This is a genomic window from Comamonas sp. Y33R10-2, assembly GCF_019355935.1.
In the GTDB taxonomy this organism is placed as follows: Bacteria; Pseudomonadota; Gammaproteobacteria; order Burkholderiales; family Burkholderiaceae_C; genus Comamonas.
In genome coordinates this window covers 692,060-1,149,541 of record NZ_CP079925.1, presented here as the reverse complement: position 1 = coordinate 1,149,541, position 457,482 = coordinate 692,060, and the positions used below count along the sequence as shown (strand labels likewise).

Sequence of the window (457,482 nt, the reverse complement as noted above, 5' to 3'; positions counted from 1 at the left end):
GCCCAAACCACGCGCACGCCGGGCAATTGCAGCAGCGGATGAAATTCATCCAAGTTACTAATACGCGGGTAGGCAATGATGGCGATAGTGGTGTGAATGGCCTGCCCAGCTCCTTGGCTGGCGCGGTCATCAAACACGCCATCTTCTTCAGGCAAGCCGTGCGCAAACTGCATGGGGATGCAGGCTACGGTGGGCACGCCTGTTTTGTCTTGCAGCATCTGCGGCGCAGGCGCCAGCAGCGCTGCATCGCCCCTAAACTTATTGAGCACAAAGCCTTTGATCAGCTTTTGCTCATCTTGCGGCAGCAGCGCCCAAGTGCCATATAGGTGGGCAAAAGCGCCGCCGCGGTCAATGTCAGACACGAGCAAGCAATGTGCATTGCAGTGTTTGGCCACGCGCATGTTGACCACATCGCTGTTGTGAAGATTGATCTCGGCAGGCGAGCCTGCGCCTTCAATTACCACTACATCGTTTTCGGCGCGCAACTCATCAAGCGCCTGTGCAATCAGCGGCCACACTTTCAGGCTGCGGCCGCGCCAGGGCATAGCGCTTAACTCATCGCTCACCTGCCCGAACAGCACCACTTGACTGCGCGTATCGGCCTCAGGTTTAAGCAGCAGCGGATTCATGCGCACATCGGGCACAGCACCTGCGGCCAAGGCTTGCAAATACTGGGCTGTGCCAATCTCGCCCCAGTTGCCGTCAGGCGTAGCAACCACGCGGGCGTTGTTGCTCATGTTCTGCGCCTTGAATGGCGCCACCTTCAGGCCTTGGCTGCGGTAGTAGGCGCACAGCGCCGTGGCCACCCAGCTCTTGCCCGCGCCACTGCTGGTTCCCAGCACCATGATGCAACGTGCCGTCATATATTTAATATTCTGCGGGGATGGGCAACACCATGCGCTGCATGATGCGCGCCAGCGCCTCGCCCGGTTGGGTGCACATGCCCATGTGTGAAGGCGATGTCTGAATAATGCTGCTGCGCTTGGCCGTCAGCCAGTGGTAGCGCGAGCGCATGGGCAGTTGGGCAATCGGGCCGCCATCAGCTCTGCCTTCGCAAATTGCCACGATGGAGCCTAGGTGGCGATGCACGGTTTCCAAGTCCACATGAGGGTCCAGCGCCAGCAAACGCTTTTCATCCAGAACAATCGCAGCTTGCAAAAATCCAGTGAGCTGGCAAGACAAGATCACGCCCACGTTCACAAATTCTTCACGCTCCACACGCGGCACGATTCGTACCACAGCGTAGTCGTACACCTCATGCGCGTGCATCAATCACTCCTTGCAACCAGCGGCCACGCTCTGCAAGGCGGGCCACAAAATAATTCACGTAAGCTGCGCGGTGGGTCTGTACATTGTTCAAAACATCGCTGTCTTTATCCGCCGCCGCTTGCTTCAAAAAGCAGTCTGGCACCTCGGCCAAAATGCCTGTCAGCACTTCGGTGGTCAGCTTTGCAGCCATCTGCTCATCCACCGTGGCCAAGTCGCTGGCCAGCGGCAGCAACATATGCTCGCTGCTAGGCGCAAAAGGCTTGGCGGGGTCGGCTACTGTGCCGTTCCAGGCATGGTGAAACGTGAGACTCGCGCCATGGTCGATGAGCCAAGGCTGCTTTTTGCACATCAGCATATTGGTGTTTCGCGCCGTGCGGTCCACATTGCTGACCAGCGTGTCAAACCACACCAGACGCGAGGCAAAGTCGCTATCTACCGCATCCACCGCCGGATCAAAGTTGATGGCGCCGGGCAAATAGTCCAAGCCCACATTCAGGCCAGCGCTGGCGCGAATCAGGTCTTGAATTTCGGGGTCTGACTCGGTACGCGCCAAGTCGCCGTTCAGTTGAGCGAGCACAATTTCTGGCATGGGCAAACCCAGCACACGGGCGATGCCGCCAGAGATGATCTCGGCCATCAACGCACGCACGCCCTGCCCGGCGCCGCGGAACTTAAGCACATAAGTGCCCAAGTCATCGGCCTCGACAATTGCGGGCATGGAGCCACCTTCACGCAGTGGCGTGACATAACGCTCCACCAGCACAGAGCGCAGCTTGAGGGTTTCAGTGTCCATGCGAAATGGTAGCGCTTTCAGTATGTGTGATCAGCACTGCAAGGTCATTGAATGCTTTGAGGCGCGCTAAGAGCCGCTTTGAGCCAAGCCCGCTCTAACGCTGCCTGCGACACGGGTGGCAACACGCCCAGCCGGACATGACCGGGCAAGCCAAAACTGGCGCAGTCGCGCAGCTTTACGCCTTGGGCGCGCATGGCGGCCAGCGGCGCTGCAATCTCTTGCACCGGCAGCCGCGCCACAAAGTAGTTGGCCTGATGGCCGGCAAGCACCTGCCAGCCCAGCTTGGCGCACAGCGCCAGTTGCTGCGCCTTCCAGCGGCGCAGCGTCATGCGGCTTTGCACCAGCCACTGCTGCACCTCATCGCTCACCCAAGCTTGCAACATGGCAACGCCGTGCGAGCCAACGACCCACGATGGAGCCAAATCGCGCAAGGCTTGCAACTCAGCCGCAGCGGTGTCTAAAGGCGCAATCGCGTAAGCTGCGCGCACCCCTGTCATGCCCAGCGCTTTGTTGGGCGTCCAGAGCTGCCAAACAGCATCCAGTGGGCGCTGTGGCGCTTCACCTTCCAGCCACAAAGGGCGGTAAGCGCAGTCCAGCATGCGCCATTCTTTTTCCAAGGCGACTTGTTGCCACGTGGGCCAAATATCTTCAAGTTCACCCAGCGGACTTGAGGGCTCACAAGCCCAGCTCAAGGCCGGCAACGCACTCGCCTCAGCGCGGCTGCACAGCGCAAGCCGCCACACCCGTGCGGCCTGCAGATAATCGCCATAGTGGTGCTGCGGAAAAATAACGTTTTTAGCGCCGCTGCGCACCGCATGCAGGGTGATGCGGTGAATCAACTCGCTACTGCTGGCCCCCATAACGATGCGCTGCAGCGCCACCCCATGAAAAGCCGCCAATTGCAACTGCAGCTGCGTGTAATGTGGGTCGGGATACTGGGCCACATGGGCGGCCTGCAACGCTTTCACCGCCATAGGGCATGGGCCGCAAGCATTGCGATTGGTGGAAAAATCATGCGCAGGCACGCCCATCGCATCCGTGCCGCCATGCATGGCGGCCTCTTTCAAATCAAACATTCCCAGCCAACTTCCACATCCATAGCGCCATAAAAACCATAGCTACAAGTCCAATAAATACTTGGACTAAAAGCACTTTTGACGCTAATTTTACGGACTGCAGAAGATCCGTGGATTCAGCAGGTCTCCCCTGCGGGTTGAGTTCATACACACCGGGTTTAGACAGACGCACACCTAACGCCTGCGCCATGGCGCCCATGGGCCAGCCGCCGTTGGGCGATGGCGTCACGCCCGCATCGCGCCGCAAAGCCTGCCACGACACGCCACCGGCCACCAGCGCCAGCCACAGCGCGGTAATGCGCGCAGGAATCCAGTTCAGCACATCATCGGCCCGCGCCGCCCATTTACCGGCCCATTGCCAGTGGCGGCGCTTGTCCCCTTGCCCGCGCCAGCCGGGGTAGCCCCACATGGCGTCTGCCGTATTGGCCAGTCTATAGACCGCCGCACCGGGCAAACCTGCCACGGCAAACCAGAACAGTGGGGCAATGACGGAATCGCTCAAATTCTCGGCCAGCGTCTCGATCGCGCTTTCGCGCACGGTGGCGGCGTCTAGCTGCGTGGTGTCGCGGCTCACCAGCCAGCTTAGGCGCTCACGCCCGGCGGGCAGGGACTGCTGCAAGGCAGCTTCTACCGCCAGCACCTCGTCTTTAAGCATGCGCCAGGACATCAGCGGCTTGAGCAGCACGCCCATCACCAGTCCCCACACCCACCAAGGCGCAAAGCCGGTCATGAATTGGGCCAGCCAATACACACCAAAAATAAGAGCAGCCAGTGCACACCACACCAAGGCTGCAAGGCTGAAACGCCCATAATCGCGCTTTGATTCATGTCGCGGCGCAATAGCTTGGCCGGCCCATCCCAGCAACTTGCCCATCAGCACCACGGGGTGCATCCAGACCGGCGGCTCGCCCCAAAGCCTGTCCATCAGCAAAGCCACCAACACTGCCAACAAAGCGGCCTGCACATTGCCAGCCCAGTGCCATGCGGCCTGATCGCTGGAAGTGAAGGCTTGATACAACCACAGCACGGGGCTGAGGGGCAGGCCGATCAGCTCAGCCCAGGTAATTGCCGTCATGTGCCCGTTTTACCCTTGGCCGCTGCAGCCGCATTGGAAGCGTTACTGGGAACGGTGCGCGAGTCATCCCATACATCGTCCATCAGCATATCTTCCAGTGGCGCGCGGCAGGCCCATTTTTCTTGTTGCAGCATGGGCTCAGCGTAATACGCATTCACAGGGCCCAGGCACAGCACGCCCAGCGGATGGGCGCCATCAGGCATTTGCAGCAGCTTTGCCAGTTGCTGCGGATCAAAAATCGACACCCAGCCCATGCCCAGCCCTTCGGCACGCGCAGCCAGCCACAGGTTTTGAATCGCGCAGGCGCTGCTGGCAATGTCCATCTCGGGCAAGGTTCGGCGGCCAAAGATATGCGCCTCGCGCCCCGGTGGCATAGCAACGACCAGCACCTCGGCCGCATCCAGCACACCCTGTACCTTGAGCTTCATGAAATCTTCTTCACGCTCACCCATGGCATGGGCGGTGCGCACGCGCTCTTCTTCAACCAGTGCATGGATTTGCTTGCGCAGATTCAAACTCTTGACGCGAATAAAGCGCCAGGGCTGCATGAAGCCCACGCTGGGTGCGTGGTGCGCGGCGCGCAGCAAGCGCAGCAAAACGTCATCCGCCACCTGCCCACCCGCAAAGTGGCGCATGTCGCGGCGCTCATAAATGGCACGGTAGACAGCGGCACGCTCGGCCTCGGTAAAAGGCGTGGCAGGGATGGTGGGTAATGGGTGTGCTTCAGACATGGAGCAATTGTGTCCCTTTGGCACAGGCGCGGATACCTCGCGAACACCACATATAGGCCTGCGAGCCGCGAAAACCTGAAAAACTGGCGCCCCCAAACTCAGCAACGCCGAGCAAGAGCCGTCTCGCAGCGAAGGCGTTGTCTCCCTCCCGCATTGCAAAGCAAAGCGAGAGAGGGGGAGGCCGCGCAGCGGCTCAGGGGGAGCCTAGTCTTCTATCCCACGCTGAGCCGGAACGCCCGCTTGAAATGCGTGCTTAATCATCGTCATCTCGGTGACGGTGTCCGCCATGTCGATGATCTCCTGCGGGCAGCGGCGGCCGGTCAGGCAGACATGCACCTCCTTGGGGCGAGCCTTAAGCGTGTCCAGCACGTCTTGCAGCGGCAGCCAGCCGTAGATCAACGGATAGGTGATTTCATCAAGCACGACGAGAAACAACTCGCCCAACAAAATATCAGCCTTGGCTTTTTCCCAGCCATCGCGTGCCAGTTGGGCTGAGTGGTCGAGGTCCTTGCTCTTCCAGCTAAAACCGTCGCCCAGCCCTTCAATGGGCAGGCCCACTTGCTCGGCTAAGCGGTGCTCGCCAAAACGGGCCGTGGGCACTTTCATGAACTGATAGACCTTGACGGCCTTGCCCCGGCCCGTGGCGCGAAAGGCCAGACCGAAGGCCGCCGTGCTTTTGCCCTTGCCATTGCCGGTGTTGACGATGACGAGGCCGCGGCGCTCGCCCTCAGGTTTTTCATAGGGCTTCTCGGAAGGGGGAGTTTCAATATTCATAGCTACTCACGCTTATATATCAAGCGTTAAAGGGTAAAAAAGCTCTAATAATTTTCAGCGCAGGCGGGGCAAGGCCAGCCACAGGCCATCCAGCTCTCGCACCTGTATGCGGTGCTCAAACACAGCCTCCAGCGCGGCATGGCTGGCTGGGTCGCTGCATGCGCCCTGATGGGTGATGCGCCCAGCCTGCATGACAACGATTTCATCGGCCAGCAAGGCAAACGACAGCTCGTGCAGCACACTGACCACGGTCATGCCCTGCTGCACCAGGCTGCGTGCGGTCAGCATCCAGTCGGTCTGGTGCGGTGGGTCAAGATTGGCCAGCGGCTCATCCATCAACAAGGTCTGGGCCTGCACGGCTAGTGCGCGGGCCAGCAGCACGCGCTGGCGCTCGCCGCCAGAAAGCTCGCCAATGCTGCGCTGACGCCAATCCCACGCATGGGTGTGGCGCAGCGCCTGCTCAACGGCCTGCTGATCCGCGCTAGAGGCTGGGGCCAGCCAGCCTTGATGCGGCAAGCGGCCCAGCATGACCACGTCATACACGGCCATGTCGCCGGACACGGGCTGGTTTTGCCCCAGCCATGCCAGCTCCTTGGCGCGCTCGCGACCATTCCAGTCGGCTAGCTTGCGGCCTTGCAAAAGCACATCACCGCTTTGCTGCTGGTTGGCAGCTCTCATGCCCGCCATGGCACGCAGCAAGGTGGATTTGCCCGCGCCATTGGGGCCGACAATGGCCGTCCAGCGGCCTTTGGGAATTTGCAGACTGATCTGGCGCAGCACTTCGCGATCGCCCAACTGCACAGACAAAGCTTGCACCGTCAATGCGGTCGTAGCCAGTGCGTTGGTAGTCAGTGCGGTTTGATTGGTGTGATCGCTCATGCGCCCTCTCCTGCCGACAGCGTGCCGCGCCTGTGCATCAGCCACAGCAGGTAGCTGCCGCCCAGCACGGCGGTGAGCACGCCCACGGGCAACTCTTGCGGTGCAATCAACCAGCGCGCCAGCAAATCAGCGGCCAGCAACAGCACTGCGCCCATCAAGCTGCTGAGCACCAGCAGCCAGCGGTGCAGCGCCCGTACCATAGAGCGCACCAAGTGCGGAGCCGCCAAGCCCACAAAAGCAATCAAGCCCGTTTGCGCTACAGCCGTACCTGTGGCCAGCGCCAGCAGCACAATCAGCAGCAGACGCAGCGGGCCCAGCGGCAAGCCAAGGCTGTGGGCGGTTGATTCACCCAGCGCCAGCCCATCCAGCACGCGGCTCAAGCACCAAGACAGGGCCAGCGTAGGCAGCAGCACCCACAGCATCAGCGCGCAAGCATTCCAGCCCGCAAACGCCGTGCTGCCCAGCATGAAGGACTGCATGGCCTGCATGATGTCCGGGTTCATTAAGAGCACCAGCGATGCGGCGGCGCCCAGCACCACCCCCACCACCACGCCAGCCAGCAGCAGGCGCATGGTGTTTTGCACACCCTTGGCCAGCACCAGTGTCAGCACTACGGCAAATACGGCACCGGCAAAAGCCGCGCCCGTCACGCCCCAGCGAGCCAGTCCGGCCAGTGCAAAAGGCGACACGCCCAGCGCCGCCATGGCCAGCGCCACGCCCAGCGATGCACCCGATGCACTGCCCAGCAAATACGGGTCTGCCAGCGGGTTGCGAAACACGCCTTGCGCAATGGCGCCTGCCAGCCCCAACAGGCCACCGGCCAGCAAAGCGGCAGCCGTGCGCGGCAGGCGAATGTCCATCACGATTTGCCATGCCAAGGGGTCATGGCGGGCGTTCAGCACGCTCTCAAAACCCGTGCTGCCAATGCCTGCGCCCAGCAGCGCCAGCAGACTGCCAGCAAGCACCAGCCACGTCAAAAGCCAGGGCGCGGCCAACCCGGCCTGAGCGCAATGGTTAGGCTTGATCACACTCATTGGCTCTTGCCCTGCTTGACCGCCAGACGTTGCAGGCACTGGGCAATGATTTGCGCACCCTCAGCCATGCGCGGGCCGGGGCGCACCAGCACGTCGGATTGCTCCGGTGTAAAAGCACATATCGCGCCTTGCTTGACGGCACGCATCTGCGCCCAGCCCGGGTATTCGGGCATACCTGTGCTCCAGGAGCGCTTGCCCGCCATCAAGATGTCAGGGTCGAGCTTGACCACATATTCAGGGTTGATGCGCGGAAACGGCCCCAACTTGGCTTCAATCACATTGCGCAGGTGCAACTGCGTCAAAGTCTCGCCAATAAAAGAGTTTTCACCCGCAGCAAACGGGCCGCGACTGGCTTCAAAGTACACACGCTGGCCGCGTATTTTTTCGGGCACGCTGGCTGCGGCCTTGGCCATATCGGCTTCAATGCTTGCCCAGACACGGTCCGCACCTTGCGCGGATGGCAGATTCAGCAGCACACCCAGTTTTTGCAGCACCACGCGCGCTTCGTCATAGGTGCGCGGCTCAAGCGCTACGACTTTAAGACTCAGCGCCTCCATGCGCCCTAAGGAGCGCGAAGCCATGGAGGCCAGCACCAAGTCGGGCTTGAGCGCCACGATGCTCTCGATATTCGGATCCAGCCCGCCCCCCACCACAGTCAGGGTCTTGGTGTGCGCCGGCCAGTTGGAGTAACGATCCACCCCCACCAGTCGCTCACACGCGCCCAATGCGCACAGGCTTTCGGTTAGCGACGGCAGCAGACTAACAATGCGCTGCGGCGGTTTGGCCAGTTGCACCTTGCTGCCGCGCGCATCGGTGATCTGCACGGATTGAGCAACTACTGGCAGCGCAGCGGCCAGCAACCAACTTGCCAGCCCACAAGTAGCCAAGCGTTTGATCATTGACTTCATGCTTGCGGCCCCTTCAGCGCTAGGGGCAGTCCCGCGCACATCAGCGTGGCGCTTTCGCAATGCGCTGCGACTTGCTGGTTGAGCACGCCCAGCGCATCCACAAAGGCGCGCACCTCGCGGCCCATTGGAATCACACCCAGCCCAATCTCGTTGCCCACCAGAATAATGGGACCAGCCGCATCATCTATTGCTTTCAAAAACATAGCTAACTGTTTAGACCATTCATGGACTTGAGACTGATTTTCTTCATTTTTTTTAACATCAGCAGGCATTATCCAATTGGTCAGCCAAAGCGTCAGGCAGTCAATCACCAGCAAACGCTCGGGGCGGCTGTGGTTGTCTATCACCTGCGCTAAATCACGCGGCTCTTCAATGGTCTGCATGCCGGGCACGCGTTCAGCGCGGTCGCGCTGGTGGCGGGCAATGCGCTCGCTCATCTCGGCATCCCACGCTTGGCCAGTCGCCACCAGCACCGCCTGATGCGACGCGCCGCTTTGCAGCCACTGGCGCGCCAGCAGCTCCGCGCGGCGCGACTTGCCGCTTTTTTGACCGCCCACAATGAACTGGGTACGCGGCATGACGATGGAGGGAGTGTTTGCAACGTTCATGATGAAAACCAAAAAATCAGGCCTGAATTGTTGCGCCAAAAAGCCGGGCAATGGCGAAAGGATTGGAAGGAAACCAGGCATGAAAGTAGCTGGCCCGCACGCTGCCATGCTCATACAGTGCCTCGCCCCGGTCAGGCTGCACCGCCGCGCCCGGTCGGCTGCTGCGCGTGAGCACAGGCATGCTCGTTTCAAGCCTTGTGTAGTGAAAAGTGTGGCCGCGCAGCAAGCCAGTATCGAGCACCAGTTGCTGCATACCCAGCCCACCCAGCCGGTTTTGCATGATGACCTGCCCGGGCAGCAGTCCCCACATGGCTTGAATGCGGCCGTCCAGCCCCGTCACGCCGTCGCACAGCGCTAGCATGCCGCCGCACTCCGCCCAGACGGGTTTGCCTTGGGCCACATGCTCAGCCATAGCCGCGCGCAGTGCCTGATTGGCGTGCAGCGCCTGTGCATGCAACTCTGGGTAGCCACCCGGCAGCCACAGCGCATCGCAAGGCGGCAGAACATCACCCGCCAGCGGCGAGAAAAAGCACAATTCGGCCCCCATGGCACGCAGGCAGTCCAGATTGGCGGGGTAGATAAACGAGAAAGCTGCATCCCGTGCAATAGCGATACGGCGACCGGCCAGCCAAGACTGAAGCTTGGGTTGATCGATGGAAGAATTCGTTGAAGTGGCTGGCGGTGCAAAGTCCACGCACCAGTCTTGCCAGCTGGGCTCGTCCGCTTGGGCGCCATCTTCTGCACTCCACAAGCGCTGACCCAACGGTGTCTTCTCCAGTGCATCCGCAGCAGCATCGAGTCGCTGCATGGCATCGCTCAGTTCATGGGTCGCAATCAAGCCCAGATGCCGCTCGGGCAGCAGCGCAGCAGTTCTCGCCTTGGGTCCGTTGTCACCCAGTTGCACACCGGGCATGGCGCCCAGCCAAAGCGACTGCTCACGCAAGCCTTGCTTGAGCAAGTCGGCATGGTGGGCCGTGGCCACACGGTTGGCCAGCATGCCCGCCCAGCGCAAGCCGCTTTGGTAATGTTGCAAGCCATAGGCCAGCGCCCCAAACGTGCCCGCCATGGCTGATGCATCGACCACCGCCAGCACAGGCAGGCCCAGCAGTTGCGCCAGATCAGCCGCGCTAAGGTTGCCGTCAAACAGGCCCATCACGCCTTCGACCAAAATGATGTCGGCCTCCTGGGCCGCCTCATGCAGGCGCTGGCGTATATCGGCCTCGCCGCTCATCCACAAATCCACCGAATGCACGGGCGCACCACTGGCCAGCTCATGCCAGTACGGGTCCAGAAAATCTGGCCCGCACTTGAACACACGCACCTTGCGGCCCTGACGTGCGTGCAGCCGCGCAAGCGCCGCCGTCACAGTCGTCTTGCCCTGACCAGAAGCCGGAGCGCTGATCAGAATGGCGGGGCAGCGCGTGGTTTTTTCCGGCATTGCGATGGATGTCATGGCGGCCCCTTAGTTAGCTTCCCACTTCACGCCGATATAGCCGCTGCGGCCTTCGGTCGCGTAAGTGCGAGCCAGTTCATAGCGCTTGTCAGCCAGATTGTTGACGCGAGCCACCAGACTCCAGTCGCGGCTCAGCTGCTTTTGCGCGCTCAGGTTCCATAGCGTGTAGCCGCCCAGCACATTTTTGTTGGCTGCATCGTCAAAGCGTTTGCCTGCTGTCTGCATTTCAGCGCCCAGCTTCCAGCCGGCGACCTTGGTGTCGGCAGACAGGCTGGCATAGCGCTTGGAGCGGCGGCCCAGTTGCAAGTCCTTATCCGTATCACGCGGATTTTGGAAATCCACCGAGCCTTGCAGGTTCACCTCTCCCACTCGGGTGGTCGCAGCAAAGGTAATGCCTTCGTAACGTGCATTGGCCACGTTGGCATAGCACCCGCCATAGGCGCCGGTATTGCCAGGGCAGGCACCTGTCTTGCCCACATAGTTGATGAGGTTGGAAAGGTTGTTGCGATAAACCGTGGCCGAGAAGCTGTCGCTACCCTTGCCCCACTTCAGGCCCAGCTCCACATTGCGGCCTTTTTCAGGCACCAGTGATGCATCGCCATACTGGCTAAAGCGCTGGTACAGCGTGGGCGCACGGAAAGATGTGCCTGCCGATGCCGTAGCACGCCAATTGGGAATGAACTCGTAGCCATAGGCTGCGCTGCCTGTGGTGTGGCCACCAAATTCGCTATCGCGGTCATGGCGGGCATTGAGCTGCAACGTGTGCTTGCCCAAATTCAGGCCGTAACCCAGTGCCAATGCATTTTGTGAACGCTCGCGGCTGCCAATATCCAGACCGCTGTTGACCAGCTTGTCTTCACGGCGCTCCAGCGCAGCTGTCACAGTCTGTGCGCCCAGCTTCCATTCGTTTTGGAACAGATAGCTTTGCAGGCGCGTATCGGTTTCATAAACGCTGGGCTTGGTCTGATAAAAGTCACGCGACTGCGTGTACTGCAGGCGTGTGCTGTAAACATCACTCCATTTAGCCTGCCAGTTCAGCCCCACGGCGCTCATCTTGTAGATGCTGCGGTCATCGGCCTTGCTGGTGTCGTAGCCCGAATTCATATAGCTGGTCAGCGCCGTTGCTTCTACACGCTGATTGGCCGAAAGCTGATAGCCAATGCGGCCGTTAAAGGCGTTGCTGCGATAGCCATCTGCATCAGGATTGGCGCCTGCAGAAGTTTTCGAATTAAAGCCATTGCTGCTGGCATGCGAAACGCCGAGGCTGTAATCCCAGCCCGCTGCGCCGCCGCTGACACCTGCTTGTGCCTTCACCGTGCCGCGACTGCCCCAGCCCAGACCCACATAAGGCTTGGCCTTGCCTTCGCCCTTCTTGGTGAAAATCTGAACCACACCGCCAATTGCGTCAGAGCCATAGACGGCAGCAGCCGGGCCACGCAGCACTTCAATGCGGTCAATGGACTCAAGCGGAATGTCTTGCCACGAAGCACCGCCAGTGGATTGAGAGTCGAGGCGCACACCATCCAGATAAACAGCGGTAAAGCGCGTATCAGCTCCGCGCAGATAAACGCTGGTTGACGAACCAGCACCGCCATTGCGCACCATCTGAATGCCAGGCAAGCGAGAAAGCACATCAGCCACACCGGCTGCGCCAGCGGATTCAATGGTTTCGCGGTCCACGATAGACATATCGGCCACCAGGTCCGATAAAGGTTGCTCTATGCGGTTAGCCGTGACCACCGTCTCCTTCATGCTCACGGTATCAGCCAGCGCAACTTGCTGCGCCTGTGCAGCAGATGCCATGACCAGCAGCGATGCCAGCAAAGTGGGACGAAGAACAAACGTGGCGCGTACGCGCGATGACGCCTGTGCAGCGCACAGGGTCGAATATTGCGAACTCATGGAAAGCAGTCTAGAAAGACGCTCATGCCAGCCTACCCGCCGACAATGAGCAAACATGCCTGCACACAATGCAGGCACACCGTCGTTGGCCGGTATCCGGGCTAGGCGAATCTTCCTTTTGCCAGTCTTCCCAGCGCATAAGCGCCAGTGACTTTGATGGAAAAGGCGGAATGCATAAACATTCCATTCGCCGACCGTTGCGGGGGCAGCGCAGGCACGGTGCGCCAGTGTTTCTGGCCAGCACCTCCCTGCTTCCCGTTGAACTGAGGCCACAGAAAAGCAGCATCGAGCACCAACATTAACTATTGTAATGACCGCTGAACCACTTAAATCCTTCAGTGGAACGAGTTATGTGACGATTGTTTACGTTACAAACCTCGCTAAGGCAGACATAACCTCAGCTTCGCGCTACGATTTTGAGAGGGATTTTGAATGTTCCTGATTACAGCATTCAAGTTGCGTTTTGCCATTGCGCAAACTCATCAATTTGCTCGCACATTAATGCACATCTAAAGACTGCAAGACCTACAATGGCAGTGTCTATGACCACCCAGCCTTCTCTTGATCTCATTGCCGAGCGCGTAGAGCGTCTGCTGGTGCGCCACGAAGAATTGCAGCGCACCAACAATTTGCTCACCGATCAGGTCTTAGCTCTCACGCAAGAGCGCGATTTGCTGCGCCTGCGCCTGCAAGCCGCACGCGCACGCGTTGATGCTTTGATCGAGCGCCTGCCCGCCAACCAGGGAGAGTGACCTCTAGTCACCCCCATTACCAGACCCGCCCCTGACGCCCATGAAGCAGATCGATGTGCAAATCATGCAGCAAAGCTACTTGCTGACCTGTCCCGATGGCCAAGAAGAGCGAGTGCAAGAGGCGGCTCGTCGAGTTGATGACGCCATGACACGCATCCGCGACAGCGGCAAAGTTCGCTCCCGTGATCGCGTGGCGGTCTTGGCGGCGTTGAACATGGCTTTTGACGTACTCGACCGCGATGCCCAGCAGGCTCTCATGGCCAATGTGCATTCGGAGATGCAGTCCATGGACCAAGAGCAAGCCTCGGCTCCTGAAGTGAGCGAAGCTGCTCAGGCCGAGTTGCAGCGCCAGCAGATGCTTGCAGAGCAACTGCTACTCAGGCTCGATCAAGCGCTTGAAACTGACGAAAAACTACTCTGATCAGTTCAAGGTTTGCAAAGTCTGAAACAAAGCTGTCATGACATCTATATGGGAATCAATAGCCGTTAAAATAAGCCTGTCTGCAAATCTGCCGGTTTTTATATTTCCTTGAACCAATGCTCAACGAGCACGGGCTTGGTACATCACCTATTGAGCGTGATCGTCTCGCGTCAGATGAACCCAACGATAGGTTGCCCTTGCCCACCTGAACCCCCGGTTCAGGATGAGGAATCGGTGGCGTTTGCAGACACCTGATATTTCAGGCAGTTGTTGATCAAAACAGCTGCCAACCCCATAAGACAGGCCCGCTCCATGCGGGCCTTTTCTTTTCAGCTTTTCAATGGTTACCCAGCCAAGCCACGCTATTGAGAAAGAGTCGAACTAGCTCGGTCTGCCTGCGCACACCTGTTTTGGAAAAGATAGATCGTAAATGGGCACGCGCCGTGTTGGGCTTGATGCCAAGAGCTTCTGCAGCTTCTTCCAACGACATGCCATTGCTCAAATGCGTTGCAACAGCGGTTTCTGCGGGAGTTAAATGAAAGAGCTGTTGCGTCAACTTAACAGGCGGCTCAGCCTTGCCGGTTGTATCGCGCAAAAAGACAGCCACACTAGGGCGCTGCTTTCCTTCAGTCCATTCATCCGGTGAAATGCTTTGCACCACCACCCCCCAGTTCAGTTGTCCTGACTGGCGGGAGATGGACATACCTTCGGTCACGAAAACTCGCGACAACCTAGGGGAGAGCAAGGCATCCCTAATCAAACGCTGGAGTTTTCGATTGTCATTGGCATACACAGCTTCCAGCGTGCCATTACTCACTCTAATGCCGTCACCCACATTCAAAATAGATGTGGCAGCAGAATTAGATTCAATCATGCGCCCAGTTTGATCAAGGATGACGACTCCCATCATCAACTGCGCCGTGGCTCGCCCATAAAGCGAGATGACTTGACGGTCTCTATGCAAGTTCAGCTGCATATTCAGCACACGCTTGAGATGCGGTACCAGCAACCGCATCATGCTCAGCTCACGCGCCTCAAAAGCCCCATCCTTCTTTGATCGAGTAATGCGCAGACCATAGGCACAGCCATTACTCGTCTCCACATCCACAGCCAGAATGTGTTCAATATCAATGTCTTTACACCAGTCAGTGTAGTAACGGCAGGCCTTCCACTCAGATGCGGTCATCACATCCAGCAGGGTAAGAACTTTATCTTTAGGCGAACCCAGAAATGGGCTCCATTGCGCATACGGGTCGTGTGAAATCACATTGACACGCCCGCCTGCAGCAGAAATCACCCAACCTACATTGTCTCCATGAGGATCACGAACAATAAGCGAGGCGTAGTTGCCTACCGCACTTGAGCGCAACAGCTCAAGAAAAGCTTTCCAGCTTTCTGGCTCGGACGCAGCCTCGTACAGCGCGGCAATCAGATCGCTGATTAATTCAGTCTCAGTGGCAAAAGCTGCACTCCGTGAAGGAGGCGCAGTCACTTCAGAGCCTCTAGGCAGAGCAAATCCTGTACTTGCCCCTTGGCTAGAAGTAAGACAGTTGTAGAAATCGAATGTGACGTAATCGCTCTTGGGCATTTGATATCTCAATAAATTCGGCCCATCAAGCACCGCGCACTTGCTTAACTCTGTGAGCCATTTTCATTGATGCGTATTGACTCAACACCGTGCGCCAAGGAGTCTGCCCATGGATAGATAGGCATTTTGCTTACCCTATGCAAAGTAAGCATCGTCGAATCAGACGATAGATGAGCTATCAAAAATGCGAACTGATTTACCTACTGCAAGCCTGGTGTCTGCAGATAGCTCCCATCGTTATCCGGTAGGAAAGAAGCCCCGTTAGCACTTTCTTTAGCGAAACCTTGGCTCAGTCTCAACCTGAACTGCTCGGCAGGCACGGCCGGAGAGCACAAGTAACCCTGAAAGTAATCACCCTGCAACTGCGCAATTGCATCACACTGCGCTTGCGTTTCGACACCCTCAGCGACCAATTCAACACCCAGAGCACGACCCATGCTGATGATGGCTCCCACAATGGCCTTGTCTCCAGCATCGTGTGGGAGGCCACGCACAAAGCTCTGGTCAATCTTGATTTTGGAAATGGGCAGCTTCTTGAGATAGGCCAGACTTGAATATCCGGTGCCGAAGTCATCAATCACAAGACCTACGCCTAGCTGCGCAATCTGATGCACGCGCAATGCCATTTCATGCGCGTCTTGCAGCAAGATGGTCTCAGTCAACTCCATCTCCAACCACTGGGCGGGCAAGCCGCTACTTGCAAGTACGCTGATCAAGCGGTCTACAAAATCCGGTTGCCTGAACTCCAGCGCCGAAACATTCACAGAGACCTTCACAGGTGAGCCCATAGCCAGCCAATGCGCAGCCTCTTTCACGGATTGCTCCAGCACCCAAGCATCTAAAGCCACCACATAACCAGACTCTTCAGCCAGAGGAATAAAGACTGCTGGGGAAATCACTCCAAGCTCTGGATCTGTCCAGCGCAGCAGGGCCTCGGCAGCCACAATGCGACCAGAACTGATGTGCACCTGTGGCTGAAAGTGCACCGCCATGTGCCCTTTATCTAACGCTTGGCGCATGGCATGTTCGAGCTTCATGCGCGAGAGCAATCCAGCACTCATTTGCGGCTGATAAAAGCTGAAGTTACCGCGGCCACGCTCTTTGACGCGATACATCGCAATATCGGCCTGGCGAATCAGCTCATCCAGCGTCAATCCATCTGCAGGGAACTGGGCTGCACCAATGCTGCATTGGACTGTGAAGCCTAGGCCATCGAGCATGAAGGGCTGACGCATCTCTTCCAAAATGCGATCCGCGACCGCTGCAGCTCCATCACCCGTGCAGTCATGCAAATAAAGCACAAATTCATCACCACCTTGACGGCACAACATGTCCGTAGTGCGCAGCAAGCCAGAGAGCTTTTGGGCAACTTGTTTGAGCACACGATCTCCAAAATCATGTCCCAAAGAGTCGTTAATGATTTTGAAACGGTCTAAGTCCAGAAACAAAATACTGAAAGGCTGCTGAGTAAAGCGAGCAGCGGTGATGGCAGTCTGCACATGGCGATTTAAGCTCAGACGATTGGGCAGCCCCGTCAGCGCATCGTTATAAGCCAGCTGCTCGATCTGCTTTTGAGCGCTGTGCTGTATGGTCATGTCTCGCATAAAGCCAATGCTTTGCACCAAGCGGCCATAGCCATCGCGCAAAGCGACCCACGACAGCCAAACGGCACACCGCTGGCCGTCACCTTGCTCAAGCCACAGGTTGCCTTCCCAAAAGCTACCCACATCCCAGCGCGCGGATGCCAGCTCCAGCAAGTCAGCAACCGGGCCGGAATCGGACTCAAACAAGTTCCAAGCCGCAAGGCCTAGAACCGGTTTTCCTCGCAACAAGTCGCCCCCTGCCGGGTTAACTTGCACAATAACGCCGCGATCATCGGCAATAAAAATGCCATCCATGCTGGATTCAAACACTCGCGCGGCCAAGCGCAGCTCGGCGGCGGAGCGTGACTCCACCGTAATATCTCTGTACGAGCAAATACGCCCTATCGCCACGCCCCTGCTCAGCTGAGGGACAGATCGACGCTCAAGCACCCGTCCGCCGTAAAGCATCAGGACTTCAGAGGTTTCAGGTGCTGACAAGTCTGCTGCTTCTTGCAGCAAAGTGAACTGACTTTCACTGCTGTGCGTCTGCGCCCGCATATGCTCAAAAATGGCACGGTCATCTCTTTGCACCAACAGCGACTCAGGCAGTTGCCACAAATCAGCAAAGCGGCGGTTAAAGGCGCGAATGCCTCCGCGCAAGTCACACACCAGCATGCCATCGGCGGCAGACTCCAACGTGGCTCGCAACTCCGAGAGCAACATATCGAGCTTGCCTTCGTGCTGCAACTGCTCGCTTCGATCCACCATGGTGAGCATCAGCCAATCCGATGCCTGATCGACGTAACGCACCTCCATCTCAACTGCGATCAAGCTACCGTCAGCGCGAGATACTTCCGAGAGAAACTTCGCACCACCCGCCCAGTTAGACGAATCTTGCCAAAACGCTTTTTGAACGAGTGAGGTACACAACACCTCAACATGCTGACCCTTCGCCTGCTGCGGCGTATAGCCCGTAAGCAACACACTGGCCGCATTGGTATGCACTACCCTCAGTGTTGTGGCGTCAAGCAGCCAAACGGCTTCCTGCAGGCCATCGAGCAAGGCGGTCAGCAAAGGGGCAAAGTGCATACTCTGCAACGAAATCACGAAGTATCTTTCTCGGCAGTAATCACTGCAGAACTATCGAAAAAGTAGCACAAACGCCTTTGTGGCTGTAGAGCTTCCAAAGTTTTACGAGGTACTTGATTGCGCGTCAAGCCTCGGCGAATACCCAAACCTACAAGTTCAACCAAGTCTACCTGCTGCATTTTTTGCGAAGCAAGCGGTTCATACGTCAGCACCTGCGGCTTAAGCGACTGGCTAGTGTTCACTGAGACAACCACACCTATGCGCCCATCGCTAAGTTCCACCAATGAACCCGGAGGATACACGCCTAAAGTCTGAACAAAAGCTTTAAGCACAACGGGCGCATAACGCTGGCGGTATTGGCCATAAAGAGATGCCATGGCTTCATGTGGCGTCATTTCATTGCCAAGTTCAGGCAAATTGCACAAGCGCTCAAAATTATTGGTCAGCGCCAAAATTTGTCCTGCAATGTCCATATCTGCAGCAAGCAAGCCCAACGGAAATCCCGTGCCATCAGCCCACTCATGGTGCTGAGCAATCGCGGTAGTCACTGATGGCGCGTAACCCATGGTCATAGCCAAAGTCACCGATGCGCCCACATGCTCGGCATATGCCGTATCTCGTAAATGCCCAGCGGCAAGGCCTTGGTTAAGAGCGCAGGCAGCCGCAGAAATCTTCAGTGCAGGTTTGCCAATATCGTGCAGTAACGCTGCCGCCCCAAGGTCTTGCAATTCCTCACTGCGCAACCCCAGTGTTTTACCCAGCAGCAGGCTAAGCACGGCAACGTTGACGCCATGAATACCATAGGTTGCGCCACCCGCATCGGCCAGTAAATGCAGGCTGGCATCTCGCTCTTGCGCCAGTTTGACGACTTGTTGCGCAACCAGTTCGTCCGTAAGAGTTCTTGCCGCTTGCGGGCTCGCAATCAATTGCGCCTGCACATCATCGAATACAGAAACCGCGCCCAAGAATTGAGTCTGAACGGCCAAAACTCTGTCGCGCCAAAGTTCTGTTTTACTGCGTTGTGACTCAACAAGAATTGAGGGAGTTAAGCGATCGCTATCACCAGGCTCAGATACCAAGTCCTGCGTATCACTTCTTGTGAGATCAACTTGAACAGTCTTGAGCTTCAAAGCTGCAAAGGTCTTGAGCTGCTCTGCATTCGTAATTTTGAAACTATTAACGGGAAACGGATGGTGCAACCAGCCAGTCTCCAAATGAACATACATGCCAACGCGCAGTTGTCCTACATTAATATTAACAAAACGATTCACATCAAATGCTGAAAATAAGAGAGGACATTATTCCGCAGTTCTGCTGTCTCAGAAACATAACTAGGGTCTGTTGGGAGACAAATACCCACAGTCAAACCAGCACGATTGACTTATCGACACCAAAGACTGGGCCTGTAGACCAAATCCATCCATAGCGCCCATGCTGCAACGCCCATCAGCATCAAGCCCGCCATTCTGCATCCCCACTGCGCTCGCAATGCATTGACATGCGACTGCCCCAGACGCCACAGCCAAGGGCCCAGCAGCAGCCACACAGCGCCCCCCACGGCAAACGCTGCCATGGATAAAGCCCCTTGCCATGCGCCCCCACTTAAAGCGGCAACCAGTACTGCCGAATACAGCAAGCCGCAAGGCATTAAAGCCCAAGCAAAGCCTGCAGCCAAACTGCCGCCAGGCGCAGTCACCACAGGTTGGACCCGACTCCAAACAGAGCGCCCAGCACGCTCCAGCCACATGGGCTGGCGCGCCTGCACCAGCATGGCAAGGCCCCATGCCATCACGGCCACATGCATCAGCGCCCACAGCTGCTGCAGCGCTACGGCTTGATTCGTCAACCAAGCCAGACTTTCCATGGCGACAGCCGCCAGACTGCCCAGCAAGGCATAAGCGGCAATACGACCCAAATGAAATAAGCTGGTACGCAGCCATTGCCATTTTTGCAAGCTGTGCAACGCAATGACTTGTTCGGCATTGACTCCAGTGCTCACCCCAGCAGGTCTAGCGCGCGTGACCACGCTGCATGGTGCAGCGCACATCACAAGGCAATGGGGGCCACCTACAAGCCCCATGATCAAAGCAGTCCAAACCAGCGCAAACAACATGCGTCAGATGATGCGTGAAAACCGCGCGCGGGTACGGTCTGCCTGCAAATAGCGGTCAAACAACATGGCAACTCCGCGCACAAAAAACCAGCCCAGACCCGTGACCTTGAAGCCTTCATCAGACAACTCAATCAGGCCATTGGCCTGCATGTCCTTGAGCTCAGCCAACTCGCCTCCAAAATATTCACGGAAGCTAATCAGCCAAGCCTGCTCCATAGGCTCAAACAGAACTGCCCCCTGGCACATGATGGACATGATGACGGCGCGGCGCACCAGATCGTCTCGCGAAAGCGCCAGCCCACGCTGAACAGGCAATACACCGGCATCAATCGCGTCGTAATACTCTTCCAGTGTTTTTACGTTTTGACTGTAAGTCGCACCAACTTTGCCAATAGCCGACGCACCCAGTGCAATCAAATCGCAGTCTGGCTGGGTGCTGTAACCCTGAAAGTTGCGATGCAAACGCCCTTGGCGCTTAGCAATAGCCAGTGAATCAGTGGGCAGCGCAAAGTGATCCATGCCCACATACACATAGCCGCCGCTCATGAAGGCATCAATCGCACCCGAGAGCATGTTCAGCTTGTCCTGCCCCATAGGCAAATCGGCAGATTCAATGCGGCGTTGTGGCTTGAAACGCTCTGGCAGATGGGCATAGGCATACAGCGCAATGCGATCCGGCCTCAGCTCATTGACCTGAGCCAGCGTGCGCGCAAACGACTCTGGTGTCTGCTTAGGGAGACCATAGATCAGGTCCACATTGATGGACACAAAACCCAAGCGTCGTGCCTCAGCCACCAGCGCAAACACCTGCTCGGCTGGCTGCTCGCGGTGCACCGCTTTTTGCACCGCCGGATCAAAGTCCTGCACGCCAAAGCTCAGGCGGTTAAAGCCCATGTCCTTGAGCACTTTCAGGCGCTCATTGCTGACCGTGCGTGGATCGACCTCAATCGAATACTCGCCCGCTGCATCGAGCTTGAAATGCTCGCGCATTAGCGCCATCAATTGTTGCAACTCGGCATCGCTGAAGAAAGTGGGTGTACCGCCACCCAGATGCAACTGGCTGACCAGCTGACCCTTGCCGCAGTGCGCGGTGTGCATGGCTAACTCACGCGCCAGATAGTCCAAATATTCCGCCGCTTTTTCGTGGTGCTTGGTCACGATTTTGTTGCAGGCGCAGTAGTAGCAAAGGGACTCGCAAAATGGCACATGCACATAGACGGACAGTGGCAAAGCAAGCGCACCGGTGTGTGCTTTTCGCTGCTCCAATGCCAAAATGTAGTCTTCAGCTCCAAAAGCCTCAACAAAACGGTCGGCTGTTGGGAACGATGTGTAGCGCGGCCCAGGGATATCAAAGCGGTTCAGTAATTCGGGCGTTACAGCGGTCATAACTACTCGTCAGTGCGCGCACACACCTCACTAAAGACTGATAAAACAAGGCCATCAGAGCCCTTAAACATCAGCACCTTGAGGCAGGAGCGCATGGTTTTGAATGAATATGAACAATGTGCCCCAAGGCTTTCGCCCTGTCCTTGATGAAAATCAAGAGAAATCAAGGCAAGTGCTGCGACAATTTGATCTATCTCATCACCCAATACGAGGTCTATGAACGGCGCGATTTTCTCACCCGAGTTTGTCAGTGCCGTAGCTAAAGCCCATGAATCTTCAGACCATCAAAGCCTCCTGCTCCAACTGCAACCTCCGCGAACTGTGCATGCCCATGGGCTTGGACGACGAGCAACTGGAGCGCATTGATGAGATTGTGGCCACGCGTCGCAAGATCAAGCGCGGTGGACTGCTGTTTCGCAACGGCGAAGATTTCACCTCGCTGTACGCGATTCGCACCGGCTTCTTCAAGACCAGCGTTGCAACAGAAGATGGCCGCGACCAAGTCACTGGCTTTCAAATGGCGGGCGAAATTATTGGGCTTGATGGCATCGTCAACGACCACCACACTTGTGATGCGGTGGCGCTGGAAGACGCTGAAGTTTGCGTCATGCCTTTTGACAAGCTCGAGCAACTCTCCCGCGAAGTCACGGCCCTGCAAAACCATGTGCACAAAGTCATGAGCCGAGAAATCGTGCGCGAGCACGGTGTGATGCTCTTGCTGGGCAGCATGCGCGCTGAAGAGCGCCTCGCCGCATTCGTGCTGAACCTTGTGCAACGCCTGGCCGCCCGTGGTTTTTCCAAGTCAGAGCTGGTCCTGCGAATGACGCGCGAAGAAATTGGCAGCTACTTGGGACTCAAGCTCGAGACCGTGAGCCGCACCTTCTCCAAATTCGCCGAAGATGGCATTTTGGATGTCAAGCAGCGCCACGTTCGCATTCTGGATACCGAAGCGCTCAAGCGCATCGTCAACAGCCAGCAATGCCAGTGATTAAGAGCCGCTAAACCCACCCGAGTCTGCACTTTAGAGCGGCTACACCGTCAATATGAGCCGCCTTGGGTGGCGGCTCTCAAACCGGGCTGAGGCAACAGCCGCCAAGCTGTACCCGCCCCAATCAGTAGACGTCGCGGCGGTAGCGACCTTGGGCCAGCAACGCATCGACCTTGGCCTCGCCCAAAATGGCTTGCAGCGTCTGGTGTACCCCTTGACCCATGCCATTTAAGCTTCCGCAAACATAGATAGCCGCGCCCTGCTCCACCCAGCGCAGCAGCTCATTGGCATGGATATGCAGCAAGTCCTGTACATAGTGCGATTCTTTGCCGCTATCACTGTTGCGCGACCAAGCCTGATCCAGTCGCGCCAGATGACCGCCTTGCACCCATTGGGCCAGTTGCTCGGCACATATCGCGTCATGCAGAGGGCTGCGCTCGCCAAACATCAACCATTGGTCGCTGCGGCCCTGCTGCACGCGGGCTTTGATGTGGCTGAGCAAGCCTGCAAGGCCCGAACCATTGCCAATCAAAATCAGCGGCCGTTGTGCGTTATCACCCAGCCTAAAACCGCTGTGCGCGCGCACCGTTATCGCCTGCACATCGCCCAGCGCTATGCCGCGGCATAGCCAGTCAGAGGCCAAACCGGGCGAGCCATCGTCTCGCACGCTTTGGCGCACCAGCATCTGCAAGCTGCCGTCAGCCACGATAGAAGCGATGGAATAGTCCCGCGCACGTTCAGGATCGGCGGGCACGCACAGCGAGACCAGGTCGCCAGATTCCCAATGCGGCAACGCACCCGCCTGCGGCACCCAATCGAGCTGGTACAGCGCCCCGCCTTGACTACCGGGATTGAGCAAACGGCGCTGCGCCAGCACAAACGGCACGCTGGCTGGCGTTTGCAACCAGTCAGCGTCAGAGTCCTGCGCAGCGGATTCTCCCAACAATTGCTGGCGAAGCGCCCCGACGCGCGCTTGCCAAGCCTGCAGGCTCTGGGCATTCATGTTGTCTACGCAGATCAGCTCGCTGCTCGATCCACTGCTTGAATCGCCGTTTGCATCACTGCTTGAATCGCCGTTTGCATCACTGCTTGAATCGCTGTTTTCAGCGCTGGCCTTCAGCCACTCATGCACCTCAGTGCCAAAAGCGCAGAACTCTTGATATTCGCTGTCGCCCAGCGCCAGCACCACACTTTGGTGCCACTCCAGCTGAAGTTTTGAGGCCAGCAGACCTTGCACAAAGCCCAACGCGTGATCAGGCGCATCGCCCTCGCCCGTGGTGGATAACACCCACAGGCTTTGCATGTGCTGCTGCAAAAGGTCTTCAGTCAGCTTTTGCACGGGCAGCAGGCGCACCTGCAAACCGCCGCTGACCAGCATGTGGGCGGTGGCACGGGCCAGCGCTTCGGCTTGCCCGGTCTGGCTGGCATACGCCACCAACACGGCAGGTGCTTGCACATTACCTTGCGGCGCGCTGTTTTCTTCATCCTCTGCCTTGCGCTGTTTGCGCACTTTGGCGGCAATGCCCCAGCAAAGACCAGCATAAGCAGCTATTAAACCAATAGCACCAGAGATACGCTCTGGCGTCAAAATCCATTCCACAGTCATGCCCCAAATTGATTGATCCAGGCTGGCGTCTTCAGCACCGCTGTGCTTGCCCCAGTCTCATTGGCATGAGAGATCAGCACCGCCGCAATCGCATGCTGGCGCGCAAAGTCCATGCCTTCTTGCGGCCCCAGTACCGTGAGCACCGTCGCCAAGGCATCGGCATGCATGCACTCGGGATGAAACACGGTGACGCTGGCCAGATCATGCGTCACGGGCCAGCCCGTGCGCGGATCTAGCGTGTGCGAATAACGCCGCCCATCCACGCTGAACTGATGCCACAAATCCCCCGAGGTCGCAAAAGCGCCATCTTTGATGCTCACCACCAAAGGCTGAGCTGCATCTGTAGTGCCATTGCCCGCACCTAGTTGCACCTGCCATGCGCGCTCATCAGGGCGCTGACCCCAAGTACGCAGCTCGCCGCCAATTTCTAAGAGACCCGCAGCCCAGCCTGCGGCTTGCAGCTTTTGCACTGCCCAGTCCACGGCAAAGCCTTTGGCAATGCCGCAAAAGTCTAGTTCCAGCCCACCCGGCTGGCGCAACTGCTGGGTCTGCGCATTCCAATCCAAGTGCTGATAGCCGCTGGTTTGCAGCAGCCGCTCAATCACCTCAACGGCTGGCGTTTGCCCTTGATGAGGCTGCAGCGGATTTTGGCGCGGGCCAAACCCCCACAGCGACACCAGCGCGCCCATGCTCGGGTCCATAGCTGCGCCCGACAACTTAGCCCAGTGCAAAGCTGCATCTAAAACATGAGCAAACTCTCTAGGTGCTAAATGGACTTGACCGGGTTTTGACTGATTAAAGCGGCTAATGACCGAATCCGCCTCCCAGTTACTCATCTGGGCAATGACTTCATCAAACACCTGCTTCAGTAAGGCTTGCACCGGTTCCACCGGCAGGTAATCAGGATTGGCAAGCCGCAGCGACCAGTGCGAGCCCATCGTCTCACCCGCCAAGCGGTGAATACGCCCATCTTGCTGATGCTGCAAATTGGCTGACTGCCAGCGCTGCACAGCAAAGTTCACCGGCTGCGCTGAATGTACTGAGGGCGCTGAAGATTGCGCCGACGAAGACAGCTTCCAAAGACTGGCATCAAAGCGCACGCGCGGTGTGGAGGTCATGGCTCGTTAGGGGCAGAACAGATCAGGCGGAAACAACGACGCGCCCAAAGCGGGCGCGTGTTGCTTGCATCTCAGGCATCAAAGCTTAAAACAGCACTTAGAGCTGCTAACTTTAAGGCAGCACTTCCAGCGTGGCGATGTAGCTCAGGCGGCGCTCTGTCGCCTTGGCAACGCTGGTCTTGTTATCGGTGGCATCGGTATTGAGCCAGAACAGACCCGCGCGAGGGAACTTGACCTTGACTTGACCCTTGGCGTCAGTCTTGAGCTTCATAGCGTCCACGCTGTCACGGTAGCGAATGCCATCGGCCACCAGCTCCAGCTCCAGATCGGCAGCAGGCTTGCCGTCGATGTGGAACTCAAACGTGGCTTCTTCGCTGGCCACCAAGTCGTTGGGGTGGGTCACAGGCTTGAGCTCCAAGCCCTTGCCCGTCAGCGTAATGGCCGAAGGCTTGCCTAGCGACACAAAGGTCTCCATACGGCGCTGGTTCTCAGTCACGCGTACGTCCTTAGCGTCCGCAGGCATTTGCTTGACCACGTCATCCACCGAGCCGCGCAAGCGCTTGGTCTGGCCATTGGCGTCCTTGTAAGACCCCATAGCGCCGCCCATTTGCATGGCCACGCGGTAAGTGCCGGTCTTTTCGGGCTTGAAGTCGAACATGCTGCGCAGCTCGCCCTTGGCCACATTCTTCATCTCAACCGCCGCACCATCAGGAGCCGTGACCTTCACCGCATCAAGATTCAGCGGGCGGTGGTTAAAGAAGAACACATCGTTGGAAACTGCAGCGTCCACAGTCACCCAGTCCGACTTGGACAGCACGGTGCTGGAGGGCTTGAACCACAGGTCATGCGCCTGAGCGCCGAAAACGGTTAGCGCCAAAGCGGCAGCAGCGAGAGCACGTGTTTTGAACTTCATATCAGGTCCTTGAAAACAAAAAAGGATGACAAATCAGAAAAAGGGATAGCGCCGAAATCGGGCACCATCCAACTCAGAGACACTGAGCAAAAGCCGCCTTGCGGCGAGGCGTCGTCCCCTTGCGCAAAGCACAGGGGAAGGCGCAAAGCGCCTCAAGTGGTGAAAATCAAGCTCAAGGAGTGATGTTCAACTTAATAGCACCCAACTCAGTACTACCAGTCGCACTCAGGCTAGTGGCCTGCTTCATAGGCCATTCAAACGGGATAGACACCACCTCGCGGCCACCTACTTCACGGGCAGCTTCGACCATCAGCTTGTACTGACCGGGAGCCAGCTTGGGCAGCGGGTTCTTGCCTTCGGCAAAAGACAGGGCGTAAGTGCCGGCAGGCTTGGTGGGCTGGGTCACGCCATCCACCGGAAAGCTCAGCTCACGGCCAATGCGGCGCCACCATTGGCGCATGTCTTTGAGCCACTTGGTGCCTTCGCCATCTTTCATCTTGGCGTCGTACCAGACGGAAAGATTGGCTGCCACGCCGCCATCGGCCTTCTCCAGCCACACAGCCACATAAGGCTTGTGATATTCGGCTACTTGGAGCTGAGGCACGGTGACCGACACATTCAAGCCCCCTGCGATTGCGGGCAGACCGATCACGGCGCTCAACGCCACCGTGGTCTTGAAAATCCTCTTCGCCATTCTTTTTTCCTTCTCTAAATCCAGATCAATGTACCAAGAGCACCACCAGCAAAGCGGGCAAAACAAAACCCAAACCAACCATAGGCCATGTCATAGGCCGGCGCTGTGCGTGCATCTTCAAAATCAATAGGCCGGTGATACAAAACACCACGCAGCCCAGGGCAAATATGTCGATGAACAGGCTCCAAGCAGCGCCCGAATTGCGCCCTTTGTGTAAGTCGTTCAGATAAGAAATCCAGCCACGGTCTGTGGTTTCGTACTCCACAGCACCATCCTTTAAATCCACGCGCAGCCAAGCGTCGCCACCGGGGCGAGGCAGGGGGACATAAGCCTCGTCCTCGCTCCACTCCACCGCAAAGCCTTTGGCACTGACTTTAATTTGCTGCGCCAGCCAGCCATCGACATCGGCAGGCAAGGCCACTTCATTTTTAATAGCACTCTGCCCATTTAACTTCTGGGCTTGCTGCAGTTTTTCCAATAAATCGGCAGGCAGTCGCGCCTCACGCGTGAGCACCTTGGGATTCGATTCAATCTGGCCGGCATGGTTGAGAGTAAAGCCCGTCACAGCGAACAGCAGCATGCCGATCAAGCAGATCGCAGAGCTGATCCAGTGCCATTCGTGCAATTTTTTAAGCCAATACGCCCGCTGCGGAGCGTTGGAGGAAGCCGCTGTCATGGAAAAACTTTCAGGGAGTGCGAGCCGCCAAGCCGGGTCGAACCACAAACCAATAGGGCTGACCGGCGGCCAAGCGACCCAGCCGTACTTTCACAGCAAGTGTCGCATTCTAGTTGCCCAAAATTCTAAATGCATATCACTTTCATTTACTTTACTTTGCGTAAACAAAGCTAAGCCTTCGGCAGCAATGAAGACACTTCAAAACGTTGCGGCGTAAGCAAGTCGCTTCCGCCCTAAGGTAAACCCTAGATTTCACAAATAACGCGTTGCCCTGCGGCAACAGAGTCAACTATTTGTAGCGCGCAACTGAGAATCTAATCAAGAACCATTATCAACAAGATCTAGAATCCGCATGCTTTTTCATAAAACCATTGACTACTTCAAAAGCATGTTTAATAACTATCTGACTCCGACCGACTCCAATGGCTTGCGCTGCGAGCTCAAGCAAATCGTGATCGCCGCAGGCCTGTGCCTGATCGGCGCCAGCGCGATGGCTCAACAAGAAACGACGCTCTCCACCGTGAATGTGGAAGCGGCTGCTGAAAGCGGCTTCAAAGCTGAAACCAGTACACAAGGCAAGTTCACCGCACCTTTGCTGGACACGCCCAAGACCGTTCAAGTCATCAACGAAGAAATCATCAAGCAGACTGGCGCCACCAGCTTGCAAGAAGCACTAAAGTCCACCCCAGGCATTACTTTTGGTAACGGCGAAGGCGGCAATCCCACAGGCGACCAGCCTTTTATCCGAGGTATGGACGCTCAGTCCAGCACCTTCGTGGACGGCATGCGAGACATCGCCGCCGGCACTCGCGAAGTGTTTAACGTTGAGTCCATAGAGGTTATTAAGGGCGCTGACTCGGCCTATGCAGGTCGCGGCGGCGCAGGCGGCTCCATCAACCTGACCACCAAGAAGGCAAAGAACGAAAACTTCATCTCGGGCGACGTGGGTCTGGGCACCGACAACTATCTGCGTGGCACGCTGGACATCAACCGCAAGATCAACGAGACCACAGGTTTCCGTCTGAACGCCATGGGCCATAGTGCCGACATTCCCGGCCGCAACGGCCCTGACAACAAGCGCTGGGGTCTCGCACCTACCGTCACATTCGGTATGGGCACTGCAACCGAAGTGACTCTGGGTTGGCAGCACCTGCAGACGGACAACATGCCCGATGGTGGTGTTCCTTACCTGATCCCCAAAACCGGGGCTGCAGCACTGCCAGGTGGCTCAATCATTCGCCCGACGTATGGCAACAACCGCGACAATTGGTACGGTTTGACTGGACGTGACTACCAAAAAGAAAAAAGTGATTTGTTCACCGCATCGGTTGAACACAAATTCACTGACTCCAACAAAATTCGTAACAGCTTGCGTTACAGCAAGAGCGAGCAGGACTATGTCTGGACGCAACCCGATGACAGCAAGGGTAATGCCATCGGAGGCTTCGTGTATCGCCGTGGCAATGGCCGCCAAAGCGAAATTACAACGCTGCAAAACGTCACCGAATTGACCGGTAAGGCCCAGACAGGAAGCGTCGGCCATTCCTTCTCAGTTGGACTTGAATTGGCCAAGGAAAAATCTACCGTCAATTCGGCAAACTCTGGCATCTTGACTCCTAGCAACACATCCTGCAATGCGGCCAGTGCTCCATGGTGCGCCTCGCTGAACAATCCCAACAGTGGTGATGCTTGGACAACCCCCATTACTTGGAACCCAGACGCGACAAGAAACAAGGTAGACACTGTTTCCATCTATGGATTTGACACACTCAAATTCAACGACCAGTGGCTATTGAATGCGGGCATCCGCATGGATCACTACAAGGTCAATGCCGCAGGCCCCGCAAGCACCGGACGCACCCCATCGCCGGCTTACGACATTACCCGCAGCGACAACCTGTTCAACTATCAGTTGGGCTTGGTCTACAAGCCTGCAACCAATGGCAGCATCTACGTCAACGTAGGCACCGCTTCGCGCCCTGTCGGCTCCATGCTCAACAACGGTAACGACGAAGCAATGAACACAGTTGCTTTGGCTGACCTCGCTCCTGAAAAAACCCGCTCCACCGAATTAGGCACCAAATGGGACCTGATTGACAAACGCCTGGGACTGTCCGCTGCCATCTTCCGCAACGAAGTCACCAATGCACGCATTACCGACGGCACTGGCGCTACCGTCATGGCTGGCAATAAGACTGTGAATGGGTTAGAGCTGGGTTTCACCGGTCAAATCATGCCCGGCCTGAGCGTCTTTGGCGGCTATACCTACATGGATAGCGAGCAAAAGAACATGGGCCCGGGCAATGTCGCCAACGGCCTGCCCTTCCCCAATACACCCAAGCACAGTTTCAGCCTGTGGACCAGCTACAAGCCCATGGCTAAGCTGACATTGGGTCTTGGCATCTTTGCCCAAAGCAATGTGAACCAAGGCTACACCGCCTCTACTGCTCCAGCAGGCAGCGGCGTTGTGACACGCCAAGCCAATGGTTACACACGCTTTGACGCCATGATGGCCTACCAATTCAACAAGAACATGGCCTTTCAGCTGAACGTCTACAACCTGGGCGACAAGGTGTACTACAGCGGTGTGCGCTCGCCTCACTACGCCACCATGGCTGCTGGCCGCTCGGCAGTGGCTTCGGTCAAGTTCACGTACTAATTGAAACGTCGCCTGCGCTTGATTTAGCGCAGGTCTGCTTCAATGCATGACACGAAGCCTCGTTGGCCGTTGCAGCCAGCGGGGCTTTTTACATGCACACTTGGCACTTGAAGGCGCATTGCAGTCTTTGTAATGCCATTTCACACTGTTCAAAACAATAGCTTCTTGCGCCCTATCCATAAGCACTTCCATACCAAACTGACTTGAATAGCTTATGTATCAACCGGTAGCCGCTACGTTTTTTCCCAAGACTGACACCCCATAAAGTCTCACCATGCTGCTTCGCATCCCTGCTCTGCTGACCCCCGATGAAGTGCGTCACTGCCGCAAGGCGCTGGAGAGCGCCACTTGGCAAGATGGCCGAACCACGGCAGGCCATGTGGCCGCACAGGTCAAAAACAATTTGCAACTGCCGCTGGACAGCGCCACCGGTCAGCAAATTGGTGACCTAATTTTGGACAAGCTGGGCCGCAACCCCTTATTTATGTCTGCTGCATTGCCGCTCAAGGTGCTGCCCCCGCGCTTTAACCGCTATGAAGGCGGTGGCAAAGACGGCAATCACGGCTACGGCAACCATATCGACAACGCTTTTTTCACCATTCCGGGCACTGCCATCAAGGTGAGAACCGATGTCTCCACCACCGTCTTCTTCAGCGACCCTGAAGAATACGAGGGCGGCGAGCTGATGGTGCAAGACACTTACGGCGAGCAAAGCGTGAAGCTGGCTGCGGGCGATGCCATCGTCTACCCCGGCACTAGCTTGCACCGCGTCAACCCGGTGACCCGCGGCACGCGCTATGCCTCGTTTTTTTGGACGCACAGCTTGATCAAATCTGCCGAGCAGCGCCGCTTGCTGTTTGATCTGGACCAGTCGATTCAGCAACTCACGCAAGAGCAGCCCGAGCACGCGCGAGTCGCAGCCCTATCTGGCACGTACCACAACCTCCTTCGCATGTGGTCTGAAGCATGACTGTTGAACGCTTGAATGCCACAGGCCAGCCCGTCAAGCCTGCGCTGACGCAGATTCCACCCCATATCGGAAATTGGGCCGACTACGCTGCATTGGCACGAGAACATATGGAAGCCCATGCTTGGGCGCATTTGGAAAGCGGTGCCGATCAAGGGCTGACGCTGGCGCATAACCGCAAAGCTTTTGACCGCATTCGCCTACGCCCAGAGCCACTGGCCGATTTATCTCAAGCCCACACCCGGCAAAACCTGCTGGGCCAGACTTTGGATTGGCCGCTGCTGCTGGCCCCTGTGGCCTATCAAAAGCTGGCTCACCCCGAAGGCGAGCTTGACACCGTTTGCGCCGCCATGGCCATGCGTACCGGCATGGTGGTCAGCACGCTCTCCAGCTACACGCTGGAAGAAATTGCAAAGGCCGCACACAGGACGGCGCAAGAGCTGGGGCGCAGTGGCCCGCTGTGGTTTCAGCTGTACCAACAGGCGTCGCGCAAGCACACGCTTGAGTTAATTCGCCGCGCTGAAGCAGCAGGCTATCAGGCGCTGGTCTGGACGATTGATGCGCACATCAAGCGCTCCAGCTACCCACTGCCACCAGGCGTGGAAGCGGCCAATCTCCGCGGCATGCCCAAGCAGCGCCAGACCAGCGATTTGATGAGCGAGCACATTCTGTTTGGCACCGCGTTGGCCCAAAGCGCGCCCACTTGGGACGACTTGGTCTGGCTGCGAGAGCAAACCAAGTTGCCGCTGATCGTCAAAGGCGTGCTGTCTGCCAGCTCAGCCGCCAAAGCTGTGGAGTTGGGGGCTGATGCCATCGTCGTCTCTAACCACGGCGGTCGCGTCTTGGATGGGGCTGTGTCGCCGCTTGAGGTATTGCCCGCCATTCGCGCAGCCACGCCAGCTCATATTCCGCTGCTGATGGATAGCGGCGTGCGCTACGGCACCGATGTGATCAAGGCTTTGGCACTGGGCGCCAGCGCCGTAATGATAGGCCGCCCGCAAATGCATGCATTGGCCGTGGCTGGCATGCTGGGCGTGGCCCACATGCTGTATCTGCTACGCGCCGAGCTTGAGCTGGCAATGGCTCAAACTGGAATCCAAGCCATTGAAAATATTGATAAAAATCTCTTAACCACTTCTGATTTGTGATTAATTCGCTGGCATGCATTGCAAATGCGACGGATTCTCATTTATACTCAACCTATCACATCAATAGCCAGCAACAACTGCCTGTAGCCATGATCGTCTGTGTATGCCGCCGGGTTTCTGACCGAGAAATAGCACGCCACGCCCATGCGGGGATGAGCTTTGACGAAATCCAATTTGAACTGGGAGTCGCCACGCAATGTGGGCGCTGCGAAGGCTGCGCACGCGATGTGGTTGCCCAGTGCAGCGCGAGCCGCCCTATTGCGGCCATTCACAACGAAGCACATGCCTGTGCGCCGGTACAAACAGTTCAGCTTGCCACCAAAATTCTGGAGAGCAAAGCATGGCCCACCTCACTATCTTCTCAGCCCTTGTCGGCAGTCTGATTCTTGTGATGGCATGCTCATAGTGGATTTTTCGTGATTGATGGTGCTTAACCAGCGACCTCTGCGATTAATTTCTTTTGCCTTATAAACTCCCCCACTCGCAGTAACCAGCGCTTTTCTTTACTTGCTCCAGCATTCACTGGTGGCACTTTCCGCTCTTATGTCCCAGTCTGATCAATTTGCACCTGCCAGCGGCCTCAGCCGCAATATGGCAGTTGCTGGTGCGGTGGTGGTTGTGCACGCTGCTGCCCTGTGGGCCATGCAGCATGGCTTTGCCCAACAAAAACCAGCAGAGATAGTGATTCCCGCTAGCGTGATTGCAGAGTTTGTGGCGCCTCCTGCGCCAACGCCCGCACCGCCTTCCCCTCCGCCACCAGCAGCGCCCCCCAAGCCAGCACCGCAGCCTCAGCCGAAGGCTCAGCCCAAGACGGAGACAAAAAAAGCGCCGCCGCTGCCCAAGGCTATCAAAGACACAACGCCTGCACCTTCCGCCCCAAAGGGAGCATTGGAAGACAACGACAGCAAGGCTGACAATGCCCCACCGGCGCCTCCAGCGCCCCCTGCTCCACCAGCACCGCCCGCCCCACCTGCACCTCCCGCACCACCGGCCCCGGCTCAGGTGGAGCAGCCTTCAAGCAATGCGGCTTATCTGAACAACCCATCACCCGCCTATCCCTCGGTGAGCAAGCGTATGGGCGAGCAAGGCAAAGTGCTGCTGCGCGTTTATATCAACGCTCAGGGCCAGCCTGAGAAAATCGATGTCAAGCAGTCCAGCGGCTTTGAGCGCTTGGATGAAGCTGCAATCAACACTGTGCAACGCTGGAGATTTGTTCCCGGCAAGCGCAACGGTGTGCCCGAACCCATGTGGCACATTGTCCCCATCAATTTTGTTCTCAAATAATTCAGAAGTTCTCAGGAGTACCCATGGAATCCCAATTCGGCATTGCACACGTCTGGACACAGGGCGACTTCGTGACCAAGGCCGTGGCCATCATTTTGGTGGCCATGTCAGTGGCCTCTTGGCTGGTCATCATCATCAAGGCGCTGGACTTGATGAAGTTCAAAAAGTTCGCCAACCAATCGCAAGACTTTTGGCATAGTGCGGACATGGCCGCTGGCTTGCAAAAGCTGGGCGATGACAAGCAAAACCCATTTCGCTTCATGGTGCTCGAAGGCCGCGAAGCTTCTGCCCACCACCGCAAGACCAGCGCCCACCTCCATGACACCCTAGACATCAGCGACTGGGTGACCCGCTGCCTGCGCAATGGCATTAATGAGTTCACAGCTCGCCTGCAATCGGGCCTGGCCATTTTGGCGTCCGTCGGCTCTACGGCTCCGTTTATCGGCTTGTTCGGTACGGTCTGGGGCATTTACCACGCACTGGTCGCTATTGGCACCTCGGGCCAATCCTCGATCGACAAGGTGGCCGGCCCCATCGGCGAAGCGCTGATCATGACCGCCTTGGGTCTGGCCGTCGCCATTCCAGCCGTGCTGGGCTACAACGCACTGGTGCGCGGCAACAAGGGTATTTTGAACACGCTCAATAGCTTTGGCCACGACGTGCACGCCTACTTTGTGACCGGCGCCCGCGTTACCGTGGAAGGCCAAGCTTCTGGCAACGTACTGCCATTGAAGAAAGGCGCTTAAGCCATGTCATTCGGAACCATGGACGATGGGGACAGTGATGAGGTGATGAATGAGATCAATATGACGCCTTTGGTGGACGTCATGTTGGTACTGCTGATCATCTTCATCATCACCGTACCCGTGATGAACCACTCTGTGAATGTGGAGCTACCGCGCGCCACCAATCAGCCTGAAGAGACCAAGCCTGCCACTGTGCAGTTGGGTATCACCGCTGATGGCAAATACTCTTGGAATACGCAAGAAGTAAGCGACGAGCAGCTTGAAACCAACCTGCTGGCCGAGGCTGCTAAAGAGCCTCAGGCTGACCTGCATATTCGCGGCGATAAAGATGTGCGCTACGAACGCGTGGCTCAGGCCATGGCTGCCGCCCAGCGCGCTGGCGTCAAAAAGATTGGTTTTGTGACTGATCCCGCCAAATAATCAGCAGCCTAGCTCTGCAATCGACGGCCCTTAGCAAGGGCCGTTTTTTTATTGAAAATCAATATAAAAAGCCTACAGCCATTGATTTACATAGACCTTCTGCTATTAATTTAGATAATTTATCTCTCTCAATTCATGGCCACAACATGCTCGCTAAGTCCCCATTAGCCACCTAGGCCTTGCCGCGCTAGCTATTTTGCAAAATATTTACGAAATGAGAGTCGTTATCACTTGCAATTTAACTGAGAATCGTTATCATTAACTCAGTTTAGAAATTAAGGAGTTCCGGCATGTCTGCATCGCTTGTTGCGACCTCACAGCCCAGTCAACTTGGAGCCACACCGATGGTTGCTGCAAGCTCGGCAGCCATTGAAAACGTTCACATCGGCGTAGACAGTGCAATGCTGCTCAATGGACAAAAAGCCATCACCATTGTGCACAACGGTATGCCATACCGTCTGCAAGCGACCAAGCTGGGCAAACTTATTCTGACCAAATAGATTACTTCTAACCGTTTCATCGTGGGGCGACACCGAAAGTGTCGTATTCGCCAGCCACAGTTGCTGTAGAGCGCAAGCCCTCTCTTTCGCTCACACCTCAATAGCCACGCGCTTTTTACTCACAAGCATTCAAAACAAAACCCCTGCGCGCATCAAGCGGCAGGGGTTTTGTTTTTAGAACCGTTAGCACCAAACAGCTAACCAAAGGGTGTTGTGAGCGGCCCTTAATCTAGCCCAGTCGGGCAGAACCGCTCACACAAGGCTTGAATTACAGACCCAAAGCAGCAATACCTGCTTTGGCAACCTGTGCATCTTCACTGGCCTTCACGCCAGACACACCCACCGCACCCAAGATTTGGCCATCTTTAACGATAACTACGCCACCTTCGAGCAGACCATCCACAAAAGGCGCGCTCAAGAAAGCTGTGCGGCCATTGTTGATCATGTCCTCAAACGCCTTGGTGTCTTTGCGGCCAATAGCAGCAGAGCGTGCCTTAGCAGGGGCGATGTGCGCTGAGATCGCTGCAGCACCATCCATGCGTTGCAGCAGCAGCAAGTGACCGCCGTCATCCACGATGGAGATCGTCACAGGCCAGTTGTGCTTGAGCGCTTCGGCTTCAGCGGCTGCTGCAATGGCTTTCACGTCGGCCAGTTCGAGTTCATGCTTGGTCTTCATATAGGTGCAAAGCTCCGTTGTGATATCAATATAGAGAGGATATTCTGTACTTGGAAGGCCAAAGTAGATGCCATGCGCAAAACATTTCATCCTAAAACTGCCCCAGTGCATCCGGGTATTGCAAAAGCTTCTCAACACCCCCACCTAGAATGACAATGTTTTTACATAAATTTCCTGAAGGAGGAATGGCTACATGAACGAACAAGTCACCACACTGGGCACTGCGGGCTACGGTGTCTCGCAGCAAGAGCGCAACCGTGTCTTGCGCAACACATATTGGCTGCTGGCACTAAGCCTCTTACCTACCGTGCTGGGCGCTTGGCTGGGCGTGGCCACCGGCATCACCCGCTCGTTGACAGGCTTTACGGGCCTACTGGTGTTCATGGGCGGCGCCTTCGGCTTCATGTACGCCATTCAAAAGACCAAGCACACTGCAGCAGGCGTGCCTGTGCTGCTGGGCTTCACCTTCTTCATGGGCCTGATGCTCTCGCGCATGATCGGCATGATTTTGGGCTTCTCAAATGGTACACAACTGATCATGACGGCCTTTGCCGGCACGGCAGGTATCTTCTTCGTCATGGCCATGCTGGCCACGGTGATCAAGCGTGATCTGTCGGGAATGGGCAAGTTCCTGTTCGTCGGCGCTCTGGTGCTGATGGTGGGCGGCATCATCAACGTGTTTGTCGGCTCTAGCGCTGGCATGATGGCTTTGTCTATGCTGGCTATCGGCATCTTCTCTGCCTACATGTTGTATGACCTCAAGCAGATCATCGACGGCGGCGAAACCAACTACATCAGCGCTACCCTGTCGCTGTACTTGGACCTGTTCAACGTGTTCCAGAGCCTGCTGGCACTGCTGGGCATCATGGGCGGCGAACGCGACTAAGCGCCTTCAGGCGATTGCCTGAATGTCTAAAAAGGAGTGCCCTGTGCACTCCTTTTTGTTTGCGCCAACTTGAATGTTGAGAGATATTTCAAGCTCAGCCTCAATTTTTTCCAGCGCTTGCCGATACCCAGACAAGATGAAGCCAAACCACCTCTCCCGCGCGCTTGCCATTGCCCTGCTGCCCCTGGTGCTGGCAGGCTGCAAAATCGAAGACATTCCCGGCCTAGGCCCGGACCCACGCGCTGTGGCGAAAGATTCTGAGGCCAAGGCCATAGGCGGCGCCTGCCGCCACGCCATGCGTGGGTTGGAAGATTGCTACGTACTAAACCCCAAAGCATCCAAAGCGCTGGTGTTTTCAGGTTGGAAGGACATGGATGAATACATGCGCACCAACAAGATGGAGGGCGTTCCCTCCGTACTAGGCCAAAACGCGGCTGAAAAACGCAGCGCCCCAGAGCCTGAGAGTAGCTCCAGCCGCAATAACCGCAGTTAAGCCGTATCAGCAGAACTAAAAACCGTAGCCACAGTGCTGCGGTTTTTTATGGACGAGTCCTACCTTCTCTCATGCTGGGCATTATCTCTACCGCCTGGGGCCTTATGTGACGACGGCCGTGGGCTCGGCCCTGCCTACCTTTGCGGTGGCGGCGGCGGCAATGCGTCATTTGCAACACCGCGCGGTAGCCGCCTCATCGCACTACAAGCAATTACAAGCAATCACTATCAAAACAATAGCTTCAAGCCTAGATGATTTATGCACTTGAAGCTTGTTTTCATTAAAGTCAACGCGCACCCGCTGCCTGCAGAAGGTGTACGACTTCAGTCTGATTGCGCTGACGGGCGTGGGCCAGCGCCGTCACACCGTTCTTGTCGGGCAGGTTAAGGTCTGCTTTGGCCTCAATCAGTGCTCGGATGATGGCCTGATGCTCGGGCCCGACTTGGCTTAGCACCACAGCCTCCATCAGGCATGTCCAGCCCAAGCGATTGACATGGTTCACATCCACGCCTGCGGCAATCAGCACCTGCACTGTCTGCACATGGCCGCGCTCGCAAGCCGGTATCAGCGCTGTGCCTCCAAAGCGGTTGGTGATTTTGAGATTTGCCCCATGCGATAGCATCAAGCGCACCAACTCCGTGCGGCCCAGCGCGCCTGCCAGCAAAAAAGCGCTGTCATCGATCACGTTCTGAAAATTGGGATTCGCCCCATTCATCAGCAGCAATCGCGCTACCGGCACATGGTTGCCGCGCACAGCCAGCAGCAGCGGCGTGTCAGTAAGAAGCCACTCATGGGCATCTACCTCAGCGCCCTGTGCCAGCAATTGCTGCACTTTGTCAGCATCGCCCGTGCGAGCAGCGTCCAGCAGTTGTCCATTCAGCGACTTGGCATTGATGAGCAACACGTCCTCCTTACTCACTTTCGGCTGAGCCTGAGAAGGACTGCTGCAAGCACTCAGCAGGGCTGCAGCCGTCATGACAGCAGCGCACAGAGAGAAACGTTGAACCATCTGCATCGCACTCTCCCTTATGAGGACTAAGAGCTGCTAACACAACCCAGCAAACCGCAGGTTTGCGTTTGAGACGAGGGGCGAAGCCGCAGGCAGTACAAAAGGTACGACAAGGCGAAGCAACGACGTATCAAGGGTGGTGTTAGCGGCTCTAAATAATCAGCTGTTTGCACGGCGCATAGCCGTGGTTCAGCGGGCCCTGGCCATGGCCTGTATATACATCGGCTCCAGCTTCAATGGCGCCGAGGATATAGCTGCGCGCTTCGGTCACCGCTTGCTCCAGCGCCAGCCCTTGCGCCAAAAACGAAGCAATCGCCGAAGACAGCGTGCAGCCCGTGCCATGACCGTTGTGCGTGGCAATGCGCTCAGACTGCAAGCGCAAATAATCTCCAGCGCTTTGCCCTTGCTGACCCAGTACATCCATCACCACATTGCCGCTCAAATGCCCACCCTTGAGCAACACTGCCGGTGCGCCCATGGCGAGCAAATCTGCTACTGCGGCATCCAGTGCAGGAATGCCATCAATGCTGCGCCCCAGCAGCAGTGCAGCTTCATCTAAATTAGGCGTGATGACCGTGCACAGTGGAAACAGCTCTTTGACCAAGGCCTGCGCCGTCTCGGGAACAATCAAACGATCACCGCTGGTGGCGACCATCACCGGGTCCAACACCACGCTCTTGAGGTTATGACGACGAATCGCATCTGCCACAACGGTCACGACTTCAGGCGTGGCCAGCATGCCGATCTTGACAGCATCCACACCAATATCCTCCACCACGGCATCAATCTGGCCTCGCACGGTATCGAGTGGAATACCGTGAATGCCAGTCACGCCCAACGTGTTCTGCACGGTGATGGCGGTAATTGCGGTCATGCCATAGCAGCCAAGAGCCGCGAAGGTCTTAAGGTCAGCCTGAATACCCGCGCCGCCGCCACTGTCCGAGCCAGCGATGGAGAGCACGCGCGCATAGCGCTTAGGGGCAGCGCCGGAGTGGGGGGCGGTATGGATGGATGCAGTCACTGTCATAAGGGAAAATTATCCCCCATACGTATGGTCCATCATGGTCAATACGCTGTGTTTGCGGTTGTGCTGTAATCCCCGACGGACGAAACAGGGGTGTCCAGCAAGAAAAAGTGCTTGCGAGGACTGAGAAACACCCTGAGGGCCCTGCCCTCTGCACCCGATCCAGATCATGCTGGCGTGGGGAGTTTCACAAGCTGCAAGACATGCCGCGTTTTGTCCTGCATATGACCATGGGTCATATGCATGGCTGAAAAACGAATTGCATACGTCTTTGCTTTATGTCATTGCTACAAGCTTCTTCAAAGATCGCCATTTTGGGCGCCGGCCTCATGGGGCGCCTGCTGTCGCTGGCATTGGCCCAGCGCGGTCACTCCATCGATCTGTATGACGCCCATGGCCCGCAAGGCGATGGCGCTGCCGCACGCGTGGCCGCCGCCATGCTGGCGCCGCTGGCCGAGTCGGCCATTACCGAGCCCGGCGTGGTGCGCATGGGCCAGCACGCTTTAAAGCGTTGGCCAGAGCTGATTGGCCAGCTCAACCAGCATGTGTTTTTGCAACAAAACGGCACGCTGATTCTCTGGCACCGCCAAGATCAAGGCGACGCTGCCCGCTTTTTCGGCCTGCTGGAGAAAAACCGCCGCATCAACCCCAGCCTGCCGGCTATGGAAGAAAAGACGGGCGCTGCGCTGCAAGAATGCGAGCCCGCTCTGCAAGGCCGCTTCAATCAGGCCGTGTACCTTCCAGGTGAAGGCCAGTTGGACAACCGCCAGCTGCTGGCTGCGCTGGTAGAAAAGCTCACCGCACTGGGCGTCAACCAGCACTGGAACAGCCCGCGCGAGTTAAGTGACTTCCGCCCCAGCGAGACAGGTCAGCCCGATTTCGTCTTCGACTGCCGGGGCTTGGGCGCCCGCACGCAGTGGAAAGACCTGCGCGGAATTCGCGGCGAGGTGGTGCGCATTCATGCACCCGAAGTCACGCTGGCCCGACCCACTCGTTTGATTCATCCGCGCTATCCCATCTATATCGCCCCCAAGGAAGATCATCTGTTCGTTATTGGCGCAACCGAGATCGAGTCCGACGATATGTCGCCCGCCAGCGTGCGATCGACGCTGGAGTTGCTATCTGCCGCCTACACCGTGCACCCCGGCTTTGCCGAAGGCCGGATTGTGGAGATAGCTACCCAATGCCGCCCCACCCTGCCCGATAATCTGCCCGCCGTGCGCCTGATGGCCCCGCGCACCATGGAAGTCAACGGCCTGTACCGCCACGGCTTCATGATCTCGCCCGCCATGCTGGACGTGGTGCTTGAGCTGGTGGACCACAATGACTCCCCATTGGCGCGCCAATTTGATGTCGCCATTCACCGCGCCTGAACTTTGATTTCAAGCTTTAAGTTCACGCCAGCCTATTTTTTCGTTGTAAAGCCATGAAGATCACCCTCAACCAGCACGCCACCGACCTGCAAGCCAACGCCACCGTGGCCGATGCGCTGGCGCAAATGCAGGCCAAGCCGCCATTTGCCGTGGCGGTCAATACGATTTTTGTGCCAAAAACTCAATACGAAAGCTGTGTACTGAGTGACGGCGACAAGATGGAAGTTATTTCCCCCGTGACGGGTGGTTGAAACCAACAAAAACAAATCATGAACACCAAGACTACCGACGACGCACTGGTTCTGTACGGCCAGCGTTTTGAAAGCCGATTGCTGCTGGGCACCTCACGCTACCCATCGCCTGCCATTTTGGAAGCTGCTGTTGAGCGCTCCAAGCCCGCCATGGTCACAGCTTCTCTGCGCCGCCAAGGCAGCAATGCCGCAGAGACGGGCGCCAGCTTTTGGGAGTTGCTGCGCAAGCTCAACGTGCCCGTGCTGCCAAATACCGCAGGCTGCATGACGATTCAAGAAGCCGTGACTACGGCTCAGATGGCCCGTGAAGTGTTTGATACGCCTTGGATCAAGCTGGAGTTGATTGGCGACGACTACACGCTGCAGCCCGATACGCTGAATCTGGTCGAAGCCGCCTCCATCCTCATCAAGGATGGTTTTCAGGTGCTGCCTTACACCACCTACGACTTGGTGCTTTGCCAGAAGCTGGTGGACGTGGGCTGCCAAGCCGTTATGCCCTGGGCTGCGCCCATTGGCACGGGCCGTGGCCCTGTCAACCCCTACGCCATGCAGATGCTGCGCGAGCGCCTGAAGGTGCCGCTGATTGTGGATGCCGGTCTGGGCCGCCCATCGCACGCCTGCACAGTGATGGAATGGGGTTATGACGCGGTTCTGCTGAACACCGCCGTCGCGCTGTCGGAAGACCCCGTGGTCATGGCCGGCGCCTTCTCGGATGCCGTCAACGCCGGTCACGCCGCTTACCGCGCAGGTGCCATGGCCGAGCAGAAATCGGCCCAGCCCAGCACCCCTGTGCTCGGCACCCCTTTCTGGCATCAGGAATAAAGGCAGCCGTCATGGACTCCGCAGAAATTCAGGCACTGACACAAGCCATCATTCACCAGCATGGCGCAGCCTTTGGCGCCCAGTTGCACCACGATGCCAATTCGGTCGAGCTAACACCCCAGCCCTTACCGCCTGCGCTGCGTAACGAGCCTGCCTATCTGGCGGCGCTGCAAGCTTGCAGTGCGCTGGGCTTTATTGCCGTGGATGCGGAAACGCTGGCCCAAGCCTGGCAACGCCAGAGCGAGCGAACCAACCAGTTCGACGCTACGCACTGGCCTGATGAACCGCGTGACTTTGGCCTGAGCAGCGCTGCCCCCGCGCAGGCCTTTGCCCACTGCCCGCGCAATCTGGGCCTATATGGCGTGCTTCCCACGGCCGAATGGGTGGGACGCATGGCTCGCGCCGGTGTGCCCACCGTGCAACTGCGCTTCAAGTCCGATGACAAAGCCGCTGTGGCCCGCGAGATCAAGGCCGCTGTGCAAGCCGTCAAAGGCACGAATGCACATCTGTTCATCAATGACCATTGGCAAGCCGCGCTGGATGCGGGCGCCTACGGTATCCACGTCGGGCAAGAAGATCTGGATGTGATCGGCCGCCGCGATTTGGAGACGATTCGCACGTCTGGCACACGCTTTGGTGTCTCAACCCATGGTTACGCCGAAATGGTGCGCGCCCACGCCGTGCAGCCGAGCTATATCGCGCTGGGCGCGGTCTTTCCCACAACACTCAAGAAGATGGCGACTGCGCCCCAGGGCCTGTCGCGTCTGGCCGCTTATGTGCGTTTGATGAAGCAGTACCCGCTGGTGGCCATTGGCGGCATTTCTGAAGACATGTTTCCTGCCGTGCGCGCCACCGGTGTGGGCTCGATTGCTGTGGTGCGGGCTTTGGTCAACGCACCTGACCCAGAAGCCGCTGCCAAAAATTTGTTGGAGCGCATGCAGGCTGCGGCATAAAACAATCACTACAAAAACAATAGCTGCTTGTGCTTGATTGATAAAGACATGTAGCGCTTTTACTCAAAACTCTTCTGAATGCCCGCAAACCAGCGGGCATTTTTGTTTTTGGTCGCTCGATGGGTCAAAAAATCTCGCTGACAGCGGACGCACAAGTGACAACCCTGAGGCAAACACCCTCATCAGTCTTGGTCCCACACGCGACAATGAGGCGATTACCAGTCACGCATAAGACAGAACATGGACGAACCAATTCTTAGTATTGAAGAACGTGAGGCGATCAACTCTGGTCGCTGGTTTTCATCCCTTTCGCCCTCTTTGCGGCACGACATTCTTCGATGCGCTTACGTCAAACGATTCAAAGATGGTGCACTTATCTGCGCACGCGGCGAACCGGCCGAGGAATGGATTGCCTGCGCGCGCGGTGCCGTGCGCGTCAGCTCCACATCGATCACGGGCAAGCAAATCACGCTGACCTATGTGGAGCCGGGGATTTGGTTCGGCGATGTGGCCATTTTGGATGGAGACAAGCGCACGCACGATGCCTATGCCCATGGCGAAACCACGCTGATGTGCATCACCAAGTCGGACTTCAAGCGCATCCTGACCGAACACGTGGAATTCTCCGAAGCCATCTTGCGCTTGAACGCTCGCCGCGTGCGCCAGCTCTATGGTTTGGTGGAAGACCTCAACACCTTGCCGCTGCGTGCACGTTTAGCCAAGCAGCTGCTGCACCTCACACGCAGCTATGGCGTGATGAGCCTGTCAGACAGCAGCGAGATTCGCATTGGCCTGCATCTAGCGCAGGAAGAGCTGGCCCAATTGCTTGGCGCATCGCGCCAACGTGTGAATCAGGAACTCAAATCCATGGAGCGCGAGGAAGTCATCCGTATCGAGCCGGGCGGCCTCATTGTGCGCGACCGAGCGACGCTGCTGCGCATCGCCGATACAGAGCATTAGGACTCCCCTTGAGCCGCTTTGCTTGCGGCCATCAGAGCTGGCCTTGCTTCAGTCTGTCCAAGCCTTCAGCCCCCTCTCTCGCTTCGCGGGAGGGGGACGACATCTTCGCGGCAGGGCGGTCCTTGCTTGATGTCTCTGGCTTGGATCGCGCCAGTTTTCACAGTCCGCTTTCTTCTCGCTTCTTTGCCGCGTTCTGCGGCAACTCCCTTCCCTTTCACGCATTCGCTCGCTGCACCTCTTGTGCCGCGTGGCAGGCTGCGCCCTGGCCATCAAAAATCGAACAAAGGATTAAACCGGCATGAGCACTTTTGACCATTTCGTCGGCACCCGCGCGGTTTCCGATCAGCATGCTTTTGATACCGAGGTGATGACGGCTTGGCTGATTCAGCATGTGCAGGGCTTTGAGGGACCGCTGCAGGTGGAGATGTTCAAGGGCGGCCAGTCCAACCCCACGTACAAGCTGATCACGCCAGCCAAAAGCTATGTGATGCGCGCCAAGCCCGGCCCGGTCGCTAAGCTGCTTCCCTCTGCCCATGCCATTGAGCGAGAGTACCGCGTGATGAAAGGGCTGGCCGGCACCGATGTGCCAGTACCCCATATGTATGCGCTGTGCGAAGACGAATCCATCATCGGCCGCGCATTTTACGTCATGGAATTCATGGAAGGCCGCGTGCTCTGGGACCAGTCCCTTCCCGGCATGACGCCCACTCAGCGCGCCGAGATCTATGACGAGATGAACCGGGTGATTGCGGCCCTGCACAGCGTGAAGTTTGCCGATCAGGGTCTGACCGACTATGGCAAGAGTGGCAACTATTTTGAGCGCCAGATTGGCCGCTGGAGCAAGCAATACGTCGCCTCCGTCACCCAGCCCATCCCGGCCATGGACAAGCTGATGGAATGGCTGCCCGCCAATATGCCCGCCAGCGCCAGGGATGAGAGCCGCGTCTCCATCGTGCATGGAGACTACCGGCTGGACAACCTGATGTTCCACCCCACCGAGCCGCACGTGATCGCCGTACTGGACTGGGAGCTGTCCACACTGGGCCACCCGCTGGCCGACTTCAGCTACCACTGCATGAGCTGGCATATCCCGGCCGAGCTTGGCCGGGGCATTGCCGGTATTGATATTGAGGCGCTTGGCATTCCCGCCGAGGCCGACTACATCCGCCGTTACTGCGAGCGCACGGGCCTGCAAGACATCGCCACGCTGCACCGAGACTGGAACTTTTATCTGGCCTACAACATGTTCCGCATCGCGGCCATCTTGCAAGGCATTGCCAAGCGTGTGGAAGCCGGCACGGCCTCCAGCGCGCAAGCCAAGGCCTCTGGCGACACCGCCCGCCCCATGGCCGAGCTGGCTTGGTCCTTCGCCCAGCGCAGCTAAATCTTTTTCACGCCATTTCTTCGTTGAACAACAAGGAGCACTCATGGACTTCGACTACTCGCCCAAGACCAAGGACCTGCAGCAACGTTTGCTCAAGTTCATGGTCGAATACATTTATCCGGCAGAGAAAGACTATGCCGCCGAGTTGCTCGCCAACACCGCCGCAGGCAAGCGCTGGACGCCGCTCGAGACCATTGAAAAGCTCAAACCCAAAGCCCAGGCCGCAGGTCTATGGAACCTGTTTTTGCCTGTGGACAGCGCCGAAGCCTCGGGCTATCACGGCGCAGGCCTGACGAATCAGGAATACGCACCGCTGGCAGAAATCATGGGCGCTGTGCCCTGGGCCTCTGAGGTTTTCAACTGCTCGGCCCCCGACACCGGCAATATGGAGACCATTGCCCGCTACGGTAGCGACGAGCTCAAAGACCGCTGGCTCAAGCCCCTGCTGGAAGGCAAGATCCGCTCCGCCTTCGCCATGACCGAGCCTGAAGTCGCTTCGTCTGACGCCACCAATATCTGCACCCGCATCGAACGCCAGGGTGATGAGTACGTCATCAACGGCCACAAATGGTGGATCTCCGGCGCAGGCGACCCACGCTGCGCGGTCTACATCACCATGGGCAAGACCGACCCCGAAGCTGCCAAGCACTCGCAGCAGAGCATGATCATCATTCCAGCCGATGCCAAGGGCATCCGTATCGCTCGCCCGCTCAACGTGATGGGCTATGACGATGCGCCCCACGGGCACATGGAGATGTATTTTGAAAACGTGCGGGTGCCCATCGGCAATATCCTGCTGGGTGAAGGCCGTGGCTTCGAAATCGCTCAGGGTCGCCTTGGCCCCGGCCGTATTCACCACTGCATGCGCCTTATTGGTCTGGCCGAGCGTGCGCTAGAACTGATGTGCAAGCGCGCCAGCAGCCGCACGGCTTTTGGCAAGACCGTGGCCCAGCAAACCGTGACGCAAGAGCGCATTGCCGAGGCGCGCTGCAAGATCGACATGGCCCGGCTGCTGACGCTCAAGGCCGCATGGCTGATGGACGTGGCTGGTAACAAGGTCGCCCGTACCGAGATCGCCATGATCAAGGTCGTCGCCCCCAGCATGGCCTGCGAGGTTATTGACTGGGCCATGCAGGTGCATGGCGGCGGCGGCATGTGTGATGACTTCCCTTTGGCCTACGCCTATGCGGCTGCGCGCACACTGCGCTTTGCCGACGGCCCGGATGAAGTGCACCGCAACGCCATTGCCAAGTGGGAACTGGGTAAATACGGCAGCTACGGCAAGAACGCCGAAGTACCGGTGACGCGCGGCGGCTAAGTTTCAGCCAGCACTTTAAAGCGCCCCGCATGCCATTGGCTGCGGGGTTTTTCTTTGAGCAAAAACCACCCAGTCAGATCTACAACTTTAAAAAGTCTCCCATTCGTCATCACCTGCCGTCGTGCTGAGGGGTTTGGACTTGGCAACAGGCTTGCTGACGGACAAAACTGTCGGGCTGCCTGCCGCTTTGCCCGCAGGCTTGATGGCAGGCCGGGCCTGAACAGGAGCAGTCACTCGAGCGGGAGTCTGGCGAAAATGGCTAGCCGGTGCCAAAGCGGGAGCGGCCTGCATTGCAGCCTGAGCGTCAAGCTTAAAGAAGCTCACCGTCTCAGCCAGTGCAGCCGCCTGCACACGCAGCGCGTCGGTCGCTGCGGCTGCTTCTTCCACCAGCGCGGCATTCTGCTGAGTCATCTGATCCATCTGCATGACGGCTTGCGACACTTGCTCAATGCCCGAGGTTTGCTGATGGCTGGCCACCGAAATCTCGCCCATGATATCGGTGACGCGGCGCACGCTCATCACGATCTCATCCATGGTCTTGCCAGCTTCACCCACCTGGCTGCCGCCTTCTTGTACCTTGTTAACAGAGTCATCAATCAACTGCTTGATCTGCTTGGCTGCCTCAGCAGAGCGCTGGGCCAGAGTACGCACTTCAGAAGCTACCACGGCAAAGCCGCGTCCCTGATCACCTGCGCGGGCAGCCTCCACCGCTGCATTGAGCGCCAAAATATTGGTCTGAAAGGCGATGGAATCAATCACGCCAATGATGGCCACAATCTTGCGCGACGAATCATTGATGGCCGACATGGTCTGCACCACCTGCGCCACCGTAGCACCGCCGCGCACGGCAACCTGCGATGCAGCAGTGGCCAGCTGATTGGCCTGCTGGGCGTTGCCCGCATTTTGCTGCACGGTAGAAGTCAGCTCCTCCATGGAAGCCGCAGTCTGCTCCAGCGAGCTGGCCTGCTCCTCGGTACGCGAGGACAAATCTTGGTTACCGCTGGCAATCTGACTGCTGGCCGAGGCAATGGAGTCCGTACCCTGGCGCACCTGGCCCACAATGCGCTGCAAGCTGGTGTTCATGTCTTTGAGGGCCTGCAGCAGCTGGCCAATCTCATCACGGCTTTGCACCGTGATTTGGGCACTAAGATCGCCCCCCGCAACCGCTTGCGCCAGCTTGACAGCCGACTCCAGCGGCTTAGAGATGGAGCGCGCAATCGTCACGGCAAGCAGCAAGCCTAAGGCAATAGCGCCTAGCAACAATGCGATGACCCACAAGCGGGCGGTCTCATACAACTCATCACCGGCCTGATTGGCAGCTTCTGTCGCATTCACATTGATTTCAGCCAATTCATTGATTTGGCCATTCATTTTTTGAACAACAGCGAGCAAATCGACCCGCAAAATTTCACTTGCTTCATCACTACGCAGCTGACGTGAGTAATTAATGACCTGCGCAATCAGCTCAGCATAAGTTTGCGATTGCTTGACCACACTAGCCAGCAACTCACGTTCTTTCTCTGTTTTTGCGTATTTAGCAAACTCCTGCTGATTTTTCTGCAATTCATCCCAGACCTTTGGCATGGTTTTTTCATAAATCTCCATCTCTGCCGTCGTCTGAGCAATGACATGCTGCATGGCTTGTGCGCGGTAGCGCTGCAACAGGTAACGCATATCCTGCAATGCCTTAGCGCTGGGTAAGCGTTGACGAGCCAAATCAGTGGCGGTGCTGTTAACGCGCTCAATCTGAATCAGTCCATACAGACCTGAAACGGCACTTATCGCCAAAAGCAGCACAAAAGACAAAAGCAGCTTATGGGCCAGCTTGAGATTGCGAAAAAATGTCATGACAAAGGAATAAGTGGGCTAATAGCCGTGGAGAACTGCTGGGAGCAGAAGTGCAGAAGGCAGCAGAGCCTTTGAAAAAGACAGCTCAACTAGGTGGAGGCGAATTCCATCCAGAGAATGCTACTAAAGGTAACTCATTTACCCATAAAGATTTTCGCGTTCATTGACATATCTCTTATTCAAAATTTCGCGCTTTTCATACTGAAAAGCCCCTAGCCAAGGCCATTGCCTCCCCACAGCTCCACGGCATGAGAAAATCTGCAGTTATTTCTCAACAAGAACACTACGGAATCATCATGGAAGCAGAACGCGTCAACTCTATCGGCAACAACCTCGAAGATCTGGCCGCTCGTACGGCCGATCTCCGGAGGTATCTTTGACTACGATGCTAAATACGAACGCCTGCGCACAGTAAACGCCTCGCTGGAAGATCCTGCCGTCTGGAACGACCCCAAGAAGGCGCAAGAGCTGGGCAAGGAAAAGAAGTCGCTAGACAACGTCGTGTTGACGCTGGAAAAGCTGACGGGTGAGTTGACTGACAACGCTGAGCTGTTCGAGATGAGCAAGGAAGAAGGCGATGACGCCGGCCTTGAAACCATCGAAGCCGAAACCGCCAAGCTCAAGCCGCTGATCGAAGAACTCGAGTTCCGCCGTATGTTCGGTGGCGAGGCGGATCCGCTGAACTGCTTTATCGACATTCAAGCCGGTGCCGGCGGCACCGAAGCCTGTGACTGGGCCAGCATGCTGCTGCGCCAGTACCTGAAGTACGCAGAGCGCAAAGGCTTCAAGACTACCGTCGAAGAAGAAACCGCTGGCGACGTGGCCGGTATTAAAAGCGCAACCATCAAAGTTGAAGGCGAATACGCCTACGGCCTGCTGCGCACTGAAACTGGCGTGCACCGCTTGGTCCGCAAGAGCCCGTTTGACTCGTCCGGCGGCCGTCACACCAGCTTTTCTTCGCTGTTTGTCTACCCTGAGATTGATGACTCTATCGAGATCAACATCAATCCGTCTGATGTGCGCACCGACACCTACCGCGCCTCGGGCGCCGGTGGTCAGCACATTAACAAGACCGACTCTGCCGTGCGCCTGACACACATTCCCACCAATATCGTGGTGCAGTGTCAGGATGGCCGCTCGCAGCACAGCAACCGTGATGTGGCATGGCAACGCCTGCGCTCGCGTTTGTATGACTACGAGATGCGCAAGCGCCAAGAAGAGCAGCAAAAGCTCGAAGACACCAAGACCGATGTGGGCTGGGGTCATCAGATCCGCTCTTATGTGCTGGACAACAGCCGCATCAAGGACTTGCGCACCAACGTTGAAGTTTCGGCCACCCAGAAGGTGCTGGACGGCGATCTGGATGTGTTTATCGAAGCCTCGCTCAAGCAAGGCCTCTGATCCTCGAAAGGAATCGATATGCTGCAACTGCGTGACGGGCAAGCCCCTGCCACCACGATTTACCGCGCCGACTACGAAGCACCCGCTTGGTGGATTGACACGGTCGATCTGACTTTTGATCTGGATCCGGCCAAGACGCGCGTGCTCAGTAAGATGCGCGTGCGCCGCAACCCCGATGTGCCAGCTCAGGCTCTGCGCCTCGATGGTGACGAGCTCAATCTGGCCCGCGTCATGGTCAACGGCGGTGGAACCTCGTTCAAGATGGATGGCGATCAGCTGGTGCTGGAGAACCTGCCCGAAGGCAATGAGCCTGTGGAGCTGGAGATATTCACCACCTGCGCGCCCGCCAAAAACACCAAGCTCATGGGCTTGTATGTGAGCGAGGACACGTTCTTCACGCAGTGCGAAGCAGAGGGTTTTCGCCGTATCACCTATTTCCTGGACCGCCCTGATGTGATGGCCATGTACACGGTCACGCTGCGCGCCAGCAAGGCCCAGTACCCGGTGCTGCTGTCTAACGGCAATCTGGTGGAGTCCGGTGATCTGGAAGATGGCCGCCACTTTGCCAAGTGGGTCGATCCGCACAAAAAGCCTAGCTACCTGTTTGCACTGGTCGCGGGCAACCTCGTCGCCCGCGAGCAAAAGATCAAGAGCCGTGCCGGCAACGAGCACCTGCTGCAGGTCTTTGTGCGCCCCGGCGACTTGGAAAAGACCGAGCACGCCATGAACGCCCTCATGCACTCTGTGGCATGGGATGAAGCGCGCTTTGGCCTGAGCTTGGATCTAGACCGTTTCATGATCGTCGCCACCAGCGACTTCAACATGGGCGCTATGGAAAACAAGGGTCTGAACATCTTCAACACGAAGTACGTTCTGGCCAGCCAAGCCACGGCCACCGATACGGACTACGCCAATATCGAGTCCGTCGTTGGCCATGAATACTTCCACAACTGGACCGGTGACCGCGTCACCTGCCGCGACTGGTTCCAGCTTTCCCTGAAAGAGGGCCTCACGGTCTTTCGCGATCAGGAATTCAGCATGGACATGGCGGGCGCTGCATCGGCGCGCGCCGTCAAGCGCATTGACGATGTGCGCGTGCTGCGCACCGTGCAGTTCCCCGAAGATGCCGGCCCCATGGCTCACCCCGTGCGCCCGGACAGCTACATCGAGATCAACAACTTCTACACAGTCACGATCTACGAAAAGGGTGCCGAAGTTGTGCGCATGCAGCACAACCTAGTAGGCCGCGAAGGTTTTGCCAAAGGCATGAAGCTGTACTTTGAGCGCCACGATGGCCAAGCTGTGACCTGCGACGACTTCTCGCAAGCCATTGCAGACGCCAACCCCGAATCGGCATTGGCTCAAAACCTGCAGCAGTTCCGCCGCTGGTATAGCCAGGCCGGCACGCCCGTGCTCAAGGCCGTGGGCCAGTACGATGCCGCTGCTCAAACTTACACACTGACGCTGTCGCAAAGCTGCGCCGCTACTGCAGGTCAAAGCGAAAAGCTGCCTTTTGTCATTCCCGTGCAAATGGGACTGCTCACCGCAGCCGGTGCAGAGATTGCTCTGCAACTGCAAGGTGAAGAAAAAGCTCAAGGCACTAGCCGCACGCTGGTGCTGACCGAGGCCGAGCAAAGCTTTGTCTTCAGCAATGTGCCAGAAGCGCCCGTGCCATCGCTGCTGCGCAGCTTCAGCGCCCCCGTGGTGCTGGATTGCGAATTCAGCGATGCAGAGCTTCTAACCCTGCTTGCACACGACAGCGACCCATTTAACCAGTGGGAAGCGAGCCAGCGTCTGGGCATGCGCTACGCTCTTAAATCGATAGCTGCTACTGCAGATACATCAAGCACTAGCGGGCAATTTGGCATTGAAATTTTGCCTGCAGACTTTGTGCAAGCCCTGCGCCGCGTACTGCAAGACGACAAGCTGGACGCCGCGTTCAAGGACTTGGTGCTCACACTGCCATCTGAGAGCTACATCGCCGAGCAACTGGCCGAGGTCGATCCGCAGCGCGTACATGCCGTGCGTGAAGCCATGATCTTGCAACTGGCCACCACGCTGCAGCCCGAATGGGAAGCCGCTTGGGAAGCCAACCGCGACACCGGTGCCTACACGCCTGACCATGTCAGCGCAGGCCGCCGCGCTCTGGCCGGTCGTGCTCTGTCCATGCTGTGCCTGAATGCCGCCCAGACAGGCGACATCGTCTGGCCCGGCAAGGCCTACCAGCGCTGCAAAGATGCCGGCAATATGACCGACCGCATGGCCGCTTTGGCAGCCTTGGTCTACAGCGCCAGCCCCTTGGCTGAGCAAGCCCTGCAGCGCTTTCACACCCTGTTCAAAAACGATGCACTGGTGCTGGACAAGTGGTTCTCTTTGCAAGGCGCGGCCAGCGACCGCGGCGGCGATGTACTGCCCGCCGTTCAGGCGCTGATGAAGCACCCCGACTTCCAGATCAAGAACCCCAACCGCGCACGCAGCCTGATCTTCAGCTACTGCAACAACGCTGGCGCCTTCCACCGCGCCGACGCTGCCGGTTATGCCTTCTGGGCCGATCGCGTGATCGAGATTGACGCCATCAACCCCCAAGTGGCCGCTCGCCTCAGCCGCGTGATGGACCGCTGGAAAAAACTGGCACAACCCTATCGCGACGCAGCCCACGCTGCCATTGAACGCGTAGCCGCCAAAGCCGACCTGTCCAACGACGTGCGCGAGGTGATTACCCGCGCGCTGGCGGACTGAAATATCGATCATCAGCAGATGCATAACCACCCCAGCATTTGCTCGTATTTTTAGGAGTTGAACCATGAAAAAGAACATCAGCCTGACGCGCTATCTGGTCGAGCAGCAACGCATGGATGGCCTCATCCCCGGCCAACTGCGCCTGCTGCTAGAAGTCGTAGCCCGCGCCTGCAAGCGCATCAGCTTTGCCGTGAACAAGGGTGAGCTTGGTGACGTGATGGGCACCGCCGGCAGCGAAAACGTGCAAGGCGAAGTGCAAAAAAAGCTGGACATCATCGCCAACGAAACGTTGATCGAAGCCAACGAATGGGGCGGCCACTTGGCAGCCATGGCCTCGGAAGAAATGGAAGGCATCTACGTGGTGCCCAACCGTTACCCACAAGGCGAATACCTGCTGATGTTTGACCCACTGGACGGCTCGTCCAACATCGACATCAACATGTCGATTGGCACCATCTTCAGCGTGCTCAAAAAGCCCGAAGGTCACCCCGGCGTACACGAAAGCGACTTCTTCCAAGCAGGCACTCAGCAAGTTGCTGCCGGTTACTGCATCTATGGCCCCCAGACCACGTTGGTGCTGACTGTGGGTGACGGCGTTGCCATGTTCACTTTGGACCGCGAGCAAGGCTCTTTCTTGCTGATCGAAGAGAACGTCAAGATTCCTGAAGACACCAAGGAATTCGCCATCAACATGTCCAACATGCGCCACTGGGATGAGCCCGTGAAGCGCTATGTGGACGAAGTGCTAGCCGGCAAGGAAGGCCCTCGCGAGAAGGACTTCAACATGCGCTGGGTCGCGGCTATGGTCGCCGACGTGCACCGTATCCTGTGCCGCGGCGGCGTCTTCCTCTACCCCTGGGATAAGCGCGAGCCACAAAAGCCCGGCAAGCTGCGCCTGATGTATGAAGCCAATCCCATGAGCTGGTTGGTTGAACAAGCCGGCGGCATGGCCACCAACGGTCGTGAGCGCATTTTGGACATTCAACCCACCCAACTCCACGAACGCGTCAGCGTCGTGCTCGGCTCCAAGAACGAAGTGGAACGCGTGACGCGCTACCACTTGGAAGCGGATCAAAAAGCTGCGTAGTTTTAACGACGCCGGTGTCGCCAAGTCGCGAATTGCACCGGCATAGGTTGAGGCTAGTTTGTAAAAGTGCAGTCATTTATTTGCCTGCACTTTTTTTTATTGACGCACGGCCAATCCCCGCAAGACGCTTACCTGGGCTTTAGCTGCTGCCGATCTTGACAGTGGCCGCGTAAAAATGCCCCGAGTTCCGGAGGCTAAGCACTCCATCAAACAGGGCAAGATCACGAGCGAAATAGCTTATTTACGCAAGTGTGTAAGCCGTCTTCACCACGGTATAAAACTCCTTCGCATACTGCCCTTGTTCCCTAGGTCCATAGCTCGAGGCTTTGCGGCCACCAAAAGGCACGTGGTAGTCAACCCCTGCTGTTGCAACATTGACCATCACCATGCCTGCTTGGGAGTGGCGCTTGAAGTGGCTGGCGTATTTCAAGCTCGTCGTTGCAATGCCTGCGGACAGGCCAAACGGCGTATCGTTGGCCACATGCAGCGCCTCTTCATAGTCTTTGACACGAATGACGGTTGCCACGGGGCCAAAGATTTCTTCGCGATTGATACGCATCTGGTTGTGCGCCTCGGTAAACAGCGCAGGCGCCAAGTAATTACCGGGTGTGCTGCGCTCTAGCAAGGTGCCGCCCATGGCCAACGTGGCGCCCTCGTCCTTGCCAATCTGCACATAAGAGAGGTCTTGCGCCAGCTGCGAAGGGCTTGCAACAGGGCCGATATCCGTATCGTCAGCCAATGCATCGCCAACGCGCAACTGAGCCATACGCGCTTTCATGGCTGCGACGTAACGGTCATAAATACCTTCGGTCACGATGAAACGGCTGGTAGCTGTGCAGCGCTGGCCTGTGGAGAAGAATGCGCTGTTCACACTCAGCTCAACGGCTTGCTGCAGGTCTGCATCGTCCAGCACGATTTGAGGGTTCTTGCCCCCCATCTCCAGCTGCACTTTCTTAAGCTGCGCTGCGCTCTTTTGCGCAATCTGCATACCAGTACCGGTGGAACCAGTAAACGTCATCGCCGAGATATGGGGGTGATTGACCATGCACTCACCCACCACGCGACCAGAGCCCATGACCAAGTTAAAAACACCGGCCGGAATGGCGCTGCGCGAGATGATTTCTGCCAGCGCCCAAGCGCTGCCCGGCACCACATCTGCAGGCTTGAACACGACGCAATTGCCGTAAGCCAATGCCGGTGCAATCTTCCATGCAGGAATGGCGATGGGGAAGTTCCAAGGGGTGATGACCCCGACTACACCCACGGCTTCTCGCGAGATTTCCACCGATACGCCGGGGCGCACGGAGGGCAAAATATCGCCCGTCATACGAAGGCATTCACCCGCGAAGAACTGAAATATTTGCCCCGCACGAACCACCTCAGCAATGGCTTCTTTGCGGGTTTTACCCTCCTCGCGGGCCAGCAAGGTTCCCAATTCAAACTGACGTGCAATCAGCTCTGTGCCAATAAACGCTAATGCATCACTGCGCTGCTGAATGCCGCTGACCGACCAAGCGTCAAACGATTGATGTGCGGAAGCCACTGCGGTCTCCACCAAGGGAAGATCTGCCTGGGCGTAATAGCCCACGACATCATCGTGATTGCTGGGGTTGATGTTGGGCTGATAGCTGGCACCGCTGACCCATTGGCCTGCGATGAAGAGATCGTGTTTTTGGCTGCTCATATATACCCAATGCTTACAAATCTGGAGGTGACTTCCGCCTTGCATTGACGACAAGCACTACTTCTTCAATAGCGGCATGCCTTCTCAATACGAGGCTTCAAGGTCATATCGACACGCAATTGCTAGCGCCCGCCAAGCCTCAAAGCCTCGGATCAAAGCGCTGCTTGTGATACTGACCTAGTGCGGACCTGATATTTATCTGATGCTGATGCGCGACTGAATCAATAGCCGCTACGACTAACTACGGGGGCCGAGGTCTGCTTGAACCTTGAAGCCAGTCCTTGCGCGGCCATCGACAAAAGGCTGATGTCCACGCCCACAGCGGCAAAGCTCACACCGGCCTTGAGCCACTGATGGGCTTGAGCCTCATTCGTGGCCAAAATACCGGACGGCTTGCCTGCTGCAGCAATGCGCTGCACAGCTTTTTGAATCGCGGCAACCACTTCAGGGTGAGCCGGTTGTCCCAAGTACCCCATCGATGCAGACAAGTCTGCCGGGCCAATAAACACGCCATCAACGCCGGGCGTAGCCGCAATCGCATCGATATTGCCCAGCGCTTCTACCGTTTCAACCTGCACCAACAAGCAAACCTGCTCATTTGCCTCTTGCAGGTAATTAGAAAAACGGTTCCAGCGCGATGAGCGAGCCAAACCACAACCAATACCGCGGCTGCCCATCGGCGGGTAGCGCATGGCTTTGGCCATCGACTCGGCCTGCTCTGGGGTATCAATCATTGGCAGCAGCAAGGTCTGCACACCCAGCTCCAAGTATTGTTTGACCAGCACAGGGTCTGCCGTGGGCAGGCGCACAACCGGGTGAGGCGCAGTCACATTCGCAGGCAAAGTGCTGCTGGCACTGGCAATCGCTTGCAACTGCGCCAAAGTACCGCGCAAGTCGTTGGGGGCATGCTCGCCATCGATCAGCAGCCAATCAAAACCTGTACCGGCCACCATCTCGGCAACATAGGCATCGCCTGTTGCCAGCCACAGACCGATCTGAGAATCAGGCTGAAAGTCACGTTCAGAGACGCGTTGAGAGATAGCCTGTTTAAATGCGTTCACAGGCACGCCTGATGCAAGAGTCGACATAGCAATTAGCTTGTGTGCTTGAGCAAAAATGGCTCAGTGGCCTGATGGAATGCCTCTGGCTGCTCATACTGCGCCCAGTGGTCGCAGCCCTTGAGCTCAACCAGCTCTGCATTCGGTGCAGCCTCGGCAATGGCGTAAGCATTGCCCAAGAACATATTGGGTGCATCCACCGCAGCAATCACCTGAATCGGCAACTGCAAGGACTGCCACTGCTGCAGTGACAAGGCTTGCCCGCCCAAGCTAAAAGCCAGCAGGCGCGGCATCGCGTCTTTCATCGACGGCTGCTGATAGATCGCCAGACGTACCGCGACCAGTTCATCGGCCAGCGTTTCAGGGTTCAAAACCAGCCCCTTCATGGCGGCAGACACTGACTCCCAAGATGGAGCGCCGGCAGCTGCAGAGCGGCGCTTGCGCACGCCTTCGGCAAAACGGCGCTCTTCTTCCTCGTCCGTTACGATGCCTGCAGGTGCGACCATGACCAGACTTTGCACACGCTCAGGGTGAGCTTGCGCAACCGCTGCGCCAATCCACGAACCCAGCGAGACACCGACCATGGATGCACTCGCAATTCCCAAGGCATCCATAAACGCGACGATGTGCGCGGCATAGTCGGGAATTAAATAGTCATGTTCAGGCTTATCGGTATAGCCGCAGCCCAAAAGATCCAACCCAATGACTCGAAAATTCTGAGCATATTGGGCGTAGTTTTGGCAAAAATTCTCCAAACTCCCAGCCGTACCATGCAAAAGCAGCAAGGTTGGAGCACCTTTTGGGCCTGCGACCAAGTAGCGTGTCTTGACGCCATTGAGGTCTACCCACTGCAGTTGATGTGGCACCTGATTGAGGTTCATCCAGATTGATGGTGTTTGGCTCATACTTAACCCGCTATCCAACGAAAGTCCAACAAAAAACTCGCTCCTGCACTGTCCTTGGACATCTAAGGCTTCAGCGCAGCAAAGGCCTGTTAAATATTTTTAACAGGCCTTTTTCAATTCAAACTATTCCGGCTTAAAGCCTGTCTTGGCAATGATGGGCCGCCACATGGCAAGCTCAGAGCGCTGCAGCTGATCCGTCTCTTTGGAGTTACGGTACATGGGTGCCATCGTCATTTTGGTCTTGAGCGCGCTGATAAATTCAGGCTTTTTCAGAATTTTCTCAATCACTGCGGACATAAGCTGAACTTCATCAGCAGGTGTCTTCTTCGAAGTCCACATGCCCATCCAAGCATCACCGGCCACCGCATCAAAGCCTTGCTCTACAAAGGTGGGGACATCCGGTGCCAACGATGAGCGTTTTTGGCCAAACACTCCGATGATCTTCACCTTCGGATTGTCTTTATGGTGCAAAAAGTCGCTGGCAGCCATGCTGGCCGCAGGAATTTGCCCGCCCAGCAAATCAATATTCACCGCGCTATTGCCTTTGTAAGGAACCACTTCAAGGTTGATGCCAGCTGCCTCAGCCAAGCGCATACCCGCAAAATGGGTGTGACTGCCTGCCCCTGAAGTGCCAAAAATGCCTTTGCTTGGATTGGCTTTAACCCACTGCACATATTCTTTGGCGTTGGTAACGCCTGTGCTGCTGTTCACCACCATACCTAAGGGGTAAGTAGACAACGCCGCCACGGGAGTGAGGTCGTTGAGCATGTCATAACCCAGCGCCGCTTTTGAAAAGAGCAACTCTAAAAACACTAGTCCTGCATTGGGTGAAATGAGGAACGTATGGCTATTGGCTGCACTGGCTTTGACTGCCTGCGTTGCCATGCGGCCATGCGCACCCGGCCTATTTTCCACAATGACCGTTCTACCCAATTCGGTTTGAATGCTTTCCGCACACAAACGGGCAAACAGGTCAGTCACCCCTCCCGGCGCAAACCCCACCAGAAGTTTGATCGGAGAATTATCCTGAGCCTGCACACCCACGACAGCGGTCGCCAGCGATGCAGAAATACTAGTCTTCAAGAAATGACGGCGTTGCATGTTTGTCTCCTAAAGACTTGGCTTAGATTTTTTTATACCAAGTCTTATTTAGCTTACCCATTGAAAAACCTGAGCAAAATTACATTTGCTTTTGCATATTTTCAACCCATTGCTGACGCGGCATAAAGCTTGGATTATCGCGACACTCAGCCTCGACTTTCTCCAAAATCTCTGCCTCAGATAAAGTCAGATCCAATGGTTTACCGACAGGCTGGCTCACATACCATGGCGTATGGCAGTAAATCTCGCACTGATTACCCTCGGGGTCCTGCACATAAAGACTGAGTGCATTGCCATGGCTTTTAACCATATTAATGGGCACTTCCTCTTTCAGCGCTTTGGCATGAAAGCCTTTGAGAGTCGTGAGATCGGGCACCAAAAATGACAGCTGGTTGACGGTGGGTTTGCTGCCAGGCTCGCGCCCAACAACCAACACCACTTGATGGTGCTCTGTAGGGTCGGCACTTAAGAAAGCACCTTTGCCTACGCTACCTTGGCCACCATCGGTTTTCGTCATACCAAAAAAATCTTGGTAGAAGTTCGCCATTTTTTCCAGTTCAATCACGTAGATACCCACGTGTTTGAAGTGCGCTGTCAATTTCTGGGTCATACCTATTAGCCTCTTGCTTAGAAAGCGTGGCGCATGCCAACGCTCCACTGGTTTTGACGGGAGTTGCTGGAGTTCACCAATCCCATAGACGCAATACCGCCATTGCTCACCTTTTGATTGGTGTAGAAGGCGTACAGAGTGCTGCGCTTGCTCAGGTCATAAGTCGCGCCCAAGTTGAACTGCTTGACATCCTGATTACGCGCAGATTTGTCGTTTAGAACTTGATAGCCTGCCGACAGACGCCATGCATTCACAGGGAACACTGCGCGCACGGACATCACATCGCCATCCACATCTTTGGCATTTTTGGCATTGCGTTGCTGCGTATAAATCGCACCCAAGTTCACAAAGCCAAAGTCATAGCGGCCTGAGAAAGCAAGGACTTTGTCTTTTGCCTCAGCACCAGCGCAGCCACCGCCGCTCTTGCAGTCACGTGTGAGATAGGTCACGGCAGCAGTCAATGGACCATTGAGATAGCCCACGCCTGCCGACAAAGTACGGCCTGCTGAGCTATCGCCCGCAACTTCACCCAAGCCCATCATCGCTGTCGCCGTAAAACCGCTTAGGCTCGGGCTGGTGTATTTGATGGAGTTATCGGTACGGCTGCCGCCAATGGTGTTATCAAAACGACCGACCGATGAACCAGGAATCGCAATACCATCAACGGCGCCACCGACCAAACCAAAAGTAGGCGCGCCACTGGACAGCACCAGATAATCGTAAATAGGGGAATATTGGCGACCCAAAGTCACCGTGCCAAGCTGTGCAGACTTCAGACCCACCCATGCTTGACGATTGAAGAACACCGAGGACGATGTGGAGGTACCGGTATCCATTTCAATACCGCTCTCCAGTGTGAACACTGCACTCAGGCCACCACCGAGGTCTTCATTGCCGCGAAAACCAATGCGCGAGGACTGCAAACGGCCACTGGTCACAGCGTTCGAGCTGCTGCCGCCTTTGTTGCTGATGTGGGCAAAGCCCATGTCTGCCACACCGTACATTTGCACTGAGCTCGTTTGTGCGGATGCACCCACGCATGCCGCAGCAGCCATTACACCGACGATTGTTATATTCTTCATTTTTTGTCTCCTGCAATTATTATCTTAATGATTTCGTTATGAATAACGATGCTTTTTATTCAGGTGGTTATTTCTATTTTTTCAGTGAAAATTCACTGGAAACACAAACCATCCAGAATCTCCAATAAAAAAATGAGGGCGAGTTTATCCAATGCAAATAAATGCACTCATTTTTTAAAATTTATTTTTTATTTCAGCTGAAGAAACCCATAAACCTCATTATTAAATTCCTCAGGCTTTTCAATCGGCACCAAAAGACCACATTGAGAATGAATATGAACTCGAGAGTTTTTAATGCGGTTGAGCATAAAAATAGCGTTATCAAAATTCAAAGTGGGATTATCTCGCCCCCAGATAATCAAAGTTTGCGCTTCAATACGATGCAGCTCAGGCCACAGAACCTCTAAGGTTTCGCCGGGCTTACCGCCCTTACCTTCTGGTGCCTGATTCATGAATTCGGGGGCAATGCTGGCCTCATAGCGCTCGCGAACCATGTCGTCCGTAATGCAGCGCTTATCAAACACCAAGCGCTCCATGCTGGCTCGCATGCGCTCCATGCTGGGGCCTTCACCTTGGTAATAGCTGTGCGTGGCGGGTACCGCTTTTTGCTGGAATAAAGACAAGCCACCGGGGCAGTTGATCAGCACCAGCTTGTCCACCACACCCGGATACTCCAAGGCCATCTTGATCGCCACAGAGCCGCCCGTGGCCATGCCCAAAATATGGGCCTTCTCAACTCCCAATGCTTGCAGCATATCTTTGAAGCATTGCGCATATGCACCTGTGCGCGGGCCTTCAATGACGGGCTTGTCGGACTTGCCGTAACCGGGCAGGTCAACAATCAAGGTCCGAAAGTTTTGCGACAGCGCTTCTAAATTGCGTCCAAAGTTGCTCCATCCAAAAGCGCCCGGCGCTCCCCCGTGAATGCACAGCAAAACAGGACCTTCACCGGCTTCGTGATAGTGAATCTTGACAGGGCCTGCTTGTACAAAACGGCTGGTATTTTCAGGGGTGAGACGCATGGCAATCGAACTGAATAAAGATAGAAACAAAGGCAATGAGCAAAGGGGCTGAAGGGCCTATGAGTTAAGGCAGTTGACGCTGCGCATCAATGCGCGCCTGAATCTCGGCTTGCCACTCGCTGCGCATCTTGAAGCCCTTGCTGACTTTGGCCGATTGCTCGGTGCGTGCGCGGATGGTCTGCACATCTTCATTGACCAAATCCAGCGGCCACCAGATGGGCTGACTCACATACCAAGGCGTGGGTGTGTAGCACTCAATGCGATTACCTTCTGGGTCTTCCACATAGATGCTCCAAGTGTTGCCATGGTCTTTTTGCTGCAAGATCTTGACGCCTTCCTTGTGGAAGTCTTCAGCCAAGCCTTTGAGCGTTTCCAGATCTTCGTACACGAAAGAGATTTGGTTCATGCCGGGCCATTCGGGCTTGCGACCGTTGGCAATCGCCAGTTGATGGTGCTCTTCGGGGTCGGCAGTCATGAAAGCCACTTCGTGACCTGTGGAGCCAATACCGTGATCAGACACCACCAAGCCAAACCAGCGCGAGTAAAACTGAATCAGCGTAGACGGCTCAAAAGCAAAAATGCCAATGTGACGGAAGTGACCTTTGGGTAGCAATGCCATAAAAATCCTTGAAAACCGAAGCGAAGATCAGTTAGATAAAGCGAAAGGCTACGGAGCCCAAGGGGCCGTAGTCCACATGAAAGTTATCGCCCGCCACAGCGGACACAGGGCGCGTGAAGGAACCAGCCAAAACCACCTCGCCGGCTTGCAGCGATTCACCCCAAGGCGCCAACTTATTGGCCAACCACGCCACACCAGTTGCGGGATGGTTGAGCACAGCAGCGGCCACGCCCGACTCTTCGATCACGCCGTTTTTGTGCAGCAAAGCGCTCACCCAGCGCAGGTCCACCGCATCCGGGCGCACGGGGTTGCCGCCCAGCACGATGCCGGCGTTGGCCGCGTTGTCCGAAATAGTGTCAAACACACGGCGCGGCGCTTTGGTGACGCGATCGAACTGCTCAATGCGCGAGTCGATGATTTCGATAGCCGGCACCACGTAGTCGGTGGCTTTGAGCACATCAAAAATCGTCACGTTCGGGCCTTGCAGCGGCTTGGCCAAGATAAATGCCAGCTCTACCTCTACGCGGGGGGCAATAAAACGATTGACAGGAATATCGCCTTGCGCAAAAAACATGCTTTGCAGCAAGGTTCCGTAATCGGGCTCATCGATTTGGCTGCTGATTTGCATGGCGCGCGATGTCAGGCCAATCTTGTGCCCTCTGACCACGTCTCCTTGCGCAATTTTGTGAGCCACCCATGCACGAGAGATGGCGTAACCATCCTCGATCGTCATGTCTGGAAAGCGCTTGGAAAAGTGCTCACTTTGCACACGACTTTGTTCGCTGTCGTGCAGCTCGCGGGCCAGTTGCGCAATGGTTTGGGTATCCAACATAAATATCCTGTAGAGCTGTCGCTGCGTATCTCAATCGCGGTGGTTGTGGCGGTCGCGGTCTGCCCGGTCTTACTGGGGCGTGATGCCCAAACGGGAGGCCAGAGCCGTCCATTCGGTAATGCTTTGTTGAATTTGCTGGCGCAGCTCTTCACGTGTAGAGGGCTTTGCCTCGAAGTACAGGTTCTCCACACGTTTGACCGTCTCAGGCGAGCGCAGGATTTCGTTCACATCACGGTTGATCTTGTCCAGCACTTCCTTAGAGGTGCCTTTGGGGGCAAACAGACCCATCCAGTTGCTGCGCACATTGGGCAGACCCAGCTCGGTAAATGTGGGGGTGTCTGGGTAAACCTTGGAGCGGCCGTCACCCGTAATGGCCAAAGGCTTGAGGCGGCCTTCCTTGATGAAAGGCAGAGGCGGAAACTCAGACTGCAAAGACATCTGCACTTCTTCTGCCACCAAAGCATTCAGCAAAGGGGCCGAACCGCGGTACTGAATGTGCTCCATCTTGACTGCGTACTTGTCCTGCATCACACCAAAGCTCAGCAGCACATCACCTGGGCCGGTAGTGCCGTAGTTCAGCTTGCCGGGGTGAGCCTTTGCATAGCTCATGAGTTCTTGAAAAGTGTTCGCCTGTAGGTTTTTAGGCGCTGTCAGCAACAAACGGCCTTGTGCGACTTTGGAGATGGGCTCCAGCGCGTCAGGCACGCTCACACCAGGGTTGCGCACAAAAATAGGTTGTGCAGGCCATGCGGTGGTGTGCATCAACAGCGTCAAACCATTAGCAGCCGTCGTCGTCACGTAGCGAGTGCCAATCAGACCGCCAGCACCCGGACGGTTTTCCACAACCACGGGCTGCTTGATTTTGCGTCCAAGCTCGTCCGCCACGATACGTGCAATCGCATCCGTTCCAGAAGCTGCTGGATAAGGAACAACGATTTTGACGGGACCATTCGGATAGGTATTGGCATTGGCTGCAGCAGCGCTTGCCACAAGCAAGCAACCCAGTCCGATTTGGCGCAACATTTTTTTCATAGCGTGTCTCATCCTTATGTGTAGCAACAGGCGTTGATGACATCAGCAGCAATTCACTGCCCCAATCAACACCTCCAATTGGCACGTATCTTCTGAAAGATGCTCCATTATTTATCTGATTAAAAAATTAAAAAGACTGTGCAAAGAGTGCACAGATGCATCAGGGAAAACCCAAGCATGGTTATTTGCATGTCAAAACTATGATTTGGTTTTTAGAACAAACATTTTGGTATTTTTGATAAACCAACTTGTATTAAAACTACACTCTCTTTGCCCATGACTGCACAAGAACAAGCCATCGCGACAGCCCAAGAGCAAGCCCACGAGACAATGCAAGCGCCCACCCTCATCAGCAGTCCACGCAAAGGCCGCCATACATTCAGCGTGCAAGAGGCCTTGCTCAGTGACATTGACCGTGGGGTGCTGACACCGGGAATGGCACTGGAAGAGCGCTCACTGGCAGAAAAATTTGACGTCTCCCGCACCCCTGTGCGTGATGCGCTCAAGCAACTGGCCCAGATGGGTCTGGTCAAGCTCACCCCCCATGCGGGCGCACAAATTGCCCGCAAATCAATTGGTGAGTTGCGTGCTTTGTTGGAGTACGTGAGCGAGCTGGAGCCACTGTGCACCAAGCTGGCAGCCCGCCGTGTGGATGCCTTGCAAATTGCACGCATGGAGGCGGCCAACGCCTTGTGCGAGCGCTGGGCTGACTCGCCGGTGGAATACGGCAAGGCCAATGAGGCCTTTCATGACGTGATTTACGACGCCAGCCACAACCAGATTTTGGCCAACCAAATCAAGGCAGCCCGCCGCCAAGTCAAGATGTACCGCGTGGGCGGTTTGGCTTCTCCCGCGCACATACAGCGCTCGCTGGAAGACCATGCCGCCATTGTCAAAGCCATCTCCAGCGGCGATGAACGCCGCGCAATGGAGGCCATGCAAAAGCACCTGCCAGCGGGTAACTCTGGGTTTTCTGAGTTTTTGGCCAAAGTACCTATGCACTACTTTGACAACGAATCAAGCAACCCCTATGCGCTGATGCGTTTATAAAAATTCATAGCACTATGTCTAATTAAATTAATGGATTTAACGAGTGTTTATATATCAACCTATTAATTTAACTAGACATAACGCTACGTTTTTAGTAGCAAAATGAATAGTATTACGACACAACGTAGACATCATTTGGACCCGGTTTAAACAACCTCTAGGCAGACCCGAACACTGCTGTACCTAATCTACAAACCACTCACCCCACAGAGCATCCCTACACGCAGCGCCCCATCACCGCATTGATTACTCTCCACGATATCTTGAGCGCACGTGCTCACTTCTCCTCTTCGCTTTCTCGACACACAGGCCATGGCTACCACCCAACCCAAAGCAACTGCCGCATGCCCCGATCCGCAGTACAAAGAAGTGCGAGGCTTGGCGCGTGGACTCTCGCTGCTGCGCTCGCTCAATCAAATGCCGGGTGGCATGTGCTCGACCAGTGAGTTAGCCAGAGCCAGCGGTATTCACCGCACCACTACCAAACGGCTGCTAGAGACGCTGCGCCAAGAAGGCTATGTGGCCTTGGGTGAGCGTGATGGGCAGTACCGCCTCTCGCGCTTGGCCCGAGTGCTGGGCGATGGATACCAAGAGCGCGCATGGGTCAGCCAAGTGGCCATTCCCCAGCTTCAAGCGCAGGCCACTCAGCTGCTGTGGCCGTGCAACCTCGCCACCTTTGAAGCCGGCTGGATGGTGCTTTTAGCATCCACCCGCAAGCAAAGCCCCATGGCGCACAACCACGCCTTGCTGGGCGAGCGCTTGCCCGTACTAAAGACTGCGCTGGGCCGAGCCTATTTAGCCGCCTGCAGCGAGGAGCGTTTAGCCGCCGTGCTTACTGATCTGCGCTACCGCCAAAAAGAATGCGACGTCGACGAGTCCGATCTACAAACAGTGCTGGAAACCATCGCCGAAACGCGCACCCGAGGCTATGCAGTCAGTGCTGATGTGCAAAATGCCCGCTTTTCTAGCGTCGCCGTGCCTGTGCAGTGTGATGAGACCCTGCTGGGCTCGCTGAACTTGGTCTTCACCAAAAACACGATAGACAACGAAGCCATTACGCAGGCTTACCTGCCCAAGCTCATAGCCCTAGCGCGGGACATTGGCGAGACCAGTATTTCTTGGATTGACCGATGAGCCAAGCGCTACGTGTTTCAGAACGCATGCCTTCGCTGACGGCCGTGCGCTACTTTTCTGTGGCGGCTCGTCTGCTCAGTTTTACGGGCGCAGCGCAAGAGTTGCATGTCACGCAAGCGGCCGTTAGCCGCATGGTCCAAACGCTAGAGCAAGACCTAGGCGTCGCCTTGTTTGTGCGTAACGGCAAATTCATTCGCCTGACACCCGCTGGAAGCGCCTACTACCAAGAAGTCAGCGAGGCATTGGCCAAAATTCATCAAGCAAGCCAAACGGCGCGACGTGCAGTGCAAGAAGAAACTCTTTCACTCATCGTCAACACCGGCTTTGCCATTCGCTGGCTTGTTCCGCGTCTGCCGGATTTTCAACGCAGATACCCCCATATTCACGTAGATATCTTGGCCAGCGAAGCCGATGCGCTAGAGAGTCAACGCCCCGTGCATTTGAGCATTCGCTTAGGAAGTCAAAGCGCGGCGGGCCATAACGTAACGCGCTTGAATGTAGGGGATGCTTTTGGAGTCGTGTGCTCACCCGCACTTTTGAGCTATAAAAAAGTCACTCGTCCTGAGGACTTGATAGGCCAGCCTCTTTTGGCGCACACCAATCCATCACGTGATTTTTGGGCTGATTTTTTTGCCGAGTTTGGCTTGGGCTCGCCCGATATGGGACAAGCCCCGCGCTTTCACCAATTGCTGATGATTGCCGAGGCGGCCATCTCAGGCCTTGGGTTTGCGCTGGTGCCGCTGTTTTTGTTTCAAGAAGAACTCAAATCGGGTCGCTTGGTGCAGGTCTTTCCCCAAACCCACCGGCCGCGCCAAGGCTACTGTTTGGTGCAGACCAAAGAGTCGGAGAAAGATCACAAGGTCAGCTGCTTTCAGCAATGGCTGCTGAAAACGGCAGAGACCACTGCGCTGCCGCCGGCGCAAACATCGGCCATTCCCAGCGTTTAAGCAAGCGCACCTGTTTGCAAACTTGTTTAACTGATCTGCTTCGGGTCACCGATCAAAAAAACGCAGGATGGGCGACACCGCATGAGAGGCGCCCATCACCGATGGCCCCTCTCATCGCGCCTACCCTTTAAGCCGCTGGCTTGCCCATAAAGCACGGCACCAAAGATCGAACATCGCTGAGCGTCTCCAACTGATCGAGCAGCGCCAGCCCTTGCTGGGCTTGCTCGGCGCTCACCCGGCCAGAGAACGTCATGTTCCGATCGTACTTTTCGCGCACATGCGCGGGCGTGATCGGGTTATCGCCCCAGCCCAGCGGCGTGTCTCTGAAGGCAGAAAAACGCTCGCCATTGCGCAGGTGCACCGTCAGGCGGCCCGCATGGGGCTTGGCCATTTCATCAGACGGCACCAACTGCACCTTGGCCGACAGCTCAATCACATCCGCATCGCGAATAAAGCCTTCGGTGTAATGCTCAATGCGCACTTCGCGGCGCAGTAAAGCGTTGGCCACGCCATAGGGAATGCTGAACAACGAGCGCGGCTGCGCATCATCGATGGCCATGGTCTGGTTCAAAAAGTGCTTGATGCGGTTGGGCGGCACTTCCAGCGTGACTGAGGTGATATCGGCCACCTCGTAGGCTTGATTGCGGGCAATTTCCAGCGCGCTTTCGATGGGGTTGTGCACGCCATAGCAAGAGGGGTGAATTTTGTGCATGCCCTTGGCATAGAACACCTGACCCAAGTCGATCAATGCATTGTCTGGCTGCGGGTTGTGACAGTACAAATTGAAGTAGCCTTGCGGAGCATTGAGCGGATCTTTCACGCCCTTGAAGCCCTTCATGGCCAACTCAACGGCTAACACCGCGTTGTAGCCGGCCAAAGCGCCTGGCAATTTGAAGGTGTCAACGCCATCCCACAAAGACTGGAAAGAGCCCGCCATCATGTGCAACAAAATGCCATAAGCATTCACCAACTGCTCATGACTGGCACCCATTAAGCGCCCCACTGACGCAGCCGCCCCCATGGCATTGGCTGTGCCGCACACTTCAAAGCACTTATCGAAGTTGAACTGATCAGATACCGCAATTCGGGCACCGATGTCGCCGCCCAAAATCACCGCAGCAATAAGCTCTTTGCCGCTGCTACCCATAAATTCGGCGGTTGAAAAAGCCGTTGGGTCTGTGGTGCTGCAAACATGGCCCACCATTTTGTGAGCGTTGGCACCTTCAGGCTCTGGGCCTGCAACTTCAAAGTCAAAAGAGCGACCCATCAAGCAATTCATCATGACTGCATGCTGAAGCGGCACCTTATCGCCATGCGCCAAAATGCTGGCCTGCGTTGCCCCACCCCAAGTGCGGATCAAGTTCAGCATGGCGTCATTACCGCCTGCTTGCCAGCCGCCCACCGTGCAACTGAGCGTATCTATTAAACGCAGCTTCGCGGCATTCACAGTGGCTTCGTCGAAGGCTTCGAAAGGCGTATTGAGCGCGTGATCAACCAACTTATCAATGAGCATTTTTTGTCTCCTGTTATCTTTCAAAGCAAACAAGCTTGCCCCACTAAAACGGCGCAAGCTTGCAGGCTAATGAGGGGGGGCGCGATTAGCTAACCTGTAAAGAATCCATCACTTTTTTGGCGGTCTCAATTTCTTGGGCCGTCAAACCTTTGAGCTTTTGCGATGTGAAGTCCATCGCGCGTTGACGCAATGCTTGTACTTTGCTGCGGCCGCTATCAGTTAACGTGTACTCACCCGAAGTGGCTGAATGCGTGACATGACCATGGGCCAGCATCTCGTTCAAAGCTTCCTCTGTGGAGGTTTGCCCGAGATACGTGGCGCGCTCAAGCGCATCCAGCGTACAAACGCCATCGCCCAAAGCATTCAACATGCGGCTGGTTGCCAGCGTCATACCCAAAGCTTCGCGATGCTCTTCGAACTGACCCGAGAGCTTTTGCGCCGTAGATTTCAGCAGCGACAGCAATGGCATCTCAGATGAATCTTGTTTAGGCACAGGCGTTTGCTCTGCAACTGGTGTCAGCAGCGAAGGATGACTTTGCGCCACGGCATACTGCCCTTGCGTGAAAAGCAGAGGACGACCATCAAAGCGCGCAAAGCGCAGCACGCGGCCAATCAAAATATGGTGGTCTCCCCCATCGGCCACATGCTCCAGCGCGCATTCAAAATGCCCAATAGCAGGAGAAATCAAGGGGCAGCCATGTACACCGCTAGCCCAGCGCACTTGCTCAAACTTGTCTGCGCGTCCCGCACCAAAGATGCGAGAGACTTCAGTCTGGTCTTCTTCCAGAATGTTCACCGCATATTTTTGCGCACCCAAAAAGGCCGCCGCACTGCTGGACTCCTTGCGAATAGACCACAGCACCAGCGCAGGATCGAGTGAGACCGCAGCAAAAGAGTTGACGGCCATGCCAACCGGCTGACCTTCAAATTCTGTAGTAATAATCGCAATACCCGTGGCAAATTGCCCCAGGCAACGGCGAAAAGCGCGAGCATCGTCTTGAGGCTGACCCTCTTCCACGGGCTGCACAGCAGGGGCTGTGTTGAGTAAAGGTGCGGTGTTCATGGCGTGATCTGGATCGGCAACGCCCGGCCCATCAAGGCAGGCCGGCGTTCGTGTTCAAGGAAATTTTCAGCACCCACCCAGTGCAGCATTGGCTTTGAAAGAGCCAGCGCTGCCGAGGGGCTTGAAGTCAAAGAATGTGAAAGCTTTGAGTGCCTTGCCTGAAATTACTTGTAGTAGGCCAGCGTTCCCATATCGCTAAAGGGCGCAGGCTCCATGCCAAACATGGTCTTGATGTACAGGCTTGCCGCCATTTCTCGACCCGCCGAGCCGTGGTTGCGAGCCGCCATCAAATCACGATAAACCTGCTGCAAATCGTTGTTTTGTGCCGAGGCCGCCGCACCTGCAATAGGCCAGATTTCGTGAATCGAGTCAAAGCAAGTGGCATTGGCATCGGCCGACTCAAAGCGCACACGCATACGCTCCAGCGGTGTGCCTTCTTGCCCCTTGCAAGCCAGATCAAACAGAGCGCGCCAGTTGTTCAGGTGGCGGTTGCGCACGCCGTTGACCTTGGTCAGCGTGTCTGCCAGCTTCAGGTGCAAGAAAGGGTTGTTGGCAATCGGTGCGCCAGTGCCTTGACGTGTCAAACGCACCTTGGCTTGCTCCATAAAGTACTGCAGACCGTAGTTGGCCGTACCAATCACGGTATTGGTGGCGGTGGAGTTAAAGATGCCCATGAACGACAGCCAGTAGAGCGGACGGTTGTTAAGCAACCAGCCAGCGTTGTTGTCTTCATAGGTATCGCGCAAGTGGTGCACGCGGTATTCGGGCACAAACACATCACGCAGTGTGAGCGACTTGCTGCCTGTGCCCTTCAAACCTTCCACATTCCAGCTCTTGTGATCGACTTCTAAATCAGTCACAGGAACGACGAAGTTTTTGTCACCACCACCCAAAATCACCCACTGGGCATGGTCCACGCCGCTGGAGAATGTCCATGTGCCGTTGAGTTCGTAGCCGCCATCCACAGCACGCACCTTGCCAATAGGGGCGTAGGAGCTAGAGGCACGGGTGTCAGGGCTATCGCCCCAGAACTCTTCTTGCATGCGCTCGTTCATCAACGCAATTTCAAAAGAGTGGCAGTTCAGTTGTCCGGCAATCCAGGCTGCAGCGCTGTCGGCTTCCGCAATTTTCATCACGCCTTCAAAAAAGGAGGCCGGGTCCGCTTCCAAGCCGCCGTATTGCAAAGGTGTAAAGGTGCGAAACACACCGGCTTGAACCATCAGATCACCCGTGCGCTGGCTGACCTTGCCATCGCGCTCAGACTCATGGCTCAGCGACTTGATCTCTGGCGTAACCGCTTCAACTGCTTGGACAAATTCGCCGCCCACTTTGTAGGCGCGGGCACGGTAATCGCTCCAGTCCTGCGTGGCAGCCATGGCGCGCAGTTGTGCAGGGCTGCTGCATTGCTTGGATTCAATTTCGACGGTTACAGACATGGCTTCTTCCTTAGTAATGGGGTCTTAAGAAGAAATATAGAAGCGACAGCTACAAAGCTAAAACGACCTTTTCAGCTTTCATCATGACCTCAGGTCATGCAAGCACTCCCGCCGCGCCCTGCCGCGCTATGGCCGCCCCGCTAGTTGTACGAAGCCAGTGGCGTTGAGCTACTCTCGATTGCTCATCCAAGGCTGAATATCTTTGCCAATGCGCTGCGCCAAGCGCTTTAAGCGAGGGAAATAGCGTTTTTCAATCTCTTGCGCACTGACAGCTGCTTTGGGAAACACCAAATTAATCCCCCCAATCAACTGGCTGGCGCAGGTCACAGGAACGGCAATAGCCGCAAACGCGCCCTCTCTTTCCCAGTCACCGTCATTGATCGCATAACCTCGGTCACGGGTTTCAGCCATCAATTGCTCGACCGCACTGCTGTCGCGCGCCATGGTGCCAATTTCATCGCTGCGCTGCCCAAGCAAGGTGAGCAGTCCTTCGCGCTCTGCTGTAGAGCAGGCACTGAGATAAGCGCGGCCCATGGCGGTAAAAAACAGCGGCATTTTTTCGCCAATTTTTCCGCGGTGCTGGGACAAAAGGCTGAAGCGATGAGTGCTTTCACGCACTACCATAAAGCCGCCCTCTAGAGTTCCCAAATCACAAGGCCAAAGCAAGTCGGGCGTGGCTGTGCGCATCAGTGGCAATGCAATTTGCTCCACCCAATCGTCATCGACAAAGCCTTCACTCAGGCCGCGCACCGCAAAAGTCAAACAGTACTGGCCTTCTTTTTCGCCCTTTCGTACATAACCATCGGCTCGCAACGTCTCTAAAAGACGTTTCACCGTAGTTCTATGAATATTGCAACTTTGCGCCAGTGACGTGGTGGTTGCAATCCCTCCAGGTGCGCGATTGAGCGCCTGCAACAACGCAAGGCCACGCGAGAGGCTGCGCACATCTTTGTAGTCGTTGTTGATCGTTAGGGGATTGGAAGTTTGCATATTGAACAAGTGTTTGAGCACAAATTTGCGGTGCGCCTGTCACGCACCGCCAAGAGTTTCGGCACGGGCGTTCTCACCCGCAAATTGAAACTCAAGGGTATCCACCATGATTTATGTGCACCACGTGCACGTAGTTCTGAATTTTGACATCAGTGTTGACAATGCTCAACGCAGCGGGAATTACGCGCTGAAGCGACATGGGAGACACAGGAATGAATGCCAAAGATCAGCAAGCCATTGAAGTCAACGAATACGATGTTTTGATTGTTGGAGCGGGGCCAGTGGGACTGACCTTGGCCAACACTTTGGGCCTGGCAGGTGTCAGCGTGATGTTGATGGAAAAGCTCGAAAGCATCATCGATTACCCACGCGCCATCGGTATTGATGACGAATCCCTGCGCGCGCTGCAAGCTGCTGGCTTGGCCGAACAAGTTCAGGCCCACATCACACCTGATCACTGGATGCGTTTTTACACCGCAATAGGTCAGTGCTTTGCCTCTATCGAGCCGCGTACAGACGAGTTTGGCTGGTCACGTCGCAACGCATTTATTCAGCCTCAGGTAGATGCCATTCTCTACAAGGGTTTGGAGCGCTTCCCTCAGGTGCAAGTGCTGCTGGGTCATGAACTAGAGCACTTCACCCAAAACGACTCTGGCGTTACCGCCGAGATCAAAAGCACAGCAGGCCAACAGCGCACTGTGCGCGCTAAGTACATGCTCGCTTGTGATGGTGGCAACAGCCTGATCCGCCGCACGTTGAACATTGGTTTTGAAGGCCGCACCAAGCCCAACCAATGGATTGTGGTTGACGTTCGCAATGACCCACTGGGCACGCCGCACATCGGCATGCATTGCGACCCAGAGCGTCCTTACGTATCCGCCGCCCTGCCTCACGGCATTCGCCGCTTTGAATTCATGGTTATGCCCGGGGAGACAGAAGAAGAGTTGTCCAAACCAGAAAATCTGGCCCAGCTCATGCGCAAAGTGGTGGCTGATCCCGACAAGGTGGACTACATCCGCAAACGCGTCTACACCCACAACGCACGCTTGGCCAACCAGTTCCGCGTGAACCGTGTTTTGCTCGCCGGTGATGCGGCGCACATCATGCCCGTCTGGCAAGGTCAGGGCTACAACAGCGGCATGCGTGACGCCAGCAATCTGGCTTGGAAGCTGGCAATGGTCGTTAAAGGCCAAGCAGGCCCCTCCTTGCTCGACAGCTATGAGCAAGAGCGCCGCAGCCACGCACGCAGCATGATTCACTTATCCGAAGTAGCAGGCGACATCTTTGCCCCGGAAAGCCATACCGCCGCCAAAGTGCGCGACACCTTGATGCTGGCCATGAATGCCGTGCCACCCGTGAAGCAGTACTTCTCTGAAATGCGCTTCAAGCCCATGCCGCGCTATGAGCAAGGCGTGGTTCTGCATCAAACCGCCACGCAAAATCAAGGCTTTAAAACGCCGTTTGCCAGCTTGCTGGGCCGCTCCGGCGACACGCCACTGAGCCGTTTGCTGGGCCTGATGGCAGAGAAAAAAGAGTCTGTGTTTGGCCGCTTGGTGCATGGACTTGAGGCTCCTCAACCCAGCCCCATCGGTCGCATGTTTATTCAGCCCCGAGTCTCGACCCTTGAAGGCGAAACCGTGCGCCTAGATGACCTGATTGGCCTGCACTTTGCCATCATCGCTTGGGGCACTGACCCAAGCTACGGCATGAATGAAGCCAGCCTTGCCTTCTGGAAGAAGTTGGGCGCACGCTTTATCCGCGTCATGCCAGCCGTGCAGTTGCAGCATGCTTCCCCCACTCGCGAGGGTGTGTTGACTATCGGCGATGCACAAGGCCGCATCAAAGACTGGTTTAGCACGCAAGGCAAGTCCATCGTCTTCGTTCGCCCAGACCGTTTTGTCGCAGCTTTGGCATCACCGCAAGAAGTCTCTAGCGTCACGCAACAGCTGGCTGGCGTGCTGCACGCCCAGTTGCCATCCACACAAGAGGCATTTGCATGATGCAAGTCACGCTCCAAAATGCAAAGCGCGCATTTTTGGGCATGTCTCATTCGCCACTGTTGGGGCTCAACCCCATCAGTGCGCAAGATCAGACAGCCCTAGACGACGCCGTCGCACAAGCCAAAGCAGCCGTTCTCGCTTTCGATCCTGAGCTCATCATCTTGATTGGCCCGGATCACTACAACGGCTTTTTCAATGAACTCATGCCTACCTTCTGCATTGGTAGTGAGGCAACAGCCGTCGGTGACTATCTGTCTCCTGCTGGCCCGTTGAATGTGCCCAGTGATACCGCCATTGCTTTGGCGGAGCACTTAATGGACTCACACTTCGATATGGCAGTGTCTAGGCGCATGCTGGTCGATCATGGGTTCTCCCAAGCGCTTCAGGCCTTGTGGGGCGATGAGTTAAAAACCCCGCCAGTGGTGCCCATCTTTTTGAATGCGGTGGCTCAACCCTGCATCGCACGCATGGGGCGCTGTGTTGAACTGGGCCAAGCCATTGGCAAGTTCCTAGACACCCTGCCTCAGCGTACCTTGCTGATTGGCTCAGGCGGTTTGTCGCATGAGCCCCCTGTGCCTACGCTCGAGCACCCTGACGCCGCCGTGCGCGAGCGCATCACCATCAAGCAGACATCAACGTTGCTCGAGCGTGACGCCAAGACCGAGCGCGTCAAAGCAGCCGGTATGGCGCTGGCCAATGGTGAAGACTGGATGAAGCCGCTCAACCCCGAATGGGACCTGCAATGGATGGAAGGGATTGCCAGCGGTGAGCTTGCAAGCCTTTGCGCCATGAGCGAAGACTCTATTGCCAAGCAAGCCGGCAACTCCGCCCACGAATCCAAAACATGGCTGGTCGCACGCAGTGCCTTGCCGCTGAACACCGAGCTACCCTGCCCCGTACGCGCCTATCGCGCTATTCCTGCGCTGATCGCAGGTTACGGGCTGATGCTGATGCACACCCAGCAATAAACGAACGCGAGATCACCATGTCTGAATCCACTATCCAAATCGCCCAATGGGCTGAACGCCTTCGCCAAGCCGAGGCCAGCTCCACACCCATCGAGCCGCTGCGCGACGAGATCAGTGATAACGAAACCGCCTATGCGGTGCAGCTGGCCAATGTGCAGCATGCACAAGCGCAAGGGCGCCGCATTGTGGGCCGCAAGATTGGCTTGACATCTCTGGCTGTGCAAAAGCAGCTGGGTGTAGACCAACCTGACTTCGGTACTTTGTTTGCTGACATGGTCTATGGCGACGATGAAGTCATTCCTTTTTCGCGCACTTTGCAGCCCAAAGTAGAAGCCGAAGTCGCACTCGTGCTCGCGCGCGACCTGGACTTGAAGGACGCTACGCTGGTCGACATCATCAACGCCACGGACTATGTGCTGCCAGCGATTGAAATCGTGGGTAGCCGAATTGCCAACTGGAATATTCGCTTCATCGACACGGTGGCCGATAACGCCTCCAGCGGCTTGGTGGTTCTGGGCGCCGTGCCCACACGCCTGAATGCTCTGGATCTGAAGCTGTGCGAAATGAAGATGGATCGCAACGGTGAAGTGGCCTCTATCGGCTCTGGCGCCGCTTGTCTGGGCCACCCCATGAACGCCGCTGTCTGGCTGGCGCGCAAGCTGGCGCAACTGGGGCAACCTCTGCGTGCAGGCGATCTGGTTCTGACCGGCGCCCTCGGCCCCATGGTTGCTGTGCAAGTAGGTGACCGCTTTGAGGCACATATCAGCGGCGTAGGCTCAGTGCGCGCCCAGTTCGGACAAATCTAATCGGGCTCGCTGGCTGCTGCATTGCTTTTAAAACGCAGCCAGTCCCCATTGAAAAATTCTCTTTTCTACCCCTGCAAGCTACACAAAACCAACGGAGACAATCGCATGTGGAATCGACGTAACCTGCTGAGCCTGACGGCCCTCACCCTCGCTGCAACGGCAACGCCTATCTGGGCACAAGCCAGCGCCGCAACATTCCCCAACCGTTCGCTGACGATGGTGGTTCCCTTCCCCGCTGGCGGCATTACAGACGCTATCGCTCGCATTCTGGCCTTGAAGGTCAGCGAGCAGCTTGGCAAGCCCGTTGTAGTGGACAACAAACCTGGCGGCGGCGGCCAGATTGCCGCCGCTTTCGTGCGCCAGCAACCTGCTGACGGCCACACCATTTATGTGGCGGCCACCGAGATGTTCGCGATCAACCCCACGTTGTTCCGCAACTTCTCGTATGACCCCATCAAAGACTTCACCCCTATCACCTCGCTGATCTCATCTCCTTTGGTGCTGGTCGTGGCGGCTAACAGCCCCTTGAACAGCGTCAGCGACGTCATCAAACAAGCCAAGACCCAAAAAGGCGGCCTGAACTTTGCCTCACAAGGCATGGGCTCTATCGGCCATCTGCTGGGCGAAACCTTCCGCGGCAAGACGGGCGGCAGCTTCAGCCATGTGGCCTACAAAGGCTCTGCGCCTGCGCTGCAAGATGTGATGAGCGGCCAGGTGGACTTTATGTTCGACCCCGTCATCAGCACCGCCCCCTTAATTGCAGGCAAAAAACTCAAACCACTGGCCATTGCTGCGGACAAGCGTGCCGCACAACTGCCTGATGTCCCCACGCTCAATGAGCTGGGTATTCCCGGCGTCAATGCTGGCGTGTGGTTTGGTGCGGTCGCCAAAGCGGGCACGCCTGCAGCTGCCGTTAACCGCCTTAACGAAGCGCTGCTTGCCGCCATGAAAGATCCTGAAGTGCTCAAGCGCTTTGCTGATCAAGGTATGCAGCCCTTCCCCTCCACTCCTGCGCAGTTCGGCACTTTCATCCAGTCCGAAGTGACTCGCTGGGCACCGCTGATTAATGCCAGCGGCGCCTCTATTGACTGATTTTTCCCGGAAAGCAATTGCTATGACCCGCAAACTCAAGGCTGCCATCATCGGCAGCGGCAACATTGGCACAGATCTGATGATCAAGATTCTGCGCCACGGCCAGAACATCGAAATGGGTGCCATGGTTGGCATCGACCCCAATTCCGACGGTCTGGCCCGCGCCGCCCGCATGGGCGTTGCCATCACCCACGAAGGTGTGGAAGGCCTTACCCGCATGCCTGAGTTTGCGGACATCGATTTTGTCTTTGATGCCACCAGCGCAGGCGCTCATGTCAAAAACGATGCCTTCTTGCGCAGCCTCAAGCCCGGCATCCGCATGATCGATTTGACACCTGCGGCAATCGGCCCGTATTGCATTCCCGTGGTCAACGGCCAAGCGCATCTGGATGCGCTGAACGTGAACATGGTCACCTGCGGTGGTCAGGCCACTATTCCTATGGTCGCTGCCGTCTCGCGCGTGGCCAAGGTGCATTACGGCGAAATCGTGGCCTCGATTGCCAGCAAGAGCGCCGGCCCCGGCACCCGCGCCAATATTGATGAGTTCACCGAAACCACCTCCAAAGCCATTGAAGTGGTGGGCGGTGCGACCAAGGGCAAGGCCATCATCATCATGAATCCGGCCGAGCCACCGCTGATCATGCGCGACACGGTCTACACCTTGAGCGACTTTGCCGACCAAGATGCCATCGCTGAATCGGTAGAGCGCATGGCCGCCGATGTGCAGTCCTATGTGCCCGGCTACCGCTTGAAGCAAAAAGTGCAGTTCGACCGCATCGACACACCCATCCGCATCCCTGGCGTGGGCAATGCCCTGACGGGTCTGAAGACCTCGGTGTTCTTGGAAGTCGAGGGTGCAGCCCACTACCTGCCCGCTTACGCCGGCAATCTGGACATCATGACCAGCGCAGGTCTGCGCACCGCTGAACACATGGCCGCCCGCATGCTGGCTGCCAAACTGGCTACTGCTTAAGGAAAAGCGTCATGAACGTGAACAAAAAAATCTACATCTCCGACGTGACCCTGCGTGATGGCAGCCATGCCATTCGCCACCAGTACAGTGTTGAGCAAGTCAAGCAAATCGCCAAGGCCTTGGACGATGCCAAGGTGGACTCCATTGAAGTGGCCCACGGCGACGGCCTGCAAGGCTCCAGCTTTAACTACGGCTTTGGGGCCCACACTGATCTGGAATGGATTGAAGCCGTGGCCAGCGTCGTCAAGCACGCCAAGATCACCACCTTGCTGCTGCCCGGCATCGGTACCGTCCATGACCTGAAAGCCGCCTACGACGCCGGCGTGCGCGTAGTTCGCGTTGCGACCCACTGCACCGAAGCCGACGTTTCGCGTCAACACATCGAATACGCCCGTCACTTGGGTATGGAAGCCGTGGGCTTTTTGATGATGAGCCATATGCAGACCCCTCAAGGTTTGGCCCAGCAAGCGAAGCTGATGGAAAGCTACGGCGCCACCGTCTGCTACGTGGTGGATTCGGGCGGCGCTTTGGGCATGCAAGATGTGCGTGACCGTTTCCGCGCCTTCAAGGATGTGCTGAAGCCCGAAACCCAAACCGGCATGCATGCCCACCACAACCTGAGCTTGGGCGTGGCCAACTCCATCGTGGCCGTAGAAGAAGGCTGCGACCGCGTGGATGCCAGCTTGGCCGGCATGGGCGCAGGCGCTGGCAATGCGCCTCTGGAAGTCTTCATTGCCGCTGCCGAGCGCCTGGGCTGGAACCACGGCACCGATCTGTACAAGCTCATGGATGCCGCTGACGACATCGTGCGCCCCCTGCAAGACCGCCCCGTGCGCGTGGACCGCGAAACGCTGGCTCTGGGTTATGCCGGTGTGTACAGCTCCTTCCTGCGCCATGCGGAAGTGGCTGCTGCCAAATACAACCTGAAGGCCGTGGACATTCTGGTGGAGCTGGGCAAGCGCCGCATGGTGGGTGGCCAGGAAGACATGATTGTGGACGTGGCGCTTGATTTGCTGCGTCAGCGCGGCACGGCTGTTGCGGCTTAAAAATGGTGCGCATGGCATGGTCATCAAGCCATGCCATGCATATCCAATCGCCCTAAGGCACTTCTAACTTTGTGCAGCCTCTTTCACAAAACGCTGCCCTCTTAAGGAATTTCAGGCATGAGCACCCCCATCACCGAAGAATCCACCAGCCATTTCATCACCATCACAGAAGATGGTAAGCCCCTGAAGCTGCATTACAACGACGTCGGACAAGGCGAGCAAGTCGTGGTCATGCTGCACGGCTCCGGACCCGGTGCCAGCGGCTGGGCCAACTTCCACCGCAACATTGACCCGCTGGTGGCTGCAGGCTACCGCGTCATCTTGCTGGACTGCCCAGGCTGGAGCAAAAGCGACACCATCGTCAGCACCGGCTCACGCTCCGACCTGAATGCGCGCTGCCTCAAAGCCGTGCTCGATGGCCTGGGCATTGCCAAGGTGCACATCATCGGCAACTCCATGGGAGGTCACAGTGCCGTGGGCTTTACACTGGCCAACCCCGACATGGTGGGCAAGCTCATCTTGATGGGTGGCGGCACCGGCGGCCCCAGCAACTTTGTGCCCATGCCCACTGAAGGCATCAAGCTGATCGGCGCGATGTACCGCGATCCCACCGTAGAGAACATCAAACGCATGATGAGTGTGTTTGTGTACGACGCCAGCAGTCTGACCGAAGAGTTGTACCAGCAGCGTCTGAACAACATTCTGGCCCGTCGCGACCATCTGGAAAATTTCGTCAAAAGCGCGCAGATCAACCCCAAGCAGTTCAGTGACTACAGCTCGCGCCTATCCGAGATCAAGGCCAAGACCTTGGTCATCTGGGGCCGCGACGACCGCTTTGTCCCGCTGGACATTGGTCTGCGCTTGATCTGGGGTATTCCCAACGCTGAACTGCACGTCTTTAACCAATGCGGCCATTGGGCACAGTGGGAGCATGCGGACGTATTCAACACCATGGTTCGAGAATTTATCGCCCGCTAAATCAAAACTCAGCCCTTAAACCGAGGGCTGAAGTCACTCAAGGCGTTGTTGCATAAATCCATCCCAATAGGTAGCAATTCACAGCATCACAGAGTGAAAGTCCTGAAAAATTTCATCTATGTAATCCCATTGCCCGCAAACATGCATCTCCTAGGCCTACAGCGCTGACCGCTAAGCACTGCATAGTGAAGAGCACCACCAGCCAAGGAGTTTGCATGAACAAGTCAGCAGCCAAGAAAACCAGTGCTAAATCGTCAGCCACCGACCTACGTGGAAATGCTGGAGAACTTCAACAGCAAGCCGGGAGTAGCCATCCAGTTTTGACAACCCAACAGGGCATCCCGCTCTCCGATAACCAAAACTCGCTTAAAGCCTTTGATAGTGGCCCCAGCCTGCTGGAAGACTTCATCCTGCGCGAGAAGATCACCCACTTTGACCATGAGCGCATTCCTGAGCGCATCGTCCACGCCCGTGGCACTGGCGCCCACGGCTACTTTGAATTGAGCGACTCGCTGGCCAAATACACCACGGCCAAAGTGCTGACAGAAACCGGCAAGAAAGTGCCGATTTTTGTGCGATTCTCCACCGTGGCCGGCGGCGCAGGCTCCGTCGACACCCCACGCGATGTGCGCGGCTTTGCCATCAAGTTCTACACCGACGAAGGCAACTGGGATTTGGTAGGTAACAACGTGCCGGTGTTCTTCATCCAAGACGCGATGAAATTCCCCGACCTAGTTCACGCCGTGAAGATGGAACCCGACCGTGGCTTTCCCCAAGCCGCCAGCGCGCACGACACTTTCTGGGATTTCATTTCACTGATGCCCGAATCCATGCACATGGTCATGTGGATCATGAGCGACCGCACCATCCCTCGCAGCTTGCGCACTATCGAGGGCTTTGGCGTACACAGCTATCGATTGGTCAACGACAAGGGCGAGAGCACCTTCGTCAAATTCCACTGGCGGCCCGAACTGGGCATTCAGTCCACAGTATGGGACGAAGCCTTGGCGCTGCAGGCCGCAGACAACGACTACCACCGCCGCGATCTGTTTGAAGCGCTGGAGGCCGGCCAGACACCTGCCTGGGAGCTATCAGTACAGCTGTTTACCGAAGATCAAGCCGCTGCCCTGCCCTATGACCACTTAGACCCCACCAAGCTAATTCCCGAAGAAGTGATTCCTCTGCGCAAGATTGGCCGCTTTGTTCTGAACCGCTGGCCCGACAATTTTTTTGCCGAAACCGAGCAAGTGGCCTTCTGCCCGGCCAATGTGCCGCCCGGCATCGACTTCTCCAACGACCCTCTGCTACAAGGCCGCCTGTTTTCGTACCTGGACACTCAGCTTTCGCGTTTGGGCGGGCCTAACTTTGTGCAGATTCCTATCAACGCGCCCAAATGCCCGTTTTCGAACCATCAGCGCGACGGTCATATGCAAATGCAAGTGCCCAAGGGCCGCGTAAATTACGAGCCCTCCAGCCTGCAGCCTGACAGCCCACGTGCCTCGCAAGCTGAGGGTTTCAGCTCATTCGCTGAAGCTGCGGTGGGCAGCAAAGGCCGAGTGCGCCCGGAATCTTTTGCCGACCACTACAGCCAGGCACGAATGTTCTTCCGCAGCCAAAGCGCGCTTGAGCAATCCCATATAGCTAGTGCCTTGGTGTTTGAGCTGTCCAAGGTGCAAACTCCGCATGTGCGCAGCGCCGTGGTCAGCCACTTGCGTGTGATCGATGAGGAGCTGGGCCAACGCGTGGCAAAGGGCCTGGGCATGTCACCGGTGCCCGAGGCCAGTAATCCAACAGTACCCGTTCAAGACCTGCCTGTCAGCCCTGCCACCCGCATCATGGACCGCATGAAATCCACGCTGGAAGGCCGCTGTGTAGCCATTTTGGTGGACGAAGGCTCCAACGCTGATTCCGTTGCAGCGATGCGTAAGGCACTTGAAGCAGCCAAGGCCAGCGTCAAGCTGATTGCGCCGCGCCTGGATGGCATCACACTGAGCGATGGTACAAAAGCCCCCATTGACGGGCAACTGGCCGGATCTCCTTCCGCGCAGTTTGATGCAGTTGTTTCCATCATTCCATTGGAATCCGGAAAAAAACTGTCCCAGCAAGCTGCAGCCCAGAATTGGTTCCGCGATGCATTTGGTCACCTCAAAGCCATAGCCGCCTGCAAAGGCACGCACGCCATTCTGGAAGCCGCTGGCGTGAAGCCAGATGCAGGAGTGTTTGACCCAACGAACACCAAAGCATTTGTTAAAGCAGCGCAGTCACGATTCTGGGAGCGCGAACCAAAGCTGCGCGATCTGGCATAACTGCGAACCGTACGCCTTGGCGTGTCATGCATCGCAACTTCACGTCAAGCCGTTTAACTAATTTGAATCGAACAGCCTTTCCTAGAAAAGGCTGATTCGTTGCACACTCATTTCTGGAGCCCTTAATAGCGGCCAACTGATTAGCGATCATCATCTTCACAAGTCAGAGCATAGTGAGCAATACTGCTCTGAATGTGAGCTTTGCTAGTGGTTCTGTGCATTTGTACTGTGAGCTTGCAAGTTTCTTCACTCAGGTTCAACGCAGCTCTGTAATTGCTCGGTGTTCTTGGAAATATGTCGAAAACAAACCTGTTAATTGACTGCGCCTCCGGCGTTTCCAGACTCATAACTCCAACCGAAAGTCACCATCCGTTTTACGTGCAAATTGTAGTTTTAGCAGCATCGGCCGGAACAACGACTTTGCCTGACTAGGAATTACTGCTCCGCATTCCATACTGATCATGTTCGGGGTTTGCTTAGTCACACGCTTGGGCAATGTAACTGCGCCTCTTCGGCCGCAGTATCAGGCAAGGTTTATCGGAGGTGTACATGATTAGGCTCCAGTTAGAACTCACTTTGGATTACACAGTGCTGGATCAGAGTGCGGATTTTTTCTTTTACTTTCATGCTGCACACACTGCGCACCAGCAGGTTGTTGCCGAGCATCTAGAGATTAATCAACCTGATACCCAATGGCGTGTGGAGTCCAGTCCACAACGGGGTCAGCGTGGCCTGCGGCTACATGCTTCGCAGGGGCCACTGCATGTGTCATATACGGCGACTATAGAAATCCAACACCATATGGCCAATCCCGCGCTAGTTTCAGAAGTCTCGGTATTCGACCTGCCACTGGAGGTGCTGCACTACATGTACCCCAGCCGCTACTGTCAGTCTGACCGACTGGCCAATTTCGCCAATGCCATGTTCGGCCACTTACCTATGGGCTATATGCGTGCCCAAGCCATTTGTGATTGGGTACATCATCATGTGGAATTTCGTTCCAACAGCTCAATTGGAACCACGGCTGCCGTAGATACGTTGGTGGAACGCGTTGGCGTCTGCCGTGATTTTGCCCATTTAATGATTGCGCTATGCCGTGCAAGCAACCTACCCGCACGATTTGTGAGTGGAACAGACTACGGTGCAGATCCTGCCTTGGGGCCACCTGACTTCCATGCGTATGTGGAGGTTTATTTGAGCCACCGCTGGTACTTATTTGATCCGTCCGGAACCGCAACTCCTATGGGATTGATGCGCCTGGCTACCGGTCGTGATGCAGCAGATGTCGCTTTTGCAACGATCTTTGGTCGCGTCACTAGCGTACAGCCACACATACAAGTAACTGCCCATCAAGATGCGGCAAATAGCTGGGTATTACCGACCTACACGGCCATGGCCTTGTCGACCTCAACCACTGACTCTTGAAGCCTCCTCGACTCTTCGCGCCACTCAAAAGTAGAGAATCCACCCCACGGCGGTCTCTACATGAAGAAGTCCAGATTCAGTGAAGCGCAAATCGTAAGCACCCTCAAAGAGGTCGAGCTCGGCACCAAAGTCGGTGACACTTACCTCAAACACGGTATCCGCGATGCCACATACTACAGAAGTGGTCCCGGTCATTTGAACAACTCAACTCAGTTGCTAAGCGAGATCAGGGTAGTTATGCCGCCTGCATTTGTGCAAACGGCAAGGCTGCAAAGTACACCTCATCAGGGGTCGCTTGGTTGTGTGCCTGATGGGGTCGTTTTGAATTGTAGAACTGCAAGTATTGTGCAATTCCACAGCGTGCGGAACGCACGCTATCATAGGCATTGAGATAGATTTCTTCGTACTTGATGGAGCGCCACAGACGCCTCTACAAAGACGTTGTCACGCCAAGCGCACTTGCCATCCATCGAGATTCGAATGCCGTGGCGCTTGAGCTCTCCCGTGAAGGCGTCGCTCGTAAATTGACTGCCTTGATCGGTATTAAATATAGACGGCGTTCCCCATCGGGCGATGGCATCTTGCACCGCCTGCAGGCAAAACTCTACATCCAAGGTGTTAGATAGTCGCCATGCCAGCACCTTGCGGCTGTACCAATCGACCACGGCGAACAAGTACAACCAGCCTTTATGCATACGCACATAGGTGATGTCCATGGCCCAGACCTGATTGGCATGGGAGACAGGCTTATGGGGCAGCAAATATGGGTAGATCTTGTGCTGCTTGTGGCGTTCACTGGTGCGGGGCTTGAATGGACATGCGCTGCATCAAGGTTCGTAAATGCCTGCGCCCCACGCAATGCCCTTGGCGCTGCAGTAGTCCCTTGAGCATGCGTGAGCCTGCAAACGGATGCATCCAGATGCAGGGCATCCAGACTGTGCATGAGTTGCACCTGGCGAGAGCATGGCTGCTTGCGCAGGTAATAAACTGAGCCCCGGCTGATGCGCATCAGTTGCGCTGCCGGGTGAGCGACAAGCCGTGGCTGCGGTCCATCATCGCTTGACGCTGAGCAATCCCGCTTTGCTCAGCGCACCTTACAAAAAATCCTTCTCCAAGGTGAGCTGTCCGATCTTGGCGTGCAGTTCTCTGAGGTCAACTACGGGTGTTGTGGGTGCAGACGCTGCACCAAATACGTCGGCCGCCCGGTCCAGCAGCAACCGCTTCCAATCAGCGATCTGAGTGGTGTGCAACTCGTACTGCTGAGCCAATTTAGCAACGGTGCGCTCACCGCGCACCGCTTCTAGAGCTACTTTGGCCTTAAAGGCCAGGCTGTGCTTGCGTCTTGATTTGATGGTCATAGATCTCTCCAAATTCGGCCTGCTATCAGGCCATTTTTACGGAAAGATCTCGCTTAACTACTTGTTCAAAATACCGGAGCCACTTCTCCCCCTGAGTTACCCCCTTTTGAGGCAATTTCGCTACAATAGAAAAAGGACTCCTAACTTTACAGCTAGGAGTCCTTATCTAGATTGGTCGGAATGGCGGGATTCGAACTCGCGACCCCTTGCACCCCATGCAAGTGCGCTACCAGGCTGCGCTACATTCCGAAGACTTGAATTCTACACCGAAATATACATATCAAAGGGAAAGCAGCGCTCTTATCTGCAAAAGGTTTTCTTTCACCTCTTCAATACCCAACGGAGTTGGTGACTCACAAGACGGTAGCTCCAGCATTTCCGCCAACAAATGACTTTGGGCCAAGGCCTCCGCAGTGATGGCGTTGACAGGCTGGGCTAGCTCATGTGTACGTAAAGAGTCTGTTGTGACATCTCTGCCATGGCCCACCACCAAACCTCGCAAGCGATTGCGCGCACCGCTAATAGTGAAGCCTTGCTCATAAAGCAACTCACGGATGCGGCGCACCATTAGCACTTCATGGTGCTGGTAGTAGCGGCGATTACCGCGACGCTTCATGGGTTTGAGTTGTACAAACTCTTGCTCCCAATAGCGCAGCACATGGGGTTTCACGTCACACAGATCGGCTACTTCGCCAATGGTGAAATAGCGCTTAGCGGGAATCGCTGGCAAATAAGTAACCATGGCTGATTGCAAGCAGTCTGTGGAGGTTGGATACGAAAGGCTACAAATATAACGCGAAGAGCTGACAAGAGCTTGCACCATTCGCGGCACAAGACGTGTCAGCTCTTCAATTGTCTGATGCCTTGGTTTACAAGGCATCAGGTATCACGCCAATGGCTTAGCGCTTGGCGCTTTCACCCTGGATCAGCTCTTTAAGCTTGCTACTGGAGTGAAAAGTCACTACGCGGCGTGCCGCAATGGGGATCAGCTCACCGGTACGCGGATTACGACCGGGGCGTGGCGCTTTAGTGCGAATTTGGAAGTTGCCAAAGCCCGAGAGCTTGACGTCTTCGCCGTCCACCAGCTTTTGCGAAACCAGATCAAAAAACGCATCCACCATATCCTTGGCTTCACGCTTATTCAGTCCGATTTCATCAAACAACAGGTCGGCCAGTTGCGCCTTCGTCAGCGCGGGGCTGTCGATGCTTTCTACGGCTAGTTCCATGAGTCGATCTCCTTGGGACTTCAACATATCAACGCAGACGCGCAGCCACGCGCTCAACCAATGCAGCAATCGCAGCTTGCATTGCGCCATCAATTTCAGCATCGGTCAGTGAAGCAGTATCACTGCCCAGCGTCAGGCGCACGGCAAGGCTCTTCTCATCCTGAGCCAGTGCACCCGCCGAAGCTTCTTCACCCGCCTTGAGCTTCTTGGCTCGGAACACGTCAAACAAAACTGCTGAGCGCAAAATTCCACCCTCGTTTGCAAGTTTGACGCCCTGCTCCACGGCTTGCATTACCTGAGCATGGGTCACCGCTTCTTTAACGACCACAGCAATGTCGCGCTCCACCGCTTGATGCTTGGCGACAGGCTTGAACACTGGCACTTGGCGGGCCAAAACAGCATCCAACTCCAACTCAAACATCACAGGGGCTTGAGGCAGATCCCACTCTTGGCGCCACTTGGGGTGCAGCTCGCCGACAAAGCCAATCGCCTTGCCATTCACCAAAACGCGAGCGCAGCGGCCGGGGTGCATCGCTGGATGTTCTGCGGGTTCAAACACAGCCTGCAGCGGTGCCAGCAGTGCCTCCACATCGCCCTTGACGTCGTAGAAGTCAACCTTAGCTTCCGACTTACCCCATTGCTGCTGGTCAGCAGCGCCGTAAGCCAAACCAGAGACTCGCATGGGCTGGTAAAAGCCCTTCACGGTGGTGTCGGACTCTTCAACCGATGCATCCTTAAAGAACACACGACCGAGCTCAAACACGCGCACGCGGCTGGCCTTGCGGTCCACGTTGAACTTCAAAACTTGCAGCAAGGAACCCAGCAAAGACGAGCGCATAACGCTCAAATGACTAGCAATGGGATTGAGCAGCTTGATGGCATTGGTATTGCCTGCCAGCTCTTGCTCCCACTTTTCTTCCACAAAGCTGAAGTTGATGGTTTCCTGATAACCCAGACCCGCCAGCTCATGGCGCACGGTAAACGGGCTGCGCTGGTTTTCAGCGCGCAGCTTGGGGGAAATGGGAGCCAGTGGCTTGGTGGTCGGCAGGTTGTCGTAGCCGATCATGCGCACCACTTCTTCGATCAAATCTTCTTCCAGATTGATGTCAAAGCGGAAAGTGGGCGCCGTCACGCTGACCACGCCTTCTTGCGCCACAGTCGCAGGCAAGCCCAGACCGTTCAATGCATCCAGCACCTGCTGCTGAGTCACAGGCATGCCAATGACCTTAGCTGCACGGGCCACGCGCAGTTGTACAGGCTTTGGCTGGGGCATGTTGGGCTTTTGATCGTCCATGGCCGCGACTTGCGTGTCGGCAGTGCCGCAGATTTCCAGCACCAGCGCAGTGATCCGCTCAATGTGCTCAGTGGTGAACTCAGGGTCCACGCCGCGCTCGAAGCGGTGAGCCGCATCGGTCGAGAAATTGAAGTGGCGCGAACGACCAGCGACGGCCTTGGGGAACCAGAAAGCAGCTTCGATATAGATGTTTTGGGTGTCGTCAGACACAGCAGTCGCATCACCACCCATGATGCCGGCCAGCGATTCAACTTCCTTGTCGTCGGCAATCACGCCAACTTTGATGAAGTCATCAATTTTGATGATGTTGCCGTTGAGCAGCTTAAGGGTTTCGCCCTCTTTGCCCCAACGCACGGTCAAGCCGCCGCTGATCTTGTCCAGATCAAAAATGTGGCTGGGGCGACCCAGCTCGAACATCACATAGTTGGAAATATCCACCAGCGGGCTCACCGAGCGCTGACCGCAACGGGCCAGACGATCGACCATCCACTGGGGCGTCTTCACTTGCGTGTTGACGTTGCGCACAATGCGGCCCGAGAAGCGGCCGCAGAGGTCGGTCGCTTCGATCTTAACGGGCAGCTTGTCTTGCAAGGCCACAGCTGCGACCGGGAAAGACAGCGCCTTCAAAGGCGTACCAGTCAAAGCAGACAACTCGCGTGCCACGCCATACACCGACAGGCAGTGGGCCAAGTTAGGCGTGAGCTTGAGGGTAAAAAGCGTATCGTCCAGATTCAGATACTCACGCACGTTCTGACCCAGGGGCGCATCAGCGGGGAATTCCAACAGACCACCGGTATCGTCGGCAAGGCCCAACTCTTTGGCTGAGCACAGCATGCCAAAGCTTTGCACACCGCGCAGCTTCCCTACCTTGATCATGAAAGGCTTGCCGTCTTCACCGGGCGGCAGTGCCGCGCCCACAGTGGCGCAAGGAATGCGAATGCCCACGCGGGCATTTGGCGCGCCGCAGACGATGTTCAACAACTCAGGGCCGCCCACATCGACTTGGCAGATACGCAGGCGGTCAGCATCAGGGTGCTGCACTGCCTCCTTGATTTCACCCACAACGATGCCGGTGAAGGGAGGAGCCACGGGATCCAACTCTTCCACTTCCAGACCAGCCATGGTCAGGGTATCAGCCAGTTGCTGAGTGGTCAGGTTGGGGTTGCAGTATTCGCGCAACCAAGATTCAGGAAATTGCATAGTCAAACTCTTTGGCGTTCAAGCCGGTTGCACCTTGCAGGTCTGCAGCCGGCTGGGCATGCATACATTCAAAAGAGGAGCTGCTTGTCTTCGTCAGATAAGGGTTTCAGCATTAAAAGCATTTAAAACCTTTATGCATTCAAGAGGAGCAGCTCACTTTTTCCATTACTGGAATTGCGACAGAAAACGAATGTCGCCGTCGAAGAAAAGGCGCAAATCGTTCACGCCATAACGCAGCATGGTCAGGCGGTCGGGGCCCATGCCAAAGGCAAAGCCAATGTATTTTTCAGGATCCAGCCCCATATTGCGCACCACGTTGGGGTGCACTTGGCCGGAACCTGCCACTTCCAGCCACTTGCCGGCCAGTGGGCCGCTTTGGAACTGAATGTCGATTTCAGCCGAAGGTTCAGTGAACGGGAAGAAGCTGGGGCGGAAACGCAGCACCAGATCGTCCGACTCAAAAAAAGTCTTGCAGAAATCGGTGAAAACGACCTTCAAATCCTTGAAGCTCACGTTCTCGCCAATCCACAAGCCTTCGCACTGGTGGAACATGGGCGAATGGGTGGCATCCGAGTCCACACGGTAGGTGCGGCCGGGGGCAATGACGCGGATTTCGGGCATGGACTGACCGGCATCGAGCGCATTGCGGTATTTTTTGACGTGCTGCACAGCATGGCGCACCTGCATAGGGCTGGTGTGCGTGCGCAGCAAGTTAGGGGCGTGTGCCGTGCCGCCTTCCACATAGAAGGTATCGTGCATGGAACGCGCTGGATGGTCTTCGGGCGTGTTAAGTGCCGTGAAGTTAAACCAGTCGGATTCGATCTCTGGGCCTTGGGCCACATCAAAACCCATGGAGCCAAAAATGCCCTCAATGCGCTCTAGCGTGATGGACACAGGGTGCAGACCACCGGAGCCGCGGCGACGCCCGGGCAAGGTCACATCCAGCACTTCGGCCTTCAGGTGGGCTTGCAGCTCGGCATCAGCCAATGCCTGACGGCGGGCGGTCAGGGCCGCTTCAATTGCCTGCTTGGCTACATTGATAGCAGCACCGCGCGATTTTTTCTCTTCGACGGAAAGCTGCGCCATGCCCTTCATGAGCTCAGTCATCTTGCCCGACTTGCCCAAAAACTGTGCCTTGGCGTTTTCCAGATCTGCGGGGGTGTGGGCTTGCGCGAACAGTTGCTGCGCGCTTTCGACCAGAGAATCCAACTCGTTCATATCGACTCTTTATCGAATCTTAAAAATAAACAAGGGCTAGTGCCTTTTCAAGCCCTAGCCCTTGCTGTTTGTGCGCCAGCAGCTACTCAATTAAAAGCAACTGCTGATCGTGACCTTACGCAGCCAGCTTGGCCTTGACTTGGTCGACGATAGCTGCAAAAGCAGCCTTGTCGTGCACAGCGATATCGGACAGCATCTTGCGGTCGATTTCGATGGCGGCCTTCTTCAAACCGTTAGCGAATTGGCTGTATGTCAGACCCAGTTCACGTGCAGCAGCATTGATACGGGCGATCCACAGCTGGCGGAACACACGCTTCTTGTTGCGGCGGTCGCGGTAAGCGTACTGACCAGCCTTCATTACGGCTTGCTTGGCAACGCGATAGACGTTACCACGGCGGCCGCGGAAACCCTTAGCAAGGGCTAGAACTTTTTTGTGACGGGCACGGGCCGTTACACCACGTTTGACGCGAGGCATTAGTTTTCTCCTAGTTCGTCAGTGAATTACACGCCCATACCGGGCAACATCTTAGCGATAGAGCCCATATCGGACTCATGCACGCTAACAATGCCACGCAGGTGACGCTTGTTCTTTGTGGTCTTCTTGGTCAAGATGTGACGCTTGAAGGCTTGACCGCGCTTGACGGTACCACCGGGACGAACGCGAAAACGCTTCTTCGCGCTGCTCTTGGTCTTCATTTTGGGCATATAAATGCTCCTATTGAATTTGTGCTCGCAAGGCGGCGTACAAACCTGTACACACTTCGCTAGCCTCCGAGGCACTTGTTCATCAGCAAGATCGAAACCTCGCTGATGTTTTGCAGGCAAGCCTGCAAATTTTTCATCTGCCTTACAAAACAAAAGTGGGCCGAGCCCACTCTTGCTGAAAAGCAAAACGGCAATTATGCCTTATCTGCAGCCTCAGGTGCAGCAGCAGCATTATCGCCTGACACTTTTGCACTAGGCGCAGGCTTTTTGCTTACGCGAGCTGGGGCAATCATCATGACCATCTGACGACCTTCCAACTTAGGAAACTGTTCCATTTGAATGGAGTCAGCCAAGTCATCACGCAGACGATTAAGCAAATTCATACCGAGCTGCTGGTGCGTGATTTCACGACCGCGAAAACGCAGTGTGATCTTGCACTTGTCGCCATCTGCCAAGAAACGGCGGATATTGCGCAGCTTGATGTTGTAGTCGCCATCATCGGTACCAGGACGGAATTTCACTTCCTTGATTTCGATGACAGTCTGCTTAGCCTTCGCTTCAGCAGCCTTCTTCTGTTCCTGATATTTGAACTTACCGTAGTCCATCAAACGGCAAACTGGAGGGACCGCTGTAGCAGCGATTTCGACCAGATCAACGTCCAACTCACCGGCCATGCGCAACGCTTCTAACAGCGACACAATGCCCAAAGGCTCGTTTTCAGGACCAGACAGACGTACTTCAGACGCCATGATTTCTCGGTTTAGTCGATGCTTGCGCTCTTCACGGTGGCGGCGATCGCGAAATTCAGTAGCTATGGTTTTCACCTTGGATAGAAATGGCTACAACAGCGTAGCCGGCTAGCGTGCATTGCTCGCAGACCGACCCGCTACAAAAATTAATTTGCATCAGGCCTTGGCCGCGATGTCTTGGGCGAGCATTTCGATAAATGCATCAACCGACATCACACCGAGGTCTTTATTCCCCCGGGCGCGCACTGCAACCGCACCAGCTGCCTTCTCTTTGTCGCCTGCGACAAGGATGTAGGGCAGCTTTTGCATTGAATGCTCACGTATTTTATACGTAATCTTTTCATTGCGCAGATCAGTCACTACTCTAAGACTTTGATTCGGCAATGCTTTTTGCAGCTTTTGCGCCACTTCCTTGGCGTAATCGGCCTGAGCGTCCGTAATATTGAGCACGGAAACCTGCACGGGAGCCAGCCAAGCGGGCAGCGCGCCAGAGTGGTGCTCAATCAAAATACCAATAAAACGCTCGAGCGAACCCAAGATGGCACGGTGCAGCATGATGGGGCGATGACGGCCACCGTCTTCACCCACAAATTCCGCATCAAGGCGCTCAGGTAAGTTGGGATCCACCTGAATCGTGCCGCATTGCCACTCACGACCCAAAGCATCCTTCAAGGTGTATTCGATCTTAGGGCCGTAAAAAGCACCCTCGCCCGGCAGATATTCAAACTTGCAACCTGAAGCGCGCAGGCCTTCAGCCAAGGCGTGCTCGGCCTTATCCCAGTCTTCATCGCTACCAATGCGCTTTTCAGGGCGCGTCGATAAGCGGTACAAGATGCTGGTGAAGCCAAAGTCTGCATAAACCTTTTGCAGCAGCGCTGTGAAGGCAGTGACTTCAGCCTGAATCTGGTCTTCAGTACAGAAGATATGGCCGTCATCTTGTGTAAATGCACGCACACGCATGATGCCGTGCAGCGAACCTGTGGGCTCGTTGCGGTGGCAGTTACCAAACTCACCAAAGCGCAGTGGCAGGTCGCGGTAGCTCTTGATGCCTTGCTTGAAGATGATGATGTGACCGGGGCAATTCATCGGCTTGAGCGCGTACTCACGCTTTTCCGAGTCGGTCGTGAACATGTTTTCGCGGTACTTATCCCAGTGACCCGTCTTCTCCCACAGCGTCTTATCCAGAATCTGAGGAGCCTTCACTTCTTGGTAGCCGTTGTCTTGGTAGACCTTGCGCATGTACTGCTCGACCTGCTGCCAAACCGACCAGCCCTTGGGGTGCCAGAACACGGTACCGGGCGAGCATTCGTCGATGTGAAACAGGTCCAGCTCACGACCTAACTTACGGTGGTCGCGCTTTTCGGCTTCTTCCAAGCGGAACAGATAGTCCTTGAGTTCATCCTTGGTGGCCCAAGCTGTGCCGTAAATGCGCTGCAGCATTTCATTGCGGTGGTCCCCGCGCCAGTAAGCACCGGCTACCTTCATCAACTTGAAGTGCTTGAGTTTGCCGGTGCTGGGCACGTGGGGGCCGCGGCACAGGTCTTCGAAAGCGCCTTCGCTGTACAGGCTCACATCTTCATTGCTGGGGATGCTGGCAATGATCTCGGCCTTGTAGTTCTCACCCATGCTTTTGAAGTGCGCTACGGCTTCATCACGCGGCAGTACGCGGCGCACCACTTGCTCGTCCTTGTTCGCCAGCTCGGTCATCTTCTTTTCGATAGCGACCAGATCTTCAGGCGTGAACGGGCGCTTGTACGAGAAGTCGTAGTAGAAGCCGTTTTCAATCACTGGGCCAATGGTGACCTGGGCATCAGGAAACAAATCCTTGACCGCATAAGCCAACAAGTGAGCCGTGGAGTGACGAATCACATCCAAGCCATCAGCATCTTTAGCCGTGATGATGGACAGAGGCGAGTCGTTTTCAATAACAAAGCTGGTATCCACGACTTTGCCGTTGATCTTGCCAGCCAGTGCAGCCTTTGCCAGGCCCGCGCCAATCGAAGCGGCAACCTCGGCCACCGAAACTGGGCCGGGGTACTCGCGCTTGGAGCCGTCGGGGAGCGTGATGTTGATCATGAAATTCCTTGTCAAACCAAATTTTTGTGGGGGAAGGCCAGCGCCAAAGCTTTGGAGTTACCTGAAAGCAAAAAGCGCGGAACCAGTCCGCGCTTTGATGAAGGTGTCGAGAAATCTCCGGCAGGCGCGAACCGCCAGCTGCCATCAGCAGCTGAAATACATCTCCGATGTAGTTCGCGGTGTCATAACCGTTGATGCCTTTCTCGCCCTTGTGAATTGAAGTCGCAATATTTTAACCCGGCAATAAAAAATGCGTCCGGGACTTTCACCCCGAACGCATAACCCTTTTTAAATTTTCACAACCAGGGGCAGCATCACCGCCCAAAGCACATCAATGGAACTGCTCTTCTTCAGTGGAGCCGGTGAGAGCCTTCACGCTGGAGGATCCGCCCTGAATCACTGTAGTCACATCGTCAAAGTAACCTGCGCCCACCTCTTGCTGGTGCGACACAAAGGTGTAGCCCTTGTCACGTGCTGCGAATTCAGGCTCTTGCACCATGTTGACGTAGTGCTTCATGCCTTCGCCATTGGCGTATGCGTGGGCAAACTGGAAGCTGTTGTACCAGTTGATGTGAATACCAGCCAGCGTGATGAACTGGAACTTGTAGCCCAGTGCAGACAGGTCTTCCTGGAAAGAAGCTATCTGGCTGTCGTTGAGATTTTTCTTCCAGTTGAACGAGGGCGAGCAGTTGTAGCTCAGCAGCTTGCCGGGGCAAGCCGCATGCACGGCTTGGGCAAACTCGCGTGCAAAGCCAATATCTGGCACACCGGTTTCGCACCACACCAGATCAGCGTAAGGCGCATAGGCCACGCCACGGCTGATGGATTGCTCCAGACCATTTTTGACGCGGTAGAAGCCTTCTTGGGTGCGCTCGCCAGTCAGGAACGCTTGATCGTTCGCATCGTGGTTGCTGGTGATCAGGTTGGCGGCTTCCGCATCGGTTCGGGCCAAAATAATGGTGGGCACGCCCATCACGTCAGCAGCAAAGCGCGCAGAAATCAGCTTTTCGCAGGCTTCACGGGTAGGCACCAGCACCTTGCCGCCCATGTGGCCGCACTTCTTCACGGCAGCCAGCTGGTCTTCAAAGTGCACACCAGCAGCGCCAGCTTGGATCATGTTCTTCATCAACTCAAAGGCGTTCAGCACGCCGCCAAAGCCAGCTTCCGCATCGGCCACGATGGGCAGGAAGTAGTCGATAAATTCCTTATCGCCGGGATTGACGCCCTTACCCCACTGAATTTCATCAGCTCGCTTAAAGGTGTTGTTGATGCGGCGCACCATGGTGGGAACTGAATCGTAGGCATACAACGACTGGTCGGGGTACATGGTCTCGGAGGTGTTGCCGTCTGCAGCCACTTGCCAGCCTGACAGATACACCGCCTCAAGACCTGCTTTGGCTTGCTGCATGGCCTGACCAGCAGAGATCGCGCCAAAAGCATTCACATAACCTTTTTTAGATTCGCCATTGATCTTGTTCCAAAGCACCTCAGCACCGCGCTGGGCCAGTGTGTGTTCTGGCTGCAAGCTGCCGCGCAAGCGAACCACGTCGGCGGCGGAGTAACCACGCTTCACACCCTTCCAACGGGGATTTTGTGCCCAGTCTTTTTCAAGGGCGGCAATTTGCTGTTCACGACTCAGTTGCTGATTCAGAGATTGGGGCATGGTCAGATCACTCCTTAGCGGTTAGATGAAAGGGTTTGGTGCTTGTCCTTGGATTCAACTGTACGGCTTCAAAGTTTTCTCAACAACTCTTATGTCTTATAAAAGACTAGAAATTTAAAACAACAAAAACAACAGCTTATTTATAAATATCACAATACGAAATGTGATTTCTCATATTGAGAAAAATTGCGGCGCCGCAACATTACGAAATTTCATAATAAGAAATCTGACTCTTGCTTGGTGAAACCAACAAGGCGAGTTTCCTGAAAGACCCACGGCAATCAAACTTCTAGCGCCGCAACCGCTTTGCAACGCAGCAATCAGCGCTTGATGCCAAAAACGCCGAGCATTTGTTCTGTCTGCTTTCGCATCTGTTCTTGCATCTGCTCTTGCATTTGAGTGAGCACGGTCTGAGATTGCTCCACATAGTTCCCCATCATGGACTGTATGGCTGGCGGTTGCATGCTCATGAACTGCTTCCAAGCCTCAGGCGCTGACCCTGGAGACTGCCCGGGTAGTTTGTTTTGAAAGTCCGTAAACATCTGTACGTTCTTTTCAATGTAGGCCCCCATGAAGCCCTGCATGGCATGGCCATAAAACCGAATGATGTTGGCCAGCATCGTCTCGGAAAACATAGGCGCACCGCCCGCTTCTTCTTCAAGAATGATCTGCAGCAAGATAGAACGTGTCAGCTCCTCATTGGTCTTGGCATCCCGAATTACCACCTCTTCGTTACCCATCACCAGATGCTTGACCTCTGCGAGCGTGATGTAAGAAGAAGTTTTGGTGTCATACAAACGACGGTTTGGATACTTCTTGATGAGCCGCTGCTTTGCCGCCTGAGCTTCACCGTCTTTGTTTTCTTGCATCGCTGATCCTTTTTAATGGGGGATCGCCCCCGTTATCTATAAGTTATTGCAGTGCAACAGATTTTAGGTAAGGCACTACCCTTAACGGCAGCAGTAACCCTGACAGTTGGCGCAACAAAAAAGCACCCCTGTCACTCGCAGCACTGCATCTTTGCCATTTATTCACAAATGTCAGGCTTTGGTCTTGCAAAGAAACCCTTGCAGAAGGTTTAAAGTGACTTCGTTGTTTGACGAAAGGTTAACAAATGAGTTTCACAAAAACACGTCACGCTCTTTGCCTGAGCGCCTTGCTAGCAACTGCTGGCTTCATGAGTGGCGCACAGGCCCAGACCGAGGCTCCGGCTGCTGAGGCCGCAGCGCAGCAGCCCCCAGCTCCCAGCGTGGATGCACAAGCCGCCGATGCAGCCTTGCGCAAGCGTCTGCAGGCCGTAGTTGCTGCTATTGAGGGCAAGTCCAAGCTGACTGCCAGCAGCTTCAACGAAGAGTTTCTGAAGCAGTCGCCTATCGACAATGTGCAAAAAGCGCTGGAGTCGGTTCGCACCGGTGTCGGCAGCTGCCAAGCTGCAGGCCGTATGGAAAGCCCCAACCCTATCGCCACCAGCATCTTGCTGAACTGCACCAAGGGCTATGTGCCCATGGAGCTGGCTGTAGAGCCCAAAGCGCCCTACCGCATTTCAGGCATTTTGCTGCGTCCAGCCTTCTGGAAATAAGCACGAGCAGCTATCAAAAAAGGAGCCCTCGGCTCCTTTTTTGCATCTAAGAGTCAACCAATACAACCCCGCAAACAGAAGACTAGCATTTAGGGTTCGCCTTTAATGCAAGACGAAACAACAACGCTTCAAGGGTGGGGTTAGAAGCTCTAAAGGCTTAAATCACCACGGGCTCTGGCTCTAGGCGAATGCCAAAACGCTCATAAACACTGGTTTGAATCGCTCCGGCTAGAGTCATCACCTCGCCGCCGGTGACGCTGCCCTCGACACTATGGCGATCGCCTCGGTTCACCAGCACCAGCGCTTGCTTATCGTAGACGCCGGCCCGACCCATGGATTTACCCTTCCAGCCGCAGGCATCAATCAGCCAACCCGCTGCCAGTTTGATGGAGCCATCATCCATTGGGTAATGCACAATTTTTGGCTCGCGCGCGATGATGTCTGCACATTGCTCGGGCGTAACGGTGGGGTTCTTGAAAAAGCTGCCCGCGTTACCAATCACCTCAGGATCAGGTAATTTTGCGCTGCGAATCTCGCAAACCCATTCAAAAATTTGCTGGGCTGTAGGCTGCTCGACGCCTTTTTCAGCCTGCTTGCGCTGTAAATCCAAGTAACCCAAATCAGGCGCCCAGACTTTGGGCAATGCAAGCCGCACATGGGTAATCACCGCCCGCCCTTTAAGGCCTAGGCCACGCGGTACCGCTGCAGTGCCCATGAGCGGCCAATGTTTGGGTTGTGCGGGCTCATGCTTAAACACCGAATCGCGGTAAGCAAAAGCGCATTGGGCCGCATTCAGGCTGAATGACTCGCCAGTGACCAAATCCACTGCATCGAGCGATTCGAATCGGTCCTGCAACTCCATGCCGTAAGCACCAATGTTTTGCACCGGGGCAGCGCCCACGGTACCGGGAATCAAGGCCATATTCTCCAGCCCTGTGTAGCCCTGCGCTAGCGTCCAGGCCACCATATCGTGCCAGCGCTCGCCCGCACCGATTTCGACAACCCAGTGCTTTTCCGTCTCATGCAGCAGCCGCATGCCCATGATTTCCATCTTGAGCACGACAGGCGCAACATCACCCGTCAGTACCACGTTACTGCCACCACCAAGAACAAACACCGGCTGCCGACCCCAAAGAGGATCAGCTAAAAACTGGCGAATATCATCTTGACTACGAATACGTACCAAGGTTTCGGCACGCGCGGCAATGCCAAAGGTGTTGCAATGCTGCAGGGGAACATTTTTCTCGACTAACATCGATCCAATTGTCGCACTGCGCTTGCACTGCTGCTGAAAAGCAGCGCATCACAGCCGGCGCTTTGTGGCTGTTTACTGCTCTGATACTGATAGGAATACAACCATGCCTTCTTTTGATACTGTTTGCGAAGCCGACTTCGTTGAAGTAAAGAACGCTGTCGATAACGCGGCCAAGGAAATTGGCACTCGCTTTGACTTCAAGGGCACATCAGCTGCCGTTGAACTCAAGGACAAAGAAATCACCATGTTTGGTGATGCTGAGTTCCAACTCCAGCAAGTCGAAGACCTGCTGCGCAACAAGCTGACCAAGCGCAATGTGGATGTGCGCTTTTTGGACATCCAAAAGGCCCAAAAGATCGGCGGCGACAAGGTCAAGCAAGTCATCAAGGTGAAGAATGGCATTGAGTCCGAGCTGGCCAAGCAACTGCAAAAGCTGATGAAGGAAAGCAAGCTCAAAGTGCAAGCCGCCATTCAAGAAGAAAAGGTTCGCATTACCGGCGCCAAGCGCGACGACCTGCAAGAAGCTATGGCATTGATCCGCAAGGACTTGGCCGAGCACCCTCTGTCGTTCAACAACTTCCGCGACTGAGTATGAATCCCCCCCTGCGCAGTTGCGCTGCTTGCTCCTCTTTCTCTTTACGGGAGGAGGACGATACCTGCGCTGCGGGGCGGCGCTTGCTGGGCATCCCTCGCCTAGGTTGTGCCGGTTTCATGCTTGCGCTGGCTTTGGCAACAAATGCCGCATGGGGGCAGTCCGTCGCCCTAACGGGGGTGCTAGGCAGCAAAGCCCTGCTGGTGATCGATGGCAGCGCGCCCAAGGCCATTGGCGTGAATGAAAGCCACAAAGGCGTTCGTCTGCTGCAAATTAGCGGGGACTCCGCCACGGTGGACATTAGCGGCCAGCGCCAAAACCTGCGACTGGGCGATGCCCCTGTCAGCGTCGGCAGCCGGGGCGGTCGCGATGGTGGCTCACGCTCGACCAAGCTGGTGTTGATTGCCGATTCACGCGGTCATTTCATTGACAGAGGCACGATCAACGGCAAAACCATGCAGTACATGGTGGATACCGGGGCCAGCACGATTGCTATTGGCCGCACAGACGCTGAGCGGCTGGGGCTGCCTTACCTTAAAGGCACGCCCATACTGATGGGAACGGCCAACGGCACTGCACAAGGCTGGCGAATCAAACTCGATACCGTCAAAATTGGCGACATAGAGCTGCACGGCCTAGATGCTGTGGTCGCTTCGCAATCCATGCCTTATGTGCTGCTAGGCAACAATTTACTGGCCCAATTCCAGATGACCCGCAGGGGCAGCGAAATGGTGCTGGAAAAACACTAAGCCCGTTAATTGCCTATGCCAGCCCGCTACGACGAACACTACGAGGACTTGCTAGGCCTTTGGTCAGACCTAGAAGCGGCCCTCTCCGTTTTGCTGACAGACCCGCTGCACATTCCGGGTTTTTCTATCAAACTGCACCAGATAGATCTGTGGCTGCAAGATCTCATCACTCAAGACACCGACGCTGCGCTGTACCTCATGTTCCAGCGTGCAAGCTCCACCACTGTGGGCTACAGCGCGTCACATGCTGTTGTCTGCGCGGGCCTGTGCCATATTTTGGCCAAGGCGATCAAGCTCTCCCAGGCAGAACGCGACACATTGATTCCAGCAGCGCTGACCATGAACATCAGCATGACCGTGCTGCAAAACCAGTTGGCTGAGCAGCGTACGCCACTGAGCAGCCATCAAGTCGAAACCATCAAGCAGCATCCCGTTGAAAGCCGCCTGATACTTGAGCGCCTGATGGTGCAAGACACTCTGTGGCTGGAGACTGTGCAGCACCACCATAACGTGCTGCCACCTGCACCACTGGCACAGTTGCAGCCGTTGGCGCGCTTGGTGCGTATTTTGGGTACGGTCGATCGCTATGCTGCGCTGATCAGCCCGCGTAAAACTCGTAGCGGTCGCTCGGTGGCAGAGTCGCTGCAAATTCTCCAACAAGGCCAGGAACATGCCGATGAGATCAAACAAGCCCTTGTTGATGTCGTCGGCCTTTACCCGCCGGGCACCTACGTGCAATTGGATAACGGCGAAGTCGCCGTGGTTTTGCGTCATGGAAAAACCGCAAATGATCCCGAAATTGCCAGCGTGATTGACCGCGATGGCTCAAGCCTGTATCCGCCTATCTGGCACCTTGAAGGACGCAGACCCACGATTAAATCCGCGCTGGCGCGCTCATCTTTGTCGCTGGATCTAGATCTGCGCTCCATGACCCAGCTCGGCGGCCACAGCTACCGCGGTAATGCCGCGCTGAATCGCGTGGTCAAGCTGCCCGGAAGTCAAAGCCGATAGAGCCGCCAAAAATAAGGCGCTAGTGTCACACCGCTTGTGACCCCACCTGTTACCCCGCTTTCGCCGCCAGCAGACCAGCATGGTGGCCACGCGTAAACGCTTCCTCCAACACGGAGTAACCGGCCCAGTCCGAATGCGCAAAGCTTAGACGCGCCGTACTGGGCGTTGGCAAGCCTTGCACACGCTCTCCATTTAATAGCAGCTTGTCATTGATGACATTGGACTTGAGTGAAATTTCACTCAAAATTCGCTGATCACCGGGACGTGGAATCGCCATCGCGTGTCCATAGCGGGTGATCTCCATCCACGTTGCGCGCTGCAGCAAATCAGCGTGGGCCTCGCTCAGCGAATGCACAATCCGATCTCGCCAAAAGCCAAAGGACTGCTCCATCAATTGCTTGCGCCCATCTGGCCAGTCGCCCAGCGCTTGGTAGTAACTGAGCACCGTGGGCTGGCGGCTCACCCGGTCTAGCCGCTGATTGCCAGCATCCACATAGCCCAAGCCGCCTTGATTGCCGTCTTGGTAGAGCACATTGTCCCAAGCGGGCTCGGCACCGGGGTAGTCAGCCAGCGGGCTGTCGATATGAATATTGGCCACCAGCCAAGGCGCCCAGTTCAGCCGAGCCGCGACGGTACGCAAAAAATCAGGCGGATTGCGCAGCACCCGGGCCGCGATAAACGTGGGTAGCGCCACCACGCAATGCCCAGCTATCCAGCGCTCGTGCTGCTGGCGGCCATGGTGATAGGTGTCAATTTGCACACCGCTGGCATTTTCAATCACCGACAAGACACTGCAATCAGTCTCTTGCTGGGTGCTTTTCAGGCCGGCCACCAGTTGCTGCGACAGCCAGCCATTGCCCTGCGGCCAAGTCAGCACCTGCTCGCCCAACTCATCCGTCTCATGTTCAGCATTGAGTCGCGGAGCGTGAAAGCCGTGGCGGCTGGCGAAGTAATGAATGCCTGCCCAAGCCGAAACACGGCCCAAGCCCGCGCCAAAATCATCGCGGCAGCAATAGCTCAGGTACCAAAGCAGATGCGGGTCATCCAACCCCTGCTGCGCCAACCATTGATCAAAAAACTGTGCATCCAGCTTGGCATGGGCCGCAGGCAATTGCCCCTCACGCATCCAACCGCGAATCGATGGCATGGCAAAGGCAGCTTCGCCCATGACGCTGCTCACTCGCTTTTCAAAAAGCGCGTACTGCTCCAGCGTGCGCTGGCTGACGCCGTCCACGGGCAGTAAGCCCTCATGCCATTGGCCTTGCCAGTACAGGCGCTCCTGCGGGCTGTGGCATAGGTAACGCTCGTCATAACGCCAGCGGCCCGACACACGCTGGCGCACGCCTAGTTGCTCCAGCCAGTCCTGCACCTCATGGGCCTCATCACCGGGCACGGGCAAGTAGTGCGCGCCCAGTGGGCAGGCAAGCCCTTTTATCTGCCCGCCTTGGCTGTTGCCGCCCATGGCTTCTTGCGTATCCAGCAAGGCGGCGCCCTGCACGCCCGCTAACTCCAGCGCCCGCGCAGCCGCCAGCCCCGCCATGCCGCCGCCCGCAATTACCACCGGAGCGCGATGCACCACGGCAGGCGCAGGCAAATCCAGCCCCTGCGCCAAGCGCTGCCAAAAGGGGCGCAGACTGTGGCCGCGTTCAAGCGCTGTGCCGGTAAAGCCACCGGGCAAATCATCCAATGTGCGCGGCGCGGGCTTGCAGCCTGACAGGCTCAATGCCGCAGCACCTGCCCACAGCAAAGACTGGCGGCGATTGATGTCAAAGCCCGCCATCAATGCTCTACCTTGCCCCATTCGCGCTCATAGGTGTTGACGAGCACTTGATTGGACAGGCGATTCACCTCAGCCGGCACACGCGCCATATCGAGCGGAAAGTCAAACATCAAACGCAACGTGGGCATGGTCAAAAAACGCATTCCTTCTGGCAAAGCAGGCGGCTCGCGCCAAGGGCGATGACTGGCCAGCACAAAGCCCCATTCGCCAAAGCTGGGCACATGGGCGTGATAGGGCTTGGCCGTCAGACCTACGGACTCAATGGTTTGCACCACCGTCCAAAAGCTGTGACGTGCAATGAGCGGTGATGTGGTCTGCACCACCGCATACCCACTGGCAGCCAAGCGCTTATCCAGCAACGAATAAAAACTATTGGTAAACAGCTTGCCAATGGCGAAATTGGTGGGATCGGGGAAGTCCACCACGATCACATCAAAGCTGTCCTTGCTGTCTTGCAACCAGCGAAAGGCATCGGTGTTGACGATGCTCACACGCGGGTCGTTCAGCGCATTGCCGTTGAGCGCCGTCATCATGGCGTTGGTGCGAAACAAGTCGGTCATGGCCGGGTCAAGTTCCACCAAAGTCACCGCCTCTACGCTGGGGTACTTGAGTACCTCACGCACCGCCATACCGTCGCCGCCGCCCAGCACAGCTACTTTCTTAGGAGCGCCATGCGCCGCCATGGCGGGGTGCACCAGCGCCTCGTGATAGCGGTACTCGTCACTCTGCGCAAACTGCAAATTGCCATTCAGATACAGGCGCGCGCCTTGGCGGCCCTGCGTCACCACGATGCGCTGATAGGGCGAGCTGCTGCTCAGCACAATGCGGTCTTGATAGAAATGATCGTCCGCCAGCTTGGTCAACTGATCGGCACCGATAATGCCTCCGCCCAGCGCCAGCAACACCAAGGCACAAGCCCATACATGGGCGCGAAAATTGCGTAATTCGTGCTTAAAAAGTACCAGCGCCCACACGGCAATCGCCGCATTCATAAAGCCAAACAGCAGCCCGGTGCGCACCAGCCCCAGGTTGGGCACAAGCACAATGGGAAAGGCCAGCGACACGGCCAGCGCACCCAGATAGTCAAAGGTCAAAACCTTGGAAACCAGATCTTTCAACGACGCATTGCGCTTGAGGATTCGCATGACCAGCGGAATCTCCAAGCCCACCAGCGTGCCCACCACCATCACCATGCCGTAAAGCAAAAAGCGAAAAGCGCCCGGCGCATAGGCATTGGCCAAAAACAGCACGGCAGGCAGTGCGCCGCCTACCAGCGCCACCATTAGCTCCACCCGCAAAAAATGCGCCGGCAGCTGATCTTCAAAATAGCGCGACAACCACGAACCGATGCCCATGGCAAACAAGTAGGCACCAATGATGGTGGAGAACTGCAGCACCGAATCGCCCAACACATAGGACGCAAGGGCTCCCGCCGCCAACTCATAGAGCAGACCACAGGCTGCAATCACAAACACACTGGCCAGCAGCGCCACATCAATAGGCCGCGGTCCCAGCTCCTGCGCAGCGCCGCCCTGCTCTGCCTGTGTCGAAGTCATCAAACGAACTTTCTATTTAGATCAACCACCCCCAAAACAAGGGCGCACTCTCACGCCAGAGATGCCAAGGAAGCGCCGCCGCGCACCGAAGGTATCGTCCCCTTCCCGTAGCGCGCAGCGCGTAGAGAGAGGGGGGAAGCGGCAAAGCCGCTCAGGGGGTGTTCAATGGATAGCCGCAGCAACAATGATGCTGATCCCCAGACACATCGCAGCCACCACCATAGCCAGTGCCTTGTTGTGTTTTTCCACAATTTCGGCCCACATATCTACGGGCGTTATCTTGTCGATGATGATAAAACTCAGCCAAAACACCACCACGCCCACCACGGCGTAGAGGATGGAGCCGAAAAAGTTTTGAGCACTGAACCAGTCAAAATTCATGATGTTTCTCCTGAAATAAGGTGTAGAGGGTTGCAGCGCTTATTTATGGCTGCCGCCTGAGGTGTAACCACCGTAGGAGCCGCTGCTAGAGCGGCTGTAAGTGCAATTAGGGTCCGTACGCGGATCACAGTTATTGCTAGACATACAGGCGCGCAAAAACGGCAATATGAAGAGCAGCGCAAACAGCCAAAACAGGATCGTGCCCCAGCTAAATCCGCTGCCCGACAGCGGGCTGACCTGCGATCTATCCTTGAGCTTGTCCACACCAAACGCAAGCGCAATCGTTGCAGCTGATGCACTTTGGCCATGGCTCCACGTCGTTTCTTGATTCGCTGTTTCCAGCGCTAGGCTGGATTTTTTACCTGCGTTCACGTAGTCCACATTGCTGGACTTTGCACCCTTAAATACGGGCCAGTAAAACTCACCCTCGGCGTATTCGGTCTCTGACAGATAGGCGTAATCGCGCTGGTATTTGCGCTGCAAATAGGTTGCAGTCGCTCCGCCCTTGCTGAGCTTGGGCGCACCGTTGATGACGCGTGCCGTGCTCCAGCCGTCTTCTGAGTCCACGATGAAGGAGAAACCCGCCTTTTGGTTGTAGAGCAGATACTCATCCCAGATAAAGCTGTCGTCTTCATCCTCGCCCATGCCCCGGCCGCTGCGGCGTTGAAAGCCCACCACCTGCCATTTCAGGCCATCCAGCGCACCCTCGCGGCCCAGCGGAATTTGCGGGCGAATTTTCTTACGCTGCTCGGCAAAATTCAGCTCGCCGCCCATGCCCTGAGACATGTCGATCAGGCTGCCGCAACTCGGGCAGCTCATGGCCTTAGTGGTCTCAAAACGAACAGGCACTACAGCTGCGCACTTGGGGCAGTTGAAATGGCGGCCTTCTTCTTTTTTGTTGATGGTGCTGCGCAGCCCCTGCATTTGCAGACTGTCCAGCGCAACCGCAGCCCCTAGACTAAAAGCAGGAGCCTTGCCGCTGAAGTCGATAGAAAGAATTTGGTCTTTTTCGTTGCGCAGCTCGACCAGTTTGAAGCTTTTCCCCAGCTCAGGCAGCTGGGCTAGCTCGCCCTGTGCAGCCATCAACTGGGCATCTTGAATACTGGTGACGGTGAAGGATTCTTCCCCTACCCTCACTTCGCGGCCCATGCGCCACTCGCGAGCTTCGAAAGCCGTCACGCTCCAGCCCGGTGGCTGCCAGGGAACAGCAAAGACGAAGCTGCCGTTATCCTCACTGAGCCAAGCCAAGTCGCCATTACTGAGCGAGGCCACCCATTCTGACCAACTGCCCGCCCCACTCTTGTACTGAGCGCGACCCACCAAGGTAAACGGCTCAGGCTTGCCGCTGCGCTTGATCATGCCCGAGGCACCCACCTTAAGCGGGCTGTAATCCTCAAACACCTCAGCCATAGAGCCTATGCGCTTGAGCACTTCTCCATCACGCACCACCGTGCTGCGGCAGAACTCACAAATAGCAAAGCTCGCTTGGGCATTGCTGAAGTGGACCGGTGCGCCACAACCTGGACAGGGCGCGCTGTAGCCGCGCTGCGAGGAGCTGGATGCCATATGAAGGTGCTTTACTGGGTGCTATTGAAGCTTGATGCTATTGAATACTGAGCAGGTGGCGCCCGGCCTGTCTTGTTTTTTTGCTCAAACCCTTGAGTTTTCAGCGTTAGTCACTTAACGGCGCTTACCCTTGCCTGCCTTTTTACCAGCAGTTTCAGTCGATTGAACCTGTTTGGCGGCCTTGGCTTCTTCCGTCTTTTTCTTGCCTAGCTTGGACTCTTTACCAGCAATCAGGCGCTGAATGTTTTCGCTATGGCGCCAAAGCAGCAAAGCGGCCATCACCACGATGGCCGCGGTGATCGGTGTCTCCGCATCCCACATAAGGCCGCTGCACAGCACGTAATACACAGGTGCCAAAACTGAAGCCACCAATGCGGCCAAAGACGAGTAGCGAAACAGCGCCGCAACCAACACCCATGTCAGTGCAACGGCCAAACCCAGCCAGCCGCTAATACCCAGCAACACGCCCAGTGCAGTGGCCACGCCCTTGCCGCCCTTGAAACCAAAAAATACGGGGTAGAGATGACCCAAAAATGCAGCCAAACCGACCAGCGCCACAGAGCCATCACCCAGACCGAACTGCGGGCCAAATACCTTGACCAGCACCACAGGCACAAAGCCTTTGAGCGCATCCAGCACCAGCGTAGCAATGGCCGCAGCCTTGCTGCCAGAGCGCAGCACATTGGTAGCACCGGGGTTGCCGCTGCCATAGCTGCGCGGGTCATGCAAGCCCATGGCACGGCTAACAATGACGGCAAAAGAGAGAGAACCAATTAGATAAGCCGCAACTACGGCAATCACAGGATAGAGCGCGTTCAACGAAATTCCTTGGCCAGAAGCTGGCACTAAGAGCCGCCATCAATATGACGCGGCTCAGATTGTTGTTTGAGTTTTTACTTACTGGGCAAATTGACAACCCAGCCATCCCTCTATTCTGCCAGCGCGCAGTGCACTGGTTGGGCATTGAGCAACCGGGTACAAACCTCAGGCTCCAATTGCACCAAATAGCCGCGTCGCCCGCCATTGATGGCAATTCGGGGCAACTCCAAAATCGTGTCCTCGATATATACCGGCATATCGCGTTTGGTGCCAAAAGGCGATGTACCGCCCACCAAATAGCCGCTGTGACGATTGGCTACCTCTGGCTTGCAGGGTTCCACACTCTTGGCCCCAATCTGGCGGGCCAGATTTTTGGTGGACACCTTGCAGTCGCCGTGCATCAACACAATCATCGGCTTGGCATCTTGGTCTTGCATGACCAAAGTCTTCACCACCATGTGCTCCGTCAGTCCCAACTGCTTGGCTGACTCTTCGGTGCCGCCATGCTCTACATAGTCATAAGGGTGCTCGGTGAACTCCACCTTGTGAGCTTTAAGCATTTGTGTGGCGAGGGTTTCGCTCACATGGACGCTTTTGTCTTTTTTGGCCATGATTCAAATTTGATAGCTGCTAGCCCCTGTTCCATAACGTCAGACTAAAGTCCAAGTACAACACAAGGGTCTTCATTTTGATACGCACGCAGCCCATTGGCTGCGTGTCAGCATCAGTATCAGTGCACGGTTTATGTCAGTGGTTGCCAATCAAAACCGCTGCCGGCTTTGTGAATGTGGCCCAGCGACGGCAGTGGAAAGTGGTACCCCCCCACTAAACCACCTTCGTCCGCCAAACGTGACAGCAGCGTGTGGCGTGTGGCGCGGGCTTGCTCGGCGTTCATGTCGAACTGCACCTGCCAGTCCGGGTGCTTCACAAACAGCGCGGGGTAATGGGCGGTGTCGCCAATAAAGGTAAAGCGCTTTTGCTCTGACTGCACCGCAATGGCCGTGTGCCCCGGAGTGTGGCCAAACGCTGCAATCGTGCTGATGCCCGCAGCGATCTGGCGGCCGGGCACGAACTGTTTGATTTTGTCTTGGGGATAGTTGGCAAACACGCGGCGCACAGCTTGAAAGCCGCCGCGTGCGGCTTCGGGTGCCGCGTTCATGCGTGCGTCATCCATCCAGAACGTGAACTCTGGCTGCGCCACAAACACGTCTGCCCTGGGGTAAACCAAGCTGCCATCTTTGCGGCGCAAACCATTGATGTGGTCGCCATGCATGTGGGTCAGGATGACAGCGTCAATACTGGCCGGATCAATGCCCGCAGCGCGCATGTGGGTGTGCAGCAAACCGGTTTGAGGGCTTGCATTGTCGGCAAAGCCGGTATCAAGCAAATAGCGCTTGCCATCCAACTCGACCACAAAGCAGGTATAGGGCACATCAATATGGGTAGTGGGCAAGCCCGCCGCGGCCAGCGCGGCTTGAACCTCGGGCAAAGGTGCATTGCGTACAAAGCCTGCGTCAAGAGCTCGCTTGGTCACCCCATCGCTGACAGCCGTAATCCGTGCGTTGCCGAGCTTATGCTGAACGTAGCCCGCTGAGATGGTTTGCGCGACCGGCTTGAGTGATGTGGGGGTGGTGGTGCAAGCTGGCAAAAAGCCAGCCATAGCCAAACTACTGCTGCCCAGCAGCCAAGTGCGGCGATTGATTTGCATGACGTGATTCCCTTAAATAAAGTGGTTAAGCCGATCCTTCAAAAAGCGTATCGGAAGTTGCAGCGAAATGCAGCAGCAAAACTGCTTACCAAAACGGCATAAAGCAAGCGAAAACAGGCTCATGCCGCTTTTCTCTGGATGACACAAGCAGCGGCAAAAACCACTGACGGATTCAATACTGCAGCATCAAACCGCAGGGTCGCGCATCTCCCAGCGAATGGCGTCAATCTCAGCGAGCAGCTCAGGAGAAAGCACGGTGCCCCATGCATTCAGATCTTCATCGAGCTGGGCCACGCTTGTCACGCCGATGATGGTGCTAGTAACTTGCCACTTGGTGTAGCAAAACGCCAGCGCCAGCTGCACCGCCGTCATACCATGCTTGCGCGCCAGCGCGCTGTAGCGGCGGGCGGCGGCCAGTGCATCGGGCCGGCCCCAGCGCTGCTTTTGCACCGATTCGTATTTGCCAAGGCGTGAGTCCTTGGGCGCGCCCGCGTCTGTTGGAGCAAACTCGTCAAACTTGCCTGTCAGCAGACCGAAGGCCAGCGGTGAATAAGCCAGCAGCGACACATTCAGGCGGTGACAGGTTTCATCCAGCCCGTTTTCATAACTGCGATTGACCAAGCAATACGGGTTTTGCGTGGTTGCCACGCGTGGCAGTCCATGCTGATCGGCAAGGCGCACAAATTCGTGCACGCCAAACGGCGTCTCGTTAGACAAGCCAATATGGCGAATTTTGCCCTGCTTAACCAAGCCTGCTAGCGCATCCAGCTGCTCATGGATGGGCGTGGATGAACTTTCCTTCTTCGGGTCGTAATACATGCCGCCAAAAGCGGGCACATGACGCTCTGGCCAGTGAATTTGGTAAAGGTCAATCACCTCAGTTTGCAGGCGCTGCAAGCTGGCGTCGCAAGAGCGGGTAATGTCTGCTGCCGTCATGCCCGCACCTTCACGAATCCACGGCATGCCACGGGTCGGGCCCGCCACTTTAGTCGCCAGCGTGAGTTGGTCGCGCATTCCCGGGCGGGCCTTGAGCCAGTTGCCGATGATGGTCTCCGTCGCGCCAAACGTGGCCGCTCGCGCGGGCACGGCATACATCTCGGCCGTGTCAAAAAAGTCTACGCCGCGCTCCACAGCGCGATCCATGATGCGGTGCGCCTGCGCCTCATCGACTTGCTCGCCAAACGTCATCGTGCCCAGACAGATGGGGCTGACGCGCAAGTCACTCTGCCCCAGAGCGACGGGGTTCATGGAAAGGCGATGGTTTTGAGCTGCAGAAGTCATAAGCAGCAGTTTATGGCCTGAGCAGTGAAGACCATAAAAAGCGCCTTGTTTTTATGATGAACACTGTCCCATGCAAGACCGGCAACGCCACAACCGCAGCAATAATCAAAACAACGGAGACAGACAATGACAACTAACACACCATCCACTAAGTCAGCCCCTGAGCAAACAACTTACCAGCCCCGCCGCCAGTGGAAGTCACAGATGCTGCCGGTGCGCAATATGCACTACCACCTGCGCAGCTGGGAGCCAGAGCACATCAACACCGAACTGCCGGTGCTGGTTCTGGCCCATGGCTGGATGGATGTGGCCGCCTCTTACCAATTTGTGGTGGATGCGTTTAGCGACGCCTTTGTGCAAGGCCGCCGCATCGTGGCCCACGACTGGCGCGGCTTTGGCCTGAGCCGTTCGCCAGCGCCCTGCGACAGTTACTACTTCACCGACTATCTGGCCGATCTGGACATGCTGCTTGAGCAAATCTCGCCAGAGCGTCCGATCGATCTGGTCGGTCACAGCATGGGCGGCAATATCTCCTGCATGTATGCCGGTGCTAGAGCCGATCGCATTCACCGCTTTGTCAACTTAGAAGGCTTTGGCATGCCCGCAAGTGCCGCTAGCCAAGCGCCGGCACGCCTTGGCAAATGGATGGATGAGCTGCGCGAGCAACGCGCCGGCGGCATGGCACTGGCCCCTTATGACAGCGTGCAAGCCGTGGCCGCACGCCTGCAAAAAACCAACCGCCGCCTGCCACGCGACAAAGCGCTATGGTTGGCCCATCACTGGGCTGCGCCTGATGCACAAGGCCGCTGGCATATTCTGGGCGACGCAGCGCACAAACTCACCAACCCCTACATGTACCGGGTCGATGAGGCGCTGGCATGTCTGGCCACTATCACCGCTCCCACTTTGTCGGTGGAAGCTGCCGATGACAGTCTGGGCCAGTGGTACAAGGGCAGCTATTCGCTGGCCCAATATCACGAACGTCTGAAGCACATTGCGCAGTGCGAAATTGCTGTCGTTGAAGATGCAGGCCATATGCTGCACCATGATCAGCCAGAGGCTGTGGCTCGTCTGATTGAGGATTTTTTGCGCTAAACCACGCTATAAAAGCATGAGCAGCTAGTCCATTTCATTCATCACTTTCAAGCCATTATTAATCTGAAGTTAATGGATTACGAGGACTAGCAGCTCACTTCTTCATAGCGGCTTTGAGTCAATATTCTTCAGAGCTGCGGCGTTTTTTGCGGCTGTAACTCCAGCGCATGGCGCCAGCGCGCAGGCTGCATCTGTAGCTTGCGGTAGCGGCCATCCGCCCATTCACGGCTCATATCACCATAGCGGCCAGATAGCGCCATTCCGCTTTGCCCGGTTTGATAGATGAACTGCGAGGATTCCAAGTCGCCAAGGTCATAAATGGCACGTAGCGATGGCGCGTGACGGCTGACAAAGCGCCCACCCAGCAAAGCCTTGGCACTGGCGGCTTTCACATCCGCTGGCAAAGGGTTGGGGTTGTACTGACCGACATTGACCGTATAGCTATCGCCACCCGAGGGCACGCTGACATTGAAAATGCCCGCCAACGCAGCCACCGCTCCAAACGGTTTGTGCGCGCTCAACGCCGGATGGGCGTCGCCCCAGCGCCATTGCTTGATATCGCTGCCATAAGCGGCTTGCAGCTTGGCAAGCGTGCGGGTCAGCGCCTCGCCCGCTTGCTGCTCACAGCTCAGCGGTGCACACCACCATGCATCGTTGCGCGCCAAGATGCCTTCTAACCCGGCGCGAAAATCGCGCTTGCCGTACGTCATGGCAAAGCGCTGCTCGCCAATGCGGGCAATGACGATGCCACGCGTCAACTCATCGACCCACACAGAAAAAATCAAGGGCTCGGCACGCGCCTTGTCCATCTGCCCATCAAAGCTCGCCAGCAACTGCTGGGCGTCCGCGGCCAGGACGTGGTTTGACTGCGCCTTTCGCAGTGCGGGCAGCAAGGCTTGTGTGGCCAGTGACTGCACATCACTTTGCAACGCCGCCATGCTGGCCATATCGTGCTGGCTGCTAGCCGCCAGCACCTGCTCTATGCGCTGGTAGCGGTAAGGCAGGCTCCAGTCTTGGGTCAAAAAATGCGCATAACCCGGCTCAGTCACCCGCTGGTTGGCTGTGGCAACAAAGCCGCGCGCGCTGCCATCATTTTGTGGAGTCTGCGCGTAATTGAGCCAGCCCTGCCAGTCATAGCGCGCGTCCCAACCGGGTGCGGGCACCACACCGCGCAAATCATGCGCAGGGGACCGCACGGGCACTTTGCCAGCCGCTTTAAAGCCGATATGACCCTGCACATCAGCCGCCACAATGCTTTGCATGGGCGAGTGGTAGCCCGCAAAGGCCTCAAACAACTGCGCTACGGTCTGCGCACCATTGGCTTTTAGACCCGCCTCGACCGTGCGATTGTCAGTATCCAGCGCCGCCCACCGCAGGGCTAGCGCGTATTTATCGGTGTTGATCACTTTGCCGTATTGCTGCTGCGCATCGCTAACCACCGGGCCGTGGCGCGTGCTGCGCAGCATTACTTTGGCATCGCTTTGGCCTTTGACCTTGAAGACTTCCTCACGCACGCCAAATTTTTCCCAGCCCGTGGGCGTGCGGTACTGACTGGCATCAGCGGGGTTGATCTGCTCCAGATACAAATCCTGTACATCAGGGTTGGTGTTGGTAAAGCCCCAAGCCACTTGCGCTGTGCGCCCCAGCACGACAAAAGGCATACCGGGCAAGGTCGCACCCGTAACATCCAAGGCACTCAAGGGCGTGCCGTCAGCGGCCCTGCCACCCGGCGACTGAAGGCGGGCGAAGTACCAAATAGCCGGTGCGCTCAAGGCCAGATGCGGGTCATTGGCCAGCAGCGGTTTGCCGCTTTTTGTCTTGCTGCCCGCCACCACCCAGTTGTTGCTGCCCAGCCCATCATTGGTGCCCATGTCTCGCACCGTCTCAGCCGCCCATTGCTGCAAAGCGGATTGAATTTGCTGCGCAGGCGCTGACGTGGTGCCAGCTCCTGTCCCTGCGCCAGCATCGCGGTACACACCCAGCTGGCGATAGAGCTGGGCCATATCAACGCCTGTGACAGGCTGCTCACCCGGATAAGCAGGCATCAGCTGCCACAGCTGCTCGGTGCTTAAAACCTGCAGCAAGTTCAGTCGTGCAAATTCATTGCCCCAGTTACCGCCGAGGTCTAGCGCCATCATCAGCGCCCAACCCACAGTGTCTTCAGGCTCCCAGGGCGATGAGCCACCAGCAGCGCCCGGGCCTCCCGGTTTCGTGCCCAGCAGCAAAAACTCAGGCGCCGTAGCTTGGGACGGGTTGGCATAGAAGGCAGCAACACCTTGGCTATACACCTGCAAAGCCTCTTGCACCGATGGCGGCAGCGCCTGGTACTGGCGACGAGCGGCGCCATGAATATCCAAAGAGCGCATGAGCTTGTCCAGCTCCAGCGTGGCAGGACCCAAAATTTCAGACAAGCGCCCTTGCATCAGTCGGCGGTTAAATTCCAGCTGCCAGCCGCGATCTTGCGCGTGGACAAAACCCAGCGCACGCCACACATCTTGCGGCGATTGCGCGCTGATATGGGTGACATCTGCAGCATCGCGGCGCACCCAAACCTTGCTGGCCAGCCCCGCCACAGCCAGCTTGCCATCCATGCGGGGCAGCGCCTTCACGCCATAAACGGAAAGCACCGCACCCGCTAGCGATGTCAGTGTGATCAGCGCTGCACCTGTGTGCAGCACGCGCCGAGTCCATTGGGATGATGAAACTTTCCCTGCTGAAGTTGTGCCTGCAACTATGTCACCCATATCCACCTCGCCTTGCTTGATTGGTGCGCAACAACCACATGCCTGTGGCTCTAAAGCATGGGTGACAATACCTGTTTGGGCGCTGGCCCGCTGTTAGGAATTCAACGCATGTGGCCTTTTAGCCTGCTCAAAAAACTCAGCCAAGACCCTGCCGTCGGTCAAACTCGCGGTGACTATATGGGCTGCTATTTACTGGGTACCCAGACCACGGGCCGCGACGATAACGTCAGCTACATCTCGCTAGCCACCACCCGCGAGCAGCTAGAAATTGACGCCCGCCAATATCTGCAAGATTTTTTACAGCAGCACCCACAACTCAAAGACGCTGAACGTGCTGCCCTGCAAGACCTGCTAGATCACTGGCAAGAGCGCGCCGACGCGCATCTGAGCGCAGCCACCGGCAAGCCATTGGCGGTGCAAGGCGGCAGCGATTTATTTTTACGCACCGGCATGCGAGCGCGTAAAAAAGAAAAAGGCGTTTATCTGGAATAAACGCATGGCAATCCACCAAGGCCGCGAACACTTGCTGATTGCTGATTTCTGCTTACTGACAACTTACTACTGATTGAAGTGAAAGTTAAAGCCTGCATCCGTCAGCTCAACTGCTCCATCAGCTTGCGTTTGCAGCCAGCCCTTGCTTTGCGCCAGCGCCAGCCCCGCGCGTTGGTCGCCATCGCTGATGTCATGTCGCTGTAGATCCTCAGCCAGCGCCTTGGCGCTCATGCTCTGGCGTGCGCGCAAGCTTTGCTCCACGACCAAGATGTAGAGAATTTTGCGCGCTGCTGTCTCAATCGTTTGCTCTGCCATGCTCAAGACTCCTGTAATGGGGTTGCCGCCCAGTGGTTCAATGATGCGGCTGCTGATAACGCTCAACACACATCCTCAGCGTAACGGCACACGGTTCAAGGCTGTGTCATCCAAGCTGCCAATAACGACTGCAGGCAAGTCCACCCTTAGTCCCAATTGACGATGTTTGTGCCGGCTTGCCATCCCAACATGCATGACCCCAAAAGTAGCTCGACGAGAGCTGAGAACATCAAAAGGAGACACAGGATGGCAAAACGTTTAGAGGGCAAGATTGCACTCGTCACCGGCGCAGCCAGCGGCGTAGGGCTTGAAGTGGTAAAGCTGCTGCTCAATGAAGGCGCCAAAGTCGCTTTGAGCGACATCAATGAAGACGTAGGTCAAGAATTGGCAGCTGAGCTGGGCGAGCACGCCATGTTTGTTCGCCACGACGTGAGCAATGAGACGGATTGGAAGAGCGTCATGGCTGCCGTGCAGCAGCGCTTTGGCACGCTCAATGTGCTGGTCAATAACGCCGGCATTTTGCTTGCTGGCGATATGGAAACCGGGCGAGTCGAGGACTTTAGCCGCCTGCTCAAGATCAACACCGAATCCGTTTTTATCGGCTGCCAACAAGGAATTGCAGCGATGAAGGAGGCAGGCGGCTCCATCATCAATATGGCCTCCGTCTCGAGTTGGATGCCTGTTGAGCAATATGCGGGCTACAGCGCCAGCAAGGCCGCCGTGTCTGCTCTGACCCGCGCCGCAGCGCTGAACTGCCGCAAGCAAGGCTACGCCATTCGCGTGAACTCCATTCACCCCGATGGCGTCTACACCCCGATGATGCAAGCCTCTTTACCCAAGGGTGTGCCCAAAGAAATGGTTCTGCACGACGCCAAGCACAACCGCGGTGGCCGCGCCTATATGCCCGAGCGCATTGCCAAGCTGGTCTTGTTCTTGGCCAGCGATGAATCGAGTGTCATGAGCGGCAGCGAGCTGCATGCGGATAACTCGATCCTCGGCATGGGACTGTAATCTTGACGGCTCCGTGAAACGAGGTGGTGGCGAAGCTTGATCGCTGCATAGCCATGCAAATCGGCCCCAGCCTTAGAGCGGCTCTTAGTCCTTCTTGGCTGCACCACCTCTGGCCGCTGGCGCAATCCCCCGCGCCATGCGGGCGTTGTAGACGGTAAGGCGACTCAAACCCAGGTGCTGGGCGACCTTGGCGTCAGATGCCGTGCCCAGCAAGGCCACGGCTTCATCACCCCAGACAAAGGCGCCACCCGCGGCTTGGGTGGCAGAGGCCACGCCCAACTCGCTGCGCTTGGCAACCACGCTGGCCTTGCTAATGCCCAGCTGCTTTGCCACTTCTGCATCCGAGATGGTGCCCAGCAAAGCCTGCGCTTGGGGGCTCCACACAAAATGGCCAAAAGCTGCAATCCCCAAAGCATTGCGCTTGAGGTTCACGGTCTTGGCCGATGTGCCCCAGCGCTGCGCCAGCACCGCATCTTTTTCATGGCCGAGTTGGGCCAGCATTTCCTCAGACCATTGCAGCGCAGCTTTTCCCATTGCAGCTCATTTCTTGACAAAATTACATTAAAAACAGGCTCTATCCCTTATGAATGAAGGACTATCAGCTATCAATTAATGAGTATGACCCCAGTAGATCAAGGCATCACGGCCCTCTACGGACAATGACACTTGTGCGCCTACAGGCAGCAGCACCTTGGTCGGCACATGACCAAACGGCAGGCCTTGCAGCACCGGGCGCTTGACCTGCATACGCAGCCAGTCGATCACCGTTTGCAGCTTAAAGCCCTTGTCATGGGTAGTGAGTTTGAACTCCGTGAACTGGCCAAAGATGATGGCTTTTTGCTTTTGCAGCACGCCAGCGAGCAAAAGCTGCGTCAGCATGCGCTCGATCTTGTAAGGGTGCTCGCCCACATCTTCGATAAACAAAATGCCGCCGTCGATCTGCGGGAAGTAAGGCGTGCCCAGCAGGGACACCAGCACCGCCAGATTGCCACCCCACAGCGTGGCGCCGCCGGGCACATAAAAGTCTTTGAGCTGGGGCTTGCCGTTGGGCAGCTCGCCCACCTTGGGCATTTGCCAGCCTGCGCCCTCGCCTTGGCCTGAGAGCAAATCCTCAAAGCAGTCCAGCATGATGTCGTCCACGGGCTCGCCGGTTTTCTTGGCGTCCACACCAAAGTCGGCGTTCAGTGCAGGGCCAGCCCACGTGGTCGCACCGGTTTGAGCCAGCATGGCCAGCTGAAACGCGGTGAAATCGCTTAGGCCCACAAACTTCGTGCCCTTGGCAATCGCCTTGGCCACGGTTTTGTACTTGATACCCGGCAAGATGCGGGTGAGGCCATAGCCGCCGCGCGAGATCAGCGCCACATCGGCGCCGCTGGCGGCCGCGCGGTGAATGGCAGCTAGGCGCGTGGCGTCATCACCGGCAAAGCGCTGGCTGCTGGTGAGCGCATCCGCATCCACTTCCACCTGATGGCCCAAAGCCTCTAACTGCTTAATGCCGCGCTTGAAGGCGGCCTTGTCGCGCACCGCGCCCGAGGGCGAGTAGATATAGATGTGCTTAGCGCCATGGCTGTGGTCATGGCCGCAGCAGCTGCCGTCTGCGGTATGCACATGATCGTGATGCTGGTCGCTCTTGTGTTCGCTTTTGTGCTCGTGCTTGTGCTCTTGCTGCGCGTGGTGTTCATGGCCGCAATGCTCGTCGTGCACATGTTCTGCCGGAGCTGGTTGGCCCGCATGGTCGTGCGAGCACTGGTGAGCGTGATCATGGCTGCAAGCCGGGGATTTGCGCGAGGTTGCCAAAGCCTGTTCATGCAACCACTGGCTGCATGCTCCGTGAAAAGGTGGTGAATCCGCAGATTCAAGAATTCAGATCAAAGGCCCGCAGCATGAAGCTGCAGACTACGGCGCGAAGTATTCCACAGCCTTTGCAGCGCTGCCCTGCTTTGCCGCAGGAACCGCAGAGCCATGTTGGTTTTGCAAGCCCAGCTCTGGTATTTGAGCCAAAGAAGGAGCAGCGTTGATCCAAGCGGCCTGCCACTGTGCAAGCGAGACTAATTTTTGCGTCTCAGGCGGCTGCAGCCACAGCTTGCGCGCCTTGGCCCATTGCTGCAAAAGAGGCTCGGATACAGCGCTTAATTCAGACTGCACACGCGGCCAAGCCTTGAGCGCTGCGCGGTGACCACTTTGTGCAAAGGGAGCGTTCCATGCGCGGGCGACCCCGTCAGTCTCGGCGTTTTCATCGGCGCCCTCGGCCTTCGCTCTGTCCTCAATCTGCGCCATCGCCTTGGCCACGTCCCAAGAGGGTTTGCGCGCCGCTTGCTCCACCCATTGTTGGCTGCGCTCAGGCAGTTTGCCCAGCGGCCACACATCTTTGAGCCACGCGCCCAAAAAGCGCTCTGGCATGGCTTGCGCAACGGCCAAGCCCAGCCTGCCACCATCTCCATGGGCCAGTAACACTACTTGGTGCAAATCAAGAGTATGCACTAACTCAGCAATGATTTGCTGATGCCACTGCGCGCTGTGCAGGCTGTCTTTCTTGGGCTGATCGCTGCGGCCAAAACCCGGCAAATCAGGCACCACTATGCGATGGCCTGCAGCGAGCAACGCTGGCATCACATGCCTGAATTCATAACCCCAGCCGGGGCTTCCATGCAGGCACAGCCAAGTCAGCGGTGCGCTGGCTGTGCCTTCATCCACCACAGCCAAACGCAGGCCCTTGAGTGCTGGCAGATCACTGCGCCACTTCGGCTGCCACGGCCAATGCGGTAAATCATCAAAGACTTGCGCAGGGTTGCGCAGCGCCCAGTCTTTGAGTGGATGCGGCTCCAGCGCTTTTTTTTCTTTGCGCCGCTGCTGAAAAAATTCGGCCATCAAAGCAGCGCATTCATCGGCCAGCACGCCGCGCAGCACCTGCGTCTGATGATTGATTTCAGGATAGCCAAACACATTGAGCACCGAGCCTGCCGCGCCAGTCTTGGGTTCGGCCGCGCCGTAGACCACGGTATCGAGACGCGCATGCAGCATGGCGCCACTGCACATGGTGCAAGGCTCCAGCGTCACGTACAGGGTGCAGCCTTCGAGCCGGTAATTGCCCAGCGCCTGCGCGGCTTCGCGCAGCGCCAGCACTTCGGCGTGGGCTGTGGGGTCGTTGGCAGAGAGCGGGCTGTTTCGCCCCCGGCCTATGACCTGCGCGTTTTTGACGACCACAGCCCCCACCGGCACCTCGCCGCAGGCGGCGGCAACACGCGCTTGCTCCAGCGCCATACGCATGAAGTGCTGGTGTACGGAATCATCAAAATCCATAGCTATAGGTGCTTAATAACAAAGGACTAGAGGGCGATTTAACAAAAATTTAGCTGTTTGAGAGCCGCTTAAAAGCCGCTCTTGGCATTCAACGCCCTTGCACCACCAACTCTTTACGCTCACCCGAGGCATAACCATAGAGCGTGACGCGAGGGCTTTGCAGCTCACCTTGAGAATCAAAAGCTATCTTGCCTGTGACGCCTTCGTAATGCGTTTGACGCAGGCTTGGCAGATAGGCTTCGGGCTTGGCTGAATCTGCACTGATGATGGCCTGCGCCAGCACCATGGTGGCGTCATAGGCGTAGGGGCTGTAGACCTGATATTGACCGGGGAAGCGCTGGTCGTACTTTTGCTTCCAAGCAGCGCCGCCGGGCATGTTGGCAAGCGAGCTGCCACTCATCACACAAATCACGTTTTTCAGCGAAGGCGCTTTGTCAGCCATGGCGGGCAGGCGTTCTGAACATTGCGCATCACCGCCCAAGAATTTGACTTGGTTCATGGCCAACTGAGACATCTGGCGCAGCAAGGGACCAGCTTGTGCATCTAAGCCGCCAAAGAAAATCGCGTCTGGCTTGTGGGCCTTGATGGCGGTGAGGACGGAAGAAAACTGCGTCGCCTTGTCGCTGGTGTATTGCTTGTCCACGATTTGCACATCGCGCTCAGCCGCTGCCGCTTCAAACAGCTTGACGATGCCCTGCCCGTAGGTCGTGCGATCATCAATGATGGCCACGCGCTTGACGCCCTGATGCTTGACGGCATAGTCCAGCAGGGCTTCGACCATGGCAGTGTCATTGGCGATGACGCGGAAGGTGTCGTCATAGCCGGCATCGGCAATAGCGGCATGGGTCGCCGCTGGTGTGATGCTGGGGATGCCGCAGTCGTTGTAAATCTTGGCCGCTGGCAGCGTGGTGCCAGACTGGAGATGGCCAACAACCCCCGCCACTTTTTTGCTGCAAAAAATGCGTGCCAGTGCCACGGCCTGACCGGGGTCGCCGGCATCGTCGCCAGCTTCTAGCTTCCACTGCACCGCTCGGCCGCCCAATTGCAACTTGCGGGCATTGAGATCTTCAACGGCCATCCGCACGCCGTTTTCTTCATCTTTGCCCAAGGCCGCGATAGGCCCAGAAATGGGGCCACCATGGCCAATGCGCACAAGCACGGGCTTGCTCATGTCTGAAGCACCGGTCGCACTTACCGCGCCGGTTGATGCACCGGCTGCTGCCCCTGCCGTAGCTACTGCCCCCGCTGCATACGCCACATTCATCAACGGCAAGCCTGCGATAGCAAGCGCCAGAGTAGATGGGATATGGAGACAACGGCTCAGAGCCACGCGAGCAGTGATAGACATGCTTTTTCCTAGATGAAACGAGAGACCGGCACACCCACGCGTCTGCGGTGTTTGAGACTATGGTGCTTGATCAGGGGCAGGCCGGGGTGCGTTGAGTGCAGATTCCAGCTGCTGTCGATACTGCTGCTGGATCTGCTCACTTTGCCGACTTTGCTCTCGCACAGCCTTGGCCTCAGAGCCTTGATTGTGCCCTGCTGGCAACGATGGGCTCTGGCGAGCCAAGCTTTCCTGGCTACTTTGCCAGCTTTTTTTGACCAAAACGCCCACCACGGCCAGCGCCACAACAAGGCTAAGCACCCCAAAAACAGCTCTCATGATGGACTCCGATATTTGCAATGCGTGGATTTGAACACGCCTTCACGTCGGCCCCGCTCATGGGTCATGCCCCAGCGGCGCACTGAAATTGGGCAGTGCTGAGATAATCTTGCCCCTATGTCTCTCCTGCCCCACCAGCTCGAACTCCTGTCCCCGGCCCGCGATGCCGATATTGGCATTGAAGCCATCAACCACGGAGCGGACGCCGTCTATATCGGCGGCCCAGCCTTTGGTGCGCGCGCCACGGCGGGCAATGACATCCGCGATATGGAGCGGCTCATCAAGCACGCCCACCGCTTTAACAGCCGCATCTTCATCACGCTCAACACCATCTTGCGCGACGATGAGTTAGAAGGCGCGCGCCAGATGGCCTGGGATATGTACAACCTAGGCGCCGATGCACTGATTATTCAGGACATGGGCTTGCTCGAACTCGATCTGCCGCCCATCCAGCTGCACGCATCCACGCAAACTGACATCCGTACGCCCGAAAAAGCGCGCTTTCTGCAGGACGCGGGCTTGAGCCAAATCGTGCTGGCCCGTGAGCTGGATTTGAAGCAAATCAAGGCCATTCACAAGACCTTGTCGCCCAGCACCTCGATTGAATTTTTCATTCACGGCGCGCTGTGCGTGGCCTATTCGGGCCAGTGTTACATCACCCACGCCCATACAGGGCGCAGCGCCAACCGCGGCGACTGCAACCAGGCTTGCCGCCTGCCCTACGAAGTGATGGACGACAAGGGCCGCATCATTGCGCATGAAAAGCATGTGCTGTCGATGAAGGACAACAACCAGAGCGACAACCTGCGCGCACTGGTGGATGCTGGGGTACGCAGCTTCAAGATCGAGGGCCGCTACAAGGACATGGGTTATGTGAAGAACATTACCGCCCACTACCGCAAGCTGCTTGACGAAATCATTGAAGAGCGCGAATTTTCCGAGAAGCCGCTGGTGCGCTCATCTTCGGGATCGACCACGTTCAATTTCGAACCCGACCCCGACCAGAACTTCAACCGCGAGTTCACCGATTACTTCGTCAACGGCCGCAAAGACGATATTGGTGCCTTTGATACCCCCAAGACACCGGGCCGCGCCATTGGCTGGGTGACGCAAGTGGGCGATAACTGGTTAGAGATTGAAACCAGCGACAAGGCAGCCGAGTTGCACAACGGCGACGGCCTGTGCTACTACGACCTGAAAAAAGAACTGGTGGGCGTACACATCAACCGCGTTGAATGCATGCATGCCAAAAAAGGCATCTGGCGACTGTTCCCTCGCAGCGAAATGTCCGAGTTCAAGGACTTGCGCAAGGGCATGGAAATCAACCGCAACCGCGACATGGACTGGGTACGCTCGCTGGAGAAAAAGTCCAGCGAACGCCGCATTGGCCTGTGGGCGGAGTTCAAAGAAGCCAGCAACGGTTTCAGTCTCACGCTTACCGATGAAGACGGCTTCAGCGCCACTGCATCTATCGATCAAGAATACCAAGCCGCTACCGACGCCGCCAAAGCCGAAGCCACGCTGCGCGAGCAACTAGGCCGCTTTGGTGCCAGCATCTTCTCGGTCAACGATATTTCGCTGACCGTTTCGCAGCCTTGGTTTGTGCCTGCATCGGCTCTCAACCAGTTGCGCCGCGAAGCACTGGCCGCTCTCGAAGCCGCACGCGCCGCGGGCTTTACTCGCCTGCCACGCGCTTTGCCAGTGGAGCCGCCTGCGCCGTTTCCTGAAGACACGCTGAGCTATCTGGCCAACGTCTACAACCAAAAAGCGCATGACTTCTATGTCAAGCATGGCGTAAAGGTGATCGACGCGGCCTACGAGAGCAAGGAAGAAGAAGGCGAAGTTTCGCTGATGATCACCAAACACTGCGTTCGCTTCTCGATGAGCCTGTGCCCCAAGCAAGCCAAGGGTGTGATTGGTGTCAAGGGCACTATCAAGGCCGAGCCGCTGCAGTTGATCAACGGCAAAGAAAAGCTGACCCTGCGCTTTGACTGCAAGCCCTGCGAAATGCATGTGGTGGGCAAGATGAAGAAGTCGGTGATGAACCAGCATGCCAAGGAAATGGAAGAACACCCGATGCAGTTTTTCCGCACACGCCCCACGCCTCAAAAGCCTGCGTAAGCAAACTTCATCGGCGTCAAAAAAGCCCGCAACCGGCAACGGTTAGCGGGCTTTTTTATATGTCAAACCTATTAGAGAAAACCCTTGCTTCACCGCATTGGGATGAATCGTCTATTTTTTAAGCAATCCGTGGAAAGCACCAGCTGGCGTGGGTTTGCGCGTTTCAAAGTGGAGTTTTCCACAAAAGCGTCCACATGATGCGGGGATAAAATCTGCGTCCCCTACAAACACAGCTGTACACATTCACAGTTGCAAAAAACAGGCTTAACCCACAGTCCTGCCGCTGTGATTTTGCAACTTGCTGCAAGCCTCTTCGAGCAAGCGCGCCACCGCCGCAACCATGGTGCTGAAGTTAGCAAAGCCATGCAGCATGCCTTCAGCACGCATGGTTGCAACCGGCACACCCGCTTGCTGCAGGCGCTTGGCAAAAGCCTCACCCTCATCACACAAAATATCCAGCTCAGCCGTTACCAGCACGGTAGGCGGCAAGCCTGCGACATTGGGGTACTGCATGATGGATGCAAGTGGGTGCGCTGGCACGCCGGGGTGGTAGTGGCGCCACATGGCGGCCATGGCCTCACGCGTGAGAAAGGGCATCTGCCCATACAGCGCATGCGAAGGCGCATCCATGCGCGAATCGCAAACCGGGTAGAACAGCAGTTGCTGCGTAATGCCATTCGTGTCGCCTTCCCAGCCATCCTCCTTGGCGCGCAGACAGGTCGCTATCGCCAGATTGCCGCCTGCACTGTCACCCGCCACCATCAGTTGGCTGGCATCGCAGCTCAGCTCTGCGGCATGGTCTGCTACCCAGCGCGTAGCGGCATAGGCATCGTCTAGCGCCGCAGGGAACACATACTCGGGAGCCAGCCGGTAATCGACGGACACCACATTCATTCCAGTAATACGTGCAAGGTGGCGGCATAGGTTGTCATGCGTCTCCAGCGTGCCAATGCACCAGCCACCACCATGAAAATAAACCATGACGGGTGCTGACTGCGCGGTGCTGGGGCGGTACAGGCGCAGCTTCATAGTCTGACCATCGCCACCGGGAATTTTCAGCTCACGCACCTCATGCATGGGCAGGTTAGCTGGCGGAAACGCCATGTGATCCATGAGCTTGCGGATTTCAGGCACGGGCGTTTTCACAAAATCCATGGGCGGAGCATCTTTGAATTGTTCAAGCACGGCGGCCATTTCGGGGTGTATCTGCATCTTCAGTCCTTGTCATTACAGAGGTGTATGAAAAAACTCAGGCCACAGCCACTTCGGTCTGGTGGTGGGTGTAGTCCTGCCACACGGGCGCGAGCATTTCTTGCCTGAAACGCGACTGCGACCACGGCCAGGTATTGGGCACACCGTTCTTGTCCAGATACCAGCTAGAGCAGCCGGAGCCAAAGACCGAGCCCTTGGCCGCCTGCTGGCGATCTTGGTCATACTGAGCCAATGCCTCGGGCTTGGCAGACAGACCTGCAACGCCTGCCTGCTCACCGCGCTCTATCAGTTGGGTGATATAGCCCCACTGCATCTCGGAGGTGTCGATCAACGAGAAGTTGCCCACGGGCGATGTGGGCCCGTTCATGAAATAGAAGTTGGGAAAGTCCGGCACCGAAATCGACTTGTAGGCCGTGGGCACATCGCTCCATGCTTGCTCTAGTGTCTTGCTGTTCAGACCTGTCACATCCATGGGGCGCACATAGCGATCAGTCTTGAAGCCGGTGGCCAAGACAATGATGTCCACCTCATGCAGCACGCCATCGCTGGTGCGCACGCCGTTTTTCTCGATCTGGCTAATACCCTCGGTAATCAACTCAGAGCCGGGCTGCTGAATCGCTTTGTAATAGTCGGGCGAGTAAATCAGGCGCTTGCAACCCGCGCGGTAATTGGGCTGCAGTTTCTGGCGCAGAGCCGGGTTTTGAACCGAGTTATCGAGGTTGTCCTGGCAGAGTTTCTGAATTTCCTGAATCTGTTCAGAATTCGGGTCCAGCACACCCTCTGTAAAGCGCTCCACATTTGCCAGATACGTGGGCTCGCGCTGGAGATACAGCAGTAAATCACGGTTGCTGCGAAACTCAGCACGCTGCTCCTCGGTAAATGCCGGGTTTTCAACCGGGAAAATCCATTGCGCCGTGCGCTGAAAATGTCTCACCTTGGCACGTGATGCCAGTGCCGAGACGATTTGCACGCCGGTAGAGCCCGTACCAATGATGGCAATTTTTTTGCCCTCCAGCGGCACAGAATGATCCCAACGCGCACTGTGAATGGTGTCGCCTTCAAAGTCTTGCAAGCCTTTGATTTGCGGATAGTTGGGGTGATGCAGCACGCCCGTGGCAGCTACCACGACCCTGCCCTCATAGCGCTTGCCATGCTGGTCCTGCAGCACCCAGGCATCGCCCTTCCACTCGGATTTCTGAATCTCAGTATCAAATTGCGCAAACTCTGCAATGCCGTATTTTTCAAAGACCCCTTCAAAATACTGCTGAATCTCCGCACCCGGCGGCAGCACTCGCGTCCATTCCGCATTGGGCTCAAATGAATAGGTATAAGCGTGCGATGGAACATCGCAGGTCAAACCGGGATAAGTATTATCTCGCCAGGTACCGCCCAGTGTTTTTTCTTTTTCCAGAATAATAAATTTTTTACCGCTATTTTTCAGGTGAATGCCAGCCAGAATACCGGACATCCCGCAGCCAATGACAATTACATCGTATTTCATGAATCAAGCCTTAAATAGCAATAACTTTAGCTGCCGAAAATCCACCATCCACAGGCAAATTAACGCCAGTAATAAATGAAGCAAGATCAGACAGTAAAAATGCGACGGCATTGCCCACTTCTGCGGGCTGGCCTGCACGCTTGAGCAAATGCATTTCCTCAAAGGCCTTGCCCACAGGCAACTCGTCCAACATCGCCGTCATGGGGGTATGGATGTAACCGGGGCTGATGCTGTTGACCCGCACGCCATAGCTACCCAGATCCGAGGCCAGGCTGCGCACCATCTGAATAACAGCCCCCTTGGCAGTGCAATAGGCCAGATTGGTCGGGTTGCCCAACATGCCGTTGATGCTGGCGATGGCGACAATTGAGCCCTGCCCGCGCTGTTTCATGTGGCTTGCAACAGCTTTTGTGCTAAGCATGGTTCCCGTGAGATTGACCTGTAGTACCTGCTCCCACTCCTGCAAGGTCATGCTTTGCAGATCGCCCACTCGTGATATGCCTGCCGATGTCACCAAACCATCAATCCGGCCATAACGGGCAAGTACATCGCTCACCAGCTCATTCGTCATCGCCTCGCTGCAGACATCCAGCTTGCGAAACTCGCAGCCTTGTGGCAAATCTTGGGTCTGCTGCAGATCAGCACACACTACCTTAGCCCCACTGGCCGCCAATGCCTGCGCGCAGGCCAGACCAATACCAGATGCACCACCGGTGACCAGAAACACCTTGTCATTCAAGCCACTGATTAATGGATTCATTCTCAAACCTCAATATTTATTGATCACCGCAACCGTGCGGCGATTAATAAGATCATCTGTTTATTTAATTTTTAAATCACTGTGAATTTTCCTCTTTACAAAATCACAATGTGTTTACAGGACCTAGTAAAAACCATTAACTCAATCAGACACACTGTGGCCATGATTTTTATATGTCAAGCAGGGTTTATATTTAATGATTATTGAAATACTGCAAACACATGCAATCACTGTCAAGCGGGAATCTATGAAAGCCTTTAATAATCAATCACTGCTTTAATCAGCTCACATTATTCAAATGAGGAAATCATGAAAGTTGCAGTCATTACTGGCGCCGCCAGTGGCATTGGCGCCGGCCTTGCCAAGCAAGCCGTCGCACGTGGAATGAAGGCTGTATTGGCAGACCGCGATCAGGTCGGGCTGGAGAAGGTTGCACAAGCACTGGGGGAGAACGCTCTGGCCGTGGTCACCGATGTCACCACTCAAGCATCGCTGGATGCTCTGGCCGACAAGGCCTATGCGGCATTTGGTCAAGTCGATCTGCTGTTCAACAACGCTGGCGTGCTGAGCACCGGCAATTGCTGGGAGATCAGCGACGCCCAATGGCAGCAGGCCTGGCAGGTCAATGTCAACGGCATCGTCAACGGCCTGCGCGCCTTTGTGCCGCGTCTGCTCAAAGCCGACAGGCCTGCTCGCATCATCAACACGGCATCCGTCGGAGGCTTTTTGCCCAGCGCTTTCATGGCACCGTACTCCGCCACCAAATTTGCCGTCGTAGCACTGACGGAAGGCCTGGCTAGCGAACTGGCCGCCATCAACTCGAAAATCAAGGTCTCACTGCTGGCCCCCGGCCCGGTGAAGACTGCGATTTTTCGCGAAACACCTTCTGCCGCATCGTCAGGCTTTCACGGTTTGATGACAAATTTACTCAATGAAAATGGCCTGAGCGCTGATGAATTCGCCAGCCGCGTTTTTGCTTCTATCGACCGCGGTGAATACTGGATCGTGCCTCAGCCTGAAATGCTCGATCCTTTGCTACAGGCGCGCAACAAAGTTATTGAAACCCGCGCCGATCCTGTACAGACTTGGGGCGCAGAAACGACCGCCTGACAACTTAAAGGCGTTCGAAAGCTTTAACTAGCTTTGCCAGCCCACAGCTGCCGGGGGTAAGCCTGTCTGGTGTGTAATCCACCCCATGCCCAGACTCATTGCCCCTAGCAAGGACGAAAGCGCCCTGCTTCCGCCATTTTTAGAACTGCCTGAAAAGGCGATTTTCATCCCCCAAACTCCGGCTGAATTTGAAGCTGCGTTTCGCGCCATCCATGCTGAGCAGATTTTGGGATTTGATACGGAAAGCAAGCCCCTTTTCAACGTCGGCCAGCATGACAGCGGCCCCCACTTGGTGCAGCTCGCTACGGCACAGCAAGCATGGCTGCTGCAACTGCATCTGCCCATGGCGCTTGAGTTGTCACGCGAGGTTCTAGCCGCCGCACATATTTGCAAAGTCGGTTTTGGGCTGGACAATGACAAGCACTCGCTGCCGCGCAGGCTGGGCGCGCCGCTGGTGAATATTCAGGATTTGGATAGCCGCTTTAAGCAGCTGGGATACGGCCCATCTGTCGGTGTGCGTGCAGCGGCGGCGCTGGTGCTCAGGCAAAGCTTTCGCAAGTCCAAGCGCACAACAACGTCCAACTGGGCCGCCACAGACCTGACTGCAGCCCAGCGACGCTATGCAGCCAATGATGCCCATGCTCCGGCCGTAATTTATGCGCATCTGTCAGCTTGGGAAAGCACTATTGCGACTCAACCTAGACGCAAGACGCAGGGTGAACAAACGAGGACTTTGGGCCAAGATTTTTAGCCAAAAAGCTCTGTAGTCTAGCTATAGACTGCACTTTTAGCTCTCAAATCAATAGCATAAACTGCCTCATCAAAACCTTGATCTGCCGTCTTCAAAGTTTGTACGCAGTCTCTGCCAGAACGTTTCGCCTCATAAAGCAGATCATCCGCCTGACTGAGTGCCCCAGCTAGTTCTTCGACAGAGCCCATCGGGACAATACCAAAGCTGGCGGTCATACGAAGACGCTCTGGCAGATGGTCAAATTCTTGGGTTTTCATCTGCTCGCGCATACGGTCAACAATTGCGTGTGCCTCACTCATTTGCACACGGTTGAGCAGCAGCATGAATTCTTCGCCGCCGAAGCGAGCAATCAAGTCTTTTTCTCGCACCTGCTTTAACAACAATGGGCCGAGTTGCACCAGTACCTGATCGCCGGCTGCATGGCCCCAGTTGTCATTGATACGCTTGAAATGATCAATGTCTACAGCCACCAAAGCCCAGGGAGCTTGCCTGCGGTCTGCCAACAAGGGCTGAGCGGCCTCCATGAAGGCGCGCCGATTGAGCAAACGAGTCAGAGGGTCGCGGTTGCGCTCATCGCGCAAGTTGGTCACCATGTCCCTGACCGAACAGGCAATTAAGCCCACGGTGAACAGCATAGAAAACAGTAGCGCCGTTGCTTGCACCAAGGCCCAATAGCCTGAACGTGTCAGCTCATGCGCCTCATCCATAGGGACCCAATTCACAGCGAATGGCCTGAACAAGGCGTAAACAACGTTCACTACGTAAGTGCCGCGCACCAAATGCTCTACCCAATCCTGCGCAGGCTTGGCTTGTAAAAACGCAGGCAAAGCTAGCGCCTGCATTAATGCCATAGTGATGGCCAAACTCTGAATACGAATGCGTCGGTCGCTCTCAAACTGTGTGTAATAAAACACCACCGCCAAACCGACCAAGCCAATGACCAAGCCGCAGATGACACTAACGCCTCGCCCACGCAGTCGAAGTGACATACCCTGCGCCAGCAACCAAAAGCCCATTAAATACAAACAAGCGGTAGCCAGCGCAGACTGGGTGAGCTGAGAATTTGTCATCAAACTCTGTGCCGCCAGCGCCGTTGACAGAGCGATAAAGCCGCCGAAAAACCAAAGCAGAAATACCGCCTGCGGCTGACGGCGCTGCACATACCAGCAAGTCAGCAGAGCAAAGCCAAACAGTGACACGCAAGCAGGCGCTATCAAGGCAAAGTACATGACGGCTGGCGGGTTCAAGATATCTATTTCTCGTGTAAGAAATTGTGAGTTATTGTGTCAGCGATTCTGCACATAATAAATCGTGAAATATTTCAGTTTCAGACTTTATGCCTCGTATTTGCATAAGCACATAGCCATTCAGTCCTTCTTTTGAAGCTCAGACCTCTCCATAATTTATAAGACTTGGGCGTAGGCTCAAGGCTTCAAATAATTACATTCAAGGACACAAATGCGCATAGAGACACTCGCTGTACACGCTGGTTATTCCCCCGACCCCACGACCAAGGCTGTGGCCGTGCCGATTTACCAAACAGTGGCCTATGCGTTTGACAGCGCTCAACACGGCGCGGATTTATTTGATTTGAAGGTGCCGGGCAATATTTACACCCGCATCATGAACCCCACCACCGACGTGCTGGAAAAGCGCGTGGCGGCCCTGGAAGGTGGCATTGCAGGCCTCGCCGTGGCATCGGGCATGGCCGCCATCACCGCTGCCATCCAGACCTTGGCGGAAGCGGGCGACAACATCGTCAGCGCCAGCACGCTTTATGGCGGCACTTACAACCTGTTTGCCCACACCTTCCCGCAGCAAGGCATTGAAGTGCGCTTTGCCGATGCGCGCGACCCTGCCAGCTTCGGCAAGCTGATCGATGCCAAGACCAAGGCCGTTTTCATCGAATCCATTGGCAACCCGCTGGGCAATGTGACCGACATTCAAGCCCTCGCCGATGTGGCCCATGCCCACGGCGTGCCGCTGATTGTTGACAACACGGTGCCCTCACCCTATCTTCTGCGTCCCATTGAATTTGGCGCGGACATCGTGGTGCACTCTCTCACCAAATATCTGGGCGGCCATGGCACCAGCGTAGGCGGCGCGATTGTGGACAGCGGCAAATTCCCTTGGGCGGAGCACAAGGCCCGCTTCAAACGCCTCAACGAACCCGATGTGAGCTACCACGGCGTGGTCTATACCGAAGCATTAGGCCCAGCGGCCTTCATCGGCCGCGCCCGCGTGGTGCCGCTGCGCAATATGGGCGCAGCCATTTCGCCCCAAAATTCGTTCCAGATTCTGCAAGGCATTGAGACACTGGCCCTGCGCATGGACCGTATTTGCGAGAACACGCAAAAGATTGCCGAAACCCTGCAAAACCATTCCAAAGTGGAATGGGTGCGCTATGCCGGGCTTAAAGACCATCCCGACCACGCCATCGTGCAAAAGCAGTCGCAAGGCCGCGCCTCGGGCATTCTGTCCTTCAGTTTGAAGGGCGACGAAGGCCGCGCCGCTGGTGCGCGCTTTTTGGATGCGCTGCAGCTGTTCACCCGCTTGGTCAACATTGGCGACGCTAAGTCTCTGGCCACCCATCCAGCATCGACCACACACCGTCAACTCGACCCCGCCGAGCTGGCCAAGGCCGGCGTAACCGAAGGCATGGTGCGCCTGTCAGTCGGTATTGAACATATTGACGACCTGCTGGCTGACCTGAACCAGGCACTCGAACAGGTATAAGAACTTCTTGGCAGCCCCCGCATTACGGGCTGCGGAGAGTTCTCAGATGCCCAACAACCTCATCACCACAGGCCGCCTGCCAATAGCCGGCCTGATGTTTCTTTGCCTTTGGCTGAGCGCTTGCAGGCAAATTCCGACCCGGCCAGACAGCGCATCTGCATCCGAGGTTGAAACATCTGCCTTAAATCCTGCACCATCGCAAGCACCGACACCAACACCGGCACCGGTGCTTGAACTGAGCCAGTCGCCAGCAGCGGACGCAATGCACCCTCCTCCTGCTTACAGTTTTCCACCGAAGGCATCCTACCCACCCAAGCCCATCGACCGACCGCAAGGCTCCAGCTATGCCCGCTGGCTGCCTGCGCAGCAGCAGCCTGACTGGCTCAAGAAGTGCTTTGGCGTACATCAACTCGATGAGACGCCCCGGATTGAACGCACCCGCCTGCCAGACTACCCCCAGCAAACATCCGGCGAGATGCCTGAGGGCCGCGTGACTATCGTCATCAATGTCTCGGCGCAAGGCAAGGTCGATCAGTACTTGATATCGCCCGACTCCAACCCAACGCTGGCCAAAGCCGCGGTGGATGCCATTCGGCGCTGGAAGTTCTCCGTCAGCCACTACAAAGGCCAAGCTGTGCCAGTGTGCTTAGCGCAGCGTTTCAACTTCCGCACAGAATAAAAAAATCGGTATCCCGCAAGCGCTAGATACCGATCTAAATAAACACCCTAGACTTTGAAGTCAGCTAGCCTTACAACCAGCCGGCTTCAGTGCACCGCAGGCAAAGCGGTGCGTGCGACTCGTCTCCAGCAGAAGGTCTAGAGACAAGCAACTCTTTACAGCAGGCCTATCAGAAACGATAGCCCACGCCCACACCCACCAACCATGGGTCAACCTTGAACTTGGCACCTTCCAGACCAGCGCCTGTGACCTTGGTGCCCAGATAAACCTTCTTGATGTCGAAGTTCAGCGACCAATTTTTGTCCAACTTATAGTCAAAGCCGACCTGCAGCGCGCCGCCAAAGCTGTTCTTCTTCACGGTCACAGCGCCATCGGCAATATTTACGTTCGAGAAGCGTGTGTAATTCACACCGGCACCCACATAAGGCTTGAATGCGCCAAAGTTGGTGAAGTGATACTGCGCCAGCAAGGTGGGGGGCAGGTGCTTGAGCGAGCCAACATGGGTGCCGCCCAAACGCACGTCATGCTTTTGGGGGTAGCTCAGCACCAGCTCGGCAGCGATGTTGGGCGTAAAGAAGTACGACACATCCAGCTCAGGCATCCACTTGTTGTTGATGCTCACACCAGCAGCACCGGCAGCGCCGCCGTTGTCGCTATCAAGGTGCAAAGCACGCACGCGTACTTGCCACGGGCTTGTGCCATCAAAGGATTGAGCAAAAGCAGTGCCAGCAGTCAATGCGCTGGCAGCGGCGGCGATCGCGATCAGAGTCTTTTTCATGGGCTTTTCCTTGAGTAAATCACTGGAAGCAGTTTTTGCGTTCCTTGGTATTGATTGAAACAAAGCAGCCCACTTCCGGGTTTGTCCCAAGTCAACCGGCCCACCGACTCACCCAAAGAAAAAGCGGGCGTTGCCCAATGGCCACGCCCGCTTTGATTTCTGATTCAGCGCAAACCGTTGCTGCATCAGCGGTGCTAGCTATTAACTTTAATGTGCCACCTTTGCAGGGCGCAGCTTGCGCCACAGCTCTACGCACAGCACCACTGCGCCACCAATGATGGCGCCCACCACCACGTGCACCAACACGGGGCCCAGCATGGCCACAATGCCGCCCATGGGTGTCAGCACCTGCTGCACCCAGAGCTCAATCGGCTTGATGCCATGCACCAGCAAGCTACCGCCCACCATAAACATGGCGGCAGTGCCCACAATCGACAGCCCGCGCATCAGCCAAGGAGTGAAGGCAATCAAACCACGACCCACAGCTTTGGCAATGCTGCTGCTCTTGGCCATCAGCCAAGCGCCCACATCATCCATACGCACAATGCCAGCCACTAAGCCGTAAACGAAGATCGTGATAGCCAAAGCCACAGCAACCAGCACAGCGGCCTGCTCCCAAATAGGCTTGGTAGAGACCGTGCCCAGTGCAATAGCCAAGATTTCAGCGGACAAAATAAAGTCCGTGCGTATCGCGCCGCTGACCTTTTGCTTTTCGTACGCTACCGGGTCCATCTCTTGATCACGTGCAGAACGCACCGACGAGGGTGCGACGCCTTTTAGCGTTGCCTCATTGGCATCATGCACAGCCTCTTTTTCGTCATGTGCCTGCTTTTTGTGGAAAAGGTGCAAGATTTTTTCCACGCCTTCAAAGCACAGAAAAGCCCCACCCACCATGAGCAGCGGCGTAATCAGCCAAGGGGCAAATGCGCTGATCAGCAAGGCCGCTGGCACCAAGGCCGCCTTATTCCATAACGAGCCTTTGGCCACGGCCCAAACTACGGGCAACTCTCTATTGGCTTTAACGCCTGTCACCTGCTCAGCATTAAGCGCCAAATCGTCGCCCAGCACACCGGCGGTTTTCTGCATGGCCACCTTGGTCTGCATGGCCACGTCATCAAGCATCGCCGTGCTCTTACCTGCAGCGGTCTTGGTCATCAAGGCCACGTCATCGAGCATCGCTGCAATATCATCCAACAGCATTAATAGACCGGCACCTGCCATCACACACCCCTATTTGTTTAAATGGATGCCATCATGCCTTTAAAGTCCATCGCAACAGCGACAGGAAATAGCCAATCACAACGCCCCAAACGCATTTCCAACGACAATGGGCACTCTTATTGAACGGATACCCTGTGAACCAACCTATTGAACATGCCGAGCTGATCGCCAGCTACCGAAAAGTCGCCGCTGAAGCCGCCAAGAAGGCGGAGCTGATCAAGGCCTCTGCTGGCAAGGGCCCGCGCACCATCGCCACCGTCGTCGAGACAGCTAACAAAGCTGCCCGCCGCCGCGATGTGCTGGCAAGCAAGCTGGCCAAGGTCGGCGTGGTTCTGGCGGACTAAGAGTCGCTCCCCCCATAAAAACAGCCTGCAACTGCAGGCTGTTTTTTATTTGCTGGTCTTAAAGCCCTGCGTCGCCGCCCAGGCCGCCACATCATCGCGGCGAATAGCGGCTGCCATCAGTTGCGGGAAGGCATCCGGCGTGCAGGCAAACGATGGCACGCCCAAGGCAGCCAGTTTGGCCGCCAGATCAGCGTCATAAGACGGTGCGCCCTCATCGCTGAGCGCCAGCAGCGTGATGAACTGCACGCCTGATTCGACCAGTTCATTGGCGCGGCGCAGCAGGCCGGATTCGACGCCACCTTCGTACAGGTCAGAGATCAGTACCAAAATGGTGTTGCGCGGCTCGCTGATAAGGCCTTGGCAATAGCCGACCGCGCCATTGATGTCTGTGCCGCCGCCCAGTTGCACGCCGAACAGCACATCGACCGGGTCGTCGAGCTTATCGGTCAGATCGACCACTGCCGTATCAAACACCACCAATTTGGTCGCCACGGCTGGCAGGCTTGCCATCACTGCGCCAAAGATGCTGGAGTAGACGACAGAGCTGGCCATGGAGCCACTTTGGTCAATGCACAAAATCACTTCGCGCTGCGGGCGGCGCGCCTTGCGGCCATAGCCGATCAGCGTCTCGGGGACTATGGATTGGTACTCGGGCTGCCAGTGGCGCAGGTTGGCGCGAATGGTGCGGTTCCAGTCAATCTCGGCATGGCGAGGACGACTATTGCGCTGACTGCGGTCCAGCGCGCCACTCACAGCGCTGCGCATGGGCTCTTCCAGCTTTTTCATCAGCTCATCGACCACCTTGCGCACCACCAGTCTGGCCGTGGCCTTAGTGTTTTGCGGAATGACGGAACCCAGCGATATCAGGTCAGCCACCAGATGCACATCGGGCTGCACGTTCTCCAGCATCTCGGGCTGCAGCAGCAGCTCGCGCAGGTTCAGGCGCTCCATTGCATCGCGCTGCATGACCTGCACGACTTGGCTGGGAAAATACTTGCGGATATCGCCCAACCAGCGCGAGACGGACGGCGATGAATTGCTGCGCCCGCCCTTGCGGGACGAGAGCTTGCTGTCTTCCTCATACAGCGCAGCCAGCGTCTGGTCCATTTCCTGCAAGCGCCCCGACACGCCGCCGCAGCTGGCATCGGCCGGGCTGCCCAGCACCATGCGCCAGCGCTGCAGGCGCGTGGTGGGCTGAAGCTCTTCGGCGACCTCTTGAAGTGCCTCTGTATCTGTATTGGCGTCTGTTTTGGCTATCTGGTTCATCATCACACCTTGGCAGAAGACGCTTCAAAATGAGTAGCTGCTTGTGCTTTATCTATAAGCACTTGCGGCAGATTTAGGCCCAAAAGTGCATTCAACACGGGCAGCGCCAGCGCAGCGCGTTGCTCGTCCCAAGGGGCATCGCCTGCGTCGCTGGTGACGGGTGCCGCCGCAGCAGCGCCAGAGACAGGCACACGCTTGGCTTTCTCACCCAGACTTTGCCGCTCATGCTTGCTGAAGTTGGCAAAACTGCGGCGCACTAGCGGCAAAATCTGCGCAAACTGCACCTCGCCCAAACCGCTCAGCCACGCGTCAATCGCGCCCCAGATGGATTCATCGTGCAGCAGCACCAACGCCTGCTGGTTCAAAAATCCATCCAGCCACGCCGCTACATCCATGGGCGCTGCGCCCAGCGACAAGTTGCGGTTGAACTGCTGCACCACCTCGGCGCTTTGCAGCAAATGCTCATCGAGCAGCAATCGGCAAGCCATGCCGCGCAGCAAGGCCGCAGCCGCATCGCCCATGGCCATACTGCGCAAGGCTGCACGCCAAGCGTCAACCGTTTCTTGCGCTTCACCCTCCGTCGCCCGCAGACGCAAAGCATCGTGCGCAGCCAGTACCTTGGCCTTCATGGCGGCGGCGGCATCGTCATCCATGGCCATACAAGCCACGGGCAGGCCAATGGAGGCGCGCACGATGAGCGAATCAATCACCGTGGCCAGCAAAGCGGTATCCGTCTGGCGCACGCTGCCGTAGCGGTACACATTGGCCAGCGGCGGCAGCGCCTGCAGCAACTGCCCGACATCGCCCGTGGTGGCCGCTCGCTCGGCCAAGGTTTCGATCAGCGCTTGAACCAGCTGGGGCAAATTGGCCAGCAGTGCATCGTCAATGGCCTGCGCAATCTCAGGCAGTGCGGTATCGGGCTTGAGGCTGGCGCGCAGCTTGGAAGTTGCGGCCTGCGCCACGGTGGCGCCATGCACGCTGGCTTCAATGATGCGCACGGCCAGCTCAGGCTGCCACTGCAGTTGCCAGCTTTCGCGAAAGGTGCCGCGGTTGCGCTGTGCATCTTGCGCACGCGTGCCCCAGTCAATGCCCAGCAAACGCAGGCGGTGCAAAAAGTGGCTGCGCGCCAAATCGATGTCTTTGCGCAAATCCAGCGCCAGCAGCTTGGTAGCCGCTTCGGGCTTCATGCGCAGCGACTTTTGCTGCTGCTCCATATCGCGCTGCAGCGGCACTTGCGGCACATCGGCGGGCACGCTGCCCAGGACATGGCCCACGGTCAGCTCGTCCTCAATCAGCTGCAGCGGCGCGGTCTCGCCCATGCAGATGACGGTGACGATGGATTCGTTAATCTCTTGCAGCCCCGGGATGGGCTGGCCGCGCAGTGCCGCCAGACTTTCGGCCAGTCGAGTCGCCTCAATGATGTGGGCGCTGGAGCAGTCCAGATCCTTGCTGCGCAGCAAACGGGCCACGCGGGTCAGCCAGCCTGCGGTGCGCAGCACAGCGGGGCTTACTATATTTTTAGTAGCAGACAGCGGTTGACTATCCTGTATTAGCGCCATATTTTCTTGATAACAGCGCCACAGATGCTCGTACCAGCCCGGCGATGTGACACCCGCGCCATAGCCGCTGCTGCTGGCTAGATTGCGATAGGTCCAAGGTGCCCAAGTGGCTTGAACTTTGGCTTTGGGCAAGCCTTTGAGCAAGGCAGCATCTGCCTTGGCGGTGACGCTTTGCTGCAGCGCAGGCACATGCCAAGCACCGCAGACCACGGCAATGCGCTGAAAACCGGCCTTGGTCGCCTCGCGTATGCACTGGCGCATATGGGCTTCACGCAAAGCCTCGCGCTTCACATAGTCGGGGCCGCGCCAATGTTCACCGTCTTTAGCCAATTCGCCGCGCACAGCGGTCATGGCTTCGTTGATAGATTCAAACAGCGCTTCGCTGTCGCCGCGCTCTTCCACCAAGCGGTTCCACCAGCTTTCACCATCTTCGAAACCAGCAGCCTGCGCCAGCCAGTCCAGCGGGTCACGGTGGATTTCTGCGGGCAGTTCGACTGCGACCTCCTCTTCAGGCAATGCTGACTCAGTCGCTTCTTCAGTGTTGACGGTTTCAGGCGCTTCATCCTCAGCCTGCTTATCATCTTCATCGCTTTGCATGGCCTGCTTCAAGGCCTCGCGCCGTGCCAGATCAATGGCCATGGCATGGGTCTGCGGCAGGTCGATAAAGCGCGTAGTCACGCCCTTGCGGCTAGCCCATTGCAGCGCCTGCCACTCCGGCGAAAACTCGGCAAAAGGGTAAAACGCAGCATGACTCGGCGAGTCCTGCATATAGACCAGCATGGCCACCGGCGGGCGCAGATCAGCACTTTGCAGCATGGGCAAAAGTGACTCGCCTTCAGGCGGGCCTTCCACCAGCAGGCAGTCAGGCTGTAAAGCCTCAAGCGCCTGCAGCAAGCTGCGCGCACAGCCGGGGCCGTGGTGGCGTATGCCAAAGAAATTAACGGTATCAGCGGAAGTGGCCATGGGCTGGGTCAATCAGAAGGCTGGGGTGAACAACTGCGCTTGAAGCGGTTGGCACAGCCCAGCGAATCGAAGATTCGCGTTTGAGACGAGGCGCGTCACCGAAGACAGTAGCAGCGCTACGGCGAGGTGGTGCAACGACGTATCAAGGGCTGTGGCAGCCGCCCGCCAAGTTAAAGCTGCTCGCGGCAGGCTCGGTATAGATCCTTCCAGTCGGCACGTTCTTTAACCACAGTTTCCAAGTATTCCTTCCACACCACGGTGTCCTGCACCGGGTCTTTGATGATCGCCCCCAGCAGGCCGGACGCCACATCGCCCGCGCGCAGCACGCCGTCGCCAAAGTGGCCGGCCAGCGCCATGCCGCTGTTGATGACCGAAATGGCTTCGGCCGTAGACAGCGTAGAGCTAGGCGACTTTACGCGCACGGTCTTGCCGTCTTCGGTCTGACCGCTGCGCAGCTCGCGAAAGATCTGCACCACGCGGCGCACTTCTTGCAGCGCCGGTGGCTCGGCAGGCAACTGCAATGCACGGCTTTGCTCGGCCACGCGCTTGGTGACGATCTGAATTTCTTCCTCTTGCGATGCCGGCACGGGCAACACCACGGTGTTAAAACGCCGCTTCAATGCGCTTGAGAGTTCGTTCACGCCCTTGTCGCGATTGTTGGCGGTGGCGATGACTGAGAAGCCCTGCACCGCCTGAAACTCCATCGACAGCTCGGGCACAGGCAAGGTCTTTTCAGACAGCACGGTGATCAAGGTGTCCTGCACATCAGCGGGGATGCGGGTCAGCTCTTCGATGCGGGCGATCTTGCCCAGTTTCATGGCGTTGACCAGCGGGCTGGGGACCAGTGCTTTTTCAGACGGTCCGTGGGCCAGCAGCTGGGCGTAGTTCCAGCCGTAGCGCAGCTGCTCTTCGCTGGTACCTGCGGTGCCTTGAATGAGCATGGTTGAGTCCCCGCTGACGGCCGCCGCCAGATGCTCAGACACCCATGACTTGGCCGTGCCGGGCACGCCGTACAACAAAAGCGCACGATCAGTCGCCAAGGTGGAAACCGCGATCTCCATCAAGCGAGGGCTGCCAATGTATTTGGGGCTGACTTCAAAACCGTTGCTCAGCTTGCCGCCCATGAGGTACTGCAATACCGCCCAGGGCGAGAGCTTCCAGTTTTGCGGACGCGCGCGGTCGTCCACTTTTTGCAGGGCATCGAGTTCTTCGGCAAATTGCGCTTCGGCGTGCTGACGTAGTACTTGGCTCATGGTGTGCTTCCGGTTTGATTTCAGAAAATGGGGTCAGTTGCGCAGCTCGGCATGCAAAGCCATGCGCAGGTCAACAATTCGATTCAGTTGCGCCAGCACCTGCTCGTCATCCCAAGGGCGCAGGCGGGCGCGCTCCAGCTTGGCTTGCTGCTCGGGTGTGAGCGTATTGGCTGCGGCATCGCTGACCTCTGCTGCGGCCTCTTGCACCACCGCCTCGGTTTTGGAGACCAGCTTGCGCCATAGCTGAGTCAGCTTGGGCATCACAGCGGATTCAGCAGGCGCCGCAACTTCAGGCTCTGCGGCCACTTCTAGAATGCTCTCAGGGACCGCTACGGGCTTGCGCCACAACTGTACAAAGCGCGGCAGCACGGCAGCGTTCAGCCTGCGGGCGCAGACCAAAATTGCTTGATCGGCCTGCCAGCTATGCCAGCTGCCTGTGGTCTGTTTGCCGCCCAGTGCCTTGTTCAGTTCATCCATCAAGCGCTCAGACATGGGCAGTGAAAACTCGCCCACCTCCGGCATGCCGCCTTCAAGCGTGTTGATGCGCTCAATCAGCGTGCCCTTGGCCTGCTGCAACTGGCGCAGCCAATACGCCTCGCGCTGCTCGGGGCTGAGCTGCTCGAGCAAAGCGGGCAATAAAGATTCGGCCCGCGCATCGCGGTCCATGGTCTGCAGCAGATCAATCCAGCGCACATCAGGCTGATCGCGCAGCGCAGCCAGCCAGCCTTGGCGCAGGGCTGTCTTCCAGTCGCTGCGGCGGCTCCACTCCCAGAGCTGCTCGGGGGTCATGCTCAGGTGCTGCATCCAGAAGTCCAGCGGCGCTAGCTCCACCATTTGCTGCAGCCACCACGCTTTGACGCCCTTGATGTAAGAAGGAGGCTGCAGCGCAATGCCATCGCGCTCCCAGTCTTTGTGGCCTTCTTCGGGGGGCTCAATCTGCCATTCCCCTTTGCCTGCCTGGCTCACGCTATGAGTCAACATGGCTTGCAGCCAGCCAGTAATGCGCAGGCTGTGCGCGCTTTGCGGCAAGCGCGACAGCAGGCGAGCTGCGTTTTCACGCACTTCCTTGCTGCGGTCGGCCAGCAACTTTTCCAGCAGCGGCTCATCCTGAATGGAAAGGCCAATTTCCAGCGCCATCACCATGGGCGCACGCTCTTTGGCGCTGAGTTCTTTGAGGCTAGCTTCCAGACGGGAGCGGGCCTGCGCGGCATCGCCAGCGCGCTCACCGCGCAACAAGGCCACGCGCTGCTCAATGGAGCCTTCCAGCCAGATTTGATCGGCGTTGGCCGTCTCCTGCACTCCATTGGCATAGGCCCACTGCGGGTTGAGCGTTGCCAGCCAGCGGCCTCGCTCACCGAGCACGGGCGTCAGCCAAGTGCGCAGATCGGTGGACTGGCGGCCCGCATTCAAGGCCGGTACCAGCAGCGCATAAGGCAGGCGCACACCAGCCTCGTTCAGCGCATGGAACATGGGGGCCAGCAAATTTTGCGAGCCATGCTCCAGCGCTTCATTCATCAGGGTTTGCAACAACTCGCTTTGCGGTGCATTGCGCGACTCAGCGGCAGGCGAGGCAGGCAGCGCCAAAGGCTGACTTAAGCGAACCTGCGCGCCGGGCACCCAGCCCACACGCTCGAGCACGGCGGCCACGGCACTGGAGCGCAGCACTTGGGTAGCGGTCGAAGAAGCGGGCTGCAGGAAGGCACTTTGCAAAGCCTGCTCAGTCGCTGGCAGAGCTTCACCGCTACCCGCCGTCAAGACAGCCGGGACAGGCAGACGATCAGCGCCAACCAGACTGGACTGCAGCAAGGCGGCCCATAATTGGGTGCTGCTCATAAAACCTCTCCCAGGTTCTGCCACAGCTTGCGCAAGGCCTTTGATTCATCAGCCTGCCAAGCGCTGAGCAAGCGCCAGCGCCCCAGTTGCGGGCCCGGCTCCCACTCGCCAAACAGCGTGATGGGAGCTCCGCCAGTCAGCGCCAGTAACTGCCATGCCTGCTCATCCGCCACCAAAGCAGGCACAGGGGCGAATTGACTATTGCCCTGTGGCCAAGCCACCAGCCATTGTCCATCGGTAAACAGCAACTGGGCCTGTTCGCACCACAGGGGTTGCACAGCTTGCAAAGGATTGGCAGCAATGCGCTGGCTCAGCTGCTGCAAGGGCTGAGCCAAAACGGCTGGCGTCAACGGCGCAGCGTCCGCAGCTGGCAATGCCTGCGCACTGCTGATCACAATAGCCCGCAGCGGCGCATTGCCGGGGTAAAAGCTCAAAGTGCTTCGATAGGTAGAGCCCGGCACCAAAGCGGTTTCAAAACCACGGCCACCTTGCGAATAGTCCAGCACCAGCGCCATGCGCCCGGTCTGCAAACCTTGCAACCAGACGCGGCGCTCAATCAGGCGGCCTTCGCGCTCCAGCATGCGCAAGCCCACCACCAGCCAGTCATCGCTGATGCTTTCGCCCAGCGCCTGCACCTCGGCCTTGTCCATAGGCCAGCCCAATGCTGCCATGACATCGGCCTTCACGTCGGGGCTTAGCGAGTCGCGGCGCTCCACGGCATCGACCAGCAGTTGCCAATGACCCAGCTGCACCAGCAAGTCACGCGCCCAGTTGGGGTGGCTATCCACCAGTTCCCACGCCTCTTTGATGCGGGCGGCCATTCCGGTGACCTGCGCATCGACCATGCGCGCGGCCATGGTGTTCCAGTGCTGGCGGGCTTGCGCATCGCTTGCCTGATTGGCCAAACCGGTGCGCACCATGTCCTGCATCCACAGCGACAGCTCCTGCATACCGGCAGATACTTTGTCCCAACGCTTGTCATCGCGCTTGGCCTGCTGCTTGGCGATCACTTCAGGCTCTGGCGGTGGTGCAGCGGCAATGGCGGCAGCTTTAGCTTCTTTTTGCTCCGCTTTTTCTTGCCGCCCACCCAGCCAGGCATTGACCCACTCTGGTGATTCCCCACCTTCGGGCACCTGCCCTGCAGCGCGCAGCAGCATCAGCGCAAGGCCATGTTTGCAGGGAAATTTACGACTGGGACAGCTGCACTTGAAGGCAGGGCCGCTCAGGTCGACCTGCGTTTGGTAGGGCTTGCTGCCACTGCCTTGGCATTCGCCCCAGACTGCAACATCATTGCTGCCCACGGTCGGCCATTTGTTAATGGATTGCAGCCCTTTGGCAGCTTTGGACGAAGCGGCATCCGGCGACAAGGCCAGAACTTCTGCTTCCGTTGCTAATACACGCGACACCCAAGCCTCCCATTCGGAACTGTTGCTGCATTTATTTTGATAGCTGTAGGCGCTTATATATCGTGGACTTGAGGCAGGTTATCCTCAAAAACTCACGATGGAATGCTTCCAGCTCGCTTACAGCACCTCTTTGCCATGCGGCCATGAAAGTCTGTTTTGCGACATTCACCAGCCTATCATCAGGCTGCAGCGCAAAAACGAAAAATCAAAAATCCCGTACATGAAAAAAGCCAGCTGACTTGCGTCAACTGGCTTTTGCTGTTTACAAAGAGTTTTTAGCTCTCAGGTGTGCTGCAACATCAACCCAGCCACTTGCGGGCGTTGCGCCACACATTCATCCAAGGGCTGAATTCGGACTTATCGCCCGATGTCCAGCTCATCTGCACGTTGCGGAACACGCGCTCGGGGTGCGGCATCATGGCGGTGAAGCGGCCATCAGCCGTGGTCACAGCCGTCAAACCACCGGCCGAGCCGTTGGGGTTGAACGGGTACTGCTCAGTGGGCTGACCGTGGTTGTCCACATATCGCATGGATTTAAGCACCTGATCCGCGTTGCCACGGAACTTAAAGTTGGCAAAGCCCTCACCGTGCGCCACAGCAATCGGCAGGCGCGAACCGGCCATTCCTTGCAGGAACAGGCTGGGCGACTCCAGCACTTCCACCATGCTCAAACGGGCTTCAAAGCGGTTGCTCTGGTTTTGCGTGAAGCGTGGCCAGTCTTGTGCGCCGGGGATGATGTCAGCCAGCTCGGCAAACATCTGGCAGCCATTGCACACGCCCAAACCGAAGGTGTCTTGGCGACCAAAGAAGGCTTGGAACTGCTCAGACAGGCGGTCGTTAAACGTGATCGATCGTGCCCAGCCAATGCCAGCGCCCAAGGTGTCGCCGTAGCTAAAGCCGCCGCAGGCGACTACGCCGGCAAAGTCTTGAAGCTGTGCGCGGCCCGCTTGCAGATCGCTCATGTGCACGTCCACCGCGTCAAAGCCCGCCTCGGTAAAGGCGTAGGCCATTTCCACGTGCGAGTTCACGCCTTGCTCGCGCAGCACCGCCACGCGGGGCTTGGCAGCTACGTTGATGAAAGGCGCTGCCACGTTGACCTGAGGGTCGAACGTCAAATGCACATGCATGCCGGGGTCAGCAGGCACACCGACTGTGGCGTGTTCGCTATCCGCACAAGCGGGGTTGTCGCGCTGCTGGGTGATCTTCCAGCTCACGGCGTCCCACACTTGGTGCAGGTCGGAAAGCGTTGCGCCGAACACCTTGTTCGCGTCGCGCCACACTTGCAGCTCGCCCTTGCCTGCATCCACGGGGGACGACACGGGGCGGGTCTTGCCCACGATGGTGGAGCACTGAATCAGGCCATGCTCGCGCAGCACATCCATCACTTCGGTGCGGTCTGCTGTGCGAATTTGCAGCACAGCGCCCAACTCTTCGTTGAACAGTGCGCGAAGGGTTTGGTCTTCGCGGCGGCCTGAGACTTGCTTGCCCCAGTTCTTGCCTTCGCCGCTATCCATACGGCTGTCAGAGATGCCATCGCCTTCGGTGATCAGCATGTCCACATTCAGCGCCACGCCCACATGGCCGGCAAAAGCCATTTCTGCCACGGTAGCCAGCAGCCCGCCATCGCCCTTGTCGTGGTAGGCCAAGATCAGGCCCTTGGCGCGCAGTGCGTTCACCGCATCAACCATGGCAATCAGGTCTTTGGCGTCGTCCAGATCAGGCACTTCGTTGCCCGATTGGTTGAGCACCTGACCAATGATGGAGCCGCCCATGCGGTTTTTGCCACGACCGAGATCGATCAAGATCAGTGAGCTGTCTTCCACTTCAGCGTTCAGCTGGGGCGTCAGCGTGGTGCGCACATCATCAATCGAGGCAAAGCCGGTGATGATCAAGCTCACGGGCGATGTGACCTTCTTGGTCACGCCGTTGTCGCTCCACTGCGTGCGCATCGACAAGCTGTCTTTACCCACAGGAATCGAGATGTTCAGCGCGGGGCATAGCTCCATGCCCACGGCCTTCACCGTGGCGTACAGGTCAGCATCTTCACCGGCTTCGCCGCAAGCGGCCATCCAGTTGGCAGACATTTTCACCTTGCTCAGCTCAATCGGCGCAGCCAGCATATTGGTGATGGCTTCCGCCACCGCCATGCGGCCCGATGCGGGCGCGTTGATGGCGGCCAGCGGTGTGCGCTCGCCCATGGCCATGGCTTCGCCCTTGAAGCCCTTGTAATCAGCCAGCGTCACGGCCACGTCGGCCACAGGCACTTGCCACGGGCCAACCATCTGGTCACGGTGGGTCAAACCACCCACGGCGCGGTCGCCAATAGTGATCAAGAAGCGCTTGGAAGCCACGGTGGGGTGGGCCAGCACTTCGATGACGGCTTTTTCCAATGGCAAGCCGTTCAGATCCATCGCGGGCAGCTCGCGCACCACGGTGGTCACATCTTTGTGCACCTTGGGTGGCTTACCCAGCAGCACTTCCATGGGCATATCAACCGGGAATTTCTGGTCGCCCGATTCGACGGCCGTATCTTCCAGCACCAGGTGGCGCTCTTCGGTGGCCGTACCAATCACGGCAAACGGGCAGCGCTCGCGCTCACAGAATGCGGTGAATTGCGCCAGTGATTCGGGGGCAATGGCCATCACGTAACGCTCTTGCGATTCGTTGGACCAGATTTCCTTGGGGGCCAGGCCGGACTCTTCGAGTTTGACCGCGCGCAAATCAAAGCGTGCGCCGCGGCCTGCGTCGTTGGTCAGTTCAGGGAAGGCGTTGGAGATACCGCCCGCACCCACGTCGTGGATGGCCAAAATGGGGTTCTTGTCGCCCTGCTGCCAGCAGTGGTTGATAACCTCTTGCGCACGGCGCTCAATTTCGGGGTTGCCGCGCTGCACCGAGTCAAAGTCGAGTTCCGCCGCATTGGTGCCGCTGGCCATGGAGCTGGCTGCACCGCCGCCCATGCCAATGCGCATACCGGGGCCGCCCAGCTGAATCAGCAAGGTGCCAGCAGGGAACAGAATCTTCTTGGTTTGTTCGGAATCGATCACGCCCAGACCACCAGCGATCATGATGGGCTTGTGATAACCACGAGTGATGTCGCCGACTTGCTGCTCGTACTCGCGAAAGTAACCGGTCAGGCTGGGGCGTCCAAACTCGTTGTTGAACGCCGCGCCACCCAGCGGGCCTTCGATCATGATTTGCAGCGGGCTGGCAATGTGCTCAGGCTTGCCCACTTCGCTGCCCCACAGCTTGGAGACGGTAAAACCAGTCAGACCCGCCTTGGGCTTGGAGCCACGGCCGGTGGCGCCTTCGTCGCGAATTTCGCCGCCGTTGCCGGTCGATGCGCCGGGGAATGGGGAGATGGCCGTAGGGTGGTTGTGCGTTTCCACCTTCATCAACACATGGTTGATGGCGCTGTGCTTTTGATAGCTAGGAGCGCTTGATGTACCTAGGCCTCCATCGAATTTGGCGGTAAATCGCTCAACTTCATGGCCTTCCATGATGGAGGCATTGTCCGAGTACGCCACCACCGTGTGCTGGGGCGACAGGGCTTCGGTGTTGCGGATCATGCCGAACAGCGACTTGTCTTGCGCCACACCATCGATGGTGAAGTTGGCGTTGAAGATTTTGTGGCGGCAGTGCTCAGAGTTGGCCTGCGCAAACATCATCAACTCCACATCGGAGGGGTTGCGCTGCAAACCATTAAAGGCGTTGACCAGATACTCAATCTCATCTTCGGCCAAGGCCAAGCCCCATTGCTTGTTGGCTTTTTCCAGCGCTGCAGCACCGCCACCCAACACGTCCACAAACTCCATAGGCTGTGCGGCCAAGGTTGTGAACAGTTGCTCGGCTTGTGCACGGGTAGCGAAGACTGACTCGGTCATGCGGTCGAACAGCAGCGCAGCGATTTGCGCGGTTTGCTCTGCGCTCAAATCAGGCGTTCCGCCTAACAAGCCCGTCTTCAAGCTGACACGGTACTCCGTCAGGCGCTCCACACGGAACACATCCAAGCCGCAGTTGCGGGCAATGTCTGTGGCCTTTGAAGCCCAAGGCGAAATAGTGCCCAAACGGGGCGTGACGATGAAGGCAGAACCTTCACCCGCGCCCACGTAGGGATCGCCATACGTCAATAAGGCCGCCAGACGCTGAGATTGTTCAGCAGTCGGGGCGGCCTCAGTGGCGACTAAATGGATAAATCGGGCATCGATACCCGTGATCTTTGGATGGATGGCGACCAGATCGGTCAAGAGTTGCTGGGCGCGGAACGAGCTAAGAGCGTTTCCACCCTCAAACTGAGTCAAATGCAAGGTCACGAGGCGGCCTGTTTGTGTGAAGGCTGGTGAATGCGCCCCCGCTTTGACCGGTTAAAAGTCAAAGCCAAGGCACGGTATCGGTGAGCCTCACATTTTAGCCCGCCTCGGGCTTACCCCAAGTTCTCACGCCCCTTGCCCCTGCAGGTTCACCGCTGCAATGGGATAATTGAGCCATGAGCATCACACTGAAGACCCCCGAAGACATTGAGCGCATGCGCATTGCAGGTCGCTTTGCTTCGGATGTGCTGGACTACATCACCCCCCACATCAAGCCGGGCATCACCACCCAGCAAATCGATGACCTGTGCGCCAAACGAATGGCCGAGCAAGGCACCAAGACGGCCTGCCTGGGCTATCAGCCGCCGGGCATGACGCCCTACCCGGCCTATGTCTGCACCTCGGTCAACCATGTGGTTTGCCACGGCATTCCCAACGACAAGCCTTTGAAGAAGGGTGACATCGTCAATGTCGACGTGACCGTCATCACCGAAGACGGCTGGTTTGGCGACAACAGCCGCATGTTTTTGATTGGCGACGGCACGATTGCCGGCAAACGCTTGAGCAAGCTCACGTTTGAAGCCATGTGGAAGGGCATCGAGCAAGTCAAACCCGGCGCCACGCTGGGCGATGTGGGTCACGCCATTCAGACATACGCCGAAGGCAACAACCTGACCGTGGTGCGTGAGTACTGCGGCCACGGCATTGGTCAAATCTTCCATGACGAGCCACAAGTCATGCACTACGGCCGCCGCGGCGAAGGCGTGGTGCTGGAAGAAGGCATGGTCTTCACCATCGAGCCCATGCTGAACTTGGGCAAGCGCGACATCAAGTCCATGCCCGATGGCTGGACGGTGATCACCAAAGACCGCAGCCTGACTGCTCAATGGGAGCTGATGATCGCCGTGACCAAAACCGGCTATGACGTGCTGACCTGGTCGGACGGTTCGCCCACACCGCCCGACTTCATCAAAGCCATTCGCACCTGATCCTTTTCACAAGCCCCAACGCCATGCCGCATTCAGCCAGACTGAATGCGGCATATTTTTTGCTTGCAGTCCTTACACCGCAAGCGCTAGGCGCTCACCTTTTTGACAACACAGGGCTTAGAGCCAGACAAGTTGGGTTAAGGTGACATTCAAGCAATTGCTCTGTTAACACCTTACTTCTGCTGCGTATGACATCCATCGCCCCCTCTCAAGTCGTCGCAACTGCTGCACTCGATCAGCCTTCTTTACAAACCCTGCGTGACGAATTCCGCAGCGCTAAGGCCAAACAGATAGCGCTGCTCAAAAACGCTTCACTGGGTCGGCGCAGCGTGCGGGGTGTTTTGCACCATTTGAGTGAATTGGCTGATGCACTGCTGGACACTCTCTGGATACGTGCACAAATGCCTCCAACCGCCGCCCTGCTGGCCGTTGGTGGCTACGGGCGCGCACAGCTTTTCCCTTACTCAGACATTGATGTGCTGGTGCTGCTGCCCCAAGGTGAGGCGCAACCCACTGCAGAAACTGCAGCACACATCGAAAAATTCATCAGCAGCTGTTGGGATGCGGGGCTTGAAATTGGCTCCAGCGTGCGCAGCATTGCCGAGTGTCTGCAAGAAGCCGCACAAGACCTGACGGTGCAAACCGCCCTGCTGGAGTCGCGCCGCATTACCGGCAACCAGCCGCTAGTGGCCGACTTCGAAAGCCAGTTCTGCGCGCAAATTGACCCCAAGACTTTTGTCGCCGGCAAGCTGCTGGAGATGCGCCAGCGCCATGCCAAGTACGACTTCACCCCTTATTCGCTAGAACCTAACTGCAAAGAATCACCCGGCGGCCTGCGCGATTTGCACACCATGCTCTGGCTGGCCAAGGCGGCGGGCTTTGGCAATAGCTGGCATGAACTGGCCGAGCAAGGCCTAATTACGCCGTTTGAAGTGCAGCAGCTCGAATCCAACGAGGCGCTGCTCAGCCTCATTCGCGCCCGCCTGCACGCAGCCGCAGGCAGGCATGAAGACCGCTTGGTGTTTGACTTGCAAACCGCTGTGGCCGAGACCTTTGGCTACCAATCCACCACCCCCGAAGGCCGCAAACTCGCTATGCGGGCCGGCGAGACACTGATGCGCCACTACTACTGGGCCGCCAAAGCGGTGACCCAGCTTTGCCAAATCGTGCGCATGAGCATTGAGGAGCGGCTAAGCCCCAGCTCGCACGAACTCATCCATCTCAATGAACGTTTTTTCGAGAAGGCCGGCACCATTGAAGTGGCAAGCGACGACCTGTACAGACGCGACCCCCATGCGATTCTTGAGACCTTTCTCATGTATGAGCAGCACGAAGGGCTGACTGGCCTTTCCAGCCGTACGCTGCGTGCGCTGTACGCCAGCCGCGATGTGATGGACAGCGACTTTCGCCACGACCCGGTGAACCGCGCCACGTTCATGAAGATTTTGCAGCAGCCCCGCGGCATCACCCACGCCATGCGGCTGATGAACCAAACCTCGGTGCTGGGCCGCTACCTCTGGCCGTTTCGGCGCATCGTCGGCCAAATGCAGCATGACCTGTTTCACGTCTATACGGTAGATCAGCACACACTCATGGTGCTGCGCAATGTGCGGCGCTTTTTCATGGCTGAGCACGCACATGAATACCCGTTTTGCTCCCAACTCGCCGCAGGCTGGGACAAGCCTTGGATTTTGTACCTCGCCGCCCTCTTTCACGACATCGGCAAAGGCCGCGGCGGCGACCACTCCGTTATCGGCTCGGTAGAAATCAAACGCTTTTGCCGCGCCCACCAAATCGACAAGGCTGATGCCGAGTTGGCCGAGTTTTTGGTCAGCGAACACCTGACCATGAGCCAAGTCGCGCAAAAGCAAGACCTGTCAGACCCCGATGTGATTCGCGCGTTTGCACAGCGCATTGGCAACGAACGCAAGCTCACCGCCCTTTATCTGCTGACCGTGGCCGATATTCGCGGCACCAGCCCCAAGGTTTGGACTGCGTGGAAGGGCAAGCTGCTCGAAGACACTTACCGACTGACGCTGCGCGTTCTAGGCGGGCGCGCCCCAGATGCCGCCGCCCTAGTGGAAAACCGCAAGCGCGAAGCCTTAATCCAGCTCGCCCTCTCGGCCCAGCCTTTTGAGTCACACAAAAAGTTGTGGGATTCGCTGGATGTGAGCTACTTCATGCGCCATGAAGCCGCTGATATCGCTTGGCATACACGCCATCTTTCGCGCCATGTCGGCGCTGACAAGCCTGTGGTTCGCGCACGCCAGTCACTGGCGGGCGAAGGCTTGCAGGTGCTGGTTTATGCGCCCGATCAGCCCGATCTTTTTGCCCGTATCTGCGGCTACTTCGACCGGGCCAACTTTTCCATTCTCGACGCCCGGGTCCACACCGCCAACAACGGCTATGCGCTAGACACTTTTCAGGTGGTCGCCCCAGCCATGCAAGAGCAATACCGTGAGCTCATGCACATGGTGGAAAACGATCTTACGCATGACCTCGTGCAAAGCGGCCCCCTGCCCATGCCGTCACAAAAAAGACTGTCTCGCCGGGTTAAGAGCTTTCCGTTTGCACCGCGCGTTTTGCTTCGCCCCGATGACAAAGCCCAGCACTGGCTGCTCTCCATCTCCGCCTCAGACCGCGCAGGTCTGCTCTACACCATTGCCCGCATACTGGCCCAGCACCATATCAGCGTGCAACTGGCCAAGATCAGCACCTTGGGCGAGCGCGTGGAAGACACCTTTTTGATCGAAGGCCCAGAGCTACAAAGCAACAACAGCCAGTTGCGCATAGAAACTGAGCTACTGGCAGCCTTGGCTCAGACCTCCTGAAATAGCGACTTCAGTTTCGAGAAATTCTGCCGATAAGCATTCACCACTACTACGGAAAGCTTATGCAGCTCGCCTCTAATGAAGTCGCGGCCCCGCCGCCCAGCACTACCACCCGCAGTGGCCTGTTTCATATGCCGCTGTTTCGCCCCGGTACCGAGGTAACCCAAAATGGCCAACGCGAAATTGTCAGCCATGTCATTTTGCGCAGACGAGAGCTGATGGTTTACTTGCAAGGCCATGAAGACCCTGTCAAACCAGACCGTTTGCATTTGGCGCCCTCGCTGTTCACCACCGAGCGCAGCCCTCAGCCTCTGACCTGGTTTTTATAACCCATCAAGCATCAAAAAAAGCCGCTGTTGCTTATGGCATCAGCGGCTTTTGCTATGGATTTTGAATTTAGTTCAATGCGGCTTGCACATCGCCATGACCTGACCCAGCTGCACAGGTGCTGCAGGCTGCCACTGCGCATTGAACTGCAGGCTCGCACTTTGAGGGAACAGCATAACCACGGTAGAGCCCAGCTGAAAACGGCCCATTTCCGCACCCTTGGCCAGCTCAACCGCCTCAGCTCCTTCGTAGTTCCAAGTCTTGATGTGTCCGGGGCGCGGTGGATTGATCAGCCCATGCCAGACAGTGGCCATGCTGCCCACAATCGTCGCCCCCACCAGCACCATTACAAAAGGGCCGTGTGCCGTATCGAACACACAAACCACGCGCTCATTGCGCGCAAACAGACCAGGTACGCCACGCGCCGTCACCGGATTGACCGAAAACAAATCGCCCGGCACATAGATCATGCTGCGCAGCTTGCCCGCGCATGGCATATGAATGCGGTGATAGTCACGCGGACTCAGATAGATGGTGGCAAAGCTGCCGTCATCAAACTGCCGCGCCAACGCTGTATCGCCGCCTACCAGTGCTGTTGCACTGTATTGGTGACCTTTGGCCTGAAAAATTTGCTCGCCTTCAATGGGGCCAAACTGGCTGATAGCGCCATCTACTGGGCATACCCAATCGGCCTGCTGCAATGGACGAGCGCCATCTTTCAACGCTCGCGTAAAGAAGGCATTGAATGTTTTGTAAGCAGCAGGATCGGGGTTCGCGGCCTCGGCCATATTGACCTTGTAGCGCTGAATAAAGCGACGAATGACTGCCGTCGTCAAGCCCCCTGCTTCAGCCTGGGCCAATTTTCCCATCAGAACGGTTAACGCCTGCTTGGGCAAGAAATATTGAGAAAGTACGGCAAGTCGATCAGACACAATGGTTTTTTGCTATCAAAGTTATAGAGAAGTGAAGAGGATTCTAGCGAAGACCACGCTAGCTGCCATGATCTTGAAAAACACCAGTGCAAGCCAGCCCCCATTGCCTTAGCGAAACTGACCGTAGGCCTAGTGAAAGCACTATGAAAAAATTGCAAAAAACCCGTCTTATCGATGCGACGCAGACTCATTTTTGAGCGCATTTGTTAGGCCAAAACGCTAAAATTCTGATGATTAGATGAATGCATTTGTACTGCATTGCTAATGGGATACCAGCCTTTGTTTGCACTGCGCAGTGCTGCGCAGCACCCTTGCCAAATCAAAGGCCTGAGTCATACAACACTCAGGCTTTTTACGTGGCGATGACGAACAAACGCCGCAACTGACATTTTTTGAGATTAAACAAATGGCCAAGGAAGAACTGATTGAAATGCAAGGCTCTGTGACGGAAGTCCTGCCTGACTCACGTTTTCGCGTCACGCTAGAAAACGGTCACCAACTGATTGCCTACACGGGCGGCAAAATGCGCAAGCACCACATCCGCATTCTGGCGGGCGATAACGTGTCGCTGGAAATGTCGCCCTACGACCTTACCAAGGGTCGCATCACCTTCCGCCACTTAGCCGGCCGTGGCCCAGGCCCTGCAACGCCCCGCCGCCCTAAGTAATTGACCTCTTCACTAAAAAATGGCGCAGCTTCTAAAAACAAGTCATTTTTTGTGCATATAATAGCGGCTTCGGAGCGTAGCGCAGCCTGGTAGCGCATCTGCTTTGGGAGCAGAGGGTCGCGAGTTCGAATCCCGCCGCTCCGACCAAATGATTCAAGGACTTAGCCTTTAAAAGGGCTAAGTCCTTTTGTCTTTTCTGGCTAGAATTAAATAGCATCGGCAATGTTGATGCGCAGCCAAAGACAGTTATTGCTAACCACAGCGCCCGCGCCTGATGGGGACATTTGAAGCAACTAAAAACTGACTCAAGCCCAGAGGCATTGCTTTGCCCGCTCCCTTCAGCCTCGTCGCTCCGTATCTGAGTAGCGCTTTCACTTCGAGGCACTATCTGCTTTTTCTGCGCCTGAAAAAGAAAAAGCCCCTAGCGTTATGCTAAGGGCTTTTTTACTGGGGCGAACAATGGGGCTCGAACCCACGACAACCGGAATCACAATCCGGGGCTCTACCAACTGAGCTATGTCCGCCGTAACTTGCGCTTTAAATCTGAAGATTTAAAGCATTATTTGGGGTGGCTGATGGGGCTCGAACCCACGACAACAGGAATCACAATCCTGGACTCTACCAACTGAGCTACAGCCACCGTAGAAGCATCTATTGTAATGCAGAAATCAGGCCAAAATAAATTCAAACCTGATTTATCCACCCAGTTACGGGCGCGGCACTTTAATCTGAACCTTGAAGTCTTTCTTCAACTGTTCATAGTAGGCCATGACCTCAGCCATGGAAGCCCACTGCGTAAACTGCGACTTCTGCTGCTCGATCACTTGGGCATCTTGGGCGGGACGTTCAGCAACGCGATTGATCTTGATGACGGCATAGCCCGCATTACCCAAGTCAACGCCTTCCCATGCAGGTAAAGCATTAGTCGGGGCGCGCAGCGCTGCATCCAAAACTTCGCGAGGTAAATCCATCGCTTGATCGCGACCCACCTCAACTGGAGCAGCAAGCTTAGCCGTTTCAGGTTTTGCCTTCCACTCGCTCATTTTTTCCTTGGCGTCTTGCTTGGCCATCTCTGCGGACTGATGCGCCACATAAAGCTGCTTGAGCTTGTCACCGACTTCTTCCATCGACTGAGTGTGCGCAGGAGAGTAGCTCAACACGCGACCAGCAACCAGCGTATTTGGCGCCAATTCCACCGCATCAGTATTGCGCTTATTTTCCAGCGAGTCCGCAGAGAACAACGCCTCTAAGAAACGCTTGCTTGCCAATGGGCCTTGCGCACCCTGAACTGGCTCACGCGTCACATTCTCAGCCTTGTGAATAGTCAGCTTGAATTTCTCTGCCACAGGCTTGAGGCTTTCAGACTGCTCATAAACACCGTTGGTAAACGCTTCTGCCGCTTCAGCAAACTTGCGCTGTGCCTGTTGTTGCTTAAGGTCGGCCTCCAGCTTAGGGCGCATTTCTTCAAACGATGGCACTTTGGGTTGCTTCACAGCGGTCAGCTCGATGATGTGAAAGCCAAAATCAGACTCAATCACGTCACTGATATCGCCTTCTTTCATCTTGAAAACAGCTTCTTCAAAAGGCTTGACCATCGCATCGCGACCGAAGTAGCCCAGATCACCACCATTGGCCGCTGAGCCAGGGTCTTGTGAATTGGCTTTTGCAACCTGCGCAAAGCTCTTTGGGTCTTTACGCACTTGGGCCAGCAACTCTTCAGCCTTGGCTTTGGATTTGGCACGCTCTGCAGCGGGCATATCCTTGCTGGCATTAATCAGGATGTGACTCGCACGACGCTCTTCAGTTCCGGCCAAACGCGCTGCGTTTTCCTTGTAGTAGGTTCGCAGATCATCTTCGCTGAGCACAATGCTTTGCTGCACAGCAGCCAGATCCAGCTGAAGGTATTCAACAGTTGCAGCTTCCGCCTGCTTAAACTGAGCAGTGTGCGCTTCATAGAACGCTTTAAGCTCAGCCTCAGTAGGCTGGACTTTGGCCGCAAAAGCAGCCGCATCAAAGCGGGCCACCTGAATTTCGCGGCGCTGATACAGCGCATTCATTGCCTGCTGCAACTGCACACCTGTCGCAAAACTACTCGACGATGCAGTACCCAACACTTGAGCGAGAGCTAGCTCTCGGCGCAGGTTTGCCTCAAAGCCTTCCGGAGTCATCCCTTGCGACCCAACCAAAGCCTTGTAGGCCTCAGCATCGAGAGAGCCGTCAGGCTTTTGCAGAGTTGCAATAGCAGGAATTTCACGCAGCGTACGCACCAATTGCGCATCTGACGTCGTCAAATGCATCTTATTAGCAGCAGCCGCTAAAACGCGGTCTCGCACCAGCTTCTCCAGCGTGTTATAGCGTGCCTCTGGAGTGTCAAGTAGTTTGGCATCCATGGTCGGATTCTGCGCACGCAGACGATCACTTTCAGCCCGGTGAGCGTTGTCCCAGTCTTGTTGGCTAATCTCATGCCCATCCACGCGAGCCACAGTCTGACTGGATTCGGTGAAGTAGCTCTGATCGACCCCAACAAAAATGAAAGAGGGAATAATCAGCAAGAACAACAAGATCATGATGAACTTGGAATGCTTGCGGATGGATTCAAACATGGTCAATCTTTCTGCGGAGGCAAAAATAAAGGCGAACTTTCGTTCGCCTCATTAACAATGGTGAAAGCCGTGGGACCCGAATACGCCACTGACCGGGCCTCTACAGGGCAATGATGCACTACAGAACTGCCATCCAACCTCCACCAACAGGGTTAGGCTAATCACACCCATTCTACCTGCGCACTTTTCAATTGCTGCAGTTGCGCAAGCGCATCTTGCGCAAAATACACTCAGCCAGCGTTGAAAACGCACGAATCTAAAACTAAAACGCAAAAAAGGCCTAGATTTCTCTAAGCCTTTTTTGCGTTTTAGTGGTGGGTCCTGACGGTCTCGAACCGCCGACCTACTCCGTGTAAAGGAGCCGCTCTACCAACTGAGCTAAGGACCCACTGAAACTTTTTGTCAGTTCAGAGCATCTTTCAATGCTTTGCCCGGACGGAATTTTGGCACTTTGGCCGCTTTGATCTTGATCGACTCACCCGTACGTGGATTGCGACCTGTACGTGCTGCTCGTTTGCCAACTGCAAATGTTCCAAAACCAACAAGCGATACTGTACCACCTTTTTTCAGTGTTTTCTTCACTGCGTCGATCGTAGAGTCCAATGCACGCGCTGCGGCTGCCTTGGAAATATCGGCGTTGTTAGCGATGTGCTCAATTAGTTCGGTTTTATTCACAAGATGCCTCTCGAGAAATCAGTAAATGGAATGTTTCTATTAAAGCAAACTTTGCAAAAAAAGAAACCAGTCGCGACGAATCTAAATTTTAGTGCTTTATTTTTTGAGTATTTTAGCACTCATTTTTAGCTAAAGCTTTCAACTTTTCATCTCATTTCGCGCTGCGCATTCCAGCGACAGGTTCATATTCTATGCGGCTTTTGAGCCGTTTCAGGCAAGCAACGCAGTTTTTTAACAATGGAGCTGTGTCGGCTTCACCAATTGACAAAATTTCGTAAAAACGACAGCCCAAAATCTACGCACTAGACCGTAAAAAAAGCGCTTGAAAACAAGCGCTTTAATAACTTTTTAGAAAAACTCAGAGCCTTGCTCGGATTTCTGGAAGTGCTTTTTTCAGGTAATAGGCCATGGACCAAACCGTAAGCACAGCGGCAATCCAAATGAGCCAATGTCCCCATACGCCCGTATCCAACACACCAAAGGCTACGCCGTCGTAAAGCAGAAAAGGAATCGCAACCATCTGCGCCGTTGTCTTGAGCTTGCCTATCATGTGGACAGCGACGCTCTTGCTGGCACCCAATTGAGCCATCCATTCACGCAACGCAGAAATGGCAATTTCTCGGCCAATGATGATGAGCGCAACAAACACGTCAGCGCGCTGCAGATGAACCAGCACCAACAGTGCTGCACAGACCAAAAACTTATCCGCAACCGGATCAAGAAATGCGCCAAAAGCCGAAGTCTGATTGAGTTTGCGCGCTAGATAGCCATCAAACCAGTCGGTGGCAGCGAACACGACAAACATGATGGTCGCAATAAGATTGCGGGTGGATGCGTCTAGTGGCGCGTAAAACACCCCGACGATGAGCGGAATCGCCACTATCCGCGTGCAGGTCAGCAAGGTGGGGATGGTCAAGAACATAAGCGCATTGTGTCATGCACTGAGACACCTAGTTTCATATTCCTTGCCGCGCACGTCTATCACTTAGTGCAGCGCACGGTAAATCTCTTCGGCCAAGGTAGCGGATATACCTTCAACCGTCATGAGATCTTCTACGCTAGCATCGCCCACGCCACGCACACCGCCAAAGCGCTGCAATAAACGCGCACGCTTTTTTGGACCAACCCCCGGAATTTCTTCCAGGCTACTGGAGCCTGTGCGCACCTTGGCACGTGCAGCGCGCATGCCGGTGATCGCAAAACGGTGCGCCTCATCTCGTATTTGCGCCACCAGCATCAACGCTGCCGAATCGTGACCCAGATAGACCTTTTCACGCCCATCAGCAAACACCAACTCTTCCAAGCCGACCTTGCGGCCCTCGCCTTTTTCCACACCCACGATGCGCGATAGATCGAGACCCAGCTCAGTAAACACTTCGCGCGCCATGCTGACTTGGCCCTTGCCGCCATCCACCAGCACCAGATCAGGCAGATGTGGCTGCTTGCCCGTGAGTTCTGCCCCGCCCGCTTCACGCTGCGCATCAGCAACAGGCTTGTAGCGGCGCGTCAACACCTGGCGCATGGCGGCATAGTCATCGCCACCCGAAATGCCTTCAATGTTGAAGCGGCGGTAATCACTGCTTTGCATTTTGTGGTGATGGAACACTACGCAAGATGCCTTGGTACTCTCGCCACTGGTGTGCGAGATGTCAAAGCATTCAATCGTCAGCGCATCCAAATTCTCAACCGGCAGATCCAGGGCCTCGACCAGCGCCCTCGTGCGCGCTTGTTGCGAGCCTTCTTCGGCTAACAAGCGTGCCAGTTGGATATCCGCATTTTTTTGGGCCATCTCCAACCAAATGCGGCGCTGCTCACGCGGCTGCTGAACTACAAAGATGCGTACACCCGTCTGCTCGGTCAACAAAGCAATGAGCTTTTTTTCTACCGAATGGCTCACTACAAGGGTAGGCGGCACCGTGACTCCCACATAGTGCTGGGCGATAAAGGCTTCCAGCACCAGCTCTTCTATAGGGCGATCTTGCGCAGCGACATCGACTTCTTCCTCGCTGAAATAAACCGAAGCAGCATCGCCCAAGTTGGCGGGGAAATATGGCCTATCGCCCAGATGCCGCCCTCCACGGACCATAGCCAAATTAACGCAGGCACGACCGCCCTGCACCTTCACGACAAGTATGTCCACATCCTTATCGTCTGCCGTTTCAATCGACTGCTGGTGCAGCACACGGGACAAGGCCGTTATTTGATTGCGTACCTCGGCAGCCTGCTCAAACTCCAGCTGATCGGAGTGAGCCATCATGCGCGCTTCCAATTGCTCAAGCAGCTCGCTGGTTTCACCGCGAAGCATGGCCTCGGCGTTGCGCACATCCAGCGCATAGGCTTCAGGCGATATCAAATCCACGCAGGGGCCGCTGCAGCGCTTGATTTGATACAGCAGGCACGGCCGCGTGCGGTTGCCATAAACCGTGTCTTCACAGGTGCGCAGTCTGAACACCTTTTGCAGCAATTGAATTGTTTCTTTGACCGCCCAAGCACTTGGATAGGGGCCAAAGTATCGGTGCTTTTTATCGACAGCGCCGCGGTAATAAGCCATGCGCGGAAACTCTTGAAACCCGGGCTCACCGCTCTTGCCATCTCGGTGTGCCACGCCACTAAGTTTGAGATAGGGGTAGCTTTTATCATCCCTAAACAAGATGTTGTACTTGGGGTACAGCGTCTTGATCAGGTTGTTCTCCAGCAACAGTGCTTCTGCTTCTGAGCGCACCACCGTCGTCTCCATGCGTACGACCTTGCTGACCATGTGCCCTATGCGCGTTCCGCCATGATCTTTCTGAAAGTAGCTAGAGACTCGGCGCTTGAGGTTGATGGCTTTGCCCACATAGAGCAAAACGCCTGCAGCATCAAAATAGCGATAGACACCGGGAAGAGATGGCAGCGCGGCGACCTGGGCCAAAAGTTCAGGAGAGTGCGTGGAAGACATAGCCGATATTGTCTGCGCATGTCAGACCTCGCAACAGCAAGAGTCACCCAGCGAGTGATAATCACCGCCTCGTGAAGTGGCTGCGCGCCAGCCTACAACACCTCGCAGGACTCAACGACCAACACGGGCTCCTGCGCCAATCCAAGAGAACTCACAACCACTGAAGTCATGCTGGATTTTTTACCGCTACCAAAACATCAACCAAGCCCCCTACGCCTTGTACGCCCTGCACTAATTTGGGATATTTTCTGTCAGATCATTGATAACTTTGGCGATGTTGGCGTGTGCTGGCGCACCGCGGCAGAACTGGTGGCGCGCGGCCAGCAGGTAAGACTATGGATGGACGAGGCCAGCGCCTTGCAGTGGATGGCACCGCAACCCTGGCCACAAGCTTTAAGCGTGCACACATGGCCCGCACAAGCCACAGACATACCTGCATCTATTGGCGACGTGGTTGTTGAAGCCTTTGGCTGTGAGATTCCCGCGCCTTTCGTTTCAGCCATTGCACGCAAGGCAGAGCAAGGCCATCCGCCGGCATGGATCAACCTCGAATATCTGTCTGCTGAAGACTATGTAGAGCGCTGCCACCGCCTGCCATCGCGCATCATGTCCGGCCCGGCGGCGGGCCTGACCCGCTGGTTTTTTTACCCCGGTTTCACAAGTGCCACAGGCTCATTGGTGCGAGAGCAAAACTTAAGCCAACGCCAGAATCATTTTGCATGCGAACGCCAACAATGGCGGACTGCGCAAGGGGTCCAAGCGAACGAATTCGCTGTCTCGCTGTTTTGCTATGAGCCAATAGCCTTGCCGCAATTGCTTGAGCAACTACCCAGCCTCAACGCCAGACTACTGGTCACCCCTGGTCGGGCTACTGCAGCTATTCAGGCGCTGCCAGCTGCACAGCAATTGAACATTCAATATCTGCAGCCATGCCCACAGCCTCAGTTTGATGAAATGCTCTGGGCCGGCGATCTGAATCTGGTGCGCGGTGAGGACTCTCTGGTTCGCGCCATCTGGGCGGGTCAACCTTTTGCTTGGCATATCTACCCACAACACGACAATGCCCACCACGACAAGCTCAATGCCTTTTTGGACTGGCTGGGTGCGCCCACAAGCCTCAGGCGTTTTCATCACGCTTGGAACGGCATGACCGCACCGCAAACATTGCCTTTGCTGAACCCTGAAATATTGACAGAATGGGCCTTGTGCGTACGGGCTGCACGAGAAAAATTAGCGATTCAGGCCGACTTGATTGAGCAGCTTCAAGCTTTTGTTGCCGAAAAAAGCTAAAATCCACGTTTTGCTTCTCTGAGGGCAGAGCGTACCCGGCCCGCCGAGCGATCTTGCTTTTCAGGGTCGCGCCCCGCCGCGGTACATGCGGCAGGCCCCGCCGCCGCACTATTGATGCGTTGCTAATTCACTTCAGCAACCATTGCGAACAGCTTGCCTGCCGTGTAGAGCGGCTCCAACCTTTCAAACGCAAGCAAGCCATGAAAATCGCTCAAGAAATCCGCGCAGGCAATGTGATCATGTTCGGCAAAGACCCCATGATCGTTCTGAAGACCGAATACGCTCGTGGCGGCCGTGGCGCTGCTACCGTGCGCATGAAGCTCAAGAGCCTGATCGGCAACTTCGGCACTGAAAACGTGTTCAAGGCCGACGACAAGATCGACAACGTGATTCTGGACAAGAAGGAGTGCACTTACTCTTACTTCGCAGATCCAATGTACGTGTGGATGGACGAAGAGTTCAACCAGTACGAAGTCGAAGCCGAAAACATGGCTGACGCACTGAACTACCTGGAAGACGGCATGACTGCCGAAGTGGTGTTCTATGACGGCAAGGCAATTTCTTGCGAGCTGCCCACCACCATCGTGCGCGAAATCACTTGGACTGAGCCTGCTGTTAAGGGTGATACATCCGGCAAGGTGCTGAAGCCCGCAAAGATTGCGACTGGCTTTGAAATCGCCGTGCCTTTGTTCGTGGCTCAAGAAGACAAGATCGAAATCGACACCCGCGTTGGCGAATACCGCAAGCGCGTGTAATGCAGCCGCAACTCTTGCAGTTGCTTGACTCAACAAAAAAGGCTTCCTACACGGAAGCCTTTTTTATTAGTGCTGAAGTTATTCAGCACAATGAGCCCTCACAAAATACTGTAAGTCTATGCAAGACTGGCAGCATCACCACCCACTTCACCGGCAAATGACGCACTCCCTGCCCTGGCTGCAGCCTGAACAAGAATTTCCACCTATTGATCAAACTTGGGGAGAGCGGGACCCCATTCCCGGCCTGCTGGCTGCGGGTAGCACACTAGATGCCGCACATCTTCGCGCAGCCTATAGCCAAGGCATTTTTCCATGGTTCAGCGATGGGCAGCCAGTGCTCTGGTGGTCTCCCAATCCGCGCATGACTTTGCGCCCTGAAGAGTTCCGGCTCCGTCGCAGTTTGCGCAGGGCATTGCAAAAATTCCGCGATACCCCTGGCTGCGAAATTCGCATCGACAGCGCCTTCTCAACCGTGATGCAGCACTGCGCTCAAGCCCCGCGCGATGGGCAAAACGGCACCTGGATTGTTCAAAGCATCATCGATGCCTATACCGAACTTCACCACCAAGGCGCAGCACACAGCGTAGAGACTTGGGTTGATGGCAAATTGGTGGGCGGCCTGTACTGCGTGGCACTGGGCAAGGCAGTGTTTGGCGAATCTATGTTTGCACTGCAAACCGATGCCTCAAAAATTGCCCTGTCTGCGCTGGTTGCGCTGTGCCGTGCCCATCAGGTTCCTCAAATTGACTGCCAGCAAGCCACTGCGCACCTGTCATTTATGGGCGGACAAGAAATTCCGAGAGAGCAATTTATTCAAACCGTCAAAACACAAGCTCAGTTGCCCGATATGCATTGGCAATTTGCACCTCTATACTGGAGTAAATTGCTAAGCGCCCCTGAAATTTGACGCAACGCTTCTGTAGCACCGGCCTGATCATGACGCACCCGAACGACCTACCGCTACATGCCCTGCAGTTCTATGCCACGGCAGCCTACCCCTGCAGTTACCTGCCAGGGAGAATGGCACGCTCTCAGGTCGCAACGCCCAGCCATCAAATACAGAATGCAGTTTATTCAGAGTTGGTCACCATGGGGTTTCGCCGCAGCGGCATGTTCACGTACCGACCTTATTGCGACGGCTGTCAAGCCTGCATTCCGCTGCGCATCCTGAGCAGCGAATTTCATCCTAATCGCAGCCAGCGACGCTCGGCCAAGCAACACGGCCAACTGATTATCTCGATACAGCGACTGCATTACTCGGATGAGCACTACCAGCTGTACCTGCGCTACCAGCAACACCGCCACAGCGGCGGCGGCATGGACAACGATAGCGTGGACCAGTACACCCAGTTTTTGCTACAAAGCCGCGTCAATTCACGACTGGTGGAATTTAGAGAGCCAACGGAGACAGGCGAGCGCGGCACGCTCAAGATGGTCTCGATTTTGGATGTACTGGAAGACGGCCTATCTGCCGTCTACACCTTCTACGACCCAGAAGATCAAGCCAGCTACGGCACCTTCAATGTGCTTTGGCAAATCAAGCAGGCACAAGCTATGAACTTGCCTTACGTCTACCTCGGATACTGGATCTCGGACAGCCAAAAGATGCGCTACAAAGCCAGCTTTCTTCCGTATGAAGTCCGTGAAGCTGAACAATGGCAACGCGTTGATCGGTAAAGCGTTGTGCGCTCGCACATTGAATAGCTGCGCAGCCAAAAAGACGGGCAGATGACATGCCTGCGCGGCGCTTGCCCCGCTAGAATGCCCTGATCCCGCAAAGCACCTCCAACGAATGAAAAAAGACGACCTAGCAGTCTCCGCAAAGCCCAGCGTCCAGGTTCTGGAGCGCATGTTCACGTTGATCGACGTGCTGGCATCGCGTGAGGAAGCGGTTTCTTTGAAGGAGATCAGCGAACGCACGGGCCTGCATCCCTCCACAACGCACCGCATCCTCAACGACCTCGCCATCGGCCGCTTTGTGGATAGACCCGAGTCAGGCAGTTACCGCTTAGGCATGCGTTTTCTGGAGCTTGGCAACTTAGTTAAAGCTCGCCTGAATGTGCGCGAAGTCGCGCTGACGCCGATGCGCCAGCTCCACAAGCAAATTCAGCAGCCTATCAGCCTCTCCGTGCGCCAAGGTGATGAAATCGTTTACGTGGAACGTGCATACAGTGAGCGTTCCGGCATGCAGGTGGTGCGTGCGATTGGTGGCCATGCTCCGCTGCACCTAACCTCCAACGGCAAGCTATTTTTAGCGGCTGACGACTCCCAGCAAGTCCGCGCCTATGCCACCCGCACGGGACTTCCCGGCAAGACCCACTTCAGCCTGACCCAAATTGGTCAACTAGAGCATGAACTGGCCAAAGTTCGCCAATACGGCATTGCACGCGATAACGAAGAGTTAGAACTGGGAGTGCGCTGCATGGCCGCAGGCATTTACGATGACCAAGGCAAACTCATTGCAGGTCTATCCATCTCGGCGCCCGCAGACCGCCTTGATGAAAGCTGGGCCCCACGCCTTCAGGCCACAGTGCAAGAAATTTCCTTAGCCCTTGGCTGCGCCGTTGCACGTATCACAAACACACAGACAACTCCGCACTCGTACAGCCGCAGCCATCCAGAAGACTGACTCAATTCGCTATGAATTGCTGAGCATCAGGTGCAACAACTACAGCGGATAGAGCTTAATTTCACCGGATCAGGGCATAAAAAAACGCTACTTGAAGTAGCGTTTTTTTATGTGCCTCTTAGAGCCAATACCTAACCGAAAGATTAGCCACGAATACGCTGAGCTACAACGCTGCTTGCACTGGGCATGCCTTCAACCCAATGACGCACTCGCTCAGCATCAGCTAGGCGGCTAAACTTACCTGCAGAATCCAGGAACACCATGATCAGCTTGCGACCGGAAACTTGGGCCTGCATCACCAAGCAGCGACCAGCCTCGGAGATATAGCCCGTCTTTTGCAAACCAATATCCCAGTTGTCGCTTTTGACTAAACGGTTGGTATTGTTGAACTGCAAAGTGCGGCGTCCCACAGCCACTTCATAGCCATGAGATGTCGAGTATTCGCGCATCATTGGATCTTCGTGTGCAACAGCTACCAAACGAGCCAAGTCACGTGCGCTGGACTGATTGCTACTGGACAGGCCCGTAGGCTCTACATAACGCGTGTCTTTCATGCCCAGCTGCATGGCCTTCGCGTTCATTTGCTGCACAAACTGCCCCAGGCCACCCGGATAAGTGCGACCCAGTGCATGGGCAGCACGGTTTTCACTAGACATCAGCGCAAGATGCATCATCTCAGAGCGCGTCAAGGTCGTCCCCACCCGCAAACGCGAGCTACTGTGCTTTTCGGTATCCACATCATCTTGAGTGATGGTGATCATCTCATCCATAGGCAAACGAGCCTGCGAGACCAGCAAGCCCGTCATGATCTTAGTGAGTGAAGCAATGGGCAAAACCGCCTGATCGTTCTTGCTAAGCAACACTTCATGCGTATCTTGATCGATCACATAGGCCACGCTGCTTTGCAGATCCAGCGGATCCGTCACCGAGTGCAGACCTGCCATCTGCCCATAAGACCTGCGGGCAGGTTCCACAGATACCGCAACTGCAGCAGCAGCGACTGCCGCGCCGCCAGCCCCAGCCTTGGCTAAGCGCTTCCTGCCAGAAGTTCTGGACTTATCAGCCTTAGCCACCACTTCAGACTTGGCGCCTTTTTTGCTGACCGCCTTGGCTACTTTGGCACCCTTGGCTTTTTTAGGCTCCGCAGCCACGCGGGCTTTAGAAGAGGCAACTTTAGCAGCGGGCGCTTTAGCTCCTTTTTTAGAGGACGCAGCGGCAGTGGCAACGGGCTTTTTAACGTCTTTTTTAGTTGTCGCTTGTGCAACGGGCACAGCTAACGCACAGCTCAACAGAGCTAAAGACAACACCTGAGGTAGTTTTGCAAGGCGAAATGAACGCAGCATTGGCATGCGATACTCCAGACAACAAGGTGTAAGGACTTAATTCAATCAAAAAAGTTGTGCAGCGACAAGCACTTGCACAACTTACTCGATAATCTAAGTGAAATTATAAATCTAGCAATCAATCTTGTGCTGCTACAACTTGATGATTGCTATGTATTTAATTCAAACAACTCAGACAAGCCTTGGCAAAACAAACGTTGCTTCAAAATCTGGAGCGCTGAACCGTTCACGCTTTCAGCTGCTACTGACGACTGAGCAGCCTCGAAAGCAGGCTTATTCGCTGGTGCGAAATCAATATCGCTTTTGACCGATAAATTCATGCCCAGCAAAAAGCCGGTGCGTTTTTGGCGACACCGGCTTACAAGCTTTTAGGCAGTTGCCACTTCTTCAGCAGCCGACGGGACACGTTGTACGCCCGAAATAATGGCCCGAAGCGAGGCCGACACGATATTGGCATCTACGCCAACCCCGTAGCAAACTTGACCATCATCTACGCGCAGTTCAACGTAAGCAATGGCCTTGGCATTAGCGCCTTCACCAATCGCGTGTTCAGAGTAGTTCAACACGCGCACATTGCGGCCCACTGCAGCCGAAAGGGCTTGTACAAAGGCATCAATCGGGCCTGTTCCTTGGCTTTCCAAGACATGCTTTCTGCCAGCCACTTCAACCTCTGCAGTCATGCTGACCACGCCATCGGCTTCACTCAAACGGTACTGAGGAGCCTTCACCGTGTTGACGCCATATTCACGTTGGAACAGCTCCCACAGCGCTGCTGCAGACAATTCCTTACCGCTGATATCCATCTCGCGCTGCACCACTTGGCTAAATTCAATCTGCAAGCGACGGGGCAATTGCAAGCCGTATTCGCTTTCCAGCAAATAGGCAATGCCGCCCTTACCTGACTGGCTGTTCACGCGAATCACAGCCTCGTAACTACGGCCCAAATCTTTGGGGTCGATTGGCAGGTATGGCATATCCCAGATATCGCCTTCCTTGCGATCAGCAAATGCCTTTTTGATGGCATCTTGGTGTGAACCAGAGAAAGAGGTGTAAACCAGCTCCCCCACATAAGGGTGACGCGGATGCACCGGCAGCTGGTTGCAATGCTCAACCGTTGCACGGATATCGTCGATATTGGAAAAATCCAGACCGGGATTCACACCCTGGATATACATATTGAGGGCGACGTTGACCACATCCAAGTTACCGGTGCGCTCGCCATTGCCAAACAAACAGCCTTCCAAACGGTCCGCGCCTGCCATCAAAGACAATTCGGCAGCCGCCGTGCCTGTGCCGCGGTCATTGTGAGGGTGAACCGAGATCACCACGCTATCACGGCGTTTGATGTTGCGACCCGTCCACTCCACCATGTCGGCAAAGATATTGGGGGTGGAATGCTCAACGGTGGTGGGCAAATTGATGATGCACTTGTTCTCTGGCGTGGGCTGCCATACATCCGTCACTGCATCGATTACGCGCTTGGAGAACTCCAACTCAGTATCCGAATACATTTCGGGCGAGTACTGGAAGGTCCACTTCGTCGAAGGGTTCTCCGCAGCAATGTCCTTGAACATCTGAGCGTTGGTTACAGCCAACTCCACAATTTCGTCTTCGCTCATGTTCAGCACCACACGACGCATCACAGGCGCTGTTGCGTTGTAGAGGTGAACAATCGCACGAGGCGCACCTTGCAAAGACTCAAAAGTACGGCGAATCAGGTGCTCACGCGCCTGTGTCAAAACCTGCACCGTCACATCATCGGGGATACGATTTTCCTCGATCAGCTTGCGCATGAAGTCAAACTCGACTTGCGAGGCAGACGGGAAACCCACTTCAATTTCCTTGAAGCCAATCTTCACCAGTTGCTCAAACATCTGCACCTTGCGATCGATGTCCATGGGCTCGATCAAGGCCTGATTGCCATCACGCAAATCCACGCTGCACCAGACTGGGGGCTTGGTGATAACGACATTGGGCCATGTACGGTCCGTCAAGCGCACGGGAGCGAAGGCACGATATTTGGTAGAAGGGTTTTGCAACATGGTGAGTCTCTTTAGTCGAAATCAGAAAAATTTGAACCTAGCTTCAGCGGCGCCCAAAACAAAAACGGCCCGTCGCTTAAGCTACGGGCCGTGAAGTAGGGTTGTTTGTACGCGCGCGCTACTTCCTATGCCCGGTGGACATTAGTAGTAGAGCTAGCGACAGGTTTTGCATGCGAATGACTTTAACACATGAAAAGTTGAGAGCGCCAGCACTTTTTATGAGGCGAGATTAATCGTCGTGCAAGCCGCGCTCGTCAGGCTCGTCTTTAGAGGTGGAGACAATGCTCACATGCTCCCCCTTGGCGCGGCGCCAAACATAAATCACATAGCCAGAGATGGAGTAGCCCACAAACACCAAAAACAGCATGGTGGCTGGCTCAATACTCACGACAGCCATCAACAAAGCGACCACCACCAGCGAAACAAACGGCATGCTCTTAGCGCCGCCAATGTCCTTGAAGCTGTAATAAGGAATATTGGTGACCATCGTCAGGCCAGCAAACAGCGTGATGGCAAACATGATCCAAGCCAAGTCAGCGCGATCTGTGGGGTAGCCACCAAACCAGGACATCACATCACCAAAGATCGGAACATCGCGGTGCGACACCATCAAAGCGCTGGTCAGCCAGATAAAGCCTGCTACCAAGGCTGCAGCTGCTGGCGAAGGCATACCCTGAAAGTAACGCTTATCAACCACGGTCGTGTTGACGTTAAAACGTGCCAAACGCAGTGCGGCGCAGGCGCAGTACACAAAGGCCGCCAACCAACCCCAGCGGCCCAGTGGGCGCAGCGCCCATTCATAGGCGATCAGCGCGGGAGCAGCACCAAAAGAAACCATGTCGGAGAGCGAATCCATTTGCTCACCAAATGCGCTTTGGGTGTTCGTCATACGGGCCACACGACCGTCTAGGCTGTCGAGCACCATGGCGCAGAAAACACCCAAAGCGGCCAGTTCGAACTTATTGTTCATGGCCATCACGATGGAGTAGAACCCCCCAAACAGTGCCGCTAGCGTGAACAGATTGGGCAGCACATAAATGCCTTTGCGCATCTTGCGCTGAGTACCCGTTACTTCGGCAGATTCATTGCTGTTTTGCATTAAACAGACCTCCAGTGCTTGCATGTCATGCGCATGCAGCTATTAAAACCATAGTATTTCAAGCAAAGCCATCACAGCAACGCCCTACCCCCAGTGTACCCGCGGGCGCACGCAGTGCCAGCAATGAAAAAGGCCACCTAAGCGGTGGCCTCTTGCTGACTCAAAGTCACTCAGCTTTCGCCGAATGACTTGGCGTGCATTAGTTGCGGGTTTGATCAACCAGCTTGTTCTTGGAGATCCAAGGCATCATGGCGCGCAGTTGGCCGCCCACTTGCTCGATGGCGTGGTCAGCATTCTGGCGACGACGTGCAGTCATCGATGGGTAGTTCAGGCGACCTTCGCTGATGAACATCTTGGCGTATTCACCGCTTTGGATGCGCTTCAAGGCGTTGCGCATGGCTTCGCGCGACTTGTCGTTGATGACTTCGGTGCCAGTCACATACTCACCATACTCGGCGTTGTTCGAGATGGAGTAGTTCATGTTGGCGATACCGCCTTCATACATCAGGTCAACGATCAGCTTGAGCTCGTGCAGGCACTCGAAGTAAGCCATTTCAGGAGCGTAGCCAGCTTCGGTCAGGGTCTCGAAGCCCATCTTCACCAGCTCAACCGCACCGCCGCACAGAACGGCTTGCTCACCGAACAGATCGGTCTCGGTTTCTTCCTTGAAGTTGGTTTCGATGATGCCGCCCTTGCCGCCGCCATTGGCAGAAGCGTAAGACAGAGCGATATCACGGGCCTTACCGGAAACGTCTTGGTACACAGCGATCAGCGAAGGAACGCCGCCGCCCTTGAGGTACTCGGAGCGCACGGTGTGGCCGGGGCCCTTAGGAGCCACCATGATCACGTCCACGTCGGCGCGGGGCACGACTTGGTTGTAATGCACGTTGAAGCCGTGAGCAAAAGCCAGCACAGCGCCAGCCTTGATATTGGGGGCAACGTTGTTGTTGTAAACATCAGGGATGTTTTCGTCAGGCAACAGCATCATGACCACATCAGCGGCCTTCACTGCATCATTGACTTCCATCACGTTCAGGCCAGCCTTGCCAACCTTGTCCCAAGATGCGCCACCCTTGCGCAGACCGACCACGACCTTCACGCCGGATTCGTTCAGATTTTGTGCATGTGCGTGGCCTTGGCTGCCGTAACCAATGATGGCTACAGTCTTGCCCTTGATCAGGCTCAGGTCACAGTCTTTGTCGTAGAAAACTTTCATGTTGGCTCCAGGGTCTCTTATCTTGAGGGGTTTAAAAGGTTTGAAAGATTCGGAAAGGGTCAATTAGACACGCAGAATGCGCTCGCCACGGCCAATACCTGAGGCACCTGTGCGCACTGTCTCCAAAATGGCAGTGCGATCAATGGCTTGCAGGAAGGCGTCGTTCTTGGACTGGTCACCGGTCAGCTCAACGGTGTAGCTTTTTTCGGTCACATCGATGATGCGGCCGCGAAAGATATCGGCCATGCGCTTCATCTCTTCGCGCTCCTTGCCAACAGCTCGCACCTTGACCATCATCAGCTCGCGCTCGGTGTAAGAACCTTCTGTGAGGTCAACCACCTTGACCACTTCAATCAGGCGATTCAGATGCTTTGTGATTTGCTCAATCACATCATCCGAGCCGGTGGTCAAAATGGTCATGCGCGACAGCGACGGGTCTTCCGTCGGCGCCACCGTCAGGGATTCGATGTTGTAGCCACGGGCCGAAAACAGGCCCACAACGCGCGAAAGTGCTCCGGGCTCGTTTTCGAGCAGGACGGCAATAATGTGCTTCATATCCAGATTCCTCTTTTCGTCGCCCTCCCCTGACACCGGTAAGTGCCAGGCTCGGCGAGCAATAGATTCGTCAAAAAACGCTATTTAAAATATAGCTACCAGTCATTGATTTTTAATGGCTTGAGGTCGATTTCATTCAAAAATCGACTCAGACATCACAAATCGTCAGCGCCCAGCAGCATTTCCGTGATACCGCGACCGGCTTGCACCATGGGGAACACGTTCTCGGTAGGATCGGTACGGAAGTCAAGGAAAACAGTCTTGCTCTCTTCGCGCACGATGCGGCGGGCTTCGCGCAGCGCGCCTTCCACGTCTTCAGGCTTTTCCACCAGAATGCCGCGGTGGCCATAAGCCTCAGCCAGCTTCACGAAGTCAGGCAGAGAGTCCATGTAGCTGCTGGAGTAGCGGCCCGAGTACTCAATTTCTTGCCACTGCCGCACCATGCCCAGGAAGCGGTTGTTCAGCGCGCAGATCACCACAGGCGTGTTGTATTGCTTGCAGGTGGCCAGCTCTTGAATGTTCATCTGAATCGAGCCTTCGCCCGTGATGCAGAACACTTCAGCATCAGGCTTAGCCAGCTTGATACCCATGGCATAAGGCAGACCCACACCCATGGTGCCCAGACCGCCAGAGTTAATCCAGCGGCGCGGCTCGTCAAAACGGTAGTACTGCGCGGCCCACATCTGGTGCTGACCCACGTCAGATGTCACGTAAGCGTCGGCATCTTTCGTCATCTTCCACAGCGTATCCACCACGTACTGGGGCTTGATCACGTCGGTGTTCGACATGTCATAGGCCAAGCAATCGCGGCTGCGCCAGCCTTCAATGGTGCTCCACCACTGGCTCAGAGCACCTTCATCAGCACGCTGAGTGGATTCGCGCAGCATGGCGATCAGCTCAACCAGCACATCCTTGACATCACCCACAATAGGCACATCCACCTTCACGCGCTTGGAGATAGAGGATGGATCCACGTCGATGTGAATGATCTTGCGCTCTACCGACATAAAGTGCTTGGGGTTACCAATCACGCGGTCGTCAAAGCGAGCGCCCACGGCCAGCAGCACATCGCTGTTTTGCATGGCGTTATTGGCTTCAATCGTGCCGTGCATGCCCAGCATGCCGAGGAACTTCTTGTCGCTGGCAGGATAGGCTCCCAAGCCCATCAAAGTGCTGGTCACCGGGTAGCCCAGCATCTCCACCAAAGTGCGCAGCTCGTTGGTTGCATTGCCCAGCAACACACCGCCGCCTGTATAGATGTAGGGACGCTTGGCCGCCAGCAGCAATTGCAGTGCCTTGCGAATCTGGCCTGCATGACCCTTTTTGACAGGGTTATACGAGCGCATTTCCAGCTTTTCTGGATAGCCGGCGTACAGCGCCTTCTTAAAGGACACGTCTTTAGGAATATCCACCACCACAGGGCCTGGGCGGCCGGTGCGGGCAATGTGGAAAGCCTTCTTCATGGTCTCGGCCAGATCGCGTACGTCTTTCACCAAGAAGTTGTGTTTGACGATGGGACGCGTAATGCCCACGGTGTCGCACTCTTGGAAAGCATCGGTACCGATTTGATTGGTCGAAGTCTGGCCAGCAATCACGACCAAAGGGATGGAGTCTGTATAAGCCGTAGCAATACCAGTAACCGCATTGGTCAGGCCGGGGCCGGATGTCACCAGCGCCACGCCTACTTCACCGGTTGCACGGGCAAAGCCATCGGCCGCATGCACAGCCGCCTGCTCATGGCGCACCAGCACATGCTGAATCGTCTCTTGCTTGTACAGAGCGTCGTAAATGTAGAGAACTGCCCCGCCTGGGTAACCCCACAGGTGCTTGACACCTTCAGCCTGAAGAGACTTGATGAGGATTTCGGAGCCCATTAACTCTTGGGCGCCCTTGGAGGACGAAGCGGCTGCCGCGGAGGCCAGCTCAGCTTTGGAAATTTCCATGATTAACCTTTGTGAATTTCTCTAACGAAAAACCTTCGGTGCCCTTAGCCTGAAGCCCTTGTGGGGCCGGTTTAGGACTTAAGACCACAAGCCATGAGCGTTTGTGTATACGCCGAACCGTGATCCGTTTGCTTCTATAAGTTGAAAACATTATCGCACTGCAACAAGACCTTCAAATCCACTACACATAAAAACATCAGTGGATGCGATAATCGCCAACTTTCCCACGGGCACTCCCCCGATTTTTTCCAGGGCTACTCTCTCTTGGCTACAGAACAAGAACTGTCTGCATTCCTCAAAGGCGTAGAAAAGCGCGCATTCAAGCGCAGCTTTTTTCACGTCCGCGATGAAGATGCGGCCTTGGATATCGTGCAAGACAGCATGCTCAAACTGTCTCAGCACTATGGGGATAAGCCTATCAACGAGCTACCCATGCTGTTCCAGCGCATTCTCTCGAACAGCACGTTAGACTGGTTCAGACGCCAAAAAACCCAAAAAGCGCTGTTTACACACTTTAGTGATCTAGAGTCCTCAGACGATGAAGGCGGCTTTGACTGGCTAGAAACTTACGCCACCAATGCCGATGAAGCAGCGGCGCGCAATGTCGAAAATCTGACAGAACGAAAGCAAACGCTACAAAGCATAGAAAAAGAAATACAAGAGCTCCCAGCGCGTCAACGCGAAGCCTTCCTCATGCGTTATTGGGAGGAGATGGATGTTGCGGAGACCGCTGCAGCCATGGGCTGCTCCGAAGGCAGTGTGAAAACACATTGCTTTCGAGCCATCCAAACATTGAGCAAGGCACTCAAGGCCAAAGGAATCGAGTTATGAAATCCGTGCCCACACTCCAGCAAGAACAGGCCGCCGACCGTTTCGCACGCCACATCACAGCCCGCCTGAGCGAAGGCGAAGCTTGGCTGCCCTACGAAGTAACTGAGCGCCTGCGCGCCTCCCGCGAGCGCTCCGTCTCCGAGCGCCGCCGTGAAGCCTTTGCCCTGCATACTCAAACCAATACAGCGGTATCCGCTCAAGGCAATGCCGCAACCATGGGCAGCCCCAACGAGGGTACTGGCTGGTGGCGCGCGCTGATTTCGGCCATTCCTGTGTTTGCGCTGATTGCTGGCTTGGTAATTTACAACTCGGACAGCGAACAAAGTATGCTGACCGAAGTTACTGCGGTGGATACCGCCTTGCTGACTGACGACTTGCCTCCAGCGGCTTACTCAGACCCAGGCTTTATTCAGTACCTCAAGACCTCGGCCCCCACCTCGGAACATTAACAATCTCGCTTTTCCCGCTTTTCCTGCTTTACTAACTTGATGCCTACTGAAAAGCGCTCCATCCTGAGCTCCATCAACACCGCCGCCGTCATGGCGGCGCTGTTGTTGGTGGCTCTATCCTGGATAGGGTGGAACGTCGTGCAGCAAGTCAGACTCGCCCCCAGCTCGGTGCCTCCCTCAACCATGGCTGCATCTAAGACCATGCACGCCGACCCGTCCACGCGCCAAAAAGCAACGGCGCTCGCATCTGGCCCCCGCTGGGCTGAACTGAGCAGCCATCAGCGTCAAGTACTGTCGCCTTTGCAAGAGCGCTGGCCCATGATCAGTTCGGTACAAAAGCGCCGCTGGATCGCTCTGACTGATGGCTTCGATAAGCTCAGCGAACGCGAGCAAGAAAAGCTGCACGAGCGCATGGAGTCTTGGACGGACTTCAGTTCAGCCCAGCGCAATCAAGCCCGCCTGAACTTCGCAATCACCAATAAACTGGCCACAGACAAGCAAGCTCAATGGGAAGCCTATCAAGCCCTGAGCGATGAAGAAAAGCGCTTGCTCGCGTCCCGCGCCGCCCCCAAAGTGGTCACAGCTGCTCCCGCTATCACACCCCTAGGGGCCAAAAGGCTGACTCGCATTCCTGCCGCCACAGCAGCCCCTAATACAACGCCGAATCTGCCCAAGATTCCGCCCGCGACCATCCATCACCCACCTCCACCCGTGCCCTCTACACCGGCGATGGTGGAGACGCATCCGGTACGCACGCCTTCCATCATTGTGGAGACTGCGCCAGTAGATATTCCACGCGCCACGCCCATTACGCTGCCGCCATTAGATGCGCCAGCGCAAGAGTCGCACTGATCAACGCCTATCCCGCAATCCATGCTGCAATCGAAGTACAAGGCTCGCTAAAGCGACCTCTACAATGCCTCCATGCAGCAAGATATTTCGATTCGTGATGACAGAGCAGCACCTTCAGAAACTCCTAATTTCATAGCTCCAAGCCTACGCCGCAGAATGGCTTGCTGGCTTTATGAAGGCATGTTGTTGTTTGGCGTCGTGTTCCTTGCCGGCTACCTGTTCGGCACACTGTCCCAAACCCGCAATGCGCTTGATAACCGCCACTTTCTGCAAGCTTTCATGCTGGTAGTGCTGGGCATTTACTTTGTCTGGTTCTGGAGCAAGGGCAGCGGCCAAACGCTTGCCATGAAGACTTGGCATATCCGCGTGCTGGATGCCCAAGGTCACCCTTTAACCCAAACCCGCGCTTTGCTTCGCTATACCGTGAGTTGGATGTGGTGGCTGCCTCCTTTGGCAGTGCTCTACCCGTTTGATTTGCCTCCGCTAGAGGTGCTAGTGCTGATGGCGGGCTGGATTATGGTCTGGGCCCTACTCAGCCGCTTTCACCCCAAAAAACAGTTCTGGCATGACGCATGGGCCGGCACTCAACTGGTGCATCAAGCCCCCGCCCCTAAACGCATTCGCTGATAGCGCCCCATGAAGCCTTTAACACCCGACCCCGTCAACCCACAAAAAAGCCGCGCCGGCCTTTCTCGCGTGCTGCATGCTGGCGCCTATTCACTGGCCGGTCTCAAAGCCGGCTGGCACGAAAAAGCCTTTCAGCAAGAAGCCATCTGCGCTTTTGTCATGATTCCAGCGGCCTTCTGGCTAGGCACAAGCTGGGAGCAAGTGGCTCTGCTGGCGGGCACCATCACCCTGGTGCTGATCGTCGAGTTGCTCAACACCGGCATTGAAGCGGCCATTGACCGCATTGGCCCTGAGTGGCATGAGCTGTCGAAAAAAGCCAAAGACATGGGCAGCTCTGCTGTCTTATTGGCACTATGCCTTTGCGGCGCCGTCTGGGCTGCCGCTATTTATCACCGATTCATCGCATGACCAATCCTGCTTTTTCCCTCTGCGTGTACTGCGGCTCACGCCCCGGCACAAATCCTCAATTCACTGAAATCGCCAAGGCCGTTGGCCAATGGATTGGCTCACGCGGCGGCCAGTTGGTCTATGGCGGCGGGCGCAGCGGCCTGATGGGCATCGTGGCTGAAGCCACCCGGCAAGCAGGCGGGCGCGTGGTCGGCATCATCCCTCAAGCACTGGTCGATAAAGAGTTGGCCAACCACGGCTGTGATGAGCTGCATATCGTCAAGAACATGCACGAGCGCAAAGCCATGATGGCCGAGCGCAGCGATGCATTCGTCGCCCTGCCCGGCGGCATTGGCACTTTTGAAGAGCTGTTTGAGGTCTGGACTTGGCGCCAACTGGGCTACCACGACAAGCCCATCGGCATTCTTAACGTGGACGGCTACTACGACACCATGCTGCAGTTTCTGCAGTCCTGCGTCAAAAACGAGTTCATGGGCGAGTGGCAGATGGGCTTGATTGAAACAAGCTCGGACACCAACACTCTGCTGCAAAACATGGTTCAGAACGCGGGTGTGCAGATGGATACGCCAGCGCTACGCAGCGTCATCTAAAAACAAAAAGCCAGCTTTCAAGCTGGCTTTTTTCAATGCGGCAAAGCGATAAAGCAGCCTGCAGCGTTAAACAGCAGTGTCGTCCAGATCACCTGTACGAATGCGAACCACGCGCTCGACGGGGGAGATAAAGATCTTGCCGTCGCCAATCTTGCCAGTGCGCGCCACATTAACGATGGCATCTACGCAGCGGTCCACATCCACATCGCTTACCACTACTTCAATCTTCACCTTGGGCAAGAAGTCCACCACGTATTCCGCGCCGCGGTATAGCTCGGTGTGACCTTTTTGGCGGCCAAAACCTTTGACTTCCGTCACGGTCAAACCATTCACCCCACACTCGGCCAAGGCCTCGCGCACTTCCTCAAGTTTGAAAGGCTTGATGACGGCGGTAATCATTTTCATGGGGGGTCCTCAGTAGATTGAATTTTGCAACGCGCCAAAGACCTAGGCCTTAGGCGCGAAATTTATTGGTGATCGGATAACGCCAGTCTTTACCAAAACTGCGCACCGTTAAGCGTGGGCCCACGGGGGCTTGGCGACGCTTGTGCTCATTGATTTGTATCAGACGCGTGACACGTTCCACATCCGCTGCCGCAAAGCCCTTGGCCACGATGGAGCTTATGCTCTCATTATTTTCCATGTAGTGCGTGACGATGACATCCAGCACCTCATAGTCAGGCAGGCTGTCTTGATCTTTCTGATCCGCACGCAATTCGGCACTGGGTGGGCGCGTGATGATGCGATCAGGAATGGGGTCAAGCCCTGTGCCAAACGGATCATGCGCATTGCGCCAGCGCGCCAGTGCAAAAACTTCCGTCTTGAGCACATCTTTGATGACCGCAAAACCGCCGGCCATATCGCCATACAGCGTGCAGTAGCCCGTGGACATTTCGCTCTTGTTACCTGTAGTCAGCACCACGTGGCCAAACTTATTGCTCATGGCCATGAGCAGCGTGCCGCGAATGCGCGCTTGCAGGTTTTCTTCCGTCGTGTCTTCGGCGCGGCCCGCAAACGTAGTGGCCAGTGCAGCTTTGAAAGCCTCAAACTGCGGCGCAATATCAATTTCTTCGTGCTGCACACCTACGCGCTCGGACATTTCGCGGGCATCAAGCCAGCTGATATCGGCCGTGTAGGGCGAAGGCATCATCACCGTGCGCACTTTGTCTGCACCCAGCGCATCCACGGCAATGGACAACACCAGCGCCGAATCCATACCGCCCGACAGGCCGATGAGCGCACCCGGAAAACGGTTCTTGCCGACATAGTCACGCACGGCCAGCACCAAGGCCGACCACAGAGCGTGGTGATGGCTGAGCTGAGGCTTGATCTCACCCAACAGGCTGACGCGGCCATTGACGCAATGCGCGGCAACCGCAGCAAGGTCTTCCTCAAACGCAGCAGCGCGTGCTGCAATCTGACCATCAGAGCCCACCGCAAACGAGCCACCGTCAAAAACAATCTCATCTTGCCCACCCACCAAGTGGGAATAGATCACGGGCACTGCATTTTCAATAGCACGCAGTCCAATCACTTGCTCGCGCTCGGCCTGTTTTCCCCTATGAAAAGGCGATGCATTGATAACTGCCAGCAGTTGTGCTCCAGCCGCCACCGCAGCTTGGGCAGGGCCTGCGTGCCATGCATCCTCGCAAATCAGCAAGCCCACTTGAATGCCTTCAACCTCCACCACGCAAGGCACATTGCCCGCAGCAAAGTAGCGCTGCTCGTCAAACACGCCAAAGTTGGGCAGCAGTTGCTTGAAGTAGCGAGCGACTTGTTGGCCATCGCGCAGCACGCTGGCCGCGTTGTACAGCTGACCCCCGTCACGCTGCGGGTGGCCTATGACCAGCGCCAGCCCCGGCCATTGGGCGCTAGCTGCCTGCAACTCTTGCAAAGCAGCGTCGCAGGCATCTAAAAACGCAGGGCGCAGATACAGGTCTTCAGCCGCATAACCGCACAACGCCAGCTCTGGCGAGAGCAGCAGGCGAGCGCCATTGGCATAAGCTTGGGCAGCGGAGGCAATGATTTTCTGGACATTGCCAGAGAGATCGCCCACGACAAAATTGCGTTGGGCACAACAGATGGAAAGCGTCATGAAAAGCAAGCTAGGCGGTGAGGCGACCAGCCCCCGCGACAATCAGGGCATGGCCGAAAACACAATTATCACTCGCGTACTCACCAGCGTGCAGCAGCTAGATGCACAAAACTGGAATGCGCTGCTGGCCTCTCAATCGACGCCGACGCCCTTCATGCGCCACGAATACTTGGCCGCAATGGAGCAAAGCGGCAGCGCCACGCCTGAAACGGACTGGGTCAGCCGTGTCATCACCATCTGGCATCAAGGCGAATTACTGGCCGCCTGCCCCCTCTACATCAAGAACCACTCTTATGGCGAGTACGTTTTTGATTGGGCATGGGCCCGCGCCTATGAGCAGCATGGCCTGCCCTATTACCCCAAGGCCGTACTGGCCGTACCCTTCACCCCCGTTCCCGGCTCGCGCCTGCTGGCGCGCGCACAAGCGCTGCGCGTGGCGCTGGTCAAAGCCGTGCAAGAGTGGGCTGAGTCTGAGCAGCTGTCATCGCTGCATCTGCTGTTTGGTGATGCAGACGATTTAGCCGCCTGCGCTGAAGCAGGCTGGATGCAGCGCAGCACGGTGCAGTTTCATTGGACTAACCACGCCCCCACGCTCACCACTGCATGTAATTCGCTTATCCCCAAGGGACTCACATCTGACTTGGGGCAACCCGGTGACGAATCAACCCCCATCTCCTCCAACGAAGTAACTCTCTGGCGCGACTTCGAGCACTTTCTTGCTTCGCTCAATAACGATAAGCGTAAAAAAATCCGCCAAGAGCGCCGCAAGGTACGCGATGCAGGTCTGAGCTTCAGAGTCATGGAAGGCTGCGACATCAGCAGCGATGACTGGGCGTTCTTCTACCGCTGCTACGAACGCACCTACCTAGAGCACGGCAACGCGCCCTATCTGTCGCCCGCCTTTTTTGAAGCTATGGCCCGCACCATGCCAGAGTGCTGGGTGATGTTCATTGCCGAGCATGAGGGGCAAGCCATTGCAGCGAGCTTGATAGCAGTAAGTCCTAGAGAAACCACGAATTCAGCATCAAACTCTTTAGAAGCCAATACAGATCAAGGACATATAGCTATCAATAGCAGAGTAGCTTATGGCCGCTACTGGGGTGCACTCGCTCGCGTCGACAGCCTGCACTTTGAAGCCTGCTACTACCAGCCCATTGAATGGTGCATTGCCAACGGCATCACACGTTTTGAAGGGGGGCACAAGGCGAACACAAAATGGCCCGCGCCCTGCTGCCGGTGGAAACGCCTAGCGCGCACTGGGTTGCCCACCCCGGTTTTGCCGATGCCATTGCACGCTTTTTGCAGCGTGAAGGCGAAGGCATGGCCGATTATGTGCAAGACCTGAAGACGCACAGCCCTCTACGCAAAGCGTGATTTTTCACTGCACAGACAAAAAAAAGGCCGCATGTAATAAATACAGCGACCTTAAAGCTCAGACTTCCAGAGACATTCAGAAGGTTTCCCAGTCATCCTCGCTTTGCGATGACTTGCGCTGATTGCGATTATTCGCGGAGTCGGCCACCGCAGTACCCATTAAAGACTGAGGTGCTGTCTGCATAGCTGCAGGGCGCGCAGCAGCTACGCGGCGGGTTGTTTGTGCCAAGCGAGAAGGGGCAGAAGAAGCTGGCAAAGATGTGGGCGAAGACGTGGGTACAGAACGTGCGGCACTCCTAGAAGCTTGCTCATGCATGGCGCTAGCTGGCAACTGGAACACAGCCACAGCCTGCACCAAGTCTTGCGCCTGCTTGCGCAGCGAACCGGCAGCGGCCGCGCTTTCCTCGACCAGCGCCGCGTTTTGCTGCGTAGTCTGGTCCATCTGCGTGACCGCTTCGCCCACCTGGGCCACGCCCTGGCTTTGCTCTTGGCTAGCGGCGCTGATCTCGGCCATCAAGTCCGTCACGCGGCGAATGGCCGAAACAATGTCCGCCATCGTTGTGCCAGCCTTGTCTACCAGTTGGGTGCCTTGCTCCACACGCTGCACGCTGGTGGTAATCAGTCCCTTGATTTCCTTGGCAGCTTCGGCACTGCGCTGGGCCAGCGTGCGCACCTCACCCGCGACCACAGCAAAACCCCGACCTTGCTCACCGGCGCGGGCGGCTTCCACGGCTGCGTTCAGCGCCAAAATATTGGTCTGAAAGGCGATGGAGTCAATCACCGAGATGATGTCGGCAATCTGATGGCTGCTGTTGTTGATGCCCTTCATGGTCTCAACCACTTCAGCGACCACGGCACCACCTTGCGCCGCAACCTGCGAGGCATTCATCGCCATCTGATTGGCGGCGCGGGCGTTATCAGCGTTTTGGCGCACGGTAGAGCCAAGCTGCTCCATCGATGCTGCAGTTTCCTCCAGCGCACTGGCCTGCTCTTCGGTACGGCTAGACAAATCAGCGTTGCCCGATGCGATTTGCGAGCTGGCCGATGCCACGCCTTCAGCGTTCTGGCGTACGCTGCGCACGGTTTGCACCAGACTACCTTGCATACGCTCAAGCGCATTGAGCAACTGCCCTGTTTCATCTTGACGCTCTACATGAATGACGCCGCTCAAATCGCCATTGGCGACGCGGTCAGCAGCTTGCACAGCTTGCAGCAGTGGTGCGCGGATGGATCTGACGAGCAAGACGCCGGCAACAACCGCCACCAGCACCGCAATCACGGCCGCAATAATCAGCATGGTCACAGCCTGGCTATACACCTTGGCCGCATCGCTGGTTTCTTTCTTCGCTGCATCGCTGTTGTACTTGATCAGCTTTTTCAACGTTTCCGAAGATGCGTTGTAAATCGTCAGCGACTCTGCACCCAGCAGTTCCTTAGCTTTTTCTTTGTCACCGCTGCGAGAAACATCGAACAGCTTGGTGTGCAACGCCATATAACGCTCACGCTCGTTCAGAAACTGGGTATAGAGCTGGCGCTCCTGATCTGATCCAATCAGAGGCTCATAAATATTTTTCTCTTCATTGAGTCGATGCTGCAACTGATCGAACTGTTTTTCCACATCCGCGATATAGGCCGAGTCGGTGTTATTGACATGTCGCAACTCCAGCAAGCGTGCACGTACCAGATCGGTATTGAGGGTATTGATCACCTCCACGCTGGGCAACGCCTTGCCCGTGATGACTTCAGAGCTGTCTTGCATGGATCTGAACTGCATCAGTGCCATGATCACCATGGCGAGCAGCAGCACCACCAGAACCCCGAAAGTACCCAGAATGCGCGTGGAGATTTTGATGTTTTTCATATTTTGAACTGCCCTCTTTTCCGTTTGGATTTGTCGCAAACCATTGGGTTTTAGCGTTTACACATATAGAGAATCAGTTTCCCGCTCAAGCGCGCACCAAAAATTTTATGGAAACAAACTGACTTCCAAAATAATTCATAAACAGTGTAATTTGTTTTTAATTGTTTCAATTTCCAGATTCCTCATATATCGGTATTGGCTTACATACTGGTAAGAATATTCCTACATATTTTGAATAGATTACTCGTAATCACTCATAGTTAATCAGCCCAATTTTCATATTTATTAACATTTGATTTCTCAAAAAAGCATTCAAACCACCTCCCTTTTGACGCACATCAAGCCCAAAGCGAAGAAGTCATACAAAAAGCCCCGGCTGCTCACGCAAGGCCGGGGCTTTTGATCGAATCGCTACGTGCTTTAAGAGCGGCTAACACAACTCAGCAAATCGAAGATTTGCGATTGAGACGAGGCGCGAAGCCGCAGGCAGTACATGCGTACGGCAAGGCGAAGCAACGACATATCAAGGGTTGTGTTAGCGGCTCTAAGCCGCACGTAAGGCATTGCTCAACGCAGCAGCGTCACGCTCAGAATTGTTCCCAATCTTCATCATTGGTTAGCGCGGGCTTGGTTTTGGCCGATGCCACCATCTGAGCCGGTGCGCGTGGGGACGGCGCTGCACGGGGGACAGCACGCGGCTCATACGGCTGATGCAATTCATGCGACTCGTTTCGGCTGCTAATCCGCAAGCCTGCAGCTGAACGCACATCCGCACTAGCACCAGCACTAAGACCCGAGCGTGGCTTCAGCGCAGCGCCAGCAAAGCCTTGGGTCTGTTGGCCTAGCTCAAAGATCGCCACAGAATCCACCAGTGCTTTGGCTTGGCGCTGCAGCGAATCAGCTGCAGCAGCACTTTCTTCAACCAAGGCCGCATTTTGCTGCGTTGCCTGATCCATCTGCGTCACCGCCTCGCCGACCTGCGCAACGCCTTGACTTTGCTCGCGGCTGGCGGCGCTGATCTCGCCCATGATGTCGGTTACATGGCCAATCGCACTGACGATTTCTGCCATGGTGGCGCCGGCCTTATCCACCAGTTGTGAGCCCTGCTCGACCCTTTGCACACTCACGTTGATCAGTTGCTTGATCTCTTTGGCAGCATCGGCACTGCGCTGCGCCAAGGTGCGTACTTCACTGGCCACCACGGCAAAGCCACGGCCTTGCTCACCTGCGCGGGCAGCTTCAACGGCAGCATTGAGGGCCAGGATATTGGTCTGAAATGCGATGGAGTCAATCACGCCAATGATGTCGGCAATCTTGCGGCTGCTGTCGTTAATGCCCTTCATGGTGTCCACCACTTGGGCCACCACGGCACCACCACGGCCCGCGACATCGGATGCGCTCTTGGCCATCTGATTGGCCGCCTGTGCGTTGTCTGCATTCTGGCGCACGGTCGAGCCCAACTGCTCCATCGAGGCAGCGGTTTCTTCCAACGCACTAGCCTGATTTTCGGTTCGGGCCGACAAGTCCGCATTGCCTTGTGCAATTTCGTTGGATGCAAGAGCCACGCCGTGGGCATTACCTCGCACGCCCTGCACCACAGATGCCAGTTGGCTGCGCATTTCTTCCAGCGCATTGAGCAGCAAACCCATTTCATCGCGGCGTTCACTGCGCACAGCTCTATCCAGCTGACCGCCAGCAACAGCCTGCGCCAGCTCAACCGCCTTGGCTACCGGCTCAGTAATTGCGCGCGTCATGGCGACACCCACCACGGCCGCAATTAGCACCACCAGCGCCAGCGTGCCCATCAACCAATAGCGAGCGAGTTCATAGTTCGCTTTTTCAGCTCGCTGGGCCTGAGCAGCGCTTTCTAGTTGCAAGCTCATGAGCTTGCCCGTGCTCTCAGCCAACTGAACAAATGCTTGCTCAGACTGCCCCGCAAAGAACAAGCCCAGCTCATCGCCCATGGAGGCCTGGCTTTCTACCGTGCTGTAGTCACCCCCTTTGGCCTGAGTCAGCAGCTCTGCATGCAGCTTCAAAAACTGTGCCTTGTTGAGCTGATAGGCGCTAAAGGCTTGGCGCAGTGCATCGCTGCTGATCAAGCTATCAATGATTTTTTCTTGCTCGGCGATGGTCTTCAGGCGCTGCTCAATCTGTTGCTCATAGCCCTCCACCTCAAGCAAAGTCCTCGCAGTTGAGATACCTGCTTCATGGCGGCGCAAACGGTTGTATTCGGAGCGCATGGAAGCCGCGTTGTAGACGCTGGGCAAGGCCACTTCAGAGACTTCGCGCCCTGCTAAATGAATACTGGAAAGTTGCAGCCAAGCGACTGCTGCCAACAAGGCCGAGAAAAACACCAGGGTCACAAAGCTGATGCCCAGCTTGGTTCCAACGCGCCAATCAGAAATTTTCCAACTCATGCAATCCCCTCGCCCCTAGCGATCCAGCCAATAAAAAACGCACCCAGCGTTAGCCGCGGGGTGCGTTTCAAATTGTATCGATACAACAGTACCAAGCCTGTAGATCGTCACTATTAGAGAGCCTACATCGATTTCAATAAGCCCTCACTAGACCTACTAGGCCTTATTAAGCCTGATTAGCCCTTGTATGCGGCGATGCCGTCCACGATTTCCTTGTGCGCTTCGTCAACGCCCTTCCAACCCAGAACCTTGACCCACTTGCCCTTTTCCAGATCCTTGTAATGCTCAAAGAAATGCGAGATTTGTTGCAGCACCAGATCGTGGATGTCGCTCAGGTGGTTGATCTTGTCGTAGCTGGGCAGCAGCTTTTGTGTAGGCACAGCCAGCACCTTGCCGTCCACGCCGCCTTCGTCTTCCATGTGCAAGATACCGATGGCACGGCAAGGCACGACCACACCGGCTGGCAGGGGGAAGGGAGTCATCACCAGCACGTCCACGGGGTCACCGTCGCCTGCCAGAGTCTTGGGCACATAACCGTAGTTCACGGGGTAGTGCATGGCGGTGCCCATGAAACGATCCACGAACAGGCAGCCGGTTTCCTTATCCACTTCGTACTTCACGGGAGCGGAGTTGGCCGAGATTTCGATGATGACGTTGAAGACGTCAGGAGTCTTGGAGCCGGGGGTCACATTGTTCAGAGACATGATGATTGGAAGAAGTAATACAAAAAAGCCCCGACAGGACGGATAAAGCGTCAGCGCCTGCGGGCCACCCCGTAATTCTAGGCGCATGGCCTTGGCACTGGCATTACATGTTTGAAAGATGCGCGGGCTTACAACAAGGTTGCTAGAACACAATTCATCAAAAATTGAAGAGAAAGTGCCTCAAGTCCAATATTTGTATAGACAAGCAGCTATACAAATCATAGTCAAACGCCTCTTTAATCAGGCTGGCGCTGACTGCCGGCGGCGCACCGGGCCACTGCGAAGCTCCACAGCAGCCTGCACGGACTTGCGCAACCCCAAGGCAAAGCTCAGCTCAGCCACCACAAACAATGGGCCTATCGCCAAGCCCATCACATCATCTAAAAACGCGGGCTTGCGACCTTCGTAGTAATGGCCGATGAACTGAATCATCCAGCCCAGCGCAAACAAACCCAAGCCCCAAGCCAGCCACTGTGCAGTGGGTAGCGCCGCCATTGGCGTGGCCAGCGCCAACATGGCTGCGAGCAGCGCTGTCATGAACAAGCCATAGCGTATATCCAACACGCAGTAATACACCGCAGCCACGATGCCCATGAGCAAAGCCAGCGACAGCGGAACCCCAGCGAATGCCCCCCACCTCAGCCGAGCCAGCAGGGTGACCACGGCCTGCATGATCATCGGCACGCCGATGTAGTGGGTAACGATATTGCGCGGATCACGGTGGTAAGCCGCGTAGTTGGACAACTGATCGATTAGGGTTTTCATCGCTGCATCTCCTTGTCGCTTGTCCGAGCATGGTGGCGCAATATTCACCTTGCAGTCTGTCATACCAACGACACAAGACCTCATGCTATCAACCCAGCCTGCACTCGCCCCTGCTCCACCTGCCCGCAAACGCGGCTTTGAGCATGTCAGCCTTCATGACCTCTGGGCCATTGTTCAGGCGGGGCGCTGGTTTCACCACCTGCCGCAAGAGCTATCCAGCCACCTGCAGCACATCGCCCAGCCTCGCCTGCTTGCGCCTGGCGAGTGGCTGTTTCGCCGGGGTGATGCACCCTGTGGCCTGTATGCCGTGGCGCGCGGCTCTCTGAGCATCTCGGGCACAGCTGCGCTGCAAGAAAACACCCGCACGGCCTTGCTCACCCTCATAGAAGCACCCAGCTGGTTGGGTGAGATTGCCCTGTTTGATGGAGAGCCGCGCACCCACGATGCCTGTGCCAACACCGCCTGCGCTTTGCTGCAAATTCCCATAGCACCCTTGCGCGAATGGCTTAACGCTCATCCCCAGCACTGGCAGCCCATGGCTCTTTTGCTCACGCACAAGCTGCGTGCCAGCCTGATTGCGCTCGAAGAGCAAACCGTGCTGCCCGCCCCCCAGCGCGTCATGTGCAGACTGGTTCGTATGGCCATGGGCCACGAACAATGGGCCGAGCACACACGCACGCACCGCGAATTGGCCGTCTCCCAAGAGCAGCTGGCCCGCATGTTGGGGCTGTCACGCCAAACCACCAACCAAATCTTGCAAGAGTTGCAACAGGCCGGCTGGCTCCAGCTAAGGCGCGGCAAGCTGGAGATACTCGATCTCACCGCTCTGAAAGCCGCCTCTCTGAGCGGTGACATTCGCGCCAATTGCTGAAATGGTGCTGAAGTCCAGAATTTCTGGCCTAGGCTCTATTGAGACTTCGCGGCTGCGCACAAACCTCAACAAACTCTAGTCTTTTGCTGGATGCCGCAGGCTCGTTCATTCGCCTCGGCAAACTCAGCCCTGCCTTGCCGCTGGCTGTCCGTTTCTTACTGGACAAGCCTGCCGTCTCTTTGATAATGAAAGCAATGCTCCACGGCATGCACTCAAAAATCATTGCGGGCGATATATCCCCATCCGTTATCGCCTGCCATCACAACGGATTCTTCATGCCCTTGCCCTCCAGCGCCAAGCGCCAGCAACTCCCCATTCATATGCGCGACGTCAAATACCGGGGCTACACCCGAGATGACGGCATGTGGGATATAGAAGCGGAGTTGATCGACCAAAAAACATATGACATCAACCTGCACGGCAATCGAAAAATAACAGCAGGCAAGCCCATCCACCATATGTGGATTCGACTGACCATCGACGCCGCCATGGTCGTGCACGGCATAGAAGCTGCCATGGACGACCACCCGCTGGGCCACTGCCCTGAAGCAACAAAATCTATGCAAAAAATGGTGGGCTGCTGCATCGCCCGCGGCTGGAGGCGCGCAATTGCCGACAACTTGGGCGGCGTGGTGGGCTGCACCCACTTGCGCGAACTGCTGTTCAACATGGCCACACCTGCCTTTCACACTGTGCTCAACCAGTTCAACACCAACGACTCTGGCGAGCCACCGCGCCATCTGGGCCAGTGTCTGGGCTGGGACTTCAACGGCCCCGGCGTGGCCGAGTTCTACCCGGAGTTCAAAGGCTGGAAGCCGCTGTCTCAGCAGCCCAAACCAAGTGCCTAACAAGACTCAAGTGCAATCACTTAAAGCACTTACAGCTATCAAATTTAATAATTCATAGCTAAGCCCAAAGTGGCCCGAGAGAGGTCCGGAATTAGCGCTTACTGCACAATCGCACCATGGCAGAACGAGTGATTCCCTTGGTTGACGCGCGTGCGGCATCCCGCAGCGCCGTCGTCCCCAGCCTCTTGCAAGCCCCTACCGGGCTGCTGCAAGATCAATGGGGACGGCCTTTGCGCGACCTGCGCATCAGCGTTACCGACCGCTGTAACTTCCGCTGCAATTACTGCATGCCCAAGGAAGTTTTCGACAAAAACTACCCATACCTGCCCCATAGCTCACTTTTGAGCTTTGAGGAAATTACGCGTTTGGCACAGTTGTTTGTGCAGCATGGCGTGCGCAAGCTGCGCCTGACGGGTGGCGAGCCGCTGCTGCGCAAAAACATCGAAAGTCTGATTGCCCAACTGGCCCAGCTGCGCACACCCGATGGTCAGCCGCTTGATCTGACGCTGACCACCAACGCATCACTGCTGGCCCGCAAGGCTCAAGCTTTGAAAGATGCGGGCCTGAACCGTGTCACCGTCAGCTTGGATGGGCTGGACGACGCAGTCTTTCGCCGCATGAACGATGTGGATTTCCCCGTCGCGGATGTGCTGGACGGCATTGAGGCCGCACGCGCCGTCGGCCTGTCAGACATCAAGGTCAACATGGTCGTCAAACGCGGCACCAATGATGACCAGATCTTGCCCATGGCCCGCCACTTTCGCGGCACGGGCGTGACGCTGCGCTTTATCGAATACATGGATGTGGGCGCCACCAACGGCTGGCGCATGAACGAGGTGCTGCCATCGGCTGAGCTGATCGCCCAACTGCGCGCCGAGCTGCCGCTCATCGCGCTAGACCCCAACTCCCAAGGCGAAACCGCTGTGCGCTGGGGCTATGCCGATGCTTTTGGCCAGCACGACCCCGCGCTGGGCGAAGTGGGCGTCATCAGCAGCGTGACCCAAGCTTTTTGCGGCGACTGCAACCGCGCACGCCTGTCGACCGAGGGTCAGCTCTATCTATGCCTGTTCGCCAGCCAAGGCTGGGACTTACGTAGCCTGCTGCGCAGCGGTGCCAGCGATAGGGAGATTGCCGCGGCCATTGCCCCCATTTGGCAACAGCGCGATGACCGCTACTCGCAAATGCGCAGCGAAATGCCGCCGGATGCATCGCCCGCCCAAAGCGCCCGCCGCATTGAAATGAGCTACATCGGTGGCTAATCCCCTCATCACCGTTGACCAAATCACCGGCTGCTTGTTGGCAGGCGGGCGCGGTGCGCGCATGGGCGGGGTTGACAAAGGCTTGCAAAGCTTTCAAGGCCTGCCCTTGGCGCTGCATGCGCTGCAGCGCCTGGCCCCGCAAGTCGGTCCTTTGCTCATCAATGCCAATCGCAATACAGAAGCCTATGCCGCTTTAGGCAAGCCGCTGGGCGCCAAGGTCTGCGCCGACACGCTGCCTGACTACCCGGGCCCTCTCGCAGGCTTTATGGCGGCGCTTGCCCAGTGCCAAACGCCTTGGCTGCTGTGCGTGCCTTGCGACACACCGCTTTTCCCGCTGGATCTGGCTGCAAAAATGATAGCTGCGCATGAGCAATCATCGGGCACTGCAGACATCATCATCGCCCACGGCTGGGAGCATATGGATGGCGAAAGCACTCAACCCGGTAAGTTATCCGGCCAGTTGCCAGAGCTGCGTGCGCAGCCTGTGTTTTGTTTGATCAAGGCCAGCCTCAAGCACAGCCTTGAAGCCTTCATCACCAGCGGTGGCCGCAAAATTGATACATGGACAGGCCAGCACCGCTGCGCCAAAGCGGTGTTCGACCGCCCCGGTGATGAGCAAGCCTTTGCCAACGCCAACACGCTGGCCCAGCTGCATGCGCTGGAGCAAATCGCGGCAGTGCAGCAAGCCACGCCGCAAACAGTACTGCAAGCATTACCTCAAGCCCTGCAGCCCAACACAGCCAAGGCATAAACTACTGTGACAGCCCCAAGGCGATGCCTGCCTTGAGGTTTTTTCTTTTCTGCCGCTATGACTGCCACTTTTCAACCCGCCGCCGCCACCAACGCCCAGACGCTTACCACCACGCAGGTGCACCAGCAACTGGCTGCTTTGCTGCAACCGCTAGGCGCAGTCCCTGAAGTCGAGACACTGCCCCTGCCTGATGCTTTAGACCGTGTGCTGGCCACTGACGTGATTTGCCCCGTCAACGTGCCCCCTCACGACAACAGCGCCATGGATGGCTATGCTTTTGCGAGCAGCGAGTTAAATCTAGCCGCTGCCAGCCAGCAGCTGACTCTGCGTGTGATCGGCACAGCCTTGGCCGGCACGCCTTGGCAAGGCCCCATTCACGCCGGTGAATGCGTAAAAATCATGACTGGCGCTGTCATCCCTCGCGGGCTAGACACCGTCATTGCATACGAGCAAGTCACGGCAAGCGATGCAGGCATCGAGTTGGACACCAGCGCCATACGCGCCGGAGCCAACCGCCGCCTGTGCGGTGAAGACTTGAAGCAGGGCTCCGTCGCCCTAGCCACCGGCCAGCGTTTAAGCCCTGCTGCGCTGGGCCTGCTTGCCAGCTTAGGCCTGGGCCAAGTCAGCGTACGCAGGCGCCTGTGCGTGGCCTATTTTTCGACCGGCGATGAGCTGCTCAGCCCCGGCGATGCACCGCGCGAAGGCGCGATTTACGACAGCAATCGCTTTAGCCTGCAAGCGCTGCTGCGCCGCTTGGGTGCCAAAGTGCTCGATCTAGGCGCCATTCCTGATGAGCCCGCGGCCCTGCAAGAGCGCCTGACACAAGCCGCAGCACTGGCCGATGTGGTGCTCACCAGCGGCGGCATTAGCGCAGGCGAGGCCGACCACACCCGCGCCATACTGCAGCAAATGGGCAACGTGCAGTTTTGGCATGTAGCAATGCGCCCCGGCCGCCCGTTAGCTGTGGGCTTGCTCTCGTCCGCCAGCAGTAATTTATTAGCCAAATCAACCTCTAGTCAAGGCATTGATTGGACTGATAGCTCTCAAAACAAGAGCAAAACATCTTCAGCACAGCGCCCTAGCGTCTTGCTAGGCTTGCCCGGCAACCCGGTAGCTGCCATGGTCAGTTTTTTGATGTTTGTGCGCCCCGCACTGGCCATGCTGGCCGGCGAGCGCTCAGCGCCCGTGCCTCAACTACAAGCCATCAGCAGCGAGCGCATGCGCAAGCGCCCCGGGCGCACCGAATATCTGCGCGGCCACATTGAGCTCAATGCCCAAGGGCAGGCCACAGTACGCACCACAGGCCCTCAGGGCTCGGGCGTACTTAGCTCCATGGTGGCGGCCCACTGCATCATCGTTTTGGACGATGAACGTGGCGATGTGCTGCCCGGTGAAAGCGTCAACGTCCTGCTTTTGCAGGGCCTGATCTAAAGACAGACTTGCCGGACTTCATAAGATTTCGCCCAAGCCCAAGGCCAAGCCCATTAGAGAAAGAGACTCCATGCCATACCAAGCCACCCACTGGGCGACAGAACCCACAAGGCAGGCCATTGATGCACTCAAAGGCGTCAATTTGCTCGAATTCGGCACCCCTTGGTGCGGCCACTGCCAAGGCGCACAGCCGCCGCTGCAGTCTGCGCTAGCAGCTCACCCTGATCTTCCCCATATCAAGGTAGAAGACGGACCAGGCCGTCCACTTGGGCGCAGCTATCGCGTCAAGCTCTGGCCTACGCTGATCTTTTTGCGGGATGGCAAAGAAGTGGCACGGCTGGTGCGCCCTGAGTCTGAGCAGCAGATTTCGCAAGCTTTGAACTCCATCGCCCCCTGATGCGCTGAGGACTGTGACTCAACCCTCAGCCACAGTTTCTTATCGCCCGTTTTTCAGCGCCAGCTCCACGCCCTTGTTGGCCAGCATGTCGGCATGCTCATTACCGGGATCACCCGCATGGCCCTTTACCCAGCGCCAGTCAATGCGATGGCCGCTGCCTTGCACCAGCGCGTCGAGCTTCTTCCATAAATCAGAGTTCTTCACGGGCTCTTTGGATGCAGTCATCCAGCCCTTGGCCTTCCAGCCGTGAATCCACTCCGTGATGCCTTTGCGCACGTACTGACTATCAAGGTACAGCACCACATCGCAAGGGCGTTTCAGGGCCGCCAGGGACTCAATTACCGCCATCAACTCCATGCGGTTGTTGGTCGTGCCCAGCTCACCGCCAAATAATTCTTTTTTGACCGCGCCCGCTTGCAGCAATGCGCCCCAGCCGCCTGGCCCAGGGTTGCCTTTGCAAGCTCCGTCGGTATAGATCACAACTTGATTCAATTTTTTTCCTTGTTGCGCCAGACGCTGTCTGGCCGCTGCTTATTCGTCGCCGGTGCTTTCATGCCCACGGGTGCGCTGCGATTGCGCCAACTCGGGCTCATCATCCGGGTGCCCGGCACGCGTTTGACCGCGACAACGCAGTAAACACCGCCCAGCACGGGCCAGCAACGCCGGCCCACCGTTTCCATAAACTGCCAGCGGCCAAGCCACTGCGCACTTTGCGTGGCAGGACGATAACAGCCAAATTGCACAGCTTCGATCTCAAAGCTGAGCAATTGCAGCCAATCGCGCAAACGCCAGTAGCCCACGCCCAAACTTAAGTCGGGCAAATACCCCGCACTGCGCTCTACCCGGCGCTGCATCCCCAGCAAGCTCACGGGGTTCAAGCCACTGATGACCAAGCGCCCCTCGGGCACCAAAACCCGAGCGGCTTCACGCAAGACTGTATGCGGATCGTGCGATGCCTCTAGCGTATGCGGCATGAGCAGCAGATCGAGGCTGGCTTCAGAAAAAGGCAAAGCCTCCGCCGCTGTCATCAAAACAGGTTTTTGCGACAAAGTCGCCCCCCCATCCAGCCCGGCTTGCGCTAAAGTGCCTGCTTTTGAATGGAAATTCACATCTGGAACTGCGCCGGAGCCATCCAGCGCCAGCCAGCGGTGCGGCATGCGGTTATTGCGCAAGCCTTCAAGCTGCGGCAAGCCCAGCTGAAGCGCGTGATAGCCAAAAATATCCGCCACCGCTTCATCAAAGCGCTGCTGCTCCCATTCGAGGAGATAGTGCCCAAGGGCTGATTCTGTCCAGTGATGCATCTCTATAATTTTGCAGCTCATGAACCTATTGCCCATTTCTGCCTTTGCCGACAACTACATCTGGATGCTCCACGATGCAGAGCATGCCGTTGTCGTTGACCCAGGACAGGCAGAGCCCGTCCTGAACAAGCTGGCGCAGCTGGGCTTGAAGCTGCAAGGCATTCTAGTCACCCATCATCATGCTGACCATGTGGGCGGCTTGGATGCGTTGCGCTCAGCCACAGGCGCTCCCGTCTGGGGACCTGCCTACGAGAGCCTACCCGAGCCCGTGACCCGCGTTCAAGGTGGTGACCGCGTTGAGCTGCTGGGCGGCCCTTGGCAAGTGATCGATGTACCCGGCCACACCAGCGGCCATATCGCTTTTTTCAGTGACCAAGTGCAACTGGGTTCTCAAGCCGCTCAAGCACAACCCATCTTATTTTGCGGCGACACCCTGTTTTCAGGCGGCTGCGGGCGTTTGTTTGAAGGCACGCCTGCGCAAATGCAGGCATCGCTGGATGCGCTAGCCGCTTTGCCCGCCAGCACGCAGGTGTGCTGCGCCCATGAATACACACTCTCCAACTTGCGATTTGCGCAAGCTGTGGAACCAAACAACCCAGATTTGGCTCAGTATCTGGATCACTGCCAAAAGCTGCGTGCGCAAAACCTGCCCACACTGCCTTCGAGCTTACAGATCGAACTGGCCATCAACCCCTTCATGCGCAGCCGCGCTGCAGATGTCATTGCAGCCGCTATCGAGCATGACCCACAAACCAAGCCCGAGGAGCCCGCCAGCGTGCTGGCTACCTTGCGCCAATGGAAAAACGTTTTCTGATGAAACTGCTCTCCACCTTGCTGCTCACCAGCGCGCTGATTTTGACCGGCTGCGCCACCACCAGCAGCGTTGACCCCATGTATCCCGATGGCCCGCTCAAACCACTGAGTCAAGGCAAGGCTGGCAGCTCTGAAGTCACTGAGCTTGAAGCGACGGGCGATCTGTGGGTGCGCATCCGCAAGGGCTTTGCCATGCCCGATCTCGAGCAAGACTTGGTGCAAACCCAAGAGCAGTGGTACTCCAGCCGCCCTGACTACATTCAGCGCATGACGGAGCGATCCAGCAAATACCTCTTCCACGTTGTAGAAGAGCTGGAACGCCGCAACATGCCCACCGAGCTGGCTTTGCTGCCCTTTATCGAAAGCGCGTTCAACCCACAAGCGGTTTCCAGCGCCAAGGCTGCCGGCATGTGGCAGTTCATGCCTGCGACAGGCACGTATTTCGACCTCAAGCAAAACGCCTTTCGCGATGACCGCCGCGATGTGCTGGCATCCACCCGCGCTGCGCTGGACTATCTGCAAAAGCTGCACAACATGTTTGGCGACTGGCACCTTGCCTTGGCCGCCTACAACTGGGGTGAAGGCAGCGTGGGCCGCGCCATCAAGCGCAATGAAAAGCTAGGCCTGCCCACCGGCTACAAAGACTTGCAAATGCCCGCTGAGACACGCATGTACGTGCCTAAGCTGCAGGCAGTTGAAAACATTGTGGCCCACCCTGAGCGCTTCAACGCGGAGCTGCCCGTGATCGAGAACCACCCCTACTTTCAAGCGGTGAGCCTGCCCCACGACATTGACGTCGAACTCGCGGCCAAACTGGCCGATGTCAGCATCAAAGATTTCAAGGCACTTAACCCCAGCTTTCACAAGCCCGTGATTTTTGCCCGTGCCACGCCGCAAATTTTGCTGCCCTGGGACAACGCCAAGGTCTTTCGCCGCAACCTGCAGGCCTATAGTGAAGGCCAATTCGCCAGTTGGACGGTGTGGACAGTTCCCACCACCATCACAGTCTCCGAAGCGGCCCAGCGTGCAGGCTTGAATGAATCCGATCTGCGATCAATCAACAACATCCCGCCGCGCATGCTCATCAAGGCAGGCTCGGCGCTGATGATTCCGCGTGACGCCAATGTAAAGGGTGATGTACCCGGCCATGTGGCCGACAACGGCCAGATTTCTTTCGCCCCCGAGGTCGTGACTGTTCGCACCACCGTCAAGGCCCGCAAACGCGATACGCTGGTCAGCGTGGCCAGCCGCTATGGCGTCAGCGTCTCCAACTTGGCTGACTGGAACGATCTGAAGTCCACCGCATCGCTGCGCGCAGGCCAGTCACTCATCGCCTACCTGCCCAGCCGCGCTGCACGCAGCGCACGTGCTGAGGCCAGCGGCAGCCGTAGCAGCAAGGCTTCTGCCTCCGGCAAAAGCAGCAAGGCCAGTGGTACCTCATCTCGCGGTGGCAAGAACGACCCCAAGCCACGCGGCGGAACACCTGCCAAAAAGCGCAAGTAATTAAGAGCGATTAACTAAGAGCGGCTAGCACCACTCGTGATACGCCGTCGCTTAGCCTTCTCTCAAAAGCCAACCCAAAAAAAGCCCGCTGATCGCAAAACCAGCGGGCTTTTTTAAATCAATTAAGGATTAAATTGATAGCAACATATCATTGATGCATGAGGACTATATAGCTATTAAAACCATATTCAGCGCCTATCCACCAGCGCATGGGCAATCGTGCCCAAGTCGACATATTCCAGCTCGCTGCCAATGGGCACTCCACGCGCCAAGCGCGTCACCAAAATGCCGCGTGACTTCAGCGCTTCACTGATCGCATGGGCCGTAGCCTCGCCTTCGGCCGTGAAGCTAGTGGCCAAGATCACCTCTTGCACCGAGCCATCGCAGGCCCGCTGCAGCAGTTGCTTCATGCCAATTTCTTTGGGCCCCACGCCATCGAGCGGCGACAAACGCCCCATCAACACGTAGTAAAAGCCTTGGTAAGCGCCCGTGCGCTCCATGGCGGCCATGTCAGCAGGCGCCTCCACCACGCACAGCCGCGCGCTATCGCGGCCCGCGTCATTGCAGATACGGCAAATAGCGCCTTCGGTGAAGGTGTGGCAGCGCTCGCAGTGGTGTACCGAGTTCACCGCCGAGTCCAGCGCCCGCGCCAGTTGCAGCGCCCCTGCCTGATCACGCTGCAGCAAATGAAACGCCATGCGCTGAGCTGACTTGACGCCCACGCCCGGCAGCTTGCGCAGCGCTTCAATCAAGACATCCAGAGATTGCACATCAGACACAGGCTTGTCCTTTCACTCACCAGAAAAAAGGCGATCCGGAGATCGCCATTGTTTGCATCGACGCCCTAGAAACTGGCACAAACCATCTCAGGAGCAACGAGCAAGCGCCGCCGCGCAGCAATGCCGCCGTCCCCCTCAGGGGGAAGCGGCAAAGCCGCACAGGGGGCGTCAATCAGAAAGGGAATTTCATGCCGCCAGGCAGGCCAGGCATACCGGCGGTGATCTTGCCCATCTTCTCGCTAGAAGTTTCTTCAGCCTTGCGCACAGCAGCATTAAAAGCAGCGGCGACCAAGTCTTCGAGCATGTCCTTGTCTTCAGCCAGCAAGCTAGGGTCAATGGTGATGCGCTTGACGTCGTGCTTGCAGGTCATCACAACCTTGACCAGACCGGCACCAGATTCGCCTTCGACTTCGATGTTGCCCAGCTCGTCTTGAGCCTTCTTCATGTTGTCTTGCATGGACTGGGCTTGCTTCATCAAACCGGCGAGTTGTCCTTTATTGAACATGTGAATTCCTTCTTTTGTTGAAACGCCTTATTCAGGCTAAATGGATAGGGGCTTGATGCTGCCAGGCACGATTTTCGCGCCAAAGTCACGCCTCAAGGTTTGCACCAGTGCATTGCTTTTGACAATGTCTTCCGCAAGCAGTTGGTGAGTTTTCTTCTCAACGGCCAATCGACGTGCCGGAGTATCGGTCACCGGGCCCAGCTCAACTTGCAATTGTCGCGCATGACCAGCGGCCTCCAGCGCTGCACGCAGGCGATCACGCGAGCCTGTTTGATTCAATGAACTGGAATCAACTCGCAAATGCCACAAATCACCGTCACGGCTTATCAACTGTGACTGCAGCGCCAATTGCCGCGCCAGCGCCGCCACGGCTTCGGTCTGCAGCAATTGCTCCACCACGTTTTGCCACAAGTCGCCTTCAGCCGTGCGCTCAACGGGAGCCACGTCTTGGGCGGTGCTGACATAGCCGCCGGCAGACTCTTGCACCACAGGCTCTTCATGCACCATAGAAGGCAGTGAACTCATGGGCTGACCGACATCCACATCGGAATCATCGCTCCAGCGGCCATCATCGGCCCAGCCCTCCTCAGGCATCCCGGCCCAAGCGGCTTCACTGGGGTCCACGGCCTCTTGCACCTCTTCTTGAACTTCTTCCGGCTCGGCTTCTTTTACTTTTTCTCGAACTACCGAAGCAGGCACTTCATGTGCAATGGGCTGATCTTGCGCGTGCACCACAGCAGGAGAGTGCAATGGCTCAAGCGCTTGAATCGGCGCAGCCACAGCATTAGCTACCAATACTGTAGCTTCAGGTGCTTTATTGACTTGGACTTGAGCCTGTTTTGACTCTAAAAGCTCAGCAAGCTCTTTCGGTTCGGCTGCCGACTCTAGTATTGGCTCAACGACCTGCACAGCTATCGGCTCTACTGCCGGATGCGATACAGCAAGCGAAGCTTCTGGAGTGACCACTTGCACATCTGTAAGTGCTGATGAAGAAAGAGACTTTTCAATCAGTGCAGTAGCAGGCGCCGCAGCAACCGGGCGGCTAGCCCTCAGCGCTGGAGTTTTTTTTTCAGCCGCGCCGTTATCAGCTCCATCGGGCGAATGCGCGGGTTTGAACGCCAACAGTCGCAGCAGCGCCATGGTCAGCGCCGCATACTCGTCAGGAGCCAGACCCAGCTCCGCACGGCCATGCAGGCAAATGCTATAGAGCAATTGCGTCTCGTCACTTGGCATCAAGCTGGCCAGACGATCAATTTCAGCAGCCTCCGGGTCGCTGGCATCCAGCGGCATATCCGGCACGGCCTGCAACACAGCCATGCGCTGTAGCACGGCGCACATTTCTTCCAGCGTCGACGCAGCTGACAAGCCGTTAAATCGCAGTTGCTCGGCGGTCTCAACCACTGTGCGCCCATAGCCTTGGGCCAGCGCATCAATCAGGCGGAACACATGGCTGCGGTCCACGCTGCCCAGCATCTGGCGTACCGATGCCTCTTGCAGCTGGCCACTACCAAAAGCAATGGCCTGATCCGTCAAGCTCAGCGCATCACGCATAGAGCCACGCGCAGCACGCGAGAGCAGGCGCAAGGCCTGCGACTCAGCCGACACTGCCTCTTTGGCCAACACCTGCGTTAAGTGCTCCAGCACCGTCTCAGGCGCCATAGGACGCAGATTGAACTGCAAGCAACGCGAGAGCACCGTCATCGGCACTTTTTGCGGGTCAGTCGTGGCCAGCACAAACTTCAAATATTCAGGCGGCTCTTCCAGCGTCTTCAACATGGCGTTGAACGCTGTGTTGGTCAGCATGTGCACCTCATCGATCATGAAGACCTTAAAGCGCCCCTGAACTGGCTTGTAAACCGCTTGCTCCAACAGGCTCTGCACCTCGTCCACACCCCGATTGGATGCAGCATCTAGCTCGGTGTAGTCAGGAAAGCGGCCGCTATCAATTTCAGTGCAGGCAGCGCAAACTCCACAAGGAGTTGCTGTGATACCACCATTGCCATCTACACCTTGGCAGTTCAACGACTTGGCCAAAATGCGCGACACCGTCGTTTTGCCCACGCCACGCGTACCCGTGAACAGGTAAGCATGGTGCAGTCGTTGCTGGGTCAAGGCATTGGTCAAAGCCTGAACCACGTGCTCCTGCCCCACCATTTCGGAGAAGGTACGGGGCCGGTATTTACGAGCAAGCACTAAATAAGACATAGCCGCTGATTCTACGGGGCAAGGACATGCCAGCAAACCTGCTCATTGAATCTCATTTCGCACATCTCCGATACGTGTCACTTTTGCATCTATAATCAGCCGTGACGGGCCCCCTCGCATGGGGAAGCGGCCAACCGGGTCAGGTGGGGAACCAAGCAGCCCTAACTGTGAAACCAGTGCCGAGGTAAGGTTCGTCACCTTTCGATGGAAATCCTCTTTATATACAAGAGGCTGTCTTCCTAGAAAAGCTATCTTTGACTATGTGTGACGCAACGCTGTTACACATGAATGTTGAAAAATGATAGCAAACACCCCGAATATTTACCTAGAAAATTTCCGAGCGCCCTTTAATCAAGGTGTGCGCTGCTGCATTCCCCGTGCCCTACGGTAGTCAGAATCAGTTTTCAAAAAGCTGCGAGCACAGGGTAAACACCAGCCGCTTGACACTCCCACATCCGCCACGATGAACATTCCTTCACTTGCAAAAGGTATGTTTATGAATGGACAACCATCCAATCCCAACTGGCCCAGCAAGACTGGCGAACCATCAGGCGGTGGTCGAGGCAACAACCCGCCCGGAGGTGGCGGCAAGAAGTGAGGTCGCCTACCTATCAACCATGAAGCCCCTTGCAAGGGGCTTTGTTGTCTCTGCCACTCATCTTGTGCATTTGCACTAAGCGATGGTTTGTGCAAGCGCTCATCACTTCAACCGCTTGGAGCAAGCCACCTTGGGAACCCTCACCAAATCGTCTCAACTGCCAGATGTGTCATCCCCTGCTCCACAACTGCCGAACAAAGACGAATGATTCATGCCTAGTTGTTTCTACATCTTCGACAAAGAGACAGCTCGAAGGTTTATTGAATAAAAGCCAAATTCATGGGCAAAAAAAAGCCGGCACCTTTGGGATGCCGGCAAGAGAGGAGAGACACTGAACACACACAAAACACATTCAGATTCGCAGGCGCCTAATGACGCTCCTAAAAATCCCAAAAATCAACGCAGACGGAAGTTTCCATCCACAAACATAGATGAGCGGTGACCTGTTTCACATTGCTCATCGGCATAAGACCAGAACGCCTGAACTGTGCCCTTGTCAGAGTCGATGATTTGGCTGACAGTGAAGCCCGTTTTCTCAATCCAGTTGAGGAAGTGCAGGTGATCGCTGAGCTGCAAATAACTGACTTTTTCACAGCCTTCGGAGACATGGCCTTGCGAGTCCACCACACGCCAGCGCATTTGCCCATTGGGGGTGTAACGCACTTCGGCTTTGCTGTCCGGAAACTCAATGGATGCGTCGCGTCCCAAAAGAGTTCCGGCGTATTGCATCGAAAGCATGGACATGATGAGACTCCTTGAATAAATACGTTTTCAATCGAAACGACAAATCTTTTTGCGTAACGCTATGGTGAATCTGTGCCGTTTTTAAATTTGTGGGAAAGAAGCTAATGCCTTCGTCGGCGAAGATTTTTTAACAAATTGAGGATTTCGGTCTAGCCTGTGGCAGCAAAATCGCACGCAATTGCCCGCTAAGGAAATATGGAGAGTAATCACTCGCAACCCGTCAAATTCTGAGCGTGACGCGGACCCACTGGATGGCGCCGCCCGCATCAATATCAAAGCCAGCATTAAGCAGTCCTGAATTCATAGCTGCTCAGAATTAAATGACTGTGACTCGCGCTCGTTTGGGCGAAAAACCCGCCAAGATAAAGCTTCAAGGACTGCGGTAGAGTGCCGCTCGCCTGCCCCTCTCTGTGTTTATTCCTTACGCCTTTGCATGACTGAAATCACCCTGCCCGCCCATCCTCCGCTGCATATCCTCTGGCAGGACGAACACATGGTCGTTGTCTACAAACCCGCAGGCTGGCTGGTGCACCGCACTGGGCTGGATGCATATGAGACCCGGTTTGTAATGCAGACGCTGCGCGACCAGCTGGGGCGGCATGTTTGGCCGGTACATCGCTTAGACAAGGGCACTTGCGGCGTTTTGGTGATGGCCCTGCACAAAGAGGCAGCGCAGGCGCTGGCTGCCAGTTTTGCAGCCCATGAAACACGCAAAGAGTATCTGGCCGTGGTGCGCGGCTGGCTACCCGGAACGCTGCAGGTCGATCACGCACTCAAACCCGATGACGCCCCAGAAGATGCAGCCGTGCAAGAGGCTCACACCACGCTGCACTGCCTGTCTCAGCTTTCTTGGCCCGAGAGTTATGACGGCCGCCATTCAGAGACTCGCATTAGCCTAGTGCAAGCCCTGCCCACCACGGGTCGGCGCCATCAAATTCGCCGCCACCTCAAACATGTGGCCCACCCCATCATTGGTGATGCCACCCACGGCAAAGGCCCACTGAATCGCTGGTGGGCTGAGCGCCTAGGTCAGCAGCGGCTGTGGCTGCACGCCAAGGCGCTAGAGATTGCCCACCCCATGAGCGGTGAGCCGATGCGCTTTGAGGCTGACTGGTCTGCGCTAAGCCATGTGCAAGAAGCGCAGGACTGGCAAAAACTGCTGGCCTTACCGGGCTGGCAGGCCACTACAGAAATTCAATAAAAATAGCTGCTAGTCCTAATTAATAAAGGACTAGCAGCTATGATTTTTAAGTGTTAAACCGCAGACTTAGGCGTTGCGCGAATCCACTTTCCTTCTTCGTCAAACTGCAAGCTGGGTGCAGCGACAAACTCATATTGCGCTTCAGGGTCGGCCTTGAGTTCGCCCTGCAGCAACTCCACCAGTCGCTCATTGCCCATCTTCATGCCGCAGGCCTGTGCATGGCCACCGCCGCCAAAACTTTCCGCCAAGGGGATGCAGTTGAAGTCCGAGCGCGAGCGCAGGCCCACCTTGGTGCCCTTGTGATTGGCATGCCACATCAACGCAAAGCTGCCGCTTTGGCGTGCCAGCAGGTCACCGACTTGGCTGTGGAACATGCCGGGGCAGTTCACCATCAAGCCTTGCTTGCCGTTGAAGACCAGCACTTGCGCGCCGTCTGCAATGTCAGCGCAGAGCTTTTGGTATTTTTCATCCATCGCACCGCCACGGGCCATGTAAACGGCTTCTTGCTCAGGCGTGAAAGCGGCAATCTCGGCCCAGCGCTCAAAGCTGCGTACGGGCTCCATATCCAGTGCGGCAAGGAAAGGCGCGCTTTCGGCGAATTCCCACTTCCAGATGTCGCGGTCTTCGATGTAGCGAATCAGGCCGGGCACGGGCTTGTCAGACTGGAAGAACTCCCAGCCCAAGCGAGCGCCGGATTTGTTCATATCGAAGTGCACCACGCCGCAAAGGCATTGGTAGCCACTGAGCTTTTCAGCAGCGCTTTTGTGGTGATCGAGCACCACCAGCTTAGAGACGCGAGATTCGATCTCGGCCATCAGCACAGGCTCAAAAGCGAAGTCCAGCACGTACACCGCACGACCTGTCAGATCGCCCAAGTCATCGGCCGTCTGAATTTCGCCATGATCCAAACCGCGAAACTCGGCCTTGCCTTCATAAAACAACCACGCAGCCAGTGCCGCGCCAAAACCATCGGGGCAGCGGCGACCGTGATAGAGGATGAGAGGATTGGGATCGTTGCGATCAGGGCGCACCAGCAACTGCTGGAACAAAGAGGGTTTGGCGTTCAGTGCTGTCATATCTTCACATTTTCACCGTTTGCCGTGCATCGCGGCTGTGCGTGGGCATTGCAGCGGGCATGAAGTTGAGGCATTTTGTGGGCAATCAATAGATGCGCTGAACCATACCTGACGAGAAATACTTCACCCACACCTTGGTAAGTCACTGCTTGCTACCAGCCCCACGTAGCACAGCTATTACCCCCCGAGATTTCGGTATCTACCTAAGACCTTTGACTTGGCATGCGCCTATGATGGGGCCTTGCTAATGAAATGCTGCGGTCACCGGCAGGCCCGCCTTGCAGGTTTGCCAAGACAGCTACAGCGCTGGGTGCTCCGCGGCCCCTGTATGCGATCTACTCCCGATATCACACCCCACCTCGGCACCTTATTCAGCTTTCGTCGCGATCTGCACGCAAATCCTGAACTCAGGTACGAAGAGCACCGTACAGGCGATAAAGTCGCCGCGTATCTCACAGCCCTAGGCCTGACCGTGCACCGCGGCCTGGGCCAGACTGGCATCGTCGCCAGCATCTATGGCAAGGGCCGTAGCAAGGACAACCCCGGGCGCAGCATTGGCATCCGCGCTGATATGGATGCGCTGCCCGTCACGGAAATCAACACCTTTGACCACATCAGCCAAAACAAGGGCCGCATGCATGCCTGCGGTCATGACGGTCACACCACCATGCTGCTGGGCGCTGCCACCACACTGGCGCAGCAAACCGACTTTGACGGCACGGTACACCTGATCTTTCAGCCGGCAGAAGAAGGCGGCGCCGGCGCCAAGGCCATGATCGATGACGGCCTGTTTGACAAATTCCCCTGCGAAGCCGTATTTGCGCTGCACAACTGGCCATCAATGCCATCTGGCCAGATGGCGGTCCGCGTGGGGCCCATCATGGCTTCCACCTTGCGCTTTCAAATTAAAGTGCATGGCAAAGGCGGCCACGCAGCCATGCCCCACACCACGCTGGACCCGATTCCTGTGGCCTGCGCCATCGTCAGCCAGTTGCAGACGCTGGTCTCACGCAGCACAGACCCGCTGGACTCTGCTGTGTTGACCATTGGCAAGATCAGCAGCGGCACGGTGGAAAACATCATTCCCGATAACGCCGTCATCGCCGGCACTGTGCGCACCCTGAAAAAGGAAACGCGCGAGATGTTTGTCGAAGGCATCAAACGCATCAGCAGCCATGTCGCCGCCGCGCACCTGTGCCAAGCAGAATTTACGCTGCGCCCCGGCGCTTACCCCAATACCACCAACCACGCCCGCGAAGCCAAGTTCATGGCTCAGGTGATGCGTGAGGTGGTGGGTGACGAAAGCACTTTTGACGATGTGCTGCCCGCCATGACAGCCGAGGACTTCGGCTTCATGCTCGAGGCCGTGCCCGGCGCTTACGGCTGGATTGGCAACGGCCCCAGCGACGGCCAGCCCGGCGTGGGCTTGCACAATCCCGCCTACGACTTCAACGATGACAACATAGCCCGCGGCTCTAAGTTCTGGGATTTGCTGGCACGCCGCTACTTCGAGCAGCCTGCGGCTTAAAGCTAAAGCCCGGCGGAACTACTACGCTATTCATAGCAATTATTCCGCACTCAGCAATGAGTGCGGGCTTTTTTCATCTCTTTTCTGCGCTTTGTGCATCGTTTTATGCAGCGCTCTGACCAGCACTCCAGACATCGCTCTTCATATCGCTTAAATCAACGCCCAGCACATCGACCAGCCACTGCTGCTGGGGCAGCGGTTTGCCCAGCAGCATGCCCTGCAAAACAATGTCTGGATTCCACTGCACCAGTTGCAGCGCTTGCTCAGACAGCTCAACGCCTTCAGCCACCACGCGCAGGCGCAGCCTGCGCGCCATCAAAAGCATCGCCTCCACCAGTGCTGCATCTTTTTCTGAGCGATGGCTGCCGCTGACAAAGCTTTGATCAATCTTCAGCTCCTGAATCGGCAGGCGCTGCAAGCTATACATGCTGGAGTAGCCGGTGCCAAAGTCATCCAAAGAGGTCTCTATACCCATGCGGGTCAAGGCTTCAATGCGGATGCGCGCTTGGTCAATATCACGTACCACGGCGCCTTCTGTGATCTCCAGCGTTAGCTGGTGCGGGTTAGCACCGGTTTCCTGCAGCACCTGCTCTAGCGAGGTCATGAAGTTTTCATGTCCAAACTGAAATGCGCTGACATTGACCGACAGCCGCAGCCCGCGCGCCAACAGCGCGGGAGTTGCCAGCAGCAAGCAAGCTTGGCGCAGCACCCAGTCGCCCAGCAGCACGATCAGATCCGTCTCCTCTGCCACCGGAATAAACTCTGCCGGGCTCACTAGCCCCCACTTGGGGTGTTGCCAACGCACCAGCACTTCAGCGCCGACACAGTGACCACGCCCATCCGTCTGAGTTTGCAAATACATGCGCAGCTCACCCAGCGGAATGCCGTTGTGCAAGTCTTTGGCAATGCGCATGCGGCGGTCCACATCCTGCGCCATGCGGGGCTCAAAAAATACCAAACTCCCAGGGCCTTTTTGCTTAGCCTCGCGCAGCGCTACGCTGGCAAAACGCAGCGCATCGTTACCGTTACCGCCGCGGCGGGCAGACTCCAGCACCACCCCACCCATGCAGCAACTCACTAACTCGGTTTCTACCCAGCTGTTGAGACTGAAGGGGGTTTGCAAAGACTTTTTCAAAGTCTGCGCGTACTGCCTGAGCTGATCCGTCACGCCCTCGGCATGCCGATGCAAGCTAGCAAAAACAATAGCAAACTCTGCAGCTGCGATGCGGGCAATCCAAGCATCATCGGGCAAGACCTGAACCAGCCTCGCCCCCATTAGCGCAATCAGCTCATCACTGTGCTGACTGCCATGCACACCGTTGAAAGCCGAAAATCTATCCATGTCCAGCAGCAGCAAGCCATGGCAATCGTCCTGTTGGGTATGAATGAGTTCGCGCAAATACAAAGTCAGCGAGTGGCGGTTGGGCAGGCCCGTAAGCGGGTCTAAATACACCAGATCGTGAATACGGCGCTCCGCCAGAACGCGCTCAGACAAGTCACGCTTGAGTTCCACATAGTTCACCACCTCACCATTGGGTGTGCGAATTGGCGCGATCAGCAGCGATTCACGTAATGCCTCGCCATTGCTGGCACGATTCGTCATCTCGCCGCGCCACACCTCACCAGCAGCAAGCTGAGCCAGCGCACGCTGGCGGCTGCCAAAATCCATGCCATTGGTTGAGACTGACTCAGTTGGGTGCCCCAGCACCTGCTCACGTCTATAGCCGGTACGGGCCAAAAAGGCATCGTTGACATAGACCACCGTCAAAGTGGTGTCGGTAATAACAATGCTCTCGGGATTTTGCTCAACCGCGAAGTAGAACTTGCTCAGCTCATGCTGGCTGGCGTTGAGAGTGGCCAGCATCTGCTGCCCTTTTTGCACTCTGCGCCACAAAATCATACGTGCCTGCAAACTCATCGCCAATGCCAGCACCAGCATGCCCGGCACATGGATCAGGCCCATCAAGGCAGTCGTTCTTTGCAGGGCTGGCTGTTCGTAAATTACCGGCGGCACCCCCCAAAAAGCGCCCAACACCGCAATAGATGCTGCAAACATGAAAATCGAAGCAAGCAGGCCCTGCACCCAAACCGTGATCACCAGCCAAGCTGCAAAAGCAATCACTGCGGGGCTGTAAAAACCACCAGAGCGCCAAATCAGCAGCACGGCTAGCAGCCAATGACCCCAAACAAAGCAGCGCACCATCCAGTCCCACTGCCTTGCACGCGCCAAACCCATGCACACCAGTGACAGCAGCATCATGGACAAGGTAATGCCCACGCCCCAAGGGTCGAGCACATCACTGAGCACCCACACCAAAGTCATCAACGCCCCAAGGCCCAGCATCCATAGGCTGGCCAACCACACCATGCGGCGCATGGGTAGCCGGTATCTGGCCTCGACAAAAAGACGCTGCATGCCAACCTTCTCAATATTGAGTGCTAGAAGCTGTTTGCGATAGTTTCAATCATGCATGCATTGCAATAACTCAGTGCAAACCACTTAGGACTGCTGAGCCAAAACAGGGTTAGCCACCCAATCCTCCGCCAGCACTGGGCGCTTGAACCAATAGCCCTGACACAAAATACTGGGTTCAAGCGCTCGCAGCAAATCGGCCTGTTCCTGCTCTTGCACCCCTTCCGCCACCACACGCAGGCCTTTGGCTTTAGCAAGCATTAAGACAGACTCGACCAGCACCCGGCTATCTGCATTGATGCGCATATCGCGAATAAAAACCTGATCGAGTTTCAGCTCCTGAATCGGCAGACGCATCAAATAAGCCAGTGATGAGTAGCCCGTCCCGAAATCATCCAGCGCAAACTGCACCCCCAAAGCCTCCAAATTCACCATTTTCTGAATCGCATGCTCCACATCGCTGAGCAGCAAACTCTCGGTAACTTCAAGTATCAGCTTGCGTGGATCTATCCCTGTGCGCTGAACCACAGACTTCACCTTGTCCACAAAATCTGAATGTTGGAACTGCAAGGAGCTGACATTGACAGACAGCGAGTAACCCGCCGCTTGCACGCGTGGGTCGTTGAGCAATAAGCACACCTGCTGCAGCATCCAGTCGCCCAATGGAACAATCAGGCCGCAATCCTCTGCCACGGGAATAAATTCACCGGGCGAGATCATTCCCTTTTCAGGGTGCAGCCAGCGCACCAGGGCTTCGGCCCCCTGCACTCGCCCAAACATATCGACCTGTGGCTGCAAAAAGACCCGCAACTGCCCCTCTTGAATCGCGACAAACAGTTCTTTCTCAATCGTCATGCGCCGCAGCATGGTCTCATCGAGAACTTCGGAGTACGCATGTACTTGATCGCCGCCTTGATGACGCGCCTGGCTCATGGCCAAGCCTGCACGGCGCAGCACATGGTCTCCACTGTCCGTCTTTAGCCCTTCCTCCACAAAGGGGAACACGGTAAAGCCAACGCTGCAAGACAGCTGCACCGCTTCAGCGCCCTCAGGCAAGCCAGTGATTTGAATCATGCTCAGGCCGCGCTGCAGTTCTTGGGCAACCGTGTAGGCTTTAATACGCGCCTCGTGCCTTGATTTACCTACCTCTTTAATGACTACGGCAAACCGGCCATCACGAATACGGGCCATGCCTTCAGCCTCTGGCTGCAAGGCTTTGAGCCTCGCAACGAAAGCCTGCAGGAAAGCATCTGCCCAAAGCCTGTTGTGAGAGTTCTCAAAATTTTGAAAACGATCAATATCAATGATAAGCAAGCTGTGCCAGTCATGCCCACTGCGGTAAGGCTTGAGGTTTATCACCGAGCCATGCCCATCCAGATCTTCCCTCTGCAATTCAAGCATTTCCGTGAGCTTATTGAGCAAGCCCTTGCGATTGAGCAACTCAGTCAGGGTGTCGTAATGCTGCAAATGGCGAATACGGTTTTCAGCCTCGCGCTTTTCCGTAATGTCAAAGCGTGTTTCAAGCAAAAAAGCCAAGCGATTGTCTTTGCCAAGCACCGGCGCCACGCGCATTTGCTCAATCACGGGTTCTGCATTGCTGGTGACTCGGTACACCACATCTTCCCAAGTCTTGCCTGCCTTGAGCAGCGTCCACATCTGCGCGCGCTGTGCAGGGGTCATACCGTCGCCAATTACTCTGCTGCACTCGCTGGAATGTTCACCACCAATGCGCTGGCGATACTCTTGGTTGGAATAAACCTCGGAGCTTTTGGCCGCATCAATGATCAAAATACTCGACTTGCTTTGCTCAACAGCTTGAAAAAGCACATTCAGCTGCTTTTTGTGATGCTCCAACTCAAGCAAAGAGGCTCTCAACTCTTTAAGGTGGCGCCTATAGCCTTGCACCATCATCCAAGTGATGCCCAGCAAAAACAGCATCACATAGGCGATTGACAGCACGTTCTCCCACTGAGAATGCCCTGCATAAACCAGCCCTGCTCCCAGCAAGATCACGCCCAAAATGCTCAAGCTCGCCTCGGCCGTACCTAAAGTCCACGCGGCGAACACCACCAGCACCGTCAAAGTCAAAGCACTGATCGTCGGCTGAAACGCTGCATTCCAAGCCCAAAAAGCAGTCAGCGCCAGCGCCGCAATCACAATGCAACGCGCACCCCAGCGCCAATGGCCGCGCCAGGTCAGCAACAGACAAACTGCTGCGATGACCGTAGCCAGTGGCCCAGCCCAAAACCGCGCATTATCGATGCCCGCAAATATGGAGGCCAGCCAGCCCATTGAGCAATACCAAAGGCTGACCAGCACCGTGCCCAGGCGCGCATAGGCCCAAGACGGCAGTACGGCATTTTCTTTGGACTGCAAGAAGGTGAACATGGGACTGCTATGACTATTTACATGGCCATAGTTTCAAATAAAAGTCCCATTTCGCACCTAGGGAAAGGTTGTAGTGCCCTAAACATGTGGACGCATCCCAACGCGGCACTGAACTGCCCATAAGGAAAGTGTCAACACTGCTTATGACAAGCGTGCTTTGCGCCCTTTTCTGCGCGCCATCGTCGCGGCATCTTTTTTGGCTTGGCGTTCTGCATCTTTGACCAATCCCTCGGCCATCCAGACTTCAAACTCTTGGGGCGTTTCCAGCGTAATGCGGCCAATCGTTACGTCACGGAAGTCGGTCAACACCAACTCAGCCGCTTTTTGCAGGTTGACGCGCCCGCCGCTCATCACTGCGCCGCGCTTTTTGCCGATCAGCGCCAGCAGTTCATCGTCATGCAGCGCTGCAATTTCTTTGTCATCCAATCCCAGCTTATAGCGCTCGGCCAGCATGGCTGCGTAGTTCTTCTGGAGATACAGCAGCAGCTCCAGCACTACCAACTCTTCATCGAAGGCATTGCGGCCAACAGCGCCGCTGGCGGCCAGATTAAAGCCGCTTTTTTCTACGATGATGCGCGGCCACAGCATACCGGGCGTGTCCCACAGGTAAAAGTCATCGGCCAGCACAATGCGCTGCTCCAACTTGGTCACGCCGGCCTCGTTGCCAGTCTTGGCCTGCGTCTTGCCGCTCATGGAGTTGATCAGCGTGGACTTGCCGACATTGGGCACGCCGCAGATCAGCACGCGCATGGGCTTAGCCAGACCGCCGCGTGTGGGCGCCAGCAGCTTGCACTGCTCGATCAGGCGCTTGGTGGGAGCAAGTTCAGAGGCATCCAAGCCAATGGCACGCGTTTCGCTTTGGGCGTTGTACCAGTCGATCCAAGCCTTGGTCTGGGTAGCGTCAGCCATGTCTTGCTTGTTGAGAATCTTCAGGCGCGGCTTGTGACCTGTCATTTCTTGCAGCAAGGGGTTGGCACTGGAGCCCGGCAGGCGCGCATCCAGAACCTCGATGACCACATCAATATCTTTCACGCGCTCCGTGATGGCCTGACGCGTCAGATGCATGTGACCGGGGAACCATTGGATGGCCATAAGCGGAGATCTTTCTTTATGGTGGATGTAAGGCGCACAATGCAGCACGCTGCTGCTGCGGCAGCTCGCCTGATGTGCGCAAACACCTTTTTATGTTGGTGAATTCAGGCGCGCAAGGATAATCTCCCTCAGCTTTTCTGACCTACTCGCTCGTTTATGCCCCTGCCTTCTGCCCCCCAAAAGTCCAAAGCCCGCAATGAAGTTCTGATCAAGGGCCTGACGATTGCGCTCATAGGCATCATTATTTTGCTGGCTCCGATCTTCAAACCCGAGAGCGGCATCGCCCAGTTGTTTGCCCAGTCGCACATCGTAGGCTGGTTTGCGCTGGTGCTGGGTCTGGCCTTTATCGGCCAGCATCTGTGGGTGCGCTTCAAAAAGTGAGCACCGAGGCTTTGCTTCAACCTTTGAGCCAGGCCCGCAGCCAGATTTCGCTCTGGCAAGGCCGGGCGGCTCAGGCGGCAGTCACCCTGCGCAACCCGCCGCCAGAGCCCACAAGCTGCTGCGGGCGGGGCTGCAACGGCTGTGTGTGGGAAGGCTATTACGGCGCTTTAGGCTTCTGGCTGGAAGATGCGGCCGAGGCTTTGGCCTCAACCTCAGAAACTCGCGTTATTTAAGCCTTTTCGGGCTGTAGTCCACACAATCATTAGACTTTCCCATCATTTTTTATAGCACTCTGTGCGGCGCCTCGCTTAAAGCCTCGATGTCATGAAAAAGCGCCTGCGGTCCATAAACCGCAAGCGCTTATAGCTATCAAATTTAGCTAATCAATTCAAAGATTTACCGCAGACTAGCCGGATCCATATAACGCAACCGCCATTCTTCAAACGTCATGGTGTCTGCTGCCTCGATGGCTTTTTGCTTGGCCACAGACTCTTGGCTCATTTGCTCATAGCGCACCTGCTGCTCGGCCGTCCACGGCATGGCCAACAACGCATCGCGCGCCTTGGCGGACTGGGTGGTCATGAAGTCGATAAAACGGTTGTCGTAGCCTGCAGTCAGCTCTTGCAGCACATGGGCTGAAGGCGTAGTTTGCGCGTTTTGCACTCGGCCCAACGCTTGCTCTAGCGCCGCGCTGTAGTCGCCACTGTTATGGGCAGCATCCAGCGCCTGCGCATAAGGGCGGCATTGTTGCAGTACTTCTTGCGCCCAATCGATCAGCAGCACGGGCTGGCCGTTGCGCACCAGCTTCAGGCCCGGTTCGCGGCCTTGCTCTGCGGCCAAGTGCTGGTTGTGCTTGAGGTCATCAATTTCTTGCGGCGTATCGTCTGAGCTTGCTGTGTGCAGGCAATGCAGTAAAAAGACGTCAATCATGCGCATGGTGGCCGGGGCAATGCCCACGGTTTCATACGGGTCGATGTCCATCAGTCGCACTTCCACATATTCCACGCCGCGCTCACGCAGAGCATGCAGCGGGCGCTCGCCGCTCTTGACAGTGCGCTTGGGGCGGATGGTGCCGTAGAACTCGTTTTCAATCTGCAGCAGGCCAGTGCCCAGCTGGTTGTAGTCGCCACCGGGGTTCTTCACGCCCAGTTGCTCGTAAGCGGCATAGGGACGAGTCAGCGCTTCGTGCAGCGAATCGGCATAGCCATCGAGCCCGTTGTAGCTCACGCAGATGGTGGACTGGGCATCGCTTTGATAACCCAGTCGCCCCATGCGCAGCGATGTGGCGTAGGGCAAGTACAGCGCATCTTTGCCATCGCCCAGCGGCTGCAGGCGGTGCTCGCGCCCTTGCACAAAGCTGGGGCACAGCGCGGGGGATGCGCCATAAAGGTACAGCAGCACAAAGGCGTTGCGGCGGAAGTTGCGGATCAGCGCAAAGTACTCATCGCTGCTCACCCCGGGCAGCGACCAGTTGTAGTGAATGCCCGAGATGGTCTGCATGCGGCGGCCATAGCGGTGGCCCAAGCCCATGCGGTACACACTCTTGGAGCGGCCCGAATGCGAACTGCCGTAGCGCCCCAGCGGAATGGTTTCATCCGTGGGCAAGCGGCAAGGCATGCTGGAGTTCCACATCAGCTCGCCACTCTCGCTCAAATTGCGCAGCACAAACTGATGAACTTCGGTCAGCTCATTAAGACACTCGTCCACACCCAAACGCGCGCCGGTGATGAGTTCGAGCTGCGACTCGCTGTAATCCGTGGTGATGTTGGGGTGCGTTAATGCCGAGCCCAGCTCGCCCGGGTGCGGCGTCAGGGCCAGCGAACCCGTCGCCAATGCCCGCAATCCCTCTTTTTCGATACCGCGGCGAATGCCCAGCAGCCTCTGGGCTGAAGGCATGTTCACGATGGCCTGCGATGTCTTCATTCTTGTTTACCTTCTCGTTGAAGACGCTCAAAGCAAACTTAGTCTGCCCAATCGCGCCCAGTCGGCGAATGATAGAGAAACCCGACCAAACGCGATGGCAGCTGGCCGCTTAACCACGCTTTTCGGCCTGTTGAAACACGTTATACATGGGCACGAGCCAGAAAATTGTCAGCTTAACAAGCCAGCCAAAGAGAGCGCACGCTCACTACAAAACAGAAAAAGCCCTCACAAGAGGACTTTGCCCAGCTGTGCTAATCGTCAACCCAAGCACTATTTATGCAGCCAATGCACCACTAGAGATGCATTAGTTTGCTCAATGGCCGTGCGCCTTCATAGCCTTACCGACTTCAACTTGCCCCTGCACCGCACCGCTGCCGGGCACTTGCTGCCCCTCGCTGGCCGTCACCTCGGCCAGTCGCGCAGCCAGTTGCTCTGGCACCTGATCGCCTAGGCCTAAATAAACGCCTTCGGTCATGGTGATGTGCGCGGCTTCAAAGCCGCCAGCACCCGCGCAAAGAATGGTGCGCGTGGGCGCACTTTCGTGGGCTAGTACCAGCATGGCAGGCACCACAGCTTCGGGCTTGAGCGCTTCAAGTACTGGCTCGGGCATCAGCCCTGCTGTCATGCGCGTGGCCGCCGTCGGGGCCAAAGCGTTGACGTGAATATTGTTTTTGGCGCCTTCAATAGCCAGCGTCTGCATCAAGCCCACCTGCGCCAACTTGGCCGCGCCGTAGTTGGCTTGACCAAAATTGCCATAGAGGCCTGTGGACGATGTCGTCATCACGATGCGGCCATAGTTCTGCTCTTGCATATGCGGCCACACGGCCTTGCAGCAGTTGGCTGCGCCCATCAAGTGCACATCGACGACGAGGCGGAAGTCCGCCATATCCATCTTGGCAAAACTCTTGTCACGCAAAATGCCGGCGTTATTGACGAGGATGTCTACCCGGCCCCAGGCGTGCATCGTCTGCTCAACCATGGCCTGCACGGCCTCAAAGTCCGTCACCGAAGCGGCATTGGCTATCGCCTCGCCACCTGCGGCGCGAATTTCATCAACCACTTTTTGCGCAGCTGTCGCCGAGCTGCCCGAGCCATCTACCGCGCCGCCCAAGTCGTTCACCACCACCTTGGCCCCACGCTGGGCCAGCGCCAGCGCATGCAGACGCCCCAAACCACCACCCGCACCGGTCACGATCGCCACACGACCTTGAAAATCCATTGCCATGATGTCTTGCTCCTTGCTTCAACGGTTGTTTGCACCACCTCAATGTAAGCGGGCATGTTGCAGCGCAACGTAGCCTTTGTGACTATTGGCTGCAGAGTGCGGGAAAGCACGGGTAAGCGCAGATAAAAACGGATCAGTCTGGAGAAGCTATCTATTTCAGAGCACAACCTCCATCAATTGCATTGATTTGCAATACAAATCAGCTTGCATTCAATGAATTGACAGGACAAACCGCTTTCAAATGAATAGTGAAGTCTTATCCCCATTTTTACGCAACAAGCCTGTGGACAAGCCTGAATAGCTTTGGCAACGCTCACTCAAACCATTGATTTAGATCACCTTTCTCAAACCGCCTATTTTTTAATCAAAATTCTCCAGCAAAGCACCACTTATCCCGTCCTAGGCTGAACATCCTTGTGAACAACTGAGCCTCTTAACTGGATAAGTCAGATAAGTCATTGATTCCAAACAAATTGCAAACCACTGATTAAAAAACAGGCAACCCAAGCATGCCCACGGCCTTGGCAAAACGGCTACAAACACAGGTTTTGCATCGCTCGAATTCATCGCCTCATGTCCAACGACTCTGCTTTCGCCCCACCTTTTTTTATTGCTAAGTGCGAGCCCAGCGGCCAGCAGGTCGACGCATGGGCGGACCAGTCCTTGCTCGATTCATTAGAGAGCGGCGGCGTGGACTGGCCAAGTTCCTGCCGCAACGGCACTTGCCGCACCTGTCTGGGCCAAATGGTCTCAGGCAGCGTGCGCTATGACATTGAGTGGCCGGGACTGACTCCTGAAGAAAAGGCCGAGGGCTATGTGCTGCCCTGCTGCGCTTATCCTGAAAGTGACGTGGTGTTGATGGACGCTCCCTGAGCCGCTTTGCGACTTCCCCCGCTGGGGGATGGCAGCCTTGCCGCGAGGCGGCTCTCGCTTGCTGCCTCTACCTTGGGCCATTCCTATTTCAGAGCCTGCTTGCACTGCATCATGGTTTCAAGGGCAACTGCCGCGGCTCAAGGTCGCTGTGCAATAGAATAGGTGTTTTCAGCAAGGCCTTGCCCTGCAGAAAGCGGCTAACCGCTTCACACGTTCTTTGGAAGTCCTGCCATCGCGCCCTGCTATTTGATGCGGCGCTGGCAATGCCTCACTGGTGCGTGTCGTGCGCCAGCCCTGACTGCTTGCATCGCTTCAAGATCACGTCCAAGAAGGCAATTCCATGAACAGCTCACTCCAACCCGTGCCCATCTCGCCGATTGAAGAAATCGTGGCCGAAATGCGTGCCGGCCGTATGGTCGTTCTCGTTGACGAAGAAGATCGCGAAAACGAAGGTGATTTGGTTTTAGCATCCGACCATGTCACGCCCGAAGCCATTAACTTCATGGCCCGTTTTGGCCGTGGTCTGATCTGCCTGACGTTGACCCGTGAGCGCTGCGAGTTCTTGAAGCTGCCCCCCATGGCCGCCCGCAATGGCACGGTGTACAGCACTGCTTTCACCATTTCTATTGAAGCCGCTGTGGGCGTCACAACCGGGATCTCCGCAGCAGACCGCGCCCGCACCATTCAAGTCGCTGTAGACAAAAACACCCAGCCTGCCGACTTGGTGCAGCCCGGTCATGTGTTCCCGCTGCAAGCTGTGGATGGCGGCGTGCTGATGCGCGCTGGCCACACTGAAGCGGGTTGCGATTTGGCCGCTTTGGCAGGCTGCTCGCCTTCGTCGGTGATCTGCGAGATCATGAAGGATGACGGCACCATGGCCCGCCTGCCTGATCTGCAACTGTTCTGCGCCGAGCACGGCATCAAGATCGGCACCATTGCCGACCTGATCGAATACCGCAGCCGCAATGAATCGCTGCTGCAAAAAGTGGGCAACCGCCCCATGCAAACTGCTCACGGCGAGTTCACCGCCTATGCCTTCCGCGACGTACCGAGTGGCTCAGTGCACTTGGCACTGGTCAAGGGCGAATGGCAAGCCGGCAACACCATCCCCGTGCGTGTGCACGAGCCTCTTTCCGTGCTCGATGCACTGGAAGTGGGCCGCAACCAGCACTCATGGGGTCTGGATGAAAGCCTGAAATACATTGCTGGCAACGGCCAAGGCGTTGCCGTGCTGCTGAACTGCAGCGAATCTGGTGACGAACTGATGACGCAGTTTGAAGGCAAAGCACGATCTGCCCAAGCACCCGAGCGCGGCCGCATGGACCTGCGCACCTATGGCGTGGGCGCGCAAATTCTGCGCGAGCTGGGCGTGAGCAAGATGCAACTGATGGGCCAACCCCGCCGCATGCCCAGCATGGCTGGCTACGGCATGGAAATCACAGGCTACATCCCTAAAGAATCTAAAGAATAAGAGACGGAATAAAAAATGCAAAACGCAGAACAAGGCCAAGGCCTGAACATGAACGGCGCTGATCTGAAAATCGGCATCGTACAAGCGCGCTTTAACGAAGGCATTACCAACACCCTGTTTGCCTCCTGCCGCGATGAGCTGCTGGCATTGGGTGTGAAGACTGAGAATATCGACCATGTCACAGTCCCCGGCGCACTGGAAGTGCCCGTGGCCCTGCAGACACTGGCTGACCTCGATCAGTACGACGCCCTGGTGGCGTTGGGCTGCATCATCCGTGGGGAGACATACCACTTCGAGCTGGTAGCCAATGAATCGGGCGCTGGCGTCACACGCCTGTCCTTGGACTACCGCCTGCCGATCGCCAATGCGATCATCACCACTGAAAACATGGAGCAAGCCATTGCCCGCCAGGTGGACAAGGGTCGCGATGCCGCCCGTGTTGCCGTGGAAATGGCCAATCTGCTCAACTCTTACGACAATCATGAGTGAAGAACAATCTAACCCGTCGGCTTCCGACCGCCCTGCGCGCCAAAGCCGCTCAGGCCTGACCAGCACCGGTGCGCGCAAAGCCGGCTCCAAATCCAACCGCAGCCGCGCACGTGAATTCGCACTGCAAGGCCTGTACCAATACATTGTTGGCCGCAATGAAATCTCGCAGATCGACAGCTTCACGCGCGATCTGGCGGGCTTTCACAAGGCCGACGTGGTGCATTACGACGCCCTGCTGCGTGGCTGCGCCGAAAACGAAGCTGCTCTGGACGCATTGATTGCGCCCAAGCTGGATCGTGGTTTGGCCGAAATCTCACCCGTCGAGCATGCTTGCATGTGGATTGGCGCGTACGAGTTCCAAAACTGCCTCGACGTGCCATGGCGCGTTGTGCTCAACGAGTGCATCGAGCTGGCAAAGGAGTTTGGCGGCACCGATGGTCACAAGTATGTCAACGCAGTACTCAATGGGCTGGCACCAGAACTGCGCAGTGCTGAAGTCGCCCACGACCGCGCCAAGCAAGACAAAGCCCCAAGCTAAGTCCGCAGGCAACACCGGGCCCGGCGCAGCAAATGCACCGGGCCCTCGCCCTTTTGGCCAAGGCATACGCGAGGACTGCCCATGGAATCCCAACACCCCACATTACCGGCCCCCAACCCGGAGCTCACGCCCGAGCTTGCCCGGGATCTGGCACCCTGGCTGGCACTGAACGCCGGTACCTGCTGTGTGCTGGAAGTGGGGGGATTCAGACCCACGGGAGACCCTGCCGCATCGCATTTCGGCCTGTCCCCCTTAATGCAGGCGGATGAAGAATGGCCACTTGATGCGGCTGGCCAGCCCATGCAATTCATCGCCCAGTTCAACCTATTGCAAGCCCCTTGGCTGCCCGAGGCCCTCACGGGCCATGCCTTGCTGCAGTTTTTTGTGGGTGAAAAATTTATCGAGAGCAGTTGCGCCCCAGAGACCTGGGCCATCCAACTGCGCGCCAGCACTGCGGGCCTGACGCCCCACGAGCAACCACCGTTCCGCGACGATGCCTGGATTGGCAAAGGTTTCGAGGCCCGCTGGCTGCCACCTCAAAACGACCACCCTTGCTACGATGATTCCAGCATGCGCCTGCCAAAGGGCATGGAAAAATTTCCCAACGATGCCCATGGCCTGTGCTCGGGCCGCACCAAGCTACGTGGCTATGCCAAAAGCCTGCAGCATGAAATTGCTTTTCTGCGCCCCGTCAAAGATGACAACGGTGACTGGCTGCCCTCACCCGACGAGCCCTTCTATGTGATGCAAATCGACAGCGAAGGCAAAGCCGGTCTGAACTGGGTGGACGGTGGCATCGTCTACCTGGGCTGTCACCCCGGCACCGGCAAGTGGTCTGTCCACTGCCAGTTTTATTGAGAGTACATCGATTCATGTCCGTTATTGAGCTTTCCCGCCGCGCCCAACGCATCGAGCCTTTTTACGTCATGGAAATGGCCAAGCACGCGCAAGAGGTCGCGCGCCAGTCCAGCGCCAGCGGCTCACCCATGATCTATCTGAACATTGGCGAACCAGACTTCACCGCACCACCTCTGGTGCAGCAAGCCGCTGAACAAGCCATTCGCGACGGTCGCACCCAATACACACAAGCCCCCGGTCTGCCAGAGCTGCGCGAGCGCATCAGCGCTTGGTACGCCAGCCGCTTTGACATCAACGTGCCAGCGCGCCGCATCATCATCACCGCAGGTGCATCCGCCGCGCTGCAACTGGCCTGCCTTGCACTGATTGATGAGGGCGACGAGGTCCTGATGCCCGACCCCAGCTACCCCTGCAACCGCCACTTTGTCTCGGCGGCTGAAGGCAAGCCGGTGCTGATTCCAGCATCCGCAGAAGAGCGTTTTCAGCTCAGCGCTGCCAAAGTCGAGGCCGCCTGGGGTGAGCGCACACACGGCGTGATGCTCGCATCGCCCTCCAACCCCACGGGCACATCGATTGCGCCTGATGAACTGCGCCGCATTCACGAAGTGGTTCGCGCCAAGGGCGGCCTCACTATCGTCGATGAAATCTATCTGGGCCTGTCTTACGACGACGCTTACAGCAAGTCAGCGCTGGAGCTGGGCGATGACATCATCTCCATCAACAGCTTTAGCAAATACTTCAACATGACCGGCTGGCGTCTGGGCTGGATGGTGGTGCCCGAATCGCTGGTTGCCCCCATTGAGATGCTGGCCCAGCACCTATTCATCTGCGCCAGCACCATCTCGCAATATGCGGCGCTGGCCTGTTTTGAACCCGAAAGCATTGCCGAGTACGAACGCCGCCGCGCCGAGTTCAAAGCTCGCCGCGATTACTTTATTCCGGCACTGGAATCGATTGGTCTGCCCGTTCCCGTCAAACCCGATGGCGCGTTTTACGCCTGGGCCGACTGCCGTGCCGCCGCTGAAAAGCTGGGGGTAAAGGGCAGCTGGGATTTCGCCTACGCCGTGATGAATCAGGCCCATCTAGCCATCACCCCCGGCCGCGACTTTCGCCATGCCGAGACCGCGAGCTATGTGCGCTTTTCCACAGCTAACTCTATGGAGCAGCTGCAGGAGGCCATTGCGCGCCTGAAGAAGCTCTTAGGCTGAGACACCATGGCTTTTGAGTTCCCTATTCGGGTTTATTGGGAAGACACAGACGCAAGCGGCCGCGTTTTCCACGTCAACTATCTCAAGTTCTTCGAGCGTGCGCGCACCGAATGGCTGAGGTCACTGGGCATTGCCCAGCAAAATCTGCGGGAACAAACCGGCGGTATCTTTGTCGTAACCTCAGCGCAGCTTGAATACCTGCGCCAGTCACGGCTGGATGACCAACTGATTGTTACTGCAAAACTCCAAAGCGCAGGCCGCGCCTCGCTCACAATCGAGCAACAAGCTTTACGGATCAACCCTGAAGATCCAAGCCAAGAGCCTGAGCTAATTTGCACAGGCTTCATCCGCATTGGCTGGGTCAATGGCACGACCATGCGCCCCACAAGAATTCCAAACCATATCCTGGAGCAATTTTCATGAACTCCCAAGACATGTCCATCCTCAGCCTCATCATGCAGGCCAGCTGGGCGGTTCAACTGGTCATGCTGATTTTGGTGGTCGCATCCATCGCCAGCTGGGCCACCATCTTCAACAAAGCCAAAGCCTTAAAGCGTGTGCGCACGCTCAACGATAATTTTGAGCAAGATTTTTGGTCGGGCACCAGCCTGAACGACCTCTACGCCTCTGCTGCGCAAAACGCCAAGACTGGCGCCCCCATGGAGCGTATTTTTGCCAGCGGTATGCGTGAGTATCAAAAGCTGCGAGAGCGCCGCATGCATGATGTCGCCACGCTAATGGACGGCACACGTCGCGCCATGCGCGCCAGCTTCCAGCGCGAGCTAGATGAGTTGGAATCTGGCCTATCCTTTCTGGGCACCGTGGGCTCAGTCTCGCCTTATGTGGGTCTATTCGGCACCGTCTGGGGCGTGATGCACGCCTTCACCGGCTTTGCCAATATGGAGCAGGTCACACTGGCCACCGTCGCCCCCGGCATTGCCGAAGCGCTGGTTGCTACGGCTATGGGCCTGTTTGCCGCTATTCCAGCAGTCACAGCCTACAACCGCTACGCCCACAACGTAGACCGCATTGCAAGCCAAGAAGAGACCTTCATTGAAGAGTTCTCCAACATCTTGCAGCGCAACGTGGGGTCTAGTGCAAATGCCTCGGCCTCTGGCCACTAATGACTCAATGCAAGGAGTAACTCCATGGCAGGCATGAGTTCACGCGGCGCTCGTAACCGCCGCACGGTCAACGAAATCAATATGGTGCCCTTCATCGACGTGATGCTGGTGCTGCTCATCATCTTCATGGTGACAGCGCCTATGCTCACGCCGGGCTCCATCAACGTACCAAGCGCCGGCAAGTCTTCGCGCCCACCGACGAAGAACATTGCCTATGTGCTGCTTGAAAAAGATGGCAGCATGCAGTTCAAGAACGGCAGCAACACACAAACCGTCAAACTGAATGACCTCAAGGCCCTTGCTCAGTCTTGGCAAGAAGGCCAAAGCGAAGACAGCGCCATTCAAATCATCGCTGACAAGGGTCTGCCCTTTGATGACGTTATGAAGGCGCATTCCACCCTCTCCAAGGCCGGTGTCAAACGCATTGCCTTTGGCGTTGTCTCTTCTTCCAGCAATTGAACCTCGTCATAAAGCTCTGCCCTGCCGCGCTTGAATCCAAGCACCGCAGCCTGAGCCGACGCCCCATTCACCATGCCTAACCAGCAAGATCGCGATCAGTTTGCGCCACCCAGCCACCAAGGCCGGGTGCGCTCGTGGTCGCTTGCCCTGGCCGCGCACGGGCTGCTGATTGCCGCTCTGCTGTGGACAGTGCGTGCCCCCAAAGAAACCGAAGAAGCCATGGTTCAAGCCGAGGTCTGGAGCAGTGCAGCCCCAGCCTCCGCGGCGGCTGTAGTGATGCCCCCCCCTCCACCAGAGCCCACTCCCGAGCCTGTCTCAGAGCCGCCACCGCCCCCCCCTCCTGAGCCTGTGGTCATTCCCAGACCCGCTCCAGCACCCACTCCCAAAATCCAAGCCAATGACGACGATCATGAGGCTGAGATTGCGCTGGCCAAAAAGAAGAAGCAAGAGCAGCTGAAGAAGGAAAAAGCCGAGAAAGAAAAAGTAGAAAAAGCTGAAAAGGCACAGCAAGAAAAGCTCGATAAGCAAAAAGCGGACAAGGCGGAAAAAGCAGAAAAAGAACGCCAAGAAAAAATAGATCAGGCCAAAAAAGACAAGGCCGAAAAGCTCGCTAAGGACAAGGCAGAGAAGGAGAAAGCCGACAAGGCTGAAAAAGACAAAGCAGCCAAAGATAAGGCTACCAAGGAAAAATTAGAAAAGGCTGAAAAAGATAAAGCTGAAAAGAACAAGCTTGAGAAGGAAAAGGCCGCTAAAGAAGCCAAAGAAAAAGCAGCAAAGGACAAGGCTGCTAAAGAAGCCAAAGCAGGTGATGACCGCCGCAAGGCTGAACTGGCGCGCTTGCAAGGTTTGGCCGGAGGCTCCGGTAGTGCTGGCGGCAGCGGCGGTGGTGACCACAGCGGCACGGGCGGCAGTCGCACCGGCGGTGCGGGCAACAGCGCCAATGGCGGCCCTTCAGCAGGCTACGGCTCCAAAGTCGCAGCAAAGGTCAAGCCTAATATCGTCTATCCAGACTCCATCAGCGGCAACCCGCGCGCCGAAGTGCGTGTTCGCACAGCGCCAGATGGAACGATCACCAGCGCGACGATCTCCAAGTCCAGCGGCAACGCGGCCTGGGATGAAGCCGTGGTCCGCGCCCTGCACAAAACCGACAAGCTGCCGCGAGATATCGACGGCAAGGTTCCATCCGATCTGGTGATTGGCTTTAGACCGCAAGACTGATGCTCTTCATCAGGCGAGAAAATTGAACTGAACTCTAAAAATTGGAGTTCTTCTCTTTGTAAAAAACTCGGCAAGAAACCGGTCGATTCAATTTTTATCCGCCGGGCAGTTGAGGTTTTTATATTTTTTCGGCCACATCGCTGGGAATCTAAGCAGGAAAAGCGAGAAAAATCGGGGAACAATCCCCAGAAATTTGTACGTGACCCGGTTTGTTCCCCGATGTATTCCCCGGTGGTGCCTAGGCTGGAGCTATATCTCTTTAGTCTCCACCGGACACTAAGCCATTGATTTACCAAAAGAAAAAGGGATTCAATGAACTTCATTGAATCCCTTTGGATGGGTAGATGGTGGAGCTGGCGGGAATTGAACCCGCGTCCGCAAGCCTTCGCCGGACAGATCTACATGTTTAGTGCTCTGATTTAAATCTCGCCACCCAAGCCGCGCAGGCACACGCTACTTGGTTAGCCAGCTTCCTAAAATCTCGCCAAGTATCAAGAAGCCCGATACCCAGCCAGCTAATGAAAATTCCCTTACAGCCTGGAGATATTGCTACCCCCTTGCCCAGCCCACTAGCGTGCTGTTGTAAGGCTCACCGGATTAAGCGGCGAGTGCGAAACGTTCGTCGTTTGCAGTTAGTTTTTTGAATGGAGATTTACGAGCGTCACTCAAGCTCGACATGCACCGCACCGGTCCCGAACCCACGTCGAAACCAGGACAGCCCCTTAATCGCTATTCTAGCCCTATCCCAGCAACTTCAACAGCTCAAGTGGAGATTTGATGTGTGCATCTGCGCCCCAGTGCGCTGTATCGGTCTTTGCGCCTAGGTATCCGTAGCATGCAGCCACCGTTTTCATACCTGCTGCAGCGCCAGCCTGAATGTCGCGCTCGTCGTCACCCACATAAATGCAATGCTCGGGATGAATGTTCATGCGCCGAGCCGCCTCAAATAATGGCTCTGGATGCGGCTTGGCATGGGCTGTTGTATCTCCGCTCACCACTGCTGCAGCTTTGGAGAACAAAGGCATTTGCCGCGTCAAGGGATCAGTAAAACGCATGGACTTGTTGGTGACAATGCCCCACAAAAGCGGGCCCGCCTCCAAAGACTGTATTAATTCAGTCACACCATCAAAGGCGTAAGTCCGCTCAGTCATGCATTGCTCGTAATTGCGAAAAAATTCTTCTCGCATTTCAGCAAAGCCTTCTGATTCTGGCGTCATGCCAAAGGCAATACCCAGCATTCCGCGTGCGCCAGCACCGGCCATATGGCGGTAGGCGTCCAAAGACAATGATGGCATTCCACGATCGACGCGCATTTTGTCGGCCGCAGCACCCAAATCTGGCGCGCTATCTATCAATGTGCCATCTAAATCGAACAACACCGCTTTCACATGCGTCCACATTGTCATTACTCCTGCGGGCGGCGAGTCGCCAGCATGTAATTGACCGAAGTGTCATTGCTTAACCAATAGCGACCCGAGATGGGGTTGTGCTCCATCCCCTTGCTCCCCTGAAGATCCAGCCCCGCTTCTCGTACAAAGCGAGCCAGTTCACTGGGACGCAGTAGTTTTGCGTACTCATGCGTTCCCTTGGGAATCATTTTTAGCATGTACTCCGCAGCCACAATCGCCAGTGCAAAAGCCTTGGCATTGCGATTAATGGTGGAGAAAAACACCCAGCCGCCGGGCTTTACCAGCTGCGCGCAGGCACGAACGATGGATGCTGGGTCAGGCACATGCTCCAGCATTTCCATGCAGGTCACCACATCAAAACTAGCCGGCTGCTCTTGCGCAAGCTGCTCAACGCTGACTTCGTGGTACTGAATATTCGGTGTGGATGTCTCCAACGCATGCAACTGCGCCACTCGCAAGGCCTTGGTTGCCAGATCAATGCCCACAACGCTGGCACCTTTTCGCGCCATGGAGTCGGCAAGAATACCGCCGCCACAGCCCACATCCAGCACTCGCTGATTCGCCAAAGGCGCCTGGGCGTTAATCCAGTCGAGCCTCAGAGGGTTAATTTGATGCAGGGGCTTGAATTCACTCTCGGTATCCCACCAGCGATGGGCCAAGCTGGAGAACTTTTCAAGTTCTGCGGGATCGGCATTGATAGTGTTGCTCATGGTGCAATTGTCCGCGATTACAGCAATGGATCTGGCATAAAAAAAGCCCCGTTACCGGGGCTTTTTGGGTAGCAATCAAAGATTACTGAGCAGCTTTGGTGCCCACAACTTCGATTTCCACGCGACGGTTTTGAGCGCGACCAGCAGCAGTCTTGTTGTCTGCCACAGGTTGCTTTTCGCCCTTACCTTCGGTGTACACGCGGCTCTTTTCGATGCCCTTGGACACCAAGTAAGCCTTCACAGCTTCAGCGCGACGCACCGACAGCTTCTGGTTGTAAGCATCGGAGCCCACGGAGTCAGTGTGACCCACGGCGATGATAACTTCCAGGTTGACGCCCTTGATCTTACCGGTCAGGTCGTCCAGCTTGGTCTTACCAGCTGGCTTCAGAACCGACTTGTCGAAGTCGAAGAAAGCGTCAGCAGAGTAAGTAACCTTGGAAGCGATAGCAGCAGGAGCGGGAGCAACTGGAGCAACAGCAGCAGGAGCAGCAGGAGCAGCAACTTGAGCCTTCAGTGCGCCGTCGCAATCAACAGCAGCAGTAGCAGGTGTCCAGTTGGCATCGCGCCAGCACAATTCGTTTGTGCCGTTCTTCCACACCAGCTCGCTGGTGCCGTTTTGCCAGTTGTCGATAGTCTTGCCACCGTCAGCAGCCTTAACTTGTGCGCCAGCGGCCGTCACGAGGGCAGCGGAGGCAAACAGCATCGCCACTTTGTTCAGTTTCTTCATGGTTCTCCTCTTGGGGAAAAAGCCGCAGCAAGGCTGCGAATCTGTGGACGTCATCAGTGACCATCACCAAAAACGTTGAAACGATTGTGCCATACGTAACATGCAAGAGTGTTGTCAACTAAGCTACAACAAGTAGGAGAGCGGCGTAATTACTAAGTTATGTTGCTCTGCTGCCACACGCCATTAGACCTAAAATGCATGTTTTCCAGCCGTCAAAGTATCACTAGACATGACCCAGTTTGCTAAAGAAACTCTGCCCATCAGCCTTGAAGAGGAGATGCGACGCAGTTATCTCGATTACGCCATGAGCGTGATCGTTGGCCGGGCGCTTCCTGATGCGCGCGACGGCCTCAAGCCCGTGCACCGCCGCGTTTTGTACGCCATGCACGAACTCAACAACGACTGGAACCGTCCTTATAAAAAGTCAGCGCGTATCGTCGGCGACGTGATTGGTAAGTACCACCCTCACGGCGACAGCGCGGTCTACGACACCATCGTGCGTATGGCCCAAGACTTCTCTTTGCGCCACATGCTGGTGGATGGACAGGGTAACTTCGGCTCGGTGGACGGCGATAGCGCCGCTGCCATGCGATACACGGAAATCCGCCTGTCGAAAATCGCCCATGAAATGCTGGGTGACATCGACAAGGAAACCGTCGACTTTGGCCCCAACTACGACGGCTCTGAAAGCGAGCCTCTGGTGCTGCCAAGCCGCTTGCCCAATTTGCTGGTCAATGGTTCATCGGGCATTGCTGTGGGTATGGCGACAAATATTGCGCCGCATAACCTCAATGAGGTCGTGGACGCCTGCCTGCACCTGCTACAGAACCCTGAAGCCAGCATTGATGACCTGATGGAAATCGTGCCCGCGCCCGACTTCCCAACAGGCGGCATCATCTACGGCATCAACGGCGTCAAAGAAGGCTACCGCACAGGTCGTGGCCGTGTCGTGATGCGCGCCAAGGTGCACTTTGAAGACATCGACAAGGGTCAGCGCCAGTCCATCATCGTTGATGAGTTGCCCTATCAGGTCAACAAAAAGACACTTCAAGAGCGCATGGCCGAGTTGGTGCACGAGAAGAAAATTGAAGGCATCAGCCACATTCAAGACGAGTCGGACAAGTCCGGCATGCGCTTGGTGATTGAGTTAAAGCGTGGTGAAGTGCCTGAAGTTGTGCTCAACAACCTCTACAAACTCACTCAGCTGCAAGACACCTTCGGCATGAACATGGTGGCGCTGATCAACGGTCAGCCCAAGCTGTGCAACCTGAAGGACTTGATCGAAGTATTCCTGCAGCACCGCCGCGAAGTCGTGACACGCCGCACGGTGTTTGAGCTGCGCAAGGCCCGCGACCGCGGCCATGTGCTTGAAGGTCTGGCCGTTGCTTTGGCCAATATTGACGACTTCATCGCCATCATCCGCAACGCCCCCACGCCACCCGTGGCCAAGGCTGCGCTGATGGAAAAGTCGTGGGACAGCAAGCTGGTGCGCGAGATGCTCACCCGCACGCGCACCGATGGCGGCGTGATCAATGCCGACGACTACCGCCCCGAAGGTCTGGAAGTCGAATTCGGCATGCAAGGCAATGGCCTGTATCGCTTGTCTGAGACCCAAGCGCAAGAAATTTTGCAGATGCGTCTGCAGCGCTTGACTGGCCTTGAGCAAGACAAGATCGTGGTTGAGTACAAGGACATCATGTCGGTCATCGAAGACCTGCTGGATATCCTGGCCAAACCCGAGCGCGTCTCCACCATCATTGGTGAAGAGCTGACAACCGTTAAGGCTGAGTTCGGCCAGACCAAGAAGGGCGAGCGCCGCAGCACGGTCGAGTACAGCGCGCAAGACCTGTCTACCGAAGACCTGATTACGCCCACCGACATGGTGGTAACGCTCTCGCACACCGGCTACATCAAGAGCCAGCCACTCTCCGAATACCGCGCCCAAAAGCGCGGCGGACGCGGCAAGCTGGCTACGGCAACCAAGGAAGACGACTGGATCGACCAGCTCTTCATCGCCAACACGCATGACTATCTGCTGTGCTTCTCCAACCGCGGGCGCATGTACTGGCTCAAGGTCTGGGAAGTACCATCGGGCTCGCGCGGCTCACGCGGTCGCCCCATCGTCAACATGTTCCCGCTGCAAGACGGCGAGAAGATCAACGTGGTGTTGCCGCTGACCGGTGAGAACCGCACCTTCCCTGAAGATCATTACGTCTTCATGGCCACCAGCATGGGCACCGTCAAGAAGACGGCGCTGACCGAGTTCAGCAACCCGCGCAAGGCCGGCATTATTGCCGTGGGCTTGGATGAGGGCGATTTCCTGATTGGCGCAGCACTGACCGACGGCAAGCACGATGTGATGCTGTTTAGCGACGGCGGCAAGGCCGTGCGTTTTGATGAAAACGATGTGCGCCCCATGGGCCGCAATGCCCGCGGTGTGCGCGGCATGAACATTGATGAGACGCAAAACGTCATCGCCATGCTGGTAGCCGAAGCCGATGACGGCACAGGCAACGTGGCAGCAGGTTCGCAAAGCGTGTTGACAGCCACCGAAAACGGCTACGGCAAGCGCACTGCAATCAGCGAATACACGCGTCACGGCCGTGGCACCAAGGGCATGATTGCAATTCAGCAGTCCGAGCGCAACGGCAAGGTGGTTGCTGCCACCTTGGTCGCGCCTGAAGACGAAATCATGCTGATCACCGACACCGGCGTGCTGGTGCGTACCCGCGTTGCGGAGATCCGCGAACTGGGCCGCGCCACACAGGGTGTGACGCTGATCAACTTGGATGCCGGCGCCAAGCTCATCGGCCTGCAACGCATTGTGGAAAACGATGCCATTGTTGAAAGCGATGCCAGTGCTGAAAACGGTGCAAACGACGCTGACAACAGCGCCCAAGCAGCCCAAGCCAATCCATCGACAGATGGTGCAGCTGATGACTCTAACGAGTCCCGTGAATCTGGTGAGCCCGGCGACGCCGCTTAAATGGCTTGAGTCTTTTGAATGACTCAAAGCCCCTTAAGTCGTTGACCTAAAAGCCGCCACGCGCCTGCACTGCAGGCCGTGGCGCAATGTTTTTGATAGCTGAAAGCGCAAGCTAGATGAGCGCTTTCACATGTTTTAAGCGTAAATCTGATGAACCGCCCCTATAACTTCTCCGCAGGCCCCGCCGCTATCCCTGAAGAAGTGCTGCAAACCGCAGCCGCCGAAATGCTGGACTGGCACGGCTCTGGCATGGGCGTGATGGAAATGAGCCACCGCGGCAAAGAGTTCATCAGCATTTACGAAGCCGCAGAGGCCGATCTGCGCGAATTGCTGGCCGTGCCCGCCCATTTCAAAATCTTGTTCATGCAAGGCGGCGGCTTGGCTGAAAACGCCATCGTGCCCATGAACTTGTCGCGCGCTGGCGTGACCGATTTTGTGGTGACCGGCAGCTGGAGCCAAAAATCGGCCAAGGAAGCCGTCAAGTACGTCAGCGAAGCCAATGTCATCGCCACCGGCAAAGACAGCAACTACACCACCTTGCCCGCTGCCAGCAGCTGGAACCTGAGCCGCGGCGCAAGCTACGTACACATTTGCAGCAACGAGACGATTCACGGCGTTGAATTTCACGAGTTGCCCGACTTGAAAGCGCTGGGCTCAGACGCCCCGCTGGTCATCGACTTTTCCTCGCACGTTGCATCGCGCTCCATTGACTGGAGCCGTGTCGGCTTGGCCTTTGGCGGCGCGCAAAAGAACATTGGCCCGGCTGGCCTGACCATCGTCATCGTGCGCGAAGACTTGCTGGGCCACGCCCTGCCCATCTGCCCCAGCGCTTTTGATTACAAAACAGTGGCCGACAACGGCAGCATGTTCAACACCCCACCAACTTGGGGCATTTACATGGCGGGCCTGACTTTTAAATGGCTCAAAAACCAGACCGAAGCCGGCTTAAGCGGCGTTGCCGCCATCGAAGCGCGCAACATCGCCAAGGCCAAACTGTTCTACGACTTTGTGGACCAGTCCTCGTTTTACGTGAACAAGGTCGCTGAGAACTGCCGCTCGCGCATGAACATTCCGTTCTTTTTGAACGATGAATCGCGCAACGACGCCTTCTTGGCCGGAGCCAAAGCAGCTGGCTTGCTACAGCTCAAGGGCCACAAATCGGTGGGCGGCATGCGCGCCAGCGTTTACAACGCCATGCCTATTGAAGGCGTGCAGGCACTGGTCGCCTATATGCAGGACTTTGAGCAGCGTCAAGCCTAAAGCCGACAGCACGCAGAGACCGCAGGCATAGAACGTAGATCAATACAAAATGAGCTAGCAGTCCATACAAATAAAGGCTTTCAGAGCCATTTGATTCTGAAAGCCTTATAGGACGAGGACTAGCAGCTACAAAAATCAGAGGAACCCATGAGCCAAGAACCCCAAGCCAGCCCCGAGCTGCTGACGCTACGCAACCAGATCGACTCGCTGGACCGCCAGTTGCTGGACCTGGTCAATCAGCGCGCCCAAGTGGCCGAGCAAGTGGGTGATCTCAAAAAGCATGAAGGCACCTCTTTCTTCCGCCCTGACCGCGTGGCTCAGGTCATTGAGAAGATCAAGAACAACAACCCCGGCCCCCTGAAAAGCGCGCATGTAGCCGCCATTTGGCGCGAAATCATGTCGGCTTGTTTGGCACTGGAATCGCCTCAGCGCGTGGCCGTACTCGGCCCTGCTGGCACCTTCTGCGAAGAAGCGGCCATTCAGTACTTCGGCGGCGCTGCCGACTTGATGTACTGCAACACCTTTGAAGAAGTCTTTCACGCCACTGCCGCTGGCAGCGCCCAGTACGGCGTCATCGGCATGGAAAACTCCAACGAAGGCGTGGTGACGCGCTCGCTGGACATGTTCTTGCACACCCCCTGCCATGTGGTGGGCGAGGTCAGCATGCTAATTCGCCACAACCTGATGCGCACCAGCAATTCGCTGGATGGCATTGATGTCGTGGCCGCCCACCCGCAGGCTCTGGCCCAGTGCCAGGGCTGGCTGTCCAAGCACCTGCCCCATGCCGAGCGCCGCCCGGTGGAAAGCAATGCCGAAGGCGCCCGTCTGGCCGCCCTGAACCCCAATTGGGTAGGCATTGCCAGCGAGCGTGCTGCCCAGCAGTTTGGCCTGCATATCGTGAGCCACGCCATTCAAGACGATGCGTACAACCGCACGCGCTTTGCCGTCATTTGCCTGCCGCACACGCTGGCAACTGCTGCACCTAGCGGCGCTGACTGCACCAGTCTCATCGTCTCCGTGCCCAACACCGCAGGCGCTGTGCATGACCTACTAGTACCGCTCAAAAAGCACGGTGTATCCATGACCCGCTTTGAGTCGCGCCCCGCCCGCACAGGTCAGTGGGAGTATTACTTCTACATCGACGTAGAAGGCCACCCCGAACAAGCCCACGTGGCTGCCGCGCTGCAAGAGCTGCAATCGCTATGCGCCTTCTACAAAGTGCTGGGCACCTACCCAGTGAGCAAGTAATGACAGCGCAAGCAATGTCAGCACAGATGATGGCAACGCCAAAAATGCAGCCTTTTGAGCAACTGGGCTTGATTGGCTGCGGCCTCATGGGCGGCTCGTTTGCACTGGCGCTCAAAAAAGCGGGTCTGGTCAAGCGCGTGGTGGGTTACAGCAAATCGCCCTCCACCACCGAGCGAGCCCGCCAAATGGGCGTCATTGATGTGGAAGCGCCTTCGGCCCTGCTAGCCGCATCGGGCGCCGATCTGGTGCTGCTGGCCGTACCCGTGGCGGCGACAGAATCCACTCTCAAGTCCATCAAACATCTGGTCACCCCCAAGATGATGATCATGGATGTGGGCTCCACCAAAGTCGATGTGGTGCAAGCCGCACGCGCGGCGCTGCGCGATCAGGTCGGCAGCTTTGTGCCTGCCCACCCCATTACTGGCAAGGAAGTGGCCGGCGTGGAGCACGCAGACGTCAATCTCTACAAAAACGCGCAGGTCATTCTGACCCCCACAGAACGCACGCTCACCGCCCACCTCAACCGAGCCCAAGCGCTGTGGCAGGCCCTTGGCAGCCATGTACAAGCCATGTCGCCAGAGGCGCATGACAGCGCGCTGGCCACCGTCAGCCACCTGCCCCATTTGCTGGCGTTTGCCATGATGCAAAGCGTGATCAGCCAGCCCAAGGCCGACGAAGTTCTGTCCCTGGCCGGCCCCGGTTTTCGCGACTTCACCCGCATCGGCGCAGGGGACCCCAAGCTGTGGCGCGATGTACTGCTAGCCAATCGCGAGCAGGTGCTCAATCAATCACGCCAGTTCCGCCAAGCACTGGAGCAACTCGAAGGCTTGATGCAAGCTCAAGACGCACAAGGCCTGCAAGACCGCCTCACGCTGGCCAGCGCTGCCCGCGCCCACTGGAAGATGGGCACCAAGCGCGACCCAGCCCTCTGAAACCAGTGTGCTTAACCTCTAGTCCTTTATAAATAAGGACTAGCAGCTACAAATTTCAGAGCAAATTTACGACCTTGATGGATCGCCATGTTTAATACCGACTTTTTGGATATCCCCGCGCTGGACTCTGCCCACGGCACAGTCAGCCTGCCCGGCTCCAAAAGCATCTCCAACCGCGTGCTGCTGCTGGCCGCGCTGAGCCAAGGCACGACCACCATCCACGACCTGCTGGACTCTGACGACACGCAGGTCATGCTCGCCGCACTCAAGCAGCTGGGCTGCCGCATCACGCCAGACGCAGTTACTCCGGGCCAAGCGATTGAAGTGACCGGTATTGGCGGCCAATTGCCCGCAGGCACCGCGGCAACGCTGTTTCTGGGTAACGCTGGCACCGCCATGCGCCCGCTGACGGCAGCGCTGTCTGTGCTCGGCGGCCAATTCGAGATGACGGGCGTAGCGCGCATGTATGAGCGCCCGATTGGTGATTTAGTCGATGCACTGCGCCAACTGGGCTGCCAAATCGATTACTTGAAGGACGAGGGCTTTCCACCTCTCAAAATCGGCCAGCCCGACTTCAGCCAGCTAAGCCGCGAATCTATCAAGGTGCGCGGCGATGTCTCCAGCCAGTTTCTGACTTCGCTGCTCATGGCCCTGCCTCTGCTGGCCAAAGGCCGTGACATCACCATCGAAGTAGTGGGCGAGCTGATCTCCAAGCCCTACATCCACATCACGCTTGAGCTGCTGGCCCGCTTTGGTATTACGGTGAAAAACGACAACTGGCAGCGCTTTGTGATCCCCGCAGGCAGCAGCTACCAGTCGCCCGGCAACATTCATGTTGAAGCCGATGCTTCGTCTGCTAGCTATTTTATAGCACTTGGTGCAATTGCCACGGACACTGCAGAGCAGCAAAGCATCAAAATTCTGGGTGTTGGCAAAGATTCGATTCAGGGCGATATCCGCTTTATCGAAGCCGCCCAAGCCATGGGTGCACAGGTCGAAAGCGGCCCCAACTGGCTGCAGGTATCTCGCGGCAGCTGGCCTCTCAAGGCCATCGACCTGGACTGCAACCACATCCCCGACGCCGCCATGACGCTGGGCGTGATGGCTTTGTACGCCCACGGCACGACCACGCTGCGCAACATCGCCAGCTGGCGCGTGAAGGAAACCGACCGCATCGCCGCCATGGCCACTGAGCTGCGCAAGCTGGGCGCCACGGTTGAAGAAGGTGCGGACTACATCCGCATCACGCCTCCTACCGAGAAGTCCACGTGGAAAGCAGCCAGCATCCACACCTATGACGACCACCGCGTCGCCATGTGTTTTTCGCTGGCCGCCTTCAACCCCGCCAAGCTGCCGGTGCGCATTGAAGACCCCAAGTGCGTGGCCAAAACCTTCCCTGACTACTTTGAGGCACTGTTTAGCGTTTGCAAGACAGACGACGAGGCAGAGCATGAGCACGCGCTCGCACACGCGCAACACTACGAGCGTAGCCGCATTCCCGTGATCTGCATTGATGGCCCCACGGCCTCAGGCAAGGGCACGATTGCGGCCGAAGTCGCCAAAGCGCTGGGCTACGGCTTGCTGGACTCGGGCGCGCTCTACCGTATCACAGGCCTTGCCGCGTCGCGCGCAGGCCTTGCGCTTGACGACTCCAACGAAGAAACCATTGCCGAAATGGCCATGGAAATGCCCGTGCGCTTTGACGCGCAGCAACGCGTGTGGCTAGGCGATGAAGACATCAGTCTGGCCATTCGCAGCGAAGCAGCCGGCATGAATGCCTCGCGCGTCTCTGCCCTGCCTGCGGTGCGCAGTGCACTGGTCAACCTGCAACTGTCATTTCAGCAGCTCCCCGGCTTGGTTGCCGATGGCCGCGACATGGGTACGGTGATCTTTCCCCATGCGCCGCTGAAGGTCTATTTATGGGCTTCTGCCCAGTGCCGCGCAGAGCGGCGCCATAAACAATTGATTTCCAAAGGGATTTCAGCTAATATATCCACCCTTTTGGCAGACCTTGAAGCACGCGACGCGCGCGATATGAATCGCAGCACTGCGCCACTCAAGCCAGCCGAAGATTCTTTGCAGCTCGACAGCTCTGAGATGACCATTGATCAAGTGGTTGCCCAAGTGCTTTCGTGGTGGCAAGAACGTCAGCCGTTTGGCCGAGCTTGATTTATCAGACTCAGCCTCACAGCTAACAAGTTGCCCTTGGTGTCAGGCTCTGCAGATCGCAAAGTCAGCAGCAAGGTTGTTAACCTTTAACCCGTGGGCTTTAAAAACCCGCACCCCCGCATTCAGCCTTAAAAACGTTTGGCAATAGTGCTGACGGAAACCTGTTTGCGGTCAAGGAAATAAATGTCTGAATCTTTTGCCGCCCTTTTTGAAGAGTCGTTGACACGCACCGAAATGCGTCCCGGCGAAGTTATCACTGCTGAAGTTGTTCGCGTTGAGCACAACTTCGTGGTGGTGAATGCTGGCCTGAAGTCGGAAGCCTACGTGCCCCTCGACGAGTTCAAGAACGACCAGGGCGAAGTTGAAGTCCAAGTGGGTGACTTCGTTTCCGTGGCCATCGGCTCCATCGAAAACGGCTACGGCGACACCATCCTGTCCCGCGACACCGCTAAGCGTTTGGCTTCGTGGTTGTCCCTGGAAAAGGCGCTGGAGTCCGGCGAATTCGTGACCGGTACTACTTCCGGCAAGGTCAAGGGCGGCCTGACCGTTCTGGTCAACGGCATCCGCGCATTCCTGCCCGGTTCGCTGATCGACACACGTCCCATCAAGGACCTGACTCCTTACGAAAACAAGACCCTGGAATTCAAGGTCATCAAGCTGGATCGCAAGCGCAACAACGTGGTGCTGTCGCGCCGCGCTGTGGTGGAAGCTTCCATGGGCGAAGAACGCGCCAAGCTGATGGAAACCCTGAAGGAAGGCTCCATTGTTCAAGGCGTTGTGAAGAACATCACCGAATACGGTGCGTTCGTGGACCTGGGCGGTATCGACGGCCTGCTGCACATCACTGACATGGCATGGCGTCGCGTGCGTCACCCATCCGAAGTGGTGACAGCTGGTCAAGAAATCATGGCCAAGATCCTGAAGTTCGACACCGAAAAGAACCGCGTGTCTCTGGGTCTGAAGCAAATGGGTGATGATCCTTGGATGGGCGTTGCTCGCCGCTACCCATCGGCTACTCGCCTGTTCGGTAAGGTCACCAACATTGCTGACTACGGCGCATTCGTGGAACTGGAACCCGGCATTGAAGGCCTGGTGCACGTTTCCGAAATGGACTGGACCAACAAGAACATTGCTCCTACCAAGCTCGTGTCCCTGGGCGACGAAGTCGAAGTCATGGTTCTGGAAATCGACGAAGACAAGCGTCGCATCTCCCTGGGCATGAAGCAGTGCAAGGCTAACCCTTGGCAAGATTTCGCTCAGAACACCAAGCGCGGCGACCGCGTGAAGGGCCCTATCAAGTCCATCACCGACTTCGGCGTGTTCGTGGGTCTGGCTGCCGGTATCGACGGCCTGGTGCACCTGTCTGACCTGTCTTGGAACGAAACCGGCGAAGCCGCTGTTCGTAACTACAAGAAGGGCCAAGAAGTCGAAGCTATCGTGTTGGCTGTGGACGTTGAGCGCGAGCGCATCTCCCTGGGCATCAAGCAGCTGGACAGCGATCCCTTCACCACGTTCACAACCGTGAACGACAAGGGCCAGATCGTGACCGGTAAGGTCAAGACTGTGGACGCTAAGGGCGCTGAAATCGACCTGGGCGAAGAGATCATCGGCTACCTGCGTGCCTCCGAAATCTCGGTGGACCGCGTGGAAGATGCTCGCTCCGTGCTGAAGGAAGGCGACGAAGTGACTGCAGTAGTGGTGAACGTGGATCGCAAGAGCCGCAACATCCAACTGTCGATCAAGCAAAAGGATCACGCTGAACAGCAGACAGCTATGGCTTCTCTGTCGGTGCAGTCCTCCAAGGAAAACGCTGGTACCACCAGCCTGGGCGCTCTGCTGCGCGCCAAGCTGGACGCAGACAACAAGTAATCTTGTCTCAGCTGGTCGGTCAGCTCGCCTGATCGACCGCTAAGCGTCAAAGACAACGGGCGCCCTGTGCGCCCGTTGTTGTTTTCAACCTAGTTTCAGCAGTCCGATGACCCGATCCGATCTCGTAGAAGAACTTGCCGCCCAATTTGGCCAACTCAACCAACGTGATGCCGAGCAGGCCGTCAAAACCATTCTGGATGCCGTCAGTGATGCTTTAGTGCGCGGTCAGCGCATTGAAATTCGCGGTTTTGGCAGCTTTGCCATTAATCACCGCCAGCCCCGCATCGGCCGCAATCCGCGCTCCGGCGAATCCGTGCAAGTCCCCTCCAAGCGTGTTCCTCACTTCAAACCAGGTAAAGCCCTGCGCGAGGCCGTAGACAACTTGAAGACCGGCGACACAACAGCTGCACAACAGCCAACGGCGTAATTCTCGAGGCCCAAGGCCTAAGGTATCAGGCGTCTTTTACGCCTAACTCGCTTAACTCTTTACGCTAATGACCAGCCTACACACAGGCTGGCCTAAAATCTCCCCGTCACACAAGAGGCACAAGGGGAAGCATGAAATACCTGCTGTGGCTGCTCAAGGCAGCCATTTTTTTCACTCTGTTTGCGTTCGCACTGAACAACCAGCAAGACAGCACCGTGCATTTTTTCTTTGGCACGGCTTGGACTGCTCCGCTGGTACTGGTGGTGTTGACGGCGTTTACGCTGGGTTTGTTTGTGGGCGTGCTCGGCATGGTGCCGCGCTGGCTCAAGCACCGCGCGGCGGCCCGCGAAGCTCAGGCAACCCAACAGACCACCACCAGCGCGCCCCCAACACCTGCAGGCGCAGAGCAGAGCTCTTCTTCAACCCTTTCTCCAAGCGACGTTCATGGAATTTAATCTGACTTGGATTTTGCTGGGCCTGCCCGTAGCCTTTGTGCTGGGCTGGCTGGCTTCTCGCTGGGATTTGCGCCAAGTGCGTGCCGACAACCGTCAAGCGCCCAAGGCGTACTTCAAGGGCCTGAACTTTTTGCTCAATGAGCAGCAAGACAAAGCCATTGATGCCTTTATCGAAGCCGTGCAAAACGACCCCGACACCACCGAGCTGCACTTTGCACTGGGTAACCTGTTTCGCCGCCGCGGCGAGTACAACCGCGCTGTTCGGGTTCACGAGCACCTTTTAAGTCGCGCCGACCTCTCGCGCCCCGACCGCGAGCGTGCCCAGCATGCTCTGGCGCAAGACTTTCTCAAAGCCGGTTTGTTAGATCGCGCCGAAGAAGCTCTCAGCCGCCTAGAAGGCACGCAGTACGAAGGCGAAGCGCGCCTTTCCCTGCTGGCTATTTACGAACGCTCACGCGACTGGGCGCAGGCCGCTGCCATCGTGCGCAAGATGCAAGCCGCCGGCCAGGGCGACTTCAGCACACGGTTGGCCCACTATTTGTGCGAAGACGCGCAAGCGCAAGTCGCCAACGGGCAGCTCGACAAGGCATTTTCACAGCTGCAACAAGCACTTGAAACCGCACCACAAGCGCCTCGCCCACGGCTTGAGCTGGCCCAGCTGCAACACCGCCAAGGCCAGTCTGCACAAGCATTGATTAGTCTGCAGGCCATGGCGCAGAACAGCCCTGCTGCCCTGCCTTTGGCCGCCAGCTTGATAGTTGAGGTCGCCGAAGCCACGTCAGAGGTAGAGCAAGCACGCACCCTGCTGCTTAAGCACTATGAGCAAGCGCCATCGCTTGACTTGCTGCAAGCCTTGGTGGCTTTGGACAAAAAAAGCAGCCAGCCTGATGCACCCGGCCGCCTGCGCCTGGTCAAGCACTTGGAGCGTGAGTCTTCTTTGGTGGCTGCAGCGCAATGGCTTGAAAGTGAAGTACTGAGTGAAGAGCAATATCACGCCACGGTCCAAAAAGCCCTTAATCACGCAACCAAGCCTTTGACCCGCTACCGCTGTGCGGCCTGCGGCTTTGAGGCTCGCACCCATTTCTGGCACTGCCCCGGCTGCCAGAGCTGGGACAGCTACCCAGCTCGCCGCGTAGAAGAGCTCTAAAAAACGTCATAAAAAAATAGCGCCTTAGTTAATCCTAAGGCGCTATTTTTATGGGGCTGCAGGGCTAATGCTGCTGCCAATCATTAGGCATGTCCTCACGCCCAATCAGCCAAGGCAGCCTTGTTGATGCGCCAACCACGACGCCAACAGCCCAAAAAAGGGCTGAGACACCCACCACAGCGCCTAGCGAGCCAAACAAAATAGGCATCACAACGCTAGAGCCGTTAATCGCCATCATGCGCAGCCCTAAAGCCTCACCATGCCGGTGCGCAGGCGTGATCTGGTGAATCATGCTCATCACCATGGGCTGCACAGAGCCCAGCACCAAGCCAAGCACCACCGAGCATGCGCCCATACTCCATGCACCGGGCATGAAGGGGTAGAGGATAAACAGCGCACAAGCCGCCGCCATGGCGCTCAGAACCACCTGCCACTCCGCCAGATGGCGCGTGACGATGGGCACAAGCATGCGAATGACCGCAGCGGCGATGGCGAATGCACCCAAGATAGTGCCTATAACCGATGCAGGCAGACCGCGCTCGTGCCCCAAAATTGGCACCACAAAGGTATGCACATCCCAGCACGATGACAGCGCCCAGTTCAGCAGCAGCAAACGCCTAAATCCGCGGTTTTGCACCAAGTCCCACGCAGTCGCTTTTTTATCGGTGTGGGCCGCCTCTTTCGACGGTTGCTCTTGCACCGTACGCGCCCAAAGCCATGCCGCCAGTGGCATCAAGGCCAGCAGCAAAAAGGCTGCTCTAAAACCCGTCTCGCTTGCGGCTTCACCACCCGCATAGTCGATCAGCAAGCCCGCCGCAAACGGCCCCAGAAAATTAGAGAAGGCTGGGCCAATGGCCAACCAACTAAAGACTTTGCGCAACTCATCTGTGTTGTGCGCCATGCGGCCCACATGTCGCTGCAAAGCAATCAAGGCCGTGCCCGAAGCTCCACCCGTCAGCAGCGCGCTCAGGCACATCACTGGATAGGTGGGGAGCGCTGCGGCAAGCCCTGCCCCAAGGCTGGCCGCCACCACGCTAATGATGAGCGGACGCTTGAGCCCGTGGCGGTCTGCATAGCGGCCCGCCGGCAAAGACAAAAACACCTGCGTTAATGCAAACAGCGCCAGCAGCATACCCACTGCCGCCGCGCTATAGCCTTCTTTGAGCGCCAGCAGCGGCGTGGCCATACGCATGCCCGTCATACTTCCGTGAATGCACACTTGCGCCAAGATCAGGCGCAGCAAGGCTGCGTTCATTCGTCGTCCTCGTGACCGACCTGATCTTTGTTCGGCGCTGGATTGAGCAACTGCGGGGCGCCCTCTTGCAGGCCACCATTTTGCGTCTCACCATCTTCTTGCCCACTCACGTCCTGCCTACTCACTTCCAGCTCACTATCTGGCAGGGCCTGAACATCGCGCAGCTGCCGCTGAATGGCACGCGTGCGCACTCCTACTTGATCGAATTTGCGCGCTGCTGCATCAATGGATTTACGGGCTGCATCCACCACATCGCCAAATTTTCCAAACTCGGTCTTGACCTGAGCCAGCACCCCCCAAACTTCAGACGATCGCTTTTCAATCGCCAGCGTCTTAAAGCCCATCTGCAAACTGTTGAGCATGGCTGCCAAATTGGCTGGGCCGGTGACGACGATGCGGCTGTCGTTTTGCAATGCCTCGACCAAACCAGGGCGGCGCAGCACTTCGGCAAACAAGCCTTCAGTGGGCAGATACATCACGGCAAAGTCTGTGGTGAATGGCGGGGCGATGTACTTGCTGGCAATCTTTTTGGCCTCGGCACGAATCGAAGTCTCAAACGCATTACCAGCAGCAAGAATCGCCACACGGTCAGCGCCATCCTGCGCATCCTGCAGGCGCTGGTAATGCTCCACCGGGTATTTGGCATCCATAGGCAGCCACACCGGCTGCTCGTCATTGCGACCCGGCAGGCGAATCGCAAACTCCACCAGCTCATCGCTGCCCGGAACGGTCTTGACGTTCTTGGCGTATTGATCAGGCGTGAGCACGTTGTCGATGATGTTGCCCAGCTGCATCTCGCCCCAAGTGCCGCGTGACTTCACATTGGTCATCACACGTTTGAGGTCACCTACGCTGCCGGCCAGCGTCTGCATCTCGCCCAAGCCTTTGTGAACCTGCTCGAGCCGGTCGCTGACTTGCTTGAATGACTCGCCCAGTCGCTGCTCCAGCGTGGCGTGCAGCTTTTCATCCACCGTGCGGCGCATCTCTTCGAGCTTGGTGGCGTTATCGTGCTGGATAGTGGCAAGCCGCTCATTGAGCGTGCCGCGCAGCTGCTCTGCCGAGGTTTGCTGGCCCTGCGTCAAAGCGCCTAGCTGCTGGCTCACCGCGTCTTGCAGCACGGCAAATTGGTGGCGCAATTGCTCGCCATTGCTGCCCAGCTGATCTTTCAGCGCAGCGCCCATATTGGTGCTCATGTGGGTGAGTTGTTGCTGAATATCGCCCTTGAGAGAGTCCAGCGTGCCGCGCGTGGTTTCGGCCAGCGCTTCAAAGCGCTGCTGCACATGGGCTGTTTGCTCGGCGCTACTTTGCGCCAATGCCGTGCGAGCTTGCTGACTGTCGGCCGTCAGGCGCTGCACCAACTGGCTCACCTCTTGGCGAAAGGCGGCAAGCGCCGTCGCCTGCTCACGCCTTGCTGCCAGTGCATCTTGCTGAGTCTGGCCTAGCTGGGTCTGGACATGCTGGGTCACACGGTCTAGCGCGCCATCGCTTTTGGCCACTGTTAGTTGCGTGCTCTGGCTGCTGCGCTCTAGCTGCTGCAAGCGCACATCCAGCGCATGCAAGCCTTGCAGCAGCTGAGCCTGCAAGCGCATCGGCTCTGGCCCCAAGGCAAGCTCAGACAGCTGGCGCAAGCCTTGCAAACGCCACAGCAGTAGCAAAAGCAAAACCACAATCAACACGGCCACCGCCGCCAACCCAAGCCACCACATCATCACAGCTTTACCAAGCCTTTCTTACTCTTTATTTAATAGCTACCAGTCCTTATTAAATAAGGACTAGAGGCATTATTTACCTTGATTTTTACGCCTGATCAAACTGACAACACGGCTAGTGCAGACCGGCTCCACCCAACTGGTTGACAGGGCTCAATGCCCCTTTGCCCGCAAAAAATGAAACGAGGTTGTCAGCAGCCAAGCCGGCCATGGCCAAGCGCGTGCCCTTGGTGGCGCTGGCGATATGCGGAGTCAGCACCACGTTGGGCACGGTGAGCAAATCGGGGTGAACAGCGGGCTCGCCCTCAAACACATCCAGCCCCGCCGCTGCAATGCGCTTGTCACGCAGCGCCTGCGCCAAAGCCGCATCATCCACAATGCCGCCGCGCGCAATATTGATGAGGGTGGCAGTTGGCTTCATCTGCGCAATTTCAGCTGCGCCAATGGTGTGGTGGTTTTCAGGGGTGTAGGGCAACACCAGCATCAAATGGTCAGCGCGCTGCAGCAGCTCTGGCTTGCTCACATAAGCGGCTTTGCATTCGGCCTCCATCGCTGCATCAAGGCGGGAGCGGTTGTGGTAAATAACTTTCATACCAAAACCATAGGCTGCGCGGCGCGCAATGGCTTGACCGATACGGCCCATGCCCAGAATGCCCAGCGTGGTGCCATGCACCTCGGCGCCTGCAAACAAGTCATAGCGCCAGTCTTTCCACAAACCAGCACGCAGGTAATGCTCGCTCTCGGTAATGCGCCTAGCCGTCGCCATTAGCAACGCAAAGCCAAAGTCCGCCGTGGTTTCAGTCAGCACGTCGGGCGCATTCGTGCCCTGCACGCCAGCGGCCGTCATGGCGGGCACATCAAAGTTGTTATAGCCCACGGCCATATTGGCCACGATTTTGAGCTGTGGGCATGCCGCCAGCAACGCTGCATCAATGCGCTGCGAGCCTGTGGTCAGCATCCCATCCTTGCCTTGCAGCTGCTGCGCTAACTGGTCAGGCGACCAGACCACATCATCCTGATTGGCTTGCACCTCAAAGTGCTGCTTCAACAGCTCAACCACCTCGGGTGAAATGGCTCGGGCAATCAAGATACAGGGCTTGCTACTCATCGCGTTGTCTCCTTTAGATCTATTTCGGCGTGTATTTTGAGAAAAGCATCAGCTTAAACAAGCACGCCCCACCTCAGAGACACCGAGGAAGGGCTGCCCCGCAGCGATGGTCTCATCCCCCTCAGGGGGAAGCGGCAAAGCCGCTCAGAGGAAGCCAGTTACCTAAACCAGATCAAAGTCATCACCACCAGCAGCGGCACCAAGATGCCTACCGACCAGAGCATGTAGCCAAAGAAGCCCGGCATCTTTACACCGCGGTCTTCGGCAATCGCTTTGACCATGAGGTTGGGCGCGTTGCCGATGTAAGTATTGGCTCCCATAAACACCGCACCAGCCGAGATGGCCGCCAGAGTCAGCGCCATATCCGTCATCAAGTGCGCAGGGTCACCTCCTGCGGTGTTAAAAAACACCAAATAAGTCGGCGCGTTATCCAAAAACGATGACAGCAGGCCGGTAGCCCAAAAGTACATCGCGGGGTTGGGCGTTCCATCCCCATTGGTCACCGCACGCACCACCGCACCAAACGGACCATCTACACCGGCCTTGAGCATGGCGATGACGGGGATGATGGTCAGGAAAATACCGGCAAACAGCTTGGCCACTTCCTGCATAGGGCCCCAGCCAAAGTCATTGGCTTGATGCACACGAGCCGGCGTGAGTTTGAGGGACAGCAAAGCCACAACAATCAGCCCCACATCGCGCAGCAAACCGGGTAGACCCACATGGGTGCCCGCAATATCAAAGCCCACAGGGGTGCGCCACATGCCGCTGATTAACACCAGCACCACCACCACACCCAGCAGCGCAAAATTCACATTGCCTTCAAAGCCGATACGGCTTTGCGCACCGGTCACGTCTACGCTGGGGGTCGGGTCTGGCAAGTCAGCCTCGCCTTTTTCACCCATCAACTTGTGATCAATCACGTAGAAGATGGCCAGCAGCGCCAGCGTGAGGAACAGCATGGGCTGCCAAAGATGGCGCACCGTCCAAAAGAAATCGATGCCCTTCAAAAAACCCAGAAACAGCGGCGGATCGCCCAGCGGCGTGAGCGCGCCGCCGGCGTTGGAGACGATGAAGATAAAAAACACCACCACATGCGCTTGATGGCGGCGGTTGTCATTGGCCCGCAGCAAAGGGCGAATCAGCAGCATGGATGCGCCCGTAGTGCCCATAAAGCTGGCCAGCACCGCGCCCATTGCCAAAATGCCAGTGTTCAAGCCCGGCGATCCACGCAGGTTGCCGCGTACATAAATGCCGCCTGCCACGGTGTAGAGCGCCGTGAGCAAAATCACAAAGGGCAAATACTCGGCCAGCAAAGCGTGCACCAAGTTCACCCCAGCTGCACCCATGCCATAGACCAGCGCAAAAGGCAGCAAAAAAGCCAATGCCCAGCCTGCCGTGACTTTGCCAAAGTGCTGATGCCAGAAATGGGGCGCCATCAACGGCAAGAGCGCAATCGACAACAGCATGCCCACAAATGGAATGCCCCATGCCATAGACATGGCCGCGCCATCCACCTCTGCCGCCTGCGCTGCGCCTGCGGCCACAGTCAGCGACCCTGCCGTGGCGGCCTTCGCGGCATTTACCCAAAATGTGCGGTTCAAATATCTACCCTCCTTGAGCTGTCCTGCCATGAGCTACTCATGAGCGCTCATCATTTCTTAATAACTTCAAGCCTGCGGTATCGGCCGCGCCGCCTCAGGCGCTTCAATGCTGAATACTTGGCGCAGATACGCCAAATATTTCTCGTCATCACACATGCTTTTACCCGGCGTGTCCGAGAGTTTGGCCACAGGCTGACCATTGCAGCGCGTCATCTTGATCACGATCTGCAGCGGCACATGCTCGGGCGGGCTGCCCAGGTCATTGGTCAAATTAGTGCCAATACCAAAAGCCAGTTGGCAGCGACCATTGAAGCGCTTAAAAAGCTCAATGGTCTTGGGCACGGTCAGCCCATCGCTAAAGATCAGCACCTTACTCAGCGGATCAATCTTGTTGGCCTTGTAATGCGCAATCAAGCGCTCGCCCCAGTCAAACGGATCGCCGCTGTCATGGCGTGCGCCATCAAACAGCTTGCAAAAATACAAGTCGAAGTCGCGCAAAAAGGCCGACATGCCATAGACATCTGACAGCGCAATCCCTAGGTCGCCGCGATATTCGCGCGCCCAAGACTCAAAGCCAAAAATCTGGCTATCGCGCAAACGCGGGCCTAGCGACTGGCAGGCCTGTAAATATTCATGGGCCAGCGTACCCAGCGGAATCAAGCCCAGCTTCATGGCATACAGCACATTGCTGGTGCCGGCCAACTGCCCTTGCTCACTGCGCGAGCCAGCGCTGCGCGAGCCGGCATGCCCCAGTTTTGCGCACAGTACACGCAACACTTCTTCGTGCCAAGCTCTAGAGAAGCGGCGGCGCGTTCCGTAGTCCGCAATTTTCAGCGTCTCCAGCCCATCGCCTTGCATCAGCGCAATTTTTTCATCAAGGCGTTTGCGCCCCTCCAAAAAGTTGGGCACAGGCTGGGTGTTGCGGAAGTACACCTCGTTGACGATAGCCAACACCGGAATCTCAAAAAGAATGGTGTGCAGCCACGGACCTTTGATGCTGATATCAATCTCGCCACTGGGCAGCGCTGTGACGGTGATGTATTTGTCGTTGAGCTGAAACAGACTCAAAAAGTCCACAAAGTCACTTTTGATAAAGCGCAGCGAACTTAAATACGCCAGCTCCGAATCCTGAAAGCGCAGCTTGCACAGCGAGCGAATTTCTTCACGGATTTCATTGACGAAGGGCGCCAATTGCACGCCGGGGTTACGGCACTTAAAGCGGTATTCCACCTGTGAGCCCGGAAACTGATGCAGCACCACCTGCATCATCGTGAATTTGTACAGGTCGGTATCTAGCAAGCTGGTGATGATCATGGACGACGGTGGGCCTAACGGTCCGTTCAGTCATAGAACAAGGCTGGCCCCAAATACGTGCTGCGCCAGCCTCAACAAAGGTGTTCGAGTGTAGGCGATTCCACACTCTGCCCCCCGCTCAAACGCATAACCGCTCTGGCTTTACCGAAACTTAGTGTCGTCTTTGCCAAATTTAAGAAAAAACAGCTCTAGGTCGTTTGTATGAAAGGACTATTAGCTATCAATTTCTTCTACATGACCTAGCTCTTTACTTTGCAAAGGCTGTAATGAGGCGCGTAAAGCAGCAGGCAGCGGCACAGGTCGGCGCGTAACTCTGTCCACATACACATGCACAAAGTGACCGGCGGCTGCAGGTTGATCCTCGCCCTGCGCAAACAGTCCCACCTCGTAACGCACGCTGGAGCTTCCAATATGCGCCACGCGAATGCCTGCATCGACCTGCTGCGGAAAAGCTAGCGAGGCAAAGTAATTGCAGTGGGTCTCAACCACTAGCCCAATCGTTTGCCCCGCATGAATATCCAGCGCGCCCTGCTCTATCAAATAAGCATTCACCGCCGTATCAAACCAGCTGTAGTAGATGACGTTGTTGATATGCCCATAGACATCGTTGTCTGACCAGCGAGTGCTGATGGCTCGAAAAATGGGGTAGTAGTCACGCGCCTGTGGCAAGGAGCGCTCGGGTTTGGCGGCTGTTTGTGGTGCTGTCATTGAGCCATTGTGCAAATCTCATTCAAGCCCGCCAGCACTACGGTGACACTGCCTTGTTTTAAATAAATTGAACTCAAACAGTATCTTTTTAAGCCCCTATTAAGGGATTTGGTAAACCCCTTATGGATAGAACGTAAACCTATCAAAGATTTTTAAGTCATTTACCTGACACAAAAAAGATCAAACAAATCAAAGACTTACGAATAATAAAAAGTCTTATATTTATTTGCTGCAACGCAACAATTAATACTTGCACTGCACGGAATTCTCTTTCACAATACATCCATGCTGCACTGCAACATATAACTAGTTCACCACTAGCGATCATGTCAGAGCAGACGTTTACTCCGGTCCGATCCCTTTGTTCGTTTCGTAATTTTGGAGAATTACTATGTCCCTGACCCCTGACCAAATCCTGAGCACACAAAAAGCCCAGCTCGAAACCCTGTTCGGCCTGACGAGCAAAGCTTTCGAAGGCGTGGAAAAGCTGGTGGAACTGAATGTTACTGCTTCCCGTGCAGCTCTGAGCGAAGCCGCTCAGCACTCGCAAGCCATCCTGAACGTCAAAGATGCTCAGTCTTTGCTGACTCTGCAAACCAGCATTCTGCAGCCTCTGGCTGAAAAGACTGCTTCCTACAACCGCCACCTGTATGACATCGCCAGCAGCACTGCCAGCGAATTCAACAAGGCTCTGGAAGCCCAGTCCAACGAAGCCCGCAAGAGCTTCAACTCCCTGCTGGAAACCACGACTCAAAACGCCCCCGCAGGCTCCGAGTCTGCTGTGGCACTGGTCAAGAGCGCCGTCTCTGCTGCTAACAACGCTTTCGAGTCCGTACAAAAAGCTGTCAAGCAAGCTTCGGATATGGCTGAAGCCAACTTCACCGCTGCCTCCAAGACAGCCACTGAAGCCGTCAAGTCGACAGTCGCAGTCAAGCGCTAAAACATAGTTATTGGCATAGCTGGCAAAGATAGAGGGTTTACCCTATAATTGCCAGCATGTCAGATCAGCAAGCCTGATCCGCACAAGTTGTCTCCTTGGATCCTCCTGAAACCCCGGTTTCATGGATCCCTTCAAAGCCCAGTCTTTACCGATTGGGCTTTTTTTTATGCGCGCTTTCCGCAGTTCGAATTCTTCAAGCTCTTTTGCATAATTGACGTTAACGTATACGTAAACATCAAAGCAGTCACAAGGGGCAGTTCATGCAAATTCAGGATCGCGTATTTATCGTCACCGGCGGCGCATCCGGCTTGGGCGAAGGAACAGCGCGCATGCTGGCCACCAACGGCGGTAAAGTTGTCATTGCCGATATGAATACAGAGCGCGGCGAGAATGTGGCTCGTGAAATCGGCGGCGCTTATCTGCGCTGCGATGTCAGCAGCGAAGCGGATGGCCAAGCCGTCGTAGAAAAAGCCACCAGCCTTGGCAAATTGGCCGGCCTCATCAATTGCGCAGGCATTGCACCTGCTGAAAAAACGGTGGGTAAGAACGGGCCGCACAACCTTGCCAGCTACACCAAAACCATCATGGTCAACTTGGTTGGCAGCTTCAACATGATTCGTCTAGCCGCTGATGCTATGAGCCGAAATGAGCCCGAAGCCACTGGCGAGCGCGGCGTGCTCATTTCTACCGCCAGCGTTGCTGCTTACGACGGCCAGATTGGGCAAGCGGCCTATGCGGCATCCAAAGGTGGCGTGGTTGGCATGACTTTGCCCATTGCCCGCGACCTCGCACGCAGCGGTATTCGCAATATGACGATTGCCCCTGGCATCTTTGGCACACCCATGCTGTTCACCATGCCGCAAGAAGTACAAGACGCGTTAGCGGCCAGCGTGCCCTTCCCTAGCCGCTTGGGCAAACCAGAAGATTACGCCAAGCTAGTCAAGCACATTCTTGAAAACGACATGTTGAATGGCGAGGTCATTCGCTTGGATGGCGCTATTCGCCTTGCGCCCAAATAAATCCTGCACCTCATTTTTTCAGACATAAAAAAACCGCAATCAATTGCTTGATTGCGGTTTTTTAAAACTGGCGGAGTGGACGGGACTCGAACCCGCGACCCCCGGCGTGACAGGCCGGTATTCTAACCAACTGAACTACCACTCCTGGCAGGAAGCTTCGCTATTTATTCAATAGCTACCAGCGCTTCAAACTTGGCGACCCTACGGGGATTCGAACCCCGGTACCTACCGTGAAAGGGTAGTGTCCTAGGCCTCTAGACGATAAGGTCAATCCTAGAACGATCTGATTTCTCAATCAGCCGTCAATAACTTCTTGGTGGAGGTAAACGGGATCGAACCGATGACCTCTTGCATGCCATGCAAGCGCTCTCCCAGCTGAGCTATACCCCCTGAAACAGCGAAACAAAGCTTCTCTGCTGCAATGAAAAAATTGTAGCACAGGCTTTTCATCCATCTAGGGTAAACGCTCAAAAATTTATCGCAAGTATGAAAAAAGGGATGCCACTAGCATCCCTTTTCAAGTTGAGCGCTCAGGCCTTAGCTCACAGTACTGCCATCACGAATGCGATGCATCTCGCCAATGTCCACCGTCCAAACCAAACCATCACCAATCTGACCAGTACCGCAAGCCGTAACAATCGCTTCACGAACCGGCTCCACCATGGAGTCATCCACGATGACGCAGACCATGAGCTTGTCCGAAAAATCAGTCAACTCATCCTTGACTGTGCGCTTGTCCACTGCCGCCGGTGCCGTAAAGCCCTCAGCTTTGAAAATGGTCACACCAGGAAAGTTAGGAATAGCACGCAGCGCAGTGCGCAGACGCTCCAGTCGACTGGGCCGCACAATGGCCCGAATTTCCTTCATCGGCATAGCTTCACTCTCCTTTTAGTATTCACGCGTCAAAACTATCGCACTCCAACCCTGAAACGCCAAGCAAGAGCTGCCTCACGGCGATGGCGTCGCCCTCTCCCGCAAAGCGAGAGAGGGGAAAGGCGCAAAGCGCCTCAGGGGCATTTAAGCCTCTGTTGGTTTCTCATCAAACCAGCGGTACAGCGTAGGCAGCACCACCAGTGTCAACAAGGTGGAAGTAATCAAACCACCGATCACAACAATAGCCAACGGGCGCTGAACTTCTGAGCCTGGACCTGTCGCAAACAGGAATGGCACCAAGCCCAGCAAAGCCACAGTGGCAGTCATCATCACCGGGCGGAATCGCTGAATACAGCCTTCACGCACAGCCTTGGCCACTTCCAAGCCATCTTGACGCAGCTGACGAATACTGGAGACCAGCACCACGCCGTTGAGCACCGCAATACCCCACAGAGCAATAAAGCCCACGGAAGCCGGAACGCTCAAATATTCGCCCGTGATAAACAGCGCAATCAAGCCACCAATCGATGCAAATGGCAGAACCAAAATGATCAAGCTGGCAATCTTCAGAGAGTTAAACAGCAAGAACAGCAGGAAGAAGATAGCCACAATAGTCAGCGGCACGATCACCTGCAGCGTGCCCATGGCGCGCTCCATGTTTTCGAACTGACCGCCGAACTTGAAGTAGTAGCCATCAGGCAACTTCACTTCCTTGTCCAAGCGCTGCTCGACTTCGGCCACGAAGCCAGCCAAGTCACGCCCTTCAACGTTGGCACCAACCACCACGCGGCGCTTACCGCCTTCGCGGCTGATCTGCGCAGGGCCATCCACCAGCTCAATCTTGGCCAGACTGCTCAACGGCACTTGCGCGCCAGAAGATGTCGTCAGCAAAGTAGCGCCAATGGTTTGAGCCGAATTACGCTGAGACTGCGGGAAGCGAACCACCACAGAGTAACGGCGCTCACCCTCATACAACGTAGTCACGTCCTTGCCGCCAATGGCGGACTCCAGAACGCTCTGCACATCAGCCACATTGAGGCCGTGACGAGCAATCGCCTTGCGGTCGATGTCCACGGTCAAAGCCTGCTGGCCCGACAGTCGCTCAATACGAATGTCAGTGCTGCCAGAAACGCTTTTCAGAATACGCGCTACTTGCTCAGAGACGTCTTTGAGCTCACCCAACTCATCACCAAACACCTTGATGGCCAGCTGCGAGCGCACGCCTGTCACCATTTCATCCACGCGCTCAGAGATAGGCTGAGACAGCACAATCTGCACACCTGGAATCTTGGACAAACGCTGACGAATTTCCTCGTCAATCTCATCTTGAGTGCGGCCAGATTCCGGATCCAGAATCACGATAGGGTCGGACTCATTCGGGCCGGCAGGATCGGCAGGCGATTCGCCGCGGCCCAGCTTGGAGACCACAGACTTCACACCCTTGACCTGTGCCACTTCCTTCATGGCATCCATTTCCATACGGATGGATTCGTCCAAAGAAATGCTGGGCACGCGGTTAATCTGCGGCGTCAAAGCGCCTTCCTTCATGGTGGGCATGAAAGACTTGCCCAAGAAGGGGAACAGACCCAGCGAACCAAGGAGCAAGGCCACGGATACAGCCAAAGTCAAACGGCTGCGCACCGTCGCGCCATCCAGCAGACGCAGGTAGTGACGCTTGAGGAAACCAATCAACTTGGTGTCGTGGTCCGCACCGCCCTTAAGGAAGTACGAGCACAGCACGGGCGACAGGAACAGCGACACGGCCAGCGAGATTGCCAAAGCCATGGCAATCGTCAGCGCCAGAGGCGCAAACATCTTGCCTTCAATGCCCTGCAGCGTCATCAGCGGCAAGAACACCAAAATAATGATGGCGATACCGAAGATGGTAGGCGTTGCCACTTCCACAGTGGCAGACAGCACCGTACGAATACGCTCACCGCGTGAATCGCCTGCTTGGCCCAGTTTATGGAAAACGTTTTCCACCACCACCACGGTCGCATCTACCATCAAACCAATGGCAATCGCCAGCCCCCCCAGAGACATCAAGTTGGCCGAGATGCCGTAACGGTTCATCATGATGAAGGTCGTCAGCGGGGTGATGATCAGCGTCGCCACCACAATCAAACTGGAGCGCACATCGCCCAAGAAGATGAACAGCACCACAACCACCAGGAAAATGCCTTCAATCAGCACCTTGCCCACGGTCCACAGAGCCGAGTCCACCAGATCAGTACGGTCGTAGAAAGAGACGATTTGCAAACCGCCGGGCAGCATGCCCTTGCTGTTGATCTCGTCTACGCGCTCTTTCACGCGGGTCACGACTTCCTTGGCATTACCGCCGCGCATCATCAGCACAATGCCGGATACGCCTTCGGTGTAACCACCCTTAATGATGGCGCCCTGACGGACTTCAGCATCAATTTGTACCTTGGCCACATCACGCACATAGACCGGTACGCCGTCCTGCTCTTTGAGCACGATGTTGTCAATATCTTCCAGCGTACGAATCATGCCCACGCCGCGGATCAGATACTGCTCTGTTACCTGCGGCAAGATACCACCACTGGCATTGGCATTGTTATCAGCCACGGCCTGAACCACTTGACGCACGCTTAGGCCGTAGTGACGCAGACGCGCTGGATCAACCAGCACTTGGTACTGCTTGACGTAGCCCCCCTGCGAGTTGATTTCAGCCACACCGGGAACGGAACGCAGCAAAGGACGCGCAACCCAATCCTGAATAGTGCGTCGCTCAGTCAGCTCGGCCTGTGTCAGCGCACGTTCGCCATCATCAGGGTGATCAAGCGTGTACTGATAGACCTCACCCAGACCGGTGGACACAGGGCCCAGCACGGGCACGGTGCCGCCGGGCATGCGCGGAGTGACTTCAATCAGGCGTTCTGTGACCAACTGACGTGCAAAGTAGACGTCAGTTTCATCCGTAAACACCAGCGTAATGATGGACAAACCGCTCTTGTTGAGCGAGCGCATCTCGACCAAACCGGGCAAGCCGGTCATGGAAATTTCGAGAGGCACGGTAATAAAACGCTCAATTTCCTCGGGGGAGCGGCCAGGCGCTTCGGTGGCAACCTGCACTTGCACATTCGTCACATCGGGGAAAGCATCCACCGACAGATTCATAGCAGCACGCAGGCCAAATCCACAGACAACAAGCGCCAGCACAATCACCACCAGCCGCTGCGAAAGCGCGGCACGAATCATGGAGGCAATCATGGGTTTACTCCAGCTCAGCGCGCTTGCGCTCATTGTTCAGGTGGAAAGCGCCTTCAATAACGATCTCCGTGCCTTCATTGAGACCCTTGATGACAGGTCGCAGCCCGCCGCTGGCAGCACCCAACTCGACAGGGGTCAGGCGGTAATGGTTATCCGCCTTCTTCACATAAACGTGATCCTTGTCGTTTTCACGCACCACAGCCAAAACAGGAATGGCAAGCGTTTTTTCCATCGCTCCCTGAATCTTCATGCTGGCCAGCATTTGGGGCTTGAGCGCCAAATCCTTGTTATTCACCTGAGTGCGAATCGTCACCGTACGTGTCTCTGACGACACGGTATCACCCACATAGATGATCTTGCCGGAGATCGGCGCTTCTTCCACCGTCAGGCCCAGCGCAGGCACATCGATTTGCACGTTCTGGCCCGTCTTTACGCTGCGCGCGACTTGTTCAGGCAAAGCACCCACGACCCAAACATTGGACAGATCGGCCACCGTGAACAAAGGATCACCCGGCTGGGCAACCTGTCCTTGACTGACTTGACGCTCAATCACAATACCTGAGGTCGAGGCGGTAATCGCTGCATTAGAGGCCACGCTGCCTTGAGCGCGCAGGCGCGTCAGCGCATCAGCAGACAGACCCATTAACTTGAGCTGGTCGCCCGCTGCCCGTACTTCAGCACGGGCAATCTGCACCTCTGACTCGCGGCGTTGCAGCTCGGCAGAGCCAATCACATCCGCAGCAATCAGCTGACGCGCGCGCTCCACAGAGCGCTCGGCCAAAGTCGCTGTTGCGTTAGCACGCATATAAGCCAATTGGGCCGTGGTCAGCTCAGGGCTGGCCACACGCGCCAAGGGCTGTCCTTGCTTCACACGGTCACCCGTTTCAGCCAGGACATCAGTAACGCGGCCGGTAACGGCGGCGCCGATGCGAGTCACTTTGCGTTCATTAGCTTCAATACGGCCGGCAATTTCCAGCACGGATGCCACTTCAGCCTGTGCCACGGCAGCAGTCTTGAAATTGGGTGCCATCTGAGCTGTGATTTGGACTTCCATAGGGTCCAGCTCAACCTTAGCGGGCGTAGCAGCCGCAGTAGCTGCGGATTCATCTTTGCCACAGGCTGTCAATGTCAGCGTGGCCAGTCCAGCCAAAGCCAGCGCAAGAACCAGAGAGGCAGGACGATTTGTCCTAGATTGGTGATGTGAAGACATATAGCGAATTCAATAAATACGAAAACGGGGTCTTAGACTTGAAAAATCAAAGCGCGGAAAACTGGGCATAGCGACCAGCCAAAAAATCCAGTTCAATCCGGGCGGATTGCATTTGGTAACGAGCTTCCAGCAAGTCGGCACGCACTGTACGCAGCACACGCTGGGCATCAAGCACATCCAAAATGCCGCGCTCGCCATAGCGGTAAGCTGCTTCAGCCACACGCAGCGCCGATTCCGCTTGGCGCACTGAGCCTTCGCTCAGCGCCTTGGTGCGGACTTTGGCCATTTCCATGACCTTCTCAGCTTGTCGCATTTGCTGCTCAAGCTCAGCCTTGCGGCCCTCCATGCGCAAACGGGCACGCTCTGCTTCCGATGCAGCTTCATCAATCGGGCCACGGCGCTGATCGAACAAAGGAATCTGCACGCTCACACCCAAGGTGTTGTTGCGAATATCGGGCTCGCGCGTCTGCGCATAGCGCAGCTCAACGCCCGGCCAGCGGCTGGCTTTAGCGCCTTGCTTTTGTGCCTCGGCCTTTTCCATCTCAGACTGCAATTGCAGCAGCTCAGGATGCGCTTGCCAGTCGATATCGCTTAGCTGAGCCTTTGCCACAGGGTCTTCCAGCGACAAAGCCAAATCAAAGCGCTGAGGCAACTGGCCGGCTGCCATGCGGTTGAGCGTGAGCTGAGACTGCTCAGCCAGCAATTTGGCTGTTTGCTCTTGCTGGCGCGCGTTGATCAACTCAGCATCCGCCTTGATGATTTCGTAACGCGGCGCTTCACCGCTGGAGACGCGAACGCGTACACGCTCGTGAGCCTGCTCGAGCAGCTTGACAGCATCACTGGCAGCTTGCGCCTGCGCTTGACGCAACACGACTTCATAAGCCTTGAGCTTGACCTGAGCCACCAAGGCATTCCGAGATGCATTGATCTGATACACCGAAGCACGCTGACCCGCTTGCGCAGCTTCAATACGGGCGCTGCGAACTGAAGGCATTTCAATGGGTACAGAAACACCCATGGTTTGCACGTTACCGGGCGTAGCCGATGCCATGCGCGCCTTGTTGTCACCACGACTCCATTCCAGCTTGGGATTAGGCAAGGCACCAGCAGTAACCACTGCCGCCTGAGCCGTCACACCCGACTGCTGCACAGAGCGCAACTCTGGATTGTTATCCAGCACGGTTTGCACCAATTGTGTCAGTGACAGCTTGGGATAAGCCTGATCTGAAATGGTGCTGCTGACTTGTAGAGCGCTAGGGCTTGTACTTGTACTTGTGCTTGTGTTATTGCTAACGGTCTGCGCATGCACAGACAAGGCTGCAGCAAAACAAAGTCCGAACATTGCAGTGCGCTTAAGGCGCAATTGGGGCGCGACTTTGGCCGGTAAAGATGCCGGCACTATCGATCTATTGAACATAGAACACAGCTGCCTTCTTGAGGGCAGATAAAGTAAGAAAACGAATGAAGATCTGCTGCTTGCACACGCAAGCAGCGCATGCATCACCAGATGCTTTTTATGCAGGTAAGCAGCCTTTTGGACGCTGCTGAGACAGGCTTGAGCCTCGCAAAGCAGAAATAAAGGACTACAGATATCACTGGACGATAAAGCCCAGCACAAAGCCAAAACGCGCGATTGCGTTAAGCGTGCTGGAGCTTGCCTGCCAACGGCAGGCTCAAACTTGGCGGACGCAGCATGCGGTCAGGCCAAGGAGACGTCGGGCATGGCACCATCTCTTGCGGAGGTTCTCTGACAGCAGCAATGCCGACAGCGACCTCCTCAGGGGGGCCAAATAGTTCAGTACGCTCATCCTGTGCTGTATTGGGCTCAGCCAAGCGATGAGGTCGATGGATGGAGTACTCCAGCGCATCGTCTTCGACATCTTCTTCAAACTCTTGCAACACATCCGCGCCGTACTCATACTGCTCAATAACGAGCGCATAAGACGCAGTCACCACTCCTTGCGAGCCGGCAGCCCACATAACTGCCAGTTGCACCCCAAGAATGGAGGCAAACATTAGCAGCGACAGCAAGAAAGAAGACGCCGGGCGCATGGATTAGAAGAAGAGGCTCAGAAGTAGATGGAAATTGAACAGATCATCATCAGATGCGATTTCTAATGATGACTAGATTGTGTACTTAGGAGCTACAAAAGTTCCCGAAATGAAAAATTTTGTGAGCACTTGCAAGTGGGCAAACCATAGACTACCGCCATAGTACCTGCATGGCAAGGGTATTCCGCTAGAAAATCAGGAGCTAGCCGATTTAAATACGGCAAAACTAATAAAAAAGCCGCAACCAATTTCTTGATTGCGGCTTTTAAAATCTGGCGGAGTGGACGGGACTCGAACCCGCGACCCCCGGCGTGACAGGCCGGTATTCTAACCAACTGAACTACCACTCCTGGCAGGAAGCTTCGCTATTTATTCAATAGCTACCAGCGCTTCAAACTTGGCGACCCTACGGGGATTCGAACCCCGGTACCTACCGTGAAAGGGTAGTGTCCTAGGCCTCTAGACGATAAGGTCAATCCTAGAACGATCTGATTTTTCAATCAGCCGTCAATAACTTCTTGGTGGAGGAAAACGGGATCGAACCGATGACCTCTTGCATGCCATGCAAGCGCTCTCCCAGCTGAGCTATACCCCCAAAAACTGTGGCGGAGTGGACGGGACTCGAACCCGCGACCCCCGGCGTGACAGGCCGGTATTCTAACCAACTGAACTACCACTCCTGGCAGGAAGCTTCGCTATTTATTCAATAGCTACCAGCGCTTCAAACTTGGCGACCCTACGGGGATTCGAACCCCGGTACCTACCGTGAAAGGGTAGTGTCCTAGGCCTCTAGACGATAAGGTCAATCCTAGAACGATCTGATTTTTCAATCAGCCGTCAATAACTTCTTGGTGGAGGTAAACGGGATCGAACCGATGACCTCTTGCATGCCATGCAAGCGCTCTCCCAGCTGAGCTATACCCCCAAAAACTGTGGCGGAGTGGACGGGACTCGAACCCGCGACCCCCGGCGTGACAGGCCGGTATTCTAACCAACTGAACTACCACTCCTGGCAGGAAGCTTCGCTATTTATTCAATAGCTACCAGCGCTTCAAACTTGGCGACCCTACGGGGATTCGAACCCCGGTACCTACCGTGAAAGGGTAGTGTCCTAGGCCTCTAGACGATAAGGTCAATCCTTGGACAGCTTGCCGCTTGTGAATAAAAAAGCGCCTTTTACATTAAAGGCGCTTTTTTGACCAAGCGACTAGCTTAAAACTGGCGGAGTGGACGGGACTCGAACCCGCGACCCCCGGCGTGACAGGCCGGTATTCTAACCAACTGAACTACCACTCCTGGCAGGAAGCTTCGCTATTTATTCAATAGCTACCAGCGCTTCAAACTTGGCGACCCTACGGGGATTCGAACCCCGGTACCTACCGTGAAAGGGTAGTGTCCTAGGCCTCTAGACGATAAGGTCAATCCTAGAACGATCTGATTTTTCAATCAGCCGTCAATAACTTCTTGGTGGAGGTAAACGGGATCGAACCGATGACCTCTTGCATGCCATGCAAGCGCTCTCCCAGCTGAGCTATACCCCCAAAAATCCATCTCTACAACACCGCCGTTTAATCAGTTGCGTTGTATCGAGACTCGAATTATAGACAGGTTTTTAGCGATTTTTTAAACGTGCGATAACTTTTTCACGTCCGAGCAGTTCTAGCACTGCATCGACCGATGGTGTATGGGCTGTTCCCACAGTCAAAACACGCACAGGCATCGCCAAAACTGGCATCTTCACACCCTGTGCTTTGAGCAGTTCTTTGATAGAAGCAGCAATTGCTTCCTTGTTCCACTCCACGCTTTCGATCACAGCCGCAAACGCATCCAGCACAGGTGCCGCAGCCTCTGTCACATGTTTTGCATAGTCTTGCGCATTGCGCTCAACGCTATCTACATAGAAGACCTTGGCCCAGTTCGCCAAGTCCACCAGAGTTTCGCAGCGGTCTTTGAACAAGGCAGTAATGCGCACCAAGCGGTCATCAGCGTCAATCAGACTTTCAGCCACACCCGCCTTGATGACAAAGGGCTTAACCAGCTGAGCCAGCTCAGCGTCATCCATGGCCTTCAGATGCTGGGCATTGACCCAGCGCAGCTTGGCTTCATCAAACTGACCTGCGCTGCGACCCAAGTGGTCCAGGTTGAACCACTCCAGGAATTGCGCACGGCTGAAAATTTCATCATCGCCATGGCTCCAGCCCAGACGGGCCAGATAGTTCACCATCGCATCAGCCAGATAGCCTTCGTCGCGGTAAGCGGTCACGGCCTTGGCGCCGTTGCGCTTACTCATCTTCTCGCCCTGCTCGTTCAGCACGGTGGGCAGGTGGGCGAACACGGGCAGACTGACACCCAGCGCCTCGAAGATATGAATCTGACGCGGCGTGTTGTTGACATGGTCATCACCACGAATGACGTGGGTGATGTTCATGTCCATGTCATCCACGCAGACGCAGAAGTTGTATGTGGGCGTGCCATCAGGGCGGGCAATCACCAGATCGTCCAGCTCGGTATTCTGAAACTCGATACGCCCCTTGCACTTATCTTCCCAGGCCACCACGCCAGACAGAGGCGTCTTGAAACGCAGCACAGGCTTTACACCTTCAGGAATGGCGGGCAGCACCTTGCCTGGCTCTGGACGCCATGTACCGTCGTAGCGGGGCTTTTCTTTGGCAGCCATTTGCTTTTCGCGCAGGGCATCCAGCTCTTCCATGCTCATGTAGCAAGGATAGACATAGCCCTTTTCTTGCAGAGTAGCCAGCACCGCCTTGTAGCGATCAATGCGCTGCATTTGGTAGAACGGGCCTTCGTCATGATCCAATTTCAACCATTCCATGCCTTCGATGATTACGTCCACCGAAGCTTGGGTGGAGCGCTCCAGATCAGTGTCTTCAATGCGCAGCACAAAGTCGCCGCCATTGGCACGTGCAAAAGCCCAAGGGTACAGAGCCGAGCGGATGTTGCCCAAGTGAATAAAGCCGGTAGGCGATGGGGCAAAGCGAGTGCGAATTTTGTTAGTAGTCATGTCAAAAAATCCTTGTGCTTCATAACGCACGTATGGCCTGAACTGTAAACGCTTGAGGCCATTGACACCGAGCAAGAGCCGCCTTACGAGCAAGACCCGCAGCGGCTCAGGGGTGTTTTATTAAAGAGTGTCTAGCCCGCGAGAAAGATCAGCCTTCAAATCATCAAGGTGCTCCAAGCCCACGGAAATACGAACCAGGCCTTGACCCACGCCCGCCACTTGGCGCTGCGCTTCAGACAGGCGGCCGTGCGAGGTGCTGGCGGGATGAGTGATGGTGGTCTTCACATCACCCAAATTAGCAGTGATGGAGCACAGACGAGTGCTATCCACCACATGGAAGGCATTGGCGCGCAGTTGCTCAGCGCCCTCGCCAATCACATCAAAGGCGAACACCGCACCGCCCATGCCATTTTGCTGACGCATGGCCAACTCATGCTGAGGATGGCTCTTGAGCCCGGGGTAATACACGCGGGCCACCTTGGGATGGGTTTCCAGCCAGGTGGCAAACTCCAGCGCCGCAGCACTTTGCGCCTTCACGCGCAGAGCCAGTGTTTCCAAACCCTTCATCACCGTCCAAGCGTTGTAAGGGGCAATATTTAAGCCACCGCTGCGCAAGAAGGTGCCCATCACCTTATCCACCAAAGCGATAGTGCCGCAGACAGCGCCGGCCATGACACGGCCTTGGCCATCCAAGAACTTGGTGCCCGAGTGCACGACGATGTCTGCACCAAACTTCACGGGCTGCTGCAAGATGGGTGTGGCAAAGCTGTTGTCCACTGCCAGCAGCGCGCCATTGGCGTGCGCCACTTCAGCCAATGCAGCGATGTCGCACAGGTCAGTCAGCGGATTGGTCGGTGTCTCGGCAAACAGCATGCGCGTGTTGGGTTTGACGGCTGCCTTCCACGCCTCGATATCGGTTTGCGACACAAAAGTGGTTTCCACACCAAAGCGGGCCATTTCTGTACCCAGCAGCTTGATGGTGGAGCCAAACATGGACTGCGAGCAGATGACGTGATCGCCCGTCTTGAGTGCCGTCAAGGCCACCAGCAAGATGGCCGACATACCGGTAGAAGTGGCGACTGCGCACTCCGTACCTTCCATCGCAGCCAGACGCTTTTCAAAGCTGGTGACTGTGGGGTTGCTGGTGCGGCTATAGGTATAACCGGCCTCTTCCCCTGCAAAGCGGCGCGCTGCAGTGGCGGCATCGGGCTGCACAAAGCTGCTGGTCAGGTACAGCGCTTCGCAATGCTCGCCCCACTGGCTGCGCTCAACCGCTTCGCGCACGGCCAAAGTTTCGGGATGCAAACCTTCAGGTAATGTCTTTTCAGTCACGGTCGTCAAATCCAGAGGTTGGTTCTGCTCGAGCTTCATCACAGGATCAAGCTCATGTTCATCTCAAGCAGATCGACCAGCGGCACTTGCCCACTGGTCATCAATTCTTAAAACTTTGAGTCAAATACGACTCAAGTCCTTTACTTACCTAGACTTATTGCTCTCAATAAAAGAGCATCCTAAGCACATCGCAGCGTTATTCTCCTACTGAATGAAAAGGGTTGCCTAAGCAACCCTTTTCATTCAGAGATTCAGTGCGCAGCCTCTAAACAATTTCTTGCAGCACTTGCGCACTAGCTCGCTCAGTTGTCTTCAGCGTTGGGCAGGGCTAGGCGCGAAGTGTCTTCGCTTTCTTCTTCGCCGCCGCGATTGCGGCCTTCATTCAATGCCGTCACTTCGTCATTGGAGATATCACCGGTGACGTAGACACCGTCAAAGCAAGAAGCTTCAAAGCCTTTGACCTTGGGATTGATCTTGCCCACAGTCTGTTTCATAGCGTCCACGTCCTGATAAATCAGCGCGTCGCAGCCAATCACTTGGCGAATTTCTTCAACCGTGCGGCCATAGGCGACCAGCTCCGAACGGGTGGGCATATCGATGCCATACACATTGGGATGGCGCACAGGTGGCGCAGCCGATGCCAAATACACCTTGTTGGCACCCGCATCGCGGGCCATCTGCACGATTTCTTTGGACGTTGTGCCGCGCACAATGGAGTCATCCACCAGCAGCACGTTGCGGCCCTTGAACTCGCTGCCAATGGCATTTAGCTTCTGACGCACCGACTTCTTGCGCGCGCCTTGGCCCGGCATGATGAAGGTACGGCCCACGTAGCGGTTCTTCACAAAACCTTCGCGGTAGGGCTTGCCCAGCAGCTGCGCCAGTTGCATGGCGCTGGGGCGGCTCGACTCAGGGATAGGAATCACTGCATCGATTTCATTGGGCGGCACCATGGAGATCACGCGCTTGGCCAGAGTCTCACCCATGTTCAGGCGCGCTTGGTAAACCGAGATGCCGTCCATAGTGGAGTCTGGGCGGGCCAAGTACACGTACTCAAACACGCAGGGGTACAACTGGCTGTTTTCAGCGCATTGCTGGCTTTCAACACGGCCATCGTTGTGCACAAAAATCGCTTCACCGGGAGCGATGTCGCGCTCGAACACTTGCGAAGTGCCTTCCAGCGCCACAGATTCGCTTGCCAGCATGATGGAGTTATTCGCGCCGCGGCCCATGCACAAAGGGCGAATGCCAAAAGGATCGCGGAAAGCCAGCAGGCCGTAACCAGCGATCAAGGCAATCACTGCATACGAGCCTTTGATGCGTTTGTGTACAGCACGCACAGCAGCAAAAACTTCTTCACTTTGCAGCGGCGCGCCGGTAGATGCGCGACCCAGCTCATGCGCCAGCACGTTCAGCAAAACCTCGGAGTCGCTTTCGGTGTTGGTATGACGGTGATCGGTGTCAGCCAGTTCGGTGCGCAATTGCTTGGCATTGGTGAGATTGCCGTTGTGCACCATGACGACGCCGAAGGGCGCATTCACGTAGAAAGGCTGAGCCTCTTCCTCGCTAGCTGCATTACCCGCCGTGGGGTAGCGAACCTGACCCAGACCCACATTGCCCGGCAAAGCGCGCATATTGCGGGTGCGGAACACGTCCTTCACCATGCCCTTGGCCTTGTGCATAAAGAACTTGCGCTCTTTTTGAGTCACGATGCCAGCAGCATCTTGCCCGCGATGCTGCAGCAGCAGCAAGGCGTCATAAATCAGCTGATTCACGGGTGCGGCGCTCACCACACCAACGATTCCACACATAGTTGCGTTCCATCTGTTCGCGAAGATTGCTCTTCGCCACACTCGCCGGCTTTGCCACCCATTGGCTCGCCTGCGCTTTGAAATCCGGCATGGCGGATCGCGCCAACACCAAATCAACGTCCGCGCTCACTGCGTTTTACAGCAAACACGTTGGCCACTCTTCACTTACGTAAATTGTGGCAACAAACTCTTCTTCAAGATGCTGCTGCGGGCAGGTAATGCCCCCACTCAGGCGGCAAAGCCGGCAAGACCCAGCCCAGCGCCGCAGACAGCCAAGGCGCCGAAGTTGAATCCAGCCACCACTGCGCGTTTTGCAGCGGGGTGTACTGAATGACCAACGCCAGCACCAGTAGCAATAAGCCGCCGCGCAAAACCCCAAACAAGGCGCCCAGCGTGCGGTCTACAGGTCTTAGCCCTACTGCCTCGATCAATTGCTTGGATAACCAAGAGATCACGCCCCAGGCAAACATGGTGCCCACCAGCAGCAAGATAAAACCCGCCGCATAGCGCAGCTGCATATCCCAGCCATCGAGCGGCAACCAGACTGACGCCTCTTGCGCCCAAATGCGCGCCACCATAAAGGCGACCACCCAGCCGAGCAAAGACAAGACTTCATAGACCAGACCACGCCAGGCCCCCAGCAGCATAGAGCACAGCAATACGCCGATAAAAATCCAGTCCAGCGTAGCCATCACTCAAATTCGCCCAGCTCAAAACTCACATCAACCCTTGAATACAGAAGCCGGAAAACCCAAGCCCTTGGCTCTGGCAGCCGCCTTATCAGCCTCTTCACGACTCTTGAAAGGCCCCATACGCACACGTGTGCGCTTGCCCTCCTTGGTATCTACAGACTGCGTAAACGCACCGCTACCGAGCTTGCCCTTGATCTCATTGGCCTTGCTAGCTTCAGCAAAAGCACCGATCTGCACGATAAAGCGCTCATTGCTTGCAGCAGCGTCCTTGGGAGCAGCCGCAGGCATGGCGCGACCTTCGAGCAAAGCACGGGCACGGGCGGCCTCATCGACTCTGGCTGGCTCTGGCTTAGGCTTAGGCTCAGCCTTGACCTCTGGTTTCGGCTCGGGCTTTTTAACTTCAGCCTTGGGCTTTTCTGGCTTGGGCTCAGGCTTTACTTCTGGCTTAGCTTCTGGTTTAGGCTCAGGTTTGCGCTCAGGCTTTGGTTCTGGCTTGACCTGAGAAGCAACAACCGCAGCGCCACCCACAGCAGTCGCCGCAGCAACTACACCTGCAACCGGCGCAGATGCGGCGGGTACAGATGTGGCGATTGCTGGAGCTCTTGCTGGCGCCAAAACTTCTTCGCCATCATCCAAAGATGCATTGGTGGCAACGCGACCGGCAGAAGTATCTGAGACCACTTCAGGGACCGAGTTCGCCTGATCCGGAATTTCAATAGGAATATTGACCGGTATGGGCCTTGGCTGCGTATCAAACAACAGCGGAAAGCCCACCACACCCATCAGCACCAGCGCCGCAGCGCCAATCAGGCGGTGACGTGCGCGGCGACGCATGTCATCCACGCTTTCGCCTTGGGCCAGGCGGCTGGGGCGCTTGGCGCCAGCCACGGACTCGGCATCGCCACTTTTTCCAGGCCAACGAAAATTGAAAAGTGCCATGAGTTTGGACAGGTTGAGGTCATCCGCTAGATGCAGGCGCTAACAAGCACTAGCTAAGCGCTAACGAATGACCGCAGGCTCAATGAGCCAAGTGTTTGGCGTTCAGACGTGGCGTGCCGTTTTGCAGCACTCCACCAACGGTAAAGAACGATCCAAAGACGACGATTCTATCAGCGGCATCGCAAGCCTCTACCGCCGCATCCAGCGCCAGTTGCGGATTGGCAAAGGTTTGCATGCTCACATCTTTGCGAATGATGCCCTTAGCCTGCAATTGCATCAACTTGGCTTTGAGGCCTTCGGCAGTGTCAGCGCGCGGCGTGGGTAGATCCGTGAAGTACCAGCGGTCAATCAACGGGCCTACCTTGCTGAGCATGGGCTCCCAATCTTTATCTGCCATGGCACCAAACACGACATGCGTGGTCGGAAAGTAACCCATAGCATCCAAATTGGCCGTCAGCGCCGCCACAGAATGCGGGTTGTGGGCCACATCCAGCACCAAGGTTGGCTGACCGGGAATAATCTGAAAGCGCCCGGGCAGCTCCACCATAGACAGACCCGTGCGTACGGCTTGCGCCGTCACAGGCAGCTTGCTGCGAATAGCTTCATAAGCTGCCAGCGCGCCAGAAGCATTCATGAGCTGATTGGCTCCGCGCAAGGCCGGATAAGCCAAACCTGCATAGCGGCGAGCACGACCCGCCCAAGCCCATTGCTGCTTGTCGCCGTCGTAATTGAAGTCTTTGCCAAAGAGCCACAGCTCGGCACCAATCTCGGCCGCATGGTCAATCACGCTTTGCGGAGGCACGGGGTCGCTGACGATGACAGGGCGACCAGCGCGCATGATGCCGGCCTTCTCGCGGCCAATGCTTTCGCGGTCTGGGCCCAGAAGCTCCACATGATCGACGTCAATACTGGTGATGATGGCGCAATCGGCGTCAACAATGTTCGTCGCATCCAGACGGCCGCCCAGGCCCACTTCCAAAATCGCAATATCCAGCTTGGAATGGCTCATCATGCGCATGATGACCAGCGTGGTGAACTCAAAGTAAGTGAGCGCAACCTCAGCGCCATCCTTGACTCTGGCCTGCTCTACCGCCTCAAAGTGCGCCAGCAGCTCATCCGCTTTGACGATCTCACCGCCCACACGGCAGCGCTCTTCAAAATGCACCAGATGAGGCGAGGTGTAGACACCGGGGCGGTAGCCTGACTGCAAAGCGACAGCTTCGAGCATGGCGCAGGTAGAGCCCTTGCCATTGGTTCCAGCCACCGTAATGACGGGGCAATCAAATTTCAGGCCCATGCGCTGTGCGACTTCACGCACGCGATCCAGACCTAAGGCAATGTTCTGGGGATGCAGACGCTCGCAATAAGCAAGCCATGCATCCAAGGTGGGAAATGTGGTGTGCATACTGGTCGCTATTGTCACCCACAGCCAGAGGCCCTATGAGCTGCGGCACATGACAAATGCGTTACATCTGACGCTAACCGTTTCACCCAATCCGTTTTTTAGCCCATGAGCAAAATCACCACCGTTTACGGCATTCCCAACTGCGACACCGTCAAGAAGGCTCGGGTCTGGCTTACCGAGCAAGGCATTGTCTACCAGTTTCACGATTTTAAAAAGCAAGGCGTTCCTGCGCAGCGCCTGCCTGACTGGATGCAAGCCGTGGGCTGGGAAAAACTACTCAACCACCAAGGCACGACTTGGCGAAAGCTCGATGACGCCACCAAAGCCAGCGCAGTGGACGCCGCCAGCGCCGCAGCCGTGATGCAAGAGCACGCCAGCACCATCAAGCGCCCCGTGGTGGAATGGGCTGACGGAAGAATCACCATCGGCTTTAAAGCAGATGATTGGCAGGCATTCATCTCCAAGTAAGCAAACGCTCACACATCCACATAGCTTTACCTTGTTTTACGAAGCGGATTCATGAACTTAACGTCGATCCCCTAAACTTCTTGGTGATCTGGCGCGTTATAGCTTCAGAGACAGGAGAGATTTTGATGAAAACTCTGGCAGTTTTGACCTTTACAGCCGCGGCAGCGACCAGTTTCGCTGGCAGTGCCTTTGCGCAAGAGCAAGGCCGCGTGCTGTCCACCACCCCCATCACCCAGCAAGTGGCCGTGCCTCAGCAGGTATGCAGCGACCAGCAAGTGGCGGTCGCCCCACGTCCCAGTGGCGCGGGCGCTGTGGTCGGCGCCATTGCTGGCGGTCTGTTGGGCAATGCGATTGGTGGAGGCGGTGGCCGTGCAGCAGCCACAGGCGCGGGCCTGATTGGCGGCGCGATGCTGGGCAATCAAGTCGAAGCGACTGGCCCGGCCCAGTACCAAACCGTGCGCCAGTGCAGCACTCAAACCTTCTACCAAAACCGCACCATAGGTTTCAACGTCACCTATGAGTACAACGGCCGCAACTACACCACGCAGACCACCGACCTGCCCGGCAAGTGGATTGCGCTGAATGTGCAGCCTGCTGCCAACAGCACTAGTTACAACTCTGCTGCCTACAACAGCAACGGTTACAACAGCAACCAAGCCCCGATGCAAGGCGCTTATTCGACCAGCTACCCACAAGACAATCAGGGCAGCTACACAACGAGCTACCCCAACACTTACCAAACGGGCTATCAAAATAGTTACCAAAGCGGCTATTACGCTCCCCAGCCGGTAACGCCCACGTACTCTTCCAGCTCCAGCTATTCAGCAACTGACTTTGTCGGCCCACTGCTGCTCGGTGCAGTCATCGGTGCAGGCGCTTACTACGCCACAAGGCAAAGCCACTACTACCGTGGTTACGGCGGTTATGGCGGATACCGCCACGGTTATGGCGGACATGGCTGGCGCCGCTAAGTCTCTTAAGAGCGTTGAAAAATAAGTGAATGCTGATCAAGAGCCCCAATTCGGGGCTCTTGTTTTTTCTGCCTTTGCCAAGCATTCGCACACATACAAATCTCGTAGCCTAAAATCAGAGGTTTTGATCTTCGACCACTCTCAGCGTACTTCTGCCATGACCACCGAAACCATTGCCAACGTCAGCCTCACCACTCAAGCCAATGTTTACTTTGACGGCAAGTGCGTCAGCCACAGCTTCACACTGGCGGATGGCACCAAGAAGTCGGTCGGCGTGGTATTGCCCGCAACCCTGACTTTTGGCACCGCTGCTGCTGAAATCATGGAATGCGTGGGTGGCTCTTGCGAGTACAAGCTCGACGGCAGCGATGAGTGGAAGAAGTCTGCAGCTGGTGAAAGCTTTCATATCGCCGCGAACTCCAAGTTCGACATCCGCGTGACTGAGGCTTACCACTACATCTGCCATTACGCTTAATTAGAGTTTTAGCAGCAGTGTGCTGCCAGCCTCCAGAATTTCAAGCCTTTTTAGCCGCAAGTCCTTATACATATTGGACTTTCCGCTATCACTTTAAAGAGTAATCTCATGGAAACCATTCTGCAAAATGTTCCTGTCGGCCAAAAGGTCGGCATCGCCTTCTCCGGCGGTCTGGACACTTCCGCCGCTCTGCGCTGGATGAAGAACAAGGGCGCCCTGCCCTACGCTTACACCGCCAATCTGGGCCAGCCCGACGAAGCCGATTACGACGAAATTCCTCGCAAGGCGATGGAATACGGCGCTGAAAAGGCCCGCCTGATCGACTGCCGCCCTCAGCTGGCCAACGAAGGCATTGCCGCTATCCAGTCCGGCGCCTTCCACATCTCCACCGGCGGTATCACCTACTTCAACACCACCCCTCTGGGCCGCGCTGTTACCGGCACCATGCTGGTGGCCGCCATGAAGGAAGACGACGTCAACATCTGGGGCGACGGCTCGACCTTCAAGGGCAACGACATTGAGCGCTTTTACCGCTACGGTCTGTTGACTAATCCTGATCTGAAGATCTACAAGCCCTGGCTGGACAGCACCTTCATCGACGAGCTGGGTGGCCGCGCTGAAATGTCGGCGTTCATGACCCAAGAAGGTTTCGGCTACAAGATGTCGGCTGAAAAGGCCTACTCCACCGACTCCAACATGCTGGGCGCAACCCACGAAGCTAAGGATCTGGAGTTTTTGAACTCCGGCATCCGCATCGTGAACCCCATCATGGGCGTTGCCTTCTGGAAGCCTGAAGTCGAAGTCAAGGCTGAAGAAGTCTCCATCACGTTCGACGAAGGCCGCCCTGTGGCCATCAACGGCAAAGAGTACACCGACGCTGTCGAAGTGTTCCTCGAACTCAACCGCATCGGTGGCCGCCACGGTCTGGGCATGAGCGACCAGATCGAAAACCGCATCATTGAAGCCAAGAGCCGCGGCATCTACGAAGCTCCCGGCATGGCCCTGCTGCACATCGCTTACGAGCGTCTGGTGACTGGCATCCACAACGAAGACACCATTGAGCAGTACCGCATCAACGGCCTGCGTCTGGGCCGCCTGCTGTACCAAGGCCGCTGGTTTGACCCACAAGCCATCATGCTGCGCGAATCTTCGCAGCGCTGGGTGGCTCGCGCCGTGACCGGCACCGTGACGCTGGAACTGCGCCGCGGCAACGACTACTCCATCCTGAACACTGATTCGCCTAACCTGACTTACGCTCCCGAGCGTCTGTCCATGGAAAAGGTTGAGGACGCACCTTTCAGCCCTATCGACCGTATCGGTCAGCTGACCATGCGCAATCTGGACTTGATCGACACCCGCGCCAAGCTGGCTATCTACTCCAAGGCTGGCCTGCTGAGCGTGAGCAGCTCCAGCGCCCTGCCTCAGCTGGGTAACGACCAGAAGTAATTCAGGTCAGCACCCACAAAAAAGCCGCTGCAATGAATGCAGCGGCTTTTTTCATTCCACCTCAAGCTTTTTAGGCCTCTAGTCCTTATAGATCAAAGACCTGCAGCTATCAATATTGCATTAGATGCCATTAAAAACGCTTAGATGCGATTGATCTTGTGGACTTGCTGCTCCAGCTGGCCCACATAAGCTGCCGTGCTGTTGTCCGAATCCTGAGCGCGCTGCACCAAGTGCGCTTCCAGCACATCAAGGCGCGCCATCAGCGTTTCTCTGTCTTTGGCGTGCATGGCTTCCAAGACGCTGCGCAGTTCTGTAAAGCGAGATGCCTCGGCCTTGTCGGCCAGATCACGCTGACCTTGCATCTCTTTGTTATGGCGACGCGCCTCCATTAGCACTGAGCCTTGCATCCACAGCACATAAGCGATAAAGAACACGCTGAGCAAAATAGTCAGTGCCAGCATGAGCACGCCCAGCGGCGCATCAATATGCGTAATGCCCAGTGATACCGGCATGGGGGTGGAAAGCGCCGTCCAGTTAAATGCCGCCAACACGGCGATCAGAGCCACGATGATGCTGATGAAAATAGTGCGAAAGTTCATGTTGTGCTCCTTTACCTCTGAGATGTGCTGTTTTAACCCAAGAAACGCTGCCCAAAAGTCAGAGGAAGCCCAGAAATGACAAAGCCGCTGCGAACAGCGGCCTTGGAATTACAGAGCAGTTAGATTAATGGGTCTCTGACAACTGATCCAAGATAGCTGGATTCTCTAGCGTACTGGTGTCCTGCGTAATCGCCTCCCCCTTGGCCAGCGAGCGCAACAGGCGGCGCATGATCTTGCCGCTGCGGGTTTTGGGCAGGTTGTCGCCAAAGCGAATGTCCTTGGGCTTGGCGATGGGGCCAATCTCCTTGGCCACCCAATTGCGCAGCTCGGCTGCGATTTGCTTGGCCTCTTCGCCCGTAGGCTTGCCGCGTTTGAGCACGACAAAGGCGCAAATCGCTTCACCCGTCAAATCATCGGGGCGCCCCACCACAGCGGCTTCCGCGACCAAATCGGTCTTGGAGACCAATGCAGATTCAATCTCCATCGTGCCCATGCGGTGACCCGAGACGTTAAGCACATCATCAATGCGGCCAGTAATGCGGAAATAAGCACGATCTTCGCTGCGCACTGCGCCGTCGCCAGCAAGGTAGTAGCCTTTGAGCTCCTCTGGAAAGTAGCTCTTTTTGAAGCGCTCCGGGTCGCCCCAAATGGTGCGAATCATTGAAGGCCAAGGCTTTTTAACAACCAAAATACCGCCCACGCCGTTGGGCATGTCGTTGCCAGCCTCATCAACGATGGCCGCCGTAATGCCGGGCAGCGGCAATGTGCAAGAGCCGGGCACGAGCGGCGTAGCACCGGGCAGCGGAGTGATCATGTGGCCGCCATTTTCGGTCTGCCAGAAGGTGTCCACAATCGGGCATTTTTCATGACCAATATGCTTGTAGTACCACATCCAGGCTTCGGGGTTGATAGGCTCACCTACCGAGCCCAGCAAGCGCAGGCTGCTCAAATCCCAGTTCTTGGGGTGTACTTTTTCGTCTGACTCTGCCGCCTTGATGAGCGAGCGAATCGCCGTGGGCGCGGTGTAGAAAATCGAGCATTTGTGACGCTCAATCATCTGCCAAAAGCGCCCGGCATTGGGGAAGGTGGGCACCCCCTCAAATACGATTTGCGTGGCGCCTGCAGCCAGCGGGCCGTAGGCCACATAGCTGTGACCGGTGATCCAGCCAATGTCCGCCGTGCACCAAAACACATCGGTGTCTTTGTTATCAAAAGTCCACTCAAACGTCTGCTTGGCCCACAGCACATAGCCGCCGGTTGCGTGCTGCACGCCTTTGGGCTTGCCGGTAGAGCCGCTGGTGTAGAGGATGAACAGCGGATGTTCGGCATTGACGGCAACGGCCGGGCACTCAGTGGACTGGCCTGCCAAGGCTTGCGTGAACGTGATGTCGCGGCCTGCAACCATATTGCACGCCGTTGCTGTGCGCTCATATACGAACACGGTCTTGACCGCTTCACAGCCGCCCAGCGCCAGCGCGTCATCCACAATGGCTTTAAGCGGCAGCTCTTTGCCGCCGCGCATCTGATAGTTGGCGGTGATGATGGCCGTGGCGCCCACATCCACAATCCGCTCTTGCACCGCCTTGGCCGAGAAACCGCCAAAAACCACCGAGTGCGTAGCACCTAGGCGCGCACAGGCCTGCATGGCCACCACACCCTCAATGGTCATGGGCATGTAAAGCAAAACGCGGTCGCCCTTTTGCACGCCGCGCGCCTTGAGGGCATTGGCAAACTGGCTAACGCGGGCCAGCAGCTCTTTGTAGGTGACCTTGGTGACTTCGCCGCCATCGGCTTCAAAGATGATAGCGGTCTTGTTTTCCACGGGCGTGCCCATGTGCTTATCCAAGCAGTTGGCGCTGGCGTTGAGCTCACCATCGGCAAACCATTTGTAAAACGGTGGGTTGCTTTGATCGAGCACCTGCGTAAACGGCTTGGTCCACTGCACGTTCTCGCGGGCCAATCGCGCCCAGTAGCCTTCGTAATCACGCTCGGCCTCATCGCACAAGGCTTGGTACTGCGCCATGCCCGAGATGCGGGCCTTGGCCACAAAGTCCGCAGCAGGCGGAAACACCCGGTTTTCCACCAGTACAGATTCGATTGCTGATGTCGCTGTGCTCATCGTTTTGTCTCCTAATGCTCGCGGCAATGAAATTATTGTGTGGGTACTGTCAAGGCTTGGTCTTACACGCTACTGACTGAAATTCGCATCTCAACTTTCAGCGCCTAACAGCTCCTCAATCACTCCCATTTTTGCAGCAACAAGTCCTTATTCAGCGTTGATTTACTTGCAGTTTCATCCAAAGGACCTAGAACAAACCCTTAGAATCGCCCACTTGCTGCCAACAGGGTCAGGGCCAAAACAGCCTGATCTCATCGGTAGGCCAGTGCGAGGCGGCGTGCCCCTTCGCCCACCTCTTTGAACGGCTGCACAGGCCGGACTTTCACACCTTTAAGCACATCATGAGCCGCACCCCCAGCGACGAGACAGGCACAGCCGCCCCTCAAAAATCGCCTGCTAACTATCCAACCCCCGTCGCGCTGCGCCCTCTTCCCGCGCTGATTTTTGCCAGCCGCTGGCTGCAACTGCCTTTGTACCTGGGCCTGATCGGCGCTCAGGGCGTCTATGTCTGGCACTTTCTGCTGGAGCTATGGCACCTGATTGAAGCTGTCTTCGGCAGCCAAGTAGCCTTGCAAACGCTTGTCACCAGCATCGGCTACAAGAGCGACATCCAGATCACCCAGCTCAACGAGACCATCATCATGCTCGTGGTGCTGGCGCTGATTGACGTGGTAATGATCTCCAACTTGTTGATCATGGTCATCGTGGGTGGCTACGAGACTTTTGTGAGCCGCTTGGGGCTGGAGTCCCACCCTGACCAGCCAGAGTGGCTCAGCCATGTGAACGCTTCAGTTCTCAAGGTCAAGCTTGCGCTGTCCATCATTGGTATCAGCTCAATTCACCTGCTCAAAAGCTTTATCAACGCCGGCAGCTATGAAGTACAAGTCCTGATGTGGCAGACCATCATCCACGTCGTCTTCCTGTTCAGTGCGCTGGCAATTGCTTACACCGACAAGCTCACCAGCAGTTCACTCCACTAATCGGCGCAAGCGCCCAAAAAAGCCCCGCATGGTTCGCCATGACGGGGCTTTTTTACGTTCGCCATAACGTAAAAGTCTGCAAAAGCTGACAACTCACCAAATCAGCGCCTCAATACACCGCAAGCCTTTATCAATCAATCACTTGGCGCTCTACTTTTAGGGTATTGAAATGTTTCAAGCACTGGATTTCATGGCGATTGAGAACTCAAGGCTTACAGTTCGATTTGACGCATAAAAATCAATTCGTTATATTAAAAAGTCATTTACAACCTGCCGCGCAGGTCATCCGCCTTATTTCTCGAAATACGGCTGATTCACTTCCGGCGGATCGTTGTGTCAATTCAAGAGCGTCTGCCGCTCTTTGGCGCAGCCCCGTCAACCGGGCCGAAACACGGCCCTGATGCATGGGGGCTCTCCTTGGTCGTTGCACCAAGGTTGGCCTGACAAGAAGTCTTGCAAAGACGTGCCGTCGGCACCTCTCTTGCCAGCCTCTGACTTCTTCACACTGACAGCTCTTGCGCACCCTTTGCTGGTGCCATTCGGGCTGCAAAACGGCGCTTTTCAGCGCCACTGCGCTGCACAGCCAGTTCCATACGAGCCGGTATTGCAGCCACATCAGGGTTTTATTTTGGCTTGTGCGCCAGCGCCCACCGGTATTGCCGGTTATGGGCGCTGGACTGTGTTCCATCCATCAAAAGGAAAACGCCACAGTGGCCAAGCAAATCGCAATTGATCATGTCTTTAAGGTCTTCGGAGACGATCCGAAAACCGCGCTCAACCTCGTCAAATTGGGTCGAACCAAGCAAGAAATCCTGACCCAGACCGGGCAATCCATCGGCGTTTTCGATGCCCACTTCACCATTGAAGCTGGTGAAATTTTTGTCGTCATGGGTCTGTCTGGTTCAGGCAAATCGACTCTGGTGCGCATGCTCAACCGCTTGATCGAGCCTACCAGCGGCAGCATTTTGATCGACGGCCAGGACATCAACGCGCTGAACGACAAAGACTTGCGCGCTCTGCGCCGCAAAGACATCTCCATGGTGTTCCAGTCTTTTGCGCTGATGCCTCACCTGACGGTGCTGGACAACACGGCTTTTGGCCTGGATTTAGCCGGCGTGGACCGCGCCACGCGCCAGCAGCAAGCGCATGATGCGCTAGAGCAAGTAGGCCTTGGCGCTTGGGCTGGCAGCTACCCTGACGAGCTATCGGGCGGCATGCAGCAGCGAGTGGGGTTGGCCCGTGCGCTGGCGTCGGACCCATCAATCTTGCTGATGGATGAGGCTTTCTCGGCACTCGACCCCATCATCCGCACCGAAATGCAGTCCGAGCTGCTGCGCCTGCAAGAAATCAAGCGACGCACCATCGTCTTCATCTCCCACGATCTGGACGAAGCCATGCGCATTGGCGACCGCATTGCCATCATGAAAGACGGCATGGTGCAGCAAGTGGGCACGCCCGACGAAATTTTGCGCAAGCCTGCTAACGACTACGTGCGCACTTTTATTCAGGGTGTGGACACGGCTGCCGTGTTCAAGGCTTCTGACATTGCCCGCCAAGCACTGACCGTGATTTCAGAGCACAGCGACCGCGGCTGCCGCGCCACACTGCGCTTGCTGGAAGACTCTGACCGCGACCACGCCTATGTGCTCAGCGCCCGCAAGCTGTTTTTGGGCGTTGTCTCGTCGCAGTCGCTGCGCGACGCGCTGCAGGGGCACGAAGGCATGTTAGGCCTCAAGCACGCCTTTTTGCCCAACGTGCAGCCTATTGCCAGCAACCAGCCAGTGGCCGAGTTGTTCGGCGCCGTGGCTGCCCCACCCTACCCCCTTCCCGTGGTGGATGAGGACGGCAAGTATCTGGGCGTGATTAGCCGCACCACCATGCTCAAGTTCCTGGACCGCGCCACACCGCCTGTGCCGCCGCCGCAAAAAGAAATTCCGCCCGTCAAGCTGGACCCGAATTTCCAGCCCGCCCAGAGCATGACTGATCAACCAACACAAGCTGCCCAGAGCGCAGCGCAATAAGGAGGGAGCCGATTTGAACGACAACACAATCACTACCCAAAGTACAGACAACATCGCTGCTTTTGAAGACCCGTGGGCTGCTGCCTCAGAGACAGCCACAGCACCTGCAAGCACGCCCGAGCCCGTAAGCACGGCTGATGTAGATCCATGGGCTGCCTCTTATGCCGATGCAGATGCCGGCAGCAGCACAGCCGCTTGGGGTAGCAGTGAAGGCGGCGGCGACGCCACCAGCCAAGCCGGCAGCGCAGACTGGCTCAGCGCCGCATCACCTACCGATGCACCCGCGCATGACGGCGGTTTAGGCCAGCTATGGCAGCAAATTACTACGGAAGGCCTGCCTGTACAGGACTCCATCAACAATGGTCTTGCTTGGGTGGTGGAACACTTTCGCCCCTTCTTTCAGGCCATTCGCACCCCCATTGACGCAACGCTCAACGGCGTGACCGATGTGCTGCAAACCATTCCCATGCCTGTGCTCGTGCTACTGATTGCGCTGCTGGCATGGCAGTTTGCCGGGCGCAAGCTGGCCATTGGCTCGGCACTAGCCTTGCTAGGCGTGGCCGTGCTTGGCATCTGGTCTGAGGCCATGGTCACGCTGGCTTTGGTGCTCACTTCGCTGTTTTTCTGCATCGTCATCGGCCTGCCCACCGGTATTTTTCTGGCCAGCAGTGACCGCGCCCAGCGCTGGACACGCCCGCTGCTAGACGCCATGCAGACCACACCGGCCTTCGTGTATCTGGTGCCCGTCGTCATGCTGTTCGGCATTGGCAATGTTCCCGGCGTCATCGTGACCATTGTGTTTGCGCTGCCGCCGCTGATTCGCCTGACCAATCTGGGTATTCGCCAAGTGCGCCCTGACTTGATTGAAGCCAGCCGAGCCTATGGCGCATCACCAATGCAACTGCTGTGGAAGGTGCAACTGCCGCTGTCCATGCCCTCCATCATGGCCGGTATCAACCAAGCGCTAATGCTTTCGCTGTCTATGGTGGTGATCGCCTCCATGATCGCCGTGGGCGGTCTGGGCCAGATGGTTCTGCGCGGTATTGGTCGCCTAGATATGGGCTTGGCCACCGTGGGCGGCTTGGGCATTGTGCTGCTGGCCATCGTGCTGGACCGCCTCACCCAAGCCATGGGCGAACCCCAGCGCGGCAGCGCCCGCTGGTGGACGACAGGCCCTGCCGGTTTGCTTATGCGCCAGCTAAACAAGCCACAAGCGGTACCCGCGCCACAACCCCACACTGCGCCAGCCAAGCCCGCTGCGGTTTGACCCCAAAGAACACAGAAGAGGAAAAGGAACTATGAACAAGATTCAAAACGCCCCCAACATGCGCCAACACTTCAGCCGCTGGCTGTTTGCCAGCACAGCGGTGGCCGCCATGGCATTCGCTGGCAGCAATGCGTTTGCAGCAGACGAGCTGCCCGGCAAAGGTGTGAAAGTTCAGCCCCTCAAAAGCTCTGTTGCCGAAGAAACCTTCCAAACCCTTTTGGTGATGAAGGCGCTGCAAAAGCTAGGCTATGAGGTCCAACCCATGAAGGAGGTGGAATACCCCACAGCCCACATCGCGCTAGCCAATGGCGACGCGACCTTTATGGCCAACCACTGGAACCCGCTGCACGCTGACTATTACAAAAATGCGGGTGGCGACGCCAAGCTTTACCGCAAAGGTGTCTTCGCTGCCAATGCCGCTCAGGGCTACTTGATCGACAAAAAGACGGCTGAGGCTTATGGCATCACCAACTTAGGCCAGCTGCAAAAGCCCGAGATTGCAAAGCTGTTTGATGCCGACGGCGACGGCAAGGCCGATATGACCGGCTGCACTCCCGGCTGGGGGTGTGAGGCCATGATTGAGCACCACCTCACTGCCTACAAACTACGAGACAACATCACCCACAAGCAAGGCACCTACTCGGCCCTGATCGCGGACACCATCACGCGCTACAAGGCAGGCAAGCCCATTCTTTACTACACCTGGACGCCTTACTGGGTGAGCAATGTGCTCAAGCCCGGCAAAGATGTGGTGTGGCTACAAGTGCCCTTCTCTGCCCAGCCCGGCGAGCAGTCTGGTATCGACACCAAGCTGCCCAATGGCAAGAACTACGGCTTTATCGCCAACAACCAGCAAATCGTGGCCAACAAGGTTTGGGCAGAGCAGAACCCTGCGGCGGCCAAGCTGTTTGAAGTCATGAAGCTTTCAGTCGGCGACATCAACGCGCAGAACTTCATGATGAGCCAAGGCCAAGGCAAGGACTCAGACATTGAGCGACACACCAATGGCTGGATCAAGGCCCATCAAAAGATCTTTGACGGCTGGCTGGAGCAAGCACGCTCTGCGGCTCAAAAATAAGAGTGAAATCAGGCTGCAGTCCTTATAGTAAAAGGACTATTAGCTATCAAAAAAGAACCGACTTCAAACACCGGTTCTTTTTTTATCGATTTTTGTGATTACCAGCTTAACTTGCCGTTGCTGCAAGCCGCCTTGCTCGACAAGCTCACAAAGCGCTCAACACGCAGCGCCAGCATCTTGCCGCCTTGCTGGGCCAGCACTGGGTCGCTGACGGGGCGTTCCACCACACGGCCTTGCACCTCTGCGAGCATGAAGACCGATGGGTTGCTACGTGTATTCAAGTAAGCCTGCTCCAGCAACACACTATCGCTCTCGGGCAAAACATCAATAGTCTGGCCAGACTCGCACTCCTGAAAGCGCCCTTTGTCTGCTTGCAAGCTATACAGCCCCTGCCAGCGCCCACTTTCTTGACTGACTTTCAAGGCCGACGGCAAGGGCGCTGGCGCCTTGGTCTGGACTGCCGCTGCTGGCTGCTTCTTGCCGCTGATGCTGGACCAAGCCTTATCCCAGGTTTGATCCAAAGTCTGCGAGACCTTGCCCGTCATATTCGAGACAGTGGAGCAAGCCGTCAGACTTGTCACAACGATGGCACTGGCTGCCAAACGCCACAGCTTGCTGTGCATGGATACCTTTGAATTCTCAAAAGCAGGCACGTTAACAGACAGCGAATGCATTGAATCGATGACAGCAGCTGGTTGCAACAAAGTGTTGCATACATAATCGCCCATCTACAGCATCACTAGCGCCATGAGCACACCACACGCCACCATCATTCACGGCACTGAAGATGTGCTGATTGCCCTATGCAACTCCGTCTCTAGCGTGCTGCAAATCGCGACCCAATGTCCGATTCAGTATTCCGGCATGGTGCAGCGCATCACCAAGACCAGCCTCAAGCCTGACATTGGTTGCTTTGTCTTGATCGATGGCGGCTTTTCCGCGCTAGTCATCATCAACTTCTCGGCCGAGGCCGCCATGGAGTTGTACCGTAGCTACCTGCTCTCGATGGGCATGTCCGAAAGCGATCTGGCTAGCTCCTACACCTCAGACGAAGTCAGCAACGTCATGGGCGAGCTGATGAACCAAGTCGTGGGTGACTTCACCAGCAAGGTGCAGCGTGAGCTGCAAACGAATATCTCGCAAAGCCAGCCCAAGATGATTCGCCTCAACAAGCAAGTCAATCTCAGCGTGGACGCCAATCTAGACGCTCCAGAAGCCCGCCGCGTCACCTTCTACACCGGCAACAACAACATCTTTTATCTAGAGATGGCGGTGGACCACATGGAGTTCATCAAGATCAAGGACTTCGAGCCGCAAGAAAAGCCCGACCCCGATCAGTTGATGGAGCAAGCACATGCCGCCAAAGCGGATAAAGCCGCCCATGCCCCTGCACCAACGCCCAGCACAAATAGCGACACGGACGATCTGCTCAAGTCACTGGGTTTGTAATATTGGCAAGGCTGCAAAGGCATAGCATCAAGACTTCTAACCAAGGAGCTTTGATGCGTAAAACTTTCATGCCCTTGCTGCTGTGCTCGCTAACGCTGGCCTCGGAGTTGGCTCAGGCCCAACAAGCTCGCTGTGTCGATGCCAACGGCATGGGCTATGCCTGCAAGGGCCAAGAAGCCGTTAACCAAGGCCAAGCCATGTACTCTGGCCAGCCACAGCAGGGCAATCGGGTGCAATTCAATTTCAGCAGCGCCAACAAAAATGAAGGCCGGGACATGTTTGACCGCCCACCCTCCAGCGGCATCAGCCATGACTCCATGCAGCAGCGACTAGAGCAAATGGATGCCGCAGCGAACTCAGCGCGTGCTAGCAAGAACGCTCCACCCAAGCCATGAATCGGGCTCAGCCACCTTGGACGGGAAGTGGCGCAGACTGACGCTAAAACTGAAGCACAAGCTCAAACTCAAGCTTTAACGGACACTCAGGCATTGAGCGGTGCAGCAAACTTAGGCTTTGCCCTGCCTCTGCGCAACGCGACCTTCAATGATCTCTTCACAGACCGTGGAGGTTGAGCCCCCTCACTGCGTCGTCCACACTCCAAGCGGCGTAGCTGTCGGCACCAAGGCCGTCAATTTGCACGCGCTGCAGCAACTCACGCACAGAGTCTTTAACACGGGCCAAATGCAGCGATATGCCAGCTTGCGCCAGTTGCTGGGTTAACTCTGTCAGCGCCTCAATGCTGGTGCTATCCAGATCGGGGCTTTCTTCTAGGCTTAGCACCACCGCCCGCAACTTTGGACGTGTCAAAGCCCGCACCTGGATATCGCTCATCACCGTATCGGCATTACCAAAGAACAAGCCTTCTTCGGGGCGCACCACGAGCACTCCTTCAATGCTCTGCGCATCAGGGTGGCGGGCGCAATCCACAAAATCATGACCACCCGCCAGTCGCCCTAACTCACTGACATGTGCACCAGACATGCGCTTGAGCAGCATCAACACGCTGACGACCATGGCAAGCAGCAGGCCATCGAGCACGCCCAGCACCATGACAGCAACAAACGCCGTCAGCGTCACGGCACGGTCACGCTTCCATAAAAAATAAGGCTGTAGCGCCTTCCAACTGAGCGAATGCCCCACGGCATGAATGACGATGGCGGCCAGCATGGGCTCGGGAATACGCTCCATCCACGGCAATAGCTGCCACACCAACAAAGCGACCACCGCGCAGGCAATCAGCCCTGCAGCTTTGCTTTGCGCACCCGCCACTTCATTGGCTGAGCTGGCCGAAAAACCGGCTCCCACCGGCAAACCCTGAAACAGCGCTGACACCATATTGGAGCCACCCAGCGCTAGCAAATCTCGGTTGGAATTGACGGCATCACCATGGCGCAGCGCCAGCGAGCGTATGGAGCTGTATGACTCGGCATACAAAATCAAAGCCAGAGCCACCGCCAACTGCCCCACTCGCAGCCAATCAACCCACGCCAAGTCAGGCAAGGCCAGATGCGCAGCGCCCAATTGCAAACTACCCACGGGCGCTATGCCCCATGCTTTGTCAAAACCCAATGTGTCCAGCGCAATGCCAGCAGCGATCACCAGCAAAGCACCCGGCACGGCCTTCCAGCGCGCCAGCAGGCGCAAAGCCAGCAAGGCACCCAGCAGCATTGCCAAGCCGTAAAAGTTCCACTTCTCCAGCATGACCAGCAAATCCCAGCTGAAGTGCAAAAAGTCACTGTGGGCAGGCTTTACGCCCACGGCCAGCGGCAGTTGCTTGACAACAATGGTCAGTGCCAAGCCAATGGAAAAACCGCGCAATACCGGTTTAGCAATGAACTGCGAAACTGCTCCGAGCCGCAGCAAGCCCGCCAACACAAACATCACGCCCGCCATCAGCACCATGGCCACGCCCATCAGGCTGCGGTGGTCTGCGGACACATGCAGCACCGAGCTGGTAGCCGCCAGCAGCACCGCCGCCGACGATGATGTGGATGAAACAATGGCAAAGCGACTGCACCCCAGCAACCCATAAACCAGCAGACCTGCAAATAGCGCAATGACCCCGGCCTGCGGCGGCGCACCGGCGATGCCGGAGTAAGCAACTGCCTCAGGCAGCAACAGGCCCGCAATGGAAAAACCGGCAATCCAGTCCGCTCCCGCAGGCAAAGTGAAGCGTCGGCTCGTCATAAGGATTTATGGTGACTGCTGCTAACGCCTGACCAGCCGGGTAAGGACTGCGCTTTGGGATTGCGCGCCAAAGCGATAGCCTCGGTCACCACAGACTCGGGCAGGCCTTGCCCGCCACTGCTGCGCAAATCGGTTTTTTTGAACAGCGGACGAAAAAAGTCCGCCCACAGAAATTCTGTATATGGCGCGCTTTCTTTGGCATAGCCCCCAGCTTTGCGAACCTCGCCCGCTAAGCTGCGGTAGGGGTCGTCCTTGAGTTGTTCTAGCGCTTGTGGAATGTCCGAGTACTTGCGGCGACGGCCTTTTTCATCGTAGGGGTGCGCCCAGTGCTGAAACTCCATGAGCCGCCAGAACATATCTGGCTCCAACATGCTGAAGTCAGCCTGCTGCATGACCCAAACACTTTTCACCTTCTCTTGCACCAGCGCCAGCCCCAGGTGATGGTGATCGACGATAAAAAATAAACCTTTGGGGCCTTTAACAGCAGGAAACCAGTGATTCAAAAGCAGCTTGCTGCGCTCTTTGAGTTTGAGCTGCGCCCACTGCTGGCGCTTTAAAGCGACCTCCGCCACGCCAACCGTCATTTGCGTGGGGCGCAAATCCGAAACCTGAACCTGCTCTAAGTATTGCTGAGCGCGCATGAAGGCTCCTTAGGGGTCAATCAAAGCTGATAGATCATTGTGAGCACCTCTCCTATGAAAAGAAAAGAGCCCGGATGCCGGGCTCTTCATCAAGATGGTGTTGACCTACAAGTTGCCCACCATCTGCTCAGGCACCACCCACTGGTCAAACTGTTCGGCCGTGACATAGCCGCTGGTAACGGCCGCATCGCGCAAGCTGCTGCCTTCTTTGTGGGCCTTTTTGGCGATAAAGGCCGCCTTGTCGTAACCGATATGAGGATTGAGCGCTGTCACCAACATCAACGAATGACTAAGCAGCTCACTAATACGCGCACGGTTGGGCTCAATCCCAACGGCGCAGTGGTCGTTAAAACTCACCATGCCATCCGCCAACAGGCGCACGCTTTGCAAAAAATTATGCGCAATCAGAGGGCGGAACACATTCAACTCGAAGTTACCCGATGCACCCCCGAAGTTGATTGCCACATCATTGCCAAAGACCTGCGCGCACAGCATGGTGACGGCTTCTGACTGTGTGGGGTTGACCTTGCCGGGCATGATGGAAGAGCCCGGCTCATTCTCAGGAATGGAGATTTCACCCAGCCCGCTGCGGGGGCCAGAGGCCAGCCAGCGAACATCGTTGGCAATCTTCATCAAGCTAGCTGCTATTGTTTTAAGAGCGCCATGTGCATACACCAAAGCGTCACAGCTGGCTAAAGACTCAAACTTATTGGGCGATGTGACAAAAGGGTAGCCGGTTAAACGTGCCAGCTCCGCCGCCACACCTTGTGCGTAGCCCTTGGGCGCATTCAGCCCGGTGCCCACCGCCGTGCCGCCCAGTGCCAGTTCATACAAATGCGGCAACGCGGCGCGCACATGGGCTTCGCAATGGGCGAGCTGGGCCACCCAGCCAGATATTTCCTGCCCCAGCGTCAGCGGTGTGGCGTCCTGAAGATGGGTGCGACCAATTTTGACGATGTCGGCAAACGCCTCACTCTTGGCCTGCAGTGTCGTGCGCAGCTTTTGCATTGCAGGCAGCAACTTACCCTCGATCGCAACGACCGCAGCCACATGCATGGCTGTGGGGTACACGTCGTTGCTGGACTGGCTTTTATTCACATCGTCGTTGGGGTGTACCAGGCGCGCTTCTCCGCGCTCTGCGCCCATCAGTTCACTGGCTCGATTGGCCAGCACTTCATTCACATTCATATTGGTTTGCGTGCCCGAGCCGGTCTGCCACACCACCAACGGGAACTCTTGTGAGTGCTGGCCGCTCAACACTTCATCTGCCGCGGCATTGATGGCCTGTGACTTTGGCCCATCGAGCAAACCCAAAGCGTGATTGACGGTAGCGCTGGCTTTTTTGACCTGCGCCAGTGCTGCAATGATTTCACGCGGCTGGAGCTCACCGCTGATATCAAAGTTCTGCAGTGAGCGCTGGGTTTGCGCTCCCCAGAGCTTGTCAGCCGGCACATCAATCAAGCCAAAAGTATCTCTTTCTTGGCGATTCGCAGTCATGAAGTACTCCTTGCAATACAAATTAACCACTTCTTCCGAGGCAGTCTCGCATTCGACAGACACCTAACTCAACCCAAATCACCATACGGCCAGATCTTTAAAAGCCAGCCAAAACCTGCGCAAAAAAACAACTTCAATCGCTCTCAACAGCATTGCGCCTGCAAATATTGAAATACGTAGTTAAATTGAGTTGTAACTTGGAATAGAAACCAAGCAGTCTTGCTAAGTTAGTACAACCATGCTTTCTGACCTTTCTAATCCCATCGCAAATTCCTTCATGGCATCAAGCTATGGCTTGGTAACCGTCGGTTTTTCTATCGCCATGGCAGTGCTTGCGTCGTTTGTCACTTTGGGACTGGCGCGTCGAGTGCACTTGGCCTCAGGGGGTATCAGTCGTATCTGGTGGTTGATTGGCTCCATGGTAATGGGCACAGGTATTTGGGCCACCCACTTCATTGGAATGCAGGCCTTTGAGCTGCCCATTTTGCTGGGCTATCAGGGCGTGCTGACCCTAGCTTCATGGGCTTCAGCGGTTGCGGCCTCTGCCCTAGCTTTTAACGTAAGCACGAAGAAAAATTACCACTGGCAGCATTTTCTGATGGCTTCGCTCGCCATGGGCTTTGGCATTTGCGCCATGCATTACTTGGGCATGCTCGCCATCGACATGTCCATCCCCATCGTTTGGGACTGGGACTTAGTCGCCGTCTCCGCTGTGATTGCCGTGCTGGCATCTGCCACGGCTCTGAACCTGTTTCGCGTCATGTTTACGCTATCGGGCCGCAAACTTTTGCTGTTTCAATCGCTCGCGGCGCTTGTCATGGGTTTTGCCATCTGCGGCATGCACTACACCGGCATGTCTGCTGCCAGCTTTGCCAGCGGTGCTGCCTGCTTAAGCGCCGATGCACTAGGCGGGCCCGAGCTTACAACCATCATCGTCATCACCACAGCCATGCTGTTGATTGCAGCGCTCTTTAGCACCGTGCTCGATGCTCGCTTGCAAAGCACCGCCTTCAAACTCAACAAGTCATTAAAGGAAAGCAATAGCAAGCTGCAAATGGTGAACAACGAGCTGCGCCAGCGCGCCTTTGCGGACCCACTCACCAAACTACCCAATCGCCTGCTGTTTGAAGACCGCTTGATTCACGCCCTGCTGCGGCTAGAGCGAAGCAACCATCCCCGCGTCAAAGAGCGCCTGGGCATTTTGTTTGTCGATTTAGACGGTTTCAAACCCATCAATGACTCTTTCGGCCACGCCGCAGGCGATGAAATTTTGATTAGCGCCTCTCAGCGACTTCTGGCGCAAGCGCGTAGCAGCGACACTGTGGCCCGTATTGGTGGCGATGAATTTTTGCTGCTTCTAGAAGATACGCAAGACGCTGCAGCCTGTATGGCAGTTGCCAATCGCATCCTCAAAAGTCTGAGCCAGCCCTTTCACCTCGGAAGTAAAGAGCTGCAAATCACCTGCTCCATCGGTATCGTCGTCTTCCCCGACCATGGTGACCGCGACCACTTAATCGCCAATGCTGATGCGGCCATGTATGTCGCCAAGCGCAATGGTGGCAATGGTTTTGCCATGTTTGAGCCCCATATGGGCAGCGATGCCTCTGAGCAGCTTGAGCTGCAAAACGATTTGCGCCATGCCATTGAACGCAAGCAAATTTCTTTGCATTACCAGCCCAAGATTGATGGTGAACGCGGCAGCATTATTGGTGTCGAGGCCTTGCTGCGCTGGACTCACCCTGAGCGCGGCATGATTGCGCCCGACACCTTCATTCCGCTGGCCGAGCGCTTTGGCATCATCAACAGCCTAGGCAACTGGGTGATTGAAGAAGCCTGCCGCCAGTTGGCCGAGTGGCAAGCACTGGGGCTGCAAATGCGCATGGCCATCAACCTTTCCGTGCATCAACTGCGTGAAAGCGGGCTGGCCGAGCGCATTACCCAAGCCTTGCAACGCCACAATGTGCAGGCAAATCAGCTGCTGTGCGAGATTACCGAATCCGTGGCGATGGAAGACACGCAAGCCACCCAACGCACCTTTGAAGAGTTGCGCGAGATCGGTGTCTTCCTCTCGATTGACGACTTTGGCACCGGTTACTCCAGCCTCAACTATCTGCGCCAGCTGCCTGCCCAGCAACTCAAAATTGACCGCAGCTTCATCACCGACTTGGAAACCCGCGAAGACGCCCGCGCCGTGGTTCACGCTGTCGTACGCCTGGCCCATGCTCTAGGTGTGCGCGTTGTAGCCGAAGGCGTGGAAACTGCAGGCCAGCGCGACATTTTGCTCAATATGCGCTGCGATGAGCTTCAAGGCTACTTGTTCGCCAGACCCATGCCAGCCGACAAGCTGCTGGCTTGGGCCAAGGGCGACAAATCTGATGATCAGGCCGAATTTTCTAAGTCCATCCTTGGCAACTTGAACTAGGGCACGCGTTCTCACCACCTTCTCAGCGCCTGCCCCAAGTCCTATATAAGACTTGCGGGTTATGGGCTGCAAAACTTGTCGTCTGGCACCATAATCACAGGGTTTACCGTACGCACCCCACGCGTACAGAAGATTGCAAACCCGAGAAGCCCCCGATGACAACTTCCATCCGCCAGCAGGACCTGATCGACTCCGTCGCAGGTGCCCTGCAGTACATCAGCTACTACCACACGCCTGATTTCATCCAGCATCTGGCCCGCGCCTATGAGCGCGAGCAAAGCCCTGCGGCCAAGGATGCGATGGCGCAAATTCTCACCAACTCCAAGATGAGCGCCACCGGCCAGCGCCCCATCTGCCAGGACACCGGCATCGTCAACGTGTTCCTCAAAGTGGGCATGGATGTGAAGTGGGAAGGCTTCACCATGGGTCTGGAAGACGCCATCAACGAAGGCGTGCGCCGCGCCTACAACCACCCGGACAACACCCTGCGTGCCTCCGTCGTGGCGGACCCTCACTTCAAGCGCAAGAACACCAAGGACAACACGCCTGCCGTCATCAACGTGCAAATCGTCCCCGGTAACACCGTGGAAGTGACTGTGGCTGCCAAGGGCGGTGGCTCCGAGAACAAGTCCAAAATGATCATGATGAACCCCAGCGACGACCTCGTTGAATGGGTGCTCAAAACCATCCCCACCATGGGCGCAGGCTGGTGCCCCCCCGGCATGATCGGCATCGGCATTGGCGGCACGGCAGAAAAAGCCGTTTTGCTGGCCAAAGAAAGCCTGATGGAAGATCTGGACATGTACGAGCTGCAGCAAAAAGCGGCCAGCGGTGCCGAGCTGGACGACGTGGAAAAGCTGCGTCTGGAGCTGTTCGAGAAGATCAACGCTCTAGGCATTGGTGCCCAAGGTCTGGGCGGCCTCACAACCGTGCTGGACGTCAAGATCAACATGTACCCCACGCACGCCGCCTCCAAGCCCGTGGCCATGATCCCAAACTGCGCCGCCACTCGCCACGCCCACTTTGTGATGGATGGCTCTGGCCCCGTGTATCTGGACCCACCATCGCTGGACACCTGGCCCAAGATCGACTGGGCACCTGACTACAACAAGTCCAAGCGCGTCGACCTGAACACCCTGACCCGCGAAGAAGTTGCCAGCTGGAAGCCCGGCGACACCATCTTGCTCAACGGCAAGATGCTCACCGGCCGTGACGCTGCACACAAGCGCATCCACGACATGCTGGCCAAGGGCGAAAAGCTGCCCGTGGACTTCACCAACCGCGTCATCTACTACGTGGGCCCTGTGGACCCCGTGCGCGACGAAGTGGTTGGCCCTGCAGGCCCCACTACCGCCACCCGCATGGACAAATTCACCGAGATGATGCTGTCACAAACCGGTCTGATCTCCATGATCGGCAAGTCCGAGCGCGGCCCTGTCGCCATCGAAGCCATCAAAAAGCACAAGTCTGCTTACCTGATGGCCGTGGGCGGCGCCGCCTACCTCGTCTCCAAGGCCATCAAACACGCCAAGGTGGTGGGCTTTGAAGACCTGGGCATGGAAGCCATCTACGAATTCGACGTGGTAGACATGCCCGTGACAGTGGCCGTGGATGCCGGCGGCACCAGCGCCCACATCACCGGCCCAGCCGTGTGGAAAGAAAAGATCGCCACGGGCGAATTCAAAGGCATCACCGTCGCCGGCGCGTAAGCCTGTGACCTTAGCCTCTCGCCTTGAGGTAATGGCTCAATAGCTGCATCCTTTTTTGGCGAGAGCGCCCCATCAAAAAAACCGCCTTCGGGCGGTTTTTTTATGTCGACCCCATTGAAGATCGACGTATCAAGTTTTGCCTTGCACGCGCTTACTTGGCAGGAATCTCCAGCCACTCGCTATCTGATGCATCACTGCTGGGCAGCTGAATCCAGATCAGGCGCAAACGCTCTTGCACTTCAGCCGTAGCCCAGGCAGGGGGTGGGCGGCGATTAGGCGTAGCAGCGTGACCCGCCACATCAAACGCCAAATTCTGGCGTGCATTGGCTAGCGCAAAAGCCACCAGTTCCTTGCTGGCCTGCGCTGTAATCAGCTGATTCGTACTGTTGTAAGCCGCTGCGCGGCCGGTTTCCGCATCGAGCAGCAGGGTGTAAGGCAGTTGCGCTTTAGCGCTCTGTGAAAATTTATTCATGATGATCAATCGCGTTGTTCTTGCAGGGAGCGTCTGGTCAACAGTTGTGCATTGACGTTTGGCGCACGGATAGCGAGATTGTTGCCGCAACAGGTCTACCCGGGGCGAGCGAGGGTGATAAGCCTTGCAGATAGCTCGGAAGCTGGCTTCAGCTTGTAAAGGTACAGCAGTGCCGCCTTGGTCTGGTTTTGTGTGAATGCTGCCACTTGCCGCTCCACGGCCAAATGCGTCAAAAAAGCCTCCACCTCTGCCGCGCCCATGTCTTGCGGGTGGCGCTTGTAGTGAAAAAGAATAAGGCACTTGGCCCACTCGGCATAAGCTTCTTGCGTGCGAATGCTGTAGTGGCGCCCACGCAAATGCTCCCGCAGGCGGGAGAGCCGTTTTTTTGGGAGGGGCGATGGTGCGTTCATCCGCCAATTTTTAGACCGCTCTAAATTACGGGTGATGGAAGTTTCCCTATGAAATGCAATCGAGCCAATTGCCTTAGACAAACAGCATTGTTAAGATTACTTACATCTAATTTTAGTTAGGCCTCTACATAGAAAGTCACTGTGTATTTCGAGAGCACGGATTTTGAGCAGAACAGTTCGCTCCCCAAGGGTTGGGAGGAAAGCTCATTCAAGTACTGCAACTTCAGCAGACTCGACATTGAAGGTCGTGGCTTTGAAGGCGTTCTAGTCGGCTGTGTAATCGAAAGATGCGAATGGTACTGGAGCCTCTTCAACGTCGCGACCTTCGTAAATGTCGAGTTCAAGAACTGCGTTTTTCGAGGTGCCACCTTTTCCAGCTGCAGCTTCACTGAATGTCGCTTCATTGAGTGCAAGTTCATCAAAGACAATCTCGGTAGCGATTGCAGGTTCGATGAGAGCCGTTGGTATGCGTGCACGCAATCCGATTGCATTGGCCTTCCGAAGGAAGTGACTTACAAAGACTAGCAATGAACAGCAGCCTAACCAGTTGGTCAAGCCGACGCCCACAAGCTTCGCTTGTGAGTGCCCTCCGTGCTTCGCACTACGGCGCGGCTTACCGCGGGTGTTAGCCTACCTTTTATTCCCACTCATTTCAGCCCATGAATATTCAAGCGCCATTTACCCTCGCAAGCGTTTATCCGCTGGGTGTTTGGAGTTTGTTGGGGCTTCGCCTGCAGCCGGTTGTGATGACGTTTGGTAAGTTATTGGTCTTTTGGCCTCTAGCCCTTATTTCACCAGGGCAGGTAGCTCTTGTTTTCGTATTCCGTGGCCTTTGCGATCAGGGCTGTTTTCTTGCGTCGGGTCTAACCCGGCGCTCAAGCCGACCCGCACACTGCGGTCGGCTTAGCTTTTTCGTTAGTCCGCTTCACATTCCCGCTCTTTCAAGCCCATAAATATGCAGACCCCATTCACCTTCGCAAGCGTTCTTTCGCTGGGTGTTGGGCTTTGCGGCGGGCTTCACCTGCGGGTTGTGCGCGGGTTTTCAGTATGTTTGGCTGCAGGTCAGCGTGTTTCTTTGCCCAGTAGCTCTCATTTTCATAGTCCGTGGTCTTTGCGGCCAGGTCCATCCACTTGCGCGGGGACGAATCCGGCGCTCAAGCGGGCTGTCCTTATTCTTTAGAAATCACAGGAGACATCATGTCCATGCCAAATGGTTATGTTCGTTGTCATGGCTGCACTTTCGAGGGAATAAAACAGCATCGCCCCATTACGCTTGAATACAGGCTTCCTTCTGGAGAAACGGTAGAAGGTTTTAGGCGCTTCACTTGGTGCTCTACATGCAACAACATCACAGAGGCAGAGGAAGTCATTGAATCGGGTTCCATACAGGCAGAAATTAAGAAAATAGAGCAACGCAACCGCGGAATAGCTAAGCGCCTATTTGGATTTTCACGAGAAGATTTAGCCGAACTGAAATATCTCCAGGCTAAATTACGTTTAGCGCAAGCTCGCCACTCACCAGCACGTTGCTTAAGGTGCGGCGAGTTTGCAGTGACACCCCTGAAATTTGACTCGAATGGGACATCAAATATCACGCATTCGTGCGGTCGATCACTTTTTCTTGTTCCAGAGGAACCTGATGCACCGAGGTTTATGTTTCTGCCTGAAGTCATTCGACTCGATGCAGATGGACGAAGAATCTAACCCGACGCTCAAGTGGACTGGCCTTGGGGCAGCCGCTTACCTTGTTCGTTAAGCTCAAATGAAGTTTCCTGCGACCATGGCTCTGCTTTTGAGCGGCTGGGCGCTAATTGAACCAACCGCGCACAGCCAACTTTCCGTCAAGCCCGGCACCTCCGCAGCAGCTGTCTTCAACTGTGCTGAGGTGACGATCCGTTCACTTAAGCTGCAGCAAGGACACTGGAGCGACAACGTCACTACGCAAGACGTTCGTAGTGGCTTGTTTGAGACAGGTCGGTTTAGTGCAGTCAATGTCGTTGGAATTCGGACTCAGATCACGTACATGCCAAGTACAGGTATTGGGCGCATCAAAGTGAAAGCCAGTGGCCCATATTTCGTCGATCTTGGGGCCGGACAGGCGGCCGGGCAGCTTGCTAGAGGCATTGCGCAGTGCTTGTGAAGCCAGCTGTTTGGCTTTACGACAGACTTCGCCTGGTGGTTTTATGCAATTTTTAAGTGTTTTTGGCTTCTGATCGGCGTCTTTCATTGCCCAGTAGCTCTCATTTTCATAGTCCGTTGCCTCGGCAGTCACATCCATCCACTGTGAATCGACCAGCTTTTCCCAGATAGCGGCCAACCTCACAGAATTGCGTCTCTCAAACTCTATGGGAGACCAGCCATCCGCAGACGAATGTCTAAAGATGGGGTTGTTAAACATTTCGATGTAGCTGAAGTCATCGCTGTGCGCCTCTTGCCTAGTAGGATAGATTTTTCTGCGAATGCGTTCCAGTTTCAACAACTGGAAGAAGCTTTCCCCAACTGCGTTGTCGTGACAGTTTCCGCGTCTGCTCGTGCTGGGCTGCTGGTTATGACGGGCCAGGAACTGCTGCCATTCATGGCTTGTAAATTGGCAGCCTTGGTCGGAAAGTACGGTCACGGTATTACATGGCTTTCTGCGCCAGAGCGCCATATGCAATGCATCCAAGGGCAACTGCGTATCGATGCGGCTACCCGTTGCCCAACCCACCACTTGATGCGAGAACAAGTCAATCACTGTCGCTAGGTACAACCAACCCTCATGGGTTTGGATGTAGGTGATGTCGGTCACCCAGACTTTGTTGGGCGCATTCACGCGGAACTGCTGCGCTAGCAAGTTGGGAGCCACGACTGCTGGTGCACCTCCTCGCATACGAGGGCGTCGGCCATAGCCTCGCGCCTTTAGTCCCTCGCTGCGCAGCAGCTTGGCCACCCGGTGCCTGCTGCAGGTCTCGCCTAAACCACGCATGTCCAGCATCAACTTACGATAGCCATACACGCCATCGCTTTCTAGCCAAGCCTGATTCAGCAAACCTAACAGACGCTGTCATCGGCCGCACGTGGACTTTGCGGCTGAGCCCTCCACGAATAGTAACCACTGGGTGCAATTGCAGCATGCAGCACATGCGCACAACACTGTAAATCACCTGGTGCTTGGCAATGAAGGCGTACCTCAGTCGCACTGGCGAGCGAAGTACGCCGCCGCTTTTTTAGGATGTCACGCTCCTCAGTGACCCGCTTGAGCTCTGCTTTGATACGGCCTAACTCTTCGCTTTGACTGACTTGCTCCAGGCGCTGTGCGGCAGGGATTTGCTGGAGTCGAATCCACTTGTACAGGCTATGCGTGCTCACGCCTAAACGGCGTGAGACGTCGGCCCCGCTGTGGCCGTGTTCCAAGATTTGCTTGACCGCTTCAATCCTAAATCCTTCTAGGTAGCGTTGTGCGTTCATATGGACTTCAATTTGAACGGTAATAGAACGCTGTGAACTATCTACAAAAGTCTGGTCGATTCAGTTTGGGGCGATTCCTTGTGCATGCTCTGCTGGCAAGCAAAAGCAATACCAGATAGCGAGTCCCAAGGGCCTTAGGCTGTAACTTATTTCTTCAATATCTAAGCGAGACTCATTGGTAAATACCATCAAGCAATTTGATACATAGCAATTAAGATAAGTACAAGTTAATTAAGGCTTGGTCCTACATTAAATTGACCGCTTACCGCACACACAAGAGACTCGAGAAGAGAACGGCTGCAGCAAAGTTAGCTGCTTTCACTCTGTTGGCGTTATGTAGCTTTGCTAGCGCACAAACTCCGCAGCCGGCACCGCCTTTGCACGCTGCAACGCCCTTGCCCATTGCACCGCCAGCTACGCAAGCGCTGGCACCGGTAGGAGTTTTCGCGCAGATTGAAACCAAGCTAGGCCAAGAAGCATTGCGCTTGCTCTCACAAGGCTCGCCGCAGCAGCAGCAAAATGTGCTCGATCGTGTGCGATCTGCCCCTGAGCGATTTCAGCCCCCGGTGCTTTATGTGATGTCTCAGCTGCTGTTCAAGGCAGGGCAAAAGGATGAGGCGGCTTTCTGGTTTTACGCAGGCCAGTTGCGAGCACGTTTTGATGCCAATCGATGCGCTGACCCGACGGCCAGACCTGCGGTAGATGTCATGAATCAGAACTTTGGCGGCCCCATCAACCGCTATCTATTTCAAGACTTGGACAACGCACAAGCACTGATTGCCAAGGTGGTGGAGTGGGATCGAAGAACCCCTTACGCCTACGATCCACGCTGGATCAATCTGCATGGTGTGCAGGCTGTGCAAACAGCAAAAGACCCCCAGCTGGCCAAAACGCTCACCAAGGAGTCGTTAAGCCTGCCCCAGTCTGAATGGCCTGCATTAGCCGAGCAAACTCGAAGCAAGTTTTTGCAAGGTTTCATTGATGCGATTTCCCAATTAAAAGCAGTTTCCAAATAGTTTCTGGCTGTTATTGCTAAAGCATTTAACGCTATGATTTTTGAAATTCGCCCAAACTGGTGACAGCCCCTATTTAAGTGCGGCGTTTTTCTTCTACGATCAATTCCAGCCTTGCGCCTGCAAGGACTGAAAAATCAAGATCGGCAAGGAGTTCACGTGCGCAAGCCTTTTACTTGGTTGACAGTCACGGTCATGACTGCGCTGCTCACAGGCTGCTTGATACCCGAGCGTTTTACGGCCAAGGTGGACGTGCACCCGGATGCCAGCTTCAGCTATCTCTATAAAGGCACGGCTGTTGACGCCATGGGCATGATGAAGCTGAGAAAGCAAGGCTCGCTGAGTGACAAAGATCATCAAGGCATGACTGCTCAAGCGCAGAAGATGCAAGAGGATCCAGATGTCAAAAAAGTGGTGTACAACGGCAAAGCACGCTTTAGCTTAGAAATATCTGGCACGCGAGCCGCGGGCGAGTCTTTGCGCTTGTTAGACATGTTTAGCGTGCAAACCGATCAAGATGGCGTGATGACGATTGCCGCCAAGCCGCTCAAAGAAAAAGAAAAGAACGACTTGTCACAGTTGGGCATTAACCTCAATGGCAAGCTCACAGTTCATCTGCCCAGCAATGTCGAAGTTATTTCACAAAACGCCAACAGCGCCCCCATTCTCGGCATAGGCTCTTACAGCTGGAAAATTGGCGGCCTTGGTGTGCGCCCTGAGATCAAGCTGCGCTTTATGAGCAGCTCCAAGCCTTGATCACCTCAAACGAAAATCTCAGTTCAAGGCGCGGCATGATGGGCATACTTTGCCCACTTTCTCTGTCATGAACGCTACGCGCCCTCCATCCCAGCCCCTGCCTTTTTCTCAGGCCTGTGAGAACAATCAAGCCGCCATTTTTGCTATCCTAAAAACAGCGCTGCAAGCCAGCCGGCATGTGCTTGAGATTGGCTCTGGCACCGGCCAGCACAGCGTGTATTTTGCACCGCGCCTGCCTCAGTTAATCTGGCAGACCAGCGACTTGAGCGACAACCACCCCAGCATTGTGGCTTGGCATACCGCACACCCTGCACCCAATCTGCGTGCGCCGCTAGCCTTCGATCTCTCAAGCAGCCCATGGCCCGCTTCCGCAAATCAACCAGGGTTTGACGCGGTGTTTACCAGCAATATCTGCCACATCGTGGCTTGGCCGCTGGTGCAGCGCATGTTTGAGATGGTGGGCGCGCATTTGCCTGAAGGCGGCATTTTTGCGATTTACGGCCCATTCAACTACGGTGGGCGTTTTACCAGCGATAGCAATCGAGCTTTTGATGCTTGGCTGCGCCTGCGCGATGCTCAAAGCGGCCTGCGCGATTTTGAAAATGTGGTGGCTCTGGCCGCACAGCACGGCATGCAGCTGCAAATTGATGAGGCCATGCCGGCCAATAACCGCACGCTGGTGTTTCGTAAAACCCAGCAGCAGTAATCAATATTCAAACAGCCTCTCGTGCTTATCTGGTCTTAACTAAATGCTATGAATTCATGAGCGAAAAAAAAGCTGCCTTAAGCAGCTTTTTTTCATGGGTGTGGTGATTCACCAATCAATTCCAGCCAGTCTTATAGAACTGCTGAATCAGCGACCATGCCTCAGCTGGCTCGTCGGTATAGCGAAACAGGTTCAAGTCCTTGGCTGAAATCGTGCCCTCTTCAATCAGCGCATCAAAGTTCAGCACCTTCTTCCAGAACTCAGTGCCAAACAAAATCACGGGCACGGGCTTGCTCTTGTGGGTTTGCACCAGCGTTAGCACCTCGAATAGTTCATCCATGGTGCCAAAGCCGCCGGGGAAAGCCACCAAGGCTTTGGCGCGCATCATGAAATGCATTTTGCGCAGCGCAAAGTAGTGAAACTTAAAGCTCAGCTCCGGCGTGATGTAGGGGTTGCCATGCTGCTCATGCGGCAGGTAGATGTTGAGACCCACATTGGGCGCGCCTGCATCGTAGGCACCGCGGTTGGCCGCTTCCATGATGCCGGGGCCGCCGCCTGTGCAGATGTAAAAGCGCTCGCTGGGTTCTTGCTTCATGCCTTCGGTTGCTACGATACGAGCGAAGGAGCGTGCGGCTTCGTAACGCTGGGCATTACGCAGACCACGCTCTGCCAAGGCCATGCGCTGAGTATCACCACTGGCCTTGGCCTGCATCAGTTGCTGCTGCGCCTGATCCATGTCCATGAAACGGGCGCTGCCATAGACAACGATGGTGTGCTCAATACCGCGCTCGACCTGGGTCAGGTCGGGTTTGAGCATTTCCAGCTGCATACGGATGCCACGGGTTTCGCGGCGAAACATGAATTCCGGGTCAGCGAAGGCGAGGCGGTTGGAATGAGGCTCTAGCTCTTTGCCGTTGTGGACTTGGTTGTGCAGTTCAGCCCAGGCAGTAGCCAGATCGGTATCAGACAGCGGGGAAGATATTTGCATGAGCCCTCAGTTCTTAGATTGCTGAGCAGCACGGGCTACCTGAACCATCAATGATTTAGTAGCGCTGACCGCTCATCCATCAAAAATTTCAATATCAAACACACCTGCAGTGCATGTGATGCCTGCACTATACGCTCACAAAGCGATAGCTCACGCCGGTATTTAACCGCTGAATGTGAACCTTGTTTGCCTGCATAGTAGTGAGTGGCTCAGTCACTTAAAGCAGCAAACACTACCCAACACGTTTGAGACGAGGCGCAAAGCTGCAGACTGTACAAAAGGTAAGACAAGGCTTAGCAACGACGTATCAAAGCTGCTGTTAGCGGCTCTTAGCGGGCTATAAAAACATTCCAGCTCAGCATACCGACATAGGTCATGCACAGCGAGCCCACAAGGTGAATCGCCGCCCAGCCAAGAGCAGCGCCTAGGCGCTGCTGCTGCAGCAAATCAATCACTTCAGCGGAATAGCTTGAGAAGGTTGTGAGCGCACCAAGAAAGCCGGTGATGATGGCCAGCTTCCAGACAGGATCTAACTGGGGCATGGCCTGAAACAAGGCAATGCAAAGCCCGATCAAATAACCACCAATGAGGTTGGCGGCCAAAGTGCCCCACGGCAAGCCCGTGCCGGCACTCAGCCACAAGCCCAGCCACCAGCGTGAAAGTGCGCCTAGGCTGGCTCCGACGCAGATAGCAACAATATTGAGCATATGCCAATCTATCCTAGAATGGCTGCTTAGAGCGCGTTGACGATCTTTAAGGCGCTGCGTTGAGAGGAAGCTACGACAAACAAGCTTGTGTTAGCCGGGCTTGGCACTCAACCCTTGCTTGAATCAGCCTTGCCTTTGGCATCTTCTAGCTCGTCCTCTAACTCATCCTTGTCCAGCGGCTCATTGCGCACCAAGTTGCTGAGCGTAGGCGGCACATCTTCGCCCGAACGGCGCGAGCGAAACAACGCAGCGCGCATCAAGAAAATCGTCGTAATAGGCACGGTTACCGCGACAAAAATGGCGATCAGCACCGAGTGCATGACAAAGCCCTGACCGCTGACGGAAAAGTAAATCCAAGTCGCATGCATGATGAGCCAACAACCCATGGTGGCGATGATGGATGGGGCATGCACACGCTCAAAGTAGCTTTCCAGCCTGAGCAGTCCTAAAGAGCCCATGAGCGCAATCAACGAACCGCCAAAAACCAAGGCGGCCACCAAAATCTGAGCCCACAACGGCAAGTCCACGCCAATAACTTCGGTGCTCATTCAATCACCTCACCACGCAGCAAGAACTTGGCCATAGCAGTCGATCCCACGCAGCCAAACAAGGCAACCAACAAAGCCGCTTCGAAGTAGTTGGTGCTGTCATACAAAATACCCATGACCAGCATGACCAGCATGCCGTTGAGATACATGCAGTCCAGTGCCAGCACGCGGTCTTGCGCATGCGGGCCTTTGAGCAAGCGCAGCACCGAGCAGCCCATGGCCGCCAGCAGCATGAACAGCGAGGCAATCAGCACCCAATAAAACCAGGGGGTCATTCAAAAATCTCCATCAGCGGGCGCTCATAGCATTGCTTGATATGGTCAATCACTTGCTGCGCATCATCGACTTCCAGCGCGTGCAGCAGCAGCATGGAGCGATCACGCGAAATCTCGGCCCAAGCCGTGCCCGGGGTAATGCAGACAATCATGGCCAGCACGGCCAAGGCATTGGGGTCACGCAGCTCTAGCGGGATATGCACAAAACCTGCCGGGTGATGACGCAGACGCGGGAACAGCAAAAAACGCAGCACATTGAAGTTAGACACCGTGGTGTCATACACCACACGAAATGCCAGTTTAAGAATGGTTAGGGGGTGCCTCACCCGCACAGTCACTGGGCGCAAGCCGCCCAGTAGAACGGGGATTAGAAGGCCCAACACCAGACCCAAAAAAATCTGCCCGGCGCTGACCGAACGATTCAGCAATAGCCACAGCACCAGCAATGCAATAGACAGCAGCGGCGCAGGGAAGATGGATTTCATCAATTTCTTCATGGTCGCGCATCCACTTTCTGAGCTGAAACACTAAGAGGCTGGGCGTTATCCGAGCTATCAATCTCTTGGCCAATCCCGGGCACAGGCTCAGCCTGCATTTCATGCGCCGCAGCGCGTGCTGCGGCCTCAGGGCCCGCAGCTTCTAAAGCCTTTTTTTCTTTGGGTGCAGGCACGGGCTCCAAGCCCATCACGGTGCGCACATAGACATCCGGCGAATGCAAAGCATTGGCCGCACGCTCGGTGTAGCGCATCACATCATCGGCTTTGACAGACAAGGTCAGGCAGCACAGCAACAAGAAGGCAATGGGTAAGCCCTCAGCCACTTTGAGCGAAGGTGCGCTTGTCTCTGGGTTCGCCCAAAAGTGGCGAATACCTACTCGCGTCAGCGCCAGCAGCGCCATCAAGCCCGTGATGATGAGTAATGCCACCATGCACCAACCCAGCACTCCGGGGTTCATGCCTGCAGACATGCCAATGCCCAAGGGATTGAGCAAGCTAGTCAGCATTGCGAATTTGCCCAAAAAGCCCGCCAGCGGAGGTAAACCCGAGATGAGCAAAGTGCAGGCCATAAAGCTCACACCCAAGAAGGCAGCTGCTGCGGGAAAAGCCCGACCAATCAGTAGCTCTTCATCTTCATCGAGGTTAAAACCTTCTGTCGGGAGTAACTCAGCATTCAAAAAGGGAGCCTCGTTATCCTCATAAGGCTCGCCTTCTTCTTCGTCGCTACGCCAGCGATCGACCACATCAGCAATCAAGAACAGCGCAGCCACTGCCAAGGTGGAGCCCGGCAGGTAGTACAGCAGGCCTGCAGTGAGCAAATTCTGCCCAAAGCCGGTGGCAGCCAGCAAAGTGCCTGACGACAAAATGGCGGCAAAACCTGCCAGATGGGTCAGTCGCTGAGAGCCCAACATGCCGATCGCACCAAAAGCCATGGTCAGCATGCCGCCCACAACCAGCCAAGTGCCACCAAACAGAGCCGAAGCGCCAGCTTCTGAGCTGAAAAGCAAGGTCCAAAGGCGCAAGATGACATAAACGCCAACTTTGGTCATCAAGGCAAACAGCGCGCCGACAGGGGCGGTGGCGGCGCTGTAACCGGGTACCAGCCAAAAGTTCAGCGGCCACAGCGCAGCTTTAATTAAAAAGGCGGTTCCCAGCACACCCGCAGCCGCATGTAACAGGCCACGATCAGCGTCCTGTACCAACGGAATGGCGCGAGCCAAGTCCGCCATATTGAGAGTGCCCGTGATGCCGTAGAGCATGGACACACCAATCAGGAACAGCGAGGACGCCACCAAATTAATAGCAATATAGTGAAGTCCAGACTGGATACGAGTGCTACCAGAGCCATGCAGCAGCAAGCCATAAGAGGCGGCAAGCATGATCTCAAAAAACACGAATAGGTTGAACAAGTCAGCGGTGATGAATGCACCGCTCAGTCCCATGAGCTGCAATTGGAACAGCGGGTGAAAGTTCACCCCCGCCTTGTGCCAGCGCCCAGCAGAAAACACCAGCGATGACAGCGCCACGACATAGGTGACCAGCAGCATCAAAGCGGTGAGCCGATCCATGGCCAAGGCAATGCCAAAGGGTGCAGGCCAGTTACCGGGCATGTACACCGACATAGTGACGGCCGAGCCAGCTTGATTGGTCCACCCCAGCAGCATGACCACAATCACGAGGCTAATCGACGTCGAAACTAGGTTGATACCCAGCTTCATACGCTGACGCTCTTCACGCAAAAATAGCATCAGCGCTGCAGACAGCATGGGCAGCAAGATCGGCGCCAGCATCAAGTGCGGCATCAGGTACTCAGTCCAAGCCTTCATAGCATTTCCTGCTCGTTGCGCGAGTGCAAGCCATCCACATGGTCATTACCCGAAGATCCACGCGATGCGAGCAGCACCACCAAGAACAAGGCCGTCATCGCAAAACCGATAACGATGGCCGTCAGAACCAATGCCTGCGGCATGGGGTCGGCATAGTGAGACAAGTCGGTGGGCAGGCCGTTTTGCAGCACAGGCACCTTGTTGATTGCAAGACCTTGGCGGCCCATAGAAAAGATGAACAGATTGACGGCATACGACAGCAGCGCCAATCCCATGATGAACTGATAACTACGCGGGCGCAGCAGCAGCCAAACCCCAGAGCCGGTGAGCACACCGATGGCAATAGCCAGAACGATTTCCATTAGATACCTCCCCGTGCCAGCGCTTCGGCCGTCGCGGCCTGCACTGCAGCTTCTGCCTTCTTGGCTTCTTGTTCTTGCTCTTCCAGCAAACGTGCATGGAAGCGATGACCGCGTACTGATTGGTGGGCAATCGCAGTCAAGATCAGCATCGTGGCGCCGACAACCAGCACGAATACGCCAATATCAAAAAACGTGGCACTGGCGAAATGCACATGACCCAGCAGCGGCAAAGAAAAATCAAAACCATGGCTGGTCAGGAATGGATAGCCCACAAAGATAGAGCCCATACCGGTCGCCAACGCAAACAACAGGCCTGCAGCAATCCAGCGGCGCGGGTACAGCGGCAAGTGTGCCTCGACCCAATGTGTGCCAGAGATGATGTACTGCATCAGCAAAGCGACAGAGAACACCAGACCAGCCACAAAGCCGCCACCAGGTTGATTGTGGCCGCGCACAAAGATGTAAGCAGACACCAGCGCTGCAAACGGCAATAAAAGTCGCACCAGCACCGCAGGCACCATCAAATAACCAACAGCTGTATCGCTGGCGTTACGGGGGTTGAGCAAATCGGTCTGCAAATCACCTGGCACATAGCGCTGCTGCTCTGGAATGTCCATCGCTTCGCGCGCAGGGCGGAAACGGCGCAGCAAGGCATAGATGACGATCGCCACAATACCCAGCACCACAATCTCACCAAAGGTATCAAAGCCGCGGAAGTCCACCAGCGTCACGTTCACCACATTGGTGCCACCACCGCCGCCCAAAGCATTCTCCAGGAAGAAGGTGGAAGTGCTTTCGTGGAAAGGTCGGCTCATCATGGCAAAGGCCAACCAAGCCATACCACCACCGGCAATCAACGAAAGAGCGAGATCGCGCAGGCGACGCGCCTTGGCGCGTGCGTCCGCTTTATCCGCAAAACGCATGTTTTTGTCACGCTTGGGCAGCCAACGCAAACCCAGCAAAATCAGCACCGTCGTGACCACTTCAACCACTAACTGAGTCAAAGCCAAATCAGGGGCTGAGAACCACAGGAAGGTCAGCACGGTACACAAACCTGTACCACCCAACATGATCAAGGCCGTCATTCGGTGGTATTTGGCCTTCCATGCAGTCGCCAAGGCGCACAGGCAACCGATAGACCAGAGCAGCACAAAAGCCCAGGAAACCGGCAACATGTCGCGATTGCCCAGCTTCACACCCCAAATCCACAGCGGTAGTGCAGCAGCTACCAGCGCGATGCTGAACAGCCACAGCATTTGCCATTGCAGACGACGTGTGGACAGGTTGCGCCGCCCTGCCCGGCCCAACCAAGTAATGCGGGCCAGTAGATTTTCAAAAATAGCGCGGCCACTGACACGACCCAGCACCGGCGTAGTGTCGAAATGCCCGGCAGAGCGCTGCCAGCGCAGCATGGTGTAAAGCAAAATACCGCCCACCAGCGCCACCAAGCTCATGATCAGCGGCATATTCCAGCCATGCCAGATCGCCAAGCTGTACTCCGGCAAATCTCCGCCAACAACCGGCGCGGCCGCAGCAGCCAAGAAGCCGCCCACCGCCCAGGCGGGGAAGATGCCCACAATCAAACAAGCCAGTACCAGCAACTCAACAGGTACACGCATCCAGTGCGGAGGCTCGTGCGGCTCATGCGGTAAATCAGTGGCCTTGGGACCAAAGAAAACATCGACCGTAAAGCGCAGTGAATAAGCCACGCTGAACATGCCAGCAATGGTCGCAATCACCGGCAAAATGGTCTTAACCCAGGGCGCGGCATCCAAATAAACGGTCTCCGCAAAGAACATTTCTTTGGATATAAAGCCGTTAAGCAGCGGAACGCCCGCCATCGCTGCACTGGCCACGCAGGCCAAGGTAGCGGTAATTGGCATTAAAAACCGCAGGCCAGATAGGCGCCGGATATCTCTAGTCCCGCTTTCGTGATCCACAATGCCCGCAGCCATGAAGAGCGACGCTTTAAACGTAGCGTGATTCATGATGTGGAACACAGCAGCCACTGCAGCCAACTTGCTGTTCAAGCCCAACAGCAAGGTGATCAGGCCTAAGTGGGAAATCGTCGAATACGCGAGCAAGCCCTTGAGATCATGCTGAAACATGGCGCAATAGCCACCAATCAGCAGCGTTAGCGCGCCGGCCCCGCCCACCATCCAGAACCATGCCTCGGTATCTGCCAGCACCGGCCACATACGCGCCAGCAAGAACACCCCCGCTTTGACCATGGTCGCGGAGTGCAAATAAGCCGACACCGGTGTGGGTGCCGCCATGGCGTTCGGCAGCCAAAAGTGGAAAGGGAATTGAGCACTTTTAGTCAACGCACCCAGCAAAATCAACACTAATGCCACCAGATAAAGGTGGCTATCACGAATTTGCTGCCCTGCAGCCAACACGTTATCTAAGTCATAACTGCCCACGATATGACCGAGTACCAGCATGCCCAACAACATGGCCAATCCACCGGTGCCAGTCACGGTCAGGGCCATGCGGGCACCTCGGCGCGCATCTTTGCGGTGGTACCAGTAGCCAATCAGCAAGAACGAGAAGAGACTTGTTAGCTCCCAGAAGAACACCAATTGAATGATGTTGCCCGACAAAACCACACCTGCCATCGCCCCCATAAATGCCAGAAAAAACGAGAAAAAGCGGGGAACAGGGTCTGCCGGGGACATGTAGTAGCGCGCATAAAGCACTACCAACGCGCCAATACCGTAGACCAGCATGGCAAACATCCATGCAAACCCATCAATGCGAATGACAAGGTTCAAGCCAAGAGCTGGAAGCCAAGCAATTTCCTGCCTCAATACCGCTCCATCCGCCATTTCAGGAAAGAGCATCCCGACTTGAATGGCACAAAACAGCGCGATAACGCCGGCCAGCGTGGACTCCGTATTACGGGCATTCGCAGGCAACAAGGCAGCCAAAATACTGCCGGCAAAGGGTAAGAGGATGAGGTAAATCAGGGGCATGAGCGGATTATTCTAGTTGGTTTGATACTTTTAACCGCTACAAAAACCTGAGCATTTAACTGATTTTAGACGTCCAATTACATTCAATTGACGCATGAAACCTCATCAAAACAGCGGGTTGCGTGCAGATAAAGAAGCAATCACAACAGGGTTTACATCACTCCCTAGGTGCGACAAGACCGGTCTGAATGTATTTTCACCAATCTCAAGTCGCCTGCAATCCATGCATATACGCAGTTATCCAGCTAATGGTGATGTGACGCTGAGGAAAAATTTTCACAGAGCTGTCCATCAACTTGCTGCCTCGCACTACACGTCAGAGCATCTACACGCATGGGCACCAGACCAGCCAGCTTGAATGCTCAATCATTTTTTATACACTCTGGTTTTATTCTGGTGCGCCAGCAGCAGCCAGTCATACGCGGCATTGCTCTGGCCAATGCCCACATGCGTCAAAGCCTAAAGCCATCCTAAAAAATGAACTGGCTCTGGAAACCTAGAACACCCTCCCCACAGAAATGGATGATCTCCATTTTTCTGCTCTCGCTAATCGGTGCTCTAGCCCCCATCGTCTGGCGCAGCTTTGTGCCTGCAGCCCACTGGCAGCTGCTGTCTCTCTATGGCGCACTGCTACTGACCTCAGCTGGCGGGCTATGGCCGCAGCCTGTATCGACGCAAGCTCTGGCGCCCAGCAGGCCCGTGGACAGGCTACGGCCCTATCAAGCGCTCGCTGATGACCGCCCTGTGTATCTGTTTTTTTGTCTTTGTGCTCTGGCTGGATCTGGTCGCTACGCTGCCAATGGCCTACACCCGTGCGATGGGCGATGAGGTGATGTTTACTGGCACCGCTGAGAAAAAACGCGGATCCGGCCGACATGCCTGCCGCCAGCAACTCAAACTACCAGACATTCACTACATTTTGTTTGAGTTTTGCCTTAATGAAGACGCTTTTGACGAAACACCCGATGGCCCGCTGCCCGCACGCATCTTTGCGCGGAAAAGCTACTTTGGCTGCAGCATTCACACGATTGAGTTGGCCACTTCGCGTGTTCAATAAGCCCTGAAGAACCAAAGCATGCGATTACTTTTACTCCCTCTTCTACTCCTCTCCAGCCTGGGGCTATTGTGCAGCATGACACTGCACTTTGCTTCACTTACAGGGCATGTCGCCCAGCTGCAAAGTCTGCTGACGGAGGATATGCAGTTCCAAGTGATGACCAGTATCACCAATGGCATTTTTGTCGTATGGCTGCCTGCTGTGCTGATCTCACATCGCATCAACAAAGGCAATCGCCTGAAGTTTTCTTGGAAGCAAGTACTTGCAGGCTGCCCGCAATGGATGAGCTACGCCGCCTATGGCCTGTTTGCCTATGCATTCATCAACTTCTTTCTATCCATCTCCACACGCGAGATGGACAGCCAGCAAGGCCTTCGCACCTTCTCCGGCCACTGGATGATGTTCTACGGCATGGCCTTCTGCATCTTTTTTTCCAGCTGGAGACTTCCTTCGCTGCTACGCACCCGGCAATGCCTAGCCGGGCATGATATGGCCCAGGCTGACCAGTTCTGCTCACTTTGCGGCCTACCTGCTGCGCAAAGCGGGCAAGATGAGCCCTGATTCCTCACTTTGAGCCTCCTCGTATCGCTCAAAGCGGCGCATACTGACAACCGCTTCTGCATCCCCATTCGACCTGAACGCCAGCGCAATGCCCACACCTCAATCCCCGATCGGTATTTTTGATAGCGGTGTTGGCGGCCTCAGCGTGCTGCAGGCGCTACGCCATGAGCTGCCACACGAGCAGTTTGTGTACCTTGCAGACAGTGGCAACGCCCCCTACGGCGATGCGCGAGGCGATGCCTTTGTGCAAGAGCGCAGTCTGGCCATTGCGCACTATCTACTCAGGCAGCACAACATCAAAATTCTGGTGGTAGCGTGCAACACAGCTACAGCCGCAGCCGTGGAGTTGCTTCGCGCCCTGATGCCAGAGCTGCCAGTGATCGGGGTAGAGCCTGCGATCAAGCCAGCATCGTTTTCCAGTCAAACCCACCACGTGGGTGTGATGGCGACACGCGCCACCATCAATAGCCAGCGCGTAGCGCGACTGGTGGCCGACCACAGTGAGCGAGCCACTTTTCACTTACAAGCCTGTGACGGGCTGGCCAAAGCGATTGAACGCAGCACTGAGCAGCCTCTGCCAGAGCAAGCCGACACTACCGAAATAAGAGCACTCTGCGCAAGGTACACCGAGACTTTAGGCAGCTTTGGCCAAAAAACAGGGCAAATGGATACCTTGGTACTAGGTTGCACGCATTACATTTTTGCCAAAGACGATCTGCGAGCATTACTCGGGCCTGATATTCAATTGCTGGACACTGGCGCACCCGTCGCCCGTCAGACACGGCGCATGCTGGAGCAGCGCGCGCTACTCGCCCCGGATTCCTGCTCACAGCGGGTGCAGCTGCAAACTACTGGGACTTTGAGCGCACTTCAGGCTGCGGCTCAGCGTTGGCTGAATCTGCCTGCAAGCTGCTGCTCGGCGGTCAATGTGCCGTCGATTAATGCAGCAATGACAAATTGAAGTGGAAGATCAGTCCCAAAGCGGCTCACCACCGCCATCTAAATAGCTGAGGTAAAAGCGCACATCAAATTCGAGCTGATGGTACTCAGGCTCCATGTGCGCGCACAGCTGATAGAAAACTTTGTCGTGATCCATGATGCGGATATGCGCCAGCTCATGCACGCAGATCATGCGCAAAAATGCATCCGGAGACTGCTTGAACATGGCCGCAATATGAATCTCGTGCCGCGCATTGGTCTTGCTGCCATGCGCAATAGAACGCCGCGTGTGCAAGCCAAGCGCATTGCGCATCACATGAATCTTGCTGTCGTAAGCCACTTTGTGCAACTGGCCCGCATTGCGCAGATATTCAGCCTTAATGTCGTCAACATATGCATAAAGTGCTTTATCTGTACGCACCACATGGGGTTGCGGGTACTTTTTCAACAACCATTCACCTGCTTTACCTGCGACCAGCCATTCGCGCACTTTGCTTTGAAGTGATGGCGCGTAACCTGACAGATACGGCAAAGCCAACTGAGCCGGCGCATCCACAGCGCTGGAGCGCGCAGCCCTTTCTTTACGCAACTGCGGCGTGATGGCTCCTGAATATTTGGGCGTGAGAATGGGCTTCATGACAAAAGACAAACCCTCTGTGTCACGGCCAGATGACCGCAGAGCAGAGGGCTTTGCAATTTTAAAATCTGTAAATCAGTGCAGAAAATCAATGCAAATGACGTGGACGGCGATTACCACCACCATGGCCAGAGCCTGTCCCGCCAGAGCCACCACGTGGCGGCTTGCCCAACTCTAGTGAGCTGACCAGCGCTTCAAAGCGCTGCGCAAATAACTTATCAACCTCCTGCACCACGCCAGTCAACTCAGCTCCATCAAAGTGGCGCTCCATAAGGCCAATCACATCTTGCACAAGAAGGTCACGCTGCACCTGCATGATGGCTGCTGGATTGGGGCCCACAAAAAGCATCACAAAGTCGTCGCGGCTTTGTGCCTCTTCAGGGGCTTCTTCTTCATCGAATTCAGTGTCGTAGAAGGTCACTTCAATGGCTGCGCCCTGCTCTGCCAGCTCGTTCAGGCCCATGCACATATCGTCCAGCGCCTGACGGAAGTCTTCATCGCCCCGCACCGTCCAGCACATCTGCAGCAGATGCTCTTTTTTGTCGAGCTTAAGCCCGGGCTCTTCTTCATAAAGACTCCCCTCGGCTTCAGTCAACGAGCGCGCACCGGCATAGGCCCACAAAGGACGCAATGCGTCTTGCAACTGCTCGTACGTAACATCAGCACGGAGCAGAACCTGACCGTGGACATGAATTTCAAAAGCAGCGTTGTAACTAGGCATCTTTTTTCTCTTGGAGTGCAGGCCCTGTCAGCATGACAGAACTGAGAGTCATCGTGCACCGAAGTATGGGGTTTTCCAAGCTCCGAAAGCAATACTCGACATCACAGTGTCAGATCACATCGCAGGCCTTGAATTCTCCCACTTTCAATCAAGTGGCATGTCTAAGGCGGATCAATCCACCATTAAAAAAAGCTTGCTATATTTTAAATAGCAAGCTTTTCAATTTTGGTGCCTCGAGCCGGAATCGAACCGGCACGCTTTGTTAAAAGCGGCAGATTTTAAGTCTGCAGTGTCTACCAATTTCACCATCGAGGCCCACTTCACACTCAGCGCAAGCGCTGATGAGAAGTATTGCATCAGTCATAGGACTAAAGCAATAAAAAAGGGAAGCATTTGCTTCCCTTTTCAAAATTTGGAGCGGGAAAACGGGTTCGAACCGTCGACCTATACCTTGGCAAGGTATCGCTCTACCAACTGAGCTATTCCCGCATTTCTGAAAAGCTGTGCAGCTTACAGATCAGAGTTGAATTATAGCCACGCTTTTTTACCTTTTTTGGTAATTCGGGTTATTTTTTCAAAACACCTTTATCAAGCTGGCTGATGCAGTTGCTCAAGGCGAGCTTTAACGACTTGCTGAAGATCGCGTTTTTGCACCTTGTTGGAGGCATTTACAGGCAGGCTGTCGAATTGCAGCACAAAGCGCGGCACCTTGTAGTTCGCCATATTGGCACGGCACCAAGTAATCAGGGCATCCTTATCCAACGCCACGCCGTTTCGCGTCACCACACAGGCACAGCCAACTTCACCCATACGCTCATCAGCAACACCGATGACTGCCACTTGCGCCACCTCAGGCTGATTGGAGAGGATGCGCTCAATCTCAGCCGGGTAGCAGTTGAAACCGCCGACGATGAACATATCTTTGAGTCGATCAGTAATGCGCAGATAGCCACGTTCGTCGAGCACACCCACATCACCGGTATGCAGCCAGCCATCTGCATCAATCGTTTCTGCAGAGGCTTTTTCATCTTCAAAATAGCCTTGCATGATGTGATAGCCGCGCAGGAGCACCTCGCCGGCTTCACCCACACCTACCGTCTCTCCTTGCTCATTCACACAGCGCACTTCGGTGCCCGGCAAAGCTGTACCGCAGGTATTAGCCACAGTTTCCACATCGTCAGATGGGAGACATACAGTGGCGCAACCGCCGCACTCTGTTAGGCCATAAGCCGTGGTCACGTTCTTAATACCTAACTCATCACGCATACGCTTGATGAGAATTGGAGGAACAGTGGATGCACCGGTGACCGAGGACACTAGCGAGCTCAAGTCAAAGCTCTTGAGATCCGGGTGCGCCAGCATGGACAGAAACAGCGTGGGCGGCCCCGGCATAAAGCTGATGCGGTCACTTTCAATGCGGCGCAGGATGGCCTCGGCATCAAAAACCTGCTCTGGATAGATCGTCGAGCCTTGCAGCAAAGCCGCCACCCAACCAGCCTTGTAGCCAAAGGTGTGAAAGAAAGGGTTGACGATCAGATAGCGGCTGCCTTCCGCCAAACCCACCACATCAGACCAAGCCTTAAAGGCCAAAATCGTGGGGCGATGGGCGCACATCACGCCTTTAGGGCGACCCGTGGTGCCAGAAGTAAACATCAAGTCAGCTGTATCGTCTGGCTTGATCTGCGCCTCACGCTGCTGCTGAGCTTGGGCGCTTGTGCCTTCAGCCTTGGCCATGAACTGCGCCCAGCTCAGGTCTGCGCTTGGCATGACCTTGTCACCCAACACAACCACGCTCTCTAGCGTTGCGGGCCGCTGGCCATTGAGCAAATCAGGGTAGTAGTTATTGAGAAAATCACCCACGCTAATCAACACCTTGGTGCCGCTACGCTCCAAAATGTCAGCCGCTTCTGCGCCCTTCATACGAGTGTTGAGCGGCACCAGCACTCCGCCCGCGGCATGCACGCCGCAGGCCGCAATAATCCATTCGCTCGCGTTCGGCGCCCATAGCGCCACACGGTCGCCGGGCTGCACGCCCAGCGTCATCAAGGCGCGGGCCGCTTGGCGGCTCAGTTGCTGCAACTGCTCGTAGCTAATGGACTGGCCATTCTCAACAATCGCGGCGCGGCTGGCGAAGCGACTGACCACATCGGCCAACATGCCCGGCAGGGTCAAGCAAGCCTCTGGCAACGCGTTCTGGTTATTTGACATCAATTACTCCGGAAATTTAACGCGCAGCTTTTCGCTGGTCGGGAAGGACTGGCAGGCCAGCGTCCATTTTTTGGACAAGTCTTTGGCATCCAACACTTCGTTGTGGCGCAGATGCACACTGCCATCCTGCACTTGGCACATACAAGAAGCGCACATGCCTGCTTGGCAAGAAAAAGGTACGTTGATACCTGCGCGCAGACCAGCTTCCAAAATGGTTTCTGTGCCGCTGCAGGTGAATTCGTACTCCTCGCCATCCAAACGCAGTTGCACGACGGCCTCATCAACAGCTGCTTCAATAGGCGCAGCGGCTTCTTGCATCTGCTGCAAGGTTTCCTCGTCAGGTAGCGAGACAAAGCGCTCCACATGCACTTGACCGGCAGGCATACCGGCATCAATCATGGCGGCCTGCGCGGCATCCATGAAAGGGCCGGGGCCGCAGATAAAGGACTGACCGGCATTGGCCACCCAAGGTTTGGCCCAAGCAGCCAGTTGCTTTTGCGACGGTGCGCCCTGCACCGAGTCCAGCCAATGCACGATCTGCAAACGATCGGGGTACTCAGCAGCCAACTGCTGCAAGTCCTTCTTAAAGATCACCGAGCGTTCATCACGGTTAGCGTAGAACAGCACCACATTGCCCTGATGCTGCTTGAGCACCGTGCGCAAGATCGAAAACACTGGCGTGATGCCGCTGCCACCGGCCAACAACACAAAATTTTGCGCCAAGTTTTTGGGGGAAAACAGGCCTGAAGGCGGCATCAACTCAATCGAGTCACCCACGCGAATCTTGTCGCACACCCAGTTGGAGCCGCGCCCCTGATTCACTCGCTTGACGGTGACGCGCAGCGCATTGTCAAGCGCAGGCGCGCTGGACATTGAATAGCAGCGCGGCACATAACGACCATCAATAGGCAATCGCAATGTCAAAAACTGACCGGGGCGATAGCGAAACTGTTCAGCCAGCGTCTCTGGCACATCAAACACGATGGACTTGGTATCGTGCGTTTCATCAATCACCGCGCTTACGCGCAGCGGGTGATAACGCGATGTGGTTGTGGCTTCATTGCTCATTTTTAGTTATTCCTTACTCACTCACACTTTTTTTAGCAGCGATGCGCCTATGCATCTGCAGATCGCCATACCTTAGGGCTTAGCTCGCAACACTCTCCAGCCGCGCTGTTGGCTGCAACGGCTCAAGCTGCACTGACTGCTCGCCCTCCTTCGCCGCAGCCTTACCAGCCCTGCGGCCAGAGAACACGCAGTCCGCTAACGAGAGCCCGCTCACATAACGTGAAGAAGCCACACCTATGGCCGTGCGCCCAGCGGCATACAGACCCGAAATATCGCGGCCAGCTGCGTCGATCACCGCGCCGTTGTCTTCGTTGACTTGAAGGCCTCCCAGACTCAACACTGCCAGCGGGAACATCTTTTGACTGATGGAGATATCAATGGCGAACAGCGAGCCGCCCTTGAACTCATGGCGCATGTCCTTGGACTTACCCTGCGGGTCCTCAGCTTCGCCACGCGCTGCGGCATTGGAAGCGTCAAACTGGCGCTGCAAAACGGCCGCATCCATAACCAGCTTTTTGGCCAAATCGGCCACAGACTTACCTTTGACGGCGACCTTGTACATCAGCGCCAGCGCGGGCATGGACTGAAATGCCCACAGGCCACCAAACAGGCACTGCCACGCGGCCTGCCTGCGCAGCTTGCTATCAATAATGAGCCAGGCCTTGCCGCCCTGCTTTTCCATTAGCTCGTAGCCCAACTTGGCGCCATAGACCTGCTCGTTGCAAAAACGCTCGCCCTTGGTGTTGACCACCAGCCCCTTTGGCCAGACAGATGGAGGAGTGATGAAACGCCAGGCCGAAATATTGTGCAAATCCTTGCCAACACCGCCCACTGACTGGCCCAGACGCAGACCCGAGCCATCGCAGCCAGTAGCGCCTGTCAGCCAGCCGGGCTTGTATGCGGGAGCGTGCTCATCCATCAATGCAGAGTTGAAGATGTAGCCGCCGGTAGACAGCACCACCGCTTTGCGGGCGCGGATGAAACGTTTATCACCAAGCTCGCTCTCAATTTTCGCGGCTTCACGGCGGCCAGCTTGGGCGCGGGGTGCTTGATACAGGCGCCACTTGGCCACCAATTCATCGAGCTTTTTATGGCGCTCAGTGCGTGCATCACCTGCGGGCAACACGGTCACTTCCACACCCAGAATGCGGCCAGTGTCGTGCTCGCGCACCAGTCGCTGCACACGCGCCTGAGTCAGCGTACGGGCGCCATGCGCCAGCGTCGATTTTTGAAGCGCTGCAAAAAATGTAGCACCTGACTGCCCCTTAGCCACCACGCGGTGACCGCGCGGCGCAGGCTTCTTGGCCAGTGCAGGGTTGCCGTAAGCAGGCACCACTTCGTTGCCGGAGTAGTACAGATACTTGCCGTCTGCAGGGTACGAAGTTTTGTACGCTGGCATGGTTGCAGCAAAAGTCGCCCCCTGCTTTTCCAACCAATCCAGATTAGCCACGCTCTCACGGCTAAAGCGTGCCAGCGTTTCATCGCTGACCACGCCATTGACTTCATGTTTGAGGTAGGCCGTCATGGCCTCGGGCGAATCTTCAAAGCCCGCCTGCTTTTGGTATTGGGTGCCGCCACCGGCATAGACCACGCCGCCCGAGAGAACGCTGGCGCCGCCACCGCTGAAGCGATCGATCACCAGTACTTCAGCGCCTTGCTCGCGCGCTTCAATGGCGGCGCTGGCACCGGCTGCGCCCCAGCCAACAACCACCACGTCAGCAGTGTCAGACCACTGAATGTCGTCGGCAGAGCGAACTTCCAATGCAGCGCCCACAGGATTGATGGTGCTGATGTGTTTTTTAGCGTTTGACATACGTGCCCCCTGCCTAAACGGCTTTACCCAGCAGATGTGGGTTCTCTAATGGCAAAGGCTTGCCCACCATGTCCGCCACCGCGCGGAAGGCAAAGGTCATGGCTGGCCCAAGGGTAGAGCCCGCGCCCGGATAGGCAGGCCCCATGACAGAGGCAGAGTTATTGCCCACACAGTACAGACCCTCAATCACGTTACCCTCGGCACTCAGCACGCGGCCTTCACGGTCGGTCAACAGACCACCCTTGGTGCCGATCTCACCGGGCCACAGGCGCATGGCGTAAAACGGACCTTTTTCGATAGGACCCAGATTGGGGTTTTGCAAACGTGGGTCGCCGTAGTAGCGGTCAAAGACATTGCCGCCGCGGTCAAAGTCCAGATCCTTGCCGGTCTTGGCGTATTCGGTCATGCGGCGTGCGCTGTCCTTCAGGCCAGCAGCCTCCACGCCGATCTGGCCAGCCAGATCTTCCAGCGTCTCACCCTTCCAGTACACATTGTTCAGCCAGCTCTTGCGCACCTTGCTGTCAGGAATGGCGGACGCGGGCATCAGCGGCCCCATGGGGTTTTGAGCGCGAAAAGAGGCATCAAACACAATCCATGCAGGCACGCCGCCATTGCCCTTGGCATCTTCAGCCAGCATGGCCTGCTGAAATTCGGGGTAAGGGCCAGACTCATTCAAAAAGCGCTGCCCTTTGTTGTTGACCACCATGCAGCCGGGCAGCGAACGCTCTACAAAAATACCGCGGAAGGCCGCTTCTTTGGGCACATCCATCGTAGGCACGCCCCAGGACCAGTCCATCAGGTGCAACTGCGCACCCACAGCCTGACCTGCACGGTGGGCATCACCGGTATTGCCGCCTACGGGGGTGGCAGTCCACTCGGCCTTGGTGGGCTTGGTTAGATATTGGTCGCGCATTTCTTGGTTGCGCTCAAAACCACCAGCGGCCAGCAACACTGCGCGCTTGGCATTGACCTGGATGCGCTGACCATTTTTTTCAACGATGACGCCAGTCACACGACCCGATGCATCTTTCACCAACTCTTGCAGCGCAGACCTGCGCCACATCTCAACGCCTGCCTTATTGGCCGCAGCCAGCAGGCCGGCAACCAAAGCCTGACCACCAGCCATGCGGCGATCACGCTTGGTCTTGGTGCGCCAAGGGTAGTCCAAGAAATATTTGAGCATGATGCCCACGATGGTGAAGCGTGACTTCAACTCGCGCGACAACATGGAATGCGCTTCAAACGCATTGATGCTCATCTTGCCGAATAGCATATTGCCCGTGGCACCGGAGCGCATAGTCTCAAGCGCTGGCAAACCAAGTTTGGCAGCGTTGAAATCCATCGGGTCCATGGTGCGACCACCTGGCTTGGAGCCTTCGATATGAGGGTAATAGTCAGCGTACTTAGCCATGGCGCGGTAGGGAATACCGATCTGGCGCAGGTACTCGGCCATCTTGCTAGCCGTCTCTACGTAGGCCAGCACACGGTCATCGGTCGCCATACCGCGAACACAGCGCTTCATGTAGCTGAAAGCGGTTTCCAGGTCATCTTTGATGCCTGCATTTTTTTGGTCATAGTTGAGTGGAATCCAGATACCGCCACCTGACAAAGCAGAGGTTCCACCAAAGAATTCTGTTTTTTCGACAACCAGCGTCTTGAGCCCCTGCTCTTGCGCACGAATCGCACCCAACAACGCACCCGCACCTGAACCCACAACGATCAGGTCATATTCTTGTTCTGCCATACCTTGTCTCCGAAATTTTTGTTTTATGGATGGACTGTCGCAAAAGAACGCTTGCGGCAGTGGTCCCTATAGACGACTGCCGCAATGTCAGCTGATCAAGATCAGACGAAAGGTTCCTGATTAGGAATGCCCAAGACATGTGCCCCATAGGCGCGCACATAAGCGTCGGTATTGTTGGCAATGTGAGTGCGACCCTGATGAATATCGCGGAAGACGCGCTCAATCGGGTTGCTCTTGAAGGTGCCGCTGGCAGCGCAGGCGCGCATCAACTCATTGGCGTGAAAGCCAGTCAGCTTAGGCACATACGAAGCCTGAGCACGCTGCAGCAAACGCTCTTCCAGCGACAGTTGAATGCCGGTTTTTGCAGCATCCACAATGCGGGCGTAATTGCGGAACAGCACGACTTTGAGCTGATCCAGTGCAATCGTGGCTTCCGTCACCGCGGTCTGCGCGTTCACGTCTTCCGCCATCTTGTTGCCATGCTTTCCCACATGAGAGGTTGCACGCTCGGTGAACGAAGCGATAGCACCTTCCAGAGCACCCAGACAGGCCGTAGACACCGCGCGCTGGAAGACATGGGTAAATGGAATACGGAACAGCCAACCGGTGTTTTCCACACGACCGGGGCAACCTGCATCGCTGTGGTCATTGGTGTACTGAATGCGGTGAGCCGGCACAAAAGCGCCTTCCACCACGATGTCATGGCTGCCTGTGCCGCGCAGGCCCAGCACATCCCAGTTGTCTTCGATGCGGTAGTCAGACTTGGGCACCAAGAACGTCACATGCTCCAGACCGGGTGTGCCATCGCGCTTGGGCAGCAGACCACCCAGGAACAACCAGTCGCAGTGCTTGGAGCCGGTGGAGAAGCTCCAGCGGCCGCTGAACTTGAAGCCGCCCTCCACAGGCTCGGCCTTGCCAGTAGGCATGTAGGTCGAGGCAATGCGCACGCCCGAGTCTTTGCCCCAGACATCTTCTTGCGCCTGAGCCGGGAACAGTCCCAGCTGCCAAGGATGCACACCAACGACGCCGTAAATCCAGGCCGTGGACATACAGCCCTTGGCCAGCTCCATCTGCACGCTATAGAACACGCGCGGATCCATTTCATAGCCACCCCAACGCTTGGGTTGCAGCACACGGAACAGACCTGCCTCGGCCATCTCGGCAATGGTCTCATCAGGAATCTTGCCTTCGCGATCCGCTTGCTGACCACGCGCTGCCAGCTTAGGTGCCAGCGCCTTGGCACGCTCGATCACAGCCAGCGCATCGGGGGTGAGATAGTTGTCTGTCATTGTGTTCATTCAGGTCTCCAGTTGCCGCTCCACCGGACGGCTTATGGTGTGGTGGCAAGGCTTTTTCGCCTATGACAGGAATGCTCTCACCATGCAAATTCCCATTCATCGTCCGATCAGACTAACGAGCAAACGCACTCAAAACGACAGCACTCTGAGCTGACCTAACGCAGTAAAAAGCAAGAGCCTAGGACAAACACCGAGGCCTGCTTTCCCCTGCTAGTCCATGTGAAGGATTCAAAAAAAGCCCATAGCAAGCACTCTTGGAGCAAGGAGACATTCACCCTATGCAAAGTACTACAGCAACCTTCGACCCCAAAGACTTCCGCCGCGCCTTGGGCATGTTCGGCACAGGGGTCACCATCGTCACCACCCGTGCCGAAAATGGTGAGCCTGTAGGAATCACAGCCAACAGCTTCAACTCGGTTTCGCTGGAGCCGCCCATGGTTCTGTGGAGCCTGGCCAAGAACGCACGCAGCCTGCCAGTCTTCCAAGGCGCTCAAACTTGGAATGTGCACATCCTCTCTAACGAGCAGGAAGCCTTGTCCAACCGTTTTGCCCGCGCAGGCGAAGACAAGTTCTCGGGTCTGCCTCTGGACTCCGAAGAAGGCCAAGTGCCCTTACTGCAGGAATGCAGCGCGCGCTTTCAGTGCAAAACTGCGTTTCAGTACGACGGCGGTGACCACATCATTTTTGTGGGCGAAGTCACAGGCTACGACTCCAACCCACACCCGCCTTTGCTGTATGTGACCGGTGGCTACGCCCTGGCATCACGCATGGCCAATGCCGTGGCAAGTGAGCCGGCTGCCGACACCAATGCGGCGTATTCAGAAAACCTCATCGGATATCTGATGGGCCGTGCGCACTTCCAGTTTTTAAGCGGTATGCGCAAGCCCATGGCTGCTTACGGCATGACGGATGCTGATTTTTACGTGCTGTCCCTGCTCAGCATCCAGCAGCCTCAGTCGCCCGCCGAGATCGCCTCGCACATGACCTACACCGGCACAGATATCGGCGCTGTGGCACTGCAGTCACTCATTAGCAAAGGCTGGGTGGAAGAAAGCCGCGGCCGCGCTGAATCGCTGCAACTGACGGCGCAAGGCAACACCGCCATCTTGCATGTGCTGGCAGCCGCCAAGGCGGTAGAAACCGATTTGATCGATAGCTTGGGCGAGATGGAAGCAGCCACGCTGCGCAACCTGCTCAAAAAAGCCATCACCGCCACCGACCCCGGCCTGCCCAAGCTCTGGCAAGCCAAGGCCTGATCTCGCCCACCCTCCACACGAAGGCAGGAGACTGCCTTCGCCTACCCATTCCAACCATAAAGAACTGAGATGAGTACTTTTTCTATCCCAGAAGGCAAGTATGTGGACATCGGCGATGTAGCCGGCCACCCTCAGCGCGTTCACTACCACGAGCAGGGCAGCGGCGACCCGGTCATCTTCCTGCACGGCGCTGGCGGTGGTGCCAGCGGCTATAGCAACTTCAAGGGCAACTACCCAGAATTTGCGGCTGCAGGGTTTCGCTCCATCGTTCCTGACCTGCTGGGCTACGGCCTGTCTTCCAAGACCGAAGAGCCCAAGCAGTACGACATGGACTTCTTCATCGCGGGCGTCAAAGGGCTGGTCGACAAGCTCGGCCTGAAGAACATCACCCTACTGGGCAACTCGCTGGGCGGCGCAGTGGCACTGGGCTATGCACTCAAGTACCCCGAAGATGTCAAAAGCCTGATCTTGATGGCCCCCGGCGGCGTGGAAGAGTTCGAAACTTATATGGCCATGCCCGGCATTGCCAACATGTTCAACATCTACAAGTCAGGCAAGACCGGCCCCGAAGCCATGCGCGCAGTGATGAGCATGCAAGTGGTGGACCAGTCGCTGCTGACTGACGAAATCATCAACGAGCGCGCGCCAATCGCCCTCACACAGACCAACGCCTCGCGCTCACGTCTTTTCATCCCAAACATGACCGAGCAACTGCCGCAACTCCAATGTAGTGTGCTGGGCTTCTGGGGCATGCAAGACGCCTTCAACCCCGTGGGCGGCGCTGACAAGCTGGCCAAGGGCATCAAGAACTGCCGCATCGTGCTGGTCAATCAGTGCGGTCACTGGGTGCAGGTTGAGCATCGCAACATGTTCAACCGCACCTGCATCGACTTCATGAAAAACGGCTAAATCCAAAAGCAATAAACCATGAGCGACAAACTCTTCATTGAACAACAAGGCCAGCGCCTGTATGACGCGCTGCGCGCTGCCAAAACACTGGCACCGCTGACCGACAGCCACCCCGAGATGACGGTGGAAGACGCCTACCACATCTCGCTGCACATGCTGCGCCTGCGCGAAGCATCGGGCGAGCGTGTGATTGGCAAAAAGATCGGCGTCACATCTAAGCCCGTGCAAGACATGCTGGGCGTGTTCCAGCCTGACTTTGGCTTTCTGACTGACACCATGGAGTTTGAAGATGGCGCTGCCGTCTCGCTCAAAACTGCCGGCCTGATTCAGCCGCGCGCTGAAGGCGAAATTGCCTTCATGCTCAAAAAAGACCTGCAAGGCCCGGGCGTGACCAAGGCAGACGTGCTGGCAGCCACCGAATGGGTAGCACCGTGCTTTGAGATTGTTGATTCACGCATCAACGACTGGAAGATCAAGATTCAGGACACCGTGGCCGACAACGCCTCTTGCGGCGTCTTCGTTATTGGCAAGCAGCATACCGACCCGGCTTCGCTGGACTTGGCCGCTGCCGCCATGCAGATGACCAAAAACGGCCAACCTGCAGGCTCTGGCCTGGGTAGCGCCGTACAAGGCCACCCGGCTGAAGCGGTTGCTTGGCTGGCCAACACGCTTGGCGCTTTTGGCATTCCTTTCAAGGCCGGGGAAGTGATCCTCTCTGGCTCCCTCGCCCCCCTTGTGCCTGCCGCTGCCGGTGACCGTTTTGAAATGGTCATCGAAGGCATGGGCGCTTGTTCTATTCAATTCACTGAGTAAGACACCATGACGCAAAAGAAAATCAAGTGCGCACTGATCGGCCCCGGCAATATCGGCACCGACCTGCTCATGAAACTGCAGCGCTCCACTATTTTGGAGCCTGTGTGGATGGTCGGTATCGACCCTGAATCCGATGGTTTGAAGCGTGCCCGCGAAATGGGCATCAAGACCACCTCTGACGGCGTGGACGGCCTGCTGCCCTTCGTTAAAGAAGACGGCATCCAGATCGCTTTTGACGCCACCAGCGCCTATGTACACGCCGAAAACAGCCGCAAGCTCAACGAGCTGGGCGTGCTGATGATCGACCTGACACCTGCGGCCATTGGCCCGTACTGCGTGCCCAGCGTGAATCTGGCTGAAAAAGTGGCCGAAAAGGCCATGAACGTGAACATGGTCACCTGCGGCGGCCAAGCCACCATCCCCATGGTGGCAGCGGTCTCGCGCGTGCAAGCCGTGAGCTACGGCGAAATTGTGGCCACCGTCTCCAGCAAATCGGTTGGCCCCGGCACTCGCAAGAACATTGATGAGTTCACCCGCACCACGGCAGGTGCGGTCGAGAAAATTGGCGGCGCCCAAAAGGGCAAGGCCATCATCGTGATCAACCCCGCCGAGCCGCCACTGATCATGCGTGACACCATCCACTGCCTGACGGTGGATGCGCCCAAGAAGGAAGAGATCGAAGCGTCTGTACACGCCATGATCAAGGAAGTGCAAAAGTACGTGCCCGGCTACAAGCTGGTCAACGGCCCCGTGTTTGACGGCAACCGCGTCTCCATCTACATGGAAGTCGAAGGTCTGGGCGACTACCTGCCAAAGTACGCCGGCAATCTGGACATCATGACCGCCGCTGCTGCGCGCACGGCCGAGATGTTTGCCGAAGAAATCTTGGCTGGCCGCTTTGAGCCCGCTGAAGCCGCACTGGCCTAAACCGCAGGAGACACAGAACATGAGCCTCAAAGGTAAAAAAATCACCGTCCACGACATGACTTTGCGTGACGGCATGCACCCCAAGCGCCACCTCATCTCGCTCGAGCAAATGAAGGCTGTGGCCAAGGGCTTGGACGACGCAGGCGTGCCCCTGATCGAAGTCACCCACGGCGACGGTTTGGGCGGCAGCTCGGTCAACTACGGCTTTCCTGCTCACACAGACGAGCAATACCTGTCTGCCGTCATCCCGCTGATGAAGCAGGCCAAGGTCTCCGCTTTGCTGCTGCCCGGCATCGGCACGGTCGATCACCTGAAGATGGCGCACGAGCTGGGCGTATCCACCATCCGCGTAGCTACTCACTGCACTGAGGCCGATGTCTCTGAGCAGCACATCTCCTTCGCCCGCAAGCTGGGTATGGACACGGTGGGCTTTTTGATGATGGCTCACATGAACAGTGCTGAAGGCCTGGTCAAGCAAGCCAAGCTGATGGAAAGCTATGGCGCCAATTGCATCTACATCACCGACTCGGCCGGCTACATGCTACCCGACGACGTAAAAGAGCGCTTAGGCGCCGTGCGCCAAGCACTTAGCCCCGACACGGAGCTGGGCTTTCACGGCCACCACAACATGGCGATGGGCATTGCCAACTCGCTGGCCGCGATCGAAGTCGGTGCCAACCGCATTGATGCCGCAGCTGCGGGCTTGGGCGCTGGCGCGGGCAACACCCCCTTGGAAGTGCTGATCGCCGTGTGCGCACGCATGGGCATTGATACCGGTGTGGACGTGTTCAAGATTCAAGACGTGGCCGAAGACTTGGTCGTGCCCTTGATGGATTTCCCCATCCGCATTGACCGCGACGCGCTGACGCTGGGCTATGCCGGCGTATACGGCAGCTTCTTGCTGTTTGCCAAGCGCGCTGAAGCCAAGTACGGCATTCCTGCACGCGAACTGCTGCTGGAGCTGGGCCGCCGCGGCATGGTGGGCGGCCAAGAAGACATGATTGAAGACACCGCACTGACTTTGGTGCGCCAGCGTCAAAAGCAGGCAGTCGCCGCGTAATTTTTCATCTCTAATTTGCCTTTAGGTTCAGCGACTGCTTGGGGCGGTCGCTGAACCTTTTTTCATGGAGTCATGCAATCAGCAATGCAATCGACTCTGCGGCAAAAAAACAAAGCGCTCCTGCTAGCCTCCCGCAAAGAGAGGCCGGACAAGAGCGCTCAATCAAACTTAATTAGTGATTAGCGACTAGCAGCAAACACCGCGTTCCACGAAGTGTGCGTTTCACCCGCGTTGATGCCCTGCGGCAGTTGCACCATGGCCACCTGTTGCACAGAAGAGCCTGAATCCTCTTGCTGGCTCATAAACGGCAAGGACAGGCCCAGCACGCCAACCACCAACAGCATTGCACGCAAAGCGTTTTTCCAGCAAAAAAGAGTCTTCATCGTTGTCTCCTTTATCGGCTCACCGGCCAATTGGTAAGCCAGTATCTCCAGCCGGCAAACAACAAACATCGTCCAAGTTGATGACTAGGTATCTACCTAAGGAACAACCCCAAGCCAAGACTCTGAGTAATTCAAGTCGCATGGGATAACCCTTGCGCCCTCGATTCGGGGCAGCGGCGCTTAGTATGAAATTCATAGCTATAGATCTATACCAATAAAGGACTAGAGACCAATTTCTTTAATAAACATAACGTCCATCGAATGAGCGAGTCGAAGCAGCGCATCTAAGCCCGCGAGCACAAAAAAAGGGCTTTGCCAAAGCAAAGCCCAAACCTTGAAGAAACTGAAATGCCCAAGCCGCATTACTACTAGGGCGCGGTGATTACATGTACAAAATCACCAGGTCGTTGATGACCGCAGGGCGGTCTTGCCCCACCACATGGATGTTGATCTCCATGGTCATCTGCACACCACTCTTGACCTGCTCTACCGCCTTGATACGGCTGCGCGCACGGATTTTGCAACCCGATGGCACAGGCGATGGAAAGCGCAGGCGGTCAGAGCCGTAATTGACCATGTTGTTAAACCCTGTGACTTCAAAATCCAGCGGAATGCGCAACTGGCTGGTCAAAATCTGCACCAGCGCGCCATGGGCGATGGTGGTGCCAAACGGACTCTTTTCCTTGGCCTGCACCGGATCGGTGTGGATCCAGTAGTCATCGCCCGAGAGCTTGGCAAAGTCGTTGATAACGTCTTGCGTCACCGCAAACTCGTTAGACCAAGCCGTGTACTCTTCAGACACCAGCGACTTCATCGCGTCGATATCCTTGATGGAGATCTGGCGCTTGGGCGCTGCATCTTCCTGCACCTCGGCGGCAACTGCAGCGGGCGCCTCTTGCGCCTCGGCCTGCATGACCGATGGGAAGCTGCCTGCCTTGTCCGTAAAGCGCAGCAATGTGACTTCAACAGGGCGATCGTCAAACACCGGGCGCACTTCCATGCCAATCTTGAGCGCTTCAGGGTCTACACCCACCATGGTGGTGTTGATGCGCACGCCTTCTTTGAGCTCCACCACGGCCAGAGCCTGAGGCATCTCGTCCGTGAAATCGGGCATAGTGGGAATGCGCGCAATGGTGAAGCTGTAGAGCGTGCCTTCGCCCGAGACTACGCTCCACTTTAAGGAGCGCGAGCCGCAGGTAGGGCAATGGGTGCGCGGGAAAAACAGCGAGTGACCGCGGTCGCATTGCTGAATGCGCACTTCATGGGCCTTGAGGCCTTCCCAATACGGAGCTGAAATTTCCGTGGGGTGCGGCAGAGGTTTATTCCATGCCATGGTCTTATGCTCCCTTCAGGATCAAGGCGCCCTGCTCGCTCATCACGCCGCCGGTACCGGACACATAGGCCAAGTCGTTGCGACCCAGCTGTCTGTCGCCTGCACGGCCTTGAATTTGGTGCACCGCTTCAATCACCTGCGACATGCCACCCGCTGTGCCGGACTGGCCAAAGCTGAGCTGGCCACCGTGGGTGTTCATGGGGAAGTTGCCCTTGAAGGTGAAGTCGTTGTTGCGCAAGAAGTCCATGCCCTTGCCCTTTTCGCAAAAGCCCGCGTCTTCCAGCGACAGCATCACGGTGATGGTGTAGCAGTCATAGATCTGCGCCATGTGCATGTCGGAAGGTCGCATACCCGCCATCTCAAAGGCCTTGGCAGATGCCGGGCCGATGGGGGTTTGCAGCATGTCCTTCATGTACGTGGGCGATTTGCTGCTCACATGCTCGCCGCAGCCAACAATGCTCACGGGGCGATTCTTGGTTGTCTTAGCACGATCAGCGCGCGTGACGATCATGGCGCCGCCACCGGCTGCGGGCAGCACGATTTCCAGCACGCGCAGGGGCTCGGCCACCATGCGGGAGTTCAGTACGTCATCCACCGTGATGGGCTGGCCGTAGAACATGGCATTGGGGTTGTGGCAGGCGTTAAAGCGCTGATCCACGCAAATGCGCGCCAGCGCAGCCGGGTCATAGTCGTACATGGCTGCGTAGCGCTGCGCAATCATGGCGTAGCCCGTGTTTTGAGCCATATGACCGTAGGGCAAGTCCATCTCAGCTTCTGGTGCGCCATAGCGGGTGCTGTGGCCGCCAAAGCGGCTGGACTTCATGATTTCCTTGAAATGGTCGTCATGCTCTGAAAACGGCGTCATGCGCGCTGGCAGCACGCAGGCCACGGTGTTGCACAGGCCCATTTCGATGGCCGCCGCAGCGCGCCAGACCATGGCCACCGAGCTGGCACCGCCCAAGTCCACGACCTCAGCAAAGTTCAGCGGAATGCCCAGATATTCGCCCGCCATGGCCGGCACAAAGCTGCTGGCTTCATGAAAGTGTGCGCCGCTGGTGATCAGGCCATCCACTTCGGACAGCTCCATACCCGCGTCATCCAGAGCCTGCAGCGTCAAGTCGGCCACCTGCTCCAAATGGAACATGCGCGGCGCTGTTGCGTACTTCTGCGGCTTGTACTGTGCAACGCCTACTAGCGCCGCTTTTCCTTGCAAACCCATATGTCTCCCTTACCAAGAAAGTGTGCATTCATTGTGTAAATGAAGCGGGGCAAATCAATCGTCTGTAGAGACTAAAAAACCGAACCCGTACATACCCCTAATTCTCTGTCCAAACGTCCATTCGGACGATGTTGCAAAGCACTCAAATCAAGAACCTGCCTCCTATGTTCGGAATACATGCACGAGCGTGTATCGCATCTACAAGGAGACAACGTGAAAACAGCCGTCGGTATCGGTGCAGCAGCCTTGGTGGCATTTGCCTCAGCGCTCGCCTTTGCACCTCGCACCCCGCCCCCACTGACCCCGACCACCATCGGCATTGAGCGCAGCCACTTCAACACCATTACTCAGGCCGGCGGCAGATTGCTGGCTGCAGGCGCATTGGGTGAGATCCTTTTCTCTGACGACAAGGGTGCAAGCTGGACGCATGCCAAGCTGAGCCAAGACCGTCAGGCCTTGCTCGTCAGCATCGCTTTTGCACCAGATAAAAAGACGGGCTTTGCCGTAGGCCACGAAGGCTGGATGCTGCGCACCAAAGATGCAGGCAGCACTTGGGAGGAAGTCGCTTTCTCCAAAGAAAACGGCGAGCCGCTGATGTCGATTGCGCGCCTGCCTTCGGGTGACTGGGTAAGCGTCGGCGCCTTTGGCCGCGCCATCACGTCTAAAGACAACGGCCAGACTTGGGGCCCACTGACGCTGCCCGCTGAAGTTGAAGACAAGCACATGAACCGCATTGCCAGCTCTGAAGACGGCAAGAACTGGCTGATCGTTGGCGAGCGCGGTCTGGTTATCAAATCAACTGACTCTGGCCAGACGTGGCAAGTTGAGCCCGAGTTCTACAACGGCTCGTTCTACAACGCCATGTCCACCCGCGAAGGCGGCTGGCTGATCTACGGCATGCGTGGTAACGCTTTTGTGCAGGCGGCTGCTGGCGAGCAGTGGATCAAATCGACGATTCCGGCCCCCGTCTCTTTCTTCGGCCATGCCCAGGAAAAAGACGGAACCATTGTTCTCGTCGGCCAAGGCAGCATGCTGGGCCTGAGCAAAGACGGAGGCAAGAACTTCACGCTGCAGCGCGCCAAGGGCCGCGCCAACCTGACCGACATCACTTTGACCGGCCCAGACAGCGGCTGGATCTCCAGCGACGCGGGCCTGCAACCCTTTCCCCCACCTCAGGCCAAGGCCGCCGCACCGGCTGACCAAGGAGCGAAACAATGACTTTGAGTGAACCCACCAGCGGCTTGGACCGGATGATTGCAGCGACTGCGCGCTGGCTGATTTCATGGAGCAAATCCATCGTCGTGCTGACGCTGATTGCCACCGTGCTACTGGCCATTTCTGCCACGCGCACTCATCTGGACCCCGGCTTTAACAAGCTGATCCCCATGCGTCATGACTACATGACGGCTTTCCTCAAGCATGCCAGCACCTTCTCGGGCGCCAACCGCATTTTGGTGAGCGTGGAGTGGAAGGGCCAGCAAGGCGACATCTACAACAAAGAATTTCTGGATACGCTGCGCGGCGTAACGGACGAAGTGTTCTTCACCCCCGGTGTGAACCGCGGTCAGGTGTATTCGCTGTACACCCCGAACGTGAAGTACATCGAAATCACCGAAGTAGGCTACGTGGGCGAGGTGCTGATTCCATCGCGCTTTGAAGCCAACGAAGAGGGCCTGGCCAAGGTGCGCTCCAACGTGGCCAAGTCCGGCCAGATTGGCTCGCTGGTCAGCAACGATTTGAAGAGCGCCATGGTGCGCGCTGACTTGCTGGAAGTAGACCCAAAAACTGGCGAGAAGCTGGACTACCACGAAGTCGCACAGCGACTGGAAGAGATTCGCAGCAAGTTTGAAAGCAAGGACATCTCCATCCACATCATTGGTTTTTCCAAGGTGCTGGGTGATGTTATGGACGGCTTGAGCACGGTGATGACGTTCTTCGCCATCGCGTTCGTGATCACCACCATCATGCTGCGCATGTACACCAAGTCCACCAACCTCACTGTGGTGGGCCTGGCTGTGGCCTTGCTGCCGGTGATCTGGCTGCTGGGCATCTTGCCGCTGATTGGTTACGGCATCGACCCCATGTCGATTTTGGTGCCCTTCCTGATCTTCTCCATCGGCGTCTCGCACGCTGTGCAGATGACAGGCGCATGGAAGCATGATGTGCGCGCCGGCCTGAGCGCCAAGCTCGCCGCTGAGAACGCGATTCGCAAGCTCGCCATTCCCGGTGCACTGGCGCTGCTGACCAACGCCTTGGGCTTTATGGTCATCATGGTTATCGACATCCCCATCGTGCATGAGCTGGGCCTGACGGCCTGTATGGGCGTGTTGCTGATGATCATCACCAACAAGGTGTTTTTGCCTGCGGTGCTGGCCAATCTGCGCTTGGAAAAGAAGGCCATGCAAGCGCCCTCTTCGACATCCAACGGCCGCAACCCCATCTGGTGGAAGCTGTCTGCGCTGGCTGAATCGAAACCCGCTTTGGTGACACTGGCGGTATCCATGGTACTGCTGGCTGTGGGTACTTATGAGTCTCGCCATCTATTGACCGGAGACGTGGGTACGGGCGCTCCTGAGCTGCGTGCCGAGTCCCGCTACAACCTCGACAACGACAACATCATCAGTAACTACTCCATTGGTATGGATGTGCTGTCCGTCTTCGTGGAAACATCCGACCTCGAAGAAGGATGTCTGAACTGGCAGGTGATGAATGCCGTCGAGCGTTTTGACGCCCGCATGCGCCGTGTGGATGGCGTGCAATCGGTCTCCACCGTCTCCGGTCTGGCCAAAATTGCAGCATCCGGCAACAACGAAGGCAATCCCCGCTGGGCGGCTTTGCAACGCACTGAAGCATCGTTGCGCTCCGGCGCCAAGGCTCTGTCGCCTGACCTGGGTCTGAACACCGAAGGCTGCAAGGTCATCAACCTGCAAGTCTTCCTGAAGAACCACGAAGGCGCGACGCTGACCCATGTGGTCAACGAAGTGCGAGACTTCATCGCGGCCGACAAGACACCTAACGTCAAGTTCCTGCTGGCCGGCGGCAACGCTGGTGTGGCTGTAGCGACCAATGAAGCGGTTGAGCACGCTGAAGTGCAGATGCTGGGCTCCATCTTCGGCGCCATCACGCTGCTGTGCTGGCTGACTTTCCGCAGCTGGCGCGCCGTGCTGTGCATCGTCGTGCCTTTGGCCATCGTGTCCATTCTCTGCAACGCCTTGATGGCCATGCTGGGCATTGGCCTGAAGGTGCCTACGCTGCCCGTGGTGGCACTGGGTGTGGGCGTTGGCGTGGACTACGGCATCTACTTGTTCGAGAGCATGCAGCACGAGCTGCGCGAGCGCGACATCTCGCTGCGCGAGGCCTTCTATGAAGCCATGCGCCAACGCGGTAACGCCGCAATCTTCACGGCACTGACCATGTCAATTGGCGTGGGAACATGGGCCTTCTCGGCGCTGAAGTTCCAGGCTGACATGGGCATCTTGCTGGCCTTTATGTTCTTGGTGAACATGCTGGGCGCCATCTTCCTGCTGCCCGCCATGGCCGCTTGGCTCAATGTCGGCCCAGCTGAAGCCAAGGCCCGTGCCAAGCGCCTGCAAAAGCAGCAAGGCAGCAAGGCCGCCGCTGGTAGCAGCAGCGCAGGCACGAGCAGCACCGGTGGCATCAGCCATGCGGGTGGAGTGCTCAAGCCTGAGCCTCAGTCGTCCGTGAACGCCAAAGTGTGATGAACGCTGCAGCAAGCACCCTGGAGCAGGTTCTTCTCGAACATGCTCTGGCCCAGACCCTGACTCGCTATGCCACGGCATGCGACACACGCAACTGGGACTTGCTGCAGCAGGTTTTCACGCCTGACTGCACCACGATTTATGGCGGCAGCTACACCTGCGAAGGTGTGGCCAAGGTAAGCCGCATGATCAGCACGCACCTCGATGGCTGCGGCCCCACTCAGCACCTGCTGGGCAATCTGGAAGTCGATGCCAGCAAACCAGCCCGCCCGCGTAGCAAGATTCAAGTACGTGCAGTGCATCAAGGCCTGGGGGAGCGTGCTCATCTGCGCTACGACGCCATTGGCTTTTATGAAGACGAATGGCTGCAAATGCCTCAAGGCTGGCGCATTCAAAAGCGCAGCATGACGATGCTGCTGGAGATTGGCGATCGCTCAGTGCTGCAACCCGCAACAAAGCCCTGAAGATTCCCGTCAGTAGTCAGGCCGCATAGTTCGCTGTGCGGCTTTTTTCATGTCTGCCAATCCCAACCAAACTATCAAAAGCATAGCTTCTTGTGCTTATTGAGTTTGCACCTGAGGCCTATTTGGCATAAAAAAAGCCAGCTTAAAAGCTGGCCTTTTCAAAGCTTTTCAAAGTTCATAAAACGCTACATCTCAAACTTCGTCTTGAGAAACTGCAGCAGCTGCTTACCACCCAGACTGCGTGCTGACTCATCACGACCAGCGATATAGCCTACCTTGATGCAGTCGCCCAGCGCCTTGCCGCTTTGCACACGAATTTGATATCGCGTCTGGCGATCAGGCTTGGCACCGGCAGGAATCAGTTGCTGGCCGTTCAAGACCGGAAAGTCCTTGTCATTGAATTCAATCGTGCATCCCGCCAAATAGGGGCGATTCGTCATCTCACGCGGTTGATTACTTTCCCAATCATGACCCGCCTTGGCATAGACCACCGCACTCACATCAGAGCCGGCTTTACGCAAGATAGTTTCTTGCTGTGCGCATGCCACTAAGTCATTCGATGCGTCCTCACCCGCTCGAAAGCTCAGAAGTGGCGAACCCGTCGTTTTTTGCGACTGCAGCAGCGCGTAGCAAGGGCCGTAAAAGTCCACATGCATGGCAAAAGGTTGAATAAAAGGTGCCAGCTTGTCGCGAATGCGGGCATCCATGCTCATGCGCGCAGCAATCCCACCTTTAGAAAACCCCATCACCCCAATACGCCAGCCATCAATGGCCGGGTGCTTGTTCAAAGTTTTGAGCGCCGCATAAGCATCGGCCACGGCATCAAACTCTGAAGTTCCCATGATCTTGAGCGCATAAGGCATCTCTTCGCTGATGCCGCGCGGCTTGAAGTTATCCACCAGCAGTGCGGCAATGCCGTTGTCCGCCAGCATCTGAGCCGTTTCATTCTCGCGCCCAGGGATGGCGCCAGCGCTGCCGGGTAGCACCACCATGGCTGGCACCCGCCTTTTCTCACTGGCTCCCTTGGGCAAAAATAGCTTGCCCATGCCCATGGTCACCTCGGCCTTGGCGGGCTGATTGAGCAGCACATCCAAGTCATAGGGGCTGCTGGACTTGAAACGAATCTCACCCTGCGTCTCACCATGCAGCACTGTCGGCGGCATCATAGGAGCGATTCTTGGCAAGGGTGGCAAAGCATCGAACATGTTCTGAGCCGATGCCGTCGAGCTCAAAAAACTCAGAGCAATCGCCCAACAAGGAATGGCCATTTTTTCCATCATCACTTGCATCTCCTTACATCAACGGGCAAACACAAAAGCCCGGAGAGCCGGGCTTTTGTGAGGTTGAGTCGTCGCAGTACTTAGAACGAGTACTTGGCTGTGACTGACAACTGGTCACGGTCTGTCATGGGGTGATAGCGCAGGCCATCGACCGAAGGATTGCCCAGATAGTTGATGTAGGCGACGTTAATCGACAGATTGCTCTTGCGAACAAAGGTTGCACCAACGCTCACGCGACTGTCACCCTGACCACCACCAAAAGTGCCCACGGTCGAGCGACCGCTGATCTGGGTGTTGTAGCTAAAGGGCACGTTCAAATCCCAGCCTTCAAAAATACCGGGGTAGCCCAAGGTCAGCGTTGCGCCAGCCACCAAAGAGTTGCGCGTCTTGTTGGTCAGCGCATCAATGTTGCCTTGCTCAACGCTCATGACACGAGCGCCCGAGATTTCAGCGGCCAGACTCACGTCATGGGCGAAAGCGGTGCGGCCGATATTCAAGATACCACCCACGTTACCTTGAACGACTTTGGCGCGAACAACACCGGCGTTGTTCGACACAGGCGTGCCGTCGCGGTAGCTGACTTCACCAAAGGCAGAGAACTTGCCAAAGGTGGTGCTCACGGTGGACGCCAGCATCTTGATGTCATCAAAATACTTGATGCGGTAGCCATCAGCACCCATGATCACGCTTGGCGAGCGGTCGTTGTAATTCAGGAAATACAGACCCACTTCCGTCTCTTGCGTCACGCGATAGCGACCACCGATACCAAACTGACCGGAGTTGCTAGGACGAATATCACCCTTGTACGCATAGGCGGGAGGGCAATAGCCACCAGGCAGCGCTGCAGCGCAGCTTGTGCCTGGGCCCACTACGTTGGCGGTGCTGGTGTACATGCCCACTGCAGGCAACAAGGTCTCATGGAAACCAAACTGATAGTGCGCCAGCAGCGACAGGTTAGGGCTAACTTCCAGAGATGCGGAAATCTGGTCTTCAGGCAGCAAAATTTCCTTTATTTCTGCACCAGGAGAAGCCGCCTTAGCTGCATCGCTGGGGCCCTGGGCACCAGCAATGTTGGCGAAGTACATGGACTCGCCCCAGTTCACCACCTGCTTACCCAGACGCACGGTGGCGCGGGTCTCGCCCATGTTGAAGCTGGTGTAGGCATAGGTGTCCAGCAGGCGGGAATAACCGCCACCATAACGCTTGGCAGCCGAAGTGAACTCATTCACAGGACCAGGCGTGCTGATGGGACCCTTGTTGTCATTTCTGCCATGGTAGACATCGTCATAGAAAGTACTGGCATTCAGCACAAAACCACTGTCACCCTTGGACAAACGGCTTTCCCACACAGCGCCAAGTCGGTTCGCTGTCAACGCCCCCTTCTTGAAGTTGTTGTTACCGTCAGATGCAATCACCGGAGAAGGATTGCTCATACGAACACCCAGGCCATAGCTCATGTTCAGACGCCAGTCGAACTTGAGACCATCACCCAGATCAACCGTCTCCCCCGCGTGGACAGCACCCATACCCAGTGACAGCAGTGCTGCCAGGGCTACAGGGGTGAGTTTCTTCATGTTATTTTTCATAGTCAGTCGCTCGTTGATAAAACTTAGTTACCGGCGTTACGGGCAGCTTCAGGCGTGAACATGTTGGGTGTCAGGTCGCCCTTGTTCAAGATGGGGCCGATGGGGCGCTCTTGGAACAAGTTGTAGGCCATGTACGAGCCGGAGTTCATGTCGTGATAGAACGAAGTGCCAGCGTGCCAAGCGTTCAGGTCATACGAGTAGTACGTGTTGATGATGGCGTGCTGCCACAACTGACCACGGGCGTCGTACATATCGGAAGCAATGGCTTGGCCAGTGTCTTCGTCCACAAACAAAACGCGCTTGCCGTACAGGTGGCGATAGCCTTCTTTGAGCGTGCCTTCCACTGCCCAAACGCGGCGCAGTTCATAGCGCATAAAGTCAGGGTTGGCGTGATTGGGCTTGAGCAAATCGGCGTACTTCACTGTTGGCTGATGCAACTTCAAAGTGTTGGCAGGGATAAACATTTCCTGCTTGCCAATCAGTTTCCAGTCATAGCGCTCAGGAGCACCATTGAACAGTCGGTCGGAGTCGATCGTCATCTTGCCGCCGGTGCCAGCCATGGGCTGATCGAAACCGTACTCTGGCAGTTGACGCACGCGGCGTGTACCGGGGTCATAGTTCCATGCCAGACGCTTGTCCTTGAAGAAGTTGACGGGCTCAATCGAATTGGTCACGCCACCCTTTTCACGCTGTGGTGCCAAGGTCTTGTTCATGGTGTATGCCATGACACCTTCCACGGGCTTGCCACGGCCGACTGGCGCGCTGGTCATGTCCAAGTTGGTGTTTTCTGTGCGACCCCATGTGGCGGAGCCATCGGAGAGCACGTTGGCGCTGTCACGCAAAGTGCGCTCTGTGTAAGCACGGAAAGGCAGCAGATTGTTCCAGATGACTTCCAGGCCATTTTTAGGAATCGGGAAACCGATAGCACCCATGTAGCCGGTACGCGACAGACCGCCATTGGTGACTTCCGCTTCAACTGCGTTCTTTTTGGCAATGGCGCAGACGTCATCGGGGTAGCGGAAATCGCGGTGACCTGCATACACTGGGATGCGGTAGGTCTTGGAATACTTTTGCAGCATCGCCTTTTGGCCGGGGCTCAGCTTGTCTGCGTACTTGGCCATGTTCTCCGATGTGATGGAGAACAACGGTTTTTCATCTGCATAGATGTCCACGGGGTGCTTGCCACTGGATTGGACATGGGCAACACCGGTAGGAGCGCCAAGCCATTTGCCAGTGAATTCTGGAATAGTGCCGTCCTTGTTGCCGGCTTTGATCGCGCCAACACAAGTCAGCTCTTTGCCCAGTTGCTCTGCCTCGCTAGCCGGTACCTTCGCCCATACCGACGTTGCCACTAACAAGCCCACTGCCACTGCCAGTGGAGTCTTTGCAGTCACAAATTTCATCTCTGTCTCCTAGGTTCTAGAGTTTTTCTTGACGGGTGCTACAAACGACATACATGCCTCGCCGAGCCCCTGTGTTTTGCCGTTTGCAGGCAGTTGCATACTGCTTGAGCCAAGCCTTAAACCCATCGTCTGAGAAGACTACTGACAGACCCTAGAGGCCTAGTCCACATAGGCCATAAAAGTGAATTCCCCCAATGAAAAAGCCTGCTGACGCATGTCGCGGCAGCAGGCTTTTTGAAGACTCTGGGGAAAGTCCTAGGACAACCCAGAACAGTGCATTAACTCATCAGGTGAGCGCACTCTTTACGAATGTCTGCCTTGAGCATCTTTCCGGCAGGATTGCGTGGCAAAGGCTGCTTACGCACCATGATCTTCGTCGGCACTTTGTAGCTTGCCAGGCGCTGCGCCACAAAGTCACGCAAGGCCTCAGGCGTCACCAGACTCCAGGGTTTGCCCACCACCACGGCAACCACCTGCTCACCGGTCACCTCATGCGGCATGGAGAACACGGCGGCCTCTTCCAGTGCTTCGTGTTGCAGCAAACAGGACTCGACCTCAGCTGCCGCGATTTTTTCGCCACTGCGGTTGATCACATCCTTGATACGGTCAACGATGGTCAAAAATCCCGATTCATCCAGAACACCTATGTCCCCTGTATGGAACCAGCCGCCGCGCATGGCGTTTTCCGTAGCCTCGGCATCGCCGCAATAGCGCTCCATCAGGGTCACACCGCGCAGCCAGATTTCTCCTGCTGATCCGGCAGGCAAGGCCGTCCCATCCAGATCGGCAATGCGAACCTCAATGATGGGAGACAACACACCGGAGCTGCGAGGATGCGCCTCAAACATGCGCCCAGAGCTGCCTGCGCAGACCCCGTTGGACTCCGTCAAGCCAAAGCCGATGCCGGACATACGGCCGCTGAACTTGCCCAGCACCTCATCAATCAAGCGCGGATGCAGGCCTGCGCCGCCAAAGCCAACTCCAGAAAGGTTGCCCGAGTTCTCTGGCTGCTCAAAGCCCGGCAAGCTGATGAGCTGCTGCACCATGCTGGGTGCGCCATTGAACTGGGTGACTTTTTCCTTACGGATCAGATCGGCCGCATTTTCAGGCTCCCAGCGGTGAATAAAGATCAGGCGGCGACCATGACGCAAGCTGACCAGAAACTGCGCGTGCAGGCCGCTGACGTGGAACAGTGGAACCGCAGACAGCGTAGTGGGCTGCAACTGGCGCGCCATGATGGCTGCAATCGCATCGGGCGATGTCACTGCAGCCAATGCGCCAATGAAGTCAATATTGAACAAGCCTTGGCATACCGCGCGATGCGTTGACTCAACGCCCTTGGCACGGCTGGTTGCACCCGAGGTGAACAGGACCAGCGCTGGCACATCAGAGTCCAGCTGCGGCGGGGCAAAACCGTCGTGACCAGCCGCCGTCAGCTCAGCCCAGCTGGCATCGCCACCCTCGCCGTCGACCACCACCGTCGTGATTGGCTGACCGGCGATAGCGTCCTTGACGCGTGCATAGCGATCTGCATCGCAAAACAATATGACAGGCGTGGTGTCTTCAAGGTTCGCCATCAGCTCGCTGCTCAAACCAAAACTATTGAGCGGCACGGGCACTGCACCCAGCAAAGCCACAGCCGCAAACGCCACTGCCCATTCGGGGCGGTTACGCATGGCAATGGCCACGCGCTCACCGGCCTTCAGGCCATGGAGCTTTTGCAGGCGACTGGCCAGCGCATCAGCTGCGGCAAAGAAACGATCAAACGTCCAGCGGTCGTCGCCATACACCAGAAATTCAGCTGCACCGTGGGCGCGCCCGGCGTTGATGAACTGGGGCAGGTTCTGAAAAGCATTGCAATAGGCCGACACATTGCGGCCATCAGCCAGCGTGATTTGCTGGATTTCAAACGGCGCTCCGGGCGAGGTCAGCTGAGCGCGAACGCCCTTGATTTGCTCGCCAATAGTGGGCGCGGCACAGGTCTCTGTCGTCATCTCAAAATCCTTTCAGCTGAGCAAAGCGGGCTCGGTGAAAACCACCATCCCCCAGCAGCCGCTGCAACACACGTGCGCGTTTAAAGAACAGCCCAATATCGAGCTCATCGGTCACGCCAATACCTCCGTGCAGCTGAACGGCTTCATTGCAAAGCTTCTCGCACAAATCAGCGGCTTTGGCCTTGGCCAGACTGGCCAGCTCGGCCACATGGGTTTCTTTGCCAGAGTCAATGGCTTCATGGGCGGCCAGCACGCAGCTTTCCAGCAACTCCAGTTCCACATACAGGCGCGATGCGCGATGCTGAAGGGCCTGAAAAGAGCCAATCACCGTATCAAACTGCACACGCTCTTTGAGGTACGACACGGTGCGCTCAAAAACTTCGCGCATCAAGCCCAGTGCTTCAGAGGCCATGCAAGCACGCGCACGGTCAAGCACTTCATCCAGCGCTTTAGCGGCAGGCATGGCAACCAGGGCCATTTCGGCCGTCAGCTCTACTTGGTCAAACTGCACACGCGCCATATTGCGGCTATCAATCAAGGACTGACGATGAACCGTGACGCCAGGAGCATCCGCAGGCACCAACCACAGCCCCGGTGCGCCTTCACCAGATGCAGCCAGCACTGCAAAAGCCGTAGCACCCACACCGTCGATCACAAAATACTTCTCCCCGCTGAGGCTCCAGCCCGCGCTGGTTTGAGTCGCCACGGTATTGAGCTTGGCAGGCAGATGCTCGCCCGACTGCTCATCGGTCGCCAGCGCAATACGCGCTTCGCCAGCCGCCAGCAAAGGTAGCCATTGCGACTGCTGCGCGGCAGAGCCTGCGCGAATCAGAAGCTCCGGGGCGATGACTGCTTGAGTGAGCAAAGGCTGAGCCGACAAATTGCGCCCAATAGCCTCAAATACAGCGCCCATACCCAGATAGCCTGCGGCCAAACCATCGTGATTTTCAGGCAGCACGGCGACAGGCCAGCCCATCTCCACCATCTGCTGCCACAGTTGGGCGTCAAAGCCCTGCTCAACCTTCTCGTCACGCAGGCGGCGCTGCTGAGCCACGGGTCCTTCTTCGGCCAAAAAGGCAACAGCACTGTCCTTGAGCAATTCTTGCTCTTGCGACAAAAGCATGGTCATTTTCTTGTCTCCATTTTTTATTTCGTTATCCGTAATACCTACGCCAGACCACATTCGCGGCAGCCAGTAAGTGCCGCCCGGCAGCGATCTTGGCCCCCTCCTTGGAGGAAGGCGCCAAGCGCCCCAAGGGTTACGGCAACTCTAGGACTCGCTTAGCGATGATGTTCAGCTGCACTTCCGAGCTTCCGCCGGCAATCGTGTAACTCTTAGAGCGCAGCCAAGCACGGCAAACCTCCAGCTCATCAGCGCTAAAGTCGTCACCTTCCCAGCCCAAGCCACGCAGACCCATCGCTTGCTCAAGCAACTCGTACTTAGACACTTCTTGCTCGGTTTGCACCAGTTTCATAATGCTAGAAGGGCCAGAAACATCCTGTCGTGCCAGCGCTTTCTCCGTCACGCGGCGGTGTGTCAAGCCAAAAGCCTGTGAGTCCATCAGTACGCTGGCGAGCTTGTCACGCAGCACTGCATCGTTGACCTGACCCTGCTCATCCACGATGTAAGGCAGTGCAGACTTCACCGCATCGTGCGATGGAGCACCGCCTTCGGTGAACTTGGACATGGCGGCACGCTCGTGCTGGAGCAGCTTTTTGGCCAGCGCCCAGCCTTCGCCTTCCTTGCCAACCAACTGACGCACCGGCACGCGCACATCGTCAAAGAACACTTGGCAAAAGCTAGACTTTCCACTGATCAACTCAATGGGCTTGACCGTCACGCCGGGGCTCTTCATGTCGATGAGGATGAAGCTGATGCCTTCTTGCTTTTTCGCGCCGCTGTCGGTACGCACCAGCGCATACATCCAGTCGCCCTTGTCACCATCCGACGTCCAAATCTTGCCGCCGTTGACGATATAGGCTTCGCCCTGCTCATCCGTCACGCGCTTGGCTGATGTTTTGAGACTGGCCAAGTCGGAGCCCGCATTGGGCTCGGAAAAGCCCTGGCACCAGCGCTGCTTGCCGCGCATCATGGGCACCAAGTGCTCCAGCTTTTGCTCGTGCGTGCCCACTTCAACCAACACGGGGCCCAACATCCACACACCCAGGTTGTACTGAGGCTGGCGGCAGCCCAGACGCGCCATCTCAGTTTCCAGAATGCGCGCTTCTTTGGGGCTCAGGCCACCACCGCCATATTCTTTGGGCCATGAGGGTGCAAACCAGCCACGGTCGCGCATGCGCTCAAACCATAGTTTTTGGTCTTCGCTGATGAACTCCAGCTTGGAGCTACCCCACACCATTTCTTCCGAGACGATAGGACGACGCATGCTGGCCGGGCAGTTTTCTTGCAACCAAGCAGCGACTTCTTGTTTGAATGTTTCTAGTTCCGTCATGGCTTCTTTACCTTATGCCAACGAGAAGTACTCAATCTTGCCCGTGCCAGACTGACGTAAAAGCACGCCAGCATGTTTGAGCAGGTTTAAATGCGCTATGGTTTCCCCTAGTGCCATGAGCCGATCAATCGGTCCGCGCAATCGGGGAAACAGCACCACCATCAGTTCAGCCGCGCTGGCCTTGCCAACTTCGAGCAGGTGCTCTTTGATCAGATCGAATTGCTGCTCATGGTGCTCGCGCACCTGATCCAGCCGCTCGTGCAGACCATAAAACACACCCTGATGCGAAGGCAAAACCAGCGTATTGGCGGGCAACTCACGCAGGCGATGCAAAGAGTCCATCCAGTACTTCAGTGGATTGCCCTCGGGCTCGATCGGCGTGACCATCACGTTAGATGTGATACGCGGCAGGACCTGATCGCCGGCCAGCAAAATGCCTTCCGCCTCGTTGTACAGGCACGCATGCTCCGGAGAGTGTCCTTCTCCAAGCACTACACGCCACTTGCGCTCACCAATCTGTAGCACTTCACCGGGGCGAATGCGCTGGTAGCTGTGAGGATGCTTGGGCATAAAAGGATCTTTGCGCATGGCACTGACCATGACGCCCAGTTCCTCATCTGTCACACCCGCCTTGGCATAGAAGTCACAGTGCGATTGCGGCATCGGATCAGGAGGCGGGCCCATCAGCGAGCGCAGCATCATGAACTCGCCATAGGTCATCAGCAGCGGCACGTCAAAGCGCTCCTGCAACCAGTGTGCAGCGCCCGCATGGTCATAGTGGCAGTGGGTGCAAATCAAGCGCGTCAAAGGCTGACCCGCCAGCTTTTCCGTGAAAATCTGCTCCCACAGCTCGAAAGTCCGGGGAATGCCAAGACCGGTATCCACCACCGCCCACCCCTCACCATCACGCAGCAGATACACGTTGATATGGTCCAGCGTCATGGGCATGGGCATGCGCAACCACAGCAGGCCCGGCGCAATTTCCACATGACTGCCGTCAGCCTTGGGCGGCTCGAACGGGTAGTTCAGCACATCAGGCGGCTTGATGCGCTCACGCTCCTTGACTGGCTCCCTATGCACTCAGAGCCTCTTTGACGCTGGCGTCTGTCACTGGCACATAGGTCTGCAGCTTGTCGTTGCGTACAAACAGCGGGTCGCTGGTTTGCGTGCTGTCGTAGCCCTGCTTCTGCAAATCCACCTTACGCAGCTTGTAGTTGCCCGTCATGTCCGGCGCAGCCATCAGGCGCACAAACTGGGGCGCGGCGTAGCGAGGAAGACGCTTGAGAGCCAGACTCCAAAACTCCTTGGGGTCAAACGCCACACCTTCCTGCATCACCAGAGCAGCCATGCCAGCACGGCCACCGTGACCAGGTACTTGCACGCCATAGACCGTAATGGCATCCAGCCCCTTGAAATCGCCCAAGGCATCGCTCACTTCCATGGTCGACACGTTTTCACTCTTCCAGCGGAACGTATCGCCAATGCGGTCCACAAACCAGCAGTAACCATCTTCGTCGCAACGCAGTAAGTCACCCGACGACCACCAGGCATCACCCTCGGCAAACACATTGCGCAAAATCTTCTTTTCGGTGGCTTCAGCGCTGGTGTAACCCTCGAAGCGGCCAGCCATCACGCCGGGGTACTGAATCAGCATCCCCAACGCTTCACCGGGTTCGTTCACATCGGCCAGTTGCAAAAAGCCATTGGCATCACGAACATGCTCACCCGTCTCCTGGTCGTACTTGACCAGTCGCAGATTGGTCTTTTCCCAGAACGGAACGCGACCGCAAGAGCCAATGCGGTTATCCACGTTGATGGTGCTGGCGTTGGCCTCAGTGCTGCCCCAGCCTTCAAAGATCTGGAAATGGCTGCCGAAACGCTCGGACCATTGTTGCCAGATTTCCTGTGTCATGCCGGTGCCCGACATCTTGCACAGCGTGTGCTCTCTGTCATTGGCGGCAGGCGGCACGCTCAGCAAGAAGCGGCAGATTTCGCCCACATACTGGCAGAACGTGATGCCGTAGCGACGAACGTCACTCCAGAACTCGCTACGGCTGAATTTGCGGCGCACTACCACACTGGCACCGGCGCACAGCGCGGTACCCGTCGCAGACATGGAGGCTGCGGCATGGTACATGGGCAAGAAGCAATAGAAACGGTCGTTTTGCTGGATGTTCCACAGCACCTGCATGGACTCGCCAGACATCAGCCAGCGCGCGTGGCTCACCACGGCTGCCTTGGGCAGACCTGTGGTGCCCGACGTGAAGATGTACTGCGCGGTATCCCCGCCCACCACACCTGCGCGCCATTCAGCAGGGCCGTTAGCCGTATCCAGACCTTGTGACAGTTGTTCCAAGTCCGGGCCGAACTGCGCCAGCACCTTGGCATCCGCCGGACGGTCTGCATCAGGCCAGTGCAGATATTTCACGGCCGGCAAATCTTCTGTGGCCGCGTACAGAGCAGCGCACTCTTCCCCCACCACCACGAACTTGGTATTCGTCACACTCAGGCTGTGCACCAGTGGCTTGCCCTGAATGTAGGTGTTCATGAAGGCCGAGACAGCTCCCAGCTTGTTGACAGCCAGCCAGACGAAGAAGAAGGCCGCACGGTTTTCCAGCGACATGGCGACCACATCGCCCTTGCGCACACCTTGTGCCTCCAGCGCACGGGCTACCTGATTGGCACGGCTGTTGAGCTGTGCATAGGTGTAGCTTTCGTCGCCTTCCAGCAGAAAGGGGCGGTCAGCGAGTCGCTGTGCACATTCCTCAAAGCGATCTGCAATCGTATGGGGCATGTCTGCCACGTACTTCATGACAACAGCCGAGCGACCATCGAGTTTTTTTTGTGTTTCCTCACGCGAGATGAGCGCCCCCATCGGGGCCGCTATCTCACGTGTCATCGTTGCTGTGGTCATCCCTTGTCTCCTTGTTTCTTATCTTTGCCGGGATCGGCCAAACGTCATTGCATGCAGCTCATCAGCGCTGCGCTCTTGGCATGCCCAAGCCAAACTGCGCAATCAGCTCGCGCTGAATTTCATTGGTGCCACCGCCAAAGGTGTTCACCGTGGCAGCGCGCACTTCAAACTCCAGCTCGCCCATCAGGAAAGCCGCAGCCGAATCACCACGCACCAAAGAGCTGCTGCCCACGATGTCCATCAGACGGTGAAGCACCTCGATCACGCCTTCAGAGCCATAGACCTTGGTGGCCGAGGCCAAGCTGACATCCATAACTCCCGCTTCCAGACCCGCCGCAATGCGGAAGTTGGTCAGGCGCATGGCTTCAATGCGTGCATAGCACTCAGCCAAGCTGTGGCGCACCCAAGCTTGATCTACGGCGCGGCCGCCGTTTTCATCTTTAGCCTTGGCCCACTGCAAGACCTTGGTGAAGGGTGCAAACACCTTGTCAGACCAAGCACCCAAGCCCAGACGCTCATGGTTGAGCTGGGCCGTGATGAGGCGCCAGCCACCATTGAGCTGACCAATCAAGCGCGTTGCAGGTACTTCTACATTGTCGAAATACGTGGCAGCGGTGAAGCTGCCCACGGTTTCGATCAAGGTGTGTGAGAACCCCTTGGCCTTGGTGTCCAGCACCATGATGGAGATGCCCTTGTGGCGGGCCAGCTCCTGGCTGGTACGTGCAGCCAGCCACACGTAGTCAGCCGCTTCAATGCCCGAGGTCCAGAGCTTTTGGCCATTCACTACAAAGTGACCCGTTTGCAGTTCACCCTTGAGTTCTGCCTGCGTCTTGAGCACGGCCAGGTCTGAGCCTGCACCGGCTTCTGAATAGCCAATGGCGAAGATGATTTCGCCCGTGGCCATGCCGGGCAGAAACTCCTTCTTCTGCGCTTCGGTACCATGCTCCATGAGCGCGGGGCCCACGGTGCTGATAGTCACAAAAGGCAGAGGAGCACCTGCGATGTTGGCTTCTTCAAAGAAGATCAGCTGCTCAGTCGCCGACAGGCCCTGACCGCCATATTCCTTTGGCCAGCCAATGGCCAGCCAGCCGTCGCGCCCCATCTTGCGGATGGTGTCGCGAAACTCATCACCGCTCTCGGCACCGCGCATGCGGGCCTTGAGCTCTGGCGTCATCAGTGTTTGAAAGTAGTCACGGCACTTCAGGCGAAGTGCGTGCTGCTCAGGGGTCAAATCAATAAACATGGTTTGCCCTTCTCTATCAAGCTCGGTCGCCCAAAATCAAACCGCTGGTAGGCACGCCGGTGCCCGCTGTTACAACCACGTTGTGCACGCCGCCCACTTGGTTGGCCGCACTGCCGCGCACTTGGCGCACGCCTTCGGCAATGCCGTTCATACCGTGGATATAGGCCTCACCAAGCTGACCACCATGGGTGTTCACTGGCAGGCGGCCACCACGGGCATGCATACCGGCACGCACAAATTCCTTGGCTTCGCCGCGTTTGCAGAAACCAAACTCTTCGAGCTGGGTCATGACAAACGGTGTGAAGTGGTCATACAAAACTGCTGTCTGAATATCATCAGGCGTCAGGCCGCTTTGCTTCCACAACTGGTTAGCCACATGACCCATCTCAGGCAGGTCAGTGATGTCATTGCGATAAAAGGAAGTCATGGATTGCTGACCTTCGCTCATACCTTGGGCTGCGCCCTTGATATAGACGGGCTTGGCCTTCAAATCCTTGGCGCGGTCGCTGGAGGTGATGACCATGGCCACAGCACCGTCAGACTCCATGCAGCAGTCCAGCAGGTGCAGCGGATCAGCCACCCATTTGCTCTTTTGATGATCTTCCAGCGTGATGGGCTTGTTGTAGAAGAACGCTGCAGGATTGGTAGCAGCAAAGTCACGCACAGCAACCGCTACGCGGCCAAAGTCTTCGCTGGTCGCGCCGTAGGCGTGCATGTAGCGGCGGGCAAACATGCCCACCCAAGCGGCTGGCGTATGAAAGCCGTAAGGCATGTACCAGCCGTAGTTCACGCTATCAAAGAAAGGCTTGTCGCCAAAGTTGTAGTCGCCGGTGCCAAAGCGGTACCAGCTGCGCTCGTTCATGGCGCGGTACACCACCACGGTCTTGGCAACGCCAGTGGCCACGGCCATCGCAGCGTGCAGCACTGGGGCGCAAGCTGCGCCGCCGCCGTGAGGCACTTGCGAGAAGAAGTTCACATTGCGCGAACCCAGCAGACGGGCAATTTCGTACTCTGGCACTTTGTCCATGGTGTACGAGGAAAAACCGTCCACTTCCTTGGGGTCGATGCCAGCATCGGCCAGAGCAGCCAGTGTGGCTTCCATGGCCAGACGCAGCTCGGTACGGCCGGAGTTTTTGGAAAATTCAGTAGCGCCCAAACCAACAATGGCGGCGCGACCGGAAATATTCATATCGTTCACAGGAATGTCTCCGCTTCTTGTTTTAAGACAGTGCCACTTGCACAGTGCCGCTGACGTGAGAGCCCATGGAGTTGGCACCCTTCAACGTAATTTGCACGCTGCGAGTGGCCTCGTTCTTCTCGGTCACAGAGCCCGTGAATTTCATGGTGTCACCCGGATAGTTGGGCGCACCCAGACGAATCTTCAGATCCATCAGGCGAGCCTCAGGGCCGGCCCATCCTTCGACAAAGCTCTGCACCAGACCATTGGTGGTCAGGATGTTCATGAAGATGTGGGGCGAGCCCAGCGCACGTGCCGCATCACGGTCGTGGTGACCTGGGAAGTAGTCACGCGTAGCGATAGCACCACCGGCAATCAAAGGCACGGTGATAGGCACGCTAACGGCCTCTAGTTCATCACCGACATTGACCGATTCGAAGCGAATTGATTGATTGGACATGTTGTTGTCTCCTTAACGGTCTTCGGGCAGGTCGTACTTCCAGCCCAGGTTGTCGTTGTCAGCCAGCCATTGACCCAACGCTTCAAAGTGGAAGTCAGAGCCACCGAACTCTGCCGCCAATGCACGGCTCCAGAACATGTAGCGGTGAATGTGATAAGTCACATCGACGCCCATGCCGCCATGCAGGTGCTGCGCCACGCGGCCAACCTTCAGGCCTAGCTCGTTGGACTGAGCACGCACTGCGTGGGCTTGCGGAACGCAGGGCAATCCGGCATCCAGACGCCACACCAGTTGGCACAGCGCACTGCGCTGCGCTTGCATGAGGATGTAGCCATCCGCCATCTGGCCTTGCGCCAGCTGGAAGGTGCCGATAGGGCGATCGAACTGCTTGCGCTCGGTCACATACTCCACAGTGCGGCGAAGCTGCTCTTGCGTCACGCCTTGCTGCAAAGCAGCCATGCAGGCTATGGCTTGCTCGCTCACCCACTCCAGTGCGCGGCCACCCAGCACATCCATCACGGGGGTTTGCTTAAACGAAATATCTGCCACGCCGCAGTAGTCTTGACGCATGGCATCTGCACGCTGCACACCAGCTTCTTGCAGATTGACCAGCACCAGCTTCAGTGCGCCGCTTTCAGTGGCCGCAGCCACCAGCGCCACATTGGCCTGTGCGCCCAGCGCCACGGCGCTGAGCTTGCCCGTCAGCGCATTGCCTTGCAGCTTGAGGCTGGGGCCTCGACTGGCAACCACGCTTTGCAGCGACAGGGCGATCAACTCGCCTTGCATTGCCGACTGCAGCACCGCATCCGCGCCCTCACCAAACTGAGCTAGAGCCGATGCTGCAACCTGTTGCTGCCACAGTGGCACTTGCGCCAAAGAACGCCCTTGCTGCTCGAGCACGGCCAGCAGCTCGGTAGCACCCAAGCCTAGTCCGCCTGTGGCTTCGGGCACCAAAATGCTGTGCAAGCCAGCTGCCACGCATTGCTGCCACAGCTCCTGCATATAAGGCTGACCCGAGGCATCGTGCTCGCGCAGCTTGTCATCGGTGCAATAGTCCGCAAACAGGCTTTGCGCCATGTCTGCAAATGCACGCTGGTCTTCACTGAGTTGAAAGTCCATGACTTCTCCTCACTTAGGCCACGGGGCGGAACTGGGGCAAAGTCAGATCGCCATCAAAGGTGACGAATTCGACTTGCACCTTCTGACCAATCTTCACATCGCCGGGTTTGACGCCAATCAGCTGCGAGATGATGCGTACGCCCTCTTCCAGCTCGATCAAACCCACAGGGTTGGGGTATTCGAACGGCGGCACTTCGGGGTAATGCATGACCACAAAGGAGTAGACCTCTCCCTTGCCGCTGGCTTCAACGGTGTCCCACTCAAAAGACTGGCACTTAGGGCAAACGGGGCCCGGTGGGTGATGCAGATCACCGCAGTCCTTGCAACGCTGAATCAGCAGCTTGCCTTGCTTGACACCTTCCCAGAAGAAACGGTTGTCATCGCTCACACCCGGAGCTGGGCGCTTGATCTTGGGCACTGCCGACTCAGCTGCTGCAGCCGGTGCAGGTGTGTGTACATTGGCGGGGCTGAACTTGAAGACGCGGAACATGAGTTGACCGACCTTCTCGTCTGCGCCGTTCTTTGCGGCAATCGAGAAGTAATCCATGATCAGCGTCACAAAGTAACCAGTGCCCAGACCGGTCGTCTTTTGCTCGCTGATGCTGTCCAGGCGCGTGGTGTAGTACAGGTCTTCGCCTTCCACCACGTCACGATCGAACGTCAGCTCGGAGTTCACCGCCACCGTGGACGAGAAGCCATTGGCCTCAATCAGCTTCAGAACTTCATAAGGATTTTCGGTGGTGGAGCCTGGTGGGTAATTGTTCATCACCGGGCCTTCCATGCACCAAACTTGCAGCATGGCGGGAGGGGCGATGACCTTACCGTCTTTATTGGTCTTCACCGCGACACCCATCAACTCGCACCACTGGCGAATCATGGGGCTGTTGACCTTGTCCCAGGCGAGAACACCCCCGTACTGCTTACCCACAAATGCACGCGCTTCTGTCATCCAGTCTTGATCGGTCAAGATTGTCTCCTTTGAAATTTAGTGTTTTTGGGGTGCTACATCGGCGTTCGATGCACCCAGAAATGCCGGGCGCTCACCGCCGCCGTGCAGCAATAAGTTCGTGCCGCTCATGTAAGAGGCGCGCTTGGATGCCACGTACAAACAAGCGTTGGCAATGTCTTCAGGCTCTGCCAAGCGGCCTGCAGGAATAGTTTGTGCAACCGATGCAATACCGGCGTCATCACCAAAGTGCAAATGCGATTGCTCGGTGCGCACCAAGCCGGGGCTGACTGCAACCACACGCACCTTGGGAGCCCACTCCACGGCCAAAGAGCTCACTAAGCTCAACACCGCCGCCTTGGCCGCGCCATAAGCGGCCGTGCCGGGTGATGGGCGCAGCGCACTGATGGAGCCGATGCAGACAATCACGCCGCCGCTGTCCTGCTCTTGCATCACGGCATTGGCAGCCTGCGAGGCATGCAAAGTGGAAAATAGGTTCAGGCGCAGCACGCCTTCATGAAAACGGGGCGAGACCGTAGCGGCATCCACCGCTGGCGCGCCACCGGCGTTGTTAACGAGAACATCTAGGCGGCCATGGCGGGTTTTCACCTCGTCAATCAGGTCTTTAACGGCTTGAGCTTCACGCACATCGCAGGCGATGAAGTCAGCCGTGCGGCCAGCTGCCGCGGGCAAGTCCTCAGGCTGTTGACGGCCGCAGACCACGACCGTCGCTCCCGCGGCCAGAAATGCCTGCGCAATGCCTTTGCCAATGCCTTTGGTGCCACCAGTCACCAGAACCACTTGATTTTGAAAGTCGGTATTCGTATCCATGGCTGCCAATTTAGGTTTCAGCACCCGCCGCAGATACGTCCAAAAGGACGATGTAACCACCCAGCCATATAACGACCATCGCCCTAGTTCAAACCATTGGGATGCCTTATGTCTACGCTGCTGGATGCTATTGAAAACGAAGAGCCTGCAGAGAGCGAGCTACTGATCCAGCGAATAGACAGCGGGGTCGTCATCGTCAAACTCAACCGCCCACAGGCCACCAACGCCTTAAGCCTGTCGCTGCAAGCTGCGCTGTCGCAGACATTTCAGGCGCTGAGCCAAGACGAAAGCGTGCGCTGCATCGTGCTCACGGGCGGTGAAAAAGTCTTTGCCGCAGGCGGCGACATCAAGAGCATGGATGCCTGCGGCCCTATAGAAATCATGAAGCGCCACACCGAACGCGTGTGGGCGCCCATTGAAAACTGCCCCAAGCCCATCATTGCCGCCGTCTGCGGCTATGCCTTTGGCGGCGGGGCCGAGCTGGCCATGCATTGCGACATCATCATTGCCGGCCAAGGTGCCAGCTTTGCCCAGCCTGAGATCCGCATCGGCATCATGCCGGGCATAGGCGGCACCCAACGCTTAGTGCGCGCCGTGGGCAAATTTCAGGCCATGCGCATCTTGCTCACCGGCAAACCTGTGACCGCTGAAGAGGCTTACGCCATGGGTTTAGTCAGCCTAGTCTGTGCAGACGATCAGGTAATCCCTGAGTCATTAAAAATGGCGAAATTGATCGCCAACATGCCACCACTGGCCGTCGAGCAGATCAAAGAGGTGGTGATTGCCGGCATGGATGCCTCACTAGACACCGCCCTGATGCTCGAGCGCAAGGCCAACCAGATTCTGTTTGCCACGCAAGACCAAAAAGAAGGCATGAATGCGTTTATTGAAAAACGGCAGGCGGTTTTCAAAGGGGAGTGAGCATCACTCCTAAGGACTGCGCTGTAAGGTCTTAAAACACGATGGCGCAACTGCACAGCCATGTTCGCCTGCTATAGCAACTGTCCTTCAATCTCAACAGACCTTGCTACAAAGAACGAAGCAAAGCTGTGGCTGCGAAACACGGCTGATTTGCATATAACCAAATCGTCTGATAAACGGCTTGTTTTATAGCGACAATCTCATGAATCATGAGCATCAGCCACTACATCAAAGAAATCGGTCGCGGCACCAAGGGCGCGCGTTCTCTTACGCGAGCACAAGCATTTGATTTGATGGGGCAAGTGCTCGACGGTCAGGTCAGCGATCTGGAACTGGGCGGTTTTTGCATCGCCATGCGCTTCAAAGGCGAGAGCAGCGAAGAGCTTGCCGGCTTTTTGGACGCCACCCAGCAGCGCTTACCCGCATGGCCACAGGCCAAGCATGCGCAGCCCGTGGTCGTCATTCCCAGCTACAACGGCTCGCGCAAGCTGGCCAACCTCACGCCGCTGCTGGCAGGCTTGTTGACACAAAAAGGCCTGCCCGTACTTGTGCACGGCAGCAATACCGACGATAAACGCCTTGGCACGGACGAGGTTTGGCAACAACTGGGCTGGACCAGCATTGACCGCCCCACTGCACTTGAGGCCGGAGAAAAAGTCTGGATGCCAACCCGCCACCTGCTGGCACCGCTAGATCGTCTGCTGCAAATTCGCCGCCAGATGGGTCTGCGCAATCCGGCGCATACCATCGTCAAACTGCTGGACCCGATTCATGGCGCGACCAGTGGCAACTCAGGTTTGGTGCTGGCCAGTTACACCCACCCCGCCTATGCTCAGCCCATGGCTCAAACGCTGGCCCTGCGCGCCACCAGCGCCTTGCTGGTGCGCGGCACTGAGGGCGAAGCTGTGGCGGCACCACACCGCGAACCCGCCAGCATGGGCATCATTGCCGGCGAAGTTTGCTTTGAACGCTCTGCCATTCATAGCAGCCAACTCACATCCAGCAACGACCCCAGCCCGCCAGAGCAAGATTTAAACGCCCAGCAGACTGCGCAGTTGACTGAAGAAATTTTGCGTGGCCAGCGCCCTGTTCCCGCCCCCATTGCCCAGCAAGTCGAGCAGATTGTGGCTATGCACCAAGCGATGAAAACCCCTAATGGCGCCAACCACGCTGCCCTGCAAGCCTTTAACCGCACCCCCGACTGAGAGCACTGACATGTCCGCCCCCGCAATCCATCAACGCTCTCAAAGCAGCTGCACACTGGTTGGCGCAGGCCCCGGCGACCCAGAACTGCTGACCATCAAAGCAGCCAAAGCCATTGCCGCAGCCAGCGTGCTGTTTGTTGATGATTTGGTAAGCGACGCCATCATGAGCCACGCCAACCCAGCAGCGCGCGTGGTTTACGTGGGCAAGCGCGGTGGTTGCAAGAGCACGCCTCAGGCCTTTATTGAAAAACTCATGATTGCCGCTGTGCAAGAAGGCGAGCGCGTGGTTCGCCTCAAAGGTGGCGACCCCTTTATCTTTGGCCGAGGCGGCGAAGAGGTCGAGCATCTACGCGAGGCAGGTATTGCGGTAGAGGTCATCAACGGCATCACCTCCGGCCTTGCCGGGCTCAGCAGCTTGGGCGCACCACTGACCCACCGCGACCGCGCCCACGGCGTGCTCTTTATGACGGGCCACGCCAAACCCGGCGACAGCGGCCCCGACTGGCGCCAGATTGCCGCCATGGCCCATGCCGCCAAGCTCACGCTGGTCATTTATATGGGTGTCAGCAGCGTTGAGCGCATCAGCGAAGCTTTGCTAAGTGGCTTGCCCGGCAGCACCCCTGTAGCCGTAATTCAGCATGCCAGCTTGCCCCATCAGCGCCACGCGCTCACTTTTTTGAAAGACTTGCCGCAGTGCATCGCCAATGAAAAGCTGGGCAGCCCCAGCATCATCGTGGTGGGCGATGTGGTGCAAGGCATTGCCGCATGGCAGGCTGAGCAAGGGCAGCGACTGGTCGCCTGAGCAGGCACCCAGCAAAAAGGCCGCATCAAGCGGCCTTTTTCAATCGCGCATTTCGGTTCAGGAAATTTCAGTAGCGCCGGTTTCCACGCGAATCTGGGCAAAACGCTCGGCCATGTCTTTGCGCAGCTCCTTGCGGATGATGGCAGCCTGCCAACGGCGCTTTTCTTCATCACTCTCCAGCTGCAACTGAGGCACAGGCGCAGGCTTTTTGTCGTCATCGACAGCCACCATGGTGAAAAAGCAGCTGTTCACATGGCGCACCACCTTGTCGCGGATTTCTTCGGCAATCACCTTGATGCCGATTTCCATGGACGAGCGGCCTGTGTGATTGACGCTGGCAAGAAAGGTCACCAGCTCACCCACATGGATGGGCTGCAAAAACATGACCTGATCCACACTCAAAGTCACCGCATAACGACCGGCATAACGGCTAGCGCATGCATAAGCTACCTGATCGAGCAGCTTCAGAATGGCGCCGCCGTGCACATTGCCGGAAAAGTTGGCCATGTCAGGCGACATGAGCACAGTCATGCTGAGCTGGTGAGAAGGAGTATTCATGGGGCGCGATTTTAGAAGTGATCCCTGACCCATGCTTGCCGCCCCCGCATACCCCAACGCGGCAACAGGCTGCAGGGTATAAGTCTTGCTGACTTCAACCAACGCAAGCCCCGACTTTTGATGCAAATTCTATTCCCCAACCCTTTTGGCCGACCGCCAGCCCCTGAAAAAGACATTCATGCGCTGCAAGCACATATCGGCTTTTCGGATGCCTATGCCGATTTTCTGCGCACACAAAACGGCTTTTCCGTCATGGCCATGGAAGAAACTCCGGACGTTAGCCCCTACGTTCGCTGCGGCGATGTGCAAAACGACACACACGCCAATTTGCGCGTGCTCAACAGCTTTGCCGCACAAGACCCGTATTACGACCTCGAATCACTGCAAGCCGAGAGCCTGCTAGCCGATTGGTTTTTGGAAATTGGCAGCGACCCGGGCGGTAACCCCTTTGTAGAAGTACTGCACGGCCAGCACCAAGGCAAGATTGCCAGCCTTGACCACGACCTGTTTGCCGCAGCCCAAGATTTGCCAGAATTTCTGGCCGACATGGAGCTGACCCACATCGCCGCCTTGAGTCTGAGCGAGCAGGCCGACGCCCTGTGCGATGCATCGCTGGGGCTGGCTTGGTTTCATGCCAAGGACATGCGCAGCTTTGTCGCCCAGTGCATTCATTGCTCAGGCAGCGATGGCGATTTCTGGGGCTTTGTTGTGGACGAGCCGGGAATCTGAGCCATCTGGGACAATCTGCGGCTTTCCTTTTCGTGCTTCAGCGCCCTGCCCGCCGTGTCCACCACCTCACAGGTTTCCCCTCAGATTTTTGACGCCATCATCATTGGCGCCGGTGCCGCCGGCCTGTTTTGCGCCGCACGTGCGGGCCAGCAAGGGCTGAAAGTACTGCTCATCGACCATGCACCCAAGGTGGCTGAAAAAATCCGCATCTCAGGCGGTGGGCGCTGCAACTTCACCAACCGTGATTTGGATGTGCGCGCACCGCACAAGCACTTTGTGGGACAGAACCCGCAGTTTTGCCGCTCCGCCCTCTCGCGCTTCACACCGGCTGACTTCATCGCGCTGATGGACAAGCACGGCATTGCTCACCACGAAAAGCACAAAGGCCAGTTGTTTGCCGACCGCTCAGCCGAGGACATCATCGCCATGCTGCTGGCCGAATGCAGCGCAGGCGGCGTGCAGCACTGGCAGCCTTGCCAAGTCAAAAAAATAGCGTTTTCGACCTCTAGTCAAGGTGAATCAAGCACTAGTAGCTATCAAATTGATACGGATCGCGGACTGGTGCAAGCCAGCAATCTCGTCATCGCCACCGGCGGCCTGAGCATTCCAAAAATCGGTGCAACCGATTTGGGTTACCGCATCGCCCAGCAGTTCAAGCTGCCGCTGATTGAGCGCACACCGGGCTTGGTGCCCATGACTTTTGATGGCGACGGCTGGCAGCCTTATACCGGCCTTTCCGGTCTGGCATTACCAGTCGAAATCAGCACCGGCAGCAAAAAAGAGCGCATGGCCTTTAACGAGGATTTGCTGTTCACCCACCGCGGCTTGTCTGGCCCAGCGGTGCTGCAAATCTCCAGCTACTGGAAGAGCGGCACACCGCTTCAAATCAATTTGCTGCCCGGCGTGGATTTGCTAGAGGTGCTGACCCAAGCCAAGCTCAACTCGCGCAAACTGGTGGTCAATGAACTGGCCGCCCACCTGCCCTCGCGCCTGGCCGATGCGTGGGTCAGCCGCATGCCCGAGTTGCAGCGCCCCATTAACGAAGCCAGCGACAAGGCCTTGACCAAGCTGGCCGAGCAACTAAGCCGCTGGGAAATCACGCCCACGGGCACCGAAGGCTACAAAAAAGCTGAAGTGACCTTGGGCGGCGTGGATACCAAAGCGCTGTCGCAGCAAACCATGGAATGCAAGACCCAGACTGGCCTGTACTTTATTGGCGAGGTGGTGGACATCACCGGCTGGCTGGGCGGCTACAACTTTCAGTGGGCATGGGCCAGCGGTGCCGCTTGCGCGCAGGCTATGGCAGAGAAGCACAGCGCTTAAAAATCAGTGCCCAATCGGCCTGTAGTCATTGCATATCAATGACTACCAGCTATGAATTTCATATCAAGGTGCGACTGAGTGCTTTGGCCGCTACTTGCAAGCGGGGCACTTTTTCAATCGCCTGCGCCAGCGTCATGCGCGCCACTGGCGCTTGCAGTGCCACGGCGCAGCGCACGTTGCGCCCATCGGGGCTGAAAACAGGAACTGCGGCGCAGACCAGCCCATCCACAAACTCCTGCGCATCGACCGCATAGCCCACCTTGCGAATGCGTAAAAACTCGTCATTGAGCGCATCCACATTCGTAAGCGTGGTGGCGGTGTAACTCTCTAAAGGCAGGCCATTGAGCAAACTGGTGCGCTGGCTGGGCGACATATGGGCCAGTATGAGTTTGCCGCTGGCCGAGCAATGCACAGGCACCCGTGTACCAGGGCGCAAATGCATTTGCAGCGGAAATGCGGACTCAATGCGATCAAGGTAAACCACCTCGACTCCCGACAGTGTCGTCAGATTGCAGCTCTCCCCAATCTCGGCCACCAACTGGCGCAGCACTGCATGGCGCACGCCTTGCTGGGTGCTTCCCGTCAGCGCAGCCTCTGCCAGCCGCAACATGCGCGGCGCCAGCGCGTAACGGCGGCCATCGGGCTCTCGGGCCAGCAAACCTCCGGCTTCCAGCTGCATCAAAAGTCTGTGCACGCTGGGCTTGGGCCAGCCACTGACGGCAACAGCCTCAGCCAGGGTCAACGACCTAGACTCGCGCGCCAGAATTTCCAGCAGATCAAACAGTTTCAGCCCGGGGCTGGCAGTGGTTTTGTTTTGCATAAATCTCAGAATCCGAGACGAATCAATCAAATTTTCCGAGACTTTGCAAGTTTCTCCTAGAGTGCAAATACGCCCCTTTGAATCAACAACCGCAGGCAAGAGACATGAACTTGAAGACTGCTCCGCGCTTTCGCAATGTAGTGCTGACCGGTGCCTGTGGTGGGCTAGGCCAAGCATTGGCTCGCGAGCTGATTGCGCAGGGCAGCCATATTGCACTGCTGGGCCTGCACCGCACAGCACTCAATGAGCTGGCGGCGCTGGCACCTGAGAAATGCGGCGTTTATGTGCTGGATGTATCCAACTCCCAAGCCATGCAAGAAGTTGCCGCAGACTGGTTAGCTCACGTGGGCCTGCCCGACTTGGTGATTGCCAATGCCGGCGTGGCAGGTGGCTTTGATACCGCACAAGCAGATGATTTGGCGGTGCTTCGCCGCATGTTAGAGATCAACTTGCTAGGCCCAGCCACCACCTTTCAGCCTTTTTTACAGGCGCTGCGCCAGCAGCCTGATGCCGCCTGCGCACTAGTAGGCGTGGCCAGCATTGCGGGCTGGCGCGGCATGCCCGGTAATGGGGCTTACTGCGCCAGCAAGGGCGGCCTGATTCGCTACCTGCAAAGCCTGCGCGCCGAACTGCGCACCAGCCGCATTCGCGTGTACACCGTAAGCCCCGGCTATTTGCGCACCAACCTCACAGCTGGCAACCGATTTGCCATGCCGGGGCTGATGGAGCCACACGCAGCCGCCAAAGCCATGCTGCAAGCCATTTCCCAGGGGCGCGAGCACATTGTTTTGCCACGGCGTATTGGCTGGCTTTCGCGTTTGCTCGCTTGCCTGCCCGATGCACTGCACGACAAACTGCTATCCAAACAGCCACGCAAACCCCGCGTGGGCGAGGCAGGCGCTACCGCCATTCCCGGCCTCAGCCAACCACCAGTTAAGCGCTAAAGAGATCTAAAAATGACGGAGACAAAAACTATGCGACATGACAACCACACGGCACCGCCCCCCACGACAGCCGCAACTTCAACATCAACGACAACAACAGCGGTAACCGCAGACACAACAACGGGCGCGCAAGCCCCGCGCGGCCAGCCCACCGAAGAAATGATTGCGCTCATTGGTGCCGGTCCATCAGGTCTGGCTGGTGCGCGCAATCTACAAAAAGAGGGCATCCCCTTTCAAGGCTTCGAGGCCTATAGCGATGTGGGTGGACTGTGGAATATCGCCAATCCACGCTCCACGGTGTATGAGTCTGCACACCTGATCTCAAGCAAACGCACCACAGAGTTTGCCGAGTTCCCCATGGCCGACGATGTCGCCGACTACCCAAGCCACCGCGAGCTGTGCCGCTACTTTGCTGCGTTTGCAGATCACTTTGACCTGCGACGCCACTTTCGCTTTGGCGTGCGGGTCGAGCGCGTCGAGCCAGTGCAGCCCAACGTCCCCACCAGCCCTTGGCGCGTGAGCATTCGCAATGCACAAGGCGAGCTAGAGACCGCCATCTACAAAGGCGTGGTGATTGCCAACGGCACACTGGCCGAGCCCAATATTCCCCAATTTGAAGGTCAGTTTGCGGGCGAAATGCTGCACACCAGCCAATACAAAAGCGCCGAGCAATTTAAGGGCAAGCGCGTGCTCATCATCGGCGCTGGTAACTCGGGCTGCGATATCGCGGTGGATGCTGTGCACTACGCGCAAAGCGTCGATATCTCGGTGCGCCGCGGCTACTACTTTGTGCCCAAATATGTGTTTGGCAAACCGGCCGATACGCTGGGCGGCAAAAAACCGCTGCCTCGCTGGCTCAAGCAAAAGATGGACTCTGTGGTGCTCAAGTGGTTCACGGGCGACCCGACCCGGTTTGGCTTTCCCAAACCCAACTACAAGATGTATGAGTCCCACCCCATCGTGAACTCACTCATCTTGCACCACCTGGGCCATGGCGATATTCATGTCAAGGCCGATATTGCCCGCTTTGATGGCCATACCGTGCACTTCAAAGATGGCAGCCAGCAAGACTACGACATGGTGCTCACGGCCACGGGTTACGCCCTGCACTACCCCTTTATGGACCACGCCCACCTGAACTGGCAAGGCATGGCACCCAAGCTGTACATGAACATCTTTGCGCCGGCCTACCAGCACCTGGCCGTGCTGGGCATGATCGAGGCCAGCGGCATCGGCTGGCAAGGCCGCTATGAGCAAGCCGAGCTGGTCGCGCGTTACTTCAAAGGTCTTCAAAACAAAACAGCCTCTGCAGCCAAGCTAGAGCAAGCCATTGCGGGCCCATCGCCTGACCTAAGCGGCGGCTACAGCTATTTGCAGCTAGAGCGCATGGCGTATTACGTGCACAAAGACAGCTACCGCAACGCCGTGCGTTCGGCCTCTGGCGCACTGCAATCGCAGCGCTGAAAAACATTAAAAGGGAGGTTACCCATGCTGCCTATTGATGAGATTCGGCTGAATTTCAACCCAGCCTCGCTGATGCTGCTGAACGCGGTGCTGGCTTTTTTAATGTTCGGCATCGCCCTTGACACAAAAATAGAGGATTTTCGCCGCGTTGCACGCATGCCTTGGGCCATGACCGTGGGCATTGCCGCACAGTTCTTGGTACTGCCGGCAGTGACTTTTGCACTCACGCTGCTGCTGGGCGTGGGGCCCAGCATTGCGCTGGGCATGATCTTGGTGGCCTGCTGCCCACCGGGCAACATCTCCAATATCCTGACTCACAAAGCCAAAGGCAATGTGGCGTTATCGGTGTCAATGACGGCCATCTCCAACGCGCTCGCTGTAGTGCTCATGCCTTTGAATTTTGCCTTCTGGGGAGGGCTACACCCCACGGCCTCAGGCTTGCTCAAAAGCATTGCGCTGGACCCTATGGAGATGATCGGTCACATCATCGTCATCATTGGCATTCCCTTTGTGCTGGGCGTGTGGTGCTCACACCAGTTTCCACGCATCACGCAGCGCGTCAAAAAGCCGGTCGGCATTGTGAGTTTTTTAGCGCTAGTCGGCTTCATCATCGGCGCCATTGCCGGCAACTGGCGCTTCTTCCTCGACTATGTGGGCGTGGTGCTTTTGGCTGTAGCGCTGCACGATGCGATTGCCTTTGCCACGGGCTACCTGTGCGCACGCGCCACCGGTTTGCAAGACTATGAGCGCCGCGCTGTCACCATGGAAGTCGGCATACGCAACGCCGGCTTGGGGCTGGTGCTGATCTTTAGCTTTTTTGGCGGACTTGGCGGCATGGCCGTGGTGGCCGGGGTCTGGGGCTTTTGGGACATTATTGCGGGCATGGCTCTGGCATCCATCTGGGGAAGAAAAGTGCCGCAAAAACACGCCGCCCTGACAGGAGAAGCGGCATGAGCACTCCCACAACTAAAACAGTCACATTCACGCCAACCACATCAACGCCAGCCAAGAGGGTTTTGATCACAGGCGCTGATGGTTTTTTGGGGCGCAGCGTTGTGCAGGCTCTGGGCCAGCGCGCAGACACCTATGTCGTCGCCCTTGATGTTCGCGCTGTACCCACCGACAGGCGCGTCAGCGGCGTGCACTACGCTGAAATGGATGTGCGTGACCCCGCTTTAGCCAACGTCATTCATGAGCACGCCATAGACACCGTCGTGCATCTTGCCTCCATCGTCACCCCCGGCAAAGACAGCAACCGCGCGCTGGAATATGACGTGGATGTGAATGGCTCCCGCAACGTTCTCAACGCTTGCGTTGCCGGCGGCGTGCGACATGTGGTGGTCTCGTCCAGTGGCGCTGCCTATGGCTACCACGCAGATAATCCCACTTGGCTGGAAGAGCACCATGCGCTGCGCGGCAATCATGCCTTTGCCTATTCAGACCACAAACGGTTGGTTGAAGAAATGCTCGCGCAGTGGCGTACCGACCATCCACAACTTGCTCAAACCGTGCTACGCATAGGCACTATCTTGGGTGAAAAGGTAGACAACCAAATCACCGCGCTGTTTGAAAAGCCTCGCCTATTGGCCATTCGCGGCAGCGACAGTCCCTTTGTCTTTATCTGGGATCAGGACGTGACGGGCGCCATCTTGCACGCACTCAGTGGTGCTACACCCGGGTGCTACAACTTAGCGGGCGATGGTGCTCTCACCATTCACGGCATTGCTGCACGCTTGGGCAAAAACACACTCAACTTGCCAGCCAGTTTGCTGCGCAGCGCTTTGTGGCTGGGCTCAAGCCTTGGCATCTCCCGCTATGGCCCAGAGCAGCTTGACTTTTTGCGCTATCGCCCGGTACTACTGAACACAGCTCTCAAAGCATGGGGCTACGTGCCACGCAAAACCAGCGCTCAAGCCTTCGACGCCTTTGTTGCGGCCCGCCAAGCCCAAGGCCGCCCAGTTTGCGCAGCCTTGCTGGCCACTCAACCATGAGTGTTTCAATGAATGCTTCAGACCGGCTGCGCGTCGCGGCTGTCATCATCATCTGGGGCTTGAACTTTGTGGTGATGAAGCTGGGCCTGCAAACCCTCAGCCCCATGGTTATGGGTGCTTTGCGCTTCATGGCTGCATCACTGCCCTTTGTGCTGTTTATCCGCCCGCCCGCCATGCCTTGGCGCTATGTCGTGGCGTACGGGCTGGCACAAGGTCTGGGGCAATTTGGCCTGCTGTTTTTAGGCTTGCAGATGGGCATGACAGCAGGGATGGCCTCGGTCGTCATGCAAACACAGGCCTTTTTTACCCTGATTCTTGCCGCTTCGGTGTTGCATGAGCGCGTGCGTACTGCGCAATGGCTGGGCTTGTTGTTAACCTTTGCCGGGCTTGTCATCATTGCGCTAGCGCGCGGACAAGATGCGCAGCAAATGACACTTGCGGGCTTTAGCCTCACCTTGGGCGCCGCTTTGATGTGGGCAGTCTCCAACCTCATCACTCGCCATGCAGCACAAGCATCGCCGGGTTATGCGCCTTTTCCGTTTATTGTCTGGAGCAGTCTGGTACCCATCCTGCCTTTTACGGCGCTAGCCATCTGGCAAGACGGCTGGGATGGCGTAACCGGGCAAATATCCGCCATGAACGGCACAGCATGGTTTGCCATTGGCTACCTCGCCTTGCTCGCCACCTTGCTGGCCTACAGCCTATGGACCCAACTGCTGCAGCGTTTACCCGCCGCCACAGTCACTCCATTTTCATTATTAGTGCCTGTGATTGGCCTGCTGGCTGCGCTGATTGTTTTGGATGAACACCCGACAGGCTTTCAATGGTTGGGCGCAGCGATCGTGCTGTGCGGCATGCTGATCAATCAGGGAATTGGCTTGCTGAGCAAACTAAGAACCAGCATTTTTCAGCCGACAAAGAGCAAAAAAAATGGCGTCAAACTCTGAGTTATCCAACAAAGACATTCCGCGCAGTCTATAATGCTCGACTTTGCTGGCATTACCCCGTCGGCCATACTAGTTAAAAAGTGGCGGGGAAAACCGCTGTTCATGGCTCCTAGGCGCGATCTTCCCGGGAACCCTCTGTCGGCACAGATATATCTGGAAATTGAATGACTACTATCCGCGTCAAAGAAAACGAACCTCATGAAGTTGCTCTGCGCCGCTTCAAGCGCACTATCGAAAAGCTGGGCCTGTTGACAGACCTGCGCGCACGTGAGTTCTACGAAAAGCCAACAGCCGAGCGCAAGCGCAAGAAGGCTGCTGCCGTGAAGCGCCATTACAAGCGCGTTCGCAGCATGCAACTGCCTAAGAAGCTGTACTAATCGTTGATTAGGACTAGCCGGCCGTAAAACAGCCGCAAACCCGCGCTCGGGACGCCAGGCGCGGGTTTTTTGTTTTCTGGCCACTGCGAAATGGATTACTGCGCAGTGACCGCTCAAGCCATGGTGCAATTGCGCAAGGACATGAAGCCTGCGCGCAGACAGTACGTTAAGCGCTGGCAACAAAATCATCGTGCGATTTCGCCTTGGCCCTTCACTAGGAGAGAGTTATGAGCTTGAAAGCCCAGATTACCGAAGACATGAAGACTGCCATGCGCGCCAAGGACAGCGTGCGCTTGGGCACCATCCGCCTGCTGCAGGCCGCGATGAAGCAAAAGGAAGTGGACGAGCGCATTGAGCTGGACGACGCAGCCATCATCGCCATCGTCGACAAGCTGCTCAAGCAGCGCAAAGACTCGATCACCGCTTTTGAGTCCGCCAATCGCCAGGATTTGGCCGACATTGAAAAAGCCGAAGTCGAAGTGCTCAAGGTCTACCTGCCCGCGCGCATGGAAGCCGCCGAAATCACCGCTGCCGTGCAAGCCATCGTGGCTGATCTAGGTGCTTCCGGCCCCGGCGACATGGGCAAGGTCATGGGCGCCGTCAAGACTCAGCTAGCTGGCAAGGCCGATATGGGTCTGGTGTCTGCCGCAGTGAAGGCTGCACTGAGCAACTAATCAGCTCGGCTCCATGAAAAAAGCTGCTGACTCCCTTCATCGGGTGCAAGCAGCTTTTTTACTTTAGCGCTCTTTGAAAGCGGATCAAGACGCCCCAGTTTTAGCAGGCTCCTCATGATGGGGCGGGTCAATGTGCTCGATATTTCCCAGCACCAGCGCACGACCAGCAAACGTGCCGCCTGCGACCTCCATCGCAAAGCGTTCCGCATCCCGGCTGCGCACCTCCTCCATAAGTGCATCCGCTTCTTCATCGGGCACATCCAGCACCTTCAATGTCTGGCGGCCCATGACAATGGCGGACTCAAAGGTTTCACGCACCACCACCTCCGCATTGAGCTGCATCAGCTTCAACGCATGCTGGCGATCAAAGGCTCGCACAATCACGCGCACCTGCGGGCATTCAGCAGCCAAATGCTCAACGATATGCGTCGTCGCATCCTTATCGTTAATGCAAACCATGATGGCTTGCGCTTGATGCGCACCCGCGGCATGCAAGATATCGGCCCGTGCGCCATCGCCGTAATACACCTTAAAGCCATAGAGCGCCGCAGAGCGAATCGTGTCGGGGTCGTTGTCAATAATGGAGATAGATACGCTCTTGGCAAGCAAGCCTTGGCTGGCGATTTGCCCTATCCGGCCAAAGCCGATGATGAGCACATTGCCTTGCAAATCCTGCGGCACGTCCACGCCTTCAGTGGAGACCGTTTCAGCACGCGCCATGCGCTGATGCATGACGATGACCAAAGGCGTTAATGCCATAGACAGCACCACTATGGCCGTCATATTCGCATTCACCTCTGGGCTCAAAACCTTTAGCTTGAGCGCTTCAGTAAACAGCACAAATGCGAACTCACCACCCTGAGCCATCAAGATGGCACGATCAATCGCTTCCGCATTGGAGCTATTGGATATGCGAGCCACCACATAGATGCACAGCGACTTGGCAAGCATCATGGCCACAACACCACCCACAATAAGCGGCCAGTTGCGACCCACAACTTCTAGGTTCAGCGCCATGCCAACACCTAAGAAAAAGAGGCCTAGCAACAAGCCGCGAAAGGGCTCAATATCCGCTTCTAGTTGATGGCGAAAGCTAGACTCAGAAAGCAGCACCCCCGCAACAAAAGCCCCCATGGCCATGGATAAACCGCCCCACTCCATGAGCAGCGCAGCACCTAGCACCACCAACAGAGCAGCAGCCGTCATCACCTCGCGCGCCTTGGAGCGAGCCAGAATGCGAAACATAGGGTTGAGCAGCCAGCGCCCTGCCACAACCAACACTGCCAACGACAGCAGAGCAATACCGATGCGCTGCCACAGGGGTGATGCCGATGCTGCAGAGGCGGCCTCTGCCGGTGCCAAAAAAGCCACGACGGCCAGCAGCGGCACGATCAGCAGATCTTCAAACAGCAGGACAGACACCATGCGCTGACCACGCGGTGCGCGCAGGTCACCACGATCTGAAAGCACTTGCATAACGATCGCCGTAGAAGTCAGCACAAAGCCTGCGCCACTGACAAATGCGACCTGCCAAGAAAAACCAAAAGCGATGCCAACCCCTGTGAGCAAGAGTGCCGATAGCACCACTTGCATGCTGCCCAGCCCAAAGATTTGTCCACGCAGCCCCCAAAGGTGGGAAGGCTTCATCTCTAGCCCGATGACAAATAAAAACATCACCACGCCCAACTCGGCCACATGAATGATGGTCTGCGCATCGGTCAGCAAACCCAAGCCAAAAGGGCCAATCACCAGACCTGCAGCAAGATAGCCCAGCACCGCGCCCAAGCCCAGGCGCTTGAACAGCGGCACTCCAATCACCGCAGCACCCAGCAAGGTGACGATTCCTACCAACTGGCTTGCACTGCCTTCGGCTGCCATAAGCTTTCCTTGTCTGTTATGTTTTTAAATATTTAATAAGCAGCCACTTCACACCGAACAGTAAATATGCAAAGGGCATAAGCCGGTTCAAGCATACAAGCACGCTATTAGCTCAAGCTAAAGCGGCTTACCCGGCCGACTGTAGGCAGGCGCACATTGCGCTCACAAAAAAGCCTGTATGCAACTGCTTGCACACAGGCTCAGCCATAAGCAAAGCTTCAGCGCCGCATCAAGCGCCCGCCAAACTGGTTCACCACCATGCCCAGCAACACGCCTAACGTACCAAACCATTGCAGCTTGTTCGGTGACTCACCCAAAAGGAGCATGGCGGACAACAGGCCAATCACCGGCACCAGCAGCGACAAGGGGGCTACCGTGCTGGCGGCATAGCGCTGCAGCAAGCGCGTCCACAAGCCATAGCCCAGCAAAGTAGACAAAAAGGCCAAATAGGCAATCACACCGACTTCCTTCCAGCCAATGGATTGAAGCTGGGCTGTAATGACATCCCCGCCCTCCATCCACCACACCAACAGTACAAGAGGAATGATGGGAAAGACGCTGGTCCAGACGATGAATGACACGGGCTCATAAGAGCCTTGTTTGGCCGCCACGCGTGTCAGCAGGTTTGAGCTGGCCCACATAAAAGCTGCGCCCACGGTCAGCACAAACCCCGTCAAAGTCATGTCTGATGCTCCATCGCCATGCGCCGTACCAATCAGCACCAACCCAGAAATGGCAATGAGCAAACCTATCCATTGCCAAGACCTTGGCTTTTCGTTTAAAAACGCAGCCGCCATCAGCATGGTGATGAATGCCTGTGTCTGCAGCACCACCGAAGCCATGCCCGCAGGCATGCCCAGCTTCATACCCGTAAACAGCAAACCAAACTGCCCCACGCCCTGCACTAAGCCATAAGCCGCGAGCAAGCTCCACGAGAGATTTTTTGGGGGCCGGACAAACAGCAACAGAGGCAATGATGCTGCAGCAAAGCGCAGCGCACACAGAAGCAGCGGGGAGATTTTGTCCAAGCCCCACTTCATCACAACGAAATTAAGCCCCCAAACCACGATGACGACAATTGCGCTGAACCAATCGATGCGGCTCATGCCTGCAGGCTGGGAAGGAGAACTCATGACACGGATCGCTGCTACGGACTTTTAAAAGAGAGACTTTGAGTATGCCAATGCAGCAGTTGCCTCAAGGTCAAAATAGCAAAAAGAAACTCGCTTGGGCTTACTTAAGCTCATAACGATTCACTTTGGCTGGCAGCATCAGCAAAGCTTTAAAGGCGTAGAGAACAATCAGGGTTCCGTTGAAGTCGCCAACCATCATGACGAAGAATTGCCCTAACTGCACCCCGTCGCCCAGAACAAGGTTCAAGCCCGCATGCAGCAAGGCATTGGCAAACGCATAAATAGCGCTCAGCGCCAGTAATCGCGTGGGGGTGAGCTGACTCAAAGATGAACCCAAGCCCAGCCAGTGGCGCGCTATGCAAAATGTCCCATAAGGAGCTAGCGTAGCCACGATGCCGCCCGTAAATGAACGCGCCCAGTTATCTGGAAAGAAGTAATAAAAACAAACAAACCAAGAGACAGCAAGCAAACCGACAGCCCCTGCTTCTGCAAAAAGCAAGGTGCAAAGCATGCGTACACCTGCAGGCAGATAGATCCAGTTCACCCCAGCGGTAAACTCCAGCCACGAGAACAACCACATATTGAGCTGCAGCATGATGAGAAACAAAATGGCCGTGATCGCGGCCATTGCAAAATGTGTCCAAATGTTCTTCATAGCCAGTCACCGACATTGCTTGCAATCTGCGCAGTATTATGGGTGCCAATAACTCGCTATTTACTGGCGAACCCATCTCTGTCATTGATCTTTCATGCCAAAGTCACTGTCTGCCGATATTTATCTGCGCTTTTTGCAGCTGGCGTCCACTATTCGCAACCTGCCACTGCTTCCGGCGCTCGATCCGCTTGAAGAGCGCTTGCTGGAGCAAATTGCCAACGCGGGCACACGCCACGAGCGCTTGTGCGTACGCGACCTGATGGCGCAGCGCGAGCTGGGGTCCCCTGCCACGATTCATACACGCCTTAAATCCATGCGCCAAAAAGGCTGGATTTTGCTGGCCGATACCGAAGATGCTCGTCGCAAGCAAATTGAGCTGAGCCCTGATGCGCACAAGCATTTTGAAAAGCTCTCCGCCTGCATTTTGGAGGCCGCGACTGAGAAATAAGCGCGTTAAGCAATCCACAAAAAAGCAGCCGAGGCTGCTTTTTTTGTGAGTTCAAGCAGCCTAGCTGCCCGCCACCTTCATGCGATTGATGAGGATAGAGCCCACGGTCTTGGCACCGTAGTTGTAGGCATCGGCACCAATGGCTTGGATGCCCTTGAACATGTCTTTCATGTTGCCAGCGATAGTAATTTCATCCACGGGGAATGCAATTTCGCCGTTTTCCACCCAGAAGCCGCTAGCGCCGCGCGAGTAGTCTCCGGTCACGTAGTTCACGCCTTGGCCCATCAGTTCGACCACGAACAGGCCCGTGCCCAGCTTTTTGAGCATGGCATCCAAATCATCGCCCGCTTTGGTGCGGCGCGATGTCATCACCAAATTGTGCGAACCACCCGAATTGCCTGTGGTCTTCATACCCAGCTTGCGCGCCGAGTAGCTGGACAGGAAATAGCCTTCCACACGACCAGCATCCACCACCTTACGGGCCTGCACACGCACGCCTTCTTCGTCGAATGGTGAGCTGCCCTTGCCGCCCAAAATAAAGGGATCTTCTTCAATGTCAATGTGCTTGGGAAACACAGGCTTGCCCAAGGAATCTAACAAGAAGCTGCTCTTGCGGTACAGCGCACCGCCGCTGATGGCGTGAACAAAACCACCCAACAAGCCCGCAGCCAGAGGCGACTCGAACAGCACGGGGCATTCAGTCGTTGGAATCTTGCGGCTCCCCAAACGGCTTAGCGTGCGCTCTGCGGCGTAGCGGCCCACGGCCTCAGGCGACGCCAGATCAGCCGCATTGCGCATGGAGCTATACCAGTAGTCGCGCTGCATTTCGCCGTTCTTGCCAGGCAGCTTGGCGATGGGCGCAACCGACAGGCTGTGGCGCGAGCTGGCGTAGCCACCGCGAAAGCCATTGGTGTGCGCGGTGAAAAAGTGGCTTTGCTGGGCCGAGACACCAGCGCCTTCACTGTTGCTCACGCGGCGATGGGTCTTGAATGCCGCTTCTTCGCAGCGCAGCGCCATTTCGGCAGCGGCTTCGCTGCTAATGTCCCAAGGGTGGAACAATTGCAGATCACGGTGCGTGCCGGGCAGCGCGATGTCGGCACTATCAGGCAAGCTGGCAAACGGGTCTTCGGCAGTGAACTTAGCAATGTCGTAAGCCGCTTGCACGGTTTGAGCAATGGCAGCTTCAGAAAAGTCTGAAGTACTGGCATTACCACGGCGCTGGCCCAAATACACAGTCACGCCAAGCGACTTATCGCGGTTGCGTTCCACGGTCTCCAGCGAGCCTTTGCGCACGCTGACCGAGAGGCCGCAGCCCTCGGAAGCCTCGGCTCCGGCGTCCGTAGCACCCAGCTTTTTGGCGTGTTTCAGAGCCTGGTCCACCAGACCTTCAAAAAAGGATTGGCTAAAGCTAAAACCGGCTTGCGGTTCAGATTGGGCCTGTGCACTAGAAGTGCTTGTAATGCTGGAGCGAGGTTTTTTCATAGCGGCGGATATGATAGCCGCCACTGCAGCGCCCCCTGTGCTGCCACTGATATTGCCCCCTTACCATGTCACGCAAACCCACTAAAGGCTATTTTGTTCGCGGTAAGTTCGTTGCTGAAGGCAGCGAACTTGATGTCGAACTCAAAGCCGAACTCAAAGGCACTTACGACTCCACCAGGACCGACCTCAAGCGTGAAAGTGATGCGCTTCAGGATCTGGGCAAGGAGTTGTTGACGCTGCGCAGCGACTTATTCAAGCGCCTGCAAATCTCCGAGCAGTTGGTTGATGCTCTGGCTGAAGCCAAGCGCATTACCAACTTTGAAGGCAAGCGCCGTCAAATGCAGTACGTGGGCAAGCTCATGCGCAAGCTCACAGATGAGCAGCTCAACTCGGTCAAGCAAGCGCTGGAAGAGCAACGCAACGGCTCGCCCACCGAAAAGATGTCGCTACAAGTCTCCGAGCAGTGGCGCGATCGTTTGGTCTTGGAAGACGATGCTTTAGCCATTTGGCTGGAGCACTTCCCAGAAACTGATGTGCAGCAACTGCGCTCGCTGATTCGCCAGTCCCGTAAGGACCTGGAAAAAGCTAAGGCCGATGCAGCTGCTGCCGCACAGGCCGCCGGCCCTGACGCAGCGCCCAAGGAAGTCAGCAAGGGCCGCGCCTATCGCGACCTGTTCCAGCTGGTGCGCGAGCAACTGGCCAAGGCAGGCAAAACCAGCGCCGCCGACGACAGCGATGAGTGAGAAAGTTCTGCACGATGCCGTAAAAATCGGCATCGTCTCCATCAGCGACCGCGCTAGTAGCGGCGTTTATGAAGACAAGGGCCTGCCCGCCCTGCAGGACTGGATGAGCCGTGCGCTGAAGAACCCCATCACGTTTGAAGCCCGCCTCATTCCCGATGAGCGGGCCGGCATCAGCGCCGCGCTGATAGCGCTGGTGGACGCAGGCTGCTCACTGGTGCTGACCACCGGCGGCACCGGCCCCGCCCTGCGCGATGTGACGCCTGAGGCCACTCTGGCCGTAGCCCACAAAGAGATGCCCGGCTTTGGTGAGCAAATGCGCCAAATCAGCCTGGCCTTTGTACCCACGGCTATCCTGTCGCGCCAAGTGGCGGTGATTCGCGGCAGCAGCCTGATCATCAACCTGCCCGGCCAGCCCAAAGCGATTGCTGAGACGCTAGAAGGCCTGAAAGACGCGAACGGCACGCAAAAGGTCAACGGCATTTTTGCCGCCGTGCCTTACTGCATCGACCTGATTGGCGGGCCTTACTTTGAGACTCATGATGCGGTCTGCAAGGCCTTTCGCCCCAAGAGCGCGATTCGCGCACCGCGCACCGCATAAATTGCTATCAAGGGTGCAATCCGCGCCAAACCAATCTGCGAAGCAGCCCAAGGGCTGCTTTTTTCATGCCTGCCTGCTTGCAGCAATTGGGTAGTCTCTTCGCTGCTACCGCTATCCAAATCAAAGCAGTTAGCGCCATTTATTCATAGATTTCACTGAGAAAAGCACCCCCATTGAATGAACAACAGGCATAAGCAGCTATCAATTTTGATGTGTGACGTGGGATTTCCCGCAGGTGCTTGCCCCGATGCAGGGTCGCGCCGCCAGACCTAGCATGTTTGCTGCGATGCAGCGACAGCGGCTACCCGCCGAAAAAGCGCTGCATATTTCCAAAATTTTCAGGAGACTTCATGCCCCGCTTGTCCAAGTCCGTGCCCACCGCCTCTGTGCTGGCGATTGCACTAAGCGCCGTCTTTGCCGTCCCCGCCATGGCACAAGAGAAAGTCAAAATCGGTTTTATCACCGATATGTCCAGCCTCTATGCTGACGTGGAAGGCAAGAACGGCGCTGTCGCCATCCAGATGGCGATTGACGACTTTGGTGGCAAGGTGCTGGGCAAGCCCATCGAGCTACTGAGCGCCGACCACCAGAACAAGGCAGACATCGCCGCCAGCAAGGCCCGTGAATGGATTGATACGCAAGGCATTAGCTTGGTGTTTGGCGGCACCAACTCCGCAACAGCGCTGGCCATGGCCAAGGTGGCGCAAGAAAAAAAGCGCATCTTTATCGACAACGGCGCAGGCAGCTCTGCCCTGACCAATGAGCAATGCAGCCCCTACACCGTGCACTACGCTTTTGACACCGTGGCTCTGGCCAAAGGCACAGGCAGCGCCATTGTTGACACGGGCGGCAAAAACTGGTTTTTTGTAACGGCTGACTATGCCTTTGGCCATGCCCTAGAAGCCGACACCACCAAGATCATTGAAGCCAAGGGCGGTAAGGTGCTGGGCTCGGTCAAGACACCGCTCAACGCCAGCGACTTCTCCAGCTTCATGCTGCAAGCGCAAAACAGTAAAGCTCAGATTCTGGGCCTGGCCAATGCGGGTGGCGACACCATCAACTCCATTAAGGCCGCCAAAGAGTTTGGCGTGACCAAGAACATGAAGCTGGCCGGCATGCTGGTCTTTTTCTCGGACATTCACAGCCTAGGCCTGAAGAACACCGAAGGCATGCAATTCACCGCGCCTTGGTACTGGGACATGAACGATGCATCACGCAAATTTGCAGATGCCTTCATGGCCAAAACTCAGCGCCGCCCCAGTGAAATTCAAGCGGCTGATTACTCTGCCACTATGAACTATCTCAAGGCCGTGGAAAAAGCCGGCACGCTGGACGCCGACAAGGTTATGGCCACGCTGAAAAGCACAAAAATAGACGACTTCTTCGGTCAGGGCTATATCCGCGAAGATGGTCGCTATGTGCACGACATGTATCTGATGCAAGTGAAGTCACCCGCCGAATCGAAAGGTACTTGGGACTACTACAAGATCATCAAAAAGCTACCCGCAGAACAAATTTGGACCACCAAAGCAGAGAGCAAATGCCAGTACTGGCGCTGAGTTAAACCGCGGCATAAAGAGCGCCACGCCCTCGAATAAAGCGGACTGCGACATCATGGCGCAGTCCGGTCCACAAAACAGGGACATCTGACTCAGGCTACAACTCGGGAAAGGAGGCTTACGCCTCCATTTTTCATATCGGATTACGCAATTTCATCAAACGCTGAAAGCGCATTCCAACTCAATATCATCGTGCCGTGGTGTCTGTCGATGCAGTGACGATAGGGATATAAAAATCCCCGCCAGCCTTGTTGAATTCACCTGCCTTGGCTTGCATGCCCACGGCCAGCGCTTGATCTTCAGCCAAGCCCTTGGCTGCAGCGAACTCACGCACCTCCTGTGTAATCTTCATCGAGCAGAACTTGGGGCCACACATGCTGCAAAAGTGCGCCACCTTGGCACTGTCCTTGGGCAGGGTTTCGTCATGGAAGGCCCGAGCAGTGTCCGGGTCCAGTCCTAGGTTAAACTGGTCTTCCCAGCGGAAGTCAAAACGCGCCTGACTCAGTGCATCGTCGCGTGAGCGGGCACCGGGATGACCCTTGGCTACGTCCGCGGCGTGGGCCGCAATTTTGTACGCAATGATGCCTTGCTTGACGTCATCTCGGTCCGGCAAGCCCAAGTGTTCTTTAGGCGTCACATAGCACAGCATGGCCGTGCCCATCCAGCCAATCATGGCCGCGCCAACGGCGCTGGCAATGTGGTCGTAGCCGGGGGCGATGTCGATGGTCAGGGGACCGAGCGTGTAAAACGGCGCTTCGCGGCAATGCTTGAGCTGCTCGGTCATATTGGCCTGAATCATGTGCATGGGCACATGGCCGGGGCCTTCGATCATGGTCTGCACATCGTGCTTCCAAGCGACTTGAGTTAGCTCACCCAGCGTGGCCAGTTCGGCAAACTGGGCTTCGTCATTGGCGTCGGACGCGCAGCCGGGGCGCAGACCGTCGCCCAGCGAGAAGCTCACGTCGTACTGCTTCATGATGTCGCAGATATCTTCAAAATGCTCGTAGAGAAAGCTCTCTCGGTGGTGCGCCATGCACCACTTGGCCATGATGGAGCCACCACGCGAGACGATGCCCGTGCGGCGCTGCGCCGTAAGGTGGATATAAGCCAAACGCACACCGGCGTGAATGGTGAAGTAATCCACGCCTTGTTCGGCTTGCTCCACCAGCGTGTCACGAAAGATGGGCCAGCTTAGATCTTCGGCAATGCCACCGACTTTTTCTAATGCTTGATAAATCGGCACGGTGCCAATCGGCACGGGCGAGTTGCGCACAATCCAGTCGCGCGTGGTGTGAATGTTTTTGCCGGTCGAGAGATCCATCACATTGTCCGCACCCCAGCGAATCGCCCAGACCAGTTTTTCGACTTCTTCCTCAATGCTCGACGTGACGGCGGAGTTGCCGATGTTGGCGTTGATCTTGACCTTGAAGTTGCGGCCAATCGCCATGGGCTCAATTTCCGGGTGGTTGATGTTGGCGGGAATGATGGCGCGGCCGCGGGCGATCTCGGCGCGCACAAACTCGGGGGTGATGATCTTGGGAATGGCTGCGCCCATGCTGTTGCCAGCCAAGCGAAGCTCACGCGCTGCGTCTTGCTGGTACTGCTGCATCCATTCGCGGCGGCCGTTTTCACGCAGAGCCACGTATTCCATTTCGGGCGTGATGATTCCGCGCTTTGCGTAGTGCATCTGGGTCACGTTCTGACCGGACTTGGCGCGACGGGGCTGACGTTGCAATGCGGCCGCTTCGGCGCGTAACTGAGCCACGCGCACATCTTCGTCGCCCCGCTTGCCGCCATCATCCAATGCGAGGCGCTGACGACCCACATAAAACTCGCTGTCACCACGCTGCTCAATCCATGCGCCGCGCACATTGGGCAAGCCGCTACGCACATCAATACTCACGGCCGGGTCGGTGTAAGGGCCTGAGGTGTCATACACGCTGACCTGCTCACCATTCGTGAGTGCAATATCACGCACCGGCACACGCAAATCGGGATGACCCGCGCCGATCAGGTAGCTCTTGCTGGATGCAGGAAACGGCTGGCGCGACTGGGCTAACAAGTCTGCAAAGCGAGCTGAATCAGGCGCATCGCCAGAAAAATGGGATGCAAGTGGCGTAAAGATGGAATCAGGGGCGGTCATCGCAGTCTCCGTAAAGCGTTTGAAATGGTCTTAACGCTCCGCGGAGTGCGGCCCTTCTGCGATCGCCCCAACACCGGCGCAAGCATCCGTAATAGATGCTTGGCCTGTGCAGCTAAAACACATGGGTTTTAGCCTTTTCTTCTGCGCACCGGAATACCTTTAAAAAGACAAAACCCCAGTACGCGAGAAGCGCCTGGGGTTTGCTTTGCCAAAAAATTGAACGCGATGGCCGCAAGGCAACCTCCGCTTTCCTCCCTCTGGCCCTGCATCAGGGTCCCGCTCTTCTTACGCCGGTATGAGCCGGATCAAGTTCGTCGGGTTAACCTCGTCCAAACGGTCTGTGACTGTTTGGTTTTTGGTCTCTCAGCGCTTTCGCACACCCCGGAGCAGCGGGCAGTATAGGCCTGATGTTCTTCAGCGGGCAAGTGCCTTAATCCAGACCTTTCAGGCTCAGCCACTCTTCGCTATCTGCGCGGCTAGACTGCCACTGGTTGATAGGCGCACTCGTATCTTCATAACCCAGCGCAACACCAAACGCAATTTGGTAGCCCGCCGGCAGCGCCAGCTGCTCAATCAACATATCGCTGTACATGCGCCAAAAGCCCTGAGCGCAGGTGGCAAGCCCCTGTTCGGCGGCCAGCAACATAAAAGATTGCAGATAGATGCCCAAATCAATCCACTGTGCATAGCCCATGCGCTCTTCCACTGCGATAAAAATACCGACGGGCGCACCGAACATCTGAGAATTCTTGGCCAGTTGTTCTAAGCGAGCAGCCTTGTCTTCACGGCCAATATTCAGCGCACGGTACAGGTCTTCACCGTTTTCAAATCGGCGGCTGCGGTAAGGCTCCCACAGACCTGCGGGGTAGGACAGACCGGGGCGTTGCACAGGCTCAGTTACTTTGGCCTTGGCACTCAAATCCTTCAGTGCCTGACCGCCCACCGCCGTCACGCGCCAAGGCTGCATATTGCCGCCGGATGGCGCTTGAGATGCTTTTTTCAGCAGCCCGCGCACAATTTCGCCGGAAATGGTCTGGTTAGTAAAAGCACGCACAGAGCTGCGTTGCTGCAAGGCTTGTTCGATATTCATTTGTCTCTCCTAGTTTGCTGCACTGCAGTGTAGAAGCTGTTGCAGCGTTCGCAGACCGAAGTCAGTACATATCAAGCACAGGCGCTGTTGCAAAAAAGCCGGCCCACTGCAACGCGATCCGGCTTTTTCTGCAATTACTATTAAAAATATAGCTACATGTGATTACTAAATAAGGACTTGCGCCTTATTTTCCCAAAATCTGATCGATTTTGTCTTTTTGAAAGGCTTCAGGACGATCAGACTCGCAAGGCATGCAGTCTTTAACCTGACCTTGAATCGACAGCTTCTCAATCGCGGCCCACAGCAGCGCAATCTGCTTTTCGTGGCTAGATGCACCGTCAGACAATGAACGCATGGCCTGGGCCACGGGGTCCACCTCAGACGTGACGCCATAGGCGCTAAAACTTTGGCCGCAATCTTCATCAAAGGCACGCGCGGGCTGCACAACGGCCTTGGGAGCCACTTCATGCTCGGTCACATCCGCGCTCTGGCCGCTTTTGCTCTGGATGATGCGCGCAGGAATGCCCACCGCTGTAGCGCCTGCAGGCACGGGTTTGATGACCACGGCGTTGCTGCCAATCTTGGCACCATCCCCCACCTCAAAGCCACCCAGCACCTTGGCGCCGGCGCTAACCACCACGTTCTTGCCCAGCGTGGGGTGGCGCTTGGCGCCCTTGTACAGCGATGTGCCGCCCAGCGTTACGCCGTGATAGATAGTGCAGCCATCACCCACCACGGCGGTCTCACCAATCACAACACCCATGCCGTGATCGATAAAGACTTCTTTGCCAATCACCGCACCGGGGTGGATTTCAATGCCCGTGAGCCAGCGCCCCATGTGTGAGATGAAGCGGCCCAGCCATTTAAAACCATGCGTCCAGCACCAGTGAGCCGGACGTTGCAGCCAAATAGCGTGCAGGCCGGGGTAACAGGTGATGACTTCCCAGGTGCTGCGAGCCGCGGGGTCGCGGTCGAGAATGCACTGGATGTCGGAGCGCAGGCTATCTAGCATCAATGAACAACGTGAGGAAATGTTTATTCGGTGAAGTCTAGCGGGTTGGCGGCTCGCTCTTGAGCATCGCCTTGGCAACACCGCGAAGAATATGGATTTCTTCCTGCGTCAGCTGCGCGCGGTTGAAAAGCTGGTTAAGGCGGGGCATGAGCTTTTTAGGCGCTGCAGGGTCGAGAAAACCAACATGGCTCAGCGCCTGCTCAAAGTGGCTCAGCATGCCCTGCACCTGTGCCATGTCAGCGCGGTTCACCTCAGGCGTATGTTCTTCGACTGGGAAACCACCCAAGGCTTCACGCCAGTCATAAGCAATCACCTGAATGGCTGACGCCAAATTGAGCGAGCCAAACTGCGGATTGGACGGAATGGACAGCGCCACATCGCAGCGGTACACGTCGTCATTGCTCATGCCAAAGCGCTCGCAGCCGAACAAAAAGGCCACGCCCTTTTGGTTGCAGGCAGCGCCGGGCGTGGCGGCGTTATCCGTCAAATTAGCATCAGCTGAAGGGGCAGTGCGGACGTCTAGCTCACCTTTTAGTAGCAACTCAAAGTGTTCACGCGGCGTGCGAGTGGGCGGGCCAAAATCGCGTGGCGTCATGGCTGTGGCACACATGTGGCTGATGCCATCCAGCGCTTCTTCCAGCGTTTCCACAATGCGGCAGTTGCCCAAAACGTCCAGCGCACCACTGGCACGCTGAATGGTTTCTTCCTTGCGCAGCACGTTGGCGTAACGTGGACGCACCAGCACCAAGTCATCAAAGCCCATGGTTTTGAGCGCGCGGGCCGCAGCGCCTACGTTGCCAGCGTGGCTGGTTTCAATCAGTACGAATCGGGTTTTCATCACAACAAAAAGCCCCACACAGGGCCTTGATAAAAGCAGCAAAAGACCACACCCACGCTCTCTGCCACTCAATGAAAGCCACGGGCAAGACCCTCAGGTCTCAAGGCTACACAAGCAAAAAAAGCGCAGGCTGGGTAGAATTGCGCCTATTGTCGCCGCCCCGCATCGCCGGTCGCGGCTTTTTACGTTCTTACCCGCGTAGTTCATCCCAGCTTTGCTTTGGGCTGAGCCGCCAAGGCACACACAATTTATGTCGAATTCCCTGCACCCCATGCTCAACGTGGCCATCAAGGCTGCTCGCGCCGCTGGCGCCATCATCAACCGTGCCGCACTAGATGTGGAATCGGTGCGCGTTGCGCAAAAGCAGGTAAACGACTTTGTGACCGAGGTAGACCAAGCCGCTGAGCGCGTCATCATCGAGACGCTGCTGAACGCCTACCCCCAGCACTCCATCCTGGCTGAAGAGTCGGGTCAAGAGCACGGTGCCAAGAACTCTGACCACGTCTGGATCATCGATCCTCTGGACGGCACCACCAACTTCATCCACGGCTTCCCCGTGTACTGCGTCAGCATCGCTCTGGCCTACAAGGGCAAGGTCGAGCACGCCGTGGTCTATGACCCCAGCCGTAACGACCTGTTCACCGCCACCAAGGGCCGTGGTGCTTACCTCAACGAGCGCCGCATCCGCGTCTCCAAGCGCACTCAGCTGCGTGACTGCCTGATCTCCACCGGCTTCCCATTCCGCCGTGGCGACAACTTCAAGCAATACATGCTGATGCTGGGCGAAGTGATGCAACGCACTGCTGGCGTGCGTCGCCCCGGCTCTGCCGCTCTGGATCTGGCCTACGTGGCCGCCGGTTTTGCAGACGGCTTCTTTGAGTCCGGCCTGTCCATCTGGGACGTGGCTGCAGGCTCGCTGCTGGTCAGCGAAGCCGGTGGTCTGGTCGGCAACTTCACCGGCGAAGCTGACTTCCTGGAACAAAAGGAAATTCTGGCCGCAGCTCCCCGCATCTATGGCGCACTGATCCCCGTGATCGGCAAGTTCAGCAAGTTCGCCACTGCCGGTGAAAAGGCTGATGTGCGCCAAGCCGTGAAGTCAGATAACTTTGAATTGCCTGCTGACGAAAGCGCTGAAGGCGAAGCCAAAGCCGCTGAATAAGCACTCAATCGAATTAGCAGTCGCCCCGCGGCTGCATAAAGAGCCCGCCTTATCTGAGTCGGGCTCTTTTTTTGTCTCCACAGAATCCACAAGTTCGCTGTCCAAAATCTGCCCTAAAGACCATGAGGGCTAAGCAAGATGATGGATTTTTTCAGCCCGCACTGGGCACTGGCCATTGACTGGGTAGCGTTGAATGCTGTGACCCCAGTCGTCACCGCATTCAATATTGCCGAAGCTGCTGGCGACCCACGCGAGATTGCCGCTGGCGTGCTGATTGCGCTGCTGCAGCTGTTCTTGATTGGCGGCGTGATGCGCCCGCTGGAAAGCCTGCTGCCAGCAGAGCGCTGGGCCGATCGCCGCCACACCACGGTGGACCGCAACTACACCCTGCTCATGCTGCTGGGCTTGTTTCCGCTGTTCAGCTTTCTGATTCTGATGCCCGTGGCCCATATGCTGGGCGGCGGGCCAGCCACTGATGAGGCTAGTGGCCTCAAGGCCTGGGTGCCGTGGTTTGAAGGCCACCCCTATATTTTGTTTGCCGTGTACTACGTGATCTACGACCTCACGTATTACTGGATGCACCGCGCTCAGCACGTTATTCCTTGGTGGTGGGCCATGCACAGCATGCATCACAGCCAGCGCCAGATGAGCTGCTGGAGCAACGACCGCAGCAACTATCTGGACGGCATGCTGCAAAGCTTTGTGCTGGCCACCGTCGGCCTTGTCATGGGGCTTGATGTGTCTGAGTTCGCCATGCTGGGCTTGCTCAGTGAGCTGGTGCAAAACTTCTCTCACGCCAATATTGCGCTGCGTCTGGGCTGGGTTGGCAAGGTGGGCGAGCGCCTTTTCGTCGGCCCGCGCTTTCACCGCAACCACCACATGCTGCGCGATGCCCACCGGCCCGAGCGCCACAACTGCAACTTCGGCCAAGTTCTGCCTTGGTGGGACCAGCTGTTTGGCACAGCCCTCTATCACGACGAGCCACTGCGCCCCACAGGCGTGAGCGACCCCGAGGTTGACGCCGACAACGAGCGCAGCCTGATCGCCATGCAGTGGTACACACTCAAGCGCTTCTGGGGCGCCGTCACCTGCCGCGCAGGCTGGCGGCTGGGCGATGTGTCTTTTGGAGCCAGCTACCGACCCATTCACGATGAGGACGACACCTCTCATACGCGCAAGTCACATGACGCACCAATAGCAGCCGTTAGTAGAGGCGCAAATAACAATCACCGAATAACAGCCACAAAATAGGCAAAAAACAGCATTCCCCCCTGCTATTGACCATCACGGATAATGCAGTTTTGGCGCCTGCCCAGCACCGGCTAGGCGCCCCACGAATTGCATACCGCTGAAGCGATGACCCAGAAAAGCACAGAAACCCCGTCGCTGGCCCATTTCCCTGATATGACTGATCTCTCGGCGCATACGCCGATGTTCCAGCAATATCTCCCCATCAAAGCGCAGTACCCCGACACCCTCGTTTTCTATCGCATGGGCGATTTTTACGAGCTGTTCTTTGGCGACGCCGAAAAAGTCACGCGCCTGCTGGACATCACGCTGACATCGCGTGGCCAGACCGCTGGCCAGCCCATTCCCATGGCCGGCGTGCCTTTTCACGCGCTGGAAAACTATCTGGGCCGCCTCATCAAGATGGGCGAATCCGCCGCCATTTGCGAGCAGGTCGGCGAGATTGGTCTGGGCAAAGGCCCGGTTGAGCGCAAAGTGGTGCGCGTGGTCACACCCGGCACACTCACAGACAGCGAACTGCTCTCCGACAAGAGTGAAGCCATGCTGGTCGCCGTGCACACGGCGGGCCGCCAGCGCTGCGGCTTGGCATGGATGGCCGTGACCCAAGGCCGCATCCACATGGCTGAATGCGCAGCCGATGAGCTGGCTTCTTGGCTCGCCCGCATCAGTCCCAGCGAAGTGATTTACAGCGCCGGCGTCACTGAGCGTTTTGAGCAAAGCCTGCTGGCCATCAAGCACAGCAGCGCCATTAGCTGCCCACTGTCGCCCCGCCCTGACTGGCAGTTTGACTCAGGCCTTGGCGAGCGCAAATTGCTCGAACTACTGGGCGCAGCCAGCCTCAAAGCTTGGGAGGCTGAAGACCTGCCACTGGCCCACGCCGCCAGCGCTGCCCTGCTCTCTTACGCCGAACACACGCAAGGCCGCAACCTCACGCACATTCATGCCATTGCCGTGCAGCGCGATGATGACTTGATCGCCTTGCCACTGGCCACGCGCCGTAACTTAGAGCTGGTCAAAACGCTGCGCGGCGAGGATTCGCCCACGCTGTTTTCGCTGCTCGACACTTGCATGACTGGCATGGGCAGCCGCCTGCTCAAAGCGTGGCTGCTAGAGCCTGAACGCAATCGCAAATCGGCCATGCAGCGCCTTGAAGCCATTGGCGCACTGCGCGGCACAGGCGCTGGCATGGCCCCTTGGCAAGCCCTGCGCGCTGAGCTCAAAGGCGTGAGCGATGTGGAACGCATTACCGCTCGCATCGCCCTGCGCCAAGTGCGCCCGCGTGAGCTGGTGGGCCTGTCTAAAACACTACAAAAATCGCAGCAACTAGCCCAATCAGGGCAAGTACCATCAGCCTATTTGACTCAGATTTTCACCGATCTTTTGCCACCCGAAGGCTGCGCTGAGCTGCTGGCCAAAGCCATCATGGAAGAGCCCGCCGCGCTGGTGCGCGATGGCGGCGTGATTGCCACTGGTTTTGATGCCGAGCTGGACGAGCTGCGCGCCATTCAAAACAACTGCGACGAGTTTTTGTTGGAGCTGGAATCCAAAGAAAAACTGCTCACCGGCATTCCGAATCTGCGTGTGCAGTTCAACAAGGTGCACGGTTTTTACATCGAGATCACCAACAGCTACAAGGATGCGGTGCCCGAGCGCTACCGCCGCCGCCAGACGCTGAAAAATGCCGAGCGCTACATCACGCCTGAGCTCAAAGCCTTTGAAGACAAAGCCCTGTCCGCCCAAGAGCGTGCGCTGCAGCGCGAGAAATTTTTGTTCGAGCAGGTGCTCGATCAGCTCCAGCCCCATGTGCCCCAGCTCACGCGCGTGGCACAGGCCATTGCGGCGCTGGATGTGCTTTGCACGCTGGCCGAGCGGTCATTGACGCTGAACTGGGCTGAGCCGCAATTCGTCAGCCAGCCCTGCATCGAAATCGAAGCCGGCCGCCACCCCGTGGTGGAGGCACGCATGGCCGAAACATCGAGCGGTAGCTTCATCGCCAACCACACGCGTATGAATCTGAACACGCGCATGCAGATCATTACCGGCCCGAACATGGGCGGTAAATCGACCTATATGCGCCAGGTTGCTCTGATTGTGCTGCTGGCCAGCGTGGGCAGCTATGTGCCCGCTGCCAGCTGCCGCTTGGGCCCTATCGACGCCATTCACACCCGCATTGGCGCAGCAGATGACTTGGCCAACGCCCAGTCCACCTTCATGATGGAGATGACCGAGGCCGCGCAGATTCTGCATTCGGCCACGCCCCACTCTCTGGTACTGATGGACGAGATTGGTCGCGGCACCAGCACTTTTGATGGTTTGGCGCTGGCCAGCGGCATGGCCACGCAGCTGCATGACAAAACCAAGGCATTCACGTTGTTTGCCACCCATTACTTTGAGCTGACCGAATTACCTGCCAAGGCCAAGGCAGCCGTCAACGTGCATGTGGGCGCAGCAGAGTCGGGCAGCGACATTGTGTTTTTGCATGAGATTAAGGCAGGCCCCGCCAGCCGCAGCTACGGTATTCAGGTCGCCAAATTGGCCGGAATGCCGGCAGGCGTGCTTAACCACGCCCGCCATGCGCTTGAAGCGCTGGAGTCGCAAGCCGGTGAAAACGACATGCAAGTCAACCTGTTTGATGCGCCCGAGCTAGCCGATGAAGCCGCCACGCCCAACCCGCTGGCGCAAGCACTGGCTGCGATCAACCCCGATGCCCTGAGCCCTCGTGAGGCACTCGAAGCGCTTTACCAACTCAAGCAAGTCGCAGCGCGTAGTAGCTAAGTTAGCCACTACGCGACCACTGCCACTACACTTCAAACTCTAACCGTAACGTTTTCTGTCATGACTTACTGCGTTGCCCTCAAACTCAATGCCGGCCTCGTTTTTCTGTCCGACTCCCGCACCAATGCGGGTCTCGATCAGATCAGCACCTTCCGCAAGGTCATGCTTTATGAGCAGCCGGGCGAGCGTTTCATGGTGCTGCAATCTGCAGGCAATCTGTCCATCACTCAGTCAGTGCGCGAACTGCTGGAGAGCTTTCAGCTGCATGACGCCACCACCGATGAGATGCTGACCATCTGGAACGTGCGCAGCATGTTCGATGCCGCCCGTGTGCTGGGCGCGGCCGTGCGCCATGTGTATGAGCGCGAAGGTGAAGCTTTGCAGCGCGCAGGCGTCGATTTCAATGTCTCCATGATTTTGGGCGGCCAGATTCAAGGCGAAGGCATGCGCCTGTTTCAGGTCTACTCGGCGGGCAACTTCATTGAAGCGACGGGCGAGACGCCTTACTTCCAGATCGGCGAATCGAAATACGGCAAGCCCGTGCTGGACCGCGTCATCACCTCCGAAACACCACTGGACGAAGCCGCCAAGTGCGCGCTGGTGTCTATGGACAGCACGCTCAAATCCAACCTCTCGGTTGGCCTGCCACTGGACTTGATCGTCTACGAAAACAACCGCTTCGCTTCAGACCGCATTGTCTGCTTGGACTCCGACAACCCCTACCTGCGCATGTTGCATGACAGCTGGGGAGAGCGCCTGCGCAATGTGTTTGACAGCATTGAAGACCCGGCGTGGGATGGCGGCCAGACGGACGCGCCCATCCGCATTCACAGCCCGCGCGCGCACCCGCTGGTCAAGGTGGGCGCCCCCACAACAGCCATGCAATCTACCTCGAGCACTGGCGCTGGCAATATTCCGCCCGCAGCCCTGCGCCAGCCACCAGTGCCAGCCCAAGCAGGTCTGAGCGCCGCAAATGAATACCAGCGCCTTCAGTCCAATGAGGAGCAAGCCCGCTTGCAGCGACAGGCATCGCTGTCTAACCGATAAGATGAACGCACCTTAGGGTGCGTTTTTCATGACACTCCCACTCGCTGCCCTCTTCGATATTCTGCATCTCACACCTCTCACACCATGGCCTCTGTCAGCGATCTGAACACCCTGCCCGTCGTGTTCTCGCACGCCAACAGCTTTCCTGTCTGCACCTACCGCCTGTTGTTTTCTCTGCTGCGCCAGCGCGGCATTGATGCCAGTGGTGTGCAGCGCTTTGGCCATGACCCGGCACGCCCCGTCACCAATCACTGGCCGCATTTAGTCGATGAGCTCATCGAGTTTGCAGAGAAAAAAGTGCAGCAGCACGGACAAGCTGTTTATTTGGTGGGTCACTCGCTGGGCGGCATTCTGAGCTTTCAAGCGGCCTCTAAGCGCCCCGATCTGGTGCGCGGCGTGCTGCTACTTGACTCGCCCTTGCTGGGCGGCTGGAAGGCCAATGCCGTGGGGCTGGCCAAGCAGACACAACTTGTGGCCTCTGTATCGCCGGGCAAGATAAGCCAGCGCCGGCGCTACACTTGGGCCAGCAGTGAAGAAGCGCTAGAGTACTTTCGCAGCAAAAAAGCCTTTGCCCAATGGCACCCACAGGTGCTGCAAGACTATGTAGAGCACGGCTTGGTGGGCGATCAGGGCAAGCGCAGCCTGCTGTTTACGCGCGAGGTAGAAACTGCCATCTACAACACCCTGCCCAGCAACCTCAACAACCAACTCAAGCGCAACCCGCTGCGCTGCCCCGTGTCTTTTATTGGTGGGCGCTCATCGGCAGAGATGCGGCAGGTGGGTATGGAGATGACGCAGCGCATGACGCAAGGCCGCATCATGATGCTGGACGGCGGCCACCTCTTTCCCATGGAGCGTCCACAGGCTACGGCTGCCGCCATCGAGGCTTCGCTGCTCAATATGGAGCAAAGCATTTTGCGTAAGGCTGAAGCAAATGCTCATCAATAGATAGCTGGCAGGGCCCATTAGTCATTGACTTGCGGCATCAATCATGCCAAAACTGAATCAATGAAAGCGCTAGCAGCTATGAAAAAAGCCACTTGCAGTTCACGCAAGTGGCTTTTTTATGGAAGCTCGGCGACCGTTTTAATGGTGCCAGTTCACCACACCGGTGTAAGCCGTCACCAACACCACGATGCCAAAGACGATGCGGTACCAAGCAAAGGGCACAAAGCTGTTGGTGGAGATAAAGCGCAGCAACCAGCGCACGCACAACCAAGCGCTGATGAAAGAGAAGAACAGACCCACAGCAAACAGCGGCACATCTTCCATGCTCAGCAATGCGCGATCTTTGTAGAGGCTGTAGACGCCTGCGCCAATCAGCGTGGGCATAGCCAAGAAGAAAGAAAAATCCGTCGCCGCCTTGCGCGACAGGCCCATGACCATGCCACCAATGATGGTCGAGCCGCTACGGCTCATGCCGGGAATCAGAGCCAAGCATTGCACCAAACCGACCTTGAGCGCATCCACAGGCGTCATATCGTCCACCGAGTGCACGCGAGTGGCGGCAGCGGGGCGATTTTCAGCCCACAAAATAATGAAGCCACCGATGATGAACGTGGTCGCCACAATCACAGGCGTGAACAGGTGCTCTTGCACATACTTGCCAAACAGCAGCGCCAGCACCACGGCAGGCAAAAAGCCGATGAAGACGTTGAGCGCAAATTTTTGCGCCTCGCGGCTGGTGGGCAACTCGATCAGCGTGCTGCGAATTTTTTGCCAATACACCAGCATTACGGCAAAGATGGCGCCGGTCTGAATAGCGATCTCGAACACCTTGGCCTTGCCGCCGACAAAGCCCATGAGCGAGCCCGCCAAAATCAGGTGCCCCGTTGAGGAGATGGGCAAGAACTCGGTCAGCCCTTCCACAATGCCCATGATGGCGGCCTTGAGCAGCAATAAAGTATCCACGCGAATCGTCCTTTGGGTGCAGGGTTGAAAGCAAAGCTGCCCATTATCTACTTGTCGTTTTGGCGATGAGCCATATCGCGCTGTTAGAGGCCTTTAATCGCCACTCAATCGCAAACTTTTACAAGACATGGTTTGCGGTCATGGGCAAAGCAGCCAAGCTGTGCTGCAATAGCCATGCGTCGGCTGTCGGCGTTTTCACAAAACCATACCATCATGAAAAAACTCGTTGTCCTGGCTGTCGTGTCTCTGGCTTGCAGCATGAGCATGGCTGCTGGAGATAAACCCAAAACCGCCCAGCAGCAACTCATGGGCACTTGCAACACCGAAGCCACCGGTAAAAAAGGCGATGAGCGCAAAGACTTTATGAAGTCCTGCCTGTCTGACGGCAAAAAGCGCCAGCAAGAACGCATGAAAAGCTGCAACGTAGATGCCACCGGCAAAAAGGGCGACGAACGCAAGGCGTTTATGAGTGACTGCTTGAAGAAAGACTGATTCTTTTCTTCATCTTGAACGAGAAAACGCCATGGGCATGCCATGGCGTTTTGCATTTCTAGCGTGGTCTCAAGCCACTGCGCTTAGGCTCATCACATCATCCCAGTCCACGCCCTGCATGGCATCCCAATGGGCCACGATCACGCTGCGCGGACGCTTAGGATTTTTCAGCGCCCCAGCCATCTCAGTCAACGCTTGGTGCACATAACGCTCAGAAGACTTATCTAAAGCGGCCAGTGGCTCGTCGATCAGCACCAGCTCCGCACCACTGGCCCAGCCTGCGGCCATCCATAGTTTGCGCAATGTTCCGGATGAAAGCGCGAGCAGTTGTTTGCCCAGATGCGCTTCTAGATCAAAACCTTGCACATGCTTGTCAAACTCATGCGCGGACCAATGCGGATAAATCGTGCTCTGCAGAGCAGCCCAGCGCTCTGCGGTCATACGGCTGTGACTTTCGCTCAACGGCTGACGAGGGTCCTGCCAGAAAAAAGATGATGCGGGCAGGGTGCCATTCGCGGCAAACGGATAGTGCAGCACGCCTCTGCTTAGGTGCAGTTGCCCGGCTAAGGCCTTGAGCCAACTGGTCTTGCCTGCGCCCTCATCGCCTTGCAACAGGCACAAGCCTGCATGCCAGCAATGCGAGACTTGATGGGCTACCTTTCGGTCTTTGTAGCCAAAACTCACTTGCAGGGCCTGCACCATGCAAGGTGTCTCGCAGCAATCATCTATTTCAGAATTCATAGCTAGCAGCGCCTTATAGGTATGGACTTGCGCCTGATTTCATCTCAAACACCTATGCGCATGCTGCCAAACCGGCAAAGGCACAATGGCGTCCCCTCAATAGCACGCAATATGCCATGGCTCTGGATTATTTGGAATTTGATTACAGCGAAGATGAAGAAGGCACCGGCACTTGGGACGCTATGGCCAGCGTCAAAGCCGAGCGCGTGCCTGCGCTGGCAGCCGAAATCGAAGCCGTTCTACGCTGGGCCAGCCACAAATTTGTAGGCCGCCAAGGCTCAATCGAAGAAGGTTTTGACTGGGATTACGACCTGCAGGCCCAAGATGATGAGGGCGAGCCTTTAGATGCCCGCTTTGATAAGGCCCAGAGCAAGTTGACGCTACAAGCCTCGGCCACAGGCCGCACAACGGTCAACCTGGCTGTCTCAGGCTCGGTGCATTTTGCGGATGCGCTGCGCGAGAGGTTTGAGCTGGAAGATTGAAAAAACTCAGCTTTCAGTTATCCATATCTTTGCGCTGCTTAGGCGGCTGAGCCGCATTTTTACGACTTGCACCGGCGCGGCCGGCCTTGCTCCACTGGTAGTCAAAACCATCGGGTGTCTTGCCATCCTCCACAGCTGACACTCCTACCGGCCCCACCATGTCACGCAGCTCCGAAGAGATGACGACATGGGCGTTACTCGGGTCTTTGCGCAGCTGCTGACACAGCGCCAAGGCCTCACCCATCTGAGCATCAGAAAAGGCTTGGCATTGCGGCTGCCAGGCAGGTGCCTGCCCCTCAATCTCAGCATCATGCTCAGGTACCGACTCAGGCGCCAAACTACGCAGATAAAAAACAACAATACTCATGGCGTGATCTTAATTAAAACAAGGCCTGTGATGATTCACTCTTGAGGTTTAGCTGCATTCAAAGGCTCCCAGCGCCCCGCTACGTTTTTAAGCAAGGTATTCACTGCCGTGAGCCTGCGACTCTTGACGTTGTTGAGGCTGTTTTGCGCACTCAGCACCGCCGTCTGGGCAGATAGCACATTCAAATAGGCCACCATGCCCGCCTTGTACTGGTTGTTCGCCAACGTGAGCGACTTCTGAGCGGCGACCAAGGCCTCGGTCTGCACCTGATCTTCTTGCGCTAAATTGCTGGCGGCGACCAGATTGTCTTCCACCTCTTGCAGCGCCGTCAGCACTGTTTGCTTGTAAGTCGCAGCATTCAAATCCAGCGTAGCGCGGGCTGACTCGACCGCAGCGCTACGCGCGCCGCCATCAAACAGACTCATCGCCAAGGCCGGGCCTACCGACCAAAATAGATTGGGCGCATTGAGCAAGTCCGACAGAATGGAGTTGCGATAACCGGTGGCGGCCGACAGCGTGAGCGAAGGAAAAAATGCCGAGCGAGCCACACCCACTTGCGCATTCGCCATCGCCACGCGGCGCTCAGCGGCAGCAATGTCGGGGCGGCGCTCCAGCAGGGTCGAAGCCAGCATTTCAGGCACCACAGGGGGCGTGGGTAATACGGCCGTCACAGGCAGGCTGAACTGCGCCGGGGCCTTACCCTGTAATGCAGCCAGCGCATGCTCGTACTGTGCGCGGGTGATTTTTGCATCCAACAAGCTGGCCTGTGTGCTCTTGTACTGAGACTGAGCCTGAGCCACATCGGCAGACGAAACCACACCGGCTCTATAGCGGTTTTGCGTGAGCTTCAAGCTTTGCGCATAGGCGTCCAGACTCTCTTGCAAAAATTTCATCTGCACTTCAGCAGCACGCAGCGAGAAATAAGTCTGCGCGACTGATGCCTGAGCCGAGAGTTTGGCCGCCGCTAAATCGTCCGAACTAGCCTGCGCTGAGGCACGACTGGCATCGACTCCGCTGGCCAGCTTGCCCCATAAATCCAGCTCCCAGCTAGCGTTTAATCCCAGCGAGAAATTGTTATTGATGCTGCCACTGCGGGCCACGTTTTCACCATTGGTGTTGCTATAGGTGCCGCCGCCCGTAAGCGCCCGCGAGCCACTGCCCGTGGTGCTGAGCGTGGGCAGTTGCGCAGCGCGGCTGCTTGCGACTGCGGCTTGCGCCGAGCGCAGGCGGGCCACGGCTTGCTCAATACTTGGGTTGCCTGCGGCTGCCGCTTCTTGCAGCTGGTTGAGAACAGCATCGCTATAAACCAGCCACCACTGATCGGGCACCGTGGCGGCGCTGCTGCCCGCCACGTTCTGAGCGGGCTGCCACACGCCGAACTGCGCAGCCTGCGGTGTGGCCTCTTTGAACTGGGCAGGCACCTCCAACTTAGGAGCTTGGTAAGTCGGCTGGGTAGAGCATGCTGTCAGCATCAAAGCTGCAACGATTGGCAAGAGGCGAGGTAACTGGCGAGGCAAAGAACGGGGGTACAAATGAGGTAGCACCATGGCAGATATATTCATAAATGTGAGCTGCCCGTCCTTAATTTGATTGGACTTGAGGCCGATTTGATTCAAAAATTGTGTGGACATATTCATCTCACTTCACCTCAGCCACAGCAGCTGTAGCCGCTGCATCCACGCCTCGGCGCTTCACCTTGGGAGCGCGCGAAAACTGTCGCATTACGCGGTTTCTTGCCCTATCCAGCAACACATAAACCACGGGCGTGGTGTAGAGCGTGAGCAACTGGCTCAGCAGCAAACCACCCACAATCGCAATACCCAGGGGTTGGCGCAGTTCGGCTCCATCACCCTTGCCCAGCGCCAGCGGCAGCGCGCCAAAAAGCGCTGCCATGGTGGTCATCAAAATGGGGCGCAGGCGCAGATGGCAGGCTCGGTAAATGGCCTGCGCCGCCGTGGCGTGGCCGTCTTTTTCGCGCTCCAGCGCGAAGTCAATCATCATGATGGCGTTCTTCTTGACCAGCCCTATCAGCAAGATCACGCCAATAAAAGCGATCAGCGAGAACTCCGTCTTGAACAGCATCAGCGCCAGCAGCGCGCCAACTCCTGCGGATGGCAGCGTGGACAAAATCGTCAGCGGATGCACCAAGTTTTCATACAAGATGCCCAGCACCAGATAGATGGTGATGATGGCCGCCAAGATTAAAAGCGGCTGCCCAGCCAGCGCCTGCTGGAAGGCTCCTGCCGAGCCGCTGAAGCTGCCTCGAATGGACACGGGCACACCTAGCTCGGCCATGGCATTGCGAATCGCATCATTGGCCTGCGACAGCGACATATTGGGCGCGAGGTTGTAGCTCACCGTACTAGCCGGTGTACCGCCTTGGTGCTGCACTGAAAGCGGCGTGGTCGATGTCGTGATCTTGGCAAAGGCGGTCAGCGGAATTTGCTGACCCGCACCATTCACAAAGAAAAAGCCGCGCAATGATTCTGGGCTCTGCAGATACTGGGGCGATGCCGTCATCACCACCCGGTACTGGTTGAGTGGGTTGTAGATCACGCCGACTTGGCGCTGGCCAAAAGCATCGTTTAAGGTGTTATCGATTTGCGAGACCGTCAGCCCCAAACGCGCGGCCTGATCGCGGTCAATCACCAGCATGGTCTGCACACCGTTGTCTTGAACATCGCTGTTCACATCGGCCAGCTCAGGCAAGGTCGAAAGAACTTGACGAATGCGCGGCTCCCACAGGCGCAGCTCGGCCGTGTCGTCAGCCTGCAGCGTGTACTGATAGGCCGACATGCTTTGCCGCCCGCCAATGCGCACATCGCTTTGCGTCATCATGAACAGGCGTGCGCCCGGTTCATCTTTGAGCTTTTCACGCAGGCGGTTGATGACTTCATCGCTGGATACTTTGCGCTCGGCCATGGGCTTGAGCGACATGAACATATTGGCCGAGTTGGCCTGCCCGCCGCCGGTAAAGCCGGTCACATATTCCACCGCCGGGTCTTGCTGCACCACATCCAGAAAGCGCTTGATGCGCCGTTCCATGGCCTGAAAAGACGTGGACTGGTCCGCACGAATAAAGCCCATGACACGTCCCGTGTCCTCGCTGGGCATAAAGCCTTTGTCGATGGTTTGGTAGAGGTGAACATTCAGGCCAATCACCGCTACCAAACTGAGCAGTACCACCGGTTGATGGCGCAGGCCCCAAGCCAGGCTGCGGCGATACAGCGCAGTGAGCTTTTTCTCAAAACGGTCTAGGCTTTGAGAAACACGCAACCAAAACGCATCCCAGCGCCCCGCAAAGGGGCGCGTTGAGCGCTCAGCACGTCGACGCGCCTCTTCTTCGGGCGTGCGCAGCAAGGCCGCGCACATCATGGGCGTGGTGGTCAGCGAAATGACCATAGACACCAAAATCGCCGCCGACATGACCACCGCAAATTCACGAAAGAATCGGCCCACGACACCGGCCATGAACAAAATGGGCACAAACACCGCAATCAGCGACAGGCTCATGGAGACCACGGTAAAGCCAATCTCTCGCGCGCCTTCAATCGAGGCCTGCATGGCGCTTTTGCCGCGCTCCATGTGTCGCATGACGTTTTCAAGCACCACGATGGCGTCGTCCACCACAAAGCCTGCGGCAACCGTCAAGGCCATCAGAGAGAGGTTGTCCAGCGTGTAGCCGCACAAATACATGATGCCGAAAGTGCCCATCAGCGACGCGGGCACAGCCACGGCAGGAATCAGCGTGGCGCGCAGGCGGCGCAAGAACACGAAGACCACCATGATGACCAAGGCGATCGACAGCAGCAGTGCGTTTTGCACCTCTTTGACCGAGGCGCGCAAGGTAGGTGTGCGGTCCGAGATCACCGTCACATCAATGGCTGGGTTGATAGAGGCTTTGAGCTGCGGCAGCAATGCGCGCACCTTGTCTACAGACTGCAAAATATTCGCATCAGGCTGTTTAAACACCTGCAGCAGCACGGCGGGCTTGCCGTTCATCACGCCGTAGTTGCGCACGTCTTGCACAGAGTCCGTCACATCCGCCACATCAGACAAACGCACGGCGTTGCCGTTGTTCCAGCGCAGCACCAGCGGCGCATATTCTGCGGCCGTGCGGGCCTGATCATTGGTCGCCACCTGCCAGTATTGGTCATCACGCTCTACCGCACCCAGCGGGCGGTTGGCGTTGGTAGAACTGATGGCAGTACGCACAGAATCTAGCGATACGCCTTTGGCTGCTAGCCGCACCGGGTCTAGCTCCACACGCACGGCAGGCAAGGCTCCGCCATTGATAGAGGCTTGGCCCACGCCCTCCACCTGCGCCAGCTTTTGGGCAAGCACGGTGGAAGCTGCGTCATACATCTGACCGCGGGTCAGCGACTCAGACGTCAGCGCCAAAATCATGATGGGCGCGTCCGCCGGGTTCACCTTGCGGTAAGTCGGGTTGCTGGGCATGCCCGAGGGCAGCAGCGTGCGCGCCGCGTTGATGGCAGCCTGCACATCATGGGCGGCGCTATCGACCGTGCGCGTCAAATCAAACTGCAACGTGATGCGCGTGCTGCCCATGCTGGAGCTAGACGTCATCTCGTTGACGCCCGCAATTGCGCCCAACGCGCGCTCAAGCGGAGTGGCCACGGTGGCTGCCATGGTGTCAGGTGCGGCACCGGGCAGGCTGGCAGTGACAGAAATCGTCGGGTAATCCACCTGTGGCAAGGGCGCTACGGGCAGCAAAAAGTAAGCCACACCGCCTACCAGCGCCATGCCAATAGTCAGCAAGATGGTGGCAATGGGGCGAAAGATGAAAGGCGTGGAAATGCTCATGGCTTTGTTCCACCCTGCTCACCCATGACTTCCGCTTCTGAATGCGGCATATGCTTGACCGCAGGCAGGCCGCGCTTAACGCGCCAGTTCTCGGCCCAGTTCTCAAAAGTCAGATAGATGACGGGCGTGGTGAACAGAGTCAGCAACTGACTCACCAGAAGACCACCCACCAGAGTTACACCCAGCGGTTGGCGTAGCTCGCTGCCCACACCGCTGCCCAGCATCATGGGCAAGGCACTCAGCAAGGCGGCCAGCGTGGTCATGATGATGGGGCGAAAGCGCAGCAAGCAAGCCTGATAGATGGCATCGCGCGCATTCATGCCCTCTTCACGCTGGGCATCGAGCGCGAAGTCAATCATCATGATGGCGTTCTTCTTGACGATACCAATCAGCAAGATAATGCCGATGATGGCAATGATGTCCAAATCAAGCCCTGCTATCAATAATGCCAGCAGAGCACCCACACCCGCCGACGGCAAGGTCGAGAGAATCGTGATCGGGTGAATCGTGCTTTCATACAGCACGCCCAGCACGATGTACATGGTGATGATGGCGGCCAACACTAAAAGCAAGGTGTTGGACAAAGATGCCTGAAACGCCAACGCTGCGCCTTGGAACTGAGAATCTACGGACAAGGGAATTTCGCCGGAGTTACGCAAGGCTTGAATGACTTGCTTGGCGGCATCCACCGCATGGCCCAGCGATACACCTTGCGCGGTGTTAAACGAGATGGTGGCAGCTGGCAACTGGCCCACATGGTTCACCGCCAGCGCCATAGGGCGCTCCGTCACCGTGGCAATCGACGACAGCGGCACAGGTGCGCCGCTGGAAGATGCGGCATAAATCGTCTGCAGCGCCTCGGGGCCTACCTTGAACTGCGGCGCGACCTCCAGCACCACACGGTATTGGTTGGACTGAGTGAAGATGGTGGAGATCAAACGCTGGCCAAAGGCGTTGTAGAGCGCCGAGTCCACCGATGCCACCGTCACGCCCAAGCGACTGGCTTGTGCACGGTCGATCTGCACATAGGCTTGGCGGCCCTGGTTCTGCAGATCGCTGCTCACGTCCAGCAATTCAGGCAGTTGCTGCAGTTTCTCCACCAAAGCCTTGGTGCTGGCAGTCAGCTGCGCCATATCGGGCGAGGACAGCAGCAACTGGTACTGCGTGCGCGCTTGGCGGTCTTCAATCGTCAAGTCTTGCACAGGCTGGGCATAAAGGCGAATACCGGGCACATGCTGCGCATCTTCAGCCATGCGCTTGAGAACGACAGGCAATTGATCGCGCTGGCCGTGGGGCTTGAGGTCGATCTGAATACGGCCCGTGTTGAGCGTGGTGTTGGTGCCATCCACACCAATAAAGGACGAGATGGAAGCCACGGCAGGGTCTTTGAGCAATTGCTCGGCCAGCGCCTGCTGGCGCTCGGCCATGGCAGCGAACGAGATGGACTGATCGGCCTCCGTCGTCGCAGCAATCGTGCCTGTGTCTTGCTCTGGGAAAAATCCTTTGGGCACGACGAAATACAGCAGCACGGTAATGGCCAGTGTCGCCATAAATACCAGCCAAGTCAGCTTGCTGTGGTCCAAAACCCAAGTGAGCATGCGGCCGTACTCAGCAACCACCTTGTCAAAAAAGCGCGCAATGGCTGCGCTTATGCCTTTCGATTCTGCGATTTTCTCGGCTTCGGTCTCAGCCTCTGGCTTGTGGCGCAGCAAGCGCGCGCACAGCATAGGCGTGAGCGTGAGCGAGACCACAGCCGATATCAGAATCGCCACCGTCATGGTGATAGCAAATTCATGGAACAAGCGCCCCACCACATCGCCCATGAACAGCAGCGGAATCAGCACCGCGACCAGCGAAATCGTCAGTGAGATGATGGTGAAACCAATTTGCTTGGCGCCTTTGAGCGCGGCTTGCATGGGCGGCTCACCCTTTTCGACATAGCGGGCGATGTTCTCGATCATCACAATCGCATCGTCCACCACAAAGCCGGTGGAAATCGTCAACGCCATCAGCGTGAGGTTGTTGATGGAGTAGCCGGCCAAATACATGACGCCGAAGGTGCCAATCAGCGACAGCGGTACCGCCACACTGGGAATCAACGTGGCCGAAGCACTTCGCAGGAACAGGAAAATCACCATTACCACCAGCGCAATGGCCAAACCCAACTCAAACTGCATGTCTTCTACCGAGGCACGAATGGTGACAGTGCGGTCGGTCAATACGTTCACATCCACCGAAGCGGGTAGTGTTTCTTTCAACTGAGGCAGCAAGGCCTTGATGGCATCCACCGTGTCGATTACGTTGGCACCGGGCTGGCGGCGGATATTCAAAATCACAGCCGAATTAGAGCCCGTTTCAGGCGTACCAGCCCAAGCGGCCAGACGCATGTTTTCGGCGTCATCCACGGTCTGCGCCACATCCGACAAACGAATCGGGTTGCCGTTTTTAAAGGCGATGATGAGGTTGCGGTATTCCGCCGCAGACTGCATCTGGTCATTGGCATCAATGGTGGATGCCCGGTTCGGCCCGTCAAAGCTGCCCTTGGCAGTCTTGACATTGGCCGCTGAGATGGCAGAGCGCACATCATCGAGCGTCATGCCAAAGCTTGCCAGTGCAGCGGGGTTGGCCTGTATGCGCACCGCAGGGCGGCGTGCACCAGCAATGGCAACCAAACCCACGCCCTTGACCTGCGAGAGCTTGGGCGCGAGCCGGTTCTCCACCAAATCATTGATCTTGATGACAGGCAGTGAAGGCGAGCTGATGGCCAGCGTCAGCACCGGCGCATCGGCCGGGTTGACCTTGCTGTAGAGCGGGGGCATGGGCAGGTCGCTGGGCAGCAGGTTGCTACCGGCATTGATGGCTGCTTGCACCTGCTGCTCAGCCACGTCCATGGACATATCCAGCGAGAAGCGCAGGTTGATAACCGATGCGCCGCCAGAACTGGTGGAGGACATCTGATCGAGTCCCGGCATCTGGCCAAACTGCCGCTCCAGTGGCGCGGTGACGTTAGATGTCATCACATCCGGGCTAGCGCCCGGGTACAAGGTGGTGACCTGAATCGTGGGGTAGTCCACCTCGGGCAGGGCCGAGATGGGCAATAGTCGATAGGCAAGAATGCCTGCAATCAGCACCGCCACCATCAGCAAGCTGGTGGCAATGGGCCTGAGAATAAAGATGCGCGAGAGATTCATAGTGGTCGCAGCTTGTGCCTATGCTCAGCGGCCTGCGCTATTTGCGCCACCATTTACACCGCTATTCGCATTACCACTGGCGCCGCCATTGGCTTCACGCTCGGCACGCATTTTCTGAAAGAAGGCTTTGCGCTCCTCGGGCGACATGGCATCCAGCTTCTCGCGCTGCTCGGGTGTTAACTGGGGGCGTCCGCCTTCACCACGATTTTCACCGCGACCTTCACCACCCACTTCTAGACGACCTTCTGCGCGACCCTCTCCACGACCTGCAGCAGCTGGTTGAGCCTGTGATTTTTCAGTCTTAGCGGGGGATTCTGCATTGCCCTTGCCTTGCCCATCGGCGGCACGTGGCGACTCGCCAGCACGGCCTTCAGCGGGTGTTCCATTGGGTGCGCCAACAAATGCCCCCGAAGGTGCGCCATCAGGCCCCCCCTTCGCACCGCGCTCAGCGCGCAGCTTCTGGAAGAAGGCTTTGCGCTCTTCAGGCGTCATTTTGGAAACCTTCTCACGCTGCTCAGGCGTGAGGTTACGCATGCCGCGCGGTTGGCTGGCAGCGTCTTGCACGGCCTGATCGACCTTCTTAACCTTTTCAGAATCCACAACGGTGACCTTGGCACCTTCGCGCAAGCGATCAATACCGTCAGTCACCACCTTGTCGCCCGCCTCCAACTCACCGCGCACGCTAACAAAGTCGCCATCCGTCACCCCAACTGTGATCTTGCGCTGGGTCACCGTTCCATCCGCCTTAACCAAATACACATAGTTGTTCTGCACCGCATTTGCAGGCACTGCAATCACTTGATCGAGCTGGCGAACCTGCAGCTTGACGTTGACAAATTGGTTGGCGAACAACCTGCGCTCGGCATTGTCAAAAGCGGCTTTGGCTTTGACAGTGCCGGTGGTTGTGTCGATGGTGTTGTCCAGCGCATTGAGCAAGCCCTTAGCCAAAATTTGCTTTTGCTCCCGGTCCCACAGCTCTACAGGCATGGGCTTACCGGCACTTAATTGCTCGGCCAGCGTGCTGACATGGGCTTCTGGGATGGAGAAGACCGCATCAATGGGCTTGACCTGCGAGATGGTCACCAGTCCATTGACATCCGATGGGTTGACCACATTGCCCAAATCCGCCTGACGCAGACCCAGCCGCCCGGAGATAGGCGCAGTGATCTTGGTATAGCTCAGCTGCAGCTTGGCGGCATCGACTTGGCCTTTGTCTGCAGCCACCGTGCCTTGCAGTTGGCGCACCAACGCCTCTTGCGTATCGACTTGCTGACTGGCAATGGAGTCTTGCGCAAGCAAATCTTTGTAGCGCTTCAAATCTAGTTGTGCATTTTTAAGCTGCGCCTGATCACGCACTAGGGAGCCCTGTACCTGTGCCAAAGAAGCAGCCAAGCTGCGCGGATCAATCTCAGCCAACAACTGACCTGCCTTGACCTCATCACCTTCCTTAAAGTGCAGCTTGAGCAACTCGCCCGAGACCTTGGCCCGCACCACCGCCGTGGCTCGTGGGTTCATGGTGCCAATCGCGCTGATGAGCACGCGCATGTCGCGCTGCTCCACCACACCGACCGATACCGGTTGGGCCTGCCCCGCACCGCCGGGGCCACCCTGCCCCATGCGACCACCGCGCCCGCCTGAGCCTGCTCCAGCCCCCCCTGATTGAGGTGCTACTTGTGCCGCTGCATTCTGCCCTACGCCCTGTTTGTGCGTGTACCACCAGTAGCCACCACCCGATGCAGCTAAGGCCAAAACAACGGCGGCCAAGATAGCTGGGCTGGCCTTACCCAGCTGTGAAGTTTGAAAAGTTTGAGTCAAAGTAAGTGTGCTGGGCATGGTGTGAGCGCAGGAAGTGCAGGCCTGAATTGCCGCAATGGTATCGATTTGCAATTGACTCTTGGGTCAGGATGCACCTCATTTGCCAGCATTTACCCCGGCTTTACTTTGGGTAGGTACGGTCTGTTGAGGATTTGCTCGAAGTTGCGAAAGATGCAGGCCGGTTGCCAATCTAGGCGTGCAACGCAGTGCGGGCGCTACCCCGCACAAGGAGCTCAACAACGAGTTCCGACCCGCAGGCGTCCATGCCTTCGATCAAATTCTTAACAAACCTAAAGTCGAACTGCGTAAGCAGCGCTGACTTCACGCCACTTACATCGGCTTTTTCAGGCGGCATGACAGGCAGCGACCTGCGCGCCAACTGACGCAGATCAATTACCTACTGGCTTTCCCTAGGTGCTCAGCCCTAATGCGCATAAATGACAGCTGGCGCACACTACTTTTCAGCTCATTAAAAAGCGGGAAATATTGAAACAAAACAAGCCTCTACTGCTTTATTCAATTGGACTCAAAGCTCTTGAAAACATAGCAAAAATCACTGATGCTCATCCACCACATTCAAGGTGTGATTTGTAAAAAATTAGATACCAGCATCCTTAAAATCGCTTCTTTAGTTAGAACACGCAGATCGCTCTTTGAGGCTTACCAGCCAAAAGCCAAGCGACAACCACAGCCTACTTTTTGGAGACACCATGCAGGCTTTACTCGCCCTCTCTATGGGCATTGACAGGCTCAATGCCTTTATCGGCAAATACTCCATCTGGCTGATATTTGCTGCAACCTTCATCAGCGCCGCCAACGCCATCGTTCGTAAAGTCTTTGACATCAGCTCCAACGGCTTCCTCGAAGTGCAGTGGTACCTGTTCGCTTGGTCTTTTTTGATTGCGGCGGGCTACACTCTGCTGCACCGCGAACATGTGCGCATCGACGTCATCAACTCCCGCCTGTCTAAAACAACACAGGTCTGGATTGACATCATCGGCTTCGCTTTCTTCCTCACACCCCTGTGCCTGACCATTCTTTGGTACAGCACGCCTGTGGCCATTCAGATGTACCAGACAGGCGAAATCTCAGGCAGCCCCGGCGGCCTGATTCGTTGGCCGGTATGGGCCTCTATCCCTGTTGGCATCACACTGCTGATGCTGCAAGGCTGGTCCGAACTCATCAAGCGCATTGCCTTTTTGACAGGCCATGGCCCTGACCCTATGGGCAAGCTGCAAGACAAGAGCGCTGAAGAAGAGCTGGCTGAAGCACTGCGTGCCGAAGCTGATCGCAAACAGGCTGAAGCGATGGCCGCTCAGGCCAGAGCATAAGAAGTAGCGGGAGACATCAATGGAATTTATCGCTACTAACTTCGCCCCCATCATGTTTGCGGGGCTGATCTGTTTCTTGCTACTGGGCTTCCCTGTGGCATTCAGCTTGGGTGCTGCAGGCTTAATCTTTGGCTTTATGGGCATCGAGATGGGAGTCTTCCCATCCTCCGTAATGGCATGGCTTCCCCAGCGCCTGATCGGCATCATGGCCAACGACACTTTGTTGGCCGTGCCCTTCTTTACCTTAATGGGCCTGATTCTTGAACGCTCCGGCATGGCGGAAGACTTGCTCGACACAGTCGGACAGGTTTTCGGCCCTATCCGCGGCGGTCTGGCTTTGGCCGTGATTTTTGTGGGCGCGCTGCTGGCCGCCACTACCGGTGTGGTTGCCGCTTCGGTAATCTCCATGGGCCTGATCTCCCTGCCCATCATGCTGCGCTACGGCTATGACCGCCCTCTGTCAGCGGGTGTAATTGCAGCATCGGGCACTCTGGCGCAAATCATTCCACCCTCACTGGTGCTGATTTTGATGGCCGACCAGTTGGGCAAGAGCGTTGGCGACATGTACAAGGGCGCTTTCATCCCCGGCTTCATGCTGATGGGTTTGTATGTGCTGTGGGTGGTTCTTTTAGCCATCTTCAAGCCCAAGATGGTGCCGGCTCTGCCGATTGAGGCCCGCATCTACCGTGAAGCCAATGGCAACGGCGGCTACATGTCGCTGGCCGTGGTGATGGGCCTGTCCACTATCGTCGCCATCTTCTTGGCCGAGCATATGCCTGACCTGCACACTTGGTGGCAGGGCAAAGAGGTGCTGGAAGTTGCGACCGATGAAAAAATCGTCACTGCCATGTGCGGCGGCACCTTCATCGCCTTTGTGATGGCCTCGATCAACCGCATCTTCAAGCTGGGCCTTCTGTCCAAGCTGGCTGAGCGCGTGACTTTTGTGCTGATCCCGCCATTGCTGCTGATTTTCTTGGTGCTGGGCACCATCTTCTTGGGCATTGCAACACCTACCGAAGGCGGCGCCATGGGCGCGATGGCCGCCCTCATCATGGGCTTTGCACGCGGCCGGTTGAACATGAACCTGCTCACGCAGGCTTTGGGCTCAACCACAAGGCTGGCCTGCTTTGTGATGTTCATCATGATTGGCGCCACGACCTTTAGCTTGGTCTTCCAAGCAGCAGATGGCCCCAAGTGGGTTGAGCACCTGCTGACCGGCCTGCCCGGCGGCCAAGTGGGCTTTCTGATCGTGGTCAACATCATGATCTTCTTCCTGGCCTTCTTCTTGGACTACTTTGAGCTGTCGTTCATCGTTGTTCCATTGCTGGGTCCTGTAGCCGAGAAGATGGGCATTGATCTGATCTGGTTTGGCGTGTTGCTGGCGGTCAATATGCAGACCTCCTTCATGCACCCACCGTTTGGCTTTGCGCTGTTCTTCCTGCGCTCTGTCGCGCCTGATAAGCAGTATGTGGACAAGGTCACACACAAGGTCATCGAGCCTGTGACGACCATGCAGATCTATAAGGGTGCTGTGCCCTTTGTGTTGATCCAGTTGGTCATGGTGGGCGTGCTGATTGCATTCCCCGGCATCGTGACCGGAGCGCTTGATAAACCAGTCGCCGTGGACGTCAACAAGATCGATAGCCAGCTGCAAGATCAGCTCAACGATGCAGGCGGTGGCTACGGTGCGGACAACCCCTTTGGCGCACCTGAGGGCGGCGAAGAAGGCTCAAGCGCCCCTGAAGCCCCCAAGGATGGTAGCCAACCTGCCCCGGATGCCACCGCGCCGAATACTGGCGGCTACGGCTCTGACGATCCAGCTAAGGCACTACAGGAGTCACTGAACGCTGCACCTGCGGCCAAATAAGCGCTGAATGAAAAAAGCCGCAACTCATCAGAGTTGCGGCTTTTTTCTTGTCTTTTCCAATGACTCCACTACGGACGCTGAAGCCTCTTTAAAGCACCATCCAGGAAACACTGATCACCTTACACACTCAAGGCGTCACTTATGAACTCGAGTACAGCCCGGACGCTAGCACCTGCGTCTACAGAGGCCCTCTCAGCCATTCACTACTCACCTGACGAGCACCGATTTTGACTCTGCCCCCTGCAGCACATCGCCACGCTGACGGCTGAACAGCTGCCCTGGCTGTGAGCTGGAATACCGCTCGAATGCCACCGAAGTCAAGGTGCAAAGCATTTCGCCCAGCCAGGCTAGCGAAGACTGGCCCTATCCCGACTACCCTCCACTGCTGCCAAAGCTGTCACTCAAGCTGGCCAGCGCCTACGAGGAAAGCTGGATGCAGTTTTCGCGTCGGCTACCCAACCTGCCAGAAGGCCAGACAGCGACACTAGTGGCCATCGTTCCTGAGCCACGCTCTATCGGCCATTCACTCTGGGGCGAAGCTGGGGATGATGAAGCGGTCTGCGTGGTCTGTGAGTGTGACCTGGCTAAAGGCTTGATACGCAGCTACAACATCTGCAGTTAGGCATAAAAAAACCGCAGCGAACTGCGGTTTTTGTAGCATTCAGTCGAGACCAGATGCAGGCTTGACGCCCATTTCAATCAGATCTTGGCTGTTGCCATGTACTGGTTGAAGGGGTACTCGGAGAAGCGGTTCCACAGAATTTGATCGCGCTGGAAGGCACGCATGTCTTGGTGGATCTTCTTGAACTCAGGGGACTTTGCTTCGTGCTCAGCGAACACTTCCATCGAAGCCTTGAAACCTGCATCCATCAAAGCCTTAGGGAACATCTTCAACTGAGTCTTGTTGGCCACCAAACGCTTAATGGACTGAGGATTAAGCACCTGGTACTTGCTGGTCATGTCTGCAGCTGCCACGCGGGTTGCGGCGTCCAGAATCGCCTTGTTTTCGGGCGACAAAGCGTTGTACTTCTTGATGTTGATGAAGAACTCCAGCTCGGCAGAGCCTTCCCACCAGCCGGGGTAGTAGTAAAAAGGTGCGACCTTGTTAAAGCCCAGCTTTTCATCGTCGTAAGGACCAACGAACTCAACGGCATCCAGAGTGCCTTTTTCCAGAGCTTGGTAGACATCGCCTGCAGGCATGTTTTGCGCAACCACACCCATCTTGGCCATGGCTTCACCGAACACGCCGCCGCCCAGACGCATCTTCAGACCCTTTAGGTCTTCCACGGTCTTGATTTCCTTGCGGTACCAGCCGCCCATCTGGGTGGTCGTGTTACCGGCAGATGCGGTCTTGAAGTTGTACTTGGCAAAGAAAGCGTCCAGCATCTTGCGGCCGTTGCCATGGTCTTTCCAGCCACTCATTTGCAGTGCGGTCAGGCCAAAAGGCACGGCGCAGCTGAAGGCGAAGATGGGGTCCTTGCCGGTAAAGTAATAGGCTGCTGTTTGCGCCATATCGATGGTGTCGCCCTGCAGCGCATCCACCACACCAAAAGCGGGCATCAACTCGCCAGCAGGGTGTACCGAAATCTCGAACTTGCCGCCCGACATGGCCTTGACCAGTTGCGACATTTTTTCGGCGCTACCGAAGATAGTGTCCAGCGACTTGGGGAAGCTGGAAGCCAGACGCCAGCGCACTGCGGCCTGAGCGTGAACAGCAGGAGCTGCACCAGCAGCCAACACACCGGCAATACCGGCATTTTTCAAAATAGAACGACGATCCACTTGTAGTCTCCTTGAGGATGTTATTTGGCTGGCACAGACAACTGATCTAAGCCAGCTTCTCTCATGTCACAAGAACAAAATGTACACGAGCCCCATGCCAGAAGTGCGCTAAAAAGTGACCGTTCGCTTAAGAATTTCTACCTAGTGATTTCCATCAATTCCATGTGTGCGCTTACAAACGTACTGCACTCATATAGCTGGAGTAGCGAAATTCGGAGAACCGGTCCCAGAGCAGCTGATCGTGTTGAAACCCGCGCATGCTGCGGTGAATTCTTCTGAATGTGCTTGACTTGGCTTCATGCTCAGCCATCGTGGTCATTACCGCCTTAAAGCCTGCATCCATCAGCTCACGCGGAAAAGCGCGCAGCTGCACTCTTTCGCTCAACAGCTTTTTCAGCGCTGCCGGGTTGAGCGCCAGATACTTGGCCGTCAAATCCTTCGCCGCCAGCGCCGCCGCCGCCTCGACCATCGCCTTGTGCTCAGGCGTCAGTGCGGCAAAAGCCTTGGTGTTGATAAAGTAAGCCAGCTCAGCCCCGCCCTCCCACCAGCCGGGGTAGTAGTAATAAGGGGCAATCTTGCCAAAGCCCAGTTTTTGCTCGTCATACGGGCCGACAAACTCCACGGCATCTAATCTGCCTTTTTCCAGCGCCTGCTGCGCCTCGCCAATCGGCATATTGAACGCTTGCACGCCCAGCTTTTGCAGCGCATCACCCAGCAAGCCGCCGCCTGCACGCATGCGCAAGCCATGCAGGTCCTGAACGGTTTTAATTTCTTTACGGTACCAGCCACCCATTTGCGTGCCGGTATTTCCCGCACTCAGGCTCTTGATGTTGTACTGGGCATAGAAGTCATCCATGAGCTTGCGCCCACCGCCATACTCCATCCATGCGTCCATCTGCCGGGCCGTCAGCCCAAAGGGAACGGCGCAGCCCAAAGCGAAGCTGTAATCCTTGTCTGTGAAGTAATACGGCGCCGTCAGCGCCATCTCTACCGTGCCGTTTTGCACGCCTTCCATCACACCAAAGGCCGGCATCAAGTCACCCGCGGGGTGAATGCTGACATCAATCTGCCCGCCAGACATCACGCGCAAAGTCTGAGCAAATTTTTCTGCCCCGCCAGAGATGGCATCCAGCGCTTTAGGAAAGCTCGTGACCAAGCGCCAGCGCAGCACCTCTTGCGCCCGAACGGCGGGTGCGACGCCAGCAGCCAGCACACCGGCCATGCCCACATGTTTGACGAGTGAGCGACGATCCATGAATATTTCTCCGCGATAAGTTTGTCTGTGCCGGGCAGCCACACTGAGCTGCACTCAAGCTTTAGCCATTGTAGAAACGCATGCGTCTGGCTGCGCAGCGTTTGCGAGCTGCCGTCAGTTTTCTTTGCGACTTGGCAAGTAAATCAGCAAGAAAAAGGCCCTTCGATGAAGGGCCTCGTTTCAAGGGTGCTCAGGCACTACCGATCAAGATGCCAAGCGCTTTCGGATAGAGGCTTCTATACCCGCCGCATCCAAGCCCTGCAGGCTCATCAGCTTGGCCGGGTCACCATGCTCGATGAACTGATCGGGCAGGCCCAGCTGCAGCACGCTCTTGGCCATGCCGTGAGCGGCCAATGCTTCCATCACCGCCGTACCTGCACCGCCCATGATGCAGCCGTCTTCCAGCGTTACGATCAAGTCGTGCTCAGCAGCTAACTGGAGTAGCAGCGCTTCATCCAGCGGCTTGGCCCAGCGCATATTGGCAACGCTTGCATCCAGCGCCTCGGCGGCTTGCAAAGCTGGGTACAGCAACGTGCCAAAGGCTAAGATTGCGACTTTCTTGCTGGCCGATTCACGGCGAATTTCACCCTTGCCAAAAGCTAAGCCTTCCAGACTTTCTAACGGGGCCACGCCCACACCCGAGCCGCGCGGGTAGCGCACGCAAACGGGGTGGTTTTGCTCATAAGCCGTGCTCAGCAACTGGCGCGTTTCGCGCTCGTCTGCCGGGCAAGCCATGCTCATGTTTGGAATGCAGCGCACATAAGCCACGTCATAGGCACCGGCATGGGTTGCACCATCCGCACCCACCAAGCCCGCGCGATCGAGCGCAAAAACCACGGGCAGGTTTTGCAAGGCGACGTCGTGAATTAACTGGTCGTAGCCGCGCTGCAAAAAGGTCGAGTAGATGGCCACCACGGGCTTGAGCCCTTCGCAAGCCATACCGCCCGCGAAGGTGACTGCGTGTTGCTCGGCAATCCCCACATCGTAGTAACGGTCAGGGAAGCGCTTATGAAACTCCACCATGCCGGAACCTTCACGCATGGCGGGCGTGATGCCTACCAAGCGCTGGTCTTTGGCTGCCATATCGCACAACCAGTTGCCGAACACCTGCGTGAAGGTTTGCTTTGCCGGCGCTGTTGATTTAACCAAGCCCACCGTCGGATCAAACTTGCCGGGGCCGTGATAAGCAATCGGATCAGCCTCAGCCAGCTTGTAGCCTTGACCCTTTTTCGTGACCACGTGCAAGAACTGCGGGCCTTTGAGGCTCTTGATGTTCTCTAGCGTAGGGATCAGAGAATCCAAGTCATGGCCATCAATAGGGCCAATGTAGTTAAAGCCGAACTGCTCAAACATGGTGGCAGGCACGACCATGCCCTTGGCCTGCTGCTCAATGCGCTTGGCCAATTCCAGCAGCGGCGGCACTTGCTTTAAAACGCTCTTGCCCACATCACGCGCCTTGGCGTAGAACTGGCCGCTCATCAACTGCGCCAGATAGCGGTTCAACGCACCTACTGGTGGGCTGATGCTCATGTCGTTGTCATTCAAGATGACCAGCAAATTGGCATCTGCCACACCACCGTTGTTGAGCGCTTCAAAGGCCATGCCGGCCGTCATAGCACCATCGCCAATCACGGCAATAGCGCGGCGGTCTTCGCCCTTTTGCTTGGCCGCCAGCGCCATGCCCAGTGCTGCGGAGATGCTGGTGGACGAGTGACCGGCGCCAAAAGCGTCATATTCGCTTTCGGTGCGCAGCGGAAAGCCCGAGATTCCATCCAACTGGCGCAGTGTGGACATGCGGTCGCGGCGACCGGTCAGAATTTTGTGTGGGTAAGTCTGGTGACCCACATCCCAAACGATGCGGTCATACGGAGTGTTAAACACTGCATGCAGCGCCACCGTGAGTTCAACCGTGCCCAGATTCGAGCTGAGGTGACCGCCTGTCTTAGAGACACTGTCGATCACATAGCCTCGCAGCTCTGCGGCCAGCGTCTTGAGCTGCGCACGCGGCAGGCGGCGCATCTCTGCGGGATCATTAATGCTCTGCAGCAAAGGAAATGTGTTCGTGGACATGTTCTATATTTTTGATAGCTGCTAGCGCTTGCCAATAATGGAATATAGGGATTTTTTCTTGCTTTTTAGTATGTGCGCTGCACAACCATATCAGCCAGCGCAGCTAGCGCACGTGTATCTTGCAAACCGCTGCGAGCCAACGCTGCATGGGCCAGCAGGCGCAACTCTTCAGCGTGTACACGTGCCGCTTCCAGCCCCAGCAGAGACACAAAAGTCGGTTTGTCGTTGGCGGCATCCTTGCCTGCTGTCTTACCCAAAGTGGCCGAATCTGCGACCACATCCAAAATATCATCCACCACTTGGAAGGCGACGCCCAGCGCCTGGCCATAGTCGGCCAGCGCAGCCAGCGCCTTAGCATCCGTCTGAGCATTACAAGCCGCGCCCATGAGCACACTGCCCAGCAGCAGTGCACCCGTCTTGAGGTGGTGCATTTCGCGCAGCTGCGCTTCATTCAACTGTTTGCCAACACTGGCCAGATCAATCGCTTGACCGCCTGCCATGCCTTGACCACCTGCAGCGGCGCCCAGCAGGCGGCACAGCTTGGCCTGCATGCAGCTGGGGATGCCCTCATCCTCGGGCAAGAGCAATTCAAAGGCCAGCGCTTGCAATGCGTCACCTGCCAACAGAGCTGAGGCTTCGCCAAACTGCACATGCACGGTGGGCTTGCCGCGACGCATGATGTCGTTGTCCATGCACGGCATATCGTCGTGCACCAGCGAGTAAGCGTGAATCAGCTCCACCGCGCAGCCAGCGCGCAGCGAGGCAGCGGCTTGCCCGCTTACGGCTTCGGCAGCAGCCCAGACCAACAGCGGCCGCAGGCGCTTGCCGCCATCAAGTACGGCGTAGCGCATGGCTTCGCCCAAACCTGCAGGCGTGTTGATACCGACCCAGCGCGACAGCGCATCCTCGGTGCGAGCCAGTCGCTCCTGCATCCAGGCAGAGAAATCCAGAGCAGGCGCACCCGCGTTCAAAGAGGTCGACGGTTCAGCAATCATTGATTCATTCATGGGCGGCATATTTCAAGGCAACGTTCATTAGATTGAGCGCTAGGCCAACTCGTGCACAGGAGTTAGTCCTGTGTCCAAGCCGACAACTTGCCCTCATCGAGCACCTTGACTTGCTCTTGCACGGCATCCAACTTCCCGCGGCAAAAACCCAGCAGCTCAGCGGCGCGCTGATAGCCACTGAGCATCTGCTCCAGCGGCAACTGGCCAGATTCGATCTGTGCAATCAGTTGCTCCAGCTCCTGCAATGCAGCTTCGTAGCTGGCAGGCTGATCAGATTTTTTCGCAGCGGCGGCCTTGGGCATGGATGGTGTGGGTTGGTGTTAGACGGAAAGGTCGATTTTAGGCCCCCCTTTCTCACCAGCGCCCAATGACCGCAAAGCAGGCCTTTGCTTTGTGTATTCAAGAAGGCTTTTGCAGCGCCCGTACCTGTGCGGACTGCAAGCCGAGAGTGGCTAAAGCCCTGCCTATGCAGGTTTTCAAGTAACTGACGACTAGCTGTATCAACAAGCCCTACAGCAATACACGTATCAGAAAAACGGCAATAACCACACAGCTTACAATCCCATTCCCGCCAAACCGGCCCTGCGCTTGGTCATTTTGCTCGGGCAGTCTGGAAGCTGCGCTCTCAAGTTCAGCCCCTTGACCGCCTGAAATCGTGTCCAGACAAGGCCGGTTTCTTTATTTACCGTGTGCGCACGTGCACCCTCCCTGTGGGGAGTCTTTAGGTCAGATCACCCATGACTGATTTAAGTCTTCAACTGCAGCAGGCCGCAAGCCAACTACCAGTTTCAAGCTATTTCGACCCAGCGCTGTTTCAGCGCGAGTTGGAAACCATTTTTAAACATGGCCCTCGCTATGTGGGCCATCAGCTAGCCGTACCCGAGATCGGTGACTACTACGCTCTGCCTCAAGAAAACGAAGGCCGGGCGCTGGTGCGCAACACCAAGGGCGAGATCGAGCTGATCTCCAACGTCTGCCGCCACCGCCAGGCCGTAATGCTCAAGGGCCGGGGCAATCTGAACTCCGAAGGCAAGGGCCACGCCGGGGGCAACATTGTCTGCCCGCTGCACCGCTGGACTTACAACACCAGCGGCGAGTTGCTGGGCGCGCCCCACTTCAGCCACGACCCGTGCCTCAACCTCAACAACTACAAGTTGCGTGAATGGAACGGCCTGCTGTTCGAAGACAACGGCCGCGATGTAGAGGCGGACCTTGCGGGCATGAAGCTGCGCGAGCATCTGCAGTTTGAGGGCTTTGTGCTGGACCATGTCGAGTTGCACGAGTGCAACTACAACTGGAAGACCTTCATCGAGGTCTATCTAGAGGACTATCACGTAGGCCCCTTCCACCCCGGCTTGGGCAACTTTGTCACCTGTGATGATTTGAAGTGGGAGTTTGCCAAAGAGTACTCGGTGCAAACCGTGGGCGTGGCCCCCAGCTTTGGCAACCCCGGCTCAGACACCTATAAAAAATGGCACGACGTGCTGCTGGCCTACCGTAACGGCGAGCTGCCTGAACGCGGAGCCATCTGGTTGACCTATTACCCGCACATCATGGTGGAGTGGTACCCACATGTGCTGACCGTCTCGACCCTGCACCCGCTGGCCGTGGACAAGACGCTAAACGTGGTGGAGTTTTTCTACCCCGAAGAAATAGCAGCCTTCGAGCCCGAGTTTGTACAGGCGCAAAAAGCCGCCTATATGGAGACGTGCATCGAAGACGACGAGATTGGAGAACGCATGGATGCCGGCCGCAAGGCTTTGTATCTGCGCGGCGACAACGAGGTTGGGCCTTACCAGAGCCCTATGGAAGACGGCATGCAGCATTTTCATGAGTGGTATAGGACTGTGATGACCCCCTGAGGTGCTTTGCGCCCTCACCCTCTCTTTTCCGGGAGGGGACCACAGCCTCGCAGCGGGGCGGCCCTTGCTCGCTGCCTCTTGCTTTGGCCACGCGGGTTTTATGCGTTATTGCCTAGGTGTAGAAAATACTAAAAATGATAGCTGCTAGTGCTTTATTGATAAGGACTAGCAGCTATTTTTATGCTTAATTGAGTGAGAACTAAGCCAAATATGCAAGCCCTGTGGATGGTGCTGGCCGCACTGATTTTTGCGGTCATGAGTGTGTGCGTGAAGTATGCGTCTCAAGACTTCAATACTGCCGAGATCATTTTTTACCGCGGCCTCATCAGCATGGTGCTCATTGCGTGGATGGCCAAAAACAGCGGCGTGACACTAGCTACCCGCTACCCGCGCGAACATGCTTGGCGCAGCTTCGTGGGGGTCACCTCCATGGGGGCTTGGTTTTACGCCATTGGCCATCTGCCACTGGCTACTGCCACCACGCTCAACTCCATGAGCAGCATTTGGATGGCTGTGTTTATCATCGCCCAAGGGCTTTGGCTGCGCCACAGTTTGCGCAAAACCTATGCGGCAAAGCCCGAGACACGCCTTGCCATTCCAGCCTTCCCTTGGGCTCTGGTCTCTACCGTTGTGCTCAGTTTTATCGGCGTGCTGCTAGTGCTGCGCCCTACAAGCGCACCGGCCAGCGAATGGGCAGCAGCTATGGGCGGTCTGTTTGGCGGCATGTTTGCTGCCATGGCCTATATGCAAGTGGCGACACTCTCGCGCATGGGCGAGCCTGAAACCCGCGTTGTTTTCTACTTCTCGCTGGGCTCGGCCATTGCGGGCGGCATCGCCATGTTGATCATTGGCATCTCCCCCTTCCCCGGCTGGAGCACCCTATGGTTGCTGCCTGTGGGCATTCTTGCCGCCATTGCACAAATTTGCATGACCAAGGCATACGCTGCAGCGGGCGGCAAGCGCAACACGTTGGTCGTGGCCAATTTGCAATACACCGGCATTGTGTTTGCCGCTTTGCTCAGCCTCATGCTGTTTGGCGAGAGCATTCCGCTGATTGGCTGGATAGGCATTGTGCTGATTGTGGCCAGCGGCGCGGCGGCAACGGCATTGAGATCTAGAGCTTAACCCCCTGAGCGGCTACGCCGCTTCCCCCAAGGGGGGGACGACAGCCTCGCTGCGGGGCGGCCCTTGCTTGCTGTCCCTTGCATTGGCATGTGCCTGTTTAAAGCCACTCCCCTATTCAACGATGAAGCACCTTGAGTAATTAAGCGTTTGCTCAATCGCATAATGGTTTGCATACCGCAGGTCAGCACCGAAAAATGGCCTGCACCAGCTACATTTTTTGGAGCAGCTAGTTATGACTACACCTAGGCCAGAAGGCTATAACACCCTGATTTCTGTCGCGCAGTTAGCCCAGCTCAAGGCCAGCGGCAAGCCCGTGATGGTGTTTGATTGCAGCTTCGATCTGATGAATCCGCCTGCAGGTCATGCACAGTATCTGCAGTCGCACATTCCAGAGGCCGTGTTTGCCGATCTGGACAAAAACCTCAGCGCCCCACACGGTGCACCCGGTGAGGATGGGCAGGTTGCCACCAGCACGCAGTCCGAATCAGGTGGCCGCCACCCCCTACCGACACTTGAGCGCTTCTCAGTCTGGCTATCGTCCATCGGCTTTGCCAACGATATGCAAGCTGTTGTCTATGACCGCAACGGCGCCAACTACTGCGGCCGCCTGTGGTGGATGCTGCGCTGGGCCGGGCATGATGCGACTGCCGTATTGGATGGCGGTTTGCAAGCTTGGCAGGCCGAAGGCCACGCCGTGAATGCAGGTGAAGAGCCCAGCCATTTCCAATCCAACTTCGAGTTGAGCCAGCCATTAGAAACGCTAAAAACCGTCTCTCAGGTCGAAGCCGAACTGGGCCAGCCCAGCCAAACCCTAATTGATGCTCGCGCCCCCGCCCGTTATCGCGGCGAAGTGGAACCTCTGGATCCGGTGGCCGGTCATATCCCCGGCGCACTCAACCGCCCATTTAGCAGCAATATTGCCGCTGACGGTCGCTTCAAACCTGCAGCACTGCTCAAGGCCGAGTTTGATCAGCTGCTCGCTGGCCGTGACCCAGCCACCGTCGTGCACCAGTGCGGCAGCGGTGTGAGCGCCACGCCGAATGTGCTGGCCATGCGAATTGCAGGCTTTGCGCCTACTGCTCTGTTTGCGGGTAGCTGGAGCGAGTGGTGCAGTCAGCCAAATCGCCCGGCTGAGGAGGGCTAGCCCTTCCTCGGACAGGCCTGGCTTGCGCTGCCAAATTTGGATTGGGCTTGAACTTAGGCGTGGGCTCGCCCTCAGCCCACTCCACCCGATTTCGGCCCAAGCCCTTGGCCGCATACAAGGCTGTATCTGTGCGCTCCAGCAGCGTCATTGCGCCTTCGCCCTCTCGAAGCTGAGCCGCGCCAATAGAGACGGTGTAAGCAATGCAGACACCTGAAGGCAGTTGCGCAGGCATGCTGGCAACCTTGGCTCGCACGCGCTCCAGCAGCACCTCGCCATCAGCTTGCGAGGTATTGGGCATTAGCAGCACAAATTCTTCCCCGCCCCAGCGCGCCCAGACATCGGCTGCTCTGACGCAACTGGCGACCCGGCGAGAAAAGTCCTGCAGCACCTGATCGCCTGCAGCATGACCATAGCTGTCGTTAACTTTTTTGAAAAAATCCAAGTCCAGCTGTGCCACCAACAAAGGCTGGCCATTACGCCTTGCTCTTAGCTCTTCTAGGCGCAGCATGTCTTGCATATAGCGGCGATTGGGCAAGCCCGTCAGCTCATCACGGGTCGCCATTTCATGAATCTGCGCCACGGCCTCTGCCAACTCACTTTTTTGGATTTGCAGGCGCTCGCGCATGGTGTTGGCACGCAGGCTCAATATCGTCGTCATGGTCAAAACCATCACCACCACCAGCAAATAAACCGCCGCCAATGAAGCAGGCATAGGGTCATAAGGCATGCCCCACTGCACCACGGCAGCCGCCACGCCATAGGCCAGCAATCCATAAGCCATCAAGCCCTTGATCTGCTGGGGGCGCAAACTGAACACCGCAAACATCATGGCCACGGCCAAGAGTGGCGGAGTGATGCCGCGACTCGATCCCGCAATCACATAGGCCACAGCATTGCTGGTGATGCCATAGATCATTTGCACGCTGGTAAACGCCGGATCATCCCAATCACGTGTGGCGCCGCTGCGAATCAAAGCAAAGCTGCCCAGCACACAAGCGCCACTGGCTAACGACCACCAGCGCACCCATTGATGATCAATCAGCGCTGTGGTGGCGAGCAGCTCCACCACCAAAATGCAGAACGCCATAAACAAACACGCCAGCCCTGTCGTAATCAAAGACATACGCAAACGCGAATCCGTCGTCAGCAATGCATCCAGCAGACTGATGCCCCTTATGCGTTGAGCACTCACTAGCCACTCCTTCATACGCACTCTCCAAGAAATGGTCTGAGGCAATCAAATTCAACTCACGCAAAACGACCTCAGTACGTCGCGCAATTTCGATTTGAATGTCCCAGATGCAGCCAAAAAACTGTCTATTTCCTAGCTTGGCTTTTTTGCGCTCAGTTCACAATAGGCATCAACAGCAAGGGATTACCGCAAAGCGACGTAATCCGAATTTCGACTCTTCAAGTCATCCACAAGGACGTCATGCAAGTAAGGGAAATCTGACAACAGTGCTGGCGTAACCAGACTCGCTGTACCTCCCTGCCCCGACTTCAGTTCGATCAGGGTCTGAAACACAATCCATTTCAACAGATCGCAACACATCTAACGTCTTGTTTGTGTCAATCGTTCGGTCTGTCGAGATTAAAGGACCAGACCCATGAATAACGAACAACTGCTTGCCGAGATCCGCGAAGCCAACCTCACTTACCTGATGCTGGCCCAAACCCTGATCCGCCAGGACAAGGCCGAGGCCGTGTTTCGCCTGGGTCTGAATGAAGAGTCCTGCGAGCTGCTGGGCTCACTGTCTTCAGCGCAAGTGCTCAAGCTTTCATCGCGCAACACGCTGCTGGCCAGCTTCCGCGCTGACGATGAAATGGTCTGGAGCTTGCTGACCAACCACAGCAGCAACAAGATTGGCAACGCTGCCACCAACACGCTACACGCCAATATCCTGATGGCCAGCCGTATCTCCGAAGTGCTCTGAGTAGCGACAACGACTCAACCTGCACCTACCCCGTTTTAAGGAGATACAAATGCCCGCTGCAGCCAAAACCACCGTCAAAAGCGTTCTGAACGAATCCAAGCAAATCGAGCGCGCCGCCATGCTCATTGAGATGGGCGCCCGTATGCAAGTGCTGGAGTCTGAGACCACGCTGTCTTACGAACGCCTGATTCGGCTGTACAAGGAAATTTCGGGTAAATCTCCCTCCAAGGGCCAGTTGCCGTTTTCAACGGACTGGTTTCTGACTTGGCAAGAAAACGTGCACAGCTCGCTGTTTCTGAACATCTACGAATATCTGTCCAAGGGCGTAGAGCTGGATACCGCCGAGCAACTGACTAAGGCCTATCGCCTTTACGCCGAACAAATTAAAACCGCTGAGCTGGAAGTGCTGCTTTCCTTCACACGCGCTTGGCGCTTGGTGAAGTTTGTCGATGCACAAATGCTCAGCCGCACGCAATGCTCAGTTTGCAAGGGACAGTTTGTGACCGAGCCCTATGAGAATGCGCGTCACTATCAGTGCGGCTTGTGCAATCCGCCTGCACGTGCGGGTAAGAGCAAGGCAGCTGGATCGTTGATGTTGCACTAACGAGCTCCCTGAGCGGCTGCGCCGCTTCCCCTCTCTGCCTCGCGGAGGGGGACGACAGCCTCGCTGCGGCGCGGCCCTTTGCTTGATGTCTCTGGGTTGGAGTGCGCCAGTAATGAAGCTCAGCTCATTATTTTCATAGCTATTAGCGCCTTATATGAAAAGGGTTTGAAGCATTTTTATGCTTCAAACCCTTTATTCATTGACACAAACTACTCCTGAATGAGGAGTTTTAGTCTTGCATAGACCCGTATTGCGCCTTGTTGCGATAGCCGCTTGCAAGGATTTTGACTGGAGAAGCTAAGGGGGAAATAGGTTTAAATAATAATTATTCTCATTTGTAGCAATTTCACCCTACCTACTATGCAGCGAGCACACCCCGGCCCCAGCAAACAAGCCCGCACGCAAAACCGCTGGCTGGGCTTGGGCACAGTCAAAGCTCCGGATTTTGCAGGTACGCAGTCTCAGTTTTTTAACGGCTATGTATCGGAGCAAGACCCCTTACTCAACGGCCATATCAAGGCCGTCCAAGTACACCCTGACTTATGGCTACATGCCGTAGAGGGTTGTGATTTGCGCACCTTCACCAGCAAAAGCCCTGCGCAGCAAGGACTGCATATCGTGATCGTGCTTGAAGGCAGTGTGGACGTGGCTTTTGGCGGCTTGCCTTTACAACTGCCCCAGCCCTGCTCTGAAGTTAGTACCGAAGCCGGTGCTGCAGCGGCTCCTAAATCCCGGCTACCGCATGCGTCTGGGGCTCTTGTGAATACCTGCAAGCATGAAATTTTTGTGCGCAACTGGCGCATGGGCAAGTTTGAACGCAAGCTCAGCCTGCGCGTGCATCCTCGGCTTTTGCAATCGCTGGCGTGCACCACCGGCTACACCCACTTGCAATCAATGCTGGAGCAACACCTGTATGTGCAACTGTGGAAGCCGTCTGCCCGGGCTGTGGTGCTGGCCGAGCAAATCATTCACCTGATTGGCCAAGAAAACGCCACATTGCTGCTTCAAAGCCGCACGCTGGAGTTTTTGCACGAGGCCGTGCAGCCGCAAAAGCAGAATGACCCAGAAGACAGTTCGCGCCCGGCTTTGCATTTGCGCAACCATTTGCGCATGGCCAAACTCAAAGCCATGCTTGATGCCCAGCAAGATGGCGGCGCTATGGTGGCTGATCTTGCCCGAGACATGGGCATGAGCCCCAGCGCTTTGCAAAGACAGTTTCGCCAGCTTTATGGCAGCAGCATTGACGAGTACCGACGTAGCCAGCGCTTAGATCATGCACGGGCCTTGCTGGCGCAAACTGGATGCAGCGTGCAAGAGGTGGCTCACTCCAGCGGCTACACAAGTGCGGCGAACTTCTCCACTGCATTCAAACGCCGCTTTGGCATATCGCCCAAGCTGGTACGCAGCCGGTTTTAGCCAAAGGCTTGCTCTGTGCGCCAATGCACCCCTGCGGTCAGATAAGAATGATTATTGATTGCAGCGCAAATGTTTGCGCGTGCTGCGCAAACCATTGCGTGAGAGGCAAATGCTTCAATCCTTTACTGTTTTTGAGCGTTCATAGCCCATAGCGGGCTGTGACCACATTTGCTTCTCCCTCATTGATTGCCATGAAAATTTCCAGCCGCCACGCTGCCTTGTCGACGCCACTGCACGCCCTTGCCCTTGCAAGCCTTTTCACCTGCGCTGGCGCTTCTGCCGAAACGCAAATGGAGACCGTGGTGGTCACTGCCAATGGCGCGCAGCAGGCCATTAAAGATGCACCTGCCTCTATCAGCGTCATCACCCAAGAAGATCTGAAAAAAGGCAATTACCAATCGGTGGCAGATGCGGTCACGCAGGTGGAAGGCGTGTCGGTGGTTGGTGACACCGCCAACACTGCAGACATCTCCATCCGCGGTCTACCCGGTGACTACACTTTGATCTTGGTCGATGGTATGCGCCAAAACACGCGTGAAACCATGAACCGCGGAACGGGCGGCGTGCAGTCCTATCAGTTGCCGCCGCTGTCAGCCATTGAGCGCATTGAAGTAGTGCGCGGCCCCATGTCCTCGCTGTACGGCTCCGAAGCCATGGGGGGTGTGATCAACATCATCACCAAAAAAGCACCCACAAAATGGAGCGGCAGTGTTTCAACCTCCGCCACTTTGCAAAGTGACAAGGACTTTGGAAATTCCCGCCAAAGCGAGTTCTGGTTGGGTGGTCCCGTTCATGGAGAGATGCTGGGCCTGCAAGTTTCCGGCATGCTGCGAGACCGCAATGAGGCCGGCAATTACTACAGCACCGTCAATGGCGCGAACGGCCAAGAGCAACACCGCTTGGGTGCCAAGCTGACCCTGCGCCCCAGCAGCCGCCAAGAAGTGGTACTGGACTTAGGCACGGAACGCCTAGAGACCGAGGTCACCTCCGGCCGCTCCACACAGCCCGGTGCACGCGTTCCCTTGCTCACGCAAACGATGTACGCCCGCACCAACTACGGGCTCAGCCATACCGGTCGCTGGAGCTTTGGCAACACCAAAGTGGCGCTATACAACGAGGATTCGAAGCACGAAAGCGCTAGTGCCCCAACAAGAAAGGTCTCCAACACCACGCTAGATGCCAACCTCACCATGCCATTTGACAAACATGTGGTGCGCATGGGCGGTCAAATGTTGCGCAGCGAGCTGAAAGGTCTGAACAATGAAACTGGTGTAATTACTGGCCACCCAACCAACCCCAACACCATCTCATTGAGCAATTACGCATTGTTCCTGGAAGATGATTGGTTAGTTACCGACAAGCTAACCCTCACCGGTGGTATGCGTTTTGATAAAGATGAACGTTCGGGCTCCCACCTGTCGCCACGCCTATACGCTGTATACCAAGCGTCCAGTGCACTGACTCTGCGCGGCGGTGTGACTACAGGTTTTAAAGCCCCCACCATCCGCCAAAGCAGCGCTGAGTACTGCATGAGCTCCGGTGGCCCTACCAACATCCCAGGCTCACTGTGCGGTAATCCTGCTTTGAAGCCCGAAACCAGCGTCACGCAGGAGTTCGGTATGAGCTACGAATGGGCCCCTGCGCACATTCTCACGGCCACCCTCTACAACACCAACTTCCGCAACAAGGTGGTTAGTTTTGACACTGGCGTTAAAGACCCCCTCGACCGCACCGGTGCGAACAACATCTATGTCTACGACAACGTGGACAGCGTGAAAATCCGAGGTTTAGAGTTGGGTCTCAAAATGCCGCTCACACGCAGCTTGAGCCTGAACGCAAATTACACCTATACCCAGTCCAAGCGCCAAGGTGGCTCCGAGACCGCCTACAACGGCAACTCTCTGGATGGACAACCTCTGGAGCGCACGCCCAAGCACATGCTTCATGCCAAGCTGGACTGGCAAGCCAGCGATGCGCTTCAAGCCTTTGCCCGCCTTAACTTCAACGGACAGGCTCGCTATGCAGGCTACCGTAACTACGCCATGGACACGCGTACCCGTGGCAGCTCAGTCACGCTCGACTTCGGTGGCAACTACGCCATCAACAAGCAAGTCAGCCTGCGCTTTGCGCTGCTGAACGTGACGGATCGCAAGGTCGCTGTTGATGAGCGCGGCCGCAGCACATTGACAGGCAACTGGATCGTAGATGAAGGCCGCCGCCTGTGGCTCGGCATGAATGCACAGTTTTAAACGCATGATCAGCGGTCTGACCGGATGAGCCTCTCAGGCCGACCTGCAATGCATTAAAGCCAAAGAGCCTCGCAACGCGAGGCTCTTTTTTATGAGCAGATCTTGATGTGCTTCACCCCGTATTGCGCACCCCTGCCGCAATGCCGTTAATCGACAGGTGAATACCGTTTTTCACCCGATCATCGGTTTGACCCGCACGCCAGCGGCGCACCAGCTCGACCTGCAGATGGTGCAGCGGGTCGATATACGGAAAGCGATGACGGATAGAGCGAGCCAACGCCGAGTTGTGCTCCAGCCGCTGCTTGTCGCCGGTGATCTGGTTGAGCGCATCCACGGTGCTATGCCATTCGGCCTCAATAACGCTGAAGATTCGGCGGCGCAAGCGCGCATCGGTCACCAGTTCGCTGTAGCGCGATGCAAGGTTCAGATCGCTCTTGGCCAACACCATGTCCATATTTGACAGCAGCGTTTTGAAGAACGGCCACTGGCGGTACATTTTTTGCAGCAAGGCCAGTTGCACCTTGGCATCTTTACCCGGGCGGTGAATAAAGGCCTGAATCGCTGAGCCAAAGCCGTACCAGCCGGGCAGCGTCAAACGGCACTGACCCCAGCTAAAGCCCCAAGGAATAGCGCGCAGATCTTCAATCGCCTGCGTGGGTTTGCGCGATGCGGGGCGTGAACCGATATTGAGTTCGGCAATTTCACGAATCGGCGTGCTGCTGAAGAAGTAATTGGTAAAGCCTGGTGTCTCGTACACCAGCGCACGGTAAGCAGCCATGCTGGTTTCAGACAAAAACGCCGCGGCATCCAAGTACGCCTTGGTCGCAGGCTTGGTCGGTTGCAGCAGTGTGGCTTCCAGCGTCGCAGCGACCAGCGTTTCTAGGTTTCGGCGTCCAATTTCTGGATTGGCATATTTAGAGGCGATAACCTCACCTTGCTCCGTCAAGCGAATCTGCCCACGCACGGTACCAGGCGGCTGGGCCAAAATAGCCTGATAGCTGGGGCCGCCGCCGCGCCCCACCGTGCCGCCACGGCCGTGAAACATGCGCAGTTGAATGCCATAACGGTCGCCCAAATCATCAAACAGCTCAACGAGAGCCAGCTCAGCACGGTACAGCTCCCAGCTGCTGGTAAAGATGCCGCCGTCTTTGTTGCTGTCGCTGTAACCAAGCATGATGTCTTGCTCAGCGCCGCTTTTCTTCACCAGATCGACAATGCCGGGCATCTGGTAGTAGCGGCGCATGATGGGCGCAGCGTTGCGCAGGTCTTCGATGGTCTCAAACAGCGGCACCACAATCAGGTCGCATTGCGCGCCGTCTTGTAATGTGCCGCGCAGCAGGCCCACTTCTTTTTGCAGCAGCAGCACTTCGAGCAAGTCACTCACGGTTTCGGTATGGCTGATGATGCAGTGGCGAATGGCCTCAGCGCCCAGCTGCTCGCGCAGCTGCTTTGCGGCTTCAAAAATAGCCAGCTCGCTGCGGCTGTGTGCGCTGTAATTCGCGCCCATTACGCGCAGCGGGCGGGCATCTTCCAGCAAGCGCACCAGCAGGGCGCATTTGGCATCTTCCTGCAAAGCGCTGTAGTCCTGCTCGACCTTGGACACAGCCAACAGCTCGCGCACCACTTCTTCGTGCTTGTCAGAGCTTTGGCGCAAGTCCACCGTGGCCAGATAAAAGCCGAACACCTGCACCGCACGCATCAGCGGGCGTAGGCGCTGAGGGGCCAGCGCATCGCCGTGAAAGCGCGACAGCGATTCATCAATAATTTTGAGTTCCGCCAAAAACTCAGCGGCCGATGCATAAGCGTTTTGCGGCGCCACCGCATGGCGGGCCGCTTCACCGCCCGTCAATGTTTTAAGCGTGGCAGCCAAGCGCGCATAAATACCAGTTAGTGCTTTGCGATAAGGCTCGTCGCTGCGGTGCACATTGTGGTCGGGCGATGCCTCGGCCAGCGCTTGCATCTCAGGGGTGATGTCCACCAAGTTAGCTGACAGCGACAACTCGCCGCCCAAATAATGCACCTCGCGCAGATAGTGGCGCAGCGCCACATCGGCTTGGCGCGACAAGGCCAGATGCAGGCTATCGGCCGTCACAAAGGGGTTGCCGTCGCGGTCGCCGCCAATCCATTGGCCCATGCGCAAAAAGCTTTTCTCAGGCAGTTTTTCGCCCAAGTCCTGTTCTAGCTGCTCGTAAATCTTGGGAATCTCTTGCAAAAACGTCGCTTCGTAATAAGACAGCGCGTTTTCAATCTCATCGGCCACCGTCAGCTTGGAGTGGCGCAGCAGCCGCGTTTGCCACAGCTGGGCAACGCAGGCGCGCAACTGCGCCTCCACCCGTGCCAGCTCGCGTGGGGTCAGCGCATCTTTGGCGCTGTTGTAGAGCTGGGCACGCATCAAAATATCGTCGCGCTCAGCCAGCAACTGGGCGATGCGGCGCTCGGCCGTCAAAATGCTTTGGCGCTGCACCTCGGTGGGGTGGGCAGTGAGCACCGGCGAGATAAAGCTTTTAGCCAGCGTCGCAGCCACGGCGGCAGGCGCAATACCAGCCCAGCGCAGGCGGGCCAACGCCACTTCAATGCTGCCTTCTTGCGTGTTGCCTGCGCGCTCATGCACAGCGCGGCGGCGAATGTGGTGGCGATCTTCAGCCAGATTGGCCAAGTGCGAGAAATAGGTGAAGGCGCGAATCACGCTCACCGTCTGGTCGCTGGACAGCCCTTTGAGCAGCTTTTTCAAGGCCTTGTCAGCAGCTTCATCGGCATCGCGGCGAAAAGCCACGGAGAGCTGACGTACTTGCTCGACCAGTGCAAAAGCGGCCTCGCCTTCTTGCTCGCGGATCACATCACCCAAAATTCGGCCCAGCAGGCGAATGTCCTCAATCAGCGGCAAATCCTTATCGGTCTTGCGCACGGGCTTACCGCTCTGGGCTACATTCTTAGGGCGGGCAGAAGCCATCGACTATTCTCCTCGGGCACTATGTAAGACAACTTGCCATGCTAGCATTCCCCGTTACCTGTTAGCTACCGGCGCCTGCTATGAATTCCCCATCGTCTACACCCTCCCCCATCGTCATTGCCACCCGCGAAAGCCAGCTGGCCATGTGGCAGGCAGAGCATGTGCAGGCGATCTTGCGCAGCCGCGGCCACACGGTTGAGCTGCTGGGCATGACCACCAAGGGCGACCAGATTTTGGACCGCGCTCTGTCCAAAGTCGGCGGCAAAGGCCTGTTCGTTAAAGAGCTCGAAGTCGCTTTGGAAGAAGGCCGCGCCGATCTGGCCGTGCACTCTTTAAAAGACGTGCCCATGGAGCTGCCCCAAGGCTTTGTGCTGGCCTGCGTGATGACCCGCGAAGACCCACGCGATGCCTTTGTCTCTAATAAATACGCATCGCTTACCGAGCTGCCACAAGGCGCCGTGGTTGGCACCTCCAGCCTGCGTCGTCAGGCCCTGCTGCAAGCCCTGCGCCCCGACCTGAAAATTGAGCCGCTGCGCGGCAACGTCAACACACGATTGCGCAAGCTCGACGAAGGCCAATACGACGCCATCGTGCTGGCCGCTGCCGGCTTGATGCGACTTGAGATGAGCGATCGCATTCGCGCAAAGTTCGAGCCGGCGCAGATGCTGCCCGCAGCCGGCCAAGGCGCTTTAGGGATTGAAGTGCGCGCTGACCGCCAAGACATCATTGACGCTCTGGCCCCGCTGGCCCATATGCCCACTTGGCTGACCGTGACGGCCGAGCGCGCTGTGAGCCGCTGCATGGGCGGCAGCTGCTCTATGCCTTTGGCTGCCTTTGGCCGCTTTGAAGGCGACACACTTCATATGCAAGCGGCTTGGGGCGACCTTGAAGGACAAAAGCAAGGACAAAATGGCTTGATCAGCGTGCAAGCCAGCGCCGAAGTGAAAGACTTTGCCAGCGCCAACTCTTTGGGCGAGCAACTGGCCGCACGCCTGCAAGCCGCAGGCGCCGTGCCCGCTAGCCCCAAGCAAGACTAAGCATCCAAGCAAGTAAGCAAGCCATGCACCGCGTTCTAGTCACCCGCCCCTTGCATGATGCAAAGCCTTGGGTGGAGGCTTTTCGCGCACATGGCCTACTGGCCGAGGCCTTGCCGCTATTAGCTATTGGCCCTTGCACAGATGAGGCTAGCCGCCAAGCCCTGATCGCCGCTCGCCTGCGCGCGCAGCAAGGCTGCTACCGGGCGGTGATGTTTGTCAGCGGCAATGCCGTGCAGCATTTTTTTGAACCAAACAAGCCTCTGGTCATTGACGATATTGGATTTTTAGCTCCTAAAACAAGAGCATGGACACCTGGCCCCGGCACAGAAGCGGCCTTGCTCGCAGCAGGCTTGCCCGCCCCACAAATTGATGGTCCAGCGCCCAATGCAGCGCAGTTTGAGTCTGAAACGCTGTGGCAAAACGTGCATACGCAAATTCGCCCGGGCGACCGGGTGCTGATTGTGCGCGGGGCCAATTCAGCCATCACCGCCAACGATTCAATGAACCACTCACTGACTCAAGGCGCAGGTCGCGACTGGCTGGCCGCCCGCTTGCGGGCTGCGGGTGCAAAGGTCGAACTGCTCTCAGTTTATGAGCGCCAACTGCCGCAGTGGGGCGTGCAGCAGCTGGATTTGGCAAAAAACTCAGCCAACGACGGCGCCCTGTGGCTGTTCAGCAGCTCCGAGGCTGTTGCCAATTTGCAACAGCTCTTACCTACTCAAAATTGGCATCAAGGCTTAGCACTCACCACCCATGAGCGCATTGCAAACAAAGCACTTTCTGCAGGTTTTGGCCGTGTTTTGCGCAGCAGGCCAAGTCTGAATGACGTGGTCGCGTCTATAGAATCAGCGCTATGAGCTCTGATGCCATCCCCACCGTAGATAACAAGCCCGCAGACGCCGCGCCCGCCCCCCATCCAACCATCACCAGCAGCCGTGGCGCGCCTATGGCTGTGGTGCTAACGCTAGGAGCTGTTGCCGCAGCCGCTTTGATTGCCTGCGGCATGCTGTGGCAGCGCGTGGGCAATATGCAAGGGCAGCTGGCACTGCAGTCAGCGCAATCCGGCGCTCAAGCCGTTGAAGCGCGCACGCTGGCTAAAGATGCGCAAGACTTGGCCCGCGACAGCGCCGCCCGTGTCTCTGTGATGGAAGCTCGTGTGGGCGAGCTCAGCCTTCATCGCAACCAGCTCGAAGAGCTGATGCAAAGCATGTCCCGGTCGCGGGATGAAAACATGGTGGCCGATATCGAATCATCGGTGCGATTAGCCCTGCAGCAGGCCGAGCTCTCAGGCAGCCTGCAGCCGCTGGTGACCACCCTTAAATCTGCAAAAAAGCGTGTTGAAAGCACCGAACAACCTCGCCTTGCGCCTGTGGTGCGAGCGATGGACTTGGACTTGGACAAACTCTCGCGCATGAGCGTGACCGATACCACCGGTGTGCTCAGCCGCATTGAAGAGCTGATTCGTCAAGTCGACGATCTACCGCTGCTCAACGATGTGGGCCGCGCCCGCAGCCGCACCGCTGCGCAAAACAATAGCGCCCCCCATCAAGCTGCAGACCATGCATCTGGCGGTGCCGCTGATCTTTCAGCCACCCAATGGCTGTGGTGGCAAGGTCAAGGCCAGCGCGTTTGGGATGCCTTCAAAAATGGCGCGACCGACTTGGTGCGTGTGCGCCGCATTGATCACCCTGAAGTAGCCCTGCTAGCTCCCGAGCAAGGCTATTTTCTGCGCGAGAACCTTAAGCTGCTGCTGCTCAACGCCAGACTGGGCTTGCTCTCGCGCCAGTCCCAATCAGCCCGCGCAGACCTGAGCGCATCAGGCGCTTTGCTGCAAAAATATTTCGACAACCGCTCGCGCCGCACCCAGCTTGCACAAGCGCAGTTGCAGCAAATTCAAACCAATCTGCATGCCGGCGGACAGCTGCAACTGGACGACACGCTCAACGCGCTGGCCACTGCAGCGGCTGGCCGCTAAGCCAAGGAGGACACAGAGATGCGCGCCGCCTTGTGGTTAATGGGTTTGTTTGCCATGGCTGTTGCCTTGGCCTTGTTTGCGGGTAACAACCAAAGTTCGGTGACTTGGTTCTGGTCGCCTTACCGGGTGGACATGTCGCTAAATTTAGCGATCGTTTTGCTCTTTTTAGGCTTTGTACTCATCTACGCCGCACTGCGCGCACTTGCCGCGCTGCTGCAAATGCCGCACCAGGCACGCCGCTGGCGCATGCAGCAAAAAGAGCGTGCCATGAACCAAAGCTTACTTGAAGCGTTCTCGCACCTGCAAGCCGGTCGTTTTTTGCGCGCCCGCAAATCAGCACTGATCGTTTTAGCGACCGAACAATCGCTGCGCCAAAGTGATGCGAGCTTGCCCTATGGCCAGCGCCTAAGCGCCACAGCCAACCTGCTGGCCGCTGATGCATCGCACGCCCTACAAGACACCCCCTTGCGTGACAAGCACTGGCAGCAAGCTCTTGAGTTGCTGCCCGTGCCCGGCAATATGCAGGATGAAGAAATCCGCGAAGGTGCGCAAATGCGGGCCGCCCGCTGGGCACTAGATGACCGCGACGCCACCGAATCCATTCGCCGCCTTGGCGAGCTACCACTGGGCGCAAGCCGCCGCACCATTGCGCTGCGCATCAAACTCAAGGCCGCACGTTTGGCTGGCAACACCGAAATTGCGCTAGACACCGCCCGCCTACTGGCCAAGCATCGCGCCTTCTCACCCGCTGCATCGGCCAGCGTGGTACGCGGCTTGCTGCTAGCGAGCATTCGTGATGCACGCGACACCTCATCGCTGCAGCAGTTCTGGCTGTCGCTCGATGAAGAGGAGCGCGCCATGCCCGAAGTTGCCATTCCCGCAACCGAGCGCCTCATTGAGCTGGGCGGCGAAGCCCCACAAGCGCGCACCTGGCTGCTGCCCGTGTGGGAGCATTTGCTAGGCCACCCCGGCCCACGCACCGAAGCGCACCTACTCAAGCTGGTTCAAGTGCTGCAGTCCTGCCTGAGCAAGCTCGACGGCGCATGGCTGGCCCGTATCGAAGCTGCCGCCAACGCCCACCCCCGCGAGCCACGCCTGCAATATCTGGCCGGCATGGCCTGCGTGCAGCGCGAGTTATGGGGCAAAGCCCAGCTACTCCTAAGCCGCGCCGCCCCTCAATTACAAGACTCTCTTTTGTGCACCCGCGCTTGGCAGCGTTTAGCGCTGATGGCCGAGCACCGCGGCGATATGCAGGCATCAGCTATGTCATGGAAGCTAGCTGCGCAAGCTATGGTTGTGCTTCCGGAGAACCCGGCGCGCGACGAGTAACATGACCGCAATAAAAAAGCCCCGAGTTTTTGCACACTCGGGGCTTTTTTATTCCATCGCTGCCATCATTCATCTTTTTTGAATTGTTTCCTCAAAACCGCTGAACCTTTTTGCACAACCCGCTTCATACACTGCATAGTTAGCGCGTTGGTCGCACCTTCTTTTTTTTGTAGCAGCATGAACAACACCTCTTCTTTAACCAAGCGCTACAGCCCAGTCGCCATCGCCCTGCACTGGCTGCTGGCCTTGGCTTTGATCAGTATTTTTGGTTTTGGCTTGTATATGACAGGGCTGCCGTTTTCACCCACGCGTCTGAAATATTTCAACTGGCACAAATGGGCGGGCATGACGATTTTGTTGTTGTCGGCGCTGCGCCTTATCTGGCGCATCACCCATCGTCCGCCTGAGCTACCTGAAGCCGTCACCCGCACCATGCCTGGTTGGCAACGCATTGCCCACCACGGCACACACCACCTGATGTATGCGCTTTTCTTGGCGATTCCGCTGGTGGGCTGGATGTATAGCTCGGCGGCTGGCTTTCCCATCGTGATGTTTGGTCAATTTCCTCTGCCAGATTTGGTGAACAAGAGCCCTGAGCTGGCCGAAGCCCTCAAGCCTTGGCATGCCTATTTGGCCTATGCACTGGCAGCGCTGGTGGCGATGCATCTTGCAGCTCTCATCAAGCACCAGTTCATCGACCGCGACGGCTTGCTCTCTCGAATGCTGCCTGGCAGCCGCTAACCCTTGTTTTATTGAACACCACGGAGTTTGTTTCCATGAAAAATTTGTTCAAAGCCACCGCAATTACCGCTGCACTCGGCATTGCTGCCATTGCAAATTTGGCCCATGCCAATCAGGCTCTAGTTCCCGCACAAAGCGCCGTGAACTTTGAAGCCAAGCAAATGGGTGTGCCGCTCAAGGGCCACTTCAAGAAGTTTGACGCCAAGATTGCCTTTGATGCAGCCAAGCCTGAAGCCAGCAAGATTCACTTCAGCATCGACACCGGCAGCGCCACCATGGGCGCCAAGGAAACCGATGCCGAGCTGCCCAAGGCAGACTGGTTCAACGTGGCCAAGTTTCCTCAGGCCACTTTTGACTCCAGCGCCGTGAAGGCTCTGGGCGGCGGCAAGTTCCAGGTCGAGGGAACGCTGACCATCAAGGGCAATGCGCAAAAGGTGAGCCTGCCCGTGACACTGGCCCAATCCGGCACTACCACCACGGCCACAGGCACTTTGCCGCTCAAGCGTCTGACCTTCAAGATTGGCGATGGCGACTGGAAGGACACCTCCATGGTGGCCGATGAGGTCAATGTGCAGTTCAAGCTGGCCCTGACCGGCGTCGGCAAGATTTAAGTCTTTTTAGCCTCTAGTGCTTGATAACCAAGCGCTAGTAGCTCCTGTTTTGATAGTTTCCACCCCCTCAAGGAGTTTTCAACATGCGTTCTGCTCTGTTTGCCCTGGCCGCTGTCTCTGTGTTTGCTTCTGCGGCTCAAGCTGCCCCCGCTACTTACGCGGTTGACCCTAGCCACACTTTTGCCTCGTTCGAGATCGACCACTTCGGTGCATCGACCAACCGCGTGCGCTTTGACAAGAAGAGCGGCACCATCCAGTTCGACAAGGCGGCCAAGACAGGCAAGGTCGAGATCGAGCTGGACATGACTTCGGTGAACTCCGGCACCCCCGCTTTCAATAAGCACCTGCAAAGCGCCGACATTTTTAATGTGGAGAAATTCCCCACAGCCAAGTTTGTCTCTGACAAGTTTGTGTATGACGGCGACAAGCTCAAGGAAGTCACCGGCCAGCTGACCATGCTGGGCAAGACAGCTCCCGTGACCATCAAGGCCAACAAGTTCACCTGCTACGAAAGCCCCATGCTGCAAAAGCGTGAAGTGTGCGGTGGCGACTTTGAAGCCACCATCGACCGCACCCAATGGGGCGTGAACTACGCGATCCCTTACGGCTCGCCCAAGGATGTGCGCTTGGTCCTGACCATTGAAGCTGTGAAGCAATAAGATCAGTCAGCGACTTCATTGCCTTGAAAGCCCAGCCCGTGAAAACGGTCTGGGCTTTTTTCATCTGCCGCTGCTCTTTTGAGTGCTCAAACCCCTTTCATTAAAATTTACTTTAGGTTAATCAATTACGAATAGTAGAATCCCATCATTCTCAAAAATCCCAGGAGACATCCATGAGCCAGACCGCCCCAACACCGGTTTACTCCCAGCCCCAGCGTGTTGACATGAGCCAGCTGCCTGCCCCTGCCAACGTGCAGCAGCTTCACCACTACGCCTACAAGGCCAAGGATGCGGAAGAGACCCGCCATTTCTACGAGGACATCCTCGGTCTGCCGCTCTATCACATCATTCAAAGCGACTACGTGCCCTCCACGGGCGAGTACTGCCCGTACACGCATTTTTTCTTTCGCCTCAAAGATGGCAGCTTCATCGCCTTTTTTGACATTGGCGACGACGCAGCGGCCCTGCCCTCGCCCAACTCGCCTATCTGGATCAACCACATCTCTTTTCGTGTGGATACCGAGCAAGAGCTGGAGAACACCAAGGCCCGCCTGCAAGCCTGTGGCGTCGAAGTGCTGGGGGTGACGGACCACCACATCTTCAAGAGCATTTATTTCTTTGACCCCAACGGTATTCGCCTGGAGCTGACGGCCCAGCTGGCCGATGCCGTGCAAATGCAAAAAGAAAGCACCACGGCCCACGCCCGTCTGGCCGAGTGGACAGCCCGCAAAGAGCAATGGCGCAAAGAGCGCGCTGAAGGCAAGTCTGCGGCTACTCTCAAGCCTCAGGGTAATGATCGGCCTGAGTTCATCCCTACCCCCTGAGCGGCTTCGCTGCTTCCCCATCAAACAGGAAACAAGGGGATGACGCCATCGCCGCGCGGCGGCTCTTGTTTGCTGCCTCTGAGTTGGGTCATGTCTATTCGAGTAACAGCTTCCTGATTTGATAGCAGCAAGTGCTTGATAGATATGAGACAAGCACTGAAATAAGACCTACCGCGCCCATCACCGGATCGGATCGCTAAAATCATTGGCAATCCGTCCTAATTTCTATGCAGACGGCATCCCCACGGATGCCGTTTTCGTTTTCAGAACTTTTTGCACCGCAGCCATGAGCGACACCACCATTCAATCGATTCCACAGCCCGGCCTCGACAGCCTCTCCAAGTCTTTTGAACCCGCTTCCATCGAAGCCCATTGGGGCCCCGAATGGGAAAAGCGCGGTTACGGCAACGCCGGCTACCGCGGCACGGGCGTGCCCGGTGCTGAAGCGACTGCGGCTGGCAACAACTTCGCCATTCAGCTTCCTCCACCGAACGTGACCGGCACGCTGCACATGGGCCACGCGTTCAACCAGACCATCATGGATTCGCTCACGCGCTACCACCGCATGAAGGGCTACAACACGGCCTGGATTCCCGGTACCGACCACGCTGGAATTGCTACGCAAATCGTGGTGGAGCGTCAGTTGCAAACCCAGGGCGTGAGCCGCTACGACCTGGGCCGTGACGAGTTCACCAAGAAGGTCTGGGAGTGGAAGGAAAAGTCCGGCAACACCATCACCACGCAGATGCGCCGCATGGGCGACACCGTGGACTGGAGCCGCGAGTACTTCACCATGGACGACAAGCTCTCCAAGGTCGTGACCGATACCTTTGTCAAGCTGTACCAACAAGGCCTGATCTACCGCGGCAAGCGCCTAGTTAACTGGGACCCTGTGCTGCAATCCGCTGTGTCGGACTTGGAAGTCGAAAACCAGGAAAAAGACGGCAGCCTGTGGCATATCGCCTACCCTCTGACCAGCGGCGAAGGCAATCTGGTGGTGGCAACGACTCGCCCTGAAACCATGCTGGGCGACGTGGCCGTGATGGTCCACCCCGAAGACGAGCGCTACAAGCACCTGATCGGCCAGACCGTGACCCTGCCTTTGGTGGGCCGAGAGATCCCGATCATTGCCGACGACTATGTGGACAAGGAATTCGGCACCGGTGTTGTGAAGGTCACGCCTGCGCACGACCAGAACGACTATCAAGTGGGTATTCGCCACAACCTGCCCATGATCACGGTGCTGACGCTGACCGCCAAGATCAACGACGAAGCACCCGAAAAGTACCGCGGCATGGACCGCTTTGTGGCCCGCAAAGCCATCGTGGCGGACCTGGAAGAACTGGGCCTGATGGTCGAGATCAAAAAGCATAAGCTGATGGTGCCGATCTGCGACCGCACCGGCCAAGTGATCGAGCCCATGCTGACTGACCAATGGTTCATCGCCATGAGCCAAGTGGCCAAGGAAGGTACAGGCGATGCCACCGGCAAGTCCATTGCGCAAAAGGCGATTGATGCCGTGGCCACGGGCGAAGTGAAGTTTGTGCCCGAAAACTGGGTCAATACCTATAACCAGTGGATGAACAACATCCAAGACTGGTGCATCTCGCGCCAGCTGTGGTGGGGCCACCAGATTCCGGCCTGGTATGACGAGGAAGGCAATATCTACGTCGCCAAAACGGAAGCCGAGGCGCAAGCCCAAGCTCCCGGCAAAACACTGCGCCGCGACCCCGATGTGCTGGACACTTGGTATTCCTCAGCCATGGTGCCGTTTAGCACCATGGGCTGGCCAGAACAAGGCACGGCCGCTGACGATGACTTCAACCTGTACCTGCCCTCTTCGGTGCTGGTCACAGGCTACGACATCATCTTCTTCTGGGTCGCTCGCATGATCATGATGACCACGCACTTCACCGGGCGTGTGCCGTTCAAACATGTATACATCCACGGCTTGGTGCGTGACTCGCAGGGCAAGAAGATGTCCAAGTCTGAAGGTAATGTGCTGGACCCGGTCGATTTGATCGACGGCATCTCGCTCGAACCTTTGCTGGACAAACGCACCACGGGTCTCCGCAAACCCGAAACCGCACCCGCTGTGCGCAAGAACACGCAAAAAGAGTTCCCCGAAGGCATTCCGGCCTACGGCGCGGACGCACTGCGCTTTACCTTTGCTGCACTGGCCTCACTGGGCCGCTCGATTAACTTCGACAGCAAGCGCTGCGAGGGCTATCGCAACTTCTGCAACAAGCTCTGGAACGCCAGCCGCTTTGTGCTGATGAACTGCGAAGGCTATGACTGCGGCTTGGCACCTCACACCAAGGAGCAATGCCAAAGCGGCGGCGAGATGGAAGGCTATATGCACTTCAGTCAGCCCGATCGCTGGATCAGCTCGCAGCTGCAAAAGGTCGAGGCCGAAGTGGCCAAGGGCTTTGCCGAGTTCCGTTTGGACAACGTCGCCAATACGATTTACGACTTCGTCTGGAATGAGTTCTGCGATTGGTATCTGGAAATCGCCAAGGTGCAAATCCAGACCGGAAGTGTTGCTCAGCAGCGCGCTACCCGCCGCACCTTGATCCGCACGCTGGAAGCAATTTTACGTCTGGCTCACCCCATCATTCCGTTTGTGACGGAAGAGCTGTGGCAGCAAGTGGCGCCTGTGGCTGGCCTGAAGGGCGACTCTATTGCCGTCGCCGGCTACCCTGAAGCCCAAATCGCCAAAATCGACGAAGCCTCAATCGCCTACGTCGCGCGCATCAAGCAAATGGTGGACGCCTGCCGCGCCCTGCGTGGAGAGATGGGCGTATCGCCCGCACAGCGCCTGCCATTGTTGGCTGTTGCTGGTTCGAGCGAAGACTTCGAGTTCCTGTCTGCCAACGCAGCTGTGCTGAAAAATCTGGCCAAGCTCAGCGACGTCAAGGTATTCCAAGACGAAGCCGCTTGGGCCACTGAAGCGCAAAACGCCCCAGTGTCCGTGGTGGGCGACGCCCGCTTGGCGCTGTTTGTTGAAGTGGATGTAGAAGCGGAAAAAGCTCGCCTATCCAAGGAAGCCAAGCGACTCGAAGGCGAAATCGTCAAAGCCAACAACAAGCTGAGCAACGAGGCCTTCTGCGCCAAGGCCCCTGCCGCAGTGCTGGAGCAAGAGCGCAAGCGCCTGACCGACTTTGGCACAACGCTGACACGCATCAACGAGCAACTGGCTCGCCTTGGTTAATCCCGGGTAGACTTTCGCCAGTTCAAGGCGCAGGAAACTGTGCCTTTTTTCCATCTCTTTTGACTGCCATGAACAATCAAACCTGCGTTCGCAAAGCCGTGTTTCCCGTTGCCGGTCTGGGCACCCGCTTTTTGCCTGCCACCAAAGCCTCTCCCAAAGAAATGCTGCCGGTGGTGGACAAGCCGCTGATTCAGTACGCCGTCGAAGAAGCCTATGAGGCTGGCATCCGCGACATGATCTTTGTGACAGGCCGCAGCAAGCGCGCCATCGAAGACCATTTCGACACCGCCTACGAGCTGGAAAACGAGTTGGAACGCGCCGGCAAGCAAGCCATGCTGGATCTGGTGCGCAGCATCAGCCCCGCCGACATGAACTGCTTGTTCGTGCGCCAGCCCCGCTCTTTGGGCTTAGGCCATGCCGTTTTGTGCGCAGAACCACTGGTGGGCGATGAGCCATTTGCCGTGATTTTGGCCGACGACTTGATGACCGGCGAAACCATCAACGGTGTCACAAGCCCCGGCGTGATGGCGCAAATGACGGCCGCCTTCCAAAAGCAAGGCCGCTCACTGCTGGCCGTGCAAGAAGTGCCGCTTGAGCACACCAAACGCTATGGCATCGTCAAGGGCGAGCCCGCTGGCGGCCCACTGATGCGCATCGACGAAATCGTAGAAAAGCCCGCCCCAGAAGTTGCACCATCGCGCATGGGTGTGGCTGGCCGCTACGTGCTGACACCAGCCATCTTTGCGGAAATTCGCAACCAGCCCAAGGGCGTGGGCGGCGAGATTCAACTGACCGATGCCATTGATCGCCTGATGCAGCACGAAGCCATCTACGCCTTTCAGTACGCTGGCAAGCGCTATGACTGCGGCAGCAAAGAAGGCTTTTTACAAGCAACTGTCGAGTTGGCGCTGCAACACCCCGACGTGGGCGATAGCTTCCGCGAGTACCTCAAGACATTGAGCCTGTAAAAAAAGCACTCAATCCAAAGCAAAAGGCCTGCAATCGCAGGCCTTTTTTACGTTAAATGCTCTCAATTTAAGTGCAATATTCAGCGGCACTTTTCAGCGACGCTTGAGAATGTGAATGAACTCATCACCCACAGTCTGCTGCTCGACCAGCTCATTGCCCGTCTGCTTGGCAAACGCCTGAAAGTCACGGATGGAGCCGGTATCGGTCGCCACCACTTTCAGCAGCTGACCGCTTTGCATGGCAGCCAGTGCCTTCTTGGCTTTGAGAATCGGCAGCGGGCAGTTCAGGCCGCGGGTATCAACTTCTTGATCTATTTGCATGGGCTAGGTTTCCTCGTCAATACCGATTGTAGAAAAGCCAGACGTTGGGCGTGCCAACGCGGTCTTTGTTCAATCCAGCACAGGGGCCACCGTAAAGCGCGGATCTTCAGCCCATAAGCGCACAGGCCATTTGGCAGGCTCTGGCTCGGAGGTCTGGCCAGGGCGAAACGCACCAAAACGCGGCTCAAAGCCTTTTTGCTTGACCCAATGCGCTAGGGCGTAGCCTGTACCGGAAGGCCAGCACTGCGCCTCTTGAGGCGTCTGCCAGCGGTACTCCAGCAGCTCGGGCGAGAGCTTCACATCTTCAGCACGCCCCTCGACCAACACATGGTAGGCAATCAGCACCTGATTCATGCGCAAAAACTCCGAGCTGCACAAAAGGCGCAGCGCTTTGACGCGCAAGCCCGTCTCTTCCATCACCTCGCGGCAAATGCCCACTTCTGGCGACTCGCCAGCTTCCATAAAACCAGTAATCAGGCCAAACACACCCTCTTGCCACATGGCGTTGCGCGCCAACAAAACGCGTCCGTCCGTGCCCTCTACAACGGCAGCCAGCACGGGAGTGGGGTTGCCCCAATGCGTAAACCCGCAGCTTGGGCAGCGCAGGCGCTGAACTTCGCCACTGTCTTCATTCGCAACAATCCATTGCAGCTCAGTGGCGCAGTTGGAGCAAAAGCGAACTTCATAAGCCATCTAGCTATCCTTATTCTTTGTTTTGATAGCAGCCAATGCTTATTGCATAAGCACTAGCTGCCATTGAGAGCCTATTTTGTCGCGACAGCTCAAATCAAGCAGGAAAGACACCTGTAGAGAGGTAACGGTCACCGCGGTCGCACACCACAAAAACAATGGTGGCGTTTTCTTCGCGCTTGGCAATCTCTTGGGCAACCCACAGCGCGCCCGCAGCCGAGATTCCGGCAAAAATGCCTTCCTCGCGTGTCATACGGCGAGCCATGTCCTCAGCATCGTCTTGGGACACATAGACCATCTCATCGACCAGCGATGCGTCATAAATCTTTGGCAGGTATTCCTCGGGCCACTTGCGAATACCGGGAATGCGCGAACCTTCGGAAGGCTGGGCACCAATAATTTTTATGTTCGGGTTCTTTTCTTTAAGAAATTTGGCCACGCCTGTGATGGTGCCGGTCGTACCCATGGCACTCACAAAATGCGTGATCTCGCCGCCCGTTTGCTCCCACAGCTCTGGACCCGTGGTTTCATAGTGGGCGCGGGGGTTATCTGCATTAGCAAACTGATCGAGCAGCACGCCCTTGCCCTGCTTGACCATTTGGTCAGCCAAGTCGCGCGCATATTCCATGCCGCCACTCTTGGGTGTCAGAATCAACTCGGCGCCATAGGCCTTCATGGTCTGGGCGCGCTCAATGGACAGGTCCTCGGGCATGATCAAAATCATGTTGTAGCCCTTGATTGCCGCCGCCATGGCCAAGGCAATGCCAGTATTACCCGATGTTGCCTCAATCAGAGAATCACCCGGCTTGATCTCACCGCGCTCCTCAGCACGCTGAATCATAGATAGCGCAGGTCTATCTTTGACGGAGCCCGCGGGGTTGTTACCCTCCAATTTCCCAAGCACTACATTACCGCGCTCACGGTTCACATCCGCGCCAATGCGTTGCAAAGCGACTAGCGGTGTGTGACCGATTGCATGTTCGATCGTCAAATAGTTTTTCATGCCCAATAATGTGCCATAATTCAGTTCTGCGCTAAACAAGCCCGGGTGGTGAAATTGGTAGACGCAGGGGACTCAAAATCCCCCGCCGCAAGGCGTGCCGGTTCGATTCCGGCCCCGGGCACCACACATTAAAAGCCGTTAAGTTCCAAAGACTTAACGGCTTTTTCTTTGCCTGCTCAAAGGTGGTGACTTGAGCTATTAGGCGCAAAGATAAAAAAGCATTTGGCGCAAAGACCATTTCGATGAAGATTCCTCTTGCGCTGCAACCACCTCAACCTCTCGCTTTGATGTGCGCCATATATGCACAAAAACCGTCATTTCTCGTCACTTTTATTCGACCTGAATCTATATAGCTGAGCAACGCTGGCGCGGCTTTGCACCAACTCGACAGTTACGTCGAAAGCGCTCCATTAAGCGCGCGGGCGAGGCGGGGTCTCAACCGCGCGCCGTAGGGCATGGTTGATGGTCCTTGGATCGGTTGGGGTAGTTACATTTTGGGAAATACTGTATATTCATACAGCAAATCAACTAAAAGGTGACCCAGTGCGTGAGGATGACCCGGAGGACGAGCAAGCCATGGAGAGACAACTGCGTGAGCTGTACACCATGCTTGCAGCACTGGATGCGCTTCTAGGCGCAGCGAGCACTAACGCAATACAGGCGTGTCACGTCCGCCAACTGCTTCAGCCCATGATCAAGAGCCTTGATCAGGCCATTGAATGAGCGCCCAGCAAAAAGGCCCCGCATTGCGGGGCCTCCTCACATCCGTCAGATCGCGACGGCTACTTCACCAGACCACCCGGCTGAACTTCATCCACCCCGGGCAAGCGATAGGGCTCAAAGGAACAGACCGTATCCTCCATGAATTCATTGATCGCATGGGCAAACATCTCCTGCAGCGGCTGAATCTCATTACGGGCAAATACCCGGGCAGCGTTCACCACATCGCCAAAGCCTGAAGCATTCGTCGGCACCAGCCCCATCAACTGCGGCGGCACACGATGAGCTGCCAGCTGGTCATCACGACTCACGTTCTTGATATTGAAGAACTCATCCTTCGCCGCAGCTTCCCCAATAGGCAGAAGTTGGATCCCCTTCTCCTTCCCATTTGGGCTATGGAAAAACAGATTGCGAAAATTGCCCAGCCCCTTGCTGGACTTCAGCGCATCCCGCAGCCGATCCACATCCCCCTGATTCGTCTCGGGGTCCGTCAGGTACAAGATGTACCCCGCATGAGATCCATTCGTGTAATAACGACGCCGGAACAGCGTGGCACTCTCATTGAGCAAAGCCGACTGCAGCGCGGCCAGGTACTGTGGCAGGCCATACAGCTCCTGATGCACGTCAGGCTCCATCAAGTGACAAATGCTCCCCCGGCGAAACTCATGCGCCTCCTGCCAGTTCCGTACAAAGACAAAGCGCGTCAAGTCCCTGTGCCTGCGCACATACTTCGCCAGTGCATGCTGCAACGGCATCACCCCGCCCAGCACATTGCGTGGTCGCTCCAGGTAGGCATTGCCAAAGACCAAATAGTCCAGAGCCAGCTTGTGCACCGCCTGCGTACTCAGCCACTTATGCGGCTTGAACGTACTAGCCAGCACCTGCGCTTTAAAACGAATCGCACTCTCGTGATGCGTCGCCGCCCTGAACGACTTGGCCAGCCCCTCAAAGCTCACCGGCGTCTCATACCAATCCCCATTCAGCCAGCATTCCACGTAATCCAGAATCTCCCTGCGGTCCAGCACCGCCTCGGGGTCTCCAAAAGTAAACGCCTCGGCCTTGGCCGGCATCGTTACCACAGCTGTATCAGTCATCCAAAAAACTCCACGGTTGCGCCGCCCATGGCCCCTGCAACAGCGGCCTCCAGCGGTTCGTTATCCATTGCATTCATGCACGCCCAGGCCAGATCCGCATGGCCAGCCTCCTCACTGCGCCCCGCCGCATAAGTCACACTGCGCCCGCTCGCCGTCATCTCCCGCTTGATTGCCATAAAGCTGCGCTGCAAATCCACATCCCCGGCATCAAACTCCAGCCGCCCGGCCCGCATCACGCTCTGCGCCTTCAACACCAGCCGCGTCTTCACATCCACGCTGTATTGCAAAGCCTTCACCCCGGGGAAGAACTTCTTCACGATCTGATAAACCCCCTGCCCCAGCCCCGTCGTATCAATGCAGATGTGCTGCACGTTGTACTTTTTCGTCAGCTTCTCAATCTCACCCGCCTGCGCCTCAAAGTCCGGGTTGCGAAACTGCATACGCTCCAGCACCCGAAACTTGCCACCCTGCACATCCGGTGGTGCCATCACCACCAGCCCCGCCGCATCCCCCGTATGGCTAGGGTCGTAGCCAATCCACACCGGCTTATAGGCAAACGGCCGCAACGCAAACGGCTTGAAGTCATGCGCCCATGCATCCCAGCTATCCACATGGCAACGCATTAGCTCCGTCAGTGGGAACACCGCAAACGACTCATCCACAAACCCGCACATCAGCAAGTTCTCAAACTCCTCGGGCGAATACTCAAACCGCAACTCATCCAGATCGAACAAATCGCAGCCACCCGCCTCCGCATCCTGAATCGTCACAATCTGGCGCCAGACCTTGTCCTCACCCGTAAAGCCCCCTGCCAGCCGGTCATGACTCAAATCCAGCGCAATCCGGTCAGCCTTAGACCGCTTGCGATTGATACGGCTCCCACTCCAGAAACCATAAGCTTGATGCTGCAAACTACTCGGCGTGCTGAAGTACGTCTTGCGCCACCGCTTATGCATCGCCATCCCGCTGGCCACCTTGTTCAGCTCGTCAAACTTGTGCGTCCAGAAGAACTCATCAAAGTAAAAATTGCCGTGGTAGCCCTGAGCCGTGCGCGCATTCGTGCCCAAAAAGTACAACGTCGCCCCATTGCTCAACACAATCGGGTCGCCACTCAAATCCACCTCGCACACCTCCTTGGCAAAAGCCATGATGTACTGGCGAAAAATGTGCGCCTGTGCCCGGCTCGCTGACAAGAAAATCTGATTGCGCCCCGTCTCCAGCGCATCAATTAACGCCTCCCGCGCAAAGTACCAGGTCGCACCAATCTGCCGTGACTTCAGAATCGCCCGCGTCCGTTCCTGGCTGTTCTGCCACCAGTTCAGCTGGTACTTGAACAAACTCTCGATAAACGCCGCCTTCAACTTCTCCAGCATCTCCTCGCTGAAGTGATTGCGCTCCTGCCACTTCTTTGGCCCCGCATTGCGCCGCTCGATATTCGGGTTCAGGTCTGCCTCTTTGCCCGTGGCCTCGTACTTATGCACCCGGGCCAGCCGCTCAATCTGGCGGCCCAGCAAGTCAATCTCCTTAAAGTCCCCGCCCGTCTTGCTCTCCTTGTTGATCAAAGTGCAAAGCCGCGCCTCCAGCGTCCCCTCTACCCGCTCAAGCGGCTTCGCCTCGGCCCACTTCTCCGCCTTCGCCCAGTCATGCAGCGTCGTGCGTGCAATCCCCAGGTAATCCGCAATGTGGCTAATGCGCCAGCCCATCCAGTACAGCGCCCGCGCATGGCGCCGCGGCCCCGCATCGCCACCGGCAGTCAACTCATGCAACAGCCCCAGCTGCTGAACATCGGCAGCAGCCTCGGCGGTTGAGAAGGGAAACGGGTTATCAGCCCGCTTTCGGGCCACAGCAACAGTCATACCGGCCAGTTTGGGCATCCCTTCGCGCGCGCGCACCTTCATTCAAAGGTAAGCAATCGCGCTACATCCACCACTGCTCGACACCCAAAGGCCGTCCCAAGACCATAGACACATCCCTAGCAAATACCACTGCAGGGCGCTTCATCAACCCACCTGCACTGCTGCCACATGTCCAAATCCAAATGGTTCCGCGTTGCCACCGAAGGCGCCACCACCGACGGCCGCTCCATCCAGCGCACATGGATCGAGCAAATGGCCAAGAACTTCAGCCCCGCAAAATACGGTGCCCGCGTCTGGATCGAACACATGCGCGGCATGCTCCCCGACAGCGCTTTTGCCGCCCAGGGCGACGTACTCGCCATCAAGGCAGAAGCCGTGGAAGACGGCAAGCTCGCCCTCTTCGCCCAGATCAAGCCACTGGAAACGCTGGTCGCCATGAACCAGAAAGGCCAGAAGATCTACACCTCCATTGAGGTCGATCCTGAATTCGCCGGTACCGGTGAGGCCTACCTCGTCGGCATCGCTGTCACCGACAGCCCCGCCAGCCTCGGCACCGAACTGCTGCAGTTCTCCAGTCAGCACCCCGATGCCAACCCCTTGAAGGCTCGCAAGATCAGTCCGCAAAACCTTTTCACTGCGGCCCAAGAATTCAAGCTCGAACTCGAACCTGAACTTACCCCGTCCGCAGAAGCCGGTGTCCTCGCTGCCGCCCTTGGCAAATTCACCGCCTTTCTGGAAAAACTCTCACCAGGCGGCAACGAAAAACCAGCGACGACCACTGCTCCTGCCATCCAGCAGCACAGCGCAGCCCCTGCAGCGGACATCAACGCCGCGCTGGCCGAAGCAGGCAAGGCGCTGCACAGCCTGTCTGCTCAGCAAATCAAAGACACGCAAACCATCGCTGAACTGAAACACAGCTTTAGCGAACTCAAGCAGTCCCACGACGCACTGGTGCAAAAACTCAGCGCCCAGACAGACGGCACCACACGCCCGGCTGCCACGGGCGGCGACGGCTACGCCAAGGCCGACTACTAAACCCGGCCGCAGCCACACCACGCCACCAAGCAACACCCCATCAAGGAACGAATATGCGCAACGACACCCGCAAACTCTTCAGCGGCTACATGGCCCAGCAAGCCACCCTCAACGGGGTTGAAAGCGCTGGCACCAAATTCGCTGTGACCCCCTCCGTGCAGCAAAAGCTCGAATCTAAGATTCAAGAATCCAGCGCCTTCCTCTCCCGCATCAACGTCATCGGCGTGGCCGAGCAGTCCGGCGAAAAGCTCGGTCTGGGCATCAGCGGCACCATCGCAAGCCGCACCGACACCAGCGGCAACGGCGAACGCCAGACCACAGACCCAACCGGCCTCACCGCTGATGGCTACGTCTGCAAGCAAACCAATTTCGACACCCACATCCGCTACGCCACACTGGATGCATGGGCCAAGTTCAAAGACTTCCAGACCCGCGTCAGCAACCAAGTCCTGCAGCGCTGCGCCCTTGATCGCATCACTGTCGGCTGGAATGGCACCAGCGCCGCGGCCACCACCAACCGCGCAACCAACCCACTGCTGCAAGACGTCAACATTGGCTGGCTTGAAAAAATCCGCCTCAACGCCGCCGCCCGCGTCTTGAAAGAAGGCGCTGCTGCAGGCAAAGTCACCATCGGCGCCACCGGTGACTACAAAAACCTCGACGCACTCGTCTACGACGCCTACAAAACGCTGCTCGACCCCTGGTTTCAGGAAGACCCCCAACTCATCGTTCTCGTCGGCCGTGACCTCATGCACGACAAGCTCTTCCCCCTGGTCGAAGGCAACGACGCACCCACCGAAAAGCTGGCCGCAGACATCGTCATCAGCCAAAAGCGCCTTGGTGGCCTGCAGGCCATGGTCGTGCCCTTCTTCCCTGCGGGCAAGGTACTCGTTACCCGCTTGGACAACCTGTCCATCTACTTCCAGGACAACTCCCGCCGTCGCGCCGTGGTCGACACCCCCAAGCGCGACCGCATCGAGTTCTTCGAGTCCAGCAACGACGCCTACGTCATCGAAGACTACGGCCTCTGCGCTTTGATCGAAAACATCCAAGAGGTCCCAACTCCCTGATCGCTGTTGTCTCCGGCGAGGCCTTGGCCGCCGTTGCCACAACGGGCGCGGCGGCCTTTTTTTAAACAGGACACCCAACACCCATGCCCATGACCCCCGCCCAACGCCACCGCGCGCGCGTGCTGGCCGCACAGCAGGCCGAAGCGGCGGCTGCCACAGACCCGCACGGCCCCATGCAAGGTGCCGAGCACGAGCTCATGCTCGCCCAGCTCCACCAGCACCTGCGCACTCTCAAAGGCATTCAGTCGGTGGAGCGCAAGATCGAAGCCAAGCGCACCATGCTGGCTGACTTCGACAACTACCTTGATGGCGTACTGGAAGCCGATGCCGGTGCACAAGACCCCGTAGTCACCACCACCCTCGTCTGGCATCTCGACGTGGGCAACTGGCTTCAGGGCCTGCAGCTGGCCGATTACGCCATCCGCCACCAGCTGGCCCTGCCCGACCAGTACAACCGCAACCTGGCCACTTTGCTTCTCGATGAAGTCAGTGAAGCCGCCCTTAAGGGCCAGATCACAGGCCAGCAAGCCCTTGTCACCCTCGCCAAGGTCGACCAGCTCACCACCGGCCACGATGCTCACGACCAGGCACGCGCCAAGCTTCACAAAGCCATTGGCTGGGCCTGCATGGGCAAAACATCTACGCAAGACGTGGACGTCAAAGAACTGCAACTCGACATGGCCTCGCTGGCCATCGACCACCTCACCCGCGCCATGGCCTTGAACGACAAGGTTGGCGTCAAAAAAGACGTGGAGCGACTGGAGCGCCGCATCAAAGACCTGCTCGGGTCTTCGGCGGCTCCATAGCCCCCAGCAGAGCGAACCCCGCACCCGGGCGGCTCCCTGCCTGCGGCCAGCCGGTCACAAACCGCGCATGACCAAAGGCAGGGACCACCGCCCCCTTGGCTTCCCCTCAGCAACAACTTTCACCCCGTCACCACCTTCTGCGCTATGAACAGCTTCGTCATTACCGCCAACCCGCCTAGCTCCACCGCAGAGCCCGTTGTCACCAATGACGGCTGGTTCCCCGACCTCAGCCCTGCTGAAGTGCGCAACGCTTGCCGCCTTGGAGGCACCGTCACCTCAGACCGCCTGCGCCCCGCCCTCATGGATGCCATGCTCGCCGTCAACGCAGAGCTGGCCGAGTACCAGCATGAGCAGCAAAGCCGCTGGGGCTACGCCAGCCTGGGCGACGTACCAGCTCCAGCCATCGGTGGCAAAAGCGCCAAGCTTCTCTACTACGCCCGCGCCGTGCACTACGGGCTCATGGCTGATCTGGCCGAGGCCTACCGCAACCTCTCCACCCTTCCCAACGGCACCGGCAAAGAAGATCAAGTCATGCAAGCGCTCGTTGTGGAAGTCGATGAGCACCGCCGCAAACAGCGCTGGGCCATCTCCGACCTGCTCGGTCGCGCTCGCTGCACCGTAGAGCTGCTCTGAGCCATGACCACCCAGCTGCGCACCATTCAGGGCGAAACCGTTGATGCCCTTTGCTGGCGCCACTACGGCCGCACCCTCGGCATGACAGAAGCCGTGCTTCAGGCCAACCCCGGTCTGGCCGCGCTGGGCCTCGTGCTACCGCAAGGAATGCTGGTCGTCATGCCTGCCCTGCCGCAAGCCCAGCCCAAACCCATCACACAGCTCTGGGACTGAACACCATGAACAAGCAAGAATTTGTGCAATCCGGCATGGCCGAGGCCGCCAAAGGGGCGCCCCCTGTCATCGTGGCCGCCACCGCTAACGTGCAAAGCTGGAGCATGGCCGATGTCGTCACCTGGCTCACAGTCATTTACCTGCTGCTGCAAATCGCCTGGCTGATCTGGAAGTGGAGCAAGGCAGCGCAAACCGGCGAGGTTAAAGAATGAGTCCGCGCCCACTCCCTCACTACTTCCCGCACTTGGCGGGCAGCCTCGTGCTGGCTTCCGCCTCGCTGGTCGGCTTTCTGAGTCAGTGGGAAGGGGGCAACCAGCACACCGTCTATGCCGACAAACTCGCCGCTGGCCTGCCCACGGTCTGCCGAGGTCTCACACGCCATGTCACAACCACCCCTCTGGTGGTGGGCGAGTACTGGGGCGCGGAAAAATGCGCCCGAGAGGAGCAAGCCGCCCTTGTCAAAGTGCAGACCCAGCTAGGCCAGTGCTTCAAGCGTCTGCCTCCGCAAGGCGTGTTTGACATGGCCAGCAGCCACGCCTGGAACAACGGCACCCCATCCACCTGCACAAGCCTTGCCATGCAAGCCTTCAATGCAGGCAACTGGTCACTAGGCTGTCAGCGGCTGTCCGTCAGCGACAGCGGCAAACCCGTCTGGAGCTTTACCAGCCGCATCAATGCCAAAGGTCAGCGCGAGTACATCTTCGTCAAAGGTCTGGCCAACCGGCGTCAGGCTGAAACCGGTAACTGTCATACCGCCCTGAAAGATGGCCCATGAATCACCGTGAACAAGGCTATACCGCCACCTCACTCGCAACCCTTATTGCCACCGTCGCCGCTCTGCTCGTTGCCACTTTCTATGTCGGTGTTTTCTATGAGGGCAAACGCATCGCCACCCGCCAGCATGCCGAGCTGCAAGACACCCAGCGCCGCACCTCTCTGGCAACCACCTGGCTGCGCAACCAGCACGCCATCCAAACTCAGCAGCAAACCACCCTCGTCGCCCAATTGCGCAGCCAGCTTGATACTGAACAAGGAACCGCCAATGCATCCCACCACACCCATGCTGCTGCTGTGCGCTCTGGCGCTGTCAGCGTGCGCGTCCCCGTCATCCTGCCCGCCCGGTGTGAATCTGCTGGAAGCACTGCCGCCCCAGCCTCTAGCACTGGGCCTGCAAAAACGTACGCCCAACTTGACCCAGCGGCAGCAGCAGATCTTGCTGACATCTCCCACGATGGAGACAAAGCCATCCGGGAACTGAACTACTGCATAGACCGTTATGCCCAGCTGCAGCAAAACTGGGCCGCATGGCAACGTCATCTTGCAGTTCTGGAGTCCTCTCATGCTCAAACCAATTAACCTACGCGAGCACCTGACCGCAGGACTGCCTGAGCTGCAGCGCGACCCGGAACGGCTGATCATGCTCATTCGTGGAGGGAGGGTACGCGCCACGGCCACCAAGTCGCTGAGCTGGCAGTACGAATACACGCTGCGCCTGATTTTTTGCGACTGGACGCTGCACGCAGATGTGATCGTGGCCTTGCTGCTGCCCTGGTTGCACCACAACCAGAACGAGATGCTGGCCAACCCCGACAAAAACAAGACCGGTATCCGCTTTGATGTGGACTACCTCAACGTCAATGCCATGGACTTCGTCCTTGATCTGGAACTGACCGAGCGCGTCCTGTGCCGCCCTATCGAAGGTACCCCGGGTCAAGTCAACCTCACCCATGTGGATGACCAGCCGCCAGACCACCTGCACCAAGCCGAGAACTGGAAAGTAATGTTTGAGGGCCAGCAGATAGCTGAGTGGAGCTATCCGGCTCCGCCCCCTCTGCATCATGGATAAAGCGCTTAACCATGGCCGATGATCTTGAACGCTTGGAAGACTGGCTGGTGCCACTGCTCCACAAACTGGAGCCCGCGCAGCGCCGCCAGTTGGCCCGCGAGGTTGCGCTCAGCTTACGCAAAGCCAATCAGCAAACCATGGCCGCCCAGACCAGCCCTGAGGGTGAGGCCTGGGAACCACGCAAACACCGCGCCCACGATGCCAGAGGAAAGCTCAGGCAAGGCCCCATGTTTCGCAAGCTGCGCAATGCCCGCAACCTCAAAGCCAGGGGCTTCGCCAATGAAGCAGTGGTGCAGTTTCTAGGGAGGGCTGAGCGCATTGCCCGCGTGCATCATCTCGGGCTGCGTGACTTTGTGAACCCGGGCGGTGCAGAGTATGACTACCCTGCTCGGCCGATGCTTGGTATCAATGAACATCAGCTCGAAGAAATTCGGGATTTCATACTTGAATCAATCACAGCAACGTCCTAGAAGATTTCAACACCCCGCATAAGGTGCGGCATCAACAAAATTTTCAATCTGTCGACTGGTGTAGTTCAGCCGGTTCAATCCCGTGTGATGCGAGCTGCTAAAACCTAGCCATGGGGTGATAAAGGTTACCCATCTCAACTGATAGGAGTTGTTGATGTGATACTAAAAAACATCTCCACTCCCGGTATTAACGATAGTAAGCAAATGCAAGCTATGCAACTACGCTTGTGATCTGGCGCCTTGTTTTCTGGGTGGCATGGGTGGATACCCCCTCAGCAAGACTCACACAGCTCATTGCAATGGTGTGGCGTTGGTGACCACATATGTCCTCGGAATGCGCTTATTTGTATTTCTCAAGGATATTCAATGCACACCATCACACGTCGATCTCTGGCGGTTGCAGCCAGCTTGGCCGCGCTCACTTTTACTGTTGCGGCTCACGCCGCTGATTTTCCAGAGCGCTCCATCACGGTGGTTGTACCCTACTCACCAGCAGGCGGTGTCGACATCATCACTCGCCTGGTAACCACCGCCATGGCACAGAATCTGAATCAGTCCATTGTGGTGGATAACAAGCCCGGTGGCGGCACCAATATTGGCATGCAGACCGTGGCGCGCAGTGCCCCTGATGGCTACACCCTGCTGACTGCATCGAACACGCTGACAACCAACAAGGCTCTGTACAACAAGCTCAGCTACGACCCAGATACCGCATTTGAGTACATCGGTCGCATTGCTGAGGCTGCTTTGGTTGTTGTGGTGAATACCAACTCTCCAATCAAGACACTTGATGAACTTGTCAAAGCAGGCAAGTCCAAGCCCGAAGCATTGAGCTTTGGCACTGCTGGCGTTGGGAGCTCAGGCCACATGGCCAGCGAACAATTGATGGCTTCGGGTGGTTTTAAGGGAGTACATGTTCCTTATAAGGGTGGCTCCGCAGCAGTGACTGATTTACTAGGTGGTCGTTTGGACTTCATGACCATTAACCCCCTGGAAGTCACAGGCCACATCGCTGCAGGAAAGCTGCGCCCCTTGGCAGTGCTTAACGATGCAGGTTCTCGTTTGCTGCCTCAGGTCAAGACTGCCAAGTCACAGGGCTATGACGTGAACGCAACTGTGTGGTGGGGTCTTACCGCTCCTGCAGGAACTCCCGCTGCTGTGATCGCAACATTGAACCAGTCGCTGAACAAGGCGGTGGCATCCCCTGAAGTTCAAAAGAAACTGGGGGAGATCGGCGCATCTCCCATGACAGGAACACCAGCACAGTTTGCTCAGTTTGTGAAGAAAGAGTCTTCAGAACTAGGCAAGTTGATCAAAACAGCCGGTATTAAAGCCGATTAAGCCCTGATCGTTATTGCGGGTGGCTGCATGCTCAGTGCGTATGCAGCTGCTGTAGTCCTTCGGTGGAGAGGAGACTTTATGCACAAGAAATACTTCCATTCCCTGCTTTTAGTAGCCGCACTGGCTATGAGCGGCTGCTCGCAGCTAACGCCGCTCCAATCTCCTGCGTCAGGTAGCGTTACGCTGGTAGCGTCTGCACAAGAAGTCAAAGCTATTGCGCCCACGGGTGTGCTGCGCGTGGGTGTCTACAAGGGCAGCCCCACATCAATGATTCCTGCTGCCGCAGGCGATGAACCAAACGGTGTGGCCTATGCCATGGGCAAAGCTTTAGCAAGCAACATCGGCGTGCCATTTGTACCAGTGGTATTTGATAAGAATGCGGACGTATTGGCTGCCGCCAAAAAGGGGGATGTCGACTTTGTCTTTACAAACGCAACAACAGAGCGCAAAGCCTTTCTGGACTTTACGCCCACCGTGTTGAATATTGAAAAAAGCATATTGGTCAGCCCCAAGAGCATGATTTCAAACCTCGATCAGCTCAAGAGCATATCTGCCAAGGTAGGTGTGAGCGCAGGCAGCTCAACCGGTGAAGAGCTGAAGACCATCTACCCCAAAGCACAGTTGCTGCCGCAGCCTTCATTGGCAGTTGCGCGCCAAAAGCTAACTTCTGGCGAACTAGATGGCTTTGCGACCAACAAGTCAATTTTGTTTGAGATGAAAGACCAGACACCCGGTACAAAGGTGCTTGATGGCTCCTGGGGTCTTGAAACATTTGCGATTGGTTTGCCCAAAGGGCGCGCCGCTGGCGTACCGCATATCGAACGCTTCGTGAATGCCAGCAAGTCCAAAGGCGATTTAGCGCGCTGGGTCACTCAGGCGAATTTGCGCGGCACCCAATAAGCGAAGCGTTCTCAGAAAGAGGTGGTTCCGGCTTGGGCGCTGCTGAAGTAATCACCTAGTTTTGAGCGGTAGGCCTAAAACACCGGCCTACCTAACTCATCAGGGGGGAATTGCACCTCAGTGAACCACTCCTTCAAATCCTATTTCCAAGGTCGAGTGGTCATAAGCTCAAACGCCACTCAAACGCAGGAAATCGCTGGCTGCAAAATGCCAGCCACCTCATACCGAGGATTTCGCCAATGAAACGGTGCTGCAGTTTCAGGGCGAGCTGAGTGCAGTGTCCACGTGCTTTACTCTTTTGCACAAATGTGAGTGCGTGCTATCGACCCAAAAGAGACATTGGTTAACTATGGCGTGCAGCTACCTTCCAAAGCTCTAACAAACTCTTGGGGCTTGAGCCAATAATGACCAAGTCACCTCCATAACAACCGAGGCTTCGGATGTCGCCACTCTGGTTCTTTGCACTCGCAATCTTTTTTGGATATTTGGCCTACGACGCATTTCAGTTTCACCATTCGGTGAATCATCGAGTTTGGGCTGTCTCCCCCGCGTCTGGCAGAGCTGTGGGAGTCGACCCCTTGTCAGTGGGAGAACAAGGGACTTCACACTCCCACAAGTACACAGGGGCTGAAGGCATTCCAGGCTTGCACTGGGTTTTCTTAGTAATGGCTTTGGCATGTGCCGCTTCGGGCGCATATTTTTGGCTATTCGATTGAAGCGGTGTCAATGTGCCTTGAGCTTCAATGCTGCCACGACATTTGACGAGCTCCGATGACTGCTTCTGGCCTATAGTGATCCTTCAGCACCTGCACGAATCTTGTAGAGCCTACCACTACAGACGTCTAAGCTAGCGCTCGCGCGAGGGCCTCGGCACCATCGCTGTCATGTCTTTTGATATGCCAGACCAAAGCCCCACCGAGCAGTTGCGTCAGATGAACAACATCGTGCGCACAGGCCGAGTGGAGGCCGTGAACCCCAGCATCGCCCGCTGCCGTATCCGAACCGGTGAGCTGCTGACCGACTGGCTGCCATGGCTCACACTGGCCGCTGGTGGTGGCAATCAAGCCCGCCACTGGCGCGTACCTGCCATTAATGAAGAATGCTTGCTGCTTGCCCCCGGTGGTGATCTGGCGCAGGCCATTGCCCTGCCCGGTCTGTTCTGTGAAGACATGCCGCAAAACGCCGATGCAGCAGATATAGAGCGCCACGACTTCAGCGCCACCGATTACTGGCAGCACGACCGTGCTTCAGGCACGCTGGTCTTTGACATTGCCAGCTGCATCCAGCTCAAGGTGGGCGACTCCACACTCACCATCACACCCAGTGGCACCACGCTGCAGACCCCACATTACGCGGTCGATAGTCCGCAATCAGATTTCGGCGGCAATGTTTCCATTGCGGGCGGCATCAGCGTGGATGGTGGTGGCAGCGGGGGCACGTCCACCATCACTGGCAATTTCAATATTCAGGGTGACCAGCTCACGCACAACGGCAAGAGCGTGGGCGGCCTCCACACCCACGCAGACAACGGTGCAGGAGTGCCCAACTAATGAATCGCACCACCGGCAAGCGCATCACAGGTGTGGATCACCTCAAGCAATCTATTGCCGACATCCTCACCACCCCGCTGGGCTCAAGGCTGGAGCGGCGCACCTATGGCAGCCTGCTGCCGGGTCTGATCGATGCCCCCGACAACCCCGCCACACGCCTGCGCTGCTACGCCGCCATTGCCAGCGCCCTGATGAACTGGGAGCCGCGCCTGCGCGTCACCCGCATTGGGCTGCAGTCCGGTGAGCAGCCGGGTCAGGCCATCCTGACCATTGAAGGTGAGCATCGCCCCACGGGACAGGCGCTGGGCATCTCAACAGCCCTTCAACTGCGAGGCGCCGCATGAGCGTCGACCTGTCGCAACTGCCTGCACCCAATGTGGTGCAACCGCTGGACTTTGAAGCCGAGTTGGTTCGCATCAAAAACTTGGTGCTGACCGATATGCCAGAGCTGGCTGATGTACTCCAGCTCGAGTCCGAGCCCGTCACCAAGCTTCTGCAGCGCTGGGCCTATGAAAGCATCAATATGCAGGCCCACATCAACGACAGCGCCCATGCTGTCATGCTGGCCTATGCCGTGGGTCCAGATCTGGATCAGGTGGCTGCGAACAACGGCGTGGAGCGACTTGAAGGGGAAGACAACGATCAGTTGCGCCGCCGCGCCCAGATGGCGTTTGAAGGTCTGACGGTTGCAGGCAGCCGTGGCAGCTACGTGTTTCATGCCTTGTCTGCCGATGCGCGGGTCCTCGATGCCAATGCGCTGACACCCATCCCCGGCACAGTGCGCATGGTCGTTTTAAGCGCTGACGGCAATGGCTCAGCCCCTGCTGATTTGCTGCAGGCCGTGCAAGCGGCTCTCAGTGCAGAGGATGTGCGGCCCTTGTGCGACACGGTAGAGACCGTCTCTGTTCAGGTCGTCAATTACGCCATTGCCGCGCAGCTGCGGGCCTATCCCGGCCCATCCATGGGCACTGTGCTGCAAAGCGCCCAGGCTGCCATTGCCACCTACATCGAAAGCTGCAGAAAGCTGGGCTATGACATCACGCGCAGCGGCATCTATGCGGCCCTGCATGTGCAGGGCGTGCAAAACGTCATGCTCACCAGCCCTGCTGCAGATGTTGTGATTGACAGCCACCAAGTGGGCTACTGCACCGGTATCGATCTGCAACTAGCAGAGGCCACCTATGTCTGATCTCTCCTTGCTGCCACCCAATGCCACGCCACTGGAGCGCGCCTTGAGCAAGGCTTGTGTCATGCCGCACAAGCCCGAAGAAATCCGCCGCCTGTGGAACCCGCAGACCTGCCCGTTTGAACTGTTGCCCTGGCTGGCTTGGGCGTGGAGTGTGGATGACTGGGACCCGGCGTGGACTGAGGCCCAGCAACGCTCCATCGTGGCGGCATCAGCCAACCTGCATAAGAAAAAAGGCACTCCGTGGGCCATTCGTGAAGTGGTGCGCCGCCTCAATCTTGGCGAAGTCGAACTGATCGAAGGTCTGGCAGGCCGCGTGCGCAACGGCAGCATTCGCCGCGACGGGCTCTATGTTCATGGCGACGGCAATGCCTGGCCGCGCTACCGGGTCATCCTTTCTCAACCCATCACCAACGATCAGGCCGCCAAGCTGCGTGACCTGCTAGACGCCTATGCCCCAGCCCGTTGCCAATTGGCGGGGCTGGAATACCAAGCCGCCGTCAACAGTCATAACGGGGCCATCCGCCGCAACGGCCAATACAACCGAGGTACAGCCTGATGGCAAATCTTCCTGAAAGCTCCGTCTGGGAGGCGGGGGTTTATCAACTCGAAACCACCGACCCCGTCATTGGCGGCCCCGAGGGGGTCGACAACAAACAAGCCAAGCAACTAGCCAACCGCACCGTCTACCTCAAGGGCATTACCGATGCACTGGCCAGCGGCGCTACGCCTGCGGGTAAGGCCGACACTTGGGCCACAGCGCGAAGCATCTCCATGACGGGGGATGGAAGCTGGACCGTCACAGCCAACGGCAGCGGCAATGTCACTGCTGCCATGACGCTGGCCAACTCTGGCGTGGCCGCTGGCTCTTACTCCAAAGTGACTGTGGATGCCAAGGGCCGCGTCACGGCAGGTACGGTGCAGACGGAGGCCGACATTCCTGCACTGGACTGGAGCAAGATCACTACAGGCAAACCCACAACGCTTGGAGGCTATGGCATCACTGATGCCAGTGGCCCCACCATCAAGCCCACATTTGCGCAGGCCCTCATGGTGGCCGACCCCGTCAATGCCATGGAAGCCGCCACCAAGCAGTACGTGGACAACATGGCCTCGGGCATTCAGGTCAAGCAGTCAGCACATGCCGCGACGACTGGCAACATCACTCTGTCCGGACTGCAAACCATCGACGGTGTTGTTCTTGTCGCTGGCGACCGCGTGCTGGTCAAAGCACAGACAACCGCCAGCCAGAACGGTATCTATATCGCCGTCGCTGGCGCATGGACCCGCCCTTCAGACGCCGACACTTGGCAGGAGCTGATCAGCGCCTTCTGCTTTATCGAGGAAGGCACGGTCAATGCAGACACGGGCTGGGTCTGCACCATCAATGCGGGAGGCTCACTGGGCATTACGTCGGTTACATGGACTCAGTTCGCGGGGGCTGGCACCGTTACTGCGGGCGCAGGAATGACCGTTATTGGTAATCAAGTCGCCGTGGGTGTGCCTTCAACTGTCAGTGGATCAACAACCAACACGGCCAGTGGCTCATCGCATACCCACCAAGTCGCCGCAGCCACCGAAGTCGTGGCGGGCGTTTCTGAAATCGCAACGCAGGTAGAAGTTGATGCAGCAGCTGACGACACTCGCATCGTCACTCCAAAAAAGCTGCGATTTGGTTTTGCCGTGTCTTTCGCCACGAATGGTTACCTCAAGTTTCCCTCATGGCTGGGCGGCTTTCTCATTCAATGGGGAACTGTGCAAATCACACCCGGCAGCAACACCAACAGCAATACAGACATCACATTTCCCATCGCATTTACCGGCGGCTGCACTACTGTCTCATTGACATTGGCGAATTCGCCAGTGTTGGGTGGTGTCAATGCTTCCAGCGAAAACCTCTCAACAACAGGCTTTCGCATAGTGTCTGCGGCCTTCTTCTCCCCTGTTTCGGCCATCAATATGCGCTACATCGCTATGGGTTACTAAAGGCAGGCAAGCATGTTCTACTCAAAGATTACGGGCGGTTTCTATGATCCCGTCATTCACGGCCACGACATACCTGCAGATGCGGTTGAAATCAGTGATGCTGAGCACGCATCGCTGCAAACTCTGCAATCGCTAGGACACAGAATTCAAGCAGATCCAGACGGCTACCCCATTGCCGTTTTCGTTGTAATTGAAGCGGTAATGCCAAGCGCTTGCTCCCCCGCCCAAGGCTTGGTAGCACTCTTCGCTCTCAAGCAAATCACCGAAGATCATGTGCTTGATGCCATCGCGCAGATTCCCGACCCGGTGCAGCAGTACACCGCCCGCATCGGCTACCAACGCGCAACCATCTGGGAGCGCGGCAGCCCGACAATGTTGGCCATGGCACAGCTACTGCAGCTGTCTGATGAAGATCTGGACGCCCTATTCAGCTATGCAGTGACCGTGCAGGTGTAGCAATACGGCACTGGCTGATGTAGCCACCGCCGCCACAGCACCCCAAGCTGGCGCGCGCACGAGGGGTTGGGAACACTTGATGTGTCGCCAACTTCCACCCCTCAAGCGCCCATGTCCACCGAATACCACCACGGCGTCCGTGTCATTGAACTGACCACGGGCGCCCGCACCATCAAGACCGTCTCCACCGCAATCGTTGGTCTGGTTGTCACCGCTGAAGACGCGGATGCAGCCACCTTCCCCTACGACACGCCCGTGCTCATCACCAATGTGCGCGCCGCCATTGGCAAGGCGGGCACCAAGGGCACGCTGGCGGCAAGCCTCGACGCTATTGCCTCGCAGTGCCTGCCTGTTACTGTGGTCGTGCGCGTTCCTGATGGCATGGGCGAAACAGAGCTGGAAAAGCAAGCCGACCTCACCAGCAATCTCATCGGCACCACGCTCAGCGACGGCAGCTACACCGGCATGAAGGCACTGCTCTCGGCCCCTGCCAAGCTCGGCGTCAAGCCCCGCATTTTGGGAGCTCCCGGCCTCTCCACCCAGCCCGTGGCTACCGCCTTTCAGGACTTGGCCCAGCAGTTGCGCGCTATGGCGTACTGCGGCACCTACAAGCAGTCTGTGGCTGATGCCATCACCTACCGCAACAGCTTCTCGGCCCGCGAGCTCATGCTCATCCATGCCGACTTCGAGCGCTGGGACACGGCCACCAACACCACCGTCAACGCCTACACCGAGGCCTATGCGCTGGGCCTGCGCGCCAAGATCGACATGGACACAGGCTGGCACAAGACCCTGTCCAACGTCGCCGTCAATGGTGTCACTGGCATCAACCCCGCCATCTATTGGGACCTGCAGAACCCGGCCACCGATGCTGGCCTGCTCAACCAGAACAAGATCACCACGCTGGTCAACCGCGACGGCTTTCGCTTCTGGGGCTCGCGCACCTGCTCGGACGAGCCGCTGTTCAGCTTTGAAAGCGCCACCCGTACGGCCCATGTGCTGGCCGACTCCATTGCCGAAGCGCATATGTGGGCCGTGGACAAACCCCTGCACCCCAGCCTGGTCAAAGACATCCTCGAAGGCGTGAACGCCAAGTTCCGCGAGCTGACCACGCGCGGATACATCCTCGGCGGCAGTGCTTGGTATGACGAAAGCTTCAACGAATCCAGCACCCTCAAAGAAGGCCAGCTGGTCATCGATTACGACTACACGCCCGTACCCCCGCTGGAAGACCTCATGTTCCAGCAACGCATCACCGACCGCTATTACGCGGACTTCGCCCAGCGCGTGCAGACCGGCGTCTGAGCCTTCCCACACTCACTGAACCACAGGAGAAACGACCATGGGAATGCCCCAGATCCTCAAACACTTCAACGCCTTTATCGAAGGCACCAGCTACGTCGGCGAAGTCACCGAAATTGCGCTGCCCAAACTCACCCGCAAGATGGAAGAGTTTCGCAGCGGCGGCATGCTCATGCCCGTCAAGACCGACCACGGCATGGAAGCTATGGAGTCCGAGCTAACTGCCGGTGGCTGGCTGCGTGACGTGCTGCGCCAGTTCGGTAATGCCAAGGTCGATGGCCTGCTCTGGCGCTTTGCCGGTGCGGTGCAGCGCGACGACACCGGCGACTACATGGGGGTGGAAATCTTCATGCGTGGCCGCTGGGAAGAGATTGACCCCGGCTCGGCCAAGGCCGGTGACGCCACCGAATTCAAAGCCAAGATGGCCCTGAACTACTACCGCCTGGTCATCGACGGTGAAGAAATCATCGAAATCGACGCCATCAACATGATTGAAAAAGTCGGCGGCTCCGACCTGCTGGCCACCGTGCGCCAGTTGCTGGGCATCTAAGCCACGACGGCCTATGCCACCGCAGGCGGCTCGCCCGCCTGCTACTCAACGTCCATCCACCTTCCCGCCGAAGCCCACACCATGACAACCACTGCCAACGACAACACCAAAACCGTCACCCTCGACTACCCCCTCAACCTGCCGGGGGACAAAATCGCCACTGAGGTGCAGGTGCGCAAACCCAGCACTGGCGCTCTGCGTGGCTTGGCTCTCACAGATTTGCTGCGCCTGCAGACCGAGGCTATCCAGACCATCCTGCCCCGCGTCACCGAGCCCATGCTTAACAAACAGGTGGTGCAAACCATTGACCCTGCCGATCTCGTCGCACTGGGAACTGCGGTGAACAGTTTTTTGATTCCCAAGGCGGATCGCGCGGACTTCCAGAGCGAGTAGAAGACGCTATTGCCACCATCGCCCTCATCTTCCACTGGCCGCCCAGCGAGCTCTGGCCCATGAGCCTTGATGAACTCATGGACTGGCGCGAGCGGGCCGTGGCGCTGCACAACCAACTCAACGCACCACCCGAGAAATAGACCATGGCTGAACAAAACATGCGCCTGCGCGTCATGCTCGATCTGGCAGACCGGGCCTTGGCCCCGCTCAAGCGCATCAGCCAGGGCAGCAAAGAAACAGCGGCCACCCTCAAGGCCGCACGCGAACAGCTCAAGCAACTGAACGAAACCCAGAAAACCGTGGGTCGTTTCACCGAAGCCCGCAAGGGCCTGAGCGAAACCGAAGCCAAACTCAAAGCGGCCAATGCCCAGGTCAAGCAATTGGCCACCACCATGGGCAGCGCAGGCCCACCCACCAAGGCCATGGCCGCACAGTTCGCAGCTGCGCGAACCGAAGCCGGTAAGTTAGGCGCCCAGTTCAATGCCGAGCGCCAGCGGCTGCAGCAGTTGCGTGACAAGCTAGGCGAGGCAGGCATCAGCACCAAGAACCTTGCCAGCCACGACCAGCAACTGCGTGCCAGCATTGCCAGCACCACAGCCAAAATTCAATCTCAGTCAGAAGCACTGAAGCGCCAGGGCGATGAGCAGCGCAAGCTGGCCAGGATTCAGCAGCAGTCAGCTAAGGCTGCGGCCATTGGCGGCGGCATGGCTGTGGCTGGTGCAGCCTCAATCTATGCAGGCAAGCAGGTAGCCCGTCCGGTATCAGCAGCCATGGGTGCATATGGCCCGCAGGAAAACGCCACCACTCAGCTCAAGGCCAGCATGATGAAGGCCGATGGATCGGTGCCGGAGGAGTTTCAAAAAATCAACGCACTGGCCACAAAGCTGGGCGACCGTCTGCCGGGTACCACTGCAGACTTCATCGAGATGATGACCATGCTGCGTCGCCAAGGTTTGTCAGCCCAGAGCATTCTGGGTGGCACAGGTGAAGCGGCGGCACTGCTGGGTGTGCAGCTGCAAATGCCCGTCACGGAAGCGGCAGAGTTCGCGGCAAAAATGCAGGACTCCACTCGCACCAGTGAAAAGGACATGCTGGGCCTGATGGACACCATCCAGCGCACCCACTATCTGGGCGTTGACAGCGGCAACATGCTGCAAGGCTTCAGCAAGCTATCACCCATCATGTCCATCGCGCGCCAGGAAGGGCTGGAGTTTGCCAACAGCATGGCGCCGCTGCTGGTGATGATGGACCAGACAGGCATGGCTGGCGAATCTGCAGGCAATGCCATCCGCAAAGTGTTCCAGGGTGGCTTGGATGCGAAAAAGCTGGACAAGGCCAATGATCTGCTCAAAGACGCCAAGGCCGGTTTCAACCTGAAGTTCACCGGCAAGAAAGGCGAGTTTCTGGGCATGGACAACCTCTTTGCCCAGCTCGACAAGCTCAATGGCCTAGGCGACAACGCCGTGCTCAAAACTTCGGTGATGAAGCAGCTGTTTGGTGATGATGCCGAAACCCTGCAAGTACTCAACACAATGATGGACAAGGGCAAGGCTGGCTATGAAGAGATCGCAGCCAAGATGGGCGACCAGGCCAACCTGCAAAAGCGCGTAGACGAGCAGTTGGGAACCTTCAGCAACGTGGTGGAGGCTGCCCAAGGCTCGGCCACCAACGCGCTGGCCAGCGTGGGTAGTGCCATGGCGCCGGATTTGAAGGTTCTGGTCAACTGGCTGGGCGAAGCAAGTGGCGGCTTCAACAAATGGGTTCAGGAAAACCAGCAATTGGTGCGTTGGCTGGGTATGGGAGCACTGGGCTTGGCGGCATTTTTGACGGCCACAGGTGCCCTGTTAATCCCTCTGGGCCTCATCCTGGCCAAGGGCTTTCTGGTGCGGCTGATGCTGGCCAAGCTGGCTGGGGTTGCTGCAGGCGGCGGGTTTGGCGGCATGGCCACGGGTGCGGCCCGTGTGCTGCCACTGCTGGCAAGACTTGCACTGGGCTTCTTGCGCATGCTGGGGCCGATTGGTCTGCTGATGACTGCTGGCTGGATGGTTTACAGCAACTGGGAAGGCATTGTGGGCGGTGCCAAGTTGCTATGGGAAGATCTGAGCAGCTTTGTGACGGGCATCTGGAACCGCATGGTCAGTGGCGGTGCAATGCTGTGGCAGGGCTTCACCGGGATGCTTGGTGCCATCTGGTCCATGCTCGTCAACCTGTTCATGGGCACGCTTCAGCAACTGGCCATGCTCTCTGATGCCGCTTGGCTGGCCATCACCACCACCGCCACCGGGCTGTGGACCGGGTTCATGGCCACACTCTCGGGCATCTGGACCCTGATTCTAACCACAGCCAGCATGGCCTGGCAGGGCATGGCCACCATGTTCAGCAGCTTTGGTGGCTGGATCATTGACGGCCTGATCGGCGGCATCACCAACAAGCTGGGCGCACTGCGCGACACCGTCGTCAATGCCGCTACCAGTGCTGCAGGCTGGTTTAAAGAAAAGCTGGGCATCAACAGCCCCAGCCGGGTCTTCACCCAGTACGGTGGCTTCATCAGCGAAGGCGCAGCGCTGGGTATCGAGGGCGGCCAGTCCGCCGTGCGCGCCGCGGCTCTGGCCATGGCCGCCAGTGCCATGGTGCCCATGGGTGCCGGAGCGTCTGAGGTCGGCGCAGGCATGGCGCCCATAGTGGGCGGCGGCACGGCCATCGCCCCACGTGCAGCGGCAGCCTCCCCTGTGCAGGCTGCGGGCGGTACTTACTCCATCACCATTCAGGCAGCACCGGGCATGGACCCGCAAGCCATTGCCCGCGCCGTGGCCGCCGAGCTAGACAAGCGCGAACTCGCCAAGGGCGCCCGCCGCCGCAGCGCCCTGCAAGACCTGAACTGAAAGCCTCCCCATGAACAGCACCCTCATGGCCTTGGGCCAATTCATCTTCGGCCTGCAGACGCTGGCCTATGAAGATCTCAAGCGCAGCAACAGCTGGCGCCACCCCAGCAGCAGCCGTGTGGGTGCCCGTGCCGCCCGCCAGTTTGTGGGCGTGGGCGACGACACTATCAGCCTCAGTGGCTGGGTAGCCCCTGAGCTGATCGGCACCTACGCCAGCGTGGCCGAGCTGCGCGCCATGGGTGATATTGGCAAGCCCTATGCACTGGTGGCGGGCACCGGCGAAGTCTTTGGTCAGTACGTGATTGAAAGCCTCAACGAAACCGGCACCCTGCACTACCAAGACGGCACGCCCCGCCGCATTGCCTTTGACCTGCAGCTCACCCGCGTGGACAACGACCAGGGCGGCGAGCGAGTCACGGTGGACGAACAAGGCCAGTTCTCTGGCAGCAGCAGCAATAGCGGCAGCCAGCGCCGCCAGCCCACGCTCGATGAACTGCTGTAACTATGGCCAATGCAGAAACCAGCGAAGAGAGCCTAACGCGCGAGCGCTCAGCGAATGCCAGCCATCGCGGAGGCAACCACCGCATCCCTACCTACCGGCTAGTGGTGGCTGGCAAAGACATCACCCCTACGGTAGACGCCCGCCTCGTGAGCCTCACCCTCACCGAAGGCCGTGAGAATCAGGCCGATCAACTCGACATCGTCCTCACCGACCACGATGGCCAGCTGGCCCTGCCCCGCAAAGAAGCCGAGATTGAGCTGCAGCTGGGCTGGCAAGGCCAGCAGCTCATAGACAAAGGCACATTCGTCGTTGATGAGATAGAGCACAGTGGCGCCCCCGACATCCTCACCATTCGCGCCCGCGCTGCTGATCTGGGTGGCGAGATCCGCAAGCGCACCGAAAAAAGCTGGCACGACACGACGCTGGCCGCCATCCTGAACGCGCTGGCCAAGCGCAACAAACTCACCCACAAGGTAGACGCCAAGCTGGGCGCCACCAAAGTGCAGCACATCGACCAGACCAATGAAAGCGATATGCACTTCATCACCCGCCTCGCACGCAAGTACGACGCCGTGGCCACGGTGAAGAAAAAGCACCTGCTCTTCATGCCCATCAACGGCACCAAAACCAGCAAAGGCCAGAGCCTGCCCACCATCGAAATCACCCGCATCGATGGCGACCAGCACCGCTTTGCCAGCAGCACCCGCGATGCCTATGACGGCGTCAAAGCACTGTGGAATGACCGCAAGTTTGGCAAGCGAAAAGAAGTCATCGCGGGCAAGAAAGACGGCAACCTCAAGACCATGAAGGAAACCTTTGGCAGCGAAGCCGATGCACTGGCCGCCGCCAAGGCTGAGCTACAGCGCATCAACCGCGGCATGGCCACGTTTGACCTGAACCTTGCTATCGGCGTGCCCGAGCTGATGCCGCAAACACCAGTGCGCGTGGTGGGTTTCAAGCCAGAGATTGATGGGCAGGGCTGGCTGGTGAAAGAGGTCACGCACACGCTGGGGGATGGTGGGTTGACGAGCAAGGTGCAGATGGAGCGTAGTGTTTCCGAGGATGTCGTTTCCAGCCTTCGCTAGGAAGGTAAATCACTTTGCACTCCAATCACGCTTACATTGACTAGCTCGCTGTTCTAGAGACGTTGTTAAGTCATGCGGTAGTGCGATGTCATGCTCCCGTAGTGTCGAACACACAACAACTTTTAAGCCTTGTGCTGAGCCTTGGCAATGTTCCGAGATGAAATTCAGCAGTTCTACTTCTGCGGGGCTATCCAAAATGAAAGTTGCAGATTCCCCATAACTCAAAGTCACGGGAAGTTTGGTACTCCTGCTGTCAAACCAAGACACCGCCAATAAGAATTGCGTCTTAGGTGACTGAAATTCAAGTGACTTCACGCGTGTCGGTCGCTTGCCGTCCGCAGTAGCCCTCACAGCTAGACGTCCAGTTTGGCCCGAACTAGTGATTGTGTAATTACACATACCTTTCAGACTCTCTACGTCTGAGCGCCTCTCGGTTTCAGCAAGCCAAAGAGCCGTCCAGACAGCTCCTGCTGTAGCGATACCAGCGACCCAGGTGCCAATCATTGACATCAAAGGTATGAAAGTATCTTGAAAGTTTTTTAGTGTTTGGCTGGCGCCAACAGCGGCCCCGATACAAAACGTTAAAACGCCCACAATTAGCAGCGCACCGGCCCACATTGCATTTTTTTGTTTGTTCCAACTCATAAGCCTTGTTTACCCCTAGTTGCTGCACGGAGTCAATCCTACTAAATCAGGAGCAAGCGGATCAGGCATAGCCTGTGTCACGGATATTTCTTCAGCGCAGGTGTTTGCAGACTAAATGCCCTGCCAATAGATCGACATATACTGTATGCATGAACAGTATTTCAGCACCCCTCCCCGTCCCCGTGGACAGCTCACCTATGGAGCTGCCCATGGTGCAGGGCTGCGTGCGGGCGGGCTTTCCCAGCCCGGCTGAAGACTTTGGCGTAACGCGGTTTGATCTGGCCAAGAGCCTGATCCAGCACCCGGCCACCACCTTTGTCATGCCGCTGCGTGGCGACAGCATGATTGGTGCGGGCCTGTATGACGGTGACTGGCTGGTGGTCGATAAGGTGCTGCGCCCCCAGCACGATGACATCGTGATCGCCGAGCTTGACGGCGATTTCACCTGCAAGCGCCTGTACCAGCGCAACGGCACCTTCATGCTGCGGCCAGAGAACCCCACCTATCCCGACATACGCCCGCGCGAAGGGCAGACCATCGAGATCTGGGGCGTCGTCACCTCCAGCGTGCGGCGCTACCGCAAGTGGTGATGCCATGTATGCACTGCTCGATGGCAACAACTTCTACGTAAGCTGCGAGCGCGTTTTCAGGCCCAGCCTCAAGCGTGTTCCCGTGGTCGTGCTATCAAATAATGATGGCTGCGCCGTAGCTCGCAGCGATGAAGCCAAGGCGCTGGGCATCAAGATGGGCGCGCCCTACTTCCAGATCAAACACCTGCACGATGAAGCCGGGCTGGTTGCCCTGAGTGCCAACTTCCCCTTGTATGGCGACATGAGCGACCGCATGATGAGCCTGGCCGCTGCGCTGGGGCCCGAGCAAGAGCAGTACAGCATTGATGAATGCTTTATTGGCCTGCACGGCGTACCCGATGTGACCCGCCGCGCCTGCGTCATACGTGAGCGCATCTTGCGCGGCATTGGCATCCCCACCTGCATTGGCATTGCGCCCACCAAAACCTTGGCCAAGCTGGCCAACCATGTCGCCAAAAACGCCGAACGCAAGCCCGGCAGCTACCCCGCCCACCTGCAGCGCGTCTGCAACTTTGCCGAGCTGACGCCAGCCGAGCTGCGGTTGGTGCTGGAGTACACCCCTGTGGGTGAGATCTGGGGTGTGGGCCGCCAGCTCACCAAGCGGCTGGCCGGGCTGGATGTGCACACCGCCTGGCAGCTGCGCAACATGCCCATTGCCACCGTTCGCGCCCACTTTGGCGTGGTGCTGGAGCGCACGGTGTGTGAGCTGCAAGGCACACCCTGCATCGCTTTAGAGTTGGTGACACCCGCCAAACAGCAAATTGCCTGCACTCGTTCATTCGGCCAGCCGGTGACAGAGCTGCAGCCACTGATCGAGGCGGTGAGCCACTTTGCCCAGCGAGCCGCCGAAAAGCTGCGCGGCCAGCAGCACCGTGCTGGGGTGCTGCATGTGTTTGCCCGCACCAGCCCCTTCCGTGAACGCGATGAACCCTTTAGCCGCAGCGCCACCCTGCAACTGCACCCACCCAGCTCAGACACTGCCGTGCTGGTGGATGCGGCCCTGCGCGGCGTGCGTGAGTTCTTTGAGCCCGGCTACCGGTTGGCCAAGGCTGGCGTGATCTTGATGGACTTGGCCCCTGCCTCGGTACAGCAGGCATCGCTACTGGACGATGCCCCGCCACCCATGCGTGACCGCAGCGCTTTGATGGAAACCGTGGACCAGATCAACAGCCGTTGGGGCAAGGGCGCTGTGGGCGTGGGCAGTGCCGTGCAGTCAGGGGGCTGGGGTATGAGACAGGAGCGAAGGACGCCCAATTACATCGCCAACGTGGACAGCATGCCGTCTGCCTCATGATCATCAAGGGTTTTTTGCGCCTGTTGACAAATAGCACCAGAGCGCCTAAAGCGCATTGCAAACGCTACCCATTACTGCGCGCTAAAAGTGTGTCTTTCGTCGGTGGTGTTGTGGATGGAAAATAGGCCTAATGCGGGTTTTGCGGAGTTCTAGGCTGATTTGATCTGTCGAAATTCGCAGTGATACGGGTGTTTTCGTCAGGAGGCTAAGTCTTTACTCAATATGTAAACATTGCTGTGCAACAATTGCAGAATTGATGACTCACTATGAGTCACCAAATCAACAACAGCGCCATGAATGAAAGGAGTCAAAAATGGGACAGCAACCCACCATTTCTGTCGCCAACTACTTCATCGGTAAGGCCCATGCTGAAGGTCGTGCCATCACCCCCATGCAGTTGCTCAAACTGGTGTACATCGCCCATGGCTGGCGATTGGGACTATATGGCGAACCGTTGATTGCAGAGCAAGTACAGGCTTGGCAATACGGGCCTGTAGTTGAAAGCGTGTACCAGAACTTCAAGCACTACGGCCGCGAGCCTATTGCAAGGCAAAGAAGTGAATGGGGCCCTGATGGAAACATCCGCATCCCAACTATCACGGACGAAACACTGGAGCCCTTTCTGGACAGTGTATGGAATGCCTACAAGCACCTTGATGGACTGCAACTCAGCAGCATCACCCATCAGGCTGGCACGCCATGGGACGTTACTTGGAACCATTTGGGCGGCGCGCTCACCCGTGGAGCGGTGATCCCACCCGACCGAATTCAGCAGCACTACCGCGAACTATCCCAACGCCGTAATGAACAGCCAGCCAACGCCTAAAGAGCTCAATGAATTGATTCGGCCAGCCTCTATCTCACCCACCGATGTAGAAGCTAGCAATCTTTTCAGCACCGATCAGCTCAATGGACTGATTCAACCTGAGACGGCAAGAAGGTCGGATTCCGACAACTCTAGGAAAGAAAGCAAAGCGCTTTATGGCGGTGACGAACGTCGCCTAGAGGGCTTGAAGGAAGTTATGCACTGGGCAATTCTGCTCACAGTGCGCATCGCCAGTCTGACGCTGCTGGTTCTCTTCCTAATTCGTATCTACCACCTGGCCATGCCAGAAAACTTGCTATGGCTTGGCCAAGATCGCATGCAGAAAATCGATTGCATTCTGTTTAGCGGCTTTTTGGGAGCTTTCGTCGCTCGTTATCTCAATCAAGCTACGCCAAAGAATGGTGATCACGGCACGCCGTCTTAACTCAACGAGCGTACTTTATTGATTTTTCAAGACTTCTTTTTCAATATCTTCTGTACTTATTAATATTTTTTCAATGCGAAGAATATCATTAGCTATTGCAGGCTGAAAAAATTCGAGGATTCGTTTACTTACATCGAATTTTTCCGAAAGATCGTCATCTTCTATTTCAACAAGAAGCAAAACAAGTTCAGCTTGGACTTTTTTTGCTTGGCCATAAAACCATATTTTTGCAAGCATTATATAAAGTCTATCAATAAATTGAAATATGGTAGTACGCGACTTTACCGCCTGTACAAATCTTTCTCTAGATTCTATTTGATAATAAGCATCAAATATAATTTTTCGATCCATCACTGGATCAACTTTATGAAAAGATGCAGAGAACTCCGCATTCAAGAGCATTTCCGATTGCGGAACCGATAAAGAATCTAAATATCGCTTCAAGGCAATTGTATTGGCAGCACGATATTGTTCGCTTCTTTGTCTAATTGAGTTGCGACCTGTTTCCGAGGGTGCAACCTGTGTGACGGTGGGATTGGAGACCTGTGACTCAACATCATCAATAGCAGGTGTGCTCGTTGCTGGGACAACGCCAAGAACCTTTCCCCACAATTCGGGAGGTGTGTTATAAGTATTGTTAACTTGACTTTGTTGAATATTAGTAATGATATTAAACAATTGAGATCTCAGCTCAATATTCTCATGCTTTAATTCTTTATTAATAATTTTTTCTTCAGTCACCTTTCTCTGCAAAGAAAAAATCTTTCCGAATGATAAATTATCAAAAATCTCTGAGAGTGATAGGACGACAATTAATGCCAATAGAATTATTAAACCCGGGGATATCTCAAAGACTGGCTCTCTTAAGAAAAAATTAAAAAATCCCAGACAACATAATGAAAGCACTAAACCAACGATGAGTGCTCTAACAAACGTATTTGGCTTTTTATCATCCATAATCATAATTAATTCAAAAGTTAAATTTTATTTTCAATGAGCCAAAGAAGTATTCGATCAACGCCTCAAATAACTCTTGCGCCCGGAATCCGAATAGCAATACTGCCCGCCACGCGGCCCGGTGCAGATATTGCCGCTGCGGCAGCTGCAGTCGCCGCCAGCAGACTTTGCCGGTTTAGGTTGCGACATCAGGCCTAAAGAGCGGTTGGCACCGCCGCCCATCTCTGCGCTGCAGCTGCGCTTTGAGCCGCTGATCGAGCCGTCATTGCAGACAAACTGCTCGCCAGCGCAATGCGCTACCCCGCCTTTTTTGCCGGAGCATGGGTAGTTGGCAGAATTTGCATGAAAAGAGGCCAAAGCCAATACAGCAAAAGCGCAAGTAGCTCTCAAAAAAGGAGCGGGCATGATGCTATTACTCACTGCTCGAGTCATTGACAGTGAACATGAAGCCTGTCACTCGTGAAGCTGAAAAAGTGAACTTCCGATTACCGACAATCATTTTTTCAGAACTGGCACTAGGATCGTCAATCTTGGCTGCGGCATCTTTCAACAGCTTGTTCACTGTACTAGTGATTTTCTCCTTGGGTGCCCCCTGAGTTGTGACATGAGCCACCGTCAGCAATGAAGCAATAGCGCGTACGTTTTCTTCTGCTTGGCTGCCACCGAGGATGACGATCAAGCCAAGCAACTTGCCGTTGTTCTTATCAATGCTGCCAACGATATGAACCGATTTACCCAAAGCGGCATTGATGCCGTCGTTCACTTCACCTCGATTGATTTCAAACTCAGCCACTCGCCATGATTTATCAATCTGACCAATCATGTCGTTGTACGCCTTGCGAAACTCCTCAGGTGTCATTCCAAGATTCTTCTTAGATGCAACTGGTGCGGGTGCGGGTGCGGGTGCGGGTGCGGGTGCTTCCACAGCATTCACGCTAGCAACATCACTCCCTGCTTTCTGAGGTTCCAGAAAAGCACCACCAATGATGAAAAGGCCAATGGGTAGTAAGAGCCCAGCCAGAGCAATGTGCAGCCGCTTGGGCGCGGATTCTGAATTTTTCCGCTGTAATTTTCTTGGGCTTATAAGCCCAAGAACAGCCATAACAAAAACCAAAAGAGCCGACAGGATGAGCAACATCCCGACCACATTGGACATAACTTCTCCCCCGATATAGCAAGCCGCATCTGTGCACGGTCATGCAAGAATCAAAAAACTAAACCACTGTCTATTCAGTCCTTACACCACGAAAACCAAGCTGCAATTTTCTTGGGACATCAGTCTCTCAGTAAGTTCTTACTATGAGAAGTTGGCAAAAAAGAATCCACAGCTGCACTCAGCACCATACGTGCCGTTGATTTCGCCTGCTCATTTGGAGCAGCGCGATAAAGCTTGAGCAGTTCTTGCTCATCGGCTGCACTGGCGACATCGCCTTGGCTTCCACCCACCAGCGACAGCAAGACATAGGCTACATCTACCCCCGCTGCATGTAACTGTTGAAGTGCGGCGGAATCTGGGCGGTATTCACCCTCTTCCCATTTCATCAGGGCAAGACGTTCAACGCCCGCTTTTTCGGCCAGTTGACCGATGGTCAGGCCAAGCCGCTTTCGTTCTTGTAGCAACCGGCCAGCAACTGTGCCAACAGATTGCGCATGGTTCGTTCTGTTCGGATCAAAGCTGCGATCTCCGCTTAATAGATACGCGATATCCACGCCGCCAGATTTGAGCGCGACCAAATACCCGACATCTGGCAGCCGCGAGCCAGTTTCGTAGTTCGATTGTGCGTTTTTAGAGACGCCACCAAGCTCACCTAACTCGGTCTGACTAAGACCTAGGCGCTTGCGCTCCTCCCGCAATCTTTCAAAAAATTCACCCATTTGATGGAAATATCATTGACTTTCCCACATTCGTGGGCAAAATACATTCAACCTGTAACACTCTGCCCCAATCCTACATGACCACCACGCAACAAAGCACCCGTTCGCGTTCCGCCACGCTGGATGGGTTGTGCATTGACAAGCCCATCCCCCTGCGCCTGACCGCCAGCGAGCGCGATGAAGCGCTGCAGGCGGCCGATGAGCAAGGCCGCAGTGCCAGCAACTTTGCCCGCCTGATCTACCGCATGGGCATGCAGCAGTTTCGCCGCACCGGCCGCATTCAGCTGGAGCCCGAATCGCTGATTCAGCCCCCGCTCACCACCCCGGTGCAAGGCTAAGCACAAGGCAGCCCCAGCCATGCAAAAGACTTTGCCCTCACCCCACAGCGCAGCCACTGGCAGCAGCTTTGTCGTGGCTTCCATGCTGGCAGGCCAGCCGGTGCCCACACGTGGTGCATCCACGGCAATGCCCGCAAGCCAAAGCGCACAGGCACGCAACACAGTGCAACAGGCACCGGGCGGGCGTGTGAGCGCAGGCTGCAAGGAAAGCACCCGTCAAGAGTGCCCGCATTGCGAGACGCCTTGCCTGATTCGCTCCAGCCAGAAGATGAGCCGGCTAACGCGTGAGCTGATTTACTGGTGCACCAACCCCGAATGCGGTCACACCTTTGTGGCGTTGATGGAGGTGGTGCGCACCCTATCGCCCAGCGCGACGCCCGACCCGAGTGTGTCCCTCCCCCTATCCAGCCACGTGCGCCGCGAGATGCTGCTGAGCCAGCTGGAGCATGCAGGAACCGCCGCCCATGAGACGCGCTTTACCCGCCCGGTCACGGGTGATTTGTTTACGGGTGGCAGTGGCCCGCCCGAGTAAGCCCAGCGCCTGAACTGGCGCCTCCCCTCTCTCTTTTCTTTCACACCGACAGAGCCTGACTTGCAGGCGCTGCGGGGATTTTTACGCCCAAAAACCCGGAGGACATAGCGATGACTAAAGCCCTTACCCCTACAAACCGTGCCGCCCTGCGTGCTCTGTCGCGGTTCTTTTTCCTCGCATGGCGAAACGACCACGGCGGTGCGCGAGTGGCTGCACGGCTCATTCTGGGCATGTACAACGGCACACGCTTCCCTTTTGATCTGACAGATCTGCGCCTGCTGGATGGCCAGATGCTGGAAGACGCCATGGCGCTGATGCTGTTTGATGCCCGCATTCGCCTGGAGGTGCATGACTGGCTGAACAAGGTCTATGGCCGCAACGACTTTGGCGAGCGCTTTGAGCATCTGGCGCACATGTGGAAGCTCAAAGGCAAGTGCAAAAAGGAGTGGCTGATCAAGCTGGAGAAGTTTGAGCCTGCGGTGCTATTTCATGAGCAGCAGGAAGGCGGTGCGGTATGAGCGGCGTAAATACGCAATACGTACGCAAGTACATGCACAAAGCGCTGCAGGCTCAGACGCAAAGCGAAATCAGCTCAAACAAGAATGTCAGCCCTTTATCTCGCCGCCTCGCCCGGGTGGGCAGCATCCAGCTGACGCCCGAGACCGGCCTTGCTGTCTGGGCTTATGCAAATGCACATGGCAGTGATCGCCGTATCTCCCTCGACGTTACGCACGCGGCGGGCTTTTTCAGTCTGGAGATTCCTGCCGGCCTGGCATCGCAGCTGGAAAAGCTGCTGCGCGCCGGTGCCTATATGGCTGAAGCGGCTGGCGAGATGAGCTCCGAAGAGTGGGCCAAGTACGAAGCTTCTGAGCGCGCTGCGGCAGTCACTGCCCGCACAGAAGGAGCTGCCGTATGAAGCCGCTGCAATCTGTCCAAGGCCTGTTTCACACGCTGACCTTTCCGTCCAGCGGTGCCAAGTCCATCAATCAGGTGGCCCAGCAGTTGCGCACTGCCGTGCGTCACAACCACTACCGGGTGCGCCATGTGGATGGCCAGCGCATCAAACGCGAGCTGGTGATCTCGGCCCCGACCCGCACGGTGGCTCAGGGCTTTGTTGAGCAGCTGTATGGCGACGCCTGGTTTCTGAGCTGCGTGAAGGTCTGAGCATGCAAAGCAGTCCTCTCTCTCATGCACTGCCTTTGCAGGCTCCCCGGTTGGCTCCGGCTGGGCTGCTCGACACTGCTGAGCAGGCCGCAGAGGTGAGCCCTCTTGCACTGCTGCCGGGTGCTACCGATCTGCTGCGTATCACCACCGACGCATGGGGCCCGCTGCGCGAGGATGACGCGGCCCCTATGCCGCTGGCTGTGCGCAAAAAGCTCAAGGCACTGCGCGAGGACTACCGCCGCAGCGCGGGCCGTGGCTACATCGATGCAGAGAATCAGGAGTGGATGGCCTTACCCGTGCGCTGGCGCATGGCTTTGCTGCTGCTTTGCGGTATTGAGGGGGACTTGCCCACGCTGGCGGGCCGAGACTTCCAGTCCATGCCGCCGCCCGAGCGCGGTGCCATCAAGTCTGAGTTGCGTATTGCCAAGCGCCACTTTGCGCGCCTGGTTGCGTTGGTCAGCCTTTGGTAGGCATTGAGTAGTACGCCATGGCCAAGATACTGCGCGAACTGCCCAAGAGCCTGCCCGACTGGCGCAAGAACAAGCCCCAGCTGCGGCATGTGGCCGAGCATCTGGAGCGCATCATTGCCGATGCGCCAGACGCATGGCGCGCAGTCATACGCAATCGCTTTCACAAGTTTGAGGCTGTGCCGCCCATGGGGGCTGATGCGAACGAGCAAGCACGCTGGTATATCCAGCAGCCACCCGATTGGGTGAAGGCTTGGGATGGACTGCAGGAGCTGGCTGAATTCCAAGACGCCTATGGCGATGCCATACGCTGGAATCTGGACGACTACGAGATCTGCCAATGGGCCAATGCACTGGCTGGGCAGGCGGGTGAGCTGGAGGCTGTATGTATTGCCGAAGAAAACAGCCAGCGCGCCACCGAGGTGCTGCAGCGGTTGGCTAAGGGCAAGCGCCAGACTGAAGAAGAGAAGGAAGCTGAGGAGGCACGTAGCATTGCGCGCCGCGTGGACGCCATTCGCATGCTGGTGCGCATGATTGGCGTGGAGGAAGACAAGCCGATTGAAGGGCTGCCTGCCGTAAAGCGTGCGCAAGACCCGCGCTGGTGGCGCAGGCGTCTGCGTACGCACGTGGCCCGTGTGGTGGAAGGTGGCTATATCCGTCTGGGCATGGTGCACCGTGCCAGCGGTGGCTACATCAGCCATGCAGGGCTGATACGCCGCACGCACCAGATCAAGCGCAATGCCGAGGCGCTGGCCCGTTCGCTCTATACCAATGAGGCTGGCCAGATCTACAACTTGGGCGAGCTGGCGGCACTGGGCACATCCAACCCCGTAGTACGCGGCGGCGAGTTGATGACGCGTGTGCGTGGTGCAGAGGAATATGCCGATGCCCGCGCTCATGTCGGGCTGTTCCTCACATTGACGCTGCCCAGCCGCTTCCACCCCGTAAAGCTGGGCCGTGGCGGCCGCCCGGTACCCAATGAAAAGTATGAGCCGGGCATCACCCCCCGTGACGGCCAGATGTGGCTGCGCGGGAACTGGCAAAAGCTGCGCAGCGCAGCCAAGCGCAAAATAATCGCCATGTATGGCCTGCGCGTGGCTGAGCCGCATCATGACGCCACGCCTCACTGGCATGCGCTGGTATGGGTGGAAAACGAAGAACAAGCCCAGGCGCTGGAAGCCCTGATTCGCAAGTACTGGCTGGCCGATGAAGGCGATGAGCCCGGTGCGCAAAAGAATCGGGTCTGCATCAAGCGCATGGTGTCTGGTGGTGCTGCAGGCTATGTGGCCAAGTACATCGCCAAGTCCGTGGGCCACCACGCGCTGGCCGAGCACACCGATGTGGTGCAGGGTCAGGAAGTGCAGATGGCGCTGGAGCTGGACAAACCCGTGCAGCCCGAGGCCAAGGAATCCGAGAAAGACGGCTTTGCCGGTTACCGCCGGGTGGATGCATGGGCCAGCCATTGGGGCATTCGCCAGTTTCAGACCATTGGCATGCCCAGCGTGACGGTGTGGCGCGAGCTGCGCCGCGTGAGCAAAGACCAGCTGGAACTGTTTGGCCGCGAGGGTGACCGCGATACCCGCCGCGCCTATACGGCATGCCACCGCCACGGCGAGATACGTGCCGACTGGTGCAGCTTTATGGAGGCCATGGGTGGCCATGCCTGCAAGCGCTCTGAGTGGCATCTGCGCGTTGTGAACCGCACGCCCGAGGTGGGTGCAGTCAACCAGTACGGCGAAGAAATTACGCAAGGCCGCATCGTGGGCCTGACGCCGCAGCGCGGTTGTATGCGTGGTCGCTGGCTCACCAGCCGCCGCATTGCATGGACGCCCTACGTTTCCACGTTTTCTGCATCTGACAGCACTGAAACCACCCAAGGGGACGATGAGGCGCAGGGCACAGGCATGGCCGTGTCCAGGCCGCCGCTGGCGGCCCCTTGGACTGGTTTCAATAACTGTACGGCCCGCCTAACGGGCGAGACGGCTAGAGAGTTTTTTGGTCGTGGAGACCACGAACCAGAGGACTGGAGCAGTCCAAACAGCCCCGATTCGGTGCTGTACCAGCCGCCAACGATGGCCAGCCGCTTCCAGCAAGCAGCCCATTTCTTTCAAAACGCCCACTAATCCATCACAGGAGGAGTACCCATGTCCGCAAAACGCACCGAACCCAGCCGCAGCGCCGTCAATCAGGCCGCGGGCTTCAAGTACACGCCCGCCGTGGGCACCGACTTGGCCAAACGCTTCGCCGCCATCCGCCGCGAGCAAGACCGAACTGCCAAGAAAGCTGCCGCCGATGCAACGCAGGCCCAGCAAGCACTGGAGCTGGAACACGGCGCGCAAATCCTTCCCCTTTTCAAGCAAGCCATCTGAGCAACCACCGGAGCCACACCATGGACCACAACATCACCACCTTGCGCAGCTACCGTGCCATCCTCATTCCGACCAACGCCAACCCTAGCAATCTGGAAGATCTGGCCGACGCCGGCCTGCTGCCCACCATTCGCCTGAAAGCGAGCAACGCAACCCAGGCCGAGGCTCAGGCCCATCTGGCCAGCGGCAAGGGAGTGTTGCGGGTGGAGCGAGTTGAAGAAGCTGAGGCGTAATTCAATGAATAACGAATACCTGAGCAACCAAGAGCTGAGCCGTCTCACCGGGGGCTGCGAGAACTCGCATAAGTCCAGCTGGCTGAAGCTGCGCTGCATTCCGTACCAGCAGGATGGCAAGCGCATCATCGTCTCACGCGAGCACGTGCGGGACTGGCTGGCAGGCAAGGTCATGCTGACACGCAGCGGCATGAACCTGAGCGCCATTCGATAAGAGGAGAACAATGCCAAAGATCACCATGCACCCACGCCTGCGCACCAAGGTCTACAAGGGCAAGGGTGGCAAGGCTTATGTCTATTACGTCTACGACATGCGCAAGGAAAGCAAGCCCGACATTCGTCTGGGCACCGACCATGCCAAGGCCTTGCTGAAGTGGGATGAGCTGCACAACCAGCGACCCCAGACGATTGGCCGTATCGAGGAAGCCTTTGCCCGCTGGGAGGAGCGCGAACTGCCCAAGTACGGCAGCGAAACGTATGCGGGCTACCTGAAAAACCTGCGCACCATCCGGCCTGTTTTTGGCCAGATGGTCTGGGATGAGGTAGATCTGCCAACGTTGCGCCAGTATCTGGACCTGCGCACAGCCAAGACTCAGGGCAATCGCGAGATGTCGCTGCTGCGACTGATCTGGGGTAAGGCCAAGCTCTGGGGCATGACACGCTGCCCATGGCCAGCTGAGGGCATTCGCGGCTGGAAGAATGAGGAAAACGCTCGCACCTTTGAGGTCACGCCCGAGCTGTTCCGTCTGGTCTACGCCCAGGCCGATCAGGTGCTGCGCGATGGCATGGACATGGCATCCGCCACGGGCATGCGCCTGAAGGATGTGATTGCAGTAGAGATGCCCAGGAATGGCCTGCTCAAACGCATTGCCAGCAAGACCCAGAAGGTCAAGGGCGCTATTGAATTCGACATCACCGAGTCGCCCGTACTCACCCGCATCGTCCAGCGCCGAGAGCTGGTAGATACGCTGTGCCCGAATGTGCTGGTGCTGCCAGATGGACGGCCGGTAACCTACCGCATGATCTCCCGCCGCTGGGAAGACGCCCGCGACGCAGCAGCCTACCGCGCCGAAGTCACCGGCAACGAAGAGCTGGGCAAACGCATTCGTGACATGTACCTGCGCGATATGCGCAGCTTCGCCGCCAACCTGGCTGAAGACATTGATGAGGCGTCAAAGCTGCTGGATCACAGCAATGTTGGTGTGACGCGCAAGCATTACCGAACGAGAGCTACGCGGTTGAAGGCTGTGCGGTGAAAACGTTCAATCCTAATTACGACCATTTCTTAACCAAACAGTTGTATTTAAAAGGAAAAATAACTGATTTCAGTGATTGCTAAATTAAGTATCAAAACTAACACTCTCTGACATTCAGGTTTGAAGCCGCTGCAGTTTTTATCAGCCGGCTGATCTGCAATGGAGAGAATAAGTGAACAAGACGTATACATCCATTTGGAACCCTGCATTTGGAGCTTGGGTTGCAGCGCCAGAGACAGCCAAGAGAGCCACGCACCGAAAAAAACAACGACGAGGTACTGCGCTGGTACTCACAGCGCTGGTAGTGTCTGGAAGCGCATTGGCAGCAGGTGGAAAAGGCGGAGCTGGCGACTTCAACAAC

At 56.6% G+C, this 457,482-nt stretch carries 411 protein-coding genes, 22 tRNA genes, 2 other RNA genes, 4 pseudogenes and 3 riboswitches (2 of these 442 only partly in view); of the genes and pseudogenes, 214 read left to right on the top strand and 225 right to left on the bottom strand.

What is annotated here, in order from left to right; translation table 11 throughout:
- The 13 genes from KUF54_RS05205 to KUF54_RS05145 form a co-directional block, all read right to left on the bottom strand.
- A protein-coding gene (locus KUF54_RS05205) for a cobyric acid synthase (protein WP_219345601.1) crosses the window boundary here: on the bottom strand, nucleotides 1–863 show its 5' portion. 592 nt of this gene lie to the left of the window's left edge; the window shows 863 of its 1,455 coding nt (coding positions 1–863); it begins with the start codon at nucleotides 861–863; its stop codon lies off the left edge, out of view.
- 4 nt (nucleotides 864–867) lie between these two features.
- Nucleotides 868–1,269 carry a DUF3037 domain-containing protein gene (locus KUF54_RS05200; RefSeq protein WP_219345600.1) on the bottom strand — a complete coding sequence of 134 codons (402 nt, stop codon included), beginning with the start codon at nucleotides 1,267–1,269 and terminating at the stop codon, nucleotides 868–870.
- Entirely contained in the window at nucleotides 1,256–2,062 is an 807-nt protein-coding gene (locus KUF54_RS05195; RefSeq protein ID WP_219345599.1) for a HipA family kinase, read from the bottom strand. The genes KUF54_RS05200 and KUF54_RS05195 overlap by 14 nt, the downstream gene beginning before the upstream one ends.
- 44 nt (nucleotides 2,063–2,106) lie before the next feature.
- Nucleotides 2,107–3,138 (bottom strand): aminotransferase class I/II-fold pyridoxal phosphate-dependent enzyme, encoded by a 1,032-nt coding sequence (locus KUF54_RS05190; RefSeq protein ID WP_219345598.1) that lies wholly within the window; start codon nucleotides 3,136–3,138, stop codon nucleotides 2,107–2,109.
- Complete coding sequence (gene cbiB, locus KUF54_RS05185; RefSeq protein WP_219345597.1) at nucleotides 3,131–4,213, bottom strand: adenosylcobinamide-phosphate synthase CbiB; 1,083 nt, start codon at nucleotides 4,211–4,213, stop codon at nucleotides 3,131–3,133. Before cbiB ends, KUF54_RS05190 begins: the two co-directional genes overlap by 8 nt.
- On the bottom strand, nucleotides 4,210–4,944 hold the full coding sequence (bluB, locus tag KUF54_RS05180; RefSeq protein ID WP_219345596.1) for a 5,6-dimethylbenzimidazole synthase: 735 nt from the start codon (nucleotides 4,942–4,944) through the stop codon (nucleotides 4,210–4,212). Before bluB ends, cbiB begins: the two co-directional genes overlap by 4 nt.
- A 204-nt stretch (nucleotides 4,945–5,148) precedes the next feature.
- Nucleotides 5,149–5,718 (bottom strand): cob(I)yrinic acid a,c-diamide adenosyltransferase, encoded by a 570-nt coding sequence (gene cobO, locus KUF54_RS05175; protein WP_219345595.1) that lies wholly within the window; start codon nucleotides 5,716–5,718, stop codon nucleotides 5,149–5,151.
- Between the two features lie 54 nt (nucleotides 5,719–5,772).
- Nucleotides 5,773–6,597, bottom strand: a complete 825-nt coding sequence (locus KUF54_RS05170; protein ID WP_255576310.1) for an ABC transporter ATP-binding protein — start codon at nucleotides 6,595–6,597, stop codon at nucleotides 5,773–5,775.
- A complete protein-coding gene (locus KUF54_RS05165) occupies nucleotides 6,594–7,631 on the bottom strand; it encodes an iron ABC transporter permease (RefSeq protein ID WP_255576309.1) in 1,038 nt (345 codons plus the stop codon). Before KUF54_RS05165 ends, KUF54_RS05170 begins: the two co-directional genes overlap by 4 nt.
- Nucleotides 7,628–8,539, bottom strand: a complete 912-nt coding sequence (locus KUF54_RS05160) for an ABC transporter substrate-binding protein (protein ID WP_219345594.1) — start codon at nucleotides 8,537–8,539, stop codon at nucleotides 7,628–7,630. The genes KUF54_RS05165 and KUF54_RS05160 overlap by 4 nt, the downstream gene beginning before the upstream one ends.
- Nucleotides 8,536–9,117: a bifunctional adenosylcobinamide kinase/adenosylcobinamide-phosphate guanylyltransferase gene (locus KUF54_RS05155; protein ID WP_219346278.1), complete on the bottom strand. Its 582-nt coding sequence runs from the start codon at nucleotides 9,115–9,117 to the stop codon at nucleotides 8,536–8,538. The genes KUF54_RS05160 and KUF54_RS05155 overlap by 4 nt, the downstream gene beginning before the upstream one ends.
- A gap of 46 nt (nucleotides 9,118–9,163) precedes the next feature.
- Nucleotides 9,164–10,600 (bottom strand): cobyrinate a,c-diamide synthase, encoded by a 1,437-nt coding sequence (locus KUF54_RS05150; RefSeq protein ID WP_219345593.1) that lies wholly within the window; start codon nucleotides 10,598–10,600, stop codon nucleotides 9,164–9,166.
- Between the two features lie 9 nt (nucleotides 10,601–10,609).
- Entirely contained in the window at nucleotides 10,610–12,502 is a 1,893-nt protein-coding gene (locus KUF54_RS05145; RefSeq protein ID WP_219345592.1) for a TonB-dependent receptor domain-containing protein, read from the bottom strand.
- A 69-nt stretch (nucleotides 12,503–12,571) separates the two neighbouring features.
- Nucleotides 12,572–12,814: riboswitch (cobalamin riboswitch) on the bottom strand.
- A 230-nt stretch (nucleotides 12,815–13,044) separates the two neighbouring features.
- On the opposite strand from KUF54_RS05145, the gene KUF54_RS05140 reads away from it, so the two are divergent.
- The gene (locus KUF54_RS05140; RefSeq protein ID WP_219345591.1) at nucleotides 13,045–13,254 is read left to right on the top strand and encodes a DUF904 domain-containing protein; all 210 of its coding nucleotides are present in this window, start codon (nucleotides 13,045–13,047) and stop codon (nucleotides 13,252–13,254) included.
- 40 nt (nucleotides 13,255–13,294) lie between these two features.
- Nucleotides 13,295–13,675, top strand: a complete 381-nt coding sequence (locus KUF54_RS05135) for a cell division protein ZapA (protein ID WP_219345590.1) — start codon at nucleotides 13,295–13,297, stop codon at nucleotides 13,673–13,675.
- A gap of 337 nt (nucleotides 13,676–14,012) precedes the next feature.
- Here the strand turns inward: KUF54_RS05135 and KUF54_RS05130 are convergent, their stop codons facing one another.
- The 5 genes from KUF54_RS05130 to hemN all read right to left on the bottom strand — a co-directional run bounded on the left by KUF54_RS05130 (nucleotide 14,013) and on the right by hemN (nucleotide 21,434).
- Entirely contained in the window at nucleotides 14,013–15,263 is a 1,251-nt protein-coding gene (locus KUF54_RS05130) for a helix-turn-helix transcriptional regulator (protein WP_219345589.1), read from the bottom strand.
- Nucleotides 15,264–15,463: 200 nt separating this feature from the next.
- Nucleotides 15,464–17,935 carry an EAL domain-containing protein gene (locus KUF54_RS05125; RefSeq protein WP_219345588.1) on the bottom strand — a complete coding sequence of 824 codons (2,472 nt, stop codon included), beginning with the start codon at nucleotides 17,933–17,935 and terminating at the stop codon, nucleotides 15,464–15,466.
- Between the two features lie 14 nt (nucleotides 17,936–17,949).
- Nucleotides 17,950–19,206, bottom strand: coding sequence for an HD domain-containing phosphohydrolase (locus tag KUF54_RS05120; protein WP_255576307.1), 1,257 nt, complete (start codon nucleotides 19,204–19,206; stop codon nucleotides 17,950–17,952).
- Between the two features lie 110 nt (nucleotides 19,207–19,316).
- A complete protein-coding gene (locus tag KUF54_RS05115; protein ID WP_219345587.1) occupies nucleotides 19,317–20,048 on the bottom strand; it encodes a sulfite exporter TauE/SafE family protein in 732 nt (243 codons plus the stop codon).
- Between the two features lie 3 nt (nucleotides 20,049–20,051).
- Entirely contained in the window at nucleotides 20,052–21,434 is a 1,383-nt protein-coding gene (gene hemN, locus KUF54_RS05110) for an oxygen-independent coproporphyrinogen III oxidase (protein WP_219345586.1), read from the bottom strand.
- Between the two features lie 268 nt (nucleotides 21,435–21,702).
- On the opposite strand from hemN, the gene fnr reads away from it, so the two are divergent.
- On the top strand, nucleotides 21,703–22,422 hold the full coding sequence (gene fnr, locus KUF54_RS05105) for a fumarate/nitrate reduction transcriptional regulator Fnr (RefSeq protein ID WP_219345585.1): 720 nt from the start codon (nucleotides 21,703–21,705) through the stop codon (nucleotides 22,420–22,422).
- 124 nt (nucleotides 22,423–22,546) lie between these two features.
- Here fnr and KUF54_RS05100 read toward each other — a convergent pair whose 3' ends face one another.
- The 5 genes from KUF54_RS05100 to KUF54_RS05080 form a co-directional block, all read right to left on the bottom strand.
- A complete protein-coding gene (locus tag KUF54_RS05100) occupies nucleotides 22,547–24,028 on the bottom strand; it encodes a sulfite reductase subunit alpha (RefSeq protein ID WP_219345584.1) in 1,482 nt (493 codons plus the stop codon).
- Nucleotides 24,025–25,146: an FAD:protein FMN transferase gene (locus tag KUF54_RS05095; RefSeq protein ID WP_219345583.1), complete on the bottom strand. Its 1,122-nt coding sequence runs from the start codon at nucleotides 25,144–25,146 to the stop codon at nucleotides 24,025–24,027. The genes KUF54_RS05100 and KUF54_RS05095 overlap by 4 nt, the downstream gene beginning before the upstream one ends.
- Nucleotides 25,147–25,258: 112 nt before the next feature.
- Nucleotides 25,259–26,059 carry a DUF4198 domain-containing protein gene (locus KUF54_RS05090; RefSeq protein WP_219345582.1) on the bottom strand — a complete coding sequence of 267 codons (801 nt, stop codon included), beginning with the start codon at nucleotides 26,057–26,059 and terminating at the stop codon, nucleotides 25,259–25,261.
- A 172-nt stretch (nucleotides 26,060–26,231) separates the two neighbouring features.
- A complete protein-coding gene (locus KUF54_RS05085; RefSeq protein WP_219345581.1) occupies nucleotides 26,232–26,753 on the bottom strand; it encodes a DUF2271 domain-containing protein in 522 nt (173 codons plus the stop codon).
- 25 nt (nucleotides 26,754–26,778) lie between these two features.
- Nucleotides 26,779–27,429, bottom strand: a complete 651-nt coding sequence (locus tag KUF54_RS05080; RefSeq protein WP_219345580.1) for a PepSY-associated TM helix domain-containing protein — start codon at nucleotides 27,427–27,429, stop codon at nucleotides 26,779–26,781.
- Between the two features lie 388 nt (nucleotides 27,430–27,817).
- On the opposite strand from KUF54_RS05080, the gene KUF54_RS05075 reads away from it, so the two are divergent.
- The 8 genes from KUF54_RS05075 to hemP all read left to right on the top strand — a co-directional run bounded on the left by KUF54_RS05075 (nucleotide 27,818) and on the right by hemP (nucleotide 35,153).
- Nucleotides 27,818–30,088, top strand: a complete 2,271-nt coding sequence (locus KUF54_RS05075) for a TonB-dependent siderophore receptor (protein ID WP_219345579.1) — start codon at nucleotides 27,818–27,820, stop codon at nucleotides 30,086–30,088.
- A 274-nt stretch (nucleotides 30,089–30,362) separates the two neighbouring features.
- Nucleotides 30,363–31,058 carry a Fe2+-dependent dioxygenase gene (locus KUF54_RS05070; protein ID WP_219345578.1) on the top strand — a complete coding sequence of 232 codons (696 nt, stop codon included), beginning with the start codon at nucleotides 30,363–30,365 and terminating at the stop codon, nucleotides 31,056–31,058.
- Nucleotides 31,059–31,069: 11 nt separating this feature from the next.
- Complete coding sequence (locus tag KUF54_RS05065) at nucleotides 31,070–32,203, top strand: alpha-hydroxy acid oxidase (RefSeq protein ID WP_219346276.1); 1,134 nt, start codon at nucleotides 31,070–31,072, stop codon at nucleotides 32,201–32,203.
- A gap of 89 nt (nucleotides 32,204–32,292) precedes the next feature.
- Complete coding sequence (locus tag KUF54_RS05060; RefSeq protein WP_219346275.1) at nucleotides 32,293–32,586, top strand: bacterioferritin-associated ferredoxin; 294 nt, start codon at nucleotides 32,293–32,295, stop codon at nucleotides 32,584–32,586.
- Nucleotides 32,587–32,746: 160 nt separating this feature from the next.
- A complete protein-coding gene (locus KUF54_RS05055) occupies nucleotides 32,747–33,487 on the top strand; it encodes an energy transducer TonB (protein ID WP_219345577.1) in 741 nt (246 codons plus the stop codon).
- Nucleotides 33,488–33,510: 23 nt separating this feature from the next.
- Entirely contained in the window at nucleotides 33,511–34,233 is a 723-nt protein-coding gene (locus KUF54_RS05050) for a MotA/TolQ/ExbB proton channel family protein (protein WP_219345576.1), read from the top strand.
- Between the two features lie 3 nt (nucleotides 34,234–34,236).
- On the top strand, nucleotides 34,237–34,653 hold the full coding sequence (locus KUF54_RS05045; RefSeq protein ID WP_219345575.1) for a biopolymer transporter ExbD: 417 nt from the start codon (nucleotides 34,237–34,239) through the stop codon (nucleotides 34,651–34,653).
- Nucleotides 34,654–34,943: 290 nt separating this feature from the next.
- Nucleotides 34,944–35,153 (top strand): hemin uptake protein HemP, encoded by a 210-nt coding sequence (gene hemP, locus KUF54_RS05040; protein ID WP_219345574.1) that lies wholly within the window; start codon nucleotides 34,944–34,946, stop codon nucleotides 35,151–35,153.
- A gap of 268 nt (nucleotides 35,154–35,421) precedes the next feature.
- On the opposite strand, the gene KUF54_RS05035 is transcribed toward hemP, so the two are convergent.
- A complete protein-coding gene (locus tag KUF54_RS05035) occupies nucleotides 35,422–35,829 on the bottom strand; it encodes a heme-binding protein (protein WP_219345573.1) in 408 nt (135 codons plus the stop codon).
- A gap of 193 nt (nucleotides 35,830–36,022) precedes the next feature.
- On the opposite strand from KUF54_RS05035, the gene KUF54_RS05030 reads away from it, so the two are divergent.
- Nucleotides 36,023–36,715 (top strand): Bax inhibitor-1/YccA family protein, encoded by a 693-nt coding sequence (locus tag KUF54_RS05030; RefSeq protein ID WP_219345572.1) that lies wholly within the window; start codon nucleotides 36,023–36,025, stop codon nucleotides 36,713–36,715.
- A 136-nt stretch (nucleotides 36,716–36,851) separates the two neighbouring features.
- Entirely contained in the window at nucleotides 36,852–37,208 is a 357-nt protein-coding gene (locus KUF54_RS05025) for a hypothetical protein (protein WP_219345571.1), read from the top strand.
- Nucleotides 37,209–37,494: 286 nt separating this feature from the next.
- On the opposite strand, the gene KUF54_RS05020 is transcribed toward KUF54_RS05025, so the two are convergent.
- Both KUF54_RS05020 and thiD read right to left on the bottom strand, forming a co-directional pair.
- A complete protein-coding gene (locus KUF54_RS05020; protein ID WP_219345570.1) occupies nucleotides 37,495–38,223 on the bottom strand; it encodes an ankyrin repeat domain-containing protein in 729 nt (242 codons plus the stop codon).
- Nucleotides 38,224–38,368: 145 nt separating this feature from the next.
- Nucleotides 38,369–39,244 (bottom strand): bifunctional hydroxymethylpyrimidine kinase/phosphomethylpyrimidine kinase, encoded by an 876-nt coding sequence (gene thiD / locus KUF54_RS05015; RefSeq protein WP_219345569.1) that lies wholly within the window; start codon nucleotides 39,242–39,244, stop codon nucleotides 38,369–38,371.
- 76 nt (nucleotides 39,245–39,320) lie between these two features.
- Nucleotides 39,321–39,442, top strand: a riboswitch (TPP riboswitch).
- A gap of 77 nt (nucleotides 39,443–39,519) precedes the next feature.
- Here thiD and KUF54_RS05010 point away from each other — a divergent pair.
- The 7 genes from KUF54_RS05010 (at nucleotide 39,520) to KUF54_RS04980 (ending at nucleotide 46,302) form a co-directional block, all read left to right on the top strand.
- Nucleotides 39,520–40,614, top strand: coding sequence for an FAD-dependent oxidoreductase (locus KUF54_RS05010; RefSeq protein WP_219345568.1), 1,095 nt, complete (start codon nucleotides 39,520–39,522; stop codon nucleotides 40,612–40,614).
- Between the two features lie 53 nt (nucleotides 40,615–40,667).
- A complete protein-coding gene (gene thiS, locus KUF54_RS05005; RefSeq protein WP_219345567.1) occupies nucleotides 40,668–40,865 on the top strand; it encodes a sulfur carrier protein ThiS in 198 nt (65 codons plus the stop codon).
- Between the two features lie 18 nt (nucleotides 40,866–40,883).
- On the top strand, nucleotides 40,884–41,687 hold the full coding sequence (locus KUF54_RS05000; protein WP_219345566.1) for a thiazole synthase: 804 nt from the start codon (nucleotides 40,884–40,886) through the stop codon (nucleotides 41,685–41,687).
- 11 nt (nucleotides 41,688–41,698) lie between these two features.
- The gene (locus KUF54_RS04995; RefSeq protein ID WP_219345565.1) at nucleotides 41,699–42,640 is read left to right on the top strand and encodes a thiamine phosphate synthase; all 942 of its coding nucleotides are present in this window, start codon (nucleotides 41,699–41,701) and stop codon (nucleotides 42,638–42,640) included.
- A 240-nt stretch (nucleotides 42,641–42,880) separates the two neighbouring features.
- A complete protein-coding gene (locus KUF54_RS04990; protein WP_219345564.1) occupies nucleotides 42,881–43,600 on the top strand; it encodes a Crp/Fnr family transcriptional regulator in 720 nt (239 codons plus the stop codon).
- A gap of 298 nt (nucleotides 43,601–43,898) precedes the next feature.
- The gene (locus KUF54_RS04985) at nucleotides 43,899–44,984 is read left to right on the top strand and encodes a phosphotransferase (RefSeq protein ID WP_219345563.1); all 1,086 of its coding nucleotides are present in this window, start codon (nucleotides 43,899–43,901) and stop codon (nucleotides 44,982–44,984) included.
- 43 nt (nucleotides 44,985–45,027) lie between these two features.
- On the top strand, nucleotides 45,028–46,302 hold the full coding sequence (locus KUF54_RS04980) for an acyl-CoA dehydrogenase family protein (protein WP_219345562.1): 1,275 nt from the start codon (nucleotides 45,028–45,030) through the stop codon (nucleotides 46,300–46,302).
- 87 nt (nucleotides 46,303–46,389) lie between these two features.
- Here the strand turns inward: KUF54_RS04980 and KUF54_RS04975 are convergent, their stop codons facing one another.
- Nucleotides 46,390–48,150 (bottom strand): methyl-accepting chemotaxis protein, encoded by a 1,761-nt coding sequence (locus tag KUF54_RS04975; protein WP_219345561.1) that lies wholly within the window; start codon nucleotides 48,148–48,150, stop codon nucleotides 46,390–46,392.
- A 296-nt stretch (nucleotides 48,151–48,446) separates the two neighbouring features.
- Here KUF54_RS04975 and prfB point away from each other — a divergent pair.
- The 3 genes from prfB (at nucleotide 48,447) to KUF54_RS04960 (ending at nucleotide 53,377) form a co-directional block, all read left to right on the top strand.
- A protein-coding gene (prfB, locus tag KUF54_RS04970; RefSeq protein WP_219345560.1) for a peptide chain release factor 2 occupies nucleotides 48,447–49,551 on the top strand; the annotation gives its coding sequence in 2 pieces (ribosomal slippage) (nucleotides 48,447–48,527 and nucleotides 48,529–49,551; 1,104 coding nt in all).
- An 18-nt stretch (nucleotides 49,552–49,569) separates the two neighbouring features.
- Nucleotides 49,570–52,290: an aminopeptidase N gene (pepN, locus tag KUF54_RS04965; protein WP_219345559.1), complete on the top strand. Its 2,721-nt coding sequence runs from the start codon at nucleotides 49,570–49,572 to the stop codon at nucleotides 52,288–52,290.
- Between the two features lie 64 nt (nucleotides 52,291–52,354).
- The gene (locus KUF54_RS04960; RefSeq protein ID WP_219345558.1) at nucleotides 52,355–53,377 is read left to right on the top strand and encodes a class 1 fructose-bisphosphatase; all 1,023 of its coding nucleotides are present in this window, start codon (nucleotides 52,355–52,357) and stop codon (nucleotides 53,375–53,377) included.
- A gap of 241 nt (nucleotides 53,378–53,618) precedes the next feature.
- Here the strand turns inward: KUF54_RS04960 and KUF54_RS04955 are convergent, their stop codons facing one another.
- The 10 genes from KUF54_RS04955 to KUF54_RS04910 all read right to left on the bottom strand — a co-directional run bounded on the left by KUF54_RS04955 (nucleotide 53,619) and on the right by KUF54_RS04910 (nucleotide 63,322).
- Nucleotides 53,619–55,061: an aldehyde dehydrogenase family protein gene (locus KUF54_RS04955; protein ID WP_219345557.1), complete on the bottom strand. Its 1,443-nt coding sequence runs from the start codon at nucleotides 55,059–55,061 to the stop codon at nucleotides 53,619–53,621.
- Nucleotides 55,062–55,282: 221 nt separating this feature from the next.
- The gene (locus KUF54_RS04950) at nucleotides 55,283–56,149 is read right to left on the bottom strand and encodes an aldolase/citrate lyase family protein (RefSeq protein ID WP_219345556.1); all 867 of its coding nucleotides are present in this window, start codon (nucleotides 56,147–56,149) and stop codon (nucleotides 55,283–55,285) included.
- Nucleotides 56,150–56,154: 5 nt separating this feature from the next.
- Complete coding sequence (locus KUF54_RS04945; protein ID WP_219345555.1) at nucleotides 56,155–57,024, bottom strand: alpha/beta fold hydrolase; 870 nt, start codon at nucleotides 57,022–57,024, stop codon at nucleotides 56,155–56,157.
- A 123-nt stretch (nucleotides 57,025–57,147) separates the two neighbouring features.
- The gene (locus tag KUF54_RS04940) at nucleotides 57,148–58,125 is read right to left on the bottom strand and encodes a tripartite tricarboxylate transporter substrate binding protein (RefSeq protein ID WP_219345554.1); all 978 of its coding nucleotides are present in this window, start codon (nucleotides 58,123–58,125) and stop codon (nucleotides 57,148–57,150) included.
- Nucleotides 58,126–58,204: 79 nt separating this feature from the next.
- Nucleotides 58,205–58,735, bottom strand: a complete 531-nt coding sequence (locus KUF54_RS04935) for a VOC family protein (RefSeq protein WP_219345553.1) — start codon at nucleotides 58,733–58,735, stop codon at nucleotides 58,205–58,207.
- 17 nt (nucleotides 58,736–58,752) lie between these two features.
- Complete coding sequence (locus KUF54_RS04930) at nucleotides 58,753–59,817, bottom strand: porin (protein ID WP_219345552.1); 1,065 nt, start codon at nucleotides 59,815–59,817, stop codon at nucleotides 58,753–58,755.
- Between the two features lie 188 nt (nucleotides 59,818–60,005).
- The gene (locus tag KUF54_RS04925; RefSeq protein WP_219345551.1) at nucleotides 60,006–60,839 is read right to left on the bottom strand and encodes an alpha/beta fold hydrolase; all 834 of its coding nucleotides are present in this window, start codon (nucleotides 60,837–60,839) and stop codon (nucleotides 60,006–60,008) included.
- 64 nt (nucleotides 60,840–60,903) lie between these two features.
- A complete protein-coding gene (locus KUF54_RS04920; RefSeq protein ID WP_219345550.1) occupies nucleotides 60,904–61,458 on the bottom strand; it encodes a VOC family protein in 555 nt (184 codons plus the stop codon).
- Nucleotides 61,459–61,489: 31 nt separating this feature from the next.
- A complete protein-coding gene (gene hpaH / locus KUF54_RS04915) occupies nucleotides 61,490–62,290 on the bottom strand; it encodes a 2-oxo-hept-4-ene-1,7-dioate hydratase (protein WP_219345549.1) in 801 nt (266 codons plus the stop codon).
- Between the two features lie 69 nt (nucleotides 62,291–62,359).
- On the bottom strand, nucleotides 62,360–63,322 hold the full coding sequence (locus KUF54_RS04910; RefSeq protein ID WP_219345548.1) for a tripartite tricarboxylate transporter substrate binding protein: 963 nt from the start codon (nucleotides 63,320–63,322) through the stop codon (nucleotides 62,360–62,362).
- A 276-nt stretch (nucleotides 63,323–63,598) separates the two neighbouring features.
- Between KUF54_RS04910 and KUF54_RS04905 the strand changes: the two genes are divergently transcribed.
- From KUF54_RS04905 to KUF54_RS04895, 3 genes are all read left to right on the top strand, one after another.
- Nucleotides 63,599–64,372 (top strand): GntR family transcriptional regulator, encoded by a 774-nt coding sequence (locus KUF54_RS04905; RefSeq protein WP_255576304.1) that lies wholly within the window; start codon nucleotides 63,599–63,601, stop codon nucleotides 64,370–64,372.
- A gap of 312 nt (nucleotides 64,373–64,684) precedes the next feature.
- Nucleotides 64,685–65,506 (top strand): IclR family transcriptional regulator C-terminal domain-containing protein, encoded by an 822-nt coding sequence (locus KUF54_RS04900; RefSeq protein ID WP_219345547.1) that lies wholly within the window; start codon nucleotides 64,685–64,687, stop codon nucleotides 65,504–65,506.
- Complete coding sequence (locus KUF54_RS04895; protein WP_219345546.1) at nucleotides 65,503–66,453, top strand: LysR substrate-binding domain-containing protein; 951 nt, start codon at nucleotides 65,503–65,505, stop codon at nucleotides 66,451–66,453. The genes KUF54_RS04900 and KUF54_RS04895 overlap by 4 nt, the downstream gene beginning before the upstream one ends.
- A gap of 127 nt (nucleotides 66,454–66,580) precedes the next feature.
- On the opposite strand, the gene KUF54_RS04890 is transcribed toward KUF54_RS04895, so the two are convergent.
- The 4 genes from KUF54_RS04890 to KUF54_RS04875 form a co-directional block, all read right to left on the bottom strand.
- On the bottom strand, nucleotides 66,581–67,966 hold the full coding sequence (locus tag KUF54_RS04890; RefSeq protein WP_219345545.1) for an MmgE/PrpD family protein: 1,386 nt from the start codon (nucleotides 67,964–67,966) through the stop codon (nucleotides 66,581–66,583).
- Nucleotides 67,967–68,051: 85 nt separating this feature from the next.
- Nucleotides 68,052–69,029, bottom strand: coding sequence for a flavin reductase family protein (locus tag KUF54_RS04885; RefSeq protein ID WP_219345544.1), 978 nt, complete (start codon nucleotides 69,027–69,029; stop codon nucleotides 68,052–68,054).
- A gap of 164 nt (nucleotides 69,030–69,193) precedes the next feature.
- Complete coding sequence (locus KUF54_RS04880; protein ID WP_255576303.1) at nucleotides 69,194–70,465, bottom strand: acyl-CoA dehydrogenase; 1,272 nt, start codon at nucleotides 70,463–70,465, stop codon at nucleotides 69,194–69,196.
- Nucleotides 70,466–70,633: 168 nt separating this feature from the next.
- Nucleotides 70,634–71,455, bottom strand: coding sequence for a DNA-binding transcriptional regulator (locus KUF54_RS04875; RefSeq protein WP_219345543.1), 822 nt, complete (start codon nucleotides 71,453–71,455; stop codon nucleotides 70,634–70,636).
- Between the two features lie 212 nt (nucleotides 71,456–71,667).
- On the opposite strand from KUF54_RS04875, the gene KUF54_RS04870 reads away from it, so the two are divergent.
- From KUF54_RS04870 to KUF54_RS17360, 10 genes and pseudogenes are all read left to right on the top strand, one after another.
- Nucleotides 71,668–73,455: a bifunctional 3-(3-hydroxy-phenyl)propionate/3-hydroxycinnamic acid hydroxylase gene (locus KUF54_RS04870; RefSeq protein WP_219345542.1), complete on the top strand. Its 1,788-nt coding sequence runs from the start codon at nucleotides 71,668–71,670 to the stop codon at nucleotides 73,453–73,455.
- A gap of 41 nt (nucleotides 73,456–73,496) precedes the next feature.
- Nucleotides 73,497–74,423 carry a 3-carboxyethylcatechol 2,3-dioxygenase gene (locus KUF54_RS04865; protein ID WP_255576302.1) on the top strand — a complete coding sequence of 309 codons (927 nt, stop codon included), beginning with the start codon at nucleotides 73,497–73,499 and terminating at the stop codon, nucleotides 74,421–74,423.
- 17 nt (nucleotides 74,424–74,440) lie between these two features.
- Entirely contained in the window at nucleotides 74,441–75,229 is a 789-nt protein-coding gene (gene mhpD, locus KUF54_RS04860) for a 2-keto-4-pentenoate hydratase (protein ID WP_219345540.1), read from the top strand.
- 105 nt (nucleotides 75,230–75,334) lie between these two features.
- A complete protein-coding gene (locus KUF54_RS04855) occupies nucleotides 75,335–76,321 on the top strand; it encodes a tripartite tricarboxylate transporter substrate binding protein (RefSeq protein ID WP_219345539.1) in 987 nt (328 codons plus the stop codon).
- Between the two features lie 22 nt (nucleotides 76,322–76,343).
- Nucleotides 76,344–77,294, top strand: a complete 951-nt coding sequence (locus tag KUF54_RS04850; RefSeq protein WP_219345538.1) for an acetaldehyde dehydrogenase (acetylating) — start codon at nucleotides 76,344–76,346, stop codon at nucleotides 77,292–77,294.
- Nucleotides 77,295–77,305: 11 nt separating this feature from the next.
- On the top strand, nucleotides 77,306–78,340 hold the full coding sequence (gene dmpG, locus KUF54_RS04845) for a 4-hydroxy-2-oxovalerate aldolase (protein WP_219345537.1): 1,035 nt from the start codon (nucleotides 77,306–77,308) through the stop codon (nucleotides 78,338–78,340).
- 117 nt (nucleotides 78,341–78,457) lie between these two features.
- Nucleotides 78,458–79,318: an alpha/beta fold hydrolase gene (locus KUF54_RS04840; RefSeq protein WP_219345536.1), complete on the top strand. Its 861-nt coding sequence runs from the start codon at nucleotides 78,458–78,460 to the stop codon at nucleotides 79,316–79,318.
- Nucleotides 79,319–79,533: 215 nt separating this feature from the next.
- Nucleotides 79,534–81,624, top strand: a complete 2,091-nt coding sequence (locus KUF54_RS04835) for a catalase (RefSeq protein WP_219345535.1) — start codon at nucleotides 79,534–79,536, stop codon at nucleotides 81,622–81,624.
- Between the two features lie 576 nt (nucleotides 81,625–82,200).
- Nucleotides 82,201–83,049 carry a transglutaminase family protein gene (locus KUF54_RS04830; protein WP_370627578.1) on the top strand — a complete coding sequence of 283 codons (849 nt, stop codon included), beginning with the start codon at nucleotides 82,201–82,203 and terminating at the stop codon, nucleotides 83,047–83,049.
- A gap of 60 nt (nucleotides 83,050–83,109) precedes the next feature.
- Nucleotides 83,110–83,226: pseudogene (locus KUF54_RS17360) on the top strand (transposase); the annotation flags it as partial.
- A 58-nt stretch (nucleotides 83,227–83,284) separates the two neighbouring features.
- Here KUF54_RS17360 and KUF54_RS04825 read toward each other — a convergent pair.
- The 12 genes and pseudogenes from KUF54_RS04825 to phaR form a co-directional block, all read right to left on the bottom strand.
- A pseudogene (locus tag KUF54_RS04825) lies at nucleotides 83,285–84,407 on the bottom strand (IS3 family transposase).
- Between the two features lie 172 nt (nucleotides 84,408–84,579).
- Nucleotides 84,580–84,656 (bottom strand) — tRNA-Pro (locus tag KUF54_RS04820).
- 31 nt (nucleotides 84,657–84,687) lie between these two features.
- Nucleotides 84,688–85,149 carry a MerR family transcriptional regulator gene (locus KUF54_RS04815; protein ID WP_219345533.1) on the bottom strand — a complete coding sequence of 154 codons (462 nt, stop codon included), beginning with the start codon at nucleotides 85,147–85,149 and terminating at the stop codon, nucleotides 84,688–84,690.
- Between the two features lie 157 nt (nucleotides 85,150–85,306).
- The gene (locus tag KUF54_RS04810) at nucleotides 85,307–85,633 is read right to left on the bottom strand and encodes an integration host factor subunit alpha (RefSeq protein WP_219345532.1); all 327 of its coding nucleotides are present in this window, start codon (nucleotides 85,631–85,633) and stop codon (nucleotides 85,307–85,309) included.
- A 28-nt stretch (nucleotides 85,634–85,661) separates the two neighbouring features.
- The gene (gene pheT, locus KUF54_RS04805; RefSeq protein WP_219345531.1) at nucleotides 85,662–88,127 is read right to left on the bottom strand and encodes a phenylalanine--tRNA ligase subunit beta; all 2,466 of its coding nucleotides are present in this window, start codon (nucleotides 88,125–88,127) and stop codon (nucleotides 85,662–85,664) included.
- A 165-nt stretch (nucleotides 88,128–88,292) separates the two neighbouring features.
- Nucleotides 88,293–89,345, bottom strand: coding sequence for a phenylalanine--tRNA ligase subunit alpha (gene pheS / locus KUF54_RS04800; protein ID WP_219345530.1), 1,053 nt, complete (start codon nucleotides 89,343–89,345; stop codon nucleotides 88,293–88,295).
- Between the two features lie 115 nt (nucleotides 89,346–89,460).
- Entirely contained in the window at nucleotides 89,461–89,820 is a 360-nt protein-coding gene (gene rplT / locus KUF54_RS04795) for a 50S ribosomal protein L20 (RefSeq protein ID WP_099736470.1), read from the bottom strand.
- Nucleotides 89,821–89,846: 26 nt separating this feature from the next.
- Nucleotides 89,847–90,050 (bottom strand): 50S ribosomal protein L35, encoded by a 204-nt coding sequence (rpmI, locus tag KUF54_RS04790; RefSeq protein ID WP_169106750.1) that lies wholly within the window; start codon nucleotides 90,048–90,050, stop codon nucleotides 89,847–89,849.
- A 194-nt stretch (nucleotides 90,051–90,244) separates the two neighbouring features.
- Nucleotides 90,245–90,874 carry a translation initiation factor IF-3 gene (gene infC / locus KUF54_RS04785; protein ID WP_219345529.1) on the bottom strand — a complete coding sequence of 210 codons (630 nt, stop codon included), beginning with the start codon at nucleotides 90,872–90,874 and terminating at the stop codon, nucleotides 90,245–90,247.
- Between the two features lie 81 nt (nucleotides 90,875–90,955).
- Nucleotides 90,956–92,875 carry a threonine--tRNA ligase gene (thrS, locus tag KUF54_RS04780; RefSeq protein ID WP_219345528.1) on the bottom strand — a complete coding sequence of 640 codons (1,920 nt, stop codon included), beginning with the start codon at nucleotides 92,873–92,875 and terminating at the stop codon, nucleotides 90,956–90,958.
- A 331-nt stretch (nucleotides 92,876–93,206) separates the two neighbouring features.
- On the bottom strand, nucleotides 93,207–94,538 hold the full coding sequence (gene aceA / locus KUF54_RS04775) for an isocitrate lyase (protein WP_219345527.1): 1,332 nt from the start codon (nucleotides 94,536–94,538) through the stop codon (nucleotides 93,207–93,209).
- 320 nt (nucleotides 94,539–94,858) lie between these two features.
- Nucleotides 94,859–95,407 (bottom strand): polyhydroxyalkanoate synthesis repressor PhaR, encoded by a 549-nt coding sequence (phaR, locus tag KUF54_RS04770; RefSeq protein ID WP_219345526.1) that lies wholly within the window; start codon nucleotides 95,405–95,407, stop codon nucleotides 94,859–94,861.
- 245 nt (nucleotides 95,408–95,652) lie between these two features.
- On the opposite strand from phaR, the gene KUF54_RS04765 reads away from it, so the two are divergent.
- Nucleotides 95,653–96,117, top strand: coding sequence for a hypothetical protein (locus tag KUF54_RS04765; RefSeq protein WP_219345525.1), 465 nt, complete (start codon nucleotides 95,653–95,655; stop codon nucleotides 96,115–96,117).
- Nucleotides 96,118–96,274: 157 nt separating this feature from the next.
- Here the strand turns inward: KUF54_RS04765 and murB are convergent, their stop codons facing one another.
- Nucleotides 96,275–97,372 (bottom strand): UDP-N-acetylmuramate dehydrogenase, encoded by a 1,098-nt coding sequence (gene murB / locus KUF54_RS04760; RefSeq protein WP_219345524.1) that lies wholly within the window; start codon nucleotides 97,370–97,372, stop codon nucleotides 96,275–96,277.
- Between the two features lie 103 nt (nucleotides 97,373–97,475).
- On the opposite strand from murB, the gene KUF54_RS04755 reads away from it, so the two are divergent.
- From KUF54_RS04755 to KUF54_RS04745, 3 genes are all read left to right on the top strand, one after another.
- Entirely contained in the window at nucleotides 97,476–97,961 is a 486-nt protein-coding gene (locus KUF54_RS04755) for a YajQ family cyclic di-GMP-binding protein (RefSeq protein WP_219345523.1), read from the top strand.
- 122 nt (nucleotides 97,962–98,083) lie between these two features.
- Nucleotides 98,084–98,713, top strand: coding sequence for a TIGR02281 family clan AA aspartic protease (locus tag KUF54_RS04750; RefSeq protein WP_255576419.1), 630 nt, complete (start codon nucleotides 98,084–98,086; stop codon nucleotides 98,711–98,713).
- Between the two features lie 15 nt (nucleotides 98,714–98,728).
- Entirely contained in the window at nucleotides 98,729–99,724 is a 996-nt protein-coding gene (locus tag KUF54_RS04745) for an HD-GYP domain-containing protein (protein WP_219345521.1), read from the top strand.
- A gap of 49 nt (nucleotides 99,725–99,773) precedes the next feature.
- Here KUF54_RS04745 and KUF54_RS04740 read toward each other — a convergent pair whose 3' ends face one another.
- From KUF54_RS04740 to KUF54_RS04705, 8 genes are all read right to left on the bottom strand, one after another.
- Nucleotides 99,774–101,504 carry an NAD(P)-binding protein gene (locus KUF54_RS04740; protein ID WP_255576301.1) on the bottom strand — a complete coding sequence of 577 codons (1,731 nt, stop codon included), beginning with the start codon at nucleotides 101,502–101,504 and terminating at the stop codon, nucleotides 99,774–99,776.
- Nucleotides 101,504–103,060, bottom strand: coding sequence for a polyamine aminopropyltransferase (locus tag KUF54_RS04735; protein ID WP_219345519.1), 1,557 nt, complete (start codon nucleotides 103,058–103,060; stop codon nucleotides 101,504–101,506). Before KUF54_RS04735 ends, KUF54_RS04740 begins: the two co-directional genes overlap by 1 nt.
- A gap of 162 nt (nucleotides 103,061–103,222) precedes the next feature.
- Entirely contained in the window at nucleotides 103,223–103,441 is a 219-nt protein-coding gene (locus KUF54_RS04730; protein ID WP_219345518.1) for a DUF350 domain-containing protein, read from the bottom strand.
- Between the two features lie 39 nt (nucleotides 103,442–103,480).
- A complete protein-coding gene (locus tag KUF54_RS04725; protein ID WP_219345517.1) occupies nucleotides 103,481–105,007 on the bottom strand; it encodes a DUF4178 domain-containing protein in 1,527 nt (508 codons plus the stop codon).
- Between the two features lie 114 nt (nucleotides 105,008–105,121).
- A complete protein-coding gene (gene plsY / locus KUF54_RS04720) occupies nucleotides 105,122–105,826 on the bottom strand; it encodes a glycerol-3-phosphate 1-O-acyltransferase PlsY (protein WP_219345516.1) in 705 nt (234 codons plus the stop codon).
- 110 nt (nucleotides 105,827–105,936) lie between these two features.
- Entirely contained in the window at nucleotides 105,937–106,437 is a 501-nt protein-coding gene (gene ybaK, locus KUF54_RS04715; protein ID WP_219345515.1) for a Cys-tRNA(Pro) deacylase, read from the bottom strand.
- A 131-nt stretch (nucleotides 106,438–106,568) separates the two neighbouring features.
- Nucleotides 106,569–107,534: an MBL fold metallo-hydrolase gene (locus KUF54_RS04710; RefSeq protein ID WP_219345514.1), complete on the bottom strand. Its 966-nt coding sequence runs from the start codon at nucleotides 107,532–107,534 to the stop codon at nucleotides 106,569–106,571.
- Nucleotides 107,535–107,720: 186 nt separating this feature from the next.
- The gene (locus tag KUF54_RS04705) at nucleotides 107,721–108,782 is read right to left on the bottom strand and encodes an aldo/keto reductase (RefSeq protein WP_219346272.1); all 1,062 of its coding nucleotides are present in this window, start codon (nucleotides 108,780–108,782) and stop codon (nucleotides 107,721–107,723) included.
- A 159-nt stretch (nucleotides 108,783–108,941) separates the two neighbouring features.
- Here KUF54_RS04705 and KUF54_RS04700 point away from each other — a divergent pair, with 159 nt between their 5' ends.
- Nucleotides 108,942–109,910 (top strand): alpha/beta fold hydrolase, encoded by a 969-nt coding sequence (locus KUF54_RS04700; protein ID WP_219345513.1) that lies wholly within the window; start codon nucleotides 108,942–108,944, stop codon nucleotides 109,908–109,910.
- A 128-nt stretch (nucleotides 109,911–110,038) separates the two neighbouring features.
- On the opposite strand, the gene KUF54_RS04695 is transcribed toward KUF54_RS04700, so the two are convergent.
- Complete coding sequence (locus tag KUF54_RS04695; protein ID WP_219345512.1) at nucleotides 110,039–112,654, bottom strand: penicillin acylase family protein; 2,616 nt, start codon at nucleotides 112,652–112,654, stop codon at nucleotides 110,039–110,041.
- 57 nt (nucleotides 112,655–112,711) lie between these two features.
- Between KUF54_RS04695 and KUF54_RS04690 the strand changes: the two genes are divergently transcribed.
- Nucleotides 112,712–113,146, top strand: a complete 435-nt coding sequence (locus KUF54_RS04690) for a hypothetical protein (protein WP_255576298.1) — start codon at nucleotides 112,712–112,714, stop codon at nucleotides 113,144–113,146.
- 66 nt (nucleotides 113,147–113,212) lie between these two features.
- On the opposite strand, the gene KUF54_RS04685 is transcribed toward KUF54_RS04690, so the two are convergent.
- Nucleotides 113,213–113,527, bottom strand: a complete 315-nt coding sequence (locus KUF54_RS04685) for a hypothetical protein (protein ID WP_255576297.1) — start codon at nucleotides 113,525–113,527, stop codon at nucleotides 113,213–113,215.
- 180 nt (nucleotides 113,528–113,707) lie between these two features.
- Between KUF54_RS04685 and KUF54_RS04680 the strand changes: the two genes are divergently transcribed.
- Nucleotides 113,708–114,472, top strand: a complete 765-nt coding sequence (locus KUF54_RS04680) for an SDR family oxidoreductase (RefSeq protein WP_219345511.1) — start codon at nucleotides 113,708–113,710, stop codon at nucleotides 114,470–114,472.
- Between the two features lie 84 nt (nucleotides 114,473–114,556).
- Here the strand turns inward: KUF54_RS04680 and KUF54_RS04675 are convergent, their stop codons facing one another.
- From KUF54_RS04675 to KUF54_RS04655, 5 genes are all read right to left on the bottom strand, one after another.
- On the bottom strand, nucleotides 114,557–115,006 hold the full coding sequence (locus KUF54_RS04675) for a hypothetical protein (protein WP_219345510.1): 450 nt from the start codon (nucleotides 115,004–115,006) through the stop codon (nucleotides 114,557–114,559).
- A gap of 75 nt (nucleotides 115,007–115,081) precedes the next feature.
- Entirely contained in the window at nucleotides 115,082–116,176 is a 1,095-nt protein-coding gene (locus KUF54_RS04670; RefSeq protein WP_370627601.1) for an LD-carboxypeptidase, read from the bottom strand.
- A 192-nt stretch (nucleotides 116,177–116,368) separates the two neighbouring features.
- A complete protein-coding gene (gene tadA, locus KUF54_RS04665; protein WP_219345509.1) occupies nucleotides 116,369–117,772 on the bottom strand; it encodes a tRNA adenosine(34) deaminase TadA in 1,404 nt (467 codons plus the stop codon).
- A gap of 88 nt (nucleotides 117,773–117,860) precedes the next feature.
- Nucleotides 117,861–119,120 (bottom strand): branched-chain amino acid ABC transporter substrate-binding protein, encoded by a 1,260-nt coding sequence (locus tag KUF54_RS04660; RefSeq protein ID WP_219345508.1) that lies wholly within the window; start codon nucleotides 119,118–119,120, stop codon nucleotides 117,861–117,863.
- A gap of 57 nt (nucleotides 119,121–119,177) precedes the next feature.
- Entirely contained in the window at nucleotides 119,178–119,435 is a 258-nt protein-coding gene (locus KUF54_RS04655) for a hypothetical protein (protein WP_219345507.1), read from the bottom strand.
- Nucleotides 119,436–119,552: 117 nt separating this feature from the next.
- Between KUF54_RS04655 and KUF54_RS04650 the strand changes: the two genes are divergently transcribed.
- Nucleotides 119,553–121,556: a U32 family peptidase gene (locus tag KUF54_RS04650; RefSeq protein ID WP_219345506.1), complete on the top strand. Its 2,004-nt coding sequence runs from the start codon at nucleotides 119,553–119,555 to the stop codon at nucleotides 121,554–121,556.
- A gap of 264 nt (nucleotides 121,557–121,820) precedes the next feature.
- On the opposite strand, the gene KUF54_RS04645 is transcribed toward KUF54_RS04650, so the two are convergent.
- From KUF54_RS04645 to KUF54_RS04635, 3 genes are read right to left on the bottom strand one after another with little or no spacing between them, the layout of a single operon-like run.
- Nucleotides 121,821–122,768 (bottom strand): alpha/beta hydrolase, encoded by a 948-nt coding sequence (locus KUF54_RS04645; RefSeq protein WP_219345505.1) that lies wholly within the window; start codon nucleotides 122,766–122,768, stop codon nucleotides 121,821–121,823.
- A gap of 37 nt (nucleotides 122,769–122,805) precedes the next feature.
- On the bottom strand, nucleotides 122,806–124,269 hold the full coding sequence (locus KUF54_RS04640; RefSeq protein WP_219345504.1) for an NAD(P)/FAD-dependent oxidoreductase: 1,464 nt from the start codon (nucleotides 124,267–124,269) through the stop codon (nucleotides 122,806–122,808).
- A 10-nt stretch (nucleotides 124,270–124,279) separates the two neighbouring features.
- Entirely contained in the window at nucleotides 124,280–125,029 is a 750-nt protein-coding gene (locus KUF54_RS04635; protein WP_219345503.1) for an SDR family NAD(P)-dependent oxidoreductase, read from the bottom strand.
- Between the two features lie 309 nt (nucleotides 125,030–125,338).
- On the opposite strand from KUF54_RS04635, the gene KUF54_RS04630 reads away from it, so the two are divergent.
- Both KUF54_RS04630 and KUF54_RS04625 read left to right on the top strand, forming a co-directional pair.
- Nucleotides 125,339–126,139: an SDR family oxidoreductase gene (locus tag KUF54_RS04630; protein ID WP_219345502.1), complete on the top strand. Its 801-nt coding sequence runs from the start codon at nucleotides 125,339–125,341 to the stop codon at nucleotides 126,137–126,139.
- Between the two features lie 85 nt (nucleotides 126,140–126,224).
- A complete protein-coding gene (locus tag KUF54_RS04625) occupies nucleotides 126,225–126,890 on the top strand; it encodes a 3'-5' exonuclease (RefSeq protein ID WP_219345501.1) in 666 nt (221 codons plus the stop codon).
- Between the two features lie 17 nt (nucleotides 126,891–126,907).
- On the opposite strand, the gene KUF54_RS04620 is transcribed toward KUF54_RS04625, so the two are convergent.
- Nucleotides 126,908–128,137 carry a diguanylate cyclase gene (locus KUF54_RS04620; RefSeq protein ID WP_219345500.1) on the bottom strand — a complete coding sequence of 410 codons (1,230 nt, stop codon included), beginning with the start codon at nucleotides 128,135–128,137 and terminating at the stop codon, nucleotides 126,908–126,910.
- Between the two features lie 211 nt (nucleotides 128,138–128,348).
- On the opposite strand from KUF54_RS04620, the gene KUF54_RS04615 reads away from it, so the two are divergent.
- Together KUF54_RS04615 and KUF54_RS04610 are read left to right on the top strand one after the other, a co-directional pair.
- The gene (locus tag KUF54_RS04615; RefSeq protein WP_219345499.1) at nucleotides 128,349–129,626 is read left to right on the top strand and encodes an O-acetylhomoserine aminocarboxypropyltransferase/cysteine synthase family protein; all 1,278 of its coding nucleotides are present in this window, start codon (nucleotides 128,349–128,351) and stop codon (nucleotides 129,624–129,626) included.
- 46 nt (nucleotides 129,627–129,672) lie between these two features.
- A complete protein-coding gene (locus KUF54_RS04610; protein WP_219345498.1) occupies nucleotides 129,673–130,305 on the top strand; it encodes an energy transducer TonB in 633 nt (210 codons plus the stop codon).
- Between the two features lie 169 nt (nucleotides 130,306–130,474).
- On the opposite strand, the gene KUF54_RS04605 is transcribed toward KUF54_RS04610, so the two are convergent.
- Together KUF54_RS04605 and KUF54_RS04600 are read right to left on the bottom strand one after the other, a co-directional pair.
- Entirely contained in the window at nucleotides 130,475–131,083 is a 609-nt protein-coding gene (locus tag KUF54_RS04605; protein ID WP_219345497.1) for an OmpW family protein, read from the bottom strand.
- Nucleotides 131,084–131,290: 207 nt separating this feature from the next.
- On the bottom strand, nucleotides 131,291–132,304 hold the full coding sequence (locus KUF54_RS04600; RefSeq protein ID WP_219345496.1) for a DUF808 domain-containing protein: 1,014 nt from the start codon (nucleotides 132,302–132,304) through the stop codon (nucleotides 131,291–131,293).
- 134 nt (nucleotides 132,305–132,438) lie between these two features.
- Between KUF54_RS04600 and KUF54_RS04595 the strand changes: the two genes are divergently transcribed.
- Complete coding sequence (locus tag KUF54_RS04595) at nucleotides 132,439–132,648, top strand: hypothetical protein (RefSeq protein ID WP_219345495.1); 210 nt, start codon at nucleotides 132,439–132,441, stop codon at nucleotides 132,646–132,648.
- A gap of 45 nt (nucleotides 132,649–132,693) precedes the next feature.
- Here the strand turns inward: KUF54_RS04595 and KUF54_RS04590 are convergent, their stop codons facing one another.
- The 6 genes from KUF54_RS04590 to purL all read right to left on the bottom strand — a co-directional run bounded on the left by KUF54_RS04590 (nucleotide 132,694) and on the right by purL (nucleotide 145,238).
- Nucleotides 132,694–133,815, bottom strand: coding sequence for a VWA domain-containing protein (locus KUF54_RS04590; RefSeq protein ID WP_370627600.1), 1,122 nt, complete (start codon nucleotides 133,813–133,815; stop codon nucleotides 132,694–132,696).
- Nucleotides 133,816–133,916: 101 nt separating this feature from the next.
- Nucleotides 133,917–136,436, bottom strand: a complete 2,520-nt coding sequence (locus tag KUF54_RS04585; protein ID WP_219345493.1) for a DUF5682 family protein — start codon at nucleotides 136,434–136,436, stop codon at nucleotides 133,917–133,919.
- Nucleotides 136,437–136,606: 170 nt separating this feature from the next.
- Entirely contained in the window at nucleotides 136,607–137,689 is a 1,083-nt protein-coding gene (locus KUF54_RS04580; protein ID WP_219345492.1) for an AAA family ATPase, read from the bottom strand.
- A gap of 33 nt (nucleotides 137,690–137,722) precedes the next feature.
- Nucleotides 137,723–139,522, bottom strand: coding sequence for a DUF5691 domain-containing protein (locus KUF54_RS04575; RefSeq protein ID WP_219345491.1), 1,800 nt, complete (start codon nucleotides 139,520–139,522; stop codon nucleotides 137,723–137,725).
- Nucleotides 139,519–140,928 (bottom strand): SWIM zinc finger family protein, encoded by a 1,410-nt coding sequence (locus tag KUF54_RS04570; protein WP_255576295.1) that lies wholly within the window; start codon nucleotides 140,926–140,928, stop codon nucleotides 139,519–139,521. Before KUF54_RS04570 ends, KUF54_RS04575 begins: the two co-directional genes overlap by 4 nt.
- Before the next feature lie 299 nt (nucleotides 140,929–141,227).
- Complete coding sequence (gene purL, locus KUF54_RS04565; protein WP_219345490.1) at nucleotides 141,228–145,238, bottom strand: phosphoribosylformylglycinamidine synthase; 4,011 nt, start codon at nucleotides 145,236–145,238, stop codon at nucleotides 141,228–141,230.
- 173 nt (nucleotides 145,239–145,411) lie between these two features.
- On the opposite strand from purL, the gene map reads away from it, so the two are divergent.
- From map to KUF54_RS04550, 3 genes are all read left to right on the top strand, one after another.
- A complete protein-coding gene (map, locus tag KUF54_RS04560) occupies nucleotides 145,412–146,224 on the top strand; it encodes a type I methionyl aminopeptidase (protein ID WP_219345489.1) in 813 nt (270 codons plus the stop codon).
- Between the two features lie 188 nt (nucleotides 146,225–146,412).
- A complete protein-coding gene (locus KUF54_RS04555) occupies nucleotides 146,413–149,055 on the top strand; it encodes a [protein-PII] uridylyltransferase (protein ID WP_219345488.1) in 2,643 nt (880 codons plus the stop codon).
- A gap of 62 nt (nucleotides 149,056–149,117) precedes the next feature.
- Nucleotides 149,118–149,384 carry a hypothetical protein gene (locus KUF54_RS04550; protein WP_219345487.1) on the top strand — a complete coding sequence of 89 codons (267 nt, stop codon included), beginning with the start codon at nucleotides 149,118–149,120 and terminating at the stop codon, nucleotides 149,382–149,384.
- A 72-nt stretch (nucleotides 149,385–149,456) separates the two neighbouring features.
- Here the strand turns inward: KUF54_RS04550 and asd are convergent, their stop codons facing one another.
- Entirely contained in the window at nucleotides 149,457–150,314 is an 858-nt protein-coding gene (gene asd / locus KUF54_RS04545; RefSeq protein WP_219345486.1) for an archaetidylserine decarboxylase, read from the bottom strand.
- A 406-nt stretch (nucleotides 150,315–150,720) separates the two neighbouring features.
- Between asd and infA the strand changes: the two genes are divergently transcribed.
- Together infA and KUF54_RS04535 are read left to right on the top strand one after the other, a co-directional pair.
- The gene (gene infA, locus KUF54_RS04540; protein WP_219345485.1) at nucleotides 150,721–150,981 is read left to right on the top strand and encodes a translation initiation factor IF-1; all 261 of its coding nucleotides are present in this window, start codon (nucleotides 150,721–150,723) and stop codon (nucleotides 150,979–150,981) included.
- A gap of 70 nt (nucleotides 150,982–151,051) precedes the next feature.
- Nucleotides 151,052–151,128: transfer RNA gene (locus KUF54_RS04535), tRNA-Pro, on the top strand.
- A gap of 301 nt (nucleotides 151,129–151,429) precedes the next feature.
- Here the strand turns inward: KUF54_RS04535 and KUF54_RS04530 are convergent.
- From KUF54_RS04530 to uvrC, 7 genes are all read right to left on the bottom strand, one after another.
- Nucleotides 151,430–151,505, bottom strand: a tRNA-His gene (locus tag KUF54_RS04530).
- A gap of 40 nt (nucleotides 151,506–151,545) precedes the next feature.
- A tRNA-His gene (locus KUF54_RS04525) sits at nucleotides 151,546–151,621 on the bottom strand.
- Between the two features lie 67 nt (nucleotides 151,622–151,688).
- Entirely contained in the window at nucleotides 151,689–153,584 is a 1,896-nt protein-coding gene (locus KUF54_RS04520; RefSeq protein WP_219345484.1) for a SurA N-terminal domain-containing protein, read from the bottom strand.
- Between the two features lie 312 nt (nucleotides 153,585–153,896).
- Nucleotides 153,897–153,972, bottom strand: a tRNA-Val gene (locus KUF54_RS04515).
- Nucleotides 153,973–153,986: 14 nt separating this feature from the next.
- A complete protein-coding gene (locus KUF54_RS04510; RefSeq protein WP_099737394.1) occupies nucleotides 153,987–154,259 on the bottom strand; it encodes an HU family DNA-binding protein in 273 nt (90 codons plus the stop codon).
- A 358-nt stretch (nucleotides 154,260–154,617) separates the two neighbouring features.
- On the bottom strand, nucleotides 154,618–155,181 hold the full coding sequence (gene pgsA, locus KUF54_RS04505) for a CDP-diacylglycerol--glycerol-3-phosphate 3-phosphatidyltransferase (RefSeq protein WP_219345483.1): 564 nt from the start codon (nucleotides 155,179–155,181) through the stop codon (nucleotides 154,618–154,620).
- Nucleotides 155,182–155,244: 63 nt separating this feature from the next.
- Nucleotides 155,245–157,197 (bottom strand): excinuclease ABC subunit UvrC, encoded by a 1,953-nt coding sequence (uvrC, locus tag KUF54_RS04500; protein ID WP_219345482.1) that lies wholly within the window; start codon nucleotides 157,195–157,197, stop codon nucleotides 155,245–155,247.
- A 168-nt stretch (nucleotides 157,198–157,365) separates the two neighbouring features.
- On the opposite strand from uvrC, the gene earP reads away from it, so the two are divergent.
- From earP to KUF54_RS04475, 5 genes are all read left to right on the top strand, one after another.
- On the top strand, nucleotides 157,366–158,487 hold the full coding sequence (earP, locus tag KUF54_RS04495; RefSeq protein ID WP_219345481.1) for an elongation factor P maturation arginine rhamnosyltransferase EarP: 1,122 nt from the start codon (nucleotides 157,366–157,368) through the stop codon (nucleotides 158,485–158,487).
- A gap of 200 nt (nucleotides 158,488–158,687) precedes the next feature.
- Nucleotides 158,688–159,242 (top strand): elongation factor P, encoded by a 555-nt coding sequence (efp, locus tag KUF54_RS04490; RefSeq protein ID WP_219345480.1) that lies wholly within the window; start codon nucleotides 158,688–158,690, stop codon nucleotides 159,240–159,242.
- Nucleotides 159,243–159,399: 157 nt separating this feature from the next.
- A complete protein-coding gene (gene aat, locus KUF54_RS04485; protein WP_219345479.1) occupies nucleotides 159,400–160,149 on the top strand; it encodes a leucyl/phenylalanyl-tRNA--protein transferase in 750 nt (249 codons plus the stop codon).
- 29 nt (nucleotides 160,150–160,178) lie between these two features.
- Entirely contained in the window at nucleotides 160,179–160,919 is a 741-nt protein-coding gene (locus KUF54_RS04480) for an arginyltransferase (protein ID WP_219345478.1), read from the top strand.
- 115 nt (nucleotides 160,920–161,034) lie between these two features.
- Nucleotides 161,035–161,871 (top strand): IclR family transcriptional regulator, encoded by an 837-nt coding sequence (locus tag KUF54_RS04475; RefSeq protein WP_255576293.1) that lies wholly within the window; start codon nucleotides 161,035–161,037, stop codon nucleotides 161,869–161,871.
- Nucleotides 161,872–162,014: 143 nt separating this feature from the next.
- Here the strand turns inward: KUF54_RS04475 and pbpG are convergent, their stop codons facing one another.
- The 6 genes from pbpG to KUF54_RS04445 form a co-directional block, all read right to left on the bottom strand.
- On the bottom strand, nucleotides 162,015–163,220 hold the full coding sequence (pbpG, locus tag KUF54_RS04470; RefSeq protein ID WP_219345477.1) for a D-alanyl-D-alanine endopeptidase: 1,206 nt from the start codon (nucleotides 163,218–163,220) through the stop codon (nucleotides 162,015–162,017).
- A 362-nt stretch (nucleotides 163,221–163,582) separates the two neighbouring features.
- A complete protein-coding gene (gene leuA, locus KUF54_RS04465) occupies nucleotides 163,583–165,256 on the bottom strand; it encodes a 2-isopropylmalate synthase (protein WP_219345476.1) in 1,674 nt (557 codons plus the stop codon).
- Between the two features lie 229 nt (nucleotides 165,257–165,485).
- Entirely contained in the window at nucleotides 165,486–166,355 is an 870-nt protein-coding gene (gene pssA, locus KUF54_RS04460; RefSeq protein ID WP_219345475.1) for a CDP-diacylglycerol--serine O-phosphatidyltransferase, read from the bottom strand.
- A gap of 199 nt (nucleotides 166,356–166,554) precedes the next feature.
- The gene (gene ilvC, locus KUF54_RS04455; protein ID WP_219345474.1) at nucleotides 166,555–167,571 is read right to left on the bottom strand and encodes a ketol-acid reductoisomerase; all 1,017 of its coding nucleotides are present in this window, start codon (nucleotides 167,569–167,571) and stop codon (nucleotides 166,555–166,557) included.
- Between the two features lie 63 nt (nucleotides 167,572–167,634).
- On the bottom strand, nucleotides 167,635–168,126 hold the full coding sequence (gene ilvN / locus KUF54_RS04450; protein ID WP_099737407.1) for an acetolactate synthase small subunit: 492 nt from the start codon (nucleotides 168,124–168,126) through the stop codon (nucleotides 167,635–167,637).
- A gap of 155 nt (nucleotides 168,127–168,281) precedes the next feature.
- A complete protein-coding gene (locus KUF54_RS04445; protein WP_219345473.1) occupies nucleotides 168,282–170,069 on the bottom strand; it encodes an acetolactate synthase 3 catalytic subunit in 1,788 nt (595 codons plus the stop codon).
- Nucleotides 170,070–170,333: 264 nt separating this feature from the next.
- Between KUF54_RS04445 and KUF54_RS04440 the strand changes: the two genes are divergently transcribed.
- The 6 genes from KUF54_RS04440 to KUF54_RS04415 all read left to right on the top strand — a co-directional run bounded on the left by KUF54_RS04440 (nucleotide 170,334) and on the right by KUF54_RS04415 (nucleotide 173,826).
- Nucleotides 170,334–170,900: an RNA polymerase sigma factor gene (locus KUF54_RS04440; RefSeq protein ID WP_219346267.1), complete on the top strand. Its 567-nt coding sequence runs from the start codon at nucleotides 170,334–170,336 to the stop codon at nucleotides 170,898–170,900.
- Nucleotides 170,897–171,349, top strand: coding sequence for a DUF3619 family protein (locus tag KUF54_RS04435; protein WP_219345472.1), 453 nt, complete (start codon nucleotides 170,897–170,899; stop codon nucleotides 171,347–171,349). The genes KUF54_RS04440 and KUF54_RS04435 overlap by 4 nt, the downstream gene beginning before the upstream one ends.
- Nucleotides 171,350–171,388: 39 nt before the next feature.
- Complete coding sequence (locus KUF54_RS04430) at nucleotides 171,389–172,201, top strand: DUF3106 domain-containing protein (protein WP_219345471.1); 813 nt, start codon at nucleotides 171,389–171,391, stop codon at nucleotides 172,199–172,201.
- Between the two features lie 72 nt (nucleotides 172,202–172,273).
- Nucleotides 172,274–172,828: an RDD family protein gene (locus KUF54_RS04425; RefSeq protein ID WP_219345470.1), complete on the top strand. Its 555-nt coding sequence runs from the start codon at nucleotides 172,274–172,276 to the stop codon at nucleotides 172,826–172,828.
- Nucleotides 172,829–172,837: 9 nt separating this feature from the next.
- Complete coding sequence (locus KUF54_RS04420; protein ID WP_219345469.1) at nucleotides 172,838–173,236, top strand: diacylglycerol kinase; 399 nt, start codon at nucleotides 172,838–172,840, stop codon at nucleotides 173,234–173,236.
- Nucleotides 173,233–173,826, top strand: coding sequence for a TIGR00730 family Rossman fold protein (locus KUF54_RS04415; protein WP_219345468.1), 594 nt, complete (start codon nucleotides 173,233–173,235; stop codon nucleotides 173,824–173,826). The genes KUF54_RS04420 and KUF54_RS04415 overlap by 4 nt, the downstream gene beginning before the upstream one ends.
- A 66-nt stretch (nucleotides 173,827–173,892) precedes the next feature.
- Here the strand turns inward: KUF54_RS04415 and KUF54_RS04410 are convergent, their stop codons facing one another.
- Both KUF54_RS04410 and KUF54_RS04405 read right to left on the bottom strand, forming a co-directional pair.
- Nucleotides 173,893–174,231 carry a P-II family nitrogen regulator gene (locus KUF54_RS04410; protein WP_219345467.1) on the bottom strand — a complete coding sequence of 113 codons (339 nt, stop codon included), beginning with the start codon at nucleotides 174,229–174,231 and terminating at the stop codon, nucleotides 173,893–173,895.
- A gap of 49 nt (nucleotides 174,232–174,280) precedes the next feature.
- Nucleotides 174,281–175,921 carry an NAD+ synthase gene (locus KUF54_RS04405; protein WP_219345466.1) on the bottom strand — a complete coding sequence of 547 codons (1,641 nt, stop codon included), beginning with the start codon at nucleotides 175,919–175,921 and terminating at the stop codon, nucleotides 174,281–174,283.
- On the opposite strand from KUF54_RS04405, the pseudogene KUF54_RS04400 reads away from it, so the two are divergent.
- A pseudogene (locus KUF54_RS04400) lies at nucleotides 175,848–177,295 on the top strand (GNAT family N-acetyltransferase). The gene KUF54_RS04405 and the pseudogene KUF54_RS04400 overlap by 74 nt on opposite strands.
- Before the next feature lie 76 nt (nucleotides 177,296–177,371).
- On the opposite strand, the gene KUF54_RS04395 reads toward KUF54_RS04400, so the two are convergent.
- From KUF54_RS04395 to KUF54_RS04380, 4 genes are all read right to left on the bottom strand, one after another.
- On the bottom strand, nucleotides 177,372–179,156 hold the full coding sequence (locus tag KUF54_RS04395) for a methyl-accepting chemotaxis protein (RefSeq protein WP_219345465.1): 1,785 nt from the start codon (nucleotides 179,154–179,156) through the stop codon (nucleotides 177,372–177,374).
- A 587-nt stretch (nucleotides 179,157–179,743) separates the two neighbouring features.
- Nucleotides 179,744–181,573 carry a methyl-accepting chemotaxis protein gene (locus KUF54_RS04390; RefSeq protein WP_219345464.1) on the bottom strand — a complete coding sequence of 610 codons (1,830 nt, stop codon included), beginning with the start codon at nucleotides 181,571–181,573 and terminating at the stop codon, nucleotides 179,744–179,746.
- A gap of 176 nt (nucleotides 181,574–181,749) precedes the next feature.
- Complete coding sequence (gene ppa / locus KUF54_RS04385) at nucleotides 181,750–182,277, bottom strand: inorganic diphosphatase (protein ID WP_219345463.1); 528 nt, start codon at nucleotides 182,275–182,277, stop codon at nucleotides 181,750–181,752.
- Nucleotides 182,278–182,517: 240 nt separating this feature from the next.
- Entirely contained in the window at nucleotides 182,518–183,042 is a 525-nt protein-coding gene (locus tag KUF54_RS04380) for a DUF962 domain-containing protein (protein WP_219345462.1), read from the bottom strand.
- A gap of 82 nt (nucleotides 183,043–183,124) precedes the next feature.
- On the opposite strand from KUF54_RS04380, the gene KUF54_RS04375 reads away from it, so the two are divergent.
- The 6 genes from KUF54_RS04375 to KUF54_RS04350 all read left to right on the top strand — a co-directional run bounded on the left by KUF54_RS04375 (nucleotide 183,125) and on the right by KUF54_RS04350 (nucleotide 188,599).
- Nucleotides 183,125–183,913 (top strand): Crp/Fnr family transcriptional regulator, encoded by a 789-nt coding sequence (locus KUF54_RS04375; RefSeq protein WP_219345461.1) that lies wholly within the window; start codon nucleotides 183,125–183,127, stop codon nucleotides 183,911–183,913.
- Nucleotides 183,914–184,188: 275 nt separating this feature from the next.
- Nucleotides 184,189–184,761, top strand: coding sequence for a DUF2889 domain-containing protein (locus KUF54_RS04370; protein WP_219345460.1), 573 nt, complete (start codon nucleotides 184,189–184,191; stop codon nucleotides 184,759–184,761).
- Between the two features lie 116 nt (nucleotides 184,762–184,877).
- Complete coding sequence (gene moaA, locus KUF54_RS04365; protein WP_219345459.1) at nucleotides 184,878–186,020, top strand: GTP 3',8-cyclase MoaA; 1,143 nt, start codon at nucleotides 184,878–184,880, stop codon at nucleotides 186,018–186,020.
- Entirely contained in the window at nucleotides 186,013–186,771 is a 759-nt protein-coding gene (gene mobA, locus KUF54_RS04360) for a molybdenum cofactor guanylyltransferase MobA (protein ID WP_219345458.1), read from the top strand. Before moaA ends, mobA begins: the two co-directional genes overlap by 8 nt.
- Before the next feature lie 57 nt (nucleotides 186,772–186,828).
- Nucleotides 186,829–188,202 (top strand): molybdopterin molybdotransferase MoeA, encoded by a 1,374-nt coding sequence (locus KUF54_RS04355; RefSeq protein ID WP_219345457.1) that lies wholly within the window; start codon nucleotides 186,829–186,831, stop codon nucleotides 188,200–188,202.
- Between the two features lie 70 nt (nucleotides 188,203–188,272).
- Complete coding sequence (locus KUF54_RS04350; protein WP_219345456.1) at nucleotides 188,273–188,599, top strand: thioredoxin family protein; 327 nt, start codon at nucleotides 188,273–188,275, stop codon at nucleotides 188,597–188,599.
- Between the two features lie 39 nt (nucleotides 188,600–188,638).
- On the opposite strand, the gene rnhA is transcribed toward KUF54_RS04350, so the two are convergent.
- Together rnhA and KUF54_RS04340 are read right to left on the bottom strand one after the other, a co-directional pair.
- Nucleotides 188,639–189,091 carry a ribonuclease HI gene (gene rnhA / locus KUF54_RS04345; protein ID WP_219345455.1) on the bottom strand — a complete coding sequence of 151 codons (453 nt, stop codon included), beginning with the start codon at nucleotides 189,089–189,091 and terminating at the stop codon, nucleotides 188,639–188,641.
- Nucleotides 189,088–189,900: a class I SAM-dependent methyltransferase gene (locus KUF54_RS04340; protein WP_219345454.1), complete on the bottom strand. Its 813-nt coding sequence runs from the start codon at nucleotides 189,898–189,900 to the stop codon at nucleotides 189,088–189,090. The genes rnhA and KUF54_RS04340 overlap by 4 nt, the downstream gene beginning before the upstream one ends.
- Before the next feature lie 19 nt (nucleotides 189,901–189,919).
- On the opposite strand from KUF54_RS04340, the gene gloB reads away from it, so the two are divergent.
- Together gloB and KUF54_RS04330 are read left to right on the top strand one after the other, a co-directional pair.
- On the top strand, nucleotides 189,920–190,714 hold the full coding sequence (gene gloB / locus KUF54_RS04335; RefSeq protein ID WP_219345453.1) for a hydroxyacylglutathione hydrolase: 795 nt from the start codon (nucleotides 189,920–189,922) through the stop codon (nucleotides 190,712–190,714).
- The gene (locus KUF54_RS04330; protein WP_219346266.1) at nucleotides 190,714–192,216 is read left to right on the top strand and encodes a transglycosylase SLT domain-containing protein; all 1,503 of its coding nucleotides are present in this window, start codon (nucleotides 190,714–190,716) and stop codon (nucleotides 192,214–192,216) included. Before gloB ends, KUF54_RS04330 begins: the two co-directional genes overlap by 1 nt.
- Nucleotides 192,217–192,404: 188 nt before the next feature.
- Here the strand turns inward: KUF54_RS04330 and recR are convergent, their stop codons facing one another.
- The 3 genes from recR to dnaX form a co-directional block, all read right to left on the bottom strand.
- The gene (gene recR, locus KUF54_RS04325) at nucleotides 192,405–192,995 is read right to left on the bottom strand and encodes a recombination mediator RecR (protein WP_219345452.1); all 591 of its coding nucleotides are present in this window, start codon (nucleotides 192,993–192,995) and stop codon (nucleotides 192,405–192,407) included.
- A 172-nt stretch (nucleotides 192,996–193,167) separates the two neighbouring features.
- Nucleotides 193,168–193,500, bottom strand: coding sequence for a YbaB/EbfC family nucleoid-associated protein (locus KUF54_RS04320; protein ID WP_219345451.1), 333 nt, complete (start codon nucleotides 193,498–193,500; stop codon nucleotides 193,168–193,170).
- 36 nt (nucleotides 193,501–193,536) lie between these two features.
- A complete protein-coding gene (gene dnaX / locus KUF54_RS04315; RefSeq protein WP_219345450.1) occupies nucleotides 193,537–195,705 on the bottom strand; it encodes a DNA polymerase III subunit gamma/tau in 2,169 nt (722 codons plus the stop codon).
- Between the two features lie 103 nt (nucleotides 195,706–195,808).
- On the opposite strand from dnaX, the gene ffs reads away from it, so the two are divergent.
- Nucleotides 195,809–195,904: signal recognition particle sRNA small type (ffs, locus tag KUF54_RS04310), an RNA gene on the top strand.
- 795 nt (nucleotides 195,905–196,699) lie between these two features.
- Here the strand turns inward: ffs and KUF54_RS04305 are convergent.
- Complete coding sequence (locus tag KUF54_RS04305; protein WP_219345449.1) at nucleotides 196,700–197,047, bottom strand: hypothetical protein; 348 nt, start codon at nucleotides 197,045–197,047, stop codon at nucleotides 196,700–196,702.
- A gap of 433 nt (nucleotides 197,048–197,480) precedes the next feature.
- On the opposite strand from KUF54_RS04305, the gene KUF54_RS04300 reads away from it, so the two are divergent.
- Nucleotides 197,481–198,248: a pseudouridine synthase gene (locus tag KUF54_RS04300; RefSeq protein WP_219345448.1), complete on the top strand. Its 768-nt coding sequence runs from the start codon at nucleotides 197,481–197,483 to the stop codon at nucleotides 198,246–198,248.
- Nucleotides 198,249–198,301: 53 nt separating this feature from the next.
- Here the strand turns inward: KUF54_RS04300 and KUF54_RS04295 are convergent, their stop codons facing one another.
- Complete coding sequence (locus tag KUF54_RS04295; protein WP_219345447.1) at nucleotides 198,302–199,324, bottom strand: DHH family phosphoesterase; 1,023 nt, start codon at nucleotides 199,322–199,324, stop codon at nucleotides 198,302–198,304.
- Nucleotides 199,325–199,652: 328 nt separating this feature from the next.
- On the opposite strand from KUF54_RS04295, the gene KUF54_RS04290 reads away from it, so the two are divergent.
- Nucleotides 199,653–200,852, top strand: a complete 1,200-nt coding sequence (locus KUF54_RS04290; RefSeq protein WP_219345446.1) for a M20 aminoacylase family protein — start codon at nucleotides 199,653–199,655, stop codon at nucleotides 200,850–200,852.
- 103 nt (nucleotides 200,853–200,955) lie between these two features.
- On the opposite strand, the gene KUF54_RS04285 is transcribed toward KUF54_RS04290, so the two are convergent.
- The 3 genes from KUF54_RS04285 to ylqF all read right to left on the bottom strand — a co-directional run bounded on the left by KUF54_RS04285 (nucleotide 200,956) and on the right by ylqF (nucleotide 206,745).
- Nucleotides 200,956–203,268: a bifunctional diguanylate cyclase/phosphodiesterase gene (locus KUF54_RS04285; protein WP_219345445.1), complete on the bottom strand. Its 2,313-nt coding sequence runs from the start codon at nucleotides 203,266–203,268 to the stop codon at nucleotides 200,956–200,958.
- 84 nt (nucleotides 203,269–203,352) lie between these two features.
- Nucleotides 203,353–205,653 carry a bifunctional diguanylate cyclase/phosphodiesterase gene (locus tag KUF54_RS04280; RefSeq protein WP_219345444.1) on the bottom strand — a complete coding sequence of 767 codons (2,301 nt, stop codon included), beginning with the start codon at nucleotides 205,651–205,653 and terminating at the stop codon, nucleotides 203,353–203,355.
- 141 nt (nucleotides 205,654–205,794) lie between these two features.
- Nucleotides 205,795–206,745 (bottom strand): ribosome biogenesis GTPase YlqF, encoded by a 951-nt coding sequence (gene ylqF / locus KUF54_RS04275; protein ID WP_219345443.1) that lies wholly within the window; start codon nucleotides 206,743–206,745, stop codon nucleotides 205,795–205,797.
- Between the two features lie 156 nt (nucleotides 206,746–206,901).
- Between ylqF and KUF54_RS04270 the strand changes: the two genes are divergently transcribed.
- Entirely contained in the window at nucleotides 206,902–207,126 is a 225-nt protein-coding gene (locus KUF54_RS04270; protein ID WP_219345442.1) for a hypothetical protein, read from the top strand.
- Complete coding sequence (locus tag KUF54_RS04265; RefSeq protein WP_219345441.1) at nucleotides 207,123–207,359, top strand: oxidoreductase-like domain-containing protein; 237 nt, start codon at nucleotides 207,123–207,125, stop codon at nucleotides 207,357–207,359. Before KUF54_RS04270 ends, KUF54_RS04265 begins: the two co-directional genes overlap by 4 nt.
- Before the next feature lie 163 nt (nucleotides 207,360–207,522).
- Here KUF54_RS04265 and gshA read toward each other — a convergent pair whose 3' ends face one another.
- Nucleotides 207,523–209,049: a glutamate--cysteine ligase gene (gene gshA / locus KUF54_RS04260; protein WP_219345440.1), complete on the bottom strand. Its 1,527-nt coding sequence runs from the start codon at nucleotides 209,047–209,049 to the stop codon at nucleotides 207,523–207,525.
- Between the two features lie 313 nt (nucleotides 209,050–209,362).
- Nucleotides 209,363–210,274: an SDR family oxidoreductase gene (locus tag KUF54_RS04255; protein WP_219345439.1), complete on the bottom strand. Its 912-nt coding sequence runs from the start codon at nucleotides 210,272–210,274 to the stop codon at nucleotides 209,363–209,365.
- Nucleotides 210,275–210,847: 573 nt separating this feature from the next.
- Between KUF54_RS04255 and KUF54_RS04250 the strand changes: the two genes are divergently transcribed.
- The 10 genes from KUF54_RS04250 to tolA all read left to right on the top strand — a co-directional run bounded on the left by KUF54_RS04250 (nucleotide 210,848) and on the right by tolA (nucleotide 218,512).
- The gene (locus tag KUF54_RS04250; protein WP_219345438.1) at nucleotides 210,848–211,147 is read left to right on the top strand and encodes a 2Fe-2S iron-sulfur cluster-binding protein; all 300 of its coding nucleotides are present in this window, start codon (nucleotides 210,848–210,850) and stop codon (nucleotides 211,145–211,147) included.
- Between the two features lie 340 nt (nucleotides 211,148–211,487).
- Complete coding sequence (gene ribBA, locus KUF54_RS04245) at nucleotides 211,488–212,618, top strand: bifunctional 3,4-dihydroxy-2-butanone-4-phosphate synthase/GTP cyclohydrolase II (protein ID WP_219345437.1); 1,131 nt, start codon at nucleotides 211,488–211,490, stop codon at nucleotides 212,616–212,618.
- A gap of 15 nt (nucleotides 212,619–212,633) precedes the next feature.
- A complete protein-coding gene (ribH, locus tag KUF54_RS04240) occupies nucleotides 212,634–213,107 on the top strand; it encodes a 6,7-dimethyl-8-ribityllumazine synthase (RefSeq protein ID WP_219345436.1) in 474 nt (157 codons plus the stop codon).
- On the top strand, nucleotides 213,100–213,645 hold the full coding sequence (nusB, locus tag KUF54_RS04235) for a transcription antitermination factor NusB (RefSeq protein ID WP_219345435.1): 546 nt from the start codon (nucleotides 213,100–213,102) through the stop codon (nucleotides 213,643–213,645). Before ribH ends, nusB begins: the two co-directional genes overlap by 8 nt.
- 81 nt (nucleotides 213,646–213,726) lie before the next feature.
- The gene (locus KUF54_RS04230; protein WP_219345434.1) at nucleotides 213,727–214,503 is read left to right on the top strand and encodes a DUF1963 domain-containing protein; all 777 of its coding nucleotides are present in this window, start codon (nucleotides 213,727–213,729) and stop codon (nucleotides 214,501–214,503) included.
- Nucleotides 214,504–214,517: 14 nt separating this feature from the next.
- Complete coding sequence (locus KUF54_RS04225) at nucleotides 214,518–215,711, top strand: pyridoxal phosphate-dependent aminotransferase (RefSeq protein WP_219345433.1); 1,194 nt, start codon at nucleotides 214,518–214,520, stop codon at nucleotides 215,709–215,711.
- Between the two features lie 6 nt (nucleotides 215,712–215,717).
- On the top strand, nucleotides 215,718–216,134 hold the full coding sequence (locus KUF54_RS04220; protein WP_219345432.1) for a YbgC/FadM family acyl-CoA thioesterase: 417 nt from the start codon (nucleotides 215,718–215,720) through the stop codon (nucleotides 216,132–216,134).
- Entirely contained in the window at nucleotides 216,131–216,835 is a 705-nt protein-coding gene (gene tolQ, locus KUF54_RS04215) for a protein TolQ (protein ID WP_219345431.1), read from the top strand. The genes KUF54_RS04220 and tolQ overlap by 4 nt, the downstream gene beginning before the upstream one ends.
- A 24-nt stretch (nucleotides 216,836–216,859) precedes the next feature.
- The gene (locus KUF54_RS04210) at nucleotides 216,860–217,294 is read left to right on the top strand and encodes a biopolymer transporter ExbD (RefSeq protein ID WP_219345430.1); all 435 of its coding nucleotides are present in this window, start codon (nucleotides 216,860–216,862) and stop codon (nucleotides 217,292–217,294) included.
- 72 nt (nucleotides 217,295–217,366) lie between these two features.
- Complete coding sequence (gene tolA, locus KUF54_RS04205) at nucleotides 217,367–218,512, top strand: cell envelope integrity protein TolA (protein ID WP_219345429.1); 1,146 nt, start codon at nucleotides 217,367–217,369, stop codon at nucleotides 218,510–218,512.
- Nucleotides 218,513–218,857: 345 nt separating this feature from the next.
- Here the strand turns inward: tolA and ssrA are convergent.
- The 4 genes from ssrA to ompA form a co-directional block, all read right to left on the bottom strand.
- Nucleotides 218,858–219,234, bottom strand: a transfer-messenger RNA (tmRNA) gene (gene ssrA, locus KUF54_RS04200).
- 18 nt (nucleotides 219,235–219,252) lie between these two features.
- Nucleotides 219,253–219,912, bottom strand: coding sequence for an HAD-IA family hydrolase (locus KUF54_RS04195; RefSeq protein WP_219346265.1), 660 nt, complete (start codon nucleotides 219,910–219,912; stop codon nucleotides 219,253–219,255).
- Nucleotides 219,913–219,917: 5 nt separating this feature from the next.
- Nucleotides 219,918–220,631, bottom strand: coding sequence for a bifunctional 2-polyprenyl-6-hydroxyphenol methylase/3-demethylubiquinol 3-O-methyltransferase UbiG (gene ubiG / locus KUF54_RS04190; RefSeq protein ID WP_219345428.1), 714 nt, complete (start codon nucleotides 220,629–220,631; stop codon nucleotides 219,918–219,920).
- An 82-nt stretch (nucleotides 220,632–220,713) separates the two neighbouring features.
- Complete coding sequence (gene ompA, locus KUF54_RS04185) at nucleotides 220,714–221,358, bottom strand: outer membrane protein OmpA (RefSeq protein ID WP_219345427.1); 645 nt, start codon at nucleotides 221,356–221,358, stop codon at nucleotides 220,714–220,716.
- A gap of 229 nt (nucleotides 221,359–221,587) precedes the next feature.
- Between ompA and gyrA the strand changes: the two genes are divergently transcribed.
- The 9 genes from gyrA to lapB all read left to right on the top strand — a co-directional run bounded on the left by gyrA (nucleotide 221,588) and on the right by lapB (nucleotide 233,851).
- Nucleotides 221,588–224,344, top strand: coding sequence for a DNA gyrase subunit A (gene gyrA, locus KUF54_RS04180; RefSeq protein ID WP_219345426.1), 2,757 nt, complete (start codon nucleotides 221,588–221,590; stop codon nucleotides 224,342–224,344).
- Nucleotides 224,345–224,494: 150 nt separating this feature from the next.
- Nucleotides 224,495–225,604, top strand: a complete 1,110-nt coding sequence (serC, locus tag KUF54_RS04175; protein ID WP_219345425.1) for a 3-phosphoserine/phosphohydroxythreonine transaminase — start codon at nucleotides 224,495–224,497, stop codon at nucleotides 225,602–225,604.
- Between the two features lie 147 nt (nucleotides 225,605–225,751).
- Nucleotides 225,752–226,852 carry a prephenate dehydratase gene (pheA, locus tag KUF54_RS04170; protein ID WP_219345424.1) on the top strand — a complete coding sequence of 367 codons (1,101 nt, stop codon included), beginning with the start codon at nucleotides 225,752–225,754 and terminating at the stop codon, nucleotides 226,850–226,852.
- Nucleotides 226,853–226,881: 29 nt separating this feature from the next.
- Complete coding sequence (locus tag KUF54_RS04165) at nucleotides 226,882–227,784, top strand: prephenate dehydrogenase/arogenate dehydrogenase family protein (protein ID WP_219346264.1); 903 nt, start codon at nucleotides 226,882–226,884, stop codon at nucleotides 227,782–227,784.
- 87 nt (nucleotides 227,785–227,871) lie between these two features.
- Nucleotides 227,872–229,953, top strand: coding sequence for a bifunctional 3-phosphoshikimate 1-carboxyvinyltransferase/cytidylate kinase (locus tag KUF54_RS04160; RefSeq protein ID WP_219345423.1), 2,082 nt, complete (start codon nucleotides 227,872–227,874; stop codon nucleotides 229,951–229,953).
- A gap of 183 nt (nucleotides 229,954–230,136) precedes the next feature.
- Nucleotides 230,137–231,822: a 30S ribosomal protein S1 gene (gene rpsA, locus KUF54_RS04155; RefSeq protein ID WP_219345422.1), complete on the top strand. Its 1,686-nt coding sequence runs from the start codon at nucleotides 230,137–230,139 to the stop codon at nucleotides 231,820–231,822.
- A 106-nt stretch (nucleotides 231,823–231,928) separates the two neighbouring features.
- Entirely contained in the window at nucleotides 231,929–232,249 is a 321-nt protein-coding gene (locus KUF54_RS04150) for an integration host factor subunit beta (protein WP_219345421.1), read from the top strand.
- A 131-nt stretch (nucleotides 232,250–232,380) separates the two neighbouring features.
- Nucleotides 232,381–232,704 carry a lipopolysaccharide assembly LapA domain-containing protein gene (locus KUF54_RS04145; protein WP_219345420.1) on the top strand — a complete coding sequence of 108 codons (324 nt, stop codon included), beginning with the start codon at nucleotides 232,381–232,383 and terminating at the stop codon, nucleotides 232,702–232,704.
- On the top strand, nucleotides 232,694–233,851 hold the full coding sequence (gene lapB / locus KUF54_RS04140; RefSeq protein WP_219345419.1) for a lipopolysaccharide assembly protein LapB: 1,158 nt from the start codon (nucleotides 232,694–232,696) through the stop codon (nucleotides 233,849–233,851). Before KUF54_RS04145 ends, lapB begins: the two co-directional genes overlap by 11 nt.
- A gap of 64 nt (nucleotides 233,852–233,915) precedes the next feature.
- On the opposite strand, the gene KUF54_RS04135 is transcribed toward lapB, so the two are convergent.
- The 6 genes from KUF54_RS04135 to KUF54_RS04110 form a co-directional block, all read right to left on the bottom strand.
- Entirely contained in the window at nucleotides 233,916–235,106 is a 1,191-nt protein-coding gene (locus KUF54_RS04135; protein WP_219345418.1) for an MFS transporter, read from the bottom strand.
- Nucleotides 235,103–236,812, bottom strand: coding sequence for a DNA recombination protein RmuC (gene rmuC, locus KUF54_RS04130; protein ID WP_219346263.1), 1,710 nt, complete (start codon nucleotides 236,810–236,812; stop codon nucleotides 235,103–235,105). The genes KUF54_RS04135 and rmuC overlap by 4 nt, the downstream gene beginning before the upstream one ends.
- 118 nt (nucleotides 236,813–236,930) lie before the next feature.
- Nucleotides 236,931–237,923 carry a D-glycerate dehydrogenase gene (locus KUF54_RS04125; protein ID WP_219345417.1) on the bottom strand — a complete coding sequence of 331 codons (993 nt, stop codon included), beginning with the start codon at nucleotides 237,921–237,923 and terminating at the stop codon, nucleotides 236,931–236,933.
- Between the two features lie 158 nt (nucleotides 237,924–238,081).
- Nucleotides 238,082–239,425, bottom strand: a complete 1,344-nt coding sequence (locus tag KUF54_RS04120) for a sodium:proton antiporter (RefSeq protein ID WP_255576417.1) — start codon at nucleotides 239,423–239,425, stop codon at nucleotides 238,082–238,084.
- Nucleotides 239,426–239,593: 168 nt separating this feature from the next.
- On the bottom strand, nucleotides 239,594–240,841 hold the full coding sequence (gene pncB / locus KUF54_RS04115) for a nicotinate phosphoribosyltransferase (protein WP_219345415.1): 1,248 nt from the start codon (nucleotides 240,839–240,841) through the stop codon (nucleotides 239,594–239,596).
- A gap of 213 nt (nucleotides 240,842–241,054) precedes the next feature.
- Nucleotides 241,055–241,549 carry a thioesterase family protein gene (locus KUF54_RS04110; protein WP_219345414.1) on the bottom strand — a complete coding sequence of 165 codons (495 nt, stop codon included), beginning with the start codon at nucleotides 241,547–241,549 and terminating at the stop codon, nucleotides 241,055–241,057.
- Nucleotides 241,550–241,940: 391 nt separating this feature from the next.
- Here KUF54_RS04110 and KUF54_RS04105 point away from each other — a divergent pair, with 391 nt between their 5' ends.
- Both KUF54_RS04105 and KUF54_RS04100 read left to right on the top strand, forming a co-directional pair.
- Nucleotides 241,941–242,489, top strand: coding sequence for a phasin family protein (locus tag KUF54_RS04105; protein ID WP_219345413.1), 549 nt, complete (start codon nucleotides 241,941–241,943; stop codon nucleotides 242,487–242,489).
- A 260-nt stretch (nucleotides 242,490–242,749) separates the two neighbouring features.
- Complete coding sequence (locus KUF54_RS04100) at nucleotides 242,750–243,508, top strand: 3-hydroxyacyl-CoA dehydrogenase (RefSeq protein WP_219345412.1); 759 nt, start codon at nucleotides 242,750–242,752, stop codon at nucleotides 243,506–243,508.
- A 68-nt stretch (nucleotides 243,509–243,576) separates the two neighbouring features.
- Here KUF54_RS04100 and KUF54_RS04095 read toward each other — a convergent pair.
- From KUF54_RS04095 to folC, 25 genes are all read right to left on the bottom strand, one after another.
- A tRNA-Asp gene (locus tag KUF54_RS04095) sits at nucleotides 243,577–243,653 on the bottom strand.
- Between the two features lie 48 nt (nucleotides 243,654–243,701).
- Nucleotides 243,702–243,777: transfer RNA gene (locus KUF54_RS04090), tRNA-Glu, on the bottom strand.
- A gap of 45 nt (nucleotides 243,778–243,822) precedes the next feature.
- A tRNA-Ala gene (locus KUF54_RS04085) sits at nucleotides 243,823–243,898 on the bottom strand.
- 147 nt (nucleotides 243,899–244,045) lie between these two features.
- Nucleotides 244,046–244,381, bottom strand: coding sequence for a P-II family nitrogen regulator (locus KUF54_RS04080; RefSeq protein ID WP_219345411.1), 336 nt, complete (start codon nucleotides 244,379–244,381; stop codon nucleotides 244,046–244,048).
- 144 nt (nucleotides 244,382–244,525) lie between these two features.
- On the bottom strand, nucleotides 244,526–247,615 hold the full coding sequence (locus KUF54_RS04075) for an efflux RND transporter permease subunit (RefSeq protein ID WP_219345410.1): 3,090 nt from the start codon (nucleotides 247,613–247,615) through the stop codon (nucleotides 244,526–244,528).
- Between the two features lie 4 nt (nucleotides 247,616–247,619).
- Complete coding sequence (locus KUF54_RS04070) at nucleotides 247,620–248,825, bottom strand: efflux RND transporter periplasmic adaptor subunit (protein WP_219345409.1); 1,206 nt, start codon at nucleotides 248,823–248,825, stop codon at nucleotides 247,620–247,622.
- A 46-nt stretch (nucleotides 248,826–248,871) separates the two neighbouring features.
- Entirely contained in the window at nucleotides 248,872–250,167 is a 1,296-nt protein-coding gene (locus KUF54_RS04065) for a TolC family protein (protein WP_255576289.1), read from the bottom strand.
- 296 nt (nucleotides 250,168–250,463) lie between these two features.
- Nucleotides 250,464–250,877, bottom strand: a complete 414-nt coding sequence (locus KUF54_RS04060; protein WP_219345407.1) for a hypothetical protein — start codon at nucleotides 250,875–250,877, stop codon at nucleotides 250,464–250,466.
- A gap of 273 nt (nucleotides 250,878–251,150) precedes the next feature.
- Nucleotides 251,151–251,227 (bottom strand) — tRNA-Asp (locus tag KUF54_RS04055).
- Between the two features lie 48 nt (nucleotides 251,228–251,275).
- Nucleotides 251,276–251,351, bottom strand: a tRNA-Glu gene (locus KUF54_RS04050).
- 45 nt (nucleotides 251,352–251,396) lie between these two features.
- Nucleotides 251,397–251,472: transfer RNA gene (locus KUF54_RS04045), tRNA-Ala, on the bottom strand.
- An 8-nt stretch (nucleotides 251,473–251,480) separates the two neighbouring features.
- Nucleotides 251,481–251,557: transfer RNA gene (locus KUF54_RS04040), tRNA-Asp, on the bottom strand.
- 48 nt (nucleotides 251,558–251,605) lie between these two features.
- Nucleotides 251,606–251,681, bottom strand: a tRNA-Glu gene (locus KUF54_RS04035).
- A 45-nt stretch (nucleotides 251,682–251,726) separates the two neighbouring features.
- A tRNA-Ala gene (locus KUF54_RS04030) sits at nucleotides 251,727–251,802 on the bottom strand.
- Between the two features lie 8 nt (nucleotides 251,803–251,810).
- Nucleotides 251,811–251,887: transfer RNA gene (locus KUF54_RS04025), tRNA-Asp, on the bottom strand.
- Between the two features lie 48 nt (nucleotides 251,888–251,935).
- Nucleotides 251,936–252,011: transfer RNA gene (locus KUF54_RS04020), tRNA-Glu, on the bottom strand.
- An 85-nt stretch (nucleotides 252,012–252,096) separates the two neighbouring features.
- Nucleotides 252,097–252,173 (bottom strand) — tRNA-Asp (locus KUF54_RS04015).
- Nucleotides 252,174–252,221: 48 nt separating this feature from the next.
- A tRNA-Glu gene (locus KUF54_RS04010) sits at nucleotides 252,222–252,297 on the bottom strand.
- A 45-nt stretch (nucleotides 252,298–252,342) separates the two neighbouring features.
- Nucleotides 252,343–252,418, bottom strand: a tRNA-Ala gene (locus KUF54_RS04005).
- A gap of 71 nt (nucleotides 252,419–252,489) precedes the next feature.
- A complete protein-coding gene (gltX, locus tag KUF54_RS04000; RefSeq protein WP_219345406.1) occupies nucleotides 252,490–253,899 on the bottom strand; it encodes a glutamate--tRNA ligase in 1,410 nt (469 codons plus the stop codon).
- A gap of 120 nt (nucleotides 253,900–254,019) precedes the next feature.
- On the bottom strand, nucleotides 254,020–255,231 hold the full coding sequence (locus KUF54_RS03995) for an O-succinylhomoserine sulfhydrylase (protein ID WP_219346262.1): 1,212 nt from the start codon (nucleotides 255,229–255,231) through the stop codon (nucleotides 254,020–254,022).
- Between the two features lie 302 nt (nucleotides 255,232–255,533).
- Nucleotides 255,534–257,042 (bottom strand): amidophosphoribosyltransferase, encoded by a 1,509-nt coding sequence (gene purF, locus KUF54_RS03990; RefSeq protein WP_219345405.1) that lies wholly within the window; start codon nucleotides 257,040–257,042, stop codon nucleotides 255,534–255,536.
- 194 nt (nucleotides 257,043–257,236) lie between these two features.
- Nucleotides 257,237–257,734: a CvpA family protein gene (locus KUF54_RS03985; protein WP_219345404.1), complete on the bottom strand. Its 498-nt coding sequence runs from the start codon at nucleotides 257,732–257,734 to the stop codon at nucleotides 257,237–257,239.
- 30 nt (nucleotides 257,735–257,764) lie between these two features.
- Nucleotides 257,765–258,673 carry an SPOR domain-containing protein gene (locus tag KUF54_RS03980; protein WP_219345403.1) on the bottom strand — a complete coding sequence of 303 codons (909 nt, stop codon included), beginning with the start codon at nucleotides 258,671–258,673 and terminating at the stop codon, nucleotides 257,765–257,767.
- A gap of 79 nt (nucleotides 258,674–258,752) precedes the next feature.
- Nucleotides 258,753–260,078 (bottom strand): bifunctional tetrahydrofolate synthase/dihydrofolate synthase, encoded by a 1,326-nt coding sequence (gene folC / locus KUF54_RS03975; protein ID WP_219345402.1) that lies wholly within the window; start codon nucleotides 260,076–260,078, stop codon nucleotides 258,753–258,755.
- A gap of 105 nt (nucleotides 260,079–260,183) precedes the next feature.
- Here folC and KUF54_RS03970 point away from each other — a divergent pair, with 105 nt between their 5' ends.
- The 4 genes from KUF54_RS03970 to argG all read left to right on the top strand — a co-directional run bounded on the left by KUF54_RS03970 (nucleotide 260,184) and on the right by argG (nucleotide 263,438).
- Nucleotides 260,184–260,546, top strand: a complete 363-nt coding sequence (locus KUF54_RS03970) for an ArsC family reductase (protein WP_219345401.1) — start codon at nucleotides 260,184–260,186, stop codon at nucleotides 260,544–260,546.
- Between the two features lie 125 nt (nucleotides 260,547–260,671).
- Nucleotides 260,672–261,517 carry a glycine zipper 2TM domain-containing protein gene (locus KUF54_RS03965; protein ID WP_219345400.1) on the top strand — a complete coding sequence of 282 codons (846 nt, stop codon included), beginning with the start codon at nucleotides 260,672–260,674 and terminating at the stop codon, nucleotides 261,515–261,517.
- A 157-nt stretch (nucleotides 261,518–261,674) separates the two neighbouring features.
- Entirely contained in the window at nucleotides 261,675–261,992 is a 318-nt protein-coding gene (locus KUF54_RS03960) for a pyrimidine/purine nucleoside phosphorylase (RefSeq protein WP_219345399.1), read from the top strand.
- A 108-nt stretch (nucleotides 261,993–262,100) separates the two neighbouring features.
- Nucleotides 262,101–263,438 carry an argininosuccinate synthase gene (gene argG, locus KUF54_RS03955; RefSeq protein WP_219345398.1) on the top strand — a complete coding sequence of 446 codons (1,338 nt, stop codon included), beginning with the start codon at nucleotides 262,101–262,103 and terminating at the stop codon, nucleotides 263,436–263,438.
- Nucleotides 263,439–263,578: 140 nt separating this feature from the next.
- Here the strand turns inward: argG and KUF54_RS03950 are convergent, their stop codons facing one another.
- Both KUF54_RS03950 and acs read right to left on the bottom strand, forming a co-directional pair.
- Nucleotides 263,579–264,037 carry a LapA family protein gene (locus tag KUF54_RS03950; RefSeq protein WP_219345397.1) on the bottom strand — a complete coding sequence of 153 codons (459 nt, stop codon included), beginning with the start codon at nucleotides 264,035–264,037 and terminating at the stop codon, nucleotides 263,579–263,581.
- Between the two features lie 124 nt (nucleotides 264,038–264,161).
- A complete protein-coding gene (gene acs / locus KUF54_RS03945) occupies nucleotides 264,162–266,156 on the bottom strand; it encodes an acetate--CoA ligase (protein ID WP_219345396.1) in 1,995 nt (664 codons plus the stop codon).
- A gap of 341 nt (nucleotides 266,157–266,497) precedes the next feature.
- Here acs and KUF54_RS03940 point away from each other — a divergent pair, with 341 nt between their 5' ends.
- The 4 genes from KUF54_RS03940 (at nucleotide 266,498) to proX (ending at nucleotide 271,502) form a co-directional block, all read left to right on the top strand.
- A complete protein-coding gene (locus KUF54_RS03940; RefSeq protein WP_219345395.1) occupies nucleotides 266,498–267,136 on the top strand; it encodes a TIGR00645 family protein in 639 nt (212 codons plus the stop codon).
- Between the two features lie 710 nt (nucleotides 267,137–267,846).
- Nucleotides 267,847–269,157, top strand: a complete 1,311-nt coding sequence (proV, locus tag KUF54_RS03935; protein WP_219345394.1) for a glycine betaine/L-proline ABC transporter ATP-binding protein ProV — start codon at nucleotides 267,847–267,849, stop codon at nucleotides 269,155–269,157.
- A 13-nt stretch (nucleotides 269,158–269,170) separates the two neighbouring features.
- The gene (gene proW, locus KUF54_RS03930) at nucleotides 269,171–270,424 is read left to right on the top strand and encodes a glycine betaine/L-proline ABC transporter permease ProW (RefSeq protein ID WP_219345393.1); all 1,254 of its coding nucleotides are present in this window, start codon (nucleotides 269,171–269,173) and stop codon (nucleotides 270,422–270,424) included.
- A 31-nt stretch (nucleotides 270,425–270,455) separates the two neighbouring features.
- A complete protein-coding gene (gene proX, locus KUF54_RS03925) occupies nucleotides 270,456–271,502 on the top strand; it encodes a glycine betaine/L-proline ABC transporter substrate-binding protein ProX (RefSeq protein ID WP_370627576.1) in 1,047 nt (348 codons plus the stop codon).
- A 98-nt stretch (nucleotides 271,503–271,600) separates the two neighbouring features.
- On the opposite strand, the gene KUF54_RS03920 is transcribed toward proX, so the two are convergent.
- Nucleotides 271,601–272,125, bottom strand: coding sequence for a hypothetical protein (locus tag KUF54_RS03920; protein WP_219345392.1), 525 nt, complete (start codon nucleotides 272,123–272,125; stop codon nucleotides 271,601–271,603).
- Between the two features lie 124 nt (nucleotides 272,126–272,249).
- Between KUF54_RS03920 and KUF54_RS03915 the strand changes: the two genes are divergently transcribed.
- Together KUF54_RS03915 and KUF54_RS03910 are read left to right on the top strand one after the other, a co-directional pair.
- A complete protein-coding gene (locus KUF54_RS03915) occupies nucleotides 272,250–272,951 on the top strand; it encodes a DUF3334 family protein (protein WP_219345391.1) in 702 nt (233 codons plus the stop codon).
- A gap of 53 nt (nucleotides 272,952–273,004) precedes the next feature.
- Nucleotides 273,005–273,346, top strand: coding sequence for a hypothetical protein (locus KUF54_RS03910; RefSeq protein WP_219346458.1), 342 nt, complete (start codon nucleotides 273,005–273,007; stop codon nucleotides 273,344–273,346).
- Between the two features lie 157 nt (nucleotides 273,347–273,503).
- On the opposite strand, the gene KUF54_RS03905 is transcribed toward KUF54_RS03910, so the two are convergent.
- The 3 genes from KUF54_RS03905 to fumC all read right to left on the bottom strand — a co-directional run bounded on the left by KUF54_RS03905 (nucleotide 273,504) and on the right by fumC (nucleotide 277,276).
- Nucleotides 273,504–275,138 (bottom strand): SulP family inorganic anion transporter, encoded by a 1,635-nt coding sequence (locus KUF54_RS03905; protein WP_219345390.1) that lies wholly within the window; start codon nucleotides 275,136–275,138, stop codon nucleotides 273,504–273,506.
- Nucleotides 275,135–275,779, bottom strand: coding sequence for a ParB-like protein (locus KUF54_RS03900; protein ID WP_219345389.1), 645 nt, complete (start codon nucleotides 275,777–275,779; stop codon nucleotides 275,135–275,137). Before KUF54_RS03900 ends, KUF54_RS03905 begins: the two co-directional genes overlap by 4 nt.
- A gap of 105 nt (nucleotides 275,780–275,884) precedes the next feature.
- Nucleotides 275,885–277,276, bottom strand: coding sequence for a class II fumarate hydratase (fumC, locus tag KUF54_RS03895; protein ID WP_219345388.1), 1,392 nt, complete (start codon nucleotides 277,274–277,276; stop codon nucleotides 275,885–275,887).
- Between the two features lie 277 nt (nucleotides 277,277–277,553).
- Here fumC and KUF54_RS03890 point away from each other — a divergent pair, with 277 nt between their 5' ends.
- The gene (locus KUF54_RS03890; protein ID WP_255576288.1) at nucleotides 277,554–279,698 is read left to right on the top strand and encodes a bifunctional diguanylate cyclase/phosphodiesterase; all 2,145 of its coding nucleotides are present in this window, start codon (nucleotides 277,554–277,556) and stop codon (nucleotides 279,696–279,698) included.
- Between the two features lie 155 nt (nucleotides 279,699–279,853).
- Nucleotides 279,854–281,407: a fumarate hydratase gene (locus tag KUF54_RS03885; RefSeq protein ID WP_219345386.1), complete on the top strand. Its 1,554-nt coding sequence runs from the start codon at nucleotides 279,854–279,856 to the stop codon at nucleotides 281,405–281,407.
- 151 nt (nucleotides 281,408–281,558) lie between these two features.
- Here the strand turns inward: KUF54_RS03885 and KUF54_RS03880 are convergent, their stop codons facing one another.
- On the bottom strand, nucleotides 281,559–281,879 hold the full coding sequence (locus KUF54_RS03880; RefSeq protein ID WP_219345385.1) for a hypothetical protein: 321 nt from the start codon (nucleotides 281,877–281,879) through the stop codon (nucleotides 281,559–281,561).
- 95 nt (nucleotides 281,880–281,974) lie between these two features.
- Nucleotides 281,975–282,289 (bottom strand): phage integrase N-terminal SAM-like domain-containing protein, encoded by a 315-nt coding sequence (locus tag KUF54_RS03875; RefSeq protein WP_219345384.1) that lies wholly within the window; start codon nucleotides 282,287–282,289, stop codon nucleotides 281,975–281,977.
- A 141-nt stretch (nucleotides 282,290–282,430) separates the two neighbouring features.
- On the opposite strand from KUF54_RS03875, the gene KUF54_RS17520 reads away from it, so the two are divergent.
- Together KUF54_RS17520 and KUF54_RS03865 are read left to right on the top strand one after the other, a co-directional pair.
- Complete coding sequence (locus KUF54_RS17520) at nucleotides 282,431–282,814, top strand: pentapeptide repeat-containing protein (RefSeq protein ID WP_219345383.1); 384 nt, start codon at nucleotides 282,431–282,433, stop codon at nucleotides 282,812–282,814.
- A 672-nt stretch (nucleotides 282,815–283,486) separates the two neighbouring features.
- Nucleotides 283,487–283,993, top strand: a complete 507-nt coding sequence (locus tag KUF54_RS03865) for a hypothetical protein (protein ID WP_219345382.1) — start codon at nucleotides 283,487–283,489, stop codon at nucleotides 283,991–283,993.
- Between the two features lie 601 nt (nucleotides 283,994–284,594).
- Here the strand turns inward: KUF54_RS03865 and KUF54_RS03860 are convergent.
- Nucleotides 284,595–285,736 (bottom strand): annotated as a pseudogene (locus tag KUF54_RS03860) (IS3 family transposase); the annotation flags it as partial.
- A 377-nt stretch (nucleotides 285,737–286,113) separates the two neighbouring features.
- On the opposite strand from KUF54_RS03860, the gene KUF54_RS03855 reads away from it, so the two are divergent.
- From KUF54_RS03855 to KUF54_RS03845, 3 genes are all read left to right on the top strand, one after another.
- Nucleotides 286,114–286,752, top strand: a complete 639-nt coding sequence (locus KUF54_RS03855; RefSeq protein ID WP_255576287.1) for a hypothetical protein — start codon at nucleotides 286,114–286,116, stop codon at nucleotides 286,750–286,752.
- 156 nt (nucleotides 286,753–286,908) lie between these two features.
- A complete protein-coding gene (locus tag KUF54_RS03850; RefSeq protein WP_255576286.1) occupies nucleotides 286,909–287,505 on the top strand; it encodes a hypothetical protein in 597 nt (198 codons plus the stop codon).
- Between the two features lie 67 nt (nucleotides 287,506–287,572).
- Nucleotides 287,573–288,211 (top strand): DUF938 domain-containing protein, encoded by a 639-nt coding sequence (locus KUF54_RS03845; protein WP_219345380.1) that lies wholly within the window; start codon nucleotides 287,573–287,575, stop codon nucleotides 288,209–288,211.
- 115 nt (nucleotides 288,212–288,326) lie between these two features.
- On the opposite strand, the gene KUF54_RS03840 is transcribed toward KUF54_RS03845, so the two are convergent.
- The 8 genes from KUF54_RS03840 to KUF54_RS03805 form a co-directional block, all read right to left on the bottom strand.
- Entirely contained in the window at nucleotides 288,327–289,199 is an 873-nt protein-coding gene (locus KUF54_RS03840; protein ID WP_219345379.1) for a TIGR00730 family Rossman fold protein, read from the bottom strand.
- Between the two features lie 329 nt (nucleotides 289,200–289,528).
- On the bottom strand, nucleotides 289,529–289,906 hold the full coding sequence (gene crcB, locus KUF54_RS03835) for a fluoride efflux transporter CrcB (protein WP_219345378.1): 378 nt from the start codon (nucleotides 289,904–289,906) through the stop codon (nucleotides 289,529–289,531).
- Between the two features lie 107 nt (nucleotides 289,907–290,013).
- Nucleotides 290,014–290,454 (bottom strand): cation:proton antiporter, encoded by a 441-nt coding sequence (locus KUF54_RS03830; RefSeq protein WP_219345377.1) that lies wholly within the window; start codon nucleotides 290,452–290,454, stop codon nucleotides 290,014–290,016.
- Nucleotides 290,451–290,729, bottom strand: coding sequence for a K+/H+ antiporter subunit F (locus tag KUF54_RS03825; RefSeq protein ID WP_099737635.1), 279 nt, complete (start codon nucleotides 290,727–290,729; stop codon nucleotides 290,451–290,453). The genes KUF54_RS03830 and KUF54_RS03825 overlap by 4 nt, the downstream gene beginning before the upstream one ends.
- Nucleotides 290,726–291,226 carry a Na+/H+ antiporter subunit E gene (locus KUF54_RS03820; RefSeq protein WP_219345376.1) on the bottom strand — a complete coding sequence of 167 codons (501 nt, stop codon included), beginning with the start codon at nucleotides 291,224–291,226 and terminating at the stop codon, nucleotides 290,726–290,728. Before KUF54_RS03820 ends, KUF54_RS03825 begins: the two co-directional genes overlap by 4 nt.
- Nucleotides 291,223–293,052: a monovalent cation/H+ antiporter subunit D gene (locus tag KUF54_RS03815; protein ID WP_219345375.1), complete on the bottom strand. Its 1,830-nt coding sequence runs from the start codon at nucleotides 293,050–293,052 to the stop codon at nucleotides 291,223–291,225. Before KUF54_RS03815 ends, KUF54_RS03820 begins: the two co-directional genes overlap by 4 nt.
- Nucleotides 293,049–293,414: a Na+/H+ antiporter subunit C gene (locus KUF54_RS03810; protein ID WP_219345374.1), complete on the bottom strand. Its 366-nt coding sequence runs from the start codon at nucleotides 293,412–293,414 to the stop codon at nucleotides 293,049–293,051. Before KUF54_RS03810 ends, KUF54_RS03815 begins: the two co-directional genes overlap by 4 nt.
- On the bottom strand, nucleotides 293,414–296,389 hold the full coding sequence (locus KUF54_RS03805; protein ID WP_219345373.1) for a monovalent cation/H+ antiporter subunit A: 2,976 nt from the start codon (nucleotides 296,387–296,389) through the stop codon (nucleotides 293,414–293,416). The genes KUF54_RS03810 and KUF54_RS03805 overlap by 1 nt, the downstream gene beginning before the upstream one ends.
- A gap of 733 nt (nucleotides 296,390–297,122) precedes the next feature.
- Here KUF54_RS03805 and KUF54_RS17355 point away from each other — a divergent pair.
- The 3 genes from KUF54_RS17355 to murI all read left to right on the top strand — a co-directional run bounded on the left by KUF54_RS17355 (nucleotide 297,123) and on the right by murI (nucleotide 298,968).
- Nucleotides 297,123–297,446 carry a hypothetical protein gene (locus tag KUF54_RS17355; RefSeq protein ID WP_255576285.1) on the top strand — a complete coding sequence of 108 codons (324 nt, stop codon included), beginning with the start codon at nucleotides 297,123–297,125 and terminating at the stop codon, nucleotides 297,444–297,446.
- Between the two features lie 75 nt (nucleotides 297,447–297,521).
- Nucleotides 297,522–298,007 (top strand): hypothetical protein, encoded by a 486-nt coding sequence (locus tag KUF54_RS03795; protein ID WP_255576284.1) that lies wholly within the window; start codon nucleotides 297,522–297,524, stop codon nucleotides 298,005–298,007.
- A gap of 88 nt (nucleotides 298,008–298,095) precedes the next feature.
- Nucleotides 298,096–298,968, top strand: coding sequence for a glutamate racemase (gene murI, locus KUF54_RS03790; protein ID WP_219345371.1), 873 nt, complete (start codon nucleotides 298,096–298,098; stop codon nucleotides 298,966–298,968).
- A gap of 9 nt (nucleotides 298,969–298,977) precedes the next feature.
- Here murI and KUF54_RS03785 read toward each other — a convergent pair whose 3' ends face one another.
- The 9 genes from KUF54_RS03785 to KUF54_RS03745 form a co-directional block, all read right to left on the bottom strand.
- On the bottom strand, nucleotides 298,978–299,583 hold the full coding sequence (locus KUF54_RS03785) for a YgjP-like metallopeptidase domain-containing protein (RefSeq protein WP_219345370.1): 606 nt from the start codon (nucleotides 299,581–299,583) through the stop codon (nucleotides 298,978–298,980).
- 88 nt (nucleotides 299,584–299,671) lie between these two features.
- Nucleotides 299,672–300,304 carry a DUF6806 family protein gene (locus KUF54_RS03780; protein WP_219345369.1) on the bottom strand — a complete coding sequence of 211 codons (633 nt, stop codon included), beginning with the start codon at nucleotides 300,302–300,304 and terminating at the stop codon, nucleotides 299,672–299,674.
- A gap of 226 nt (nucleotides 300,305–300,530) precedes the next feature.
- Nucleotides 300,531–300,619 (bottom strand) — tRNA-Leu (locus KUF54_RS03775).
- Nucleotides 300,620–300,717: 98 nt separating this feature from the next.
- A tRNA-Gly gene (locus KUF54_RS03770) sits at nucleotides 300,718–300,793 on the bottom strand.
- A 99-nt stretch (nucleotides 300,794–300,892) separates the two neighbouring features.
- Complete coding sequence (locus tag KUF54_RS03765; protein WP_219345368.1) at nucleotides 300,893–302,512, bottom strand: FadD3 family acyl-CoA ligase; 1,620 nt, start codon at nucleotides 302,510–302,512, stop codon at nucleotides 300,893–300,895.
- Nucleotides 302,513–302,515: 3 nt separating this feature from the next.
- Complete coding sequence (locus KUF54_RS03760; RefSeq protein WP_219345367.1) at nucleotides 302,516–303,580, bottom strand: ferredoxin--NADP reductase; 1,065 nt, start codon at nucleotides 303,578–303,580, stop codon at nucleotides 302,516–302,518.
- A gap of 79 nt (nucleotides 303,581–303,659) precedes the next feature.
- Nucleotides 303,660–305,393, bottom strand: a complete 1,734-nt coding sequence (locus KUF54_RS03755; RefSeq protein WP_219345366.1) for an FAD-binding protein — start codon at nucleotides 305,391–305,393, stop codon at nucleotides 303,660–303,662.
- A gap of 13 nt (nucleotides 305,394–305,406) precedes the next feature.
- Entirely contained in the window at nucleotides 305,407–307,137 is a 1,731-nt protein-coding gene (locus tag KUF54_RS03750) for an FAD-dependent oxidoreductase (RefSeq protein WP_219345365.1), read from the bottom strand.
- A gap of 101 nt (nucleotides 307,138–307,238) precedes the next feature.
- The gene (locus KUF54_RS03745) at nucleotides 307,239–308,426 is read right to left on the bottom strand and encodes an acyl-CoA dehydrogenase family protein (protein WP_219346259.1); all 1,188 of its coding nucleotides are present in this window, start codon (nucleotides 308,424–308,426) and stop codon (nucleotides 307,239–307,241) included.
- 287 nt (nucleotides 308,427–308,713) lie between these two features.
- Between KUF54_RS03745 and KUF54_RS03740 the strand changes: the two genes are divergently transcribed.
- The 5 genes from KUF54_RS03740 (at nucleotide 308,714) to dmpG (KUF54_RS03720) (ending at nucleotide 313,400) form a co-directional block, all read left to right on the top strand.
- On the top strand, nucleotides 308,714–309,691 hold the full coding sequence (locus KUF54_RS03740) for a flavin reductase (protein WP_219345364.1): 978 nt from the start codon (nucleotides 308,714–308,716) through the stop codon (nucleotides 309,689–309,691).
- Nucleotides 309,692–309,760: 69 nt separating this feature from the next.
- Nucleotides 309,761–310,600 (top strand): alpha/beta fold hydrolase, encoded by an 840-nt coding sequence (locus KUF54_RS03735; RefSeq protein ID WP_219345363.1) that lies wholly within the window; start codon nucleotides 309,761–309,763, stop codon nucleotides 310,598–310,600.
- Nucleotides 310,601–310,618: 18 nt separating this feature from the next.
- Entirely contained in the window at nucleotides 310,619–311,413 is a 795-nt protein-coding gene (locus KUF54_RS03730) for a fumarylacetoacetate hydrolase family protein (RefSeq protein WP_219345362.1), read from the top strand.
- Nucleotides 311,414–311,419: 6 nt separating this feature from the next.
- Entirely contained in the window at nucleotides 311,420–312,340 is a 921-nt protein-coding gene (tesF, locus tag KUF54_RS03725) for an acetaldehyde dehydrogenase TesF (RefSeq protein ID WP_219345360.1), read from the top strand.
- Nucleotides 312,341–312,359: 19 nt separating this feature from the next.
- Nucleotides 312,360–313,400: a 4-hydroxy-2-oxovalerate aldolase gene (dmpG, locus tag KUF54_RS03720; protein WP_219345358.1), complete on the top strand. Its 1,041-nt coding sequence runs from the start codon at nucleotides 312,360–312,362 to the stop codon at nucleotides 313,398–313,400.
- Between the two features lie 179 nt (nucleotides 313,401–313,579).
- Here dmpG (KUF54_RS03720) and KUF54_RS03715 read toward each other — a convergent pair whose 3' ends face one another.
- The 3 genes from KUF54_RS03715 to KUF54_RS03705 form a co-directional block, all read right to left on the bottom strand.
- On the bottom strand, nucleotides 313,580–313,783 hold the full coding sequence (locus KUF54_RS03715; RefSeq protein WP_255576283.1) for a hypothetical protein: 204 nt from the start codon (nucleotides 313,781–313,783) through the stop codon (nucleotides 313,580–313,582).
- Nucleotides 313,784–314,165: 382 nt separating this feature from the next.
- Entirely contained in the window at nucleotides 314,166–315,116 is a 951-nt protein-coding gene (locus KUF54_RS03710; RefSeq protein WP_219345354.1) for an OB-fold domain-containing protein, read from the bottom strand.
- 4 nt (nucleotides 315,117–315,120) lie between these two features.
- Nucleotides 315,121–316,335 (bottom strand): thiolase family protein, encoded by a 1,215-nt coding sequence (locus KUF54_RS03705; RefSeq protein ID WP_219345352.1) that lies wholly within the window; start codon nucleotides 316,333–316,335, stop codon nucleotides 315,121–315,123.
- Nucleotides 316,336–316,548: 213 nt separating this feature from the next.
- Between KUF54_RS03705 and KUF54_RS03700 the strand changes: the two genes are divergently transcribed.
- The 3 genes from KUF54_RS03700 to KUF54_RS03690 are packed head-to-tail and all read left to right on the top strand — an operon-like array spanning nucleotide 316,549 to nucleotide 320,518.
- On the top strand, nucleotides 316,549–317,553 hold the full coding sequence (locus KUF54_RS03700; protein WP_255576282.1) for a YCF48-related protein: 1,005 nt from the start codon (nucleotides 316,549–316,551) through the stop codon (nucleotides 317,551–317,553).
- The gene (locus KUF54_RS03695; protein ID WP_219345350.1) at nucleotides 317,550–320,054 is read left to right on the top strand and encodes an RND family transporter; all 2,505 of its coding nucleotides are present in this window, start codon (nucleotides 317,550–317,552) and stop codon (nucleotides 320,052–320,054) included. Before KUF54_RS03700 ends, KUF54_RS03695 begins: the two co-directional genes overlap by 4 nt.
- Nucleotides 320,054–320,518: a nuclear transport factor 2 family protein gene (locus tag KUF54_RS03690; protein WP_219345348.1), complete on the top strand. Its 465-nt coding sequence runs from the start codon at nucleotides 320,054–320,056 to the stop codon at nucleotides 320,516–320,518. The genes KUF54_RS03695 and KUF54_RS03690 overlap by 1 nt, the downstream gene beginning before the upstream one ends.
- A gap of 185 nt (nucleotides 320,519–320,703) precedes the next feature.
- Here the strand turns inward: KUF54_RS03690 and KUF54_RS03685 are convergent, their stop codons facing one another.
- The 14 genes from KUF54_RS03685 to KUF54_RS03620 all read right to left on the bottom strand — a co-directional run bounded on the left by KUF54_RS03685 (nucleotide 320,704) and on the right by KUF54_RS03620 (nucleotide 337,924).
- Nucleotides 320,704–321,798: a dienelactone hydrolase family protein gene (locus KUF54_RS03685; protein WP_255576281.1), complete on the bottom strand. Its 1,095-nt coding sequence runs from the start codon at nucleotides 321,796–321,798 to the stop codon at nucleotides 320,704–320,706.
- An 80-nt stretch (nucleotides 321,799–321,878) separates the two neighbouring features.
- The gene (locus KUF54_RS03680; RefSeq protein WP_255576279.1) at nucleotides 321,879–323,372 is read right to left on the bottom strand and encodes a DUF1302 domain-containing protein; all 1,494 of its coding nucleotides are present in this window, start codon (nucleotides 323,370–323,372) and stop codon (nucleotides 321,879–321,881) included.
- Nucleotides 323,373–323,407: 35 nt separating this feature from the next.
- The gene (locus KUF54_RS03675; protein WP_219345344.1) at nucleotides 323,408–324,787 is read right to left on the bottom strand and encodes a DUF1329 domain-containing protein; all 1,380 of its coding nucleotides are present in this window, start codon (nucleotides 324,785–324,787) and stop codon (nucleotides 323,408–323,410) included.
- Between the two features lie 278 nt (nucleotides 324,788–325,065).
- On the bottom strand, nucleotides 325,066–326,781 hold the full coding sequence (locus KUF54_RS03670) for a class I adenylate-forming enzyme family protein (RefSeq protein ID WP_219345342.1): 1,716 nt from the start codon (nucleotides 326,779–326,781) through the stop codon (nucleotides 325,066–325,068).
- Nucleotide 326,782: 1 nt separating this feature from the next.
- Entirely contained in the window at nucleotides 326,783–327,910 is a 1,128-nt protein-coding gene (locus KUF54_RS03665) for an acyl-CoA dehydrogenase family protein (protein ID WP_219345340.1), read from the bottom strand.
- A 130-nt stretch (nucleotides 327,911–328,040) separates the two neighbouring features.
- A complete protein-coding gene (locus tag KUF54_RS03660) occupies nucleotides 328,041–329,234 on the bottom strand; it encodes an acyl-CoA dehydrogenase family protein (protein WP_219345338.1) in 1,194 nt (397 codons plus the stop codon).
- Between the two features lie 12 nt (nucleotides 329,235–329,246).
- Entirely contained in the window at nucleotides 329,247–330,314 is a 1,068-nt protein-coding gene (locus tag KUF54_RS03655; RefSeq protein WP_219345336.1) for an MBL fold metallo-hydrolase, read from the bottom strand.
- A complete protein-coding gene (locus KUF54_RS03650; protein ID WP_255576278.1) occupies nucleotides 330,307–332,148 on the bottom strand; it encodes a long-chain-acyl-CoA synthetase in 1,842 nt (613 codons plus the stop codon). The genes KUF54_RS03655 and KUF54_RS03650 overlap by 8 nt, the downstream gene beginning before the upstream one ends.
- Nucleotides 332,149–332,209: 61 nt before the next feature.
- Nucleotides 332,210–333,391: an acyl-CoA dehydrogenase family protein gene (locus tag KUF54_RS03645; protein WP_219345334.1), complete on the bottom strand. Its 1,182-nt coding sequence runs from the start codon at nucleotides 333,389–333,391 to the stop codon at nucleotides 332,210–332,212.
- Between the two features lie 16 nt (nucleotides 333,392–333,407).
- Nucleotides 333,408–334,580 carry a lipid-transfer protein gene (locus KUF54_RS03640; protein ID WP_219346255.1) on the bottom strand — a complete coding sequence of 391 codons (1,173 nt, stop codon included), beginning with the start codon at nucleotides 334,578–334,580 and terminating at the stop codon, nucleotides 333,408–333,410.
- 31 nt (nucleotides 334,581–334,611) lie between these two features.
- Nucleotides 334,612–335,028 (bottom strand): MaoC family dehydratase, encoded by a 417-nt coding sequence (locus KUF54_RS03635; RefSeq protein ID WP_219345332.1) that lies wholly within the window; start codon nucleotides 335,026–335,028, stop codon nucleotides 334,612–334,614.
- A gap of 12 nt (nucleotides 335,029–335,040) precedes the next feature.
- Nucleotides 335,041–336,147, bottom strand: a complete 1,107-nt coding sequence (locus KUF54_RS03630) for an acyl-CoA dehydrogenase family protein (protein WP_219345330.1) — start codon at nucleotides 336,145–336,147, stop codon at nucleotides 335,041–335,043.
- Nucleotides 336,148–336,160: 13 nt separating this feature from the next.
- The gene (locus KUF54_RS03625; protein ID WP_219345329.1) at nucleotides 336,161–337,114 is read right to left on the bottom strand and encodes a Zn-ribbon domain-containing OB-fold protein; all 954 of its coding nucleotides are present in this window, start codon (nucleotides 337,112–337,114) and stop codon (nucleotides 336,161–336,163) included.
- An 18-nt stretch (nucleotides 337,115–337,132) separates the two neighbouring features.
- A complete protein-coding gene (locus tag KUF54_RS03620) occupies nucleotides 337,133–337,924 on the bottom strand; it encodes an SDR family oxidoreductase (RefSeq protein WP_219345327.1) in 792 nt (263 codons plus the stop codon).
- Nucleotides 337,925–338,032: 108 nt separating this feature from the next.
- On the opposite strand from KUF54_RS03620, the gene KUF54_RS03615 reads away from it, so the two are divergent.
- From KUF54_RS03615 to cobA, 3 genes are all read left to right on the top strand, one after another.
- On the top strand, nucleotides 338,033–338,845 hold the full coding sequence (locus tag KUF54_RS03615) for an enoyl-CoA hydratase (protein ID WP_219345325.1): 813 nt from the start codon (nucleotides 338,033–338,035) through the stop codon (nucleotides 338,843–338,845).
- 209 nt (nucleotides 338,846–339,054) lie between these two features.
- Nucleotides 339,055–340,050, top strand: a complete 996-nt coding sequence (ybiB, locus tag KUF54_RS03610; protein WP_219345323.1) for a DNA-binding protein YbiB — start codon at nucleotides 339,055–339,057, stop codon at nucleotides 340,048–340,050.
- A gap of 10 nt (nucleotides 340,051–340,060) precedes the next feature.
- The gene (gene cobA, locus KUF54_RS03605; RefSeq protein WP_219345321.1) at nucleotides 340,061–340,852 is read left to right on the top strand and encodes a uroporphyrinogen-III C-methyltransferase; all 792 of its coding nucleotides are present in this window, start codon (nucleotides 340,061–340,063) and stop codon (nucleotides 340,850–340,852) included.
- 57 nt (nucleotides 340,853–340,909) lie between these two features.
- Here the strand turns inward: cobA and KUF54_RS03600 are convergent, their stop codons facing one another.
- Nucleotides 340,910–341,410, bottom strand: coding sequence for an acyl-CoA thioesterase (locus tag KUF54_RS03600; RefSeq protein WP_219345319.1), 501 nt, complete (start codon nucleotides 341,408–341,410; stop codon nucleotides 340,910–340,912).
- A 120-nt stretch (nucleotides 341,411–341,530) separates the two neighbouring features.
- On the opposite strand from KUF54_RS03600, the gene KUF54_RS03595 reads away from it, so the two are divergent.
- Together KUF54_RS03595 and KUF54_RS03590 are read left to right on the top strand one after the other, a co-directional pair.
- Entirely contained in the window at nucleotides 341,531–342,139 is a 609-nt protein-coding gene (locus tag KUF54_RS03595) for an SMI1/KNR4 family protein (protein WP_219345317.1), read from the top strand.
- 54 nt (nucleotides 342,140–342,193) lie between these two features.
- On the top strand, nucleotides 342,194–343,462 hold the full coding sequence (locus KUF54_RS03590; protein ID WP_219345315.1) for an NAD(P)/FAD-dependent oxidoreductase: 1,269 nt from the start codon (nucleotides 342,194–342,196) through the stop codon (nucleotides 343,460–343,462).
- A 58-nt stretch (nucleotides 343,463–343,520) separates the two neighbouring features.
- Here KUF54_RS03590 and KUF54_RS03585 read toward each other — a convergent pair whose 3' ends face one another.
- Nucleotides 343,521–344,282 (bottom strand): IclR family transcriptional regulator, encoded by a 762-nt coding sequence (locus KUF54_RS03585; protein WP_219345313.1) that lies wholly within the window; start codon nucleotides 344,280–344,282, stop codon nucleotides 343,521–343,523.
- 104 nt (nucleotides 344,283–344,386) lie between these two features.
- Between KUF54_RS03585 and KUF54_RS03580 the strand changes: the two genes are divergently transcribed.
- The 7 genes from KUF54_RS03580 (at nucleotide 344,387) to KUF54_RS03550 (ending at nucleotide 350,679) form a co-directional block, all read left to right on the top strand.
- On the top strand, nucleotides 344,387–345,226 hold the full coding sequence (locus tag KUF54_RS03580; protein ID WP_219345311.1) for an SDR family oxidoreductase: 840 nt from the start codon (nucleotides 344,387–344,389) through the stop codon (nucleotides 345,224–345,226).
- Between the two features lie 12 nt (nucleotides 345,227–345,238).
- Nucleotides 345,239–346,690, top strand: coding sequence for an NAD(P)/FAD-dependent oxidoreductase (locus KUF54_RS03575; protein ID WP_255576277.1), 1,452 nt, complete (start codon nucleotides 345,239–345,241; stop codon nucleotides 346,688–346,690).
- Between the two features lie 24 nt (nucleotides 346,691–346,714).
- Nucleotides 346,715–347,644, top strand: coding sequence for a bile acid:sodium symporter family protein (locus KUF54_RS03570; RefSeq protein WP_219345309.1), 930 nt, complete (start codon nucleotides 346,715–346,717; stop codon nucleotides 347,642–347,644).
- On the top strand, nucleotides 347,641–348,681 hold the full coding sequence (locus KUF54_RS03565; RefSeq protein WP_219345307.1) for an SDR family oxidoreductase: 1,041 nt from the start codon (nucleotides 347,641–347,643) through the stop codon (nucleotides 348,679–348,681). The genes KUF54_RS03570 and KUF54_RS03565 overlap by 4 nt, the downstream gene beginning before the upstream one ends.
- A gap of 8 nt (nucleotides 348,682–348,689) precedes the next feature.
- The gene (locus KUF54_RS03560) at nucleotides 348,690–349,628 is read left to right on the top strand and encodes an EamA family transporter (RefSeq protein ID WP_219345305.1); all 939 of its coding nucleotides are present in this window, start codon (nucleotides 348,690–348,692) and stop codon (nucleotides 349,626–349,628) included.
- Nucleotides 349,629–349,792: 164 nt separating this feature from the next.
- Nucleotides 349,793–350,005: a 30S ribosomal protein S21 gene (rpsU, locus tag KUF54_RS03555; RefSeq protein ID WP_099736161.1), complete on the top strand. Its 213-nt coding sequence runs from the start codon at nucleotides 349,793–349,795 to the stop codon at nucleotides 350,003–350,005.
- A gap of 227 nt (nucleotides 350,006–350,232) precedes the next feature.
- Nucleotides 350,233–350,679 (top strand): GatB/YqeY domain-containing protein, encoded by a 447-nt coding sequence (locus tag KUF54_RS03550; protein WP_219345303.1) that lies wholly within the window; start codon nucleotides 350,233–350,235, stop codon nucleotides 350,677–350,679.
- 84 nt (nucleotides 350,680–350,763) lie between these two features.
- On the opposite strand, the gene KUF54_RS03545 is transcribed toward KUF54_RS03550, so the two are convergent.
- From KUF54_RS03545 to KUF54_RS03535, 3 genes are all read right to left on the bottom strand, one after another.
- On the bottom strand, nucleotides 350,764–352,557 hold the full coding sequence (locus KUF54_RS03545) for a monovalent cation:proton antiporter-2 (CPA2) family protein (protein ID WP_219345301.1): 1,794 nt from the start codon (nucleotides 352,555–352,557) through the stop codon (nucleotides 350,764–350,766).
- 218 nt (nucleotides 352,558–352,775) lie between these two features.
- Nucleotides 352,776–353,690: an EamA family transporter gene (locus tag KUF54_RS03540; protein WP_219345299.1), complete on the bottom strand. Its 915-nt coding sequence runs from the start codon at nucleotides 353,688–353,690 to the stop codon at nucleotides 352,776–352,778.
- A gap of 100 nt (nucleotides 353,691–353,790) precedes the next feature.
- Nucleotides 353,791–354,318, bottom strand: a complete 528-nt coding sequence (locus KUF54_RS03535; RefSeq protein ID WP_255576276.1) for a hypothetical protein — start codon at nucleotides 354,316–354,318, stop codon at nucleotides 353,791–353,793.
- A gap of 121 nt (nucleotides 354,319–354,439) precedes the next feature.
- Between KUF54_RS03535 and KUF54_RS03530 the strand changes: the two genes are divergently transcribed.
- On the top strand, nucleotides 354,440–354,793 hold the full coding sequence (locus KUF54_RS03530) for a winged helix-turn-helix domain-containing protein (protein WP_219345295.1): 354 nt from the start codon (nucleotides 354,440–354,442) through the stop codon (nucleotides 354,791–354,793).
- 60 nt (nucleotides 354,794–354,853) lie between these two features.
- Here KUF54_RS03530 and pmbA read toward each other — a convergent pair whose 3' ends face one another.
- On the bottom strand, nucleotides 354,854–356,275 hold the full coding sequence (pmbA, locus tag KUF54_RS03525) for a metalloprotease PmbA (RefSeq protein WP_219345293.1): 1,422 nt from the start codon (nucleotides 356,273–356,275) through the stop codon (nucleotides 354,854–354,856).
- Between the two features lie 65 nt (nucleotides 356,276–356,340).
- On the opposite strand from pmbA, the gene yjgA reads away from it, so the two are divergent.
- The 3 genes from yjgA (at nucleotide 356,341) to KUF54_RS03510 (ending at nucleotide 359,175) form a co-directional block, all read left to right on the top strand.
- A complete protein-coding gene (gene yjgA / locus KUF54_RS03520) occupies nucleotides 356,341–357,018 on the top strand; it encodes a ribosome biogenesis factor YjgA (protein ID WP_219345291.1) in 678 nt (225 codons plus the stop codon).
- Nucleotides 357,011–357,616 (top strand): molybdopterin adenylyltransferase, encoded by a 606-nt coding sequence (gene mog, locus KUF54_RS03515; RefSeq protein WP_219345289.1) that lies wholly within the window; start codon nucleotides 357,011–357,013, stop codon nucleotides 357,614–357,616. Before yjgA ends, mog begins: the two co-directional genes overlap by 8 nt.
- A gap of 350 nt (nucleotides 357,617–357,966) precedes the next feature.
- Entirely contained in the window at nucleotides 357,967–359,175 is a 1,209-nt protein-coding gene (locus KUF54_RS03510; RefSeq protein WP_219345287.1) for an ABC transporter substrate-binding protein, read from the top strand.
- A 187-nt stretch (nucleotides 359,176–359,362) separates the two neighbouring features.
- On the opposite strand, the gene thiC is transcribed toward KUF54_RS03510, so the two are convergent.
- The 4 genes from thiC to KUF54_RS03490 all read right to left on the bottom strand — a co-directional run bounded on the left by thiC (nucleotide 359,363) and on the right by KUF54_RS03490 (nucleotide 364,258).
- Entirely contained in the window at nucleotides 359,363–361,318 is a 1,956-nt protein-coding gene (gene thiC / locus KUF54_RS03505) for a phosphomethylpyrimidine synthase ThiC (protein ID WP_255576274.1), read from the bottom strand.
- 265 nt (nucleotides 361,319–361,583) lie between these two features.
- Nucleotides 361,584–361,712, bottom strand: a riboswitch (TPP riboswitch).
- A 36-nt stretch (nucleotides 361,713–361,748) separates the two neighbouring features.
- Nucleotides 361,749–362,408: a nitroreductase gene (locus tag KUF54_RS03500; protein WP_219345285.1), complete on the bottom strand. Its 660-nt coding sequence runs from the start codon at nucleotides 362,406–362,408 to the stop codon at nucleotides 361,749–361,751.
- A gap of 184 nt (nucleotides 362,409–362,592) precedes the next feature.
- The gene (cysE, locus tag KUF54_RS03495) at nucleotides 362,593–363,420 is read right to left on the bottom strand and encodes a serine O-acetyltransferase (RefSeq protein WP_219345283.1); all 828 of its coding nucleotides are present in this window, start codon (nucleotides 363,418–363,420) and stop codon (nucleotides 362,593–362,595) included.
- Nucleotides 363,421–363,457: 37 nt separating this feature from the next.
- On the bottom strand, nucleotides 363,458–364,258 hold the full coding sequence (locus KUF54_RS03490) for an RNA methyltransferase (RefSeq protein WP_219345281.1): 801 nt from the start codon (nucleotides 364,256–364,258) through the stop codon (nucleotides 363,458–363,460).
- Between the two features lie 250 nt (nucleotides 364,259–364,508).
- Here KUF54_RS03490 and KUF54_RS03485 point away from each other — a divergent pair, with 250 nt between their 5' ends.
- The 5 genes from KUF54_RS03485 to KUF54_RS03465 all read left to right on the top strand — a co-directional run bounded on the left by KUF54_RS03485 (nucleotide 364,509) and on the right by KUF54_RS03465 (nucleotide 371,435).
- Nucleotides 364,509–365,417: an inositol monophosphatase family protein gene (locus tag KUF54_RS03485; RefSeq protein WP_219345279.1), complete on the top strand. Its 909-nt coding sequence runs from the start codon at nucleotides 364,509–364,511 to the stop codon at nucleotides 365,415–365,417.
- Between the two features lie 138 nt (nucleotides 365,418–365,555).
- Nucleotides 365,556–366,668, top strand: a complete 1,113-nt coding sequence (locus KUF54_RS03480) for a sterol desaturase family protein (protein ID WP_255576272.1) — start codon at nucleotides 365,556–365,558, stop codon at nucleotides 366,666–366,668.
- 180 nt (nucleotides 366,669–366,848) lie between these two features.
- Nucleotides 366,849–369,440, top strand: coding sequence for a DNA mismatch repair protein MutS (gene mutS / locus KUF54_RS03475; protein WP_255576416.1), 2,592 nt, complete (start codon nucleotides 366,849–366,851; stop codon nucleotides 369,438–369,440).
- Nucleotides 369,441–369,500: 60 nt separating this feature from the next.
- Nucleotides 369,501–370,487 carry a proteasome-type protease gene (locus tag KUF54_RS03470; protein ID WP_219345277.1) on the top strand — a complete coding sequence of 329 codons (987 nt, stop codon included), beginning with the start codon at nucleotides 369,501–369,503 and terminating at the stop codon, nucleotides 370,485–370,487.
- Between the two features lie 84 nt (nucleotides 370,488–370,571).
- The gene (locus tag KUF54_RS03465) at nucleotides 370,572–371,435 is read left to right on the top strand and encodes an alpha/beta fold hydrolase (protein WP_219345275.1); all 864 of its coding nucleotides are present in this window, start codon (nucleotides 370,572–370,574) and stop codon (nucleotides 371,433–371,435) included.
- Nucleotides 371,436–371,573: 138 nt separating this feature from the next.
- Here the strand turns inward: KUF54_RS03465 and KUF54_RS03460 are convergent, their stop codons facing one another.
- A complete protein-coding gene (locus KUF54_RS03460; protein ID WP_219345273.1) occupies nucleotides 371,574–372,398 on the bottom strand; it encodes an undecaprenyl-diphosphate phosphatase in 825 nt (274 codons plus the stop codon).
- Between the two features lie 213 nt (nucleotides 372,399–372,611).
- On the opposite strand from KUF54_RS03460, the gene KUF54_RS03455 reads away from it, so the two are divergent.
- Nucleotides 372,612–372,890, top strand: coding sequence for a PsiF family protein (locus tag KUF54_RS03455; protein ID WP_219345271.1), 279 nt, complete (start codon nucleotides 372,612–372,614; stop codon nucleotides 372,888–372,890).
- Nucleotides 372,891–372,959: 69 nt separating this feature from the next.
- On the opposite strand, the gene KUF54_RS03450 is transcribed toward KUF54_RS03455, so the two are convergent.
- Complete coding sequence (locus KUF54_RS03450) at nucleotides 372,960–373,631, bottom strand: ATP-binding cassette domain-containing protein (RefSeq protein ID WP_219345269.1); 672 nt, start codon at nucleotides 373,629–373,631, stop codon at nucleotides 372,960–372,962.
- A gap of 116 nt (nucleotides 373,632–373,747) precedes the next feature.
- On the opposite strand from KUF54_RS03450, the gene KUF54_RS03445 reads away from it, so the two are divergent.
- Nucleotides 373,748–374,113: a hypothetical protein gene (locus KUF54_RS03445; protein ID WP_219345267.1), complete on the top strand. Its 366-nt coding sequence runs from the start codon at nucleotides 373,748–373,750 to the stop codon at nucleotides 374,111–374,113.
- A gap of 13 nt (nucleotides 374,114–374,126) precedes the next feature.
- Here the strand turns inward: KUF54_RS03445 and KUF54_RS03440 are convergent, their stop codons facing one another.
- From KUF54_RS03440 to KUF54_RS03420, 5 genes are read right to left on the bottom strand one after another with little or no spacing between them, the layout of a single operon-like run.
- A complete protein-coding gene (locus KUF54_RS03440) occupies nucleotides 374,127–374,480 on the bottom strand; it encodes a hypothetical protein (protein ID WP_219345265.1) in 354 nt (117 codons plus the stop codon).
- A gap of 35 nt (nucleotides 374,481–374,515) precedes the next feature.
- The gene (locus tag KUF54_RS03435) at nucleotides 374,516–376,117 is read right to left on the bottom strand and encodes an efflux transporter outer membrane subunit (protein WP_219345263.1); all 1,602 of its coding nucleotides are present in this window, start codon (nucleotides 376,115–376,117) and stop codon (nucleotides 374,516–374,518) included.
- Between the two features lies 1 nt (nucleotide 376,118).
- Entirely contained in the window at nucleotides 376,119–379,304 is a 3,186-nt protein-coding gene (locus KUF54_RS03430) for an efflux RND transporter permease subunit (RefSeq protein ID WP_219345261.1), read from the bottom strand.
- On the bottom strand, nucleotides 379,301–382,495 hold the full coding sequence (locus KUF54_RS03425) for an MdtB/MuxB family multidrug efflux RND transporter permease subunit (protein ID WP_219345259.1): 3,195 nt from the start codon (nucleotides 382,493–382,495) through the stop codon (nucleotides 379,301–379,303). The genes KUF54_RS03430 and KUF54_RS03425 overlap by 4 nt, the downstream gene beginning before the upstream one ends.
- Before the next feature lie 24 nt (nucleotides 382,496–382,519).
- On the bottom strand, nucleotides 382,520–384,328 hold the full coding sequence (locus KUF54_RS03420; RefSeq protein ID WP_219345257.1) for an efflux RND transporter periplasmic adaptor subunit: 1,809 nt from the start codon (nucleotides 384,326–384,328) through the stop codon (nucleotides 382,520–382,522).
- A 692-nt stretch (nucleotides 384,329–385,020) separates the two neighbouring features.
- On the opposite strand from KUF54_RS03420, the gene KUF54_RS03415 reads away from it, so the two are divergent.
- The 3 genes from KUF54_RS03415 (at nucleotide 385,021) to KUF54_RS03405 (ending at nucleotide 388,130) form a co-directional block, all read left to right on the top strand.
- Nucleotides 385,021–385,641, top strand: a complete 621-nt coding sequence (locus KUF54_RS03415) for a TRAP transporter small permease subunit (protein ID WP_219345255.1) — start codon at nucleotides 385,021–385,023, stop codon at nucleotides 385,639–385,641.
- A 19-nt stretch (nucleotides 385,642–385,660) separates the two neighbouring features.
- Nucleotides 385,661–387,508, top strand: a complete 1,848-nt coding sequence (locus tag KUF54_RS03410; protein ID WP_219345253.1) for a TRAP transporter large permease subunit — start codon at nucleotides 385,661–385,663, stop codon at nucleotides 387,506–387,508.
- A 322-nt stretch (nucleotides 387,509–387,830) separates the two neighbouring features.
- Nucleotides 387,831–388,130, top strand: coding sequence for a hypothetical protein (locus tag KUF54_RS03405; protein ID WP_219345251.1), 300 nt, complete (start codon nucleotides 387,831–387,833; stop codon nucleotides 388,128–388,130).
- A gap of 77 nt (nucleotides 388,131–388,207) precedes the next feature.
- Here KUF54_RS03405 and KUF54_RS03400 read toward each other — a convergent pair whose 3' ends face one another.
- The 5 genes from KUF54_RS03400 to xseB all read right to left on the bottom strand — a co-directional run bounded on the left by KUF54_RS03400 (nucleotide 388,208) and on the right by xseB (nucleotide 393,924).
- A complete protein-coding gene (locus tag KUF54_RS03400) occupies nucleotides 388,208–389,290 on the bottom strand; it encodes a TRAP transporter substrate-binding protein (protein ID WP_219345249.1) in 1,083 nt (360 codons plus the stop codon).
- A gap of 172 nt (nucleotides 389,291–389,462) precedes the next feature.
- Nucleotides 389,463–390,545 carry a TRAP transporter substrate-binding protein DctP gene (dctP, locus tag KUF54_RS03395; protein ID WP_219345247.1) on the bottom strand — a complete coding sequence of 361 codons (1,083 nt, stop codon included), beginning with the start codon at nucleotides 390,543–390,545 and terminating at the stop codon, nucleotides 389,463–389,465.
- Between the two features lie 204 nt (nucleotides 390,546–390,749).
- Nucleotides 390,750–392,615 carry a 1-deoxy-D-xylulose-5-phosphate synthase gene (gene dxs / locus KUF54_RS03390; RefSeq protein WP_219345245.1) on the bottom strand — a complete coding sequence of 622 codons (1,866 nt, stop codon included), beginning with the start codon at nucleotides 392,613–392,615 and terminating at the stop codon, nucleotides 390,750–390,752.
- A 65-nt stretch (nucleotides 392,616–392,680) separates the two neighbouring features.
- Nucleotides 392,681–393,622: a polyprenyl synthetase family protein gene (locus KUF54_RS03385; RefSeq protein WP_219345243.1), complete on the bottom strand. Its 942-nt coding sequence runs from the start codon at nucleotides 393,620–393,622 to the stop codon at nucleotides 392,681–392,683.
- Between the two features lie 62 nt (nucleotides 393,623–393,684).
- Nucleotides 393,685–393,924, bottom strand: coding sequence for an exodeoxyribonuclease VII small subunit (gene xseB / locus KUF54_RS03380; RefSeq protein ID WP_219345241.1), 240 nt, complete (start codon nucleotides 393,922–393,924; stop codon nucleotides 393,685–393,687).
- A gap of 435 nt (nucleotides 393,925–394,359) precedes the next feature.
- On the opposite strand from xseB, the gene KUF54_RS03375 reads away from it, so the two are divergent.
- From KUF54_RS03375 to KUF54_RS03365, 3 genes are all read left to right on the top strand, one after another.
- Nucleotides 394,360–395,484: an aromatic ring-hydroxylating dioxygenase subunit alpha gene (locus tag KUF54_RS03375; protein WP_219345239.1), complete on the top strand. Its 1,125-nt coding sequence runs from the start codon at nucleotides 394,360–394,362 to the stop codon at nucleotides 395,482–395,484.
- A 210-nt stretch (nucleotides 395,485–395,694) separates the two neighbouring features.
- Nucleotides 395,695–396,609, top strand: coding sequence for a DMT family transporter (locus KUF54_RS03370; protein WP_219345237.1), 915 nt, complete (start codon nucleotides 395,695–395,697; stop codon nucleotides 396,607–396,609).
- 232 nt (nucleotides 396,610–396,841) lie between these two features.
- The gene (locus KUF54_RS03365) at nucleotides 396,842–397,753 is read left to right on the top strand and encodes a sulfurtransferase (protein ID WP_219345235.1); all 912 of its coding nucleotides are present in this window, start codon (nucleotides 396,842–396,844) and stop codon (nucleotides 397,751–397,753) included.
- Here the strand turns inward: KUF54_RS03365 and KUF54_RS03360 are convergent.
- The gene (locus tag KUF54_RS03360; RefSeq protein ID WP_219345233.1) at nucleotides 397,683–398,960 is read right to left on the bottom strand and encodes a GGDEF domain-containing protein; all 1,278 of its coding nucleotides are present in this window, start codon (nucleotides 398,958–398,960) and stop codon (nucleotides 397,683–397,685) included. The two genes, KUF54_RS03365 and KUF54_RS03360, sit on opposite strands and share 71 nt — an antisense overlap.
- Nucleotides 398,961–399,360: 400 nt before the next feature.
- On the opposite strand from KUF54_RS03360, the gene flhD reads away from it, so the two are divergent.
- The 4 genes from flhD to KUF54_RS03340 all read left to right on the top strand — a co-directional run bounded on the left by flhD (nucleotide 399,361) and on the right by KUF54_RS03340 (nucleotide 403,956).
- On the top strand, nucleotides 399,361–399,687 hold the full coding sequence (gene flhD, locus KUF54_RS03355; RefSeq protein WP_219345231.1) for a flagellar transcriptional regulator FlhD: 327 nt from the start codon (nucleotides 399,361–399,363) through the stop codon (nucleotides 399,685–399,687).
- 49 nt (nucleotides 399,688–399,736) lie between these two features.
- The gene (flhC, locus tag KUF54_RS03350; protein WP_219345229.1) at nucleotides 399,737–400,291 is read left to right on the top strand and encodes a flagellar transcriptional regulator FlhC; all 555 of its coding nucleotides are present in this window, start codon (nucleotides 399,737–399,739) and stop codon (nucleotides 400,289–400,291) included.
- A 360-nt stretch (nucleotides 400,292–400,651) separates the two neighbouring features.
- The gene (locus tag KUF54_RS03345; RefSeq protein WP_219345227.1) at nucleotides 400,652–401,707 is read left to right on the top strand and encodes an AraC family transcriptional regulator; all 1,056 of its coding nucleotides are present in this window, start codon (nucleotides 400,652–400,654) and stop codon (nucleotides 401,705–401,707) included.
- Nucleotides 401,708–401,898: 191 nt separating this feature from the next.
- On the top strand, nucleotides 401,899–403,956 hold the full coding sequence (locus KUF54_RS03340) for a TonB-dependent receptor domain-containing protein (RefSeq protein WP_219345225.1): 2,058 nt from the start codon (nucleotides 401,899–401,901) through the stop codon (nucleotides 403,954–403,956).
- A gap of 112 nt (nucleotides 403,957–404,068) precedes the next feature.
- On the opposite strand, the gene ppc is transcribed toward KUF54_RS03340, so the two are convergent.
- Nucleotides 404,069–406,906, bottom strand: a complete 2,838-nt coding sequence (gene ppc, locus KUF54_RS03335) for a phosphoenolpyruvate carboxylase (RefSeq protein WP_219345223.1) — start codon at nucleotides 406,904–406,906, stop codon at nucleotides 404,069–404,071.
- An 80-nt stretch (nucleotides 406,907–406,986) separates the two neighbouring features.
- On the opposite strand from ppc, the gene hemC reads away from it, so the two are divergent.
- The 10 genes from hemC to galU all read left to right on the top strand — a co-directional run bounded on the left by hemC (nucleotide 406,987) and on the right by galU (nucleotide 418,261).
- The gene (hemC, locus tag KUF54_RS03330) at nucleotides 406,987–407,943 is read left to right on the top strand and encodes a hydroxymethylbilane synthase (RefSeq protein ID WP_219345221.1); all 957 of its coding nucleotides are present in this window, start codon (nucleotides 406,987–406,989) and stop codon (nucleotides 407,941–407,943) included.
- A 23-nt stretch (nucleotides 407,944–407,966) separates the two neighbouring features.
- On the top strand, nucleotides 407,967–408,800 hold the full coding sequence (locus tag KUF54_RS03325) for a uroporphyrinogen-III synthase (RefSeq protein ID WP_219345219.1): 834 nt from the start codon (nucleotides 407,967–407,969) through the stop codon (nucleotides 408,798–408,800).
- A complete protein-coding gene (locus tag KUF54_RS03320; protein ID WP_219345217.1) occupies nucleotides 408,797–409,918 on the top strand; it encodes a uroporphyrinogen-III C-methyltransferase in 1,122 nt (373 codons plus the stop codon). The genes KUF54_RS03325 and KUF54_RS03320 overlap by 4 nt, the downstream gene beginning before the upstream one ends.
- Nucleotides 409,919–409,936: 18 nt before the next feature.
- Nucleotides 409,937–411,247 carry a heme biosynthesis protein HemY gene (locus KUF54_RS03315; protein ID WP_219345215.1) on the top strand — a complete coding sequence of 437 codons (1,311 nt, stop codon included), beginning with the start codon at nucleotides 409,937–409,939 and terminating at the stop codon, nucleotides 411,245–411,247.
- 177 nt (nucleotides 411,248–411,424) lie between these two features.
- The gene (locus tag KUF54_RS03310; protein WP_219345213.1) at nucleotides 411,425–411,988 is read left to right on the top strand and encodes a cytochrome b; all 564 of its coding nucleotides are present in this window, start codon (nucleotides 411,425–411,427) and stop codon (nucleotides 411,986–411,988) included.
- Nucleotides 411,989–412,023: 35 nt separating this feature from the next.
- On the top strand, nucleotides 412,024–412,599 hold the full coding sequence (locus KUF54_RS03305; protein ID WP_219345211.1) for a YceI family protein: 576 nt from the start codon (nucleotides 412,024–412,026) through the stop codon (nucleotides 412,597–412,599).
- Between the two features lie 83 nt (nucleotides 412,600–412,682).
- Nucleotides 412,683–413,258 (top strand): YceI family protein, encoded by a 576-nt coding sequence (locus KUF54_RS03300; RefSeq protein WP_219345209.1) that lies wholly within the window; start codon nucleotides 412,683–412,685, stop codon nucleotides 413,256–413,258.
- 173 nt (nucleotides 413,259–413,431) lie between these two features.
- On the top strand, nucleotides 413,432–414,082 hold the full coding sequence (locus KUF54_RS03295) for a VOC family protein (RefSeq protein WP_219345207.1): 651 nt from the start codon (nucleotides 413,432–413,434) through the stop codon (nucleotides 414,080–414,082).
- Nucleotides 414,083–414,368: 286 nt separating this feature from the next.
- Nucleotides 414,369–417,293: a valine--tRNA ligase gene (locus KUF54_RS03290; RefSeq protein WP_219345205.1), complete on the top strand. Its 2,925-nt coding sequence runs from the start codon at nucleotides 414,369–414,371 to the stop codon at nucleotides 417,291–417,293.
- 68 nt (nucleotides 417,294–417,361) lie between these two features.
- Nucleotides 417,362–418,261: a UTP--glucose-1-phosphate uridylyltransferase GalU gene (gene galU / locus KUF54_RS03285; protein WP_219345203.1), complete on the top strand. Its 900-nt coding sequence runs from the start codon at nucleotides 417,362–417,364 to the stop codon at nucleotides 418,259–418,261.
- A gap of 93 nt (nucleotides 418,262–418,354) precedes the next feature.
- On the opposite strand, the gene KUF54_RS03280 is transcribed toward galU, so the two are convergent.
- From KUF54_RS03280 to cysM, 3 genes are all read right to left on the bottom strand, one after another.
- Nucleotides 418,355–418,582 (bottom strand): sulfurtransferase TusA family protein, encoded by a 228-nt coding sequence (locus tag KUF54_RS03280; RefSeq protein WP_219345201.1) that lies wholly within the window; start codon nucleotides 418,580–418,582, stop codon nucleotides 418,355–418,357.
- Between the two features lie 69 nt (nucleotides 418,583–418,651).
- The gene (locus KUF54_RS03275) at nucleotides 418,652–419,275 is read right to left on the bottom strand and encodes an NUDIX domain-containing protein (RefSeq protein WP_219345199.1); all 624 of its coding nucleotides are present in this window, start codon (nucleotides 419,273–419,275) and stop codon (nucleotides 418,652–418,654) included.
- Nucleotides 419,276–419,369: 94 nt separating this feature from the next.
- Nucleotides 419,370–420,275, bottom strand: coding sequence for a cysteine synthase CysM (gene cysM / locus KUF54_RS03270; protein ID WP_219345197.1), 906 nt, complete (start codon nucleotides 420,273–420,275; stop codon nucleotides 419,370–419,372).
- A 39-nt stretch (nucleotides 420,276–420,314) separates the two neighbouring features.
- On the opposite strand from cysM, the gene KUF54_RS03265 reads away from it, so the two are divergent.
- Both KUF54_RS03265 and KUF54_RS03260 read left to right on the top strand, forming a co-directional pair.
- A tRNA-Leu gene (locus tag KUF54_RS03265) sits at nucleotides 420,315–420,399 on the top strand.
- Between the two features lie 419 nt (nucleotides 420,400–420,818).
- Nucleotides 420,819–420,998 carry a hypothetical protein gene (locus KUF54_RS03260; RefSeq protein WP_219345195.1) on the top strand — a complete coding sequence of 60 codons (180 nt, stop codon included), beginning with the start codon at nucleotides 420,819–420,821 and terminating at the stop codon, nucleotides 420,996–420,998.
- A 59-nt stretch (nucleotides 420,999–421,057) separates the two neighbouring features.
- Here KUF54_RS03260 and KUF54_RS03255 read toward each other — a convergent pair whose 3' ends face one another.
- Together KUF54_RS03255 and KUF54_RS03250 are read right to left on the bottom strand one after the other, a co-directional pair.
- On the bottom strand, nucleotides 421,058–422,089 hold the full coding sequence (locus KUF54_RS03255; protein ID WP_219345193.1) for a phage portal protein: 1,032 nt from the start codon (nucleotides 422,087–422,089) through the stop codon (nucleotides 421,058–421,060).
- The gene (locus tag KUF54_RS03250; RefSeq protein ID WP_255576266.1) at nucleotides 422,086–423,987 is read right to left on the bottom strand and encodes a terminase large subunit domain-containing protein; all 1,902 of its coding nucleotides are present in this window, start codon (nucleotides 423,985–423,987) and stop codon (nucleotides 422,086–422,088) included. Before KUF54_RS03250 ends, KUF54_RS03255 begins: the two co-directional genes overlap by 4 nt.
- Before the next feature lie 126 nt (nucleotides 423,988–424,113).
- Between KUF54_RS03250 and KUF54_RS03245 the strand changes: the two genes are divergently transcribed.
- From KUF54_RS03245 to KUF54_RS03125, 25 genes are all read left to right on the top strand, one after another.
- A complete protein-coding gene (locus KUF54_RS03245) occupies nucleotides 424,114–424,980 on the top strand; it encodes a GPO family capsid scaffolding protein (RefSeq protein WP_219345191.1) in 867 nt (288 codons plus the stop codon).
- 53 nt (nucleotides 424,981–425,033) lie between these two features.
- Nucleotides 425,034–426,050 (top strand): phage major capsid protein, P2 family, encoded by a 1,017-nt coding sequence (locus KUF54_RS03240; RefSeq protein ID WP_219345190.1) that lies wholly within the window; start codon nucleotides 425,034–425,036, stop codon nucleotides 426,048–426,050.
- A gap of 83 nt (nucleotides 426,051–426,133) precedes the next feature.
- Nucleotides 426,134–426,856: a phage terminase small subunit gene (gene gpM / locus KUF54_RS03235; RefSeq protein ID WP_255576264.1), complete on the top strand. Its 723-nt coding sequence runs from the start codon at nucleotides 426,134–426,136 to the stop codon at nucleotides 426,854–426,856.
- Nucleotides 426,857–427,000: 144 nt separating this feature from the next.
- Complete coding sequence (locus KUF54_RS03230; RefSeq protein ID WP_219345188.1) at nucleotides 427,001–427,489, top strand: head completion/stabilization protein; 489 nt, start codon at nucleotides 427,001–427,003, stop codon at nucleotides 427,487–427,489.
- A gap of 3 nt (nucleotides 427,490–427,492) precedes the next feature.
- On the top strand, nucleotides 427,493–427,702 hold the full coding sequence (locus tag KUF54_RS03225) for a tail protein X (RefSeq protein ID WP_219345186.1): 210 nt from the start codon (nucleotides 427,493–427,495) through the stop codon (nucleotides 427,700–427,702).
- 5 nt (nucleotides 427,703–427,707) lie between these two features.
- A complete protein-coding gene (locus KUF54_RS03220; RefSeq protein WP_219345184.1) occupies nucleotides 427,708–427,914 on the top strand; it encodes a hypothetical protein in 207 nt (68 codons plus the stop codon).
- A complete protein-coding gene (locus tag KUF54_RS03215) occupies nucleotides 427,911–428,477 on the top strand; it encodes a lysozyme (protein ID WP_219345182.1) in 567 nt (188 codons plus the stop codon). Before KUF54_RS03220 ends, KUF54_RS03215 begins: the two co-directional genes overlap by 4 nt.
- Nucleotides 428,474–429,058, top strand: coding sequence for a hypothetical protein (locus tag KUF54_RS03210; RefSeq protein ID WP_219345180.1), 585 nt, complete (start codon nucleotides 428,474–428,476; stop codon nucleotides 429,056–429,058). Before KUF54_RS03215 ends, KUF54_RS03210 begins: the two co-directional genes overlap by 4 nt.
- Nucleotides 429,042–429,548, top strand: coding sequence for a phage tail protein (locus tag KUF54_RS03205; protein WP_219345178.1), 507 nt, complete (start codon nucleotides 429,042–429,044; stop codon nucleotides 429,546–429,548). Before KUF54_RS03210 ends, KUF54_RS03205 begins: the two co-directional genes overlap by 17 nt.
- An 11-nt stretch (nucleotides 429,549–429,559) precedes the next feature.
- Nucleotides 429,560–430,018, top strand: a complete 459-nt coding sequence (locus tag KUF54_RS03200) for a phage virion morphogenesis protein (RefSeq protein WP_219345176.1) — start codon at nucleotides 429,560–429,562, stop codon at nucleotides 430,016–430,018.
- Between the two features lie 366 nt (nucleotides 430,019–430,384).
- Complete coding sequence (locus KUF54_RS03195) at nucleotides 430,385–431,359, top strand: tripartite tricarboxylate transporter substrate binding protein (RefSeq protein WP_219345174.1); 975 nt, start codon at nucleotides 430,385–430,387, stop codon at nucleotides 431,357–431,359.
- A gap of 78 nt (nucleotides 431,360–431,437) precedes the next feature.
- A complete protein-coding gene (locus KUF54_RS03190; protein WP_219345172.1) occupies nucleotides 431,438–432,259 on the top strand; it encodes a transporter substrate-binding domain-containing protein in 822 nt (273 codons plus the stop codon).
- Between the two features lie 884 nt (nucleotides 432,260–433,143).
- Complete coding sequence (locus KUF54_RS03185; RefSeq protein ID WP_219345170.1) at nucleotides 433,144–433,809, top strand: phage baseplate assembly protein V; 666 nt, start codon at nucleotides 433,144–433,146, stop codon at nucleotides 433,807–433,809.
- A complete protein-coding gene (locus tag KUF54_RS03180) occupies nucleotides 433,809–434,153 on the top strand; it encodes a GPW/gp25 family protein (RefSeq protein ID WP_219345168.1) in 345 nt (114 codons plus the stop codon). Before KUF54_RS03185 ends, KUF54_RS03180 begins: the two co-directional genes overlap by 1 nt.
- Nucleotides 434,150–434,998: a baseplate J/gp47 family protein gene (locus KUF54_RS03175; RefSeq protein ID WP_219345166.1), complete on the top strand. Its 849-nt coding sequence runs from the start codon at nucleotides 434,150–434,152 to the stop codon at nucleotides 434,996–434,998. Before KUF54_RS03180 ends, KUF54_RS03175 begins: the two co-directional genes overlap by 4 nt.
- A complete protein-coding gene (locus KUF54_RS03170) occupies nucleotides 434,991–435,554 on the top strand; it encodes a phage tail protein I (RefSeq protein WP_219345164.1) in 564 nt (187 codons plus the stop codon). The genes KUF54_RS03175 and KUF54_RS03170 overlap by 8 nt, the downstream gene beginning before the upstream one ends.
- Nucleotides 435,554–436,981, top strand: a complete 1,428-nt coding sequence (locus KUF54_RS03165) for a hypothetical protein (protein WP_219346457.1) — start codon at nucleotides 435,554–435,556, stop codon at nucleotides 436,979–436,981. Before KUF54_RS03170 ends, KUF54_RS03165 begins: the two co-directional genes overlap by 1 nt.
- A gap of 12 nt (nucleotides 436,982–436,993) precedes the next feature.
- On the top strand, nucleotides 436,994–437,437 hold the full coding sequence (locus KUF54_RS17350; RefSeq protein WP_255576263.1) for a hypothetical protein: 444 nt from the start codon (nucleotides 436,994–436,996) through the stop codon (nucleotides 437,435–437,437).
- A gap of 111 nt (nucleotides 437,438–437,548) precedes the next feature.
- Nucleotides 437,549–438,742, top strand: coding sequence for a phage tail sheath protein (locus KUF54_RS03155; RefSeq protein ID WP_219346249.1), 1,194 nt, complete (start codon nucleotides 437,549–437,551; stop codon nucleotides 438,740–438,742).
- Between the two features lie 37 nt (nucleotides 438,743–438,779).
- Nucleotides 438,780–439,289, top strand: coding sequence for a phage major tail tube protein (locus KUF54_RS03150; protein WP_219345162.1), 510 nt, complete (start codon nucleotides 438,780–438,782; stop codon nucleotides 439,287–439,289).
- A gap of 81 nt (nucleotides 439,290–439,370) precedes the next feature.
- On the top strand, nucleotides 439,371–439,682 hold the full coding sequence (locus KUF54_RS03145; RefSeq protein ID WP_219345160.1) for a phage tail assembly protein: 312 nt from the start codon (nucleotides 439,371–439,373) through the stop codon (nucleotides 439,680–439,682).
- A gap of 8 nt (nucleotides 439,683–439,690) precedes the next feature.
- Nucleotides 439,691–439,822, top strand: coding sequence for a GpE family phage tail protein (locus KUF54_RS03140; RefSeq protein ID WP_219346248.1), 132 nt, complete (start codon nucleotides 439,691–439,693; stop codon nucleotides 439,820–439,822).
- Nucleotides 439,823–439,825: 3 nt separating this feature from the next.
- The gene (locus KUF54_RS03135; RefSeq protein WP_219345158.1) at nucleotides 439,826–442,564 is read left to right on the top strand and encodes a phage tail tape measure protein; all 2,739 of its coding nucleotides are present in this window, start codon (nucleotides 439,826–439,828) and stop codon (nucleotides 442,562–442,564) included.
- 10 nt (nucleotides 442,565–442,574) lie between these two features.
- Nucleotides 442,575–443,066 carry a phage tail protein gene (locus KUF54_RS03130; protein ID WP_255576262.1) on the top strand — a complete coding sequence of 164 codons (492 nt, stop codon included), beginning with the start codon at nucleotides 442,575–442,577 and terminating at the stop codon, nucleotides 443,064–443,066.
- Nucleotides 443,067–443,068: 2 nt separating this feature from the next.
- Entirely contained in the window at nucleotides 443,069–444,151 is a 1,083-nt protein-coding gene (locus KUF54_RS03125) for a contractile injection system protein, VgrG/Pvc8 family (RefSeq protein ID WP_219345157.1), read from the top strand.
- A gap of 9 nt (nucleotides 444,152–444,160) precedes the next feature.
- Here the strand turns inward: KUF54_RS03125 and KUF54_RS03120 are convergent, their stop codons facing one another.
- On the bottom strand, nucleotides 444,161–444,796 hold the full coding sequence (locus KUF54_RS03120; protein ID WP_219345156.1) for a hypothetical protein: 636 nt from the start codon (nucleotides 444,794–444,796) through the stop codon (nucleotides 444,161–444,163).
- Nucleotides 444,797–444,945: 149 nt separating this feature from the next.
- On the opposite strand from KUF54_RS03120, the gene KUF54_RS03115 reads away from it, so the two are divergent.
- The 4 genes from KUF54_RS03115 to KUF54_RS03100 all read left to right on the top strand — a co-directional run bounded on the left by KUF54_RS03115 (nucleotide 444,946) and on the right by KUF54_RS03100 (nucleotide 447,930).
- Complete coding sequence (locus tag KUF54_RS03115; protein ID WP_219345155.1) at nucleotides 444,946–445,386, top strand: LexA family transcriptional regulator; 441 nt, start codon at nucleotides 444,946–444,948, stop codon at nucleotides 445,384–445,386.
- A 4-nt stretch (nucleotides 445,387–445,390) separates the two neighbouring features.
- Nucleotides 445,391–446,680 (top strand): Y-family DNA polymerase, encoded by a 1,290-nt coding sequence (locus tag KUF54_RS03110; protein ID WP_219345153.1) that lies wholly within the window; start codon nucleotides 445,391–445,393, stop codon nucleotides 446,678–446,680.
- 313 nt (nucleotides 446,681–446,993) lie between these two features.
- Nucleotides 446,994–447,506: a Panacea domain-containing protein gene (locus tag KUF54_RS03105; RefSeq protein WP_219345151.1), complete on the top strand. Its 513-nt coding sequence runs from the start codon at nucleotides 446,994–446,996 to the stop codon at nucleotides 447,504–447,506.
- Nucleotides 447,484–447,930 (top strand): hypothetical protein, encoded by a 447-nt coding sequence (locus KUF54_RS03100; protein ID WP_219345149.1) that lies wholly within the window; start codon nucleotides 447,484–447,486, stop codon nucleotides 447,928–447,930. The genes KUF54_RS03105 and KUF54_RS03100 overlap by 23 nt, the downstream gene beginning before the upstream one ends.
- Before the next feature lie 15 nt (nucleotides 447,931–447,945).
- Here the strand turns inward: KUF54_RS03100 and KUF54_RS03095 are convergent, their stop codons facing one another.
- The 4 genes from KUF54_RS03095 to KUF54_RS03080 all read right to left on the bottom strand — a co-directional run bounded on the left by KUF54_RS03095 (nucleotide 447,946) and on the right by KUF54_RS03080 (nucleotide 450,762).
- Nucleotides 447,946–448,893, bottom strand: coding sequence for a hypothetical protein (locus KUF54_RS03095; RefSeq protein ID WP_219345147.1), 948 nt, complete (start codon nucleotides 448,891–448,893; stop codon nucleotides 447,946–447,948).
- Between the two features lie 51 nt (nucleotides 448,894–448,944).
- Nucleotides 448,945–449,292, bottom strand: a complete 348-nt coding sequence (locus KUF54_RS03090) for a hypothetical protein (RefSeq protein WP_255576260.1) — start codon at nucleotides 449,290–449,292, stop codon at nucleotides 448,945–448,947.
- 7 nt (nucleotides 449,293–449,299) lie between these two features.
- Nucleotides 449,300–450,043, bottom strand: coding sequence for a hypothetical protein (locus KUF54_RS03085; protein WP_219345146.1), 744 nt, complete (start codon nucleotides 450,041–450,043; stop codon nucleotides 449,300–449,302).
- Between the two features lie 119 nt (nucleotides 450,044–450,162).
- The gene (locus KUF54_RS03080; protein ID WP_219345145.1) at nucleotides 450,163–450,762 is read right to left on the bottom strand and encodes a helix-turn-helix domain-containing protein; all 600 of its coding nucleotides are present in this window, start codon (nucleotides 450,760–450,762) and stop codon (nucleotides 450,163–450,165) included.
- A 77-nt stretch (nucleotides 450,763–450,839) separates the two neighbouring features.
- On the opposite strand from KUF54_RS03080, the gene KUF54_RS03075 reads away from it, so the two are divergent.
- From KUF54_RS03075 to KUF54_RS03020, 12 genes are all read left to right on the top strand, one after another.
- A complete protein-coding gene (locus KUF54_RS03075) occupies nucleotides 450,840–451,100 on the top strand; it encodes a hypothetical protein (protein ID WP_219345144.1) in 261 nt (86 codons plus the stop codon).
- 19 nt (nucleotides 451,101–451,119) lie between these two features.
- Entirely contained in the window at nucleotides 451,120–451,632 is a 513-nt protein-coding gene (locus KUF54_RS03070) for an ogr/Delta-like zinc finger family protein (RefSeq protein ID WP_255576259.1), read from the top strand.
- Between the two features lie 110 nt (nucleotides 451,633–451,742).
- Entirely contained in the window at nucleotides 451,743–452,150 is a 408-nt protein-coding gene (locus KUF54_RS03065; protein WP_219345142.1) for a hypothetical protein, read from the top strand.
- Complete coding sequence (locus KUF54_RS03060; RefSeq protein ID WP_219345141.1) at nucleotides 452,147–452,548, top strand: hypothetical protein; 402 nt, start codon at nucleotides 452,147–452,149, stop codon at nucleotides 452,546–452,548. The genes KUF54_RS03065 and KUF54_RS03060 overlap by 4 nt, the downstream gene beginning before the upstream one ends.
- The gene (locus KUF54_RS03055) at nucleotides 452,545–452,796 is read left to right on the top strand and encodes a hypothetical protein (protein WP_219346456.1); all 252 of its coding nucleotides are present in this window, start codon (nucleotides 452,545–452,547) and stop codon (nucleotides 452,794–452,796) included. The genes KUF54_RS03060 and KUF54_RS03055 overlap by 4 nt, the downstream gene beginning before the upstream one ends.
- Nucleotides 452,797–452,798: 2 nt before the next feature.
- Nucleotides 452,799–453,266 (top strand): hypothetical protein, encoded by a 468-nt coding sequence (locus KUF54_RS03050; protein WP_255576258.1) that lies wholly within the window; start codon nucleotides 452,799–452,801, stop codon nucleotides 453,264–453,266.
- Between the two features lie 17 nt (nucleotides 453,267–453,283).
- Entirely contained in the window at nucleotides 453,284–455,386 is a 2,103-nt protein-coding gene (locus tag KUF54_RS03045) for a replication endonuclease (protein WP_219345140.1), read from the top strand.
- A 21-nt stretch (nucleotides 455,387–455,407) separates the two neighbouring features.
- Nucleotides 455,408–455,632, top strand: a complete 225-nt coding sequence (locus KUF54_RS03040; RefSeq protein ID WP_219345138.1) for a hypothetical protein — start codon at nucleotides 455,408–455,410, stop codon at nucleotides 455,630–455,632.
- Nucleotides 455,633–455,652: 20 nt separating this feature from the next.
- The gene (locus KUF54_RS03035) at nucleotides 455,653–455,865 is read left to right on the top strand and encodes a hypothetical protein (protein ID WP_219345136.1); all 213 of its coding nucleotides are present in this window, start codon (nucleotides 455,653–455,655) and stop codon (nucleotides 455,863–455,865) included.
- Between the two features lie 4 nt (nucleotides 455,866–455,869).
- Nucleotides 455,870–456,079, top strand: a complete 210-nt coding sequence (locus tag KUF54_RS03030; protein ID WP_219345134.1) for a DUF4224 domain-containing protein — start codon at nucleotides 455,870–455,872, stop codon at nucleotides 456,077–456,079.
- Between the two features lie 10 nt (nucleotides 456,080–456,089).
- Nucleotides 456,090–457,121 carry an integrase gene (locus KUF54_RS03025; protein ID WP_255576257.1) on the top strand — a complete coding sequence of 344 codons (1,032 nt, stop codon included), beginning with the start codon at nucleotides 456,090–456,092 and terminating at the stop codon, nucleotides 457,119–457,121.
- A 172-nt stretch (nucleotides 457,122–457,293) separates the two neighbouring features.
- On the top strand, nucleotides 457,294–457,482 hold the beginning of the coding sequence (locus tag KUF54_RS03020; RefSeq protein WP_219345132.1) for an autotransporter outer membrane beta-barrel domain-containing protein. 2,478 nt of this gene lie beyond the right edge of the window; the window shows 189 of its 2,667 coding nt (coding positions 1–189); it begins with the start codon at nucleotides 457,294–457,296; its stop codon lies beyond the right edge, outside the window.

What these genes read in the sequence shown, in the direction of transcription:
- KUF54_RS03425 (WP_219345259.1), bottom strand. Translation starts at nt 382,495, where the DNA reads ATGAATCTCTCGCGCATCTTTATTCTCAGGCCCATTGCCACCAGCTTG.
- KUF54_RS04165 (WP_219346264.1), top strand. Translation starts at nt 226,882, where the DNA reads ATGGCAACGCCAAAAATGCAGCCTTTTGAGCAACTGGGCTTGATTGGC.
- KUF54_RS04290 (WP_219345446.1), top strand. Translation starts at nt 199,653, where the DNA reads ATGCGATCTACTCCCGATATCACACCCCACCTCGGCACCTTATTCAGC.
- KUF54_RS04815 (WP_219345533.1), bottom strand. Translation starts at nt 85,149, where the DNA reads ATGGTTACTTATTTGCCAGCGATTCCCGCTAAGCGCTATTTCACCATT.
- dmpG (WP_219345537.1), top strand. Translation starts at nt 77,306, where the DNA reads ATGAACGTGAACAAAAAAATCTACATCTCCGACGTGACCCTGCGTGAT.
- KUF54_RS03805 (WP_219345373.1), bottom strand. Translation starts at nt 296,389, where the DNA reads ATGCCCCTGATTTACCTCATCCTCTTACCCTTTGCCGGCAGTATTTTG.
- mog (WP_219345289.1), top strand. Translation starts at nt 357,011, where the DNA reads ATGAGTGAGAAAGTTCTGCACGATGCCGTAAAAATCGGCATCGTCTCC.
- dmpG (WP_219345358.1), top strand. Translation starts at nt 312,360, where the DNA reads ATGAGCCTCAAAGGTAAAAAAATCACCGTCCACGACATGACTTTGCGT.
- KUF54_RS05170 (WP_255576310.1), bottom strand. Translation starts at nt 6,597, where the DNA reads ATGAGCGATCACACCAATCAAACCGCACTGACTACCAACGCACTGGCT.
- KUF54_RS03420 (WP_219345257.1), bottom strand. Translation starts at nt 384,328, where the DNA reads ATGCCCAGCACACTTACTTTGACTCAAACTTTTCAAACTTCACAGCTG.
- KUF54_RS05080 (WP_219345580.1), bottom strand. Translation starts at nt 27,429, where the DNA reads ATGACAGCGGCTTCCTCCAACGCTCCGCAGCGGGCGTATTGGCTTAAA.
- proX (WP_370627576.1), top strand. Translation starts at nt 270,456, where the DNA reads ATGAACAAGATTCAAAACGCCCCCAACATGCGCCAACACTTCAGCCGC.
- KUF54_RS05000 (WP_219345566.1), top strand. Translation starts at nt 40,884, where the DNA reads ATGAACACCAAGACTACCGACGACGCACTGGTTCTGTACGGCCAGCGT.
- dctP (WP_219345247.1), bottom strand. Translation starts at nt 390,545, where the DNA reads ATGGATCGTCGCTCACTCGTCAAACATGTGGGCATGGCCGGTGTGCTG.
- KUF54_RS03670 (WP_219345342.1), bottom strand. Translation starts at nt 326,781, where the DNA reads ATGACGACAGAGACCTGTGCCGCGCCCACTATTGGCGAGCAAATCAAG.
- pheT (WP_219345531.1), bottom strand. Translation starts at nt 88,127, where the DNA reads ATGCAATTTCCTGAATCTTGGTTGCGCGAATACTGCAACCCCAACCTG.
- KUF54_RS04880 (WP_255576303.1), bottom strand. Translation starts at nt 70,465, where the DNA reads ATGTCTGTAACCGTCGAAATTGAATCCAAGCAATGCAGCAGCCCTGCA.
- dxs (WP_219345245.1), bottom strand. Translation starts at nt 392,615, where the DNA reads ATGTCCACGAACACATTTCCTTTGCTGCAGAGCATTAATGATCCCGCA.
- KUF54_RS03080 (WP_219345145.1), bottom strand. Translation starts at nt 450,762, where the DNA reads ATGGGTGAATTTTTTGAAAGATTGCGGGAGGAGCGCAAGCGCCTAGGT.
- KUF54_RS03030 (WP_219345134.1), top strand. Translation starts at nt 455,870, where the DNA reads ATGAATAACGAATACCTGAGCAACCAAGAGCTGAGCCGTCTCACCGGG.
- KUF54_RS03645 (WP_219345334.1), bottom strand. Translation starts at nt 333,391, where the DNA reads ATGTTTATTGATTTGACCCCTGAGCAGCACGCACTTCGCCTGAAGTGC.
- thiD (WP_219345569.1), bottom strand. Translation starts at nt 39,244, where the DNA reads ATGACAGTGACTGCATCCATCCATACCGCCCCCCACTCCGGCGCTGCC.
- earP (WP_219345481.1), top strand. Translation starts at nt 157,366, where the DNA reads ATGCTGGATTTTTTACCGCTACCAAAACATCAACCAAGCCCCCTACGC.
- KUF54_RS04635 (WP_219345503.1), bottom strand. Translation starts at nt 125,029, where the DNA reads ATGAATCCATTAATCAGTGGCTTGAATGACAAGGTGTTTCTGGTCACC.
- KUF54_RS03100 (WP_219345149.1), top strand. Translation starts at nt 447,484, where the DNA reads ATGAACAGCCAGCCAACGCCTAAAGAGCTCAATGAATTGATTCGGCCA.
- KUF54_RS04295 (WP_219345447.1), bottom strand. Translation starts at nt 199,324, where the DNA reads ATGACAGCACTGAACGCCAAACCCTCTTTGTTCCAGCAGTTGCTGGTG.
- KUF54_RS05115 (WP_219345587.1), bottom strand. Translation starts at nt 20,048, where the DNA reads ATGTTGTTTGCGCTGGTTTGGACTGCTTTGATCATGGGGCTTGTAGGT.
- KUF54_RS03085 (WP_219345146.1), bottom strand. Translation starts at nt 450,043, where the DNA reads ATGTCCAATGTGGTCGGGATGTTGCTCATCCTGTCGGCTCTTTTGGTT.
- KUF54_RS05140 (WP_219345591.1), top strand. Translation starts at nt 13,045, where the DNA reads ATGACCACCCAGCCTTCTCTTGATCTCATTGCCGAGCGCGTAGAGCGT.
- KUF54_RS04100 (WP_219345412.1), top strand. Translation starts at nt 242,750, where the DNA reads ATGCAAATTCAGGATCGCGTATTTATCGTCACCGGCGGCGCATCCGGC.
- KUF54_RS04960 (WP_219345558.1), top strand. Translation starts at nt 52,355, where the DNA reads ATGAAAAAGAACATCAGCCTGACGCGCTATCTGGTCGAGCAGCAACGC.
- pgsA (WP_219345483.1), bottom strand. Translation starts at nt 155,181, where the DNA reads ATGTTCTTGACCATCCCCACCTTGCTGACCTGCACGCGGATAGTGGCG.
- KUF54_RS03965 (WP_219345400.1), top strand. Translation starts at nt 260,672, where the DNA reads ATGAAAACTCTGGCAGTTTTGACCTTTACAGCCGCGGCAGCGACCAGT.
- KUF54_RS03105 (WP_219345151.1), top strand. Translation starts at nt 446,994, where the DNA reads ATGGGACAGCAACCCACCATTTCTGTCGCCAACTACTTCATCGGTAAG.
- KUF54_RS04980 (WP_219345562.1), top strand. Translation starts at nt 45,028, where the DNA reads ATGGACTTCGACTACTCGCCCAAGACCAAGGACCTGCAGCAACGTTTG.
- KUF54_RS03940 (WP_219345395.1), top strand. Translation starts at nt 266,498, where the DNA reads ATGAGCCGCACCCCCAGCGACGAGACAGGCACAGCCGCCCCTCAAAAA.
- serC (WP_219345425.1), top strand. Translation starts at nt 224,495, where the DNA reads ATGAACCGCCCCTATAACTTCTCCGCAGGCCCCGCCGCTATCCCTGAA.
- KUF54_RS04605 (WP_219345497.1), bottom strand. Translation starts at nt 131,083, where the DNA reads ATGAAAAAGACTCTGATCGCGATCGCCGCCGCTGCCAGCGCATTGACT.
- pbpG (WP_219345477.1), bottom strand. Translation starts at nt 163,220, where the DNA reads ATGCCAATGCTGCGTTCATTTCGCCTTGCAAAACTACCTCAGGTGTTG.
- KUF54_RS04660 (WP_219345508.1), bottom strand. Translation starts at nt 119,120, where the DNA reads ATGTCTATCACTGCTCGCGTGGCTCTGAGCCGTTGTCTCCATATCCCA.
- KUF54_RS04865 (WP_255576302.1), top strand. Translation starts at nt 73,497, where the DNA reads ATGTCTCATTCGCCACTGTTGGGGCTCAACCCCATCAGTGCGCAAGAT.
- KUF54_RS03885 (WP_219345386.1), top strand. Translation starts at nt 279,854, where the DNA reads ATGACAACTTCCATCCGCCAGCAGGACCTGATCGACTCCGTCGCAGGT.
- KUF54_RS03060 (WP_219345141.1), top strand. Translation starts at nt 452,147, where the DNA reads ATGAGCGGCGTAAATACGCAATACGTACGCAAGTACATGCACAAAGCG.
- gloB (WP_219345453.1), top strand. Translation starts at nt 189,920, where the DNA reads ATGAACCTATTGCCCATTTCTGCCTTTGCCGACAACTACATCTGGATG.
- KUF54_RS04625 (WP_219345501.1), top strand. Translation starts at nt 126,225, where the DNA reads ATGCCCAGACTCATTGCCCCTAGCAAGGACGAAAGCGCCCTGCTTCCG.
- ribBA (WP_219345437.1), top strand. Translation starts at nt 211,488, where the DNA reads ATGAACAGCTCACTCCAACCCGTGCCCATCTCGCCGATTGAAGAAATC.
- KUF54_RS04675 (WP_219345510.1), bottom strand. Translation starts at nt 115,006, where the DNA reads ATGGGAAAAGCTGCGCTGCAATGGTCTGAGGAAATGCTGGCCCAACTC.
- KUF54_RS04415 (WP_219345468.1), top strand. Translation starts at nt 173,233, where the DNA reads ATGACCAATCCTGCTTTTTCCCTCTGCGTGTACTGCGGCTCACGCCCC.
- uvrC (WP_219345482.1), bottom strand. Translation starts at nt 157,197, where the DNA reads ATGTCTTCCACGCACTCTCCTGAACTTTTGGCCCAGGTCGCCGCGCTG.
- KUF54_RS04765 (WP_219345525.1), top strand. Translation starts at nt 95,653, where the DNA reads ATGAGTTTCACAAAAACACGTCACGCTCTTTGCCTGAGCGCCTTGCTA.
- KUF54_RS04475 (WP_255576293.1), top strand. Translation starts at nt 161,035, where the DNA reads ATGAAAAAAGACGACCTAGCAGTCTCCGCAAAGCCCAGCGTCCAGGTT.
- KUF54_RS03035 (WP_219345136.1), top strand. Translation starts at nt 455,653, where the DNA reads ATGGACCACAACATCACCACCTTGCGCAGCTACCGTGCCATCCTCATT.
- leuA (WP_219345476.1), bottom strand. Translation starts at nt 165,256, where the DNA reads ATGTTGCAAAACCCTTCTACCAAATATCGTGCCTTCGCTCCCGTGCGC.
- KUF54_RS04735 (WP_219345519.1), bottom strand. Translation starts at nt 103,060, where the DNA reads ATGACTTCGACACAGGCAGAGCAGGGCGGCGCTGCGCAGGAGCTGGGA.
- rpmI (WP_169106750.1), bottom strand. Translation starts at nt 90,050, where the DNA reads ATGCCCAAAATGAAGACCAAGAGCAGCGCGAAGAAGCGTTTTCGCGTT.
- acs (WP_219345396.1), bottom strand. Translation starts at nt 266,156, where the DNA reads ATGAGCACAGCGACATCAGCAATCGAATCTGTACTGGTGGAAAACCGG.
- KUF54_RS03220 (WP_219345184.1), top strand. Translation starts at nt 427,708, where the DNA reads ATGAACAAGCAAGAATTTGTGCAATCCGGCATGGCCGAGGCCGCCAAA.
- KUF54_RS04405 (WP_219345466.1), bottom strand. Translation starts at nt 175,921, where the DNA reads ATGACGCTTTCCATCTGTTGTGCCCAACGCAATTTTGTCGTGGGCGAT.
- KUF54_RS04060 (WP_219345407.1), bottom strand. Translation starts at nt 250,877, where the DNA reads ATGCGCCCGGCGTCTTCTTTCTTGCTGTCGCTGCTAATGTTTGCCTCC.
- KUF54_RS03170 (WP_219345164.1), top strand. Translation starts at nt 434,991, where the DNA reads ATGTCTGATCTCTCCTTGCTGCCACCCAATGCCACGCCACTGGAGCGC.
- KUF54_RS04870 (WP_219345542.1), top strand. Translation starts at nt 71,668, where the DNA reads ATGAATGCCAAAGATCAGCAAGCCATTGAAGTCAACGAATACGATGTT.
- KUF54_RS03315 (WP_219345215.1), top strand. Translation starts at nt 409,937, where the DNA reads ATGCGCGCCGCCTTGTGGTTAATGGGTTTGTTTGCCATGGCTGTTGCC.
- KUF54_RS04840 (WP_219345536.1), top strand. Translation starts at nt 78,458, where the DNA reads ATGAGCACCCCCATCACCGAAGAATCCACCAGCCATTTCATCACCATC.
- KUF54_RS05025 (WP_219345571.1), top strand. Translation starts at nt 36,852, where the DNA reads ATGAAGCCAAACCACCTCTCCCGCGCGCTTGCCATTGCCCTGCTGCCC.
- tesF (WP_219345360.1), top strand. Translation starts at nt 311,420, where the DNA reads ATGACGCAAAAGAAAATCAAGTGCGCACTGATCGGCCCCGGCAATATC.
- KUF54_RS03580 (WP_219345311.1), top strand. Translation starts at nt 344,387, where the DNA reads ATGAACTTGAAGACTGCTCCGCGCTTTCGCAATGTAGTGCTGACCGGT.
- aceA (WP_219345527.1), bottom strand. Translation starts at nt 94,538, where the DNA reads ATGCCCCAATCTCTGAATCAGCAACTGAGTCGTGAACAGCAAATTGCC.
- KUF54_RS03445 (WP_219345267.1), top strand. Translation starts at nt 373,748, where the DNA reads ATGGCTCTGGATTATTTGGAATTTGATTACAGCGAAGATGAAGAAGGC.
- KUF54_RS03050 (WP_255576258.1), top strand. Translation starts at nt 452,799, where the DNA reads ATGCAAAGCAGTCCTCTCTCTCATGCACTGCCTTTGCAGGCTCCCCGG.
- KUF54_RS03325 (WP_219345219.1), top strand. Translation starts at nt 407,967, where the DNA reads ATGCACCGCGTTCTAGTCACCCGCCCCTTGCATGATGCAAAGCCTTGG.
- KUF54_RS03290 (WP_219345205.1), top strand. Translation starts at nt 414,369, where the DNA reads ATGAGCGACACCACCATTCAATCGATTCCACAGCCCGGCCTCGACAGC.
- KUF54_RS04690 (WP_255576298.1), top strand. Translation starts at nt 112,712, where the DNA reads ATGGGTGACAATACCTGTTTGGGCGCTGGCCCGCTGTTAGGAATTCAA.
- KUF54_RS03345 (WP_219345227.1), top strand. Translation starts at nt 400,652, where the DNA reads ATGCAGCGAGCACACCCCGGCCCCAGCAAACAAGCCCGCACGCAAAAC.
- KUF54_RS04075 (WP_219345410.1), bottom strand. Translation starts at nt 247,615, where the DNA reads ATGATTGCCTCCATGATTCGTGCCGCGCTTTCGCAGCGGCTGGTGGTG.
- crcB (WP_219345378.1), bottom strand. Translation starts at nt 289,906, where the DNA reads ATGCTCAATATTGTTGCTATCTGCGTCGGAGCCAGCCTAGGCGCACTT.
- KUF54_RS05060 (WP_219346275.1), top strand. Translation starts at nt 32,293, where the DNA reads ATGATCGTCTGTGTATGCCGCCGGGTTTCTGACCGAGAAATAGCACGC.
- KUF54_RS04555 (WP_219345488.1), top strand. Translation starts at nt 146,413, where the DNA reads ATGACATCCATCGCCCCCTCTCAAGTCGTCGCAACTGCTGCACTCGAT.
- ylqF (WP_219345443.1), bottom strand. Translation starts at nt 206,745, where the DNA reads ATGGCCATCCAATGGTTCCCCGGTCACATGCATCTGACGCGTCAGGCC.
- pncB (WP_219345415.1), bottom strand. Translation starts at nt 240,841, where the DNA reads ATGATCATCACCAGCTTGCTAGATACCGACCTGTACAAATTCACGATG.
- murI (WP_219345371.1), top strand. Translation starts at nt 298,096, where the DNA reads ATGCCCACACCTCAATCCCCGATCGGTATTTTTGATAGCGGTGTTGGC.
- KUF54_RS03110 (WP_219345153.1), top strand. Translation starts at nt 445,391, where the DNA reads ATGTATGCACTGCTCGATGGCAACAACTTCTACGTAAGCTGCGAGCGC.
- argG (WP_219345398.1), top strand. Translation starts at nt 262,101, where the DNA reads ATGGAAACCATTCTGCAAAATGTTCCTGTCGGCCAAAAGGTCGGCATC.
- KUF54_RS05125 (WP_219345588.1), bottom strand. Translation starts at nt 17,935, where the DNA reads ATGCACTTTGCCCCTTTGCTGACCGCCTTGCTCGATGGCCTGCAGGAA.
- KUF54_RS04250 (WP_219345438.1), top strand. Translation starts at nt 210,848, where the DNA reads ATGTCCAACGACTCTGCTTTCGCCCCACCTTTTTTTATTGCTAAGTGC.
- KUF54_RS03785 (WP_219345370.1), bottom strand. Translation starts at nt 299,583, where the DNA reads ATGAAGCCCATTCTCACGCCCAAATATTCAGGAGCCATCACGCCGCAG.
- KUF54_RS04640 (WP_219345504.1), bottom strand. Translation starts at nt 124,269, where the DNA reads ATGAAATACGATGTAATTGTCATTGGCTGCGGGATGTCCGGTATTCTG.
- KUF54_RS03245 (WP_219345191.1), top strand. Translation starts at nt 424,114, where the DNA reads ATGTCCAAATCCAAATGGTTCCGCGTTGCCACCGAAGGCGCCACCACC.
- thrS (WP_219345528.1), bottom strand. Translation starts at nt 92,875, where the DNA reads ATGATCAACATCACGCTCCCCGACGGCTCCAAGCGCGAGTACCCCGGC.
- cysE (WP_219345283.1), bottom strand. Translation starts at nt 363,420, where the DNA reads ATGCTAGATAGCCTGCGCTCCGACATCCAGTGCATTCTCGACCGCGAC.
- KUF54_RS03320 (WP_219345217.1), top strand. Translation starts at nt 408,797, where the DNA reads ATGAGCTCTGATGCCATCCCCACCGTAGATAACAAGCCCGCAGACGCC.
- KUF54_RS17355 (WP_255576285.1), top strand. Translation starts at nt 297,123, where the DNA reads ATGACCGCCCTGTGTATCTGTTTTTTTGTCTTTGTGCTCTGGCTGGAT.
- KUF54_RS04065 (WP_255576289.1), bottom strand. Translation starts at nt 250,167, where the DNA reads ATGTTCGGACTTTGTTTTGCTGCAGCCTTGTCTGTGCATGCGCAGACC.
- KUF54_RS04875 (WP_219345543.1), bottom strand. Translation starts at nt 71,455, where the DNA reads ATGCAAACTTCCAATCCCCTAACGATCAACAACGACTACAAAGATGTG.
- KUF54_RS03065 (WP_219345142.1), top strand. Translation starts at nt 451,743, where the DNA reads ATGACTAAAGCCCTTACCCCTACAAACCGTGCCGCCCTGCGTGCTCTG.
- KUF54_RS03165 (WP_219346457.1), top strand. Translation starts at nt 435,554, where the DNA reads ATGGCAAATCTTCCTGAAAGCTCCGTCTGGGAGGCGGGGGTTTATCAA.
- KUF54_RS03305 (WP_219345211.1), top strand. Translation starts at nt 412,024, where the DNA reads ATGAAAAATTTGTTCAAAGCCACCGCAATTACCGCTGCACTCGGCATT.
- mutS (WP_255576416.1), top strand. Translation starts at nt 366,849, where the DNA reads ATGTTCCAGCAATATCTCCCCATCAAAGCGCAGTACCCCGACACCCTC.
- KUF54_RS03360 (WP_219345233.1), bottom strand. Translation starts at nt 398,960, where the DNA reads ATGAAGGAGTGGCTAGTGAGTGCTCAACGCATAAGGGGCATCAGTCTG.
- KUF54_RS03470 (WP_219345277.1), top strand. Translation starts at nt 369,501, where the DNA reads ATGACTTACTGCGTTGCCCTCAAACTCAATGCCGGCCTCGTTTTTCTG.
- KUF54_RS04395 (WP_219345465.1), bottom strand. Translation starts at nt 179,156, where the DNA reads ATGAAAAACATCAAAATCTCCACGCGCATTCTGGGTACTTTCGGGGTT.
- KUF54_RS03550 (WP_219345303.1), top strand. Translation starts at nt 350,233, where the DNA reads ATGAGCTTGAAAGCCCAGATTACCGAAGACATGAAGACTGCCATGCGC.
- KUF54_RS03575 (WP_255576277.1), top strand. Translation starts at nt 345,239, where the DNA reads ATGACGGAGACAAAAACTATGCGACATGACAACCACACGGCACCGCCC.
- KUF54_RS03910 (WP_219346458.1), top strand. Translation starts at nt 273,005, where the DNA reads ATGCGTAAAACTTTCATGCCCTTGCTGCTGTGCTCGCTAACGCTGGCC.
- KUF54_RS03225 (WP_219345186.1), top strand. Translation starts at nt 427,493, where the DNA reads ATGACCACCCAGCTGCGCACCATTCAGGGCGAAACCGTTGATGCCCTT.
- galU (WP_219345203.1), top strand. Translation starts at nt 417,362, where the DNA reads ATGAACAATCAAACCTGCGTTCGCAAAGCCGTGTTTCCCGTTGCCGGT.
- KUF54_RS05090 (WP_219345582.1), bottom strand. Translation starts at nt 26,059, where the DNA reads ATGAAGTTCAAAACACGTGCTCTCGCTGCTGCCGCTTTGGCGCTAACC.
- KUF54_RS04135 (WP_219345418.1), bottom strand. Translation starts at nt 235,106, where the DNA reads ATGAACGCAGCCTTGCTGCGCCTGATCTTGGCGCAAGTGTGCATTCAC.
- KUF54_RS04710 (WP_219345514.1), bottom strand. Translation starts at nt 107,534, where the DNA reads ATGCAAATCAATCGCCGCACTTGGCTGCTGGGCAGCAGTAGTTTGGCT.
- KUF54_RS04700 (WP_219345513.1), top strand. Translation starts at nt 108,942, where the DNA reads ATGACAACTAACACACCATCCACTAAGTCAGCCCCTGAGCAAACAACT.
- bluB (WP_219345596.1), bottom strand. Translation starts at nt 4,944, where the DNA reads ATGTCTGAAGCACACCCATTACCCACCATCCCTGCCACGCCTTTTACC.
- gltX (WP_219345406.1), bottom strand. Translation starts at nt 253,899, where the DNA reads ATGACTACTAACAAAATTCGCACTCGCTTTGCCCCATCGCCTACCGGC.
- efp (WP_219345480.1), top strand. Translation starts at nt 158,688, where the DNA reads ATGAAAATCGCTCAAGAAATCCGCGCAGGCAATGTGATCATGTTCGGC.
- KUF54_RS04435 (WP_219345472.1), top strand. Translation starts at nt 170,897, where the DNA reads ATGAAATCCGTGCCCACACTCCAGCAAGAACAGGCCGCCGACCGTTTC.
- purF (WP_219345405.1), bottom strand. Translation starts at nt 257,042, where the DNA reads ATGTGTGGAATCGTTGGTGTGGTGAGCGCCGCACCCGTGAATCAGCTG.
- KUF54_RS04110 (WP_219345414.1), bottom strand. Translation starts at nt 241,549, where the DNA reads ATGACAGCACCACAAACAGCCGCCAAACCCGAGCGCTCCTTGCCACAG.
- KUF54_RS05085 (WP_219345581.1), bottom strand. Translation starts at nt 26,753, where the DNA reads ATGGCGAAGAGGATTTTCAAGACCACGGTGGCGTTGAGCGCCGTGATC.
- KUF54_RS03485 (WP_219345279.1), top strand. Translation starts at nt 364,509, where the DNA reads ATGTCGAATTCCCTGCACCCCATGCTCAACGTGGCCATCAAGGCTGCT.
- KUF54_RS03595 (WP_219345317.1), top strand. Translation starts at nt 341,531, where the DNA reads ATGCAAATTCTATTCCCCAACCCTTTTGGCCGACCGCCAGCCCCTGAA.
- KUF54_RS03205 (WP_219345178.1), top strand. Translation starts at nt 429,042, where the DNA reads ATGCTCAAACCAATTAACCTACGCGAGCACCTGACCGCAGGACTGCCT.
- KUF54_RS03650 (WP_255576278.1), bottom strand. Translation starts at nt 332,148, where the DNA reads ATGACCACAGCAACGATGACACGTGAGATAGCGGCCCCGATGGGGGCG.
- KUF54_RS04650 (WP_219345506.1), top strand. Translation starts at nt 119,553, where the DNA reads ATGTCTCTCCTGCCCCACCAGCTCGAACTCCTGTCCCCGGCCCGCGAT.
- KUF54_RS04300 (WP_219345448.1), top strand. Translation starts at nt 197,481, where the DNA reads ATGACTGAAATCACCCTGCCCGCCCATCCTCCGCTGCATATCCTCTGG.
- rpsU (WP_099736161.1), top strand. Translation starts at nt 349,793, where the DNA reads ATGACTACTATCCGCGTCAAAGAAAACGAACCTCATGAAGTTGCTCTG.
- murB (WP_219345524.1), bottom strand. Translation starts at nt 97,372, where the DNA reads ATGTTAGTCGAGAAAAATGTTCCCCTGCAGCATTGCAACACCTTTGGC.
- KUF54_RS04285 (WP_219345445.1), bottom strand. Translation starts at nt 203,268, where the DNA reads ATGCAGCGTCTTTTTGTCGAGGCCAGATACCGGCTACCCATGCGCCGC.
- KUF54_RS03735 (WP_219345363.1), top strand. Translation starts at nt 309,761, where the DNA reads ATGAGTACTTTTTCTATCCCAGAAGGCAAGTATGTGGACATCGGCGAT.
- pssA (WP_219345475.1), bottom strand. Translation starts at nt 166,355, where the DNA reads ATGCAAAACAGCAATGAATCTGCCGAAGTAACGGGTACTCAGCGCAAG.
- KUF54_RS04835 (WP_219345535.1), top strand. Translation starts at nt 79,534, where the DNA reads ATGAACAAGTCAGCAGCCAAGAAAACCAGTGCTAAATCGTCAGCCACC.
- KUF54_RS03415 (WP_219345255.1), top strand. Translation starts at nt 385,021, where the DNA reads ATGCAGGCTTTACTCGCCCTCTCTATGGGCATTGACAGGCTCAATGCC.
- KUF54_RS04615 (WP_219345499.1), top strand. Translation starts at nt 128,349, where the DNA reads ATGCGCATAGAGACACTCGCTGTACACGCTGGTTATTCCCCCGACCCC.
- KUF54_RS03900 (WP_219345389.1), bottom strand. Translation starts at nt 275,779, where the DNA reads ATGCGCGCTCAGCAATACTTAGAGCAGGTTCAGGTTTCGGATTTGCGC.
- KUF54_RS03630 (WP_219345330.1), bottom strand. Translation starts at nt 336,147, where the DNA reads ATGGACTTTCAACTCAGTGAAGACCAGCGTGCATTTGCAGACATGGCG.
- KUF54_RS03820 (WP_219345376.1), bottom strand. Translation starts at nt 291,226, where the DNA reads ATGAAGAAATTGATGAAATCCATCTTCCCTGCGCCGCTGCTGTCTATT.
- KUF54_RS03985 (WP_219345404.1), bottom strand. Translation starts at nt 257,734, where the DNA reads ATGGCTACGCTGGACTGGATTTTTATCGGCGTATTGCTGTGCTCTATG.
- KUF54_RS04745 (WP_219345521.1), top strand. Translation starts at nt 98,729, where the DNA reads ATGCCAGCCCGCTACGACGAACACTACGAGGACTTGCTAGGCCTTTGG.
- KUF54_RS03230 (WP_219345188.1), top strand. Translation starts at nt 427,001, where the DNA reads ATGAACAGCTTCGTCATTACCGCCAACCCGCCTAGCTCCACCGCAGAG.
- KUF54_RS03490 (WP_219345281.1), bottom strand. Translation starts at nt 364,258, where the DNA reads ATGAAAACCCGATTCGTACTGATTGAAACCAGCCACGCTGGCAACGTA.
- KUF54_RS04320 (WP_219345451.1), bottom strand. Translation starts at nt 193,500, where the DNA reads ATGTTCAATAAAGGACAACTCGCCGGTTTGATGAAGCAAGCCCAGTCC.
- ompA (WP_219345427.1), bottom strand. Translation starts at nt 221,358, where the DNA reads ATGAAGAAACTGAACAAAGTGGCGATGCTGTTTGCCTCCGCTGCCCTC.
- KUF54_RS03480 (WP_255576272.1), top strand. Translation starts at nt 365,556, where the DNA reads ATGATGGATTTTTTCAGCCCGCACTGGGCACTGGCCATTGACTGGGTA.
- pepN (WP_219345559.1), top strand. Translation starts at nt 49,570, where the DNA reads ATGCTGCAACTGCGTGACGGGCAAGCCCCTGCCACCACGATTTACCGC.
- fumC (WP_219345388.1), bottom strand. Translation starts at nt 277,276, where the DNA reads ATGACTGCGAATCGCCAAGAAAGAGATACTTTTGGCTTGATTGATGTG.
- KUF54_RS05055 (WP_219345577.1), top strand. Translation starts at nt 32,747, where the DNA reads ATGTCCCAGTCTGATCAATTTGCACCTGCCAGCGGCCTCAGCCGCAAT.
- KUF54_RS04940 (WP_219345554.1), bottom strand. Translation starts at nt 58,125, where the DNA reads ATGCAACGCCGTCATTTCTTGAAGACTAGTATTTCTGCATCGCTGGCG.
- KUF54_RS03695 (WP_219345350.1), top strand. Translation starts at nt 317,550, where the DNA reads ATGACTTTGAGTGAACCCACCAGCGGCTTGGACCGGATGATTGCAGCG.
- KUF54_RS05165 (WP_255576309.1), bottom strand. Translation starts at nt 7,631, where the DNA reads ATGAGTGTGATCAAGCCTAACCATTGCGCTCAGGCCGGGTTGGCCGCG.
- KUF54_RS04895 (WP_219345546.1), top strand. Translation starts at nt 65,503, where the DNA reads ATGAGCCAAGCGCTACGTGTTTCAGAACGCATGCCTTCGCTGACGGCC.
- KUF54_RS04255 (WP_219345439.1), bottom strand. Translation starts at nt 210,274, where the DNA reads ATGGCAATGGATTTTCAAGGTCGTGTGGCGATCGTGACCGGTGCGGGT.
- KUF54_RS04585 (WP_219345493.1), bottom strand. Translation starts at nt 136,436, where the DNA reads ATGGCCACTTCCGCTGATACCGTTAATTTCTTTGGCATACGCCACCAC.
- KUF54_RS03810 (WP_219345374.1), bottom strand. Translation starts at nt 293,414, where the DNA reads ATGGAAATCGTTCTGGCTATTGCCATCGGTGTGCTCACCGGCTCTGGG.
- thiS (WP_219345567.1), top strand. Translation starts at nt 40,668, where the DNA reads ATGAAGATCACCCTCAACCAGCACGCCACCGACCTGCAAGCCAACGCC.
- nusB (WP_219345435.1), top strand. Translation starts at nt 213,100, where the DNA reads ATGAGTGAAGAACAATCTAACCCGTCGGCTTCCGACCGCCCTGCGCGC.
- KUF54_RS05100 (WP_219345584.1), bottom strand. Translation starts at nt 24,028, where the DNA reads ATGACTGTGGAATGGATTTTGACGCCAGAGCGTATCTCTGGTGCTATT.
- KUF54_RS04950 (WP_219345556.1), bottom strand. Translation starts at nt 56,149, where the DNA reads ATGTCGACTCTTGCATCAGGCGTGCCTGTGAACGCATTTAAACAGGCT.
- KUF54_RS04725 (WP_219345517.1), bottom strand. Translation starts at nt 105,007, where the DNA reads ATGGCATCCAGCTCCTCGCAGCGCGGCTACAGCGCGCCCTGTCCAGGT.
- KUF54_RS04340 (WP_219345454.1), bottom strand. Translation starts at nt 189,900, where the DNA reads ATGCATCACTGGACAGAATCAGCCCTTGGGCACTATCTCCTCGAATGG.
- cobA (WP_219345321.1), top strand. Translation starts at nt 340,061, where the DNA reads ATGTCCGCCCCCGCAATCCATCAACGCTCTCAAAGCAGCTGCACACTG.
- KUF54_RS03375 (WP_219345239.1), top strand. Translation starts at nt 394,360, where the DNA reads ATGACTGATTTAAGTCTTCAACTGCAGCAGGCCGCAAGCCAACTACCA.
- KUF54_RS03675 (WP_219345344.1), bottom strand. Translation starts at nt 324,787, where the DNA reads ATGAAATTTGTGACTGCAAAGACTCCACTGGCAGTGGCAGTGGGCTTG.
- KUF54_RS04575 (WP_219345491.1), bottom strand. Translation starts at nt 139,522, where the DNA reads ATGAGCAGCACCCAATTATGGGCCGCCTTGCTGCAGTCCAGTCTGGTT.
- KUF54_RS04695 (WP_219345512.1), bottom strand. Translation starts at nt 112,654, where the DNA reads ATGGGTGACATAGTTGCAGGCACAACTTCAGCAGGGAAAGTTTCATCA.
- cobO (WP_219345595.1), bottom strand. Translation starts at nt 5,718, where the DNA reads ATGAATATTGAAACTCCCCCTTCCGAGAAGCCCTATGAAAAACCTGAG.
- KUF54_RS04350 (WP_219345456.1), top strand. Translation starts at nt 188,273, where the DNA reads ATGCCATACCAAGCCACCCACTGGGCGACAGAACCCACAAGGCAGGCC.
- KUF54_RS04645 (WP_219345505.1), bottom strand. Translation starts at nt 122,768, where the DNA reads ATGCAGATACACCCCGAAATGGCCGCCGTGCTTGAACAATTCAAAGAT.
- KUF54_RS03830 (WP_219345377.1), bottom strand. Translation starts at nt 290,454, where the DNA reads ATGAGCACCGAAGTTATTGGCGTGGACTTGCCGTTGTGGGCTCAGATT.
- KUF54_RS04920 (WP_219345550.1), bottom strand. Translation starts at nt 61,458, where the DNA reads ATGGCATTGCTACCCAAAGGTCACTTCCGTCACATTGGCATTTTTGCT.
- KUF54_RS04105 (WP_219345413.1), top strand. Translation starts at nt 241,941, where the DNA reads ATGTCCCTGACCCCTGACCAAATCCTGAGCACACAAAAAGCCCAGCTC.
- KUF54_RS03120 (WP_219345156.1), bottom strand. Translation starts at nt 444,796, where the DNA reads ATGAGTTGGAACAAACAAAAAAATGCAATGTGGGCCGGTGCGCTGCTA.
- lapB (WP_219345419.1), top strand. Translation starts at nt 232,694, where the DNA reads ATGGAATTTAATCTGACTTGGATTTTGCTGGGCCTGCCCGTAGCCTTT.
- KUF54_RS04520 (WP_219345484.1), bottom strand. Translation starts at nt 153,584, where the DNA reads ATGTTTGAATCCATCCGCAAGCATTCCAAGTTCATCATGATCTTGTTG.
- KUF54_RS03915 (WP_219345391.1), top strand. Translation starts at nt 272,250, where the DNA reads ATGAGCACACCACACGCCACCATCATTCACGGCACTGAAGATGTGCTG.
- KUF54_RS04985 (WP_219345563.1), top strand. Translation starts at nt 43,899, where the DNA reads ATGAGCACTTTTGACCATTTCGTCGGCACCCGCGCGGTTTCCGATCAG.
- KUF54_RS17350 (WP_255576263.1), top strand. Translation starts at nt 436,994, where the DNA reads ATGTTCTACTCAAAGATTACGGGCGGTTTCTATGATCCCGTCATTCAC.
- KUF54_RS04420 (WP_219345469.1), top strand. Translation starts at nt 172,838, where the DNA reads ATGAAGCCTTTAACACCCGACCCCGTCAACCCACAAAAAAGCCGCGCC.
- KUF54_RS05050 (WP_219345576.1), top strand. Translation starts at nt 33,511, where the DNA reads ATGGAATCCCAATTCGGCATTGCACACGTCTGGACACAGGGCGACTTC.
- KUF54_RS03760 (WP_219345367.1), bottom strand. Translation starts at nt 303,580, where the DNA reads ATGAGCAATGAAGCCACAACCACATCGCGTTATCACCCGCTGCGCGTA.
- KUF54_RS03340 (WP_219345225.1), top strand. Translation starts at nt 401,899, where the DNA reads ATGAAAATTTCCAGCCGCCACGCTGCCTTGTCGACGCCACTGCACGCC.
- yjgA (WP_219345291.1), top strand. Translation starts at nt 356,341, where the DNA reads ATGTCACGCAAACCCACTAAAGGCTATTTTGTTCGCGGTAAGTTCGTT.
- aat (WP_219345479.1), top strand. Translation starts at nt 159,400, where the DNA reads ATGACGCACTCCCTGCCCTGGCTGCAGCCTGAACAAGAATTTCCACCT.
- cbiB (WP_219345597.1), bottom strand. Translation starts at nt 4,213, where the DNA reads ATGACGGCAATTACCTGGGCTGAGCTGATCGGCCTGCCCCTCAGCCCC.
- KUF54_RS04280 (WP_219345444.1), bottom strand. Translation starts at nt 205,653, where the DNA reads ATGTTCACCTTCTTGCAGTCCAAAGAAAATGCCGTACTGCCGTCTTGG.
- KUF54_RS03920 (WP_219345392.1), bottom strand. Translation starts at nt 272,125, where the DNA reads ATGCACAGCAAGCTGTGGCGTTTGGCAGCCAGTGCCATCGTTGTGACA.
- KUF54_RS03310 (WP_219345213.1), top strand. Translation starts at nt 411,425, where the DNA reads ATGAACAACACCTCTTCTTTAACCAAGCGCTACAGCCCAGTCGCCATC.
- KUF54_RS03295 (WP_219345207.1), top strand. Translation starts at nt 413,432, where the DNA reads ATGAGCCAGACCGCCCCAACACCGGTTTACTCCCAGCCCCAGCGTGTT.
- KUF54_RS03745 (WP_219346259.1), bottom strand. Translation starts at nt 308,426, where the DNA reads ATGACAGACAACTATCTCACCCCCGATGCGCTGGCTGTGATCGAGCGT.
- KUF54_RS04195 (WP_219346265.1), bottom strand. Translation starts at nt 219,912, where the DNA reads ATGTGGACGCATGTGAAAGCGGTGTTGTTCGATTTAGATGGCACATTG.
- KUF54_RS03500 (WP_219345285.1), bottom strand. Translation starts at nt 362,408, where the DNA reads ATGAATATCGAACAAGCCTTGCAGCAACGCAGCTCTGTGCGTGCTTTT.
- KUF54_RS04910 (WP_219345548.1), bottom strand. Translation starts at nt 63,322, where the DNA reads ATGAAAAAAATGTTGCGCCAAATCGGACTGGGTTGCTTGCTTGTGGCA.
- KUF54_RS04160 (WP_219345423.1), top strand. Translation starts at nt 227,872, where the DNA reads ATGTTTAATACCGACTTTTTGGATATCCCCGCGCTGGACTCTGCCCAC.
- KUF54_RS04885 (WP_219345544.1), bottom strand. Translation starts at nt 69,029, where the DNA reads ATGAACACCGCACCTTTACTCAACACAGCCCCTGCTGTGCAGCCCGTG.
- KUF54_RS04755 (WP_219345523.1), top strand. Translation starts at nt 97,476, where the DNA reads ATGCCTTCTTTTGATACTGTTTGCGAAGCCGACTTCGTTGAAGTAAAG.
- KUF54_RS03560 (WP_219345305.1), top strand. Translation starts at nt 348,690, where the DNA reads ATGAATGCTTCAGACCGGCTGCGCGTCGCGGCTGTCATCATCATCTGG.
- KUF54_RS04850 (WP_219345538.1), top strand. Translation starts at nt 76,344, where the DNA reads ATGACCCGCAAACTCAAGGCTGCCATCATCGGCAGCGGCAACATTGGC.
- KUF54_RS04225 (WP_219345433.1), top strand. Translation starts at nt 214,518, where the DNA reads ATGTCCGTTATTGAGCTTTCCCGCCGCGCCCAACGCATCGAGCCTTTT.
- KUF54_RS04120 (WP_255576417.1), bottom strand. Translation starts at nt 239,425, where the DNA reads ATGTCTATGGCATGGGGCATTCCATTTGTGGGCATGCTGTTGTCGATT.
- pheS (WP_219345530.1), bottom strand. Translation starts at nt 89,345, where the DNA reads ATGAACGAGTTGGATTCTCTGGTCGAAAGCGCGCAGCAACTGTTCGCG.
- KUF54_RS04145 (WP_219345420.1), top strand. Translation starts at nt 232,381, where the DNA reads ATGAAATACCTGCTGTGGCTGCTCAAGGCAGCCATTTTTTTCACTCTG.
- KUF54_RS04550 (WP_219345487.1), top strand. Translation starts at nt 149,118, where the DNA reads ATGCAGCTCGCCTCTAATGAAGTCGCGGCCCCGCCGCCCAGCACTACC.
- KUF54_RS04990 (WP_219345564.1), top strand. Translation starts at nt 42,881, where the DNA reads ATGGACGAACCAATTCTTAGTATTGAAGAACGTGAGGCGATCAACTCT.
- KUF54_RS03890 (WP_255576288.1), top strand. Translation starts at nt 277,554, where the DNA reads ATGGCATCAAGCTATGGCTTGGTAACCGTCGGTTTTTCTATCGCCATG.
- KUF54_RS04410 (WP_219345467.1), bottom strand. Translation starts at nt 174,231, where the DNA reads ATGAAAATGATTACCGCCGTCATCAAGCCTTTCAAACTTGAGGAAGTG.
- KUF54_RS03070 (WP_255576259.1), top strand. Translation starts at nt 451,120, where the DNA reads ATGCAAAAGACTTTGCCCTCACCCCACAGCGCAGCCACTGGCAGCAGC.
- KUF54_RS05020 (WP_219345570.1), bottom strand. Translation starts at nt 38,223, where the DNA reads ATGCAGATGGTTCAACGTTTCTCTCTGTGCGCTGCTGTCATGACGGCT.
- KUF54_RS03970 (WP_219345401.1), top strand. Translation starts at nt 260,184, where the DNA reads ATGAGCAAAATCACCACCGTTTACGGCATTCCCAACTGCGACACCGTC.
- KUF54_RS03180 (WP_219345168.1), top strand. Translation starts at nt 433,809, where the DNA reads ATGAATCGCACCACCGGCAAGCGCATCACAGGTGTGGATCACCTCAAG.
- KUF54_RS03815 (WP_219345375.1), bottom strand. Translation starts at nt 293,052, where the DNA reads ATGAAGGCTTGGACTGAGTACCTGATGCCGCACTTGATGCTGGCGCCG.
- flhD (WP_219345231.1), top strand. Translation starts at nt 399,361, where the DNA reads ATGAATAACGAACAACTGCTTGCCGAGATCCGCGAAGCCAACCTCACT.
- KUF54_RS04610 (WP_219345498.1), top strand. Translation starts at nt 129,673, where the DNA reads ATGCCCAACAACCTCATCACCACAGGCCGCCTGCCAATAGCCGGCCTG.
- KUF54_RS05160 (WP_219345594.1), bottom strand. Translation starts at nt 8,539, where the DNA reads ATGAAGTCAATGATCAAACGCTTGGCTACTTGTGGGCTGGCAAGTTGG.
- KUF54_RS03135 (WP_219345158.1), top strand. Translation starts at nt 439,826, where the DNA reads ATGGCTGAACAAAACATGCGCCTGCGCGTCATGCTCGATCTGGCAGAC.
- KUF54_RS03740 (WP_219345364.1), top strand. Translation starts at nt 308,714, where the DNA reads ATGCAAAGTACTACAGCAACCTTCGACCCCAAAGACTTCCGCCGCGCC.
- ppa (WP_219345463.1), bottom strand. Translation starts at nt 182,277, where the DNA reads ATGTCTCTGAACAATGTGACCCCCGGCTCCAAGACTCCTGACGTCTTC.
- KUF54_RS03410 (WP_219345253.1), top strand. Translation starts at nt 385,661, where the DNA reads ATGGAATTTATCGCTACTAACTTCGCCCCCATCATGTTTGCGGGGCTG.
- KUF54_RS03960 (WP_219345399.1), top strand. Translation starts at nt 261,675, where the DNA reads ATGACCACCGAAACCATTGCCAACGTCAGCCTCACCACTCAAGCCAAT.
- KUF54_RS03875 (WP_219345384.1), bottom strand. Translation starts at nt 282,289, where the DNA reads ATGAACGCACCATCGCCCCTCCCAAAAAAACGGCTCTCCCGCCTGCGG.
- KUF54_RS05200 (WP_219345600.1), bottom strand. Translation starts at nt 1,269, where the DNA reads ATGCACGCGCATGAGGTGTACGACTACGCTGTGGTACGAATCGTGCCG.
- KUF54_RS03535 (WP_255576276.1), bottom strand. Translation starts at nt 354,318, where the DNA reads ATGGCCGCGATCACGGCCATTTTGTTTCTCATCATGCTGCAGCTCAAT.
- KUF54_RS04630 (WP_219345502.1), top strand. Translation starts at nt 125,339, where the DNA reads ATGAAAGTTGCAGTCATTACTGGCGCCGCCAGTGGCATTGGCGCCGGC.
- KUF54_RS03690 (WP_219345348.1), top strand. Translation starts at nt 320,054, where the DNA reads ATGAACGCTGCAGCAAGCACCCTGGAGCAGGTTCTTCTCGAACATGCT.
- KUF54_RS03685 (WP_255576281.1), bottom strand. Translation starts at nt 321,798, where the DNA reads ATGATGGAAAAAATGGCCATTCCTTGTTGGGCGATTGCTCTGAGTTTT.
- KUF54_RS03365 (WP_219345235.1), top strand. Translation starts at nt 396,842, where the DNA reads ATGACTACACCTAGGCCAGAAGGCTATAACACCCTGATTTCTGTCGCG.
- KUF54_RS03175 (WP_219345166.1), top strand. Translation starts at nt 434,150, where the DNA reads ATGAGCGTCGACCTGTCGCAACTGCCTGCACCCAATGTGGTGCAACCG.
- KUF54_RS03840 (WP_219345379.1), bottom strand. Translation starts at nt 289,199, where the DNA reads ATGCAAATATCTTCCCCGCTGTCTGATACCGATCTGGCTACTGCCTGG.
- KUF54_RS03095 (WP_219345147.1), bottom strand. Translation starts at nt 448,893, where the DNA reads ATGATTATGGATGATAAAAAGCCAAATACGTTTGTTAGAGCACTCATC.
- KUF54_RS03255 (WP_219345193.1), bottom strand. Translation starts at nt 422,089, where the DNA reads ATGACTGATACAGCTGTGGTAACGATGCCGGCCAAGGCCGAGGCGTTT.
- ubiG (WP_219345428.1), bottom strand. Translation starts at nt 220,631, where the DNA reads ATGAGCAACACTATCAATGCCGATCCCGCAGAACTTGAAAAGTTCTCC.
- xseB (WP_219345241.1), bottom strand. Translation starts at nt 393,924, where the DNA reads ATGCCCAAGGCCGCCGCTGCGAAAAAATCTGATCAGCCTGCCAGCTAC.
- KUF54_RS04125 (WP_219345417.1), bottom strand. Translation starts at nt 237,923, where the DNA reads ATGAGTAGCAAGCCCTGTATCTTGATTGCCCGAGCCATTTCACCCGAG.
- KUF54_RS04445 (WP_219345473.1), bottom strand. Translation starts at nt 170,069, where the DNA reads ATGGAAATTTCCAAAGCTGAGCTGGCCTCCGCGGCAGCCGCTTCGTCC.
- thiC (WP_255576274.1), bottom strand. Translation starts at nt 361,318, where the DNA reads ATGACCGCCCCTGATTCCATCTTTACGCCACTTGCATCCCATTTTTCT.
- KUF54_RS03385 (WP_219345243.1), bottom strand. Translation starts at nt 393,622, where the DNA reads ATGAATGAATCAATGATTGCTGAACCGTCGACCTCTTTGAACGCGGGT.
- KUF54_RS04230 (WP_219345434.1), top strand. Translation starts at nt 213,727, where the DNA reads ATGGAATCCCAACACCCCACATTACCGGCCCCCAACCCGGAGCTCACG.
- rplT (WP_099736470.1), bottom strand. Translation starts at nt 89,820, where the DNA reads ATGCCTCGCGTCAAACGTGGTGTAACGGCCCGTGCCCGTCACAAAAAA.
- KUF54_RS04600 (WP_219345496.1), bottom strand. Translation starts at nt 132,304, where the DNA reads ATGGCAGGTGCCGGTCTATTAATGCTGTTGGATGATATTGCAGCGATG.
- KUF54_RS03145 (WP_219345160.1), top strand. Translation starts at nt 439,371, where the DNA reads ATGACAACCACTGCCAACGACAACACCAAAACCGTCACCCTCGACTAC.
- KUF54_RS04975 (WP_219345561.1), bottom strand. Translation starts at nt 48,150, where the DNA reads ATGACATTTTTTCGCAATCTCAAGCTGGCCCATAAGCTGCTTTTGTCT.
- KUF54_RS04680 (WP_219345511.1), top strand. Translation starts at nt 113,708, where the DNA reads ATGGCAAAACGTTTAGAGGGCAAGATTGCACTCGTCACCGGCGCAGCC.
- KUF54_RS04210 (WP_219345430.1), top strand. Translation starts at nt 216,860, where the DNA reads ATGGCAGGCATGAGTTCACGCGGCGCTCGTAACCGCCGCACGGTCAAC.
- KUF54_RS04270 (WP_219345442.1), top strand. Translation starts at nt 206,902, where the DNA reads ATGCCCCTGCCTTCTGCCCCCCAAAAGTCCAAAGCCCGCAATGAAGTT.
- KUF54_RS03540 (WP_219345299.1), bottom strand. Translation starts at nt 353,690, where the DNA reads ATGAGTTCTCCTTCCCAGCCTGCAGGCATGAGCCGCATCGATTGGTTC.
- KUF54_RS05030 (WP_219345572.1), top strand. Translation starts at nt 36,023, where the DNA reads ATGAACGAACAAGTCACCACACTGGGCACTGCGGGCTACGGTGTCTCG.
- KUF54_RS04740 (WP_255576301.1), bottom strand. Translation starts at nt 101,504, where the DNA reads ATGGCGGGCTTTGACATCAATCGCCGCCAGTCTTTGCTGTGGGCAGGT.
- gpM (WP_255576264.1), top strand. Translation starts at nt 426,134, where the DNA reads ATGCCCATGACCCCCGCCCAACGCCACCGCGCGCGCGTGCTGGCCGCA.
- KUF54_RS03545 (WP_219345301.1), bottom strand. Translation starts at nt 352,557, where the DNA reads ATGGCAGCCGAAGGCAGTGCAAGCCAGTTGGTAGGAATCGTCACCTTG.
- KUF54_RS04425 (WP_219345470.1), top strand. Translation starts at nt 172,274, where the DNA reads ATGCAGCAAGATATTTCGATTCGTGATGACAGAGCAGCACCTTCAGAA.
- KUF54_RS03075 (WP_219345144.1), top strand. Translation starts at nt 450,840, where the DNA reads ATGACCACCACGCAACAAAGCACCCGTTCGCGTTCCGCCACGCTGGAT.
- flhC (WP_219345229.1), top strand. Translation starts at nt 399,737, where the DNA reads ATGCCCGCTGCAGCCAAAACCACCGTCAAAAGCGTTCTGAACGAATCC.
- KUF54_RS04430 (WP_219345471.1), top strand. Translation starts at nt 171,389, where the DNA reads ATGCCTACTGAAAAGCGCTCCATCCTGAGCTCCATCAACACCGCCGCC.
- KUF54_RS03585 (WP_219345313.1), bottom strand. Translation starts at nt 344,282, where the DNA reads ATGCAAAACAAAACCACTGCCAGCCCCGGGCTGAAACTGTTTGATCTG.
- KUF54_RS03430 (WP_219345261.1), bottom strand. Translation starts at nt 379,304, where the DNA reads ATGAGCATTTCCACGCCTTTCATCTTTCGCCCCATTGCCACCATCTTG.
- KUF54_RS03665 (WP_219345340.1), bottom strand. Translation starts at nt 327,910, where the DNA reads ATGACCATGCTTTTGTCGCAAGAGCAAGAATTGCTCAAGGACAGTGCT.
- KUF54_RS03455 (WP_219345271.1), top strand. Translation starts at nt 372,612, where the DNA reads ATGAAAAAACTCGTTGTCCTGGCTGTCGTGTCTCTGGCTTGCAGCATG.
- KUF54_RS04330 (WP_219346266.1), top strand. Translation starts at nt 190,714, where the DNA reads ATGAAACTGCTCTCCACCTTGCTGCTCACCAGCGCGCTGATTTTGACC.
- KUF54_RS03055 (WP_219346456.1), top strand. Translation starts at nt 452,545, where the DNA reads ATGAAGCCGCTGCAATCTGTCCAAGGCCTGTTTCACACGCTGACCTTT.
- KUF54_RS03155 (WP_219346249.1), top strand. Translation starts at nt 437,549, where the DNA reads ATGTCCACCGAATACCACCACGGCGTCCGTGTCATTGAACTGACCACG.
- KUF54_RS04580 (WP_219345492.1), bottom strand. Translation starts at nt 137,689, where the DNA reads ATGAGCCAAGTACTACGTCAGCACGCCGAAGCGCAATTTGCCGAAGAA.
- pheA (WP_219345424.1), top strand. Translation starts at nt 225,752, where the DNA reads ATGAGCCAAGAACCCCAAGCCAGCCCCGAGCTGCTGACGCTACGCAAC.
- KUF54_RS05010 (WP_219345568.1), top strand. Translation starts at nt 39,520, where the DNA reads ATGTCATTGCTACAAGCTTCTTCAAAGATCGCCATTTTGGGCGCCGGC.
- KUF54_RS04945 (WP_219345555.1), bottom strand. Translation starts at nt 57,024, where the DNA reads ATGAGCCAAACACCATCAATCTGGATGAACCTCAATCAGGTGCCACAT.
- ilvN (WP_099737407.1), bottom strand. Translation starts at nt 168,126, where the DNA reads ATGAAGCACATTATTGCCGTCCTGCTCGAAAACGAGCCCGGAGCACTT.
- KUF54_RS03090 (WP_255576260.1), bottom strand. Translation starts at nt 449,292, where the DNA reads ATGCCCGCTCCTTTTTTGAGAGCTACTTGCGCTTTTGCTGTATTGGCT.
- infA (WP_219345485.1), top strand. Translation starts at nt 150,721, where the DNA reads ATGGCCAAGGAAGAACTGATTGAAATGCAAGGCTCTGTGACGGAAGTC.
- phaR (WP_219345526.1), bottom strand. Translation starts at nt 95,407, where the DNA reads ATGCAAGAAAACAAAGACGGTGAAGCTCAGGCGGCAAAGCAGCGGCTC.
- KUF54_RS04655 (WP_219345507.1), bottom strand. Translation starts at nt 119,435, where the DNA reads ATGAGAGCTGTTTTTGGGGTGCTTAGCCTTGTTGTGGCGCTGGCCGTG.
- KUF54_RS05070 (WP_219345578.1), top strand. Translation starts at nt 30,363, where the DNA reads ATGCTGCTTCGCATCCCTGCTCTGCTGACCCCCGATGAAGTGCGTCAC.
- moaA (WP_219345459.1), top strand. Translation starts at nt 184,878, where the DNA reads ATGGCAGAACGAGTGATTCCCTTGGTTGACGCGCGTGCGGCATCCCGC.
- KUF54_RS03765 (WP_219345368.1), bottom strand. Translation starts at nt 302,512, where the DNA reads ATGTCAAATAACCAGAACGCGTTGCCAGAGGCTTGCTTGACCCTGCCG.
- KUF54_RS04890 (WP_219345545.1), bottom strand. Translation starts at nt 67,966, where the DNA reads ATGCTCATTGATAAGTTGGTTGATCACGCGCTCAATACGCCTTTCGAA.
- KUF54_RS04955 (WP_219345557.1), bottom strand. Translation starts at nt 55,061, where the DNA reads ATGAGCAGCCAAAAACACGATCTCTTCATCGCAGGCCAATGGGTCAGC.
- KUF54_RS03115 (WP_219345155.1), top strand. Translation starts at nt 444,946, where the DNA reads ATGAACAGTATTTCAGCACCCCTCCCCGTCCCCGTGGACAGCTCACCT.
- KUF54_RS03300 (WP_219345209.1), top strand. Translation starts at nt 412,683, where the DNA reads ATGCGTTCTGCTCTGTTTGCCCTGGCCGCTGTCTCTGTGTTTGCTTCT.
- KUF54_RS04935 (WP_219345553.1), bottom strand. Translation starts at nt 58,735, where the DNA reads ATGACCCAGAAATTGACAGCGCACTTCAAACACGTGGGTATCTACGTG.
- ybiB (WP_219345323.1), top strand. Translation starts at nt 339,055, where the DNA reads ATGAGCATCAGCCACTACATCAAAGAAATCGGTCGCGGCACCAAGGGC.
- KUF54_RS03465 (WP_219345275.1), top strand. Translation starts at nt 370,572, where the DNA reads ATGGCCTCTGTCAGCGATCTGAACACCCTGCCCGTCGTGTTCTCGCAC.
- KUF54_RS04370 (WP_219345460.1), top strand. Translation starts at nt 184,189, where the DNA reads ATGCCCTTGCCCTCCAGCGCCAAGCGCCAGCAACTCCCCATTCATATG.
- KUF54_RS04750 (WP_255576419.1), top strand. Translation starts at nt 98,084, where the DNA reads ATGCTTGCGCTGGCTTTGGCAACAAATGCCGCATGGGGGCAGTCCGTC.
- KUF54_RS03865 (WP_219345382.1), top strand. Translation starts at nt 283,487, where the DNA reads ATGTCCATGCCAAATGGTTATGTTCGTTGTCATGGCTGCACTTTCGAG.
- KUF54_RS05190 (WP_219345598.1), bottom strand. Translation starts at nt 3,138, where the DNA reads ATGTTTGATTTGAAAGAGGCCGCCATGCATGGCGGCACGGATGCGATG.
- KUF54_RS05045 (WP_219345575.1), top strand. Translation starts at nt 34,237, where the DNA reads ATGTCATTCGGAACCATGGACGATGGGGACAGTGATGAGGTGATGAAT.
- KUF54_RS04220 (WP_219345432.1), top strand. Translation starts at nt 215,718, where the DNA reads ATGGCTTTTGAGTTCCCTATTCGGGTTTATTGGGAAGACACAGACGCA.
- KUF54_RS05135 (WP_219345590.1), top strand. Translation starts at nt 13,295, where the DNA reads ATGAAGCAGATCGATGTGCAAATCATGCAGCAAAGCTACTTGCTGACC.
- KUF54_RS04070 (WP_219345409.1), bottom strand. Translation starts at nt 248,825, where the DNA reads ATGTCTTCACATCACCAATCTAGGACAAATCGTCCTGCCTCTCTGGTT.
- KUF54_RS03210 (WP_219345180.1), top strand. Translation starts at nt 428,474, where the DNA reads ATGAATCACCGTGAACAAGGCTATACCGCCACCTCACTCGCAACCCTT.
- KUF54_RS03200 (WP_219345176.1), top strand. Translation starts at nt 429,560, where the DNA reads ATGGCCGATGATCTTGAACGCTTGGAAGACTGGCTGGTGCCACTGCTC.
- tadA (WP_219345509.1), bottom strand. Translation starts at nt 117,772, where the DNA reads ATGGATTTTGATGATTCCGTACACCAGCACTTCATGCGTATGGCGCTG.
- KUF54_RS04705 (WP_219346272.1), bottom strand. Translation starts at nt 108,782, where the DNA reads ATGAACCCCGTCGCTCTGGGGCAGAGTGACTTGCGCGTCAGCCCCATC.
- KUF54_RS05155 (WP_219346278.1), bottom strand. Translation starts at nt 9,117, where the DNA reads ATGCCGCGTACCCAGTTCATTGTGGGCGGTCAAAAAAGCGGCAAGTCG.
- KUF54_RS03730 (WP_219345362.1), top strand. Translation starts at nt 310,619, where the DNA reads ATGAGCGACAAACTCTTCATTGAACAACAAGGCCAGCGCCTGTATGAC.
- KUF54_RS03615 (WP_219345325.1), top strand. Translation starts at nt 338,033, where the DNA reads ATGTCTACGCTGCTGGATGCTATTGAAAACGAAGAGCCTGCAGAGAGC.
- KUF54_RS03150 (WP_219345162.1), top strand. Translation starts at nt 438,780, where the DNA reads ATGGGAATGCCCCAGATCCTCAAACACTTCAACGCCTTTATCGAAGGC.
- KUF54_RS03750 (WP_219345365.1), bottom strand. Translation starts at nt 307,137, where the DNA reads ATGGCAGAACAAGAATATGACCTGATCGTTGTGGGTTCAGGTGCGGGT.
- KUF54_RS03130 (WP_255576262.1), top strand. Translation starts at nt 442,575, where the DNA reads ATGAACAGCACCCTCATGGCCTTGGGCCAATTCATCTTCGGCCTGCAG.
- KUF54_RS03250 (WP_255576266.1), bottom strand. Translation starts at nt 423,987, where the DNA reads ATGAAGGTGCGCGCGCGCGAAGGGATGCCCAAACTGGCCGGTATGACT.
- KUF54_RS03530 (WP_219345295.1), top strand. Translation starts at nt 354,440, where the DNA reads ATGCCAAAGTCACTGTCTGCCGATATTTATCTGCGCTTTTTGCAGCTG.
- KUF54_RS04810 (WP_219345532.1), bottom strand. Translation starts at nt 85,633, where the DNA reads ATGGAACTAGCCGTAGAAAGCATCGACAGCCCCGCGCTGACGAAGGCG.
- KUF54_RS05130 (WP_219345589.1), bottom strand. Translation starts at nt 15,263, where the DNA reads ATGCCCAAGAGCGATTACGTCACATTCGATTTCTACAACTGTCTTACT.
- rmuC (WP_219346263.1), bottom strand. Translation starts at nt 236,812, where the DNA reads ATGTGGTGGCTTGGGTTGGCGGCGGTGGCCGTGTTGATTGTGGTTTTG.
- KUF54_RS04925 (WP_219345551.1), bottom strand. Translation starts at nt 60,839, where the DNA reads ATGCGTCTCACCCCTGAAAATACCAGCCGTTTTGTACAAGCAGGCCCT.
- KUF54_RS03185 (WP_219345170.1), top strand. Translation starts at nt 433,144, where the DNA reads ATGTCTTTTGATATGCCAGACCAAAGCCCCACCGAGCAGTTGCGTCAG.
- KUF54_RS04930 (WP_219345552.1), bottom strand. Translation starts at nt 59,817, where the DNA reads ATGAAGAATATAACAATCGTCGGTGTAATGGCTGCTGCGGCATGCGTG.
- KUF54_RS03190 (WP_219345172.1), top strand. Translation starts at nt 431,438, where the DNA reads ATGCACAAGAAATACTTCCATTCCCTGCTTTTAGTAGCCGCACTGGCT.
- KUF54_RS04900 (WP_219345547.1), top strand. Translation starts at nt 64,685, where the DNA reads ATGGCTACCACCCAACCCAAAGCAACTGCCGCATGCCCCGATCCGCAG.
- KUF54_RS03905 (WP_219345390.1), bottom strand. Translation starts at nt 275,138, where the DNA reads ATGACGAGCCGACGCTTCACTTTGCCTGCGGGAGCGGACTGGATTGCC.
- pmbA (WP_219345293.1), bottom strand. Translation starts at nt 356,275, where the DNA reads ATGAAAAAACCTCGCTCCAGCATTACAAGCACTTCTAGTGCACAGGCC.
- ppc (WP_219345223.1), bottom strand. Translation starts at nt 406,906, where the DNA reads ATGGCTTCTGCCCGCCCTAAGAATGTAGCCCAGAGCGGTAAGCCCGTG.
- KUF54_RS05075 (WP_219345579.1), top strand. Translation starts at nt 27,818, where the DNA reads ATGTTTAATAACTATCTGACTCCGACCGACTCCAATGGCTTGCGCTGC.
- KUF54_RS03710 (WP_219345354.1), bottom strand. Translation starts at nt 315,116, where the DNA reads ATGGCATGGAATAAACCTCTGCCGCACCCCACGGAAATTTCAGCTCCG.
- ilvC (WP_219345474.1), bottom strand. Translation starts at nt 167,571, where the DNA reads ATGAAAGTTTTCTACGACAAAGACTGTGACCTGAGCCTGATCAAGGGC.
- KUF54_RS03275 (WP_219345199.1), bottom strand. Translation starts at nt 419,275, where the DNA reads ATGGCTTATGAAGTTCGCTTTTGCTCCAACTGCGCCACTGAGCTGCAA.
- KUF54_RS05095 (WP_219345583.1), bottom strand. Translation starts at nt 25,146, where the DNA reads ATGACCTCCACACCGCGCGTGCGCTTTGATGCCAGTCTTTGGAAGCTG.
- KUF54_RS03240 (WP_219345190.1), top strand. Translation starts at nt 425,034, where the DNA reads ATGCGCAACGACACCCGCAAACTCTTCAGCGGCTACATGGCCCAGCAA.
- KUF54_RS03845 (WP_219345380.1), top strand. Translation starts at nt 287,573, where the DNA reads ATGAACGCTACGCGCCCTCCATCCCAGCCCCTGCCTTTTTCTCAGGCC.
- KUF54_RS03980 (WP_219345403.1), bottom strand. Translation starts at nt 258,673, where the DNA reads ATGGCACTTTTCAATTTTCGTTGGCCTGGAAAAAGTGGCGATGCCGAG.
- ribH (WP_219345436.1), top strand. Translation starts at nt 212,634, where the DNA reads ATGCAAAACGCAGAACAAGGCCAAGGCCTGAACATGAACGGCGCTGAT.
- KUF54_RS04150 (WP_219345421.1), top strand. Translation starts at nt 231,929, where the DNA reads ATGACCCGATCCGATCTCGTAGAAGAACTTGCCGCCCAATTTGGCCAA.
- KUF54_RS03125 (WP_219345157.1), top strand. Translation starts at nt 443,069, where the DNA reads ATGGCCAATGCAGAAACCAGCGAAGAGAGCCTAACGCGCGAGCGCTCA.
- KUF54_RS03025 (WP_255576257.1), top strand. Translation starts at nt 456,090, where the DNA reads ATGCCAAAGATCACCATGCACCCACGCCTGCGCACCAAGGTCTACAAG.
- KUF54_RS03950 (WP_219345397.1), bottom strand. Translation starts at nt 264,037, where the DNA reads ATGAACTTTCGCACTATTTTCATCAGCATCATCGTGGCTCTGATCGCC.
- KUF54_RS03660 (WP_219345338.1), bottom strand. Translation starts at nt 329,234, where the DNA reads ATGACGGAACTAGAAACATTCAAACAAGAAGTCGCTGCTTGGTTGCAA.
- gshA (WP_219345440.1), bottom strand. Translation starts at nt 209,049, where the DNA reads ATGAAGACATCGCAGGCCATCGTGAACATGCCTTCAGCCCAGAGGCTG.
- KUF54_RS04305 (WP_219345449.1), bottom strand. Translation starts at nt 197,047, where the DNA reads ATGTCCATGCTTTCGATGCAATACGCCGGAACTCTTTTGGGACGCGAC.
- KUF54_RS03510 (WP_219345287.1), top strand. Translation starts at nt 357,967, where the DNA reads ATGCCCCGCTTGTCCAAGTCCGTGCCCACCGCCTCTGTGCTGGCGATT.
- KUF54_RS03195 (WP_219345174.1), top strand. Translation starts at nt 430,385, where the DNA reads ATGCACACCATCACACGTCGATCTCTGGCGGTTGCAGCCAGCTTGGCC.
- KUF54_RS03880 (WP_219345385.1), bottom strand. Translation starts at nt 281,879, where the DNA reads ATGAATAAATTTTCACAGAGCGCTAAAGCGCAACTGCCTTACACCCTG.
- KUF54_RS03780 (WP_219345369.1), bottom strand. Translation starts at nt 300,304, where the DNA reads ATGCCTAGTTACAACGCTGCTTTTGAAATTCATGTCCACGGTCAGGTT.
- KUF54_RS03715 (WP_255576283.1), bottom strand. Translation starts at nt 313,783, where the DNA reads ATGAAGACTCTTTTTTGCTGGAAAAACGCTTTGCGTGCAATGCTGTTG.
- dnaX (WP_219345450.1), bottom strand. Translation starts at nt 195,705, where the DNA reads ATGTCTTATTTAGTGCTTGCTCGTAAATACCGGCCCCGTACCTTCTCC.
- KUF54_RS03450 (WP_219345269.1), bottom strand. Translation starts at nt 373,631, where the DNA reads ATGAATTCTGAAATAGATGATTGCTGCGAGACACCTTGCATGGTGCAG.
- KUF54_RS03635 (WP_219345332.1), bottom strand. Translation starts at nt 335,028, where the DNA reads ATGTCCAATCAATCAATTCGCTTCGAATCGGTCAATGTCGGTGATGAA.
- KUF54_RS04730 (WP_219345518.1), bottom strand. Translation starts at nt 103,441, where the DNA reads ATGAATTTTGACTGGTTCAGTGCTCAAAACTTTTTCGGCTCCATCCTC.
- KUF54_RS03600 (WP_219345319.1), bottom strand. Translation starts at nt 341,410, where the DNA reads ATGAATACTCCTTCTCACCAGCTCAGCATGACTGTGCTCATGTCGCCT.
- KUF54_RS04380 (WP_219345462.1), bottom strand. Translation starts at nt 183,042, where the DNA reads ATGAAAACCCTAATCGATCAGTTGTCCAACTACGCGGCTTACCACCGT.
- tolA (WP_219345429.1), top strand. Translation starts at nt 217,367, where the DNA reads ATGCCTAACCAGCAAGATCGCGATCAGTTTGCGCCACCCAGCCACCAA.
- hemN (WP_219345586.1), bottom strand. Translation starts at nt 21,434, where the DNA reads ATGACCGCTGTAACGCCCGAATTACTGAACCGCTTTGATATCCCTGGG.
- KUF54_RS05035 (WP_219345573.1), bottom strand. Translation starts at nt 35,829, where the DNA reads ATGAAGACCAAGCATGAACTCGAACTGGCCGACGTGAAAGCCATTGCA.
- KUF54_RS05195 (WP_219345599.1), bottom strand. Translation starts at nt 2,062, where the DNA reads ATGGACACTGAAACCCTCAAGCTGCGCTCTGTGCTGGTGGAGCGTTAT.
- KUF54_RS05145 (WP_219345592.1), bottom strand. Translation starts at nt 12,502, where the DNA reads ATGAGTTCGCAATATTCGACCCTGTGCGCTGCACAGGCGTCATCGCGC.
- KUF54_RS04080 (WP_219345411.1), bottom strand. Translation starts at nt 244,381, where the DNA reads ATGCCGATGAAGGAAATTCGGGCCATTGTGCGGCCCAGTCGACTGGAG.
- gyrA (WP_219345426.1), top strand. Translation starts at nt 221,588, where the DNA reads ATGACCCAGTTTGCTAAAGAAACTCTGCCCATCAGCCTTGAAGAGGAG.
- KUF54_RS03435 (WP_219345263.1), bottom strand. Translation starts at nt 376,117, where the DNA reads ATGAATATGTCCACACAATTTTTGAATCAAATCGGCCTCAAGTCCAAT.
- KUF54_RS04905 (WP_255576304.1), top strand. Translation starts at nt 63,599, where the DNA reads ATGACTGCACAAGAACAAGCCATCGCGACAGCCCAAGAGCAAGCCCAC.
- KUF54_RS03045 (WP_219345140.1), top strand. Translation starts at nt 453,284, where the DNA reads ATGGCCAAGATACTGCGCGAACTGCCCAAGAGCCTGCCCGACTGGCGC.
- KUF54_RS03440 (WP_219345265.1), bottom strand. Translation starts at nt 374,480, where the DNA reads ATGAGTATTGTTGTTTTTTATCTGCGTAGTTTGGCGCCTGAGTCGGTA.
- KUF54_RS03570 (WP_219345309.1), top strand. Translation starts at nt 346,715, where the DNA reads ATGCTGCCTATTGATGAGATTCGGCTGAATTTCAACCCAGCCTCGCTG.
- fnr (WP_219345585.1), top strand. Translation starts at nt 21,703, where the DNA reads ATGAATCTTCAGACCATCAAAGCCTCCTGCTCCAACTGCAACCTCCGC.
- KUF54_RS03705 (WP_219345352.1), bottom strand. Translation starts at nt 316,335, where the DNA reads ATGGGTTTGCAAGGAAAAGCGGCGCTAGTAGGCGTTGCACAGTACAAG.
- hemP (WP_219345574.1), top strand. Translation starts at nt 34,944, where the DNA reads ATGTCTGCATCGCTTGTTGCGACCTCACAGCCCAGTCAACTTGGAGCC.
- KUF54_RS04390 (WP_219345464.1), bottom strand. Translation starts at nt 181,573, where the DNA reads ATGAGTTGGAAAATTTCTGATTGGCGCGTTGGAACCAAGCTGGGCATC.
- KUF54_RS05150 (WP_219345593.1), bottom strand. Translation starts at nt 10,600, where the DNA reads ATGACATCCATCGCAATGCCGGAAAAAACCACGCGCTGCCCCGCCATT.
- KUF54_RS03620 (WP_219345327.1), bottom strand. Translation starts at nt 337,924, where the DNA reads ATGGATACGAATACCGACTTTCAAAATCAAGTGGTTCTGGTGACTGGT.
- KUF54_RS03755 (WP_219345366.1), bottom strand. Translation starts at nt 305,393, where the DNA reads ATGTCAAACGCTAAAAAACACATCAGCACCATCAATCCTGTGGGCGCT.
- KUF54_RS03370 (WP_219345237.1), top strand. Translation starts at nt 395,695, where the DNA reads ATGCAAGCCCTGTGGATGGTGCTGGCCGCACTGATTTTTGCGGTCATG.
- ybaK (WP_219345515.1), bottom strand. Translation starts at nt 106,437, where the DNA reads ATGGCCAAAAAAGACAAAAGCGTCCATGTGAGCGAAACCCTCGCCACA.
- KUF54_RS04855 (WP_219345539.1), top strand. Translation starts at nt 75,335, where the DNA reads ATGTGGAATCGACGTAACCTGCTGAGCCTGACGGCCCTCACCCTCGCT.
- KUF54_RS03640 (WP_219346255.1), bottom strand. Translation starts at nt 334,580, where the DNA reads ATGAATATTTCCGGTCGCGCCGCCATTGTTGGTTTGGGCGCTACTGAA.
- KUF54_RS04355 (WP_219345457.1), top strand. Translation starts at nt 186,829, where the DNA reads ATGACTGCCACTTTTCAACCCGCCGCCGCCACCAACGCCCAGACGCTT.
- folC (WP_219345402.1), bottom strand. Translation starts at nt 260,078, where the DNA reads ATGCACACCACATTTCCCACCTTGGATGCATGGCTTGCTTATTGCGAG.
- KUF54_RS03215 (WP_219345182.1), top strand. Translation starts at nt 427,911, where the DNA reads ATGAGTCCGCGCCCACTCCCTCACTACTTCCCGCACTTGGCGGGCAGC.
- KUF54_RS04590 (WP_370627600.1), bottom strand. Translation starts at nt 133,815, where the DNA reads ATGGTGCTGGGCAGCCCGGCCGATGCCAGCTGCGGCGGCGTGTCGGGG.
- mhpD (WP_219345540.1), top strand. Translation starts at nt 74,441, where the DNA reads ATGTCTGAATCCACTATCCAAATCGCCCAATGGGCTGAACGCCTTCGC.
- KUF54_RS03795 (WP_255576284.1), top strand. Translation starts at nt 297,522, where the DNA reads ATGACACTGCACTTTGCTTCACTTACAGGGCATGTCGCCCAGCTGCAA.
- KUF54_RS03280 (WP_219345201.1), bottom strand. Translation starts at nt 418,582, where the DNA reads ATGCAAATAGATCAAGAAGTTGATACCCGCGGCCTGAACTGCCCGCTG.
- KUF54_RS03825 (WP_099737635.1), bottom strand. Translation starts at nt 290,729, where the DNA reads ATGACCCCCTGGTTTTATTGGGTGCTGATTGCCTCGCTGTTCATGCTG.
- map (WP_219345489.1), top strand. Translation starts at nt 145,412, where the DNA reads ATGAGCATCACACTGAAGACCCCCGAAGACATTGAGCGCATGCGCATT.
- hpaH (WP_219345549.1), bottom strand. Translation starts at nt 62,290, where the DNA reads ATGTTGGATACCCAAACCATTGCGCAACTGGCCCGCGAGCTGCACGAC.
- hemC (WP_219345221.1), top strand. Translation starts at nt 406,987, where the DNA reads ATGAATTCCCCATCGTCTACACCCTCCCCCATCGTCATTGCCACCCGC.
- KUF54_RS04480 (WP_219345478.1), top strand. Translation starts at nt 160,179, where the DNA reads ATGACGCACCCGAACGACCTACCGCTACATGCCCTGCAGTTCTATGCC.
- KUF54_RS03565 (WP_219345307.1), top strand. Translation starts at nt 347,641, where the DNA reads ATGAGCACTCCCACAACTAAAACAGTCACATTCACGCCAACCACATCA.
- tolQ (WP_219345431.1), top strand. Translation starts at nt 216,131, where the DNA reads ATGAACTCCCAAGACATGTCCATCCTCAGCCTCATCATGCAGGCCAGC.
- KUF54_RS04995 (WP_219345565.1), top strand. Translation starts at nt 41,699, where the DNA reads ATGGACTCCGCAGAAATTCAGGCACTGACACAAGCCATCATTCACCAG.
- KUF54_RS03040 (WP_219345138.1), top strand. Translation starts at nt 455,408, where the DNA reads ATGTCCGCAAAACGCACCGAACCCAGCCGCAGCGCCGTCAATCAGGCC.
- rpsA (WP_219345422.1), top strand. Translation starts at nt 230,137, where the DNA reads ATGTCTGAATCTTTTGCCGCCCTTTTTGAAGAGTCGTTGACACGCACC.
- cysM (WP_219345197.1), bottom strand. Translation starts at nt 420,275, where the DNA reads ATGAAAAACTATTTGACGATCGAACATGCAATCGGTCACACACCGCTA.
- KUF54_RS04375 (WP_219345461.1), top strand. Translation starts at nt 183,125, where the DNA reads ATGCTATCAACCCAGCCTGCACTCGCCCCTGCTCCACCTGCCCGCAAA.
- KUF54_RS03680 (WP_255576279.1), bottom strand. Translation starts at nt 323,372, where the DNA reads ATGAAGAAACTCACCCCTGTAGCCCTGGCAGCACTGCTGTCACTGGGT.